General features: G+C 44.6%; 382 protein-coding genes, 14 tRNA genes, 3 rRNA genes and 4 pseudogenes (1 of these 403 running past the window's edge). 142 read left to right on the top strand and 261 right to left on the bottom strand.

Translation table 11 applies throughout. From position 1 onward, the window contains the following. Positions 1 to 909: 909 nt before the first annotated feature. From IPH92_05400 to IPH92_05290, 23 genes and pseudogenes are all read right to left on the bottom strand, one after another. Positions 910 to 1,662 (bottom strand): hypothetical protein, encoded by a 753-nt coding sequence (locus tag IPH92_05400; protein QQR64954.1) that lies wholly within the window; start codon positions 1,660 to 1,662, stop codon positions 910 to 912. A 417-nt stretch (positions 1,663 to 2,079) separates the two neighbouring features. Next, positions 2,080 to 2,994 (bottom strand): hypothetical protein, encoded by a 915-nt coding sequence (locus IPH92_05395; GenBank protein QQR64953.1) that lies wholly within the window; start codon positions 2,992 to 2,994, stop codon positions 2,080 to 2,082. Positions 2,995 to 3,069: 75 nt separating this feature from the next. Further along, positions 3,070 to 4,479 (bottom strand): Asp-tRNA(Asn)/Glu-tRNA(Gln) amidotransferase subunit GatB, encoded by a 1,410-nt coding sequence (gatB, locus tag IPH92_05390; GenBank protein QQR64952.1) that lies wholly within the window; start codon positions 4,477 to 4,479, stop codon positions 3,070 to 3,072. Between the two features lie 363 nt (positions 4,480 to 4,842). Next, positions 4,843 to 5,835, bottom strand: coding sequence for a GTPase ObgE (gene obgE / locus IPH92_05385; protein QQR64951.1), 993 nt, complete (start codon positions 5,833 to 5,835; stop codon positions 4,843 to 4,845). 59 nt (positions 5,836 to 5,894) lie between these two features. Beyond that, positions 5,895 to 6,224, bottom strand: coding sequence for a phage holin family protein (locus IPH92_05380; protein QQR64950.1), 330 nt, complete (start codon positions 6,222 to 6,224; stop codon positions 5,895 to 5,897). A gap of 103 nt (positions 6,225 to 6,327) precedes the next feature. After that, a pseudogene (gene secA / locus IPH92_05375) lies at positions 6,328 to 8,863 on the bottom strand (preprotein translocase subunit SecA). 520 nt (positions 8,864 to 9,383) lie between these two features. Then, on the bottom strand, positions 9,384 to 10,403 hold the full coding sequence (murB, locus tag IPH92_05370; protein ID QQR64949.1) for a UDP-N-acetylmuramate dehydrogenase: 1,020 nt from the start codon (positions 10,401 to 10,403) through the stop codon (positions 9,384 to 9,386). Between the two features lie 54 nt (positions 10,404 to 10,457). Then, positions 10,458 to 12,677 carry an O-antigen ligase family protein gene (locus tag IPH92_05365; GenBank protein QQR64948.1) on the bottom strand — a complete coding sequence of 740 codons (2,220 nt, stop codon included), beginning with the start codon at positions 12,675 to 12,677 and terminating at the stop codon, positions 10,458 to 10,460. Between the two features lie 110 nt (positions 12,678 to 12,787). Continuing rightward, complete coding sequence (locus IPH92_05360) at positions 12,788 to 14,443, bottom strand: bifunctional sulfate adenylyltransferase/adenylylsulfate kinase (protein ID QQR64947.1); 1,656 nt, start codon at positions 14,441 to 14,443, stop codon at positions 12,788 to 12,790. A 113-nt stretch (positions 14,444 to 14,556) separates the two neighbouring features. After that, positions 14,557 to 14,811: a type II toxin-antitoxin system mRNA interferase toxin, RelE/StbE family gene (locus IPH92_05355; GenBank protein QQR64946.1), complete on the bottom strand. Its 255-nt coding sequence runs from the start codon at positions 14,809 to 14,811 to the stop codon at positions 14,557 to 14,559. Positions 14,812 to 14,815: 4 nt separating this feature from the next. Then, on the bottom strand, positions 14,816 to 15,088 hold the full coding sequence (locus IPH92_05350) for a hypothetical protein (protein ID QQR64945.1): 273 nt from the start codon (positions 15,086 to 15,088) through the stop codon (positions 14,816 to 14,818). A gap of 481 nt (positions 15,089 to 15,569) precedes the next feature. Continuing rightward, on the bottom strand, positions 15,570 to 16,283 hold the full coding sequence (locus tag IPH92_05345; protein ID QQR64944.1) for a methyltransferase domain-containing protein: 714 nt from the start codon (positions 16,281 to 16,283) through the stop codon (positions 15,570 to 15,572). Between the two features lie 66 nt (positions 16,284 to 16,349). Beyond that, a complete protein-coding gene (locus IPH92_05340; protein QQR64943.1) occupies positions 16,350 to 18,119 on the bottom strand; it encodes a hypothetical protein in 1,770 nt (589 codons plus the stop codon). Between the two features lie 26 nt (positions 18,120 to 18,145). Further along, positions 18,146 to 18,571 (bottom strand): GtrA family protein, encoded by a 426-nt coding sequence (locus IPH92_05335; protein QQR64942.1) that lies wholly within the window; start codon positions 18,569 to 18,571, stop codon positions 18,146 to 18,148. 50 nt (positions 18,572 to 18,621) lie between these two features. Beyond that, a complete protein-coding gene (locus IPH92_05330) occupies positions 18,622 to 19,125 on the bottom strand; it encodes a methyltransferase domain-containing protein (GenBank protein QQR64941.1) in 504 nt (167 codons plus the stop codon). Next, positions 19,056 to 19,388, bottom strand: a complete 333-nt coding sequence (locus IPH92_05325) for a class I SAM-dependent methyltransferase (protein QQR64940.1) — start codon at positions 19,386 to 19,388, stop codon at positions 19,056 to 19,058. The genes IPH92_05330 and IPH92_05325 overlap by 70 nt, the downstream gene beginning before the upstream one ends. Before the next feature lie 565 nt (positions 19,389 to 19,953). After that, the gene (locus tag IPH92_05320; protein ID QQR64939.1) at positions 19,954 to 20,397 is read right to left on the bottom strand and encodes a hypothetical protein; all 444 of its coding nucleotides are present in this window, start codon (positions 20,395 to 20,397) and stop codon (positions 19,954 to 19,956) included. A 133-nt stretch (positions 20,398 to 20,530) separates the two neighbouring features. Then, positions 20,531 to 21,634 carry an asparagine synthase (glutamine-hydrolyzing) gene (gene asnB / locus IPH92_05315; protein ID QQR64938.1) on the bottom strand — a complete coding sequence of 368 codons (1,104 nt, stop codon included), beginning with the start codon at positions 21,632 to 21,634 and terminating at the stop codon, positions 20,531 to 20,533. A 178-nt stretch (positions 21,635 to 21,812) separates the two neighbouring features. Next, positions 21,813 to 22,758, bottom strand: a pseudogene (locus IPH92_05310) (glycosyltransferase family 2 protein). A gap of 51 nt (positions 22,759 to 22,809) precedes the next feature. Then, positions 22,810 to 23,223, bottom strand: a complete 414-nt coding sequence (locus IPH92_05305; protein ID QQR64937.1) for a UDP-N-acetylglucosamine 2-epimerase — start codon at positions 23,221 to 23,223, stop codon at positions 22,810 to 22,812. After that, positions 23,213 to 23,905, bottom strand: a complete 693-nt coding sequence (locus IPH92_05300; GenBank protein ID QQR64936.1) for a UDP-N-acetylglucosamine 2-epimerase — start codon at positions 23,903 to 23,905, stop codon at positions 23,213 to 23,215. Before IPH92_05300 ends, IPH92_05305 begins: the two co-directional genes overlap by 11 nt. A 61-nt stretch (positions 23,906 to 23,966) precedes the next feature. Then, the gene (locus IPH92_05295; GenBank protein QQR64935.1) at positions 23,967 to 24,587 is read right to left on the bottom strand and encodes a hypothetical protein; all 621 of its coding nucleotides are present in this window, start codon (positions 24,585 to 24,587) and stop codon (positions 23,967 to 23,969) included. Positions 24,588 to 24,596: 9 nt separating this feature from the next. Then, positions 24,597 to 25,685, bottom strand: coding sequence for a glycosyltransferase family 4 protein (locus IPH92_05290; protein ID QQR64934.1), 1,089 nt, complete (start codon positions 25,683 to 25,685; stop codon positions 24,597 to 24,599). 102 nt (positions 25,686 to 25,787) lie between these two features. On the opposite strand from IPH92_05290, the gene IPH92_05285 reads away from it, so the two are divergent. Beyond that, a complete protein-coding gene (locus IPH92_05285) occupies positions 25,788 to 27,056 on the top strand; it encodes an oligosaccharide flippase family protein (protein QQR64933.1) in 1,269 nt (422 codons plus the stop codon). A gap of 5 nt (positions 27,057 to 27,061) precedes the next feature. Here IPH92_05285 and IPH92_05280 read toward each other — a convergent pair whose 3' ends face one another. The 9 genes from IPH92_05280 to IPH92_05240 form a co-directional block, all read right to left on the bottom strand. Beyond that, a complete protein-coding gene (locus IPH92_05280) occupies positions 27,062 to 27,811 on the bottom strand; it encodes a methyltransferase domain-containing protein (GenBank protein ID QQR64932.1) in 750 nt (249 codons plus the stop codon). A gap of 39 nt (positions 27,812 to 27,850) precedes the next feature. Continuing rightward, positions 27,851 to 29,428 (bottom strand): hypothetical protein, encoded by a 1,578-nt coding sequence (locus IPH92_05275; GenBank protein QQR64931.1) that lies wholly within the window; start codon positions 29,426 to 29,428, stop codon positions 27,851 to 27,853. Then, positions 29,425 to 30,186 (bottom strand): FkbM family methyltransferase, encoded by a 762-nt coding sequence (locus IPH92_05270; GenBank protein ID QQR64930.1) that lies wholly within the window; start codon positions 30,184 to 30,186, stop codon positions 29,425 to 29,427. Before IPH92_05270 ends, IPH92_05275 begins: the two co-directional genes overlap by 4 nt. Next, positions 30,179 to 31,123, bottom strand: coding sequence for a phosphoglycerate dehydrogenase (locus tag IPH92_05265; GenBank protein ID QQR64929.1), 945 nt, complete (start codon positions 31,121 to 31,123; stop codon positions 30,179 to 30,181). Before IPH92_05265 ends, IPH92_05270 begins: the two co-directional genes overlap by 8 nt. 104 nt (positions 31,124 to 31,227) lie before the next feature. Continuing rightward, positions 31,228 to 31,617 (bottom strand): hypothetical protein, encoded by a 390-nt coding sequence (locus tag IPH92_05260; protein ID QQR64928.1) that lies wholly within the window; start codon positions 31,615 to 31,617, stop codon positions 31,228 to 31,230. A 138-nt stretch (positions 31,618 to 31,755) separates the two neighbouring features. Next, positions 31,756 to 32,646, bottom strand: coding sequence for an SMP-30/gluconolactonase/LRE family protein (locus IPH92_05255; protein ID QQR64927.1), 891 nt, complete (start codon positions 32,644 to 32,646; stop codon positions 31,756 to 31,758). Further along, entirely contained in the window at positions 32,643 to 34,490 is a 1,848-nt protein-coding gene (locus IPH92_05250) for a glycosyltransferase (protein ID QQR64926.1), read from the bottom strand. The genes IPH92_05255 and IPH92_05250 overlap by 4 nt, the downstream gene beginning before the upstream one ends. Then, on the bottom strand, positions 34,483 to 35,265 hold the full coding sequence (gene kdsB / locus IPH92_05245; protein ID QQR64925.1) for a 3-deoxy-manno-octulosonate cytidylyltransferase: 783 nt from the start codon (positions 35,263 to 35,265) through the stop codon (positions 34,483 to 34,485). Before kdsB ends, IPH92_05250 begins: the two co-directional genes overlap by 8 nt. A 10-nt stretch (positions 35,266 to 35,275) precedes the next feature. Next, on the bottom strand, positions 35,276 to 35,836 hold the full coding sequence (locus tag IPH92_05240) for a hypothetical protein (GenBank protein QQR64924.1): 561 nt from the start codon (positions 35,834 to 35,836) through the stop codon (positions 35,276 to 35,278). 180 nt (positions 35,837 to 36,016) lie between these two features. Between IPH92_05240 and IPH92_05235 the strand changes: the two genes are divergently transcribed. Beyond that, positions 36,017 to 37,285 carry a methyltransferase domain-containing protein gene (locus IPH92_05235; protein QQR64923.1) on the top strand — a complete coding sequence of 423 codons (1,269 nt, stop codon included), beginning with the start codon at positions 36,017 to 36,019 and terminating at the stop codon, positions 37,283 to 37,285. Positions 37,286 to 37,287: 2 nt separating this feature from the next. Here IPH92_05235 and IPH92_05230 read toward each other — a convergent pair whose 3' ends face one another. The 18 genes from IPH92_05230 to IPH92_05145 all read right to left on the bottom strand — a co-directional run bounded on the left by IPH92_05230 (position 37,288) and on the right by IPH92_05145 (position 56,436). Continuing rightward, the gene (locus tag IPH92_05230) at positions 37,288 to 38,313 is read right to left on the bottom strand and encodes a GDP-mannose 4,6-dehydratase (protein QQR64922.1); all 1,026 of its coding nucleotides are present in this window, start codon (positions 38,311 to 38,313) and stop codon (positions 37,288 to 37,290) included. Beyond that, positions 38,297 to 38,686, bottom strand: a complete 390-nt coding sequence (locus tag IPH92_05225) for a hypothetical protein (protein ID QQR64921.1) — start codon at positions 38,684 to 38,686, stop codon at positions 38,297 to 38,299. The genes IPH92_05230 and IPH92_05225 overlap by 17 nt, the downstream gene beginning before the upstream one ends. 56 nt (positions 38,687 to 38,742) lie before the next feature. Further along, a complete protein-coding gene (gmd, locus tag IPH92_05220; protein ID QQR64920.1) occupies positions 38,743 to 39,789 on the bottom strand; it encodes a GDP-mannose 4,6-dehydratase in 1,047 nt (348 codons plus the stop codon). 37 nt (positions 39,790 to 39,826) lie between these two features. After that, on the bottom strand, positions 39,827 to 40,933 hold the full coding sequence (locus IPH92_05215) for a glycosyltransferase family 9 protein (GenBank protein ID QQR64919.1): 1,107 nt from the start codon (positions 40,931 to 40,933) through the stop codon (positions 39,827 to 39,829). Positions 40,934 to 40,988: 55 nt separating this feature from the next. Continuing rightward, positions 40,989 to 42,023: a GDP-mannose 4,6-dehydratase gene (locus IPH92_05210; protein ID QQR64918.1), complete on the bottom strand. Its 1,035-nt coding sequence runs from the start codon at positions 42,021 to 42,023 to the stop codon at positions 40,989 to 40,991. Positions 42,024 to 42,039: 16 nt separating this feature from the next. After that, positions 42,040 to 43,134, bottom strand: a complete 1,095-nt coding sequence (locus IPH92_05205; protein QQR64917.1) for a glycosyltransferase family 4 protein — start codon at positions 43,132 to 43,134, stop codon at positions 42,040 to 42,042. A 3-nt stretch (positions 43,135 to 43,137) separates the two neighbouring features. After that, positions 43,138 to 43,746: a methyltransferase domain-containing protein gene (locus IPH92_05200; protein QQR64916.1), complete on the bottom strand. Its 609-nt coding sequence runs from the start codon at positions 43,744 to 43,746 to the stop codon at positions 43,138 to 43,140. Further along, positions 43,743 to 44,921 carry a glycosyltransferase gene (locus IPH92_05195; protein QQR64915.1) on the bottom strand — a complete coding sequence of 393 codons (1,179 nt, stop codon included), beginning with the start codon at positions 44,919 to 44,921 and terminating at the stop codon, positions 43,743 to 43,745. The genes IPH92_05200 and IPH92_05195 overlap by 4 nt, the downstream gene beginning before the upstream one ends. Before the next feature lie 23 nt (positions 44,922 to 44,944). After that, positions 44,945 to 45,952, bottom strand: coding sequence for an NAD-dependent epimerase/dehydratase family protein (locus tag IPH92_05190; protein ID QQR64914.1), 1,008 nt, complete (start codon positions 45,950 to 45,952; stop codon positions 44,945 to 44,947). After that, positions 45,942 to 47,228, bottom strand: a complete 1,287-nt coding sequence (locus tag IPH92_05185) for a DegT/DnrJ/EryC1/StrS family aminotransferase (protein QQR64913.1) — start codon at positions 47,226 to 47,228, stop codon at positions 45,942 to 45,944. The genes IPH92_05190 and IPH92_05185 overlap by 11 nt, the downstream gene beginning before the upstream one ends. A gap of 60 nt (positions 47,229 to 47,288) precedes the next feature. Then, positions 47,289 to 48,134: a hypothetical protein gene (locus tag IPH92_05180; GenBank protein ID QQR64912.1), complete on the bottom strand. Its 846-nt coding sequence runs from the start codon at positions 48,132 to 48,134 to the stop codon at positions 47,289 to 47,291. 8 nt (positions 48,135 to 48,142) lie between these two features. Further along, positions 48,143 to 50,011, bottom strand: coding sequence for an asparagine synthase (glutamine-hydrolyzing) (gene asnB, locus IPH92_05175; protein ID QQR64911.1), 1,869 nt, complete (start codon positions 50,009 to 50,011; stop codon positions 48,143 to 48,145). Continuing rightward, a complete protein-coding gene (locus IPH92_05170) occupies positions 49,999 to 50,808 on the bottom strand; it encodes a polysaccharide deacetylase family protein (GenBank protein ID QQR64910.1) in 810 nt (269 codons plus the stop codon). The genes asnB (IPH92_05175) and IPH92_05170 overlap by 13 nt, the downstream gene beginning before the upstream one ends. A 9-nt stretch (positions 50,809 to 50,817) precedes the next feature. Next, positions 50,818 to 51,657 (bottom strand): sulfotransferase, encoded by an 840-nt coding sequence (locus tag IPH92_05165; GenBank protein ID QQR64909.1) that lies wholly within the window; start codon positions 51,655 to 51,657, stop codon positions 50,818 to 50,820. Then, a complete protein-coding gene (locus IPH92_05160) occupies positions 51,654 to 52,670 on the bottom strand; it encodes a glycosyltransferase family 4 protein (protein QQR64908.1) in 1,017 nt (338 codons plus the stop codon). Before IPH92_05160 ends, IPH92_05165 begins: the two co-directional genes overlap by 4 nt. Before the next feature lie 81 nt (positions 52,671 to 52,751). Beyond that, on the bottom strand, positions 52,752 to 54,191 hold the full coding sequence (locus IPH92_05155) for a glycosyltransferase (GenBank protein QQR64907.1): 1,440 nt from the start codon (positions 54,189 to 54,191) through the stop codon (positions 52,752 to 52,754). A 16-nt stretch (positions 54,192 to 54,207) separates the two neighbouring features. Continuing rightward, positions 54,208 to 55,326 carry a glycosyltransferase family 4 protein gene (locus IPH92_05150; protein QQR64906.1) on the bottom strand — a complete coding sequence of 373 codons (1,119 nt, stop codon included), beginning with the start codon at positions 55,324 to 55,326 and terminating at the stop codon, positions 54,208 to 54,210. Between the two features lie 3 nt (positions 55,327 to 55,329). After that, a complete protein-coding gene (locus IPH92_05145) occupies positions 55,330 to 56,436 on the bottom strand; it encodes a glycosyltransferase family 4 protein (GenBank protein ID QQR64905.1) in 1,107 nt (368 codons plus the stop codon). 62 nt (positions 56,437 to 56,498) lie between these two features. Here IPH92_05145 and IPH92_05140 point away from each other — a divergent pair, with 62 nt between their 5' ends. Beyond that, entirely contained in the window at positions 56,499 to 57,503 is a 1,005-nt protein-coding gene (locus IPH92_05140; GenBank protein QQR64904.1) for a polysaccharide deacetylase family protein, read from the top strand. Here the strand turns inward: IPH92_05140 and IPH92_05135 are convergent. Both IPH92_05135 and IPH92_05130 read right to left on the bottom strand, forming a co-directional pair. Further along, on the bottom strand, positions 57,475 to 58,275 hold the full coding sequence (locus IPH92_05135) for a PHP domain-containing protein (GenBank protein ID QQR64903.1): 801 nt from the start codon (positions 58,273 to 58,275) through the stop codon (positions 57,475 to 57,477). The genes IPH92_05140 and IPH92_05135 overlap by 29 nt on opposite strands. Before the next feature lie 150 nt (positions 58,276 to 58,425). Further along, positions 58,426 to 59,634: an ATP-grasp domain-containing protein gene (locus tag IPH92_05130; GenBank protein QQR64902.1), complete on the bottom strand. Its 1,209-nt coding sequence runs from the start codon at positions 59,632 to 59,634 to the stop codon at positions 58,426 to 58,428. 316 nt (positions 59,635 to 59,950) lie between these two features. Here IPH92_05130 and IPH92_05125 point away from each other — a divergent pair, with 316 nt between their 5' ends. Both IPH92_05125 and IPH92_05120 read left to right on the top strand, forming a co-directional pair. Beyond that, entirely contained in the window at positions 59,951 to 60,568 is a 618-nt protein-coding gene (locus IPH92_05125; protein ID QQR64901.1) for a hypothetical protein, read from the top strand. Beyond that, positions 60,565 to 61,659: a hypothetical protein gene (locus IPH92_05120; GenBank protein ID QQR64900.1), complete on the top strand. Its 1,095-nt coding sequence runs from the start codon at positions 60,565 to 60,567 to the stop codon at positions 61,657 to 61,659. The genes IPH92_05125 and IPH92_05120 overlap by 4 nt, the downstream gene beginning before the upstream one ends. Before the next feature lies 1 nt (position 61,660). On the opposite strand, the gene IPH92_05115 is transcribed toward IPH92_05120, so the two are convergent. From IPH92_05115 to murD, 9 genes are all read right to left on the bottom strand, one after another. Then, positions 61,661 to 62,869 carry a glycosyltransferase gene (locus tag IPH92_05115; GenBank protein ID QQR64899.1) on the bottom strand — a complete coding sequence of 403 codons (1,209 nt, stop codon included), beginning with the start codon at positions 62,867 to 62,869 and terminating at the stop codon, positions 61,661 to 61,663. Further along, positions 62,866 to 63,732 (bottom strand): NAD-dependent epimerase/dehydratase family protein, encoded by an 867-nt coding sequence (locus tag IPH92_05110; protein QQR65458.1) that lies wholly within the window; start codon positions 63,730 to 63,732, stop codon positions 62,866 to 62,868. Before IPH92_05110 ends, IPH92_05115 begins: the two co-directional genes overlap by 4 nt. 228 nt (positions 63,733 to 63,960) lie before the next feature. Beyond that, positions 63,961 to 64,230, bottom strand: a complete 270-nt coding sequence (locus tag IPH92_05105) for a hypothetical protein (GenBank protein QQR64898.1) — start codon at positions 64,228 to 64,230, stop codon at positions 63,961 to 63,963. Between the two features lie 137 nt (positions 64,231 to 64,367). Further along, complete coding sequence (locus IPH92_05100; GenBank protein QQR64897.1) at positions 64,368 to 66,404, bottom strand: type IV secretion system DNA-binding domain-containing protein; 2,037 nt, start codon at positions 66,402 to 66,404, stop codon at positions 64,368 to 64,370. A 181-nt stretch (positions 66,405 to 66,585) separates the two neighbouring features. Next, positions 66,586 to 67,884: a hypothetical protein gene (locus IPH92_05095; protein ID QQR64896.1), complete on the bottom strand. Its 1,299-nt coding sequence runs from the start codon at positions 67,882 to 67,884 to the stop codon at positions 66,586 to 66,588. Positions 67,885 to 67,887: 3 nt separating this feature from the next. Beyond that, on the bottom strand, positions 67,888 to 68,142 hold the full coding sequence (locus tag IPH92_05090) for a hypothetical protein (protein QQR64895.1): 255 nt from the start codon (positions 68,140 to 68,142) through the stop codon (positions 67,888 to 67,890). Positions 68,143 to 68,232: 90 nt separating this feature from the next. Further along, a complete protein-coding gene (gene rsmI, locus IPH92_05085) occupies positions 68,233 to 68,907 on the bottom strand; it encodes a 16S rRNA (cytidine(1402)-2'-O)-methyltransferase (GenBank protein ID QQR64894.1) in 675 nt (224 codons plus the stop codon). Continuing rightward, complete coding sequence (locus tag IPH92_05080; GenBank protein QQR64893.1) at positions 68,904 to 70,190, bottom strand: UDP-N-acetylmuramate--L-alanine ligase; 1,287 nt, start codon at positions 70,188 to 70,190, stop codon at positions 68,904 to 68,906. Before IPH92_05080 ends, rsmI begins: the two co-directional genes overlap by 4 nt. Further along, positions 70,177 to 71,562 carry a UDP-N-acetylmuramoyl-L-alanine--D-glutamate ligase gene (gene murD, locus IPH92_05075; protein ID QQR64892.1) on the bottom strand — a complete coding sequence of 462 codons (1,386 nt, stop codon included), beginning with the start codon at positions 71,560 to 71,562 and terminating at the stop codon, positions 70,177 to 70,179. Before murD ends, IPH92_05080 begins: the two co-directional genes overlap by 14 nt. 58 nt (positions 71,563 to 71,620) lie before the next feature. On the opposite strand from murD, the gene IPH92_05070 reads away from it, so the two are divergent. Next, entirely contained in the window at positions 71,621 to 72,019 is a 399-nt protein-coding gene (locus tag IPH92_05070) for a GtrA family protein (protein QQR64891.1), read from the top strand. 53 nt (positions 72,020 to 72,072) lie between these two features. Beyond that, positions 72,073 to 72,288: a hypothetical protein gene (locus IPH92_05065; GenBank protein QQR64890.1), complete on the top strand. Its 216-nt coding sequence runs from the start codon at positions 72,073 to 72,075 to the stop codon at positions 72,286 to 72,288. A 60-nt stretch (positions 72,289 to 72,348) separates the two neighbouring features. On the opposite strand, the gene IPH92_05060 is transcribed toward IPH92_05065, so the two are convergent. The 3 genes from IPH92_05060 to IPH92_05050 all read right to left on the bottom strand — a co-directional run bounded on the left by IPH92_05060 (position 72,349) and on the right by IPH92_05050 (position 75,938). Beyond that, the gene (locus IPH92_05060) at positions 72,349 to 74,769 is read right to left on the bottom strand and encodes a hypothetical protein (protein QQR64889.1); all 2,421 of its coding nucleotides are present in this window, start codon (positions 74,767 to 74,769) and stop codon (positions 72,349 to 72,351) included. A 40-nt stretch (positions 74,770 to 74,809) separates the two neighbouring features. Beyond that, the gene (locus IPH92_05055; protein ID QQR64888.1) at positions 74,810 to 75,433 is read right to left on the bottom strand and encodes a hypothetical protein; all 624 of its coding nucleotides are present in this window, start codon (positions 75,431 to 75,433) and stop codon (positions 74,810 to 74,812) included. A gap of 431 nt (positions 75,434 to 75,864) precedes the next feature. Beyond that, positions 75,865 to 75,938: transfer RNA gene (locus IPH92_05050), tRNA-Ile, on the bottom strand. A gap of 202 nt (positions 75,939 to 76,140) precedes the next feature. On the opposite strand from IPH92_05050, the gene IPH92_05045 reads away from it, so the two are divergent. Beyond that, the gene (locus IPH92_05045) at positions 76,141 to 76,443 is read left to right on the top strand and encodes a hypothetical protein (protein QQR64887.1); all 303 of its coding nucleotides are present in this window, start codon (positions 76,141 to 76,143) and stop codon (positions 76,441 to 76,443) included. Between the two features lie 688 nt (positions 76,444 to 77,131). Here the strand turns inward: IPH92_05045 and IPH92_05040 are convergent. The 5 genes from IPH92_05040 to IPH92_05020 all read right to left on the bottom strand — a co-directional run bounded on the left by IPH92_05040 (position 77,132) and on the right by IPH92_05020 (position 82,584). Continuing rightward, positions 77,132 to 78,592, bottom strand: a 16S ribosomal RNA gene (locus IPH92_05040). Between the two features lie 464 nt (positions 78,593 to 79,056). Beyond that, positions 79,057 to 79,839, bottom strand: coding sequence for a hypothetical protein (locus IPH92_05035; protein QQR64886.1), 783 nt, complete (start codon positions 79,837 to 79,839; stop codon positions 79,057 to 79,059). Between the two features lie 164 nt (positions 79,840 to 80,003). Further along, positions 80,004 to 80,813, bottom strand: a complete 810-nt coding sequence (locus IPH92_05030; protein ID QQR64885.1) for a hypothetical protein — start codon at positions 80,811 to 80,813, stop codon at positions 80,004 to 80,006. A 147-nt stretch (positions 80,814 to 80,960) separates the two neighbouring features. Then, positions 80,961 to 81,491 carry a hypothetical protein gene (locus tag IPH92_05025; GenBank protein QQR64884.1) on the bottom strand — a complete coding sequence of 177 codons (531 nt, stop codon included), beginning with the start codon at positions 81,489 to 81,491 and terminating at the stop codon, positions 80,961 to 80,963. Positions 81,492 to 82,146: 655 nt separating this feature from the next. Continuing rightward, positions 82,147 to 82,584 carry a hypothetical protein gene (locus IPH92_05020; GenBank protein QQR64883.1) on the bottom strand — a complete coding sequence of 146 codons (438 nt, stop codon included), beginning with the start codon at positions 82,582 to 82,584 and terminating at the stop codon, positions 82,147 to 82,149. Positions 82,585 to 83,076: 492 nt separating this feature from the next. Here IPH92_05020 and IPH92_05015 point away from each other — a divergent pair, with 492 nt between their 5' ends. After that, positions 83,077 to 83,775: a UMP kinase gene (locus tag IPH92_05015; GenBank protein QQR64882.1), complete on the top strand. Its 699-nt coding sequence runs from the start codon at positions 83,077 to 83,079 to the stop codon at positions 83,773 to 83,775. Between the two features lie 64 nt (positions 83,776 to 83,839). On the opposite strand, the gene IPH92_05010 is transcribed toward IPH92_05015, so the two are convergent. The 18 genes and pseudogenes from IPH92_05010 to IPH92_04925 all read right to left on the bottom strand — a co-directional run bounded on the left by IPH92_05010 (position 83,840) and on the right by IPH92_04925 (position 93,563). Then, positions 83,840 to 84,694 carry a hypothetical protein gene (locus tag IPH92_05010; protein ID QQR64881.1) on the bottom strand — a complete coding sequence of 285 codons (855 nt, stop codon included), beginning with the start codon at positions 84,692 to 84,694 and terminating at the stop codon, positions 83,840 to 83,842. Between the two features lie 101 nt (positions 84,695 to 84,795). Then, positions 84,796 to 85,386 carry a hypothetical protein gene (locus IPH92_05005; GenBank protein QQR64880.1) on the bottom strand — a complete coding sequence of 197 codons (591 nt, stop codon included), beginning with the start codon at positions 85,384 to 85,386 and terminating at the stop codon, positions 84,796 to 84,798. 35 nt (positions 85,387 to 85,421) lie between these two features. After that, positions 85,422 to 85,664 carry a hypothetical protein gene (locus IPH92_05000; protein ID QQR64879.1) on the bottom strand — a complete coding sequence of 81 codons (243 nt, stop codon included), beginning with the start codon at positions 85,662 to 85,664 and terminating at the stop codon, positions 85,422 to 85,424. Between the two features lie 381 nt (positions 85,665 to 86,045). Then, positions 86,046 to 86,501: a hypothetical protein gene (locus IPH92_04995; GenBank protein QQR64878.1), complete on the bottom strand. Its 456-nt coding sequence runs from the start codon at positions 86,499 to 86,501 to the stop codon at positions 86,046 to 86,048. After that, a complete protein-coding gene (locus tag IPH92_04990) occupies positions 86,450 to 86,797 on the bottom strand; it encodes a hypothetical protein (GenBank protein QQR64877.1) in 348 nt (115 codons plus the stop codon). Before IPH92_04990 ends, IPH92_04995 begins: the two co-directional genes overlap by 52 nt. 10 nt (positions 86,798 to 86,807) lie before the next feature. Continuing rightward, positions 86,808 to 87,428 carry a hypothetical protein gene (locus IPH92_04985; protein ID QQR64876.1) on the bottom strand — a complete coding sequence of 207 codons (621 nt, stop codon included), beginning with the start codon at positions 87,426 to 87,428 and terminating at the stop codon, positions 86,808 to 86,810. A 103-nt stretch (positions 87,429 to 87,531) separates the two neighbouring features. Next, complete coding sequence (locus IPH92_04980; protein ID QQR64875.1) at positions 87,532 to 88,104, bottom strand: AAA family ATPase; 573 nt, start codon at positions 88,102 to 88,104, stop codon at positions 87,532 to 87,534. Next, positions 88,085 to 88,981 (bottom strand): protein translocase subunit SecF, encoded by an 897-nt coding sequence (locus tag IPH92_04975; GenBank protein ID QQR64874.1) that lies wholly within the window; start codon positions 88,979 to 88,981, stop codon positions 88,085 to 88,087. Before IPH92_04975 ends, IPH92_04980 begins: the two co-directional genes overlap by 20 nt. Positions 88,982 to 88,985: 4 nt before the next feature. Next, positions 88,986 to 89,594: a SecD/SecF family protein translocase subunit gene (locus IPH92_04970; GenBank protein ID QQR64873.1), complete on the bottom strand. Its 609-nt coding sequence runs from the start codon at positions 89,592 to 89,594 to the stop codon at positions 88,986 to 88,988. Then, complete coding sequence (locus IPH92_04965) at positions 89,582 to 89,887, bottom strand: hypothetical protein (protein ID QQR64872.1); 306 nt, start codon at positions 89,885 to 89,887, stop codon at positions 89,582 to 89,584. The genes IPH92_04970 and IPH92_04965 overlap by 13 nt, the downstream gene beginning before the upstream one ends. Then, positions 89,865 to 90,215, bottom strand: a complete 351-nt coding sequence (locus IPH92_04960; protein QQR64871.1) for a hypothetical protein — start codon at positions 90,213 to 90,215, stop codon at positions 89,865 to 89,867. The genes IPH92_04965 and IPH92_04960 overlap by 23 nt, the downstream gene beginning before the upstream one ends. A gap of 189 nt (positions 90,216 to 90,404) precedes the next feature. Beyond that, positions 90,405 to 91,208, bottom strand: a complete 804-nt coding sequence (locus IPH92_04955) for a bifunctional 5,10-methylenetetrahydrofolate dehydrogenase/5,10-methenyltetrahydrofolate cyclohydrolase (GenBank protein QQR64870.1) — start codon at positions 91,206 to 91,208, stop codon at positions 90,405 to 90,407. A gap of 56 nt (positions 91,209 to 91,264) precedes the next feature. Continuing rightward, positions 91,265 to 91,657 carry an NAD-dependent epimerase/dehydratase family protein gene (locus IPH92_04950; protein ID QQR64869.1) on the bottom strand — a complete coding sequence of 131 codons (393 nt, stop codon included), beginning with the start codon at positions 91,655 to 91,657 and terminating at the stop codon, positions 91,265 to 91,267. Next, positions 91,609 to 91,830, bottom strand: coding sequence for an NAD-dependent epimerase/dehydratase family protein (locus IPH92_04945; protein ID QQR64868.1), 222 nt, complete (start codon positions 91,828 to 91,830; stop codon positions 91,609 to 91,611). The genes IPH92_04950 and IPH92_04945 overlap by 49 nt, the downstream gene beginning before the upstream one ends. Before the next feature lie 8 nt (positions 91,831 to 91,838). After that, entirely contained in the window at positions 91,839 to 92,006 is a 168-nt protein-coding gene (locus IPH92_04940; GenBank protein ID QQR64867.1) for a GDP-mannose 4,6-dehydratase, read from the bottom strand. Then, positions 91,999 to 92,163: an NAD-dependent epimerase/dehydratase family protein gene (locus tag IPH92_04935; GenBank protein QQR64866.1), complete on the bottom strand. Its 165-nt coding sequence runs from the start codon at positions 92,161 to 92,163 to the stop codon at positions 91,999 to 92,001. The genes IPH92_04940 and IPH92_04935 overlap by 8 nt, the downstream gene beginning before the upstream one ends. A 130-nt stretch (positions 92,164 to 92,293) precedes the next feature. Next, positions 92,294 to 93,057, bottom strand: a pseudogene (locus tag IPH92_04930) (sugar transferase). 89 nt (positions 93,058 to 93,146) lie between these two features. Then, positions 93,147 to 93,563, bottom strand: coding sequence for a hypothetical protein (locus tag IPH92_04925; protein QQR64865.1), 417 nt, complete (start codon positions 93,561 to 93,563; stop codon positions 93,147 to 93,149). 193 nt (positions 93,564 to 93,756) lie between these two features. On the opposite strand from IPH92_04925, the gene IPH92_04920 reads away from it, so the two are divergent. Further along, on the top strand, positions 93,757 to 93,918 hold the full coding sequence (locus IPH92_04920) for a hypothetical protein (protein ID QQR64864.1): 162 nt from the start codon (positions 93,757 to 93,759) through the stop codon (positions 93,916 to 93,918). 19 nt (positions 93,919 to 93,937) lie between these two features. Next, positions 93,938 to 94,987 (top strand): glycosyltransferase, encoded by a 1,050-nt coding sequence (locus IPH92_04915; GenBank protein QQR64863.1) that lies wholly within the window; start codon positions 93,938 to 93,940, stop codon positions 94,985 to 94,987. 27 nt (positions 94,988 to 95,014) lie between these two features. On the opposite strand, the gene IPH92_04910 is transcribed toward IPH92_04915, so the two are convergent. The 9 genes from IPH92_04910 to IPH92_04870 form a co-directional block, all read right to left on the bottom strand. Then, positions 95,015 to 95,479 carry an FtsW/RodA/SpoVE family cell cycle protein gene (locus tag IPH92_04910; GenBank protein QQR64862.1) on the bottom strand — a complete coding sequence of 155 codons (465 nt, stop codon included), beginning with the start codon at positions 95,477 to 95,479 and terminating at the stop codon, positions 95,015 to 95,017. A 4-nt stretch (positions 95,480 to 95,483) separates the two neighbouring features. Next, a complete protein-coding gene (locus tag IPH92_04905) occupies positions 95,484 to 95,927 on the bottom strand; it encodes an FtsW/RodA/SpoVE family cell cycle protein (protein ID QQR64861.1) in 444 nt (147 codons plus the stop codon). Then, a complete protein-coding gene (locus tag IPH92_04900) occupies positions 95,816 to 96,061 on the bottom strand; it encodes a hypothetical protein (protein QQR65459.1) in 246 nt (81 codons plus the stop codon). The genes IPH92_04905 and IPH92_04900 overlap by 112 nt, the downstream gene beginning before the upstream one ends. A gap of 43 nt (positions 96,062 to 96,104) precedes the next feature. Next, entirely contained in the window at positions 96,105 to 96,614 is a 510-nt protein-coding gene (locus IPH92_04895) for a VWA domain-containing protein (protein ID QQR64860.1), read from the bottom strand. After that, positions 96,548 to 97,471 (bottom strand): hypothetical protein, encoded by a 924-nt coding sequence (locus IPH92_04890; protein ID QQR64859.1) that lies wholly within the window; start codon positions 97,469 to 97,471, stop codon positions 96,548 to 96,550. The genes IPH92_04895 and IPH92_04890 overlap by 67 nt, the downstream gene beginning before the upstream one ends. Positions 97,472 to 97,580: 109 nt before the next feature. Beyond that, a 5S ribosomal RNA gene (rrf, locus tag IPH92_04885) occupies positions 97,581 to 97,688 on the bottom strand. A gap of 46 nt (positions 97,689 to 97,734) precedes the next feature. Then, positions 97,735 to 97,812, bottom strand: a tRNA-Asn gene (locus IPH92_04880). 258 nt (positions 97,813 to 98,070) lie between these two features. Continuing rightward, positions 98,071 to 102,362: ribosomal RNA gene (locus IPH92_04875) — 23S ribosomal RNA — on the bottom strand. Positions 102,363 to 104,040: 1,678 nt separating this feature from the next. Beyond that, positions 104,041 to 104,664, bottom strand: coding sequence for a hypothetical protein (locus tag IPH92_04870; GenBank protein QQR64858.1), 624 nt, complete (start codon positions 104,662 to 104,664; stop codon positions 104,041 to 104,043). 469 nt (positions 104,665 to 105,133) lie between these two features. Here IPH92_04870 and IPH92_04865 point away from each other — a divergent pair, with 469 nt between their 5' ends. Further along, on the top strand, positions 105,134 to 105,439 hold the full coding sequence (locus tag IPH92_04865) for a hypothetical protein (GenBank protein QQR64857.1): 306 nt from the start codon (positions 105,134 to 105,136) through the stop codon (positions 105,437 to 105,439). A 210-nt stretch (positions 105,440 to 105,649) separates the two neighbouring features. After that, positions 105,650 to 105,820 (top strand): hypothetical protein, encoded by a 171-nt coding sequence (locus tag IPH92_04860; protein QQR64856.1) that lies wholly within the window; start codon positions 105,650 to 105,652, stop codon positions 105,818 to 105,820. 102 nt (positions 105,821 to 105,922) lie between these two features. Here IPH92_04860 and IPH92_04855 read toward each other — a convergent pair whose 3' ends face one another. From IPH92_04855 to IPH92_04790, 14 genes are all read right to left on the bottom strand, one after another. Next, on the bottom strand, positions 105,923 to 106,972 hold the full coding sequence (locus tag IPH92_04855) for a hypothetical protein (protein QQR64855.1): 1,050 nt from the start codon (positions 106,970 to 106,972) through the stop codon (positions 105,923 to 105,925). 386 nt (positions 106,973 to 107,358) lie between these two features. Then, positions 107,359 to 107,727, bottom strand: a complete 369-nt coding sequence (rplL, locus tag IPH92_04850) for a 50S ribosomal protein L7/L12 (GenBank protein QQR65457.1) — start codon at positions 107,725 to 107,727, stop codon at positions 107,359 to 107,361. A gap of 115 nt (positions 107,728 to 107,842) precedes the next feature. Next, positions 107,843 to 108,322 carry a 50S ribosomal protein L10 gene (locus IPH92_04845; protein QQR64854.1) on the bottom strand — a complete coding sequence of 160 codons (480 nt, stop codon included), beginning with the start codon at positions 108,320 to 108,322 and terminating at the stop codon, positions 107,843 to 107,845. A gap of 233 nt (positions 108,323 to 108,555) precedes the next feature. Continuing rightward, positions 108,556 to 109,035: a DUF1360 domain-containing protein gene (locus tag IPH92_04840; protein QQR64853.1), complete on the bottom strand. Its 480-nt coding sequence runs from the start codon at positions 109,033 to 109,035 to the stop codon at positions 108,556 to 108,558. A 133-nt stretch (positions 109,036 to 109,168) separates the two neighbouring features. After that, on the bottom strand, positions 109,169 to 110,056 hold the full coding sequence (locus tag IPH92_04835) for a hypothetical protein (protein QQR64852.1): 888 nt from the start codon (positions 110,054 to 110,056) through the stop codon (positions 109,169 to 109,171). Between the two features lie 201 nt (positions 110,057 to 110,257). Further along, the gene (locus tag IPH92_04830; GenBank protein ID QQR64851.1) at positions 110,258 to 110,686 is read right to left on the bottom strand and encodes a hypothetical protein; all 429 of its coding nucleotides are present in this window, start codon (positions 110,684 to 110,686) and stop codon (positions 110,258 to 110,260) included. Between the two features lie 5 nt (positions 110,687 to 110,691). Then, positions 110,692 to 113,433, bottom strand: coding sequence for a hypothetical protein (locus IPH92_04825; protein QQR64850.1), 2,742 nt, complete (start codon positions 113,431 to 113,433; stop codon positions 110,692 to 110,694). 201 nt (positions 113,434 to 113,634) lie between these two features. Then, a complete protein-coding gene (locus IPH92_04820) occupies positions 113,635 to 113,847 on the bottom strand; it encodes a hypothetical protein (protein ID QQR64849.1) in 213 nt (70 codons plus the stop codon). A 247-nt stretch (positions 113,848 to 114,094) separates the two neighbouring features. After that, the gene (locus IPH92_04815; protein ID QQR64848.1) at positions 114,095 to 114,505 is read right to left on the bottom strand and encodes a type II toxin-antitoxin system PemK/MazF family toxin; all 411 of its coding nucleotides are present in this window, start codon (positions 114,503 to 114,505) and stop codon (positions 114,095 to 114,097) included. 219 nt (positions 114,506 to 114,724) lie between these two features. Beyond that, positions 114,725 to 115,123 carry a hypothetical protein gene (locus IPH92_04810; protein QQR64847.1) on the bottom strand — a complete coding sequence of 133 codons (399 nt, stop codon included), beginning with the start codon at positions 115,121 to 115,123 and terminating at the stop codon, positions 114,725 to 114,727. Between the two features lie 105 nt (positions 115,124 to 115,228). After that, positions 115,229 to 115,501 (bottom strand): hypothetical protein, encoded by a 273-nt coding sequence (locus IPH92_04805; protein ID QQR64846.1) that lies wholly within the window; start codon positions 115,499 to 115,501, stop codon positions 115,229 to 115,231. 181 nt (positions 115,502 to 115,682) lie between these two features. Next, the gene (locus IPH92_04800) at positions 115,683 to 116,162 is read right to left on the bottom strand and encodes a hypothetical protein (GenBank protein ID QQR64845.1); all 480 of its coding nucleotides are present in this window, start codon (positions 116,160 to 116,162) and stop codon (positions 115,683 to 115,685) included. Positions 116,163 to 116,480: 318 nt separating this feature from the next. Beyond that, positions 116,481 to 118,463, bottom strand: coding sequence for a peptidoglycan-binding protein (locus IPH92_04795; protein ID QQR64844.1), 1,983 nt, complete (start codon positions 118,461 to 118,463; stop codon positions 116,481 to 116,483). 823 nt (positions 118,464 to 119,286) lie between these two features. Further along, on the bottom strand, positions 119,287 to 119,958 hold the full coding sequence (locus IPH92_04790; GenBank protein ID QQR64843.1) for a hypothetical protein: 672 nt from the start codon (positions 119,956 to 119,958) through the stop codon (positions 119,287 to 119,289). A 424-nt stretch (positions 119,959 to 120,382) separates the two neighbouring features. Between IPH92_04790 and IPH92_04785 the strand changes: the two genes are divergently transcribed. The 8 genes and pseudogenes from IPH92_04785 to IPH92_04750 all read left to right on the top strand — a co-directional run bounded on the left by IPH92_04785 (position 120,383) and on the right by IPH92_04750 (position 125,894). Beyond that, positions 120,383 to 120,688 carry a type II toxin-antitoxin system RelE/ParE family toxin gene (locus IPH92_04785; protein ID QQR64842.1) on the top strand — a complete coding sequence of 102 codons (306 nt, stop codon included), beginning with the start codon at positions 120,383 to 120,385 and terminating at the stop codon, positions 120,686 to 120,688. A 29-nt stretch (positions 120,689 to 120,717) separates the two neighbouring features. Further along, complete coding sequence (locus IPH92_04780) at positions 120,718 to 120,993, top strand: helix-turn-helix transcriptional regulator (GenBank protein ID QQR64841.1); 276 nt, start codon at positions 120,718 to 120,720, stop codon at positions 120,991 to 120,993. 367 nt (positions 120,994 to 121,360) lie between these two features. Continuing rightward, positions 121,361 to 122,575: a DNA translocase FtsK 4TM domain-containing protein gene (locus IPH92_04775; protein ID QQR64840.1), complete on the top strand. Its 1,215-nt coding sequence runs from the start codon at positions 121,361 to 121,363 to the stop codon at positions 122,573 to 122,575. Beyond that, on the top strand, positions 122,496 to 123,545 hold the full coding sequence (locus tag IPH92_04770) for a DNA translocase FtsK (protein ID QQR64839.1): 1,050 nt from the start codon (positions 122,496 to 122,498) through the stop codon (positions 123,543 to 123,545). The genes IPH92_04775 and IPH92_04770 overlap by 80 nt, the downstream gene beginning before the upstream one ends. Before the next feature lie 3 nt (positions 123,546 to 123,548). Then, positions 123,549 to 123,917 carry a hypothetical protein gene (locus IPH92_04765; protein ID QQR64838.1) on the top strand — a complete coding sequence of 123 codons (369 nt, stop codon included), beginning with the start codon at positions 123,549 to 123,551 and terminating at the stop codon, positions 123,915 to 123,917. A gap of 439 nt (positions 123,918 to 124,356) precedes the next feature. After that, positions 124,357 to 125,355: pseudogene (gene recA, locus IPH92_04760) on the top strand (recombinase RecA). A 59-nt stretch (positions 125,356 to 125,414) separates the two neighbouring features. Then, complete coding sequence (locus IPH92_04755) at positions 125,415 to 125,648, top strand: DUF4258 domain-containing protein (GenBank protein QQR64837.1); 234 nt, start codon at positions 125,415 to 125,417, stop codon at positions 125,646 to 125,648. A gap of 12 nt (positions 125,649 to 125,660) precedes the next feature. Further along, on the top strand, positions 125,661 to 125,894 hold the full coding sequence (locus IPH92_04750; GenBank protein QQR64836.1) for a DUF2283 domain-containing protein: 234 nt from the start codon (positions 125,661 to 125,663) through the stop codon (positions 125,892 to 125,894). 59 nt (positions 125,895 to 125,953) lie between these two features. On the opposite strand, the gene IPH92_04745 is transcribed toward IPH92_04750, so the two are convergent. Then, positions 125,954 to 126,274: a hypothetical protein gene (locus IPH92_04745; protein QQR64835.1), complete on the bottom strand. Its 321-nt coding sequence runs from the start codon at positions 126,272 to 126,274 to the stop codon at positions 125,954 to 125,956. A gap of 29 nt (positions 126,275 to 126,303) precedes the next feature. Further along, complete coding sequence (locus tag IPH92_04740) at positions 126,304 to 127,062, bottom strand: RNA polymerase sigma factor (protein QQR64834.1); 759 nt, start codon at positions 127,060 to 127,062, stop codon at positions 126,304 to 126,306. Positions 127,063 to 127,123: 61 nt separating this feature from the next. Between IPH92_04740 and IPH92_04735 the strand changes: the two genes are divergently transcribed. After that, positions 127,124 to 127,699, top strand: coding sequence for an elongation factor P (locus IPH92_04735; GenBank protein ID QQR64833.1), 576 nt, complete (start codon positions 127,124 to 127,126; stop codon positions 127,697 to 127,699). A 277-nt stretch (positions 127,700 to 127,976) separates the two neighbouring features. Here the strand turns inward: IPH92_04735 and IPH92_04730 are convergent, their stop codons facing one another. The 4 genes from IPH92_04730 to IPH92_04715 form a co-directional block, all read right to left on the bottom strand. Continuing rightward, positions 127,977 to 128,528, bottom strand: coding sequence for a hypothetical protein (locus tag IPH92_04730; protein ID QQR64832.1), 552 nt, complete (start codon positions 128,526 to 128,528; stop codon positions 127,977 to 127,979). Between the two features lie 166 nt (positions 128,529 to 128,694). Next, the gene (gene rpsR / locus IPH92_04725; protein ID QQR64831.1) at positions 128,695 to 128,889 is read right to left on the bottom strand and encodes a 30S ribosomal protein S18; all 195 of its coding nucleotides are present in this window, start codon (positions 128,887 to 128,889) and stop codon (positions 128,695 to 128,697) included. Positions 128,890 to 129,077: 188 nt separating this feature from the next. Further along, positions 129,078 to 129,527, bottom strand: coding sequence for a single-stranded DNA-binding protein (ssb, locus tag IPH92_04720; protein QQR64830.1), 450 nt, complete (start codon positions 129,525 to 129,527; stop codon positions 129,078 to 129,080). 147 nt (positions 129,528 to 129,674) lie between these two features. Next, on the bottom strand, positions 129,675 to 130,226 hold the full coding sequence (locus IPH92_04715; protein QQR64829.1) for a 30S ribosomal protein S6: 552 nt from the start codon (positions 130,224 to 130,226) through the stop codon (positions 129,675 to 129,677). A gap of 131 nt (positions 130,227 to 130,357) precedes the next feature. Here IPH92_04715 and IPH92_04710 point away from each other — a divergent pair, with 131 nt between their 5' ends. Together IPH92_04710 and IPH92_04705 are read left to right on the top strand one after the other, a co-directional pair. Continuing rightward, complete coding sequence (locus IPH92_04710; GenBank protein ID QQR64828.1) at positions 130,358 to 131,296, top strand: D-alanyl-D-alanine carboxypeptidase family protein; 939 nt, start codon at positions 130,358 to 130,360, stop codon at positions 131,294 to 131,296. A gap of 159 nt (positions 131,297 to 131,455) precedes the next feature. Next, positions 131,456 to 132,028 (top strand): GGDEF domain-containing protein, encoded by a 573-nt coding sequence (locus IPH92_04705; protein QQR64827.1) that lies wholly within the window; start codon positions 131,456 to 131,458, stop codon positions 132,026 to 132,028. Between the two features lie 61 nt (positions 132,029 to 132,089). On the opposite strand, the gene IPH92_04700 is transcribed toward IPH92_04705, so the two are convergent. From IPH92_04700 to IPH92_04635, 14 genes are all read right to left on the bottom strand, one after another. Further along, positions 132,090 to 132,881: a TatD family hydrolase gene (locus IPH92_04700; GenBank protein ID QQR64826.1), complete on the bottom strand. Its 792-nt coding sequence runs from the start codon at positions 132,879 to 132,881 to the stop codon at positions 132,090 to 132,092. 2 nt (positions 132,882 to 132,883) lie between these two features. Next, positions 132,884 to 134,290: a methionine--tRNA ligase gene (locus tag IPH92_04695; GenBank protein QQR64825.1), complete on the bottom strand. Its 1,407-nt coding sequence runs from the start codon at positions 134,288 to 134,290 to the stop codon at positions 132,884 to 132,886. A gap of 42 nt (positions 134,291 to 134,332) precedes the next feature. Beyond that, entirely contained in the window at positions 134,333 to 135,715 is a 1,383-nt protein-coding gene (locus IPH92_04690) for a glycine--tRNA ligase (GenBank protein ID QQR64824.1), read from the bottom strand. Between the two features lie 71 nt (positions 135,716 to 135,786). Next, the gene (locus IPH92_04685) at positions 135,787 to 137,811 is read right to left on the bottom strand and encodes a hypothetical protein (GenBank protein ID QQR64823.1); all 2,025 of its coding nucleotides are present in this window, start codon (positions 137,809 to 137,811) and stop codon (positions 135,787 to 135,789) included. A gap of 37 nt (positions 137,812 to 137,848) precedes the next feature. Further along, positions 137,849 to 138,424 carry a recombination protein O N-terminal domain-containing protein gene (locus IPH92_04680; GenBank protein QQR64822.1) on the bottom strand — a complete coding sequence of 192 codons (576 nt, stop codon included), beginning with the start codon at positions 138,422 to 138,424 and terminating at the stop codon, positions 137,849 to 137,851. Then, complete coding sequence (locus IPH92_04675; GenBank protein ID QQR64821.1) at positions 138,424 to 141,990, bottom strand: class I tRNA ligase family protein; 3,567 nt, start codon at positions 141,988 to 141,990, stop codon at positions 138,424 to 138,426. The genes IPH92_04680 and IPH92_04675 overlap by 1 nt, the downstream gene beginning before the upstream one ends. Positions 141,991 to 142,540: 550 nt before the next feature. Then, positions 142,541 to 143,341, bottom strand: a complete 801-nt coding sequence (locus IPH92_04670; GenBank protein QQR64820.1) for a hypothetical protein — start codon at positions 143,339 to 143,341, stop codon at positions 142,541 to 142,543. Between the two features lie 6 nt (positions 143,342 to 143,347). Then, entirely contained in the window at positions 143,348 to 144,112 is a 765-nt protein-coding gene (locus IPH92_04665) for a slipin family protein (protein QQR64819.1), read from the bottom strand. Between the two features lie 376 nt (positions 144,113 to 144,488). Then, positions 144,489 to 146,165 (bottom strand): arginine--tRNA ligase, encoded by a 1,677-nt coding sequence (gene argS, locus IPH92_04660; GenBank protein ID QQR64818.1) that lies wholly within the window; start codon positions 146,163 to 146,165, stop codon positions 144,489 to 144,491. 17 nt (positions 146,166 to 146,182) lie between these two features. After that, positions 146,183 to 147,262: a DUF2914 domain-containing protein gene (locus IPH92_04655; protein QQR64817.1), complete on the bottom strand. Its 1,080-nt coding sequence runs from the start codon at positions 147,260 to 147,262 to the stop codon at positions 146,183 to 146,185. A gap of 120 nt (positions 147,263 to 147,382) precedes the next feature. Further along, entirely contained in the window at positions 147,383 to 148,648 is a 1,266-nt protein-coding gene (locus IPH92_04650; GenBank protein ID QQR64816.1) for a serine hydroxymethyltransferase, read from the bottom strand. Between the two features lie 74 nt (positions 148,649 to 148,722). Then, positions 148,723 to 149,748: a thymidylate synthase gene (thyA, locus tag IPH92_04645; GenBank protein ID QQR64815.1), complete on the bottom strand. Its 1,026-nt coding sequence runs from the start codon at positions 149,746 to 149,748 to the stop codon at positions 148,723 to 148,725. Between the two features lie 17 nt (positions 149,749 to 149,765). Continuing rightward, complete coding sequence (gene dcd / locus IPH92_04640) at positions 149,766 to 150,320, bottom strand: dCTP deaminase (GenBank protein QQR64814.1); 555 nt, start codon at positions 150,318 to 150,320, stop codon at positions 149,766 to 149,768. A gap of 12 nt (positions 150,321 to 150,332) precedes the next feature. Then, entirely contained in the window at positions 150,333 to 151,007 is a 675-nt protein-coding gene (locus tag IPH92_04635; protein ID QQR64813.1) for a CYTH domain-containing protein, read from the bottom strand. A 70-nt stretch (positions 151,008 to 151,077) separates the two neighbouring features. On the opposite strand from IPH92_04635, the gene IPH92_04630 reads away from it, so the two are divergent. Further along, on the top strand, positions 151,078 to 151,563 hold the full coding sequence (locus IPH92_04630) for a dihydrofolate reductase (GenBank protein ID QQR64812.1): 486 nt from the start codon (positions 151,078 to 151,080) through the stop codon (positions 151,561 to 151,563). A gap of 101 nt (positions 151,564 to 151,664) precedes the next feature. Here the strand turns inward: IPH92_04630 and IPH92_04625 are convergent, their stop codons facing one another. The 6 genes from IPH92_04625 to IPH92_04600 all read right to left on the bottom strand — a co-directional run bounded on the left by IPH92_04625 (position 151,665) and on the right by IPH92_04600 (position 155,816). Beyond that, positions 151,665 to 152,180 (bottom strand): hypothetical protein, encoded by a 516-nt coding sequence (locus tag IPH92_04625; GenBank protein QQR64811.1) that lies wholly within the window; start codon positions 152,178 to 152,180, stop codon positions 151,665 to 151,667. A 147-nt stretch (positions 152,181 to 152,327) separates the two neighbouring features. Further along, positions 152,328 to 152,750, bottom strand: coding sequence for a 50S ribosomal protein L11 (gene rplK, locus IPH92_04620; protein ID QQR64810.1), 423 nt, complete (start codon positions 152,748 to 152,750; stop codon positions 152,328 to 152,330). 222 nt (positions 152,751 to 152,972) lie between these two features. Beyond that, complete coding sequence (gene nusG, locus IPH92_04615; protein QQR64809.1) at positions 152,973 to 153,518, bottom strand: transcription termination/antitermination factor NusG; 546 nt, start codon at positions 153,516 to 153,518, stop codon at positions 152,973 to 152,975. Positions 153,519 to 153,650: 132 nt separating this feature from the next. Then, entirely contained in the window at positions 153,651 to 153,833 is a 183-nt protein-coding gene (gene secE, locus IPH92_04610) for a preprotein translocase subunit SecE (protein QQR64808.1), read from the bottom strand. Positions 153,834 to 153,972: 139 nt separating this feature from the next. After that, on the bottom strand, positions 153,973 to 154,761 hold the full coding sequence (locus tag IPH92_04605) for an SIMPL domain-containing protein (GenBank protein ID QQR64807.1): 789 nt from the start codon (positions 154,759 to 154,761) through the stop codon (positions 153,973 to 153,975). A 122-nt stretch (positions 154,762 to 154,883) separates the two neighbouring features. After that, a complete protein-coding gene (locus IPH92_04600; GenBank protein ID QQR64806.1) occupies positions 154,884 to 155,816 on the bottom strand; it encodes a matrixin family metalloprotease in 933 nt (310 codons plus the stop codon). Between the two features lie 147 nt (positions 155,817 to 155,963). On the opposite strand from IPH92_04600, the gene IPH92_04595 reads away from it, so the two are divergent. After that, positions 155,964 to 156,272 carry a hypothetical protein gene (locus tag IPH92_04595; GenBank protein ID QQR64805.1) on the top strand — a complete coding sequence of 103 codons (309 nt, stop codon included), beginning with the start codon at positions 155,964 to 155,966 and terminating at the stop codon, positions 156,270 to 156,272. Between the two features lie 432 nt (positions 156,273 to 156,704). Here the strand turns inward: IPH92_04595 and IPH92_04590 are convergent, their stop codons facing one another. The 11 genes from IPH92_04590 to IPH92_04540 all read right to left on the bottom strand — a co-directional run bounded on the left by IPH92_04590 (position 156,705) and on the right by IPH92_04540 (position 167,628). Further along, positions 156,705 to 157,739 (bottom strand): ribonucleotide-diphosphate reductase subunit beta, encoded by a 1,035-nt coding sequence (locus tag IPH92_04590; GenBank protein QQR64804.1) that lies wholly within the window; start codon positions 157,737 to 157,739, stop codon positions 156,705 to 156,707. 158 nt (positions 157,740 to 157,897) lie between these two features. Further along, entirely contained in the window at positions 157,898 to 160,807 is a 2,910-nt protein-coding gene (locus IPH92_04585) for a ribonucleoside-diphosphate reductase subunit alpha (GenBank protein ID QQR64803.1), read from the bottom strand. A gap of 358 nt (positions 160,808 to 161,165) precedes the next feature. Further along, positions 161,166 to 161,558, bottom strand: coding sequence for a large conductance mechanosensitive channel protein MscL (gene mscL / locus IPH92_04580; GenBank protein QQR64802.1), 393 nt, complete (start codon positions 161,556 to 161,558; stop codon positions 161,166 to 161,168). Positions 161,559 to 162,282: 724 nt separating this feature from the next. Then, positions 162,283 to 163,281 carry a DUF475 domain-containing protein gene (locus IPH92_04575; protein ID QQR64801.1) on the bottom strand — a complete coding sequence of 333 codons (999 nt, stop codon included), beginning with the start codon at positions 163,279 to 163,281 and terminating at the stop codon, positions 162,283 to 162,285. Positions 163,282 to 163,343: 62 nt separating this feature from the next. Next, positions 163,344 to 163,649, bottom strand: a complete 306-nt coding sequence (locus tag IPH92_04570; GenBank protein ID QQR64800.1) for a hypothetical protein — start codon at positions 163,647 to 163,649, stop codon at positions 163,344 to 163,346. Between the two features lie 91 nt (positions 163,650 to 163,740). Continuing rightward, positions 163,741 to 164,517, bottom strand: coding sequence for a DUF1295 domain-containing protein (locus IPH92_04565; protein QQR64799.1), 777 nt, complete (start codon positions 164,515 to 164,517; stop codon positions 163,741 to 163,743). A 3-nt stretch (positions 164,518 to 164,520) separates the two neighbouring features. Next, positions 164,521 to 164,928, bottom strand: coding sequence for a DUF2177 family protein (locus IPH92_04560; GenBank protein ID QQR64798.1), 408 nt, complete (start codon positions 164,926 to 164,928; stop codon positions 164,521 to 164,523). 81 nt (positions 164,929 to 165,009) lie between these two features. Then, positions 165,010 to 165,381 carry a hypothetical protein gene (locus tag IPH92_04555; protein QQR64797.1) on the bottom strand — a complete coding sequence of 124 codons (372 nt, stop codon included), beginning with the start codon at positions 165,379 to 165,381 and terminating at the stop codon, positions 165,010 to 165,012. 6 nt (positions 165,382 to 165,387) lie between these two features. Next, positions 165,388 to 166,995, bottom strand: a complete 1,608-nt coding sequence (msrB, locus tag IPH92_04550) for a peptide-methionine (R)-S-oxide reductase MsrB (GenBank protein QQR64796.1) — start codon at positions 166,993 to 166,995, stop codon at positions 165,388 to 165,390. Positions 166,996 to 167,063: 68 nt separating this feature from the next. Then, entirely contained in the window at positions 167,064 to 167,426 is a 363-nt protein-coding gene (locus IPH92_04545; protein QQR64795.1) for a hypothetical protein, read from the bottom strand. Next, a complete protein-coding gene (locus IPH92_04540; protein QQR64794.1) occupies positions 167,416 to 167,628 on the bottom strand; it encodes a helix-turn-helix transcriptional regulator in 213 nt (70 codons plus the stop codon). Before IPH92_04540 ends, IPH92_04545 begins: the two co-directional genes overlap by 11 nt. 164 nt (positions 167,629 to 167,792) lie before the next feature. Here IPH92_04540 and msrA point away from each other — a divergent pair, with 164 nt between their 5' ends. Together msrA and IPH92_04530 are read left to right on the top strand one after the other, a co-directional pair. Next, a complete protein-coding gene (msrA, locus tag IPH92_04535) occupies positions 167,793 to 168,320 on the top strand; it encodes a peptide-methionine (S)-S-oxide reductase MsrA (GenBank protein ID QQR64793.1) in 528 nt (175 codons plus the stop codon). Between the two features lie 210 nt (positions 168,321 to 168,530). Beyond that, positions 168,531 to 169,391, top strand: a complete 861-nt coding sequence (locus IPH92_04530) for a hypothetical protein (GenBank protein QQR64792.1) — start codon at positions 168,531 to 168,533, stop codon at positions 169,389 to 169,391. A gap of 93 nt (positions 169,392 to 169,484) precedes the next feature. Here the strand turns inward: IPH92_04530 and IPH92_04525 are convergent, their stop codons facing one another. The 6 genes from IPH92_04525 to IPH92_04500 form a co-directional block, all read right to left on the bottom strand. After that, complete coding sequence (locus tag IPH92_04525; protein QQR64791.1) at positions 169,485 to 170,117, bottom strand: heme-binding protein; 633 nt, start codon at positions 170,115 to 170,117, stop codon at positions 169,485 to 169,487. Between the two features lie 126 nt (positions 170,118 to 170,243). Further along, a complete protein-coding gene (locus IPH92_04520; protein QQR64790.1) occupies positions 170,244 to 170,693 on the bottom strand; it encodes a pyridoxamine 5'-phosphate oxidase family protein in 450 nt (149 codons plus the stop codon). A gap of 163 nt (positions 170,694 to 170,856) precedes the next feature. Then, a complete protein-coding gene (locus IPH92_04515) occupies positions 170,857 to 172,635 on the bottom strand; it encodes a peptidase S8 (GenBank protein ID QQR64789.1) in 1,779 nt (592 codons plus the stop codon). Between the two features lie 12 nt (positions 172,636 to 172,647). Continuing rightward, positions 172,648 to 172,965, bottom strand: coding sequence for a hypothetical protein (locus IPH92_04510; GenBank protein QQR64788.1), 318 nt, complete (start codon positions 172,963 to 172,965; stop codon positions 172,648 to 172,650). An 87-nt stretch (positions 172,966 to 173,052) separates the two neighbouring features. Then, a complete protein-coding gene (locus IPH92_04505; protein ID QQR64787.1) occupies positions 173,053 to 173,796 on the bottom strand; it encodes a ZIP family metal transporter in 744 nt (247 codons plus the stop codon). Between the two features lie 6 nt (positions 173,797 to 173,802). Beyond that, positions 173,803 to 174,228 (bottom strand): transcriptional repressor, encoded by a 426-nt coding sequence (locus IPH92_04500; GenBank protein QQR64786.1) that lies wholly within the window; start codon positions 174,226 to 174,228, stop codon positions 173,803 to 173,805. A 70-nt stretch (positions 174,229 to 174,298) separates the two neighbouring features. Between IPH92_04500 and IPH92_04495 the strand changes: the two genes are divergently transcribed. Continuing rightward, positions 174,299 to 175,465 carry a YibE/F family protein gene (locus tag IPH92_04495; GenBank protein QQR64785.1) on the top strand — a complete coding sequence of 389 codons (1,167 nt, stop codon included), beginning with the start codon at positions 174,299 to 174,301 and terminating at the stop codon, positions 175,463 to 175,465. A gap of 164 nt (positions 175,466 to 175,629) precedes the next feature. Here the strand turns inward: IPH92_04495 and IPH92_04490 are convergent, their stop codons facing one another. Then, entirely contained in the window at positions 175,630 to 175,890 is a 261-nt protein-coding gene (locus IPH92_04490; protein QQR64784.1) for a type II toxin-antitoxin system mRNA interferase toxin, RelE/StbE family, read from the bottom strand. A 1-nt stretch (position 175,891) separates the two neighbouring features. Next, the gene (locus IPH92_04485; GenBank protein ID QQR64783.1) at positions 175,892 to 176,173 is read right to left on the bottom strand and encodes a type II toxin-antitoxin system RelB/DinJ family antitoxin; all 282 of its coding nucleotides are present in this window, start codon (positions 176,171 to 176,173) and stop codon (positions 175,892 to 175,894) included. 146 nt (positions 176,174 to 176,319) lie between these two features. On the opposite strand from IPH92_04485, the gene IPH92_04480 reads away from it, so the two are divergent. After that, positions 176,320 to 176,868, top strand: coding sequence for an HAD-IA family hydrolase (locus IPH92_04480; GenBank protein QQR64782.1), 549 nt, complete (start codon positions 176,320 to 176,322; stop codon positions 176,866 to 176,868). A 303-nt stretch (positions 176,869 to 177,171) separates the two neighbouring features. Here IPH92_04480 and IPH92_04475 read toward each other — a convergent pair whose 3' ends face one another. The 10 genes from IPH92_04475 to IPH92_04430 all read right to left on the bottom strand — a co-directional run bounded on the left by IPH92_04475 (position 177,172) and on the right by IPH92_04430 (position 182,816). Next, a complete protein-coding gene (locus tag IPH92_04475; protein ID QQR64781.1) occupies positions 177,172 to 177,429 on the bottom strand; it encodes a type II toxin-antitoxin system mRNA interferase toxin, RelE/StbE family in 258 nt (85 codons plus the stop codon). A gap of 5 nt (positions 177,430 to 177,434) precedes the next feature. Next, complete coding sequence (locus tag IPH92_04470; protein ID QQR64780.1) at positions 177,435 to 177,647, bottom strand: ribbon-helix-helix protein, CopG family; 213 nt, start codon at positions 177,645 to 177,647, stop codon at positions 177,435 to 177,437. A 273-nt stretch (positions 177,648 to 177,920) separates the two neighbouring features. Continuing rightward, positions 177,921 to 177,991: transfer RNA gene (locus IPH92_04465), tRNA-His, on the bottom strand. 99 nt (positions 177,992 to 178,090) lie between these two features. After that, on the bottom strand, positions 178,091 to 179,353 hold the full coding sequence (locus IPH92_04460; GenBank protein QQR64779.1) for a hypothetical protein: 1,263 nt from the start codon (positions 179,351 to 179,353) through the stop codon (positions 178,091 to 178,093). A gap of 101 nt (positions 179,354 to 179,454) precedes the next feature. Then, positions 179,455 to 179,536: transfer RNA gene (locus IPH92_04455), tRNA-Leu, on the bottom strand. A gap of 31 nt (positions 179,537 to 179,567) precedes the next feature. Then, positions 179,568 to 180,161, bottom strand: a complete 594-nt coding sequence (locus IPH92_04450) for a hypothetical protein (protein QQR64778.1) — start codon at positions 180,159 to 180,161, stop codon at positions 179,568 to 179,570. A 200-nt stretch (positions 180,162 to 180,361) separates the two neighbouring features. Next, a complete protein-coding gene (gene rplS, locus IPH92_04445) occupies positions 180,362 to 180,949 on the bottom strand; it encodes a 50S ribosomal protein L19 (GenBank protein QQR65456.1) in 588 nt (195 codons plus the stop codon). Positions 180,950 to 181,072: 123 nt separating this feature from the next. After that, positions 181,073 to 181,828, bottom strand: coding sequence for an RluA family pseudouridine synthase (locus IPH92_04440; protein QQR64777.1), 756 nt, complete (start codon positions 181,826 to 181,828; stop codon positions 181,073 to 181,075). Next, positions 181,797 to 182,486, bottom strand: a complete 690-nt coding sequence (uppS, locus tag IPH92_04435; GenBank protein QQR64776.1) for a di-trans,poly-cis-decaprenylcistransferase — start codon at positions 182,484 to 182,486, stop codon at positions 181,797 to 181,799. Before uppS ends, IPH92_04440 begins: the two co-directional genes overlap by 32 nt. A gap of 57 nt (positions 182,487 to 182,543) precedes the next feature. Beyond that, a complete protein-coding gene (locus tag IPH92_04430) occupies positions 182,544 to 182,816 on the bottom strand; it encodes an acylphosphatase (protein QQR64775.1) in 273 nt (90 codons plus the stop codon). An 82-nt stretch (positions 182,817 to 182,898) separates the two neighbouring features. On the opposite strand from IPH92_04430, the gene IPH92_04425 reads away from it, so the two are divergent. Beyond that, positions 182,899 to 182,974, top strand: a tRNA-Val gene (locus tag IPH92_04425). Here the strand turns inward: IPH92_04425 and IPH92_04420 are convergent. Further along, complete coding sequence (locus IPH92_04420; protein QQR64774.1) at positions 182,962 to 184,596, bottom strand: recombinase family protein; 1,635 nt, start codon at positions 184,594 to 184,596, stop codon at positions 182,962 to 182,964. The genes IPH92_04425 and IPH92_04420 overlap by 13 nt on opposite strands. A gap of 172 nt (positions 184,597 to 184,768) precedes the next feature. Next, on the bottom strand, positions 184,769 to 186,034 hold the full coding sequence (locus IPH92_04415) for a DUF4263 domain-containing protein (GenBank protein QQR64773.1): 1,266 nt from the start codon (positions 186,032 to 186,034) through the stop codon (positions 184,769 to 184,771). Between the two features lie 129 nt (positions 186,035 to 186,163). On the opposite strand from IPH92_04415, the gene IPH92_04410 reads away from it, so the two are divergent. Together IPH92_04410 and IPH92_04405 are read left to right on the top strand one after the other, a co-directional pair. Next, a complete protein-coding gene (locus IPH92_04410; GenBank protein QQR64772.1) occupies positions 186,164 to 186,718 on the top strand; it encodes a hypothetical protein in 555 nt (184 codons plus the stop codon). A gap of 10 nt (positions 186,719 to 186,728) precedes the next feature. Next, positions 186,729 to 187,307 carry a hypothetical protein gene (locus IPH92_04405; protein QQR64771.1) on the top strand — a complete coding sequence of 193 codons (579 nt, stop codon included), beginning with the start codon at positions 186,729 to 186,731 and terminating at the stop codon, positions 187,305 to 187,307. A 68-nt stretch (positions 187,308 to 187,375) separates the two neighbouring features. Here the strand turns inward: IPH92_04405 and IPH92_04400 are convergent, their stop codons facing one another. The 9 genes from IPH92_04400 to ruvX all read right to left on the bottom strand — a co-directional run bounded on the left by IPH92_04400 (position 187,376) and on the right by ruvX (position 192,678). Further along, on the bottom strand, positions 187,376 to 187,573 hold the full coding sequence (locus IPH92_04400; GenBank protein ID QQR64770.1) for a hypothetical protein: 198 nt from the start codon (positions 187,571 to 187,573) through the stop codon (positions 187,376 to 187,378). A 714-nt stretch (positions 187,574 to 188,287) separates the two neighbouring features. Continuing rightward, positions 188,288 to 188,905 carry an arylesterase gene (locus tag IPH92_04395; protein QQR64769.1) on the bottom strand — a complete coding sequence of 206 codons (618 nt, stop codon included), beginning with the start codon at positions 188,903 to 188,905 and terminating at the stop codon, positions 188,288 to 188,290. Between the two features lie 44 nt (positions 188,906 to 188,949). After that, positions 188,950 to 189,021, bottom strand: a tRNA-Arg gene (locus IPH92_04390). Positions 189,022 to 189,194: 173 nt separating this feature from the next. Next, positions 189,195 to 189,623 (bottom strand): hypothetical protein, encoded by a 429-nt coding sequence (locus IPH92_04385; GenBank protein QQR64768.1) that lies wholly within the window; start codon positions 189,621 to 189,623, stop codon positions 189,195 to 189,197. A 1-nt stretch (position 189,624) separates the two neighbouring features. Further along, entirely contained in the window at positions 189,625 to 190,158 is a 534-nt protein-coding gene (locus IPH92_04380; GenBank protein ID QQR64767.1) for a hypothetical protein, read from the bottom strand. A gap of 3 nt (positions 190,159 to 190,161) precedes the next feature. Then, positions 190,162 to 190,704 carry a PilN domain-containing protein gene (locus IPH92_04375; GenBank protein ID QQR64766.1) on the bottom strand — a complete coding sequence of 181 codons (543 nt, stop codon included), beginning with the start codon at positions 190,702 to 190,704 and terminating at the stop codon, positions 190,162 to 190,164. A 2-nt stretch (positions 190,705 to 190,706) separates the two neighbouring features. Next, entirely contained in the window at positions 190,707 to 191,753 is a 1,047-nt protein-coding gene (gene pilM, locus IPH92_04370) for a pilus assembly protein PilM (protein ID QQR64765.1), read from the bottom strand. 113 nt (positions 191,754 to 191,866) lie between these two features. Beyond that, entirely contained in the window at positions 191,867 to 192,211 is a 345-nt protein-coding gene (locus IPH92_04365; GenBank protein QQR64764.1) for a hypothetical protein, read from the bottom strand. A gap of 77 nt (positions 192,212 to 192,288) precedes the next feature. Further along, on the bottom strand, positions 192,289 to 192,678 hold the full coding sequence (ruvX, locus tag IPH92_04360) for a Holliday junction resolvase RuvX (protein ID QQR64763.1): 390 nt from the start codon (positions 192,676 to 192,678) through the stop codon (positions 192,289 to 192,291). 81 nt (positions 192,679 to 192,759) lie between these two features. Here ruvX and IPH92_04355 point away from each other — a divergent pair. From IPH92_04355 to IPH92_04345, 3 genes are all read left to right on the top strand, one after another. Next, positions 192,760 to 192,846: transfer RNA gene (locus IPH92_04355), tRNA-Ser, on the top strand. Between the two features lie 167 nt (positions 192,847 to 193,013). Beyond that, on the top strand, positions 193,014 to 193,358 hold the full coding sequence (locus IPH92_04350; GenBank protein QQR64762.1) for a TfoX/Sxy family protein: 345 nt from the start codon (positions 193,014 to 193,016) through the stop codon (positions 193,356 to 193,358). After that, positions 193,355 to 194,059 carry a DNA alkylation repair protein gene (locus IPH92_04345; protein ID QQR64761.1) on the top strand — a complete coding sequence of 235 codons (705 nt, stop codon included), beginning with the start codon at positions 193,355 to 193,357 and terminating at the stop codon, positions 194,057 to 194,059. The genes IPH92_04350 and IPH92_04345 overlap by 4 nt, the downstream gene beginning before the upstream one ends. A 137-nt stretch (positions 194,060 to 194,196) precedes the next feature. Here IPH92_04345 and dcm read toward each other — a convergent pair whose 3' ends face one another. Genes dcm through radC form a run of 3 tightly spaced genes read right to left on the bottom strand, consistent with a single transcriptional unit; the run spans position 194,197 to position 197,608 of the window. Continuing rightward, positions 194,197 to 195,462, bottom strand: coding sequence for a DNA (cytosine-5-)-methyltransferase (dcm, locus tag IPH92_04340; protein QQR64760.1), 1,266 nt, complete (start codon positions 195,460 to 195,462; stop codon positions 194,197 to 194,199). 31 nt (positions 195,463 to 195,493) lie between these two features. Further along, a complete protein-coding gene (locus IPH92_04335; GenBank protein ID QQR64759.1) occupies positions 195,494 to 196,939 on the bottom strand; it encodes a DNA mismatch repair protein in 1,446 nt (481 codons plus the stop codon). Positions 196,940 to 196,948: 9 nt separating this feature from the next. Continuing rightward, entirely contained in the window at positions 196,949 to 197,608 is a 660-nt protein-coding gene (gene radC / locus IPH92_04330; GenBank protein QQR64758.1) for a DNA repair protein RadC, read from the bottom strand. A gap of 308 nt (positions 197,609 to 197,916) precedes the next feature. On the opposite strand from radC, the gene gdhA reads away from it, so the two are divergent. Then, positions 197,917 to 199,239, top strand: coding sequence for an NADP-specific glutamate dehydrogenase (gene gdhA, locus IPH92_04325; protein QQR64757.1), 1,323 nt, complete (start codon positions 197,917 to 197,919; stop codon positions 199,237 to 199,239). A 76-nt stretch (positions 199,240 to 199,315) separates the two neighbouring features. Here gdhA and IPH92_04320 read toward each other — a convergent pair whose 3' ends face one another. Further along, positions 199,316 to 199,747, bottom strand: coding sequence for an NUDIX domain-containing protein (locus IPH92_04320; GenBank protein ID QQR64756.1), 432 nt, complete (start codon positions 199,745 to 199,747; stop codon positions 199,316 to 199,318). 207 nt (positions 199,748 to 199,954) lie between these two features. Between IPH92_04320 and IPH92_04315 the strand changes: the two genes are divergently transcribed. From IPH92_04315 to IPH92_04295, 5 genes are all read left to right on the top strand, one after another. After that, entirely contained in the window at positions 199,955 to 201,022 is a 1,068-nt protein-coding gene (locus IPH92_04315; GenBank protein ID QQR64755.1) for a hypothetical protein, read from the top strand. Between the two features lie 96 nt (positions 201,023 to 201,118). Then, positions 201,119 to 201,589, top strand: a complete 471-nt coding sequence (locus IPH92_04310) for a hypothetical protein (GenBank protein ID QQR64754.1) — start codon at positions 201,119 to 201,121, stop codon at positions 201,587 to 201,589. A 76-nt stretch (positions 201,590 to 201,665) separates the two neighbouring features. After that, a tRNA-Arg gene (locus IPH92_04305) sits at positions 201,666 to 201,737 on the top strand. A 145-nt stretch (positions 201,738 to 201,882) separates the two neighbouring features. Beyond that, entirely contained in the window at positions 201,883 to 202,410 is a 528-nt protein-coding gene (locus tag IPH92_04300) for a GNAT family N-acetyltransferase (GenBank protein ID QQR64753.1), read from the top strand. A gap of 11 nt (positions 202,411 to 202,421) precedes the next feature. Next, entirely contained in the window at positions 202,422 to 202,913 is a 492-nt protein-coding gene (locus IPH92_04295; GenBank protein ID QQR64752.1) for a C39 family peptidase, read from the top strand. Between the two features lie 53 nt (positions 202,914 to 202,966). Here IPH92_04295 and IPH92_04290 read toward each other — a convergent pair whose 3' ends face one another. The 6 genes from IPH92_04290 to rpsT all read right to left on the bottom strand — a co-directional run bounded on the left by IPH92_04290 (position 202,967) and on the right by rpsT (position 210,077). Further along, complete coding sequence (locus tag IPH92_04290; GenBank protein QQR64751.1) at positions 202,967 to 204,196, bottom strand: arginase family protein; 1,230 nt, start codon at positions 204,194 to 204,196, stop codon at positions 202,967 to 202,969. Next, complete coding sequence (locus IPH92_04285) at positions 204,196 to 205,278, bottom strand: TOMM precursor leader peptide-binding protein (protein ID QQR64750.1); 1,083 nt, start codon at positions 205,276 to 205,278, stop codon at positions 204,196 to 204,198. The genes IPH92_04290 and IPH92_04285 overlap by 1 nt, the downstream gene beginning before the upstream one ends. An 854-nt stretch (positions 205,279 to 206,132) precedes the next feature. Continuing rightward, positions 206,133 to 208,529 (bottom strand): HAD-IC family P-type ATPase, encoded by a 2,397-nt coding sequence (locus IPH92_04280; GenBank protein QQR64749.1) that lies wholly within the window; start codon positions 208,527 to 208,529, stop codon positions 206,133 to 206,135. 144 nt (positions 208,530 to 208,673) lie between these two features. Continuing rightward, positions 208,674 to 209,363: a hypothetical protein gene (locus IPH92_04275; GenBank protein ID QQR64748.1), complete on the bottom strand. Its 690-nt coding sequence runs from the start codon at positions 209,361 to 209,363 to the stop codon at positions 208,674 to 208,676. Between the two features lie 296 nt (positions 209,364 to 209,659). Further along, a tRNA-Gly gene (locus tag IPH92_04270) sits at positions 209,660 to 209,730 on the bottom strand. Between the two features lie 77 nt (positions 209,731 to 209,807). After that, entirely contained in the window at positions 209,808 to 210,077 is a 270-nt protein-coding gene (gene rpsT, locus IPH92_04265; protein QQR64747.1) for a 30S ribosomal protein S20, read from the bottom strand. A 70-nt stretch (positions 210,078 to 210,147) separates the two neighbouring features. On the opposite strand from rpsT, the gene ruvA reads away from it, so the two are divergent. Together ruvA and IPH92_04255 are read left to right on the top strand one after the other, a co-directional pair. Further along, entirely contained in the window at positions 210,148 to 210,714 is a 567-nt protein-coding gene (ruvA, locus tag IPH92_04260; protein ID QQR64746.1) for a Holliday junction branch migration protein RuvA, read from the top strand. Positions 210,715 to 210,767: 53 nt separating this feature from the next. After that, on the top strand, positions 210,768 to 212,051 hold the full coding sequence (locus tag IPH92_04255; GenBank protein ID QQR64745.1) for a UDP-N-acetylmuramoyl-L-alanyl-D-glutamate--2,6-diaminopimelate ligase: 1,284 nt from the start codon (positions 210,768 to 210,770) through the stop codon (positions 212,049 to 212,051). A gap of 66 nt (positions 212,052 to 212,117) precedes the next feature. Here IPH92_04255 and IPH92_04250 read toward each other — a convergent pair whose 3' ends face one another. Both IPH92_04250 and IPH92_04245 read right to left on the bottom strand, forming a co-directional pair. Next, the gene (locus IPH92_04250) at positions 212,118 to 213,143 is read right to left on the bottom strand and encodes a hypothetical protein (protein QQR64744.1); all 1,026 of its coding nucleotides are present in this window, start codon (positions 213,141 to 213,143) and stop codon (positions 212,118 to 212,120) included. A 66-nt stretch (positions 213,144 to 213,209) separates the two neighbouring features. Then, positions 213,210 to 213,683 (bottom strand): TrmH family RNA methyltransferase, encoded by a 474-nt coding sequence (locus IPH92_04245; GenBank protein ID QQR64743.1) that lies wholly within the window; start codon positions 213,681 to 213,683, stop codon positions 213,210 to 213,212. Between the two features lie 30 nt (positions 213,684 to 213,713). Here IPH92_04245 and IPH92_04240 point away from each other — a divergent pair, with 30 nt between their 5' ends. The 3 genes from IPH92_04240 to IPH92_04230 all read left to right on the top strand — a co-directional run bounded on the left by IPH92_04240 (position 213,714) and on the right by IPH92_04230 (position 216,311). Further along, on the top strand, positions 213,714 to 214,112 hold the full coding sequence (locus IPH92_04240) for a DoxX family membrane protein (GenBank protein QQR64742.1): 399 nt from the start codon (positions 213,714 to 213,716) through the stop codon (positions 214,110 to 214,112). A 186-nt stretch (positions 214,113 to 214,298) separates the two neighbouring features. Continuing rightward, a tRNA-Lys gene (locus IPH92_04235) sits at positions 214,299 to 214,371 on the top strand. 485 nt (positions 214,372 to 214,856) lie between these two features. After that, positions 214,857 to 216,311, top strand: coding sequence for a phospholipase (locus IPH92_04230; GenBank protein QQR64741.1), 1,455 nt, complete (start codon positions 214,857 to 214,859; stop codon positions 216,309 to 216,311). A 9-nt stretch (positions 216,312 to 216,320) separates the two neighbouring features. Here the strand turns inward: IPH92_04230 and IPH92_04225 are convergent, their stop codons facing one another. The 4 genes from IPH92_04225 to IPH92_04210 all read right to left on the bottom strand — a co-directional run bounded on the left by IPH92_04225 (position 216,321) and on the right by IPH92_04210 (position 220,252). Beyond that, the gene (locus IPH92_04225) at positions 216,321 to 217,022 is read right to left on the bottom strand and encodes a hypothetical protein (GenBank protein ID QQR64740.1); all 702 of its coding nucleotides are present in this window, start codon (positions 217,020 to 217,022) and stop codon (positions 216,321 to 216,323) included. Between the two features lie 2 nt (positions 217,023 to 217,024). Continuing rightward, complete coding sequence (locus IPH92_04220; protein ID QQR64739.1) at positions 217,025 to 219,412, bottom strand: hypothetical protein; 2,388 nt, start codon at positions 219,410 to 219,412, stop codon at positions 217,025 to 217,027. Continuing rightward, positions 219,402 to 219,839 carry a tRNA (adenosine(37)-N6)-threonylcarbamoyltransferase complex ATPase subunit type 1 TsaE gene (gene tsaE / locus IPH92_04215; GenBank protein ID QQR64738.1) on the bottom strand — a complete coding sequence of 146 codons (438 nt, stop codon included), beginning with the start codon at positions 219,837 to 219,839 and terminating at the stop codon, positions 219,402 to 219,404. Before tsaE ends, IPH92_04220 begins: the two co-directional genes overlap by 11 nt. Before the next feature lie 104 nt (positions 219,840 to 219,943). Then, on the bottom strand, positions 219,944 to 220,252 hold the full coding sequence (locus IPH92_04210) for a membrane lipoprotein lipid attachment site-containing protein (protein QQR64737.1): 309 nt from the start codon (positions 220,250 to 220,252) through the stop codon (positions 219,944 to 219,946). A 124-nt stretch (positions 220,253 to 220,376) separates the two neighbouring features. Between IPH92_04210 and IPH92_04205 the strand changes: the two genes are divergently transcribed. From IPH92_04205 to IPH92_04185, 5 genes are all read left to right on the top strand, one after another. Next, a complete protein-coding gene (locus tag IPH92_04205) occupies positions 220,377 to 222,026 on the top strand; it encodes a type II/IV secretion system protein (protein QQR64736.1) in 1,650 nt (549 codons plus the stop codon). A 403-nt stretch (positions 222,027 to 222,429) separates the two neighbouring features. Beyond that, positions 222,430 to 223,434: a Holliday junction branch migration DNA helicase RuvB gene (gene ruvB, locus IPH92_04200; protein QQR64735.1), complete on the top strand. Its 1,005-nt coding sequence runs from the start codon at positions 222,430 to 222,432 to the stop codon at positions 223,432 to 223,434. A 62-nt stretch (positions 223,435 to 223,496) separates the two neighbouring features. Continuing rightward, a complete protein-coding gene (locus tag IPH92_04195) occupies positions 223,497 to 224,045 on the top strand; it encodes a YebC/PmpR family DNA-binding transcriptional regulator (protein ID QQR64734.1) in 549 nt (182 codons plus the stop codon). 2 nt (positions 224,046 to 224,047) lie between these two features. Further along, complete coding sequence (locus IPH92_04190) at positions 224,048 to 224,521, top strand: crossover junction endodeoxyribonuclease RuvC (GenBank protein ID QQR64733.1); 474 nt, start codon at positions 224,048 to 224,050, stop codon at positions 224,519 to 224,521. A gap of 98 nt (positions 224,522 to 224,619) precedes the next feature. Continuing rightward, the gene (locus IPH92_04185; GenBank protein ID QQR64732.1) at positions 224,620 to 224,889 is read left to right on the top strand and encodes a hypothetical protein; all 270 of its coding nucleotides are present in this window, start codon (positions 224,620 to 224,622) and stop codon (positions 224,887 to 224,889) included. 39 nt (positions 224,890 to 224,928) lie between these two features. Here IPH92_04185 and IPH92_04180 read toward each other — a convergent pair whose 3' ends face one another. Beyond that, positions 224,929 to 226,110 carry a tyrosine--tRNA ligase gene (locus IPH92_04180; protein ID QQR64731.1) on the bottom strand — a complete coding sequence of 394 codons (1,182 nt, stop codon included), beginning with the start codon at positions 226,108 to 226,110 and terminating at the stop codon, positions 224,929 to 224,931. Positions 226,111 to 226,143: 33 nt separating this feature from the next. Between IPH92_04180 and IPH92_04175 the strand changes: the two genes are divergently transcribed. Then, complete coding sequence (locus IPH92_04175; GenBank protein ID QQR64730.1) at positions 226,144 to 228,438, top strand: penicillin-binding protein; 2,295 nt, start codon at positions 226,144 to 226,146, stop codon at positions 228,436 to 228,438. On the opposite strand, the gene IPH92_04170 is transcribed toward IPH92_04175, so the two are convergent. The 3 genes from IPH92_04170 to dnaA form a co-directional block, all read right to left on the bottom strand. Beyond that, a complete protein-coding gene (locus IPH92_04170; protein QQR64729.1) occupies positions 228,435 to 228,740 on the bottom strand; it encodes a hypothetical protein in 306 nt (101 codons plus the stop codon). The two genes, IPH92_04175 and IPH92_04170, sit on opposite strands and share 4 nt — an antisense overlap. A 353-nt stretch (positions 228,741 to 229,093) precedes the next feature. Continuing rightward, complete coding sequence (dnaN, locus tag IPH92_04165; GenBank protein QQR64728.1) at positions 229,094 to 230,185, bottom strand: DNA polymerase III subunit beta; 1,092 nt, start codon at positions 230,183 to 230,185, stop codon at positions 229,094 to 229,096. Between the two features lie 290 nt (positions 230,186 to 230,475). Further along, positions 230,476 to 231,855, bottom strand: a complete 1,380-nt coding sequence (gene dnaA / locus IPH92_04160; GenBank protein ID QQR64727.1) for a chromosomal replication initiator protein DnaA — start codon at positions 231,853 to 231,855, stop codon at positions 230,476 to 230,478. Positions 231,856 to 232,087: 232 nt separating this feature from the next. Between dnaA and rpmH the strand changes: the two genes are divergently transcribed. The 3 genes from rpmH to IPH92_04145 all read left to right on the top strand — a co-directional run bounded on the left by rpmH (position 232,088) and on the right by IPH92_04145 (position 233,397). After that, a complete protein-coding gene (gene rpmH / locus IPH92_04155; GenBank protein ID QQR64726.1) occupies positions 232,088 to 232,225 on the top strand; it encodes a 50S ribosomal protein L34 in 138 nt (45 codons plus the stop codon). Between the two features lie 72 nt (positions 232,226 to 232,297). After that, a complete protein-coding gene (rnpA, locus tag IPH92_04150; protein ID QQR64725.1) occupies positions 232,298 to 232,651 on the top strand; it encodes a ribonuclease P protein component in 354 nt (117 codons plus the stop codon). Continuing rightward, the gene (locus tag IPH92_04145; protein QQR64724.1) at positions 232,648 to 233,397 is read left to right on the top strand and encodes a membrane protein insertase YidC; all 750 of its coding nucleotides are present in this window, start codon (positions 232,648 to 232,650) and stop codon (positions 233,395 to 233,397) included. The genes rnpA and IPH92_04145 overlap by 4 nt, the downstream gene beginning before the upstream one ends. A gap of 60 nt (positions 233,398 to 233,457) precedes the next feature. On the opposite strand, the gene IPH92_04140 is transcribed toward IPH92_04145, so the two are convergent. From IPH92_04140 to IPH92_04075, 14 genes are all read right to left on the bottom strand, one after another. Then, positions 233,458 to 234,603, bottom strand: coding sequence for a hypothetical protein (locus IPH92_04140; GenBank protein QQR64723.1), 1,146 nt, complete (start codon positions 234,601 to 234,603; stop codon positions 233,458 to 233,460). 9 nt (positions 234,604 to 234,612) lie between these two features. Beyond that, a complete protein-coding gene (locus IPH92_04135) occupies positions 234,613 to 235,389 on the bottom strand; it encodes a hypothetical protein (GenBank protein ID QQR64722.1) in 777 nt (258 codons plus the stop codon). A 2-nt stretch (positions 235,390 to 235,391) separates the two neighbouring features. Further along, entirely contained in the window at positions 235,392 to 236,390 is a 999-nt protein-coding gene (locus IPH92_04130; GenBank protein ID QQR64721.1) for a hypothetical protein, read from the bottom strand. Between the two features lie 32 nt (positions 236,391 to 236,422). After that, on the bottom strand, positions 236,423 to 237,133 hold the full coding sequence (locus IPH92_04125; GenBank protein ID QQR64720.1) for a hypothetical protein: 711 nt from the start codon (positions 237,131 to 237,133) through the stop codon (positions 236,423 to 236,425). Between the two features lies 1 nt (position 237,134). Continuing rightward, positions 237,135 to 238,931: a DUF87 domain-containing protein gene (locus IPH92_04120; protein QQR64719.1), complete on the bottom strand. Its 1,797-nt coding sequence runs from the start codon at positions 238,929 to 238,931 to the stop codon at positions 237,135 to 237,137. A 2-nt stretch (positions 238,932 to 238,933) separates the two neighbouring features. Beyond that, the gene (locus IPH92_04115; GenBank protein ID QQR64718.1) at positions 238,934 to 239,551 is read right to left on the bottom strand and encodes a hypothetical protein; all 618 of its coding nucleotides are present in this window, start codon (positions 239,549 to 239,551) and stop codon (positions 238,934 to 238,936) included. A 3-nt stretch (positions 239,552 to 239,554) separates the two neighbouring features. Beyond that, complete coding sequence (locus IPH92_04110; protein ID QQR64717.1) at positions 239,555 to 239,959, bottom strand: PrgI family protein; 405 nt, start codon at positions 239,957 to 239,959, stop codon at positions 239,555 to 239,557. Between the two features lie 77 nt (positions 239,960 to 240,036). Next, a complete protein-coding gene (locus IPH92_04105) occupies positions 240,037 to 240,552 on the bottom strand; it encodes a hypothetical protein (GenBank protein QQR64716.1) in 516 nt (171 codons plus the stop codon). 2 nt (positions 240,553 to 240,554) lie between these two features. Further along, a complete protein-coding gene (locus IPH92_04100) occupies positions 240,555 to 242,831 on the bottom strand; it encodes a type IV secretion system protein (GenBank protein ID QQR64715.1) in 2,277 nt (758 codons plus the stop codon). Between the two features lie 26 nt (positions 242,832 to 242,857). Then, positions 242,858 to 244,345, bottom strand: coding sequence for a hypothetical protein (locus IPH92_04095; protein QQR64714.1), 1,488 nt, complete (start codon positions 244,343 to 244,345; stop codon positions 242,858 to 242,860). Beyond that, positions 244,342 to 245,238: a hypothetical protein gene (locus tag IPH92_04090; protein QQR64713.1), complete on the bottom strand. Its 897-nt coding sequence runs from the start codon at positions 245,236 to 245,238 to the stop codon at positions 244,342 to 244,344. Before IPH92_04090 ends, IPH92_04095 begins: the two co-directional genes overlap by 4 nt. An 87-nt stretch (positions 245,239 to 245,325) precedes the next feature. Then, positions 245,326 to 246,147 carry a ribosomal RNA small subunit methyltransferase A gene (rsmA, locus tag IPH92_04085; protein ID QQR64712.1) on the bottom strand — a complete coding sequence of 274 codons (822 nt, stop codon included), beginning with the start codon at positions 246,145 to 246,147 and terminating at the stop codon, positions 245,326 to 245,328. Next, positions 246,144 to 247,691 (bottom strand): fused MFS/spermidine synthase, encoded by a 1,548-nt coding sequence (locus IPH92_04080; protein ID QQR64711.1) that lies wholly within the window; start codon positions 247,689 to 247,691, stop codon positions 246,144 to 246,146. Before IPH92_04080 ends, rsmA begins: the two co-directional genes overlap by 4 nt. A 23-nt stretch (positions 247,692 to 247,714) precedes the next feature. Next, positions 247,715 to 250,750: a UvrD-helicase domain-containing protein gene (locus tag IPH92_04075; GenBank protein QQR64710.1), complete on the bottom strand. Its 3,036-nt coding sequence runs from the start codon at positions 250,748 to 250,750 to the stop codon at positions 247,715 to 247,717. A 379-nt stretch (positions 250,751 to 251,129) separates the two neighbouring features. On the opposite strand from IPH92_04075, the gene IPH92_04070 reads away from it, so the two are divergent. Then, on the top strand, positions 251,130 to 252,164 hold the full coding sequence (locus IPH92_04070) for a M23 family metallopeptidase (protein QQR64709.1): 1,035 nt from the start codon (positions 251,130 to 251,132) through the stop codon (positions 252,162 to 252,164). 383 nt (positions 252,165 to 252,547) lie between these two features. Here IPH92_04070 and IPH92_04065 read toward each other — a convergent pair whose 3' ends face one another. The 7 genes from IPH92_04065 to rpsO form a co-directional block, all read right to left on the bottom strand. Continuing rightward, a complete protein-coding gene (locus tag IPH92_04065) occupies positions 252,548 to 253,123 on the bottom strand; it encodes a hypothetical protein (protein ID QQR64708.1) in 576 nt (191 codons plus the stop codon). A gap of 14 nt (positions 253,124 to 253,137) precedes the next feature. After that, positions 253,138 to 254,664 carry a YifB family Mg chelatase-like AAA ATPase gene (locus tag IPH92_04060; protein QQR64707.1) on the bottom strand — a complete coding sequence of 509 codons (1,527 nt, stop codon included), beginning with the start codon at positions 254,662 to 254,664 and terminating at the stop codon, positions 253,138 to 253,140. A gap of 9 nt (positions 254,665 to 254,673) precedes the next feature. Then, a complete protein-coding gene (locus IPH92_04055; protein ID QQR64706.1) occupies positions 254,674 to 255,048 on the bottom strand; it encodes a TraR/DksA C4-type zinc finger protein in 375 nt (124 codons plus the stop codon). Between the two features lie 30 nt (positions 255,049 to 255,078). Beyond that, positions 255,079 to 256,911: a hypothetical protein gene (locus tag IPH92_04050; GenBank protein ID QQR64705.1), complete on the bottom strand. Its 1,833-nt coding sequence runs from the start codon at positions 256,909 to 256,911 to the stop codon at positions 255,079 to 255,081. Positions 256,912 to 256,999: 88 nt separating this feature from the next. Then, a complete protein-coding gene (locus IPH92_04045) occupies positions 257,000 to 259,135 on the bottom strand; it encodes a polyribonucleotide nucleotidyltransferase (protein QQR64704.1) in 2,136 nt (711 codons plus the stop codon). Positions 259,136 to 259,288: 153 nt separating this feature from the next. Continuing rightward, on the bottom strand, positions 259,289 to 259,876 hold the full coding sequence (locus tag IPH92_04040; GenBank protein ID QQR64703.1) for an NYN domain-containing protein: 588 nt from the start codon (positions 259,874 to 259,876) through the stop codon (positions 259,289 to 259,291). Between the two features lie 135 nt (positions 259,877 to 260,011). Further along, a complete protein-coding gene (rpsO, locus tag IPH92_04035; GenBank protein ID QQR64702.1) occupies positions 260,012 to 260,278 on the bottom strand; it encodes a 30S ribosomal protein S15 in 267 nt (88 codons plus the stop codon). A 175-nt stretch (positions 260,279 to 260,453) separates the two neighbouring features. Between rpsO and IPH92_04030 the strand changes: the two genes are divergently transcribed. The 3 genes from IPH92_04030 to IPH92_04020 all read left to right on the top strand — a co-directional run bounded on the left by IPH92_04030 (position 260,454) and on the right by IPH92_04020 (position 263,030). After that, complete coding sequence (locus IPH92_04030; protein QQR64701.1) at positions 260,454 to 261,380, top strand: tyrosine-type recombinase/integrase; 927 nt, start codon at positions 260,454 to 260,456, stop codon at positions 261,378 to 261,380. A 58-nt stretch (positions 261,381 to 261,438) separates the two neighbouring features. Further along, a complete protein-coding gene (locus IPH92_04025) occupies positions 261,439 to 261,648 on the top strand; it encodes a hypothetical protein (GenBank protein ID QQR64700.1) in 210 nt (69 codons plus the stop codon). A gap of 254 nt (positions 261,649 to 261,902) precedes the next feature. Continuing rightward, positions 261,903 to 263,030 (top strand): ATP-binding protein, encoded by a 1,128-nt coding sequence (locus IPH92_04020; protein QQR64699.1) that lies wholly within the window; start codon positions 261,903 to 261,905, stop codon positions 263,028 to 263,030. 106 nt (positions 263,031 to 263,136) lie between these two features. Here the strand turns inward: IPH92_04020 and IPH92_04015 are convergent, their stop codons facing one another. From IPH92_04015 to IPH92_03990, 6 genes are all read right to left on the bottom strand, one after another. Then, positions 263,137 to 263,553, bottom strand: coding sequence for an NUDIX hydrolase (locus IPH92_04015; GenBank protein ID QQR64698.1), 417 nt, complete (start codon positions 263,551 to 263,553; stop codon positions 263,137 to 263,139). A gap of 10 nt (positions 263,554 to 263,563) precedes the next feature. Then, on the bottom strand, positions 263,564 to 264,229 hold the full coding sequence (locus IPH92_04010; GenBank protein ID QQR64697.1) for a hypothetical protein: 666 nt from the start codon (positions 264,227 to 264,229) through the stop codon (positions 263,564 to 263,566). A 19-nt stretch (positions 264,230 to 264,248) separates the two neighbouring features. Beyond that, entirely contained in the window at positions 264,249 to 264,467 is a 219-nt protein-coding gene (locus IPH92_04005) for a hypothetical protein (GenBank protein QQR64696.1), read from the bottom strand. A 142-nt stretch (positions 264,468 to 264,609) separates the two neighbouring features. Next, entirely contained in the window at positions 264,610 to 265,470 is an 861-nt protein-coding gene (locus tag IPH92_04000; protein QQR64695.1) for a SurA N-terminal domain-containing protein, read from the bottom strand. A gap of 97 nt (positions 265,471 to 265,567) precedes the next feature. Then, on the bottom strand, positions 265,568 to 266,425 hold the full coding sequence (locus tag IPH92_03995) for a phosphoesterase (GenBank protein ID QQR64694.1): 858 nt from the start codon (positions 266,423 to 266,425) through the stop codon (positions 265,568 to 265,570). 520 nt (positions 266,426 to 266,945) lie between these two features. Next, a complete protein-coding gene (locus IPH92_03990; protein QQR64693.1) occupies positions 266,946 to 268,406 on the bottom strand; it encodes an ABC-F family ATP-binding cassette domain-containing protein in 1,461 nt (486 codons plus the stop codon). Positions 268,407 to 268,719: 313 nt separating this feature from the next. Between IPH92_03990 and IPH92_03985 the strand changes: the two genes are divergently transcribed. The 4 genes from IPH92_03985 (at position 268,720) to IPH92_03970 (ending at position 271,220) form a co-directional block, all read left to right on the top strand. Continuing rightward, positions 268,720 to 269,205, top strand: coding sequence for a hypothetical protein (locus IPH92_03985; GenBank protein ID QQR64692.1), 486 nt, complete (start codon positions 268,720 to 268,722; stop codon positions 269,203 to 269,205). An 86-nt stretch (positions 269,206 to 269,291) separates the two neighbouring features. Continuing rightward, positions 269,292 to 270,092 carry an exodeoxyribonuclease III gene (gene xth / locus IPH92_03980; protein QQR64691.1) on the top strand — a complete coding sequence of 267 codons (801 nt, stop codon included), beginning with the start codon at positions 269,292 to 269,294 and terminating at the stop codon, positions 270,090 to 270,092. Between the two features lie 580 nt (positions 270,093 to 270,672). Then, a complete protein-coding gene (locus tag IPH92_03975; protein QQR64690.1) occupies positions 270,673 to 270,960 on the top strand; it encodes a type II toxin-antitoxin system RelB/DinJ family antitoxin in 288 nt (95 codons plus the stop codon). Further along, the gene (locus IPH92_03970) at positions 270,957 to 271,220 is read left to right on the top strand and encodes a type II toxin-antitoxin system YafQ family toxin (GenBank protein QQR64689.1); all 264 of its coding nucleotides are present in this window, start codon (positions 270,957 to 270,959) and stop codon (positions 271,218 to 271,220) included. Before IPH92_03975 ends, IPH92_03970 begins: the two co-directional genes overlap by 4 nt. Before the next feature lie 17 nt (positions 271,221 to 271,237). Here IPH92_03970 and IPH92_03965 read toward each other — a convergent pair whose 3' ends face one another. Both IPH92_03965 and IPH92_03960 read right to left on the bottom strand, forming a co-directional pair. Beyond that, complete coding sequence (locus IPH92_03965; GenBank protein ID QQR64688.1) at positions 271,238 to 271,768, bottom strand: hypothetical protein; 531 nt, start codon at positions 271,766 to 271,768, stop codon at positions 271,238 to 271,240. An 85-nt stretch (positions 271,769 to 271,853) separates the two neighbouring features. Continuing rightward, entirely contained in the window at positions 271,854 to 273,326 is a 1,473-nt protein-coding gene (locus IPH92_03960; GenBank protein ID QQR64687.1) for an HD domain-containing protein, read from the bottom strand. A gap of 81 nt (positions 273,327 to 273,407) precedes the next feature. Here IPH92_03960 and IPH92_03955 point away from each other — a divergent pair, with 81 nt between their 5' ends. From IPH92_03955 to IPH92_03935, 5 genes are all read left to right on the top strand, one after another. Beyond that, positions 273,408 to 274,085: a hypothetical protein gene (locus IPH92_03955; GenBank protein QQR64686.1), complete on the top strand. Its 678-nt coding sequence runs from the start codon at positions 273,408 to 273,410 to the stop codon at positions 274,083 to 274,085. A gap of 16 nt (positions 274,086 to 274,101) precedes the next feature. Then, a tRNA-Arg gene (locus IPH92_03950) sits at positions 274,102 to 274,174 on the top strand. Positions 274,175 to 274,581: 407 nt separating this feature from the next. Continuing rightward, the gene (locus IPH92_03945) at positions 274,582 to 275,244 is read left to right on the top strand and encodes a helix-turn-helix domain-containing protein (protein QQR64685.1); all 663 of its coding nucleotides are present in this window, start codon (positions 274,582 to 274,584) and stop codon (positions 275,242 to 275,244) included. Between the two features lie 6 nt (positions 275,245 to 275,250). Then, positions 275,251 to 275,321 (top strand) — tRNA-Gly (locus IPH92_03940). A gap of 786 nt (positions 275,322 to 276,107) precedes the next feature. Further along, complete coding sequence (locus IPH92_03935) at positions 276,108 to 276,506, top strand: YraN family protein (protein QQR64684.1); 399 nt, start codon at positions 276,108 to 276,110, stop codon at positions 276,504 to 276,506. A gap of 454 nt (positions 276,507 to 276,960) precedes the next feature. Here the strand turns inward: IPH92_03935 and IPH92_03930 are convergent. Beyond that, positions 276,961 to 277,031 (bottom strand) — tRNA-Pro (locus IPH92_03930). 221 nt (positions 277,032 to 277,252) lie between these two features. Then, positions 277,253 to 277,537, bottom strand: a complete 285-nt coding sequence (locus IPH92_03925) for a hypothetical protein (GenBank protein ID QQR64683.1) — start codon at positions 277,535 to 277,537, stop codon at positions 277,253 to 277,255. Positions 277,538 to 277,712: 175 nt separating this feature from the next. Here IPH92_03925 and IPH92_03920 point away from each other — a divergent pair, with 175 nt between their 5' ends. From IPH92_03920 to IPH92_03910, 3 genes are read left to right on the top strand one after another with little or no spacing between them, the layout of a single operon-like run. Further along, a complete protein-coding gene (locus IPH92_03920; protein QQR64682.1) occupies positions 277,713 to 278,636 on the top strand; it encodes a magnesium transporter CorA family protein in 924 nt (307 codons plus the stop codon). Between the two features lie 29 nt (positions 278,637 to 278,665). Then, positions 278,666 to 279,316 carry an RNA polymerase sigma factor gene (locus IPH92_03915; GenBank protein QQR64681.1) on the top strand — a complete coding sequence of 217 codons (651 nt, stop codon included), beginning with the start codon at positions 278,666 to 278,668 and terminating at the stop codon, positions 279,314 to 279,316. Further along, positions 279,313 to 280,650 carry a hypothetical protein gene (locus tag IPH92_03910; protein QQR64680.1) on the top strand — a complete coding sequence of 446 codons (1,338 nt, stop codon included), beginning with the start codon at positions 279,313 to 279,315 and terminating at the stop codon, positions 280,648 to 280,650. Before IPH92_03915 ends, IPH92_03910 begins: the two co-directional genes overlap by 4 nt. Before the next feature lie 48 nt (positions 280,651 to 280,698). Here the strand turns inward: IPH92_03910 and IPH92_03905 are convergent, their stop codons facing one another. Further along, a complete protein-coding gene (locus IPH92_03905) occupies positions 280,699 to 281,844 on the bottom strand; it encodes a trypsin-like peptidase domain-containing protein (protein ID QQR64679.1) in 1,146 nt (381 codons plus the stop codon). A 79-nt stretch (positions 281,845 to 281,923) separates the two neighbouring features. On the opposite strand from IPH92_03905, the gene IPH92_03900 reads away from it, so the two are divergent. The 3 genes from IPH92_03900 to creD all read left to right on the top strand — a co-directional run bounded on the left by IPH92_03900 (position 281,924) and on the right by creD (position 284,843). Continuing rightward, a complete protein-coding gene (locus IPH92_03900) occupies positions 281,924 to 282,595 on the top strand; it encodes a helix-turn-helix transcriptional regulator (protein ID QQR64678.1) in 672 nt (223 codons plus the stop codon). Positions 282,596 to 282,664: 69 nt separating this feature from the next. Next, positions 282,665 to 282,735, top strand: a tRNA-Gly gene (locus IPH92_03895). A gap of 776 nt (positions 282,736 to 283,511) precedes the next feature. Beyond that, complete coding sequence (creD, locus tag IPH92_03890) at positions 283,512 to 284,843, top strand: cell envelope integrity protein CreD (GenBank protein QQR64677.1); 1,332 nt, start codon at positions 283,512 to 283,514, stop codon at positions 284,841 to 284,843. A gap of 261 nt (positions 284,844 to 285,104) precedes the next feature. Here the strand turns inward: creD and IPH92_03885 are convergent, their stop codons facing one another. The 3 genes from IPH92_03885 to IPH92_03875 form a co-directional block, all read right to left on the bottom strand. Continuing rightward, entirely contained in the window at positions 285,105 to 285,248 is a 144-nt protein-coding gene (locus tag IPH92_03885; protein QQR64676.1) for a hypothetical protein, read from the bottom strand. A 470-nt stretch (positions 285,249 to 285,718) separates the two neighbouring features. After that, positions 285,719 to 285,940: a hypothetical protein gene (locus tag IPH92_03880; GenBank protein ID QQR64675.1), complete on the bottom strand. Its 222-nt coding sequence runs from the start codon at positions 285,938 to 285,940 to the stop codon at positions 285,719 to 285,721. Between the two features lie 198 nt (positions 285,941 to 286,138). After that, positions 286,139 to 286,573, bottom strand: a complete 435-nt coding sequence (locus IPH92_03875) for a DoxX family protein (GenBank protein QQR64674.1) — start codon at positions 286,571 to 286,573, stop codon at positions 286,139 to 286,141. Between the two features lie 92 nt (positions 286,574 to 286,665). On the opposite strand from IPH92_03875, the gene IPH92_03870 reads away from it, so the two are divergent. Further along, a complete protein-coding gene (locus IPH92_03870) occupies positions 286,666 to 286,977 on the top strand; it encodes a helix-turn-helix transcriptional regulator (protein QQR64673.1) in 312 nt (103 codons plus the stop codon). A gap of 239 nt (positions 286,978 to 287,216) precedes the next feature. Here the strand turns inward: IPH92_03870 and IPH92_03865 are convergent, their stop codons facing one another. The 9 genes from IPH92_03865 to nusA all read right to left on the bottom strand — a co-directional run bounded on the left by IPH92_03865 (position 287,217) and on the right by nusA (position 294,664). Further along, positions 287,217 to 287,489, bottom strand: coding sequence for an HU family DNA-binding protein (locus IPH92_03865; GenBank protein QQR64672.1), 273 nt, complete (start codon positions 287,487 to 287,489; stop codon positions 287,217 to 287,219). A 191-nt stretch (positions 287,490 to 287,680) separates the two neighbouring features. Next, entirely contained in the window at positions 287,681 to 289,204 is a 1,524-nt protein-coding gene (gene rny / locus IPH92_03860) for a ribonuclease Y (GenBank protein QQR64671.1), read from the bottom strand. Between the two features lie 165 nt (positions 289,205 to 289,369). Then, positions 289,370 to 289,969, bottom strand: coding sequence for an ATP-dependent Clp endopeptidase proteolytic subunit ClpP (gene clpP, locus IPH92_03855; GenBank protein ID QQR64670.1), 600 nt, complete (start codon positions 289,967 to 289,969; stop codon positions 289,370 to 289,372). A gap of 107 nt (positions 289,970 to 290,076) precedes the next feature. Continuing rightward, positions 290,077 to 290,433, bottom strand: a complete 357-nt coding sequence (locus tag IPH92_03850; GenBank protein ID QQR64669.1) for a hypothetical protein — start codon at positions 290,431 to 290,433, stop codon at positions 290,077 to 290,079. Positions 290,434 to 290,599: 166 nt separating this feature from the next. Continuing rightward, positions 290,600 to 291,682, bottom strand: a complete 1,083-nt coding sequence (locus IPH92_03845) for a hypothetical protein (protein ID QQR64668.1) — start codon at positions 291,680 to 291,682, stop codon at positions 290,600 to 290,602. 98 nt (positions 291,683 to 291,780) lie between these two features. Continuing rightward, positions 291,781 to 292,146, bottom strand: a complete 366-nt coding sequence (locus tag IPH92_03840) for a hypothetical protein (protein ID QQR64667.1) — start codon at positions 292,144 to 292,146, stop codon at positions 291,781 to 291,783. A gap of 21 nt (positions 292,147 to 292,167) precedes the next feature. Continuing rightward, a complete protein-coding gene (locus tag IPH92_03835; GenBank protein ID QQR64666.1) occupies positions 292,168 to 292,782 on the bottom strand; it encodes a hypothetical protein in 615 nt (204 codons plus the stop codon). A gap of 118 nt (positions 292,783 to 292,900) precedes the next feature. Beyond that, positions 292,901 to 293,425: an inorganic diphosphatase gene (locus IPH92_03830; protein QQR64665.1), complete on the bottom strand. Its 525-nt coding sequence runs from the start codon at positions 293,423 to 293,425 to the stop codon at positions 292,901 to 292,903. Between the two features lie 42 nt (positions 293,426 to 293,467). Further along, positions 293,468 to 294,664: a transcription termination/antitermination protein NusA gene (gene nusA / locus IPH92_03825; protein ID QQR64664.1), complete on the bottom strand. Its 1,197-nt coding sequence runs from the start codon at positions 294,662 to 294,664 to the stop codon at positions 293,468 to 293,470. A 420-nt stretch (positions 294,665 to 295,084) separates the two neighbouring features. Here nusA and IPH92_03820 point away from each other — a divergent pair, with 420 nt between their 5' ends. From IPH92_03820 to IPH92_03775, 10 genes are all read left to right on the top strand, one after another. Beyond that, positions 295,085 to 296,833 (top strand): type II/IV secretion system protein, encoded by a 1,749-nt coding sequence (locus tag IPH92_03820; protein ID QQR64663.1) that lies wholly within the window; start codon positions 295,085 to 295,087, stop codon positions 296,831 to 296,833. Positions 296,834 to 296,842: 9 nt separating this feature from the next. Beyond that, positions 296,843 to 298,072, top strand: a complete 1,230-nt coding sequence (locus IPH92_03815; protein ID QQR64662.1) for a type II secretion system F family protein — start codon at positions 296,843 to 296,845, stop codon at positions 298,070 to 298,072. A gap of 1 nt (position 298,073) precedes the next feature. Then, a complete protein-coding gene (locus tag IPH92_03810) occupies positions 298,074 to 299,870 on the top strand; it encodes a prepilin-type N-terminal cleavage/methylation domain-containing protein (GenBank protein ID QQR64661.1) in 1,797 nt (598 codons plus the stop codon). Then, positions 299,867 to 300,490, top strand: a complete 624-nt coding sequence (locus IPH92_03805; protein QQR64660.1) for a hypothetical protein — start codon at positions 299,867 to 299,869, stop codon at positions 300,488 to 300,490. Before IPH92_03810 ends, IPH92_03805 begins: the two co-directional genes overlap by 4 nt. A gap of 2 nt (positions 300,491 to 300,492) precedes the next feature. Next, positions 300,493 to 301,902, top strand: a complete 1,410-nt coding sequence (locus tag IPH92_03800) for a hypothetical protein (GenBank protein QQR64659.1) — start codon at positions 300,493 to 300,495, stop codon at positions 301,900 to 301,902. Positions 301,903 to 301,984: 82 nt separating this feature from the next. Next, positions 301,985 to 302,755, top strand: coding sequence for a triose-phosphate isomerase (locus tag IPH92_03795; protein ID QQR64658.1), 771 nt, complete (start codon positions 301,985 to 301,987; stop codon positions 302,753 to 302,755). Positions 302,756 to 302,761: 6 nt separating this feature from the next. After that, positions 302,762 to 303,889, top strand: a complete 1,128-nt coding sequence (locus IPH92_03790; protein ID QQR64657.1) for a phosphoglycerate kinase — start codon at positions 302,762 to 302,764, stop codon at positions 303,887 to 303,889. Between the two features lie 178 nt (positions 303,890 to 304,067). Next, on the top strand, positions 304,068 to 305,069 hold the full coding sequence (locus tag IPH92_03785; protein ID QQR64656.1) for a hypothetical protein: 1,002 nt from the start codon (positions 304,068 to 304,070) through the stop codon (positions 305,067 to 305,069). Between the two features lie 36 nt (positions 305,070 to 305,105). Further along, on the top strand, positions 305,106 to 305,438 hold the full coding sequence (locus tag IPH92_03780) for a hypothetical protein (GenBank protein QQR64655.1): 333 nt from the start codon (positions 305,106 to 305,108) through the stop codon (positions 305,436 to 305,438). A 97-nt stretch (positions 305,439 to 305,535) separates the two neighbouring features. Beyond that, complete coding sequence (locus IPH92_03775; protein QQR64654.1) at positions 305,536 to 306,036, top strand: 8-oxo-dGTP diphosphatase; 501 nt, start codon at positions 305,536 to 305,538, stop codon at positions 306,034 to 306,036. Positions 306,037 to 306,062: 26 nt separating this feature from the next. Here IPH92_03775 and IPH92_03770 read toward each other — a convergent pair whose 3' ends face one another. Next, positions 306,063 to 306,473: an HIT domain-containing protein gene (locus IPH92_03770; GenBank protein ID QQR64653.1), complete on the bottom strand. Its 411-nt coding sequence runs from the start codon at positions 306,471 to 306,473 to the stop codon at positions 306,063 to 306,065. An 83-nt stretch (positions 306,474 to 306,556) separates the two neighbouring features. Between IPH92_03770 and recJ the strand changes: the two genes are divergently transcribed. The 3 genes from recJ to IPH92_03755 all read left to right on the top strand — a co-directional run bounded on the left by recJ (position 306,557) and on the right by IPH92_03755 (position 311,029). Then, a complete protein-coding gene (gene recJ / locus IPH92_03765; protein QQR64652.1) occupies positions 306,557 to 308,275 on the top strand; it encodes a single-stranded-DNA-specific exonuclease RecJ in 1,719 nt (572 codons plus the stop codon). Between the two features lie 408 nt (positions 308,276 to 308,683). Further along, on the top strand, positions 308,684 to 309,394 hold the full coding sequence (rnhA, locus tag IPH92_03760) for a ribonuclease HI (GenBank protein QQR64651.1): 711 nt from the start codon (positions 308,684 to 308,686) through the stop codon (positions 309,392 to 309,394). Between the two features lie 21 nt (positions 309,395 to 309,415). Beyond that, a complete protein-coding gene (locus IPH92_03755) occupies positions 309,416 to 311,029 on the top strand; it encodes a ComEC/Rec2 family competence protein (protein QQR64650.1) in 1,614 nt (537 codons plus the stop codon). A gap of 396 nt (positions 311,030 to 311,425) precedes the next feature. Here the strand turns inward: IPH92_03755 and IPH92_03750 are convergent, their stop codons facing one another. Further along, on the bottom strand, positions 311,426 to 312,028 hold the full coding sequence (locus IPH92_03750) for a superoxide dismutase (GenBank protein QQR64649.1): 603 nt from the start codon (positions 312,026 to 312,028) through the stop codon (positions 311,426 to 311,428). Between the two features lie 213 nt (positions 312,029 to 312,241). On the opposite strand from IPH92_03750, the gene IPH92_03745 reads away from it, so the two are divergent. Next, complete coding sequence (locus tag IPH92_03745) at positions 312,242 to 313,147, top strand: hypothetical protein (GenBank protein ID QQR64648.1); 906 nt, start codon at positions 312,242 to 312,244, stop codon at positions 313,145 to 313,147. Positions 313,148 to 313,228: 81 nt separating this feature from the next. After that, a complete protein-coding gene (locus IPH92_03740) occupies positions 313,229 to 314,098 on the top strand; it encodes an MBL fold metallo-hydrolase (GenBank protein QQR64647.1) in 870 nt (289 codons plus the stop codon). On the opposite strand, the gene rpmB is transcribed toward IPH92_03740, so the two are convergent. Next, on the bottom strand, positions 314,091 to 314,333 hold the full coding sequence (gene rpmB / locus IPH92_03735) for a 50S ribosomal protein L28 (GenBank protein ID QQR64646.1): 243 nt from the start codon (positions 314,331 to 314,333) through the stop codon (positions 314,091 to 314,093). The genes IPH92_03740 and rpmB overlap by 8 nt on opposite strands. A 138-nt stretch (positions 314,334 to 314,471) precedes the next feature. Between rpmB and IPH92_03730 the strand changes: the two genes are divergently transcribed. The 7 genes from IPH92_03730 (at position 314,472) to IPH92_03700 (ending at position 319,162) form a co-directional block, all read left to right on the top strand. Continuing rightward, positions 314,472 to 315,104, top strand: coding sequence for a site-2 protease family protein (locus tag IPH92_03730; protein ID QQR64645.1), 633 nt, complete (start codon positions 314,472 to 314,474; stop codon positions 315,102 to 315,104). 260 nt (positions 315,105 to 315,364) lie between these two features. Continuing rightward, entirely contained in the window at positions 315,365 to 315,781 is a 417-nt protein-coding gene (rpsL, locus tag IPH92_03725) for a 30S ribosomal protein S12 (GenBank protein QQR64644.1), read from the top strand. 175 nt (positions 315,782 to 315,956) lie between these two features. Beyond that, positions 315,957 to 316,430 (top strand): 30S ribosomal protein S7, encoded by a 474-nt coding sequence (rpsG, locus tag IPH92_03720; GenBank protein ID QQR64643.1) that lies wholly within the window; start codon positions 315,957 to 315,959, stop codon positions 316,428 to 316,430. A gap of 308 nt (positions 316,431 to 316,738) precedes the next feature. Next, the gene (locus IPH92_03715) at positions 316,739 to 317,014 is read left to right on the top strand and encodes a hypothetical protein (GenBank protein ID QQR64642.1); all 276 of its coding nucleotides are present in this window, start codon (positions 316,739 to 316,741) and stop codon (positions 317,012 to 317,014) included. 14 nt (positions 317,015 to 317,028) lie between these two features. Then, entirely contained in the window at positions 317,029 to 318,081 is a 1,053-nt protein-coding gene (locus IPH92_03710) for a glycoside hydrolase family 15 (protein QQR64641.1), read from the top strand. Positions 318,082 to 318,087: 6 nt separating this feature from the next. After that, positions 318,088 to 318,411 carry a hypothetical protein gene (locus IPH92_03705; GenBank protein QQR64640.1) on the top strand — a complete coding sequence of 108 codons (324 nt, stop codon included), beginning with the start codon at positions 318,088 to 318,090 and terminating at the stop codon, positions 318,409 to 318,411. A 130-nt stretch (positions 318,412 to 318,541) separates the two neighbouring features. Continuing rightward, a complete protein-coding gene (locus tag IPH92_03700; GenBank protein QQR64639.1) occupies positions 318,542 to 319,162 on the top strand; it encodes a hypothetical protein in 621 nt (206 codons plus the stop codon). Between the two features lie 40 nt (positions 319,163 to 319,202). Here the strand turns inward: IPH92_03700 and IPH92_03695 are convergent, their stop codons facing one another. Both IPH92_03695 and IPH92_03690 read right to left on the bottom strand, forming a co-directional pair. After that, a complete protein-coding gene (locus IPH92_03695) occupies positions 319,203 to 320,231 on the bottom strand; it encodes a hypothetical protein (GenBank protein QQR64638.1) in 1,029 nt (342 codons plus the stop codon). A 68-nt stretch (positions 320,232 to 320,299) separates the two neighbouring features. Further along, positions 320,300 to 320,668, bottom strand: a complete 369-nt coding sequence (locus IPH92_03690) for a hypothetical protein (protein ID QQR64637.1) — start codon at positions 320,666 to 320,668, stop codon at positions 320,300 to 320,302. A gap of 320 nt (positions 320,669 to 320,988) precedes the next feature. On the opposite strand from IPH92_03690, the gene fusA reads away from it, so the two are divergent. Together fusA and IPH92_03680 are read left to right on the top strand one after the other, a co-directional pair. After that, entirely contained in the window at positions 320,989 to 323,166 is a 2,178-nt protein-coding gene (gene fusA, locus IPH92_03685; GenBank protein QQR64636.1) for an elongation factor G, read from the top strand. A gap of 222 nt (positions 323,167 to 323,388) precedes the next feature. Next, entirely contained in the window at positions 323,389 to 323,637 is a 249-nt protein-coding gene (locus tag IPH92_03680; GenBank protein ID QQR64635.1) for a DUF1653 domain-containing protein, read from the top strand. Between the two features lie 68 nt (positions 323,638 to 323,705). On the opposite strand, the gene IPH92_03675 is transcribed toward IPH92_03680, so the two are convergent. The 4 genes from IPH92_03675 to IPH92_03660 all read right to left on the bottom strand — a co-directional run bounded on the left by IPH92_03675 (position 323,706) and on the right by IPH92_03660 (position 325,826). Then, positions 323,706 to 324,182, bottom strand: coding sequence for a hypothetical protein (locus IPH92_03675; protein QQR64634.1), 477 nt, complete (start codon positions 324,180 to 324,182; stop codon positions 323,706 to 323,708). 175 nt (positions 324,183 to 324,357) lie between these two features. Continuing rightward, positions 324,358 to 324,735: a hypothetical protein gene (locus IPH92_03670; GenBank protein QQR64633.1), complete on the bottom strand. Its 378-nt coding sequence runs from the start codon at positions 324,733 to 324,735 to the stop codon at positions 324,358 to 324,360. A gap of 307 nt (positions 324,736 to 325,042) precedes the next feature. Then, on the bottom strand, positions 325,043 to 325,492 hold the full coding sequence (locus tag IPH92_03665) for a hypothetical protein (GenBank protein QQR64632.1): 450 nt from the start codon (positions 325,490 to 325,492) through the stop codon (positions 325,043 to 325,045). An 82-nt stretch (positions 325,493 to 325,574) separates the two neighbouring features. Continuing rightward, complete coding sequence (locus IPH92_03660) at positions 325,575 to 325,826, bottom strand: hypothetical protein (GenBank protein ID QQR64631.1); 252 nt, start codon at positions 325,824 to 325,826, stop codon at positions 325,575 to 325,577. Positions 325,827 to 326,479: 653 nt separating this feature from the next. On the opposite strand from IPH92_03660, the gene tuf reads away from it, so the two are divergent. The 26 genes from tuf (at position 326,480) to IPH92_03530 (ending at position 341,831) form a co-directional block, all read left to right on the top strand. Then, positions 326,480 to 327,673: an elongation factor Tu gene (gene tuf / locus IPH92_03655; GenBank protein ID QQR64630.1), complete on the top strand. Its 1,194-nt coding sequence runs from the start codon at positions 326,480 to 326,482 to the stop codon at positions 327,671 to 327,673. A 25-nt stretch (positions 327,674 to 327,698) separates the two neighbouring features. Next, positions 327,699 to 328,064 (top strand): 30S ribosomal protein S10, encoded by a 366-nt coding sequence (gene rpsJ, locus IPH92_03650; protein ID QQR64629.1) that lies wholly within the window; start codon positions 327,699 to 327,701, stop codon positions 328,062 to 328,064. Between the two features lie 197 nt (positions 328,065 to 328,261). Continuing rightward, entirely contained in the window at positions 328,262 to 328,504 is a 243-nt protein-coding gene (locus IPH92_03645) for an AbrB/MazE/SpoVT family DNA-binding domain-containing protein (protein QQR64628.1), read from the top strand. After that, positions 328,498 to 328,839: an endoribonuclease MazF gene (gene mazF / locus IPH92_03640; GenBank protein QQR64627.1), complete on the top strand. Its 342-nt coding sequence runs from the start codon at positions 328,498 to 328,500 to the stop codon at positions 328,837 to 328,839. The genes IPH92_03645 and mazF overlap by 7 nt, the downstream gene beginning before the upstream one ends. A 291-nt stretch (positions 328,840 to 329,130) precedes the next feature. Beyond that, positions 329,131 to 329,751, top strand: coding sequence for a 50S ribosomal protein L3 (rplC, locus tag IPH92_03635; protein ID QQR64626.1), 621 nt, complete (start codon positions 329,131 to 329,133; stop codon positions 329,749 to 329,751). A 4-nt stretch (positions 329,752 to 329,755) separates the two neighbouring features. After that, the gene (gene rplD, locus IPH92_03630) at positions 329,756 to 330,469 is read left to right on the top strand and encodes a 50S ribosomal protein L4 (GenBank protein QQR64625.1); all 714 of its coding nucleotides are present in this window, start codon (positions 329,756 to 329,758) and stop codon (positions 330,467 to 330,469) included. A 1-nt stretch (position 330,470) separates the two neighbouring features. Then, entirely contained in the window at positions 330,471 to 330,842 is a 372-nt protein-coding gene (locus IPH92_03625) for a 50S ribosomal protein L23 (protein QQR64624.1), read from the top strand. Positions 330,843 to 330,851: 9 nt separating this feature from the next. Then, positions 330,852 to 331,715 (top strand): 50S ribosomal protein L2, encoded by an 864-nt coding sequence (gene rplB, locus IPH92_03620; GenBank protein ID QQR64623.1) that lies wholly within the window; start codon positions 330,852 to 330,854, stop codon positions 331,713 to 331,715. 358 nt (positions 331,716 to 332,073) lie between these two features. After that, positions 332,074 to 332,412, top strand: a complete 339-nt coding sequence (gene rpsS, locus IPH92_03615; GenBank protein QQR64622.1) for a 30S ribosomal protein S19 — start codon at positions 332,074 to 332,076, stop codon at positions 332,410 to 332,412. 8 nt (positions 332,413 to 332,420) lie between these two features. Continuing rightward, on the top strand, positions 332,421 to 332,744 hold the full coding sequence (gene rplV / locus IPH92_03610; protein QQR64621.1) for a 50S ribosomal protein L22: 324 nt from the start codon (positions 332,421 to 332,423) through the stop codon (positions 332,742 to 332,744). A 30-nt stretch (positions 332,745 to 332,774) separates the two neighbouring features. Further along, entirely contained in the window at positions 332,775 to 333,497 is a 723-nt protein-coding gene (gene rpsC, locus IPH92_03605; GenBank protein QQR64620.1) for a 30S ribosomal protein S3, read from the top strand. Positions 333,498 to 333,508: 11 nt separating this feature from the next. Continuing rightward, complete coding sequence (gene rplP / locus IPH92_03600; protein ID QQR64619.1) at positions 333,509 to 333,943, top strand: 50S ribosomal protein L16; 435 nt, start codon at positions 333,509 to 333,511, stop codon at positions 333,941 to 333,943. 10 nt (positions 333,944 to 333,953) lie between these two features. After that, positions 333,954 to 334,139 carry a 50S ribosomal protein L29 gene (gene rpmC, locus IPH92_03595; protein ID QQR64618.1) on the top strand — a complete coding sequence of 62 codons (186 nt, stop codon included), beginning with the start codon at positions 333,954 to 333,956 and terminating at the stop codon, positions 334,137 to 334,139. A 19-nt stretch (positions 334,140 to 334,158) separates the two neighbouring features. Then, entirely contained in the window at positions 334,159 to 334,422 is a 264-nt protein-coding gene (gene rpsQ / locus IPH92_03590; protein ID QQR64617.1) for a 30S ribosomal protein S17, read from the top strand. Between the two features lie 19 nt (positions 334,423 to 334,441). Further along, a complete protein-coding gene (rplN, locus tag IPH92_03585; protein ID QQR64616.1) occupies positions 334,442 to 334,813 on the top strand; it encodes a 50S ribosomal protein L14 in 372 nt (123 codons plus the stop codon). A 21-nt stretch (positions 334,814 to 334,834) separates the two neighbouring features. Continuing rightward, a complete protein-coding gene (rplX, locus tag IPH92_03580; protein QQR64615.1) occupies positions 334,835 to 335,152 on the top strand; it encodes a 50S ribosomal protein L24 in 318 nt (105 codons plus the stop codon). 28 nt (positions 335,153 to 335,180) lie between these two features. Continuing rightward, the gene (rplE, locus tag IPH92_03575) at positions 335,181 to 335,765 is read left to right on the top strand and encodes a 50S ribosomal protein L5 (protein ID QQR64614.1); all 585 of its coding nucleotides are present in this window, start codon (positions 335,181 to 335,183) and stop codon (positions 335,763 to 335,765) included. Between the two features lie 304 nt (positions 335,766 to 336,069). Next, the gene (locus IPH92_03570; GenBank protein QQR64613.1) at positions 336,070 to 336,255 is read left to right on the top strand and encodes a type Z 30S ribosomal protein S14; all 186 of its coding nucleotides are present in this window, start codon (positions 336,070 to 336,072) and stop codon (positions 336,253 to 336,255) included. After that, a complete protein-coding gene (gene rpsH / locus IPH92_03565; protein ID QQR65455.1) occupies positions 336,243 to 336,644 on the top strand; it encodes a 30S ribosomal protein S8 in 402 nt (133 codons plus the stop codon). Before IPH92_03570 ends, rpsH begins: the two co-directional genes overlap by 13 nt. Positions 336,645 to 336,656: 12 nt before the next feature. Beyond that, positions 336,657 to 337,193, top strand: coding sequence for a 50S ribosomal protein L6 (gene rplF, locus IPH92_03560; protein ID QQR64612.1), 537 nt, complete (start codon positions 336,657 to 336,659; stop codon positions 337,191 to 337,193). Between the two features lie 21 nt (positions 337,194 to 337,214). After that, on the top strand, positions 337,215 to 337,565 hold the full coding sequence (locus IPH92_03555) for a 50S ribosomal protein L18 (GenBank protein QQR64611.1): 351 nt from the start codon (positions 337,215 to 337,217) through the stop codon (positions 337,563 to 337,565). A 288-nt stretch (positions 337,566 to 337,853) separates the two neighbouring features. Next, positions 337,854 to 338,264, top strand: a complete 411-nt coding sequence (locus tag IPH92_03550) for a 30S ribosomal protein S5 (protein ID QQR65454.1) — start codon at positions 337,854 to 337,856, stop codon at positions 338,262 to 338,264. 25 nt (positions 338,265 to 338,289) lie between these two features. Further along, positions 338,290 to 338,739 carry an uL15 family ribosomal protein gene (locus tag IPH92_03545; protein ID QQR64610.1) on the top strand — a complete coding sequence of 150 codons (450 nt, stop codon included), beginning with the start codon at positions 338,290 to 338,292 and terminating at the stop codon, positions 338,737 to 338,739. A gap of 173 nt (positions 338,740 to 338,912) precedes the next feature. Further along, entirely contained in the window at positions 338,913 to 340,184 is a 1,272-nt protein-coding gene (gene secY / locus IPH92_03540; protein ID QQR64609.1) for a preprotein translocase subunit SecY, read from the top strand. 206 nt (positions 340,185 to 340,390) lie between these two features. Beyond that, the gene (locus IPH92_03535) at positions 340,391 to 341,515 is read left to right on the top strand and encodes a hypothetical protein (GenBank protein QQR64608.1); all 1,125 of its coding nucleotides are present in this window, start codon (positions 340,391 to 340,393) and stop codon (positions 341,513 to 341,515) included. Then, positions 341,427 to 341,831 (top strand): hypothetical protein, encoded by a 405-nt coding sequence (locus IPH92_03530; protein ID QQR64607.1) that lies wholly within the window; start codon positions 341,427 to 341,429, stop codon positions 341,829 to 341,831. Before IPH92_03535 ends, IPH92_03530 begins: the two co-directional genes overlap by 89 nt. A 231-nt stretch (positions 341,832 to 342,062) precedes the next feature. Here IPH92_03530 and IPH92_03525 read toward each other — a convergent pair whose 3' ends face one another. Continuing rightward, positions 342,063 to 342,689 (bottom strand): cytidylate kinase family protein, encoded by a 627-nt coding sequence (locus tag IPH92_03525; protein ID QQR64606.1) that lies wholly within the window; start codon positions 342,687 to 342,689, stop codon positions 342,063 to 342,065. A 163-nt stretch (positions 342,690 to 342,852) separates the two neighbouring features. Further along, the gene (locus tag IPH92_03520; GenBank protein QQR64605.1) at positions 342,853 to 343,422 is read right to left on the bottom strand and encodes an AAA family ATPase; all 570 of its coding nucleotides are present in this window, start codon (positions 343,420 to 343,422) and stop codon (positions 342,853 to 342,855) included. Between the two features lie 119 nt (positions 343,423 to 343,541). Between IPH92_03520 and IPH92_03515 the strand changes: the two genes are divergently transcribed. The 8 genes from IPH92_03515 to IPH92_03480 all read left to right on the top strand — a co-directional run bounded on the left by IPH92_03515 (position 343,542) and on the right by IPH92_03480 (position 349,746). Continuing rightward, a complete protein-coding gene (locus IPH92_03515) occupies positions 343,542 to 344,138 on the top strand; it encodes a nucleoside monophosphate kinase (GenBank protein ID QQR64604.1) in 597 nt (198 codons plus the stop codon). Positions 344,139 to 344,140: 2 nt separating this feature from the next. Further along, on the top strand, positions 344,141 to 344,914 hold the full coding sequence (gene map, locus IPH92_03510; GenBank protein ID QQR64603.1) for a type I methionyl aminopeptidase: 774 nt from the start codon (positions 344,141 to 344,143) through the stop codon (positions 344,912 to 344,914). Between the two features lie 127 nt (positions 344,915 to 345,041). Further along, positions 345,042 to 345,647 carry a nucleoside-diphosphate kinase gene (locus IPH92_03505; protein QQR64602.1) on the top strand — a complete coding sequence of 202 codons (606 nt, stop codon included), beginning with the start codon at positions 345,042 to 345,044 and terminating at the stop codon, positions 345,645 to 345,647. A 420-nt stretch (positions 345,648 to 346,067) separates the two neighbouring features. Continuing rightward, positions 346,068 to 346,451: a hypothetical protein gene (locus tag IPH92_03500; protein ID QQR64601.1), complete on the top strand. Its 384-nt coding sequence runs from the start codon at positions 346,068 to 346,070 to the stop codon at positions 346,449 to 346,451. After that, positions 346,448 to 347,806 (top strand): MBL fold metallo-hydrolase, encoded by a 1,359-nt coding sequence (locus IPH92_03495; GenBank protein ID QQR64600.1) that lies wholly within the window; start codon positions 346,448 to 346,450, stop codon positions 347,804 to 347,806. Before IPH92_03500 ends, IPH92_03495 begins: the two co-directional genes overlap by 4 nt. Before the next feature lie 106 nt (positions 347,807 to 347,912). Continuing rightward, entirely contained in the window at positions 347,913 to 348,263 is a 351-nt protein-coding gene (locus IPH92_03490; GenBank protein QQR64599.1) for a hypothetical protein, read from the top strand. 190 nt (positions 348,264 to 348,453) lie between these two features. Continuing rightward, complete coding sequence (locus IPH92_03485) at positions 348,454 to 349,071, top strand: hypothetical protein (GenBank protein QQR64598.1); 618 nt, start codon at positions 348,454 to 348,456, stop codon at positions 349,069 to 349,071. Positions 349,072 to 349,089: 18 nt separating this feature from the next. Next, positions 349,090 to 349,746, top strand: a complete 657-nt coding sequence (locus IPH92_03480) for a hypothetical protein (protein ID QQR64597.1) — start codon at positions 349,090 to 349,092, stop codon at positions 349,744 to 349,746. 280 nt (positions 349,747 to 350,026) lie between these two features. On the opposite strand, the gene rplT is transcribed toward IPH92_03480, so the two are convergent. The 3 genes from rplT to infC are packed head-to-tail and all read right to left on the bottom strand — an operon-like array spanning position 350,027 to position 351,150. After that, on the bottom strand, positions 350,027 to 350,371 hold the full coding sequence (rplT, locus tag IPH92_03475) for a 50S ribosomal protein L20 (protein QQR64596.1): 345 nt from the start codon (positions 350,369 to 350,371) through the stop codon (positions 350,027 to 350,029). A gap of 30 nt (positions 350,372 to 350,401) precedes the next feature. Continuing rightward, positions 350,402 to 350,590 carry a 50S ribosomal protein L35 gene (locus IPH92_03470; protein ID QQR64595.1) on the bottom strand — a complete coding sequence of 63 codons (189 nt, stop codon included), beginning with the start codon at positions 350,588 to 350,590 and terminating at the stop codon, positions 350,402 to 350,404. A gap of 29 nt (positions 350,591 to 350,619) precedes the next feature. After that, a complete protein-coding gene (gene infC / locus IPH92_03465) occupies positions 350,620 to 351,150 on the bottom strand; it encodes a translation initiation factor IF-3 (protein ID QQR64594.1) in 531 nt (176 codons plus the stop codon). Between the two features lie 252 nt (positions 351,151 to 351,402). Between infC and IPH92_03460 the strand changes: the two genes are divergently transcribed. The 3 genes from IPH92_03460 to IPH92_03450 are packed head-to-tail and all read left to right on the top strand — an operon-like array spanning position 351,403 to position 355,410. Continuing rightward, positions 351,403 to 351,843, top strand: coding sequence for a hypothetical protein (locus tag IPH92_03460; protein ID QQR64593.1), 441 nt, complete (start codon positions 351,403 to 351,405; stop codon positions 351,841 to 351,843). Between the two features lie 55 nt (positions 351,844 to 351,898). After that, positions 351,899 to 354,259: a phosphoketolase family protein gene (locus IPH92_03455; protein ID QQR64592.1), complete on the top strand. Its 2,361-nt coding sequence runs from the start codon at positions 351,899 to 351,901 to the stop codon at positions 354,257 to 354,259. Beyond that, positions 354,238 to 355,410, top strand: coding sequence for an acetate/propionate family kinase (locus IPH92_03450; GenBank protein ID QQR64591.1), 1,173 nt, complete (start codon positions 354,238 to 354,240; stop codon positions 355,408 to 355,410). Before IPH92_03455 ends, IPH92_03450 begins: the two co-directional genes overlap by 22 nt. A gap of 1 nt (position 355,411) precedes the next feature. Here IPH92_03450 and IPH92_03445 read toward each other — a convergent pair whose 3' ends face one another. Further along, entirely contained in the window at positions 355,412 to 355,810 is a 399-nt protein-coding gene (locus IPH92_03445; protein ID QQR64590.1) for an SET domain-containing protein-lysine N-methyltransferase, read from the bottom strand. 85 nt (positions 355,811 to 355,895) lie between these two features. Between IPH92_03445 and IPH92_03440 the strand changes: the two genes are divergently transcribed. Next, positions 355,896 to 357,182 (top strand): PAS domain-containing sensor histidine kinase, encoded by a 1,287-nt coding sequence (locus tag IPH92_03440; protein ID QQR64589.1) that lies wholly within the window; start codon positions 355,896 to 355,898, stop codon positions 357,180 to 357,182. A 40-nt stretch (positions 357,183 to 357,222) separates the two neighbouring features. Further along, positions 357,223 to 357,603 (top strand): response regulator, encoded by a 381-nt coding sequence (locus IPH92_03435; GenBank protein ID QQR64588.1) that lies wholly within the window; start codon positions 357,223 to 357,225, stop codon positions 357,601 to 357,603. Positions 357,604 to 357,667: 64 nt separating this feature from the next. Here the strand turns inward: IPH92_03435 and IPH92_03430 are convergent, their stop codons facing one another. From IPH92_03430 to IPH92_03420, 3 genes are all read right to left on the bottom strand, one after another. Beyond that, positions 357,668 to 358,174 (bottom strand): hypothetical protein, encoded by a 507-nt coding sequence (locus tag IPH92_03430; protein QQR64587.1) that lies wholly within the window; start codon positions 358,172 to 358,174, stop codon positions 357,668 to 357,670. Between the two features lie 98 nt (positions 358,175 to 358,272). Further along, positions 358,273 to 359,469 (bottom strand): hypothetical protein, encoded by a 1,197-nt coding sequence (locus IPH92_03425; protein ID QQR64586.1) that lies wholly within the window; start codon positions 359,467 to 359,469, stop codon positions 358,273 to 358,275. A gap of 3 nt (positions 359,470 to 359,472) precedes the next feature. Then, on the bottom strand, positions 359,473 to 359,838 hold the full coding sequence (locus IPH92_03420; GenBank protein QQR64585.1) for a hypothetical protein: 366 nt from the start codon (positions 359,836 to 359,838) through the stop codon (positions 359,473 to 359,475). 268 nt (positions 359,839 to 360,106) lie between these two features. Between IPH92_03420 and IPH92_03415 the strand changes: the two genes are divergently transcribed. Next, entirely contained in the window at positions 360,107 to 360,388 is a 282-nt protein-coding gene (locus tag IPH92_03415) for a DUF1801 domain-containing protein (protein QQR64584.1), read from the top strand. 86 nt (positions 360,389 to 360,474) lie between these two features. Here the strand turns inward: IPH92_03415 and IPH92_03410 are convergent, their stop codons facing one another. Both IPH92_03410 and IPH92_03405 read right to left on the bottom strand, forming a co-directional pair. Next, positions 360,475 to 360,957 (bottom strand): SRPBCC domain-containing protein, encoded by a 483-nt coding sequence (locus IPH92_03410; protein QQR64583.1) that lies wholly within the window; start codon positions 360,955 to 360,957, stop codon positions 360,475 to 360,477. A gap of 9 nt (positions 360,958 to 360,966) precedes the next feature. Further along, positions 360,967 to 361,287 (bottom strand): winged helix-turn-helix transcriptional regulator, encoded by a 321-nt coding sequence (locus IPH92_03405; GenBank protein ID QQR64582.1) that lies wholly within the window; start codon positions 361,285 to 361,287, stop codon positions 360,967 to 360,969. Positions 361,288 to 361,407: 120 nt separating this feature from the next. On the opposite strand from IPH92_03405, the gene IPH92_03400 reads away from it, so the two are divergent. Together IPH92_03400 and IPH92_03395 are read left to right on the top strand one after the other, a co-directional pair. Beyond that, the gene (locus IPH92_03400) at positions 361,408 to 361,857 is read left to right on the top strand and encodes a hypothetical protein (protein ID QQR64581.1); all 450 of its coding nucleotides are present in this window, start codon (positions 361,408 to 361,410) and stop codon (positions 361,855 to 361,857) included. A gap of 27 nt (positions 361,858 to 361,884) precedes the next feature. Then, positions 361,885 to 362,310, top strand: coding sequence for a VOC family protein (locus IPH92_03395; GenBank protein ID QQR64580.1), 426 nt, complete (start codon positions 361,885 to 361,887; stop codon positions 362,308 to 362,310). A 100-nt stretch (positions 362,311 to 362,410) separates the two neighbouring features. Here IPH92_03395 and IPH92_03390 read toward each other — a convergent pair whose 3' ends face one another. Then, positions 362,411 to 362,659, bottom strand: partial view of a hypothetical protein gene (locus IPH92_03390; protein ID QQR64579.1) — the end only. 531 nt of this gene lie beyond the right edge of the window; the window shows 249 of its 780 coding nt (coding positions 532-780); its start codon lies beyond the right edge, outside the window; its stop codon occupies positions 362,411 to 362,413.

Here is a 362,659-nt window from a genome sequence, read left to right as displayed (position 1 = left end):
CGGTAAGTGCGGTTGCGAGGTTTGCGGAGGTGAGACCATTCGTATCAAGTGAGGCAACGTTTGAGGTGTATGAGAAGAAACCATGGTCACTATTTGCCATCTCGGTTGCAATAATGTCCGTACCGAGGGTTGCGGTAAGGACGCCTGCGGTATTAGTGAGTCCTGTGCCAGTGAGAGAAGTAAAGGGTGAATTATTGATAACGAGTGTCGTGGTGGTTGCGATGAGTGAGGTGAGGTTGGTGATTGTTGAAGAAGAATTTGAAATAATACCTCCCGTGAATGTAAGGAGACCTGAGGCAGAGTCGTCTACATCGCTACGCAGGAATGATGTGGTGGCAATACCAGAAAACGTGGTTGCATTCTTTGCCTCAAACGCGGCAGGCACGGTGCCGAGCACCTTACGAGGGCTCATCTCGCCATCCCACGCCAGTGTTGAGGTACCCCCTACTTCTACTCCGAGGTACAAGGTCTGATTGAAATCAACTCCTGTGAGTGGACTGGTGCTTCCAAGCATCACACTGAAGAGACCATTGGTGACTTGCACTTTATTTGTGGTTGTAAGTGACTCACTCCATACCGCACTCGTCGTTGCAATACTTGGTGAAGTGAGAAGCCAGAAACGCATGTTGTATGTGCCATCTGCCACAGCGATATTGGCCGCGTTGGTGAGTTTCCCCTGATAATTCATCTGGTAATTAGGCGCAGCATTCGTTACTGGTGCGATAAGCACAAGGATGAATGCAAGTACGCCACACACAGAAGCAAACGACATAATCGCGTGCTTGTGTGTGTGGTGTATTTTGTTTTTGTTGTAAAGATTCATTGTGTCTTCATGCTTCCCTTCTTGTGCTTTTTGGTGCGGGTGGTGTACTTTCTTCATTATTGCCGTTAAGCACTCGAGGGTCACTTTTATGGTGACCCGTTTCTATTTCTCTCAACAGGGACCATAAGGAAGCGGTAATCCTCTCCTTGCTTACCATCCTTGAAAACAGGGGTGATGATGCCGGTGTTTGGATTCTCGGGGTCGACTGCTACGGTGACGGGGTCTGAAAATGAATCTTGAATTGACTCGATGGTCGTTGCAGTAAAAAGTTCATCGGGAGCAACAATAAGCGAGGAGTATGTCGTCGTACCCACACGTGCACTTATGGCGCTTTCTTCCATGGGTACGGAGGTTGTCGCAGGAAGTGCCACCTTCACCACCTCTGTGCGGGATGGCATCACCAGGTCATACACAGCGCGCGCAATGCTTTCAAAAAAGCCCGCGGCTTCGCTCACCGCCGCTTGTTGTTGTGGCATCCCAGAGATTCGTGCAACGCTCATTGAAAATGCAATCACCACAACGGCGAGAACTCCGAGTGCAAATGGTGCACGACGGGGAGAAACTTTTTGTGCTGGCTTTTGAGTTTTTGTGTACTCTCGCAACTCTGCCTTGCGCTCTTGACTCACCTGCTTCTTGCGAACTTCACGCTTCGCCTTGGTAACGCGGAAGTGACGCTCCGCCGAAGGAATGTTTACGTACCACTTGTTCCCTATTTTTTGACCCTCAATGTGACCCTGCTTGATGAGCATCAAGAGGTAATCTTTTGTGTACCCAAAATGCTTTCCTGCAGCAAGTGCAGGAACAAATTCTTTTCCGTCAATGATGAGTACACTCGACATGTATAAAAAACTAAATGTACATATATTCTATAGGTTTTTCACTTCATTTAGAATGATGTATGTGGGTATAACTCGGCATGAAAATATGATGGAGATGGAAAATTTTTACAACATTTCAAAAGTTTTTTTATGCGTACTATTCTGGACTGTACATGCAAAAAACTTCCCTAGAAATTCAGAAACTCTTGAACAAAAGATACGCAATGAAATCTGTCTTAAAAAATTAAAAAACAAATACAAAACCTAGAGCAGACAATGAAGAAATGCTCAGCAATACTGATTATGATTAAAAGACTGAGAGTGCATGCAATACAGAATATTTTTTTAACTCAGGACACAAAAAAATAATCCTGCAGAGTACACAGAATTACTACAAAACTATGTAAAAAATATAAAGACCTTGCGTATCCGAGATACCTATATTTTACTTGATATTATCGAAATTGCTGTACTGATAGAGAATGTATATGACACTTCCGTCCCTATGATGCCTCCGTCAAGAGGCGTGTATGTCATACGCTTCCCGAGTGGCAATGTGGCGAGTGATGTAAGGAGTACCACGAGCACAATAGCGACACAGGCGAGTACTGATATCTGTGGACGTTGCTCTTCTACTCGAGATACTTTGCTTTCTAGGGGTACATTCTGTGTAGCCTCTGCAGTAGCCGGAGCGACCTTTGCTGGATCAACAGATACATTCGATTCTAAAAGTTTCTCTGTAAATGTCTTACGCTCGATTATCGGTGCTATTACCACACGAGGGAGTACTTTCTGCTCTAACTTTTTATTTCTCATTTCTGACTCATCATTTTCTGAAACTGAAGGCCGGATACGTGATGGATGAAGTACTACGGTGTCTTCATCAGTAGGACCGTCGGTCACATCTATCACATTGAGTGTCCCGGACATACTCACCGTCTTGCCTTTGTTTTCAAAACTGAGATCATCAGACTTTTCTACCTCACGTAGGGAACGCTGTACGGGAGCACTTGCAACAGGGATTTTTTTGGTCTCGGGTAGTAGAGACTCATCATCATGCTCGTACCGAATCGCTATATTTGTATAGTGATTCGTAGTTTCGGCATTGTGTTTTCGATGCTCTTCAATGGTTCGCTTTGCGTACTCACGTGCCTTTGCTTTTGAAGTGCGTTTCTTCTCTACCTTGTGTGTACTGAGATGCTCTTGATTGACATACCAGGTGCGACCGATGAGGTGTGCATCCACTTGTCCACCGCGACACAACTGCCCTACGTAGTCGGTGGCATAGCCAAGTTCCTTAGCAGCCTTTGATGCCTTAACATAACTCTTGCCATCAAGAACGAGGACTTCCATATACAAATTAGTATACACGCATACACGGCTACTTGCATAGCAGGTAGCCGTGTATATCGCCCACGCGAGTTGTGACTATGAGAGATGTTTTTTAAAGAGTTCTAGAAGCACCTTTGGGTTTGCAGCCCCTTTAGATAATTTCATACCTTGTCCTACCAAGAACTGCACTGATGCTTCCTTTCCAGACTTATAATCAGCAACTACCGATGGGTTTGCTTCTATTACCGTGGTTATCACGTCTGTTAGCCCCTCCTCAGAGTTGTTTTGCAAAAGCCCACGAGTGGTAGCAAGTGCCACAGGTTCATTCCCTTCAATAACGACGCAAAGCAATATGTCCTTGGCTACACGTGATGTGATTTTACCGTCCATAAGCATTTGCATGAGAGACATAAAATAGTCCGCATGCGCAGATGCGAGTACGTCATCGGACTCAATGCGAGGGAGTAAATCAGTAATCAAATAGTTTGCGGCAAGACGGGATACCTCTGCATCATTCTGTGCACACTCGACTACACGCAAAAAGAAACAATCTGTCGAAGATTGAGCGATTATTATCTCAGTTTGTTCTATCGTTAGGCCAAGATTCTTATATTTTAAGCGCTTTTCTGATGGTAATACTGGCATATGCTCTTCTATGCGAGATAGTGAGAGACGCTCAGACTTTGTTAAATCAAGTTTTGGTAGGTCTGGGTCTGGGAAATAGCGGTAGTCATTTGCAGATTCTTTTACACGCTGTGAAAATGTCTTCCCCTTTGCCTCGTCCCAGCCACGTGTTTCTTGTATGAGCTTTTCTCCACGCTCGAGTGCATCTATCTGACGCTTTATTTCAAATGCAATTGCCCCTTCTACTGACTTAAAGGAATTGAGGTTCTTCACTTCAACTTTAGTACCAAATGTTTCTGAGTCGCTCACTGAGATATTGGCCTCAACGCGCATTTCCCCTTTTTCCATGTTTGCGTCTGATACGCCGAGTGTGCGCAAAAGGAGTTGCAGTTCGCGAGCAAAGTCGCCTGCAGTTTTTGCATCATGAATGACTGGCTCAGTCACCAATTCCATAAGTGGTACTCCCGCACGATTGTAGTCAATAATACTTCCCGACCCTTGGTCATGCAGTGAACGAGCAGTATCTTCCTCAAGATGCACACGGGTAATAGCAACTCCATTAAGCGTCCCACCTTTCACGAGTGGGTAGAGGTACTGACTAATCTGATACCCTTTAGGGATGTCGGGGTAAAAATAATTCTTTCTATCAAACTCAGTGTACGTGGCGAGTTCGGACTGGAGTGCTACACCCACTTTAAGTACATACTCGACCGCAGTCATATTGATAACAGGAAGTGTTCCCGGGTGCCCCATACAGATAGGACAAATGTGTGCATTCGGCTCTGCGTAATGCGGATCATTTTTGGAATCACAAAACATCTTTGTTTCGGTCTTGAGTTCGGCATGAACTTCAAGTCCAATGGTTGGTGTGTACGTTTTCATAACACCATATAGTACCTAAAGGAGCACATATCGACAAGTACTCAGTTTTAAGGTTTCCCCACTCACTCATATGATGACTGAGGCGGACAATTTATGAATATGTATGACCCTATTCGTGTGCTTTTGATTTAAATAAAGACACGAAACTCATTTTTGTAAAATCAATTGTATAATGTTTTTAAAAAAAATATCACTAGTTTTGTATGTGCTCAATAACCTATTAAATACAACATATTTTAACACTACATACACTTGACATATTTATGTTTCGTGTTTTTAAGATACATTATAAATATATAAAATTCCCCCTCTCAATCACGAGATAGGGGAATTTTAGTAGAAATAAATGTAATTAGTACGTTTCTACACAGTTTCCAAAGGCGTATTTTTCTGTCGAAGGTGTGCAATAAGTTCATCACTCAATGTCTTTACACCATCCATGAGGATTCCAGAAACGGGGTACACGTGCGTTATGCCTTCTTTTCGGAACTGCTCTACCACCTTTGCACAATGCTTTTCATCGAGTGCGTCTGTCTTGGTGAGGAGTACCCATTCTTCCTTCTTGAGTAACTCCGGGTCAAACTTTTCAAGTTCACTGCGAATTGCTTTGTACATCGCGAGAGGGTCTTCATTTTCAAGTGAAACGCAGTGAAGAATCATTTTGGTACGCTCAATATGTTTAAGGAATTTGTGTCCTAAACCCTTCCCTTCAGACGCTCCTTCGATGAGCCCGGGAATATCAGCAAGAATGAATCCGTATAGTTCTCCCAAGTGTGGCTCGACAGTGGTGAACGGGTATGAGCCGACCTTTGCCTTGGTGTTGGTGAGGGCGTTCAGCATCGTGGTCTTCCCTGCATTGGGGAAGCCTACAAAGCCAATGTCGACAATGAGTGAGAGTATGATGGTAAAAGTGCCCGACTCACCTCGTTTGCCAAGCGTAGATTCTTCGGGCGCACGATTGGTAGCAGACTTAAAGTATTCGTTCCCAAGGCCTCCACGGCCTCCTTTAAGAACCTTGTGCACTTCCCCTTCATGGGTAAAGGTATAGACGCGTTCACGCTCTATTTCGGTCACTGTGGCCCCCACAGGCACATCAATATATAAATCCTCCCCGTTGAAGCCATACTTACTGCGCTTTTCACCAGGGTTTCCTGGCTGTGCATCAAACTCCTTTGAACCCGTGTATTTAGAAAGGAGGCTCAAATCGCGGACAGCGCGCATGTATACATCGCCACCTTTTCCGCCGTTACCTCCTGCAGGCCCTCCCTCGGGAACTGATTTCTCACGGCGCCAGCGCACGACCCCGTCGCCACCACGCCCTGCTTTTGCTGTTATGGTAAGTTCATCTATAAACATAGTACCTGCCATAAGAACACAAAATCACCCCCATTGCAAGCAATGATTTTGATTTTCCGCTATTTCCTATTCGCGAAGGTGCTAATAATACTGATGAGGATGGAACCGAGCAGAGCGCTCCAAAAATTTTGAATCTGCACGCCTTCTACAAACGATGCAACGAAAAAGAGGATGCTCGCATTGATAACAAGAAGAAAGAGTCCGAGGGTGAGGATGGTAATCGGCAGTGTAAGCACAATGAGTATCGGACGAACGATGGTATTAAGAATGATAAGAAAGAGTGCCACAATGACCGCAGGAATCCATCCCGAGACCGTGATACCGGGTACCACATACGAGACAATAAGAAACGCTGACGTGGTGATAGCAAGACGAATTAAAAAATGCATATACGTGAAGTGTATCACGTAGTGAAAATAGGAAAACCCTCAAGGCGACGCCTTGCGGGTTTATGGCCGACATCGTAAGTCGACCATATTAGTGAAGGGCTTTCTACTTTTCTACCACTTTCCATTCCCCACTCGCTAGAAGCGGTTCTGCTTTCTTAAACTTCAGTGTCTCGGTATCGGTGCCATTGGTGATAGTCACAAATTCATTACGTCCAATTTTTGCTCCGCTCACAACAGGTGTATGCGCAATCTCCTCGGCCACGCGCGCCACCTCACTACTCCCTCCTCCGAGGGCAATGCGTGCCTGAGCCTTCTTAAGCGCCTCCTCTTCACGCTCTACCGCCTCGGTACGCACCGTAGGGACTAATTCTGCCACGCGATGGAATGAAGCCTCCTGCATCTCTCTAAAGAGCCGTAAGCCCTCTTTACGGTACTCAATGAGTGGATCTTGCTGTCCGTATGCACGAAGCCCCACACTCGAGCGTGTATGTTGCATGACCTCAAGGTGTTCTACCCATAGCACGTCATTGACCTGAAGCATCAATTTACGCATCACTTCATACCACGCTTCCTCTCCATACTCTTTGATACGAAGCGCAATCTGCTCTTCTACTTCGGGAATAAAGGCAATAAGTTCCTGCGCGAGTTCTTGCACATCGGTAGCAGAACCAAGGAGAAGTTTACGGCGCTTTTCGTAGATAATCACCCGTTGCTGGTTGAGCACATTGTCATACGCAAGCACGTGCTTACGGGAGTCAAAATGAAATCCTTCAATTTTCTTTTGTGCGGACTCGAGTGAGCGTGTGATAACGCCGTTTTCAATAGGCTGATCTTCAGGGATACCAAAGCGTCCCATCATATTCTTTACCGCCTCCCCCGCAAAGACGCGCATGAGAGAGTCATCCATAGACACATAAAACTGTGTTTCTCCCGGGGTCGCCCTGACGGCCGGCGCGGCCGCGCAACTGATTATCGATACGGCGGGCCTCATGACGCTCAGTACCAAGTACAAAGAGTCCGCCAAGGGTTTTAATGGTCTCAGCCTCCTCCTTTGTTGCTTTTGTACCACCGAGCTTAATGTCGACACCACGACCAGCCATGTTGGTCGCGAGCGTCACCTTTCCTTTTGTTCCCGCATCCGCAATAATCTCGCCTTCACGTTCATGATTTTTGGCATTAAGCATTTCATGTACGACACCTGCCTCCGTGAGTGCGGCACTGAGCATTTCATTTTTGTCGATTGAAGCAGTACCGATGAGTATTGGCTGTCCCTTTTCATGCACCTCTTTCACTTTCCGAATAATAGCAGCAATTTTCCCTTTCTCCGTTTGGAAGATAAGGTCGTTGTGATCGAGACGCTGAATAGGATGGTGTGTGGGGACTGGAATTACATCGAGTTTGTATACGGAGTAAAACTCTTCTTGTGACGTGAGCGCGGTTCCCGTCATGCCTGAAAGTTTTTCATACATGCGGAAATAGTTCTGGAAGGTAATGGACGCGTACGTGCGTGACTCTTGCTGAATAGTGACTCCTTCCTTTGCCTCGATTGCCTGATGAAGACCATCCGACCATCGTCGTCCTGGCTGCATACGGCCGGTGAACTCGTCCACAATGACGACTTCATTATCCTTTACCACGTACTCCTTATCGCGCATATAGAGCGCACGAGCACGTACCGCAGTCTCAAGGTGGTGTACATACTTAATACCTTTATCAGTGTAGATATTACCAATGCCGAGCATTTTTTCTGCGGCTTCGATACCACTATCCGTGAGTGTTGCGCTTTTAAGTTTTTCATCAATGACGTAATCAGTCTCGGGGTTGAGGCGTGACGCAATCTGCGAAAAGATACTGTACAGATTCTCTGAATCCTGCGCTGGTGCAGAAATAATAAGCGGTGTACGTGCCTCATCAATAAGAATAGAGTCCACTTCATCGATGATAGCGTATGCATGTTCACGCTGACGTAAATTTTGTATTTCAAATTCAATGTTGTCGCGAAGGTAATCAAATCCGTACTCATTGTTGGTACCATACGTGATGTCTGCAGCATACGCTTCTTTACGGGTACATGGTCGCAAAAAATCATACACAATTTTATATGCACCTTGACTATCACGTGTTGCATCACTCTCTACGTGCGTAGTGTCATAAAGATATGAACCTGTTTGATTGATTACACCTACCGAGAGTCCGAGATGTGCATACACTTGCCCCATCCATACTCCATCACGCCGTGCAAGATAATCATTCACGGTGATGACGTGCACACCTTTTCCTGAGAGTGCATTGAGGTATGCAGGGAGGGTACCCACAAGTGTCTTTCCTTCACCAGTACGCATCTCGGTTATTTTTCCACGATGCAGAATGACGCCACCGATGAGTTGCTCATCATAGTGTCGTTGACCGAGTGTCCGCTTTGCTGCTTCGCGTACAAGTGCGAATGCCTGTGGCAGTGCATCATCAAGCGATTTACCGTTCACCACCTCATTTCGGAGCGCATCGGATGCCGCAAGCAACTCACTATCTGAAAGTATGGTAAGTGATGGCTCAATCGCGTTGATTGCCTCGATTATAGGGCTTATTTGCTTGAGTTCCTTCTCGTATGTGGGTCCGAAGAATGTATCTAGAAATGACATAATATATGGTTAGAATCCGCATAGCATACCATGAAACTACTTGAGAGGCACCGCCTTCACACGTATGAGACAAACAAAACACATTCCAATGCAGGAATGTGTTTTGTGTGCTTTAGATGGCTTTGCGGAAATATTATTTTCGCTTTGCTACCTTCTTTGCAACCTTCTTAACTACTTTCTTAGTAGCCTTCTTTGCGGCCTTCTTTGCAACTTTCTTGACTACTTTCTTAGCAGCCTTCTTTGCAACTTTCTTTTTTGCTGGCATGATATAAATTTTTGAAATTTTACTCATTAACGTTTCGACCGCATTGTTCCCTTTTCAAAGAGCATTGTGCAAAGAGAATGTTTGCTTATGTATAATTATCAGTCATTACAAAAAATGCACAAGAAAAAAAATAAAAAATGTGGGGATAAAAAAATAAAATAAAAAATTTTATTTTATTTTTTTATAATTTTATTTTTGTATAAAATGTTTTGTGTATGAAAAATATTTTAAAATATTTTTCATACACATATTTTTTCACAGCATCCGCACCTCTGGTTCAATCACGATACTCGTTTTTTCATACACCAATGCAATGATGCGCGCTACAAAATCAGTCACCTCACGTGCCGTCGCACCATGCTCACACACAAGCACGAGTGCCTGTTTTTCATAGAGTCCCACCTTCCCTTCACGGTAACCTTTCAGTCCACACACCCTATCGAGTATCCATCCGAGTGACACCTTCACATCACCATCCTGTTGCGGAAAGCCTGGTAATTCTGGATATCTCTGGACAAGCGCCTCATACACAGCAAGAGGCACAATAGGGTTTTTAAAAAATGACCCTGCGGTTCCTATCTCATGCCAGTCAGGTAATTTCTTTCCTCGTATCGTAATAATTGCTTCACGTATTTCATGGAGCGAAGGTTGTGTCTGTGTACCAAAATATTCGGTAAGGTCTTTATAGGTGAGTCGTGGTGCCCGCATATGCACTACCGTAAAGGTGACTGAAAGAATAATATATTTGCTGCCCTCAGCTTTTTTAAAAAGTGAATCACGATATCCAAAAGCACATTCTGTGTTTGTGAGTGTTCGTGTCTGTCCACAAGAAGTGTCGTACACGAAAACTGATTCAATTATCTCTTTTGCTTCCACACCATATGCACCAACATTTTGAACGGGCACTGCGCCCACATGACCTGGTATCGCGGAAAGATTTTCAAGCCCCCACAAATCTTTCAACACAAGTTCATGAATAAGTGCATCGAGGATAACTCCGGCATCAGCGGTCACCCGTACCACATCAGCCCGTTCCTCATACGCAATCTCCGAAGCCACGTATCGAATCACCAATCCTCGTATCCCGTTTTCAGAGATAAGCACATTTGAACCACACCCTAAAAGAGTAATAGGGTGCCCTTCTCTCTTTGCCCATATAACGACCTCTTCGAGTACAGCAACACAATCCACCTCAGCAAAAAATTGCGCAGGGCCACCCACACCAAGAGTGGTGTGGGGAGCAAGGGGTATATCAGTTCGTATACATGAAGGCATGAAATCAAGCAGTGTGAAGGGCACTAAAAAATGTATGCGTCATTCTCTCTAAGACTATTCTGTGGGCACAGGAGCCACGGGAGCAGTCTCCTTTATGCCGAGATTCTTGCTCACGATACTTTGCATGTACTGATCAGCTTCTGCTTTGAATTCAGGAATATCTTCTCCTGCCTTCTTGAGCACCTCAATCGCGCCTGCGGTATCATTCATCAAATCATTGAGTACGTATGCAAGACTTGCACGTTCCTGTGAGACGGTAGGCTTCAACGCAATGCGTATTTCAAGCATTTCTTTGAGACGTCCATACTGCTGCACCTGGTGCATTGCCTGGAGCGCGTTGTCGTTGTTTGCGAATGCTTGTTTTTGCTCTTCGGTCGAAATGAGTTCATCGACGATAGCCATATTCCCCGCATAGGTTGCAGCCATTGCATACATCACTCGTGACTCCATAAATTGTGGACCGAGATCATATGCCTCTTTAAAGAGTTCCATAGCCTTTTGTGGCTCTTGTTTTTGGAGGTACGCAAAACCTTGCTCAAAAATAATGATTTGTTTTTTTGGAGAAAGTTTACGCGCAGTATTGAGGTGTTCGATTGCTTTTTCGAGATTGCCTGTAGCACGATAAAATGAACTTATAAAGACTTCAACACGCGCATCGCCTGGCTTTTCTGCTTCCTGCTTGAGAAGTTCTTCTTCTACCCGAGTCTTAAATTTTTGTCTTATTTCTTCAGGTATTTTCTCATCCGAAAGCACTGCCTGTGCTTTCTGTGTCATTTGCTCACGAATTTCTTGAGTACCAAAGGAATCTCGTGAAAGTGCGGTTTCAAACGACTGGAGCATTTTTTCTGGATCCTGTGTTTGGAATGCCTTGATAATATCCTTTGATGCCTGAATACCCGGAACATTGACGGAGTACACGACTACAAACGCAAGGATACATACCACGGGAACAACCACCTGTTCAACAATACGTATATCTACTTTACGCTTCACCAGTGCGGAACTTGGAAGTGCCACTCGCGCATGAATGTATGCGAGTATCACGGCATAGAAGATGTAACTGACGATGTTGTCGAATACGAATATGTTGTGTACGAAGTAGCCTGCAAGAAGCCCAATGAGCACTCCGCGCTCCACTACGGTAAAGGCATGATCATCTTTTCTAAAGAGAGGTCGGAAGAAGAGATAGTACAGAGCTGAGAAAAGAACAGACAAGTATGCAATAAGACCAAGTACCCCTCCAGCAATAAGCCAGTCCATGACGATGTTGTGAACACGGTCAAACCACGCTTCCCCACCATGGAGTTCTGGACGATAATACTCATTGAAAACGTAGTTGTAATTACCCTGACCCCAGCCGAGAATTGGTCGTTCCTTTACTCCTTCAAAGGCCATGCTCCAAATATTAAAACGATTGCCACCTTCAGCGAGGGAAATAGTTGCGATACGTTGAAGATAGGGGTTGCCCTGAATGAATGATGATTCTTTAAAGGTAATGAAGATTGCAACAATCGCAATAATAGCCACGATTCCCCCTGTCGCAATCTTGCGGAACATGGGATATTCTCGCGCAAAGAGCGCGATGTAGGTAGCCATAATGAATGAGCCGCCCACAAGGCCAAGGATAGTACCGCGCGTTGCTGTCTGTATGAGGAGATAGATGAAAAGAACTGCAAGCCCACCATAGACAATACGTGCTCCCTTGCTCTTTGCACGGAAAAGCATAAAGAACGTAATGAAGATATGGAAGAGCATGTAGATGGCCATGTATGCAGAGTTTCCTAACGTACCATCAAGACGCACGCCTCCCTGATTGATGGTGATGTTGCCCGAGAGCTGTGCAAATGCATAGAGTGAAAGTACGACAGCCACACCAATGGTTGTCATAAAAAATCTGTCCCACACTTTCTCTGTGGTCAAAACGGTACCGGCAATGAGCATGTACAAGAATGTGTGCACAAGTGTCACGTACCCTTCCATACGTTCATAGTTGCTCCAGAAACTTGATTGTGGCGATTCACCAAAGAGGTTGGCGAAAAACATCACCACGAGAAGCGCGCTGAAACTACCAAGTATCCACGAAAACTTAGGGCGGTAGAGTGGCTCATAGAGAGCAAGGATCACCCAGCCTGCAAAGATAATTTCAACAATAATTCTGAAGGTAAAATTCTTCCCCGTAATAAAAGGGAAAAACATAGTATTAGAAATAATGAGCACAATCGCTGGAATCGCAAAGATACCCGCATACACAAGTCCTTTTGTAATGTCTTTCATAATGATGAAAACTATACCATAGTGGAGGTGGTGCTGTACAAGTGAAAAAGGCGCGACCGTAGGGGCGGCGCCTTTTTCACATTTTATTCCTCACTTCGTCAAGATGTGTCCTACCTTCGCACCAAAACGCCGCGTGTATAGAGATGTTCAATAATATTTTCTACAATCTCTTCAGGCGTGCTTTCTACAGTTTTTGCAACCAATTCTGGTGCTTCCGGTACCTCATACGGGTCGTCAACTCCCGTAAAGTTTTTAATAAGTCCTTGACGTGCTTTTTCATACAGGCCCTTCGTATCACGTGTTGCACATACATCCACTGGTGTATCCACAAATATCTCAATGAATTCCCCATACTGCTCCACCATAGTACGTACGTGTCTCCGCGCGTCCCTGTACGGTGCAATAAGTGCTGAAATAACGATTCCTCCGTGCTTTATCACCTCACGGGCTACAAAGCCTACACGCTTTACGTTTTCATCTCTATCCTCCTTTGAGAAGCCTAAGCCCTTCGAAAGGTGCTCACGAATAATATCGCCATCGAGGAAGGTTACATCTCTATCCTGCAGTTCTTGAAGCCGTGCATACAGAAGTTGCGCAAGCGTCGACTTGCCCGAGCATGAAAGTCCCGTGAAAAAGAACGTCACGCCGGGGCGCGTATCCCGCTTCACACTCTCGCGCAAAATTGCGATACTCTCCTTAAAGGAAAACCATTCAGGTATCTCCTCATTCTCACGCAAGCGTCGACGAAACTCAGTACCCGAGATATTGGCAATATCTTCCCCCTCTTCTACCTCATGTGCCGACACATACTTTTCTCGTGTCTTTGAGTACGCGAGTTCGTCCGAGTCAACAATAATAATACCTACCTCATCAGCATGGGTGAGTGCGAGCGTACGCGCATCATACGGACCATAAAAATCCTTTCCATCACTTCCCTTGCCCGGGCCCGCGTGGTCACGCCCCACTATGAAGTGCGTACATCCGTAGTTTTTGCGGATGATCGAGTGCCACACCGCCTCACGCGGGCCCGCCATACGCATCGCAAGGGGCAAGAGTGAAAGATGCGTAAAATCCTTTCCGTAGGTGTTGCACACCACATTGTATGTGCGCACGCGGGTGACGTAGTCTATGTCTCCTGGCTTTGTCATCCCCACAACAGGATGCACGAGTACCGGTGCTCCTATTTTTTCACTTGCACGCTTTACAAGTTCAAAGTGGGCGCGATGCATGGGATTGCGTGTTTGAAAGCCCACGACCTTATCCCATCCTTTTTCTTTGAAAAGCGCTTTGAGTTCTGTGGGTGTTTTGCGGAATTGTTTAAAGTCGTTTCGTTCAGGGAGTGCAATCTTTGTCACCGTACCCCCGAGGTAGGTGTCCTCCATTTCATCAAAAAGGTACTGCACGCCGGGGTGCATTCTGTCCTCGGTGCCATACACGCGAAGCGCTTCCTTTGTCTTGTCGGGTGAAAAGCGTGAGGTAATCGCCATGACCGCAAGCGGGTTTCCAAACGCATCACAAAGGAGTATGCGCTCCCCTACCTGATACGAATTCTGTGCCGACACATCGAGCACGATAGGTATCGGGAAAAGGGTTCCATCAGCGAGACGCATCGACTCCACCACACCGTTATAGTCCGCCTCATCCATAAAGCCCACGACGGGCTCAAAGCCCCCAAGGAGCATCACCTCAAGGTCGTGGAGTACGCGCCCTTTGAGGTTGAGGCGTGGGAGGGTAAGAATATCGTGCTGCAAATCTGGTGAACTCATGGATGAACAAAATTAGTGACTGATATAGTACTGAACAAATACTATAACATCCCCAAAATCAAAAAAGTAGCGCGACGACACGCCTACCCAAGAAGACCTTGGTTCACGTGTCCTCAATACAACTCGCTGTGTGTGCCAATTTTATAAAACTCAATCGTATACTCTTCGTATGTAAAGTGCGCTCGATAATCACCAGTTACATTCATACTCAAAAACGTATCCATGTCCCCAGTGAGTCTGTGTACATTGAGAAGAGGATCATGTGGGGATGCAATGAGTACACTCAGACGCTCAAAAAACGTTTTCTGGATGTGAGGAGGAAGTTTCTTAAGTTGCTTTTTAAACTTTTTATGAAACGTTACCTGCATACCATTATTTCTTAAGCCATGCTATAGCATCATCAACGTTCGTGAATGCGGGCGACATATTTTTGCCTGCACGCGCATCTGCGTACATTTTCTTAAGTTCTTTCTTCACCTCAGGACGCAACTCTGGCTCGCGTGTCACGCGAAATTCTCCCGAATATATAAAATCCTTCAGATAAGCATTTACCACTATTGAGAGTGGTATACCGAGGTGTTTGGCGAGTGCCTGCGCTCTCTCCTTCACATCTTTGTCCGTCTTCACATTGAGTACTGTTTTCATCCTATACAAAGTTATCTAATAATTATGAGTGTATCCCTATTCTCTCCTGCCTAAAAATCGATACCTATGCATCCACTTTCACAACTGTGAACAGGACAGGTAATATAACCATTGTATATACAACAGTTATATTGTCAATACTCAATTCCCTCTTAATTGCTCCGGTCAAATCCTCAACGCAACTCGAGAAATCAGTAAAGAACCCCACCCCAGAGGGGATGGGGCATTTTCCACCCGTCAGTGCTGGGGTGGGACCTGGGGTTCTTTGCTAGCTGAGGATTCGGCTCCGCCGAAGCTATATATTTGTCCATTCATCCACGGGGTCGAACCCCGTGGCATTCTGGATGAATTAGGTCAAAACCCCCTGATATTGCTATTCGTTTCATAATATTATTATAGTATTACCAAATTAAATATGAAAAGTTACAAATACTCAAAAAATATATATGTTCTAAGGTCCCCTGAACCAATTAGGAAAACTTTATTTTTTCCGCACGACACAATATAACACTGCAGCTATTTCAACAGACCGAGGACAGTGATTAAAAACTAAATCAAGAAATTTTATTGGAAAGGTTACAAACATTATCAAATTAAGAAGTATTGAAGCGATTTTATGCGAGCCAAATGAAAAAATTATTGAAAACAGATGATTTAAATAAACGGTAAGTGCAGAAAATGGTCCTGCTCGGACCCCAATTTCTACCATTTCAAAGTCTTTAAACAATTCCCGTAATCCCTCATCTGTCCAGCGTTGATAGTCAGAAGGTGACGTATGGAAAGGGTATAAAAATGGTGTGGAGATATATGCTAGTCCGTCTTTACATAGTAAGCGTCTCATTTCCAATACTGCTTTAGATGGAAGTGACGTATGTTCAAGTACATTATCTGAAATAATACGCGCCACACTTGCGTCTGGTAACGGTACCGAATTTATATCAGCAACTATTTCTACTCCTGTGTATGGATAAAAATCAACATTTACTACACCCTTGGATAAAATCCTCGGTCCAGAACCCAAGTTTAATACCTTACCTTCAGATGGATAACGTTTTAAAAATGCAACTGCACTTAATCCACAAAACATCATAGGGCCAAATACATTTGCAATAAAAAAATAGAAAAATTGCCAGCGTTTAAAGAAATTTCTTATGTCAAAATTATCGATATTCTTTTCGTATTCTATCTTCGCCATTATATATTTCGACTATTGCTAAATATGATCTGGTTGCAAGTCCGAATGGGCTCATATTTTATCATGTTACTTTTGTAACGCATACAAGAGTTCACCATTAAAATCGGCAACAATAGATAATTCATCTATTTGCTCCAATCTTTTTTTAGTTTCGTCATAATATTGGTACTCCTTACTGAGCAAAATATAATCAATTTCATATTGTCTCAATACATCTATTGGTGGTTGGGATTTAACATCAATCCATCGACTGTACATTCTCTCACTAAGACTATCTGAAATACGTTCTCCAGGAACATACTCATTGAGCGTAACTAAAGCAATAATCTTCTTCCGGTTCTCAGCAGATGCGTAACTGTCAATGTAACGATTTCCCCAATACTCTCGATGCGCTTCTTGAATTGTGCTCGAGCTCATGTTGAGGTCGAACAAATGTTGTGCCAACCAGCGATTCTCAACCTCATGGTCTGAAGCTGGATAAAGCGCAATATAGAAATTATAATACACTTTATTTTCAGTATAAACAGGTAGAGTAAAATCATACATCCCACCAAGCGAATACACGACTGAATCTGACTGTGTGTTAGTTCGTAACCATGAAAAGACGTCCATCTTTTTCTGCATAGCGACGAGCTCCACTTCTGAGTATGGCATCCGAGCGATGTGCATAAATTCATTTCGCTGATGGTACACAATAATGCACATTAATAAAAGCAATGCCACTCCAATAATCTTACTACTGATTCTTCCGACTTCATTATTAGTGATCAAACGCTGATGGATAATCATAAGTACTGAAAAAATGATTGGAATGGTAGTAAATTGGTAGTGAGGAGCAAACTGAAGCGAAACTCCAGTTATAATATTTTGCCAGTTGAGAATAAATATAGTTATTACTCCACTCATGCAAAAGAATCGCTCCTGCAGACTGAGTTTTCTACTTGCTAGAACAATTACTCCACCAGCAAGTACTGCCAAAGCCACGTTGGTAAAACTCCCTGGCAAATGTGTATACATAATTCCATAGCGTAGTGCGGTCTCTGCGTATGAGATACCTTGGGATGCTTTGTATTGGAAATATAAAAAAACGAGTAAAAAGGGAAAAAAAGAAACTGAAAAATATAATAGGTCTTGAGTAAATAATCGAGATTTCTTGTTGATACATACTTTTGCTAGATAGAGTGATGAGTACAAAACAAAAAGTGTTGTAAAAAAATAAGGTGAAATAAAACATGTTATACCGGTAATAAGACCGGCAGAAACATGCCATCGTCTAGAATAAATACTTTCCCGGAAATAAATAAGAGCAATGGGTATCAACCCTGCAAATAGGAAAACATAATTTAACTGTGGACTGATAGGTCTTCCTAATGAAGCAAGTATACATACAACGAATATGACCGTATACAGTAGTGCAATTGTACGATAACCACCTGAAACTATGAGAAAAAAAGTATATATAAGTATGAAATCAATAAACACAATAACGAAATCTCCGAACGCTGCTATGAAAGGTACAGATGCACCCGTAAGCCAGACTCCACATGCCATAATTAATTCAGCAATCGGTGGCATTATAAAAGCATCATCCATATGCTCTTTTATATAAGGATTTCCTATTGAATATTTCCCTTCTGTCACTTCCTTTATTCGAGCTTGATACGTAATCTCATCATCAGTAAACACGGGGTACACTCCTCTGAAATTTTCAGATCCGATTGTATTCCAAGACCGTATATTTGGTGAAACAACAAAAAGGGTCATAGCAAATCCCAACGCAAGCATCAAAGAATGTCTTGCTACAACCATCCACAGTCTCTGAATTGGACCATTCATAATATCAAAATAGATTCTCTATACATCTAAACAAAAATATATTTTCGGTTAATGTAGAACGTGATCATGGCTAGAAGAATAACATTAAGTGTTTGTGCATACAAATATGGCCATTTTATGACAGTTACCCAAAGATACATAAGTAATGTATTTACGATAAGATAACCCACCGACAAGACGATAAACCATATAAATTGTTTTCTAGCAACATTTGTATCATAATTAGAAAAGACAAAATATTTTTGAACTAAAAAATTCACTATCAATGTACAAATATTTGCAAGGACAACAGAGAATAAATACCATATCCCAATAATCTCAGTGAAAAAAAACAGTGACGTAAGTAATACAAATATTGCAATCAAACCAGTAAGCGAAAACTTCATTATCTGTCTAATAAGTAAGGCATATTTTAATTGTAAATTTCTATAGGACTTAAGTAATTTCTTCATATCTTTCAACTGCCTTCTATCTCACAATTAATTTAAAACAAGAAATCAGCCTACATTTTAATTCCCACCAAAATCCACCCCGATTTATTTGGTGGTGGAGAAACAGTTATATCCGTAAGGGGGAGGTCTGCGACCAGTGCCCGCACTTCTTCTTTTTTCCAGTAATGTGCAACATCAGGAATGAGTTGGTCGAACACAATACTGTGCACATGCCAAAAATTGAATGTCGAGAGTTGCTTGAGATACGCGCTCGGACCTTTGCATATTTTTACAAACGCATACAACGGAACAGAACAAAAATATGAGAGGAGGTGCACAAGGGGGAGCGGCAGTTTTGACGTGATATGAATACGTACAGGATCGACATACCGCACTATCCACTCATTCCCCTCATACCCATATACCCATACCAAAAGTTTTCCCCCTGATTTAAGCGCGTCTATCATATTGGCGAGTGCTTTTTTTGGGTCTCGTAAATGGTGAATCACGCCAATTGAGAATGCAACATCAAACTCATTCTTCCACGTAATATCATAGATACTTTGAAAGTGCACGTCGCAGTCGGATATTCTTTGAGTGTCTCTTTTGCTCGTGCTACAGAGCGTTCATCAAAATCAAATGCAGTGACGGAGGCAGCACCAAACTTCATTGGCCACAAACTATTTCTACCCATACCACAGCCAGCATCAAGCACCTTCTTCCCTACCCAGTCGGAAGGTTGCATGGGGTTTGTCCAATTCAAAAACTGCTTCTCGTAATCCCGGGTTACCCAAGAATATTTTTCCCATTCGTATCCAAATCTATTTTGTGATGACATGTGTACGTGTTATTAGACTTTCTTAAAAACAACTCCCCCCCCCCCCCCCCCCCCCAACCCCCAACCCCCAATTCCACCTGCAGGGGGGGAAGGCCCCCCCACCCCCCAAAAAAAATTTTTTATTTTTTTTAAAAGGGATTTCCCTCCCCCCCCCCCAGGGGGAAAAAGGGGGAAAAAACAACCCCCCCCCCACCCACCCCGGAAAAAAAAAAAAAAACCCCCCCCAAAACTTCTTTTTGTGGTTTTTTTTATAAAAAAGGAAAAGAAAAAAAAAATCCCTCCCCTCCCCCCCCCTGCCCCCCCAGGAAACCCCCCCCCACTGGGGGGGGGACCCTCCCGGTTTTTTTTTTTTTTTTAACATCCAACCAAAATCCCACAACACCAACCAAGGTTTTTCCCACAAACACACCCACACCAAACCCAACAAAAAAATCAAAATATATTTCACACCCCGCCCCCCACCCCGGCCCCCCCCCCCCCCTGGGGGTTGGGGGACCGAAACCAACCCCATTTTCCATCCCTCTTTTTTTTTTTCCCCCCGGCCAGGTTGGTTTTTTGTTCATTTTTATTCATACCATTCCTCCATCCAAAGTGCTAACACAAATAATGTCCAAAGTTTCTTCCTGTTATCAGATACACCATCCTGGTGCGATTGAAGCAGTATAGCAAGCCCCTCGCGCTTGAACAGACCACTTTGTACCAATTTCCCCTCTAAAAGCGTTTTGGTGAATATATCCCGGAGTTCTCCCCGAATCCATGCACCAATAGGAATACCAAATCCTTTTTTCTTTCTTCCCACAATACGAGCCGGTAGATATGACTTCATCAGTTCCTTAAGGATGTACTTTTCTGTACGCCCCTTCAGCTTGTACGTGAGCGGAAGTGTGAGCGCAAAGTTCACGAGCGCAATATCCAAAAACGGCGCACGGACTTCGAGACCATGTCGCATCCCTGCTCTGTCTGTTTTTACCAAAATATCTTCTACTAAATATCCTTTCATGTACTCCATCTGCACGCTATCCCAAAAATTCGTGCCTTCTGTGTACAGCGCATCTGTGGGGGCAAGAATATGCGCGTCATCAACGTCAAAGTTACAAATTGACTTCAGTTCCTCGGGTGTAAACGCACTGAGCCAGTAGGTATTACGGCGAGCCCTTGTCGTACTGAAAACCTGAGATAAATTTCTTTGCCTTAAAATCAAAACTCATGTACGCATGTGAGACAGGAAGTCGTTCCACCACATAACGTATTACGCGCGTAATACACTTTGGTATTTTTTCATACCAAAGTCCCACACGGTGTGCAAAAAATGTGCCGTACCCAAAGAAAATTTCATCGGACCCATCTCCCCCAAGCACCACCTTCACCTCCTTACTCGTGTACCGAGACAATATGAGTGATGGAATGATTGAAGAGTCGGCGATTGGTTCATCGAGTACCTGGGGTATCTCGTGAATCACTTTGAGTAATTCTTCTGGACCCACGACGTACTCATGGTGGTCAGTCCCAAGAAATGTTGCCACTTCCCGAGCATACTCACGCTCATCAAAACTTGTATCCTTGAAGCCGATTGAAAATGTCTTAATCTGGTTTGTGGATGATTTTTGTGCAAAGTATGCAATCGTACTTGAATCAAGACCACCACTGAGAAAGACGCCTACAGGAACATCCGCGACCATGCGTTTTTGTACCGCAGTCTGAAGAAGCGCATGGAGTTCGTCTTTCGCACTTTCAAAATTCTTTGTGTATGCTCCCTGTGTCGAGATAATCCTGCCAAACGTCCCCTGCGTCACATTTTTCCCGTCATAGATAAGATATGTCCCCGGATCAAGTTTACTCACGTTTTCATAAATAGTCGCTGGTCCAGGAACATACTCATACACCAAGTACTGTGCGAGTGCGGTGGTGCTTATTTTCTTTGGACACGAAGGATGCTTCCTGAGTGCCTTGAGTTCGGAACCAAAAATAAATGTGCTGTCATGGTGAGTCCAGTACAATGGTTTTTTCCCGACATGGTCTCGCGCAAGAAGGAGTATGCCTTTCTTCGTATCATAAAGGGCTAACGCAAACATCCCCTGAATTTTTGTAAGAAAAGTTTCCCCCAATTCTTCATAGAGATGGAGCAGTACTTCCGTATCACTACTTCCCCTAAATTCGTATGATCCTAAAAATTCTTCCCTGAGTTCTTGGTAATTATATATTTCACCATTAAACACAAGTGATACATCTCCCTTCTTTGTACACATAGGTTGATGCCCCGCGGGCGATAAGGTCAACGATAGACAACCTCCGTTGTGCGAGACCCACAGGGCCAATCTCGAAGCACCCCTCCATCATCAGGACCTCGGTGCGTGAGCGTATTATTCATCTCCTCAAGGATAGCCCGCGAACCTGTCCCCCAATAACCGGCAATACCGCACATACCTAAAAGTTGATTGTTTCTTTAATGAGATATGCTTTCTTACCTTGCGATTCGTAGTAGGTACGCATAATCATTTCTGCAAGGATTCCCATAGTCACCAGTTGCACACCTACAATGATGCAAAGTGCAGAGAGCACCGGAAGTGGTGTCTGTATCATATATACATTATAAAATACCCGAAGTACGATTGCCCCTATTCCCGCGAGTACCCCCACGCCACTCATGAAAAAACCGATAAACCCAAAAAACTGAATTGGTCGGTCCATGTACTTATACAGAAATTGAAGTACGACAAGGTCGAGGAGTACGCGGAGTGTGCGTGAAAATCCATAATTACTCTTTCCATACTTTCGCGGTGCATAGGATACCTCAATCTCTGTGACGCGCGCCCCCATACGTGCTGCATACGCAGGAATAAATCGATGCATTTCTCCATAGAGGTTAACTCCCTTGAATCACCTCACGGCGATATGCCTTAAGTGTGCATCCATAGTCATGGAGATGTACGCCGGATACATACGAGATAAGTTTATTCGCAAGTATCGAGGGAAGTTTACGCACGAGTTTCTTATCAGCCCAGCGCTTCCTGCGCCATCCAGAAACCACATCAAAGCCCTCATCCATTTTCTTCAAAATATGAATAATATCCTGAGGGTCATTTTCTAAATCAGAATCGAGCGGGATAATGATATCACCCGTCGCATGTTCGATACCTGCATGAATCGCTGCCGTCTGACCCGCATTCACCCGAAAATGAATTACTTTTACCTGTGGGTCTTTGGAAGCAATTGCGGTCAATTCTTGTGCACTATTGTCTTTTGAACCATCATTGACTGCAATTACCTCATAGGGATAATTAATTTCTTTCATTACCTTCGTAATACGTACAAAAAGTTCCGGGATACTCTTCCCTTCGTTATATATAGGTAAAATGATTGATAATTTCATTATGCGAGAATCATACCACTCGTCGTTACTTTGTACATTGAGAAAAAATGCTTACATCTGCTCTAATACATCAAAAATTCTTTTACTCACACCATTATCCCACAAAGGAATGTGATTGGACTTAAAATCTGTACGCGCAAGATGCGTCTTGATACTTAGGACGTCCATCGACTCAATAGGAAAAAGTACGTTTGATCCAAGCATAAGGGTAACGGGCCGTTCCGTATTATCCCGTAGAGTACAACACGGGATACCGAGATGAGATGTTTCTTCTTGTATGCCACCTGAATCAGTCACGACACCCGAGGAATCAACAACCAACTTCATAAAATCAAGGTACCCGAGTGGCTCAATTATTTTGATATTTTTGAGCAAATCACCAAACCCATAATTTTTAATTTTCTGCTGCGTTCCGGGATGGAGAGGCATCACGAGTGTATGTGTTTCCGCTATGCTACCCAACATATCTAAAAATCTTTTTAAGGGTGATTGGGTCATCAGTATTTTCTTGTCGATGAATCGTCGTTACCACATATCTTCCCTTCTCCAAATCTAAATCAGACAGCACACGTGAATCATCAAAGTTTGATTTGAACATCTCGATGCTTTCAATCATTATATTCCCCACCACATGGATTTTTTCCCGCGCAATACCCTCACGTTCCAAATTTTCAAGACCACTCTCTTCAGTTACAAAGAGTACATCACTGATGTGATCAATGATGGCTCTGTTAATCTCCTCGGGCATACGTCTATCATGACTGCGTAATCCTGACTCCACATGTATGATTTTCTTACCAAGTGTTATCCCCGCAATCGCGCCCGCTAGTGCTGAATTGATATCACCAAACACAATAACGCCATCAAATGCACCATTTTCGATTGTAGACTTGAGTGCGGTAAACATTTTGCCAATCTTTTCAGTATGAAACTCGCCTTTGATATCAAGTTGTATATCGGGCTTTGGGATACCCATCTGCTCAAAAAAAATCTTCGACATGTTATCGTCAAAGTGTTGTCCTGTGTGGACGAGGGTAAAAGAAAACTGTGGATACTCTTTTGCCCGATTAAAAAATGGTGCCGCCTTCACAAAATTAGGCCGAGCTCCCAAGACAACAAGATATGATTTTTTTTGAATAGTTTCCATGTTTGATATTGTGCGTATTGTAATCTAAGTCTGTCTTAAAACACAGGGGTGCCAAACCTTCCTACCATTCATATATATCTCTACATTGATTTCGAAGCAACACTGTTGCAATTAAGTCAATAGTTTCACTATTAAAAAATGTTCTATTTTTTTGTGCGATTGCGATATCTTCAATGGTCATACGTACTCGTTCACACCCACCTAAGACAGGGTTCTCAGCGAGCGTAAATTGTTTTATAACAAACAAATCAATGGGAAATTGAAACTGGTCTCCAAAGCCATACGACTGACCAACAAAAATCAAATCTTCGGGCAACCCCTTCATCCCTAATTTTGTATCGAGAGACCGGAGCGCTCCCTCAGCACCACTCTCACCCACATTACAAAAAGAACCCACGGCCTTGAGTGCTACTGCATTATCTTTTGTTTCTTCTCGCCCTTTCTGAGACAAGAAATACGCGGCAATAATCTCCCCCTCTTCATTCATTTCAAGTGGTAACACATTACAAGCATTCGCAGAACGTGTCATTGGGTACAAACTTCCATTACTCATTTCTACAACGTTCAATTGAAAATACACCACACCATTTTCTCCTTGATGATGGAATTTTTGCCCTGCAATAAGTTGTGTTGAACCTACAATATCGTGATTACTTTTTTCTTTCTGATTGTTACTATCCATACTCTGTATTTATGCAAATAATTTCTTAAGCGCATCAAGGAATATTTTTCCTTGAATATCCCACGTGTAACCTCCTACTGCTGTCTTTACTGCATTCTCTCCCAGCTTTTTCCGAAGGACAGGATCCGTAAGTTTACCCATTGCTTCAATAAAACCCTCAGTATCCTCAGGATTAAAGGTAAGACCATTTTCTCCGTCCACAATGATTTTATGCATATCACTCGTACGACTCACCACCACAGCCTTCCCCATGGCCATATATTCCATAAATTTTGATGGGTACGTGAGCTCGTTTACCCGTGAAATAATACGCGGGAGTACAAGCACATCACAATCAATCGTAAAACTCGAAACTTTTTCATGAGGAAGTGCATCCGTCACCTGTATGTATGATTTATCAGGAGTTGTGCGTTTTTCACTCAGTAATAGTGCAAGCCTAAACTGAGGATATCGTTCAACAAGTTTTTCAAACGCAGTATAGAGAAACGGAAGTCCTTGCCACTTCTTACCGTCACCTGCATACCCGACGACTATGGTGCCTTCAGATTTCTGTATGTACCCTCCAGACTTCACTTCAGGGTTAAAGAGTCCTAGATTAACACCCCCATACACACTCACCACATTTTTGTTGTACTTCTTGAGGTACTCAGTCGCACTAATACTACAGGTAGTAATCAAGTCTGAGAGACGGTATATAACACTATAAAAAAACTTATCCCGCCAATATTTATATTTTGAGATACCTCCATACAGAAGTTCTTCCTCTTCACGAAAGCCATGCATCTCAAGCACCATTCGTGCTCGTGTACCAAACTTCACAAACGGCAGATAAAACGAAGCGGCCACACTATGAAAAATTACTACATCAATATCGTGTTGTTTCACAAACTGCCTAATTTTTTTAATATCGTCCACATGTGCATGGGTAATAGTGATATGGGGCAACCCAAGTGGACTCTCACTATCAAGCGTACACGTGTGCCATGCGAAAAGAGAATCCTTCATGCCTTCCCGTATCAGACTCTGTACCCGAAGCGGCGTCCCCCGATTTTCCAGAAGTGGTGAACGGTACACCGACAAAACGTTAATTTTTTTCATATGAGTAGTTACCATAATACACGACTTTTCTGTAACTTTCTGTATACAACTATTGCAGTCTGCCTATAGTTTTATATCGGAACACTATATACTATTACGACTATGCGTACACAAGGCTTCTTACATATTCAGAGACTCCTCACTCGTCTACAAACATTTTCTAAGACTGATATTCGCTACCTTCTCAAAGGAACCGCACTCCTCAGTATTGGCCAAATATTTGCGACACTATCAGCGTTTCTTCTTACAGTAGGATTGGCGCGTGTACTTGATCAGGCAGAATATGGTCAGTACGCCTATATCCTTTCTTTAGCGGGTGTTGTGGGTATGTTTACCCATTCAGGCATGGATACCGCTGTTGCCCAATCTATTGCGAAGGGGTTTGATCGTTCCCTATTACTTGGTTTTTGGTCAAAACTGAAATGGAGCACCCCCATTGCCATTATTACCATGTGTGCGGGAGGTTACTACCTTTTCAAAGATAACGAAGTCCTTGGCTATTCATTATTAGTCACTGGTCTCACCACTCCATTACTCGCGGGATCATCTCTCTATGGAGCATATTTTAATGGGAAAAAACAATTTAAAAAAATTGCGTATGATAACGCCCTAAAAAATATTGCAATTTCCGCATCTATTCTTCTTACGGCGTTCATGACGCATAGCGTCTTGTATGTTGTATGCGCATATTTTCTCTCAAGTACGCTCATTTCAGCAGCACGCTTTTATTTCCTTACAAAGAAAGTTCCCCCTGCACGTGAACATGATGCACTGGCTGCATCCAGTCTCGTAACGGGAAAGCATTTTAGTCTCATGGAACTTTTTGGAAATATTTCCATGTATGTTGACAAAATTATTGTATTTCAACTTCTCGGAGCAACGTCACTCGCATTTTATTCACTTGCACTTGCTCCCACCAAACAACTACAAAGCGTCTCAAGGATCATGCGTGCACTTGCACTTCCAAAATTTAGCACACGTTCAATCCGTGAATTAAAAAGTGCTATGCGTCATAAGATAGTGATGTTTTTTCTAGGTTCACTCTTTCTAACCATTTTGTATTGTATTCTTGCACAATTCTTTTTCATCGCTATTTTTCCACAATATACAGAAGCACTTTTGTATTCACAGGTCCTGTCATTAACCCTTTTATTTATGCCCTCAATTCTTCACGTACAAGCTCTTACTTCTTTGAATCAGAAAAAAGCGCTCTATGTGGTAAATATTGTAAAGTCGGTAACGAAGATTAGTTTTATGGTACTACTTATTCCACTCTTTGGAATTTGGGGAGCAATTGCTTCATTCTTACTGACACAAGTAGCAACTAGTTTTAGTGTGTATTATTACTTTCAAAAAATAAAAGAAGAATGAGTGTTTTATTTTTTTAAAAACACCACAAAACTTCCTGCAAACATTGCTGGCCATACTTTTTCTAAGAATGGAATACCACGATACCCATGAATGTGATATTTCGTATAGCCGAGCGCTCGTAACCACCACCTCAGGTCGGTAAGTGTCCAAAAACGAAGATGCTCATTTGGAAATTTAATCCACTGCATTGGCATTCTTCCAAAGAGAAGGCGGAGCCGATACAGAAAGTTTCCTGAATTTGGAAATGAGAAAAATACTCCCTTCCCCGCTTTCTCATATATGGTTTTGAGCACCTTTTCTGAGTTCGGAATATGTTCGAGTATCTCAAGGAGTAAAAAATAGTCTGCGGGTTTTATTGCTCGAATGTCTTCGTCAGAATTAATATCAAATTTCACCCCCGTCATGCCAAGAGACCGCGCAACATCAAGCGCATAGTCGGAACTCTCATAGCCGATGTACTCTTCTATCGAAATTTTATCTTTGAGGTAATCAAAAATAACCCCTGGCCCTGAAGCAATGTCCCCAATAGTTACCTTCTCCTTTTTCCCAATAGTTGAAGCAACGTAGTCCGCACGCTTCTTTTCATTACCCGTGATGTGTCGGGCTCTATTTCCTTCCTGAGTTCCACGCTTTTGTTTCCAATACTCATCGTAATCAAGTGAGGCCTCCACCGTAAGTGTTTTTTGCGGATACGTAAAAACAAGGGTGTACCACTGCTTTAAAAAAAATAGTTTTTCTTTGAGTAAGTGAAGCATAATAATATTACTATATCATTTTATTAAGGGATTTCGGTATTATTTAATTAATGTTTTTTCAATTTCTTCTATTGCCCATGCACTTCCATTTTGATATGGGTTACCAAAAAATCTGTTTTGCAAGTCTCTCAAAGTCTCCTCTGAAACGTCGGTGCTCTGCTTCACTCTTTGTATGAGCCCCTCGGGATTTTCTGCAATAAACGTATGCTCGGTATCATACTCTTTTAAATCAAAATAATCTCCCCACTTCGGACGGAAAACTATAGAGAGTGATATACCTTTATCTTCAATAAGTGCTTTGAGATACGGAAGCACTTCTTCAGGAACAGCAAGTTGTTCTGAGACCAACAAAACGTTAATTGGGCCCGATGGTAATTTTTTTGAATAAGCTACTGCTTCATTTTGCATGAGTGGTCGCATTGGCCCTGACACATACAACTGCTCTTTTTGGTACACTCGGCTATGGGCAGTATAGTACTCCTTCCACCACTCACTCCACACTCCATACTTGTCAACCGAGAGTACCTTGTCTCCGTCATACGTAGGCATAAAGTCATATACATTATAGTGTTGTGAGGCGACTCCGTGCAAAATTCCAATGATAGGGATTTTGTTTAATTTACACGCCAAGACTGTTTGAAAATTTCTCCCCATAGCAGCCACAATAAGTGCTGACTTAACCCCCGTAACACGGAGGTATACCTTCATAATCCGTATCGCCCATACATCATCGTACACACACAAAAGATATTGTGTCGCGAGGCTTAATTTAAATTGTTTTTCTGAATCATACCCACCTACGGTGCTATAGTTTTTGAAAAGACGTTTTGCTCGGAGACGACCCCCTGTTGCATAACTGATGAAACGAGCAATAAACAAAATTGCATCTGTATACACAACAGGTCTCTTTCGACGAAAGGCATGCGTAATAACTGTGGACCACGATTCAATACTTCGAATATATTCGACAAAGGAAAGATTTTTTGCACGAAGGGCTTCATAGATAAAGCCCATTCTAAAGTGATAATCTTTAGACCCATGAAATTCATCGCTAATGTACACCATGATTGGCCGTCTCTGTATGATAAGTACCGGTAAAAAAAGAAACGTGAGCATTATTTGGCAAAAAACTCCTACGGGTAAAAATGAGGGGCTTTTTATTTTTCGTTCTTTAATAATTTTAAAGTTTTTACGATACGCAGTCATAAAAGACTCAAAAAGTCTCGGGTATGGAGGGTTATACAAATGGATATCGTCATAGATGACGAGATGTTCAAGCAATCTTTTGTATTGAGAATATGGGAGACAGTACAAAAAATAGAGTGTATCGTAATTCATCCACCATAACTCATATCCTTTATATATGAATGATTTTGAAACACGAGTACCGTCATGAAACGTAAGAGTAGAAAGTTCTTGCACAAGTGTATTTGCAGTATAAATACTTCCCGCCTCAACGTACTCCTCGAGCGCGAGATAGGTATACCCAAGCAATGTGATTTCGTCTTTGAGTTCAGCAGGAGCAATAACAACCTCGTAGTGAGCAGTATTTTTAAAAAAATTTCTCTCTTTTTCTGAGAATGTTTTTTTAAAGATTACGAGGGCTGTTTTTTTCATGCAGCTACGTTATATGCACAGGTATCAACGCCATGGATAAAATACTTGTACCCGTGCGCTGTAAGTAATTCCCTACTCGCTGATAAATCTTCGGCACTGAGCAAGCAGTGTTCATAATTAATGATATCGGGTGCAAAGCGGTCAAATTCCAGTTGTGTGAGTATCGTGTAATCTGCACCTTGGCAATCAGTAAGTAGAAAATCAATATGGTCTATTTTAAACTCACGAAGGAGCGTCGGAAGTGTCTTCACCATTACCTGCGTTTCTTGTATATAGTCATCAGGATTATTGGAAATATGTTTAAGAATTCCCGTATTTTTGGGCGGAAGCCTATTCATAACATTTCCGACAATTTGCTCTCTGAAAAAAGAGGATCCGCTCGATGCCTTATACTCTTTCCCTGGCATAACCAACTCAGGCTTGATTCTATAAAAAGGCATCTGACCATCTTTTTCTCCTACCGCGACATTTGCGAACTGCAGGTTTTTATTTCCTTTGTAATTTTCCTTTAGTGCATTAAATATATCAGGCTGTGGCTCTACGAGAAGCCCCGGGAGCTGATACTTCAGTATGTATGTATAGAGTGAATCATGTGTCTTCCCATCATTGGCGCCGATTTGTACTACAAAAGGTCGCTTCGTTCTAAAATATGATTCAAAAAAATTATCTCGCGTAATCTCATTCGGAATAATTTTTTTTAAACCAAATCGTTCAAGAAATCGTTCTTGTGAAGTAAAGATGTAGGGAATTTTAAGCATTGTATGATTTATGTAACGCTTCATCCATCATCTTGAGAGAATTGATATGTATTTTATCCCAACACGATGGACTACTGTTTGTATTATGGCATGACCCTGTGACTGCATCCATTGATCGTAAAGGATTATCGAGAGAAAGTGGCTCGTGCTCAAAAACATCGATTCCCACTCCTGCTATCACACCATTCTGTAGTGCCAAAATAAGGTCGCTTTCTTTAATAAGAGGACCGCGAGCCGTATTTATAATGTATGGCTTCTTTTTCATTTTAAGAAATGTTTCGGTATTCAAAAGATACTGACTTGTGGAATTGAGATCACAGTGAAGGGTGATGATATCGCATGTTTCGTATATCTCATCTTTGGATGCATACGTCACATTGAGTGATTTGAGCAATTCCGTAGGAGGCTCGTGTATATCGTTTACCAAAACCTTTGGACCAAACGGAATAAGTTTTTTTGCTACTGCTTGCCCTATATCGCCAAAACCTATTATGCCAACAATTTTCTCACGCACCATATATCCCTGTGGCTTATCCCACCCACCACTTTTTACCACTCGGTCGTTTCGTACAATACCTCTCACCTCATTGAGAATGAGTCCAAGTGTCGTGTCGGAAACAGGTTCGGTAAATGCGTTCGGAGTTCGACATACCTGTATTCCTTTTGACTCAGCATATTCCTTATCTATCGAATCAATCCCCGTTCCCCACTTAACGATAACTTTTAAATGCAATGCGGCATCAATGACCTTTTTTGTAATTCTATCGTCACCACAGAGGATACCGTCATACGCTTCAATGATTGGGAGTAGGTCTGCTTCCTCAAGTCGCTCCTCTACAGAAGCCCATGTTACATCAAAATCATACTCCTTGAGCATCTCGGTGACTTTCTCTTTCTCTCGGTGCATGTACGGCGCGGATATGAGTATTTTTTTCATATGTATTCTAACCTTATTTTCCCATACATAGTTACACATCTCACCGCATTATCAAAATTAAAACCACCCGGTGTTTTGGGTGGTTCAAAGATGCGTCAAGCGTATTAGTCGAGAGCAGGAGGTTCCTTTGGAAGATACACGACCCAGTAAATGGTCAAGACAGCAAACCGAGAAAAGGTCTTCCCTGGCGACAGTTCTTCCTTAAGGTAACGTTCTATGAACTCCTTATTTCGTGGGACAGCAGATCCACCCAAATAGTTGAGGTCACTATTCTTTATATCAAGGAGTCGCGTAACCGTCCGACGGACAACTTTGACGGCAATTCCTTCATCCCGTTCAAACTGTGGAGCGATTCCGTTTACTTGATCGCCAGGAACGGCAATGCAGTACACAGGAATCGATTCAAACAACGGCAACCACTGCATTGGTGTCCTGACAGGGTCAGAACGGTCTCCTTCCCGAATAATGACCGTTAAATGACCTTCTTTTGCCATTTTCGCCTCTGTGCCCTTCACCCAAATTGCGCGTTCGCCGTACACATGCTTATTTGTTCTCACAGCATCCTCCTGTAAATATCAATGAAACGAAATGTGCTTCGTTTGGATTAAAACACACAATTTAGAAAATTTCAACTATTTTCCACCTTTGTATGTATGGGCAAAGCGCCCTGTTGTATCAGTTTCAACTGCAAAAATACTACCCGCATACGGTTCATTCTTTTCCTCTTCTGGGGTAAGTCCTTGTCGTGCGGTCGTAATAAAAAGTATGTTCATGTCTTTTCCACCAAATGTACACGAAGTAACATGTGTAACATCTGGAACTTGTACTTCAGCAAGTCTTTCTCCGTTGTCTGGATTAATGCGAACCACCTTTCCCCCACCCCAAAGTGCAACCCATACCATTCCTTCAGAATCGACACACATACCGTCTGGGGTACCTTCGGCTTCATCAATCGTCACTATGGTGCGCGGGTGCGTGATGGCACCACTATCTTTATCGTACTCATATGCGACAACCTGTTGACTCTGCGAATCAATATAATACATAGTATCCTCATTCGCATTCCATCCAATACCGTTTGATATTCCTACACCACTCTGTTTTTCTGTAACTGAAAAATCATGCTCAAGGCAAAATAATCTCCCCGCATCAGGAGTACCATCTTCAGCTAAAGTCCCCGCCCAAAGACGACCATACGGATCACACTTTCCATCATTAAACCGTATACTTTTATTTGTATGCTCAACGGTCGCAAGCATTTCAAGGGTATTTGTTTCTGTATCGTACCGAGCAAAGCCGTTTTTCACTGCAAGTATGAGGTGCCCCTCTTTGTCGAGGACTACTGCTCCGACAGGAGTACCTATAGAAAATATCTCATCTTGTTTCGTTCCCGGGTTGAATTTGTGTACCTGCCCTCCTACAATATCAACCCACCAAAGTACACCTCTTTTCTCATCCCATAGTGGACCTTCTCCGAGTACCGCAGAGCTCATATATACCAACTCAGCAATATATGTCTTCATGGCTGCAAAATGATTTTGAGGTGTGCGAAGGTCTTATGCGTAGTCCATGCTTTTTGAAAATCTTGGAGTGGCATAATTACTTCAGTAAAATGTTTCATATCGAGTTTTGGTAAAAGTTCGAGCGCTCTATCAAAATCAACATCATCAGCACCCACCGAGCCCACAATCACTTTTTCCTTTCCAACAAAGTCCTCAAAGTTGTATTGCATATCACCATACGGAAACCCGAGGAGGAGGAGTGTTGCATCAACATGACTCTCTTTGAGAACTTGCTCCAGCGCTTGTTTGGAACCACTCGCTTCAACAATGACGTCAAAATCTCCTATACCGGTAAGTGCCGTCGACGTGTGATGTACATTTTCACCCGCCATACGCAGTCGCTGTGCATCCCTATCAAAGAGGGTCACTCTGTGTCCGTGAAGTGAAAGTACTTGTGTACAGAGGTTACCAATCTGACCAGCGCCGACTACTGCAATTTTTGAATTGCCTGATATGCGTGATTCGATACGACGGAGTGCACGCAACACAACCGCGAGTGGCTCCGCGAGCACTGCAGTTTTTGAGTCCATTCCCTCGGGAATTTTATGGAGCGAGTCACCTGGCACCACGACATACTGACTATACGCACCATTTACATTAATAACACCTACTTCCTGCCTATGTGCGTCATCACGTGAAAGAATACATTCCCCCACAATTCTTTGACCGATTTTGAATCGTTCTTGAAATTTATTATTTGATCCAATACGCACTATTGTGCCTGCAAACTCATGCCCAGGAATAATAGGGTACGCAGCAACACCATCTCGGTAGTAGCCGAGTGTGCCCTCATGTACTTCTAAATCAGTACGACAAACCCCAACATAGTCTACCTTTACGAGTACGTCCCCTGGCTTCATGTCGGGCAATGCAGTCTCCTCAAGTTCTGCCTTATGCGGACCTTTAATAACAACGGACCAATTTTGTACAGGAAAAAAAGCGCTATTTCGCTCTCTTTCTAGATCAATACCTTTACCTTGACTCCATCCTAATCGACTTCCCTTCCACTGGTAATAACGAAACTTAATGATTTCTTTAAGTCGTGTGTCTGTATAATTTGGGAAAGAATAGACAAGGTCAAGGAAAAAATAAATAAATAACCAAACAACACCGAGTTTTGCTTGTGGTGGTCTTGCAAGACCAATACGCACAGCAGCAATGGCCTCTCTTCGATACCGATTGAGCACCTGGTACCACTGCTCATCATGAATATGATATACCGAGGCTTTTGGTTCATACCGGACGAGATACCCCTTCTCCGTCATCTTTCGTGCCCAATCTATATCCTCTAATCCAAAAAGATACTCATCAAAGGGCGTTTCTTCCCAGAGAGATTTTTTAATTGCAGCGTTTGCGTTATTAGCATAGGTAAGTAAGGCATTATCACTTGAGGGAGCCGTACCGAAGATACGCATAAAGTCCATCCGTTCAGAAAACTTTGATGCGTCGTTTCCCTGCTGTCGTCCATACACCATCCCGACCCTCTCATCTTTGAGCGATGTAGTGAGTTGTGAAAGCCACTCAGTATCAACAGGAAGTACGTGCGCCGAAGCGAAGACAAGATACTTTCCCACACTTGCTTTGCAACCAACATTGAGTGAATACCCAAAGGTAAAATCACGACTTTCAATTTTTATAATCTGCACACCACGCTCCTTTGCAATCTCAAGAGTTTTGTCCGTGGAGCCTGAGTCCACAACAATAATTTCCCAATCCGTATATGACTGTTTTTTTATTGCATCAAGAAGATTTCCGAGATGTTTCTCTTCATTGAAGGTTCTAATGATGATACTTGTTTCAACCATACTTCTCCATCAGCATATCATTCTGCATATACTCTTCAACTCGCTTCAAATCTTCCGGTGTATCCACACAGTATGTCTCAAACTCCTCATACACCATCTTCACTTTATGGCCATATTCCAAAACTCGATTCATATCAATCGACTCAACCTCTTCAAGTGGTGTAGGCGCCCATGAACTATATTCAATGAGAAATTCACGGGTAAAAGGAATCACACAGACTTGCTTATACATAGGTACTGGTCCCCCTTTCCATTTTTTTGTTGAAGGAATTGGCTCACGAGAAAAATATAATGCATTGCTATTTTTATCGACAACAACCTTTGGACAGTTTGGATCAACAAACTCTGCCTCGGTTTTAATGGATGCCATTAAATTTACCACTTTCGTTGTAACATCATCATGAAAAGGCTGTACTGAGAGATCAATCATCTCGGGAACAAGCATCGGCTCGTCCCCCTGAATCATCACTACGATGTCTACAATTTCTCCTGTAGATTTCTCAATCTTTTCTACCGCTTCTGCTGCTCTATCTGATGCACGCTCATGGGTATCTTTTGTCATAATGACTTTTGCCCCAATACTCTCACCATACGCTTTAATCTCCTCATCACACGTGGCAATGTATACCTCACTCAACACCCCACTCATCTTCGCCCTATAATACACATGCGCAATCATAGGAAGCCCAAGAATCTTCTCAAGTGGCTTCCCTGGGAAGCGAGACGACCCCATACGCGCAGGGATTATGCCAATGATGTTTTTTTTACGTTCCATATCAGAATAACTATCTCAAGACGAATAATCCATCTACCACTGTAGCGGTGTAGCCATGTTTTTTAGCGAGACTCTTTATAACCCCAATAGTATGGCGGTCGAAGTGTCGGACGTCATCGATGATGATGACGTGCCCTTGAATACTGTGAGAAAAAATAGCATGAAGTTCTTTTTCCACCGGACAGTGTAATGGGTTTTTAACCGTCATTTTACCCGCTCCATGTGCATCAAGCCAAAAGAGTGCTGGTTCTGTTAACAGAGCAACTACCTTGGTAAGTTCTACACCACTATCTCCATGAATAAAAACGATATCATTCCTTTGTGAGAATTTTTTGCACGCATCAGTATAGAGTTTCTTATCATATTCTATGGAGTAGATTTTTTTAAACCTATCCCCAACCATCTCAATCATAGCCCCATATTCAGTGCCCGTTTCGACAAAAATACTCATTTCTGGTTTTGCCTGTTTCAAAAGAATCGCCGCTTTTGCTTCTGGAGTTATTTTGACGCCAAGAGCGGGGTTACAAATCTGCGCTGCAGCAAGTCCCTTTTTAATTACTTGTTTAATCATATGTGTTATCTCGTATAAAACTTTATATAATTCTCTAAAGTTTTAATGTACGCTATTTCAATAAATTCAAATTTGTGTTCTAGTATATACCTTTTAACATAATTTTCTATGGTAAAATCATGTGTTCAATACGTACGGAACAATCTTGTCCCTTAATGTCTAGCACGTTATAATCCTACCATGTCTAATCAAATTCCTGAGCGAAGTACCTGTCGTATCTCGGGCGAACCGCTCGTAGAGCTTTTCACGTTGGGTGAACTACATATATCAGACTTTATCGACCAAGATGCAGAGCCACGACTCACTCCTGTCGAGCTTAAGCTCATGCTGGCACCAAAGTCTGGCCTTGTGCAACTTGCGCATACTGCGGACTTTGATGAAATGTACCGCGAGTATTGGTATCGCTCGGGCACCAATAACACCATGCGCAATGAACTCAAAGAAATCGCAGAGCGAGCAACAAAACTCATTCGCCCGACCGCAGGCGACGTATGGCTCGATATCGGCTGTAACGACGGCACACTTCTTTCAAACGTCGACCCTTCCGTAACTCGCATTGGATTTGATCCTGCACTCAACACATTCCTTGAGGCAGAGTCAAAGAAGCATGCAGATACTATCGTCGCTGACTACTTTACCGCCGAAAAATTTAAAGCCACAGGACATAAGCGGGCCAAGGTAATCACCTCAATCGCAATGTTTTACGACTTGGAAGATCCTCATGCATTTGTAAACGACATTAGCGCAGCGCTCGATGATGAAGGGCTCTGGATAATTCAAATGAGTTATCTCCCCCTTATGCTCAAACAACTTGCTTTCGATAACATCTGCCATGAACATCTTGAGTACTACAGTCTCGAATCCCTCACCTACCTCCTCGACCAACACGACTTTTCAGTCGTTGACTGTGAGTTAAATGATATCAATGGAGGAAGTTTCAGAATCTATATCCGAAAGAAAAATGCGACCGCATCTCTTTTTGCCACCTCACCCTATCGAGACGTTGCTGAAATGCGGGTAGAGGGTATTCGTGCACTCGAGGAGCAAATGAACCTCAAAGATCCACAGACGTATCTCTCCTTCTTTGATAAAATCCAAGAACTGAAAAAACAAACAATGGAGTTTATCCTAAAGGTGCGGGCAGAGGGAAAAACGGTGTGGGGGTATGGAGCCTCAACAAAAGGCAATACCCTGCTCCAATGGTACGGGCTCAATAATTCGCATATAGACGGTATCGCAGAACGCTCTGAAATAAAATATGGAAAGAAAACCGCAGGTTCAAATATTCCTATCTTTTCTGAAGATGAAGCACGCAGCAAGAAACCTGATTACATGCTTGTCCTTCCATGGCATTTCATTCATGAATTTAAAATTCGAGAAGCAGACTATCTAAAAAACGGCGGTGCATTTATCGTACCCTGTCCAAAATTTGAAATTGTAACGTTTTGAGGTTATTGCAATTTTTCAAGTTCTGCCTCAACCATCCGTGTAACCAATTCCTCAAAAGAAACTTTGGGTGACCATCCGGTAACCTCCCGAATTTTAGTGGTATCTGATACCACAGGATTATCATCACGCTGATAGAACCGCTCATCCACAGCGACACGAAGGTTTCCCTTCGTGTCGTAGGCTTTTGCATCGACACCAGTTCCCTCCCAAGTTAATTTTATATCGGTAACCCTAAACGCCACATCAATAAAATCCTGCACCGTATGGAGTTCTCCTGAACCGATAACAAAATCATCGGGTGATTCAAGGCAAAGGATGGCGTGCATCGCAACAGCAAAATCTCCTGCATAACTCCAATCCCTTTTTGCACCGACATTTCCCACATACAAAACCTCCTCTTTACCCGATGCAATACGCGCGACACTCTGTGCAATCTTTCCGGTAACAAAACGTTCACCTCTCCGTGGAGATTCGTGATTGCATAAAAACCCTGACGCAATAAAAAATCCTTTGTTTCGGTATGGAAGTACCACTTCCTCGTATGACGCACGTTTTGCCCTGTCATACGCATTTTGAGACTCCATAAGAGTTGATTCCTCTGTGATTACTCCTTCTGTATCGGGGGTAAGTATTCTTGAAGAAAGTGCTTGAAATATGCGCACGTCGGAGTTGGTACCTGTACTGTGTTCGACAAGGTTTCGGACCGCATGAAAATTAACGTCCATCGTGAGTTCTGGATGCTCTCGTGCAGTTTTTAAATCAGAAATAGCGGCGAGGTTATAAATCTCATCGGGAGCAAATGCATCAATCTTTGATGCAAATGAATTAAGGTCCGAAAGGCTGCCGACACAGAGAGTGAAATGGGGGTGCGCGGTAAGTAGTTGGAAGATAGCGCTCTGTGCATCCACATCATCTCTATGCACCAAGCCGAGCACCTCATAACCCTCTCTGAGCAGGTGTTCAGAAAGATATGATCCATCTTGACCAAACGCACCCGTGATACAGGCTCGTCTACATTTTTTGTTCATACTTCGGGTGTGACTTTTCCTCCATGATTCCTGACCCAAGCAGTTCATTGATTGCCCGCTTCACCCGCGCACGCTCATCATTATTAAAATGCGAGCCACGGGACGCTTTAAGAAAGAGTGCGTCTTCATTCCAAAACTGCCGAACATCATTCTCCGTATCCCAAATTTTCTTATTGGCAGTTCTTAATTCAGTATGGAGCACTTCAAGTGCTTCCGAACTAGGAATTTCCCGATTAAGCACCTCCGTGAGAAGCGAGAGTTCTTTTTTTATATTCTCAATTTTTGCTACATCAGTAATCTCACTCAGTTTAATTTCCAAAATAGTAATCTTATCGATGAGTTCCCCCGGTGAGCACGGAATGAGTATCTGCATATTCTTTACGTAGTTATGTGCATATTGCTAATAGATTTTTAGTTATGCAAAGAATATCAATTTTGCATGTTGACTTGTTTTTTAAGCTCTTCAAACTTTGCATCATTCAGGTCTGATGCAACCATCATATCTACAAGTTCCTGAAAAGATGTTTTTGGGGTCCAACCTAATTTCTCTTTTGCTTTCGAGGCGTCACCAAGGAGGTAGTCTACTTCTGCAGGTCGATAAAACTTCTCTGAGATACGCACAATGACATTTCCCTGTGCGTCTTTTCCTACCTCCTTAACTCCTTCGCCTTCCCATGCTATATCCATATGAAGAGCCTTTGCTGTTGCTTCAACAAAATCACGAACTGAACGAGATTCTCCCGTTGCAATGACATAGTCGTCAGGTATCTCTTGCTGAAGCATAAGCCACATCATCTCCACATAATCGCCTGCAAATCCCCAATCACGTTTTGATTCAAGATTCCCAAGGGTAACATGTGTCTGAAGCCCCAGTTTCACTTTTGCAAGCGAGTGGGTAATTTTTCGTGTCACAAAGTGCTTCCCTCTTCGTGGTGATTCGTGATTGAAAAGGATACCTGAAGATATGTGCATACCATGATTGTCTCTGTACCCAACAACGTACTCTTCATGTGCTTTGAGTTTTGCTTCGGCATACGGGCTCACGGGCTGAAACAGTGCTGATTCACTTTGCGGTGGATTCGTCTTACCAAACATTTCACTGGTGGATGCTTGGTATATACGAATGTTTTTATTATGTTCGAATGCCGCTTTTACAACATTTCCCACTCCTTCATAGTTTATCGCAAACGCTTCTTCAGGGCACATAAAAGAAATCCCTACATCTGATTGTGCTGCGAGATTGTATATTTCATCAGGAGAAACCTTTGTGATGATTCGCTTAATGGCTTCATAATCTCGTAAATCTCCCATATGGAGAGTGACCTTCCCTTCAAACACGATATCCTGGATTCGAATCAACGGTTCCGTACTGCATCTTCGCATAACACCGTGCACTTCATATCCTTTGTCCAACAAAAATTCAGCTAAATATGAGCCGTCTTGTCCTGTAATTCCTGTAATTAATGCCTTTTTCATAGCGTCAAATGTATCATAAGAAATAATAAATTTAAAATCAGTATCGTTTCTGTACGAGAGAAATAATCAATTCATCCACAACACGCTCTACGTCCTCATAGGTAACTTGTGCAATCTGTTCTAATGCATCATTTTGGATTTCAGGTTGGCGCTCTAGATTCCATGCAGCGAGTACCGGAGCCCCTCTTCCCGTACTCTTTGCCAAACGATGTTTTGGACCTGTGGGTGGGTGCTCACTTTCATCGGTAGGACCCACGATGGTGACCGTAGCCTTATCAAATGCTTCAGCAATATAGATTGGGGCGCTATCATTTGCAACAATCAAATCAATATGCGACATAAATGCTTTGAGTTCATCAATAGAGTGATGAAGACATGAGACAATCTGTGTCTTTCGACTGAGTGCAAGAGACATCTGCTTGAATTCTTCTGTGTCACCTGGCCCTCCCACTATAAATATAGGTTTCCCATATTTTGCATAGAGATAATCTGCAAGCCGGGCAAATCTATCTGCAGGCCACTGCTTCTCTTTGGTACCTGCTCCGGGGGCAAGTGCAATGATGAAATCTACTCTGGGGGTAACATGATTTTCTTTTAGAAACTCCAAGATAGCGGCGTCCGCCTCCTCCGAAAAGAAAAGGTGTTTTCGTACATCCGTCGAGACTATGCCGAGAGGACTGAGCAGTCTTAAGTTTTCGGTAGCAAAGTTCGCTCCTGCAGTAAATGGAATCTGGAGACAGAGGTGCTTGAGTATTTTATATGTTTTTGTTTCTGCAGATGCAACGGGTGCAGAAAAAGTTGCAATGGCAGGAACACCCGCAAGGTAAAAAATGGCGAGCTCGAGTACTGAGGGGTTGAGGAGGTATGCGTAGTCGAGCTTGAGTGAACGCACTTCTTTAAAGAGTGCGCGTACTGTCTGTGGGCATTCAATGTACGTGTGCACGTCGGGGTTATACCTGAGGGTATCAGCATTTCGCTTGCGCCCAATAACATACATTTCACTCTCTGGCTTTGCGTTTTTCAGTGCTCGAAATACAGGCGTACAGAAAACCATATCACCCACATTTCCGGTGAGGTAGATGATTCCTACCCTTTTAGTATCCTTTTTTACCCGCGTTGCTTTTCCACGAAATGGGAAAAACAATACTGACAGTATAAATAAGACGAGTATTCGTAAACGTGTACTGTGGACCATTATTTTATAGTTTATATTCTCGCGCTACTAAAAGTTGATCTGCGGTAACCATTTCTGTTACGAGACTCTCAAAGGTGTGACGTGGTTTCCACCCGAGTTGTGTGTATGCTTTCGCTGGGTCACCCTGAATAAAATTTACTTCCTGAGGACGATAAAACTCAGGATTTACTTTTACAACTACGTTCCCTGTCTTTTTGTTTCGCCCTACTTCAGACTCAGCCTCCCCTTCCCATGCAATCTCAATATTAAAATACAAAGCCGCAATAGTTACAAAATCTCGTACCGAGTGTGACACACCACTCGCAATGACATAATCATCGGGCACGTCTTGTTGCAACATGAGATACATCGCTTCAATATAATCCTCCGCATGCCCCCAATCACGTACCGCATTCAAATTCCCGAGTTCAAGACACTCCTCAAGCCCCGCAGCTATTTTTGCTAAGGTAAAGGTAATTTTTCGTGTGACAAAATGTCTCCCTCTTCGCGGTGATTCATGATTAAACAAAATTCCCGAGACGGCGTATATATTTTGGGATTTTCTTTTATGGACAATAAAGTCTTCATGCGCGAGCGCCTTTGACGCAGCGTACGGACTCTGGGGGTCAAACGGTGTGTGCTCATTCTGAGGAGCAGGTGAATTACCAAACATCTCACTCGTTGATGCTTGGTATATGCGCACTTTCGGATTTGCACTCACCGCTTCGTTTACCAGTCGTCCCACACCGTAATAGTTCACGTCCCAGGTATCCACAGGGTTTTTAAATGATTCAGATACAAATGACTGAGCAGCCAAATTATATACTTCGTCCGGCTTTACGTCGTGTAAAATGGTATGCAGGGATGCCAGATTCGTCAGAGAACCCTCATGCGGGATAATTTTCTTACTTCGTATCAAATCATCAACATAAATAGGTAAGTCGATGCCTGAGTGTCGAAAAAGTGCATGCACCTCATACCCCTTATCTAAAAGCAGTGGTGCAAGATAGGACCCATCTTGGCCAGTTATTCCCGTTATGAAGGCTTTCTTTGTAAGCATATGTCAGAGTACTGTACTACGTATTTTCAAGATTCGCACTCTTGCGGAGCACTCTATTCCACGCTTCTCCCGATTTTTCCCAGGTAAAAAAGGTCGACTGTTTTTTTGCGTTTTCAATAAAAAGTGCTCTATCGTACTCACCTCGCGCCACAAGAGCCATCGCAGCAGCAATCTCCCGCTCATTTTTTGGATCAACAAGCATACCCACATCTCCCAATGCTTCTTTGGTGCTCGTGGTAGAAGAGGTAATTACCATACAATTGCAACTGAGTGCCTCAAGTACGGGTAGTCCAAATCCTTCAAGAAGACTTGGAAAGACAAGTGCTGTTGCGTTTCGATACACCTCACCCAAATCTGCATCCGAAACATTCGTCTTAAAGACAATTGCGTCTTTGTATTCACTCTCCTCTATGCGTGCATCCACTTTCTCTTCATATGCACCTTTCGATTTTCTCCCCACAAGAAATAATGTATGCGGTAGTCCCGTATCAGTTTTGAAAAGAAGAAATGCATTCACGATGCCAAGAACATTCTTTCTTTCTTTTATGGGACCAATATACATAAAATATGGTTCACGATTCTGTTCAGTTTTTTCAATAATGTCACCATAAAGCGATTTGAATCCAGGATATATGACAGACACATGGTCTTTCGGTACCGAAAAAATTTCAACTAAATCTTTTTTTGACGCTTCTGAAATAGTTACCACATGCCTTGAAAGTCGCATCATCCACCCTCTCCATAATGCTAAAAAACTTCGTTGTATACGCGCAAAAAACGAGGTGTCTCCAAAGTAATAATATGCTGCATCAAAGAAAACAATAATACTCTTCCGCCATAAAAAGAGTGGGGCTGACTCGGTAAAGAACACAAACACATCACACGACGTGGAGTGCCGTATGAGATAGAGTTGGGAGTACCATACATGGGGAATATGTATTATGCGCACCCCTTCCGGTAATCCTGTTGTATCAGGATTACCTTTCACAAATACCGTAAAAGAAGATGGGGTTTTTGAAGACTCAATCAGAGAACGAGTGCTTTCAAATATATACTGCTCAAGTCCCTTTCTTGAATCACCGAATGGATGTAATACAATACCAACACGCATATACTATTTTATAACTTCAAGTTCCCATATAAGTATCTTCATAGGAAAAAGAAGTGAGAGGTGCGAATCGTAAAACTTTGGATACCTCCCTATACACCACTTAAATATTCTCACGAGTGGATTACCGGATACCTGTGGCCAACCATACCAAAAACCACGTAGATGAAACCGCGCATCGACATACTCATACTGTGCGAGTGCCTTCCCTTCAATATAGTAATCAAGTGAACGAGTAGTGAAGAAGTGTTTGTGAGTTGAGTCGGTAAAGGCATCAGGGCAACGGAAATACGGAACTGCAATAAGTAATCTCCCCTTTGGCTTCAAGATGCGTTTCATCTCTTTCATAATCGCCAACTGGTTATCCAAATGTTCAAATACACTATGTGCAAAAATAAGGTCGAAGGAATTGTCGGGAAAAGGCCACGGGAGCACATCCAAATCATGCACAATATCGATACCCGGCAGATCAAGTATATCTATCGTAACGGCGCCAGGCAATGCTTTTTTTCCCGGGCCGATATGAAGAACTTTCTCACCATGCGTAAAGACATTTTCTTTCGTAATACCCTTTCTGGTATAAATTTTTTCTGCGTATGTTTCTTGGTTTGTCATTTGTTTCGTTTATGAACTCGCTCTAGTATATGCGCTACAATTGCTTTTGTCCTCTGTTCCCATGTAAACGCTGAGACGACTCTATGCGCGCTCTCTGCGCGTATTTTTGAACCGTACGTATCTTTGAGTGTATCCTGAATTGCCTTTGCAAGTGATTCTGCATTTCCTGACTCAAAGAATGTTGCTGTGGTACTATCGAGGACTTCGCGGAGTGACGGTACGTTCGATGCCACAATCGGTATGCGACTTGCCATGTATTCAAAAAGTTTCATAGGTGACGTGTATAGATTGCTATAGGTAAACAGAGCAGAATCAGGCAGAACAAGGACATCTGCCGATACAACATAGTGCGGTACCTCAACATAGTCAACTCTTCCCAAAATAGAAATGTTACTTTTTTGCCCATATCGCTCTTTGAATGAGTGCACTTGGTTCTCAGTTCCCCCGAGAAAGACAATATGTATATCTTGAGGAAGAAAATCTGCTGCTTCTGCCAATGTCTCGACACCTTTTTCTGGAGCAAGCGTCCCTGCATACAATACAATTTTCTTCCCCGTTCTAATCCCGTGCATACTCCAAATATCTCTATTCGGTAGCACTGATTCAAACATTGGTAAGTCAACAGCATCTCGAGCGACAAGAATCCTATCAGCAGGTAATGCGTACGCTTCAACAAACTTTTTTTTAAGTCCCTCAGTAATGACGATAACACCACACATACATCGAAGCGCCCATATATACAACGTTTCAAAATTTCGAATCTGATGAGTCTCAAAAAATATAGGCATGAGGTAGGAGAGTGGTATCAACGAGAGCACCACTTCACCCCGTACATACACCACTAGTTTCTTTCGTGTAAAAAGTGACTGACACCATACAGAAAAAATATAGATGTTTGCACACAGAAAAAAAGAAAAATTGCGGAGTGCGTATCGAAATGGGATCCCTTCTATGTCTATCGCGCATATCTTCGTATGAGGAAATGTATCCTCAAGGTTAAAGAACTCAGGGACTGACACCGTATCTCGTGTATACCTCGTCACCAGAGTGAGGTCGATACCCTGCACCCCAATTCCCTCGCACGTATGTGCAATCTGCACTCCATTTGCACGCTCGTTTGGCATACGTGCATTCACGACATACAGCACTTTTATTTTTTTAATGCTGTCTCCCATACATTTATTGCAAACTCAGCCCCTTAGACCACATGGTTTTTATTGAATCCGTCCGATTCAAACCAGTCGAGTGTCTTCCTGAGTCCTTCATCGAGTGATACCTGTGCTTCAAAATTCAATTCCTTGCGAGCTTTTGATGCGTCGACAGGTCGATGTAATACCACATCCCAATCACGTCTTGGTACATACACAATCTCTGATTTATTACCACAGAGTGCATTCACCTTTTGTGCAAGATCTGACATCGTTGTCGCCACCTCGGTCCCGATGTTGTACACAAGATTGTCATCTGCCTCAAGCGGGTGTGTATAGTAGTTTTTAAGGACTTTATGTTGACTCTTTTCCATCGCCGCAATAGTTCCCTCCACAATATCGCCGACGTAGGTAAATGGTCGTGTCTCTTCGCCGGTACCGGTTATGGTAAGAGGCATACCATGCATTGCACTCCATAAGAAATTTGGAATAACACTTCTGAATTTTCCCGGGTAATCTCCCGGACCATAACTACTAAAGTAACGAACGACAACTGCAGGGAGTCCTTTGAACTTACTAAAGAACGTAACATAATGCTCTGAAAGTAACTTCGTAATCGCATACGGAGTCGAAAGCATGAGAGGGCTCGTCTCAGTAAATGGCTCTCCGGTTGGTCGGTATACACACGAAGATGATGAGTACAAAAATTTTTCTACCTTATGCGCAACTGACTTTTCAAGTAACTTCACAATACCAATACCATTGGTGGTGAGGTCTTTCACCGGAAAATCAACCGAGAGTTGGTTGGCGAAGTTTGCTGCCAAGTGATAGACATGCGTAATGTTGTGTTCAAATACCTTACTCAGCACTTCGTCATCACAAATATCTCCATACACATACACAATTTTAGGGTGTGAGTGCGCGTTATCAGCATGACCCGATGAGTTGTTATCAAGAATGACGAGGGTGTCAAAATCATCAATTTCAATGAGTCTTTTAATAAGATTCGAACCAATAGCGCCGGTGCCTCCGGTAACGAGTATATTTTTAGCTGACATGGGTAATGTAGTTTTTTATGGTCTCAATAATATAATCCAACTCTTTCCGCCCGAGGAGTGGGTGACATCCAATTGATATCGCGTTGTCCCTAATATACCGACTATTTTTCAAAGCGCCAAAACTTCGTCCCGGGGCTTTTACGAGACCAGGTTGATCGGGGAGTGTACCGCACATAATTGCTCGTGTCTCGATTTTGTGCTCTTCCAGATATCGTGCAAATTCTTTACGGACGACACGCTTAGTGTCCTTAATGACAATTGGGAACGTATAGTACGCATGCACAAATGTTCCATCTGATGTTGGTGGGAAATGGAATATATCGCTCTGTCCCGCGAGTTGCTTACTCAAATATTCTGCATTCTTGATACGAATCGCATTCATTGCAGGGAGTTTTTTTAACTGTTCTATACCAAATGCAGCGGGGGCGTCAGCCATTCTGAAATTCCAGCCAATTTTATGGAAGGTATACCGCTCATCAAAGTCTTTAAGTTTCCCCGATGAATAACTGTACCGTGGCCCCGTATGGATTCTTCGTCTTCCAAATTCACGTAAGTCTCTGAGAATTGTATTGTACGTATCTGAATTCGTCTGAATCATTCCTCCTTCTGCGGTCGTCATGTTGTGTGCGACATAAAAACTCCATGTCGCAATATCTCCGAAACTTCCAACAACCTTCCCTTTTATTTTTGCCCCATGTGCCTCGCAACAATCTTCAATTACTTTGAGCTTATATTTTTTTGCAATTGGGAGAAGCCGTTCCATATCAGCAGGACATCCAAGTGTGTGCACGATAATGACACATTTGATTTTATTCTTTTTTTGGAGTGCTTCTTCAAGCGCTCCTATGTCCATATTGAGTGTCTGTGGATCAATATCAATATACACAGGCTTTAATCCGAGCTGAATAATGGGCGTCACGACACTTATGAATGTCGTCGCGGGAACCGCAACTTCGTCTCCCTTTTTTAAATCACCATTTTCGAGGAGTGCATTAAACGCAAGAATGTTTGCCGATGTTCCTGAATTTACGGCGATGCCATGAGTATTTCCTGTGTACGCACAAAACTTATTTTCAAATTCTATGACGGGCTTTTGTGTAGAAAGAGAACCATGAATATAACACTTCATTACTGCTGTAATCTCTTTATCATCATAGTATCCACCTCCAATAGGAGCAATCCAATTTGGATTCTTAAAATGATTTTTAGGAAGGTCTTTAAAATACGACTTTATTTCTTGATGTATTGTAGCCTCTATTTTCTTTTGACTATTCATGATTTACATAATTACTTGTATTCAAACCCATGCAGTATACACCGTATACAGCATACTAAACTAATGAGGCGTCCTATCACCATATACCCCATTCACCAAATCCTGATCCTTCTGCGTTGAAGCCAGGAGTTCCAGATTTTTCTTCTCCATGAGTTTGAGGAGTTCGACACCACTCGTATCATTCACACAGAGTTCACGGTAGAGGAGGCTAAATGCGGCCATATCCTTGATAAAACAATGTCCTCCTGCGCCACGGCCGCTCTTGTGAAGAGGTGCATTGTAGTAGGGCGACATCATGGGATCGACATTCATAATCTGCTCCACATGTACCCAGTCAACCCCCAACTTTTCTCCAAGGTCATAGCAAAGATTTGAAAAAATCACCCGCATGAAGCCATGAATGTTGTGAATGTATTTAAAGAGTTCCGCTGATTCAATAGGAATAATAAATTCATGCTGGCTCTTCGGGAGTATGCGCATGACGGTCTCGCCTGCTGTGCGGTGTCCTGCAGAATCGGGGAATATTCCTACGACATTCACAATAGGATGTGCTGCATCGTGCGCTGCAGTTGCTTCACAGAGAAATTCTGGAGAAAAAAGTATGACCAAACTTGGAAAAGTATCTTGCAGTTTTCGCGTTGTGCCCGGAAGAAGAGTCGACTTTATTACAACAATACTTCCGTCTCGAAGAAGAGAAAGGCTTTTCTCGATGATACTGTAATCAAACCCCTCAGGTGTAGTAGGAGTAGGTACCGCAATAAACGTGATATCGCACTCCTTGAGTGCATCCTTATTCCCTACGTATTCTTTCTCAAGAGCATACCGCACCACGGTATGTCCCTTCGACTCAATGTCATTTGCAATATTTTTCCCCACATAACCCTGTCCAATAAATCCTATTTTCATACACACTGTTATAACTGTAGTCTACCCAGTAAAGTTTTTTGATACTCATCTATACGCACGCCGTGTGCCCTTGCCCACACCTGGAGCACCAGGATGTTCCAAAGAGGATACAGGTAATAGCCCCGCTTTTCAACATGGTCAGAAAGAAGCCTCTGTACTGCCTCCCAATCAAAAAGGCTATCGAGGCCATTGTAATACGGAGAGGAAAATGTGTCCCGCATAAATACATTGATGACAGGGTCGCGAAACCACTTAGCTGCAGGAGAAAGCCATCCCCGTTTTGGCTGATTGTAGAGATGTGGAGGAAGATACTTTTTATATGTGTGGCGAATGATGCGTTTTCCCTCGTGCGGAAGCGTCTTGTGCCAGACTGAAATTTGATCAGACATGTAGACTACATCCGTATCGACAAAGGGCACCCTCAGTTCAATGCCGTGCGCCATAGAAGCATAGTCAGAGCGTACAAAGCACTCATCAGGAAGCCAGGTGTGGCGGTCTACCTGCATAAAAGTATCAAGTGGGTGCTGTGTATTCCCCACCTTTGCATACTGCGCATTAAAAAATTCTGTAGTGCTCGCATTGATACCTAGATCACGAGAAAGAAACGGGCGAATTTTCTTTTCATCTTTTACCATGAGCGCTCTGTGGAGTGAAGTACCAAACGGCGTCGCAAGTTTCCCCACACGTGGGCTCATCCGCGCTCCGAGATGTTGTAGAGGAAGCGGAAGTGTTTGATAGAGGTACGCCCCCATTGCGATACGATGACGTGTATACCCCCCAAAGAGTTCATCACCACCATCGCCACCCAAGACCACAATTGTGCCGTCCTTACGCACAAAGTCGCTGAGGAGATACTGTGTCACTGCCGTAGAGTTGGCTACCGGTTCACTCATCGAGGAAAGTACTTGCTCAAGTGAGTTTCGTACTGCATCAAGGGTAATCGTGAGTGTCTTGTGTTCGGTACCAAAAAACTTTCCAGTCTCTTTTGCAAGTATCGCATCAGCATTAAACTTTGACGCTTCAGATTCCTCTCCCCGCACCGCTTCAAAGTCTACCGAGTATGTGCGAGTATGCGGAGAAAATTGTGCCATATGATGCACCACAATACTCGAGTCAAACCCTCCTGAAAGATATGCTCCTATAGGCCGGTCGGACACCATTTGCCGCTCCACCGCTTTTTGGATCGTCTCGTACACATCCTCATGTGATACTGTTTTTTTCTCTGGTACTGGCTGAAGAAATGAATATGTCGTGTATGCACCCGCTTTCCAGATAAGCGCCTGCCCTGCTTCGAGTTTGTACACACCTTCTACGAGTGTCTGAGGCGCAGGTACATATTCCATACTGAGATAAAATCCCACACTTTCCATATTGAGTGTAGGTGAAGGGACAGAAAGCAAGACTGCGGGGAGTTCGGAAGAGAACGTGAGTACTCCGTCTCGCTCCGTATAATAGAGTGGCTTCACACCCATGTGGTCACGTGCGAGGAAAAGTGTTTCTGTCTCCTTGTCCCAAAGCGCGAATGCAAAAATGCCCCGTAGGCGCGGGAACATCTCCCTTCCCCACGTAGCGTATGCTGCGAGAAGCACTTCAGTATCTCCCTCTGTCTTAAAATCATAGTGTGCACGCAACGCTTCACGGAGTTCACGGTAGTTATATATCTCACCATTAAAGACAATGGTATAGCGTTCGTCATTGCTCTGCATCGGCTGATCGGAAGCGTGGGAGGTATCGATAATCGCAAGGCGATTATGGCCAAGGGTAATGTTGCCACTTTGATACACCGAAGAGCCATCAGGGCCACGGTGCTTCGTGCGCTCATTCATTTTTGTTACAAGCGCCTCATCTTTTTTAGTAATGCCGTTTATCGCGCACATAGTTTCTTCAGTATACCGTATAGGTCGTATCCACCCTCTCCCCACCTGCGGAGTGTCGTGGGTGGAAGACTATCAGGAATACAAAGGCGAGAGATTGCGTATGGAGTACGCATATCAGCAAAGACACCCTCGGTTGTGAATGCGTGAGTGTAGCCGGCTTCGCTCATAAGGCGCGCCGTGTCTTCTGTATAATCGCCCTGATTGCCAAAGGGATACGCAATAGCTGTAGCGCTCGTGCCGAGCATAGTACTGAGACGTACCTTGTCGCCCTTTATTTCTTCCTCCTGCTCTGCCACAGGTAATTCACTGAGACGCATGTGTGTACGTGTATGGCCACCTATGGTGTGGCCCGCACGCAAAAGTGTGCGCGCACCTTCCCAGTCAAGGATACGGTGTGGCTTTGTGAGCAGAAGTCTCTCTCGCACAAAGGTCTCTTGCTCTTCTTTATTTTGTGCATCAAGGAGCCCTGAATTGACGAAAAAAAGCGCCTTCACGTTATATTCTAAAAGCGCGGGAAGGCATACATCCACCCACGAAGCGTAGCCATCATCAAAGGTGACGAGTATGTTTATTCGCTTCGTATCAAAATTCCCGGCAGTAAATTCTTCAGGTGTGAGCATGTGGCAGTGCGTACAAAGAGTCCTGATACTCTCCGCAAACCATTCTCTGTCCTCAATGTCATGGAAGACAATCACACGCACCAAAGGACCCTTTGTGCGCACATGTGCACGATACAGCCATGAAACTCCCGTTATGTGGGCAAGTGCAATATACGTATCACGAAGTAGTTGTTTCATTTCTCTATATTACTCATGAAGTCCCCATTCGGTCACGAGGTCGCGGCCAAGAATATTCGAAAGTTGCATAGCATCATCACGGAAATATGTCGCAAGGCCAGTTCTGTCAAATGTCGGTTCCTCTTCCTTTTTTGGAGGTTTTGTGTTGAAACGCCGTACCAAATCAGGAATTCCGAGGCGACGTATAATGTGCACCAGTCGGTCGAGCCCACTCTTACGTAGAAATTCGGAGAATAGGTGCATATTTTTCTCAAGGGCTATATTTTTGGGCACACGAGTCACATTGATAGACTCATGGAGCATACTCGGAACAAAATCAGTACTCACCCCAAGGAATGCATATATTTTTTTTATAAACGCTTCGGGGTCATTTTTGTTATCTTCGTAGATGAGCACGAGCATCTGCGATGGGTCGAAGTGCTCATAGTATGGAGCGAGTTGTTTTGCATAGAGTCCTTGTTCAAGGACACTTTTTTCAGTGGTGTAATATTCCGTAAAGGGCATAGACTCAGGAATTTCCCCACCCTTGATAGCATTACCATATTGCGAAAGCGCGCGATCGATGGGGTTGCGCAAAATCGCAATTATTTTTATATCAGGATAGTGCTCATGAATGCGCGTCGCGGTAATATCGGAATACAGATATGAGGTAGAGAACTCTCCACACTTTTTTCCTGCATCACATTTTGCAAAATTATTTTCGTACCACGCTATACCCTTTTCATATCGGGGACGGCTGAAGAAATGAATTTCTTTAATGGGAATACAAATCTCAGGATGCTCATAGAGGCACGCATACACCCATGATGTCCCCGACCGCTGTGCACCTATTCCTATGAAGTCAATCATGTTGTTTGTGTAAATTGTTCTTGTAATAATCCCACTAATTTTGAAAGCGAATGTTGCTCACGTACCATCTTCTGTAGTTGGGTGCGATACTCGTTTTTTTCTGACTCTGAAAGTGCACTGAGTCGCAATACACCGTCACGTACACCTTCAGCAGAATCATGAGAAAGTATACTCAGGTCTGGCAACATGCCTTTAAATGAGGTATTAGTCACAAGCACCAAAGCGCCACACGCTGCCGCCTCAAGAACTGTCTTATCCATACTTCCTTCTGGGGTTAGATTAACATAAATCTCATGAGTGCTATAAATCGCGGGAGCTTCATGGTTGGTAACGGCGTCATGGAACGTAATGTGTTTACCTGCGCTTTTGCGTAAGGCATTACCATACTCACCGTTTGCATTTTGTACATCACCGTATACATCCACCGTATATTCAGAAAGCATATTTGCAGCTGCAATAAAAAGTTCGGGGCGCTTTACGGGAGACAGACGTCCAAAGAAAAGGAGGGACTTTTCTTTAGGTACCTTTCCCACCATGGGCTGAAACACCTCGGTATTAATCCCGACAGGCATCTGAAGCGCGTGCGGAAACACGCGCGTACAGGCTAAGGGTGAGGTATAAAAGACGCGGCGCGCGAAGCGCGCCGCGACACGCGTCAGCATATTCATCCGCGCATGGTTACGCCAGAAAAACATCGGTTTCCCAAGGAGTCTCCATAGCCACCCACACAGCACAATGTAGTGCGGATTCATATGCGAAAAAACCACATCGTACTCAGAACGCAGAGTCCATGCAGAGTAAAAAAGTCTCGAGAGATACCGAATATAACTCACCCCCTTTTCTTTCCCCAATGAGTGTACGTGTACGTGCGCGGGTAATGTATGCACTCCTTCCCGCAAACAAATCACCTCAACACGTTCAAAATATTTTGCAAACTCTAATAACCATCCGTGAAAGAAACCCAGAATTGGGTCATTTTTATCTACCGCTTGTGTTGTGATGAGTATCTTCATTAAATTCTAGGGTGTCCCAGCATACCCTTTTTTGCATATTTTTTCTAACTCACTAAAATGTCAAAACGTTCTATGAAAATCTTATGCAGCTTTATTTGATTCAACCATACAGCGTTCTATGCTGAGCGCGTATGCCTCAAGGTATGCACCATAGTTTTGTTCGACACGGTCGAGTGTTGCCTCAAATGCATTTAATGCGAAATGTGTACGGGTTTGATTTTCATTCAAATAGCGATTAATACCATCAGCAATGCACTTTACATCCCCGGGCTCACAGAGACACGCAGACTCGCCTTCCACAAATATTTTTCCACCAAGCCCTTGTGCATTTGCAACGAGTGGTACCTTAGCCATTGCTGCTTTGAGAAGAAACTCATCATCTCCTGGATCTTCAGACATATGTACACACAAATTTGTTGACGTGATATAGGAAAGTATTTCTTCGGGCATGGGGAGAAACTCAACCTGCTTTTGGATACCAAGCGCAATCACATTTGCTTCCAACTGTGCGCGGAGCGGGCCATTCCCCGCGATTATCAAACCCAGTGCCGGGTATCGATGCATGATGCGGGCTGCACCCGCAATAACCGAAGCGGTGCGTGAATTCGTGTGCATCGTGGACACATGGAGCATGGTAAATTTAAACTGCGGGTAGAATTCGCGAAGTGTAGCAGTGGGTTGAAAGTCTTTCCATAAGTCGAGAGGGTAGTACTGAGGAAGCCCTTCTACGGTATTTTCTAATTCAGGTCGTTCGTGAATTACCGCAAGGCGTTGTTCTTCAGTGTCGGTACGCACATGTGTGGCATGTTCAAGAACATACGCCACACACCAATCATAGAAACCAGGGTACTTCATTGTACCGACAAATTCCTTATCAAAAAAGTCTTCTTGTACATGCAGGAGAAAGGGTCGTTTATATTTCCGACTCACATACCACCCCACCATACCCGCCACAGCCGGATCATCAGCAATCACAATATCTGCCCTGAAACCACCACTAAACTCAAGCTGCGATTTTATAATACTATACGCCTGAAACCACCATTTCCATGGTGCTGATGAATTAGTGGGATAGAGCCATACATTTTCAAAAAGGCGCTCTGTTGCAGTATCGGTATCGATGTCGGAATCAGGGTCCACACTATTAATAAGTACAATATGAATCTCCAAAAATCGATTTCGTAAATCGGTGATGCGTCTGTGTATTTCACTTCCCTCATCGCGGACATGGATATCCTTGGTGATAAGAAGCAATCGAGTAGACTGACGTATCTCCGTATGTACCAAGACCGACTCCTCCTTGCGTGCTTCGGTAAGTTTCACCGAAGGAAGTTCGGGTACAATTTCCTCTTCAGGTTCTGGTATTGCTGCCTCCTCGGCACGCACACGCACGCGCTCCGCAACACGCTCATCAACAATCACCACCTCGTCCGATACATCAGCTGATGCATCGAGTATCGTATTGAGGTGCGAAGCAGCACGTTTTGATGGATTGAGTGTATCGTCTTCCTGATTTGACATGTAGATAGTATACCCGCTACGAGACCGGCTTTAATGCGGTTACCCACGCTTTTGCGTATTCCTCTGCCGTGGATTCACTAAGCGCTCGCGCAGTTTCTTTTCCGTTTGTACCACACTGCGTGCGAAAAGCAGTATCCCGTATCATATGTATCATCGCCTCAGCATACGCCTCATCATCCATTTCATGCACGACGAGTCCGTGGATCCCGTCCTGTACCACCTCGCCAACACACCCCACGTCAGTGGTAATGAGGGGAAGTCCAACTGCCATTGCTTCGACAAGGGTAAGTGCATATGCTTCGTGGAGCGATGCAAGAAGAAATATGTCTGCTTCTGCCATTTCTTTTCCTACCGCATCAGTCCATGGAAGAAGTGTGATTGCGTCACGTACCCCAAGCGATGTCACGAGTCCAAGAATACGCGCTCGCTCGCTTCCCTCACCCACAATACGGAGGTGCGTCAGGGGATGCTCTCGGTGTACGAGTGCAAATGCACGCACGATTCGGAGAATATCTTTCTCCGGCGCGAGGCGCCCTATAAAAAGAAACGTGTACGGGGGTGTGGTGCGCACCACATGCGTATACGGAAGAAATGCCTCAAGTTCCGGGCGGATAGGCAACACCGTGATTTTCTTTGCAGGAATACCACGTTGTGTAAGCGAGTCTTTGATACGCTTTGAAACGACACGGATAAACGGCGCACGCCGAAGCAGTAACAAAGCAAGAAATAGTTGAATGCGCTTGACAGGCGAGCGTCCACTCCACCCGCTTCCAAAATAATCTCCATGCACCTGCACATGAAAATGTGCATCACACACTTGAGAAAGCACCCATGCAAACCACCCAATGAGGAGCGGGTCTTGCGCAGAAACTACACGCGCAGTATCAGTGTCTTTCACACGCAAAACTCGAAATCCAATACGAAAGGCATCCACGAGCATCATGAAGCGATTACGAGAATTGGTAGGGTACACATGAAGATTCCCTTCCTCTACCACATCGGTATATCCATGTTCCTTTCGCGTGAGCACAATAATAGAAAGTTGCGAGAGGTGCGCCGCATAGAGTTTCATTCGCTCTTGCTCGCGTCCTTCTCGAAGAATATTTCTTCCCAGACTAATGGTAAGTACATGCATATACTATGAAAATAATCGGACTACTTCTTCGGCAATCACCACTTCGCGAAACTGCCCAACCTTTGTACGCGCCGCGCGCGTTATGTGCTCGCAAAGAAGTGTGTCATTCGTGAGACGTGTAATAGCTTCTCCAATCGCCTGCACATCATTATGTGCCACGAGGAGTCCCTCTTTCCCATGAGTAATTAACTCCACGTTTCCACCTACTGGTGTCGTAATAATTGGTGTGCCAATATTCATCACTTCAAGGAGTTGGTGCGAGAGACCTTCATATGCGGTATTGAGCACGAACACATCTGATGCCTTCACCCGTTCCCATAGTTCCTGTTTTCCCACACTTCCGCGAAGCGTTATATACGTATATGCATTGTGTTTTTTGATAAATACTTCGAGTGCATCTCGTAGAACACCATCCCCGATGATTTCTAGAGAGACATTCATTCCTTGTCCTCTCTGAGCAAGGACAGCCTCACAAAGCCCCACAATCCCTTTCCACGGCACCAAACGTGCTGCGGTAGTCACCACCACTCCCGTGTAGTTATATTTTTGACGAAGTGACTCTCGTGTCTCAGAAAGTATAATGGGGCTAAGCGCACTATATACGCGAATGATTTTCTCTGAAGCTATTTCCCATCCCATCACGAGACTTCGCATATACTCACTCGGCACCACCACACGTGTTGCGTGATGCACTACCCACGCTTGGATGAATACAAGTGCGCGCACCTCTTTAGAGTGGCGCGTACACTCGTGCTGAAACTCGTCAAGCGTGCTCGTTACACCAAAACGCTGTTGCCCCTGCTCCCAGGCATAGTCCCCTGGCACACGCACATAGAGTGGTGTCCTGAGTATGATACTTGCAATAGTCGCAGGCAGACCCACACTCACCGTATCAAGTGCATAGATAACATCCACTTCCCACCCCGCACGCAAAAGTTTCCAAAGGTAGGCAAGATGTCGAATTATTTTTGGTAGATGTCTCACTTCGCCAAATGAAACGACCGTAAGAGAAAAACCGCGCGCGGGAAGCACCCGCTCCAGGAAACGCGTGTATGTTGCAGGGCCACCGATGTCAGGTGTATAGAGTCCTGTTGCAATAAGAATCTTCATAAAAATAGTATGCCTGAATAACCTCTTTTAAAACAGCCCTCCTACAGGTATAGTTACAGGATATGGAGGAAAAACACGGTTTTTTTGTAGTATCTATCGACTTGGAACTTTTCTGGGGGATGTTTGATAAGACGACGCTCGAAGAATACGGTGCGCGTATTAAAGGTGAGCGCACCGCTATTCCACGCACCCTCGCACTCTTTACAAAATACGGCATCCACGCGACCTGGGCAGGAGTAGGGATGCTCATGGCGCGCACAAAGAAAGAACTCCTCTCACTCATTCCTCCTAAGGAACTTCGCCCACAGTATACCGACATGCGCGCTTCCTCATATGAATACATTGAGACTGCGCATATTGGAGAAGATGAAGTCATTGACCAATATCACTTTGGCTCCACTTTTGTTCAGATGATTATAGAGACACCGCATCAAGAGTTTGGTAACCACACCTTCTCGCATTACTACTGCATCGATGGGTATGAGAACGATGCATCGCTTTTTCTACGCGACATGGAAGCGTTTGAAGCCATCGCCGCGACATATGGCATCACCGCTACCTCCATTGTATTCCCGCGCAACCAAGCGAGCCATGAAGCACTCTATACGTGCGCAGAGCGTGGTATCACCGCATATCGTGGTAACGAAGCACATGTGCTCTATGCACCGCGCAAAGAATCTGCGCAGTCACTGCTCATTCGCGGTACACGCCTTCTCGATCACTATTTCAACGTGAGTGGACACCACACCTATCCACTTCCCTATCCCGATGTATATGGACTATACAACATTCCTTCGAGTCGTTTCTTCCGTCCCTTTATGCCCTCCCTTCGCTTCTTTGAATGGTTACGCTTGCGTCGCATTAAAAAGAGTATGACCCATGCAGCAAAGCACGGAGAAATATTTCACCTCTGGTGGCATCCACACAACATGGGTATCAACCAAGATGAAAACTTCAAAAATCTTGAGGAAATTCTCCGCCATTTCTGCACACTACAAAAGCGATACGGCATGGAGAGCGCTCATATGCACGACATCACTACACACGCGAGCGAACGAACTGGGTGAGTTGCTTGGGAAAGCGAATACCCAACTGTGCGAGAAGTGCATTCACCCATTTTCCCACAGTAATAATCCACACCGAACGGAGACTTTTCCATCTATAGAGACTGATGAGTGCTGGAGCATTCGGGAGTACGCCATAGAGCGACGCTTCATCAGAATGGATGCGGAATGCACCAATCTTAAGTTTTTCTAAAATATCAAACTCACTGAAAACTGTGGCATTGAGTGTAATGAATGGAGCACCAAAATGTGGTGCACGATGAAAATCCACACCACCCGTCGCAACGAGCGCCGGTTTTTTAAGACGAAGGGTATCAAAGAGCCGAAGCGAGCGCGTGCGTGGTACACGTTTCCCTTCGTACTGCTGGTTCCATACTTCAAGAGCGTCTATCTCCTCAAGAAGCGCGTCGCGTACCTCAAAGTGATTCCGTACCGGGTGTGCAAGCACCACAAAGGGCGCCGTGCTCGTCCACTTTTTAAGAGCGTCTATGGTGCCTGCATACGTACCCGAAAATGTGCGTTCGCCTATCATAAGAATATGTGCCTTCATGAAAGGCACTTCAAACCCCGGAATAAAGAGAAACGTGTCATCAGAAAGCACCCCGCACTCACGCACAAAATCCGCCGCACGTTCGGGAGTAAGTTCATCGGTATGCTCCGTCATACACACAAACTGAATACCTTTTTTTTGACACAATGCTTTAATCTCCAACAGAGACATCTGTGCATCGTATGAATACGATGCATGACAATGCATAATACCCGTAAGTTCCATAGAACGAGTATACCGTCATTTCCAAGAAGACGAAAGATAATACAACTATTCCTAAACACCCAAAATACTCCCCAAACACACCCACACACACCACCTCCCCCCATTTACCGTATATTGTACACCTGTTACATATACGGTAAATGGGGAAAATTATTTTGAAGGGAAAAGTTTCTTGAAGATATCTATGATTTCCATGAGGGCGGGTTTGGGGTCGTGGAGGGACCATACGTCGGACACGGTGCCTTTGGGGAGTGCACAGAAACTCTGAAGTGCACTCGTACGCTTCGGATACAAGAGTGAACGCATCGCATCACGCTTAAAAAGTACGCGAAGAAGGTGCATTATGTCCCCCATACGGTGATTGGACACCACACCTTCGCGCGCATATGCTATTTGTGAAGGCACCTTCCCTGTTGTTGCATATATAAAGTATTGGTACGGCATGTCCGCACCCGCAGCCATCGAAAGTGGGAGTGAGCCCCAGAAGCGTCCATTGATTTCCATAAGGTAGGGTTTGCGTGTATCGCCATCAACTTTAAACTCCACCATAATTGGTCCGGACCATGCTAATTTTTTAACGAGCACTTCGGCATAACCTCGTAATTCATGATACAAATCTCCTTCTCCAATAGTCTCTTTGAGGACTGACGCGCCGCCCGTTGGTGAGAGTGAACGAAGTCTGTGGTGCATGGCAAGCACAAAAGGTTTCCCTTTATGCGCGAGCATCTCAACACCATATTCCTCACCAAAGATGCAGGTCTGAATGAGTGGCGACTCGCCGCTTTCTTGCGTAATTTTTTCAAACTGTGACACAAGTGCCATAGCATTTTGCGCAAATGATGCCGTACCAAAAATCCCTACCCCATCCTTCCACGTCACACTTCTCCGCGACTTCACCACAACGGGGTACTCAACGCTTTGACTCAGATGAAGAATTTCCTCATGAGTCACTGGGGCCTGTGTAGGAATGGTGTGGACTCCCGAAATATGTGCGAGCGAATACGTCGCTGCTTTATCGAACGCAATGTCGACAGAAGTCTCACTGGGGAAAATGAGGGTCATATGCGAAGCAAGTGCTTCACGGTATGCATACAAAGAAAGCCATGTTGCATCACTAAATGCATATACCACTGGCTGCCCACCAAGGCGGAGTGCTTCTCTCTTCACTGCTTCTATAAAACCCTCCTGATGAGTGTAGGGCGAAGGGTAGGTGAACACTGCGGTTGCAAAACGAGAATGAAGTGCCATACCGGTACTCCGTGTTGCGCCAACACTCACCGTGATTCCTCGCCCACCAAGCGACCGTACTGAGGCGAGCGCGCTTTTCAGATTTCCATCGAGAATGAGTGCTGATTCCATACACCCATACTAATACGGCCAAAATATTGTGTCCATGTATACCTTTTTCTTCCAAAACCTTGTACAACTAAAGCAGAGTATGATTAAAAAACCTCATAGACAAGGCGCACAAACGAGAAAATGTGAGGCGTGAGAAGTGATTTAATATCACTTCGCAAGACTCATTGAGGACTTTTGCGAATGAAATGAAGCAAAAGACCCAATGAGTGGACAGTTCCTGTTAAGGAATTCAATATACGATGAACGTTTTCGAGTGCAGTGCAACGCAGTATATGAGGTTTTTGAACATACTCAAAGACTGTTATAGTAGTACCATATGCGTATCTTACTCGTCACTCCACTCTATCCGCCTGACATCGCCGGGCCCGCACCCTACGTAAAGGAACTTGCGACGCGACTCGACGGCGCACACACCATCACCATACTTGCGTACAGTCACATTCCAGAAATTGTGTCAGGGGTAGCAATAGTAACCGTCGAAAAACGATTCCCCGCACCCATACGCATGAGTATCTTTGCCTGGAAACTCCGTACACTACTGAAAGAAACGGACGTGGTCTATCTGCAAAACGGTCCTTCTGTAGAAGTGCCATTTACATTCGTCTCATTATTTTCACACATACCGAGTGTACTACGTCTGGGAGATTCAGTTGCACTTACCCATGCGGTGCACAACAGACTCTTTCGCATGATACTTATTGTCGCGATGCGTCGCGTGCATCTTCTCATCACTCCCGAAAATATTCCACCCGAAATAGAGACACTCATTCAGGACCCAAAGCTTTCCCAAAAATGTATATGCATCCACAATCCAGACATACGTCCAGAAATCCATCCGTTTCATGAGTACCCACAGAGCGCCTTCCTTGCATACGAAGCGTCTTGGGAAAAACACATCACTTCATTAATCACGTCTATTACTTCCCACATATGACCAAAGAATCCTGGGAAGAGTATTGCAAAAATGAAATCAAGGTGATAACACCGATTCTCCTTCACCACAACATTACCCTCACTGATACGCAGCCACATATCAAAGGTGAACGCTTTCTTATGCAAGCCGTCACCACCACAAGTGGCAAGAAAGTGATCCTCCTCGGAACAACGGGAGAAGGTGTGCAGGTAGTCATTAAAGCCTCGCGTGACGCGCACGGAAGAGAAGAACTGCGTCATGAGCGTGAATGTCGTGAGATTCTTAAAGAAATAGACTTTGCCGCAGAGGTGTTTCTTTCACCGAAAGAGATACTCTTTCTTAATAATCTAGACATGACTATTGCAGTCCAGGAATTTATCACGCAGGAACAATCCTTCCTTGAGCGTACTACTGAAGCACAGTTTGACTTTGCACTGCGTGCATTCAAAGCACAGGAAGGTACCCATGCAACCACCTGGAAGCATCACCAACTGATACAGAATGTGTTTGATATTCGTACTGGAGAAACATACCTAGAAAACTTTGGCATCTTTGTGACCAATCTTCACATGATCATACCGGAAGCAGTCGATGTGCATACAAACTTGGCAGTTGCACGACATCAACTCGCAGAGGGGGTACAGACTATCGAGCAATATGCAGATTTTCTCACCCATACCGACTTTGTACCGCACAATATTCGCATCAATAAAAATGCAATATATCTTCTCGACCACTCCTCACTTACCTTCGGAAATAAATATGAAGGCTGGGCACGTTTCATCAACTTTATGGAGCTCTATAATCCCCCACTTGCGAGCGCACTCACCGAGTATGTACGCGTCAATCGTACGCTAGAGGAATCTATTTCACTTCGCATGATGCGTATCTATCGACTCACAGAACTCATATGGTTTTACGTCCGTACCTTAGCACACGCAGAAGGTAATTTGCGTACACTGAACGAAGCGCGTGTGACATTTTGGAATGACGTACTCACACACGTACTGAGTGAAACCCCTGTCCCTATGGAACGCATTGATGCATACAAAAATCTCCGTGATTCTCTTCGGAGTGATGATGAGAAAAAACGCCAGCAAGGACTCCACTAAATCACTCCGTAATCTTTTCAAACACTTCGCGTTGCATGCGCTTTGCGACAATATCCCAATCGTATTCTGCTACAACCATTTCTCTAGCGCGTTCCGTCACGTCGCGTACTTTTTCTGGGTGCGCGAGAATCTCATGCACTGCTTCTGCGATCTGCTCATGACTCTCTGGGTCTACTGCCCACCCTGTCGTTCCTTTCTCAGGATCGCGTTTTGCATCAAAAAGAAAATCGGCAATACCCCCCACCTGTGTTGCGACCACCGGAAGCCTGCACGCCATCGCAGAAAGAAATGCGTTTCCGAGCCCTTCCGAACGTGACGGACCCACAAAAATATCTCCTGCGAAACGGTACTTTGTCACTTCGCTTCGGTCTATCTGTCCGGTGAAAATCACCCGCTCACCGAGACCGAGTTCCTCCGCCAGGCTTTTAAGCATCCCCTCATCAGGACCACCTCCCACGACAAGGAGTTTAATATGCGCAGGCAAAAGGGTAAGCGCGTGGATAGTGGTATCAAAGCCTTTCTGGTGTACAAGCCGTGCGGTGTTCATGAGAAAAATATCCCCCTCTTTTTTACCAAGTTTTTGTTTTAGTGTCTCAACCTCAGAGAGGTCAAATGTCGGTTTAATCGACTCTGGGTTTGCACCATTCCGTATGATTTGAGTATCACCCCTGTAGCCCATACGTCTTGCCCATGCGCCGAGAAATGCTGATATTGGCTGCACTACCGTCGCATGTGTAAACGCGCGTTTAAAGAGTGACCACACCGGTTTCATAATTCGCTCGATGTACTCAGGTGGATCTCCTTCTTGAAGGGTGAGCGCGTATGGTACCTTGGTGAGCAGATTAAAAATCGATACCGGTACACCCGTTCCGTGTGCCATTACTGCCCATGCGCCATCATAGTGATATTTCCTGTGCAAAAAATACGCTTTGATGCCTGCTGCAAACTGGAAAAAGTGTTTGTTGTAATGGAGAGGAAATTGCCGTCGTTCCTCAAGTGACGCATGGGGCTTTCCAAAAAATCCTACGCGATGAATGAGTACATTCCCAATCTTCCCCACCCGCGGAACAGCGCTATCATAGTAGAGCGTCACCATATGGAACTCTATCTCCTCGGGACTAATGCGCTTCGTAATTTCCTCAATCGCCGCCTCCGCCCCCGAGATAGTTCCCGGTAAATAGTCGAGTGAAAAAATAAGAATCTTTTTCATAAATTACTTTTAGTCTCCTTGATATAGTCAGGGAGATGATGTGTAGGTACCCAACCAAGTTCTCGAACTTTCCCTGCATCAACATCGGGTGATGTGCGGGATGATTGTGTTTGTGGAAGCATTTCAATTACACCCCCAAACATCTCCGCGACTTCAAGTAAAGAAAAATGCTCATCACTACCAATACCAAAGTTATCTCCATCCCCTTTCTCACCGACGAGCACAATCCCTTCCACGGTGTCGAGCACATGGGTAAAGGCGCGCTCTTGAGTGCCCGGCTCGCGGACCATGAGTGGTTTTCCTTCGAGCATACGTTGTCTCCATGTCTCTATCACCGTGCCGTAGTCCAGAATAGTACGCTCTCGTGGGCCGTAGACATTATAAAAATACACAATAGCGTATGGAAGCGCGTACCAATGGCCGTAGTTTACTACCAACTCCGTATTAGCCGCCTTCATCCAGGTATAGGGAGCGAGGTCGCGACCAGTGACGCCGTCTTCGCGGGCCTCCACGTGCTTTGTCGATGATCCTGCGTATACCAGTTTGCACTGTGCCTTTCGCCAAAACTCAAGCACCCCAAAGGTGCCCGCAATATTCAAATCAAATACCACATCTGGTTCCTCAAGACTTTTCGCGACACGAGAATACTCACCAAGGTGATAAATAATATCGGGAGTTTCAGGGACGAGTAATGCAATGTCTTTTGTATGTCCCTCTCGATACTCAACACCCTCCACATGATTCTCTTTTCTGCCTGCAAAGTAATTATCGAGCGAAATCACCTTGTGCCCATCTGCCACGAGCCGCTCACAGAGGTGTGAACCAATGAATCCCGCCCCTCCCGTCACTAAAGCAAGTTTAATTGGTTCCATATACTATTGTGGTTAATTTCGTGTAGATGCTCGTGCACGTGGTCGGGGCGGGTAAACCCGCCCCTCCGATTACTACTATGAGTTTTTGATCTGAATCATTTGTTTGCATCATCGTATAGTACCAAAAATTGATACAGAATGTTACTTCTTTGTATGGGGTGTTTTGTATACAAGAGAGCCCCGATGCACGTAGTACATCGGGGCTTGTGGATGAAAGAATTAATCAACAATTTGGACAACCTTTCCCCAACCCTCAATATTGAGCCCGCCACCACTACTCGTAAGACTTTCCTTGAGTAGGTTTTTTGCGACCTCACGAGGAAGATTCCCGTTGCTACACACTTCTATTTCTATCCAGCCAACTTCGATAGAGGTGTGGTACACTTCAGTAAACTGACTGCATAATGAGTGCTGAAGATCAATCAAAAAGTCCCGAAACTCTCCATCGGTGAGACTGGCCTTTGCTAGTACCACTTTTTTGCTACACATGACGCTCTCCTTCCATATCAGGTATGAAAAACAGTGTACGATGAACTGTACTATCACTCACTGTACCGTACGCCCTCTAAATTGCAAACCAAAATCCCATTCACTGAATGTGCAACATTGTATTATGAGCGGGATTTCTAACCGAGAGGGGGCTTATCACTTGTGGTGACACGCATCATGCGCTCGAGTTCTTTGGGGGTTGGCATTTTGGATTCTGAGGGAGCAGGTGCAGGTGACGCAGGTTTAGGTGCGAAGATGAATGTGGGTGCGGGTGTAGATGCTGGTATAGGTGTCGTGAGGGGGGTAAATGGAACTTCTGGCACAGACATCGCGGCGGGTGTTTGCTCTCTCGGCGCCACTTCTGGTGTGGCAGGTGTTGCTTGGGGAAATGTGTGCGCAAGCACAGTGCTCAGTGCTGCTTTCAAATCGCTGCGATTTTGCTCACTGCCAGGTTTTGCGGATGTACCATTTCGTTTCTCTCCCGACACTTCAGGAGACTCTACAATCTTTTTGAGCACGGAACGCAAATCACCCACCTGTTGTGGCGCACGTTTTTGTTGTGGTGGTTTTGTACGCTCCAGGCGCTCATTGCGCTCGGGTACACCGCTGTTTCTTGATACTGATGCCTTCGGCTCCTCACGTGCTACTACAGGCGCCACAGGCGTTTCTGGAGGAGGAATTTCTACTACAACCGGCTTAGGGGCCTCTACTCCCGAGGCCACAGCTTCATGTACAGGGGGACGGGGAGTTTCTGGTTCTCGAGATACTCGAGAGGTCACTGGCCGAACTTCAGTACGAGGCTGTTCGTCGATGCGTGGGGGGCGTGGCGTAAGAGGTGCAGTCGCGGGACGTTCCCTTCTCTCTTCTTTCTTTGGCACCTCCACACGTTCATGAAATTTATGAATATCTTCTTCTACCTGTGCGCGGACTTTTGAAAATTGTGCGCGACTTGCGGCAATCGCCATATCACGGCACGAGACTACTGGCGGCGCTATTGGTGGGAGCGTCACTGCAGAAAAAGGCTGGGAACCAATACCGTCAATCATGAGACTCATGTACACCTGCGCAAATCCCAGATTTACAATATCGGTCGCAAGAAATTGTGGAGTGAAGATGGTCTCAAGAAACTCTGCATCGAGTGGTCCCACACGAAAAGAAACAATTGTTCCTACGTTGCCAAACACCGCATCCCGCACCTCCTCTTCCATTTGCGTAATGTATTGATGGGCAATCGTAAGATTCAAATGGTACTTACGTGCCTCAGAAAGAATGTTAGCAAACGTTGCATTCGCAAAGGACTGAAATTCATCCACAAAGAAATAAAAATTGGGCATCTCGCGCATTTTTTCAGGTGAGAGGTCGGCACGACTCATTGCGGCGAGGTAGATACGCGTCGTAAGCATTGAGCCGAGGAGGTTTGCATTGCTCTCTCCAATGAGTCCCTTTGAAAGATTCATGATAAGAATCTTTTTATTGTCCATCATCTCGCGAATATCAAAAGAGGATTTTGGTTGGCCAATGATATTACGAATGATAGGGTTTGCGGTAAATTGTCCAATCTTGTTTTTAATCGCATCGCCCGCTTCCTGCATGTACCGCTCATTATATTTTGCAAACTCATCCACCCAAAACGATTTCACACCAGGGTCTTTCACATTTGCCACTACCAAGTTTCGATAATCCTTGTCCGAAAGCATGCGATTGACCCCGAGGAGGGTGGAGCCAGGGTACTCAAGAAGCGCCATGAGGGTATTTTGGAGAATATACTCCATGCGTGCAGACCACGCGTCAATCCAAATCTTTTTAAAGACTGACATAAGCCCCGACACCACGAGATGTCGCTTATCAGGACCCACATCCTCCATAATATTAAACGACACAGGATGCTCGGTATCAAATGGTGCGAAGTAGAGCACATCATTGATGCGATGCTCAGGGATGTATTTAAGAAGTGTCTCCGCTGCAGAGCCATGTGGGTCAATGAAGGCAAGTCCTTCCCCATTCAAAATATCCTGCACTGCCATATTTTCGAGCAAGGTGGATTTTCCCATTCCTGTCTTTCCAATAACATAGACATGGCGCTGTCTATCCTTCGCCTTAATACCAAACTGCACGTTTTTCCCCCGTGCATCTGTCTTTGCAAAGAACGTTATTTTATTCGGATCAAATGCCATGCGTATAGTATAGCAAAACAAAACATTGAGAATGATGTTTGCTCACAAACTACGCATCACTCAATGCATCTCGGGTATAAATATTACTTGGCGCCCATATCCCCAGTACGAAAGGTTCATGCTTCACCTTTGTACGGGGCAGGCCCCAGTACTACACATGTGAGTACGGGGCAAGCATCCACTACTCATCATTGAGTGCACCTCGGGTATAGATATTACTTGGCGCCCATATCATCCATGAGTGTACGCCAGCGTCGTAACTTGCTTGAATCTGATTGCGTACGTCAATTGCATCATAGTCACCACCATAGTCGAAATCTTGAATCCAGGTGCGAAGTTTATCGGGAGAATAGGCGGGTTTTGTATATTGTGCAGGTGTCGAGGTACCAATCCGAGTATGCGCAAATCCAGCCACCGCCGTGGTAGTTGCAACCATTCTGTTTGCCCCACTCTGCATCGCATAGTGCACCACCTTGTATGGATGGTCGTTTGGGTTACCGAGTCCAAGGAATGAGTTGGGGTAATGAGACGGATACACCATTGGCGCAACAAAATCAAAATGCGCGGCAGCGCGTTCGAGCACTTGCCCGATAGAGAGGTCATCGGTGTTCGTGGTCGTCATACCAAAGAGGTCTGCAGAAGTATATGGTGTTGTGGATGCGCGCCCCGTATTTTCATGGCGCACATCAGCAAAGAGTGTTTCGTCATCCAGTTTTTCATTGAGATATTGAAAGAATGCTTCAAGATTTGCTTGCTTATCACCTTTGTACTGGCTCTGCATACTTTGTGGAAAGGCAATATCCTGCATATTACCGTCTGAAGGATAGCGCACGTAGTCATAGTTGATTTCGTCAAAACCTATGTTGTACGTGTCGCGCGAAAGGGTGATGATATGGTCCCAAAAGGGGCGAGAGCCCACATCAATAAAAGAAAGTCCTTTCCTGTCTTTCCACACCGAGCCGTCAGACGCTTTTGAAACAGCAAGTTCAGGGTGTGTCTTTGCATAAAAAGGGTCTTGAAACACCGTGAGGCGTGCAATAACAAACACTCCCTGTTCATGAAGCTCCGCCACCAATGCTTTCATGTCTGTTGCACCACATTGTGCTGCGTCCCACGCAGGGCGCCATTCAGGCGCAATCGGTGGAAATGAAATCGTCCCAGAAAAATCCTTTACGTCTATCACCACTGCATTTATTTCAGTCTCACGAATGAGCGCCAAGAGTTTCTCTCGAAAAGAAGGAGTCCCTGCCACACACGACGTCATGTAGATTGCTTTCACCGCGGGTGGGAGTGGTACATGCGATATGACCTCACGCGTATCAGGGGGTATTTCTTCGACTACTCTCTTTTCTTCTTTTGTTGCTCTCGCTACTTCGGTAGCGTGCGGTGCGTATTCCACCGCAGTGAGGCGAGGCAATGCAACATACGAAGCAAGAACAAATGCAATTCCTGATACTCCTACAATCGATGCAATTTTCATAGACTATACTTCATCAACTTTTTCGCTGACCGGTAGTGATACCACCGACTTACTTTCCACAAATACATCGGCTCGTCGCTCTCCGCTCTCATGTTCAAGTGATTGAAAAAACGCTTTGCGACGGAGTGCGTAGCCCACTATCATAAGCACCACACCCGCCCCCATAAGGAACCACTCCTTCCATTCAGTCGGCACCCCGACAAAGGGGACGAAAAAGACCAATATTCCGATTGCAAAAACCAATGTTTCTTTAGACATATAAATAGTATAGCGCACTCGACTTAAGTGCGCGAAAGTGTGGAAAACCCTAAAAACTTAGTTGGTGTGAACAACTGAGAGCAGAATTCTTTATTGTGTCAAAAGGACCACAAACTCCCCGCGGACATGGTCGGGGTGATCAGTAAAATACTGGAGTACTTCCTTTGGCGTTCCCGTCACTACCTCTTCAAACATCTTGGTGAGTTCACGTCCAATGATTACCTGCGCAGTTTCAGGAAGTTCCTCCGCGAGTGATGTAAGTGTTTTCATAATTCGATGTGGTGCCTCATAGAACATGACAGGGGTGGTGTACTCCGGCAAACTTTTGAAAAAAGTTTGCCGACCCTTTTTAAGTGGTACAAATCCAAGAAATACAAAACTATTTCCCGTCACTCCTGCAATAGAAAAGAGTGCCGTGATCGCTGATGCTCCTGGGATAGCGTCTATTCGCACACCCGCGGAGCGTACTCGCGCAACCAAAAGTACCCCAGGGTCGCTCACGCCAGGTGTCCCCGCATCACTCACGAGAGCAATGTGCTTCCCTTCTCCTAAATCACGCAAAATATCACCATGCACTTTCTCACTCGCATGTGCGTCATAGCGCTTCAACTTCGTTTCAATACCATGATGCTTACAAAGATTTCCCGTCACACGTGTATCTTCACACAGCACGTAGTCTGCCTCTTTGAGCACGCGAATAGCCCGCAAGGTAATATCCTCCATGTTCCCTATTGGTGTTGCGACGACTGAAAGTAATCCATTCATGATACAAGTTGTGTGGCGAGATGCGTAATGTCCCCTGCACCCATGACGAGGACGACATCATGTGTGCCTATGTGTGCCTTGAGTTCTTTTACAACTGTTTCAAAGGAATCGTGCGCATGGATAGACACCCCACCTTTAGCAACCGCCTCGGAAAGCAGTGTATGCGAGACCCCGCTTTCATTTTCTTCGCGGGCTGCATAAATAGGTAATATATACACCTCGTCTGCATTGCTCAGTGCACTTACAAAGTCATCAAAAAGTTCATTCGTGCGTGAGTACGTATGCGACTGGAACACAAGGGTGATTTTTTTGTCGGGATACAATTCCCGAGCGCCCTGAAGCGTCGCTGCAATTTCAGTGGGGTGGTGTCCATAATCGTCGTATACTTTTGCTCCCTGCACTTCACCTTTGTATTCAAATCGTCGCCACGTACCCACAAACTTGGTGAGTGCCGCTTTTGCGACATCTCGTGAGATGCCGACATACTCCGCCGCTGCTATCGCAGCGGCAGCATTCATCTGGTTGTGTATCCCTGGCACCATAAGCGAAAGGAGTGGGTCAAAATACTTTCCATAGTCCTGCACCGACACCGTGACACTCTCTAGAATTGGTGCGATATTTTCACCGCTAAAATTTACAATCACGACACCGCCTTCTCTCACCTGACATGCAAATTCTCGAAAAGCTTGTTGCACTTCGCCAAGGTTTTTGTAGTAATCAACGTGCTCATGCTCCAGATTTGTAATCACGAGGATATCGGGCGTGAGCGAAAGAAAATCACGTTTGTACTCACACGCCTCGACAATAAAATACTTACTCTTCCCCGCGCGATAGTTGCTTTTGGTCTTTGCGCGAAGTGAACCCACGACGCCACTCGGATCAAAGCCCGCTGCTTCAAAAATATCAATAAGCATCGCGGTGGTGGTGGTCTTCCCGTGACTCCCCGCAACCGCAATGAGGTAGTATTCGTTAGCCACCATGCCAAGTGCATCAAAATAATTGATAGTGATGATCCCAAGTGCGCGAGCGCGCTTAAGCTCCTCATGGTCATGGGACATTGCTTCGGTATATATAAGAAGGTCAATATCGGGAGTTACATTACTCTCTCGCTGCTCATCAAAAATCTGTACACCTTCTTCACTGAGTGCACGGATGATATCTGACACCGTGCGATCAGAGCCACTCACCTGCTTTTTCTCATGAAGAAAAAGTCGTGCTAACGCCGACATACCAATACCCCCAATACCCACAAAATGTACTTTTTGAATATCACTCAGTTTCATACGACTTTATTATCTCAACAAACTGGTCGTTGCGCTCGTACTCATTCACAAACAAGCCAAAAGAAGCGAAGCCCGGAGAAAAGAGAAATACATCACCGGCCTCGCCTACGGCGAGGCCGGCTTTCACCGCACTTTCAAGCATCTCAATCCCCGTCACACCCTCGACACTATTCCGGTTAACCGGAATAGTGTCGAGGGATTCTATGAGTTTGTCGGTTCCTGTTCCCGGAAGGAATATCACCTGCTTGCAATATTTTTCGATTGGCACCACAAGCACATTGGGGTCTACGTCTTTATATGCGCCGCCACAAATAAGAATCACGTTCTTTACGCCTGTTGTCGGATTGGCTACCGCCTCAATTCCTCGCACTACCGCAGTCGGTGTCGTCGCATTGTTGTCATTGTATATTTTTACTCCTTTTATTTCTCCCAAATACTCAAGTCTTCCTGGTACCCCAGGGAATGTGGTGAGTCCCTCAAAAATCTCATCGTCGGTAAGCCCTGTTGCTTTAAGTGCTTCAAGTGCAAGTGCTGCATTGAGGCGATTATGCTCGCCCGGCATCGTAAGGAGACAATCATCGGGAAGGATTGACGCATCAACAAGTCGTATGTCCTGTACCAACTCAAAACCTTTTTCTCGGGCAAACACTTCTGCACTATTTAGGACTTCTTGCGTCGTTACCAACGTATCCGGCTCATCTTGATACATAAAAATATTTGCCTTGTCAGCAAAATACGCTCCCATGTTTCCTTTATAATAATTCATGTGGTCCTCCATGAAATTGGTAAAGACCGATATCTGAGGACTGAAACTGAGTTCCCCAAAGCCCTGCAACTGCCATGAGTCAAGCTCCATTACTGCAATCGAGTCTTCAGTTACCTCCTTGAGCAACTGCAAATTAGAAACGCCTCGCACATTACCCCCAAGCAGTACTGGAGTACCCTCAGTCACGTGTGAAAGCACATGGTGAATCATATGGGTTACTGTCGATTTCCCTCGTGTACCCGTCACGCCAATAACTGGAATTCCTGAAAGTTTAGCAAAGAGCGCCCCACTCATCGCAATTTCTGCGTCATCTTTTCGCGCGAGTGCGACGAATGAAGAATCAAGTGGCACACCGGCTGCTTTCAGAATCATATCTCGTCCAAGAAAGTCTGCGTCTTTGTGCCCGCCGAGCGCATAGGTGATATTGGAGTATATAGCCAGTTTCTCAAGTGATTCCGCAAGTTGCTCACCCGACTTCATGTCAGTCACAATAATATCGGCCCCACACTCTGCCAAAAAAGCGGTGTCGCCCACTCCCCGACCAAGAAGGCCCAAGCCCATTACTGTTATCTTTTTATCTTTAAAATACTCTTTAGGGTCAATCATATTTGCATCATAACATGGAGCACGGGCATGGTCATCCTCCTGTGATACACTCGAAGTAATGTCTCCGTTTCTCCACAATCTCTTTCTTCGCGGATACCGCTACGGTGTAGTGGGTGTGGGTACCTATCTATTCGACCTTCTCATTGTGTATACACTTACCACGTACACTCCCCTGCCACTTTTTGGCACAATCTTTATCGGATTCCTTATTGCCATCAGCATCAACTACAGCATCTCTTATCACTGGGCATTTGCTGGTACCACTACTCGACCACTTCGTGGATACTTTTTCTTTATCCTTGTTGCACTCGCTGCAGGTACGGGTATCGCATACAGTACAACACTCCTTGTTGACACCTTTGCACTACCACTCGTAGTGAGCCGCACTCTCGTGGCAGGTGTTATCGGCACTTTGAGCTTCATACTCAATGCACGTTTCAATTTTCATGTACTATAATCCTCAACAGTATGTATACAAAGCTAGGTGGCGGTACTGTATACTGTACGTATATGAATAATTCAATTGAGTCATCGAAGTACTTTCCCTACATTGCGTGGATTACCGTCGTTGGTTTCGCTTTTTTTACGTACTCACTCACCACCCGCATGCAAGAACAACTTGCAGACATCGGTGATGGCGTAGAGCGCCTTGAACAAAAGATTAATGAGATGGGGGCACAACAGGAGGCAAGTACGTCACCGATTAGTACATCAAAGGGAGAATAGCAAATAATCATAAAACCCTCCGCAGCGACGCTACGGAGGGTTTTATGATAACAGTCATTCCTAACTATCCCACCCTCTTGGAGTAAGCTCGATTTTTAGTTTAACACTTTGCGCACCACAGGTGAGTGTATAAATACTGAGTCCATATATATTTACTGTGTAATTTCCTAACTCAGGGTCGCCAGTCGATGGAGAAAGCGGATTCCCCACAATTCCAGGCCCCACAAGGGTACATAGTGATTCATTGCCGTTATTGGTATCCCATGAAAGGGTAATTGGGTCTCCTTCATCCACCACTCGTGATGGTGCCGTAAGCACCGGTGCAAAGTCTGATTCGTCATCATCATTTATGTTTGCACACCCTGCATCGGCCATATCGATGAGTACATCTTCTGTATCTGAGTTATCAATCCCATCGTTACACTGCGTGAGCTGACATACGCCACCTCCATCTTTAATATACCCTGCCAAGCACTCATAGATGCACATCGAAGGACTCGCCCAATCAGAACATTTGTCCACGACCATGTATGGTGCAAAGCCACTTGGCGGTGTAGCCGAGCATGCCTGTGCAGAAGTAGGGGTTGTTCCTGTGCATTGATTGAGAACTATACATGTACCACCAGCATCCTTAACATATCCAGATACACACTCATACATGCACATTGAAGGATTGGTTAGATCAGAACATCTGTCCACGACCGCGTAAGGCACTGAGCCCACTGGTAACGTAGCCGAGCATGCCTGTGCAGAAGTAGGGGTTGTTCCTGTGCATTGATTGAGAACTATACATGTACCACCAGCATCCTTAACATATCCAGAGACACACTCATACATGCACATTGAAGGATTGGTTAGATCAGAACATCTGTCCACGACCGCGTAAGGCACTGAGCCCACTGGTAACGTAGCCGAGCATGCCTGTGCAGAAGTAGGGGTTGTTCCTGTGCATTGATTTAATGGAGTTTCCACAGTAAATGTTCTCCACGCTGAGTGATTATCATTTTCATCAGATTCAGTAAGTTCATTGGCAACATCTGCAGTAAAGCGATACCGGTGCGTTCCAACAGGCGGATTAAGCACATCATGCGTTATCACTTTTTGATCAAGGAGTGCAAACGCACCCAACTTCAAACCACCAAAGGCGCTATAGTTGTTGTCAAATGTGTCTCCTCCGGTACCCATACTGCCTCCATCGGAATCCCAATCAATTTCCAGGTCAGCCCAACCACCCTCTGCTACAAAAGTTGTACCTATGTTTTGGACAGTACCTGAGAAGAGAACGTTCGGTACCGCATCCGCTACTGAAAACGCATTTATCGGTGAAACTGAGGATACGACAATATTAGGAAGCGGTGTTCCAACAACTGTAAATGACTTTGTCACGCTTGTGGATACTACACCCGCTGCATCTGTACTTACAAGGTAATATTCGTGTGTAGTCCCTGCTGCAAAGGTACCTGCATCTGCAACACACTGGGCACTATTGACACCACCTATACCTGGTGTGCCCCATGAACACGTTTTCAGAACAGCACCGTCCAAATAGAGAATTATTTCAACGACGCCAGCCAAAAGGTCTTCTGTTATTCCAGTAATTTCAACCGTATCAGTATCAGACACCGATAGAGGTGTATGGTTAATCGACGTCACTCCTGGCGGAGTTTTATCGTATGCAAATGACTCAACATGACCAGAGTGTCCTGAAGTGGGTTGATGAAGAGAAGTAAAACCCGGGACAGCACTCGACTGACCATTAAGATATAGGTAGTAATAAAACTCGTAATAACCGTCACCCGGTAATGTTTGTCGGGGAATTGTTTTAATTCCTACACCTCCACTCAAAGGAAACTTTTGAGTGAAAACATCAGGCCACAGGCCCGTACCTTCATCATACTTTGCTATCGCAAAGAAAACACTGTGAAAAGCGTTGGCCCCAAGCAAATTCGGTATACGTGTTGTATCAATAGTATAAATTGGACTGGTTGATGTTGCACCGCCGATTGGACTAAAGTGCCTATACTCCTTTTGTGGTGAGCCTGCCGTTGGTGTGAGCCACACCGTTGATTGCATACGTCTTGTTGTTGGTACTGAAGCTGGAGTTTCCCAGTTATAATAATTATCAAAATCGTAGTATGAACTACCCCCGTTGACAATCACGTTAACATTATGATTAAAAGGATTGTAACATACGGGGCCAAGTATAGAACTTGTGCTTGTAGTCGAGTATATTTTCACCCCTGTTGCTTTATTGTACACATCAACAATTCCAGTAAGCCCCGATATGGGAACTCCTGTATTAAGGTTCACAACTTTATACTCCTCCTGCGTAGAACCAGGAGGACAAGTGGGACTCTTAGGTCCCATATCAGCTGTCGCGAGTCCCAGCCATCCGTAATTCCCCCAAGGTAATGCTGCAGTAGCAAAAAAAATTGGGGTAAGCACTCCAAGTAAGATGAAGCTAGAGAATATATGTCGCATACTTAACACAAAAATGATTTAATAAAACTTCATGTACATTTCATATACTCATTGGTGAGCGAGAACTTGCTCTCATAAATGTATCAGGTTGCACTTGATTTGCAGGATTCATGGATTGTGCCTCTTCCGATAATTGATCTGTGTTTGTCGCAGAAATAGTTCCTAAATCATTAGTATTAGTTGATGAAATACTCCCCCCTGTTATATTCTTTGCAAAAAAATCATACGGTTCAGTATCGGGAATTTCATATGCTGTTACACTTACTGTAGACATCAGACTAAGTGTATTTATATTTGCATCAGACCCATCTATTGTTGTTTTTGTTTCCGGACCAAGTCCAATAAGGTATACACCCTCATCTTTTACTAAGACTCGCACAAAAGATACATCTGGTGAGAGAGTAACAAGCATTCCGGTCAAGACACGTTCAGGGTATACCGAATAGTCTTGCTGAGTTGTTGTGGTATCCTCTGTTTGAGTAGTTTGCTGCGCCTCGGGTATTCCTTCTATACCCTGCTCATCACTCCTCTCTACTACATATATATTCCAAAATATGAAAGAAGAAATGAGTGCAAGTGCAAACGCTACTGTTAACAGTATGCAAAAACTTTTATTTTCGTGCAAAGGAACACAGACATCCAATGCGGAGTGATTATTATTCATATTATGCATAATAATACTACGAAAGTATGGCACTTATATTTTACACTGTGCATAGCACGTTATCAGGTAAACGTACGGGTACATAAAAACCCCTGTGGCCAGAAAATAAGAAGTGAAACGACTATATTTTCTGAGTGGCCTAGAAGTTACAGAGCGTAGCGACAATAACTTCTGGTCTGCCTACTTTTCCTCTCATAATGAAAAAGTAGGCCAAGTCCTAAAATCCTTTCACTATGGATTTTAGGACCAAGCGCTCATATAAGTCTACCTAGCTTCTGTAGGAAGATTTTATTGTTTGCGTAATTTGTCCGCGCTCTAGGATTTGTCCCACAAGAGTATTTCCGTTTTTATAGTCGCCTCGTCGGCTCCTTAAAAACTAGGTCAACCTAGGGCCCTTCATTATCAAATGCCTAGGCACATAAAAACCCCTGTCCGCGCTCTAGGATTTGAACCTAGGACCCTTCGAGTATCAGTCGAATGCTCTAGCCAACTGAGCTAAGCGCGGACGGGGGTTTCTACAGCCTTTTGAAAAGGTTATACGATACTATCAAAAACTAGCCATTTGAGCAATCAAAATCTAAAAAGATGCATCATGACGGTCTATATCTTGATTGCCGAATCGATGGAAGCACATGGGGCTTCGTTGTCGTTACCCTGTATAAAACATTCTCTTTATCACCACAGGAGGGTGTATAATAAGTAACATCATGGATTTGCAAACATTTTTAGTTAATATAATTACCTTTCTCAACGAGACGATAGTGCCTTTTATTATCGTTATTGCTTTTTTAGTTTTCCTCTGGAACATAGTGCGATACTTTATTATTGAAGGAGCAAATGAAAAAGAACACGAAAATGCAAAATCGCTTGCACTTTGGGGAATCATGGCATTTGTAATTATTCTGAGCCTTTGGGGAATTGTAAATATATTTGTGGACGGATTTGGCTTTGGTGGAGGACCAGTTATCACTCCTGATTATATAGATACTGGAGGAGCAGGTGGCCCTTGAGATATTGGAAGTGGAAATAGATTTGAGACGTAAATAAATAACGATTCGTCGGTGCGAGTAATTATACGATATGACAAGACCGAGTCGCCTCAGCCCAAGTGACCAATTTTCCTTATGACTGGAAGGAATTAGGAAAATGGAAATACTCTTGTGGGACAATTCTAGCCAAGTGGGTCTCGCTATTGCCATTAGGAATGAAAATAGCAATGCGCCTTTCCGCCCCGCACCTTCATAAGTGGTTGTCGGCCCCCGCCTTTGCATAGGCAAAGGATATTCCGGTCAGTGATTGTCGACAGAAAGTGCGAGGCCCTCAGAAACACCTCAGCGCCTTCAACCCGCTTTTGCTAATTCGCTGACGCTCATAAGCACGCGTGGTCGCGTCTCGCGGTTTTGTCTCCTTGAGGTCGACAAAACATCGCTCCGACGAGTGGAGTCTGCCACACGACACGCAGGTGTCGTGTTCTGATGAAAAAAGCGAAAAACCATACATTTTATGTATGGTTTTTCGCTTTTTTCATCAGCAGACTCCACTCTCTTTTGTCTTATCCTGGCTACGTCTTTCCGTAGAGTACAGATACTATCTTGAAGGTTAGGTATCATTCCTTATTTTGTGCTCAATTGAGGCACAAAATGTCGACCAATTAGCCGTTTTTCGAGATTCTGTTACCAGAACTCAACGACGTGTCCAATTGGAATTAATCCACGACCAGCTTCCGCTAGCCGTGCCTTGTTACGACTTACTCCCTGTCACCGAACTTACCGTAGGTCGTGACAAGCACGAACTTCGGGCACTTCCGGCTCCCTTGAGTTGACGGGCGGTGAGTACAAGGCTCGGGAACGTATTCACCGTGACGTTGCTGATCCACGATTACTAGCGATTCCGACTTCATGAAGTCGAGTTGCAGACTTCAATCCGAATTGAGGGTAGCTTTATTAAGATTTGCTCCGTGTCGCCACATTGCGTCTCGTTGTACTACCCATTGTATCACGGGTGCAGCCCAAGGCATCTAGGGACATGCTGACCTGGCGTCATCCTCACCTTCCTCTCCCGTGAGGGAGCTGTCTCGCCTGACACTTGTAACAGGCAACGAGGGTTGCGTTCGTTTCCCCACTTAAGGGAACAGCTCAAGCCACGAACTGACGACGGCCATGCATCACCTGTCTTACACCCTCGAAGGCTTCCCGGGTTTCCCCGGGCGTGCAGTAAGATTTCTAGCCTTGGTAAGGTTCCTCGCTTATCGACGAATTAAGCCCCATGATCCACCGCTTGTGCGAGCCCCCGTCTATTCCTTTGAGTTTTAAGCTTGCGCTCGTACTACCCAGGCGGTCCGCTTAATGCGTTAGCTACGCCACAGAGAGGGTCGATACTCCCTATAGCTAGCGGACAACGTTTAGGGCGTGGACTACTCGGGTATCTAATCCGATTCGCTACCCACGCTTTCATGTTTCAGTGTCAGGAAAGTGCCAGTGTGTTGCCTTCGCTTTTGGTGTTCCCCAAGATATCAACGGATTTCACCCCTACACCTTGAGTTCCACACACCTCTCACTTCCTCTAGTATGACCGTTTCGAACGCGAGCCAGAGGTTGAGCCTCTGGATTTAACGCCCGACTAATCACACCACCTACACATCCTTTACGCCCAGTAAATCCGGGTAACGCTTGAGGCTTCTGTATTACCGCTCCTGCTGGCACAGAATTGGGAGCCCCTTATTCATGAGGTACCGTCAATAAACTTCTTCCCTCATAAAAGGTATTTACGTCCCTAAGGACTTCATCTACCACGCGGCGTCGCTCCGTCAGACTTTCGTCCATTGCGGAAGATTCTCGACTGCAGCCTCCCGTAGGAGTATGGACCGTGTCGCAGTTCCATCGGTGGGGGTCAGGCTCTCACCTCCCCTATCCGTCGTAGCCTTGGTAAGCCGTTACCTTACCAACAAGCTGATAGAAAGCAGGCCGTTCCCAAAGCGATAAATCTTTACTCTCGCGAGACCATCAAGTATTATTCCGGATTTCTCCGGGTTATCCCTGACTTTGGGGTACGTACCTACTTGTTCCTACCTCGTCTGCCATGGGCCTAAACCCATTCGACTTGCATGCCTCATCCACGCCGCCAGCGTTCACCCTGAGCTAGGATCAAACTCTAAGTTAAAACAGGATCTCTATCACCGAAGTGATAGGCGATCTTGCGTTTGTGAGCATGTGGAAATATGTACTAACATTTCCGCTCAACAAACTATTTCCAAGGATAAGACAAAAGAGAATGCACGTTTCCAAAATAAATTCAGAAAACATGATAATGCTTTTGTCTTAACATTTTTGCTGATGCATACCGTTCTGTATATTTTTAAAAAACACACAAAACTAAATATGAATTACATACGATGTTGCTTCATCATATGTACGTATTTAATTATCAAATGACATATTGTTCTCGTTCGAAAGCAACAGGAATTTTTCCGCACGTAGAGTACAGAAAAAAGCCGATTTACAACTCCCGATGAACAATGACAAGCATTATACAGAAGCATTAATAATTTGCAAGGGTTTAGAGTGGAAATATAGAAAAAGGGCCCTGGCGGTGATGCCAAGGCCCTGATCTTTTGCTACTTTTGCCTATTCGGCAGAAATAATTGGTGGTTTTTTCTCCTTTTCTTGTGGTACTTTGCCACGATACGCGATGATTTCGATTCCCTCTTTAACCGCATTCGGCCCAAGCAAATCGATGAGTTCTTTCATCGCATTGTTTTCAAGTCGTGTGCAGCCAAAGGTCTCCTCCTCCCAAAAGTTGCCTGATGGATAACCGCTGGTACCATGAAGGCGTACCAATTCAAATCCTGGTACGCTCCATGATACTTCAAACTTTGCGACACCCATCGCATTCGTTGGATGTCCAAAATTGAGACAGCCAGGAGGAAGGTCGGTGTACTTTTCACGAATGCGTTTCGTGGGACACCACGTGGGTGCCGTATCAATACGTCGGACACTTCCCTGCACCACGTCTCGTGGCAGCGCCTGTGAGAGTGGAGTCACTACTGCGTAGCCAATGATCGGCTCATAGGTACCTGCGCCAGTGCGCCGATAGTACGAGAGTTCTTTGGTTACGTAATTGATGAAAAGTACATGTGCGCGCGTCGGTGCAAAGGACATTGTCGGGGATGGTGTAAACACCCCGCCCTCGACTTTTTGACTTCCGCTTTCATCCACGAGGACTGTGAAGCGACCGTACTGGTATGACTTCACTGAAGACTCAGGTGTCTTAGAGACATATCCTGAAGTCCTGAGTGGTGACGTACCTGTGGCCGCTTCTCCCCCTGATGAAGTGGTCGAGGTGAATCGCACGGTACTGCAACCTGCGAGGAAAAACATGGCACAAAGCCACACGGTGATTCTATGCACATTGACCATGATGGTCTCCTTGAAAAAAGTTTTAAACAGAACAACGACGTGTATTATAACACATTTTTTACAAAAAGAAAGACCCTGCCGAAGCGAGGGTCTTAAAAGGTCTTGGAACAATACTACGAAAGGTTGGTGGCCGACTACAGGTCTGCTTCTGCTGGTCACGCTGCTTTGCGTACCACTGATTCGTTTGAAGCAGGTATGTGTTGCGCCGACGCTGGTCGTTGTGACACAGAAGCGGCTTTTGCCTTACGATACACGACATAAGCCATCAAGCACAGCACAAATGCCATAATGAGGACGATGCCGAGTACCACGTTGCCAAAGGCGACAATCGGCATCTTTTCGATGCTCGTGACGCGCGTGTTGATACCGGCAACGTCTTTGTTGACATCGGCGACATCCTTTTTGAGCAATTTGACGTCTCCATCGGTTGCCCCGGCCCTATGGTCAAGACCTGCAGTTTGCTTCTCGAGCGCTTCGATACGCGCCGTGACCGCATTAACCTGTTTTTGTTGGATGAGAATTTCCTCAACCTTCTTTTTGGTTACTTTCTCACTCTCACTAAGCATATCAAATCGCTTGATGAGAGAGGTGAGACCGGCGAGAAGACTGTTCATCTTGCCGTCATCTTTTGACTCGGTAGCGACAGCCTTGGGGGCTGCTGCTGCGACTACCGGCCCTGCCCCTGCAGAAATGTCTGCAAGCCAGAAGCCGACGCCTTGGCCCTGTGTACGGAAGTCGTCGAGTGTCATGGTGCCACCCAAACCGTTACGGGCAATGAAGATGCCTTGGCACTTCTCTGTTGTTCCGTATTTCTGTTGATGCGCTTTTGGGTCTGGTTTTTCGGAAAAGTCACAGGCCGCACTGGCCAGCACCTTCGTGTCGAAAAACTGAATCCCCTTCGATTCCTGAAGCAGTCCCTGCGTTTCGAGGCTCTCCTTGAATCTCGGGAAAGATTCTCCCGACATCTTTTGGAATACCTGCGCGTCCGCGGCAAGAGCCGAGGACGAAACAAGCACCGCAATCAACGCAATCAAACTTTTTAGGGTTTTCATGATTTCCTTCCTTTCTTTTATGAAGTGGAGCGGCGGGCTTCGCCCGCCGCCACCTGCACATCAGTGTGCCAAACAAGGCCCTGTACAGGGTGCACCGTTCGTGCGAACTGACGAGTTCGCATTGCTTTCCGAATTGGAAAGCGACAAAGCACTGCCGTCGTTATAGATAACGGTGCCGTTGCCACTACATTTCCCATCCTTGCAAGCTTTTGAAGCTTCTTTCGCTATCGCGATACCGAAGGCGCCCTGCGTTGCAGCGGTTGAAACACCACCAACAACAGCCACCGTCGCTTGACCAGCAACCGTCGGACCAACTGAAAGGTTAGCAGTGCTGACTTCTTCAGTTACGGTACTTCCGTCCGACCTCTTCACTGTAACCTTCTTCACCACCTCCTTGAACTTTGGACTTCCATTCGGATTCAGGCCGTCTTCCACATATTCTGCGATTCGGCTTGCAGATCTGTCGATGTGCCATACGGTGGTCATGCCGAGATACTTCCCGTCAGGACCTCTTTCCATACTCACGCCACCGCACGCGGTGAGCATAAGCGTAAACGCAAAAAGTGAAGCACGAACAATCATGTTTTTCATGGTGAATCTCCTTGTTGAGTTAGTCGCAAATTACGACAGTTTGAGTGAGTGTGGTGGGCGTGCTTTGTGATGGCACACTCACCCCGGGAATGTAGATTCCATTTGAAGCACAGCAACATCCAGGCTGGATGAACTGCGCCCCAACTGATACGTCAGGGGAATAAACCACTGTTGTCTCAGTTGTACTGTAAACTCGACATGTCTTTTCGGGAAGTGGCTTTTCTTGAACCACGGGTTTTGGGACAAGGAATGTTTTCACACCCTTCCCTGGGCCTGCAAGAGCGCTTTCCGCGCCAAGCAAAACCAAAAGCACGCACATAAGCGCTAATACAGACTTCATCTTGGACTTCCTTTCTTTCGTAGTGTCAAGGAACGCGGGATGCGCCCCGATGCTTGAGGATTCTACCATACTTTAGTAAAAAAGCAAGCACTCCCCCCTCGCTATGTAATGTGGCATAGAGTACATAATAAAATCGCCCAATTCCAAAAAACATCTCACCAAGGACTTGCCTCGGTAAGATGTTTAAAAATTATATAGAAAAACCGCCATCTCGATAAATTGAGATGGCGGCTATGGTTGCGTGATGCGACCCTTGCTCAGCAATCGCCGAGACTTTTCCGGGGAATGAATCCCCCCGAGAACAGAGCCGACAGGCTACTTGTTGCTCAGAGTCTTTTGGACCCCGAAGGTGACGTTGCCAAAGGCAGATCCTTTGTTCTCCGCAATCGCGGGAACTCCGGAATGTGTGGAAAGCGCACCTGCGCTCGCCTTGACATGTTCGCCGGCGTAGCCGTTGAACTTGAACTTGCCGGACTGGCAATCAATCCCGCAGAGGTTTCCCGCTGCGTCAACAGTGACGTCAACGCCACCGTAGCCATTTTTTTCGACCCTTGCATATCCGTCATTGCCCTGAAATACTGCACCGCCCATGCCGCCAAAGTTGGAAGCACCACCAACCATGAAGGTTGTCGTTTGGGTGGGTGCCGGAGGCGGAGGCGTAACGCAGCCACTGACGCAGGTTGCGAAGGCGGAGGTGACAAAACAAAGGCCGATGGCAATCGTAATAACTGCCGATTTGATGAACGATTTCATGGTAACTCTCCTTGAAATAACAACAAGTTGGATTATATCGGTGCAAATCTGCGCCGAAAAGAGTGCCCCGCCGAAACGGGGACCGGGAAATAATACTTTCCCCGCTCCAACAGAACTGGCAGTAGTATACACGCATTTAAATATTTGTCAAGCACTTAGAAACGGCTCTGCATCAAGACTTAATTCAACACCCTCCGTATCAAGGCGACGCCTTGATACTTACTTAATTTGTTATCGCGCTAACTTCTCGATTCTTAAAACATAAAAAAACTTGCCATGGGCAAGTTTTTAGGAATTGGGTGGTCAAAGTGACCAAAGGGGGTGGTCTTGGGAGACCGAAGGAACAGGTGTCGGCGCGTTGCTGACTTACATATAATACCAGAAGCAATTTTTAATGCAAGTACCACACGTGTGCGCTGTGGATAACTTTTCACCATTCCCTTTGGAGTTAGGGGTGGTGTCTTACCCAAAAGCGCGATACACTCTAGCGTAATGCACATACACGAAACAGTAGTGATGTCAGTCGGTGGGTCACTCATTGTACCCGATGCAATTGACACCCATTTTTTAATCGAACTCCGGAATCTCATAGAACGACAAATCACCGTCCACAAGCGACGGTTTATTATTATCGCAGGAGGAGGAAGAACAGCGCGCCGCTACCAAGATGCAGCAGCAAAAGTCTCTGAGCTCGACCCCGAAGACCTCGACTGGATGGGTATACACGCAACGCGCTTGAATGGCCATCTCCTCCGCACTATCTTTCGCGATGTAGCACATCCCGTCATGATTACCAATCCTGATGAAATTATGGACGTCCCCAAGGGTACACCGCTTATCATTGCCGCAGGGTATCGCCCCGGAGCGTCCACAGACCTTCGTGCGGTACAAATTGCTTCAAATATCCATGCTCATAAAGTAATGAATCTTTCCAACATTGATTATGTGTACACCGAAGACCCGAGGAAAAATCCCGCTGCAGAAAAAATAGAGTCTATTCGATGGGCCGACTTTATGCGTCTCATCCCCACCGAATGGAACCCGGGGCTCTCTTCCCCTTTTGACCCTGTAGCGGCACGTGCTGCTGAAGCACATGACATCGAGGTTGCTATCATCAATGGAAAAAGGATCAACGAAATTGAAAACTACCTTGAGAAAAGAGCATTCGTAGGAACACTCATCCACGCATAGCTATATAAAATCCCTTCACAAAAATGCAATTTTTGTGAAGGGATTTTCTTATAATAATTCGCCTCTAGCGCTTTGTTGCCTGGTAGTATGTCTCAATCTTTCGAATAAGATTATTACCGGGTATTTCATTTCCTCTCTCTGCATACGCCATGCTTGCACGCTCGAGATACTCCTTCATATTTTCAGCGGGCATTGGCGCTACATTCATTGGTGGTTTTTCCACTGTCTCTACGAGTTTTTTAAGTTCATACATCAATCGATCAGGGTTTTCGTTCTGAAACTGTGGCCCACGAGTAAGTAAATCCGTCACACGCACTTCACCTGTAGTCGCCCATTTTTCGCCAAAAAGATTCTTGAAATGGCCTTCCACGATACCTGCTTTTACTGCATCTTGTGCGTTTGCCCGAGGATATAGTTTCATCCACCTCTCCGTATTTTCAGTAGCGTCCTTATAAATCAGTGTGCGAAGATTTAATTGTTCACTTGCGTTTGTAGGGTCAGGGAAATAATCATCTTTTGAAGAAGGATTAAATACAATTGAATCTTCAGGTACTTTTACTGTTACTCTTCCTGTTTCCTCTACTACCTTCGCCGCCTCTTCCACTCGTGTAGCTGCGTCATCGATAACAGACTGATGACTCTCTATTATTTTATGCAGTGCTTCGATATTTATAGTCTCGTCCGCGTAGATAAGGTTTGGGTTTTCGCTTCGCACACCAATACTTCTAAGTTCTTCAGGAGAAAGTTCACGTAAGATATTGGCGATAGCGGTATTTTGTTCCTTACCTGCACCAAGTTCCTGTATCTCAGACAGTTGTTCTTTCATAATCTTTGTAAGGGTATCTCCTGGACGAATGGTATATGATTCCAACTTTGGCACCTCTGGTACTTCAGCAACTTTTGGAATTGCAGTTTCCATAGGTAATGGTGCGTTCCCTGGAGCAGTGGTTGTTGAATCAGCACTTGCACGCGCGGCTTCATCGGGGGTGAGGAGTGGTCCGTCGTGAGCGGTGATTCCTTTTACACCCTGAGCACCTCCGAGGTTCGCACTTTTTCTTCCAATCCCAACTCTTGTATCTCACGCGCGAGGAGACCACCGGCCGCAGCAAACCCTCCTGCACGAAGTGCATTCCATGATGCATCTTTTACTTGCCGTGCACGGCGCTTGTTTTGCAGTGTATTTTCTTTCTGAAATAAGATTTTTCCGAGCCGATCTTCAAGCACACTCATCTTTGGTACATGACGGTCGGCAACTACCATTTGCGCCAACGCAAGAGTTTCATAGAGTTTTGCCATTTGGACGGCTCGCTCTTCTTTGTTTCCAAAACTAATGCGATTGAGCCGTTGCTTGTCTTCCACATAGGATGCACGCACTTTGATACGGTCGACCAGAGTACTCATTTTCTTTTTATACTCCGGTGTCTCTTGCTGTGTTTCTTCTACTTGCACAAGTATCTGGTATTCATCAATCAGCTTTTGCAATTTTTGTGTAGCGCCCACTTCACGCTTTTCACCGCCAATATCAATAGACATTTCTGCACTCACGATATTAAGTGCTTCATCTGAAGTATCCCGTGTACCCATGCGTGCTGCTCTATCGCGCTCGCGCATTTCTGCTGCACTTCTATTCCATGCACGACTACCCGCTATAGCCGCGCTCGTGACCGGCGCTGCAAAACCCCCATGACCCCCGCTAGCGCAGTACGCGACACCGCACCGAGCGCCATATAACCAAGGTTTGATGGTTTGCAGAGTGACTTGCCGATCATCTTCCACATGCTTGCGTCAGGAATATTTTTGACCGCCTCTACTGCATCGGGTGAGGTTTGCTGAAACTGAAGTGCGTAGACATTCTTGTCGATACTCACAAATCTTTCAGCAATTACCATTGGATCGATATGCAGCTTCAAGTACCCGACTCAGTTCTTTTTTCGCAGCAACGTATGTCTCTTCTATTTCTTTATATTCATTGAAGCGCTTGCGTGCCGGAGAAAAACTTTCTTTAATAAACGACATCATTTTTGATTCCTTTTCACTATGCGTCCCAATACCATCCTCTTGCCATGCCGAAGGAGTTTTGCTCAGGCGATGCGCAGCTTCATTAAGAGAGTCAAAGGCTTGTTTCCACTCCTTTCCTATTCTCGCGAGGCATGTCTAATCCCACAAAATCAATCAAAAGTTCACCATCTTCTTCATGAACCTTTGGTCCGTAGAGCGCTGCACTTTCTACGAGTCGTGAAAGTGCATCGAGTGTTGGTCCGACATCCTTTTTACTTCCGAGTTTTCCTTAATACCCTCCCATATTCGCGCAAGATGTGGTGTCTTATCACGCTCGCTGAATTCGCGGAGATTTTCAAATACCAATTTTGTTGCGCAAAAGAAAGTTTTTCACTTCCTGGAATTCGATCCCACATTTCTTTTGTGACACCAAATTCAGATGCAAGACGTTCATCAAACATCTGTGGCCGCTCGGGTGCCGGTGATGTTTCTGTGTGTTCGGGCCCTCCTTCTTCACGTATCGTTCGCGCAAGCACTTCTTCAATTTCGTCCGTAGAAATATTTCCGCTTCCAGGAATTAGTTCCCAGTTTTCATCTGTGACACCAAACGCAGACAAAACACTTTCATTAAGTTTCTTTGGTCGCTCGAGTGCCGGAGATATTTCTGCACGGAGTTCTAAGGTTTCCTCTTCTCCACCTTCTTCGCTCGCAAGAATTTCTGCACGCACAGTTGCAATCCTGCTGGCACGCTCGCGCAACATTTCATCGGTAGCATGTGCGACGTCGTCATCTTCACTTTTTCATCCTTTAGGATTTCTGAGGTGAGCGCTGCTGGTTTTTGCACTTGTTCCTTACCGATATTTGACCTCGGTGTCTCGCTGAGTATCACCGCATCTTCAATATCCGAGTCGCCTTCAACAAAGTCTTGAGTATCTGGTGCCTGGTTTTGTACTACTTCCCCGTCTAGAGTTACAGGCAGCGTATTTGCTGCCACAGCCTCTTCTGAATCTTCATTGACTGGCAAAGGTGCATCTTCACCTTACCACAGAGGCTTGTGATAATTCCTTTTTTTCTCGTTTACGATGTTTTTCACGTATGCGCTGTTCGCCTATTATTTTCCTCAACAATTCTGCTGCTTCGTCGGTAGAGTAGATATGTACCTCAGTATCGTTGGGTCGTGAAAGTTGTAACGTGTCACCTCGTTTTTCTGCAGTTCCTCTTTTCGTAATACGCACTGTAAAACCAGAGGTTTTTAATGCCTCAATAATAGGAGGCGGAGTACGTTGCCACCCTCCTTTTGATTTAAAAACTTCTAGCACACCCTTAAGTTGCTCACGAGGAATGTCATGGAATGCGGATTCTTGAACATCTGGAGTAACCTCTGCTGACTCAGCATTCTCTACAACACTCTGAGACGCAACTTCTACAGGAGTTTCTCCAGCGCTCGGGCATACTTCTTCTATAGACGATTCTACAACATTCGGAGTCGCTTCTTCTATAGAAGGCTCCGCAATCCTCAGGGACATCTCTTCCTCCGTAGGAAAACTCGTAACCGCGTCGTCTATCAGTGTATCTCCACTCTTTGAACGGCGAGTTTGTTTCTTCTTAGGATATTTTCGTTTATCAGATCCATCAAATTCACCTTGAAACTTCATAATACGCACATTGTAACACGGGAGTGTATACGAAGAGTCTAATTAGTGTGCAAAAAAAGCTCAAACAACATGATGGTCGACATCGTAAGTCGACCACATCACTTTATTGAAATACTTTCTCGATTGACGCATGTAGTTCTCCGAGGGTGCCATTGTTTTCTATGGTCACATCGGCCATCCGCATCACGGCACTAATGTTTTGTTTATTGGGGTCGTCAGAATACATTTCGCGTGCTTCTTGTGTTTGAAACTCTTCAAACGTCACTTTGTCATGTGTACTACCACGTCCACAGATGCGTGTATAGCGCATATGTTCATCTGCATCAATTGCAAGGAGTACACCGCCACGCTCCTTGAGTGCTTCTGCCTCTCCTACAGTGCGAATAGATTCTATTACTGAAGGATTACCACTTGCTTCCGCTTCCTTATAGAGTGTATCAAAGATATGTCGTGGGCCATTTTGTTCACGAAGTGAATTAGCAAACTCCACCATAGTGTCTCGGTTGATAGGGGTGATTCCCTGTTTTTCCATCTGTACAGCAAAATAACTCCGAGCGGAATAATGGGTAAAACCCTTGGTACGGACAAGATAGGAGACGACCGCGCCCTTCCCAGCTCCCAACGTTCCCGTGATGCCGATTATCATGACTATTTTTTTAGCTCTTTCTTTTTCCACTTTTCAGCATAGACGAGGAGTGGGCTTGCGAGGAACACTGAAGAATAGGTACCCGCCACCATACCAATAATAAGGGTGAGTGAGAAGTCCTTAGTAGACTCTGGCCCCACACAAAGAGTGCAACGAGCATGATGACCACGGTGACTGAGGTGTTGATAGAACGTGCCATCGTTTGCATAATACTGCGCCAGACAACATCTCCAAAAATTTCTTTTTTGCGATTTTGTACGTTGAGGTGTAAATTCTCTCTAATACGGTCAAACACCACAATAGTGTCATTAATGGAAATACCGAGTGTCGTGAGAATCGCCACAATAAAGAACACACCTACCTCTGCCCCCGCGCGTATCCAAGGATAGGCAAAGAGCCCTGTGGGAATAAGGATGTCGTGAAGAAGTGTCACAATCGCAATGACGCCATATTTCCACGAGGATACCGGCTCTGATACATGTCGAAATGCAAACGCAATAAAGGTGATGATAGAGAGAGACACGAGTACAATTGCCCACCATGACTTCTCGACAATCTCAGCACCGATGGAAGGGCCGACGGAGTTGAATTGTACTTCAGTCGCGGTACCAAAGGTATTGAGCGCACCCATGAGTGCTTCTTTTTCCTCATTCTTGAGTTCGCGCTGGCGAAGCATAAAGTCGTTATCCCCTGATGCTTGTACGCGAATTTCACCATAGTTGAGTTCTGCGAGTTTGGTATTCACCTCCTCAAGAGCAGGACGATTTTCATAGGACACTTGAAGCATTGAGCCGCCCGCCAAGTCGATACCTGGTTTTAGTCCCCACATGAGAATTGCCACTATCGAGACGAGAGAAAAGAATGCAGGAAGTATGAAGAGGAGTGATTGATTTTGTTTGATATTCATATAATTATCGTGAGGCACCTGAACTCATAAGGAATTTGCTGATTTTTCCCTCTCCACGAATCGGAAGTGCGATAAGGAGTGTACGCGATACGGTAATTGCAGAGAACATGGAGACAAGGACACCCACCGAGAACACGAGTGCGAAGCCTTTAATGAGTGCGGTACCAAACCAAAAGAGAATGACACCCACAATAATGTGTGCGATATTGGAATCCCGAATAGCGAGCCATGCACGATTAAAGCCTTCTTTGATGGCATCATCGATGTGCTTGCCTGCACGGAGTTCTTCCTTCATACGCTCAGCGATAAGCACGTTTGCATCCACGGCAAGTCCCACCGAGAGAATAAATCCGGCGATACCTGCCGCGGTGAGTACTACTGGAATGAGTTTAAAGAGCGCAAGCATAATGACCACGTACACCACGAGTGCAACCACCGCCACAACACCCGGAAGACGGTACCAGAGGATAAGGAAAATCGAAAGAATAATAAATCCAATCACGCCCGCATATACACCTGCATGGAGTGCTTCGTCACCCATGGATGAACCAATGGTCTGTGTACTCACGAGAGTAATAGGCACAGGAAGCGCACCAAAGTTTAAATTACGCACGAGTTCGCGGGCTTCATCGGGGTAAAATTTCCCGAAATGATTGCTTTGCCACCTCCAATCGCTTCATTGATAACCGGTGACGACATCACATTGCCATCAAGGAAAATAGCGAGTTGCTTGCCCACATTATCGCGCGTAATGTTTTCAAAAAGTGTTGCCCCCTCTTCATTGAAAGTAATGGAAACAATTGGCTCATTTGAAAGTCCACCCCCACTTCCTTGCCCAAACACCAACTCAGCACGCGTGAGGTAGCGTCCTGAAAGACCTGTTTCAATGTACGGGCGCAGGGACATTTTCTTCACCCGCTTCCACGGCCTTTTGTGCTTCAGTCATCGCTGCTTCGTCTATCAATTTAAATTCCAGAAGTGGTGTCTTACCAATTTCTTTAACCGCTTGATTGACGTCGGCCACACCCGGAAGTTCGACAATGAGTCGCTCGCTTTGTTTCTCTGCTACGACACTGCTTCGCTCCACCTGCACATTGGGTTCAGAGACACCAAAGACATTGATACGACGCTCAATCACCTCTCGAAGCACGTTCATGAGATCGGGCACTTCAGCAGGCTTGAGTGATGATACGTCCGCCTCGTAAACGAGATGGCTCCCCTCCTGCAAGGTCAAGGCCGAGTTTAAAGGGATATTTGGACTCCGTGTTGGTGGTTGAGGTGTACACAAAATATCCAAGCACAAGTGCACACGCGATAACCGCGATAGCACGGAAGATGCGAATGACTCCATCGGTGCCTTGAACTTTTCTTTCTCTCCGTGACTCATACAATGCGTAAGGAATAAGTGCTAATATGGAAAATACTATACCACAGACTGTCGTTTCGTGGCAGCAATCCAACACATTTCTAAGGAGTATGGCAATAGTGATAGGCCCAATGCCCCCAGGGACCGGTGTAAAGAGTGCTGCTTTATCTGCACAAGCGGGGTCAGCATCCCCACACAAGACTCCCCCTCTTCGGAGGTACCCGCATCAAGAATAATAACCCCTTCTTTCACCATATCAGGAGTAAGAAGCCCTGGCACACCTGCCCCACACACAATAATGTCTGCAACGCGAGTATAGAAGCCGATGTCTACTGTGTCTTTCGTTACTATACTCATCTGTGCTTCCTGTGCAGAAAACCAGGCATGTGCAGGAAGTCCCACAAGTTTTCCGCTCCCAATAATGGTGACGTTCTTTTTAGTTGCCGTAATGCCATGGGTCACGAGTATTTCATGGATTGCACCCACCACGGGTGAGAGGAATGTCGTGGTCTCTGGGTTGAGAGCATCGACATCGAAAGCGGGTGAAATGGCGGCGAGCACTCGAGGAGTGTCAATAGTCGCCGGAAGTGGGAGTTGCATAATGATGCCGTCGGCATGCTTCTCTGCCTCTCTGCTCGCCGCCACTATTTCCTCGGTAGTTGCAGTTGCATCAAAACGAAGCACTTCGGTAATAATCCCTACCTCAGCTGCCTTTTTTTGTTTCAATGCAAGGTAACGCTCGGTTTCGGGAGTAGGCGCGCACGAAATAACCACCAGTCGTGGAGCACGAGAAAGAAGTGATACATCAGTCCGTATTTTTGCAAACACCGCTTCAGCAATTTTTCTTCCATCAACAATCATGCGCGTAACTATAGAACGTGATGTCCGAAAAGTCACGTGCTCCTTTTAGGTCTAAGTTAGTCCAAACTTCGTTTTGAGTTCTGCAATTCCCTCTTCGAGTGAAACGGTAGGTACCCAGCCGAGAGCCTCACGGATTTTAGTAGAGTCGGAAAGTGTGTGTTTTGGCTCGAGACGTGCAGGGACATATTCAATAAGACCGCCAATAATTTTTGCAATTTCATTAATAGAGGCATTGCGACCCGCACCGACATTAAATACTTCACCTTGCCCACATCTGGATTTTGGCTTGCACGAATGACTGCATCTATCATGTCCCGCACATGCGTAAAGTCTCGCGATTGCTCTCCGTCTCCCGTGATGGTCATCGATAATCCTTCGCTTCGCAGTTTGAGGAACTTTCCTATGACGAGGGCATACGCGCCATCAGGGTCAAAGTGTGGTCCATACACATTAAAAATCGGAGTGAGACGGTCTCTATGCCATGAATCTCATTCCATAATTTCATCATGAGTTCACCCACATACTTGTGAAGACCGTACGGGCTTTTTGGCTGTGCGGGGAGTGTTTCCACAAGTGGCATGACGGTCTGATCACCGTACACAGAACTTGATGCAGCATACACAATACGCTTCACCCCGCAGCACGTGCTGCTTCAAGCACGGAGAGTGTGCCGTCGACGTTCGCGTGTTGTGTCTCAAAGGGATGTTCAATAGAAAACTGCACCCGTGGTAATGCCGCAAGATGCACCACATAGTCAACCCCTTTCATTACCTTGGTGAGTTCCGCAGTATTACACATCAAGTTTATGAAAAACCACTTCCTTCGGAAGTCTCTCTGGATTTGCTCCACTACTTAAATCATCAACAACCACTACCGCATATCCCTCCTTCACGAGGCGTTCTGAAAGATTAGTACCAATGAACCCCGCTCCGCCTGTGATGAGATATGTAGACATAAAATATTAACTATTTGAAGTTTGATTATATACTTCTTTAACACGATGACAATCAAAATAGTTTGCTCAAAATATTGAATATGGAATATGAAATATAAAAGAAATATTCTCTATTCTCTATTCTCTATTTTTACGTTCCTGTACGCATCACCAGTGTATTGATGGTCTTGAGTGCGATTTCGATATCAAGAAGAAGCGACCGATGTTTTAAGTAGTAGAGGTCGAAAGAGAGTTTATCAATGGTGCGCTCTACGTCCACCCCGCCACGCGGTACGTCAAAGTTATTGATTTGCGCCCATCCTGAAAGCCCCGGCTTCGTAAGGTGACGCATGTTGTAATACGGAATTTCTTGTGCGTACACTTCTGCAAGCGTGGGTATCTCGGGGCGTGGTCCGATAAAAGAGAGGTCCCCCGCAATATATTCCATAACTGCGGCAGTTCATCAAGTCGCGTCTTCCGGAGGATTGCGCCCACGCGAGTCGCGCGCAACGTACTCTTAAGTGCATCATCTGGATTGTCGCGTCCCGTCATGGTGCGAAATTTCAAAATACGCATGATTTTATTGTACTGTCCCACACGTTCTGCAGCGTAAAAGAATGACCCTTTGTCCTCGAGAGTAATCGCGAGCATAATGAATGGAAAGAGGAGAAGTGTAGGGACACCGAGCAGAAGTGCGCCCACCACATCTATCGTTCGTTTCAATACATCATACGCATAATGTGGTGTTCCTGCAGTTACATGCTCCAACAGCCAACTCTCTTCAATAAGTGACGGTGGTACACGATGATACAACTGCTCATACACCGCAGGTAGATTGAGAAACGTAGTGCCGGTGTTTTTGAACGTGAGTGTATAAAAGTCCGGTATAAGTTTGCTTGCATACTCGTCGCGCATATCAGCAATCACAATGTCCGCTGACCCATTTTTAACAAAACGCAACAGTGAGGAACGAAATTCCTCAAAATCAGGAATGTCATTTTTACTCAAGAGGAAGGGTTTAATATTTTTAAAAACGGACTTCGCGCAAACATGTGTGCAATCGCAAGCGCTTCCTCGCTATTTCCCACCACGAGTGCGCGCATAGGTTTTGCGGTGGTGATACGGGGATATACATAAAGCCGCCATCCAATGACAAATGCTGTGGAGATAACAAGATAAATTGCAAGATTGGTCTTTGGTTCAATCCCAAACGGAAATGCGAAGAACATCAAGGCCGCACAGAGGATATTAAAAAATTGCACTTTGAGAACGAGCGCGGGAATACTTTTGCGCACGAGCGAAATGTGCCTATCGTAGAGCCCCGGTAATAAGAAAAACAAGAATCCAGAGCACGAAAAGAACCAAAAAGGATTCAAGTGTTCACTAATAATCGCCTGCGTAGGCACTTCTTGATATCGCACAAAAGCGTGAGGATAAGCGCACTCAAAAAAGCGACCACGTCGCCTAAGACTAAAAGTAGTGTGCCCCCACGGACAAAAATATGCATGTAGGTATCATACGAGAAGACAGAGTTTTCGCAAGGTATGCTCCACGCGTACCTAAATCACCTGAACTACAGTTATCACACGAAACGTCGTACAATAGTTACATACTATGCAGAAAGAAAATCTTAAAAAAATCCTCTTTATTATCACGAAGAGTAATTTCGGAGGTGCCCAGCGCTATGTGTATGAACTCGCCACAGGCCTCTCCAAAGATGAGTTTGACGTAGTGGTCGCATTCGGTGGGAGTGGAATTTTAAAAAGAAAAACTTGAAGCAGCGCACATACGTACAGTGTCTCTCAAAACCCTCGAAAGAGATGTTCGGGTCACACAGGAACTTCATGCGTTTCGTGAGTTGTATCATCTTATAGAAAAGGAGCAGCCTGACGTCGTCCATCTCAATAGTTCAAAGGTGGGTGGAAGCGGTGCATTTATTGCCCGGCTTTGTGGTGTTAAAAACATCATCTTCACTGCACACGGCTGGCCTTTCTATGAAGACCGGAGTTTTGTGTGGCGTACACTTGTATGGTTTTTCTCATACCTCACCACCTTCCTCTCACACCACGTGATAGTGGTGTCACAACATGATTATCGTGGCGCGCGTATGCCCTTCCTTACCAAACGTATTTCGCTCATACATACCGCCCTGCCAAACATCATCTTTGAAGAACGTGTTAATGCGCGCGCCACACTCTTCCCTGCTGAGGTAATCGATGCACACCAAAATGACATCTGGCTCGTTTCTACCGGAGAGCACACGCACAACAAAAATCTCGGTGCACTCGTTTATGCGCTTTGGCAAATGAAACAACTCAGCCACACCAATCTCTTTCTTACCCTCATGAGCGATGGTGAAGAACGAACACGCCTCGAACATCTCGTGCGCATATATGGGCTAAATGAGCAGGTATTCTTTACCGGCTTTGTACCTGAGGCCCGCACATTTCTCAAAGCATTCGATGCGTTTTTACTCCCCTCATGGAAAGAAGGGTTCCCCTATGGACTTCTCGAAGCAGGCGCAGCAGAACTCCCCGTGATAGCAAGCAGTGTCGGCGGGATTCCCGAAGTAATCGAACATGAGGTGACCGGCTATCTCATTAACCCTCGCAAACCCGAGACGCTCGTTGGTGGACTAGAATTTCTTATAGAAAACCCCCACCAAAGCTCCGCGCTTGGGCCCACACCCTCCACACCCGCGTCACTACCGCCTTTCGTATCGAAACCATGCGCACGCATACGTATACCCTTTATCAAAAATAAAATAACAATCTGCATCAAGGCGACGCCTCGATGCAGAGAGATTACTCCACAAGCAACTCGCGGGCTACATATTGTTGCTTAGTGTAGCGGGCCATTGCTATTACCATTCCTACTCCGAGGAACTCGGTGAGCAAGTGTGACCCGCCATAGGAAAGGAAGGGTACCGTTGTTCCGGTGACGGGAGAAGACCAATATTCATGCCAATATGGATGAGGAAATGACTCACAAAAAGTATCGCCACACCCGTGGCAAAGAGGCGTTCAAAATTGGTTGCTCCGCGAAGCGCGTGAAAGAGCACACGCCAAATGACTATTGAAAACAAGGAGAAAAGAAGGAGTACTCCGACAAGCCCCCATTCTTCGGCATAAGCTGCAAAAATAAAGTCAGTCTCGTACTCGGGAAGGAATTGGAGTTTTGACTGGGTGCCATACCCTACCCCCCTTCCCCAAGAGTTGTCCCGAACCCACGGCAATAGTGGACTGATATGCGTTATACCCCGTACCGCGAATATCGGCGAGGGATGGAGAAACGTCATAATGCGGTCTTTTGATACTCCTGAAATCCAAAATTCCATAGTCCTAAAATGCAACGACTCCCACCATCCCCACCACGGCGAGATGCCGAAAGGAAATTCCCGCTACAAGAACCATCCCAAACCAAACAAGAAAAAGAATTGCTGCTGACCCAAAGTCGGGTTGCACGAACACACAGCCGATTATCCCCAAGGCGTATACGCCCGAGATTAATATATGTCTAAAGTCACCGATGAGTTCGTGACGTTTGGAAAAATATTTTGCCAAGACGGCGATGAGTACAAGCTTCGCGGGGTCGGATGGCTGAAGCGAAAAGAACACAAGATCAAAACGGCTCTGGGCACCCTTTACGGTCTCTCCCACAAAGAGCACGAGTATTAAAAGTGCAATAATGCCGAGATATATAAAAAAGTAGTGTTCCCCACACGTAGAAAGCGGTAGTCGGGAATAAGTGCAACAAAAAAACCAGCGAGGGCTACCCCGATCCATGCTATCTGCTTATCAAAATAAGAGTTATCTCCATCAAAGGTGTACATCGTGATAAGCCCGAGGAGCGTCAAGAAAATAACGGCGGAAATAAGCCACCAATCCATGCTTGCCACGAGTGCCCTGAAAAAACGCATACCCCATTATGAATGAGTCTTGGCCTCCTGTCCAAGACAGAATTTATTCAAAACTGGTTGATGGTTTTGCGACAATCTCAATCACGGTAGGCCCATCCTCGCAAATTGCGGTGGTAATAGTGCGGTAGATACCATCCACATCACCCGCCGTCGGTGCGATGAATGCGTGCTGTGCATCAGAAGCAATCTCTTCAAGGAATTTTTTATTGACACTTGCACCAAGGCCAACCGTAAATATATCCACTCCCTTTTTCTTTAATTCATATGCAGTGCTTGTTGCATAGCCTTCGGCATTTTTCTCTGGAGCATTGGCGAGTCCGTCAGTAAAAAGAATGGCAATTTTGCGTGAGTCGGGATTATGACGGTTTGAAAGCAATTCTTCAGAAACGCGCTTAAGTCCCTCTCCTGGATTAGTGCTACCTCGCTGCTCCTTAGGGTCAATAGTGAGTCTCTCCATAAGTGCTGCCACCGTAGGAATATCAGCACTCAACTTTGATACGAGTGATGCCCCTGTCGCAAAGGTAGCAACACCAATCTGATCGTCCTCATGCATACGGGTGACAAAGTTTTTGCTGCAGTGAGTACGGAAGTCAGTGGTTCAGGCGGATTGCCACCATCAGAGTCCATACTTCCGGAAAGATCGATTGCGAGCACCACGTCGGTAGACACATCGCAACTACGAAGCGTCTTCGCAATAGGCTGCGGCCAGGTAAAGATTACTTTTTCTGTTGTGCGACCTTGGAAATATTCCACCACCGTGCGCGCTGCGGTAAGAGGCTTACCCGAGGAGTTAAATACCGTTGCAACTATTTCTACCTCGCGCGTTTCCTCAAGGAGTGTGTTCCGTATCTGGGCCGTGAGGCGTGGTGAGTCATCAACACCGGTTAGGTCTCGCTCTTCAAGGAAAAATTCATTACGACCTATCGATGCTTTCATCCACACCACGTCATCTTCGTCTTCAAAGGTAATTGCTGCTGCGGTAGGCACCCGTGTGCCCGTCATCACACGCCCTTCAAATATGGGATATGTGCCATCGGGCGGCAGCACCGTAGTACCGCTTCGCTCCACAATAACCCCTTCCGTATCGGAAAGAGTAATGGTGTAGGGCATATTGCCGGTGCCTGTTTCCCTATTGCTGTTTTCTATGTAGGCAACCACATTGTACTGCCCATCCATAATCTTAAATGGTGCCACCCAGAGTACTTTCGGTGCAGAAATATCCATCCGACACATACGTGAACAGTCACCACCGCGATCCATGCGGCGCTCATCACCGTTTTTCGTACGGTCGCAACACGTGGTTCCTACATAGCAATACGAGCAATAGAACATTGAACCAATGAGGGCAAGAAAGATAAAGGAGCCCCCCATATACTGGATACGTCGCATCATTGCCCACCATCGAATCATAGTGTATATTGTATCAGAAAATCCCCGCGCGACCGTAGGTCGCGCGATTTTGACCATATACAAAAAAATCTCACACATTTGTGTGAGATTTTTTGTATTAAATACTCTAAGTTGGCGGTGACCTACTCTCCCTCATAAGAAGTACCATCGGTGCAGGCAGGCTTAACTTCCGTGTTCGGAATGGGAACGGGTGTACCCCCACCGCTAGACCACCAACTTACAATATTCAATATTTTCAAAACCTTTTAAGAAACTTAAAAGGTTGGTCGGGGCGGTTGGATTCGAACCAACGACCTCTGGTACAACGTACCAGCGCGCTTCCAGACTGCGCTACGCCCACGCCGTGCTCTTTCAATTGCATATTCTATAGGTATTTTCACATCACTCAAAAATTGTATTGTGTACAACATTACTCCGTATGGAGCCATGCATGGACTAGCCATGTACAGCATTCCCTGGCAACCGAGCGCGTGAACAAAATGAAAGCGAGCTTTGCTCATTTTCATTTTTGAACAAGCGAAGGTTGGTTTACAACCCGAACTATTGTTCGAACCAGAGGTACGCATGTATCACCGAATTAATATCGATGTACAGCATTCCCTACAGGAATTACGTCTGATTAGTACACCTTGGCTCAATACATTGCTGTACTTCCACCTAGTGCCTATCAACCTGATCATCTCTCAGGGGACTTAATGATTCCTCATCTTAGAGTTGGCTTCCTGCTTAGATGCTTTCAGCAGTTATCCATTCCCAACATAGCTACCCTGCGGTGCCACTGGCGTGACAGCAGGTAGACCAGAGGTCAGTTCATCCCGGTCCTCTCGTCGTGAATTTAACTGGTTAAATTTCCAATTAAACGCTTCCCCTATTTCTAGGAGCACAGACTATATCTTCACCCGTTTTAGACAGAATGTCTAAATGAGGGCGATGGCATCTTACACATACGAGCAGTCATTCTCAATGGAATGATTCCTCTACGTATGCGTCCGCGCGTCTTTCAGCGCAAGTCGTTACGGGGTCAACCTGGCACATTAAAACTAATGTGATACGGCGACTTCCCACGGTATTACCTTAAAGAGGTTTCTGGTCCTCAAGCGAATTATATCATGACTGGACCGTGCATGAATATAATTCTCGAACCAAAAACATATGAAGGCTTCACCGTTATAAGCCATATTTTCAATGTGAATCTCTTCACAAAGTAGCAAATACTTACTAGGGACAAATCTCTTCAAGAATCGACGCCTGCAGTAGATAGAGACCAACCTGTCTCACGCATCTTGTTGCTCCGATTACTCGGAGGATCGGACTATATCTTCTTCCTTGCTTCATTTCAAGGAGATTGACGTTTAGTCTCTACGGGGTCTTTGTACGCACTTTGCGATTCTTCGAGTAATTTAATTCCCGAAAAGAATCAATGAGTGCAAGCAAAACATTGAAATCATCTATAGTCTGTATAGTATCTTTAACATCAAGAATTCTAATCATAAGTTTTGCTTGTTCCTGTTTTAACACAAGATAGGGCAACACTTGGAAAAGAAAATCTCTAATTTCTTTTTGTTTTGAAATAGTATATTCATATATACCATCCTTCCTAACTCTCAACGTCCCGTACGGGATTCGTTTGCACAGTTTTGGAAACTCACCACTTTTCTTAGACTGAAAGAAAGCAACAGTTGGAGCAATTTGATAGCCATATTTATATGAACTATTTGGTTTTGCTCGTACATATATACTTCCATCTCCATCCAAAAAACCGGCAAGATAGATACTGAACGATGAATTAATTTTTTGTGTCATACAAGACTTCCCTCGGTATTATCCTAACATATGTTGGTTTAGGACTCCACCGATATAGTCAATTTTATGTGTAGAAATTACTTTCTACCACCGCCGTGAATGATGTCTTTTTGAATACTGGTCAAGTATTCTCCTCGGGTTTAGATTGGTTCAGATTCCAAAATATTTAGAATCTGAACGGTCTAAACCCAGCTCACGTAACTTTTTAAATGGCGAACAGCCATACCCTTGGGACCTGCTCCAGCCCCAGGATAAGTTGAGCCGACATCGAGGTGCCGAACCGTGCCGTCGCTATGGACGCTTGGGCACGACTAGCCTGTTATCCCCAGGGTAACTTTTGTCAGATAATCTCCGGCCGCATCTAAAGCGGACCGTCGGTTCACTATGCTCTGCTTTCGCATCTGTTTGGCACTGACGCCTCACAGTCAAGCTGGCTTATGCCATTACACTATCGGTACGGTTTCCATTCGCACCTAGCCAACCTTGAGACCCCTCCGTTACTCTTTGGGAGGGTAGCGCCCCACTAAAACTGCCTGCCACGCACTGTCTCAACACGGTTTTTCCGTGCTGGTTAGAAACTGCCAAAATAAAGGGTGCTATTTCACTGGCGACTCCATGGTACCCGAAAGCCCACTTCAAAGTCTCACACCTATACTACGCATTAATTCAACAGCCCCAATACGAAGCTACAGTAAAGCTCCTGGGGTCTTTTCGTCTAACTGCAGGTAGGGGGCATCTTCACCCCCATTGTATTTTCACCGAGCAGGTCCTTGAGACAGTTTCCCAGTCATTACGCCTTTCGTGCACGTCGGAACTTACCCGACAAGGAATTGCGCTCTTCTATTCCAATTCTTTTGCAGAAGGACTCTATCTTCACCCTCTCTTACGAGGTCGGGTGTGCAACATTTGGTCTCTTGTTGGTTGCATTGTGGACTATACGTACATTACTGCACGTAAGGTAGCTGTGGCTTGTTCTGTTTACACCTATAATCGTTCCAGTCCTATCGGCGCATTTTCCCGGAGGAAAATGCGCCGAACCTTAGAACGATTATAGTTATCGCTGACATTGACCGGGGCTTATATAGTCCAGCCTTACAGATTACTCCATAAGACCCCCCATATTTAACCTTCCGGCATTGGTCAGGCGTCACCCTCTATACATGGACTTACGTCTTCGCAGAGAGCTGTGTTTTTGTTAAACAGTTGCCAGGAAATCTTTCGCTGCGGCCCCAACGTATTGCTACGCAGGGCAGGCCTTATCCCGAAGTTACGGCCGCTTTTTTGCCGAGTTCCTTAAGGACCCCTCACTCGTTCGCCTTGGTCTTCTCGACCCTACCACCTGTGTCGGTTTGCGGTACGGAACCGTTACGTTTATGCTTAGAAGTTTTTCTAGAAAGCGTGCTCCCCTCATTCGCTCGGCCGTAGCCTCACGTTCAGACCCTACTCGGATTATATCTGGCGGATTTGCCTACCAGACGTCCTCGTAGTTCCAGCACCAATCCAATAAGATGCTTTGGGTACAACGCTCCGTCCCTCCATCGCAACGTAACAGTGTGCAGGAATATTAACCTGCTATCCATCGCCTCCCCCTGTCGGGATCGGCTTAGGACCGACTAACCCTTCGCTGATCATCATAGCGAAGGAAACCTCGGTATTTCGGCGGACGGGGTTCTCACCCGTCTTGCGGTTACTTGTGCCGGCATTCTCACTTCTGTACGCTCCACCGTGGTTCACACCTTGGCTTCATCGCAGAACAGAACGCTCTCCTACCACGCCACATATCCGAAGAAATGTGACATCCGCAGTTTCGGTAATATACTTGAGCCCCGATCATCTTCGGCGCAAGGACTCTCGATCAGTGAGCTGTTACGCTTTCTTTAAATGATGGCTGCTTCTAAGCCAACATCCTGACTGTTGATGAATCCTCACCTCCTCAAGACGCACTGAGTATATATTTAGGGACCTTAACTGGCGGTCTGGGCTGTTTCCCTTTCGACCAACGGAGCTTCTCCCCCGTAGTCTAACTGCCGCGCTCTAACTGCCTGGTATTCGTAGTTTGATAGGTTTAACGAGATTTCTCCCTATTTAAACCTTCCAGTGCTCTACCCCCAGGAGGAACACGCGACGCCAACCCTAAAGCTGTTTCGGAGAGAACCAGCTATTACGGAATTCGATTAGCTTTTCACTCCCTACCACATGTCATCCGATGGTTTTGAACGGCCAACCGGTTCGGGCCTCCACGAAGTTTTACCTTCGCTTCACCCTGCACATGGCAAGCTCATCCCGCTTCGGGTCGTATCCGTACTCTATATTCGCGCTATTCACGCTCGCTTTCACTAGGCCTCCACGGGGTTACCGCTTAGACAAAGAATACAGATACACTCGCCGGCTCATTCTTCAATAGGCACGCCGTCGCCCCGCAGGGCTTCGACTCCTTGTAGATGTATGGTTTCAGTTCTATTTCACTCCCCTCTCCGGGGTTCTTTTCACCTTTCCCTCACGGTACTTGTTCACTATCGGTCTTCAAAGATATTTAGCCTTACCAGTTAGTTCTGGCAGATTCATTCGGGCTATTCGTGTCCCGAACTACTCAGGAACAGAAACAAAAGAGTTGATGCAATTTCACATACAGGACTATTACCTACTGGGGTCGCGCTTCCCAACGCGTTTTGTTATCACACCAATTTGTAACTCTTCTCAACTAAATGACGTCTCTGCCCTACAACCCCATTCATGTAAACACGAATGGTTTGGGCTCATCCCGTTTCGCTCGCCGCTACTCAGGGGATCGCGAGGACCTTCTTCCTGGTCGTAATGGTAAATCGCGTGAATAAATCCACTCGATTTTCCAACCAGAAAGAAAGTCCCGTTTTTTGCTTTCTTTTCCTCCAGCTACTGTGATGTTTCACTTCACTGGGTACGCTCCCTCATACAAGGGTACCTGCCGTAAGCAGGTGAGTTTCCTCATTCGGACATCTCCGGTTATAACGATTGTTTGGCATCTTACCGGAGCTTAACGCAGCCATACCACGTCCTTCATCGCTCTTTGAAGCCTAGGCATCCACCATACACCCTTAACATTCCTGTAAGGAATGCTGTACACCGCTTAATGGGTATCTAACATTATCTCCTTGGAATGTTCGCTCGCTCGATCATACGAAAGTAAACTTTCGTGCGATTCTCGCTCGCTCCATTCGAAGGAATGCTATACACCGCTTTCGCAGTCTTGCATTCACTTAGTTGAACGCTGTACACCGCTGTACAATTTTTGAGTGTGCGTATCAGAGATACATACTCTGACACGACTTAATGTGTTGTGTATGTTGCGGACGAAAAGACCCGTGCAATGCACAATTGTCTTTACGCAACATACGCTTACCTGTTGTTCTCAATATCCGAAGATATTGAGAACACGCCTATGTGTGTCGAGCACATAGGTCTTTCGAAACGAGGCCTTATCAACCTCGTCTCTAGAATATGCAATTTTCAAAAATCTTGCGTTTCACTTGAATACTTTTCCAAAACTCTTCCGAAGTTTTTTGACTAAAAAAACCGCGCATGCGGTCAAACTCGCTAGGCGATGTCTGTCCGCTACTGGGTCTTTCTGGTAATACTCATAAACACGTAGGCGCCATTATATATGAATCCGTTACAGAGTCAAGCATTTAGAGGTGGATGCGGGTTGGGTGCCCTCTCTGCGCAAAAAAGCACCGCATTGCCCCCCCCCCCCCCTCCCCCCCTTCCTCCCCCTCTCCTCCCCCCCCCCCCCCCCCCCCCCCCCCCCCCCCCCCCCTCGCCCCCCCCCCCCCCCCGCCGCCCCCCGCCCCCCCCCCCGCTCCCGCTCGTCCCCTCCGGCGCCCCCCCGCCCCCCCCCCCCCCCCCCCCCCCCCCCCCCCCCCCCCTTCCCTCCCCCCCGCTCCCCCTCGTCCGGGGGCTCCGGGGGTGGCGCGGGCGCGCTCCCCCCCTCCCGCCTTTCCCGCCCTCCTCCTCCTCTTTCTTTCTTCCCTCTTCCTTCCTTCCTTCCTCCTCCTCCCTCCTTCTCCCCCCGTCTTCCTTTCTCCTCTTTCTTCCTTTCCCCCCCTTCTCCCCCCTCCTTCCCCGCCCCCCCCCCGCCCCCCCCCCCCCCTCTCGCCCCCCTCCCCCCCTCCCCCCGTCCCCCCCCCCCCCCCCCCCCCCCCCTGCGCCCCCCCCCCCCCCCCCCCCCCCCCCCCCCCCCCCCCCCCCCCCCCCCCCCCCCCCCCCCCCCCCCCCCCCCCCCCCCCCCCCCCCCCCCCCCCCCCCCCCCCCCCCCCCCCCCCCCCCCCCCCCCCCCCCCCCCCCCGCTCCCCTCCCCCTCCCCCGCCCCCCCCCCCTCCCCCCCCCCCCGCCCCCGGGCCCCCTCCCCCCGCTCCCCCCCCCTCCCCCTCCCCCCGCCCCCCCCCCCCCCCCCCCCCCCCCTCTTCCCCCCCCCCCCCCCCCCTCCCCCCCCCCCCCCCCCCCCCCCCCCCCCCTCCGTCCCCCCGCCCCGCCCCGTCCCCCCCCCCCCCCCCCCCCCCCCCCCCCCCCCCCCCCCCCCCCCCCCCCCCCCCCCCCGCCCTGCGCGGTGTGCCCTCGCTGCCCCCCCCCCCCCCCCCCCCCCCCCTCCCCCCCCCCCCCCCCCCCCCCCCCCCCCCCCCTCCTTCCCTCCCTTTCCTCCCCCCTCCCCTCTTTCTGTGGGGGGGGGCCCCCCCCGGCCCCCCCTTTTGGGGCCGTTCCGGTGCTTTTTTGTGTAGAGGGAGCACCCCTTTTTACGGCGCTGAGAGTTCGTTTCGAATGCCTATTTTATCGACAAGTACAATGTACGGATAATCAAATACATCACGCGTCAGTTTATCATTCATACCCACACGGTAGAGCAAATCAGCAGAGGCAAATGTGGCATAACGAATCTCAATACCAATTTCCGCTTCGAGTGCGCGTATTGCTACCTCTACTTTTGATTCATTCATCTTCTTCATCGCAATGAGGAGGTCGAGCCGTCTATCAAACTCACGTGTGAAGATACCCGTACATGCCACAAAATCGAGTGGCCCCACCTTGCGCAAATGCTTCATCACCGTCTCACCATTTATCGGTGCAGTTTCAAAAAGAAATGTTTGCAGAGACTGCAACTGTGGTGACTTGGTATTGAGCATGTACCCCTGCATACGCACCTTGATATCGCGTGTCGCGTGCTTCGCAAAAATAATCTTCTTCTTAATTATCTCAGCACGTTCAAGCGCATTGATCTCCGTACGCGCGGTGCGACGCACCAGTTTTGCACGACGACTAATATCATCAAGGCTAAATTCCTGCGATGGGTTAAAAAGAAAAAAACGAAGTAATTTGACACGTGCTTGATTCCCAAAAAGGATTGCGAGTGGGTCTGACATAATGGCCAAAATTATAGCATACCTCCCTCCCCCGCAACCCTAGACAGAGAAAGAGGCGGGTGTCGTGGGTGAACCAATCCCGCTATAATACCGTACAAGTCGAAGATGCGAACATCATGAACACAGCATAAGTCCAGAATACAGCAACTGCTATGCATATTAATAGAATTACTCGAGCGCGGAGCGGGTGGGAAAGCTTATACTTTCGTAGAAATAATCGGTACACCATGAAGAGAAATAGAGCGGGTGGTAGTAGTCCGATTAGCACAAATTCAGGAGTGGTACCACCACACGCAAATGTTACCGATGGTAATGCAAGAGCAAGAGCAAGAAGAAGGATATTTTTCATAAGAGAAGTATATCACGGCGTTTTTTCACTCTAGAACTCCCTAGGGGAACCCTAGGGAGTTTTTTTGATTCCATTGATTTTTGTGATATAAGTACAACAGTTATTTCTGGAGGTTTCTGTATGGTACCGTATTTTAAAGTATGTGTTTTACCAGACCACTATGGTTCTTTGGTTGTCTCAACCAACATTTTTGAAGGAGAGGCTCATCATCTTGAAATTTTGAATCAAGAAATTGATTCGCCGACACTGACACTGTTACACGGTGGTGATAACGAGGGCAATCCTCTCGCCGGCGCTTGTTGCGGTGGACGCATGAAGCATATCAGTGTCTCTACACATAAGAAGTTGCTCGTGTGTGAAAGATGTTACCATCCGTTCACAATTCCTGAATCCGCTCTCAAACTCATAGACCTGGTCTTTGAGTGAGAAAGCCGAAGCTTAGTCAAAGCCCTGCATCCGCGGGGCTTTTGTTTTGCTTAAAAATTGATCTCTCTAGAGATATAGAGGAAGTGGCGGTTGTCGTGACACCGTTTGCTTTTTTTATTTTATGTTGTATAGTATAAGTACAGTTTGCACTAATGGCCTCATAAAGGCTTTGTTCTATCACACCGCTCCCTCGTGAGCAGAAAGGTCATCATGAGTTACAACAAACGTATTTTGGTGGGGATAATCGTAGGCTCCTTAATTGGCTGGATCATCCTGCTCTTTCGCGGGCAATTGACGGTTACCAATATAGCTGTGATGGGAGGTATCACAACCACCATATCTCTTGCATTTTGGCTCCTCGGAAAATGGCAGAAAATGTAACTTCATCCCCATCAAAAAGCCCTGCATCCGCGGGGTTTTGTTTTTGGTCTTCAATAAAAAAGACGGGGTCACGAGGACCCCGTCATAAAGCCGTACAAAGGACTACCGATTGTCGAGCACGAGTGTTGATTTCATATCTCGCGCAATACCACCTGGTGTGGTTTCAAATACTTTTGACGGGTTGTATACCGCCATGTACCCAGCCGAGATACTCCTACTTACCGAGGACTTATGAATCCCCTGCCAACAGGCGAATTCATCTTCGGGAATAAGCATTACCTTATGCCTGGGGACGCCATTCCAAGTTTTCTTGTAGACCTCAAACTGCCAGGTCGCCACGCTTCCTTGTAAAGCCCTTGGAATCCTCTCCAAGACATCCTTCTGATGCACATTGCGCAATAGGTATGCAAACGCCACACCATTGTATGCATCATGAGCATAAAGATGAGTGCTACCCATTCCAGCAGAGCAAGTGTCACCCGTATACAGTGCAGCAACTGGTGACCCGTACTCACGTACATCAAACCATTCCTGCATACCACCAAATGGACCGAGTATGTCCTCCCCGATGGCTTCAAAAATATCACCATGGGAAGGACCACGAGACCTCCGCCTTTTTTCCCAATACTTCTTGAGACTCGGGAGCATTTGTGCAACGGCCCGTGACTCATCGGTCAGAACTGTATCCGTATCCTCGCCAAAAAGTCGGTCGAGTTGATACCAACTGCTTGGGTACCACTTCATGATTTGAAATGACTTTACTGGTTCAAACATGAGTAGCACCATCGGCTCCAACTCATCAAGTTCCTCATTTTCAAAAGGTAGTTGATACGGTCGCTCATAGCGGTCTGAGTAAAGCAGGGCATCCCACAATGCTTCAGCAGCAGTGGAACATCCATCTCGGTGCAGTACCGCGAGCGCGTTCCGGAGAACGCGCACGTCACCAACCAACTGGTCATAGCACTTCAGGTCTGCCGTAGGGGACACCGCCCTGTCTGGCTGAAGAAACTCGTACTGGCCAAAGCCATTGAGTTTCCCACCTCGATATTTGTTGAACAGCTTAAAATGGCCACGCACCCATGTCTCGAGCCGTTCCATCTGCTCAGCAATGGGGAGTTGCTTGATTTCAGGCACTTGTTTTGAATCCGTCATTGTGAATCCTCCACTCTCTGAAAGAACATCTCCTCGGAGATGAACAAAATAACCCTTTCGGGCTGTTCTCCTAGGAGAACAAACTATGCGAACAATACCTATCCATCACCAGTCTGTCAATGAAATTCACTCATTAATTTTTAACCACAAAAAAAAGCGGTCATGTGACCGCTTTTTTTTGTGGTTATTATTTGAGTGTTACCTTGCCACGAGTTTCTAACTACTTTTATTCACTTCGTTCTAAAAGATAGTAAGAACTCTCGGCCCCACCTCGCGCCTTCCTCGTCCCCCGGACGCGGCGCTGCGGTTCAAAAGTTACCTTGAAAGGTTTTACATAAAATAAAAGGCTCGGACGAAAGTCCGAGCCTTTTATTTTATAAGAAACCTTATTTCAAGGTAACTTTTGCTCCAGCCTCCTCAAGCTTTACCTTGAGTGCCTCAGCATCTTCCTTCTTGAGACCTTCCTTAACCACTGATGGTGCTGCGTCTACGAGATCCTTAGCCTCCTTGAGACCGAGACCAAGTACTTCCTTTACCACCTTGATAACAGCAATCTTCTGTGCGCCTGATTCAGTGAGCTCTACGGTGAAAGCGCTCTGCTCCTCTGCTGCCTCACCTCCTGCTGCTGGACCTGCTACTGCTACTGCAGCTGCTGATACGCCCCACTTCTCTTCAATAGTCTTTACGAGTTCGTTGAGTTCGAGAACAGTCATTTTTTCTACTGCCTCAATAATTTCTGCTTGTGTCATGCCAATTTTCTTATGAACGTAGTGAATGTAGAAAATCTTGGCCGTGGAAAAATTCTATTCCTAATGAATTTTTACCACGCACCAGTTCCAAACCCTACTTCTTATTAATTAATACTATCCCCTACTTCGTCTCCGCCACCTTACTCAATACCACCGCAAAACGCTGACGTGGTGAATTGATAAGTTGTGCAAACATACCACGGAGTACCTGGAGTGATGGAATCGATGCGATTTCAGTCATCTCTGCCTTGTTTTTGAATACGCCCTGGAAAACTCCTCCAACGATAGCAACTGCGTCCTTGTACTTCTTTGCGAAGTCCTTCACGTTTTGTGCAGGAGCGATTGCATCACTGCTGTATGCAACAGCGATTTCACCTTCGAGTTCAGGCATTTCGCCTTCGTAGCCCGTGAACACGCGCTTCATGAGTGTCTTCTTTGCTACAAAGTAGCCGACGCCTGCCTCCTTAAGTGCGCGACGCATTGCGGTAGTTTCCTTTACGGTAACTCCCTTGAAGCTCACGAATACGAGAGTTTCGGCTTCCTTTTTGATACCCTCAAGCTTTGCGAGGATATCCTGCTTCTTTGCTTTTGTGATTGCCACAATAATATGTGTGAAACCAATAATATGTACGAGACAAACAGGCAGTGCCTGTATAGACTGTGGTTTCGACCCCCGCTAAAAATAGAGTGGGACCTCGGCTGGCTGGATGTATATCCAATTACCTGCATGCGCAGACCGGCTGTCTTGAGCCTGTACGGGAGCAACTATACCAGAGTTTTACAAAATGAAAAGCGCCCCCGACCAAAGGTCGCGAGCGCTTTTCTCCCCCTTCTCTACCTCCCTTCTACATCGTACTTCGTCTGCTCTGCTTTCCATCCAATGAGATTTGCCAATATTTGGAGCACCGATGCCACACCCGAGAGCGCGAGGATGAGTACGGGGTAAAAGGCATACGGAGAAAGCATATAGAAAAACGAAACCATAAATACCGCCCACATACCCACACACCATGGGCAGGTAAGGAGATCGGCAAGGGTGCGACGTGGCCCGCTCTCGGGCTTTACCAGTACCACCTTCCCTTTGTATTCAGAGACGTCGTAAAACTGTTCACGGAGGAAGGCGAAAGCCTTGTCATACACGGTAGCGCGTACGATGCGAAATGCTGCGAGTGTCATGAGGACGTAGTCTCCGAGCACAAGTGATTCATACGTTTTAATCGCCTCATCTTGGAGGATAATGGTCGCCATTACAGCGAGACAAATAAAGAAGAGGAAAAAAACAAAATTCCAAAAATATTGATCAGTGATACGCATATTATTCTTGTGTAGAGCCCACGAGCAAAATCACCACGAGTGTCGAAGCAATAATGGCAAGGAACCCAAAAAGGAACCGATAAAATGTTTTGTTGAACATTGATACTAGTATACACTGCTATTTTGAGTCTTTCTATCTATCATTAATTAAACTTATGTATGAGTCTTTCCATGCCAAAACCATTGAGCGTTCATCCTGAGAAAGTAATGGGTCATTACTGATTGTATCAAAAGCAACTTCAAGATCAGAAATTGACAAGTAATCCTTGTTGCCGATTGATACATCAGTTGTGCCGTTACCATCAAAGTCAAAATTCCATTTATGAAGTGTAATGCTATCATCTGTACGTTCAATACGCACCGATCCAACAGTTCGAGATGAGACAGGAAAAGAAATTTGAGTAATTTCTTCATCAGAAACAGAGACGAATATGTTTGCTATTTGTATCTTCTTTCCAAAGAGAAACACTGTCGCCGATGTAGAGGCAGCATCAAAACGGAAGTATATATTCCCAGCAAATCTATCATATTCGAGTCTTGGTACTTGCTCATATACAAATCCGTACTCCTTGGGTAATGGTATTGTTCCTGTATATCTCCCACTATCGTCTGTTACATACATTTCAAGTATTTCTTCATCACCATTCCCTACTGTCAGTGAAGTGTTATGTGATGTCTGAATACCAGAGACCTGCTCTTCGTGTCCATTCACAAAAGTCAGTGGCACTATCCGAGGATTTTTAACAATTAAAAAATCATCCGAACTAATCAATAACTTCTGTTTAAGTGCTTCCTCAAAAGTGATTTCTCCATCAAGAATTCGGCGAGCATTACGCACACTCTCTGACACCTGAGTCTCGGTCGTTGAAATGGTTACGGCTTGATCAAAAGCAGTGACGACAGGTGTTTCCTGTACGAGTGTATTTTGTGTGTCAGGGTCAGGGTCAGGGTCAGTGTCAGTGTCAGTGTCAGTAATTATGATATTTTCTTGCGTATCATGCTGATAGTAACCATTATTCATTTCGTATGCAATTACAAACAAAAAAACACACCCAAAAAAAGTTATTATTAGGACTGCTTTACTTACTCGTGACATGAATTACTTATGATTTAATCTTATACGGTCACTCCTTACGCGATACCCACACACAATCTGAATAAAGGATTCAACACCAAAAAATAATAATCGTGATGGGAAGTAATAGGGACACTATTTACCTAACTACCTCGCTCTACTTACTCGATACCCACGGACAATTTGAATAACTGAACCAATGACAAAAATGCCGTACATAAGCATCTGTGCAGGGATATCAAACATATTATCTAAATTCATGAATCCACCTGGGTTATGGTGAAAACCAAGATTTATGATAGTTGAAATAATTAAAATGAGTGGAATGACAACGCGAGCAAATTTCCACCATTTAATTACTACCGAGTCTTTACAAAAGCAAACTAGTATTGATACAGGTAGAAAAATTATTGTGAAAATCCCTATCGTATCTTTAATAACGAGATATAAATAGAAACAATGGTCAGCATGTTCAAACGGTATACAAAATCTCGGACCATAATATCCTTTAAAATAACTAAAAAATAAAAAGCTAGTGAATAAGAAAATATTTGTAATAATTAGTGTGTTTTTCATATATTTTATTTTTTAACTAGACCTCCAATAATCGCAATAATGTTTTGTCCTTCTGTCTGAGTGAGGAGACGTAGTCGTGTGTAGAGAATGATCTGCTGCTTCAACAATTGTAGTGCCGTTATTTCTAGCTTTGAGTATGCATCTTTCGTGAGTGATTTCTCATGATATTGCTCTGCAATAATTGCAGTTGTGAGAAGTACTTTTTTGAGTGTTACTTTTAGTGGAAGTGCTTGGATTGCGCTTCTTAGTATGTCGTAAGTAACCGGCACAACTACCTCACCACTTGTATTATATATGATGTCCTTAGTTCCATTACCATCATAGTCAACCTCAAGCACTGCATCTGCTATAGAAGTAGTATTTTGTATTTCCATCTGTACTTTTGTATGTGCGCTTGAAGGAATGCCTGCATAGGTGTGTCGATCCTTCATTTCACCACTTCCCCACTCTTCTATTTCGAGAGTAAATGAACCTTCAGATTGGCCATTGAGGACAATGGTGTGATTCTCGTCACCCTCTCGTGGAAGTGAGATATATTGCACTTCGCCATATCGCCGGTACGTCGCTCCACGAATAGTATTGGTGGAACTACTGATAACCCCCTCTTGCGTAGCAACAGACATATCAAGTGGCGAGTGGAGATAAAAGATAAGACGGTCTCCTGCAGGAAGCGCTAAAGCAGTCTCACTGAGATATTCATATGTGTATGTGGCAGTAGTACTAGCTTCTATCGTAGCTTTAATAAAACGGATAACGTCGTCAACTTCAAATATATCTTTATGTACTCTATCAAAACCAAAATGGTCAGCGTTATACGCAAACAAATTAACCCACTGGCGCTCAATATTTTCTTTTTCACTCATTGCAAGCGCACTCGACACCACTACAGTAGCATCGCCATCGATTGTCATATTTACTCTATACCCAAGTTTCGGCGCATACTGTGTACACGCAAATAGTTTAAGAGGATTTCGTGAGACACACTCCTTGTCGGTGAAATAAGTAATTCCTGATGGTGTATCTATGCCTGTACCAGCAATTTGGTACACGTTCATAGTATCAGGTGGGGTCCATTCATTTAGCAATTGACCGATTGTACGTGCATATTGAAAATGAAAACCATCTACAACGGCTGGTGTAAGAAGGTCATCTTCACTGGGAACAACACGACCACTCTCTTTGCGAAGAAAATCATATAGTGAGTTTGCATCAGTACCTGCGGTGCCAAATGCATTCTTCCACCCCGTTGTTTTATCTCCATCTTCAAATGTGAGTACTGGTGTAGAAACGCCACTCACCTGTCCATTGAAATAATTTTGATTGGGTAAAAGGTGGTATGCAAACGGCATCATGCTCATCAATCGTCGTGTCGTCTCTTGAGAAAGAATAATTCCCCCTGGACCAATTTCTGTGCCATGGAGCATACCAATAAGTGCATCGGGGGTTCCAACTTGGGGAACTCCAACCAATATCAGATTATCAACTTTACCAGCCAATGGATCATTCTTATTTTGAAGTGCACTTAAGAATATTTTAGCGAGAAGACCTCCATTTGAATGAGCAACGATAGTTACTTTTCCTGTGGTTGAACTCGCAACAAGAGCAGTAAGAGTCTGATACAAATATCCGTCCTCGAGAGTCCCTGAGACATCATAATTGATTCTTCCCGTATCTGGGTCTAGGCGAGCTTTCAACAAATCATCAAGACGCAATCTCCAATCATATGGCACCGTTGCGTAATCGGTGATAATACCCTCCTCCTTCCATTCGTTAAGTTTTGTAAAGAAAGTTTTATATAAGTTAAGTGAATATGTTTCATCAACAATCGAATTATCTCCTGGTTTTGTATAAATATCATACTTACTTATACCAGCAATATTTGTCTCCATGCGCAATTGGTCACACTCATCGCCTGATACCCACCGCTCTCGTTCCTTAATAGACGAACCACATACATCACTCTCTTCATAGAGTCGTGACCCCATAATCCCCGGGAGGAAGAGAATGTTTGAAATTCCTGTGGGGGTGGGTAGAACTTCTACAAGAGTAAAGGTAATTGTAAATATGTAGGGTTCTTCCTGTGCGTATGCGGTGGGAATAAGATGTGAAAATATTCGCTGGATGAAGTTTTGTTGAACTATAAAAATGTCATAGTCTCGAATCACATAGGTATATGTTCCCGCACGTAGGACGGGTGTTTGTGGGACATACTGTTGATTAACATAATCCCAATACTTCCAAAATGCAGTTTGCTCATCTTCATTCATTGCATACACAAGATCTAGATCCAATGCTGCGGCAACATATACTTCTATATCAGTATCTTGCGAAAAAAATTCTTGTGCAAACTTTCGAAAATCTGATTCTACTGGTTTTGAAGGTTTTGTATTGATATATCGGTAATCCGCACCATCATGAAGAAAAAGAAATGAACTATGTGTAGTGAGTAATGAATCTCCTTCAATTTCATACTTTACCGCTCCACCTTCAGGTACTTCGACAGTACCATTATCAGAAACGAGGACATCATTGATTTTAAGTACGTAGGGAGAAATTGTATTGGTAGTAGCATCAAAAGGGTTATTACAATTTTCCATTGGTATTGGTGTGGAGACGATTGTATCAGTGTCAAACCAATTTCTTGGGCCAATAATACTCCCACACCCTTCTGCGTGTGAAAGCGTTGGCGTTAAAAAAAGCACACAGAAAGAAAGGAAAAATCCAATCTTTTGCATGCTCTGTGTCATACACGTATATGATACGACAAGAATATAATCTGTCAGTTACCTGTTGTGATTAACTCATAGTTACGTAGCAAAAGGACGACGTCGGATCTCGTCCAAATAAACAGGTCCTTCCTGTTTAAACAGGAAGGACCTGTTTATTAATTTGCTAGAGAAGAAAATTACCCGCCGTGGCGGGTAATTATCAAGAGCTTTTTAGATCAGTTACTCCATAGCCCTACCAAAGGCTTCTAAAGCCTTGATTTGTGCATTAAGGACCTTTCTTTCATCCTCACGCCCTGGCAAGTACGCATCTCCAGAATGTATATGGCCTTCCAGTTTGCGCAATATTTCAGAACGAATTCCACGATCGGCTGGAATCAAGAAATTTCCTGCGAACAAACCCCTTCCAAACACTTTTGACTTCTCTTTTGACATGGTCTACACCTCTCTCATTGACAAAACCTCCCTGAATCTACCCCATCTTTTATCAGGATGCAAATACCGAAGTAAAAGACAATGAATGCGTATGGCCGACTTACGATGTCGGCCATTCCGGAGGTGCCTGCCACCTATCTCTTCATGCAAAACCGCCGAGGGGTTGTGGTTTTTATTATCCCTGATACAATATATTCATTAAGGCCTTCGGGCTCCGAGAACCCCAGCGCAAGCTGGGGTTCGATTTTTATATCCTACCTGTTGCAATTAGTTTTGAGAGTTGTTTGGTTACTATTTCAAAATCTTTAGTAGATACTTTTCCGATCTTTCGAAGTAATCGTTGCGTGCTGAATACACGTATTTGCGAAATACATGCTGTACCATTTCCTTCTCCGTATTGGACGGGTGTGTAAAAAATACCCATCTTATTTTTTGAAGTGAGTGGGACTCCTAAAAATTGTTCTTTACCGAGTTTTCGTAGCACGAGTACTGGACGTTCGTATTGCTGATTCTTACCATCTATTTCAGTCCCAATATTTACACCAATGGCAGCCCACCATACTTCGCGTTCGTGAATATAAAAATTAATATGTGGTTTCAATGTATCGATTCGTTTCTTTTCAATATTCCACGCATCAAAATTTTTATCATGCATCATTGCAAATATTTTAACACGCACAAAACCACCAAGGCGGAGCCTTGGTGGTTTGGGTGAGAAATATTATGATACGTTTTTTTAGAGATTAAATATTCCGAAGGTGGCTGGCACCTATTCTTGATGACGGACATCCGATGTCCGTCATCAAGAATATAGTAAAAGGCCACCCTTCGCAGGTTCATCGTGCGTAAGCACGGTGTTTTCCCTTCCAAAAAAACATTATTTAGAAACCTTTGATGTTTTTGCCTGTTTGCTAAACACAAAAGATTCGAGCGAAACGAGTCGTGATTCAAGTTTATTGAATTCACTCCGACTCACTTTTTCATTCATACCCACCTTTATTTCTTCCACATCAATCATGAGACGGCCTATCATTTCTGTATGGGAATTAAGAATTCTTCCGTGATCATCGAGTTTGTCATTAATGCGAGTTATTTCTGTGGTGTGGGTATCGAGTTTATCATGCAAACTAGAAAATTGTTCACCAATTGCTGATAAGCGGTGCTGAAAATCTTCAGCAACTGCCCCAATATAACGCTTAATATCAGCATTATGCTGCTCCAACGTAATCACTTTTTCAGAAACTGCCTTTTTTGTTTTTGGAGGAGTACTTTTCATTCTCAAATTATATCACTCGAGAAATAATACACAAACTCTGCACGAGCACCGCACATCTAGTGGTTCCTATCGCCATTCCAAACCACCTGATGGTCGGTTTAAGCGTTACTTTTTTGCTTTATAACCACACCAGTGGTGACTGGCACCTATTCTTGATGACGGACATCCGATGTCCGTCACATACTCACCACTTTCAAGAGAATCTTCAATCTCTTGTTCTTCTGGTGTGAGATTGTCAAAGTCTGGGATAAACTTCGTATCTGTTTTTCCTGCAAACATTTTCAAAACTTCTTCTTCCGTATACACCCTTCCCTCAGCAATATCCTTCTCACCCTCTTCTATTGCATCAATCATCTTTTGTGAATATTTTGGTTCCATATATCTGTATATGACGATACTTTGGTACGTGACTTACAACACTTGAATGTGAATGATAATCTTGTTTTTTCAAAAAAAAGAGGTATTATAGAAATGTGCTTGTGGGGCGTCAGCCCTATTCGGCTAATACATAAGCCGAAGGCGAGCACTATAAAAAATACCACCCTCGGGTGGTATTTTTTTAATCTTCTTCTGGATCTCCTTTCATTGTCGACACAAACCGCGTATCTCTATACTTGTTTGTTACCCATGCTGGTACAATACTCCAAAAATGTATTTGTCCATTGTCTCCAATTTTTCTCACAATTACCTTAATCTTTCTATTATCAATAATTGCAATGATTCCCCAATATTGTATTCTCTTGGTTTTTGTGACTTTCGTCTTTTTAACTTTTACAACACACTCTTTCATTCTCTCTTCGTACTCTTGGTATGTTGTTGAAATTGCGATAAGTTTTGTTGCTCTTGTTAAAAGTTTGAATCGCATCTGTTGCGATTCCCTGTCTCGCTCCTTCCTGGAACCCTTATATAAAATATGATTGAAGCCTTCAGCGGTAAAATGAATATACTCATTCAATACTGGAGAGTGTATCGGTTTATGCGAAAGAAAATATGCATGTGCATCACTTCTGCTTTTTTCATACTGAGAGAGGTCGTTCATTACAAATATTCTAGCATACGCAAAACCGCCAAGGTGTTGCCTTGGCGGTTTGAAGGAGGAATATTACAACACACTTTTTGTGCCTGCGGAGGTGCCTGGCACCTATTCTATTCTTATCATGTTGGGTTTCGTAAACCCAACATGATAAGTTGTGGATTAGGTTTGTTGGGGGTACAGAAAAACCGGCGCTTGCGCGCCGGTTTTTCTGTAGGTACTTGCCTTTCGGTTTTCGCTAAGCCATTTCCCCTTTGGCTTTGTGCTTTTCTAGCTTTGACTTACGTCATCACACTGAACTTAATCAATTCTTTTTGAACAATATTATTGTGCAATAGTGATTGGGTCAGTTTCAATGTCTTGTGTTGATACATCCTGTGTTGTCACAGCTGTTGCAGCATCAGATGATGCATACTTAAGTGTGTCAAGACGAAGCTTGTATGAACCAGAAGCAACAGGATCATAATTTACCGTAAGGGTAAATTCTACTGATGACCCAGATCCAACCTTGAATGAGTTTGTCTTTGTGACTGTTGTTCCTCCAGCGGCTGAAACTCCTGCAATATGTGTACCAGTTGCTACGATAGCATTGGTATTTGTATTAACAATCGAGTATCCAACGCCGTCTACAAGGTCAGTTGTACTTGCGCTTGCACCAAATGGCAGGTACACAGAGTCACCGAATGACGTTACATCAAACTTGAGGGTGAAATCGGCAGCATTATCAGTGGTGATAGCGTCACTGTTTTCGTCAGCAGTTACGGTATCACTTGTTTGTTCAACTGCTAGACCTGAAGTTCGAAGTGTGTGTGTTGCACCAGTGACAGTAGAACCATCAACAACAACGTTTTCTCCACTATCATCTCCTTCAGCATCAATGTCTGCCGGAGCTACTGATGCGAAGATTGTAGAACCTTGATCAGCGTTTTCCATGTCATTGAAGTCTGCATAGAGGACAGCGGTGACTGTATCATCTGCGTCAATAGTGAAGTCACCATTGATATCGAAGTCAATTGTAGATGTTGACCCAGCACCAGAATAAGATTCTGCGCTGAATGATTCACCGCCAATTTCGAGACGGAAATCATTTACGAGTGTGTCCAGATTTGAACCAGGACCAGCTGCCGCAACCGTTACTACGACTGAGACAAGATTGTCAAGCTTAATAGCATTGTCACTATCATCAGCTGCGAGATCGAACGCGAAGATAGCCTCTTCGGTGTTGTCATTCTCACTGAGTTCAATAGTTGTTGCGTCTGGATTCTCATCTGAGTCTTCGAGATTGAGATCATCACCAGAACCTAATGTGTCGATTGAGAAATCGGCTGTAGGGCCTGTCCAATCATCTTCAAGATCACCAGTTCCTCCCTCAGTTGTTGTAACATCTTCTGCATCTACGAATCGGAGTGAACCTGCCTTGACTGTCCAGTCAGCATCAGATCCAGCACCATCAAGATTGTCTGTTACGTCTACTACAACAGTAATGGTGGTTTCCTCATCTTCCAACCCAACAATGTCGAGACCTGAGAAGCGGAGTGAACCATCATCTTCATCGAGGTAGTTATCCTTATCTGAAGCGTCGATAGTCTTAATAGTCTTTCCGTCTATAACAAGAGAGACATCACCGAATACCTTCCATGGATCTGCCTCTGTTGGTGTATTGTCACCTACGAGAGCAATATCAAGGCGAGTGATCATTGCATCACCATCACTAAATTCAACATTGATGTCTGCAACTTCTACCTCGGTTGAACCTTCCTCAACATTGTTTCGATCATCTCCATTGTTGATCTCAACAGTCTTGAGTGAAGCCTCGCCTGAGAGGTCGCTTGAAGTGTTGTCTCCATCTGTGTCATCAGTATCATCTGAATCATCAGTGTCAGGAGCTGCTGCCATAAGAGCTGCGTACTTAGCCTGTGATACAGGACCGAAGTAGCCAGCTGCTGGCATAACACCGTTTGCTGTTTGCCATGCGGCTACTGCTGCTGCGGTAACAGAACCGAAGTAACCTGTTGAACCACCTGCGTTAGTAAAGTACTTAGGTGTAAGGTAATCCTGAAGACACTTTACATCTGCTCCTTGTGATCCAACAGTGAGTGCACGTGTGAACGTACATCCTGCTGCTGGAGTTGCTGCTGGTGCAGTACTACCCTGGAGGGCAGAAATCTGCGCCATAAGCGCGTCGATTTGTGCTTGGAGCTCTTCTGCTGTTGCCGCCTTTGCAGGTGAAGCAAGCATAACGAGCATTGAAGCTGCAACAAAAGCTACGAAGAGCTTTGATACAACTGTATTTGCTGTAATGTTCATAAATAAAACTATTTATAAGTTTGTTTACTCTAATAATAAGAATTAATTCTTATTTGCGAACAACCCGTCGAAGGATTGCTCACGAATATCACTATTCCATGAATATGTTTTACAAAACGTGCTATGCGCACGCACCGTTGGGTCGACACCCACATAGACAATGGATTAGCTACAATATAAGACTGAGATACTTTCTTTTACTAAGCGTAAAGGGAGAAGGAAAATCGGGAGACTCATCGCACCCTTCCCCGTCATTCTTTTTTTTTTTTGGGGGGGAGGAGGGGCACCCCCGAAATTTTTTTCCCCCCGCCCCCCATTTTCTGCCCCCCCCCTTCTTGAAAAAGAAGGATAAGCGTATGCATCTGCATACTATTATGTAGTGAACATGTAGTTCAGATTTTCAAAGAACAATACCTGCCATCATAGTGTGAGCCCATTAATAAAATAGGCGCTCTATGCGCAATAGATATAGTATACAGAAAAAATCTGATACTACACCCCATTCTGCCTGTGGATACTGTGCATATCTATGCAATATATCTCCAAAAGAATGATTGGAAAAGTGTACGTTTCACTACTTATAAAGTCAATGAAACTGATGCTCCCCCACTGCGTATTATGACGATTGTATGCATCACATCTTACGGGACATGGTGCATACAGGGACAGTTTTCTGTACCCTGTCCTTTCTTCTTTGATACAAAAAATAAAGGACAGGGTACAGAAGAATTGTCGTATAAATATTTTGATTATCTCTCAAGAGTAAGAATGAATAAATGTCGTATAGACACTTTTCAAAGACACATACACACTTCAATTCACATTAAACTAATTTGTATTTGCTCCACCTTCTCTCTCCGTCACGAAGTATGAGATTGTCTTTTATCATTGTGATGAGTTCACGCTGAATTGTCTTTTCGCTGCAGTCCGTTATGTTCTCTGAGATGTCTTTAATAGTTGCTTCACCTTTGTCTTTTATAATGTCTAGGATACGCTCGCTTCGTGTACGTCCTATAGGCTGACTTGCCGGTGCGCCCTCGGGGCGGGCCTCTATACGCTTTGGCTCCCGCACCTTTCTCGCTTTCTCCAACCCATCTATACGAACCTCCTCAACCGCGAGGGGATTCCTGTCGGGGGATTCGATATACTTCCGGAGCGTACGCTTTACACTATCCAGTTCATTCAGAAAGACCTCTAAGTACCCTTCACGGAGGATGCGGGAAGCATGGGATATACGAAGTTTGCTCTCGAGGATAAGGAGCGCATGCTGTATCTCTCTCGCATGGACATCGGCATAGGATCGCGGCGAGCGGAGCGCGAGCAAAACGACATCAAGGAGTGTTTTTGCCGCTTCTTCGGTGTCGCTCACTATGGTGTCTTTTTGTCCTTCTTCGGTGTCTGCTCGTAGTATGAAAAAGACAGCACAGACAATCTTTTCTGTCTTTTTGTAAATATATTTATAAAACTCAGCATCCTCGATTATTCTATCCTGCATATCTGTCCGTGAGAGTGTCTCTTTACGCGCTATACTGTCGTATAGGTGTCTTTGATAATGGGGAACAAACTTAAAGACAGTATACGCCCTTTTGACCTTTATTGGAATGTGACTTTTATGGGGTTTTGTGTTGGAGTTTGTAGCAAAGAATGAACGCTCTTTGGCTGTCTGACTCTTTTTCGGCACGAACTTTCGATACGCACGCATAAGACCAGAAACTACTAATCCTTTGGATTAGTAGTTTCTGGTCTTTGCTCCGCTCGCCCAACGAGGGCTGCGCGAGGCGTCTCGAAAGTTGTACCTCAACGAGTCTTTGGGTGCCTCTTAGTGCAAGCGAAAGCCCCGCTTTCGCGGGGCAATCTCGGAGGCCGAAGCCAACAATACGTATATATTACAGGAGTACGGTGTGGGGTACAATAGTGGTATGCAAATCAATCTCCTCAATTCTGTTGAATTATTTATTGAGTCACTCTATGCAGAGGAAATAACTAAAGTAATGAAGGTTATCGATCTCCTTGAGGAGTTTGAAAACAACCTAGGGATGCCGCATAGTAAATATCTAGAAAATGGGCTTTTAGAGCTTCGCATTCGAGGTAAACGAGAAATTAGAATATTGTATTGTTTCCATAAAAATAGTGCTTTTTTGCTACATGCTTTTATCAAGAAAACTCAAAAGACGCCTGAAAAGGAACTTACCGCTGCAAGAGTCATTATGGATAACTTGCATTGATATAACTTATAAGTTATATTTAATTCACTATGACAACTACATATAAACAATTTAAAGCGCGAATGCTCAAAGACCCTGTTATTGCGGCTGAGTACAAAGCGCTTGAACCTGAATATGAGATAGTGAGAACTATCATTCGAGAACGCATTAGGCGTGGGTGGTCACAGACGCAACTTGCTGATGCTATTGGCAGTCGCCAACCTGTTATTTCGCGGCTTGAGCGGGGTGATGGAAACCCTTCCCTCCAGACACTTGGACGTATCGCAAAAGCACTCAATCTTTCTTTGAAGGTGTCGATGCGGTAAGTTTTATTTGGATATTTAAAGGCACCGCCTTAGTAATTTTGTAACTCTTTTCTCCTCAAGAAAAGACCTCCGTTTCAACTCTGAGGAGTTTCACCGAGATCTCTCCTTTTCCGAAAATTTATCGGGGTGCAGACTTCGGTATTTAAAACGGAGGGGCTTGGGTGGCCTAGAAATTAATGAGCGCAAGCGACTATAATTTCTGGTCTGCCGAATTTCTTTTCCAAAAAAGAAATTCGACCGTAGGGTTTTAAATAGCGAAGTCTGCGCCCCCTCCACGAGCTTTAATTACCCTGTTTTGGGGAAAAGTGGATTGGGTCAGTGTGATACTATATATGTATTATTTAAACGATCACAAAAATACCTAGGCATGGCAGCACCATCACGAAAACGAAAGACACGGGTAGTCACTCCCCCACCGCAGACGAGTTCATTTTTTGGTGACCTTTCACCACATACCAAGCAGGCTATTGGTGCGCTCTTTTGCTTTGTGCTTGCTATTATCTTTGCTATTGCGCCCTTTGGCATCGCGGGAGTGGCGGGGGACTACATATATAAAGGTCTCGACTCCACCTTTGGGTATGGCTTTGTCTTTGCGCCTATTATCTGTCTTCTCTTTATGTATGTTTTTCTCGTACCCCGAGACGACAATCATATTAGTCTCTCAAAAATCACCGGTATCATCATCACCTTCCTTGGGCTTCTCGGCCTCCTGCAACTTAGCCTGACCCACGGTGGGCTCATCGGGAAGGCAGTGCACTACCCACTCTACTCACTCTTTGGTGGGATTGTGACGGGAGTGGTACTTTTTGCGCTTTTCCTTGTGGGCGTTTTCCTCACCTTTGATACCAATATCATTCACATCTTTAAGCGTGAAGAAGAGGAAGATGAAGACCTCATGGATGTGAATCCTACCGTGGTGGGTGGCCCGACGCCACTCGCGCCGGGAGAAGTACCTCCATCTGAAGAAGAACATGCCGAGGGCGCAGAAGAGAAAAAACTCTCAATTACTGATCGTGTCTTTAAAAAACAAACCGCCGATTTTGCTGTCTCGAGTTTTAAGGGCACCTATGCTGCTCCCCCACTCTCGCTCCTCAATAAAGACAAGGGCCGTCCCGATGTGGGAGATGTGCGTGCTAATTCTATTACCATCAAACGCACACTCAAGAAATTTAATATTGATGTGGAGATGGACGCAGTGACCATCGGCTCCACGGTGACCCAATATGCTATTAAGCCTGCTGAGGGAGTGAAGCTCGAAAAGATTGTGAGCCTCCAAAACAACCTTGCCTACGCACTTGCGGCAGACTCTATCCGTGTAGAAGCACCTATTCCGGGGAAATCACTCGTGGGTATTGAAGTGCCTAATAAAATACGTCAAACCATTGGCCTCGCTACTCTCTTTAACTCACCTGAATACACCGACTCACCAAAACCTCTTCTCACTGTACTCGGAAAGAATATTGCAAACGTAGCACAGTTTGCTGATGTGGCACGCATGCCACATGGACTCATCGCCGGTACCACGGGTGCCGGGAAAGTCGGTGGCTATTCACAACATCATCATTTCCCTCCTCTTCCGTAATTCACCTGACCAGCTCCGCTTTATCATGGTGGACCCAAAACTGGTGGAACTCACTCTCTATAATGGTATTCCACATCTCCTCACTCCCGTGATTACCGACGCAAAGAAAGTGATTATTGCACTCAAATGGTGTATTAAGGAAATGGATAGACGCCTCGAGATACTCCGCGACAACAAAGTACAAAACATCAGTTCCTACCACGAAAAAGTCTATCGACCTGCAAAACAGAAGTTTGAAGAAAACGGCTCCCCTGAAGCAGACGAGGCCACACTCCCTGAGCCACTGCCATACATTGTGATTGTTATCGACGAACTCGCCGACCTCATGAGTGCGTATCCTAAGGAACTCGAAGCGTGTATCGTACGCCTCGCGCAAAAGAGTCGTGCTATTGGTATTCATCTTATCCTCGCGACCCAGCGTCCTGAGGTGAAGGTTATTACCGGTCTCATTAAGGCCAATATGCCAACGCGTATTGCGCTCAAGGTAAACTCAATGATTGACTCACGTACTATTCTCGACCAGCCCGGTGCGGAAAAGCTCCTCGGCAAAGGAGATATGCTCTTCCTTTCTACGGAAAGTCCTAAGCCTATTCGACTCCAATCTGCCTTTGTGACTGAAGAAGAAGTGAAAAAGGTGGTGAATTACCTCCGTGACCAGAATTCTGCACAGACACTCGAGACAATCAATCTTGATCCCCATGGGGACAAGAGTGACCCGAATGCAATTTTTGCCTCAAATGTGAATGATGATGAAGAAGAAGATGATGAACTCTATGAGGAGGCACGTATGATAGCGCTCGATGCAGGAAAGATTTCAACCTCGTTCCTCCAGCGCAAACTACGCATCGGCTATGGGCGAGCAGCGCGACTTGTAGACATCCTCGAGGAGCGCGGTATTGTGGGTCCCGCAGACGGCTCAAAGCCACGTCAAGTTATTGCTGAGCGCCCCTCCTCTGACAATCAAATTTAATTCATGCACGGAATCAACACTCATACCCTTACCTTAGGGAAAATACTCCGCGTACTCGGTGTGATACTGCTCGCTGCCATTCTCCTTTGGTACGTACACTTTCAGGCACGTAATTTCCTTGCAGGTCCCTCCATCTCCCTCGATGATACCCATGGGGTACTTCATCATGAGCGGAGTATCACACTCACGGGCACCACACACAATATAGTGAAACTCACCCTCAATGGACGAGAGATACACACCAATGAAGCAGGTGCTTTTAAGGAAATACTGGTACTCGAAAGTGGCTACACCATAATGACGCTCGAAGCAAAGGACCGTTTTGGCCGCACCACCACACATACGGAGGAGTATGTGTATGTCGCGGGGTGAGTCAACTCAGTATTGGAGCGTACACACTCTATTTCGACATGCACTTCTGCCTCCAAAACTCTTTTTCGTCACACACCCCTGCTCCGCACGCATAAGTCCTAGAAATATAATCCTTTGGATTATATTTCTAGGACTTTGCTCCGCTCCTCCCTTGGGGGAGTCCGCGAGGCGCATCAGTGGTGTGTGACTCAACGAGTTTTTATGAAAATGGGGACTTTGTGCTCATGGGGGCAATGTGATTTAGGGGATTTTGTGGGGTATACTATATGCATATTTATAAGTCTGGATAATTATTTTTATTGTGGTAGGAAAGAAAAAAGCGACGCCGGCAAAGGCGAAAGTAACGAAGGCTCCCCTCGAGGCAGGAGAGCGACGCGGACTTAGTGATATTGCAGAGACCCTCAGAAGTATCAAAACAAAATTTGGTGATGATTCCATCATGACCTTGAGCAGTACGCACAAAGTAGATGTGGATGCTATTTCTTCTGGCTCTATTGGGCTCGACGAGGCACTCGGCATCGGCGGATATCCTCGTGGACGTATTATTGAAATCTTTGGTCCTGAATCATCGGGTAAGACCACCCTTTCCCTGCACGCAGTAGCAGAGGCACAAAAGCTCGGTGGCATTTGCGCATTCATTGATGCTGAGCACGCGATGGATCCACAGTATGCAAAAAATCTTGGAGTCAAACTTGATGAACTCCTCATTTCTCAGCCAGACAATGGCGAGCAGGCGCTTGAAATCGTAGAATCACTCGTCCGCTCTGGGAAAATTGATGTGATTGTCATCGACTCAGTGGCGGCACTCACGCCAAAGGATGAGATTGAAGGTGAGATGGGTGCACACCATGTGGGTAAGCAAGCGCGTCTCATGAGCCAGGCACTCCGTAAACTCACGAGCAATGTTGCAAAGAGTAGCACAGGTGATTATCTTCATCAACCAAATCCGTATGCAGATTGGAGTGATGTTTGGTAACCCAGAAACTACCCCAGGTGGAAAGGCACTTAAATTCTACACTTCCGTTCGTCTCGACATTCGCCGTATTGCACAGATTAAGAAGGGTGAGGAGGTGGTAGGGCGGTCGTCACCGCGTGAAAGGTGGTAAAGAATAAAGTGGCAGCACCTTTTAAAGCGACTGAGTTTGACCTTATATACAATGAGGGTATCAGTCGTGAGGGTGAACTTCTTGCTCTTGGTGAGAAATATGGATTCATTAAGAAGTCCGGTGCATCGTACTCATACCTCCCTCCCGGAGGTGATGCGAGTGCAGAGGTAAAGCTCGGACGCGGATATGATGCGACACGCACTGCACTCCGTGCCGACAAAAAACTCATGGGTGAACTTATGAAGCATGTTCAAAAGTCATTGAAGAACAATGATGCTGGAGTAAAACAAAAGCATCGGCGTCTGATGAGGAAGTGGGGGGGGAGTAATTGACCAAAACCCAAAAGCCCCGCGGCGTAGGCCGCGGGCTTTTGTGTTATACTATGACTTATATGAAAATAGTGTTTAGTAAGCACTCGCTTCTTCAAATTAAGCAAAGGGATTTGGATAAGGCGAAGGTACTTGCCACTATAGAGCAGCCAGACTTTATAGAACCGACATACAATTTCAGAGAAGAACGATATAGATTGTATGCAAAAAATCACCTTAAGGTGGTTGTGAAAATTGAAGAACTACGTATTGTAGTCGTGACTGCACATTGGGTTGCGAAGCATAAAACCAAGTGATACCATCAACATATGAAAATTACCTACGATAAAGAAGTCGACGCTCTCAGTATGACATTGCGCAAAGGCAAAGTGGCAAAAACTGTGGAGGTATCCCCAGAGATACTTGTTGATTTTGATGAAGCGGGTAACCCACTCTATTTAGAAATTCTCGATGCATCACGCAAAATAGGTAAGAAAGAGATGAATCAAGTTACTGTGGGCACAGCACACATTCCACTTCTTGAACTTGTGGTGGCAAAGTGAATGGACATTAATAGTGCAACACAAAAGCCCCGACAGTGGGGCTTTTGTGTTTCTACTTCCTACACGCGGGCGAAGGCGTAGGTGTTTTTGTGGCGGGGAGAGAACTTAAAGCGAAGAGAGAGCGAGAGGAAAACGAAGATTCCAATAAGGAGAAGGGTCCACAGTTCTGTGGTGCGTACTGCATTGTATGCAAACGTACCGACGTGACTCATCTCAATCTGCGAGAAGTTGTTGATGACATTTCCGAGAGACACAAAACGGGTAAGGACAATCATAATTCCGAGCATCACAAAGCCCTGCCAGAGCCCAGGGAGAGTGGCGAGACGGATTGCATATGCGTAGTAGATACCGCGCATGATCTTTTTTTGTAGTGTTTTCATAATAATAATTGATTATCTTTAGTATTTTTTTATAACTCGCGTTTGTATAAAAAGGTTTCTCTTTCGCCCCCCCCCCCCCCTTTCCCCCCCCCCCCCCCCCTTCCTTTTTCTACAAACCCCCCCGTTTTTTTTTCCCCCCCTCTCCCCCCCCCCCCCGGGGCGCCCCCCGGCGCCCCCCCCCCCTTTCCCCCCCGGTTTCTGCTCAATTGATTACAAAAGCGGCTCCTTCGGCTTCCTTCAAACTCGGCTTTGGCGCGGTGGATGCGGGCTTTCACGGCACCGACGGTCTCTCCTGTTTCTTCGGCGATGTCTTTGTGCGACCAGTGCTCGAGGTAATGGAGGCGGAGTACGCGTGCGAAGTGCCCCGGCATTTTAGCTAATACGCGTTCAATAGCATCCTTGTCTTGATTAAAGGCACTATGCTCTTTCATCTCACCCATCATCTCCATGTACTCGGGATCAAGGAGGAGTGTACGCTTCCCCTCTTTCACGCACTTCTGGTAGCGTGTGAGTGCGGTATTTACCAGAATAGTATATGCCCATGAAGAAAACTTTGCACCTTCGCGAACTTCAAACTTATGTGCGTTTATGTATATTTTTGTAAATGCGTCTTGGACTACCTCTTCTGCATCTTGTTCATTGAAGATAATTGTCTTTGTTTTGCGCAAAAATGCGGCTTGATACCGCTCAAGAATTGCGGTGAAAAGCCATGGTTCTACTTGTACGCGGGCAAGAATAACCTCATCGGGGAGCAACTTCACTGTCTCTGTAGTTGAAAGGCCAAACATATACTGGTACTATGCACCCACTACGGTTAATAATTATTACATATAATACACTAAAAAAGTTATGGCGGTACTTGCGTACAACGAAATTACACTGAAGAAAATCATTATCTGGGACGATGAGCCGTTTCTTGTGCTCGCATCGCATGTTTTTAGAAAACAAAAGCGCAAGCCCGTCAATGTGACCAAGCTCAAAAGCCTTGTCTCTGGTCGTGTAGTAGAACAGACATTCCACTCAAACGAAACCGCTGATGAGGCAGACATGGGTTGTAAGCCAATTGAGTATATCTATGAGAGTAAGGGGGAATACTGGTTTAATACTCCGGGGAAAGCAAGCGAGCGTTTTGCGATTGCTGCTGACGTCGTGGGTGACGGTATTAAGTACATCAAGCCAAAGACGGTGCTCGATGCCCTTCTCTACAATGACAACGTTATTGGTGTCAAAATCCCCGTAAAGGTAGAACTCATGATAAAGGAGACTGCACCTGCGGTGAAAGGAAATACCTCAGGCAATGCGCTCAAGGATGCAACTCTTGAGACAGGTGCAAAGGTGATGGTACCTCTCTTCATCAATGAAGGAGATGTGATTCGAGTGAATACTGAGTCGGGCGAATATACCGAACGCGCTGAGAAGGCCTGATTCGACCAGGAATAGCGACAACTCTTTCTCGGCACGAACTTTCGATACGCACGCATAAGCCCCTAAAACTATTCGGCACCACTTCTGCGATAGGGGTTTTTAAGCTTTGTATTCAATTTCGGCCTGTGTGGCCTTGCGCGAGGCGTCTCGAAAGTTATGCCTCAACGAGTTTAGTACTCGGGCTCGGGATATCTCACACCTCTTTTAAGACCTAGTGTGCATACTAAAAAATCGCGATGCTGGGGGCATCGCGATTTTTGATGGTGGGGTTTGGTAACTACTCGATAAGACCTGGGGGAACATTTTCGAAACTAGGCAAAAGAGCAATTGCGGTTCCACTCGGGAAATCCAACCATGTCCCTCTTATGCGCCCAGAGACTTTCACAAGTACCCTTCCATTTCCGCCATCGCGCGGTGGGCAAAGTACCCGCTCGCCCGTCAAAAGGATGTCTCCCTCTTTAAGTGCCCGCGGTTGCGCGGCATATGCTGTGCGGAGAAAGTTATCACCTCTACCACGTTTAGCAACCCATCCCGTGAGTCCGTATGGTGCGTGATGGTCATAAAATTCTAACCCCAATAGATTCAGAATGTCTGTGCCATCTTCGCTGATCTGTTCAAGGATGATTTCCGGAAAATTGATACTTCTAAAGTTCCGGGACGATTCTCCTTGAGGGATTGAGACGCCCTGTTTGCGTAAAACATTTATCCATTTTACTGATGAAGGAATCCTGCTCTGCTTGCACAAACCTATAAATCGGACAAATTTTTCGGGATGGTACTCTTTCAAACGACACAACAGATTAATGATTTCTTGTTGCAACCTAAACATACGGTGTCATGGCACTTCTCCTTAGGAACGTACACGATCGGGTGATTGCGTATCTGGGAAGGATAATGCCACATCTCTTTAGAAAAGTCACTTGGTTCTTATTTCGCAGTTATATGAGGTATAAAAAACCGCACGCCCTTGGGGCGTGCGGTTTTTTCGTTTTGTCCTACTCCGCAACATATGGCAAGAGAGCCATGAAGCGGGCGCGCTTTACTGCTTGGGCGAATACTCGCTGTTCGCGAGCGGTGTGGCCTGTGCGCTTTCGACTGAACATACGAGCATGTGGGTTCATGTGTGCGCGTAGGCGGAGCACATCTTTGTAGTCGTAATGTTCAACATTTGTTGTTGTTTTCTTTTCCATGTGGGTATTTTAGTTGTTAATGTTTCAAGTTTTCTAAGATTAGTTTTTCTCTAGGACTGATTGCATATTTTAAAGATCAAAATTGCTTTAGATGCGCGGAAGACAAAGAATTTGAGACGAGGCGTACAACAGTACGACGAGTTTCAAATTACTGCAGTCTGACAAAGCAGATGAAGTGATTTTGTTCTTTAAAATGGGATGTCCTCGGGGTTGATGTCCTCTTCTGGGTATTCTGGGGCATTCCCCTTTTGTGGTGTTGCGCTCGGTGCGCTTCCTGCGCCTGCCTCTCGTGGAGCACTACTGCCACCACCGTCGGTACGAGGACCAAACTGTACTCTATCAGCAACAATTTCCGTTCGATAATGCTTTACACCATCCTTCTCCCAAGACTGTGTCTGGAGACGTCCTTCGACGTAGGCGCTCGCACCCTTTTTGAGATACTTTGCACTGTTTTCAGCCTGAACGCCAAAGACCACAACGTTGTGAAAATCTGACTTTTCTACACGCTTTCCCTCTCGGTCTTTGTACGTGTAATTGGTTGCAATACTAAAACTGCAAACCTGCTGTCCACTTGGAAGTGCGCGCATCTCAGGGTCTCGTGTGAGATTCCCGAAAATCATTGCTTTGTTAAGGTACATGCTTAGTTTTTCTTACGAGTGAAACGAGTTAGAAAAAGTTAGCCGTCTCAAAATCCTATTCCTAATGGATTTTGTGACGAAGGAACTCCAATACTCATCTCATCTATTTCTTGTAATACTATATTTCAATCCTCTCTCAGTCTATACTTATACTTTTTCTGGTATTACTCCGTCTTGAGTAATTTTTTCGAGTGACTCTTCGAGTGCTGCTTCTGATACTTCTACATTTTCCTCAACTTCAGTTTGTACTTCTTCGAGGATTTCTTCCTCGTTGATTACCTCTACCATTTTGACTGATTTACGGTTTTCGTGGAAGCGGAATGGGTGCGCTTCTTCTTCTCGGGTGAGTTTGATAAGAAGATGGCGGAACACAGCGCTTTCGGTGCTCAATTCCTCCATGAGTGCAGCCAATTTGTCTGCTTCAAGTTTGAACCTGACCCATCCAAAGTATGCGCTCGTGAACTTGCGGTTCTTGCCCTCCATGGACTTTACGATTGCGTAGACGAGGTCTACCCGCTCAGGAGCTTCTACGTTTACGATTTCTCCGACCTTGGTAATGTGGGCCTTGAGTGACTCAAAGACACCTGCTACTTCCCCTTCAGCAACCGTTGGAAGAACGTGGAAGGCAAACTCATACGTATTTCGCTCATCGAAATTGTCTTGAGTCACCTCGGCTACTGGCATTGTTGATTCTGTCATAATAACTTACATGACTGGAATCGGCTGGATTTCCAACCTATTCCACTAATAATGTGGCGTAACCGTACCATAGATACCACACATTTTCAACCCTATAGCCCTCCTCCCGCCCGTGCTAGAATGAGAGCGCTATGCGCACATTCTTTGCTCGTTTCGGACTCGCTATCACAATACTCCTTATCACTGTGATTGGTGTACTTTCGTACACCCTATATCGTCAAGATGTAGCTATCAATATCTTAAGCGAGACGTATATGCGCACAACAAATGAACTCAGTGCGACACAGGGCACTTTGAGTGAAAAAGAAGCAGGACTTACCGCAAAAGAAATGACGCTCGAGGAAACAAAGGGTGCTCTCGCACTTGCAGAGGAAAACGCAATTGAATTGAGTCGCCTCCTTAAAGAAGAAACGGAACGTAATGATGCCTTTGAGGGCCAAATCAAAAAAGTATCAGGAACTGTGGTAAAGCTCGATAAGCTTTCCAAAATGGATTCTGAACTCCTCATGAAGTACTCAAAAATATATTTCCTTAACGAACACTACGTACCCCCCAAAGTCGTTCCGATTGCTTCAACGTCTTTGCTCCGTACTGATACTCCTGAATACATCGACACCCGTGTTGCACCTTTTCTCACGGATATGTTTGAAGATGCTTTGGAAGATGGTATTGAACTCAAGGTAGTCTCTGGGTATCGCTCCTTTGACGAGCAAAAAAGTCTCAAGAATGCATACACCGTAACCTACGGCTCTGGTGCTAATACCTTCTCTGCTGACCAAGGCTACTCAGAGCATCAACTCGGTACAACGATAGACCTCACCACACCTGCTATTGGTGGCACCTACACCTCCTTTGCGGATACCGAGGCGTACGCATGGCTTCTTGAACATGCACACCGTTATGGTTTTGTTCTCTCCTACCCAAAAGACAATGCGTACTATGTCTTTGAGCCATGGCATTGGCGCTTCGTTGGTGAAGATCTTGCTGACGACCTCCATGACGACGGAAAATCTTTCTACGATACAGACCAGCGAAAAATCGATACCTATCTCATCTCAATTTTTGATTAACGAAGTGAAAGGTGTTTTGGAAAGACCCGTTCTCTATCTAGGGAGAGAGAACGGGCTCTTTTTAGCCACCACAATGGTGGTATAGACAACATGCAAATCCTATAGTATAATCAAAAAGTATTGCTCTTATTTTTTCTTCTCTTGTGAAAGGAATTACTCGTGGAAAAAAGCAAAAAGTCAGTGCCCTGTGCACACTGCAAAGCACTTTTCGACAAACTCAAGGCAAAGTCCGGTATAGATCATCTTACTGGGCTACCGAATCGGCAAGTCTTTGACAAAGTAGTCCGCCGTGAGGTCAATCGCACGACTCGGGGTGTAGGGACCTTGTCTCTTGCCATCCTTGACCTCGACGACTTCAAGCAGGTCAACGACACATACGGTCATCCTGTAGGTGATCGCGTCCTCAAAAAACTTGCCTCAATCCTTAAAAAGGAAACCAGGTCGACGGACATTGTGTGCCGGATTGGCGGTGAGGAGTTTGTGATCATCATGCCAGAGACCCCACTCCAAGGTGCGTGGTCTCATCTCGAGAAGATTCGCATTATCATTGAAAAGAAAATGCGATTCAAAGAGGGTAAGACGAGGTTTTCTGTCACCACAAGTGTGGGTGTTACGACAATCGGTCAGGGGTCTGATATCTCGAGCCAATCTTCACTGTACGTGTGTGCGGACAAGGCACTGTACCTCGCCAAGAAAAACGGGAAGAACAGGGTGTGTACAGTATCATTTTGAAATTGGACAATCGCCCATCAGTCGTCGACAGCAGTGTCGGCGACTTTTTTATTTTTCACGTTTATAGAGTAGCCCCAAACACCCTTCTGGCGTTTTCAAGGAGTGCACATCGCACCTTCTCTTCATCTTCCCCTCGTATTGTAGCAATTCGCTTATACACCTCTTTTACATATCTTGGTTCATTCCTCTTCCCTCGGTATGGTACGGGTGCAACGTAGGGTGCATCGGTTTCCGCATGGAGCATAGCGAGCGGTGCATTTTTGATAACCTCATCATATTGTGAGGCAAACGTAATGACACCAGTGAATGATGTGGTGAATCCTATATCCCAAAACTGCTTTGCTACTGCATAGGTACCTGCAAAAAAGTGTACGTTCCCGAGCACCTTCGCATGTGCTTTGAGGTGACGGAGTGCATCATGATATGCATCCATACTCCCTTCACTGGGGCGAATGTGAAGCATGAGCGGCTTCCCTACTTCATTCGCAAGTTGTATGTGTTTAAGGAACACAGCTTCTTCCTCCCCTTTCATTTCCTTGTCCACGCGAAAATAATCGAGTCCACACTCACCTATAGCCACCACTTTTTCATTCCGAGCAAGTGAGCGAAAATCTTCATATTCAAAAGTCTCTGCGTGTTCACCGCTTGTGTGTGTCGGGTGCATACCGACAGTCGCAAAAACTCCCTCCGCTTCATGGGCGAGCGCCACTGCTTTTTCGCTCGTCGCCTTTCCCGTACCAATATTGATATACGCAACACCCTCAGCGCGGGTGCGCTCGCCCACCTCCTCACCGTCAACGTCAAACGCATCAAGATTTAAATGTGTGTGAATGTCTATGTAGCGAAAAGTCATACCTATACAAGGCGTGGGAAAAGGTTTTCGGGTTTTTTGTTTTCGTGAATTGCAGTTACGATTGCTTTTGATGTTTGTGGCATTACAATACTGAGTGCATGCGCAACCATATTAAGGCGAGAGAGTAGGTACGACACATCATTTTTTGCCGCTTTCTCATCAACTTTTATTTTCTTGAATGGCTCTTCATGTTGGATAAATGCGTCAAGTTCGCCAATCTGTAACCAAATATTATCCAAAGATTTTTGAATAGTTTCATCAGTAACTACTGTGGGGGCATCGTCTGAACTGATATACGAAACACCATAGCTCTCAGCCATTTTCATAACACGCGCTACCAGATTGCCGAGGCCATTTACTAGATTCGCGGTATACCACTCATCGAGACGTTCCCACGTAATGTCGGTATCCTCAAAGGGATGTACGTGACGGAGGAGGAGGTAGCGAGTCGCATCGGTACCATAGCGTTCTACGAGTTCATAAGGACTTATGACATTCCCTATAGACTTACTCATCTTATGACCGTCTGAGGTAATGAAGCCGTGATAAACCACACAGTCGGTAGCGGGAAGTCCTGCAGATCTAAGCATTGCCTGCCACATGATGGATTGGAAGCGAACTTGGTCTTTCCCTGCGAGTTGGAGCGTCTCTCCGTCTACCCAGAATTTCTTATAATTCCCCTCAACATCATCGGGCCATCCAAGTGTGGAGATGTAGTTGGTGAGTGCGTCAAACCACACATACATCACCTGCCCATCATCTCCCGGGACAGGAATACCCCAGTCGAGGCGCGCTTTTTCACGCGAAATACTAAAGTCTTCAAGACCCTTTCGCACAAAGGTAAGCGCTTCTTCACGACGCCACTCAGGTGCGATAACCCCTTCGCGTGAAAGATATTCCTCAAGGTAACTTTGGTATTTTGAAAGTGCAAAGAAGTAATTTTCCTCTTCCACCTGTTCAGGCACCGTGTGATGTTCTGGGCACGTGCCGTCTACCAAATCACTTTCAGTCTTGAAAGACTCGCATCCCACACAGTAGAGGCCACTGTATTTCTTTTTATATATATCCCCCTGTGCGCTGCATCGACGCCATAATTCCTGTGCCGCATAGATATGCTTTTCATTTGTCGTACGTACAAACGCATCAAAAGAAAGGCCAAGTGCTTCTTTGAGTTTCAGAAACTCATTCGCGTAGTGATCTACGTACGCCTGCCTGGACTCTCCTTTTTCATCTGCCTTCTCCGCTATCTTTTGCCCATGTTCGTCAGTGCCGGTACTAAAAAATACCGTATCGCCACTAAGGCGCCACGCGCGCGCAAGTACATCTGCCTGTATGACCTCAAATGCAAAGCCGATGTGTGGATCGGCGTTCACATACGGAAGTGTGGTAGTGATGTATTTACTTTTCATTTTTATGTGTTGCCCTAGGGTAACCCTGTGACACCATTTGTTTTATTTTTGTAAATAGGGTATGAGTTCAGAAATAGCGATACGCTCCTGTGTGCCGGTGTCGCGGTTTCTCACGGTGACGGTGTCTTTCAATTCTGGTTTTTCTTCCCCTAAAGTGTCGAAGTCAATCACGATACATGATGGGGTACCAATCTCGTCCTGGCGGCGGTATCGCTTACCAATATTACCATTATCGTCCCACGCGATATTGCCAAACTCCTTTTTGAGCATAAGGAAAACCTCACGTGCCTTTGCGACGAGCTCCGGCTTATTCTTCAAAAGCGGTGAGACCGCAGCGCGGTATGGCGCAAGATGTGCGGGAAAGCGGAGCACGGTACGTACTTCCCCATTCATCTCGTCTTCGCTGTATGCCTTTGCAATCACGGCGAGTACGGTACGTCCCAAGCCAAAGGTTGGCTCGATAACATGCGGAATACTTTTCTCGCCCGTTTCAGGCTCGGTGTAGCGAAGATCTACCTTGCTGTGTTCCATGTGATTTCTGAGATCAAAGTCAGTACGGTATGCAATACCGCCAATCTCCTTGAAGCCAAATGGATACTTGAAGTAGAAGTCCATCGTGCGCTTGCTGTAGTGCGCGCGGTCGTGTCCGTCGACTTCAACTTCTTTATAATCCTCAAGTGCAAAGCCGAGTGATGCAAACCATTCGTGATACTCAGCGCGCCACGCTTCAAACTGTGCTTCCCATTCTGTTTCTTTAATGAAATACTCAAACTCCATAATCTCAAGTTCACGCACACGAAAGATGTAGTCGCGCGGAGCAATCTCATTCCTAAACGAGCGACCTATTTGTGCAATACCAAACGGAAGTTTTGGGGAGAAGGAATCAAGGATATTTTTGAAATTCGTAAACATTCCCTGCGCAGTCTCACCACGAAGGTATGCAAGTGATTCGTCACTCTCTACTGCGCCCATATAGACTGGGAAAAGAAGATTGAAGACTTTTGGCTCTGAAACAGGATTCCCTTCGGGACTTTTTATATTGTGCTCTTTCAGTTTTGCCGTGAGTTCACCGATGGTAAGACCTTCCGCAGTGTGCCCTGCATCCTCAAGGAGGTGGTCTGCGCGGTAGCGCTTCTTTGAGACAAGGTCTTCAACCAGTGGGTCGTTGAATGTGCTGGTATGCCCCGACGCTTTCCAGATAGATGCACTCGAAATAAGTGACGCGTCGATACCAAACATATCCGTACGATCATCCACAAACTGCTTCCACCACAGGTGTTCAATACGCTTTTTGACCGCGAGTCCCAGAGGACCATAGTCAAAAGTACCTGCAAGCCCGCCATAAATTTCTGAGCCTTGGTATATGAATCCGCGTCGTTTACACAGCGAGATTATCTTATCCATGGTAATTTGGGTTTCGTTCATACGATATGATGGATTACGGAAATAATCCTCTACTATATATACTTTATATGAAGTTTCAAGGTGAGACCTTTTTATTCGATAACCCTCCCTCCTGATGGGGCTCCCGACGGTTCATTCATGAGCACTGTAGAAATCGGAGCGTTTGAATCTTTTATAGCTGTCTCAGTGTATGTGTCAATTCCGGTAAAATACTGACGGCCAATAATCTGCGGGAACGTGTCGACTTGAGACATACTTGGAGTGAATGACACCTGTACAGAAGCGTTTTCTTCGGTATTAGCTGCCAAATCTCCGATAGCCCACTTCATCATACGTGTGTTTGGGTTGTATGATATCTTATCGCCTTCGGTTACTGTATCAAGCCACTTCACGTACTGTGGCAGTTCTGCAGTCATTTCTCCTTGTTTAAGATTATTGTTTCCTGACTTAATGGTGAAATCAAGAGTATACTCAGTGGTCTTTTCTACCTCAGGCGGAATGGGGCCTTCATTTTTAAATGGACCACTCTTATGCAACGCTTTTGCGAGGAATGTGGCGGCACTTTGAATTTTAATAAGTTGTTTTGTGTTACCTACCAATTCTTGTGGAACTCTATCCTCAAAAATACGCTGACCACGTGTAGTCACACTAAGTGTGATGGTGGGGGTACTTTCAACGTCTTCTGATGGATCAATTGAAAATGTCACCTTTCCGTCCTTTCCGGGAAGAATCTCTTTCAACACAGAAGTGTCTGTGCCATCCCATGAAATAGTGTTTTTTGTTGAATCATAATATCCCTCAGAAGAGCGCACATTGAACTCATTGAGTGCATTTCCTTCCAATGCAACAGATATTTTTGCGTCATACAAAATAGTATCGAGCGTGTTTTCGAACTTTAGGTCAACACGCACCGCGTCCCCTTTATCAACAACAATCGTATCCCCGTTTTTACCATTCACCGTAATATGTGTGTCTAAAAATGGCCTTTCAACGAGAGCTTCAATTTCAGTTTGGGCCAAGATTGAGGAAATCTGCATCTTATTACTTGAATCCGCAACTCCAACCTTTGCAGAAAACTTACGCACCTCATCATCAAACCCCGTAATTACCCCCTTCACCGTAATCACCTTTTTTTCGCCGGGCTTCAATGTTGCGATTTTCCACACATCTTCTCCTGAGACTGTGTCGGGGTCAGACTCTGTAAAATCAAATCCGCCAGGATATGACATTTTTACAAGAACGTCGGTAAGAGGGATATTGGCGTTTGATTGCACGGTGAGCGGAAGTACGTATTCTTGTCCCGTAGAAACAGTCTTAAGTGCATTAAAAGTAATCACCACGGGTGAGGTACCAATATTTATATTGAGTGGCTCGGCATCTTTATTAAAGGTCGCATTTGAGCCAGCAATCCGGTACTCAATAGACACCTTGATATCCTTTTTTTCATTCTCTTCACCAAAGACACGCGCACTTAATTCCACATTAATGAGTTCCCCACTTCCGATTTGATTGAGTTGTTTACGCTCAACATCCAATTCTGCATCGCCTGTGGCACTTTGCGTCCCTGCTGGGTATTCAATAATAAGTGTTGCGGATTGAATAGGAACACCATTTTGGTTGGATACCGCAACTTGGAAAGGAAGTAATTCACCCGCGCCAACAGTATTTTGCCCTGTGACCGTAAGCGTGATGTTGTCACCTGAAATCGTGTTGTTACCTGAAAACATAAGAAAGCTCGCTGTTGCAACAGCACCTATAAAAAAGAGTATCCCAGTGAATGCAACAATTTTTCGAAATGAACGGCGACGTTTCATAGTAGTAGTATACGACACCGTCTCATCAACTGACTTACTCTGAATGTCTGCATCTGTCTGAGAAGCAACTTTAGCTTCTTCGGTCTCAGGAGGAAGCGTGCTGTGCGGTACCATTGCTCGCGGTGGTACCGCGTGATGCGCCACTCCATCCAAAGTATTCCCCCGCGCATAGAGTCGTTCACGCAAACTTCGAATACGTTCGGCCTCAGCTATTGCTGCCTTCGCCACTTCTTGTGGTGTTGGTTGTTTTTTCTCTCCGTCAGCAGTCTCGGGTGGTGTATTTTTTGTTTCCTCAGTGTCCATATCGCATGAGTATACCACAATACTCCTATCCCCTTGTCTACAAGTGGCTCTCCAAAAGTGCCTGAGTAATAAGTGTATTACAGTGTTTTTCTGTATCCACAAGAAGGCTATTACTGTCCAGAGAGGCAAAAGGACTATCGAGATATGCACCAATTGAGGCTTCACTCGCAATATACCCGAGAGCATGCAATATGCGAAGCGAAAGAATACATTCGAGTTTCGAAGGGATGTGTTGCTCTAAATGCATACACGCATACACGACTTCGTCAAAAACTTTCTCGTGAGCTGTTTCACCTTGCATGATGCGTCGAATGAGAAGCACGATATTACGCACAAAAGCACGTGCTTCGCGTGTGTGTGCAAGACTGTAGAAATTATGTAGTGGTTCTGCTCCCGTCACGCGCCACCCCGCCTTTCCGCGTACAAGAGTGACGCGTGCATGCGCGCATTCTTGGAGTGAGTAGCGATGCTTCGAGCGTTCCTCGCGGACACTCTGCGCATGTGCATACACCATACCCGCCTCACGGGTAAAAAGGAGAAATGAGCGATCAGAGGTTTGACTGTCGATACTTTCGCAGACAAGTGCCTCGGTGATGTAGGTCTTATACGCCATTACGCAACAGTGATGCCAAAGCGATATCCAACGCCTTCAAGAATGAGGGTTTGTGTTGCTCCTGATTCATCAATGCGTGCTTCGCGCGCACCGACAGTACGAAGCATTTCGATTTCAAACGGTGCAATGAGTTCTTTCGTTGGAGCACTCACCCATAGTACGATTCTGTCATTCGGCTCAAGCCCTGCAGTTTTGCGTGCTTCCTGAATAGCGCGCATAAGCTCACGCACATTTCCCTCTTGCTTGAGTGCGGGTGTGATAGTAGTATCGAGGATGCCTGAAAGAGAGCCTGAACCAGAAAGAGTTGCCTCCATAAAGACACCGATAGTCTTAACATTTATTTCCTCTAAAATTAGAGAGATGAACTCTTCTTTCGGAAGTTCTGACACATCGATCCTCGGAAGAGGTTGTCTTACCTTAATATTTGCTTTTGCTCGTGCTTCCAAACCGATAGTCACAATTTGTCTCGTTAAGGACATTTGTGAAAGAAGATTGATATCTACCTCTCCTCCCTTCGGCCACGACATAAGGTGGACACTTTCTGCTTCCCCTTCCTCGCGGACACGCAGGAAAAGATACTCGGCATAGAATGGCATGACTGGTGCCATGAGAAGTGCAAGATTTTTAAGCACATAGCGAAGCGTCGCGAGTGCACGTGCTTTATCATGCATATCTTCACCCTTCAGTCTTTCACGCGAACGTCGCAAATACCACACCGAGAGATCGTCAATAAGTCCTTCGATTGGACGCGTTGCTTTATCGAGTTCGTAGGATGCGTAGCCTGCAGTGATATCACGCACAGTTTCGTTCAGTCGTGCAATTATCCACATATCGAGAATATTTGTTGAAATCTCCTGAGCAGGGGCGTCATTTTGATATGTCTCGTACATTGCAAGCACGTTATGCAGACGTCCAATATTCTTGCGCTGAAGTTCGAGTATTTCCTTTTCCGACACACTCAAATCTTCTCCATGCACCACGGGTGACGAGAGAAGATAATAGCGAAGTGCATCCACACCCACACGATTGGCAAGTTCCATTGGGTCAGGGTAATTCTGAAGTGACTTACTCATTTTCTTTCCATCTTCCGCGAGCGTAAGCCCATTCACAATCACACTTTCAAAAGGTGACTTCCCGAAGAGTGCAACACCGAGTACGAGAAGTGAGTAGAACCATCCGCGCGTCTGATCAAGCCCTTCCGCAATAAACTGCGCGGGGAAACCAATACTCTTTTCTGCATTAAAGGATTCGAGATTTTCAAAAGGATAGTGATTTTGCGCATAGGGCATGGAACCCGATTCAAACCAGCAGTCAAAGACGTCTGGTACACGCACCATTCTCTCACCATCAGTATCGACGAGTTCGATTTCATCTATGTATGGACGGTGAAAATCAAGAACGTATGTATCATTGTGTGGAAGCGGTGTAAAATCGAGTGCACGCACTTCTGCGTTATGCATGTCGTACTCATCGGTCTCTATTATTTCACCGAGATGCTTGTGTTCATCACCATGCGCAGCCGCTTGGAGCATTTGGAGTGCGCCATTATGTGACACGATAAGGATTTTTTTGCCGCTGTGCTTTTTTTCTATTTCATAGAGAAATTCTCCTACGCGCTTTTTTACATCAGTCCAAGACTCCCCGCCCTCTGGACACATGACGAGGCGATTGTACCCTGCACCAAAAAACGCATGGTACTCATACACCTGCTTTCCTTCGAATTCACCAAATTGCATTTCCTTGATGCGGTCGTCTTCGAAACACGCCTCCATAGGCACCCCAAGCTCCTCGCGAATACGCATTGCAGTCGCAATGGTGCGCTCGAGTGGCGAATAGTATATGAGGTCAATCTGCGTACCACGGAGTGCTTCTACCGTGGCGTCCACCTGTGCCTTCCCTTTTTCTGTAAGACCGTTTTTTATTCCGGGTAGTCCGTTTAAAATGAATTGTGGATTGAACTCCGACTCGCCGTGACGCGTAAGGAAATAGGTATTTCCTGACTTTGGAATGTACGTCTTCAATTCTGCGAGAGAGCCGAAGACCTTGTACACACCCGTCTTTACATTTTTCCAAATTGGGATTGGCGCACCCCAATACCGTTGGCGAGATACCGCCCAATCACGCGCACCTTCGAGCCACTTGCCAAAACGATTCGTACCCACATGCTCGGGAACCCAGTGTACTTTTGCATTTTCGCTTACGAGCGCGTCTTTAATGTCGGTCACACGCACAAACCACGAGGTTGTCGCATAGTTGAGAAGCGGTGTGTCACAGCGCCAACAGTGTGGATATGAGTGCGTGATATTTTCTTTTCGCACGAGAAGATGCGCATCCTTCAAATACTTCACCACTTCAATATCCGCATCGAGATGAGAGACATCTGCCTTATCATCATCTTTTGGTTTTACGAGTTGTCCTGCAAAATGGGTGACGCACTCCTTGAAGTGTCCATCTACATCCACATGATGCATCACCGGCACTCCCTCACGCTTAGCGAGCTCCATATCATCGTCGCCATACGCTGGTGCAATATGCACTGCGCCTGTCCCCTCCTCCCCCACCTCCACATAATCGGCATGGTAGATAGTCCACGCTTTTTCTTTTCCTACAAATTCCTGTTTTAAAAAAGAATCAAACGGTGGAAGATATTTCCTTCCGAGAAGTGCTTCGCCTTTCATCTCTTCGAGAATTTCATATTCATCGGTGCTAAGTTGCGCGAGGCGTGCTTTTGCAAGAATTACTTTTTCCTCAGTACCGTCGAGCGTCACCTGCACCTTCACGTATTCAATATCGCGATTCACGGCAACCGCAAGGTTCCCCGGAAGTGTCCACGGCGTTGTCGTCCAGATGAGTATTGAGGTGTCGGTTACATTCCCTTGCTCATCCAATAACGGCATTTTTACCGTGACCGCGATATCCTTGATATCCTTATATCCCTGATTCACCTCAAAGTTAGAAAGAGTCGTCCCACAACGAGGACAAAGATGCATAGTTTTAAATCCCTCATAGACAAGACCTTTTTTGTTGAGTTCAGAAAATACCCACCATACCGACTCGGTGTACGTGGCGTCCATCGTGCGATAGTCGTCCTCCATATCCACAAAACGTCCCATGCGTGGCACAACCTCCTTCCAATCGTCAGCGTACTCGAGGACCGCATCTCGTGCCGCTTCATTAAATTGTTTCACCCCCATCTCTTCAATGTCTCGCTTGGTGGAGAGCCCAAGACGCTTTTCTATAATATTTTCCAAAGGAAGGCCGTGACAATCCCATCCCCACTTACGGATGACGCGCTTGCCGTTCATTGTCTGGAACCGTGGGATAGCATCCTTTATCGTTCCTGCAAGAATGTGTCCATAGTGTGGCGTGCCTGTAGCAAACGGTGGCCCATCATAAAAAACATAGTGCTCCAGGGCACCTTCTCTGCCCGCAGGTGTCTCTACCGACTTATTAAAAATTTCGTTCTCTCGCCAAAACGCGAGTATCTCTTCCTCACGAAGTGCAACGTCACTTTTTTCAGTTTGCACTGTGGGCGTATTTTTTCTATTCTCTATTTTCTTTTCCATATTCTATTTATGTATATCAGACATAATAATACGTACATGTATCAGATGTACCTAGGCATCATAGCATAGAAAAAGCCCGCTGTGACACGGGCTTTGCCTCATAAAATGCGAGAGGCTACACGCTGACTTGTGTACGTGAACTGAAAAGTTCCGAGTTGCAATGCGTTCGGATGAAGTCGGTAATCGACAACCCCAAGGATGCGCTCCACGTATGTCCCTTCCTAGCAAACTGCTCGGAAGCAATATGCTCATCAGATTCACGCCCTACGAGGACCGTCCCTTTCTGTTGGTATTGCGGGGGCAAGATCGCCATTCCTTCCTTGCATTTAGCCGTAAGTTCGTCAGGACTTTCGAAATGTCCCCGTGCAATAAGCACGGGGCGCGGACTCTTCACTGCTGCTTCGTCGTGAATTGGTTTGAACATTACCACGACTCGTGTACGTTTTTTACATCTGCTCTCTTTGTTGGCCATTTCAGTCTCCTACTATCACCGCCCATGCAGTGCGACTCACATTCTGCCACACCCAATATTTTTCTGCAACATATTTTTTCACTTAATCTCTCGCAAGAAACCTTCGATGAGATCAGTCGTTTCCTTCGAACTTTCGTAGACTGACTTCCATATCACCACAATATCAGCATCATTAAAGATAGCACGTTGTACTTCCCGCACCGTATCCCCACCGGCAATCGATACCATCACGTTGTACATTCCTTTAATGCGACGTATTTCATGAAGTGGTATTTGTTTTTCCTTATTCACCGCCTCTTCATCGACACCACGATGGAGAATAACGACAGGTGGAATCTTTTTGAGTTTTTGAAGAACCGCGAGTGGATATTCGACGTTCATCATATCGATCATGGCATCAATACCGTGTGTCTCGCATGCTTCAATAAATCTATCAAGCGTTTCAATGGGTGCCATCCCAAGTGCAATTGCTGCACTCGCCCCTGCACTCGCCACCATCTCTACCTCCGTTTCTGCTCTATCCATCGTTTTTAAGTCTGCAACGACATACGGACGGATATGTGCCCCCGGTACGTTCGTCATTGACTGACTCTGTGCAAGCGCCTCACCAAAACTTTTTGCAAGTTGACTGAATGAACTCGTCTCAACATTGAATGCTTGAGGAACAAGACTATTGAGATGGTTACTATACCAACTATAAATTTGGGCAATACCATGAGTACCATACCGTTTGATGAATGGTGTCCCTGCTTCCACAATAATGCGCTCACTCCGCGGAAGAAGCTGTATTACACGGTACGCCTCATCGAGTGTGTTGTTGAGTGCAACTTGAAGGTACGCGGTGCGCGGATTCAAATGCGGCTTCACAATGGTAGCCATACGTGTTTATTTACTCTTATCCTTGAGTATGGTTGAGAGCGATTGGAGTCCTTCCATAATCTCAACGGGAAGTGCGAAGATGACGGTCTTTGATGGGTCGGGGTTTATCTTTTCGATGGTCGCAAGGGTGCGCAGTGACATGCCTCCGGGAACAGCGCCGAGACGCTCTGCCGCCTGCGCAAGACGCTCTGCTGCAGTGAACTCGCCCTCTGCACGAATGATAACCGCGCGTCGTTCGCGCTCTGACTCTGCTTGTTTAGCCATGATGCGCTTCATATCTGCAGGAAGCTCGATGTCTTGTACCTTAATATCGGTGACATTCACACCCCACTCGCCGGTGGCGCCATCCACAATCTTTTTAATCTCAAGCGAAATTTGCTCACGTTCTGAGAGGAGTGTATCAAGCTCAATACCACCAATAACATCACGGAGTGCCGCTTGCGCGTACTGTGAGACGGCTAGCGTGAAGTCTTTAATATTGAGAGTCGCCTTATCTGCTGACTCTACTTGGAAATAGACAACTGCATTGATACCGACCGGCACATTATCCTTCGTGATAACTTCCTGCTGAGGAATATCAATCGTGGTGATGCGAAGGTCGACTTTCTGCATTGTTTGAATGCCAATAAAAATCCATGTAAGCCCTGGAGCACGCATACCGGTGTACTTCCCCAAAGTGAGCACGACACCCCGCTCATACTGATCAACAACACGAAGACCCGCTATAAGAAGGAAAAAAGCAGCGCCGAATAAAAATGTAGTGAACTCCATAGTGATAGCAAATTAAAAAAATAATAGTGTTCTCTTAAACCTTTATTACAGTATATCACGCGAAAATCCTGCCCAAGGCAAGGCCTCGGGCAGGATTTATAGACTAACGGTCTTAATCCTAATTCAGCCCGGGCTCTTTTTTACATCGAATTATATGGTCATTAAATGTGAATCGATGATACCCCAATCATCGGTGACTGCGCCTCCCGGTCAGCTGCTTTGGTCCCCCTCATTTTTTTTTTTGCAAGGGGGGAGGCGAAATTTTTTTTTCCTCCCCCCCCCGAGAAGGGACGCGCCCACCCCCGGCCCCCCATTCCTTCTTTAATAAATTTTCCTCTTTGGTTGGCTGTTTATGCATATTAAGATTATATACTGCCTACATACACTCTGGGGCTTTTATGCCAAGAAGCCAAAGACCATTTTTGAGTGTGCTTCGAATTGAAGCTGCAAGTGCGATTTTATAGGGAGCGTGAGGGTCGTTTAAGTCTACAATCTGCTCGTGGGCGTAGAATGAATTGAACTCACTTGCGAGGGTGGTGAGATAGGTGACGAGAAAATGCGGTGCTTTTTCTTGCCCTGCTTTTCTCACTACTTCCTCAAATTGGTAAATCAATTTCTCAACTCTATAGGGAACCTCTGGTGCATGCGTGGTGCACGCGGTAAGTCCCGCATGTTTTGCTTTTTCGAGAATAGAGGTGAGGCGGGCATGGGTGTACATAAGGTAGGGACCTGAGTCTCCCTCAAGTGAAAGTGCGCGTGCTTTGTCAAAGACAATATCACCTCCCACTGCTTGCCTCAGTATCTGGTACTTAATCGCCCCCACAGCCACCTGCTCAGTGAGTTCCTCGATATGCTCTGCCCTGCTCTCTTTTGCACGCGCATACGCTTCTTCACGTACCTCCGCGAGGAGGTCTTCTCCCGTCAGCACATTGCCTTTGCGGGATGACATCTTCCCTGTCGTGAGTGTGAGAAAACCTGTGGCGATATTTTCAATCACCTTTTCTTTTGATTCTGGGAAAACTTCTTTCAGTGCTTTAATGAGTACCTTGAAATATTCACGCTGTTCTCCTCCCGTCACTATGTATGAGCGTGTCCACCCCGGGTACAGTGACTGCTTCCGTGCAAAGTTGCCCATATCTTTTGCTTCGTACGTGGGCAAACCATGAGAATTAAGAAACACACGGGTGTGAAGCCCGTAGCGTTCACCGCGGAAAATAACTGCCCCCTCACTTTCTTCAAAGACCGTGCCGATTTTTTCTCGTACTATTCGTGTTCCCTCCTCACTCACCTCACTCTCAAAAAATTCTGCATCAAAATGCGTGCCGAGCATCTCACACAACTCAGCGAGTCGTGCACGCGACGTAGCAATACCCTGTGCACGGAGTGCATTAAGTGCTTCATCGGTACCCGCATAGAGCGCACGATTAATTGCATCTATTTCCTCCTTTCCGGTACCATCATCATACGCTGTACTGCCGACGCGATAGGCTTCTCCAATAGCATTGATGTCGTGCACATCCCCCTTTGTCTGTATCAGTCCCCATACACCCTTTGCCACTGTAGGCCCAATGTCTGAAGGATAATTTACACGATGGAGTGTAGCGCCACCATATTCCATGAGTCGTGAGATGGATTCGCCCACAATATTCCCGACGAGGTTCCCAATATGAAGCGGTTTAAAAAGATTTGGACTCGTGTATTCAAAAATAATCTCCTCTCCTTTGAGAATGTCGTTCTGACCATATGTAGTCGGGCTCGCGTTTACCGCTTCTATCTTCTCCACGAAAAAATCGCGTGAAAGAGTGAAGTTTAAAAATCCCGGACCCGCAATTTCAATGGATGTCACATCCGGAATTTTTCCTTCGAGTGCCGCGCGAAATCGCTCCGCGATATCGCGCGGGCTTACCCCCATTTTTTTTGCCGTTACCATGGCCACATTTGTGGCATAGTCCCCATGTGCCACATCACCAGGATGCTCCACTCCAAAATTGACCTCCTCAATACCGAGGTCCTTGAGTGCTACTTCAATCGCTTCACGAATTACTAATTCCATATGCACACAATACAAAACTATTTACGTTGTGTCACGAAACTACCTTGCACCCCTGAAGCAACGGTGAATTGCTCTCGCCCTATCACCTGCCCTCGTTCTGTCTCCACGGTGCAGCGCCACTCCCCCTCACGAAAATTACTTATTTTCGTGTACCCACGATACCCATCATCTCTTCCCCCAGAAATAGCGTACGAGAGTCTATCGTGCTCTTTCCACTCTCCTTCCTTTTCATCATAATATTCCCATCTATGATACACCTCGGTGATAAGACGGGACGGCGCAAAGACTGATGCAAAACAAAAGATATTTGATCCAGCGCTATAGTGAAATACACTATCTGATGCACGATACCACTCCCACCATTTTGGGTTTTCATAGGTGAGTTCGTAGGAACCATCCTCATATTTCAGCACATTGTGATAGATACCCACCTCTTTAAGTGAAAGCGGAATGGGCGGGATGAGATTGGTGAAATAAAGCAGATTAAACGTAAGGTAGATAAGCCCGATAATAAAAACAATAGTACGTTTTTGAAGCAGTACATAATTGGGTACAATGCGTGTCACTAACCCAAAAAATACGTACATAATAAAGAGTGCAAGAAGTCCACTCCCCACAAAAACCCACGGCCCCATCTTTCCTAAATACACGGGAACAATGAGTGTCACGTACGCAAAGAGTCCCACAAAGAATATAACGAGGTTGTACACGAGACGCTGTCCACGATTTTTAATGGTCTCATTACCATAAATCACAATGAGAATCATAAGAAGGAATGGCCAACTATTCGCAAGTGAACCGCTCCGCCCATAGAAAATGAGCATACCTGAAAGGAGGCCACCGAAAGCATACTGCATCACAAAGGGTGATTTGTCGCGCAAAAAGCGACTCACTCGCTCACCAAAGCGTTCTGCGATACCTGCATAGAGCGTAATGATAGAAAGCATCGCAAGTACTACGTACCCGAGCAACACTGCGTTATCGAAAAACTGATCGACGCGTGTGAGCGTGAGATTGTCGAGAATGAAGCCAAGGAGAAACGCAACGGTAAGCCAATGATGACTTAGAAAGGTACGTGTTTTTTTATATAACTCCACAAACATTCCATGTATTGTACCGTATCCGAGAAGAAAAGATGTACTTAAAACACATTTCACCAAGCTTACCGTATACGTAACAGGTGTTACGTATACGGTAAGTAGAGCATTTGAGTTATTTTAAACAAAGCTCTCAGGAACTGGGAATTTCATGCAGAGTGTTTCTACCGCTACTTTGAGTTCTTTTGCTTTTGCTTCATCGGTAATACTCTTGAGACGCTCTACCATGAGTTCTGCAACCTTGGTCGCTTCAGCTTCTTTCATGCCACGGGTGGTCATTGCGGGGGTACCGAAGCGAATGCCTGATGGGTCCATTGCTGAGCGTGTTTCATCGGCAATCATATTCTTGTTGAGCGTAATACCAATTGAGTCGAGTGCTACTTCTGCCTCCTTCCCTGATATACCGAGCGAGCCAAACACGTCGGCAAGAATGAGGTGATTGCTCGTTCCTCCTCCCTGCATACGAATGCCTGCGGTGTGGAAGACTGCTTCCATTGCTTTTGCGTTCTTCAAAATCTGCTCGGCATACTCCTTAAACTTGGGCGACATCGCTTCACCAAAGGCAACGGCCTTCCCTGCAATAACATTCATGTGTGGGCCACCCTGTGTCCCCGGAAATACTGTCTTATTGATTTTCTTTGATATCTCCTCGCTTTCTCTCGTGAGTATCATGCCACCACGAGGACCACGGAGTGTCTTGTGTGTGGTGGTGGTAATGACATCAAACCCATCATCAAACGGATTTTGCACTGCCTTACCCGCAATGAGCCCCGCGATATGCGCCATGTCGGCCACGGTATACGCACCCACTTCTTTCGCTATTTCTACAAACTTTGCATATTCGAGCTCCCGACTGTATGCAGAAAATCCTGCAAGGATAATCTTTGGCTTGTGCTCGAGTGCCACTTGGCGAAGGTGGTCGTAGTCTATCTCTCCGGTATTCACGTCCTTCATCTTGTACCGTACAAAGTTAAACACTTTATTGATAGAAGTGGTTGGGTGCCCGTGGGTGAGATGTCCCCCATGGGAGAGGTCCATGCCGAGCACGGTGTCGCCGGGCTCAAGGAGCGCAAAGTACATTGCAGCATTTGCCGGTGCGCCTGAGAGCGACTGGACGTTTGCGTATGCACAATTAAAAAGTTTCTTCGCACGTTCAATGGCGATTGTTTCTATCATGTCGGTAAACTCCTGCCCGCCATAGTAGCGCTTCCCGGGGTATCCTTCAGAATACTTATTGGTGAACACAGAACCGTTCGCTTCGCGTACCGCGCGCGACACGTAGTTTTCACTCGGTATGAGTTCGAGCCCCTTCGCCTCGCGCTCCTCCTCTCCACGGAGTGCCTCAAATACCTCCTTATCCTGCTTCTCTATATATGCGTAATCCATATCAAAAAATATCTTAGTAGTAATCTTCGGTTGTGCGGGTGTCAGATCATGTGCTTAATACAGGTTCCATTACATTAATTTTTCTTCGTCTCTGTGAATCCACCAATATTCGCTATCTCTGCTTTTATTGAGTCGTGTGACTGATAGCCCTCAAGCGTTATGTCACTTGCCGTAAAGGCATCAATGTCAGTGATATTCTCGTTGAGTTTTACCGTCGGGAATGGATATGGTTCACGTGTAAGTTGCTCCTTCACTTGATCAAAGTGGTTTGAATAGATATGCACATCACCAAACGTGTGCACTAATTCTCCTGGTGGGATCTTGGTAACATGAGAGACCATAAGGAGTAGGAGTGCGTAACTTGCAATGTTGAATGGTACCCCAAGAAAGAGGTCCCCAGACCGTTGGTAGAGACCAAGGTTCAGTTTCCCATTCGCAACCTGGAATTGGAACATAGTATGACAAAACGGAGGGACGTGTGATTTTTGTCCTTCCGATGCCATTTCATAAATAAAGTCGGGGTTCCACGCACTCACGACATATGATTTTCGATCCGGCTTTGTCATGAGACCTTTGATAACCCACCCAAGCTGATCAATCTCACGACCATCCTTTGCTGGCCACCTACGCCACATGCGTCCGTAAATAGTAATGAGGTCTGCCCACTTCACTACAAACGGATCGTTAGAAGGGAGCGCAGTTAGTTTTGCTATGAACTCATCTTGTGTAATATCTTTATGCTCACTTTTCTCAGCATCTGTTGCCCACATCTGAAAATGCTTCCATGCCCATTCGTCCCATATGTGATTATTTACATCAAGAAGTGGTTTGATGTTTGAACTCCCTGAGAGAAACCAAAGTAATTCGGTAACGATACCTCGCCAAAAGGTCTTCTTGGTCGTCAGCAAGGGGAAAGAACCATCACTTAAATCAAATCGCATCTGTCTCCCAAACACGGAGCGTATAAACGGTGGTGTTTCTCCTTTTTTCTTATACTCCTCAAGGACAACGTCATTAAAAAAGAGTTGTTTATCTGCGCCATTTTCTAAAATATCTTTACACAGATCGAGATATTGATACTCTGGATGTCTATCATTCATAAAAAATATGTTAGAAATTAATTTTTTGGTTCTGCAAAATGATTAGAATTTTTTGCATCGAAGCGACCCACGCCATTTTCACCCATATATTCCTTGCTTGTCGGTGATGTAAGTCGAGCAAAAAGAAGTTGCGCAATCGGCATGCCGGGACGGAGAATGATAGGGACATTACTGCTATTCACTAACTCAAATGTGGGGTAGAAATGATGTCCTGGATTAAAAAGCATAGCGGTGTTGTGAACAACAAGACCGACACGTGCCAAACTACTCTTCCCCGAGAGTAAAATGAGGTGCTCGTTATCGACACCAATAAACTCACGTTGTTTTCCGAGCACGTTTTCTCCTGGATGAAGTACGAATTCTTCGTCGTCAGCAACTTCGAACTTACGTGTGACGGGATATATTTTTCGAGCTGGGTCTGATGCTTGCACGAGATGTCTATCCACTACTTCAAACTCATTCCCGAGAGTCACATCATAACTCGCGAGTTGTAACCGAGACTCATCAAATGGTTGTATGATTATTGCACCACTTTCTATTCCCTTTTTTATATCCACATCGGAAAGAAACATACTTTTTTAGAATTATTCAATAATAAAAGTACGTTCCGTCCCATAATAGTCCTGCCAATTTGAATTATAGTGCTCAAACATTCTTTCAAGTCTCTCCTGCATAAGTTCCTCTACTCCAAGTTCTTGCATGACAAAATCAATCTCTTCTCGGACTTCATTGAGTACAGCATCGTCATAAACCACCTTTTCAAACTCAGCAAGATACCCGTATCCCGCATTCCTATCGAGACACACGTTCATGCCTTTATACGCATACTCCTCGCGTTCTCGAGACCATTTAGCCTGATATGAAAATCCAGCATCGAGAACAAGTTGGTCTAGTTCATCAAGTGACGCGGGGACAGCTTCTTCGAACTCAAGTCGTGAGATACCATTTGAACTTGTCCCTTCACCGACCGATGCTTTTACTACAAGCAACACTTCATCGTCTCTCTGTCGTGTCCTCACAGAAAAATCAGTCCCCTTCTCTGCAATGTGTCTGAATTTTTCCTTAATTTCTTCGGAAAATAACATCCCTGTCTTTTCAAAAAGATCTTCTAAATTTCCTCCAATAAAATAATGATTGAGCTGAATATTTGTACTCACACATGTACATGTGGGATCAAGTTCTTGCATCTTCGCCTTAAGCGCATCTGCATTTTGTTTTTCTCCAAGGAGACTCTTTACCTCAATTTCAAACTGTGACATTGGAATATTATACATTCGTGCTCCCTAAGTTCAAAAAGACAACCTGGGCTTAATATGTCATAATCTCTTAATGAGCACACCTCGAATGAGTATCATTGCAGCGGTGGGGCAAAACCGTGAACTTGGGAAGAAAAACGAGCTTATTTGGCGTATCAGCGCTGACTTAAAACGGGTGAAAGAACTCACGATGGGGCATCCCATTATCATGGGGTGGAATACATACCTTTCGATTGGACGTCCACTTCCTGGCCGTACAAATATCATTCTCTCGTGGGAGCCAAAAGAGGTACCTGGATGTGTCGTTGTTACTTCACTGGGTGAAGCATTAAAGAGTGCAAAGCAAGTAGAAAAAGAGGAAATCTTTATCTTCGGAGGAGCGAGTGTATACAAAGAAGCAATTGGCATCACCGACCGTCTCTATCTCACGCGCATTGAGGCACACGATGCGGACGCAGATGCCTTCTTTCCTGACTACAGTGCATTCTCAACTGTACTGAGTGAGGAGCAACACCTCGAGTACACCCCCCCCTACACATGGCTCACACTTGAAAAATAAAAATGTGCAAGGGTGAACAAATCAATCACGAAAAAAGGGGCGCCGATATTGAGCGCCCCTATTGTTTTCTTTTGCGACTTCAGTGAGTCGCTCTTGCGTGACTAATGAACCTTCGTCCCCCATGAAATTAGACCTGCTTGATTTGCAGCATCAACTGCCATGCGAATGAAAATGGCTTCTGGCGATTTCCAGTTCATAAACCCGAAAAGCTCCATGAGTTCCGTGGGTGATTTCACCCACTGGTACACGGTGCGAGATGAACGTAATACAGCCTTCTTAGGGACCACAATCCCGGCAAAAACTGTCCTGTGGCCATCTTCACTATCCGTCGCACATAGGAAATCACGAGGAGAGGTTTCCCCCATCTCGCTCACGTTGATAATGTCATGTGGAATCGCTCTCAGTGCGATTGCCATTAGAGATGGGTTACCAGCCTTTTGCATCGCAGCCGGCAACACCCATGAACTGCTCTCCCCATTGTTTTGAAGAAGTAGCAATCCCGCGTCACAGATGGTGAGAAGTCGGAGTTTAAAATTCTCCCCCAACCCCGTTGAAGAAACTGCTTCGAACATCCCAATTTTGCGACCTTTTAGTACAACATTTTCTTGCAGGTTCATGATGAACTCCCCTATTTCGTGAAAAAACAAAAATGAGCACTTTGCTCGGAAAAGATTATACCACAGATATGTAATATTAAAAGCCCCGCGCCTTTGGCGCGGGGCTTTTAATATTTTCGGTTATGAGGCAAGGTCTGTTAAGGTGGTCTATACCACTTTGACGCCCATGCTCCTACAGGTACCTTCGATGATTTTCATAGCTTGTTCGATGTCGTTTGCTGAAAGGTCTACCATCTTTATTTCGGCGATTTCTCGAACTTGTGCTTTGGTGATTTCTCCTGCTTTTGAAACAAGATTTTTTCCTGAGCCCTTATCCTTGCCAATCGCTTTTAGAATAAGGCGAGAGGCCGGAGAAGTCTTTGTAATGAAGTCGAAACTGCGATCATCATAGACGTTAATCTCAATTGGTACGATTTCGCCCATACGTTCGCGCGTCTTCTCATTGAATTGATTGACGAACTCTCCGATATTGATACCAGCTTGTCCGAGTACTGGCCCAAGTGGTGGCGCTGGTGTTGCCTTACCACCGGTGGCCTGTACTTTGATTTTCTTTACTAATTTTTTAGCCATGCCTAGATTTTGTACGAGCGTAGCGAGTTTAGAAAATCTTGGCCGTCTAAAAATTCTATTCCTAATGAATTTTTAGACGCACTGTTCTATACTGCTACACTTGTATAATTAAATTTGATTATTATTTTGCGAGGTGCCTGTTCCATACCAGGCCTCTCTAGAAGCCTGCGTATCCTACAAGAAATATGGGCAATTCGCAAGATACGCCATTCTGCGTCCCCTCTACAGTTTCTTTAACTGAAGGAAATCGAGTTCAACAGGAGTCTCGCGACCAAACATGGCCACAAGAACCTTTACCTTCCCACGCGCCTCATCAACCTCTCCCACCTTACCCTCAAGATCCTTGAAGGGGCCATCAACAATCATGACCAAATCGTCGATTGAAAGGTCGACATGGTGTTTTGGTGTTTCGTCCTTCATGCGGCCAAGGAGCGCACTTAGCTCCTCATCGCGGAGGGGTACTGGTTGTGTACCGCTACCCACAAAGCCTGTTACGCGAGGAGTGTTGCGCACCACATACCATGAGTCATCAGTGACGATCATGTTGACGAGTACGTATCCTGGATAGATGCGTTCTTCCTCGGTAACGCGCTTCCCTCCTTTCACACGAATCTTTTTTTCAGTGGGGACAATCACGTCAAAAATCCTGTCTTGCATGCCGAGTGACTCAATACGCTGTTTTAAGTTTCGTGCCACTGCATTTTCATATCCTGAATAGGTGTGGATTGCATACCACTGTCGTTCCCCGCTTGTATATTGTTTAGCCATGCCAGATTTCTTACGAGTGTAACGAGTCTAGAAATCCTTGGCCGCCGAAAAATTTTATTCCTAATAAATTTTTACGGCGCACCAGCTCTATCTATTCATTACTCTCCATTTTAATAAATAACTATTAAATATTTACTTCACAAACCAATTGAGTCCCTGCTGGAAAAGGAAGTCGAATACGCCGAGATATACTGCAGCAACTGCTGATATGACTACGACGAGTACCGTGTACGTCGATGCCTGCATATTGGTTGGCCATGATACATGCTTCATCTCAGCAACAGTATCTTTGATGTAGTTGATAAATGAGTTCATACGATATGATTTATGTTAGCAAAATTAAAACGCCCCCAGGGCGATTCATGTACAATAGTACCAGATATATATCGGGTGTCAAACAACAGAAACCGCAGGCCAGAGGCCTGCGGTTTCTGTTGTTCCCTCTCCGCTCTTCCTACTTAATCTCGTAGGTAAGGTTTACGCGTACCGTAATAGTATTCTCGCCCTTTGGAAGTTCGGGTGCAACACTCTCTGCTCGCGCGCTCATTGCATCAAACTTCATATCACCTCCCATACCATACGCAATCGGATAACCACCATCTGATTCCTCCCAATAGCCATTCATCCGTACAATACGTACACCAAGATTCTTTGCAAGTACTTCTGACTGTTCTTTAGCATCAGCAATAGCCTTTTCACGAGCCTCTGTCTTTGCCTTATTTACATCATCAATAGTAAACGATAGTCCGCTTATATTTGTTGCTCCTTTTTCACCCACACCTGAGAGGAGACCCCCTGCCTTTTCAGTGTCACGAACCTTCACGGTTACCGTCTGACTTACTTGGTACCCAATAAGTTTTGGCTCACCCTGTGGAGGACAACTCCATTCGGTACACCGTACCTGTGGATACTCATATCGTGGAGAAAGACTATACCCCTCTGTTTTTACATCTTTTTCTTCAACCCCTTGTTCCTTGAGGTATGCAAGTATTGCGTTGACCTTCTCTGCAGACTTTGATTGTGTTGTGCTTTCATCTGCCTCCTTTGCTTCAACAGTAAAATTGAATGTTGCGATATCTGGCTTTGCAAATACTTCTCCGACACCCGTGACTGAAATAGTAGTTGGACCCGCATACATATACTGAGCCTGCTTTAGGGTATAGTACGTGTACGCACCGAGCGCAATAATAGCCATCACTCCAGCGAGTGCAACAATCTTGCGCATGTATGATTCTTGAAACATATGATTAAAGATTATTTTAATTATAAAAATCCACCCAGACTACTCCTTTAAAACACTAAGTATTCTGGACAAATATGTAATACAACAATGGTACAGCACCCTCGAGTAAAGTGCAAAAAGCGTTATCCCTTTCGGAAAAGAGCTACAATACTTTCAAATATGCTCTTTTCACGACAGACATTCGTATATTCTGTGATATCGGGTGCCTGCACGCCCGCTGCTGATGTTTGCTTGCCCATGAGGTAGTACATAATCGAGTTCTCACCCTCCACATGCCCAAGGGAAAGCGCATGCCCAAACTCGTGTGCGAGTACTATCGTGAGTTCTTCTTCCGAATCATACTGATAGATATTGATGACCTTGTCTGCATAATCTCCCTGAGCAAATTCACGCGAATCATTAAACTCCTTATTATATTTTTCGACAATGCTGTTGTAATCGGTAACGAGTGCATTGCCGCGTGCTCCTATATTGTTTAAATTTTCTGCAATAGTATTGAGTTCTCTGGCAAGCTTCTGAAGTGAGTTTTGCTCCTTAGAAAGGGTGGCACTTTTTTGCTGAAGTTCTTGTAGAATGTTTTCTGGAGCACCACCCTTAGCATTCCATTTCGATACTTCAGTATTGTACTTCTCGAGTGTTGCTTCATATGCCACCACACGTGATTCATATTCTTTTTTAAGGGTACGAAATTTTACTATAAGGGCTTCATATTGTGTGCTCACACTTTCGCTCATCCCCTCTTTTGCTTCAAGATCTGCCCGCAACTCCTCCTCCCTGTCTGCCTCCTCTTGGCGCTCATCAAAAATGAGGTTAATGGGCACTCCTTTTTCATTATCACTGTATACAAACAAGTCAGTATGGAGTGCATCCTCCCAGAGTAACTCCGCGTTCATTGCAATGCCCTTTATTTCATCTTTTGATGCACCGAAACGTTCGTCTACACTACCTACATGGTAATACACTGGAGTGCGGCAGGTCGTATCGATATATTGATACCAAAAACCGCTCCCAAAGAGCGTGGCAATAAGTATCAGTAGCAATATCGGAAGTCGCATGGGGTTAAGTATATCAAAATGATTGTGTATTACTTCTATATACACCCACCCCACCAAAAAATTTCAGTGTTTGATAGTGTGTTGCTATTTATAATAAATTGTGTCATAGTACCAAAGTCAGTTTTGACTACACAACAGGAGAAAAACATGTCTGATGTTCTTACTAACGCACGCAACTCCGTAGTTGCCATTGCATTAAATTTCGCCAAATCTGGTGCGGATGGAGTCTTCGAGAAACTTGAAGACGACCTCTCTGCGCTCGGCGTGCGAACAGTCGAGGGGCTCAAAAAACTCGAAGAAGAGCTCGTCACGTCTTGCGTCTGCACTATCGATGAAGCAGCGAAAGTAATCCATAAGTTGTGTGCAATTCGCTTTGCACGCCAGTATCCTCCAGAAATACTGGAAAGTATTCAGAAGGCATGCGCAAGCGAAGCCAAAAGCACTCTTTCGCACTAACGTGACAAGACCTCCTCCTCACCCCCCGCGACTATGTCCGGGGGATTTTTTATTGAAGGAAATTTTATAAATGTGCGACATCGTAAACCAAACGCGCTAAAAGCCCTCAGGTGCGAGGCGTGCGAATAAAATAAGTCGAGGCGTATTTAATATACGATGAGATATAGGGGGTCTGCTTATGGATTCGCTACAGGGTCTTGCGGCCTCGTTTTTTCTTCCGGGGGGAAGAAAAAACTCCTTGGTCTACTTTTTCATTGTGAGAGAAAAACCTTGGTCATAATTTTGATTATGAATACAAAATTATGACAGACCAGAAGTCATTGCCGCTGCGCTCTGTGACTTCTAGGCCACAGGCTCAGAAATTATAGTCGCTTGCGCTTCTTAATTTTTGGCCACTCGAAAAATATACGGGCTCTGCCCGTTATTTTTCGGTCACCAGTTCAACGCACCGCCAGTCTTATACTCAGTAACTCGGGTTTCGAAGAAGTTTTTTTCCTTTGGAAGATCAATGGCCTCACTCATCCAGGGGAATGGGTTTGCGACACCAAATTGTACAGGAAGACCTACGCGTTCAAGACGACGATCGGCAATATGCTCGATGTACTGACGGAAACCTGCGGCATTCATGCCAAAGATTCCAGATGGAAATACCTCCTGTGCGTAGGTGTACTCGAGGCGTGCTGCTTCCCTCACGTAGCCCACAATTTTATCTTGAAATTCCTGTGTCCATAGTTCGGGCTGTTCTTCGCGGATGGTATTGATGAGTTGGCAACCAAAGTTAAGATGCATCGATTCATCACGCATGATGTACTGAATCTGCTCTGCACTTCCCGTGAGTTTATGCTGGCGCTGGAAACCAAACATCACCGCAAACGATGAGTAGAAGAAGATACCCTCTAGAATAAGTGAGAAGACGCAGAGGTTTTCGAGATACTTTTGGTCGTTCTCGAAGGTGCCGGTCTTAAACGTCGGATCAAAAATACCTTCGTTGAATGAGAGAATGAAACTTGCTTTGTTGTAGATAGCATCGCGCTCGCGATACATGTTAAAAATCTTTGCCTCATCCATAGCGAGTGATTCCACAATGTACTGATACGCATGTGTATGGATAGCCTCTTCGTATGCCTGACGGAGGAGATACATACGAATCTCTGGCGACGTGATGTGGCGGTAGTTTGCAATCGTAATGTTGTTGGCTGCAATGGAGTCTGCAGTCGTGAAAAAACCAAGCACGGTCTCGAATGCATGTCGCTCATCTTGTGTGAGCGCAGTCTTTGACTTCCATTGCTCGATATCGAGTTGCATCGAAATCTCTGTCGGAAGCCAGTGATTGGCATTTGCGGCGTTGTAGTACTCCCATGCCCACTTATGTTGCATAGGATAGAGTTGAATCACATCAGCATCCTCGCCATTTATCGCGCGGCGCTTGTTGATATCGACTGGTGGTGCATTCTTGGTTATAGCCATGCTGAAAAAATAAACTATTAAAATATATAATATTGAATGGGAAAACTATTCTACCACTTAATCCACACCTAACTGTAGATTACAAGCCCATTACACGTGGTGTAATAATGATATTTTCTATTCTATTTTCTATTTTCTATTTTCTATTATTTATTGTCCTATTGACATGACTCGCAGAGTGCTTCCTCGGCAATATGGAGTCTGATAGGTGTCTTTGGTGTTGCTACTACTATCGTAGTCTCTTCTACTACTGCGACAAATGGAGATGGGGTGGCAACCGCAACTGGTGCCACTTTCTCTACCACCACTGCTGCCATTCTGCTCCCTACCGGTGTTGCCACTTCCCCCGCTGTGGGTGCTGCGCCAAAGGTGACGTCTTGTTGTACTCCTGAATCTGCATCCTTACGAAGGTGTGTCCCTGCAGTACCAACAGTAGACTTTTCTACCTGTGTTGCAGCGAGTGACCTGAGGTAATAGGTAGTCTTGAGCCCAATCTCCCATGCGTACATATAGAGATCTGAAATTTCTTTTCCTGAGGTACCATTAAAGAAGATGTTGAGTGACTGTGATTGGTCAATCCATTTACCGCGATATGCAGCCGCCTTTACCAGCCAACGCATATCGATTTCAAAAGTCTCCTTGTACTTTATCTTGAGTTCCATAGGGACACTCGGGATATTGGCAAGACTGCCGTCGTTGTACTTTATCGCTCCGAGCATTTCTGCATCCCAGAGTCCAATTTTCTTAAGATCATCGACAAGGTACGGATTCACCACCACAAAGTCCCCTGAGATATTGGCCTTTACATAGATGTTTTTGTAGATTGGTTCGTTGCCCGGAATAGAACCAGCAATATTGGCAATCGTTGCGGTTGGCGCGACTGCCATGGTGTTACTGTTTCTCATACCGTACTGCTTTACCGCTTCGCGGACAACACTCCAGTCGAGACGCTCGGTGCGGTCGATACCAGTCGACATACCGCGATCTGCCTCAAGGAGTGCGATAGTGTCAATCGGGAAAATGCCACGATCCCACTTTGAGCCCTTGAAACTCTGGTACGCACCACGTTCGCGCGCGAGGTCGGTCGATGCAAGAATCGCGTTATACGCAATTATCTCCATAGAGGTATCCGAAAAAGTCACACACTCGTCTGAACCAAAAGGAATATTGAGGAGGTACAGAGCATCCTGAAAGCCCATGATACCCAGACCGACGGGGCGATGGCGTATATTTGAAGTACGCGCTTCCACGGTAGGATAGAAGTTGAGATCAATCACATTGTCGAGCATGCGCATCGCGGTAGTGATGGTTTCCTTTACCATACTTTTGTCAAAGACACCGTTAATGATGTGCTTTGGATAATTGATTGAGCCTAGATTACACACTGCAGTCTCCTCTGCTGATGTGTTGAGGGTAATTTCGGTACAGAGATTTGAACTATGTACCACGCCTGCATGGTCTTGTGGTGAGCGGAGGTTTGATGGGTCCTTAAAGGTAATCCATGGGTGACCAGTCTCAAAGAGCATGCCAAGCATTTTCTTCCACATATCTTTTGCGCGCACGTGCTTGAAGGTCTTAATTTCACCACGGTCAGCCATTTCTTCGTACTTCACATACAATTCTTCAAATTTCTTACCATAAGTCTCGGTAAGGTCGATGGCCTCATCAGGAGAAAAGAGTGTCCACTGCCCATCCTCCTTAACACGCTTCATGAAGAGGTCGGATACCCACGCGGCAGTATTCATGTCGTGGGTGCGGCGACGCTCATCACCAGTATTCTTGCGCAACTCGAGAAAGTCCTCAAAGTCGACATGCCAGTTTTCCATATACACGCAAGAGGCCCCACGACGACGCCCTGAGCGATTGATAGCAACCGTCACGTCGTTCGCAATCTTAAGGAATGGAATCACTCCTTGTGAGGTGATACCAGCAGCCTTGATCTCTGCTCCCATGCCACGCAGTTTGCTCCACGCAGTACCAATACCTCCTGCCCACTTGGCGAGCATGGCATTGTCGCCATACACCTTAAATATGTGTTTCAAGTCGTCTTCCACCACATTGAGGTAACAAGAAGAAAGTTGTGGATGTGGTGTGCCTGCATGGAAGAGCGTTGGCGTTGAAGGCACAAAACGCATGAGCGACATAATGTTATAAAATTCAATCGCTCGTGCTTCTTTATCCTTTTCATTAAGCGCAAGGCCCATCGCGATACGCATCCACATAATCTGTGCGGTTTCGAGAAGTTTGCCTTCCACACGCACGAAGTAGCGGTCGTTGAGTGTCTCAATACCGAGATACTTGAAAAGGTCGTCTCGCTCTGGCTTCAATGCAAGAGCAAGTGCCTCAAGGTTGTACCCAAGAAGTGTCGTATCATATTTTTTTGCTTCAACACCGCGCTTGATATTTCGAACAAAGGCATTCTTGTATGCACTCACACGCTCCGCTTTCGGAACTGTATTAAAATTACCCACCGCTTCATCAGCAATACGGCGTGCCAATTGACGCGCAGCAACAACTGAGTACGCAGGGTCTTCCTCAATACGTGAGCGAAGTACCAGTGTGACCAACTTTGCCATTTCGGAAGTTTTGATACCGTCATACACTTCGCGCTCTACCTGAGACACAATCTCTTCGAGATTGACCTCATTGGTGTACCCTTCCATAAATTCACTCAAGTACGCATGCATCTTTTCGCGAGAAAACTGCTCGACACTGCCGTCCGTACGCTCGATAGTAAGGCGTTGCTCTTCGATTTCTTTGACCACCTCCTGCTTGCGCTCTTCACTTTGTTTGAAACGATAGAGAATATACGACTTTGCCACACCAAAGTATCCGCGCTCCATGAGGGTGTTCTCTACCAAGTCCTGCACCTGTTCTACCGTGGGGCAGTGTTCTTTCCCTTCACAGAGTGTCCCGAGACTAGCCAGGACTCGCTGAGTCATTTGCTCGAGCGCTGCGTCATCTACGGAAACTTGCTCTGCAGCAAATGCTTTCTTCATAACGATAACAATCTTCGTCGGGTCAAATGGAACAACCATGCCGTTTCGCTTGGTAATTGTGGTGATCATAGCGCAGTAATGCAGTTAGTTATGTGTAAGGTTGGTGAAGTAAATTTCTCTCGGTACGCGAATGTATAGAGGGCTCCTAAACAGGCCACAGTACATTGTGGTTACGATGAAGGTGTCTGCCATCACACGAAGAGCAAGTGCGTGTGTTATATGAATGATACCACGCGTCAAAAAAATACAAACTGTGGCTTATAATCGTACTCTGTATGCAAAGTCTAGGGTTTTTGAGTAAGGACCTTTCCCTACCCTGTGGATAGCAACAGGATGTTGTGCCGCGCAAGACTTGCGTGATGAGTGAGTGTGTTCTGGAGTATCGAAAAAGCCCCGGATACCTTTGGTATCCGGGGCTTTTTTCCTCTTATTCCCTCTCTTTTAACAGGTCACGTATCTCCTGAAGCAAGATTACTGTTTCATCAGGCTTTGGCTCAGGCTCTACTTTAATCTCTAGTTCCTTTTTCTTTTCAAACGAGTGTAGAAAATGCATTACGACAAAAATCACGAACGCGATAATTACGAAGTCCGCTGTCGCTTGTACAAATTTTCCATATGCAATGATTGAGTCCCCAACTTTGAAGCCCCATCCGGTAAAGTCGACGCCACCAAGCAAAAGCCCCACGGTCGGCATAATAATGGTGTCCACGAGTGAGGACACAATCTTCCCGAACGCCCCTCCTATAACCACCGCAACAGCGAGATCCATCACATTTCCCTTCATGGCAAACGCTTTAAAATCCTCTAGAAATCTTTTCATAGTATTTATATGTAGTAACTAAAACCTCGAAATCTACCTTCAATAAGTATACACGTGGCTCCACTCGTTCGTCCAGAATGCAGTATTGTGCCAATGTCTAGTATACTTACACACCCAAAATGAGACGCATGACGTAGTAACCCATACCAGTTGCAATCACAAACGTGATAATGACTACTCCTGCTAATTCAGCTCCTTCCATATAGCACTAGTGTATCAGATATTTCTACTGTCGTAGGCAAAGTGGAGGAGTGCCTGTCGTTGGCGCGGGCGACACGTGAGATCCCCTGGCATGCAGTTGTGTGCTACCTGATGGGCATGGCGCGCAAAATTACGCCATCGTTTTATTTGCCTTTCGTCGTCTTCATGCCGTCTACCGCTATAGTACCTACAACACCACTGAAACCAGCCTCGTGGGTCGTCCTCATGTATCCATCCTTTTTCTTTCCAAACAGTCAACGACTGACTTGCATTTACTTTAAAATAATTAAGTTCCTTGTGTCGCTTCCCATCAAGCGAGAGCTTGGCATGCGTAAACCAAGATTTGGGAAATTCTTTTCTGCAATCTGTCATGTAGAGACCACCGAAAACACCGAGTTCGAGCATTTCTTTTGGGGGTGAGGTGTGGTTTAAAACCAGGATGAAAGTGTTCCCCCATGGGCTCAGTGCACATGTAGGTATATCCGTCTTGCATTTTGTCATTCACGACGACTTTTTTCATATTCTATGCTTTCATTTTGCTCTCTCGTATTGATGATCGGTATGCAAGCGTTACAAAAACAAGTCCGATAAGCCCCGTCACCACCTCGGGAGCATGAATAATAAGATTAGCGAGCATTGCAATAGCGAGCCCCAATATTGCCCAATGAGCGCCGTGTTCGAGATATACAAGTTGGGTGAGCGTCTTCTGTTCCACCATATAGAGTGTGAGCGCACGGACGAAGTACGCACCAATACCCAAACCCACCACAATAATGAGTAGGTTCGTTGTGAGTGCAAATGCTCCTACCACACCATCGAGTGAAAAGGCTGAGTCGAGTATGTTGAGATACACAAAGAGTGTCGCGCCACTCTGTGCCACCTCTCCTGCCTCAAGTGAGAGTGAGCCGGCCACTCCTTCCATAATGATAAAAAGGACAATACCCACAATGCCTGCAATAAGTACCGATACGGGGCTAAAGTGCGTGACCGATGCTAGGATTGCAAGGAGTGTGAGCGCAAGTGCTATTTCGATAGCCTCGATTCGTCCCCACTTCACTAGGTGCGCCTCTACTCTGTGTATCCAATGCACATCCTTCGTCTTATTGAAAAAATATTTGAGTGAGACCATAAGAAGAAACATGCCGCCAAATGCGGTAATGGTCCCATGAACACTTTCAAGCAGATGTCCGTATGCCGCAGGGTCTTGTATCGCGAGTGTCGTGATGTACCATGGCGACATCCAAAGCGCAGTACTCACAATGAGTATAGGAAGTACAAAACGTGTCCCCACGACCGCAATGAGAATACCCCACGTGAGAAAACGACGCTGCCAGAGTGGGCTCATTCGCTCAAGTACTTTCGCGTTCACCACAGCATTATCAAAAGAAAGTGTTGTTTCCAGTATCGCAAGCACGGTGACGAGCAAAAATGCAGATGCTCCCGCCTTGTACCACACGAGCAAGAGTGCTATCACCGAAACAATAATTGGCCGAAAGAAAAAGTGTTGCGTGATTGATTTCATACAGAAAACTATATCGTAAGAAAATCACCGCCCGCTTCGCGGGCGGTGATTTTCACATTCCTTTATAAATCAAGTTTTCGCTGTGCAGCATCAGTCATTGTCTCGAGAGCTACTTTGTCGTCAAACATAATAAGGTCTGCATTAAGACCTTCAAGTTCTTCTTCGAGTTCCCGAGCCTGCGCCAGGTGACCAAAATCAATATACTCTTCCGAACCAAGTTCAACATCAATATTCTCTCCCACTTCTGCACTCAGTGCCTTAAGTTCTTCGATACGTGCTACCGTTGTTTTGATTGCATCTACTATCTCCTCACGAGTCATTGGTACTTCTTCATCGCTCTGTGGAGCGTTCATTGATTCAATATTCATATCTTTCCATTGTCTCAAATATTCATGAAAGGGCAAGATAGGCCAGAAAAATGCAGTGCCAATCTTGATATATAACTCTTAAACACCAAATCTATACTCTTGATTTCCCTGGGAAAAAAGCATTCGTCTTTCGCTTATACTCTTCAAAATTGGCATTTCCTTCAAATCGCTTTTCAAGCATTGGTATACCCGAAACCTTTAAAATGAGAAAGGTAATCATGAGTGGACTGACGAGTGCTACATATCCCATAGGCAACGTGGCTACGAGTAGCCACACACCCCACCACATAATGACTTCACCAAAGTAATTAGGATGGCGGGTGTACTTCCATAATCCCGTCTTAAGGATTGCTCCTTGCGCCGGCTTACTTTTAATAAACTGGTCGAGTTGCCAATCACCAACGACTTCAAAGAAATAACCAACACTCCACATCAGAATCCCCAATACCGATACTACCCCTATGGGTGCAGTACTTCCATACACACTTGCATGAACGAAGGAATATCCCACCACAATCATTAAAAATCCCTGGAGTAGATATACCTGAAAATAACTCCGCACATAAAACCAAGCGCCCCATTCGTCACGCCACTTTTTATATCGATAGTCTTCCTCTTTATGTATATTACGGAGGAAAATGCGTACGGACAGACGCACACCCCACAATGTTGCGAGCAAGAGAAGCACCTGCATGAGTACTCCTTTCTCAGCACTCAAAAAGTAACTCATCATTGCCACGATCAGAATACCAACGCCCCATGCAGAATCCGCAATATCATTTCGTTTAATGATGAGCGAAATCACGTACAACGTTGTCACGAAAGAAAAAATAACTGCTGCTATGACTGCTAATTCGTAAAGTAACATACTCTAAAAGAAAAGGTTTTTACCAATTAGGTAACTCGCTGTTGCGACGGACCCCGAAAGCACTGCTCCCCAAAGAATATCCACGAAGACAATAAGGATTGGCCAATCTTTGAGTGTTGCTAAGTTAGTGAGGTCGTATGTAGCGTATGTAAAAAATCCAAACAGTGCTCCAAGCACCACCGCTTTCATGAGTGACTGCTCTTGGAGCGCAGGTATAACCGCAAATATGAGAATCCCCACAATAAATATGAGGTAGAATACAATCGCCGCAGTCCAATTCACAGGGCCAAGGAAATTCACCAACTTTTCTTGGTAAAAACCTTTTGCAACAACACCAAGCCACAGCATATCTATAGCAAAAAATACCGGGACGGTGAGCAGGTACAAATATACATATTGAAGAATTGACATATTTATAGATTTAAATAAGTAATACTTAATTGTACCATTATGGATACAACGGTGACTGCATACAACACAGAATTCAAGAACCTAATCCCAGAGGGAGAGCCCTACCCCAATATAATGCACGACGACGTAGAGGAAAAAGAGATACCCGAGAATACCCGCAACAAGCGTGAGCGCAATATAATTTATAATTTCATTGCGTCTCCGCTTCATATCATCTATGGTGCACACTCCTTTCTTTCTCCGCAGGTAGTATGCGAGTGAGCCAAGGAGGGCGAGTAATCCAACACCACGAAATACCCACTTGTACTCTCCGTACAGCGTATCAGAAAGTGACGAAGCAAAACTCACCGTCGACACACCAAGCAACACGAGAACAACAGGTGAAAGACAACACAGTGATGCAAGGACAATGGGGATACTACTAATTGAAATTATTTCTTTAATTTTTATCATAATTATTTATTTCATGTACGTAACGAGATATGCATATCCTTCTTTCTCCATATCAACTCGTGGAATAAAACGAAGTGATGCGGAATTCATACAGTACCGTTTACCGCCACGGTCCTTCGGTCCATCGTCAAACACATGTCCCAAATGTGAGTCGGCGTAGCGAGAACGTACTTCTGTTCGCTTCGAGAAAAAAGTATTATCTTCATGGAGTACTACCATTTCAGGTGAAATTGGCTTTACAAACGAAGGCCACCCAGTTCCGGAGTCAAACTTATCATTTGAGAGAAACAGTGGCTCACCCGACACCACATCGACATACACGCCTTCCTCGTAATTTTTGTCATACTCATTGGTGAACGGACGCTCAGTACCTTCCTCTTGGGTTACTTCAAACTGGATTGAAGTGAGAAGTCTTTTTAGTTCCTCCTTCGTGGGCTTTACAAAGGAATCCCACGAACCCTCTTTTGAAACTGAATTTTCTTTTTTCATATTATTTTTTTCGTTATTAGAGACTATAAAAAGGTGTGCATCATTGCCCCAATACTTTTTAATGAATGTATCCCTTCCCGATGCCGACCTGTAATAGGTATAGCGAATTGGATTTTTCTCTGAATAATTTTGATGATATTCCTCAGCCGGCCAAAACGTGACGCGAGGAGTTACCAAAAGTGGGAGTGGCTCGGGAAAAACACGGAGTGCATCGATTGCTTTAATTACTCGGTACGCCTCTTCCTTTTCTCCCTCACTTTCATAGTAAATTGCCGGAGCGTATTGTTGTCCACGATCTCCAAAGGACCCTTTGTCATCTGTGGGGTCACCGTGCTTTATAATATGCTCCACGAGATTGCCATACGACACCGTATTCGAGTTGTAGGTCACCTGCACCACTTCACGATGTCCACTTTCAGCGTAATTTTTATAAGTTGGACTCTCCGCTTCCCCACCTGCATACCCTGAGACTACATCAATGACACCATTAACTTTTTCGAGATCATGCTCAACGCACCAAAAACATCCGTTTGCTAATAGCGCAGTTTTTTCTACGACTGCACTCTCTTGCAGAATAGTACGCTCTGCCTGAACTTCTGCTGATTGACTTATAGTATCTGTTTTCTCTATTACAACTTCCGGTACTTGTACTTCATCGGTCATTATCTGTGTACCGAAATCTGCGTAGTTAAAGAGAACTCCAAACTGTTTACACCACGTCAGCACGTATCGATACTCTAAAATATCTACTTCGCTGGGAATAGTGTAATTTATATTTCCTTCTGTCCCGCGTATTTCTCCAAGATTTACAAACTCTTTTCCTTCAAGATCTTTACTCAGATACACAAACAAATCCGGACCATTGATGGTCTTGAAATTCTCGTACCGAACAATCATTCCTTCTGGGGAATCAATAAGCTTCACAACACCTTCTGCGGGATGCCCCTCGGTGCCAACTATCGGATACTCCTGAATCTCCGATGACATGAGGGTACTTGATGCACTACTGTTGGTCATCGGTGCATCTTCAGTCAGATGGACAGTTTTGAATATTGGAGAAAATGCGTAAAACAAAAAACCGAGTACCACTAACCCCAGAGCGACAATAATAATCTTTTTTATCATATTTACTATTGTATACAATAAAACTCAAATGTAAAGGCTACTTTACATTATGCATAGGGGATAACTGACTACTGATTCTTATCACTCCATATGCGCGTAGCAATCTTTGCCACACTCATGAAAACAAGGGTGCTCACGAGCCACGGATCAACCGTGTGGGTATACCCCTCCACGACAATCCCGAGTATCAAGACTGCTGAACCAACCAAAAACGCATTCCGTCCCGCAAGTGTTTCGTGCACGGCATCGCGCTCATCCACCGTTTTTTCTCGGAGGAGAAACGTTGCAAAAACTCCGAATAAAATGAGTGCAAGTCCCAGCATTCCCATTACCATCATGTCGGGCATCCAAAAGTCAAACGGATTGAGCAAAAGAATTGCAATGATTATGAGACACAACATCGTGCCGACTTCTATAAGATTATTTTTCATACGATATAGTAAATAATTTTTCAACAGGCACGTTAAAAAAACCTGCTATCTTGAGGGCCAATAAAACGGAGGGTGTATAATTACCTTTCTCAAGGGCAATAATTGTTTGACGGCTCACCCCCACAGCACACGCAAGTTCCTCCTGAGTAACTTCACGATGCATGCGGTATTCGGATACACTGTTTTGTATGCATGTATGCATACTGGTTATTCTATACAGCATCTACTCGTGTGTAAAGTTATCTTTACACACTGACACATCTTCCCTGATGAACAAAAATAACTTATGGTGAAGAAAGTGATTTAGGTCGTCACGACCGATACTGTATCAACGGCATTTCGCTTGAAATGCATAATAAATAATATATGTCACAAAATTACAAAAAAGCAGTGTTGGCGGGGGGTTGTTTTTGGGGGTTAGAAGACTTGCTCCGAGCACAGCCTGGTATTGTTGATACCGAGACAGGTTATACGGGCGGAAAAAATGATAATCCGACCTACGAATCTCACCCTGGTCATGCCGAAGCAGTTGAAATTACTTACGACCCCACAGTTACTACCTACAAAAATATCCTTGACTTCTTTTTTCAAATCCATAATCCAACGACACTCAATCAGCAAGGAAATGATAGAGGAACTTCATATCGTTCAGCAATTTTTTTTGCGACCGAAGAAGAAAAGAATACGGCAGAGGAAATGATTGCAGTAGTGAATGAATCGGGTCGATGGGATGATCCTGTCGTAACTACACTTGAGCCACTCACACGTTTTTGGCCAGCCGAAGACTTTCATCAGGATTATCTACAAAAAAATCCAAGTGGCTACACGTGCCACGCCATCTATTTTGACAGTTACCTAACTGTTCCGAGTGCTATCGAAAAAGAAAATCGTTAAAGAATAAATCAATCGACATTGTCCATTTTTTGGGAGTCGGTTCAGAGGGGATGGGGTATTGTCCATCCGTCAATTCTGGGTGGGACTAGGGATGCTTTGGTCACAAGAGAATCAGGCTAAAACTTGAATAAAAATTTGACAAACTAATAAAACAGACGTAAAATTTTTTATAGAAGTTGCATATACTCAACCATTTCCAAGGAGGTTGCCATGGCTGAATCAAGACAAGACAAGTTATATCGTTTACAACTCGAACGTGAGCGTGAGATAGAACGTGTACGAGATATGAGGTTCATCCGAACCTTACTCAAAGAAGTTGTTGAGACTCACGAGTGTGGAGGATTTTGCTACCCAATTTCACCACTGACTATTCCCTTCTGCCCTCCGCTTCGCATAACACCAACGGTTAAATTCGGTCTTCCAGACGGACTCGATACATACTCTCTCGAGGGTATGTATACGAAGGTCGTGTTTTGGGAAAAAGAATCTGCTATCTATTTCAATATGGATGCACTGTACAAAACACCGAGGTGCATCGAGGATTTTCGAGAAAGAATCGAAGATGATAAGGATTTCAGCAAAAAACTTGGTCTCGTGGGAGAATTGCTCTTAACATTCACAGATGCTCCGACGACGCGAGAGGAGTTGGCTTCCCTTATTTCAAGAGAGTTGGGGAAATATCTCCTCTTTGTACGTCTTGCCAAAGAAAAGCAGAGTTGGCTTCATGCGGCAGATACTATCAGCGCACCCGACCTTGCGGCTCAAATAATCAAAAACGGTATCATCCGATACTTTGAACGGTTATACGTTCCGCCAAGTTCGACAGTTGCAGACTATGTATGGGAACGAGACAGTGGAGATATGATGCTTTCAAAACAACATAGTAGTCTCCGCTCCTGGTATATTGATACATGTGGTGTTGATATTGTTTCACCGGCACTTACGCTCAAAGGAGATGTGGCACTTCAATATATTATCGAGCATAGACTAGATATAATGCCGGACTACCAACTACTCCGAATTCCTCAGTACGGAAAAGATGTACTCCACGCACTCATGAACGCACATTAGCAACAGACAGCGATCAATTTACTTCCCGAAATTCTTTAATAAGAATTTCGGGATGTTTTTTAAAGAGTTGAACATCATACACCCCAAACACTTCTATTCTATCGGGATAATAATTTCGTTACGGAGCATAAGCGGCATGGAGAGTGGTGGATTGTATTGCGCGACTTGTATGTCGCCAATCGGGGACACTTTGTCTCTTTCGAGTAAAGAAATGAGTTCTTCTTTTTTCTTTTCTATGCGCGTTGGAGTTGGGTACCAGGTAAATGTGAGGGCTGCCACGGTGTGTGCGGGGACTTCGCGGAGCGTGACTGCGGTGTTGTTTGGGATTGGCAACGTCTCAAGTGTATATGTGGATGGTAATACAAAAGCGATTACTCTCTCACCTGTTGCACCTTCTGTACTCAGCACAGGGGACGTCATTGAAATTTTTTCAGACACCTGACTTTCTAAAACCGGCGCTGTCATTGCGATTCCCTTTTTGCTCACATTATTCCCAAAAATATAATCAGCAATAATTTGGAAACCACTAGTGACTGCTTCTTGCCTGTTTCCCGACACCTTGGTCTCAGCCACTATATAAGGCTTGTATTCACGCACCTCATATCCATCCCTATTTTCAATTATTGTATAAGCAGGTTTTTCAATAGTACGGACAACAAGATAACTTCCAAGTGTCCACAATACAATGAGTACAATGATTCCTATAAAAACATAGTAGATATTCATGAGTGCAGTATACCAAACAAAACCAACAATCACTCATAAAGTGATATTATGCGCGATACACTCTCCGCTCACTATCACCCAATATAAAAACGCCGGCCCACGAGTGGGCCGGCGTTTTTAATATCACTACCAAGAACGAATCTGTGTAAGGTCCACAATACAAAGTTCGCCACTTTCGGCATTAAGCCAGCGCACGAAATTAGGAGTGAGTTTAAACATGACAAAATCTTCTGCTCCTTCCACGTAATATTTGGAACGATTCTTTTCTTTGAACCACCGATGCACATTTTCTTGATCATGCGGAGCGAGTTCTTCTACCGTGCCACGAATATCCACTACTCTAAGTGGGTCGACTGCTTCTTCAATAACTGAAAGAGAGACGACAGGCTGATCAATAATGTGTTGATATTTTGAAAATGCCTTGCGGGTACCAAAGAACACATTCAACTCATCATCAATGATGTAGAGCATGAGTGAGGTGGTAGGCAAACCATCTTCATCAGAAATAGCAAAGACTGCTTTACGATGATTGTTTAAAAAATCAATGATGGTATGGCGAAGAGTTGCTTGTTCCATATATTCTTTTGCTAGGTACTAATTATACTGAAAGTATAACAGACCAATACAGATATTGTCAGCATGGGTACTGCACTTCTCTATGGTATGCCGACCAATTTTGTATGTGAGTATATAATAATAAACAAGGACAACCTCCGATGTCTATTATCAAATGAGGACTCTAATAGGCAATCACTGTTACGTTATCGACATTCCCATCTTCACTGCTCCCAGACACTGTGGCGCGAAAACGAAGTTTAAGGGTGGCAGAAGTATTCAGATCGTTTAAGTTCAGAGTATAGTTGTGCCAAACGTTTTCAGCGTCAACATTACCACGAAGTCTCACATATTCATTCCATGAAGTACCACCATTCGTCGACACATCAAATGCTATGTATTCACCACTGTCAAAGTCGTTTTCTATTAACCAAGAAAAAGAAACTCTGGCGTTAGTTTTGCCACTCAAATTTATACCAGGAGATGATAATAAGGCATTGGTGGCACGACCATCAACTTCAGCTGAACGTTGTCCTGTGATCTTTCTCTGAGTCGAAGAAAGCCAATCATTTTGACTATCCTGGCTCCAGCTTCCAAGACCACTTTCAAAGCTTTCACCATGGACGTTAATTTCAGTTGATGGTTCTGGTTCTGGAGGGGGTGTGTTTTTAACACCAAGAGCGGTCGCTACATTGAGAAGTCCGTGACCATACACATCATCACGACCTGAGACACCAAGGTCATCAGCTGTTCCTTCTAAAATACTCCGAACTAACGAAGGTGAATGAGTGCCCTGAGCGATAACCATGGCGGCGGCGGCCGCTACGTGAGGTGTTGCCATGGAGGTACCTTGATAAAAGTAGTAGCCAAAACTGTTTAGAGCACTGCCAAAAGTTTGCTGGAGAATGCCGTCGCCATAGCCATCACCATTCTGATCAACGCTGGTATCTCCACCGGGCGCAACAATATCAAGTGAACTACCATAATTAGCATAACTCGCTTTAGACTTGTCAAAACGAGTAGCACCTACCGCGATTACGTAATTGTCATAGGCAGCTGGATACGACACCGAGCCGGCGCTATTGTTGCCAGAAGCAGCCACAATAGTTACACCCTTTTCGTATGCGTATCGCAACGCGTCTTCAAGATATGTGGCTCCGGAAGAACCCCCGAGAGACAGGTTGATTACTTTTGCTCCGTTGTCAGCGGCAAATCTGATGCCTTCTGTAATGTCAAAGTACGTGCCACTCCCATTTGCGTCCAGAACTTTAATGGGCATGATTTTTGCTCCATACGCGAGACCACTCACACCTTCGCTGTTGTTGGTTGTGCCGGCAATAGTGCCCGCCACGTGCGTACCATGCCCCTCATCATCATTAGGATGAGTATCGTCATTTACGAAATCGTAACCAGGGACAAAAGTGGTTCCCGCCAAGTCAGGAGCTCGATAATAATTAATTCGGTCGAAGAACCAACTTCCTTGCTGATAATTCTCGTATGCCACGCCAGTGTCAATTATTGCCACGACCACTCCCGAACCGGTACTCACATTCCATGCCTCTTCGGCACCAATGCCATTGTTTATCGGATTATCAAAATTCCACTGGTTTTGATATTGTGGGTCGTTGGGAACCAAAAATGCAGAAGCAATGTAATTTGGTTCGACATACTCAACATCATTCCTTTGTGAGTAGTCAGAAAGTAACGTTTCGACAGATATTCCCTTTGACCTGATTAACCGAGGCACATCATCATTTGCAAACTTAACCACCACTTCATCGTCTCGAAAACTACTAAAACGCTTTTCTAGTCCTCGTAGACGCTCGTCTACTCGCGCTTCCATTCCTTCCAATCGCTCGGTCGAAACTGCGCCTCGGTCGTCTCGTTCACTTCCCCTAACTGAAAAAGGAATCACTACGGCTACTGATAATAATAAAACAAGAGTATTTTTAAAAAACTTCATATACCACTAATATTACTCCAGAACGCCCTCATGAACAATTTTTGTTTCTTTTCTATATATGATATATGCAAAAATGAAGACGGAAAAAATAATCGTAGTATTAACCCAAAAAGCCTCACTCATGAAGTGTGATCCGTAATCGTACCCACCAGGAAAATAAAATTTTATCGGAAACCCTGATGCGAAGACTTCTCTCACAAACTCAGTTGTGTTTGTTTGTCTATCAGAAAAAATTCCAATGGTGATACCGTTACTTGGTGGTAGAAAAACCGTTGCATAACTTGCTGTAGCAGCAGCAATAAAAATTGTTAGTGTATTTTTTATTTTCATTTACCTATACTATCATTTCACCATCAACTTCCCTGTCACAAACCCCAAGGAAATAGCGTGTCAGTCCCAACTTCTCTGTTTGTCCTCCTACTCCAACGCAAGCAACGCTATCATAGATACAACACCAATAATTATTGCAATCACCTGTGCAATACCGTGGCCGATACGACTATCTTTATGGAGTTCTGGTATCAAGTCAGAAAGTGCAATATATATGAAACCTCCTGCGGTGAGTGGGAGGAGCCAGAGTGCAAATTGGTCAGTCACGCTTCCGAGCATAAGCGCCACGAGCGCACCTACCACTGCTGTGAACGCCGACACAAAGTTGTACCAAAGTGCTTTCGCTTTCCCATATCCCGCATGAATGAGTACGCCGAAATTACCCATCTCTTGAGGAATCTCGTGAAGGATAACGGCTATCGTCGTAGCAATACCAACTTCAATTGATACCATGTAACTCGCGGCAACCAAGAGTCCATCAATGAAATTGTGTACTCCATCCCCGAGGAGCACCATCTTCCCGACTGCATGAGTATGTTCTTCTGCATGTTCCTGCGTATGATGATGCCAGTGCAAAACCTTTTCAAGAATAAAGAAAATAAGAATACCTCCAATAATTAAAACAGAAATTATTGTCGGATCAGGTAACTCTTCATACGCTTCAGGAATTATATGAACAAACACATCCCCGAGAAGCGCTCCTACCGCTAAACTCACCAGAAGAAACACACTCTTATTGAGCAAATCTCTTTTAAGCACCAACGTGAGTGCACCCACAAATGATATGAGGCTGATAATCAGGACACTTATAAGTATATAGACTGGAATCATATTACATTATGTAGTTGCCACACATTTCTTGCATTCACCAAAGAACTCAAGGATGTGGGCATTAATTTTTATAAACTGTGTTGATTCGCGCATCAATTTCTTCTGAAGTGTCCCTACTGAACACTCCTCTATTTCTTCAATGACCCCACACTCGCTGCAGACGATATGATGATGATGAGGTCGATCGGGAGCGTATTCAAAATACGCCGTTCCTGAATGAAAATTAATCCGATGGACAATTCCTGCATCACTCAAATCAGCGAGTGATCGATAGAGTGTTGCTTGATCGGGGGCTTTTCCTTTCCACTCTGTCAAAATATCATGTACAGAGAGAGGCTGACTCGCAGTCTCAAGAAGTTTCAAGAGTGCCACCCGTCCTTTGGTGACTCGAAACCCTTTTTCTTGCAAGAGTTGTGGAAGTGAATGTGTCATTTTTTGATTATACACTAATGCAAGTCATTCGCAATAGTATCCCCACCGCCCTGCGTGTATACTAGTGCGTATGCGACAATTTTTTATATTCGTATCTGTGGCAATGGTAACCCTTCTCTTCCCTGTGCATGCTTCATTTGCACAAGCTGAATTGATGTCCGATACCGTGACACTCATGAAGGCTCGCGTTATGGCGATTGAAAAAGAAGAAGCAAGACCCGTTGAAGGGACTGGTGCCACACATTCGTTCCAAACAATTAGGGTGAAAATTTTGGACGGCGAAGAAAAAGGGAAAGTTATTACTGTAGAAAATGATTATTTTAATCTCGATGAAGGTGAGACTTTTTACTTGATGCATACCGTAGATCAATACAGTGGTCTCGATTTCTACATGGTAAACGACCCCTATCGTCTGCCCCAGTTATTTTTTCTTGTGGGGCTTTTTGTATTTATCGTATTTATTTTTGGAGGAAAACAGGGTATGCGAGGACTCGCAAGTCTTGTGGGGAGTTTCCTTTTTATCTTCTATGTACTCCTTCCCGGCATCATGCATGGGTATTCTCCTCTTTTGATCACGGTTGCAGTATCTTCGCTCATAATCATTCTTGGCTCCTATATTACCCACGGATTTACTCGCACTACATCTGCAGCGGTACTCGGAATGATTTTTACCGTTACACTCACAGGGCTTTTTGCATATTGGGCGGTTCGTATGACACGACTGAGCGGTTTTGGATCAGAAGAGATTGTGTACTTAAACCTTAATGCTGGTGGTTCGATTGATGTTATCGGACTTCTCTTAGGAGGAATCATTATTGGACTCCTCGGTGTACTGTATGACGCAGCAATTGGTCAATCCGTCTCAGTGGAAGAACTCACTCGCATAGCTCCCCATGTGCCGAGAAAGACTATCTACCAGCGTGCACTTCGTATCGGACGAGAGCATATTGGAGCACTCGTGAATACACTTGCTATTGCCTATGTGGGGGCTTCACTTCCCCTCCTTCTTTTGTTTTATCAGACCTCAAGTGGAACATTAGGTCGTATCATCAATACTGAAATCTTCGCTACAGAGATAGTACGAATTATGATTGGGAGTATTGGACTTGTACTTGCGGTACCTATCACGACGTTTGTTTCCGTTCTCATGCTCGTTAAGAAACCAGAAAAGGAAGTGAGCGCACACACTCTCTCTGAGGAAACAGAAGCACTTAAACACACCAACCACAAGCACTAAAGATTTGAGTATTTCGCTCGTGTCTATGTTAAGGGGCAAGGTTCACAGTCACAATTTTCGTTTTATTATATTGTACAGAGACAAAATAAGTTGTAGGTGGTGCAGTTTTTCATCTCAAAAGTATATTAAATCTACCCAGCCTTCTCGTCTCCTATCTCATGCAGTTACTCATACAACTCACTATGTGAACCAATCGCTACAAATCTCACAACATCTTTTTCAATCACAAAATATATGGCTCTTGTATCGCCGGTCACGTTGATACTAAAGTGGTCTTTCCATTTCCCTAATAGTCCATGGTTGCGAAGGGTTGGATTCTGAGGGTTCACTGTAAATTTTTCCAGAGTAACAACAGTTTTCTTTTTAGTGGCATTCGGAAGTTTTGAGAAATCTTTCTCAAACTGTTTCGAAAGAATGTATTGCATACTAGAGAGACTTTAGATGGGCTATAAATTCTTCTCCTGTTTTAAATGGCCCAATAAAATCACCTGCTTCATATTCTTTTTGTGCTTGTTCGAGAATACTTTCGAGGTACGGTGTTGGACGATATTGATTAGCTGAAAGAGTGATTTCCTTATCACGAACAAACTGCTTCAAAAAAGCATTCATGACTGTACTGAGGGGAACACCCAGTTCGCTTGCCACTTTTTGTGCGTCCGCTTTAAGCTTTTTATCTGTTTTTATATTTAAAATAGTATGCGTATTCATATACCAAAGTATATATTTTAGTATTATTTATGTCAATATGTTTGAACTGTGCCTGCCCCGTATCAGCTCTGTTGTACGACCGAGGCTTGAGGGTTTGGGTGATGCGAGTATTAATATTCCGAACTTTGAAATGATATAATTTACAGATGACGTATATTTTTGATTTTTTTGGAGTAATTTCAAGTAATGTTGCTAATCCGTGGTTCACTAAACATTTGCCAAATTATGATATTACAGAATTACGAAATAACTACATACATGATGTTGATCTTGGCAAGATTCCATTCAGTGTTTTAATCGATGAACTCGCAAAAATAACAAATCAAAGTAGTGAAGTAACCACAAAGCAATGGAGAGAAATGGCGATCATTGACCAAGAAGTCATTACAGTGATTAAAAGATTGAAAAGTTTGAACCCTGTTGCACTTTGTTCTAATGCCCCCTCAGATTTAATTCGTCCCATCTTGAAAGAGAACCAATTAGAATCTCTCTTTGATGTAATCGTAATTTCTGGAGAGGTTGGAATGGTTAAACCTAATAATGATATTTTTAGACATACACTCAGTCTACTGGGGGTAGAGGCAAATCAAGTAACTTTTATCGATGATAGTGATATTAATATAGACGCTGCCAGTCAACTGGGAATGAAGTGTATCTTATATAAAAAAATATCTGACATTAGCAGTCTGTCGTAGTTAAAGCCCAACGTCTTATAAGGCATTTAGTATGCTGAGACGTCGTAGAGTGAAAAATAGGATGGGACCCGTTCTGCAAGAGGTTGCCAACTCGTTGGAGGTGAGAAATGCTGGGGGCATTTCGAACGCCTGAACAGTCTCTGTATAGAGATGTTGACCTAGAAATTAAGGAGAGTCTTACTCGACTATAATTTCGGAAATACTCTTGTGGTAAGAACTGTGTTTGAGAGATTGGGCGATACGAGTATCTATATTCCAGAGTTTCAGGTGGAGCTTGCGTGAATTACCCCACCCTACTGTTCACTATTTATATACATCGTGATCACCGATTGCAAGAAGCGCGACCTCGTTTTTTGAAATAGGCGTATAAATAATTCGAATCTGGTAGTTCACTGAGAAGCTGTATCGGTTCTTTAATTTTCCTTTGAGCTTATGTGCCTTGAGTTGCGAATGTGTAGGATCTTCTGTAAACAGTTCAATTTTTTCAATAGCCTCTTCTTTGAGGGCATGCTCAAGTCTTCGAAACATTCTTACAAACTGCGGTGTATATGCAATATTCATATACACTATGAAAGCAAAATTTTTCGTGGAGCACCACGAAGCAACTTCCCTTCAGACACTTCCTGTTCGGCTCTGAGTACCGCATTGATTGCCTCCTCCTCACGATAATGTTTGATTGCCTTCCTGATTACCGCAACACGGTTTACACCAGTAATTTCGGTAAGCTCTTTAAGCGCTTTTTCAGCTTCAGCATTAAGTGGCACAGAGATTGTAGTCATAAAATTAGTATTACTTTTTAATACTTTATTATAATACATTGGTTTTTTCCACTCTGCAAGACCCAACGTAGATGATTTGATTCTTTTCTCTTTAGGGCGGCTACCGGGGTAATCTTTCATTACATGAACGGTACAGTCTTCATATCTCATTTCGCCCAGAGGGCTCATTGCGATATATTCAGACTCTTCGATTCCCGGACGGAAGCAAAGCCTTTTGCTTCCTTAGCCGCCCAGACATCTAAAAAACTCCCGAAGGAGTTTTTTAGATGTCTGGGCGGCTACCGGGAATCGAACCCGGACGGCCGGCTCCACAAACCGGAGTTCTACCACTAAACTATAGCCGCCATGTGGTACGCATAGTTATAGCGGTTTTTAGACAAAATGTCGAGACATAAAAATAAAAACCTATGCTGCATTATGTACACCTCAATTTTCTTTATGTATTACTTTGCACTCGTACCAATGTAGATAATGGTGGGATCGTAAGGGTCATATGCCACAAATGATGCATTACGACTGTTATCGAGCGGGGTAATTGCCCACGTCGCTCCCCCGTTTATGGAACGGTAGAATGTCTTGCCTGCCACGAATGAAATCTCATTTGAATCATTTGGATTGATTGCTATAGAAGGTATCGAGAACTTCAATGCACTTTCAATAATATTTACTGGCTTCCAAAACTTTCCATAATCAGTACTGCGATATATACCAGCAGATGCACTGAGGTACACCGTTCCAGAAGTATTTGGATCTGCAATAATGAAAATTGGTCCTGATGGTGCCTTCTCTGTTTTATTGCGTTCAAGGAGTGCTGTGGCCGATGCTTTTACTTTTTTTCCACCCTCTTTATTTCCTGCTCGTGTAAGTGCAGAAGCTTCCTCATTTATTCGCTTTACCTCTTTTGTTTTTTCCTCTTCCCAATTGAGCCAGGTAAGCCCCCCGTCAGTAGAGTGGTATATTTTCCCTTTGCTCACAAGCATATATACAAATGAGGCACGCGAACTATCAAAGGTGAAATCACTGATGTATCCTTTAATATTCTGACCAATATTTTTCCAGGTATCTCCTCCATCTACACTGCGCACCACCGTACCCACACTTGAACCAGCAAGCACCACATCTGCATTTTGTGGATTCTGCACAAGTGCAGAAATGTAGGTGTCTACACCAGGCTCCGCGTATACTGCGCGCCACGCTTGACCTTGGGTATCAGTTCTAAATATACGTCCATTTCCCGAAACAACTCCTGAAGCGAATGCTCGATTATCGGGGTCTTTTTTATCGAGAATAAAACTATAGATTTGTTTCGGAGGGAAACTAATCTGCTTCCAACTATTCACTGGTTCATTATTTAAAAACAGGCCATCATCATAGGTAGAAACCACAATGCGGTTTTCGGTGTCAGGATGAAAGGCAATACTAAGCACGTCTGCAATACCAATCTTTGCATTTGTCGTTGTTGCAATTTTGAAATAGTTTTCAAAATTTAAACCACTATCAGTGCTACGCAGAATACTGTCTTTGTATACACCTGCAACAATATCATTGGTATTTTGTGTTGGCTCTTTTGTTTCAGTGCTTTGTTCTGTGGGTGGTGTTTTAACTTTTTTATTACTGGACATAAACGTCATCGCAATAGCGATAACAACCCCTATTATTGCCACTGCAATAATAGTCTGAAGAATCACATTTTTTTTCTCATGCATATGTATATAAATAGTAGCATATTGTGCTGAGGAGATAATCGAGCGATGGGTTACAAAAGCGAAACGACCAGAAACTAATCTGGTCGTTTTTATCGCTTTTGTGCCCAGGACAGGACTTGAACCTGCATGCCTTGCGGCGCTACCACCTCAAGGTAGTGAGTCTGCCAATTTCTCCACCTGGGCGACACTTTGTCAAGAGAACGTAAATACGCTACTAAAGACGTTCGGCAATTGTACTCAACATTTCTTCTATTTTCAAGCGTTTTCGCATAAGACAAGGGGTATCAATACTTGTATACATTGCTCTCAACAACAATAACGAATCTGCTTTCGCATATTTAAGTTGGAAACACTGTTTTTTAGTGCCACCTGTAATATGACCTTTAATACCTAAGCGACTGAAAACTTCTCTTTGAATCCAAAGTATGTGTTCTTTGCTTGCAGAAACAAACACGGTGTAGAACATAAAACTAGACTTCCATCGAGGGTCAAAATATGAGTACGTGCAACCATCGCCATCAAATGAGCCGAGCAAGAAGTTAAAAAAATATTTTTCTGGGATGGCTATTTCACCTATAACTTTTGATTTATTGGACATTAGTCCAATACTCACTAGAAACGTATAGAAGAGCACGTCGCTAAACTGCACCACAAAATACTTTTTCTCCTTCATCGTTCCACTTGATTTCCTTCCGATATTCCCCTCAATGTCGAGTGCTTTTTGGAAAAGAATAATGAGTTCAATATCCTTAGATGTAAAAATAATATGGCGTCCATCTGGTGATAAATTTCCATCAGATACCAGCAAGCCTATTGCATACGCAAAATCGGATGATCACTCGATGTGTACTTTTCCTTTTGGTTTTGGGCCTCGTAATCCCATATCAGTATAATTTTATCTCAAGTATATAGCGTCTACCAATTAATGTATGCACTTTTGATCAATCAATGAAAATAGAAAACGCGCGCCCCGTAGGGGCGCGCGTTTTTCATTCCAATTCCAAATACTTATTTAGTCTCCTCCTGGGTTACAGTTTCTGCTGTTACTTCGGGAGTTGCAACTACTTCTGCTACCACTTCAGGAGCGGGTGTTGCTTCGGCTTCTGCAGCGGCCTTTGCTTCTGCTGCTGCCTTGAGTGCGGCCTCGGCTTCAGCCTGTACCTTTGCCTCCTCTGCGAGGCGAGCCTCCTCAGCTGCCTTTGCTGCTGCTTCCTCTGCAGCCTTTCGGTCGCGATCTGCCTTCACTTCAATTTCAGACTCTGAAGACACATTCATGAGGCGCATGCGACGCATCTGGCGCTTAACCTCACGCGCAACCTTCTCGCGGATGTAGTAGAGTTTTGCACGACGGACTGTACTGCGACGTACAATCTCAATCTTATCAATACGTGGAGAGTAGAGTGGGAAGATTTTTTCTACACCAATTCCATCAACAACCTTTCGTACGGTAAAGGTGGCACCTGCCTCAGCACCATGCTTGCGCGCAAGTACGAGTCCCTCAAAAATCTGGATACGTGTCTTGCCCTTATCTTCAATCTTCTGGTGAACACGCACGATGTCCCCCGCCTTGATATCAAGGTTCTTGCGATCTTCCATGTTGACGGAAGAAATTGTGATTCCTGCTATTGCTGTATTCATAATACGATTAATACTGGTTACTACTCTAAATCCGCGTTTCTAATACTAGATTTTAAAACGTGCTGTACTTTAACACAGGAATCATGCGGTCGCAATACCGTCGGCCGCCTCGATAAAATCGGGGGGTAATGGCGCTATAAAAGTGCGTTCGCCGGCGGTGGGAAGTGTAAGGGTAATACGGTGAGCGTGGAGAGCGAGTCTTTTGAAGCCAAGGTTACTTTTCCCCCGCGTATCTTCTGTTGCATAGAGCGTATCGGCCACAATCGGTCTCCCAATCGAGCGTAAGTGGACACGAATCTGGTGTGTACGGCCGGTCTTTGGGGTAATTTTAAGATACGCATGGGTGCTATTTTGGCCAATGAGTTCCCAGTCTGTCCTTGCTTCTCTGAGCGTACCACGCGCACCACGCTCTGCTGAGCGTAAACGAAAATCCTTGTTGCTCCTCCCGATAAAGCGATCAACAGTACCCCACTTTTCTTTCATCGTTCCGTATACAAATGCACGATACTCCTTCTGTGCGTGTCTGTCATGAAACTGCTCTTTAAGAAAAAGAAATGCTTCTTGTGTTTTTGCAAGAATAAGTACTCCAGAAGTATCTCTGTCCAAGCGATGTACTACGCCCGAGCGCTTGAGAGGAGTGCCGTCTTGTGCAAGACCAGGTTCCCCCACTCCGCGCGCCTGTGGCGTGCGGGCAAGAAGCCAATCCACCACCGTCGGCTCTCCACTCCTCCCATCCTCGTGCACTACAAGGCCTGATGGCTTATGTATCACCACGCAATCGTCATCCTCATAGAGGACTTCAATATCAGGCACCGTGACGGCGTTTTCGTTTAGCATATTGTTCTAGAATACTCTGAAACTCAGATTCTCCAAAGTCCGGCCATAGTGTGTCGACAAAAAAGAATTCACTGTATGTTGATTGCCATGCGAGAAAATTGGACAAACGTTTTTCCCCACCTGTGCGGATAATGAGATCGGGGTCGGGCATGCCCTTAGTCCACAAAAGGTCTCCAAAGGATTCTTCGGTCACCGGGGTACCTATAAGAAGCGCACGATTCACCGCGTCCACTATCTCGGCACGTGCTCCGTATGAAAGTGCAATCCAAACAGTAAGCTGTGGAGACTTCACATTCCTCGCTTCCATTTTAAAAATAGCGTTTTGGAGGCCCTGTGAAAGGTGTGAACGCTCACCTATGACACGGATATTTGCCTGCTTCCCTTCTTGCTTAAGCAAATCGGGAAATTCGTGTATCGCCTTTTCAAGAAGGCGCATCAAGTAACCCACCTCTTCTTCGGTGCGTTTCCAGTTCTCCGTTGAGAACGCGTAACACACCATGTGTGGTATATGGGCACTGTATACAGAGTCAGTGATACGTTTCATCTGTTCGTACCCGCGGGCATGTCCTTCAAGAGTCGAAAGACCCTGCGCTTTTGCCCAGCGACGGTTCCCGTCCATAATAAACCCGACACACTGTGGTATTTTTTCTTCGTTCATATATACATACAACTACATCAATCTCACTTTTGTTCTTAATAATTACTAGTTGAATTGCTAGAGCACTTTAAACTCATCAAAAGTCATTTCTGGAGAACGCCAATCAATTGCCATATTCTCCACACGTGAAAGTGACGACCCTTGGTTGAGTATCTCGATGCACGCTTTCAGTTCATCAGGTGTTCCTTGGAGCACAATCTCCACTGCACCGTTCTCATGATTTTTAATCCAACCATAGAGTCCGTGTTCTTTTGCATATCCTTCAATACAATCACGATATCCCACGCGCTGCACTTTTCCACTCACCATACAATGAATTTCTGAAAACATAGTCATGAGTATACCGCATAATGCGAAGCATGTTGCATAATGCCACATTTTCGATATACTTTGGCTTACTGAATAAACACATGCGCGATTAGCTCAGTTGGTAGAGCAGCTCGTTTACACCGAGAAGGTCAGGAGTTCAAGTCTCTTATCGCGCACCAAGAGAAACATTTGATGTTTCAATAGATTCAAGTGAAGCAAAAGGTTCGTTGAGGGTATATTCCTCAACGGATTTTTTGTTTATAGTAAAGTTCAAGAAGAACTTTTGCAGTAAGGTGTCCAAATCACTCATTTTAGTAGTTTTCTTCAGTATTGAAGCCATATTATCAAAAAGTTCAAGGAATTCCTGATAAGTCATCGGGGTGCCCTTCACTGCTTCGATTTGCTTCTCTAACTTTTCAAATTCAGCATTTACAACCACTACCCTGTCAGTCGTCTTCTGAAAATCTTCTTTTTGGTAACCTTTTACCTCTTCATCCTTTTCTAAAACCATCGCGGACTTCAGGTCGACTATACGACTTTGTAGTTTTGCCAATTCTGATTTCTTCACACGAAGAAGGTCCTGCTTCTCTTTGAGGCGTTGATTCATCACGCGAACCATTTCCACTTTATAGTGCTGGTACGCATCTACGTTTGAGAACGGCCTCTTCTTGAAGTAATCCATAACAAAATCAAGTATCACTTTGGCACGGGTAGATTTATTCTCAAACGGACACCCTTCAGTATCACAACGGTAATAAAAATAGTTCTTCGCTTCACTCTTCAATTCTTTGGTAGTAATACCAGCCATGCGCTGTTCGCCACATCCTGCACACAAAACCTTTCCTCGAAGCAGGTCTGCTTTCACCCCACCAGTTCGCTTGAATGATTTTGCTAACTTTATTATGTCTGAATTCTTTTCCAGACGATTTATTTTCATGAAATCTTCAACACTGACAGCTGGCACAAAATCATATACTTCTGTCAGGTCCACCACTGTCTCTCCATACACCATCACACCTGTATAAACAGGGTCCCTCATAAACTTCCCTGCCATAGCTTTTTGCATGTGGGCCGTGTAACTCTTCCCTGATATAGAGTTTTGGCGTGAGTATCCATTTTTATTGAGGAAAGTCGCAATCTCATCAATTGTTTTACCCTGCAACCGCAACTGGAACGCTTCGGTAACTAAAGTAAAATTTTTGCCATCTGGCCGTAAATAGCCATTACGGTCTTTTTTATATCCATGCTTGGCTTTGTTGATGTACTTTCCCTCTTCAATACTTCTTCGGTTACCCCGCGTAACGCTGTCGCTCAAATTGTCCGAAAATTGCTTCGACATTACAAAAGTAATACCAAGCAACATTTTACCGCTGGCATCGTTTGTGTGCGTGTAAGAAACAAATTTGAGGTCCTTGATGATGTTCTTATCGAGCAGGTCGATAATTTCACCCGCTTCACGCATATTTCGTGACAGTCGGTTTGGGTGCCACGCAATGATGCCATCATACTTACCCGCCTGAAGGTCGTTCATCATCTCACGATACTTTGGTCGAATATCTGGCTCCTTGGCTGACATCGACTCCTGTATCACTTTTACGACACGAAGTGAGTGGCGAAGGACCAACTCTTCACAATCAGCTAATTGGTCACCAAGGGACCGCTCTTGCTTATCTTCAGTATCAGTCGATTTGCGGACGTAAATTGCGTAACGGTAAAACTCTTCCTGATTTTCTGACTTATCGTTATTGAACTTACTACTGAAGACATTCTTCAGGTCTGCCGTTGTCTTGATTTCTTGCATTACCCCATTGTAGTACTAATAGTGAGGAATTTCAGCTAAAAGGGTTTTGTTGCTATTTGTTGTTAGCAACAAAAGAAACGAGCACCTGTTATTGCCTGTTTTCAGGCAAACTCTTGGCTGTTCTCGGCTGATACCAGCGAGGAACCCTTGTTATCACTTGTTAGCAAGTAAGCTAATTCAATTCAATCTGTGTTTTTAGAAGCAGTATCTTTTCTTTTATTTCATCGAAAGTCACAATCTCAACACCACTCAACGAACTTCGAAAAAGCTCAAAGCTTGCTATCTTACGTTTTGCTCCCTTACCTTTGAATTCAGTCGTTGAACCTGCAATAACTATACATTTGGGGTTGAAGGGTTCTGAAACTCCAAGGTGGCTGTAATTTTTCAATATCTTATCCTTTTGGTCCGAAACCTGTACAATTGCTCCTGACAAACCACTTTGAATTGAATAGATGTCAGCACCTTTCCTGTAAGGAGATGCGCTCATAAGTATGGATGCATGTGTTTTTATTTCTACAACGGCAGTGTTTTTTGTAAGCTTGTTCTTATATACAAAATCTGCATAAGTAGCACCTTTGCCACTCATTTTCATACCACCCACATACATCTCCTTTTGGAGAAATACGACTGGATGCGCAAAAACAAAACTGAATATCCAGCTATGTTTCTTGAAAAAGTCCTGCCATTTTTTCTCTAATGTTTTTGTTTCGCCTGTCTGCCCAGACAATTTATCAAATTCTTCCAAAACTGTTTCAATATAAATCTTATCGATGCCTTTTTTAGTATCTATCAGCACCCGTTGACTGACGTCAAACAGCCCTTCTTCAATAGCCGAAGATAATGACTTCAGGTCAGAATCAGACAATTTTCCATTGTGAGTTTTTATTTTTTGGAGAAGTGAATGGAGTTCCCCTTTTACATATTCATATTTACTTTTATCAAACAATTTTGGAAGCGTGCTGGCCAAGAAATCTTTTGCGAGATTGTTTCGCTCTTTGGAATGTCGGTCATTTTCTGGTTTTATAGAAAGATACAAATTGTAAAAATCATCTTTATTGAGTATCAGAATCCCTTTCTGTTTTTGATATTCGGATTCTCCATCTTTAGTAATCCAGATTTGATTGATGGTTGGATAATCCTGTTCAAGAAAATAAATGAGTGCGCTTGTATCTTTGGTAAATCCATATCCTCTATTTTTTGCTTTTTTTACACCATTTATATCGTCTGGAGAGAATCCGATGTAATGTATCCCACGCACAAACTTATAAGCAGGACTGCCATTTGTTTTATTGTACGGGTAGTGAACGATGAGATGTTTCTTTTTGTATACCTCTTTTACAATTTCAACTGAAACCTCATTGTGTTCGTCTTTATAGCCGTAAACCTCTTTAGCTGAAAGATTTTTTGAAACATATTCGCCTGTAATGTTTTTTGCCATATTAGCTGTATTATACAGGAGTCCCACACTTTACAAACTGCCATTTTCATTATATTGTGCGACCAGCTTCAGGACCTTGAAAGTCCTATAAGTTCCCCCATTCACAGCTCATTGATAGGAGAAGAACCGATGACCATTTACGTACCGAAACAAATCGTGCCACTTTCACCAACGAATGAATCACCCCTGCTTTTCTTGGCAGGACCGATTCGCGGTGGTGACGATTGGCAGTCAAGTATGGTCGAACACATCATCAGTCGTGAACCTTCCGCTCTCATTGCTTGCCCATCGCGGTGGAATGACGAGCATCGGTTGGCAAAACACTTCCACCAGCCGTTCTCGAAGGCAGATAATCGACAACTGGTGTGGGAACGCCACTACCTCAAACAAGCTGGTCTTGAGGCGAACGTGCCTGGCTGTGTCATCTTCTGGCTCGGCCTTGAAAGCTCCACACACCCACATCCAGGGCCTGAACCGTATGCCATGGATACTCGGCGTGAGATTGGCAAATTCACTGCTTACGCCGAAATGATGGACGCACGCATTGTGGTCGGCGGTGACCGTCGTTTCCATGGACTCGATGTCATTCTGTTCGAGTTGAGTGAAGCCACAGGAAAGCAATTTCCTTTCTACGAAACCATGGCAGAAGTAGCAGACAATGCTCTTCTGACAGCACGCCAATAGGAGGTGTCCCGTGCCAAATATCAATCCAATCGCTACTGGACTCGTAAGCTCGTTGGCAATCAACGGTGAACGAGTTCTGAATATCAAGTTTGAACTTGACGGCCCAATCGGCGACAACCACGCTGGTTTCGACCGCCGTTTGAGCGGACATGACGGCGACTACATCAGAACTTCGGGATTGATGAAAGGGTCCCAGGTGTTCAATTGGCGAAGCTGGACTGGCTTGTCCTTGGAGGAAATGACTGAGGTTGAGCAAGCTCTTGGCCACGACATTCCTCTCGGTTGCCTACTCGAAAACATCACGATTTCGGGCATCCCCAACTTTTCCAAGCTGGAACCTGGCACACGACTTGTCTTCCCTGCACATATGGCAGACGGCAACGTCACGCAAGCCATTCTGGCAGTCTGGGAAGAAAATGGTCCATGTCGAACTGTGGGTGAACGGCTCGAAGCCCATCACGGCATTGAAGGGCTCAAGACCAGATTCATTCGTGAAGCACAGAACAAACGTGGCGTGATGGGATTCGTTCTTTCAGCTGGGTCTGTCTCATTGCAAGACCGAGTCCTGGTCTATCCACCCGTACGCTGACGCCACCCACGACGAAACTGAAAGTACACCCTTTCGTTTCGGCGGAAGGGTGGCTTTTTTATATAAAATTACTTCTTCTTTCTTGCTTTACTTACTAAATCACGGGCCAACTTATCAATCTGATTTTCAAAACCTAAAGTAATAACCTCGCCTGACGAAGCAACTGTTTGCCCTTCGCTCAAATTCGAGTCCGAATTATTGCTTGCAGGTGAAGTTGCAATATCTACAACGTCAGTCAGTGCGTCTTTTTTCTTGTCGGGTTTCATTATGATAATAGTACCAAAGTTCAATAGAATTACCCTAATGTATCAAAAGACCATTTTATTCATATCAGACAAGCTCAATACGTTACCGATGTCTCTTCCTCGATTCTTTCAATGGCGAAGAAATTACGCATTTCAACGTTCCAGGCAACAAATAAATCATACTCATCAACAATACAATCAAAAAGTTCAATTGGGGTGATACTTGGTGCACAAAACTAAATACCCCCAGATTTTTTCTGGGGGTATTTAGTTTTTAAGCCAGAGACTTAAAAAGGTTGTCGACAATTTCGACCAACGGAAGAAAGTGTCATATGACCAATTTTTCTTATGAGTTTACGAATTAGAAAAATGAAATACTCTTGTGGTGCAACCTGAACAGAATCTGTAAGATTCAAGTCTCTTATCGCGCACAAAGGTAAATCAAATACCCACCCATTTTAAAATGGGTGGGTATTTGATTTAGAAAGCAAACTGCTTTGCTTTCGTGCCTTTGTGCGAGTCGCAGGCATATTTTTATTTCCTTCGTAGAAATAAAAATGGCCGAGGCGGGGTGACCAGAAAATAACGAGCGGTAGCGACTATATTTTCTGAGTCTGTCTCCTTTTTCTTTCATAATGAAAAAGGAGACCAAGAAATTCTATTTGTGTGTAAGTTCCGAAGCGAAAAAAATCAATTAGCAACTTGTGACCACGAAACCATATTTACAATCCAACCCTACCGTAACACAGTTCCAATCACCTCATACACCTTCTCAGAGATAAGCGCATACCCATCCTTATTTGGGTGCACAGAATCAAACATTAACTGTTGATTGCCGAAGATACCATCAAGCACGTTGGACACAAATACCGCCCCCATTTCGTGAGCAAGTTTCTCAAGTTCTTCATCAAATCGTCCAGTCAAAAGATTCCCTCGTACACCGAGGAGCACAACGACTGCACCACTCTCTTGTATCTTGGAGATAATCATTCGTAAGTTTGCGAGCGTTTGTTCGGTGGGTATCTGTCGCAGACGATCATTCCCTCCGAGGAGTACTAATACAATGCGTGGGTTACTTTCAAGAACAGTATCAATGCGTGCTAAACCATCAGTAGTAGTATCTCCGGGAACTCCTTTGTTAATAATTGGCTCACCAATTTTTGATGCGAGTGTGAGCACAAAGCCTTCTGTCTCCGGAGAGCCAACCCCACGAACCAGGCTATCGCCAAATGCAACAATGGGACCCCCCTTCGGGGGATAATTAATAATACGTGTATCATCTCGCAAGAGAAAATATGCAAGAATGCACAGAAGTAAGACCCCGAGTATTGTCCAAAATATCGACATGTTCATAGTTATATTATTGTATCAAATGCAAAGACGTCGCTCTGTTTTTGTGCCTCGGCGAGGAATCGAACCTCGAATAACGGCTTAGAAGTCCGCAGTTATATCCATTTAACTACCGAGGCAATATTGTATCGTACTATGTTCTATTCCTTTACGGAATCTTTCATTACATGAACTGTTCAGGTTGTATGACAGTTTCTTCCTTTGGTCGAAACTGTCGACAACCTCCTAAACAGTCTCCCAGACTGTTTAGCCTCGAATAACGGCTTAGAAGTCCGCAGTTCTATCCATTGAACTATGGGGACAGGGTCGGAGCGGTTTCAGTGTACAGAGGAGTACCCTCCTCTGCAAGTGGTGGGGCCTCTTCAATCTTTATTTCGGCAGTAGTGGTGGCAGGCACCTCAATGGGCACGGAGACGGGTGGCTTATCGGCTCTGAGTGTTGTAAACAGTTGTTCTCTATCATCGTATAATTTCGCAACTTCAAGAATCGCGGTATCACGATACCGAACCACTTTATCTTCAACAAGTGACGGCTCAGGAGGCATCACAAACTGCGTATAAAAATCAAAAGCGCTGTACGTTACACCTCCTAAAAATACAAACACAGCGCTTCCTAAAATTAACATCCAATCCCTCTGTGGATGCATATATTCGTGAGAATCTTTCTCCTCTTCAAACGAGCGAATTCGCTGTTTCAGTTGTGTTTTAAAATTAAACTTCATATTAATTAAATTGAGTGACTTCTATATCATACGTGCTCGACCACATATCAGTTTCGTCCTCTTCGTTTGTAAACTGCACATTACGAATTGAAACTTGGTAGGGCAAGTGCTCAAAAATTTTCAATGTATTTGTCAGGGATGCGTATGAGCCTTCTGCAGAGATGTTTACCACCATTGTTTCAAAGGTAGTATTTAAAGGACGAACGATGATAGTATTTGTTTTTAAGACTACCTGTTGTTCCCTTCCAATATTCTCAATGAGCGTGAGAAAGTCAATAACACCATCCTGGGGCAAAATATGTTTTTGCAGGGACTCGCGCGCACTGCGTGTCTCATCGAGACGTATCACGAGTGATGCAAATATATCTCGATTTTGCTCTATACGCGCATACGTTTCGCTCAATTCACGTAAATGTATTTTATGCTGTTCTACCTGAGTAAAGAACACCCAAAGCAAAAGCGCACTTCCCACAAAAAATGAGTGGCCAATTATAGCAATGATGTGCGTGCTCTTGTAAGTAAAAGAAGTTCTCATATGTTATGGTGCTTTTTGGAGGGAAATAGTAATCGCAAATGGCAAATTTGCATCACGTGCAAGGTCGGCAATCGGTACTTCGGCTTTATCGAAAAGTGTTGTGTTCTCAAGGGCATTCTTAAATTGAACCAGCGCTTCCCGTGTGGGGGCAACTCCCTGTACCTGTACTGTCTGCGTTGCATTTTGTCCAGATGCAGAAATGGAAAAGGTTTTAAAAGAAATACCCTCTGGCGCGACATTTTCAATCTCATGCAAAATATCTGAGGTGACGACCGTATTCCCTGTAGTCTGCAACTGAGCAAGTACTATATGCGCTTCTGTTACCTGCCGCTCAGCCTCCTTAAAAACTGCAGCTTCATCTTCCACACTACTGATGCGGGTTTCATAATCAGCAATCTGTGCACTCGTGAGAATATACGTGGGCGCAAGTGAGACGGTAAGGATAAAAAGTACTACCGCCATCAAAAATGAAAACGATGCGCCAATACGCAGTAAGTACTCGCGCTTGAGCACTTTGTATCCTGCTGGTGGAATAAGATTAATCATAGTTATAAGAAATTACGGAGCGCAAGACCGATTGCTGTGGCATATCCATATGAGTACCTGCGGGTAATCGGTGGAATAAGGGTGTCGAGTGGAAAAGCGTTACTCCATACTTGGGCACGTTCTGAAGGTACTTCAAGTTTTTCAGCAAGATATTCTGGAAGACCAAGAAGATTGGCACTGCCACCGCAGATAATGAGTTTTTTTATTTCGCGTGCTTCCCGATCAATATCGCGCGTATTCCAGTAGTGCATACGAATACTGAGTTCATCCACGATTATATCTGCATACTTTTCAAGAATACTTGCCACAACACCATTTTCTTTTGTACGGACCAGTCCACGTGTATTTTTAATTGTGGTGAGTTCTGATTCAGCAAGGTTGCCCAGAGCCTCACGCATATCGGCACTCATTTGGCTTCCGGCGACATCGATGGTGGAGGCATACATTAATGCACCACGGTGTACGATACCAATACCCATGCGCGTTTTCCCAAAGTCCACAATCATATACGTACCGTGGTTGCTTTTGGGCACTGCGGCACGTGCAATCGCCTGTGCCTCAATCTCAAACGCGAGCGGAATAAGTCCTGCTTGAATACATGCTTCGTAATAACTATTGATAGTCGATTGAGCGTACACCGCCACCGCAACACGCATGGTGCGATTTTCGGTATCATGCCCGACAACGGCGTAATCAAAATAGGCATCACGTGGTGAGAGTGGTACGTTTTCCTCAAGGCGAAATTCTAAGAGCCCACGAATATCATTGCGTCCCGTATTTTCAGGGAGTGTGGTTTCAAAAAGGTATGCCCGTTCTTCGGGGAGCGACACATTCACATAGCGCGCGTTGGTATGCGCCTTCATTTCACTGAGCACTGCAGCTAGTTTGGCGCCATCATGCACATTTCCACGCTCAACAATCCCAGAGGGAATCTCGATATCACCCCAATGGCGCAAATTGAGAAATTCATCATGTGAGTGCACTCGTTCAAACTGAATATACTTCAGTGATGTATCAGAAACATCCACCCCGACGCACGGGAAAGACATAATATGAGGTGGCGGGAACACCCGCTGTAGTGAAGAAAGAACGGTCATACAAAATATGTACCTTCATTATACACGTGCGGTGTGCGTATCACGCACACATTCCACACACACGACTATTTTATTTTTGTACCTGCCGGAATATCTGCAGTGGGTTCTAGAAGCGCAAGCACACCTTCATTGCTCGCAGCGAGTATCATGCCATGACTTTCACACCCACGAATCGTGCGTGGCTCGAGGTTGACCACATACGGAAACTTCTTCCCCACAAGGATCTGCGGGTCTTCAAAGTACTCTCGGATACCCGAAAGGATTTGGCGTAGCACTTTATTTCCTTCTGCGTCTACGTCCCCTACGTCCACCATACACTTGAGAAGTTTGTCTGCACCCTCTATAAGTTCCACAGAAACCACTTCACCAATCCGTATTTCTACCTTTGCAAAATCATCGTAATTAATCATAGTGCATTATTTATAACTAGTAACAGATCGTGTGTATCGTATATATTCCATATTTTCTATTTTCTATTTTCTATTTTCTATTTTCTATTTTCTATTTTTAACAGGTAACTATTAAGAATAACGCTCGCAGCACTCGCATCAGTCATTTCATTCCTTCCCTGAAAGCGTATCGCTTCTTGCGTCGTATAGTGCTCTGGCTCAAGTTCTACGGGTAGCCCAATATGCAAAGTGAGGTCCTGAATAAAATCCTCCACTGCCGCGTGTACTTTATTCGGAGCACCGTCGCGACCAAGGGAATGCCCGACCACGATGACCCCCACCTTTTCCTCGGCAACAATACGCTCAATTCCCTTCATTAAGGATGCGTCATTCGGGAGCACCTCACGCGGAAACGCCATCATGCCCTTGTCATCGGTGAGCGCAATACCCACCCGCTTCGTCCCATAATCTATTCCCATCAATTTCATGGGAATAGCATACCATGCAAAAGGATTTTGATTTACTAGAATTTTCTGGTACTATCGTGAGGCAGAAAATTGAATATATACGGAGGGATGGCGGAGTGGTCGATCGCACTTGTCTTGAAAACAAGAGTCCGGGAAACCGGACCGAGAGTTCGAATCTCTCTCCCTCCGCCGGTAAACGAACGCCTAATTAGGCGTTCGTTTTTGATGTATGGAAGTACACTTCGAAATTGATACAATTAACTAGTGAGTGAAAACAAAGTTTTTATGTATACATCCCATATATAATAAAGATAGGGTTGGACCTCTTGCACATAACTGGAGTAAACGAAATACGTATGGCAACAAAACAAGCAACGATAGATTATATTTTAGATCAACTGGCTTCGGCTGGGGATGTTTCTGCTCGAAAGATGTTCGGGGAATACGCGTTGTATTGTGATGGTAAAGTTGTTGGCTTAGTCTGTGATGATACGCTGTATGTAAAAATTACCGATGAGGGGAAAGAATTTGTTGGGAAATATTATAAGGAGGGGTATGCGTACAACGGTGCGAAAGTCTCTATGAAAATTGATGAAGACCATATAGATGACAGAGAGTGGCTTTCTGAACTCATAGAGATTACTGCATCACACCTACCTATGCCAAAGAAAAAGAAGAAAAAGGAAAAGAAAACTATATGAGCGCCATTTTGAAAGAACTGAAAAAATATGCGAGTGCTTCGCGCAAGAAAACGAATGAATGGTTTTTCAAAACGGGAAAGGGACAGTATGGTGAGGGCGACAAATTCATCGGGGTCAGCAATCCCGACGCACGTACCGTGGTCAAAAAATTTGCACATGTACCCTTGTCTGAGGTACAAGACGCATTGAACTCACCGATTCATGAGGAGAGGCTAGTGGGAGCCCTCATCTTGGTCGCACAATATGAACGAGCAAAAAGTAATACGGATCGTCTCAGGATAGTCAAATTTTATCTCCGGAATCTAACGCAGATAAACAACTGGGACTTAGTGGATCTCTCTACGTACAAAATCTTAGGACATGCAATTCTAAACGGGATAATAGATGAAAGTATCTTAGACAAACTCTCTGACTCAGAGAATATGTGGTATCGCCGAGTGGCTATTATTTCTACTATGGCATTCATACGAGAGGGAAAATTCGACTCTTCTTTGAAAATTGCCCAGAGACTTTTGAGTGACACAGAAGATCTGACTCAGAAGGCTGTCGGCTGGACACTCCGAGAAGTGTGGAAAAAAGATACTCAGTTGTGCGAAGAGTTTTTACGTTCATATTACGACTCCCTACCTCGCACTACTTTACGCTACGCAATAGAACGGATGGAAGAAAGCAAGAGACAAAAATTTTTGAAAAATATTTAAACAACGAGTGAATAAATACAAAAATCTCCTACATTTGTAGGAGATTTTTGCGTTCTGTCTGCGTGTAGTATACATCTAAGAGATATTCCCTAAGGAATCTTATTTCAAGAAAATCATCAGGTAAATGAAATTTTGTTCTACTTTTTAGTATGTAACCTGATTAACGTTTCGCCTAATCTATCGATTACACCAACTACGAGCGCATTACCCATGAAGAAAGCCCGTCGAGTATCAGTATTTCCTTCGGTATGATTTTCTGGAAACATACAAAGTCTCTCTAGTTCAATAGGGGTTAGGCGCCGCAAACCTCTTTTCGTTTTCACAACATGCTTAAAACGGGATGGGGTTGAGCCTCCTTCACTTGTAATAATTGTACGAGATGGTTTATTAAGAGCATCAGGGAAACCAACCGGACCTTCAGAATACGTAAACTCAAAACCATTTTTAGCTTTTCTCTTTTCGTTTTTTCCACCTTTCAAATACACCCATTTCTCCAAATCTTTTTTGTCTATATAGTATTCTTCAGGCACTTTCTTTTCATCAATAAGAATATCAGATAAAACTATTTGCCTACCCGTAAAAATCGGAGACATTCGTATTGTTGTAACAATAAAATTATCTGCTACACCAGAATTCATAAACGGTGAATTTTTAGAGTCTTCTAGATTAAATGACTTTGATACTTCAGCCGGGTCACGATTAATCTCAAAGGTTTTGAATCCAGTCAATGATGTACCTGGAAAAGCTTTTTGTGTAAGACCTGATGCACATAGCCATTTTTCCACATTACCAACTTTGGCAAACTTTTTTTGCACAGCAGAACCGTTCTTATACCCCAATATAAATATACGGCGGCGGCGTTGCGGAAAACCATATTCCCCAGCATTTACAATTCGCCACTCCACAGTGTACCCGAGCCCATTTAAACATGAGAGGATTACTGCAAAATCACGTCCACGTTGCTTCGCTGGCGAGCTAATCAATCTATCAACATTCTCTAACATTAAATACTGCGGGGCATTGTCGTCCTGCTTTACCAAAATATCGTAAATTGACCACCACAGCACTCCTTTTTTACCTTCAAGACCATTCGATGCTGATAGATTCTTTGCAACCGAGTAGTCCTGACACGGAAAACCTCCCACAAGCAAATCGTGCTCTGGGACTTTATCAGTAACCTGCGCTACATCGATATTAGTGAATTCGTGTTTGTGTTTGGCTTCACCAAAACGAGAAACGTAGGTTTCATGAGCATACTGACGTTTAGTAGCTGGTTCCCACTGATTAAACCAGACAGTTTCAAAAAAATCATGATGCGGTTTCGAATTGCCTTCACAGCCCTCTAAGCCGAGACGAAAACCACCAACACCAGCGAATAACTCAACAACACGAATTTTCTTCATAGGGGTATTTTAACAAACAACACAAGAATGATCAATCTTGATCTTTCTCAATTGCATGTTGTATATAACTTGCATTCAACCAAAAACATTGTTTTGTGTATTCTTTCATACCCGTCAACTCGTCTGCAACAGGCAATTCAATCATATCTTCTCGTGTACTTCCGTGTGGTCTTACATGCGCAACACCGTTAAATGAAGAGCCTGGGAAATGGGTATATCTTATTTCTTCACCCCTCTTATTTTTCTTTATTTCTCTTACAATTTTACCTTCATTTATCAATGTGATGGTCATCTCCCAGACTTCTTTAGCCTTATCTATATCCTGCATTGGAAAATTCCAAAACATTGTTTTTCTTAAAACTATATCATCAGTATTTTCCTGCTTTTGGAAGACAACAAATAAAAACTTCTTTGTTTCAAGCTGAAGATGAAAGTCAGACATTACCTCTTCTTTATCGTCATACCATGTCTGAGTTACCAAATCTTTAAAATCAAAAGCCGGAAACGAAATTGATTCCTTTAATGTTCCATTGCTTTCAAGCGTAATGACGCGAAGAGTTATATTAGCCTTTTCAAGTTCCAGAATATTATCTGAATCAACTCCAAGAATTTTATTTACAACCAGACGTTTGTAACTCTTAGCGGTTTTCCCGATATTTGTTTCCAGTTTCTTTAAAATCTCCGTATCAGTTTGACCAAAATATGGAGCAAACTTTGCGTTTACTGCTTCTTCAACTGTTTTGGCTTTTTTACTCTTTTTGAAAATTGAATCACCGTCAACAGTTCGGTGTAATAACTTTGTTTGAATCAGGTAGTTTATGTACTGTTGTTTTAGAGAAAATGCTCGTGGTTTTGCTGGTACATGACCCGGCGACTGCTCCCGTACTACCCTGCTGTTCGCCGCCTTTGTACAAGCACCGAGATAATACGTATCACCCTCAGATAAAAGATGCGCTTCATTCCTTCCAATTTTTGCGACGATAAATTCCCAGTCTTTCTGAATTTGTAAAACATCCTCATCTGATAAATCGCCAAGTAAATCGAGAAGATGCACAAATTTGAATTTGTAATCAAGAACTGTTTGGCTTTGCATCCATAAATAGAACATCAGTAAAATTACCTTGTTCTTTTTTAGAAATGAACTTGTCTCCCAAGTTTCGTATCGGATTGCTTGATAGTCAATCATCGAAAAGACGAGCCGTTCTTTTGCAACGTACGTATGCTTCGTACTATGCTTAATCGGCGTAGTTTTTAGCTCAATATCTGCAATATGGAAATCAGCTTGACTGAGTGAATCTGCTTTCTTACCAAACACAAACCACTCTACTAGGTTACCTAGATAGCCTTTGTTTTTTAATTCTGCTACCTTTGCTTCGATTATCGGCAATTCTTCGACAGGAATAAAATCTCGTATGCTTTTATCAATAGCGAGACCTGCTCGTTCAAGAATACTTTCTTTTGTTTCATAGGTCCCCATACACTAAAGTTAGTTATTTATCTCCACAATACCATGCATTTGATTTGTCACAATCACATGACTCAAAACCCTGATATCGAGTATTTTACCCGCATGAACCAGGCGTTTTGTGATTTCAATATCATCTTGTGACGGTTCAATACTGCCCGATGGGTGGTTATGCGCCACAATTATCGCGGCGGCATTGTATTTAATAGCGCTCTCAAATACTTCTCGAGGATGTACCAGGCTTTCGTTTAATGTACCTACAGAAATAATTTCTCGTTTGATTTCTTGATTTCTGGTATCGAGATAGAACACCACAAAATGTTCTTTTTTACTCGAACGAATATCAGCCATTTGTTCCCAAACATCTTGTGAGGTTAAAAGCAAAGTAGACTTTTTATCTTTCAACATTCTCTTCCCTAGTTCAAAACAAGCAATTATTTCACAGGCTTTTACCGTACCGATTCCGTGAATTGATTTTAAATCTGCAATAGTTAGATCAACAATTTGTGTATCCTCGAACTTGCGCAAAATTGCCTGAGCTAACTTCAATACGTTTAATTCTTTCGTACCAGTTCGAAGCAATATCGCCAAGAGTTCAGTGTTAGTTAATTTTCCAACACCATATTTTGCCAATTTTTCACGAGGCCTTTCAAATTTCGAAACACTATGTAGATTTGTCATAGATTATAAAATTATAACAGACTGCCGATATTGAATCGAACAAAATGCTAGAGAGTGAAGTTGAGAAAAAAGAGCAAATGGCAGTAAAAGGTTACTTTAATACCCAAATACAAAAATCTCCTACATTCGTAGGAGATTTTTGCGTTCTGTCTGCGTGTAGTATACACCTCGAACTCTGATATCAATATGATTATTTAGAAAATGTTGTGGATGAGTTTCAAATATACATACTTGAAATTGTTTTCATTTTCAAACCCAATACTATTTCGTGATACCATATATATCTTAAACGGTAACTCTTGAATACCATGGAACACTCAATACACGCCATCACCGACAAGTACACGCACCAACCACTTTTTCGTGCGGCACTCACCGAGTTTCTTGACAGTGTCATTCCCTACCTCGCCGCACAGAACACGAGTGAAGAAATATACGCTCGTCTCGAACGTCTCACTATCCCCGAACGTATGATTGTCTTTAAAGTTGTCTGGGAAGGAGATGACGGAGCAATACGTACCAACATTGGGTATCGTGTACAGTTCAATTCTGCTCTGGGTCCATACAAGGGAGGGCTCCGCTTTGACTCCTCAGTCAATGAGGACGTACTCAAATTCTTGGGTTTTGAACAAATATTCAAAAACGCACTCACCGGCCTCCCGCTTGGTGGTGGTAAGGGTGGTAGCGACTTTGACCCCAAGGGGAAAAGTGACTCGGAGGTGCGTCGTTTCTGTGTTGCCTTTATGACTGAACTTTCTCGGTACATTGGTGCGAACACCGATGTGCCTGCGGGCGACATTGGTGTGGGAGGTCGTGAAATCGGCTATCTCTATGGCGCGTATAAAAGACTCCAAAACCGCGTCGACGGTACCCTTACCGGAAAAGGTACGGGGTATGGCGGATCATTCATTCGTACTGAAGCAACGGGGTACGGCGCTGTATATTTTGTAAAGAACATGCTCGCTTATGCGGGCAAGAACCTCAAAGATATGCGTGTTGTTGTTTCGGGTTCTGGCAATGTCGCCACGCATATTGCTGAGAAACTTCTTACTGAAGGAGCATTTCCTCTCACACTCTCAGACCGAGAAGGATACCTCTATAGTGATAAAGGACTCACACGCGAATGTATTGATATGGTTAAAGAGCATAAGGAAAACAAAGGGGCACTGAAAGACATCATGCTTCCGGAAGGGGTAAAGTATCACGAGGGCACGCCATGGCAGACTGTTGCTGCAGAGGTATACATGCCCGCAGCAACACAAAATGAAATTGATGAGGCTGATGCGAAAGCAATGCTCGCCAATGGTGCACTCCTTGTTGCTGAAGGTGCCAACATGCCTTCCACACTTGAGGCAATCCACACATTCCAGCATGCTGGCATTCTTTTTGGTCCTTCAAAAGCAGTGAATGCGGGTGGGGTGGCGGTCTCTGGTCTAGAGATGAGCCAAAATGCAGGACACACGCAGTGGACTACTGATGAAGTAGATGCAGAACTCCGTCTCATTATGGAACGCATTCATGCAACCTGTGTCCAATATGGGAAAGAGGGTGATCGTGTTGATTATGTGAAGGGTGCAAATGTTGGTGGGTTTGTGCGCGTCATGGATGCGATGAAGCATTTGGGATGGTAGGTATTACAAATATTAAAAGGGTCGCGAGCTTCGCTCGCGACCCTTTTGTGTTTCATTACTCTTCCTCTGTACCTCACTACCCCTTCATAAACCGCACTTCGTCACCAAGAACTCCACGTGTCCTAAAATCTTCTCCCAATGCTTCTGGCAAAATATGTACATCGTCAGTCGGTGCTACCCACACAATGTCCACGAGTTCGTGTGCGTGGGTCCGGGTGAGAAGGTGGCAGTTAAGATACGCATCACCATTCATAATCTCAAAGAAAAACTCAACTGGCTGCCTATCTTCCTTATCCATAAATGTATTTACGTAGAGAAGTCTCCCAATCACCGGCACCACACCGAGTTCTTCCACTAATTCTCTATGTATACATTCCTTAGGGTCTTCACCAAATTCCAAATGTCCGCCCGGAAGGACGACATCAGTAGGATGGTGTGGATGCCGCACCATAAGCATCTTCCCCTCATGAAGAATAATCCCCCTGCACCGCACATTGAAGTGTTTCATATGCGATGAGTATAGCAAAAAGATGCAAGATTGACTCTACGTATCACTTCTTGAATACAATGAATCTTGTTGTACTTCACAATTTTTATATTTTGTAGTACAACTACACGTATTATCTCCGTTGAATGTTCCGTTTTACTGCACATTCAACGGAGATTCAGTTCTTTTTACATAGTTCATTATCTAATAACACGAGAGGAAAAAATCATGGGTCTCAAAGCGGAAATTCTTAGTCTCAACGAAGAGCGCAATAGAGCATTCGACACCACTGGTGCGTACTACGACCGTATTCGTCATGCGGGTAAGCATCCCACACAAATACTTGTCTTTAAATGCATGGATGGGCGAATTAATCTCCCGCTTATCACGGGTGTACCGATGGGTATCTTAAAGCCTTTTCGTAACATTGGTGGAATATTCACCATGGGTGACCCATACCTTGGTCGTTTGGTACTTGATGCGGTGGAGCGTGTCGCACGCGAAGGACATTCCTCACTCGCACTCTGCACGTTCCACTTCTCAAAGGAACACAACGACCATCGGGGATGTGCGGGACACAAGTACAATATTGCGGCATCACGCGAAGGAGCATTTACACTCAAGCATGAGTTTGATGAGATTTTTGGCATGCATAATTCTGCCATCTCAGCGATTGTAGTGGGTGTGGAGACCGACGAAGATGCACTCATTTTGTGCGGAAACAACGGTGAAGAACTCTCCATTGCAGACTGTATCAATTTCTCAGATGCAGAGTTGACTCATCGGCTCCGTACACTCTACCCAGAGGTACCCGAGGAAATTCTTAGAGACCTACTCCCTCTTGTACTCAACAATCGTGAACATGTTGCACGCATAAAAAAAGAGGGGCGCCCTGTTCTTGAACTCGTCCACAACGAAAACATTATCGGTGTGGGGCGTGGTTTTGACTGGCTCCATCTCCCTAATCGTGCGCTCATTATTGGTCCCTACGGACATACGGGCGGTACGTGGCGTGAGGCAGTTGAAGTTGCGGGTAGGATTGTGCTCAACAATTTTAAAAGCAACCCTGCTCTAAAGGCTGGTGGTGCGCTACTCCTTATATCCGCTCCGTACGTCGACACTGCAGAACGAGGAGTTGCAATTGCAAAAGCAAAATACTTTGCCATAGTAGCAAAACAAGCACTTGAACCCTTTGCAGACGAGCTGTCTCTCGACACGTTGGTAGGTATAACTGATATCACAAAAATGAAATACCATCCACTTACCCAGGTTTCACATTACGAAACAGCTTCGTAGATGCAAAAAAATAATCCACAGGCATGCATCACATGCCTGTGTTTTTTATACGTGTATAAGATGCAAACACAAAAAATGCTATGCTACAATTATCTCATGAATGACAATACATCAACCCTCTATTGGGAAGCGCCTGAGCACACCCACATTGAAAAATCTCATGATTGGTTTTGGGCACTTGGCATTATTGCCGTTGCTGGTTCAGTTACCAGTATTATTTTTGGAAACGCGCTTTTTGGCATAGTGATTCTTCTTGCCGCGATGGTAATTTTTCTTAATGGCAACAAGCCACCACGCATTATTCCTTTTGAGATCCTCACCCGTGGTATTCGTGTTGGTGATGAACTCTATCCATACACCACCCTCGAATCATATTGCGTTGATGAAAATAATTCACAAGGCCCACAAGTCATTTTTAAATCCAAAAAACTTTTCATGTCACTCATTATCATTCCCCTTCCCGAAGAATATGTCGATGATATAGAACGTCTTGTGGGTCCTAGGCTACCGATAGAACATCTTGAAGAACCCTTCTCGCACAAACTCATGGAGTATTTAGGATTCTAAATCTGCCACATAAGCCCCGCATTTCATGCGAGGCTTATCAAATGCAATTCTCTGTGGTAGAATCGTCACCGTCCCCGCTCTCATAGTTTAATGGATAGAATTTAGGTTTGCGGTACCTAAGATCCAGGTTCGATCCCTGGTGAGAGCACAGTCTAGCGAGGCCTACCGAAAGGCCTAAAATAAGGATATTTTCATACCAAAGAATTTCGACCCCGAAAGGAATCAAACCTGGTGTATTTTCTGATTTTTAAATTGAGATTTAAACGCAGGACAAATTTGCTATACTCATACTTATGAAAGTACCCACAATAAAATCTGAATCTTATTTACTGCGACCGTTTAAGACGAGTGATGCTGAGCTGTGGCAAACATGGGATATTGACCCTGAGGTACAAGCGTTTATGCCAGAACCACGAAGTGCAGTGCAGGACATCGCTGCACAGTATGAATACATTACTGAGTGCGAAAATGACGAAGAGGGTTTCTATTGGTCAATTGAAGCAATCGCAGGGATAACCATTGGAACTGTCGCACTCACCGATTTTAATGAGTATCACGGAGTAGCAAATCTCGGTATTGTCATCGGCGATAAAAATTATTGGGGTAAGGGAATAGCAACTGAAGTTATTACCGCCTTGGTTGACTATTCTTTTGCACACCTGAACATCTATACTATTAGTGCCGAGGTAGAAGAAGGAAACACTCCAATGATGAAGGCTTTAGAAAAAGTCGGCTTTAAACAAGATGGTCTTTTTGAGTCAGCGCGTGTAAAAAGTGGAAAGAGGATTAACATCCATCATTTCAGTATTGTTAAGCAGTAACGAGTGGTTGTATGAAAAGTACAAAGATAACCCCTATAAAACAACGAGATGCTAGTGCCTGCGGACCTACAAGTATTGAAATGACTCTGAAATACTTTGATATACCCCATACAGTCGCAGATATCACTAAGGTCACTAACTACAAAAAGGAAGGAGGTATATACAACAAACAACTGGTGAATGTGCTACAGCACTACGGACTCAAAACAAAAGTCTTTAAAAACACTTCCTGGGAAAAATTGATGGAACTTAACACTAAAGATTCGGCTATTATCCTCTCTTGGATGCTAGAAGGATACATTGGGCACCTTAGTGTTTTAGACAAAGTAGATAAAGACCATATTTATCTTGCTGAACCAACGACGGGTGAAATACTCAAAATGGGAAAAATAAAATTCCTCAGGTTTTGGCTAGACTATGAAGCGAGACAGGAAGTACCGATATACCCCGAGTCAAAATCAGACATTCAACTGCGCTGGATGTGTGTTGCTTCTAAAATATAAAAGAAAACCCGAGGGCCAAAGAAGGCCTCGGGTCTTTCAAATAGAACGTAGGGTCACTTTTTTAAGGTGATCCAGTACAACACTTTCATGAGAACATGGAAGACCAAGCTGGTTGTCATGTCATCTCTATCAAGCGATGGACTCAATTCAACAACATCCATGCCGACAATTTGGTTATTTTCTGCCACCGCTCGGAGCAATTTCAGAAGAGTTCTTGGGTTCATCCCAAGCGGAACTGGCGTGCCTGTCCCAGGCGCAAAGGAAGGATCAATCACATCAACATCGAGGCTAATGTAACATTTCTTCCCCTTTGGTACTTGAGTTTGCAGCACGTGTTCCATATCTTCTTCAATGCTTGCTTGGGTTGTCGTCTCACAACGAACTTCACCAAGCGGAGCTCCGGCAAAGCCACGTACCCCGAACTGCAACAGACACACGGTCGGGTTTTCATACAACATTCGCCGCATGACGTTTCCATGATGATGTTCAGAACCAACTTCCCACTCACCCATATCTGTATGTGCGTCCAAGTGGATAATGACAACTTCCCTATGGACTTCTGCGCACGCACGGATAAGCGGAGCGGAAATTGAGTGGTCTCCCCCAATAAACACAGGGAGCGCACCACTCTGTTGTGACAACAGAGCACCTCGGTAGCAACGTTCGTACACTGCAGTTAAAGGCTCACCGGTTCGATACGCGACATTGCCTAGGTCTCCAAACGGAACACCTTCAAGGATTACTGTACCGAGATCTGCGTTGTGCCAACCCCGACTTTTCCTTGTGAAGATATCTCGCTCGTATGCAAGAAACTTTGTCGAGACTTCGCGAAGCCGGTCAGGACCAAGACGAGTGCCAGGATTACCGGTCGTCGCCTGATCGAGACTTACGCCAGCAACGACAATTGTCCCTTCTTCAAGGTTCTCCACGTCGACTGAAGGACAGTACACGAAGGGTGTTTGCGCACTGACAAACAAGGTGTCCTTATCGACAGACAGTGGTTCTTCAGCCTTCCCCTCTGTCACAGAGACAAGAAAGAAAGCTTCGGAAAACGCAACAATGATTGACAGGAATTCCTCGTACAGTTCACCTTCAGCTACACCGAGCTCTCTTGCGGCTTCTTGCGTGCTTTTGGCACTACGGAAAACCTCAAGAACCTTCACAGATTCCTCAGTCAAAGAAAGACGATGGCCAGTCCGAGTATTGTGTATCACAACCCCATTCTCACCATCTTCACTTTCAAGCATGAGGTGCTTTGATACGACATACGAATCAATACTCATTACTCACCTCTTTTCTGCCCGCAATATGGGCATGTGTGACGTTTTCTGAATTTACGGAAGTTGATATCGTAGGTACGAAAATCCAACTCCGCAGCCTTATTGGTCATCGTCGGCTTCAAGAAACCGGTAATGACCTTCAGTGCATCCAGCACATGATAGTTTGCTGTTATCGCACTGATTGCAGCGATATTTCCTCCTTTGCTATGCGCATTAGTAACGGCAAGTTGCTGATACTCGGCCCGATGAAGTTGTCTATCAAGCGCGTACTCATAACAGAACCAGCAAGCTGATTTTCCCGGAATGACCGTCGGCCCGATGAAGCTTAGATGACCATCATATCCTCCGCAGAGAATATGAGGCACGTTCAGCTCAAAGCCAACTTCGGTAACAATCCGATTCACTGCATCGGTGCTCGGATCATCTGCACATGAGATGATTATGCTACTATCTCTCATTTCCTCCAGGCAGTCCCGTACTGACACAACTCGTCGTACGACCCCTCGAACTGAAATTTCAGGGTCAGTAGTACGAAGTTTCTGCTCCGCCACCTGAACCTTCAAAGATCCGATGTCGCCAACATTAAACACGCACTGCCTGTTTAAGTTTGATAATTCGACGACATCAGGGTCAACGAGGACGAAGTTGCGAACACCTGCAAGAGCGAGACCTTGAGCAACCCAAGTGCCAATGCCACCCAAGCCGATTATGGCAACCCGTGCCTGATGCAACCGATCTTGCATAACTTCGCGAGATTGAGTTCTTGTCTCAAATTCCGCAAAGAAGTTACGCTGCGTTGCGAACCTATCTTGCTTAATAACAGCCAGTTGCTTTCTTGTAGTTAGCACACGACTTTTTTGCAAAGCCAATACCAATCTTTTTACTTCAGCAACTGGAAGATTTGACTTCGCTTCAATTTCTTCAATGGAATGCAAGCCATCGAGATACTGCAAGCAGTCAAAGGCTGCCTTGTTAAGGTGAAATGGGAGGACTACGCTACTTGCATTGAAGAGAAAATTCACTTCGTAGGTATCTCGAACCTTTCGATATAAGACAGAGATACTGTCTTTGATTTGTGGGAACATGATGGGTACTCCTATCTAAATTTTCAAAAAACATAAAAAGTAAACAAAACTGAATTAAAAAGTACCACACATTACAATTATGTCAATTGACAGAGCGAGAAAATAAGTCTATCCTACAAAAACTAGAGAGCAGATGGTCTGCTTTGTCTAGCAACTCAATGGAGGTTCTTATGCAACAGACTGTCCCGTCGACTGCGTCGACACCCCAGAAGCCCCCCGAATCGGCTGCCATCGATCTGCGGAAGGTGAGCATCACTCCGCTTAAGCGTCGCCACAACGATGTCTACATGCGGGGACTGCGCCGGCCGCGCGCCTAACAAGCCGCCGCCTACGGTCAGGGACGGAAATCACTCGTGGTTTCCGTCCTTTTTCATTTCTATATTCTAAGTCACCCCTCTAGGGCTACCGAGATGGTTCGATTCCTACTGGGGGCACATATATAAAAGACTGCCTTCGGGCAGTTTTTTGTATATGTGCGAACAAAAAACAATACGGGGTATTGTTTTTAAGGGATCGAAGACCTTGCCTGCACTTTTGTGACCGAAGGGAAACAAAAGAGCGACAAGGTGTACTGAACATGTAATGTTCGATCCCTGGTGAGAGCACATATGAAAGAGCACCTTCGGGTGCTTTTTCAGTTGGGCCCTCACCAGCCGCAACTGTTTGCGGTGAGCAAACAGGAGGACGGATCGAAGCCGATGCGAGATAATTTTGGAGCCCTAAGGCGAACAAAATTATCCACATCGGGTACTGAACTCGTAGAGTTCGATCCCTGGTGAGAGCACACATACAAGAGACTGCCTTCGGGCAGTTTTTTGTATGTGTGCGAACAAAAAACAATATGGAGTATCGTTTTAACTCATTTTCAAAAACCGTGCTACGGGGCGTTTTACCATTTCGGTCACTACGAGGTACACACCGGTGAGCGTGATAATGAGACCAAGGTCCCCCCAAGTCGGAGTAGCAAACTCAAAATAATGTGCAGTGATAGGGATTATAGGCAGCGTAATTGTTGCCACAAAGGCAAGTGCAGAAAGCCACATAATGATGGGTGCGGGTAAGCCTGCTTTTTCGATAGGGAGCATGGAGCGAATAGAGAACAACAGTGCTATTTCAGTTATCACACTCGCGATGAACCAGTTAGTCTGAAGCACTGCGGGCCCTTCTTTGAAAAAGATTCCGAACCACATAAAGTCAAAAACAGTACTGACCAATCCAAGCGTAATGAAGATAATATAGAGTGAGCGAAAATCATACTTTTGCGGTCGTGATATCTCTCGCCTACTCACCCTATCAAAAGCAACGGCCATCATGGGGAAGTCAGATAAAAGATTCAGAAGAAGGAGTTGCTTCGGGAGCATGGGAAGAAATGTAATAAACAATGAGCCAATCGCGACCGCGTAGAAATTACCAAAGTTTGAAACAAGGGTGGCACGAATATATTTAAGCGTATTGGCGTGCGTCTCACGTCCAAGGCGGATACCATCAATAATAACGTGCAGGTCGGATTTCAGAAGAATAATGTCGGCAGTCTCTCTCGCAACATCTGATGCCGACTGTACCACCATCGACACGCTTGCCGCTTTAAGTGCGGCAGCATCATTGATACCCTCTCCCAAAAAACCGACAGTGTATTTTTCCTTGAGAAGAGAAATGAGCGAAAGTTTTTGTTCCGGAGTGGTCCGTGCAAACACGCGAATGTCGCCAACGCGAGCATGTTGTTCTTCTGTAGGGAGGTCAAAAAAAGTACTCGTCTCACATACGTGTTCAGGATGGGTGACGAGCCCCACCTCCCTCCCTATCGCTTCTGCTACCATGTATGAATCACCCGTAATAATGGTAACGGTGACATTCAATTCCTTTGCCTGTTTTAAAGTCTCGGTCGTTGATTCTTTAAGTGTATCTGCAAATGATACAAAGCCACCAAATTGTTGTTTATTCCCATAGTCGTAACTCACTCCAAGTACACGGTGCCCCATACGTTCTTCATCAAAAAGCCACTGCCCTACTCGTTCTCTATTCACTAACCCTTGACTAATAAAGTACTCGGGGCTACCCCGCCTGATACTGAGAGTGTTGCCACCTTGATGACGGACCTTCGCTCCGTTACTCCGTAACACGGGATCAAAAGGATATTCTTCGAGGAGTGTATATTCGGCAATAGTACGTTTATGATCTTCAGAAAGCGCCTCCTTCGTTGCGTGATCAAAGGGTTCTGGGTGACGCTCGTGAAGATCATGGGAAGCGAGTTGAGAGAGCACGAGAGGATGGAAGGGGCATTCCGGAATAATATACTCGTTTTTATACACCAGTTTATTTTCAGTAATGGTACCTGTTTTATCGGTGCAGAGAAGTTCAATCGAACCAAGGTCTTGTACCGCAGAAAGGCGCTTTACGATCACATGATTCTTCGCGAGTTTGAGTGCTCCATGTGAGAGCGAAAACATCATCACAAGCGGTAATGCTTCGGGTATCACCGAAACGGCGAGCGCAATTGCGAAGATAAGGAGATGAGGTATATCTGCTCCTGCACCCTCGATGAGTACATTTGCAAGCACCACAAAGAGCAGTGTTATCAGTGTCGTCCGTAAAATAAACGTACTAATTTTATCTACCCCTTTGGTAAGTTCGCTCACACTTTCGATACTTGAGGCGGTGTGTGCTATGTGCGCAAGACGTGTGTGTGACCCTGTGGCAGTAACTTCAGCGTAGGCTAGCCCACGGACGATAACAGTACCCTGAAGCAGTTTATTATTTTCCAATGTTTCACTTGATTCTGCCGCAGCCTTTGATACGGGGACGCTTTCTCCTGTGAAAGCAGTTTCGTCTACTTGGAGTCCCTGTGCATGGCGGATGACGGCATCTGCTGGCACAATATCGCCTGATTCAAGTTTCAAAATATCACCAGGAACCAGTTCAGACACTGGCACCTCCTCGTCTTCCCCATTACGTCTCACCGTTATAGTCTTCACTAGATACGACTGGAGTTTATCTGCGGCTGCATTTGATTTATATTCTTGAAAAAGACTAAGTCCAATACCGAGAAATACAAAAATAAGAATGAAACTCGCGTCAAATGGTTCACCGAGCGCAAAAGTGACTGCGGACGCCAGTATGAGGAGGATAATAAAAACGCTCTTGAATTGTCGAACGAGTAGTTTTAAAAACCGAGACTGCGCTTGCGGCAAAGCATTCTTCCCAAATTGTTTTTGAAGAACCTCGACTTCATCTGTGCTTAACCCATGATACATATACATAAGTATAGCGTATCGCTACACTCCTTTCTTTATTTGAAGCATTAGTACTCCTTCAAGGTACCTGATAAGACACGGGGAAATTCTGTAATCGTCCATTGAGTCATTTTTATGTCTCCAATTGACACTCCTCCATCAGAATTAATTTCTTAGAGAACAGCGTTTTTCACCCAAATCTTTTTGGGTCATATCTGGAAGAATTAATGTCACACGATTTTCTATATATGCTCCCTGCTCAGCGTATTCGTCTAGTTTTGAACAGTTACTCTTAGTAGCGACTTCATCTGTAGCATGCCAATATGTTAGTGCTCCATTCTTAATCTCAATGGGTTTTGAATAACTACCATTGAGAACTTCTTTTTTAGAATTCAGGTCATAAATTTGGAGACCGCGAATGCCGGGAGCGGTTCCCGAATCAGTGATTAGAAAATTACTTTCTATAGCCAGAAAATTCTCATACATAATCTCAAAATCTTCTTTTTCAACGGTATACACACAGTCTATTTTTTGATTTTCATTTATCTTCTGTTTTATAAGAATTGCTTCCCCAGGATCTTCGAGTGGATGAGTAATTACAAAATAATGAGGAGTATCATGACAAGTCAATTTTTGTATGTATGTTGGCGCAGAAGAAGCAGTATGAGTGATTATGGGATTTATTGTTTTTACATCACTTGGATTTACATCTGTAACATTGTTCTGCAAATGATCTATATTTGTCGCAAGTTGATATTGAGTTCCAATGTAAAAAGCAAGGGCAGGAAGCACTCCGATGAAGAAAATAATTGCCGCAAATTTTGAATACCAAGTTACTTCATTAAATTTGATCATATGCACAATATTGACATAGATTGAGGAATTTTAAAACTAGATACTAATTTACACCACTTGGGTTTGTCTCACTAAAGAGTGCGGGATGCGAGAATCGAATCTCTTACAGAGACTGTACACTTTTCACCACAAGAGTACTTCGATTTTCTAAACGAAAATCTGGTCGCGCAGCAACTGCTCAAAGTCTTGCACGACCAAATTTTTAGGGAGTATAACGACCATAAAAATTGAAGTACTCTTGTGGTGAAAGTGCACTGCACTTTCTCACGCGTCTGATGCTTGCTTTGAAGAATAAGTGCGGGTAGGGAGAATCGAACTCCCGTTTATTGCTTGGGAAGCAATCATCCTGCCACTGAACGATACCCGCATAGGCAATACTATAGTAGCGCAGGTAAAAGAATACGCAAAACCCCCGCGGCTTTGCCGCGGGGGTTTGAATTATATCTACTTCACTACTACCTTCCTGAGTGACGCAACAAGACGTGACTTCTTCCTGCTTGCAGTGTTGTCTTTGATGACGCCACGCTTTGCTGCTTTGTCTATTGCTTTGAATACGCTTGGGAGTAATGCTTCTGCTTCTGTTACTGCTCCTTTGGTTACATTGGTACGGAAGTCTTTGACGACGTCGTGGACGATAGTCTTTGTACGGATGTTAAACACGCGCTTATTTTGCGCTGCGCGGTGTGCTTTCTTTGCGTTACGTGTGATAGCCATATTGGGCGCTACTATACTGTATGGAGGGGGTTTTGGCAATGGGAGGGAGGTATGCAATACTATACATATTATGATTGCACGACTTGTGGGGGAGATAATAGAAGTACAACCATTACATATTGTGATTATGGTAGGCGGGGTTGGGTATCGTGTGTCAGTAACAAGTAGCAGTGGCTTTGCACTCGGGACACAGGCAACGCTTCATACACATCTTGCAGTGCGTGAAAATGCTCAAGACCTCTATGGCTTTACCGCTCCTGACGCTCTTTCGATGTTTGAGCACCTTATTAAGCTTCCTAAAATAGGCCCCAAGACCGCTATACAAATTCTCTCGCAAGCAGATATCACGACGATTAAAAAAGCCGTGCAGACCAACGACCCTGTCTATCTTTCAAAGATGTCGGGCATTGGAAAGAAAAGTGCGGAGAAAATTGTGATGGGGCTCACCGACGTTTTTGGTGATGAAATCTTTGGTGGCGAGACACGGGGCAATCAGCAAGATTCTGACATTCTCGACGCACTCATGACACTTGGCTACTCGCAGCGTGACGCACTCACTGCAGTCCAAAAAATCCCTACCGACATCACCGACACCAACATGCGTATAAAGTACGCTCTCAAAACCATTAGTGCATAGCCTTTTTGATACCCAGAGCAAAATGGGTATACTGAGCATATAAATTATTACCTATGGATACATTTCTCTATTACATAAAGCGCCTTATTCCCACACACCTTTTCAGACTCTTGCAGCCACTCTATCACTACGCCCTTGCACTTATTGGCGCTGCATATTACCGCTTCCCTTCAAAAGAAATTACCGTAGTGGGGGTGACGGGCACTAAGGGAAAGTCCACGGTAGTGGAGCTCCTCAATGCTATTTTTGAAGCCGATGGAAGACGTACTGCGATAGCAGGCACGATTCGGTTTAAGATAGGAGAAAAGAGCGAGCGCAATATGTATAAGATGACCATGCCGGGACGCTTCTTTATTCACCGATTTCTTCGTGACGCGGTGAATGCGGGGTGTGATATTGCGATTGTGGAGATGACCTCACAAGGAGTCCTCCAGTATCGACACAAGTTCATTCACCTCGATGCACTCGTCTTTACCAATATTTCTCCCGAACACATTGAGTCACATGGCTCATACGAAAAGTATATTGCTGCAAAACTTGAAATAGCACATGCACTTGAAGAATCACAAAAACGTCCGCGATACATAATTGCAAACAGGGATGACGATCAAGGGGCGCGGTTCCTTGAAGCAAAAGTGGAACACTCTCTTCCCTACGGACTTTCTGATACCGAACTCCACACCCTCAACAAGGATGATATTAGCCTTATAATGCAAGGCACCACACTGCGGGTGCCACTCATTGGACTTTTTAATGTGTATAACACCCTCGCGGCTATCACCTGTACCCGCGCGCTCGGGGTACCCATAAAAACAATACATGCGGCGCTTGCAAAACTTGCACCCATTAAAGGCCGCGTAGAAAGATTTAAATCACCCAAGGGTGCGTCGCGTAAAATAACTGCTGTTGTGGACTATGCACACACTCCCGACTCACTTGAGAAACTCTATCAAGCGTTCGAAAAAGAAACGAAGATTTGTATTCTCGGCAACACTGGTGGCGGACGTGATACTTGGAAACGTCCCGAAATGGGTCGTATTGCGGGGAAATATTGTGACCGTGTGATTCTTACGAATGAGGACCCTTATGATGAGGACCCAAATAAAATTATTGATGAAATGGTACGGGGTATTGAAGATGAATCAAAACTCAAAATTATCATGGATAGACGGACCGCGATTCATACCGCACTTGAGGAAGCGCCGGATGGGAGTGTGGTGATTATCTCAGGGAAAGGCACTGACCCCTATATCATGGGCCCCCACAACACCAAGACACCTTGGAGTGACGCGAAAGTAGTACAACAGGAGATGGATACACTTTTTGGAAAAGAATAGGAGTCCATAAGAAAAGTCCCGCACGCCAAAGGCGTGCGGGACTTTTCTTTATTCAGGGTTTCCGTACTACGCCCCCTCTCCACTTTTCCAGATGCGCTTAGCGAACATCCATGCAAAGCGGACTGCGAAGAGTCCTATGACAAAGTAGAGTCCTATCTTCACAATCATGAGCATGAAGTACACGAGTCCAATACTGATGTCCTGCACCGCATTGTTTGTATCGCGTACAAATTGTTGTACGGCAACCTTCCATGAGTTTGTTATTTCTTCCCCGTCGACAAACTTGTTTTCATATACTGAAACCGTGAAATACGTGTACAAGAGTCTATCGAGTGCTTCTGCCTTCGAGCGATTCATGCGCTCGAGAGAGTTACTCGTTTCAATACGTGCTGAGGTAAGACGTTCAATGATGGTGAGTTTGCTTTCAATAATCTTTGCCAAACTATCGACGTTTCCCGCATTCGTCGCAAGCGCAGTGATGTTTTCATATGAAAGAATTGCATCGGCAAGCGTCTTATCGAGTGATGCGAGTTTGTTTTGAAGTATTTGAATTTCACTCGTGTAGTCTTCAACTTCCTTCTGTATCGTATAACTTGCTTCAGTGAGTTCCTTTGGATTAAGTTCTTTCACGATACCGAGAATTTCCTCAACACTTTCTTTTTTCACCTTGAAGACGTAGGAACATCCCCTATCGTACTCATTTGCATTCTGGAAAATGACATCAGTACGTGCTTTGAGTGCATGTACTGCCGCGCACTCTATTTCATGATTTCTCGTTTCTATGGTGGCGCCATATTCCTTTACCTCATATGCTTCACCATCATCTCCAGATGTGTAACTGTCCTCCACTTGAGGCTCCATTCCTCCCGTAACATTGCGTATGGAAAGATTGGACTGTTTTGCCTCTCCATAATACATATCAGGTGAAGCATACGGTGTACCCTGCGGCATACTTATTGTATTTCCGCTCATACCAAGCCCGTTTGAAAACACATTTATAAAAATAGTGAGACCAATAAACCCAAGTAGAGCAAGTCCAGCAAATTTTAAAATTTGAGCATTCGTGAGATTAAACTTATTGAGAAAATCCATACAACATAGTGCTAGTGAATAAATACTTTCTCTTATCGTACACCTAGCGTTGCGGTACGCAATCACTCATGCACGTATATCTCGTACATGAAAAAGAATTACCCCAGCACACACCGAGACATTAAGCGATTCCTTCAAACCACTCATAGGAATCTGAATATGTACGGGTGCATATGCAAGTACTTCGGGTTCCACGCCAGTTATTTCATTCCCAAAAATATATGCGATATCTCCTTGTGGAGCATAGGAGGTATAGGGAATCGCATGCGAAGTTTGCTCTACCGCTACAAGTGTCACCCCTTCTTCCCCAAGCTGAGTAATGAGTGTTTGGATATCAGAAACAACTTCGTACGGCACGGTGTGGGTAGCACCAAGAGAAGTTTTCAAAATCTCTTCGCGCTCCCTGCCAAAGCGATCGACGGGAGCAGGTGTGTACCCCGTGAGAAATATTTTAGACACCCCTGCTCCATCTGCACTTCGAAAGACCGATCCCACATTATGGGCGCTTCGTATATTGTGAAGAATAACAAACGTAGACATAGATAGAAGAATGATACACTAAATGTACACATGCTCAATCTCTTTCCTATTCAATTTCTCGCACCGTTTGCCTACCTTCTTTTGCGTGTCAGTGTAGGTTTTATACTCATACGTCTCGGGATTATTCATATTCGGAACCGCCATGCACTCAAAGACACCTTATCCTCTGGCATTTTCCCGTATGGACTTTTCTTTGCGTGGTATCTCGGTATAGTGGAAATAATTATAGGAACACTATTTTTGGTGGGCTTTCTCACTCAATTAGCAGCCATACTCAGTATGGTACTTTCACTGAAGTTTATTATGATGCACAAACGTTTTACCCATCCACTCATCCCTTCTCGACTTACCTATGTTTTACTCTTTTTTATTTCGCTCTCCCTCCTCATTACCGGCGCCGGTCTCTTTGCTTTTGATCTGCCTATCTAATAGACAAGGTTCCTGATTGTGGTATAGTTTTTGTGCGCAGAAATGCGCGTTTTCATTTCAGTAGCCGTAAGAACCATCCGCCTTATCGTTCGCAAGAACGCCACACAGGCGCTGTACACCTTTAGGGTATTTTCTCCCTTTGGTCGAAAATTCCACTAAAGGTCCGGAAAAGTGTCCCACACTTTTCCGCCCATAGCTCAGCCGGTAGAGCAGCTCCCTTTTAAGGAGAAGGTCCCAGGTTCGATCCCTGGTGGGCGGACAACGTAAAGAAAAACAGTGCCTGCGCACTGTTTTTTAGTTGTCCGAGCCGCAGCGATGTTTTTCTTTTTCAAAAAAGAAAAACCGCGAGGCGGGTTCGCAGATACTTACTAGAATTAGAACGAAGTGAATAATTATAGTTAGTAATCTGTGAAGACACAGAATCCCTTTAACAGAAGTCACGTGTGGTTTTTTAAATTAGTCCGCCCAAGCGAGCAATTTGTTTTGCTCGCGGCCAGGGATCGAAGACCTTGCGAGGGATTTTGCGAGTGATAACGAAGCAAAATACCCACAAGGCAAAAACGATTCGTTTTTGAAGGTTGTCGAAATTTGTCAAAATTTCCTACAACCTAAACGGAATCTGTAAGATTTACTGGTCATGTAATGACCGATTCCCTGGTGATGCGCAATGAAAAAAAATACTTAGAGACTTATGACGACCAATTACAAACCAAAACACCCCAACCAATACTGGTACAATAGTGTATGCGAAAGAAAATCATACTCGGTCTTTGTGTCCTCGTGTGCGTTATAGGATTCTATAACGTCTACAAACCCCTTCCCCACAACGTCAACATGCGCGGTACCGAATATCCTGTTACGAGAGAAGACGTACACTTCTTCACCGACACCACCTATGTGGACGCTGCGGGCACACGTCATTCTGAACAAGAAATATTTGATGAAATATTTCGTATGGTGCGGGATGCAGACTCGTACGTGCTCATTGATATGTTTCTTTTTAATGATTTTCTTGGCACCGCCACCTCTTCCTATCGCGGACTTTCAGGAGAACTCATTGACACGCTTGTTGCTAAAAAAAGCGAAGACCCCAACACCGTCATCCAAGTCATAACCGACCCACTCAATTCACTCTACGGGGAGTATGATTCGAAACAATTACAAACTCTCAAAGATGCAGGTATCATCGTCACTGAAACAAAACTCACTACACTCCGCGACAGCAACCCCCTCTACAGTGCACTCTGGAGAAGTATTTTGTGGTGGATACCCTTCGGCGTTGTGGGCGACGTTCTCCCCAACCTCCTTGATGCACGTAAAGAGGATGTTGGCATTCATGCATATCTCACCATGCTCAATTTCAAAGCAAATCATCGCAAAGTAATTGCGACAGATTACCTCCGCCCAGATGGCTCTCGGGGCATGAATGTACTCCTCACCTCCGCAAATCCTCACGACGGCTCGAGTGCCCATACCAACACCGCACTCCGCGTTGATAGAGGAATGTGGCGTGATGTAATAGAAAGTGAAAAAGCTGTTGTTATTTTTTCTGGACATACTTTTACCCCGCCAACATCTATTACCGATTCTGAAGTATCAAACGCAAATCTTGGGGCGCAACTTTTAACTGAAAAAAGTATTAAAGTGGCGATTCTCTATGAGTTGAAAGAACTAAACGCAGGAGACTCATTTGATATGGCTATGTTCTACTTTTCTGACCGCGACATTATAGACGCACTCAAAGAGGCTGATGCGCGGGGAGTGCATATTCGCCTCATCCTCGACCCCAACAAAGATGCCTTTGGACGTCAAAAGGGTGGTGTGCCTAACAGGCAAGTGGCCCATGAACTTCTCTTGCACTCAAAGGGAAATACGAGTATTCGCTGGTGCGACACTCATGGTGAGCAATGTCACACAAAACTACTCATATTCAAAAAAGGCGATGCGCGTGTCGTAGTACAGGGCTCAGCCAATCTCACTCGCCGCAACATAGACAACTTTAATCTTGAAGCTGATGTACTCGTGCGTGGCACGACTCCTGAGCCACTTTTTTCAGAGATAGAATCATTTTTTGAGATGGAGTGGAGCAATGAAAATGGGCGCACATACACCACAGACTATGAGACGTACCGTGATACAGAAATGAAAAAGAAGATTCTCTATCGTTTTGGAGAGTTTACTGGAATAAGCAGCTATTAAGATTTCTTTTTAAATACCCAATATCCACGCTTCAAGAGCGAGTGTGGTGTCGCGCTTTCCGGCATGACCTTCGTGGTAGATGATAAGGAGCGCGCGCGAAAATGTGTCCACTTCTCCTTTTTTAAAAGCGCTGAGCGCGCGTTTTGCTTTTTGATATGGATATGATTTTTGCCCTGCTTCCTCCGAGCTTCCTGTGCGTTCCGCGAGGCGAAGTAACTTAAGTTGCCACAGAAGGATGCCAATGATTTCTTCCACACGTACCCCTTCGCGTGTGAGTGAAATAAAGAGGAGCCACAGGCGTTTTTTATCGCGTGCTATAAGCGCGTCACAAAGTGCAAACACATCGAGTTTCTCGGCCTCTTTTTTTATCTCTTCAAAAACGTTTGCATGTGCTTTGCACTCTTTTTGTATCGCTACAGGAAGTACGCCCTCAATAAGTACAAACGTATGTAGGGAAGCAGCAAGTATGGGGAAAAGTGCGCACACGTCTGTGAGCGCATCCTGATTTTCAGAAAACATGTCGAGCACCACAACTTGTGGATCTCCAAAGAGCGAGACACTTCCGGCAATATCAGCAAGCATACCAGGCACGTAGGTATCGGGGGAAATACGGAGTGTGCGATCTCCCACAGTGTCACCAAGCGAAGCCACTGTCTCCCGCGCTCGTGTACGTACTGCCTCAGTATCGGTTCCAAAAAAAACGTAGAGCATGTTTATAGTTTTACCATACCGTCCCAACTCTTCCCCACTTTCACTTCGGCCTGAATAGGAACCTCTTTTGTCTCACTAAGTGGAAGCACTCCTTCCATAATACTTTTCAGTTTCGGCACCACCATCTGTACTATGGCTTCCTTAATTTCAAATACAAGTTCATCATGTACCTGAAGCATCATATGTACTGAGCCAGTGAGTTTTTCCTTTGTGAGATAGTCATGAATCTGCACCATCGCAATACGAATAATATCAGCCGAGGTTCCCTGCACCGGGGCATTAATAGCCATACGCTCTGCCTGCGCACGTATAAATGGCGCACTCGAGTTCATTCCGGGGAAATGTCTGCGGCGGCCAAAATACGTAAGTGTGTAGCCGTTTGCACGGGCGAAGGCTTTTGTTTCTTCGAGATATTCTGCAAGACGGGTGAAGGTATTGAAGTAGGCATTGAAAAATTCTTGTGCTGCTGCGCGTGTCGTGTCATTTCCTAAATTTGCTCGAAGAGCATTCACTCCCATACCATAGAGAATACCGAAGTTAATCACCTTTGCTTGGCGTCGCATGTCGGGTGTTACCTCTCTAAGTTCCACATTAAAAACACGCGCTGCTACCCCTTGGTGCACGTCCTCACCGTTTTTAAAAATCTCAATGAGTTTAGCATCACCCGAAAGAAATGCTGCGATGCGCAATTCCACTTGCGAATAGTCGATAGAAACGAGGGTGTACCCTGTGTCGGCCATAAACGCTTTCCTAATTTGTCGTCCCTCTTCTGTACGTACGGGAATGTTTTGAATATTGGGATTCTGTGAAGACATGCGCCCTGTGGTGGTACCCGCCTGCAGAAATGTGGTGTGGAGGCGTCCGTCCTCCCCTACCATAGAGGGAATAGTATCAATGTATGTCGAGACTAATTTCTGAATTTCGCGATAGCGCAAAATCTCTTCGATAATAGGGTGCATTCCCTGCATCTTTTCGAGTTCAGACTCGCGCGTCGAGCGCTGTCCGGTGGCAGTGTGCCTTTGATTCTTTGGCTTAAGCCCGAGGTGGTCGTAGAGAATCTCACCGAGTTGCTTCGGTGAATTTATGTTAAATTCCATCCCCACATGCGCGTACATCTTTTTTTCTAAAATTTCAATCTCAGCATGAATTTTTTTTGAGAGTGTCGCGAGATGTGCTCCGTCAATACGAATACCGATACGTTCCATGTCGCGCAACACCGGCATAAGCGGGAGTTCAATTTCACGGTAGACCTTTTCAAGGTTTTCTGTTTTAAGCGATGCAAAAATATGCGCTTCGATTTCGGTAAATGTAGTGAGGTCATGCACTCGTCCATACTGCATAATGTCATCATAGGTGGGATTAGTGGTATCGGAAGAAAGTAACCAGAGCGCAAGCGAGACTTCGTGAATACGTAGAGAAGGGACATCCTCTGGAACTGATACTTCCATGGTGATGGGCATATTGAAAAGCGCCTGCACACGTGTCGCGAGTGTTCGGAAACCAAGCTCTGCAAAGAGCGTAAGCACTGGCTCCGCTTCAAGACGGTCACGCCACGTGTGCTCGGGGAGTGTGAAGTGTATCGGTGCATCACGGCGAATTGTTGCAAGCATTTTTGAAAAGAGAGCCTCCTCCTCATTTTCGCGAAGCAACGTAATCATACGCTCTTTAATTCCCACGTTTTTAAGAAGTCCTTCGTCTTTTTTAAGTGCCTTATATATTCCTTCAACCGTCTTAAAATGAATGAGGAGTTCAGTAGCAGTTTTTTCACCAATGCCTTTGATACCCGGAATATTGTCGGAAGGGTCGCCACGAAGACCTTTGTAGTCGGGCACTTGGAGTGGGCCAAATTGGAAACGTCCTTTCACACCATCTTCGTCGTAAAGTACGGTATCGTTGATTCCCTTCTTGAGGGTATACACGAGTACTTTCTTTTTATCGACGAGTTGCAGGGTATCCATATCTCCCGAGGCGATAATGACACGGAGGTTCGCATTATTTTTTGTCTGCTCAACGATGGTGCCAAGCATATCGTCAGCCTCAAAGCCTGCGAGTTCATACATGGGTATGTGAAAAGCGGTAAAAATATCGCGTGAGCGAATAATTTGCTCCACGAGTGCGTCTTCTGTTTTAGCACGTCCGGCTTTATATTCTTTGTATACCTCATGGCGATAGGTGGGCTCAGGGAGGTCAAAGCACGCGACTATGTAGTCGGGTTTCAGCTCCTCCACTATCTTGAGGAGCATACTCACCACTCCATAGAGCGCCCCAGTGGGTTCGCCCTTTGGAGAAGTAAAATCTGGAAGCGCATGGTATGCACGATGAAGAATCGCGTGCGCGTCGAGAAGCACGAGTGTCTCTACATCTTCTGTATTTTTCTTTTTAGTTGCCATACGTAATGGTGCGGGTAGTACCCACGAGACTAATGTTGATAGTGTGTGCGTCTTTAGGAATGAGTGCTTGTATTTTCTCGGGCCACTCGATACACACGAGGTTAGTCGGCTCGCTCAAAATCTCCGCGAGCCCGAGAACGCGCATTTCATCATCGGATTCAATGCGATATGCATCAATGTGCACGAGTGTTTTAAAAAAAGAATGTGCAGGAATCGGATATGACTTCATAATCACAAACGTCGGACTTGTGATGTCGTACGAGATGCCGAGGAGAGATGCAAGTTCTTTTGTAAATGCGGTCTTCCCGGCACCCAGGTCGCCAGAAAGCGCGAGTACCTGCGCGGTACTCTTCGGAGAACATGACGCCAAAATCTCTTCCGCTAATGCATGGAGTTCTTCGATTGTATTGATAACTTTCTCCTTCATACAAAGCATTCTACCATGTAATAAAAGGAGTGCGCGGGCAAAAGAAAAGGCCGGTTTCTTAAAAGATATTCTTTTAAGCAACCGGCCTTGAGCATTCGTTCGCCTTAGTGGCAATACTTCTTGTGATGCTTATGCCAGTAAGGGGTGTTCATGCATCGACCCTCATTGTGTTGGCGGTTATAGTGTCGACCGTACTGTCGGTCACGATATCCATTATCGCGATGGTAGCGTTGGTCAGGTGCTGGCACAATCACCACACGCCGTTCAATGTGATACACCGTAGGTGGTGGTGTAACCACGACACGTTCACGATAATACGAATCGTGCGACTGGTATTGAGGAGCATGGCGCGCAGTAACCACACAACCGCTCACCATTAAAGCTGAGACTAAAACTAAAAGAACTCGTTTCATATTCCCTCCTTTGGGAAAGGTTAATCGACTTAAATTATAAAACAGTATAGTATAATAGTCAACAATCCCCAAAAAGTGCCTTATTCTCTGCATATTTAAAGGGCTCGCGTGCTACCATATACCTATGGCAACATTTGATGACTCTCGTATCAACACTCAAATCGACAAACTTCACCATACTGAGGAAGAACGACTTTTGCGGCAATTGGCCCCAAAATATGGCTACCCGTATGTGAATCTAAGTGAGACGAAAGTGGAAGTTGATGTACTTCGCCTTTTCCCTGAAGCGGTGTCAACCCGTTTTCAATGTGCACTTTTTGCCAAAAAAGGAAACGTGGTTTCGGTCGCTATCTCCAATCCAAAACACCCTGATATTCCCGCTATTAGCGACACATTAAAAACGATGGGTCTTTCCGCTACACTGTACCTTGCATCTCACCACAGCATTACACAGGCATGGGCGCACTATCATGACACTGAAAAGGCGCTGGCCGAGACTCGTGGCGTGTTGGATGTAAATGAAAAAAAGATTGAAGAGTTTATGCGCGACGTACACTCACACTTTGATGTCGGTGGTATGCTTGCCAAAATTCAAGGAGAAAATAATGTAGATCGAACGAGTAGAATTATTGAAATTCTTTTTGGTGGAGCACTCGCTCTCTGGGCTTCAGACGTGCATATTGAACCCGAGGTCGCTTCCACTCGGGTACGCTATCGTCTTGACGGAGTACTCATGGATGTGGGAGATATTGATCGCGATGCCACATCCCATATTATTTCACGAATCAAATTGCTTGCAGGAGTGAAGCTCAATGTCCGGAATATTGCTCAAGACGGACGCTTTACCATTGACATCGGTAGTCGTGAGATTGAAATTCGTACATCGGTGATTCCAGGAGCGCAAGGAGAATCAATTGTGATGCGTCTTCTCGACCAAAAATCGGCAAACTTTAGTATCGATAAACTCGGTCTGAGCCCTCGTTTACGAGAAATTATTGACAAGGAGTTAAAGCAACCAAATGGTGCTATTGTGACAACCGGCCCTACAGGCTCGGGTAAAACCACCGCACTCTACTCATTCCTCAAAGCAGTAAGTACTCCTGAAATTAAAATTATTACCCTTGAAGACCCTGTTGAATATAAACTCGAGGGTGTCGTGCATACCCCTATTAGCTCGGCATATAGTTTTGCCAGTGGCCTTCGTGCAATTCTTCGCCAAGACCCCGATGTGATTCTTGTAGGTGAGATTCGCGATCGTGAAGTGATGGAAGCAGTGGTACACGCGGCGCTCACGGGACACTTGGTGTTTTCTACACTCCACACCAATAGCGCTGCAGCGGCTTTTGCACGCCTTATCGACATGGGAATGGACTCGCGCATGTTTGGAAGCGCATTTAATATTATCTTAGGCCAGCGCCTGGTGCGCGTACTTTGCGACAAATGCAAAGTAGAGCGCAACATGACCACTGAGGAATTAAAAATGATTCAACGAATACTTGAGGCTCCAGTTGCCATCCAAACAGTCTTTGACGCAAAGGGTTGTGAGGCGTGTGGCATGAATGGGTACAAAGGACGCGTTGGAGTATTTGAAGCAATCCAAGTTGATGAAGCAGTAGAAAATGTTGTGCTTTCGGACTCACGTGAAGTGGCTATTCTCGCTGCAGCAAAGCCTCAAGGAATCCCTACCATGCAACAAGATGGCCTCTATAAAGCACTCGCAGGAATGACCACTCTTGATGAACTTGAGCGTGTACTCGGACTCTATGTGGAATAAAATGAAAACCGCAAACTTCTAAAGAAGTTGGCGGTTTTCATATGCTATGCAATCCCCCTGCTATGCGGTCAAGGCGACGCCTGCGGGAGTCTGTGTTATATTCGGCAGTAGTATGAATTGGTTCGTTCACATCGAACATATAACCCTTTACGCAATAGCTTCCGTAAGAAGTGACACTCCAAAACTGAGGTTTACCTCAGTGATCACGCTCAAGGCGGGTACCAAAATACCCTCGTCTTGAGTGCCAAGTATTGCGTAAAGGGTTATCAGTTCGATGACCCTTGAATAAAAAAGAAACATCCGGCAGTCCCGAATGTAATGAACGATACAGGAAAATTCTATCATACCTTGTATTTTTGTCAATCCCCTCCCGTTCTCTCCCCTCTTCATATACAATATACCCATGAATACACCCATTGATTCAAAGCCTTCTATTGAGCGCGATTTCACGGGCAACCTCGACCAAACCCTTCGACCTCAATCGTGGGATGAGTACGTCGGACAGGCAAAAATCAAGGAAAATCTACGTATTTTGCTTACCGCAGCGCGTGAGCGTGGCCATGCTGCTGAACATATTCTTCTCTATGGACCTCCGGGGCTTGGCAAAACAACCCTTGCCCACCTCATCTCGAAGACCCTTGGCACCAACATGAAAACCACCTCGGGGCCAGCGATTGAGCGTGTGGGTGACTTGGCAGCTATCCTTACCAATCTCACTCCCGGAGACGTACTATTTATCGATGAAATACATCGTCTTTCAAAATCTATTGAAGAAGTCCTGTACCCTGCAATGGAGTCAGGTGTCCTCGATATCATTATTGGTAAAGGCCCTTCAGCAAGAACAGTACAGCTCGACCTTCCTCCATTTACACTCGTTGCTGCTACCACACGTATATCACTTCTCTCTGCTCCCCTTCGTTCTCGCTTCTCAGGGGGAACTTTCCGACTCGAGTTTTATGCTGATAGTGAAATAGCACATATTCTGGGGAGGTCTGCAGAACTTCTGAGTGTGCGCGTCGCTCCTTCACTTCTTGAACACATTGCACATCGTTGTCGTGCCACACCCCGAACTGCAAATTATCTTTTGAAACGTTGTCGCGACCTTGCACAACTCGAAAGCACTGATCTCGATGAACATATTATTGAAAAGACTTTTGATCTTCTCGAAATAGATGCACGTGGTCTCACCGGTCCCGACCGCGCGGTACTCAGTGTGGTTATTGATAAGTTTAACGGCGGTCCTGTAGGGCTCAACACCATCGCCGCAGCCACTGGCGAAGAGATGTCGACAATTGAAGATGTCCTTGAGCCATATCTCATTCGACAAGGATTTCTCGAACGCACTCCTCGTGGTCGCGTAGCAACCACGAGTGCCTACGAACACATGCGTTCACTCGAGAACACATGAGTTGATGAAATACGGTGAGGATGGTTATATATTCGTATCATTATTCATTAAGATTACATACCGTGTCAGGACATAATAAATGGTCACAGATTAAACATCAGAAAGCAAAGACTGATGGGCAAAAAAGTAAGGTATTTTCAAAACACACAAGCCTTATTGCAATGGAATCAAGGAAGGCCCAAGGGAACCTCAGTTCCCCTGGGCTTGCAGCGGCTATTGAGCGTGCAAAAAAAGATTCGATGCCAAAAGAAAACATCGACAGGGCGGTCGCGAAAGGAAGTGGTGCTGACGGTGCTACTCTTTCTGAAGTACTTTACGAAACGTATGGCCCCGGAGGTACTGCAATTCTGATAACCGCGGTAACCGACAACCCCAATCGCACTACTCCTGAGATGAAACACCTCCTCTCAAAGCATGGATATCAACTCGGTGCAGTAGGGTCTTCAGCATGGGCATTTACAAAAACACATGAAGGATACGTCCCCAACATGCCCATGAATCTTTCTGAAGAAGATGGTGAGAAGCTCGCCACGCTTGTGGAACTCCTTGAAGCAAATGATGATGTCCACGATGTGTACACCACTGCAGACGAACCTAATTCTAAAGAATAGGTATGCGTGTTCTTGCACTTGACCCTGGATACGACAGGCTCGGTGTTGCGGTGATTGAAAAAGAAAATGGAAAAGAGAAACTCCTGTATTCTGCTTGTATCCTGACCTCTCGTGATGAAACACTTCACACGCGCCTTTTTCAAGTTGGAGAAGCAGTTGAAAGACTTATTCTTGAACATACACCACAAGCAGTTGGTATAGAGACACTCTTTTTTAACAAAAATGTAAAAACGGCGATTGGGGTTGCGCAGGCACGAGGGATTATTCTCTTTCTCGCACAGAAAGCTGGGTGTGTGGTGTATGAATTTGGCCCTCAAGAAATAAAAGTAGCGGTAACTGGTTACGGGAAAAGTGACAAAAAAGCCGTCATTGATATGGTGAAACGCCTCATTGTAAATGCCCCAATGAATGCGCTTGATGATGAATATGATGCAATTGCAGTCGGAATTACCACGCTTGCCCACCACCCTCATTAATCTCAACCTATAATTATAGGGATTGCCCAGTTGCATAATACGTAAACTTTTGATACAAAGAACTCTACTAGATTATTGTAACCAAATACACGAACCATATGATCTTTTTTGTAACACAAAACAATTCAAATATTTTTGAAGAGGAGGAAGAGGTGGGTATTGACGACGCCCTCCTCGGTGAACTTACTGAGGAAGTAGATGACGAGCTTGATGAAGAATTTGACCCACTACTCAAGGAAACTGCATTTGATGCACTCACTGAAGAAACGGAACCCGGCCTTGCAGAAGATGGAAGTAAGGTATTCGACGAGGAAGAAGACGAGGAAGAAATGGATTATGATTCATTCGATGATAAAGATGAACTTTAAAATATAAAAACAGCCCGTGCTTCGCACGGGCTGTTTTTATTATGGAAGTAATTTCACAAACCTTCTCTTTCCAAGTTTCAACACTGTTGGTTTCGAAACGGTTTCAGGGATCTCTGTGATTTTCTCGCCCGTCTCTGCATTTCGTACACCACCCGCTTCAAGCAAACGTCGTAACTCAGCCTTTGAAGATACCACTGCTTGTGCAATAAGTTCCTCCACGAAATCCTTTTTAATTTCAAGCACATCCTCGGGGACCTGCTTTTGCTGAAAGGTCTCACTAAAATATGTCTGTCCTTCTTTTGCTCCTTCATCGCCGTGATACATGCGGGTAATTTCATATGCAAGACGAAGTTTCATATCGCGTGGGTTTGCCCCTGCGGCAAGTTCTACTTCAATCGTCTGTATCTCATGCATAGGGAGTCGTGTGCACATCTCAAAATAAGCCACAACATCCTCATCCCGCATACTCATCACTTTTCCAAACATATCATTCGAGGGAGTAAGGAGATTGATAGTATTTCCCCAGCTCGAGCTCATCTTTCTCCCATCAGTACCATGTATCAAAGGAGACATGAGAATATTTTGTGCATCCTGTCCAAAGTGGGGTTGCATGGTGCGTCCCGCTAGAAGATTAAATCGTTGATCAGTACCACCGAGCTCTACATCAGCCTGAATCGCTACGCTGTCATACCCCTGCATAAGTGGGTACAGCGTCTCACGAAGTGATACACGCTTCCCTGTATCGAGGCGACGTTTGATGTTATCGCGTGCAATAAAATCTGCCACTGAGAAGAGGTCTGCATGTTCTCCAAGTTCGCGATATGTTAATTTTTCGAGCCATTCTGAGTTGTAGCGAAATTCTACTTTGTTAATATCAAGAATTTTTTCCACTTGCTTTAGATATGTTTTTTTATTTTCATCTACTGCTTCACGTGTGAGCATGGGACGTTCACTCTCCTTATCTGAAGTATCACCAATAATTCCCGTGAAGTCACCAATAATGAGTATTATTTGGTGCCCAAGTTCCTGAAAGTCACGGAGTTTTAAAAGGGGTACTGATCGACCAATATGCACATGAGCACTTGTGGGGTCGATGCCGAGTTTCACTCGCAATTGTTTGCCTGAAAGAAGTTTTGATTTGAGTTCATCATAGTGAATTACCTCTTCAACGCCACGGGTGAGTAATGTTTCAATTTTTTCTGGATTTGTATCTATTTGCATAGTAAGTACTCATTATAGTATCACACCCTCCAGATGTTTATATCTGCACAATACAGTGATACTATTGGCAATATGAAACATGTGCGCACGTGGATTAAACGGCATTTCAAGGAGATTATTATTGATGGTTTTATTGGTCTTTTTGTGCTGGGACTCATTGCTACCGGTATCCTTCTTGTATGGATTGCCACCCTCGATATTCCCGACCTTTCTTCTTTTGAAGAGCGCAAAGTACAACAATCAACTAAAATCTACGACCGTACTGGGGAAATTCTCCTCTACGACCTCCACCAAGACGTACGCCGCACCATTGTGCCGTATGAGGACATTTCTCGTCACATCAAAAATGCCACCGTTGCTATTGAGGATGATACCTTCTTTGAGCATGCAGGTGTGCGCCCCCTTGCAATTCTACGCTCCATGATAAGCAATGTACAAAAGGGTGGTGGCCCCTTTAGTGGTGCAGGAGGCTCCACTATCACACAGCAAGTAATCAAAAATTCCATTCTCCAACACGAAAAAACACTCACCAGAAAAGTGAAGGAGGCTATTCTTGCATTTCGTCTAGAACAAATACTCACCAAAGAAGAAATCCTTGGTCACTATCTCAATGAATCACCATACGGAGGAACGATATACGGTGTCGAGGAAGCAAGTCTCTCATTCTTTGGAAAACGTGCCTCTGAAGTGACGCTCGGAGAGGCAGCATATCTTGCAGCACTTCCTCAACTTCCTACATATTATTCTCCTTACGGTAATCACATTGATGAACTCGAGATACGTAAAAACTACGTTCTCGAGAAAATGGTCACGCTCGGCTTTATTTCTAAAGAGGAGCACGATGCTGCCATGAATGAGCGAGTAGAGTTTAAACCACAAGTAGCTACTGGTATTCGCGCACCACACTTTGTCTTCTATGTACGAGACTACCTTGTTGAAAAATACGGTGAAGAATCAATTGCTGAGCGTGGACTTAAGGTAATCACTACTCTTGATTGGAAACTACAAGAACAAGCAGAGGAAATTGTAAAAAAGAACGCATTACACAATGCCAAAACCTTTAATGCAGAAAATGCGGCGCTTGTTGCTACAGACCCTACTGATGGCCACATACTCGTTATGGTGGGCTCGCGTGATTACTTCGACACTGAGATCGATGGTAATTTCAATATTGCCCTCGCCGAACGCCAGCCTGGATCTTCCTTTAAACCATTTGTGTACGCAGCCGCATTTAAAAAGGGATACACTCCTGAGACGGTAGTCTTTGATCTTAAAACACAGTTTTCCACCACGTGCACGCCTGACAATTTTACCTCTGAGGATGGTTGTTACTCCCCCGACAACTACGACCATAAATTCCGTGGCCCGGTTACTTTTAAAAATGCGCTTGCTCAATCACTCAACGTCCCCGCAGTAAAAGCGCTGTACCTCGCTGGTATTCCTGCATCGATTAAAATGGCGCGAGATATGGGTATCACCACTCTCGGAAGTGGAAATAAGTATGGACTCACGCTTGTACTTGGGGGTGGTGAGGTAAAACTTCTAGAAATGGTAGGTGCGTATGGTACTTTTGCAAATGAAGGAATTCGCCATGAGCTCCAAAGTATTATTCGTGTTGAAGATGCTGATGGAAATATACTTGAGGAGTCAGAACCTGTAGCAAAACCAGTGCTTGACCCTAATGTTGCACGACAAATATCTGATATCCTTTCCGACAACGTTGCTCGTACACCGCTCTATGGGGCCAACTCTACGCTCTATTTCGGCGGACGCGATGTAGCTGCAAAGACAGGGACAACAAATGACAAACGTGATGCATGGGTACTTGGATACACTCCTAATCTTGTTGTTGGTGCATGGGCAGGAAACAACGACAATCGCTCTATGAGTGAAATATCTGGACTTATTATTACCCCACTTTGGCGAGAATTTATGGATGTTGCACTTCCCACACTAGAAGAAGAATCATTTACAAAGCCCATCCCTACTCCCGATACCCTAAAACCTGTCCTCCGAGGGGTCTGGTTTGACGCAGGAGCACTTGTAACCCCTCCTCCGAGTGATTCTGAGGGAGACACTGGGCCAGCTCCTGTTACGGTAGAAAACGCAGTTATGGGTGCACATTCGATTCTGTACTTCCTTGATAAAGACAATCCACGCGGTCCGCAACCCTCATACCCTACTGACGGTCAATTCCCTCTGTGGGAATACCCCATCACACTCTGGAAAAATTCTCTTATGGGACTTAATGAAATTAAAGAAGCAGAGGAAACTGATACTTCTACTTCAGATGAAGTAGAAGAGCCCGAAGAATCAAATAATCCTTAAAGAATGTTTTTGGGGAGACTCTTTTCACTAATAGTGTCGCGCATTACACGTAATATTTCCTTTTTATGAAGAGTTATTTCTGTTTTTATCATTCCTGATGCATGTACTGAGAGAGTGTGTGTATCAGGATTATACGTACAATTATTTTTTGTGAGTGTTGCACCACACACCTCTTCTACTGCCACAATAAATGCGGTTACCACTATCCCCTGTGGTGCCCTAAGGGTTTGGGTATATTTTTTAAAAAGGTCGGAGACATGTACGATTCCTTGTCCGCGTTTGTTGTGGGGTTTGAAGAGCATGTAAAAATAGATTTGGTGGGGGGTGGTTATATGGACTTGGTACAGGGTCAGTTATATAAACTCGCTACATTGATGGCTACTTGGCTTTTTCCTCCGGGGGGGAGGAAAAAGCCAAGGACTCGGAAAATTATAGGCGCTTCGCTTCTTAATTTCTAGACCACTCAGAAATTATAGGAGTTGATAAATTGATTCGCTACAGGGTCTTGCTGCTTCGATTTTTCCTCCGGGGGGAGGAAAACAGGGATTTGGTAAAGGGATTCGCTACAGGGTCTTGCTGCTTCGATTTTTCCTCCGGGGGGAGGAAAAATCGAAGGACTCGAGAAAATATATATGCTTCGCATATTATTTTTCGGTCATTTATTCATAGGCATTACGAGGTAGCGTAAAGAACTATCATTAATGTTCTCTATCACCATAGGACGGCCTACACCGGCACATTTTAAAAGGATACTATCACTTTGAATATGGGGAATTACTTCATGAATGTAGCGTTGATTAAAATTAAGTGTAAGATCCTCTCCTTCAATATGTGCTTTTATTGACTCAGTAGTAGCTCCTGCCTCACCACTTTGTGAAGAAAGACTGCACGTACCCTCAGAGATAGTGAGCGTAAGTTGCATGAATTTATTAAGGAATATATTGGTTTTTTTAAGCGCTTGTGCAAAATCACTGGTGAGGGTAGTAATAGTTGTTTTATATTCTTTTGGAATAATCTGAGCGTAATCGGGAAATGTACCCGTAATTAAACGTGAGGTAATATAAATATTTCCAACGGTGAGAGCGCATTGATTTTCAGTAACAAAGAGTTGCACATCTCCTGATACATCATCTATTACTCGTGAGAGTTCAAGGGCGTTTTTATACGGTATAAGAATTGCTTCTTCAAGTACAACTCCTTTTTGTGGAATTGTTTTTTCCATTAAACGAAATGAGTCAGTCGCTACAAACGTGAGTGCATGCTCTTTTTTTTGATGAATATAGATACTCCCCAACTCTGGCTTAATTGAAGATTGTGACGCAGTAAATGCAGTTGTTTTAATTCCGAGCGCAAAAAGATGCCCTTGTATAGTGATAGGGTTACTTGAGATATGAGGAATACTTGGGAAATCACCAGCAGGAATACTTTTAATTTCTGTACGTGAGTCTCGTGCCTCTACTACCAATACTTCACCTTCGGTAGTTAAGGTAATAGATGGTTGTGAAATAAGATTCACTGTCTGTACTAAAATATATGCAGGCACTGCAATAACACCCTCCTCTTCTACTTTTACCGTAAGCGTTCCCTCAATGCCAATCTCAAGGTTTGTTGCTTTTATAACAAGTGTAGTTCCTGACACATTAAGGAGCACACATTGTAGTACAGGGAGAGTGATGTGTTTTGTACTCACTTTAGAAACAATATCGAGTACTTGTTTCAATTGTTTTGTTTCAATAGTGATGTGCATACGTGTCTATTATTTTTTCTTTTAAAAACAGTATTCCTTATTATTAGTGGTGTGGATGTGTGGATATTGCTTTAATGTGGCTTATTATAAATCTTTTTGTATATCTGGCTTTGTATAGAATTGGGTATAGTGTGTATGAAACTGTATAAAAGGGTGTGGATGTATTTTATACATAACATCCATACTCCTCTTAATCGTCTCCTACACCACTATTAATTCTTTCTATACACAGGTGTTTGTAATAGTAGTCCATACTTTTATAAAGAACTTTTCCACACATATCCCCCACCTTATTTCAAAAGGAGACGGATTTGTGAAATCTCCTCTTCGAGTTCAGCACTTTCCTTCACCTCATGCTTAATTTTTTCACAGGAGTGAATCACAGTCGTGTGATCCCTACCACCCAGTTTTTGTCCAATTGCAGGATATGATACTTGAAAATCCTCCCTTAGGATATACATAATAAGTTGCCGCGGCTTCACCACTTCTTTACGACGTGTTTTTTCGTAGATACTTGCGGGGTCAATATCAAAATACCGTGCAACTTTATCCACTACATCAGAGACCGCAAGTGATTTGCGCGGACGTGTGCTGTTTTTAATAAGCACCTTTACTTCGTCAAGATTTAACGTGCGCCCTAAGAGTTGTGATTGACACAAAATAGTATTGAGTGCACCTTCAATTTCACGCACATTGCCATCAATAGTATGTGAGAGGTGTTCCACCACATCATCACTCAAGGTAAGGCTATTTTGTGCTGCTTTAGAGCGTAAAATAGCACCACGAGATTCAAAATCAGGTTCAGGTATATCAACAATCATTCCCTGTGCAAAACGCGACCTGAGACGATCTTCCATATTCGACATGATTGCGGGGTGTACATCACTCGAAAACACAATTTGTTTGTTGTTGTCGTGCATAGAGTTAAAAAGATGGAAGAGTTCCTCCTGTGTCTTTTCTTTATTCATCAAAAATTGTACATCATCCATCACAAGCACATCGTATTGGCGGTATTTATCCTTAAATCCGTTTGCAGTACCATTTTGGAGAGCATTCATATAATCGACAGTAAAACGCTCACTGGTTACATAAAACACTTTCTTCCCCACACGTTTTAATTGGTTCCCCACAGCCTGTATGAGGTGCGTCTTTCCATGCCCTGTCTTTCCGTATATAAAAAGTGGATTGTATGCGATGCCAGGCTTATTAACCACAGTACGTGCTGCTGCATGCGCAAGTTCATTAAAGGGACCTACGACAAAGTTATCAAAAACATACTTTGGATTGAGGTTGTCGCTTTTGTTTATGTAATACTCTTCAAGTGGAAGGGCAGCGTTTACCGTCTGTTTACGCGACGACTCTTGTTTACGGTCGGTGCGTTGGACTACAGCGTATTCGATACTTCGCGCGTGGGGGGTAAGGTCGCGAAGCGTCTTTAAAATAAGTGTTTGAAATTTGTCTGCAACCCAATCGCGCACAAAGACACTCGGCACCCCCAGTGTCACGGTGCCATCCTCTACCGATACAATCTGTGTATCGCGAAACCACGTTTTAAAATTTGCTGAAGTAATGGAGAGTTCTATACTTACGAGCGCATCATCCCAGAGCTTTTTTATATCTATCTGCTCAGTGTGTATTATATTTGTTGAGATGTTTGAAATGGAACTCATAGATTGCATAGAGGAAATGCTAAACGACAAGAAGTATTATACGTGTCTGTAGAAAAGTGTAAACAATATTCAATAAATGGGATATATAGTACTCATTGTGTATAGGGGCTGTGTATAGGATGGGGAGAGTCGTGTATAACCTATTTGTCAAAGATGAGTCCCTTTGTCATATTACATGCGTATTGATTAAAAATGGTTTGTGGTGTAGAGTGTGAGCCACAACATTTTATATATGCCAAAACGAACCTATCAACCAAAAAAGCGAAAACGAGCAACAACCCACGGGTTTCTCGTGCGTTCAGCAAGTGCGTCAGGGAGCGCGGTACTCGCCGCACGACGCCGTAAAGGACGAGCAAAGCTAAGCGTTTAAGAAAAGGCCCCTGCGTGCCTTTTTACGTGACGTTTTATACTATGCCTCGATATAGTGCGCTATACTAAGCATATGCTTCCTAAAAAAGAACGATTGAGCAGATTAGAATTCAATCGTTTTTTTTCTGTGGGGAAGCGTTATCACTCCCCCCTCTTTACCTTGGTATATGCTCCTTCCCCGGCACTGCATGTATCAGTAGTGGTATCTAAAAAAATATCCAATCATGCAGTTGTACGCAACAAGATTCGGCGACGAATATATGATATTGTGAGACACTACCGCACTGAGACGGAGGTGCGTGGGGTATTTATTTTTTTGACCAAAAAAGGTGTAGAGAATACACCATATACTTCTCTTAAATCCGAAGTATACGCACGACTGAGTACATCCATACAAAATACTAGTAATATGAGTACACTTCTATGAGTTCAATCTGGCATACATTTTTCTTTGACCCTGTCTATAATAGCCTCGTTTTTTTTATTGATGTCGTGCGTGATGGTGATGTGGGGCTTGCGATTATCTGTACGGTGATATTGGTAAAATTGATACTCCTCCCCATTTCACTCAAAGCAGCTCGTACACAACTCGCAATGCGCGAGCTTGAGCCAAAACTCGCTAAAATAAAAGAGGATTTTAAAGACCAGCGTGAGATGCAGGCGACAAAGACTATGGAACTTTTCCGCGAAGCAAAGGTAAATCCATTTGCCAGTATTTTCATTCTCTTCCTTCAGATCCCTATCGTTATTGCCTTATACCTTTCTGTATCTTCTGGAGGTGGTGTTAAGCTTCCTGATATCAATACCGTTCTTCTCTATTCATTTATTCCTACCCCCGAGACAGTGAATATGATTTTCCTTGGGTTTATGGACATTACCGCACGGAGTCTTCCGCTCGCTCTCCTTGCCGGAGTCACGCAATACATTCTTACCCATCTTACCCTTCCTCCACAAAAACCGAAGGACCCCAAAGCAGAGCCAAACTTCAAAGATGATTTCGCACGCAGTATGCACATTCAAATGAAGTACGTCATGCCGGTAATTATCATTATAGCTGCATACACCATTTCCGCAGCGATTGCACTTTACTTCACTATCAGCAATATTGTATCGATTGGGCAGGAATATGTGGTGCGCCACAAGGGATTAAAGCTTCCTCATACAACAAAATAAACACGTGTGGAGACAAACAAAAACAGCCGTAGGCTGTTTTTATCTGTCTGTGTGCGGAATTTAGAGAGTGGTATCAAAGAGCCAGAGCGTGTTGTCATTTTTATTGATGAGGTATACACGCTTCCCTTCCTTGTCTGCACCAATTTTAAGTACATCTATCGCGCGGCCACTTGCACCAGTAAAGTCTACAAGCACCTCCGCTTTTTGATTTTTGGTGTCGACTATCCAAAGCGAATCATCAAATGAAACGTCACCCATGTACCAGTCATCAGGAAACGCTTGGGTGTTGAGGGTCTCTTTTGGGATTGCACAGTAGAGGAAGGTTTCACCTGACACGCATTTTTCAGGAATGTATGGAAGTGGCTGTGTTACTCGCTCGCCATCTAAAGTTATAAGAAAAGACTTTACGAGTGTATCAGTAGAACGCGTTACCATGACACCATCATGAGTAGCAAAACTTGCGAGGCCACGACCTCCCTTTGTTACATAGTGGAGATCGTTTTTAATTACTTGATAGAGGTAGCCCATTTGTTTGGTGGAAGGTGTTGTAAATACATAGGTAGGGTTTCCCCACAATACTCCCACATCTTTGAGTGGCAAGTTAAACACCATTGTATCCGCCTCTTTCATCATATTGTACGAGTACCCGAGAGTACTATACCCTTCGTTTATCGTGTATTCCAGTGTCCCCGATGCATTAACAAAAGCAATATTTTTTGCGCCAAGTGGGAGTGTCACTCCAGAAAATTGTGTGCCTGATGTCAGTTTACCTACCAACGTCCTCTCATCTCCTTCGTCAAGCATGGTAATTGCCGCGTATAAGCCATCATCAGAAAATACAGCATCGCGCGCACCAGGGATTGTCGTGCCACTCTGAAGTGTTTCAGCTCCAGTCTGAAGATTGATGTCGTATACATGCCCTGTTCCCTGCTCTACATACCGTATACCATCACTGGTAAATCCTGCTCCTGCTACGGGACGTGTGGTAAGTTGCTTGAGTGCTTGAGGCGCACCAAGAGTGTCCACATCACTCACATCAATGCTCGTGTTTTCAGGAGGTATGAATGTTTCTGCATCACTCCCCCCACTAAATCGCGTGAATATTTCAGCGCCACTTTGGGGGGTACCAAATGTAAATAGATATGCCCATATTCCTAACACTAAAACAAAAACGAGTACGCCGATTATAATAAATATATTTTTCATAAGATAATGTTAGGGGTCAAGACACAATTGGGGGGTTGCAGCACAGTTGACGCTATTCCCTGCACCCGCATTACCTGATACGGTAGGAATATTAGTACATGCAGTGCCATTCCAAGTACCGAGAGCATCCCAACAATCTTGTTGTGAGGTTGGAGCCTTAGCCCCTGCACTCCCGGAGCTATTCGCAAAACCTGGCCCACTTGCACCACCCGCTCCACCGGGATTCTTTATTGAACCAGCAGATGTATCCAACTTTGGAAGACCATTAAGAAAATCAAGACGAAGTAAATTGGGGTTAATGGTATTGAGAACAAGTGCTGGCAAAAGGAGAATAGCAAGCCCTATAAGAACACCCTTGATATCACTCTTGGCACTCGCTTTATCGGTCACGACACCCGACATACTGTATTTCACACCCGCGTATGCAATACGGAGAATTGCAATAAACACACCGACTGCAATAGTAAGCAAATATATCTTATTAATATAATCAGGGAGTGACGGTGTGCCACTTATACCGGGGATACCCACAAGTGGAGTGTATTTAACTCCACCCCCACCCCCCCCACCTACTGCTCCACCAGTCCCTCCACCTGTTGTGGCAGGAATATTAGTACATGTTGTACCGTTCCAAGTACCGAGGGCATTCCAACAGTCTTGTTGTGTAGTTGGTGCTTGAGCACTCACACCTGTTACAAACAGAGGTGTTGCAAAGAAGATACAGAACATACTAAGGATAAGGAAGAAAATACCTACTGGTGAGACACGATAGAGAGTTGTATTCATAATTAAAATATAAGTTGAAGCTTTTGCATCACATATTGTGGAATTCGATTTTTGGTAACCACACGCAAGGAGACTTCAGAGGTGCCTGTGATACCAGTACGTCTCAGTGTTATTGCGTTGGGAGCATCTTGGTTAGGAACTACTGCATTGTTGTCGAGGGTCCATGTGAAGTCCGCTTCTGCTGTATTTATGCGGGTATTCATGAAATAGGGCTCACCATAGAGGGTGGTCTCCTCACTAATGAGAGAAAAGGGATTCGCAACGGTGCGTTCAGAAAGTCCACGGAGTGAACTATATTCATAGAAATGCAATTGAGTTTCTTCGGGGTTCAAAAGGATAGTCTTTTTTCCAAGGGTAGTGCCTTCCGTATTTAATACTTCCACCGTAAGTTCATTATCACTATATCGAGGCATGGCGTATTCAAGTATAAACTTACCCTTTACTGGCCCACCGAGAAGAACAGTGCTCCCCGCAGACCATTTATATACATAATTACCTTTTATGCCACCCTTTGCATCATGGACGAGAGCAATAGCACGAACTCTGGATTCCTGACTTGGAAGTGCACGTCCTTTATAAAATGAAGGAACGTAGGTATCTGCCTCTAGGATGATATCGATGACTATGGGCGTAAGCGTGAGTGTTGCTGTCTGTGAGGGTGCGTTTGTATATGAAAGAACTGCTTTCACAACTTCTTGTGACCCAATCTCACGAGTAGGAACGGTAATGGAACGATTGTTTTTTGCTCCTACCTGCTCCACTCCGTTTACAAACCAGTTGATAGTTGCTCCAAATGTATTCACACTATAGTCATTTAACGATACGGTTGCGGTACTCTGTGGCTCAGGATACTGGGGCTTTGATTCAAGGTAAATACTGCTCCCTATAAAAGAAGGCACCTGAGCAAAAGCGCTCGACGGCAATGCTGTGCTGAAAATACAACCCAGAATAAACAAACAAGCAGTGATTGTGACTGAACGATATGAGTCTATGTGGTGCATACTCTTATAGTGTATCATGTGCATAATTAATTTCATTCACGTGAACTGAACAAAGACATGTAGATAACCCACAACAAGAGCCAGGGAAGAATATTGATGAATGGGATAATATTGAAGGCGAAGCACACCACCATGATGAGAAACATTGTGGAACTCCGTAATACGGAAATACCGATAAAAAAGAAAAATAAATTATAACCAATAAGTAATGCAAGTGAAAGCACAATACCGAGTCCCCAGAATACATACCCAAGACCTTCAAAGGGAAGTATATTTTGAAAATCAATTAAAACACCAAAAACCCGTCCAACAATAGTTTCGTGTCTGAGATACAGCACCACAGCGTGACCTCCAAAACCCAGCATTGCACCAACAGCAAAAAATATTTGTAGGACGTACGCAATGAGTGCATACCAGAGCGTTGAACGAATGGATGTGCGTGCCAAAAGTGTTTTTTCGCTCGCAAGCTTTTTTAAAAGCATTTTTTTCCCTTTTTCTTTGATGGCTTGCTGTATTCGTGATTGGTTTGCGGATTCCTGTGCTTCAGCAATCATCATGGCATTTTCTGCAGCATATGCGTCGTCATTAGCAGCCTGAATGGCCCCAGCATCATTCGCTGCTTCAGGACTCCATTTCCCACCCCGTAGATGGCGTTCGCCCACCGTCTCACGGCTCGGAATGCGGGACACTCGTCCTTGTACGTTTTGAATACCTCGTCTTGTATCGCGTGATTCTTCTGGCATATTATTTAGGTGCTCCTCCAAGTTCTTCACGAGCGCGTCTTATTTGTAACAATTGCGAGGGGTCTGAGGTGATGATTTGGTCTTCGGTGTATGAGGGGAGGACTTTAATCGCAACATGTTTAAGCCCAAGAAAGAAAATCCCTTCCCCGACACTTGACTCAAGAAGCATCAGTTTTTCCTCGTTCGTGAGATTGAACACACTTTGCAAGGTGTCCACAGCAGTAGGGGACTGCTTCATGAGCAGTTGAATGGAGGAGTTCGTAATCATCGGTACGCCATACGGTGAGCGGAGGAAGTCATCCACATCCTGAGTAATTGTCGCAAGTCCTAGATAGTATTTACGTCCACGCTTAGCCATGTTGTGGAGGAATGCGGCAGTGTCTTCTGACTTCAGCATCCACCACGCTTCATCAATCACGAGAAGGCGCTTCTTGAGTTCGCGCCGCACGGCACTCCAGATATGGTTGGTGACGATGTACATCGCAATGGTCTTAAGTTCCTCTTCCATGTCGCGTAAGGAAAAGACAATGAATTTTTGATTGATATCCACGTTGGTGGATTCATTCATAAAGCCCGCCCAGGTACCCGATGTGTATTTGGTAAGGCGCTGCACAAGCGATTCACTTCCTTCCATACCCGCGAGCACCATTTCAAAGTCAGTGAGGAGTGGTGGAGTGAGGTCACGGTAGTCGCCTGCACCGGTAATGTCTTTAAGTGCATATACCTCATGGAGAGCATTATCAATCACCGCGTCTTCTTCTGGGGTAAGTCCCCCGAGCATGAGCCGAAATAGTCCTACCAACTCAATAATATGTGAACGGAGCAGGTCTTTTGGATCCTCGTCAGACTGCGGGACTGGTAAATCGAATGGGTTGATGTGGTGTTTTGAAGAAAGCGAAATATTGAGGAACTTTCCGCCCGTGGCCTCAGCAAGATATTCATATTCACGTTCAGGGTCTATGACAATGACCTCGGTGCCAAACATGAGTGAACGGAGAATCTCGAGTTTGGTGGTGTATGACTTCCCTGCTCCCGAGGTAGCAAAAGTGACTGAGTTGTAGTTGGTAAGTTTAAATCGGTCAAAAAGAATAAGGGAGCCATTTTGACGGTTGATACCATACAAAATACCCGTATCTGAAGTGAGATCAGACGATATAAAGGGAAAGAAACTCGACAGCGGCGAAGAATTAAATTTGCTATGCACAAGGAGTTTATCAGAGAGAATAGGGAGTACGCTCAAAAACCCGTCTTCTTGTTGGAAGAGAGCAGGCTTCATGTAAATGAGGCGTGTATCAAGTGAGCCTTTCACCTCAGCCTCAATCTTATCGAGCGTTGCTTCCGTATCTCCATAGAGTGCAATGTAGAGCCCAACATTAAAAAGCTTTTCCTCTGCTTGCTGGAGTTTGTCTCGAAGTTCCTCAAGATTGCGGTATGCTGCATCGAGGAGAGGGTCACGCACCATTCCTTTATCTGCTCGTTCATTGATTTGGCTCTGCACCTCAGCAACCTTTTTTTGAAATTTCTTAAGGGTTTCTGCAGTGTCGATGGGGTGAATGACAATGGATACGTCTATTTCTCGCTCGAGATTAAGAATTGGCTCAAGCCAACCATCATTGAGATACCGTGGGTAGGAAACCGCAAAAAAAATACGAGAAACACGGCCACTGATATTGATCGTGCGAGGGGTAACATTAATAGCTGAAGGCGCCACAATATCCGGTGTGGTGAGGGGTGCATTGGTAGGCACCATCTCCACCGCCTCTTGCTTTTTTTGTTGAATGAAGTCAGTGAGTCGCATAGTTACGGTTTTGGTGCTTTTGATAAGTCATCTGGGTTGAAAATGTGATAATACAATTCAGTGAGTTCGTCGGTACCGAGAGGTGCTGTGCGAATGCCGATGCGTGCAAGTCCCTGTTCTACCACCGATACACGTTGCTCAAGCTGCGTGCGGTCCTCAAAAAATTTGTCAGCACGCGATTCCTTTGTTTCTTTTTGTTTGAGTAAATTTGATATTCCTTTCACTTCTACACCGAGTGGGGCATAGGGTACCACTACAAAGAAGTTTTTTGTCATGATTTCTACCTGTGAGGTAAATGTGCTGATGAATTCAATATACTCACGGAGTTGCGTGCGCATGAGATCATTATCCTGAAGCGGTTCTCGCTCTCTGAGTGTTTCAAGGTAGGGTCGAATATCGAGACGACGGGATTGCATGTATATTTGAAGGGAAAAGTCCATCGAATTTAGAAATGCTTGGAACTGAGAGAGAATTGCCTGCTGTTCTTCGAGAGACTTGAGTGCAAAGTTGACGGAGGACGCAAGAAGTACCATACAAAGCTGGCCGTCTTTGAGAACAACCACGTCATCATGAATATCCGCAATAGGAACAAATTTTTGTGTTGAGGATTGCGTCGCCATATATTATTCGGGTAGTGAATGCTCTAATTTGCGTGAGAGCGTGTGAATTGATTGCGTGCGTACTGAGTGTAATTCAGAATCAGAAGTCGTCTGCTCAGATTTTTCTTTTTTTACGACAATGGTTTGTGCAGTTTCACGACGCCACAGATACAACCGACTGCGGGTAAAAAACATTACGGCAGATTCAAGAAAAACCGAAAATGGTCGATTGTTGACACGATGAAACGCAAGTGCAAACGAGAGCGCACCCAGCGGAAGTGCAAAAAGTATGAAAATCAAAAAAGGTACACTGAGGAACAGTACCACTATGATACCTACACCCCCCGCAAGGTACACAAATTGCTTCCACGTAAGGGGGCCGATAATTTTATCTTCTACCTCAATGAATTGTGGAACTTCAAAGCGCATATATGTGTATTGTACCGCAGTCCGCGCGCGCGCCGAAGGCGCGCGCGCGGATAGCCTTCCTGCAAGAGTCGTGATACCTACGGTTTTGCTGTAGGTGGTACTCGTGGAGTATCTGATGGCTTCCCGAGTGATGCGATATCCCCTGCCATAGTGCGTGCCGGCGCGAGTGCACGCAAGACTTCGTCACGGGTGAGTGGGCGCACACTTCCTTTCCCATCGCTTTCTGATACCTGTGCGTCCTCGGGTCGCAACTCAAGCTTCTCCTTGAAATCCTTTGGTGCTTCGGGGACCTCAGGAGCATTTTCCTTTCCCGTAAGGAAATTTGTAATCACCGATAGGACACTTTTTGTCTCGTTGCTCGCAATGCCAATCTGAGATACCAATTTTTCTTCAACGACATCCTTCGAATATATACCAAGAATATAGTCACCAATCAGATTTACAAAGTCACCATGTTTTTCCTTTGAAAGCGAATTGTTCTGTGAGATGGATTTTAAAATACCACCCAAAACCATATTCCCATACTGATCCTTTATTAGTTGACTTGCTGCCCGATACGCGCCGATGCGCTTTTGTTGTAATTCATTTTCCATACCTATACATATTGTTTACCTGCGGGGGTGTCATCAAAGAAGTCTGCAAATTGTCGTGCCTTTGTAGGATTGGTAAGCCATGCTGTTTCAACGTTTGTTTTAATAGCAGCCCGGTCTGAAGCAAGAACACTTTCATTATCAAGCATCTTGGTGAGAACCTGTTGTGTAAGATACGGAGCTGCTCCGCTGTCCTTAAGGATCTCTCCGGGTAGTTTGGCTCGTTCTGTCTCACTGGTGATTCTCTTAAATAGATCTCCCGCGCCAGCTCCAGCACCACCTGTATTGAACTCAGCAATAAGTGCTGCTTTCCGTGCATCCTTGAGACGGGTTTTGGCTGTTGGTGTAAGTGACATGTCATCGACTTGCTTAGTTGAGAGTTGTCCTGCGTGACTGAGCACAGTATCAAAGCCCATTGCATCAAGATCCTTTCCATCTGCTTTTCCAATAACATCCTGAATAGTTGCCGCTACTGCGGGAGCACTCGGCGTTGCAGATGCTTTACGCTTTCTATCCTCTGCAGCAATCAGTCGATTTTGCACTGCGGTAGAACGTTGACCGCGAAGTTCTTCTTTCTTTCCATCATCAAGATCTTCTGGCTTGGCTTTCATGAGACCGTCAAACTGGCTTGCAGAAAGGTTGGCAACGATGGCATCTCGTTCAGGCCCGCTTTTATGCTTCCTAAGAAGTTCAAGCGTTTGTTCTGAGGACGCACCGGCAAGTGCACTCTCCATGCGCATATTAGCGGTATCGCTCGCTGTACGTGCAGCATCTTTTTGTGCTTGGGTGGATGAAGTGTCCTTCTCAATTCTCTCTCGCTCTGCATTGAGGTGTGTGCTTTCAGAGACTGCCGTAGAGATGGTTGATACTTGCTGTGCTCTGGCATGTTTTCGACCCCTTTCCTGACTCTCGCTAGCAGTTTCTTTACTTGATTTCGAACCTCCCCATTTCGCATTCGCAGCAGCATTCGCAGCAGCATCAACACCCGTCCATCGTGCAGCTCTAGCAGCAGCCTTACTCCCTGCTCCCCCATTGTAGCGTGCGTTCTCTTGCCATTTTGCGATTTTATTTCCACCCCAGCCCAGTGCCGTCCTTCCTACAAGGCTTTGTGCATTTCCTTTCAGTGTTTTCCCAAGCCCAATCGCTCTATCCGCACCTGCAACACCAAGCTGTTTAGCAATGAGTAACGACTGAATGAGGAAATATATCACTACCACGAAGCTCACGACGACACCGAAGGCATCCATTTTGGCATTAGGGTCAGTGAAGGTAGATGCAAATTGTTGTCCGCCACTCATTACTCCCACAAAACTTTTCAGCATCATCATTGATATGAGTGTGAGAAGGAGGTAGAGCGGTGCAAAAAACGATAATGAGAGAAGTTTCCCCCAGAGCAATTTGGCGTACCCCTCTGTCTTTGGAAACACCGTTGCAGCAAAAAGTATGGGCGAACCAATCATAAGGAATACCAGGAGCACGAATCGAGAAACAAGGAGTAGCGTAGAAGCAAGAAAAATAAATGAAGCCACGAGGAGAAGAATCATTCCCATGATGTAAAACGCAATCATTCCATCCCCGGTCGCTTGAGCAAACTGGGCTGTATTTATTCCTTTCGTTGAATAAAATGTGGTGATTCCCAGCTGGTCAAACATAATCATGGAGATGGAACTTCCGCCTGTTACCATTGCGTTGTAAATGGAGTACGCAGTAAAGTTTGAAAAATCAATGATGAACTTCGCCATATAGAGGCTGAAGTTGATGAGGAATGCACCAATGATAATTTGAGAAAGTGTACGCTTCACTGAAGAATTATCGGGGTCAATGATAGTACGAATACCGAGGAAAATAAATCCAAATATAAATGCAAGGTTACACAAATCACGGACAATACCCCATGCGGTATCAATAGCAATTCCTATTCCACCTTTATTTATTAAATCACCCATTCCAAAGACGAGTTCTTTGAGTGACTTATCAAGGAAGTTGCCGGTGACCCATGCAAAGAAAGCACCAATACTAAGGAGTAAATTACCAAGAACCATCACCACTTTCTGGACCCATTCCGAACCTGAAGCATCGTTTTTACCCTTATCTGCTGCGTATGCTATGGTGGGGCTGATAGCAATTTTAATTGAAGAAAATTCCGAGACTCCAATTGTTTCGGAGGCCGATTTCACCGAGTCCTTTTCAAATGAAATAGCAACAGGGGTACAAAGAATCACAAAGAAAATAAAGGCAAGCACGCCCTGCAAGAATTTATTTTTTTGTTGGATGGTATTCATATAATAAGAATTTTTATCAGTGAGTGTTATGGGTTTACTAGAAGACTTGCGCAGTAGGTATCGACATTACCCTTGAATGTCTGGATTTCTTTCTGGACATTAGGAATAGTATTCATTTTCACATCAACATTGCCTCCTGTTGTGGGAAGTGCTCCAGACGCAACATATGCTCGGTACTGTGTAATGAGATTTTGTTGTGCAGTAGCGGAGTCAGTAGCATTGTATTTTGCCAGAAGTGCTTGGGTTGAGCTTGCACCGAGCGCAGTGTAGTCAGACTCATATTGTTTTATAACATTGAGTTTTGTGGTAGCAGACGTAACCGCATTTGATGCAGCAGTCAGTTGGGATGCTAGGGATGCATCAAGAGTCCCGAGTGTAATTACCGTGTTGCCAGATTTCGTCGTATAACAAGAATTTTCAACATACGTCTTTGCTCCGTTAATAGAGCTGACAATTGTGTTTTGATATCCGATGTACTCAGTAAGAACAGAAAGGCTACTGCTAAAAAGAGTTACCGCCCCACCTGTGCTTCCTTGCGCTGCTGCCTCTGCTTGAACGCTCGGGAAATATGAAGAATTCTTCCCTGTACTACTTAAGCCAGAAAGACCACCAGTCGCAGCAGAAAGTACCGTCTTAGCCAGTTGTGCAAAAAGTGTACCAATAAGTTCATCAATTTCATCAGCAATAGTTAGGCGTTCTCCTGGAATACTGAGTGACTCGTTTAAGGTTGCCTCAATAGCCGTCCCTGGAGTAATGATGTTTCCATCATCATCCTTGAGCGACAAAAGTCCTTTACCAAAATCGAGCAATTTGACCTCCTCGCCTTTGGCATTTTGTAGTGTGGCGCTCAGACCAACCGATGCTTCCATATAGGCGCCATATTGGTTGTTCCCCGGAGTTTGGGTCATTTTGAACCACTCATTCCATCCGCCCGAGAGGAAATCACCTTCCATGAAATTACTGACGTTATTTACCACACCGCTCAGGGTACACTTTGCCTTATAGGAACGAGTCTTGCTGTATTGCAGGTCAAGCGCAAGTTGAATATTGAGCTTAAAGGGAGAGCACAAAAAACTGAGGTTTGAACCATAAATAAAATCACCAACAACCTTGTCTGCTAAGTCCATGAGAAAACCTTGCAAATCAGAGACGAATGCAGGGCTACCTTGGAAACCACTTGCAACCCACTGTGTGACGCTTCGTATCATCTCTTGAAGGATGAGGTTGATAAGAAACCACACAATACCATCGAGGACATATTCCTTAAGGGCAATACTTTCTACTGATGCAGCCATAGCTACGTCGGCCGCGGCTGAAATCGTGGATTGAACAAATGTGCCATATTCTGCAATGTATTCAGTTAGTTGTAGTTTAAATGCAGCAGCATCAAAGACAGGGATTGCTTCCGCCTTTTTAACTTCAAGTGTTTGAGAGACGGGAGCGCTCACAAAGGAAAGAACAAGCAAACCAGCTATGAGGGACGAGTATATTTTTCTCAAAAAGGTATTTTTCATAGAGCGTTATGGTCTACATCAAATAAATAAAAGAATGCTGCCGGCTCAGTATTGGCATAAGTAACCCCCTCAGCAGTAAATGCTTTTGCAAAATTTCCAAAACTTTTTGCGAGATTCTTAGCATCATTTTGATATTCTTTTACTCGTGCTAGGGCATAGAGAGGGTCACTAAACGCAACTTGCATTGCTTCTATGTCGGTAGCGAGCGCTTCGCATGCATTGAGAAAGGCGATATGCTCATCTACAAGTGTTTCGGGGACAGGCAGACTAAGTGCGTCAACTATCATGCCTGTGTACACCGCCTGGATAGGTACAAGTTCAGCAAGAACGGAAGGATTATTTGTCTCGAGGGCACGCTTTAAAATGACCGCCTCGTTTTCGTTTTTGATAGAGTGTTTCTTCAAAAGCAAGGAAAGCTCATTTCCATAGGTATACACAGATTCAAATGAAGAAGGAATGATGGTGAGTTCGAGTCGTGAGTGACGTTTACTCTGCGAGTTTTTTTCGATAGCAGTTACTGCATTTCCAATAAATGCTTCAGGATTACTAAAATCTTCCCCTTTTATTTTCCCATCGAGATAGTCCTGAAAAAAAGCTTCAGAAAACTTCCCAGTTAGTGTAGTGGGAGGAGTGTAGGGAGCTTGAGTCCCTGATACAGTTGAGGAGGACTTACTTTTTGCAATTTCTATAAAGCGGTTGCCAAGACTCTCTTCCCAGTCTTTAATGCCATCTCCATCAGAGTCTACTGATTCGATATAGTTGCGCTCAGGGGCAGTAGCAACAACAACCGAGCCGGACATTTCAGCATTTGTTTGATCGGGCACATTTAAAGCCGTGAGAATGATTACAATCCCCACAGCGAGTGCTCCTCCTATGCGTATGATGCCTTTCACAAGAAAGAATATTACTCATATAGTATAGCAAGGTGTTCCTCTGAATGTGCACATGTATAGGTAAAACCTGTGGTTAACTCTGTGGACTCACTTGGGGTGCATGTGGGTATCGAGCATTTCAACAAGAGTAAGCCACTGTATAAGAGGAAGGTCCTCAGCGCGAACCTTTTCATCGATACCAAGTGTGGAGAAGATGTGCACAAGTTGTTCACGACTGACAAGTGTAGAAAGATTGCCAAAAAGTTGCTTGCGCTTTGATTTGAAACCTTCATGAAGTACAACAAAAAAGAATTCTTGCGGAATGTGAGCAAAGTTATCTTTTGAAATGGTATTGATGGCAATAACCGCAGAGTCAATTTTTGGTGGAGGGATGAAGCTCCCCTTCCGTACTGTCTTGATGTACGTCGGTGTACCAAATACCTTTACGGAAAGAGAAAGAAGAGATTCTTTTTTATCGCGCACAATACGTTCTGCTACCTCTCGTTGCACCAAGAACACAATATCTGAAGGGTGGATTTTGTGTTCGAGAAACATTCGAAAGAGAAACCCAGTGATATAATAGGGGATATTGGCGATGAGTTTGTATTCGCGAGGACGTAGGCCGAGCGCAAAAAGGTCTAATTCCCGCACATCTCCATGGATAATAGTGAGCATTTGAGCCTTTATTTCTGCACTAAATGATTCTTTGAGTGATTCTACTGCTCGTATATCTGCCTCTATTGCAATCAACTTTGCACCATTTTTGAGCAATTCTCGGGTTAAAACCCCTGTTCCCGGCCCTATTTCGAGTACAATATCACCCCTTTTCACCCCGCCAGCCTCCATCATAAGAATGGGGACCTTGGTATTCGTCAAAAAATGTTGTCCAAGTGACTTTTTTGCCTCAATTTTCGGTATTTTTTCACTCATATATTTCTCTCTGTCATGATCTGACGAATTTGACGGACGTTATTGGGAAAATAATCCTTCAAAAGAGGTGACATGAGTCGCTCGATAGGACTAAAGTCATCAGTAAGAATAACAGAAGAATTACCTATCGATTCACGGGAAGCGACTGTCCGAGCTAGTTGTGTATGTCCATCTTGCCCAAGCCTCTTCATAAGCTCTTTTTCAGAGAGGATATTATCTCCATTTATACCTACTAAAACAATATTTTGAACTGCAGTAGACCCCTTTCCAAACAAAAACACATAATAGTTAGGGAACGTCTGTTTAAAGGTATTTGTGATACTTTTAGCAAGTTCCGCACCATCTCCATCTAGAGAACTTATAAAATTAATAGCATATATGCCATCCTTGTTGAGTCTCTCACGTACTTGAGCGTTCCACTCAGTGGTAAGTAGATACCATGGGACAGAAATATATGAGTTAAAGGTATCTCCATAAATAACATCATATGTACCCTGATTTTTTTGCATGTAGAGTCTCGCATCGGTTATTACGGTGGTAATAGGATACTGTTGTAAATTAAAAAACTCATTAGCAATAGGTATCATTTCAGGATCGGTTTCAATTACGGTGACATGTGCATCTTGATAATATTCACTAAAATGTCTTGGCAAAAGATAGGCGCCTCCCCCGAGCACAAGAATATCTTTAATTTCATCCTTTATATATGAAAAGACAGGTTGCATATCGAAGTAGGTCAATAGATTTGAGTGAGTTGGTTCAACGCCATGTATATCTAAATCTAAGAAAAGAATTCTAGATTCTCCGAGGGTTGGAAGCACGGTATCTATTACTTTAGTGCTGTAATAGTTAGTTTCTTTTTCGAAAAGTACATTTTTTTGTGATGGGGTAGTAGTAACAGAGTAAAGTACAACTGTGCTTAATAATGTGGCAATAAAAATAAGAAGCAATGAGGTATCAGAAAAAACATACGTAATGCCCAGTAAAAATAACATGCTAGAAATAAGCCATATTGTTTCTGTACTTCCAATCACCGATATTAAAAAGAACCCTGTGAGAAAAACACCCAGCATACTCCCAATCGACCATGCAGCAGACAGAGTCCCGTATTTTGTTCCGATGCTTGAGAATGTATCGGCATATTTTTTGAGGAGTAATGGCTGTATGGTGCCTATAGCACACGCGGGGATAAAGAATAGATAGAAAGACAGAAGAAGATTAAGAACAAGTATGGAATTCGAGGCATCTGTTATAAAACTTGTGTACTCAGCAAACTTAGGAATAAGTGCAACAGATAGTGCCGAAGCAAGTAGCGCAATAGGAAGTGGCCGATTGCTTTTGACTGAATCAGCAACCTTCCCACCAACCCATCCACCGATTGCAAGACCGAGCAAAGTCAATCCGATAACTGATGTCCACGTAAAGACCGTCGCACCTAATATAGGTGCGACGATGCGGGAAGAAATCAATTCAACCACCATGATTGAAAAACCAGCCAAAAATGAATTCACTACATAAAATACTTTCTTGTTGGGAAGAGTCATAAGATTTACGTGAAGTATACCAACTAATCCAGATAAATAGTACGTTCGAAGCCAGATTCTGCGGGGTTTTTGCTTTCAAGGAGTTCACTTCTGATGTCGCGAAGGAAAGAAGATGGCGCATTTACCCGTTGTGTTCCAAATATAGTACGAATATGGGCGTAGGAAAGAAATACTTTCTTTTTTGCGCGGGTGAGGGCTACGTAAAAGAGACGTCGCTCTTCTTCCTCGTCAATTCCCTCGTCACTGAGGCGCTCATGGGGAAAGAGTCCTTCCTCGAGGCCGGTAATAAAGATATAGGGGAATTCAAGTCCCTTTGAAGAGTGGATAGTCATGAGGCGCACGGCATCAAATTCCTCTTTTTCTTTCATCTCATCCTGATCACTTCCGAGAGCGGAGTCTTCAAGGAGATGCTCGATAGCCTCTTCGGGCCCGTACTCCTGATACTTGGTGCCGAGGGTTACCAACTCACGGACGTTTTCGAGACGCTCAAGCCCTTCTTCCCCGCCTGTTTTGTATTCGGCTTCCATGCCGGTATGCTTCATGATGAATGCAAGCGTCTCGTGGACGGGGTGCTCCTTTGCATAGGTAGCAATGTCGTCTATCATGCGATAAAACGCATCAACTTTTTCACTCGTTTTCCCCGGGAGTTCAGCACGCTTCCCCTCTACTATTTTTAGGAGTGTTACTTTTCCAATACCTCGCGGAGGTGTGTTGATGATGCGTACCAAGTCGGCGTTGCTGTCGGGGTTACACGCGAAACGAAGAAAGGAAAGTACATCCTTTACCTCCCTGCGCTCAAAAAATTTGGTACCGAGCATTTGATACGGTACATCGTAGTTGATAAACGCCTCCTCGAGTGCACGCGATTGGAAGTTGGTACGGAAGAGGATGGCAATTTCAGAAGGAAATACGCCGTTTTTTATCAAATCTTTTGCAGTGAGTGCTACGTACTCCGCTTCTTCTTGCCCACCCATAGCTGCGTAGAGTGAGATAAGTTCACCTTCATGATTTTTGGTAAATACTTTTTTGAGAGGACGGTTTACATTTTTTTCAATAACATCATTTGATGCGGTGATGATGGTCTGTGTGGAGCGATAGTTTTCCTCGAGCATGATAATTTTTGCATTGGGAAAATGACGTTCAAATTGCAAAATATTTTTGATATCTGCACCACGCCATGAGTAAATTGAATTGTGTGTCACAATACCATTTGCAATATAGTTGTGTGTGTGTTCAATATCGATATCGAACACGCGAGAAGAGGATTTTAAAAGAGACACTTCTTTCACAATTTCGTACTTTCCATTACTTCCAAAAAGAGCCATTCCGGCTTTAACGGAACTTGCGGGAGTAAAAAGAAGTGAGTTTTTTTGTATTAGATTCTCATCTTGTATTCCGAAACGCGCATGCATGGTGACATATGCCTGAGGAATGATTGATTGGAGTTGTGTGACCAGTGCCTCAATGTGTGCAAATGAAGCATGTGCAGTTTCGAAGCGCCAACCCGTGGAGTTCTTCTTTGCGGGACGAACAGAAAAACCATGAGACATAAGGAGTTTTTTTGTCTCACTATCTGAGCCGACCATACTGATTCGGTGCATTGGCGTCTTTCCTCGTCTGTCGCCACAGAGGGTAACGTTGATATTCTTTCGAACACTTTTCGATGACTGTGGGCGATGGTGCGGAAAAGAGAGGGAGAGATGGTAGTCAGAAAGAAGCTTGCGTGCAGATTTCTCTGTATCAACTGAAGAAAAAATTTGTTTTAGCGCGTCTCCGTCATGTACATAACCGTGAGTACTCAGTCCACGACGTGGAATAAAGGGAACTGTGGGTATTTGATAGGTAAGAGAAAGAATGTACTCATGAACACGAGCCTCCTGAATGGAGTGATGCGTACTCACCACCCACGTCGCGTCTGCATGCTCATGATTGCTCCGCTGTATGAGCCCAACAACTGACTTTTTTTGGCCTTTTGTGTATATCTGTGTTGTACCGAGTCGCCATCCAACGCCTCCTTTCCACATGAGGTAGGTGATGTACGTCTGTGGGGTAATTCCAAGAACATAACTAGCAAAATGAATATGGTCTTTTGTACTTATGAGTACTTTTCCACTTACTGTTTCAATTCGCACTAACTCGTCTTTGGGCACAAGTGCTCGTGCCCTCACGACGAGTGCTGGACGAAAATCACCACTTCCATAACATGAAAGTACAGAGTCACCTTTTTTTATTTTTTCTACTGGGCATTTCGTTTTGTCAGCCATGGTGACCTCTGTTCCTTCCATAAGACACTGGTCGACATCACCCACCACACAAAGATTAGCCCTATCTCCTACTATAAGCCGTGCGATTTCGAACTGCACCCGGTTGGTGTCCTGGTATTCATCGATGTGTACATAGGTAAAACGCTTGCGGTACTCATCAAGAATTGGCGGATGGCTTTTGAGCATAGAGAGTGTCTTTGCGAGGAGATCATCAAAATCAAGCGCATGATCCTCCTTCAAAATTGCCTCATAGTGAATCCACACATCTGCAGCAACTCGCTCGGGGTACGTACGCGCACTCCCACTAAAGTCAGTTTGGGTTACCGCATCGCCCTTTGCGCGCGATATTATTGAGAGTATTTTCCGTGGCTCAAACTGCTTTGGGTCCTGACCTGCCCGCTCCATAGCCTTCTTTATAGCGCTCGTTGAGTCGCTTCTGTCATAAATCACAAACTGCTTCCGAAGACCAAACACCTCATGGTGCTCCCGAAGCATCCGTACCCCAAGCGCGTGGAAAGTGGTCACTAAAGGTACTCCGCTCTCAGTCGCACGCGCTCCTCCTTGATGTGTATGAATAAGATTCATTACGCGCTCGCGCATTTCTTTTGCGGCTTTATTGGTAAATGTCACTGCCAAAATCCGCTCTGGAGGTACTCCTTGTAAAATGAGATTGATAATCCGATGAGTAATTACGCGGGTTTTTCCTGAGCCCGCACCCGCGAGTACCAAGAGCGGTCCCTCTGTTGTTACTACCGCATTTCGTTGTGCGTCGTTGAGTCCGTGAAGATGATCCATATATAAAAAAGTAAATGTGGCATCAACTATAACATGCTGTGTCCCCGTACCCATTTTGGGGATACTGAAAACATCTAGAATATTAGAACACAAAGAAAAGATACCGCAATACCTTAAATACCCCTATATAGAGCGTCAGAAAAGCACTTTGAGTCAAACTGTGGAAAAGACCTTTTTGCAAGGTTGACCCTCCTCCCTACTCCGCTATCATGTAACCGTACCTCTTGTGGGTACTACATGGAGCGCCTTTCCAAGTTCGCTCTTTTTGTTTCAGATAATTACCGTAGTGGTTGCGTAGGTGGAGAGTCCATAAAAATCGCTTATAACATATTTCTTTCACGATTCTCGTTCTGGGTACAAAGTACTCCGTAAAGAACAGATGACATATACACACACCTATCAACTCGTGCTTGAGCTCGGTCTTTTAGTGCTTGCGGTCGTGATCCCATTTTCGGTACACGCAGGAGTGTTCTCTGCTTTTTTTGATACTGTCTCAGCAGAAACAAAAGAACCGGTGGTATATAGTCAAAATCAAAATGCACAAGTGATGCCTTTACTTCGCGCAGCACTCAATATTGACCCAAATCCTGAAAAGGATACTGAAGATATTCTGGTAGAGGATGGTGCTTTGGTGCCAAGTGGAGATATTGACGGCAAGGATAATACGGTGAACCTCCAAACTATGAATGGAGAGATTAATCTGTATGTGGTACGCGAAGGCGACACCCTTTCACAAATTGCTGAGATGTTTGATGTAAGTGCAAAGACTATTCTGTGGGCAAACGATATTTCTAGTCCAAGCAAAATTCGTCCAGGAGATTCCCTTATTATTTTGCCGATTACGGGCGTTCGTCATATTGTGAAAAAGGGAGATACACTTGCCTCGATTGCGAAAAAATATGCAGGTGACATTGACGACATCCTTGCATATAACCAACTTGCTTCAGCTGAGGATGTGAATGTAGGCGACACAGTAGTGGTGCCTGGTGGAGTCATGGCACAACCAACTCCGACGAAGAAAGCGAACCCAAGTCGCACAAAGGGCACAACTGTTGCAACAGGAAGTGGAAGTGCAGGATATGCACATCCACTCCCTGGTGCAGTACGTACACAGGGGCTCCATGGATACAACGGGATTGATTTTGGTGCATCTGCAGGAGCACCTATTTACGCAGCTGCTGCGGGTGAAGTGATTGTTTCAAAGAGTTCAGGATACAACGGTGGGTACGGACTCTATGTGGTTATTAAGCATGCAAATGGTACTCAGACACTCTATGCACACAATTCGCGAAACGCTGTCGGGGTTGGAGATACAGTTGCTGCGGGTGATGTGGTCGGGTATGTAGGTTCGACGGGACGGTCGACGGGGAATCATCTTCACTTTGAGGTGCGCGGCGCCAGAAATCCATTCTAGCCGGACGCCCATTTTTACTCATTTACTTTGTTGTGTTCATAAAAAACTCGCTCACCGTACACCTGTACGGCTCGCGAGTTTTTTAATCCACGCCTCGTAACTGATGTAAAAATGAGTGTCCTTACTTCCCACCTCTTACTCTCAAAAACAAAGGTTGTGCTGTAGGTATATAGTTACCAACTACACAAAAAAGCCACTGCACTGTACGTCTATGTACACCTTGTGGCTTTTTTGTTTGTCTCCTCGCGCTGCATCCTAAAATGAATTTCTGGAACCAGAAATTCATTCTAATCGGACGCACATTTTTACTCATTTACTTTGTTGCGTTCATAAAAAACATAAAATGACGGACATCGGATGTCCGTCATTTTATGAGATTGGTATCAAAGACTGTGCTTGTATGTGCGGAGCATTTCAAGAGTGTATGCCCCACTGTTGAGGACGGCGTCATACACATCGACAGATTGAAATTCCTTTCCGACGCCATATAGATCATTCTCTCGAAGTTCATTTTTCAGAGTTAAAATCACTATACGTTGTTCATCGCTAATTTTCAGGAGGGCGTCTTTGTACATGAGTGTGTTACCAGTGTTCCATTCCGGCTTTTGAAACCAGATGTCTATATTCCATAGATTATTACCATATTGAATTTTTGGAGAAAGCCAGTACCCTTTTGGCCTCGTACCAATTACTGGTCTTTCTGTGCGGTCGAGCGTTTTAAATTCGGAAACAGAATCGAGTGAAGTAACTTTGTCACATAATTTTTTGTACGTAACGTCTGACACGTCGTCGCTCACTATGTCTATATCAATATCAGGGTAGGTGAGAAGGCGATACACGTAACTCCCTCCGATAATAACATTACCAAATTCACTAAAAGTGGGAATTATAATTTGCTGAAGAAGCTGAGTTGCTTCAGTGAAAAGTTCGTCTTGCTTTTGTAGTAGCGGGTGTATCATATCGTTTTATATTTTTACATCTTCGTCCTAAAACTGAGGGCTTCAAGGATGTGCGCTTCGGTGATGTCGTCGTTATCTTCAAGGTCAGCGATAGTGCGTGAGACTTTAATGAGGCGGTGATAACTGCGGGGAGAGAGACCGAGTTTTTCGGCGGAGCGCTTGAGGAGGGTTCGGCATTCTATGGAAAGTTCAATGCAGGTATCGAGGTCGCGGGTGCTCATTTCTCCGTTGGTCTGAATACCGAGTCCTTTGAACCGTGCATACTGGCGCTCACGCGCACGGGTGATTTTTTCTCGAGCACGGTCAGTCTCATCCTGGACTCCTTTCGGTCGTGCGGTTCTTTTTTCGGTGAGTGTCTCGTAGTCGACATGCGGCACCTGAAGCCATAAATCGATGCGGTCGAGAATCGGGCCAGAGATTTTTTGTTTGTATGTCTCTACCATCTGATGCGCATAGTCACCGTGCTCGTCTCCGCCACGCGTCGGGTTCATTGCGGCAACTAAAATAAAATCTGCAGGAAAGAGTGCACTTGAGTGAATGCGTGAAATAGACACAACGCGGTCTTCAAGTGGCTGCCTAAGCGCATCAATAGCACGCCTCTCAAACTCTGGAAACTCATCGAGGAAAAGTACGCCCTTGTGTGCGAGTGTTACTTCGCCAGGTCGCGGGTAGGTACCTCCACCTACGAGTGCAGTATATGATGCGGTGTGATGAGGCGCACGAAATGGTGGGCGAAGGGAGATGCCCTCACCGGTGCCTGCGACGGAGTGTATCGAAGTCACCTCAAGGGCCTCGTCAAGTGTGAGTGCAGGAAGTATTCCCTGGAAGGCACGCGCGAGCATAGTCTTGCCGGTCCCCGGCGGTCCCACCATGATGACATTGTGTCTCCCCGCCGCAGCAATCATGAGACCGCGCTTTGCAGACTCTTGTCCGCGAATATCATCGAGTGACACTGAGCTTTCACTCCAGAGTGTTTCCACTTGCGTGAGTGGTGCTTCCGTAATGCGCGTATGGTCGTCGCGTGTCGTGTCGATATGCATAAGCACTTCGTGGAGTGTGTGTGCCGGGATAATGCGAATGTCGGGAATGAGCGCGGCCTCCGACGCATTTTCAAAAGGCACAATCACTTCGGTAAAATGCATTTCTTTTGCTTTCCGCACAATGGGGAGTACGCCACGCGCAGGACGCAAGGTACCATCGAGTGAAAGTTCGCCAATGCAAATACACGTGGTCATATCGGCAGTCACTTCCTCCGAAGCGATGAGGTATGAGAGTGCCATCGGAAGATCGAAGAGTGGACCTTCCTTTTTTAAATCTGCAGGTGCGAGTGAAATAACCACTTTGTGATTCTCACTCTTCGGTGCCGCGAGTCCCGAATTTTTAATGGCACTGTTGACGCGGTCACGTGCTTCTTCGACCGCCTTCCCTGCAAGACCAACAATCGAAAACGCAAACAGACCTCGTGAGAGGTCTGTTTCAATAGTGACGATGTCAGCACTCGTGAGGGAAGGTTGCGCGGAAAAAACACGAGCGACTGCCATGGTAGAAAATTATGATGCGATTTGCGATTCGTCTTCGAGGTGTGTCATGCAGGTTCGTGCAGTAGGACTTACCATGAGACGCTTCTCTTCGATAGGTGCTTGGCAAATTTCACAGGTGCCAAATGTCCCTGCGTCGATACGTACGAGCGCATCCTTGATGCTGTTGTACTTACTTTCAAGAACAGTAACGAGTCCATTTCGTTCATCCCACGCTTCGACGGCATCTGCTGCGAGATTTTGATCTGGTTCTTCGGCATCGAATTCTTCGGGCACTGCAATCCAATCACTTGGATTTTCGGGATTATGAATACCTACGGTTTTGAGTTCGCTTGTAATATCGACGAGCATCGTTTCAAGGCGTGCTCGGTACTCTTGTGTTTGCATAGGTATTAGTATACTCCTTTTACAAGGGTTCTAAAACTTGCTAAGAAGTATGGCCAAGGCATCTCCATTTGTGGTGATGATGACGGTGTTTTTATTGATGAAGGAATATACGAGCACCTCCTCCCCTGTGTCACTTTTAAGAATGCGCGTTGATTTGTTGTTTGCAACGGCATCGATGAAGACGCCCATTTCACCCGAGGATGTCCCAAAAAGTGGTGCAAGATCTTTTTGCATGCTGCCCTCCCACGCGAGGAGTCCTGCAAACAGTTCATCAAAATTGTATGAGCGGATGATGAGGAATGGTTCGGGCTTTTTGGCAGTGACTACTCCCATCATGAATGCGTCGTCGAGGCTACTGAGGAACGCACGTGACACGTCCATTCTGAGTGCTGTAAAGAATTCCTGACTTGAGGCGGGTCGCGTCACCTCGCCCTTTTGTACAACTGGATATATCTGAACACTCTCATTTGTGGAATCTTGTGCACGTAAGGCAAACGCAGTAGCGAACCCCGAACCATCTCCTGCAAGTGGAACACCGATTACTTCTGATGTGGTAAAGAATGAAGATACCGCATAGATAGAATCAGATTCTCCTTTAAACACATTGACGTAGATACTTACGACGAGTGCAAGTATGACACCAAGTGCTACTATTCCACCAAAGATAAGCCATGTGGTCATGGTGACTGCAGTGCGTGGAACAGAACTCGTTTTCTGAACTTGTGATGCTGAACGTTTGGTATTGATATTTTGTATCCTATCTTCAGGAAATGTGTGTGGGTCAGTAGAGAGTCCAATCGCACTCACGGTAGACCTTTGGGGGGTAAGCGGAGGTTTGAGTGCTGTGCGGATTTGTTCCACAGGTTGGGGAATAGACATATGCCCAACCACAATATCGGACTCAGAAGTTTCCTCTTTCACTTCTCGAGCAGAAAGCCAGGTAGGAGACAGAGCAACAGGTGGAACGGCTTTTGGTACTACTGGTGCCGCTTTGGAAAGTGGAGAAAAATCACTTTTTTTGAAAGCGGATGTCTTCTCAAAATTAGGAATGGGTTTTGCATACGAGGTGACATCATGAGAAACAACTACAGGATTCTTTGGTAGTATGTTTGGAGTTGGCATCGAGACTTTTTTCTCGGGAGTGGCCTGCAGTGGAACCTTCTCGATTTGTTTTGGAGGGATGTGTGTTCCAGGAGTAAAGTGTTTGATATCATTTTGAATTTTCTGCGCGACCACGGGAGCGATAGCGTGTCGCATATCAAGTGCCTCTTTCTCTTTTACGGGAACCGGTTTCGCAACAGGGACATCCTTGGGACTGTCGACAATGTGTGTCCAGGCACTCAGTATTCCCTTCTTTTTAGGAGGCTCTTTGAGTACCACGGTAGGGGTACCGGTAATACGTGCAACATCACTTTTGAATGTATGGAATTTTTCAAGTACTACTTTATGATCATCTTGTGGAGCAATAGTGGAATACTTCGCAGCTTCTTGCACTATCTCAGCTCGTGTTTCTGCTTTGGCAAGTGTGGGTTCTTCCTTGGTAAGTTTCGGCATTGCTTCCACTGACTTTTCAATTTTCTTGCTCGCGCTTCCCCACCACTCGCTAAACACCGCTTGCATATTTTCTCCGAACGAAGCACGGCGATGTTTCCGATCGTTAATGATGATACCCGCTTCACCTCCCTGCTCGCCTTCAAACACCTTTGAGACATCAAACACTCCCCCACGACTACTGAGGTGCGAGTCTTTTGGAGTACTTGCCGTAGACAGTGCATGCATGTCTTTTTGAGCTGGTTCTTTCGTATTGGGGGTGTTAAAAACAATGCCCATGTCCGAATTATTTTTTGGTGTATTAGTATCCATAGTGATGAAAAGGTAATACCATAAGTATCTCATGAATTTAGGAAAACGCGTCCACACCTGTGGACGCGTTTTCCTGTGTTCGTGAATATTATTTTTTCTCTGGTGCTTTAAGGCCTTTCTTCGTCGCCCACTCAGGGTCTGCTTTTTTAATCGAGAGACCAATTTTCCCATCTTCTACCTTAGAAACGACGACGGGTACTTTGTCGCCCACCTTCAAAATACCATCGAGATTTTCGAGACGCCATGACACGATTTCTGATATGTGGATGAGCCCCTCATTTTGAGCATCCATCTTTGCGAATGCACCGAAGGTTGCGATGCGGGTTACCTCTGCTTCCATGCGCTCTCCTATTACATACACTTTGGTAAGTGCCGCGATGCGCGCTTGTGCAAGGAGAGGCGCCTGGTCCTTACCGGTGATGTACACGGTACCGTCGTCTTCAATCGTAATTTCATCGACACCCGTATCATCCTTGATACCGTTGATAGTCTTTCCTCCACCCCCAATCACAAGACCAATTTGATCTGGGTTGATTTGCATCACAATAATCTTTGGTGCACGTGGAGAGATGTCAGCGCGTGGAGCACCAATCTCACTCGTGAGTGTTTCAAGAATATGGAGGCGAGCAATACGCGCTTTCTCAAGAGCTTCTGCAAGTATTGTAACGGGAATACCCCCCACCTTTACATCCATTTGAATAGCAGTGATGCCCTCTGTCGTACCCGCTACTTTAAAGTCCATGTCACCATGTTCATCCTCGGGACCTTGGATGTCGGTAATGAGTTGATAGGTGGTGTGCGTCTCCATCATGAGGCCTGATGCAATACCTGCGACGGGGCGCGTAATTGGAACCCCTCCATCCATAAGCGCAAGTGTCGATGCACAGACGGAACCCATTGATGAGGAACCATTAGATGCCATGGTTTCCGACACAAGACGAATGGTGTAGGGGAACTCTGTCTTCAGGGGGATAACGGCGAAGAGTGCTTTCTCTGCGAGTGCACCGTGGCCAATCATACGACGGTTGGTCCCACCCACGCGCCCTGTCTCTCCCACAGAAAATGGGGGGAAGTTATAGTGATGCATGAAGTGTTTTTTTGTTCCGTTTTCTTCTATTGAGTCGAGTATTTGTGAGTCATCGGGGCCACCGAGGGTAAGTGCAGAAAGTACATGCGTTTCACCGCGATAGAAAATCCCACTGCCATGGAGTGCGGGACTGATGCCTCCTGCTTGTGCGAAGAGAGGACGCACTTCATCCATAGAGCGACCATCGGGACGTACCTTGTCGTGAATGACACCGCGATGAAGTTCGTCATCCACTGCGTGTTCAAAATATTCACTCGCAAGATTTTTGTTTGACTCTGGAAGTTCTGTGGCAAGAAGTGCGAGCCACTCTTCCTTAAGTTCGTAGAGGTGTGCCTTGCCCGTGGTGTTGGAGAAAAGGGTTGTGGTGAGTTTTGGAGCAATGTGTTCTGCAAAGAGCGCCACTGCCGCATCATCGAGTGCTGCAAGAGGAATGTCACGTTTTGCTTTTCCGATTTCAGCAATAATCTTTTTTTGGAACGCGAGTATCTCCATATTGATGCCTACGGCATGTTCGAGAGCGTGCACTATTTCTGCCTCACTCACCTCAAAGCCTGCAGTCTCAATCATGTTAATTGTCTCGTCTTGACCGCATGCAAGAACCTCGTACAAAAGAGTCCCCGCTTCGCGTTCGGTATAGGTGGGGTTAATAACAATCACTCCTGTATCACGACGCTTTGCAACACGCACCGCGCTTATGGGACCTCCCCAAGGAATGTTAGAAACCGAAAGAGCGAGCGATGCACCAATGACGCCGAGTACATCGGGGTCATCTTCTCCTGCGCTCAACACAGTCACGATGACCTGCACTTCATGGCGGATGGCATGGTCAAAGAGCGGACGAATCGTACGGTCGACGACACGTGCCGAAAGCACGGCACCTTCACTTGGTCGACCCTCGCGTCTTTGGAAACGGCTGCCCAGAATTTGTCCGGTGGCATAAAACTTTTCCTCAAACTCTACCGAAAGGGGGAAGTATGGAATCGCTTCGGCACTCTTTTTGCTCATGACTGCCGTTACGAGTACAACGGTCTCGCCCATGGTGAGCATGACTGAGCCGTGGGCTTGGTTGGTGAGGTTGGTGAAGCTGGCGGTAAGTGGCTTCCCTTCAATAGAAGTGGTATATGATTTTTTCTCCATGATGTGTGTGCTAATGAGCGAGAGAGATTTTGAATTTCAAACACGCGCTTGAAACTCACCTATCTCTCTCGCTCGTGAGTAATGGGCAAAGTGTATCAAAGTTGGGTCAAAAAAACACCCCGTGCGGCCTGTGGCCGCACGGGGTGTTTTTATTTATATCTCCCCTGCGTCATCCGTGTCGGTACCTACTACCCGCTTCATCGACTTTTTAGCTTTAGGACGTGCACCCTTCCCACGAAGCCCAATAAGGAATGTGTTCGGGTCTTCATCCATATCGATAAAGTCATCGACAATTTCACGGAGTCGTGAAGAGCTTGATTTGCCAAAGGCAATACATTCCACCTGACATCCTTGTGAGCGAACGTATTCCATGAGCGGTACAAAGTCGCCATCGCCCGAAGCGATGACAATTGCATCAACCTTTTGAGAATGCTTAATTGCATCCACCGCGAGTCCCACATCCCAGTCTGCCTTTTTGGCACCACCAAAGAATATCTGGAGGTCTTTTGTTTTAACTTCAATACCAATTTTTTCAAGAGCTTCAAAGAATGAACGCTCTTCCCCACTTTCGGTGGTGACGACGTAGGAAATTGCGCGGACGAGTTTGCGCTCACCTAGGGCAGCTTTTACCACTGCGTCAAAATTAACTTTTGCATGATAAATATTTTTTGCACTGTGATAGAGATTTTGCGTGTCGATAAAAATCGCGACACGCTGTTCCTTATGTTTAATGACAGCCATAAAAATGAACAGTTATAGAATTTTTAAAAAATGAACATGGACTTCCTTAATAAGTATATCAGACGTGTGAGAGAGAAATGAAACACGCGCATTCTTCTTCAAAAAAGAATGCGCGTGTTTCTTCCCTTTTCCCTATTACTTCTTGAGTGAGAGTTTCTTGATGAGGGCCTTGTATGCCTTTTCATCTTTCTTCTCGAGGTACTTAAGATGTGTGCGGCGATCGGCAACCATCTGGAGGAGTCCACGACGTGAGTGGAAATCCTTCAAATTCTTCTTAAGATGCTTCGAGAGTTCTTCAATTGACTTCGTGAGAATTGCCACCTGTGCTTGTGGTGAACCAGTGTCGAGATCATGTCGGCGAACTTCCTTAATCGCGTTTTCTTTCTTTCGTTTTGTAAGCATAGTGTTTAAAAATGCGTCATGGAACGTAGATGTTGTTCCGTGGCGCGTTGTTAGTAACCTGCGAAGGTTGTCACCACTCTACCACAGTTTGACAAAGTGCGCAACCCCTGCCCTAACGCGGGCTTATCCACTATATTGTGCGACACTTCCCTCCCTATACCTATATATTGTATGTATGACCTTAACCGAACTCAAACGCGAATTCCTTGAATACCTCGAAATTGAAAAAGGACGCAGTATTTTGACCGTGAGGAACTACGACCACTATCTCACCCGCTTTTTGGAATACTCAAAAATTGAAAATCCAAGCGCACTCACTGAAGCGCATGTACGCGAGTACCGCCTATGGCTCAATCGTCAGCCCGGAACGAAGGTTGGGAGAAATATGGAGACTCTGAAACCGAAAACACGAAACTACTACCTCATTGCACTTCGTGCGTTTCTAAAATATATGCGGAAACGCGGCATCGAGTCGCTCAACCCTGAGCGCATTGAACTCGCGAAAGTGCCTGAACGTTCTCTCGACCTCATCTCTTCTTCCGAGCTCACGCGCCTCATTGAGGCACCCGACCTCGCTTCCCTTTCCGGCCTCCGGGATAAAGCAATACTCGAACTTCTTTTTTCAACCGGCCTTCGTGTGTCTGAACTGTGTGCACTGTCTCAAGAAGATGTGGATTTAAGTCGAGATGAATTTTCCGTACGCGGCAAGGGAGACAAGGTGCGTGTGGTATTTCTTTCGGACACGGCGCGAGACGCAATCAAAGCGTATCTCAAAGAACGTAAGGACTTTGATGATGCCATGTTTATTCAGTATGGAAAAAACGCCAAGCATGATGAGTTGAAAAATAAAGACCTTCGGCTCACACCAAGGAGTGTGCAACGCATAATAAAGCGCTACGCAACCATTGCCGGTATTACCCGCAAAGTCACCCCCCATAAACTCCGCCACTGTTTCGCCACCGACCTACTCCATAATGGTGCCGACCTCCGCTCCGTACAGGCACTCCTCGGCCACGCCAATATCGCCACCACCCAGATATACACCCACGTCACCGACAAACACCTCCGCGACATCCACAAAAAGTTTCACTCACGGGGGTGATTCTGAATCATCTTGAAGTGCCACTTGTATTTAATATAAATTTTTTCATCTAAGTATCATGTCAACAATATCGGTTATTCTCACTCCTGAACTCGAGATGCACCTCGCCGAGGCGGCTGAAGAAACTGGCGCAAGTAGAGCTGTTGTCGTGCGCAATGCACTCAAACACTATATTGAAGACAGGGCGGTTCAGAAAGTTCTTCATGCTATGAAGGAGCCGACACTTTCAGGAGACCTTAATAATCTTTTAAAATCACGGAAGTATTAAAGGAATTCGTTTACTTCTCTTTTACCGGTTCGCATCGGTTAATTTTTGTATGGGATGATAAGAATACAGCCACCCTTCTCTTATCGGTACACAAAATTTCTATAATTAAGAGTTAATTAACCATAATTAATTTTGGAAATACTACACACTTGGATTTTTTACCAAGATTCTGGTCAAAACACAAAATTCGACCATTTTGGAGGCAAATCCATAAAAGGGTTGCTTTTTATGGATTATGCTATACAATAAGCGCTATGAACATACCAAGGAAGCAAACACAGACCATTATCCAGGATCTTAAGAAAAAGATTGTGTTTGTTGTTGGTCCTCGTCAAGTTGGAAAAACGTGGATAGCGAAGGAGGTTATGAAGTCATTTGAACATCCACTCTACCTCAACTTTGATGACAGCGACCATAGAAAAATAATTAAAGATAAGAAATTCCTTTTTGGAGTCGACCTCGTTGTCTTTGATGAGATACATAAGATGCGCAACTGGAAAAATTATCTCAAAGGCATTTATGATACAAAACCTGAAGGCCTAAGCATCCTGGTAACAGGGAGTGCGCGACTCAATGCGTATCGACGGGTGGGCGATTCACTGGCGGGTCGATACCTTCTCCACCGCATTCTCCCCTTCTCACTTCAAGAACTCAAGGGAACTATGTATGAAGGTGCAGTCGAGCGCCTGCTCACTCGCGGAGGATTCCCTGAGCGATTCCTTACAGAGGACACGATGGATGAACGCCTCCGTAGTCTGTATATCGAAAGTATGATAAACGTCGATGTTCTCGATTTTGCTGCGGTAGAAGATATCCGTTCACTGCATACAATTCTTCGCCTCCTTCGCGAACGCGTAGGAAGTTCCCTTTCATATGCAAGCATTGCCGAAGATGTAGGGATTTCTCCAAAGACTGCGAAACGATACATCGATATTCTTGAGGACCTATATATTATTTTCCGCGTTACTCCGTACACGACAAAAATTGCTCGTGCAATACGAAAAGAGCCAAAAGTATATTTTTTTGATACAGGGATGGTGCAAGGGGGAGAGGACGTCCGACTCGAAAATCTTGTTGCGCTCTCGCTTCTTAAGGATGATTTTTATAGAGAAGATGTCTTCGGAGAGCAGCGTCGATTGGCGTATGTCCGCGTTAAGGATGGGCCGGAAGTTGATTTTGTGCGCGTTCATAATGAAAAAGCTCAAGAACTTATTGAGGTAAAATTGTCACAGGGTAGTGGTACGAGACAACTGAGTTACTATAGTCAGAAGTACCATATTACTGCGACGCAAGTGGTTGGGCATACGACGCACACAGAAGTGCAACATAATAATATTCACATTGTCCGCGCTAAGGATTTTCTTGAGGGGCTATCTGCGTAGAAGAAAATGGAGAGAAGAAATCTGACTGGATTACGTTACATGAGACAGAGACTTTTACAAAAAATTTCACACACGGCGGTGACGTACATATTAAGAGTGTTTTTTCCTATTGATGCTTTTTAGGGTCAAACATGTCTCCTAAAATTATGACGTTTGCATGTACATCAAGCCCGTCGATTTCATCTTTGTTTACAAAACGCACTTCAGTGCACTCGTCTGATGGTGTGAAGTCGAGACTCTCGAGAGTCGTTTCATAGAGCACATTCGCAATCCAAATTTCGCGATTACTGTTTTCACACGTTAAAAAATATGAAGGGTGTGGGGCTATCCATGTCACCTTCACTCCCATTTCTTCACTAATTTCTCGCGGAAGATCCTGGTGTGGTGTTGCTCCCCAGTCAAGACCTCCTCCCGGAAGTTCCCACCGACCATCCTCCTCTTTCACAATCAAAAACTTATCACGACTTTCATTCAGTATGAGCGCCTTGATGCTAATTCGATAAAAATGATTTCGTATTTCCATTGGGGCTTAATTACTGACTAATTTCGTTAAAAGTCACGGGTATCTCTAGTGCGGCATCGTGTTCGGGGAGGCCGGAGGGGTTGTCTTTCTTCAGGATTACTGCACCGCGGTTGTATGGAGTTTGTGGGTCGATGGTGTATGAAATATTTGCGGTGAAAGGGACAAAATCCTCAGTCATCCATTCTCCTTCTGCGGTCGCAATTCCCTCTCCAATAATAAGTCCATCCCAATTTACTATTGAAATAGGGAAACTGCCTTCAAAGAACCAAGTGCCACGCGCTGTTCCCGTGATTGTTGTGGGGGAAGTAATACTGCTCTGTGGAGCGGGGGAAGTTACACGAATGAGATTATCGAGGGTTGATTCTTGAGGACACGGTGCAAATGCACACGATGGTGCTACACGCCCCACAAAACTACCATCCGAGCAGGACTGCACGTCCATAGTGCAGGCGACAGTGTCGGGTGTATCGGGGACTTCGGTAGGAGTTTCACTCTCTGTGCACTCCGCAAATTCGCAATTGGGGCCCGTTCTCCCTACCGCACTACCGTCGGGGCAGATGCGTGCTTCCATTGTGCATGCGATTGGCTGTGGTGGTGTCTCTCCCCCAACGACAAAGAGCCACACGAGGGTGGCTACCAATGCTCCAACGATAAGTATGAATAATCGTGTTTTCATACTATTAGTATAACGCATTCTAAGAATGTATGGTGTGGGGAGGGGTGTCGATGGTAATTGTATCGAGCACAGGGAGTTCCTTTTTTTTCATCAGAAAGCGCTTTAATTTTTCGGCACCAATAAAGCGTAGCCCAAGAAGTTCAAGGCCGACAAAGAAAAGGAGTCCCCCGGGAGTGAGTGGCGTAATAAGTGCAAGAAAGCCAAATATTACAAAAGTCCAACCCGCAATTTTGCGCATACGGGGCTTTGATTTGGTGTAGGTATGAAATCGCTCGTACATTATTCACGTTGACGCATAGTAGAGCCATTTCTTACCAAATGTGAAAAAGGCATGAAAATCCCCTCCGCGCCATAGGCGCGGAGGGGATTTCTCCATCTATTTATTTAATCACAACATCGGCATCTGCTCGTAGTTTTTCCACGAGTTCAGTGATGATTTTCTGTTGTTTTTCCCCGGCGAGTTGGGCTTCAATTTGTGGGCGAATTTCATCAAGAGGTGGCAATTCTGTGCCATTTGCGGTAATCGTTTTTATAAACTCAGCAACTTCTTCCTCAGTCACCGCAACTGTTTCAATGTCGGTTACTGCCTCTATGTAACGTTCTGCAAGAATGCGATCACTAATGTTTTTGCGAAGCTTCTCCTCCGTGAGCCCTACCTCAGCCATTTTTGCTGTAAGTTCTTCTTGTGTGCCAAATTGTGCCAAGAGATCGTCAAACTGCTTTTGTACATCTGCATCAGATACAGTGACACCCTCTTTTTTTGCAGCAGCTGTCATGAGAGTATTGCTGATAAGTACCTCAAGTGCTTGTGTGCGGATTTCTTCAAGCGTTTTTGGGTCACTTATGTTTGCTCCTTGTGCAGCAGCACTTTGTGAAAGGAGATTGATGCTCTCATCAAGTTCTGGTTGATATATTTTGGTGCCGTTCACTGTTGCAACCACTGCACCGCGAGCACCGAATCCTGAATACATATAAAAGCCTGCACCAAGTATAATCGCCGTTGCAACAATAAGCGCTATATATGTAGCGTATTTCTTATAAAATGGCTCGCAGGGGGTATCGAATCCTGTCCCACATACGCTCGCGGGGGTTTCAGAGGTAACGGGGGTATGCTCTGCGGCACATACTGTACAGATTCCATTTTGAATAGGACTTGCATTACATACTGTACACGTCCCACTCTTAACGGGTTCGGAAGTTGTAGGTCTTTCAGCGTTCGTTGTTTCTGGTGTGTTGTCCATACGAAAAGTTATATCGTCATTACAATAATAGTGTATACAGACTACCATGTTTTCCGTGATGTGAAAAAGCAATCCCCCATACGTCGAGGGGATTGTTTTATATTCGTACAATGCGTTCAATAAAGTTGTCGAGCGATATAGTGGCTCCAGAACTATTTCGATGTCCTCCTCCGCCGAGCGACATGGCGAGTTTGAGTGCTGAGGGTTCATGTGAATCCTCAGAACGGAAACTAAACTTTACTTGGTTACCCAAAATGGTATAGAGCGCAACCGCCATGCCGTTTTGGTGAGCAAGCGCATTGCCACACGCTGATTGGTAATTAGTGATGTTGTATGCAAGTACCTCATGATTTTCAATACGAAGCGTTACCGGCTCAAGAAGGATTAGTCGGCTTACCATAGAATGCGCTGAGAGCGTTAGTATTGTTCCTTGAGCGGTAAGTGATTCGAGAGGTTCATCAAAAAGCGCTACGGTGTGATGAGGGTCGTTTCTCCATAGGGAAAGATAATTCACAATGTGCTCAGTTTCTTCCCCAAACATTTTTTTCCAGAGGTCATTGTCTTCTACATGGGGAATAAGTGCAGGCGCAGGTACTTCGGGAAAGAGGTATGCCCACGAGAGTGACGCACCTGACTTTTCATTATCAAATACATAGGTGAGCCCCGTGTAGTCCTTTGTGATTTCTAATACTCGCGTATGTTCGCTAATGTGGTGATCGATTACCGTCACCGTGTGTCCTCGTTCCAAAAACTCAGTCAATCCAAGTGTTGAGTCGACTATATATATGTGGGCAGAAGGTTCAGTACAATTAAGAATGGTTTCTATTTCCTCGGGAGAGTAATTATGGGCGAGGGGAAAGGTTTGGGCATTTGGATATTTTCTGAGAACCACGGCAGCGGCAGTAGTGCCATCGATGCAATCCTTGTGGTAGATACAGGTGATTTCTTTTTCCATTACTTGATAATACGAGGGATTAGCGGTGTATGCAAATCAGAACACGCATCAAATTTTAAAAACCTAACAAAATCAAAACCCCCGCTTGCGCAGAGGTTTCCCTTGGTTGTATTGAGTTGGTTATGTTGTAACTACAGCAAGATTTGGCGGCCGTTTAGAGCGAGCGTTCCTCACTTCCTCACTCTTTCTGTCATTGCAAGCCTTGGAACAGACGGATTCTTTCCCGTGATTCCATCTGCCGTATACGCGAAAATGAGGATCCTTGCATATACAGCAAATATATTTGGCAGTCTGCTCAAATATGACTTCTTTGGAATCTGCTATTGCAAGGTTACCATTTCCCACAGTTTTTGCTTTGCCCATTTTTCAACTCCGAATTGTTTAAGAACAATGTTTCTGACTTCATTGTGTGTGAAGGAATATGACCAGCACCACGAGGAGTCTGTGCCAGAATATATTTTTTTTGCACATTTTGCAACACTTTATATGATACCGTCAAAATGAGTACAAAATATAAAGATTACGTATGTTTCTTCCCTAAATCCAACACCTCATCAATACGAATTTTTTCTACAAAATCGGGGACGTGAGAAACAAGAATCATGGCGCCTTCATACTTGTTGAGTGCCTCTGCGATTACAGGAAGATGTCGGAAATTGATGTGGTTGGTGGGTTCATCGAGGATGAGAAGGCCTGGTTTCATGAGCACAAGTTGTGCAAATGCCACGAGACCCTTTTGTCCTTCTGAGAGACTCCCAATCTTGGTACGCATGACGTCACTACCAAGAAGAAAACCTGCAGCCACCGAGCGCATGTCTTCCTCTATCTTTTTCTCCATCACGGAGAGGAGTGCATTAAACACCGTATCCTCGAAGTTGAGGGTTGAGAAATCCTGTCGGTAGTAGCCAATCTTTACCTGTGGCGCTACAGTCTCACCCTGTGCGTGCCCTGAGGCAAGTGCTTCGAGAAGCGTGCTCTTCCCTATGCCGTTTGGACCCACGAGTTGAAGGTGAAAATTCTTTCCGAGCGTTATATCACATTTCTTTTCGGTTGGAACGTGATTTTTGATAACCTTATATGAAGAAATGGTGAGAATCTTTGTGGGGAGTTCTTCGGGGACATTAATTGTGAAAGGGCGAATGGTTCTATCTTCTTTGCGCACATCCACTTTGTTTTCTTCATACTCTTCTGCCTCTTCACGCAGTTTCTTTGCTACAAGGCGCATCTTGCCTCCTTTTTGTGCAAAGAAGTTCGCCTTTTCTTTGTTTGCTTGAATTTCTTTTGCATATTGGGAGTTCTTTCGGTTTTCCCTTTCAATACGCGCCGCGATTTCCCGCACCACTGTATGATAGTTGCCATCATACTGCTCTATGACATGTGTACGGACATCGAGGTACAACACACCTTCCGTAAACGCATTGAGAAAATCAGCATCATGGGAAATTACCACAACGGTCTTTTTATACTCACGGAGAAACTCAGTGAGATGGCGAATACCCTCGACATCGAGGTTGTTGGTCGGCTCGTCAAGGAGGAGAAGGTCGGGATTTTGGATAAGTGCCGAGGCGAGGAGTATGCGCGCTTGCTGTCCACCAGAAAAAGAACGCACGATACGGTCGTGAGGTGCTACAAGATTCACTACCTCAAGTACCGCATCAATCTTTGGGTCGATATCATATACCTTTTCAGGAAAGCACTTCTGAAAAAAATCACGAACGGTTAAATCGAGTTCATCACGAGGTATTACCTGCCTTGAAAGCGCGATGGTAGTGCGAGGCATAATATTGATATCACCATCGTTTTCTTTAAATTCGCCAGTGATAAGACCAAAAATAGTACTCTTCCCTGCACCGTTTTGACCCATGAGGGTCAATTTTGATCCGCGGCGAATCACAAAATTAGCCCCAATTAAGATTGGTTTATTGTGTGTGTATTCAAACGTTACGTCGTTAAACGAGATAAGACCTGCTTCACGTGCCATAAGTACTGTACACTAGCGCATTTTAGGCGATTTTGAAAGGGTTTTGGATACATAGAAAAGTCGCCCGCAACAGAGTTGCGGGCGATTTTCTATTTCTTGTCTCCTTTCTTTGGTTTCTTTTTTTCCTTTTTGTGGGTAACACGTTCTGCCATATGTAGAATTTTAGATTACTAAGATCTCCTATATGTAGCGTATCACAGTGCTTTGTGACGAAAAGAAAATGTCCACAGTTGACATTACATTAAGACAAGCATACCGTATCCTCTGAAGTTGATAGTTCTAATGCGTTCATTTTAATGTAAGGGAGAATAGCGTGAGTAAAGAAAAACTTGGTATTGTGTTCTGTACTTCACAGAGTGGTGCTACACGGGAAACATTCGATTGTAGTATCCTTCTAAGGAAAGTGCTTGACCCAGTATATGATTTACTTTCAACAATGTCTGGAGTCTGGAAAGTGCTCTGTGTTACGCCAGCCGCAACTTCGTTTCCTCTGAGTGAGGTGCCGTGGAATGAGGAGATATCAGTGAGTGAAGCATCATCGCGAATATGTACCCCAACATCACAGGCAATTTCTCAGTATTCAAGTACGTGGCCGAGCGAAGTACGCGAACGGCTGAGTGCATGTAACACGTCACAAGAAACACCCGAAGCCTGTATTAATGATGGCGTCGTCTCGTTACACAAAGCAGGGGCTACACGAGTTATTGTTGTCCCCTACGAGGAACAGTTCCCGTCTCGAGATGACATAGTACGGCTTTTGATTACGCATAGTTCACCTGAGCAGATGACATTTGCGTAATGCAACAAAACATCCACACATACTACGTATGCAGTGGATGTTTTATATTCGCGCACAATTGTGGTGTTTGATACACTGGGTATCATATGAAAATTTTCTCATGGAACGTAAACGGCATACGCGCAGTGTTAAAAAAGGGCGACTTTGAAAGGTTTTTGAGTAAGTACGACCCGGATATCCTCTGCATTCAGGAGACAAAAGCACAGAAAGACCAAGTGGAAATCGATTTGCCGAATTACGAAGAGTATTGGTGTTCAGCAGAGAAAAAGGGGTACTCGGGCACTGCTATTTTCACAAAGTATGAACCACTTAATACTGTCTACGGTATTCCAGACGAAATAGCACAAAAATATGCACTCAGTGACTCATATGGAGACACTACCAAAGAAGGTCGCGTAATAACATTAGAATTTGAGCCATTTTACGTCAGTACCGTGTATACACCGAATGCAAAAGATGATCTCACCCGTATTCCGATGCGTGAAAAGAATTGGGACCCAGCATATCTTGAGTACATGAATAGCCTCGCAAAAATTAAACCAGTCATTTTTTGTGGAGATTTCAATGTTGCACATACTGCAGATGACCTCGCGCGACCAAAAGAAAACGAAGGTAACAAAGGTTTCACTCTCGAAGAGCGAGCAGGCTTTGATGCAATGATGAGTTCGGGCTTCCAAGATTCGTTCCGACTGTTTACACAAGGAAATGGATTTTACACATGGTGGTCACACTGGGGCGCAGCACGAGAGCGAAATGTGGGTTGGAGAATTGACTACGTCATGGCGTCAAAAGAACTCGTGCCGATGATACAAAAGGCACACATACATCCGGAAGTTTTAGGGAGCGATCACTGCCCTGTTTCGCTAGAAATAGCAGTGGATTTATAGAAATACAATCACACGAAATATAAATGTGTCAATTCACTGTAAAGGCATGTGAATTATACGGCTCAAAATATAATTGGAATTACAATTATAAATTTTGTCTTTTATAAAGGACATGATTATTTTGTTATCCACACTTATACACAGGTATGTCCTTTACACTCAATTATAAAGGACATACTATAGTGATAGGCCCAGAAAGGGCGAGCAGGTAACTCTCATCGGAGAGATACCCCTTAAAGAGCACATTATAAAATTGAGTTAATACCTCCAAAAAAACTCTTAGTACATCACACTCGGTGATGAAAGCACTGAATTTACATGATTCAGACAAGATTCACCAAAACTAATTTAAGGAGTCACACTTAGGATACAGTACCATCTGGTACATCCACTGGAACCTTATGTTCCACTTTGACTCAGACGAGAACAGACCACCCTACCAAACAAAGCCCGTCGGATTGGGCGCAGAGATTCATCTCGGCTATCAATCCCACGGGCTTTTTTTATTGTATTTTGCGAGAAGGTCTGGCAAGGCCACACCTCAAGTTGACACTATACATCCAAAGTATATACTTTGGATATGAAAACAACCATGATAAATATCAAAACAGATAAAAAAGTCAAAGAGGAGGCTCAAAAACTCGCCGAAGAGCTTGGTTTTACCCTTTCCTCCTTCATCACTGCCTCACTCAAGCAGTTTATTCGTACTCGCTCTGTACAGTTCTCTGCAGGGTATAAAATGACCCCCTATCTAGAAGGAATCATTAAAGAAGTAGAAGAAGATCTTAAGACTGGTAAGAATCTTTCTCCTGTGTTTACAAATGCAAAAGATATGGATGCATATCTGTTCGATAAAAAGAATACATGATACAAGTGATTATCCACAAGAAGTTCCTGAAACAATTTCGCAAGTTACCACGAAGTATTCAGGAGGCATTTCGGTTACGAAGAGACGTATTTCTTGAGAACAGAGCCGATTCTTTGCTTCATGTGCATGAACTTCATGGAAGTCTAGAGGGATATAAGAGTTTTAACGTGAATGCGGATATTCGTGTAGTTTTTAAGGATCTCGATGGAGACATTGTAATATTCACGGCTATTGGAAGCCATAGTGAGTTATACGAGTAGTGTCTTCCTTCTGTCTCTTAACCAAGCATTTCCATTATTCTTTCAATATCTTGATTTGATTTCGAAACTTCTATTATTGGAAAATTGTATTTTTCTGCCTCACTTTTTATAAAATTATTGAACTCGATGATATACGCAACCCTTTTTCGCTGCTGTTCCTCTGTCTTTGTCTGTATCCAGAGAAGTAAACTTCTTTGGTAAATTGTCTCAGCAATCCTTTTCTCATCCGTATCAATAATAAATATCGGACTAACTTTAATATCAAGCGAAGCAACAAGATGCGGAAGAATGGCCACCCCTTCAACAATCACAGCCTCCCACGGGAATGGGCTTTTAATGAAACGCTCCACCCCTTTCCAAACATCTTCATTGTTTTCTATTTCTTCCATCAACGAATCCTTCCCTTTAGGGGTAATGCCACAAATTGCTCGTATTTGGTCTGTCGAAATCCAAGGTATATCCAATCGAGACGAAAGGCCTTTGGCTAAAGTAGTTTTCCCCGTTGCTTGGGGACCCCCAACCAGAATTATTTTTGGTACAACACTCATACCAAAACTTTAGCAGGTTGGGGCTGAAAAGTCATTGTTTTACGACAGGCTTAGTGGTAATAGAGTTCCTTTCGAACCATATTACCTAGTCCACCTTATGCTTTTTGTGTAATTCTGCAACAGCTTCGGCTTCTTCTCGTTCCCGCTTTTCCTTTCCACTCTTTCCGAGGGCATCGAGCTCTGCTTCCGTCATGTGCATGAGTTCAAGGGCACGTTTTTCCATGTATTCAGTCGTATTCTTTGCTGGTTCGTCGAGGACTTCTTCAAGAAGTGCATTTAGTGTGTCACCAAGTTTCTTGCTCGGCTTCTCCCCCGTAAGTTCCATAATGCGGGAACCATCAATCTTGAGCATCTTCACTGAAATAGGGTCACGAAGTGCTTCTTCCACCATGGCAGTGTACTTCCGGAGCCTGAAAGGCTGTTCTTTTGGCCTTCCCGTGCCAATTCGGTCACATCTGCGGAGTTTGAGGAGGTCCCATATATTCTCCTGCCCTACATTCGCAATAGTGCGGCGTACTGCAGAAAGAGTGATTTGTGCTGGATCTGAGAAAAACATATGCCACCTGATGAGTGTGACGATCCTTTCGATACGTTCACGAGGAAACTTAAGGTCTTGCAAAGCCTTTTTCGCTACTCTAGCACCCACTACCTCATGTCCATGGAAGGTCCAATCCTTTTTCTCATCCGACCAGCGTCGTGTCTCTGGCTTGGAGATGTCGTGAAAGAGCCCTGCAAGGCGAATATCAAACTCCCAATCCTTGTCGGCAGCGTGTTGCATGGTGCGCAAAAGGTGCTCGTATACATCAAAAGCATGTGCTTGATTTTGTTCTACCCCAATCCCCCTGAGAAGATCGGGGGCTACAAACTGAAGCAATTGCAATTTCTCGAGGAAAATAATCCCTTGCATTGGCTGTTTTGACTCAAGAATACGTGAAAATTCATCGCGAATACGTTCCTTTGAAATACGACTTAAATTGGTACTATTTTCAGTAATAGCAGACATGGTTTCACTTTCAATCACAAAACCAAGTTCCACCGCAAGGCGCACCGCACGCATCATACGCAGTGCATCCTCTTTGAAGCGCTCGGTAGGGTTCCCTACTGCACGGAGTCGCTTGTGCTTGATATCCTCTTCCCCACCAAAAAGGTCAACGATTGATTCATCTTTGAGGCGATATGCGATAGCATTTACGGTAAAATCGCGTCGTTTAAGGTCCTCGGTCAGAGAAACCCCAAATTCTACTGAGTCTGGCCTGCGTGCGTCAGAATATTCAGACTCGGTACGATATGGCGTTACCTCCACTATTTTAAGCGTCGGATCCTCAGTCTCCTCGTTTACCACTCCTACGGTACCAAAATCATTGTTGATGTATGTGTTTGGGAAAAAACTCTCTATTTCATTAGGATGTGCATCAGTGGTGATATCCCAATCCTTTGGTTGCTTTCCGATAAGTAAATCGCGAACGCATCCCCCCACCAAATACGCCTCAAAACCATGGCTTTCGAGAATATCGGCCACATGCTGTACTCCCTTTGGTATTTCACTGCGGACTATCATGGTGTCTATTGTATTGGTTTTACATAGAAATGTACACAACTGCGCCGTGTGTTATTCAAACCATGATATAATGTTATAAACATGAAAACATTAGTTCAAGAGAAAGATCGAGCTATACAACTTCGCAGAAAAGGTTGCTCATATAATGAAATTTTAAAAGAAGTTAATGTTGCAAAGAGTTCATTGTCGCTTTGGCTCAAAGACTTACCACTTACTGAGGATGAAAGGAAGGTGCTTAAACATCGCAAAGATTCAAACATAACGCGGGGACGAATTAACGCAGCAAGCGAATTAAGAAAAAGACGTCTTGCTCGTGAACAAGTTTTTCTTGAAGAAGCACAAAAAGTGTTTCAACAATACAAACACGATACATTTTTTCATTGTGGCATTTCTCTATATTGGGCTGAGGGAGCAAAACGTGTCAATCAATGGAGTTTTATAAACTCAGACGATGACATGATTCAAGTAATGATTTTGTGGTTAGAAAGATTTATTGAAATTAAACACTCTGATTTGCATTTTCGTCTTTTCATACATAAATTGTACGCACACGAAAATTGTGAAGAGTGGTGGAAAAATAAACTTAATATACATAAAGACCAGTTCAAAAAAACTATCTATAAGCCAGGTGGTCGCGGAATTAAAAAGCGCCCGCTATATAAGGGGTGTATTCGCATCGAGGTCAGGAGGAGTAAAGAACTACTACTCAAAATGAAGTTTTGGCAGAAAATGTTGGTTGATTCTTATCTCAAAGAATAGTATGCTCATAAAATCTGCACCCGTAGCTCAACGGATAGAGTATTTGTCTTCGGAACAAAGGGTTGGGGGTTCGAGTCCCTCCGGGTGCACAAAAGTAAACTAAAAGCCCATTTTCTTAAGAAAATGGGCTTTTAGTTTAGAACGCAAAAGGCTTTGCGTTCGGCTTTTGTGCAAGGCGGAGTGATGTTTTTCTTCCACAAAGAAGAAAAACCACGAGCTGGGGTCGAGAGTGCTTAGTGTAATCAACACGAAGTGTTTGATTACACTTAGCAACTCGTGACCACAAAATGTAGTGAGTTAGCACCACAAGAGTATTTCTACCCCAGGGTATCTTCTCTTGCTTCGCAATTCACCTTACATTTTTCTAAATCCGTTCAGTCTCAAGAAAAATTGGTCAAAAAGCGGGACGAGTCCAACTAAGTACCTGTATACCTAAAACCCAGCTTCTACACACCTCAAATCGAACAATTGACGAAGTATATATTATACTCATACTGTGATACGTAAATCTGCTCAGTACGAAGAATCATGCAGATTGCGTAAGCGTGGTTTTACCTATACCGAGATAGCGCATGTTGTGGGTGTCTCAAAAAGTACCGTAAGTATCTGGCTTTCACATGAAACATGGTCAATTTCTGTTACCAATGACAATAAGAAACGTACCTCAAAGGAAAATGGCAAACGTATTGGATTACTGAATAAAGCGCGCAGCAACCAACTCAAGAAACAATATGCAGAAGCAGAACGGAGTGCAACAATATCTTTCAAGCATTACAAGCACTTCCCTGCCTTTATTGCAGGGATAATGCTCTATGCAGCCCTTGGTGACTGCTCATTAAGTAATCAGATACGAATCTCCACATCACGAAAGTCGGCTCACCGTATTTTTATTACGTTTATGCAAGAATATCTCGGCGTTCCACGGGAAAATATACGATTTTGGCTCCTTCTCTACCCTACCCACTCCCCAGAAAAAGTTTCACGCATCTGGTCACGTTCAATTCGTGTTCCAATTACTCAGTTTCATCGCTATCAAGTATTAGAAAAACAAAATACAATTCAGACGTTGCATGATGGAGTAGGAAATACTATAATCGGGAATACAATTTTAAAGCGAACACTACTCAAATGGGTAACACTCGCTGAAAAAGAGTATTGATTACATGCGGCCATGGTTAAGTGGTATAACGAGTGCTTGCCAAGCACTAGTCGGGGTTTCGATTACCCCTGGCCGCACAAATTAAAAAAGATCAGGGTTTCCCCTGGTCTTTTTAATTTTGCATGGGTAATCGAAAGAGCTTTTGAGCCAAATTGCGAGGACACGAGCGAATTAGGCCAAAAGGTGTACTGAAACAGTATGTTTTCGATTACCCCTGGTCGCACACACAAGAAACGAAAAAACACCATTGAATAAATGGTGTTTTTTCGTTAGAAAGCAAACTGCTTTGCTTTTGATCTTGTGTGTGAAACGGAGTCATGTGGCCAGAAAATAAGAAGCGGGAGCGACTATATTTTCTGAGTCTGTCTCAAAATCTTACTCACAATAGATTTTGAGACGAAACTATTCATAATGCAAAAACAGACGAGTTCGGGGAGGAAGTTCTTAATGAACGAAGTGAATTTAGAAACTTGACCCCAAATTATAGAACCAAAGATACAATTAGAAAATCATAAGTAAACCAGAGTCAACGAATTAGAATTGGACACCGATTCTCCCCGGCCACAAACTTCCAAATCGTAGAAGATAGTGCACAGTGTGCAAGACTTAAGTTTAGTTATGATGATAAACTAGGCTAATACATTATAAAAGACACTATCTTCAATATAAAGGACATATCGACAAAAATAATCAAAAAATCCAAAAACTGGGGAAAAGCAGGTGGATATGTGTATAAAGGACAAATACATAAAAGAGCAATGTCTTTAAAAAACGGCTTTAAATATAGTTTCTGCTCAAATTCTAAGCAATTTACTTAAAATGGTTCCACGTGGAACAAATTTACATGTAGTTTCATATGAAACATGGCTAAACACAACGAAATTGGGGAAATGGGAGAGGAAATTGCTGCAAATTGGCTTAGGCGGAAAGGCCTTACTCTTGTTGAGAGAAACTATAATAAAAAATGCGGTGAAATCGACATTGTTGCACGTGAAACTAGTGGCAAGGTCCATTTTATTGAAGTAAAGACTGTTTCATATGAAACAATGAGTGATCTAGAAAGAGCAGTTTCACATAAAACATGGCGCCCTGAGGAGAATGTGCATGCATATAAGCAAAAGAAGTTAAAAAACACAATTAGCATCTGGCTTGATGAAAGAAAGTATTTTGGTGATTTCGTAATTGATATTGTAGCAATACGTCTAGTTCCACGTGAAAAGTACGGGAAGATTAATTTCATAGAGAATGTAATTTTCGAATAACTATAATGCTTGTTTCATATGAAACAAGCATTATAGTTCCACGTGGAACGATTAATATGTGATTGAATATACGAAAGGCCGCTAGTTGTGACTAGCGGCCTTTCGTATATTTTGTCGGGGAGCCGGGAATCGTCCTGACGGTCACTAAGCTCGTAAACTCGCTAAGTGCCGCGGGACACGCCTCACTCGTTCGTAAACTCACATCGTTCCGGCGTTCGATTCCGGACGGAAGCAAAATTGTTTGCTTCCTCTCCCCGACAAAAAACGCAAAAGCCCTGAGAAATCAGGGCTTTTGCGTTTTTTGTCGGGGAGCCGGGAATATCGAAACTTACAGTTTCAGTACCCGATGCGGATATTTTTCTTCGCTTCACTCGAAAAATTTCTCGCATCAGCTTCGATTCCCTAGCGACAGAATACTAAAATACCAGTCAAAAGACTGGTATTTTAGTATTTGTCGGGGAGCCGGGAATCGAACCCGGACCACTCGGTCCCAAACCGAGTACACTACCACTATGCTACACCCCGATGTAGCGAGAGGAATCAAAAAGTGTCGGTCATCCTCTCAGGAATGTTTTAAAATAAAGCTCGCTTGATTTTAAAACATTCCTGAGAGGATGTGTGCGAAGCACAGACTTTTTGATTTCCGAGCGAAGAGGGAATGTATCGAGCCGTTAGGCGAAGATACACCCCGATGTAAAACTTTTAGATTTTACTTTAAAAGCGGGGAAGACAAGCTTCCCCTGAGACTAAGAACCCTCTAAGTCTCTGTTGTGTGCAATATTGCGTCTTCTCACGATGTCTCTGAGATACACAGCTAACTCGTCTTTGGTCATTTCTATCATCGCGGATGTATCTAAACTGAGCGATGAATGAAACTCGTCTTTGCGAATCCAGAGACGAGACCACCACAAAAGTATGCGTTTATTCCAGAGTTGACGCTTGATCTTTCCTGGAAGTTGGCGAACATTGTAGAGTAAATCGTCAATCACTGACTTAACAAGAGTACGAATAATTCCTTGGCGGAATTTCATTGCAGACCTCCTTTGTGAACAAGAACTGGAAAAGTAATTTTTTCAACACGAAACCAGCACCATACCGATTTCATGACCCCGATAATAGCATTCCTTTCAAAAAAATGCGAGGTTGTACACAATATGAAAGCAAAACATTGCAGGTTTATTTCGTTTCTGATATACACTGTAGATTATGATAACGCATTATTTTCGCCAAAGTGACTCCACAGAAGTCGAAACCGTTTTGGAGGCGAAAGCTGGTGTGTGGACACATGTAGTGAAGCCTACTGATGAAGAACTTAAGGAACTCATTGAAAAGTATGGTTTTGATGAGGCTATTATTGATGATAGTCGGGACGTCTTTGAGGTGCCACGTTTTGAAAAAGATGGCTCAATATCATATTTTTTCACCCGTTACCCCTTTGATGTGCAGGATATTGATATTGAAACTGCGCCAATTCTCATAATTCTTGGCGAGACGTTTCTTATTACGATTGCAAACCAGGAAACGCCGTTCCTTGACCCACTCATAGCAGGCAAGAGGGATTATTCAACTGTTCAAAAAACAGCACTTTTTCTTCAATTTCTCTCAGAAATTGAGGCTACCTATGAAAAAAAGTTGACCCGCATGCGCAAAATGGTGTATCGCGACATGGGACGCATTCGTGATATTCGCAGTCGCGACATTCAACGTTTGGTATTTTTGGAACAGGAACTGAATGAAATAATGTCTGCGCTCGTACCCACTCAAGAATGGCTCCAACAACTCACGAAAGGGAACTATATCCAAATGTTTAGTGAGGATAGGGAGTTACTCGAAGACCTTATTATTGAAACTGCGCAGCTTATTGACTCTGCAAAGTCTATTTTAAAGACTATTCAAAATATTCGAAGTGCAAGTGAGTCTATTTTGACCCAAAATCTTAACGCTACAATCCGCCGTCTCACTGCATTTACGATTGTACTCACAATTCCAACCCTTATATCTTCGATTTTTGGTATGAATATCCCACTTCCATTTCAAGATAATCCACATGCTTTTCTGTACGTTGCAGCGTTCGTGGTTACTGCTGTTTCTGGAACGGTATACTTTTTCAAGTCAAATCGTTGGATTTAATAAAGAAATAGGCTATTTATTGCAATTCTATGAAAGAAGTGGGTTTTTCACTCGTCTTCGCTTATAATGGTTTCCACATGGCGCCAAAACAACCGGCAAAAAGGAAAACAGTCAGGGATTCCAGCGTAGTGTCCTACGAGGATCGTTTTTTGAAAGCATTTGATGAATATGCAGATGCACTATTCCGACATGCAGTATATCGACTCTCAGACCGAGAACGAGCAATCGAAATCGTGCATGATACATTCACAAAAGTGTGGGGATATATTCGTGGGGGTCACGAGATAGACTCATACAAGCCTTTTCTGTACAAAGTAATGAATAACCTCATTATTGATGAGTATCGTAAACGAAAGGAACTTTCACTTGATGCAATCCTCGCAGAGGAAGGGGTTGATGAGGGCTCATTTCCAGAATTGCAGGGAGGAAGTATTGCGGAGGTTACTTTTACGCTCGATGCACAGAAAGCAAGCTTACTTCTCCAGGAACTTCCCCTTGTGTACCGAGAGGTTCTCACGCTTCGTTTTGTGGATGGACTTGGACCAAAAGAAATCAGCGAACTTATTGAAGAGTCTGAAAACGTTGTTTCGGTACGTATACATCGCGGATTGAAGACACTCAAGGATATGATTACTGAACGCGAAGCAGCAGCACACGAAAACCGCACAAAGAAAACATGAAATCATTTGAAACAGAACTAAAAAAATATACAGACAAAACGCACATGAAAGCGTCGGAACGTACCGAACTTCGTGAGCGTATTTTTGCATACATGGAGTACCATCCACTTCCAAAGCAGATGACCGACATGCGAGCACTTGCACAGAGTGTTCCTTCGGAATCATTTATGGTGGTGCATTTTAATAAAATCTATATGCGTGTAGCAGGCGGGATATTTGCTCTCTTTATTATCGCGGCACCATTTTTTGCAGAGCAATCAATGCCTGGTGATGTGTTGTATTTGGTAAAGACGGGAGTGAATGAAACAGTGCAGGGACAACTTGCCAATTCACCGTACGAAAAAATTGAATTCGAGACCAAACTCATGGAGCGTCGTATTACCGAAGCGCGAGTGCTTGCGAGTGAAGGTAAGTTGACCGAAGAAGTGAAGCAACAGATTACCGATACCGTGAAGGAACACACCACTGCAGTACAAGCGGGACTTGTGGAACTTCGTACGCAGGATGCTGAAGGTGCTGCTATTGCAGAGATTTCTTTTAATGCGTCACTCGAGGTCCAGTCTGCAATGCTTGGTGCAGATACAGAAATCGAAGATGATTCTCTCGTGGAATCTATTATGGTGGTGATGAATGATGCGCGTGAAGGTGTAATAGAAAGTCAGGTAGAAAACACTGCTTCATACGAAGGACTAATGGCACAGGTAGAGCGTGAAACCACACGTGCTTTTGAACTCTTTATCACAATCAAAAGATCAGCAACCGAAGAAGAAATTAGCGATATCGATCGTCGTTTGAGTGATATCAATCGCTTGACCGAAGAGGCGAAACAGGTGCACGACGATCATTCAGAGGCTGCTACAGGCGATTTGGCTGCTACCTTGGGGCTCCTGCAGAAACTCGTGGCTTTTATGTCTGATATTGATGTGCGTGAAACGGTGTCGCTTGCTGATCTCGTACCAGTGATGCTTAGCGATATCGAACGAACTGAGATGGTGAAGAGCGAAATCGAAGTATTGAATGGTTTAAAAATTCAAGTCACTGAACGCCTCATCACACTTGCTGAGCCTGGAATTGTAGAGAAAGTGAACGAGGCACTCACACAGATAGATACACTCATGCTTCAGACAACAGTGGCTCTTGAGACAGGGGAGATTTCTGCTGCTGAGGTGGCAATTAAGGAAGCAAGCGCACTTATGATTGATATTGATTCTCTCACTAAGCCAAGTGAAGTAACAGGAGAAGTACCGGTACTCCCACCAGTAGAAGGGGAGGTTGTAGATCCAGTCGAGGAAACAAGCACTTCAACAGAAGTAATACTCCCTGAAGTAGAATAATAAACTTGATATATACAAGCCCCGACACCAGTGGTGTCGGGGCTTGTTTTATTCTCCTTGCAATTCATCCATTAAAATATCTGACAGAAAAGGTGCCATTGCTTTGTTAAAAATGAGTCCACGATAGGCAATATCTCCTTGCATGTTTTGTGAGAGAGAAAAGCCCGTTTCTTCTATGATGGTACGATCGACGTAGGAAAGGGTAAGTGCCCGAAGACTTTTTTCTCCCTCAGCAATATCACCTTTGGTGACGATAAGCCCAATCGCACGTTGACTCCATACATTCACAATGGGTCCACCTGAGGCCCCATGCTCCCCTACAGGAGATGCTGAGATTGAAAAGAGGTCTGCATAGTTACTTCCGAAGGTGTAGAGTGCATTAATTTGCGTAGGAGCAAGGACGGGATACAGTTCTGCATCTGCGCCCCGACGCATGAGTTCTTCTGCAGGATATCCTGCAGTGAATACCTCGAGACCTTCGGTCTCTCGTGAGAGAAGCGTAGTGTCTATAGGAAGGGTAGGGAAGCGGATGGGAAGGGGAGTGCCGTTAGTGCTTTTTGCTATATATAAAAGTGCATAATCACGCTCGCCCGTACCACGCGGAGATTCATCCACGACCACTTCAGAATTTTTAAATACCCAGGTGGGTGAAATATATAAAAGTTCTGCCACGTATTTTGGCGAGGCGGGATTCCCTGAACGAATGACACACTCAATATCGTCAGTAACCCCCTTAATTTCTTTGAGAAGTAGAAACTGTGCTACATGGGCATTGGTCAGAATAACTCCTTTTTGATTGATGAAAAAGCCAGTACCCGTGGTAGTGCGAATGTATTCATCAGTTTTATACTGACAATAAATATTCACAAGTGCATTTTCTATTGCTTCCTCAAGAGGTACATCGCCAATAGATGTGGGCATATTTTCGTCTTGTTTACTCGCGAGGACGGCAGCACGCTGGTACTCGGCATGTTCGAGAAGGATTTTTGGAATTGCTCCCCTAAATGAGTCCCCGGTAGGGGCAATTTCGGTGAGGACGTCCTTTGTGAGAGTCGTTTCTGCCTCCGCCAAAACTTCCTCTCTTTGAGGAGACTCAAAAAATGATTCAATATGCCCAGCGAGGGTATTTGTAATACTGAGGTAGCCTACAAGCACTGATACGACAATGTTTTGAAGAAATGTAAGCACGACCATATTTGACTGATTGTATAACACTCGTATATCAACTCGAATGGTAATGACCAGATGGGTAACAGGTGATACAATTATTGTAATGAGTGCTAAGGATACAGCAATCAAACTTCGAGAACGTGGTTATTCATATACCCATATTGCCAAGAAAACAGGACTTTCTGTAAGTACGCTTTCATACCATCTTTCACGTATCCCTTACACACCGAATAAAAAAACAATCGCAGCGATTGGTAAAGCACGATCTGCTTCTTTGCTTACAAAATCGCTGGCAAAGAAAAAAACATATGAAGAGGCAAGGGAGAGAGCGAAAAAGGATATAGGAATTATCTCATTTCGTGACTTGTTTTTCCTTGGACTCGGCACCTATATCGGAGAGGGAAGTAAGACACATGATATCACTCGATTAGTAAATAGTGATTATCGAGTAATTAATTTATATATACGCTGGCTTGAATCTTTCGGATTGGATCATACAAACTTCACCATTAGGATACATCTATACCCCGACTCAAATATTCATGAATCTGAGGAGTTTTGGTTGAAAAAGACGGGTTTTTCCAGAACACAATTACAATCAGTATGTATTGACAAGAGGGTCGGAAAAGATAGGAAAAGAAGTGGTATTCATCCGTATGGAACAGCACACGTTACTGTCCATTCGAGAGGGAATAAAGCATTTGGAGTAATGCTCGCACGCCAGATTGGCGCATATATGCAAGAAGTGCTAGAATCATCCGAAATAAGTAATTAGAGCGTTGCCCAATGTGCAACATTTAGTATACTTATTTGTCTTTGTGTGAAAGATTCATACAAAATGATTGCGGGATTAGTTTAGTGGTAAAATAAGAGTTTTCCAAACTCTGGTCGGGAGTTCGATTCCCCCATCCCGCACATATGAAATAAGCCCTCACGGGTTTTTTCGTATGTGCGGGGTGGACAGGTTCTATGGAAGACCCGGATGCATTTTTTGACAAAATCAAATTATGAGGTATCTTTTCTCTATTCCCAACTTGGATTGGGTGTTCTTTGCAAAAGGGGTGATCCATGCAAATTTATGTCGAAAAGAAGTTAGTAACGTATGTGGGTGTTGTGCTTTTTTTCTTGAGCATTAGCACCATCTATTTCTATCCGATACGACCACCCTTCGTCGGTGACGCACTTCTTTTATGTGCAAGTATATGGTTCTTCTGTATTGGTCTATGGAAACGAACCGAGTACTCGTATTTGGGAGTTGATCACAGGTGTGCTGGAATTGTTGTGGTAGTTATAGGTACCACAATTTCGTTTATTTTCAGCAGGATTTTTGTAATCGAAAGGAATATAACTGATCAAGCAAATTTTCTTCACATCGCGTTTATTTTGGCCGGCATCCTCATCGTAATATTGGGCTATTACGTCACATTCCACTACCCATCAGATGAATGGGATTAACTCACCAGCTTCCTGGGCGAAGACATAAGTTTTCCATAGGAGGCTGTTTTCGTTTTAAGTAAGCCATTCGGAACACAATTTGTAGAGTTATTGAAAAATCCAAGGAGTTCTATCAAATCAGTGGTGATAATTACAAAAAACATACTGAACCAACGTAACTAATAAACCTGTTTGGGGGTTAAAAATGAGAGAACGAGCATTAATTTCGGAATAGGCTGTAATAAAATATATCAAACATGAATGAAATATCTCTCAATTCACACCCAAGTAACAATCTGACTGGTAAACTTATAGCGCTTGCAGTACTCGTGGTTATTTCGTGGGCAGCAACCATGTTTGTATGGGGAGTCATACAAGATAGAGAAAATAGACAAGAAACTGCTTCCAATGAGATTTCTGAACAATGGAGTCGGCCGCAAGTAATTGCGGGGCCAGTAATCACTGTTCCGGTAGAGAAAACAACCATCACCACCACTGGTGAACGAGTAGTGAATACAACTACCCTTACCCTTTTACCGGAGACATTGACCTATGAAAGCAACATTGAAACCCAGTTACTCACAAGAGGTGTGTACGAAACCCCAGTCTACACAACTATCGTGAGTGGAACCGGTAATTTTGATCTTTCTGATATAGCACTGCAAGAATCATCCGATACACGCATACTATGGAATAAGGCAGTAGTCTCAATAAATGTATCTGATACGCGTGGTATTACGTCGATGTTTGATTTCATCCTTTCGAATAACACCTATCAGATGTTGCCTTCTTCAGATTTTTCTACACTGGATGGCGGTGGAGTGCATACAAATATCAACCTAGACCCTAGCCGACCCAACCACCCTTTTTCGTTTACCTTACCGCTCAAAGGAAGTCGTGAAATATCTTTTTTACCACTCGGAGAAAATACAAGTGTTGTCGTAAAATCAGATTGGAATGCACCTAGCTTTACGGGCGAGTTTTTGCCCGAGGAAAGAACTATTACGGAAAATGGTTTCGGAGCGACGTGGAAAATCACCGCGTATGGCAAGAACATACCTCAGTACTGGCTCAGTAATTCATCAATAGTTACCAACGAATTACTTCTTTCTAAATCATTTGGGGTAGGTCTCTATCAGGAGGTTGATTTGTACACCATGATTGATCGATCTATTAAGTATTCCATTCTATTTATCAGTCTCACTTTCCTCACGTTCTTCATGTATGAGGTGTTGGCTGGTTTAAGAATTCATCCCCTACAGTACTTACTCGTGGGATTAGCTATCGCATTGTTTTATCTGCTCCTCCTTTCCTTCGCTGAAATAATTGGGTTTCTTCCTGCATATTTTGTCGCTGCAATTGCAACGACACTATTGATTACAGGTTACTGTCTCAGTGTCCTCAAAGCGAAGAAGCGTGCCTTCTCAATAGGGATACTCCTCACTGCCTTGTATGGGTATTTGTATATCCTTCTTCAGATGGACCAATATTCATTACTCTTTGGTTCAGTACTTTTGTTTGGTGTGCTCGCTATAGTGATGTACATTACGAGGGACTTAGATTGGTATTCACTCAATAGCAAAAAATGAACCGATAGTACACATGTGTTTTATTGCTTTGAGGTATTGGTTAGGCAGAGGTACATATGCTGTGCTCTATAGACATTAGACCTTCACCCAAGTGAGATAGTTATATCAGTATCAATTCTCAAAAAGTCATCTGGAGGACTAATCCCCTTAGTTTTTTGTTTGTGTAAGCATTATATAAATTACTTTCATGTACATAAAAAGATATAAAGAAGCCGCCTGTGAGTGAACACGGCGGCTTACGTTGGTGGACCAGTTGGGCTATTAGGCTGCTATTCGGCCAGCAAGGACTAACCAAGCAATGTCTCGAATAAGCCACAGTGCCTCATTGCCTTTGTACATGAGTGCTTTCTTTGACTGTGGGTCGTATTCTTCCCCAAAATGGTCCCCGATAATCGGAAATACCACAGATTGAACTTGCTTGTCCCTTGAGCGGTTATCCAACCCATCGGACCAGTTGCAATGGACCAATAATGTGGAATGCAATCCGTGACGATACCTGCTCGTCTTGGTGCACTGGTGTATTGACCGGACTTTGATTCTGTCCAGATCGATTGCCAACTTTTCGCTAATTGCTTGCGCAGCAAGTACGTGAATCTTGTTTAGCGTCTCTGCTGTACTTTCTGAAATCTCACATGGAGGATTGTAGATTGTAACGCAAAGTCTTTTTTCTTCATCATTTCCCATTTCTCACCTCACAGATTTTTGTTGCATTGAAAAAGAAGCACGAATGCTTCGAACTAAAATAACTGACTGAGAAAATAATACCCCATATATTATGGTTTGTAAATACCTGAGCGCAGGGGGAAAATAAAACCGTCTCATATATGAGAAAGCCCCCGAAAAAACAGGGGGCCAATAGGGGGGAGCGAAGGAGATTACTCTGGTGTCGGGGCAGGCTCCTTATATGCTCCGATTACCGTGAGTCCGATGTACGCGAGGAACATCAGATCGATAAAAGCAACCACCCAGATGTTGATCTTATGTCCTCGGAGGTGAGTAAGACTGTCGATCCCCCAGTACAGAATATTCAACAATTGTAATACACCAATGATGACTGCCAGTATGGTAATTCCAAAGTACACTTTTGACGCGTTCATGACATCCTCATACTCTATATGTCCCACACCATATAGAAAAAATAAAGAACACCAGTTCAAGAACTGGAGGTGGATTCAACTTTCTGTATCGTATGGCAACTTTCTTTTTGTGTCAAACTTTTTCTGAATAAGAGTGAAAAGATATTTATCAAAAACCCCTCGCGGGGCTTTTGAATTAGAGTATGATTCTGTCGTTGATTATTTTGCTTCGCAACATTCACAGGGCTTATCTGGTTTAAGCGCATATTTGCCCGAGCCAAGACCTATAAGAGTAAGTGCACTAAAGAAGTAGAGTGCTTGAAGTTCAAGCGCGTACCCACCACCCATCTTGGCGAGTGAAAAGACTTGGTCGAGATGTGCGAGAACTACTGCCATGAATAGTGTGAAGGCGATGAGTCCTGCTGCACAGCGAGTGCGGAAACCTATGATAAGCATAAGTGGCGCTACCACCTCACCTACGTAAATACCATATGCAATAAACCCAGGAAGGTGTTTTGCTGCAAGTAGTCCTTGGATAAAATCAATTGATTCAGGGTTTTGCAACTTAGCGATACCATGAAAGAGTATGAGGATACCAAGAGAGAGTCGGAGAATGAGTTTCGCTGCATCTTCAGAAATATAAATATGTTTCATATAAATTATTATGAGTGTGTACTAAACACGTATTAATAGTGTACCAAATCACTTTAATTTGTAAAGTGATATGTCTGTGCTACTATACGCTCATGAAAGAAGAAAACGTAAATGTTTGTCCTGCAACACAGTTGTTTGAACTTCTCAGTAAGCGTCATATGCTCCTTATCCTCTATACGCTTACAGGAGGTGAGAAGCGTTTTGTGGAACTTCAAGAATTGCTCCGTATTAATACTGCATCACTCTCGATGCGTCTCCGCGAATTGGAAGGGGCGCATTTTATATCGCGTAGACAGTGTACTTTGGACTCGCGCCAGCATTATTACTTTCTCACGAAGACAGGAGTAGATATAAGTCGTCTTATTGAAAAAATATCTACCGTTGCCAAAAAAGAAATGGTGTAGGCCAGAAACACAAAAGCCCCTCGCGTGGGGCTTTTGTTGTGGTGAGACATAGAACTAAACATTCTATTTCTCTTTGTATAGCGTTGCTTGGTGTACATGAAACCAAGTTAATACCTCCGCTACATATATAGTATATCACCTCTATGCATGTTGCCTAGTGTGCATAAGGGGTGAGTAGGGGAGAGGTAATTAAAATCCCTGAGACGCGAAGCGTCTCAGGGATTTTAAAAGGAGTTAGACTACTTAACTGCATCCTTAAGTGCCTTTGCAGCGCGGAACTTTGGTACGCGCATTGCAGGAATATCAATACTTTCGCCGGTGCGTGGGTTACGTCCTGTGCGAGCGTTTCGAGTCTTCGTTGCGAAGATTCCGAGACCTGCGATTGATACTTCCTTACCCTTCTTCAAGGATTCTGAAACAGAGTCGATGAGTGTCTCCACTGCTCGCTCTGCGTCTGCACGAGTGCCACCAACGACCTCGTGTACCTTGTCAATGATATCTGCCTTATTCATAGTGTATGAAATAGTGTACTAATAGGCGTGAATAATAATGTGCATTGGACGTGATGCCAAAATATGGCTACAAACAATTATATAGCACCGTGTTATATGTGCAATCACTTCCGTGTGACAATTTTGTGTGTTGTGGTTAATTAAAAGTCCCCGCAATGACTTTTGTCAGTGCGGGGACTTTTATAAGCGTACTACCTTGCGTACTCGACAGAGCGAGATTCACGTATGACGTGCACTTTAATCTCTCCAGGGTAGCGCAACTTTTCTTCAATGTCGGTTGCGATACTGCGAGCGAGATTGTGTGCTTCAATGTCCGTAATTTTTTCTGGATTCACAATAACACGCACTTCACGACCTGCCTGAATTGCAAATGCTTTTTCAACACCAGGCATTTTCATTGCAATTTCTTCAAGTTCCGCAAGCCGCTTGATGTAATTCTCTATAGAGTCGCGGCGAGCGCCTGGCCTGCCACCTGAGATTGCATCAGCCACTTGGACAATGATTGATTCAGGTGTGTCGTATGGATACTCCTCATGGTGTGCGCGCATAGCGATGATAACTTTTTCATCAACACCGTATTTCTGCAGAATACGAATACCAATTTCGACGTGGGTACCCTGTACTTCTTGGCTTACCGTTTTTCCGATATCGTGAAGCAGTGCACCGGCACGTGCGACGTACACATCAGCACCTACTTCCTCTGCGATAATGGCAGCGATGTGCGCCATTTCTACTGAGTGCCAAAGGACGTTCTGGCCATAACTCGTGCGGAAGTGGAGACGTCCCAAAATCTTGACGAGATCAGGATGGAGATTGGTGACTCCTGCTTCATACGCAGCTTTTTCTCCCATTTTGCGAACGATGGTACCTACCTCGCTCCGTGCTTTTTCCACTACTTCTTCAATTTTTGCAGGCTGGATACGGCCATCCGTGAGGAGAGTTTCGAGAGCAACGCGCGCAATCTCACGACGTACAGGGTCAAATGAGGAAAGGGTGATGTGACCAGGGGTTTCATCGATGAGTACATCCACTCCCGTCGCTCGTTCGAATGCACGTACATTACGACCTTCCTTTCCTATAATCTTTCCCTTGATGTCATCGTTTGGCAGTTCAATCGTGGAACTCATAATATCAACACGGAGCGAATTACCAATACGGTGAATCGCTGAGGTGATAATATTTCGTGCCTGCTCATCAAACTGCTCTTCTCCACGCATGTGGAGTTTATTAATACGAGAGACCAAATCGTCCTCGTATTCTTTTTCTAAGGTACCGGTAAGTTGCTCGTAGGCAGCAGCCTTGGTAAGACCTGCAACTTCTTCGAGTTTGGTACTGATTGTTTTTTCGCGTTCATCAAGACGGGTCTTGATGTCTTTGATTTGTTCAATTTTTTGACGTACATCCTCAATTTGCGAGTCTGCATCAATTTGTCTTTTGTCGAGCAACTCTTCTTTACGAATAAGGCGCTCTTCGGTCTTGTTCAGTTTTTCTTCTTGTTCTTTGAACTCTTGTTTTTTCTCCTTCTCTAAAGTCTCGGCTTTCGCTTCAGCTTTTTCAATTATCTTTATTGCTTTTTCTTCTGCGTCTACAACACGTCCTTTAAGGGAAATTTCAATAGATTCCTTCTGTGTGAGAGCATGTACGTATCTGAGATAATATCCAATAGCGATGCCGAGTACTCCTGCGCCAAGCGCGAATACAAATGATTCTGGCATACGTTTGTGCGGTCGATTGCGAAACTGAATATATGGGAACGCTATCGATCGCGGATTACTCCTTTCAATAAATCGACTTCATCACAGTACCAGAAGAATTGGTGGGTGTCGAATTATAATAAAAATCCCTCGACGCCATTGGCGCCGAGGGATTTTTGATTTAAGTTACTTAAGCACTGTATCTACAAGGCCGTAACGTTTCGCTTCGTCGGCGGTCATGAAGAAGTCGCGGTCGGTGTCTTTTTCTACTTGTGCGAGTGTCTTGCCGGATGCTTTTGCAAGCATTTTGTTGAGTTGCTCGCGGGTGCGGAGGATGTGACGTGCGGTGATTTCGATGTCGGTTGCCTGCCCCTGTGTACCGCCCCATGGTTGGTGAATCATCACCTCGGCATTTGGAAGAATACTTCGCTTTCCCTTAGCGCCCTGTGAAAGAATAATAGAACCCATTGAAGCGGCGAGTCCAACGCAGACAGTCGCGACATCGGGCTTAATATGATTCATGGTGTCCACAATACCAAGGCCAGCACTCACCGAACCGCCAGGACTATTAACATACATAAATATGTCTTTCTTTGGGTCTTCTGCCTCAAGAAAGAGGAGTTGAGCAACGACAAGATTTGCCATGTGGTCTTCGATAGGACCAGTGATAAAAATGATGCGTTCTTTGAGGAGTCGAGAAAATATGTCGAAAGCGCGCTCACCGCCTTGTGTTTTCTCGATAACCATGGGAACGAGGTAACTATTGATTGTTGATTCTTTTTCCATATACGTTTGATACTAGCAAATTGTGTGAGTAGTTTCTAGGGGTGTATTAAAAATGCCCCGCATTTCCTTAAGACATAGTCTTAAGGAACTGCGGGGACTAGAGCAATCTAGGTTGCAAAATTGAGGTTGTGAGTGGGCATTACTGAACGAATGATCTCAAATGCGGGGGCTCCGAGCCCGGGGATTTTTTGGACTTCCAGTTCAGTCATTTTTCCCATGTCTTCGAGGAATTCGATACCTGCATCCTTGAGATGTTTGCGTGAAAGATCATCAAGACCGGCAACACTTGAAATTGGAATTGCGGCAGGCTTCACTTTCCCCGATTCCAAGATTTCCCCAATGTATGTCGAGGCACTTCGAAGCATGTGAAGTATGTTCGCTTTTTTCTCAGCGAGACCTCGCATTTGCTGTTCAATTTCTTCGAGTTCCATTGAACTTGCGTTAATGGTTTCTATCAGACTCATGGCTTCCTCCTTCGGAATGTACTGCGTTGACGTACAGAAAATTGCTACAAAGAATAGTACATTACTTTTGTAGAAAGTCAATGAAGTGTGACGAATCGGAAAGTGAAACGGCCCTGAAACGCTACGTGCTTCAGGGCCGTTTCACGATACTTTGTGAGATGATCTGTTACGCCATTTCTTCGAGTTTCTTCATAACTGCTTCATTGGTAAGTACCGATGCTATGTATACACGTACGCGCTTCTCGTCTGCGTCTTTGTATCGCTCCATGAGATGCGATACCTCGTGATCGAGTGTGCCAGCATCGGGAGAAATATCTTCTTTCTTTGCAATTTCATTGAGAACAAGTTGGAGTTTGGCACGCTTTTCTGCATTCGGGGTCCATTCTTTTACCATATCTTCCTTGGTTTTTTTCACATGTGCAAGGTAATCATCCATTTTGAGTTGTGCGCGCGTGAGGTCGTCTTCCATCTGTGCAAACATTTGGCCAATCTCCGCATCTACCATTACTTGCGGTAAATCAAGAATAGTTTTTTCGATGATACTGTCGGTAATCTGTGCGCGATGGCGAGAATCGACATCCTGCGCTTTCTGTACCGTGAGATGTTCCTTAATCTTTGTACGGAAGTCCTCAACTGAGGTAAATTGCCCTTCTTTTCCAAGGGTCTTCACATACTCATCGGTGAGCTCGGGAATAGTAATCTCTTTTTCCTCAGTTACCAGAGCCCCATCTTCCTGCGGTTGCGCCTTGGCCTGAAGTTTTTCGTATGCAATTTTTTGACGAAGAATATCGCTGATTTGCTTAGTTACTTCTTCCTCAGTTACTTCTTTTGACTCTTTTTTTGCATTCAATTCACGCGCAATACCAAAGTAGTCAGGAAGCGTAATCTGAGGTACGACGGCGACAGTGATAGAGAATCCGAGCGGATTATCTTTTGCGAGTTTGGTAATACCGATTTGTGGGTAACCAATGACATCTAGTGTGTGTTCAACAACCATGAGCGGGTACTGTTCGCGGAGTGCGCGTTCTGCCATTTCAGTGAGGATTGCCATCTCACCCACATGGCGTAAAAGTACCTGCTCAGGCACATGCCCTTTTCTAAAACCATCAAGAGAAATCTCTTTCCCCACTGCTTCCACAGAATTTTTTCTGTGTTTCTCGAGTGCCTCAAAGGGGATTTCGCCGGTTAGTACGACGAGCGACCCAGGCTTCTTTTCGATAGTGACGTCTACATGTATTGCATCTTTCATAACGGAATAGTGTACACGAAAATAGTGAGAATACCACCCCAACGAACAGAAAAAATCCCCAGATGTGCGAAGCACACCTAGGGATTTTTTTGTTCCTTTTAAAACCGCTCAACTACAGGTATTTCTAACGACGCATTTAGTTCTGCATCGATAGTGGTAAGGTCGGTATCGAGTGCTTCGAGATTGCTACTTCCTAAATCTGCCTCAATAGCACTGAGTTCATCTGAAGTACTTACGGTCTCCAAAATTGCTTGGTCGGCGGCAGCACGCGGGGTTTCAGGTTCATTATTAACAGGGATATCGATCTCGATTACGGCCTCTTGATTGAGTTTGCTTCCCCAGAGAGATAATCCTCCTAAAATAAGAATAAGAGTAAGAATAAGTGCTCCAAGTATGGGGCCAAGATGTTTGTGGTGAGATACATTAATATTTTCAGTCGCTCGCATTTCGTTTGTATCGGTCATAAAATAAAAATTAGTCTATAACTATTCCGCGGTTTCTTGAGAAGTGCTTGCGGTTACTGCATCACGCACTTCATTTCCTGACTCATGAGTGCGTATTGCCTCTTTAAGTATTGTCACTGTATCAATAAGAAGTATATGGCTCTCACGCACCAAGTCTCGCACCGCAACAAGCTCAACGCGAATAGCTCTAAAAGATTCTCGCGGAGAATCACCCCGAATTGCACTACTTACTGAGGGGGTATTTTTTAGTTTTGTATTACCGGCTTCGATAGCACGTCGCGCCTCTTGAAGTCGGGATTGCGCTGTTCCTGTGTCGACACCAAGAGTTGTTAATTTATTAATACGAGTCTCAAGGCGAGTTGCGATATTACTCATTCTGTCGAGTGCTGCGGTAAGTCGTGTCGTGACATTGCTCGCAAGGTTAATGATGCGGTCTTGTGCACGACTCTCAAGCACTCCATGACGCTCTTCACGTATCTCTGCGCGTTCTTCTGCTCGGTCGCTTACACGTTCGACTGCAGGCATCGCTTCTGGGACTTCTTCATCTGCTATCGCGTGTGTAATGCCCACACAGGTCACACAACCAAAACCGAGTACAGCGAGAAGGGTGAGATCGAGTGCATTAATTTTTTTCATAGCACTATTCTAACAGGATTATGATGGTAACAAACAATGTGAGTCTGTTCACGTTGATGTACATAGTATAAAACAACCGCGAACAAAGGTCGCGGTTTTTTTATACAGAGAGTGGGTATTACGCTGTTTTATCTGCCTTGTACATTTCTACACTTTTGGTAAATGCTTCACGGGCAACGTCCTTTCCATGCCATTCTCCTACCGATACTTCTTTGTTTTGAATTTTTTTGTATGTTTCAAAGAAATGAGTCATTTCTTTGATGAAGTGTTTGTTGAGGTCAGTTATGTCTTGTACCTCAGCAAAACGTGGATCATCAACGGGTACTGCGACAATTTTGTCGTCGCGATCGCCACCATCAATCATTTCCATAATTGCGACGGGACGTGCCTTTACGAGAATACCAGGCATAAGTGGGTGGGTGGTAAGGAGCACTACATCGAGTGCGTCACCATCATCAAAGAGAGTTTGTGGTACGAAACCATAATCGAACGGATAATCCTGTGCGGTGTGCATGACACGATCGAGCGCGATAATGCCCGTTTCCTTATCAATTTCGTATTTATTCTTTGAGAACTTTGGGATTTCGATAATGACGTTCATTACATCCGCGGTTCCTGGGGCAATATCATGAAGTAGATTCATAGTATTTATTCTTTATTATGATTAGACTTTTAGTAACAGTAACTACACTTCTTCGGTTGCGACCACTGCTTCTGCTGTAGGTTGGCTCGAAACAATATCAATCTTCCATCCAGTGAGTTTTGCGGCGAGGCGTACGTTTTGTCCTCCACGACCAATCGCGAGCGATTGTTGGTCGGGAGCTACGGTGACGATTGCATGTCCGCGATTGTCTTCGTTACTCGTACCTGCTTCACTTTTGATTTCGACACTGAGTACCTGTGCAGGAGAGAGCGAATCTTCAATAAATTCAGAAGCTTTTTCTGACCATTCAATGATGTCGATTTTTTCTCCACCGAGTTCACTCATGACTGTAGATACACGTACACCACGCTGACCTACCATAGAACCCACAGGGTCTATGTGATCATCATGTGCACAGACTGCCACCTTTGAGCGTGAACCCGCTTCACGTGCGATTGCCTTTATTTCCACTGAACCACTTTGAAGTTCAGGTGCTTCAATCTCAAAAAGTTTCGCAAGAAAATCAGGATGTGAACGAGAGAGTTTGAGGAAAATACCGCGTGGAGTCTCATCGACCGCAACAAGAAGTGCACGAATGCGCTCTCCCGGACGGAAACGTTCCCCAGGGATTTGCTCGTCGTATGGCATAACGCCCGTTACACGTCCGAGGTCGATATAGAGATTGCCACGTTCGAAACGCTGCATATGGCCGATGATAATATCCCCCTCCTTCTGACCAAACTCTTTGAGTGCGGATTCTTTCTCCGCTTCACGAATTTTTTGAATAATAACCTGCTTTGCAGTCTGTGCAGCGATACGGCCAAAATCATCCTTAGGCTCGAGCGGGAAAATGAGTTCATCACCTACGGTGACGTCTTTCTTAATCATACGCGCATTCTCAATAAGAATGTGCTTTTCAGGATCAAAACGTACACGAAGGTCACCATCGACAACAGGCTCTTCTTCAACGGCTCGTCGTTCGTCTCCCTCTGCTTCATGGTCAACTTGTTCATCAATACGAACTGTCGTGTCGTCGGCAACAATTTTAATCTGATTGAATACGGTGGCTCCTGACGCTATATCAAAATGAGCGCGGATAATCTGGCCACGCTTCCCAAACTCTTTTTTGTATGCAGTTGCAAGCGATTGTTCAATCGCGTCAATCATCTTCTCACGCGCAATACCGCGTTCGTCCTCCATTTGGTCTAAGACTGAGTTAATTACCTTTAAGTCAAACATAAGTATTATGATAAGAGTATTCTCTTTTAATGGCTACCTAAATATTATTGAATAGGGGTCCTTCTTATCGTTCGACAGAACGCCTAACAGAAGCTGTTCAGGTTGTATGATACTTTCTCCCTTTCGGTCGAAATTATCGACAACCTCTTGCGCGACCAAATTTTCAGGGAGTGTAACGACCATGAAAATTGAAGTACTCTTGTGGTGAAAGTGCCCAGCACTTTCTCACCCCTTATTTTATAATTTTGCAACAAAAATGCCGGCCGCATGGCCGACTCCTATCGCATATCGAGTATAGCGAAAACACTCCATATGTCAATCATGGATGCTATGCACACATGACGTAAATAAAAAACACGATACGGGGGAGGGGTGATGGTATACTACGTTTGTAACTGCTCTTTGTGAGCATTGGAGGCAATGCGTATACAAGATACACAACTCAAGCGTTTTGTGATGGATTCGGGTTTGGTAACCCGAAAGGATATTGATGCTGCCGAAAAAGTAGCAATAGAAGAAAAGCGTACTCTTGCTGAGGCACTCATTTCAAGTGGAACAATGTCCGAGGATGATTTGCGACGCGTGGAATCATATGTACTCGGCGTACCCTTTTTGGCACTCAACGGCATAAAAATCCCTTTTGAAGTCCTTTCGCTCATCCCTGAACCTGTGGCCCGAAATCATAATATTATTGCCTATCGCAAGGCTGATGATGTTCTTGAGGTTGCTATGCTCGATACTGCCGACCTTCCGGCAATCGACTTTGTAAAGAAAAAGGTGGGACTCAAAATTCTTCCACGTCTCACCGACACCGAATCAATGAAGTATGCACTTCAGCAATATCAAAAAACCCTCAAGGATGAATTTGGTGACTTGATTGCAAAGGAGTCCTCCGCGCTTCGTATTCTTGCTGAAGATGGCGGGGAAGAAGCATCGGAAGAAGACTTGAAAAAGATGGCAGAAGATTTGCCCGTTGTGCGTATCGTGGATACACTCCTTCATCACGCTATTATTCAATCAGCATCTGATATCCATATTGAACCAATGGAGAATGAACTCCTCGTTCGCTATCGTATTGACGGTATCCTCCATGATGCAATGTCTCTCCCCAAGCATGCGGCACCTACCATTTCTGCGCGTATTAAGGTCCTTTCAAATTTGAAACTCGACGAAAAGCGTTTACCGCAAGACGGACGCTTTAAAATGGAGATGGATGGACAAAAAGTGTCGTTTCGTGTTTCTATCCTCCCTATTTTCTTTGGAGAAAAGCTCGTTATGCGCCTTCTCCGCGAAGGGCGTTCAGGCTATACCCTTGAAGGACTCGGATTTCACGGTCAGGCGCTTGAGCGTATTTACGCTGCCACAAAGCAAACAACGGGAATCATTTTGGTTACGGGCCCTACAGGTTCTGGTAAGACCACGACGCTCTATACTGTGCTCGATATTTTAAACACACCCGAGGTAAACATTTGTACCATCGAAGATCCTGTCGAATACCAGATGGCACGAGTGAATCAGACGCAAGTAAAGCCTGAAATTGGATTCTCATTTGCAAATGGACTGCGCTCACTTATGCGCCAAGATCCCGACGTCATTATGGTGGGAGAAATTCGTGACCAAGAAACGGCATCACTCGCCATTAATGCGGCCCTCACAGGACACTCCGTACTTGCCACGGTGCACACCAATTCCGCTTCAGCGACAGTAGCGCGTCTTGTCGATATGGGGGTAGAGACATTCCTTCTCGTATCCACACTGCATGTGGTGGTGGGGCAACGCCTCGTACGCCGTCTTACCGACTCTAAAGAATCCTACACACTGAGCGCCACTGAGCGTGCACAGATTGAAAAACACGTCGACATGGACCGAATTCTTGATGCACTCAAGAAAGAAGGAGTAGTGAAAAGTAACGCAACATGGAACAGTATTCCATTTTATCGGGCAAAGGAAGGTCCAGAGGATGATGGCTACAAGGGGCGTATTGGCATTCATGAAGTGCTCCACGTGTCACCGAGCATCAAAGAGATCGTCCTTGCCTCAGGTACCGCAGACGCTATTGAAGCACAGGCGCGTAAAGAGGACATGCTCACCATGCTCGAGGACGGTATCTACAAAGCGGCACTGGGACAAACAAGTATTGAAGAAGTACTTCGTGTTATTTCTGAGTAATGTGTTCCTATGGAAAAATTCACGTATACAGGCACCACAAAAGACGGAGAAAAAATAACCGAGACTGTTGAGGCGGTTGATAAATATGCGGTGTATGAAATCGCGCGTACGAGTGGTCATGTGGTCACGAATATACAGGAACAGGGGAAATTTTCGCTCGCGCGCTTCCTTAACATAGAGCGTATCAACTATTACCTCAGTCGCGTCAAAGCAGACGAGCTGGTGATGACAACACGCAACCTATCCTCGATGCTTAAAGCCGGACTCCCGCTTTCACGCGCTCTTTCAGTGATTGAACGTCAATCGAAAAATCCTCGCTTGAAAGGGGTAATGGTACATGTTCGCGAAAGTATCAACAAAGGTGACCCGTTTCATGAAGCGCTCAAAGCATTTCCCGGAACCTTTTCACGTTTGTATGTAGCGATGGTGCGTGCTGGTGAGGAGAGTGGAGGAATGGTGCCGGCACTGCAAACTATCGCGATGCAACTCGAACGGTCATCAAATCTCAAGAAAAAAATCAAAGGAGCAATGATGTATCCCACCATTGTTCTTTCGGTCATGTGTATTATTGGTGTTCTCATGATGATTTTTGTAGTGCCCACCCTTACGGAGACCTTCACAAAGTCTGGCACTGAACTCCCGAGTAGCACACAATTTGTTATCAGCGTGAGTGATTTTGTCACGAATCACAGCGCAATGGCAATCCTCGGCTTTGTTACTTTTGTGGGGAGTATCATTGGTATCAGTAAGACTACTTTTGGAAGGAAAGGTCTCCATTTTATTTTTATCCACTTACCGGTAATTGGAAACATAGTGAAGCAAACCAATTCCGCCTATACCGCACGCACACTCTCATCCCTTCTTTCATCGGGTGTTGATGTAATTAGCGCCATTAATATAACCGAAGATGTACTCCAAAATGTGTACTACAAGCGTGTTTTGAAAGAGGCAGCGCTCCATGTAGAGAAAGGGAGTCCACTTTCTGAGACATTTATTGCCCACGAGGAGATTTATCCTATTCTGGTAGGTGAGATGATCTCTGTTGGAGAGGAAACGGGTCAAATCTCACAAATGCTTACAGAAATTGCTGTTTTCTATGAAACTGAAGTTGAACAAAAGACCAAAGACCTCTCAACCATCATCGAACCAATACTCATGGTGGTCATTGGTGCTGGTGTTGGATTCTTCGCCCTTGCGATGATTGCACCTATCTACTCGCTCTCAGATAGTATTGGTTAGTATGAACAATAAACGCACATGTGCAGGAATTACACTCATTGAAGTGATTGTTGCGACAACGATTTTTCTCATGATTGCCCTCGCTTTGTACGAAACTTTTTCGACTGTTGTTCGAGTAGCCCTCGTGTCACAAAATAAAGTTACTGCAACTGCTCTCGCAAATGAACAAATGGAAATCATACGAAACCTTTCCTATGAGGATGTTGGTATTCAAGGAGGTCTTCCGAATGGTAGTATTCCACACATCCAGACACTTACACGTGATGGTGTTGAATTTACGGTTACCACAGTAATACGTAATATTGACGATCCTTTTGATGGACAGATTGGAAGTAGTACGAAAAATGATCTTTCACCATCTGACTATCGACTTGCTGAACTTACTATCGATTGTGCGTTTTGTAAGGACTTTGCGCCAATGTCCTTTACATCGCATATTGGCCCACGCGGTCTCGAAACATCTTCAACAAACGGTGCTCTCTTTATACACGTGTTTGATGCAGCGGGGCAGGCGATTCAGGGGGCTGATGTGCATATCGAAAACAATGTCGCCACGACCTCTATTGTTATTGACGATACCACAAATAATGATGGGTATGTGCAAATTATTGATGCACCACCAGGCATCAATGCATACGAGATTTCCGTATCGAAGCCAGGGTATTCGAGCGAGCGCACGTACATGATTGGTGACGTTGCAAATCCAAATCCCTCAAAACCTCACGCAACGGTAGTGTCCCAGCAACTGTCGCAGGTGAGTTTTTCTATTGATACGGTGAGTGAATTTGAGGTGACGAGTATGACCGATACCTGTACGCCTGTCGGCAATATAGATTTTAGTCTTACCGGAGAAAAAATTATCGGCACAACACCACCGGATGTTATAAAATTTTCACAAGCGTATTCAACGAATGGTGGAGGATTAGAAACAGTTCCAGATCTTGAATGGGACACGTATCATCTTGATGTGGCTGACGTAACCTATGACTTAGGAGGAACCATTCCATCATTGCCATTTACACTTAATCCCGATACACACCAAAACATATCGCTTATCGTCGTCCCCAAAAATCCACGCACACTCTTAGTAACCGTAAAGGATGTGGGTACAGGCCTCCCTATTTCGGGTGCGACCGTACGTCTTCAAAAGAGCGGGTATGATGTTACCAATATAACAGGACGAGGGTATATGTCACAAACTGACTGGTCGGGGGGAGATGGGCAGAGTATGTATACCAATGCAACCGAATATTTTGAAGATGACACCGATATTGAAAATATAAATCCCGTAGGGCAAGTACAATTAAAAGAGACCTTCGGTGCCTTTGCAGGGAATGGTACACTAACATCATCTACATTTGATACTGGAACGAGTAGCGCATTTAAGCAGATTCTCTTGCAACCACAATCACAGCCACCAGAGACGGGAGCAGATAGCGTCCGCATACAAGTTGCTACCAACAATGATATGACCACATGGGATTTTAAAGGACCCGATGGGACTCTGGGAACATATTATGATGTCACGAACACGGATATTCATGCAGTACATACAGGAGACCGCTATATCCGATATAAACTATTCCTTGCTACTGCAAGTAGTACCTGGACACCAACGGTATCTGATGTGGCATTTACGTTTACATCAAATTGTACTCCACCAGGACAGGTGTTGTTTACGGGGATTGGTGCCGGCACGTATACATTGACGGTTACTTCATCAGGGTACCAGGTGTATACCAAGTCGATTACGGTGAGTAATAACTGGACACACGAGGAAGTACTTCTTTTACCATGAGCACTATACAATCATCTCGCAAAAATCTAGGCTTTTCCCTTGTTGAAATACTTGTGGTACTTGGTATCGCGGTACTCATTGGTCTTATAGCCACAAAGCTTCTCATAGACATGTTTAGTGTGAATCGAAGCGTATCTGCATCGCTTTCACAGACAGGAGAAGGGCGTCGCGCGATAAAGACGATGACTGCTGAACTACGTACAGCATCCCCATCGAGTGTCGGTGCGTATGCACTCGAGCAGACAGGGACATCGTCACTCATATTCTATAGCGACATAGACAGTGATAGTGAAAAGGAGCGTATACGATATTTTCTCCAGAGCGGTGTGCTCATGCGTGGGGTGATCAATGCAACAGGAAGCCCTTTGGTATATAACGTCGCCAACGAAATGCGTACGGAGCTCGTGCACGCAGTCAAAAATAGTACTACCACTCCACTTTTCTCATACTACAATGAGACATATGCGGGTACGAGTACACCACTCGTTGAACCCTTTAACATCTCGGTAGTACGACTTGTCAAAATCTATATAGTGGCCGATACGAGTTCTTCAGCCTCTTCGACACCAGACATCTATACAACACAGGTTAATCTTCGTAATCTAAAAGACAATCTATGAGCATGCATACCTACAAAACAAAGGGATATGTTCTCATACTGGTACTCGTGTGTGCTTCAATCGGTGTGGTACTTTTAGGTGGTTTGGTACGATGGGGCATTACCGATGTTATTGCAACACAACGAATGTCCGATCGCGAGCAAGCAATTCAAATAGCAGAGGCGGGTATTGATTATTATCGTTGGCACCTTGCACACGCACCTCTTGATTTTATGGATGGGACTGCAACTTCGGGCCCGTATGTTCATTCGTTTCGTGATAAAGACGGCAACATTATTGGAGATTTCTCACTCCAAATCGTACCACCACCACTTGGATCAACAGTGGTGATTGTTACTTCAACAGGGAGGACCTTGGAGGGAGTGCAACGTTCACTCAGAGTCCAGTTTGCAAAACCATCAATTGCAAAATATGCGGTTGTTGCAAATAGCATGATGCGATTTGGAGCGGGAACGGAAGTGTTTGGGCCTATTCATTCAAATCAAGGATTGCGATTTGATGGTGTTGCACATAACTTGGTTACGAGTGGGGTAGCTACCTATGATGACCCCGATCACTCCGGAGTAAATGAGTATGGAGTTCATACTCACGATTTTCCCACTGACCCACTACCACCGACCGCCGTCCCCTCAAGAGCTGATGTATTTGAAATTGGACGTACATTCCCCGTACCCTCAATTGATTTTGGGGGGATTACCTCAAATTTGTCACAATTAAAATCAAATGCGCAGGCAAGTGGGTTTTATAGACCGGGCTCGGGCTCGCTCGGATATCATGTTGTGTTGAAAACAAATGATACATTCGATTTGTATCGCGTGACCAGTATGACGAATGCACCAGGGGGATGTAATAACAGTGCCGGACAATCAGGATGGGGAACATGGAGTGTTCAAAACCAAGTATTGCTTGGTAATTACGCCTTTCCGAGTAATGGCATTCTCTTTTTTGAGGATCATGTATTTGTGAATGGACAAATTAATAGTGCTCGTCTCAATATAGTATCTGCGGTCTTGCCAGACAATGCAGCAACACGAAAAAACATCATCATTAATAATGATGTACTGTATACGAAATATGATGGTACAGACACCATTGGTCTTATTGCACAAGGAAACGTACTTGCGGGGATGGTGAGTGAAAATGATTTGCGAATTGATGCTGCGCTCATAGCGCAGAATGGCTTGGTAGGAAGACTTTATTATGAGTCAGACTGTTCCCCCTATGACGATCGTTCGACCCTAACACTTTGGGGGATGATTGCCACTAATTTGCGCTACGGATTTGCATATACCGATAATACAGGCTACGCAACGCGTAATATCAATTATGATGGGAACTTGCTGTATTCACCACCACCGGGTTTTCCTCTTACCGGAGATCAATATGTGACGGTATTCTGGGAAGAGATATAGCATACATTTTGAGGAAAGCGCTCTCTGCCTATAGGCAGAGAGCGCTTTCCCTCTAATCCCCCCTGCATGGTAGAATAAAAGTATGAAAAAAGGCATTCTCCCGCTCGTCGTTGGGAACTGGAAGATGAATCCGCAGTCTATTTCGCTTGGGGCGAAACTAGCAACCGAACTCAAGAAAAAGTTACAATCTGTAAAAGATGTGGAGATAGTTATCGCACCATCTTACGTACATCTTTCTGGCGTACAAAAGGTGCGAAGTGGAAGTGATATTTTTGCTCTCGGTGCGCAGAATGTGCACCCAGCAAAACTAGGCCCCCATACGGGCGAAATTTCATTACCCTTACTTCAGGACTTAGGAGTATCGCATGTGATTCTCGGGCATTCAGAAAGGCGAGCACTCGGAGAAAAAGATCCGCTCATCAATGAAAAACTCGTGGCGGTGATAAAGGCTGGCCTTACGGGCATTTTGTGTGTTGGCGAAGGTCATCGAGACCACAGTGGCCATTATCTCAACACTATTGAGACACAAGTCAGGAAAGGTCTTGCTCTTCTTTCGAAAGCAAAATTAGGGCAGGTCGTCATTGCATACGAACCTCTCTGGGCTATTGGGAGTGGAAAAAATGCTACTGCAGAAGATATTCACGAAATGAAACTTTTTATTGAAAAAATACTTTCTGACCTTTATGGGCGTAATATAGCGCAAAAAGTGCGTATTATTTACGGTGGCTCGGTCACTGCACAGAATGCACAAGCACTTCATGCAGACGGTATGATGGACGGCTTCTTGGTAGGGGGGGCAAGTTTGCATCCTGATGAGTTTACGCACATTGCTAAGGCGGTGCGTACTATGTAAATATCTATGAAAAAAATACATTCGGTCATGGAGATATCTGACGTTCGCGGGAAACATGTATTGGTGAGGGTTCCTTTCGATGTTCCTATGATTGATGGAGTGATACAAAGTGACTTTAGAATTGTTCGTGCATTGCCTACTATCACACATCTTATGCTCGGAGGGGCGAAAGTGGTACTTCTCACCCATCTTGGCAGAAATCCTAAAACGACACTTGAGGTGCTCGCACAAGCGCTTCAGGAATATGTCCCTATTACGTATGTACCTGCGTTGTTGGGGTCGGTGGTCACAGATGCACTAGCAAAAATGGAGGAAGGGGAAGTGGTACTTCTCGAGAATTTACGTTCACACGAAGGAGAAGAAAAAAATGATGCCGCTTTTGGAGCAATGCTTGCTTCATACGGTGAGTATTATGTGAACGATGCGTTTGCGGTGTCTCATCGACCACACGCATCAATCGTTGGTATCCCAAAATACATTCCAAGTTTTGCAGGCGTCTCATTTTTAGATGAATACACCGAACTTTCGAAAGTGCTCAAGCCCCACAGTCCGTCACTTTTTATTCTTGGGGGTGCTAAATTTGAGACAAAGGAACCACTTGTTGAGGAATATTCTAGAGACTACACACACACATTCATTGGGGGTGCTCTCGCGAATGATTTTTTGAAAGGGAAAGGTTTCCCTGTGGGGGAGTCACTTCTTTCTTCTGTTGATATGAAGGGGAATTTGCTTCTCGAACGAGAAAGTATTATTTTGCCCGTCGATGTCGTGGTTGGTGGAGAGCATGGTAAGCGTGAGGTGCTTGTCGAGCACGTTCAATCTGACGAGAAAATTCTCGACGTCGGTCCCCGCTCGGTGGATGCACTCGCACCTTTTATCAGAGAAGCAGAAACGATTGTGTGGAATGGGCCTCTTGGTAACTACGAAGGAGGATTTGACGATGCCACGAAGCGTTGTGCCGAAATGATTGCTACAAGCGACGCATACTCGGTGGTGGGTGGAGGTGACACCGTGACTGCTATTGAGTCACTCGGTATAACGGAATCATTTGGATTTGTTTCAACCGCAGGTGGTGCGATGCTCGACTTTTTGGAACACAAGACTCTTCCAGGAATTGAAGCATTGAAACAATAGAAAATAGAAAAAAGAAAATTAAAATGAGGGTGTAGCAATTATTAACTGCGTAATATAGAGAATGGTTAGTACCGTTACACGCGCTATCCCACTTCTTCATATTGCCTCCATGTGCGGGGGGGGGGTTACACTTATCAGTAATATTGGGTTAATTAACATTAGACACACTCCACCATATATGAATAAAGCACTCCTTCGCTATACACTAACCACCGTTGTCTCCTTAGCACTTGTCGTTACTGTCGTATCAGCATGGACTGGTCCTTGGACGCCACCACCACCAGACCCAACATCACAAAATGTTTCTGCGCCTATTAATGTGGGGCCAGATAGTCAAACAAAAGTAGGTAAAATAAATACCGCATCAACAGTTGCTTTAGATGTAGGCACGACACTGGTGACGAAGGATTATGTTGATAATAGAGCAATCAATAAAAGACGAATCGTCTTTACGTCTACTCAAGATTGGGTAGTGCCTTCAAATGTGACTAGTGCAGAGGTGACAATGGCAGGTGGAGGAGGGAGTGGTGTTGGGTGGAGAGTAGTGAACGCGGTTTTTGCCGGTCATTCAGGGGGGTATGTATTTTCACATCCAATTTCGCTCACACCAGGAGAGACAATTCATATTCAGGTCGGAAGAGGTGGTAGGGGTAGTGCGGTGGTTAATACTGGAGTCCTCGCAGACCGTGGAGCACCTTATTATATATACACATACCCAAGCGATGATGATGGTCTTGGTGGTTATCCCGGATCTTCATCGAAGATTACCTCAAGTGTGAGCGGTACATTACTTGAGTGTTCAGGGGGGAGTGGTGCATACGTCGGGGGCGTGGATACGTACCTGGGCGGTATTTATACTGTTGCTGGTCATGTGGACGGCGCAATAGTAGGAGGTGGTACGCCAGCATATTCATCACCAAACAGGGTTGCTACAGGTTCATTTGTGGCAGGAAATGGTCCTGGTGCTTGTGGTCCAAGTTTGTATGGAATTGGAAATAGAGGTCCAATTCAGTGGGCTGTATCCTCAGGCATTTATCCAGGCGGCACAACCCCATTCGGATATGGTTCTGGAGGTAGTGTGTTCCGTAGCGGATGTCATACAACCGCTAGCTATGTGGGTACATGTACAAATTCAGACGTAGGACGTGACGGTGTTGTTATATTAGATGTCATAGAGTAACCTAAATTTTATTTTGTGAACCAATCAACGCGTACTATGTGTAAAGTATCGATAGGGATTATCGTCCTTGTCGTTATTTTGTATGCTATTCTCTTTTTTGTTAATACATATTACCGTGGCATGTATAATAACAAAGATATTCAAATTTCAGACATACCACAAAATGAAACAGAAGAGCAAATAGATGGAGACTATCAAAATTTTGAAATTTTGGGCTCAACAACTGATGAGCAGGTACAAGCAACATCAGGAATGCCTATGATAGTACCGTCTCTCGAAAATAATGCAGCAACGACAAGTTTATATAACGATGATTTGACACCAAAAACGCAAAAAACAGAAATTATAATTGATCTGTTACCGAAATAACACTATTCACTAATTTAGTATAACCTAAATGATCGCTCGACTTTTTGGAACATAAAACTCTTCCGGGGATAGAGGCATTGAAACAATAAAAGAAAGTATGAAAAAATACACACTCGCGTTTTTGCAAAGGAATGGAGAGATTTGTCTTGCAATGAAAAAACGGGGGTTCGGAGAGGGGAATTGGAATGGGTACGGTGGCAAGGTCGAAGATGAGGAGTCAATCGAAACTGCAACGGTGCGAGAAATACAGGAAGAATCAGGGGTGGTAGTTAAAGAGAGTGATCTTGAAAAAGTCGCAATCACTGAATTTCTTTTTGCAGACGGGAAACATCTTGAGGTGTATACGTTCTTTGTCGATAGGTGGGAAGGAGAACCAGTTGAAACCGAAGAGATGCGACCGCAGTGGTTCACGCACACTGAAATCCCGTTTGAAAAGATGTGGGCCGATGATGAGTACTGGCTTCCACGAGCTCTCAAAGGTGAGAAGCTTCGTGGAAAGGTATGGTTTCAAGAGGACGGAAAAAGTATTGAAAAAATGGAGTGGAAGGAAGTAATGGATTTTGATGAGAAGGAGTTGGAATTGAAATCAGAATTCTGATTTTCCAATACTTAAAAAAGCGATTGCTATGCAATCGCTTTTTTAAGTATCTCTGCCAAGTGAGCGCCTTCGCCATCAGTATATGCTTCATGGGAGGCCCTCACGAAAGCTTCAAAACGGGCAAATCGGGGAATTACATGTATGTGCGCATGGGGAATATCTTGGTCTGCCTCATGACCATTATTCATCTGGAGGTTTACTCCTTTTGCACCGAGGGTTGCTACTTGTGCCCGCGCAATTTTTTGTGCAACTTCGACCATGTGGCTAAGTGTCATTGTGTCGCAATCAAAAATATTTTCATAAGCTACTTTTGGCACCACAAGCGCGTGACCTTTCTTGATGGGGTTAATGTCGAGAAACGCAAGCACGTGTTCGTCCTCATATATAATGTCTGCAGGAATTTCTTTGCTGATGATTTTAGTGAAAATAGTACTCATGCACGTAATGGTATCAAAAAGCATTCACTCCGCAAAATACTCTTTTAGGACACATGTGGTTTGCGTGCTAAAATCACTTCACTATGACGAATCCTAAAATTCGTGCACCGCGCCCTATTCCCCCAGAGGTGAGCGATACACTTCGAATATATGACACGTTTGTACAGCAACTTTTATTTCATCGAGGCATTATCGATGCAGAGAGTGCAGAAAAATTTCTTAATCCCGATTATGAGACTCATCTGCATAGCCCCTTTCTTCTCACTGACATGGAAAAGGCAGTGGAACGAGTACTTCGTGCTATTAAAAACAATGAGCATATTGTTATTTATACCGACTATGATTGTGATGGAATTCCAGGGGGTGTGTTACTCCATGACTTTTTCACCGCGATTCTGTATACCAATTTTGAAAATTATATTCCCCACCGGCACGAGGAGGGATATGGTTTCAATGTGGACTCTGTGGCGAAGTTTGTAGAACGAAAGGCCGAACTTATCATTACCGTGGATTGTGGTATCACCGACCATAAGGCGGTGGACGCAGCAAATGTTGCAGGTATCGATGTAATTGTGACCGACCACCATGAGCCGAGTGCCACACTTCCGAATGCCTATGCAGTGATTAATCCAAAGCGCAACAACGCGTACCCTTTTCAGGGGATTTGCGGGACGACGGTGGCTTTTAAACTCGTGCAAGCAATTCTTATTCGCGGTAAAGAAAATGGTAGCATTACGCTAAAAGATGGATGGGAAAAATGGTGGCTCGACCTTGTGGGTATTGCGACTGTGGCAGATATGATGCCACTTATGGATGAAAGCCGTGTACTCGCACGCTATGGACTTTCGGTATTGCGTAAATCAAAACGCCCTGGCATACAGCAGTTGCTCTACAAAGCAGGAGGAAGCCAAGCACATCTGACCGAAGATGATATTGGATTTACTATTGCACCGCGCATCAATGCCGCATCGCGCATGGACGACCCTGAGGATGCTTTTCATATGCTTCGAACAAAAGATGAAGGGGAGGCGGGGATGTATGTCGCACATCTTGAAAAACTCAATAACGAGCGTAAGGGAGTAGTAGCGAGTATGACCAAAGAAGCTAAAAAGCGCATGGGTCAACTTTCTCTGATTCCTTCGGTGATTGTGATGGGAAATCCTGAATGGCGTCCGTCACTCGTGGGGCTGGTAGCGAATGCACTTGCAGAAGAGTATGGGAAACCCACATTCCTTTGGGGACGTGATGGAAAGGGAATCATTAAAGGCTCATGCCGGAGTGAGGGGACATCGAGCATTGTGCATATTATGGAGCAGGCGAAGGATTCATTCCTTACCTTCGGGGGGCACCATGCGTCGGGTGGATTTTCGGTCAGTCATGATGCAATTCATACCCTTCCTGAAGCACTCGTCCGTGCGCACGATGAACAAAGCAGCACCCCGCACGAATCAGACATACTTCAAGTGGATGCTCGTATTACACTTAGTGATATTACCGACACACTCATGCGCACACTCGACACCTTTGCCCCCTTTGGTGTGGGGAATCCAAAACCAATTTTTGAAATTGTGGAAGCAGTGCCCGAGAGTGTTTCGATTTTTGGAAAAGCACAAAATCACACAAAACTTCGTTTCAAAACAGAAAATGGATTTCAGGATGCCATTGCTTTTTTTCGTCTCCCATCCAGTTTTTCAGTGGTGCCAGAAAAGGGGAATATCTATACTCTCATTGGACATATTGAGAAATCGTATTTTATGGGCAGGCAGGAGATACGTATTCGTATTATTGATATTGTGAAGTGAGGATATGGAGCAGGTATCTTACGCAATACAGAAGGATTCATGATGGCATGATAAAGGCCCGCGGTGATTTGCGGGCCTTTTGCAAGATTCTTACTTTTGAACCTTGATGTACTGCAGATGTACTCCAGTAGGATAGTCTTTTGATGCGGGAATGTGAATGGCCCTTCCAATAGGGACAGCATTTGGCCTAGAAGAAGGATTGATCACTTCGCTCGCTTTACCCTCACCAAGAGAAAAGCGATCAAATATACTTTCATTCTCGTTTGTACTCATTTTTACTCCTCGTTGATGTTCCAAAAGGAATCATACAGAAATATTTTTATGCGTCAATGTTATACTGTGGTACACATATTCGGTAGAAGGTGAATTGATAGAGCATAACGATAATTGTGGACATATATATAGACCATGAAACTTTCTGATAAAGATACACAGACGACAATCTATTGTGACGGGAGTGCTATTGGGAATCCAGGCCCTGGGGGGTGGGGCTTCACGGTACTTCATGGAGACCATGCGTATGAAGGGGGTGGGGATGCTCCGCACACCACTAATAATCGCATGGAACTTACTGCGTCACTCATGGCACTCAGAAGTTGCAAGCCAGAGACAACACTCACCCTCAAAACCGACTCGCAGTACGTAATTAACGGCATCACCAAGTGGGTTTTTGGGTGGGAAAAAAATGGATGGCAAACAAAAGAAAAAAAAGATGTACTCAATAAAGATATTTGGCAAGAACTCTTCACAGAGGTGAAGAAGCATACGGTGACGTGGGAACATGTGCGGGGACATGAAGGGGTCGCACTCAATGAGCGTGTCGACATGATTGCAAATGGGTATGCACGCAAGGAGGTGGTGCAATTATTCAAGGGTACCAAACATGCATATGATGCATTCCTCAGTACAATGCCAAAGGCGCGCGTGGTTTCAAAGTCATCCTCAAAAACAAAAAAGACTGGTCCCGCGTATGCATACGTTTCACTCGTCGAAGGAAAAGTGCTCTCACAGAAAACATGGGCAGAGTGTGAAGCGCGTGTGAAAGGTAAAAAGGCAAAATTCAAAAAAGTTTTTTCAAAAGAAGAGGAGATGACTTTGAAGGCAGAGTGGGCAGGGTAGTGCAGAGGGAGAAAGTGCGATATGCAAAATACAATTTTTTATACAATTGGTATAGCATTCACGAGCGGAATTTTTATCCGCTCGTTTTTTGATATTGGCTATGAGGGCGCTGCACTCGTTCTTCTTATCGGGGTCGCGTGCTTGGTTGCGTGGCGTATTAAGACTTCTCAATTTGATGCGCCACTTTTTTTCTGTGCGCTCATATTTATTTCTACTTCGCTTGGTCTGTTTCGTCTAGGATATGCAGAAACGTACGAATCTCCCCTTCGTGCACAGGAGGAAACGAATGTGGTAATTCATGGAGTTATCGCACGTGAACCAGAGTATCGGGCGAAGACTATTCATCTCTACGTAAAGCCAGATACTGAAGAAAGTAATGAACTCGTCTTGGTAACTGCAGACAGATTTCTGTTTGCAAAAGAGGGAGTTTCGTATGGAGATGTCGTACACGCTGAGGGTGTTCTTAAAAAACCAGAAGCATTTGAGGCAGATGGTGGGCGTACTTTTGACTACCCTGGGTACCTTCGTGCAAAAAATGTCTTCTACACACTCCCCTATGCGAAGGTACATATTGAGAAAAGTGAAACAAACTCATTTCTCAGGGGTCTCTACCATGGAAAGAGTGCATTCATGGATGCTCTCGAGCGTGCGGTGCCCGAGCCAGCTGCTGGATTGGGAGAGGGAGTGCTTCTCGGCGTGAAGCGTGCGCTCGGAGAAGATCTTGAGCGAACGTTTCGTGAGACCGGCATCATTCATATTGTTGTACTCTCGGGGTACAACATCATGATTGTGGTCGAGATTATCACGTACGTCCTCGCATTTCTTTTCTTTCCACGAACGCGCATGTTTCTTGGTATAGGGCTTGTCATTACTTTCGCACTCCTTGTCGGATTTTCATCCACTGTTCTGCGCGCATCTTTTATGGCGATTCTTCTCATTGTGGCACGGGGGACTGGGCGACTGTATGCAGTCATTCGCGCACTCATGCTCGCACTTGTCGGTATGCTTGTGTGGAATCCGTACCTCCTCGTGCACGATCCTGGGTTCCAACTCTCGTTTCTCGCAACGTTGGGGCTTATCCTTTTTTCGCCACACATAGAAAAACGACTCACGTATGTACCAGAAAAGTATGGCATCCGCATGTTTGTGACCGCGACCATCGCGACACAAATTGCTGTTCTCCCACTCATTTTGTACCACATGGGACTTTTTTCCGTAGTGGCACTCGTCGTAAATGTGCTTGTGCTCCCCATGGTGCCTCCCGCCATGGGACTCACATTTCTCACGGGTGTCCTCGGGCTTGTCTCTGTTCCACTCGGTACCCTTTTTGGCTTCTTTGCATACCTTTCGCTTATGTACATTGTGCGCATTGCAGAATTTTTCGGAAATCTCCCGTTTGCCTCATTCTCAGTGAATGCGTTTCCATTTTGGATTGTACTCGTTTCATACGTGCTCGTGGGAGTGGGGTATGTGTATTTCACTCGTGAGAAACAGAACGAAGAAGAGAACCCCTACGCAGGATGGATAATTGAAGAAGAGGTTGAAGGAAAAGAGAAATTAAAAACTAAAAAAGAAAAATCCCGAGAAGCGCAAAGCGCTTCAGGGGATTCCAAGTCTTCTTTTCCGTTTCGGTGATAGACATGCATAAAAAGAAATCGCATCTTCTATTGTGTTTGCATCTCGTTAAAGCTTTCCTTTTCCTGAGGTGCCGGAAAGGGAAGTGAATGGAATTGGTGGATGAGTATTCGTGTCTGCAATTTCATGATGCCAACGCCTCCAGAATACCCACAATAAATCCCCAAACCCGTATGTATGAGCAACGCTTTCCTCATCCATCCCATCTCGGATTCCGATGATAAATCGATGAGTAATATCTGGTCGATTTTTGGATTGTTTTCCAAGTTCCTTTCCAAGATAGTAAAGAATCGCGGAAGATATACTATTGATGAGCTTCACTGTACTTTCCTTTCGTAGTTACAAACAGTCCATAAAGTAGCATAGACACCGGAGCCAATCAATAACACTGAGCAATTATTGTGCGAGTGTTGCGGCAAAGCGGCGTTCAGGGAGTGCCCAGTGTACATTCTTGAGGAATGCTTCGATATATTGCTTTTTCTCTGCGGGGAGATAGTCCACCATGAATGCGTGTTCCCACATGTCCATCGCGAGAATGATAGGGAGCCCACCAAGTTGTCCGAGTTCGTGGTCGGCGACCCATGCGGTGTGGAGTGTATTGTGGAGTGGGTCTGCATAGAGTACTGACCATCCAATACCGCGCATCATACCCACCTGTGTGAAATGGGTGATAAATGCATCTACCGAACCATACTTTTCCGTGACTGCCTGTGCAAGCGGGGATTCGGTATTGAGTGGCAGAGCACCTCCCTCAAATTGCAAGAAATAGTATTCATGCATACGCATACCATTAAATTCAAAGCCGAAGCGACGACGTGTCTCCATAATCGCGTATGCATACTTTTCCTTGTCGAGCAGGGTTAGTTCTGCAATTTGTTCACGAAGAACGTTTACATGTTTTACATATCCCTCGTAGAGTCCGAGATGTGCTTTGATTTGTTTCTCAGAGATTCCTGGTAATTCTGGAAGCGTGAATGTGTGTGGGGTGTATGTGTGCATAAAGTAAGTAGTAGATAATAAATAAGTAAATAAATGACGAAGCGTACTTTTTCTAGTATATCATTTTTAGGGAAGGGAGAGAGATATTAGAGAATGCGTATAGGATTTGACTGTATTGTTGACAGTCACCTGGTGATTCAGTATCTTAGAACGTGGTGGTTCTGCATATGCAGAACCTTTATGTTATAGGACCTTGAAAACAGGAGAGCATCAATGAAGCGCACACCATACCTCAACAATCTTTCTCTTGTCCATCAAGGGGAGATGAAGGAATTATACGCAATTCCGGATCATCCAAACCTTCTTCTCATGGTCGCAACCGATGCTATCAGCACGCATAATATTGTGCACACAACCCCCGTTCCACTGGTGGGGCAGATGCTCACAGCACTGTTGGTGTTTTGGGCACACGGTCCTCTTCAGGGTATACCAACGCATATTTTCAGGTTTGGGAATGAAATTTATAATTACCTTCCTCCGGGAGAATATCCGAGCGACCTCCATCTTTGTGCACTCGTCGTGAAGAAATTGCTCATGGCACCGTACAGGCTCATCTATGTACGACGAATGGTCGGGAGTCTGTGGCATGATTACTACAAAAAAAGGTTGCAAAATCCCTATGGAATCAACTTTTCCAGAGGACTCACATTGATGTCTTCTTTGCCACTTGTTGTATTTGCTCCGAGGGAAAATTGGGGAACTCATAATCCGGCAAACGGAGATAATGTTCGAACTATGCTTTCCCGACATGTTCTTGATCTTGCGTATAAAGTTTATGAAAGAGGAAATAACTTCACTCTGAAAAAGGGAGTTGAAATTGTTAACTTCAGGGCGTTAGTGGGAGTCTGCTCTCACAATGAGATTTCTCTTGGTGGAGAATGGCTTACGAGTAGTTGCTGTCGTTTTGTCGAAAGAAGCAAAATCATTGTCGGAGAAGATCCCCCCTGGGCAGACAGGGAAATCTTCAGAAAGGATGCTGTTCGCCAGTGGGGAGGAAACAAGAGTGGTCCGCCGCTCACCTTTTCTGACGAGGTTGTACGTGCAGGCGTCACAGCGAGCCTCACCTTCTTTGAGCGGATTACTGGTGATTCGCTCAGCACCTTTCAGAACAATTTTTGACCTCAGAGGTCACTTCAGAGCCGGCACTGTGCACATGCACACACCGGCTTTTTTCTTTGACTCATACGATACAATAACGATATGCGAGAACTTCGCCTCCCAACTATTGGTGCACTCATCTCTATTTTTATATTGTCACTTTTTTCTTTAGGGATACGCCCATCTGGAAATAGTGAAAATGAGACACTCAAGGTTTCTTTTCTTGATGTTGGGCAAGGGGACGCAACACTTATTGAGTCTCCTTCAGGGACACAGGTGCTCATTGATGGGGGTGCAGACAGTAGAGTCTTGAGTGTGCTCTCGCGTGAATTGGGATTTTTTGATCGCAGTATCGACATGCTTGTTGCGACACATCCCGACCAAGATCACATTGGCGGTCTTGTCGACGTACTCATTCGCTATGATGTGGACACGGTACTCATGACTGAAAATGAGAACGATACACCCGTCTCTGATGCGTTTCAAAAAATGGTAGAGGAAGAAGGGGCGAGGGTTATCTATGTACGAAATAGACAAGTGTATGACTTGGGAATCGGAAAGGCAGGAAGTACAACGCTCACTATTCTTTTCCCCGATCACGATCCGACGAATATGGAGAGTAACGATTCATCGATAATTTCAAGACTTGAGTACGGTGCAACTTCGTACCTCTTTACCGGGGACTCCCCACAAAAGATAGAGGAGTATCTTGTAGAGCGCGATGGCTCACTTTTGCATAGTGACGTTCTTAAAGTGGGGCATCATGGTTCTCGTACCTCAACATCAGAAATATTTCTTACAACGGTCGCACCCACGTACGCTTTGATTTCTGCTGGAAAAGATAATAAGTATGGACATCCGCACAAAGAAGTGACTGATCTTCTCATCCAGCACGGCATCACCTATAAAAATACTGCCGATCTTGGCAGTATTAATTCAGAGACTGATGGAGTAACCTTTTGGTTTAAATAAGCTTTGCTTTCTTTAGGGTTTCGAATGCGCCATTTTTTGCGATGGTGCGCATTGCCTTTGTGGAGATGGTCATAACGATAGTCTTGCCAAGTTCCGGAACGAAGATTCTCTTCTTCTGGAGGTTTGCCTGGCGACGAACCTTTCCACATGGATTAAACTGCGTCGCACGAGTGCGGTTGCTGTATCGTCCACCAACTTGTGATGTCTTTCCGGTTATTTCACATTGCCTTGCCATATATCGTTTGTTTAGTGTCGCCTATACTACCATGGTTCATTTAAATAGCAAGAAGACATACACGCACCCACTTTGGTAGGAAAAGCGGAATACGGTACAATAGTCACATACTCATAGCACACCTTCAGTACATCTTTTATGCTCGAAATAATTACTTTGGCCATTTTGATACTTTCTATCGTCTTTCACGAGGTTGCTCATGGCTACGCAGCTAACTGGCTCGGAGACCCCACTGCACGCCTCGCAGGACGCTTGAGCGCTAATCCTCTCGTGCATATCGACCCGATTGGCTCTGTGTTGATTCCGGGAGTGCTTTTTTTCATGGGAGCACCATTTCTTTTTGGATACGCAAAGCCAGTGCCGTACAATCCCTATAATTTAAGGAATCAAAAATGGGGTGAATCATTTGTGGCGGCGGCAGGACCCCTTGCAAACTTATTTTTAGCCTTTATTTTCGCCATTTTAATTCGTATGGCGGATACACTGGGGCTCCCTTCTTCTTTTGTCGATATGGCGACGTACGTTGTATTCATCAATATTCTTCTCGCACTCTTCAATGCAATCCCGTTTCCTCCACTCGATGGGTCAAAGATTATTGTGCCATTTCTTCCTCTTCGACTCTCGCTCAAGTACCGTGCCTTGACGCAGTACATTGAGAGACTCGGTTTTGTGGCTCTACTCCTCTGCGTTTTCATATTTATGCAAATTCTCTGGACGCCATTCCAAGCAGCAGTACTCTTTATTTATAATCTCTTTTTGAATTTCCCCTAACTTAATTGAGCATCTCTGCAATTTGGTGGATCGCATGAGATATTGCTTTTTTTCTAAAATGTGTTAAAAATAAGTTTCCCCTCAGTACTGGGAGTCCCCTTCGCTTGTAGGCACAGGCGACATGCGTGTGATTTTCAGTACTTTTGCCCCCCGCAGCAATGCGTGGGGCTTTTTTTGTAAAAAAATGCAGATATCTTGCTCCGTTTATTAAGCGATGCTTGCACATTTCCGTAAATATAGTAGAGTAGCGACACATTTATATGGCAACAATCAATCAATTAACAAAGAAGGGACGAAAGGACCAACCAACCCGAACAAAGAAAGGAGCGCTTCGTTCTGGTTTTAATACCATTATGAATCGTCCAAATGAGTATAGTTCACCCTTTAAGCGTGGTGTCTGTACTCGTGTTACTACCAAGACTCCTCGAAAGCCAAACTCGGCTATTCGTAAAATTGCTCGTGTACGTCTTACCAATCACCAGGAAATTACTGCCTACATTCCTGGTGAAGGACACACACTCCAGGAGCACTCGGTGGTACTCGTACGTGGGGGTCGCGTAAAGGATATTGGTGTGAACTACACCATTGTACGCGGAAAGTATGATGCAACCGGCGTTGATAAGCGACGAGTGTCGCGATCACGGTACGGAGCAAAGCGCCCAAAAGCAGGTAAATAGTTAAAATCATCCCGTCTGCTTTGTCGCGACGTCAGTTTTCTCGGTCACGGTACTGTTGTACCGCTTCCTCCAAAACTTAGTCGCTTCGCGCATCCAGAATAATTTTAACAATTTACAAAACTGCACAAATTAATTAATAGACTATACTCGCTATAGATAATAGATAGGAAAAAATATGCGACGACCAATTAAACGACGAGCACCGCTCGGCAAGGACGAACGATATGATTCAGTAAACGTCTCACGACTCGTGAACTACATCATGGTGAACGGACAGAAGGAGACTGCACGCAAAATCGTATACGCAGCATTTGAAGTAATTAAGAACGCAAAGGAAGGAGGCGGAGACCCTGTAGAAATATTTGAAACTGCTATTCGTAATGCAGGACCACAAATGGAGGTGCGCTCACGCCGTGTCGGTGGAGCAAACTATCAGGTACCTCGTGAGGTTCGCCCCGAGCGACGTCTCGCACTTGCACTTCGTTGGATTATTACTGCCGCGCGCGGACAGAAAGGTAAGCCAATGTTCAAGTCACTTTCATCAGAAATAATGCTCGCTGCAAAGGGAGAAGGAGCAGCCGTAAAGAAGAAGGACGATACCCACCGCATGGCAGAGGCTAACCGAGCCTTCGCCCACTTCGCTTGGTGACCGAAAAATAACGGGCAGAGCCCGTATATTTTTCGAGTCCGTCTGTTTTTTCTCCCCCCGGAGAAAAAACAGACGTCTCCAGACTCTGTAGCGACTCCATTTCCTTACTGCGTTAAAAGCCCGAAATTTTTGTTCACCGTACGTTGAGTACGGCTCACAAAAATTTCGGGCTTTTGCCTTGTACTGCACTAGAAAATAACATCTACCAGATTCAATCTTTTTGAATCACCATTAGATGGTTATAAGCATTTTGTGTACTCATTCACGGGCATGATACAATTATCGGTATATTAGGATAATGTGTTTCTATGGAGGGAATATCACGTGTTGAAAGTGCAGAAAATACTCAGATGTGGCGAGAATTGAAGGAGCAGGCACCTGAAAAAGCCAAGGAAATTATTGCGGGTATTTCTGATTTTGAAACCATGGACGCCGACGAGCAGTGTGCAGTACTAGAAGCACATATAGACAAACTTGTGGATGATAACAAAAATCGGTATCTCGCAAAAGAACTCACACGGAATGTACTAATGATTCGCGGACAAAATGAATTTGATAATCGCATGCGTTCACTTGCTGCATAGTTCTTCTTTTCCGTATGACTATTGATTTCGAAGCAGAGATTCAGGCGCACGTGAATGAGATACGTGCGCTCCGGAAACCAACAGGCGTCTATACGGCGTCTGCATCGAATGTTCACACTGGCTATGATAAAGCGTGGCTGCGTGACAACTACTTCACGGTACTTTGTTTTTTGGAATTGGGTGATATTGAAACAGTAAAAGATACGGCGCGTGCACTCCTTGCGCTTTTTATGAAGCACGCAGAAAAAATTGACTGGGCTATTGAGCACAAGCCATATGAGACATGGCAATACATTCATGCACGTTTTCATCCAGAGTCTTTTGAAGAATATTGGGAGGAGTGGGGTAATCGCCAAAATGATGCAGTGGGCGAAGTCCTTGATTTAATTATGCATCTCGAGATGCGCGGAGAAAGTATTGTAGCAACTGACGCAGAGCGAGCCCTCGTGCAAAAGATTGTGGACTACCTTGTGCGCATAGAATATTGGCACGACTTGGATAACGGTATTTGGGAGGAGGGTATGGAGATACATGCGTCTTCGATTGCAGCGGTAAATGCAGCACTTAAAAAAGCAGCACAGGTGCCATGGCTCACGGTGCCCGAAGGTGTCATTCAAAAGGGAGAGACAGCACTTCGTGCACTCTTACCACGAGAATCAGCAGAAAAGTTTGCTGATCTCGCGCTTCTTTCGATAGTGTACCCATTCCGCGAGGCAACTGAAGACGAGACTGTGGCTATTTTACGCAATGTGGAATATCACCTCACCAAAGATAAGGGGGTAATACGCTACAAAAACGACCGCTACTACAACGCCAATGTTGATGGACATAGTGAGGAGGCGGAATGGTGTATGGGACTTTCATGGCTTGCGATTATTTATGCAGAGCGTGGAGACAAAGCAAAGGCGGAATGGTATCTCATGCATGCAAAGAGTACGATAACCGAAAACGGCAAGATTCCCGAACTCTACTACTCCCATACACATAACCCCAATGAGAACACTCCTCTCGGCTGGGCAGAAAGTATGTATGTCATTGCACTCAAGAAGGTAGAGGAGATGCAGTAGTTTTATATGGCAAAACCAAAAGGCGCTCGCGCCGGAGGAAAGGTAACAGGTTCACACACGACGGTCGTTCCTGCTGCGGGGCTGGTTGTGGATATTGCGGAAAGGAATCCTTTCGTGAAAAAAATAGTGCTCGGATATATCAAGTCAGGACTTCCTACCACAAAGGGACTGCGTCGGGTAAAAATCTCTCTCGAGAGTGCATGTTTGATGCTTGTCGTGCGTGACAACATATCGCAACAGGAAATTATTGTGTATGCAGATAATCTTGAGTTAGTGAAAAGAGAAATAGCAGCGGCGGTTGCAGAACTTGGATTTAAAGTAGTGGGGTAAAATAAAGCGTTTGTCTGTTTAAGAAAGTCATGCACTTTGCGCGGGGTTTTCTGTGTCTGTTAGGTATACTCTTGCTATTTCAAGTTTGTAATGTATATTCTCGTGTAGATAATCCTATGAGGAGGACATCATGACTAAAGTACTTTTGGACATTGGCGCAGGTAATACATCATTCGTGAAGAACTTGAAGTCGTATAACCCAAAACTGAGATTTCTCTACTTGTGTGGGGATAGACGGCTTAAGGGGTTGTGGAATGGTGACGCTACACATGCAGGAATTCGTAAGATATTTGCACTGTACAGCGCATTCAATGTTCCCGATCAGAGTCTTGATGCGGTGACATTAAATGGCTTAAATCTCTTTGATGGCGGTACACATGGTATCGAAGCAGAACTCATACGTACATTGAAGCCGAAGGGATTGTTTTTTGCAGCACATCCTATTGGACTGTTCCCACGACTCGATGAAGATATCTTTAAGCCAGTACTTTTTACTGAGTGTACGGGTATGCTGTCAACGATATTTGCGTCGGCAGGCTTTAGCAGGCGAGGGCTTATTTTTTCACGATGGTCGAGCCTTATTGTCTTACCTGATTGCACAAAAGTGGAGTATCCTGCATCACCTACAATTCGAGATAGAATTATGTATATATCCTTTAAGGAAAGGGGTATCACACCACCATCACAAGGGTATATTTATCGGGGTACCGATAAACAGCCGTCAGTACGTGTATGGGTGAAGCAGGAATGAAGAATTACCGCGGCGCACTGTGCCGCGGTTTTTTGATGCACTAATACCGATTACGACGACCTAATCGCCGCGCAACACGATAGAAAAATACAAGAATTCCCAGAAGTAGGAGGACCTCGAGTATTGCGGGATAATTTAGAATTTTTGAAGTTGAAAAAAGTACCAGTGTCCAAAGGCTTGAAAGAAGTGCTGCAACACCGGCAACAAAGGATTTAAGAAAACCCTTTTCGGTGTCTATCTGTGTGCGTGTAATGGTGGCGTTTTCAGTGAGTGTTCCCAATTTCATTTCGGTTGGATGTTCTAACTCAGTTGGTGAGGTGTTTTCCGCGAGTGTTGTGTCCCGTCTCTCACGGTATGTATCGAGCGCTGTTTTCGCATTTTCAATTTTTTCGGTGACACTTCCAAAGAGTGTATCTACTTTTTCGTTTTCAATATACTGTTCGAGTCCTCCACGCGAAGGAGTAGATTTTTTTGTCTCTGTACGAGTATCTGCAGTGAGTACTTCAGTATTCGGACTTTCAGAGTCTTTAGAACTTTCAGTTTCTTCAGAAACAGATTTTGGGTTACTGACAAGCGGATTACTCCCTCGTTCGGTTTCTTCAGTATCAGACACAGAATCGTTGTCGTCATCGGTGTCTTCGGTGTTACCTATGCCATCACGATCAGTGTCATAATCCACGATGAGGGTATCACTTGCCGTGATACCGGTAATATCAGCAGACTCCGTGTTTCCCCCAATTACATGAAGTACTGCATCGCTTACGGTTGCGGTGATGACATGCTCTCCTTTTGTCGGAATCCAGTCTACCCATGCCTCTACAAGACGTCCCTCGAGCGCACTCACCTCAAAAGAACCAATACGCTTTTCGTTGTCGGTAAAACGCACGGTGCCCGTGAGGTCATGCCCCGTATTGTTGCGTAGTGCAATGTAAATGCGTGTGGGGACCTCAGCAAAAACTGGTTGTGATGAATACCAAAGTCCTTGCACGAACCCCGCGTTCTCAGTATTCGCATGTGAAAAGAAAGGGAGGAAGAGTAGGTATACAAGAATGAGTGAACGATACTTCATGTATACAGTATAACGTACGAAAAAAATAAAACCGTCGCAAGCTGTGCTTGCGACGGACCACACATCATTCAGTGTGTATTTGGAACAGCGGCGAGCACGCGACGTTTTGGTGTGGGAGTTGGTATGGTTTTGGGAGTTTGATGAGGAAGTGGATGAATCCATCCTTCCCAGTACGTCGCAGCACGACTTACGCGTTTCCCCGTGCAGTCTACGCCTTTTGCATGGGTGTGCCCTTGGCTCCAGGAATATACTTCGGAATAAACACCGTCTGAACATACTGCAGTCGCAGTGAAGTGTGTCCCTTGTGGGTTTCGTATCAGAACGATACTTTCATTCCTTCCGATACCCTCGATATTGAGCACCCAAGCATCTTGCCCATATTGTTCCCACGGTGAATCGTGTGGGTTGTCTTGTGCATACGCAGATGTTGTGCTCATTACGAGAGCGAGAAAAACAAAAAAGCGCCTCATGGCAATCTCCTTCATTAAAAGTTGATGATGTGCTACCGAACATTATTATGACATACTTTTAGTGAAAAGCAAAATGCTGATGAAATTGATATTCACGTGTTTGAATATAAAATCATTTTTTTGAAATCATCCTATTGCTCTCGTGTGTCATATATCGTATAGTAGGCGCCAATAGGCCCCCGTGGGCTTTTCTTTTCTCAGGCGATTTATTCGCCCTCAGGAAGGGGAAACCAATCAAAATTTATTTTTCATTTTGGTTTTATTATTTAGTATTTTAGATTATTTATATGGCACGAGCATTCCCATTACATAAACTTCGTAACTTCGGTATTGTTGCGCACGTTGATGCCGGAAAGACCACGACTTCAGAGCGTGTGCTTTTCTACACTGGTATGAGCCACAAAATCGGTGAGGTGCACGATGGTGCAACAGTGACCGACTGGATGGAACAAGAGCGTGAACGCGGTATTACCATTACTGCAGCGGCGATTTCTTGTAACTGGACACCGTCACTTATCGCAGACCGTATCGATCCTGAACTCAAGTACACCTTTAACATCATCGATACTCCTGGACACATCGACTTTACCGCAGAGGTAAAGCGCTCAATGCGTGTACTCGACGGTGCGATTGTGGTGTTTGATGGTGTTGCGGGAGTAGAGCCACAGTCAGAGACGAACTGGCGGTATGCCGATGAGGCCGGAGTTCCCCGAATTTGTTTCATCAACAAGATGGATCGCACAGGAGCAGATTTCGAGCGGTCGTACGCATCTATTCTTAACCGCCTTTCACCAAAGGCAGTTCGCTATCAAATCCCTTGGGGCTCAGAAGAAAACCTCGCAGGTACTATCGACCTTCTGAAGATGAAGGCGTATACCTTTGAAGGAGAGATGGGAATGAAGGTGGTTGAACATGAGATACCTGCGGAACTCAAAGAGACCGCAGAGAAATATCATGCAGAACTTGTTGAGCGCATCGTCGAACACGATGATGAGCAAATGAGTGCATACCTCGAAGGGATGATTCCTTCATACGAGGAACTCCAGAAGACACTGAGAAAGGCAGTGATTGCAAACGCAATCTTCCCTGTGATGACGGGTTCTGCACTCAAGAACATTGGTGTGCAACGAGTTCTCGACGCTGTAGTGGACTACCTCCCGTCACCAGTAGATCTGCCACCAGTAAAGGGGACGAATCCAGATACTGATGCCGAGGAGTTTCGTAGTGCATCAGATGAAGAACCTTTTTGCGCACTTGCATTTAAACTCCAAACTGACCCATTTGTGGGACAGCTTACCTTCTTCCGTGTGTACTCAGGTACAATCAAGGCAGGAAGTTACCTTTACAACGCATCAACAGGTGAAAAGGAACGACTCGGACGCATCGTGCGCCTGCAGGCAGACAAGCGAACAGAAATTGAGGAAGTGTTTGCGGGTGAAATTGCTGCTGGTGTGGGAATTAAGGATGTGAAGACTTCACATACACTCTGTGCAGAAGATAAGCCTATCATTCTCGAAACTATTACGTTCCCCGAGCCAGTGGTAGCAATGCGTATCGAACCAAAAACCAAGAACGACCAAGAGAAGATGGGTATGGCAATGAAGAAGCTTTCAGACGAAGACCCAACTTTCAAAGTGTCTACTGATGAAGAAACTTTCGAAACTATTATTGCGGGTATGGGAGAACTCCATCTCGAAATTATCGTTGACCGCATGAAGCGTGAATTCGGTGTAGAGGCAAACGTAGGCAAGCCACAGGTGGCGTACCGCGAAACCATTCAGCGACCAGCTGAGGCAGAGTATAAATACATTAAGCAGTCAGGAGGTAAGGGGCAATATGGCCATGTGAAGATTCGCATTAAGCCAATGGAACCACTTCAACTCGCTGAAGGAAAGTCACTCGCAAAGAATGTTACGCGTGAAGACCACTTCGAATTTGTAAACAGCATTAAGGGAGGTGTGATTCCTGGAGAGTACATTCCTGCAGTAATGAAGGGATGTAAGGAGGCTATGGGTCGTGGATTCGTGGCAGGATACAAGATGGAAGATATTTCTGTCGAACTCTACGATGGTAGTTACCACGAAGTGGACTCTTCAGAAATTGCCTTTAAACTCGCTGCAATTCACGCCTTCAAAGAGGCTGCAAAGAGCGCAGGTGCCGTACTTCTCGAACCTATCATGAAGGTTGAGGTAACCACTCCTGAAAAATTCATGGGAGATGTGAACGGAAACATTAGTTCAAAGCGTGGACTGGTGGAAGGAATGGATGACCGTGGTATGGCAAAGGTGGTACACGCAAAGGTACCGCTCTCCGAAATGTTTGGATACACCACGACCCTTCGTTCTATGACCGAAGGCCGCGCATCTATGACCATGGAATTTGACCACTACGACGTAGTCCCACCAAACGTCGCCATGGAGATTAAGAAAATGCGTGGCGTAAAGGATATAGACGAAGAGGCATAGGCCTCTTCGGAATCCTTTACGAGCCGTAGCGATGTTTTGCCGACTACAAAGGAGGCAAAACCGCGAGGCTGGGGAGGAAGTGCTTAGTATAAATATTTATGAAATAAATATTTTACTTAGCAACTTGACCCTCAAAGATGTAGAGGAAGCGTAAGATAAAAGGAAATATAAAACCGCGCGCCCAAAAGGCGCGCGGTTTTATATGCTACTATGTACGACACTATGAAAGGAAATATTCCCGAAAATGCACCAAAAATCGGAGAGGTATATCGACACTACAAAGGTGATTCATACGAGGTCGTAGAGAGAGCTCTCCACTCAAATGATGATGAGTGGATGGTGGTTTATAAGCCGTTGTATGAAAATCCTGATGCCGATCTTTTTACTCGGCCGGTGCGTGAGTGGAACGATACTATGGAGTGGCCGGTAGGCTCGGGAGAGAGGCATACACGATTCACGTTGGTGCAGTGATGTGTGTGTTTGAAAAGATATAAAAAAGGTGCGCGGGTGCGCACCTTTTTGGGTATTACGGAAAATAATTATTTTTCCCGCGGTTTTCGTTCTGCTAAAGGTACTGGGTCAATCGGGTCAACGAAGCGAGGAATTGCTCCGCTATCCCAGACCTCTTTGCGCGCTAAGACAATGTGGGCATGAATGTCGTCGCGTGTTCCAGAAATTGCATCGTTCGAGCAGGGTTGGAGGCCAAATTCTGAAAGTGGGATGTTGTCATATTCAGGGAAGATTTTCCAGAATGCTCCATTCATGAATCCAGGATTCGCGCGCTTCATATTCATGAATTGAAGGAGAAGATCAACCCCGCACACATCTGGGTGGTCTGCCCATTTGACGCCACCTTCCGTGGCTAGTGCTATATGGTCTCCGTTTCCAAACTCCTCTTTGATGAGTGCAAAACGATTTGAACGAGATCTCGTCATGGTAACCACAATCCCTCGCCCCCGCATCCCACCGATAGGAATGACAGGGGATGATACAACCTTAACTTTGTCTGCTGACATGGTCTACTCCTCAAAAAACACCCGTTTCAAATAACGGGAACAGTGAGACAATACTATAAGAAGTGGTATGTGTAAATATTTAAACTGGTAGATTTTTAAACATTTCAACTTGATATTTTTAAATAGAAAATCGCCTCACGTATGCAAGGAGATTTTCCTTGCATCTATGAGGCGATTATGGTGTCAGTTCCTTGAAGATACCCCCGAAAAGACTTCCAACAAGACCTAAACCGAGGCCTGCAAGGGAACTCCCGAGCAGACCCCCAACAAGACCATAGACAAGTTCTTCGACAGCACCCCCAAGGACGCCAAATACAAGACCACAGATAAGGCATGCACCGAGACCCATTGCAAAGCCCATGGTGAGGTGCCAGACGAGACCCATGTCGTCCCACACCTTGAGTGGCTTGACGACATTGATTGCTAAACAGATATTCCCCGTTATCAAAAGATATCCGATGATAGGTGCAAATATCAATCCGAGGTGGGATAGGGTGACTGTTTTAGGGTCGATGGTTATGATTTCATTCAGCCCTGGGCCAATGTATTTCAAAAACAGATGATACGTTACACTGCCAAAAAACAATAATCCACACAGAGACCATAGTGACCGATTGAGAGCGGGCACGTTTTGTTGTGTACTCATGTCAAACTCCTTGTCCGTAGCACTAGGAATCTAGGGCTTTCTCTGTAGGTACAATAGCATATTTTTAGGAGTATGCATGTTTTTGTTGCATACTATGCTGTCATTTTCACTGCACTGAGCACCTCGTCATAACAATTTTTTTGCGCAAAGAGTACGCCATGAGGAATTCGGTGTTCTGGATTACCGTATGCAATGTCGTTTCCAAGACAGTCGCTCACGACACCTCCTGCTTCACGAAAGATAATTTCAGGTGCGCAGACATCCCATTCACCAAGCCCTCCTTGGGTGAAATAAAAGTCACCGAGAAAACAGTATTGAGTGCGGGTGCATCCACAACGCCGAGTAGTGGTTTGCCATTCTGAAGAAGCGCAATCATAACGCAGAAGTCAGTGCTTCCTTTCATATAATCCTTGGTGCCATCGATAGGGTCGATGACCCAGAGATATTCAGGATAGGGCATAGGAACACCGTTAGATTCCTCAGAAAGAATCATAATATCCGTGGGAGTAAGATGTTCCATGATGATGTCGTGCGCGCGCGTATCAGCCGCGGTCACGGGAGAGCCATCCCCTTTTATTTCATGAGTGACCCCCTCGCGCATGGCGATTACTGCCTCACTTGCCTCGTGGGCCGCATTTCGGGCTATTTCTAGAAGTTGTTGCATGCGCGCAGTATAGCAGATAGATTTCTGTTTTAGACCAATATAAAATATCCGGCAACATTGTTGCCGGATAGAGCCACGAAGGCTAATCCTCCCCATCATAATATTTAGACCTCAAAGATCTTCGAACTGCTGCATCTGAGTAAATCTCCAAGACGCGGGGGGAAATGAGTGAGTCATTCCCTGTACGAAGGTATTTTTCCATAATCTCTTTGTGACCGATGACTAAATCAATCAGTCCGGGACACGTACCACTGTCATTATCCTGCGTCGTAATTATCCACCCCAAATCTTTGATTTCTAATGCCGGGAGAAAGTGTGCACTAATTCGCGCCATGTTAACCTCTGCGAACAATATCAAATCAGCAAGGAAATAACCGTTTAGAAACAAGTCTTGCCGCGACTCGTATTGCGGTGTCCTTAGGGTGAGATGAACAAATTGGCTATCCTGCATACGTTTCTTGAGGAACGCAACCGTCGAACTGGGATCACAAAGATTTACCTCTACGGATAGGGGATAATCCAATTTCCCATTGTAGGTACCATAAAATGGACCCGAAAGGCATGTGGACTTTAGGCTCTTCATTTCAATTCTCCTCGTTGTTGAAAGAACACCCCTATCTATCTGGGGAACGGGCACACGATACAATGCAGGGTATTCTATGTCAATATACTACGCAGGAGTGTTCAGTTGAGATTATTATTCCTCTTTCTCGCGAACAAAAGAGTCTTGACGTGTCGAACATGGTGAGGTCAGACTTCCGCTTGCAAAAATAGATTCATTCTTGTACTATTGCGACACCGCGCCTATACCCTTTGGGGTTATGGGTTGAGGGAGTTTTTGCTCTTTTTGACATGCAACTTGTGTGCACCTAGAGGTAAGGTGGCGTTCTCGCGCCCTTTCCTCTGAGTACTTGCAAGTCTTCATTCGTTTTATACGAAGGGAGTCGCACGTGCGGAATTATTATCTAATAGTTAGTTACTAATACTATGGCAGCAGAATTTGATCGTTCAAAGCCGCACGTAAACGTAGGTACTATTGGTCACGTTGACCATGGAAAGACCACGCTTACCGCTGCGATTCTTACTGTACTCAACCTGAAAGGTGAGGGATACAGTGCATCAGTTAAGGGTGTCGATGATATCGACAAGGCTCCTGAAGAAAAAGCTCGAGGAATTACTATTTCTCTTTCTCACTCAGAGTACCAAACTCCAAGTCGTCACTACGCACACATCGATGCGCCAGGACACGCCGACTACATTAAGAACATGATTACCGGTGCCGCACAGATGGACGGTGCTGTTCTCGTGGTTGCTGCAACAGACGGAGCGATGCCACAAACACGTGAGCACGTTCTTCTTGCAAAGCAGGTGGGTGTACCAAACATCATCGTATTCTTGAACAAGTGCGATATGGTGGATGATGAGGAAATGATTATGCTCGTTGAGGAAGAACTTCGTGAACTTCTCACAAAGAACGGATACGACGGCGCAAACGCTCCTGTTATCAAGGGATCAGGACTTAAGGCACTTGAGGATCCAAAGGGACCTTGGGGAGAAAAAGTACTCGAACTTGTGAACGCAATGGACTCATACTTCCCACTCCCTATTCGTGATCTCGACAAGCCATTCCTTATGCCTATTGAGGACATCTTCTCTATTGAAGGACGTGGTACGGTAGTTACCGGTCGTGTAGAGCGAGGAAAGGTAAAGGTAGGTGAGGAAGTTCAGATTGTCGGTATCAAGGATACTGCAGCGACAACCGTTACCGGAGTTGAAATGTTTAACAAGCAACTCGATCAAGCACAGGCAGGAGACAACGCAGGTATTCTTATCCGTGGTGTGAAGAAGGAGGATGTACACCGCGGACAGGTACTTGCTGCGAAGAATTCAGTAACGCCACACACAGACTTTGAAGCAGAAGTATTCGTACTTTCAAAGGATGAGGGAGGTCGTCACACACCATTCTTCACAGGTTACAAGCCACAGTTCTATGTTCGTACTACAGACGTTACCGGAGAGGTAACACTTGCCGAAGGCGTTGAGATGGTTATGCCAGGAGATACTGCGAAGTTCAAGGTAAAACTTGTAGCGCCAGTAGCACTTGAGGAACAACAGAACTTTGCTATTCGTGAAGGAGGTCGCACCGTCGGTGCCGGCATCGTTACGAAGATTGTTGCGTAATAACGCTCTTAATTACAACTGAACCATGACAACAAAAACAACTGCTGAACCCAAAAAGGTGAAAAAAGCAACTGCTGGCGGAGAAATCCAAAAGCTACGGATTCGTGTTCGTGCGTACGAGCATAAGATTCTCGATACATCGGTAAAGCAAATTATTGACACCGCATTGCGTTTCGACGCAAAGGTAATCGGTCCAATTCCATTGCCTACTGAAATCAAGAAGTATACGGTAAACCGCTCGACATTCGTTCATAAGGATGCGCGAGAACAGTTTGAGATGCGAATGCACAAGCGTGTCATCGATATTATGAATCCGGGCGCTAAGGTAATCGAAGCGCTCACCAACCTCTCTCTTCCATCAGGCGTGAGCATTGATGTGAAGATGATGTAGGAGTGTTATTGTTGTCACCAGTTTGTTACAAAACCCCGCGGCCCTTGGCCGCGGGGTTTTGTATTTGTTAGGCAAAGAAAGTCACGTGTCTGGGGTACGTAATAGATTCACCTTCACGATCTTGTTGCAGTGCGCCTCGTGGCGTTGGGGAACAACGAGTATTGCAAAAGTATATACATAGTATATACTTTCAACATATGGAAACTAATATTCAAAAATGGGGGAATAGTCTCGGAGTTCGTCTGCCAAAGAGTATTGCTATGAGCAAATCTTTAAAAGCAGGGAGTCGTGTTTTGGTAACAGAAACAAAAACAGGGATTTCCATTGAAGTTGTGAAGAGGGAGCGTCGTACTCTTGACGATATGCTTAAAGGTATAACAAAAGAAAATCTTCACGAAGAGGTGGATTGGGGTAAGCCAGTGGGTAACGAAATATGGTAAAAGAGAAATATGTCCCCGACAAAGGTGATGTTGTGTGGATTGACTTGAGTCCCACGAGAGGACACGAACAGGCGAATCTTAGACCAGTGCTCGTTCTTTCTCCAATAAAATATAATGAAAGGACAAATCTTATGGTTGCTTGTGCCATAACTTCACGCATAAAGGGGTATTCGTATGAAGTTCCGCTCAGCGAAGAGAAAGTTGACGGTGTAGTGCTTTCCGACCAAATGCGCAATTTGGATTGGAAAAGTCGAAAAGTTCGTTTCATACAAAAAGTTTCTACGGAAGTTATTGAGGAAGTAAGTGAAAATATTAAAATTCTTCTTTTCCGATAATTAGGACATCTGATGTCCTAATCAGGTGTTGCAATTAATTATTGAACTTGGGGGACTGCATCATTGCATCTTTCGAGTATTCCTGTATACTCCTCCTAGCTTTTTAAGACCTACGTACCCCAGTGAAATACACGGCAAAGCCGTGTGACGAGCAAAGCTCGTATTTCACCGGGAGACCAATGGGCGCAAAACCGCGATTTTTTAGTCTGCGAGCTTGTGCTTGCGACTAGGAAATCGCGGTTTTTCAATTACCTCGGTCAAAAAGCATTTATCAGTTAGTTTTTAAAATAAATGAAATTTATTTTGGGAACCAAGGAGCAGATGACCCAGGTGTTTGATGCACAGGGAATCGCGCATCCGGTAACCATTCTCCGTGTGACACCTGCAAAGGTGACTCAGGTGAAAGGCAAGGAGAAGGATGGATATGAAGCCATACAGATTGCTTCGGGTGCTCAGAAGGCGCATCGCGTCAACAAAGCACAAACCGGGCATATGGGTGGCGCATACCAGCACGTGGTGGAGTTCCGTCCACGTATCGGCTATGCAGAATCTGTAGAAGGTTTTGCAAAGGATGCGATGCTTGATGCATCAATCTTCAAAGAAGGTGATGTTGTTGTCGTGTCAGCCATTTCAAAAGGAAAAGGGTTCCAAGGAGTGGTAAAGCGCCACGGTTTCCGTGGAGGAGCAGCAAGTCACGGTACGAAGGATATCCTTCGTGCACCGGGCTCAATCGGTTCAACAGGTCCACAGCGCGTCTTCAAGGGCGTTCGTATGGCGGGCCGTATGGGAAGTGACCGTATTACGGTAAAGAATTTAAAAGTTATGGCAGTCAATAAGGAAGAGAATATCATCCTTATCAAGGGTGCTATTCCAGGTCGACGAGGCACGTTAGTAGAAGTACGTAGTGTATAAGCATATGAGTACTACAAAACTAGAAGCGAATGTATATTCGCAAGAAGGAAAAGAGGTCTCACATATTGCACTCCCTGAAAAGGTGTTTGGTGTCGCATGGAATGCTGACCTCGTACACGAAGTCGTGGTCTCGATGCAAGGTAATGCCCGTTCAAATACTGCGCATACCAAAAACCGCGCTGAAGTGCGTGGAGGAGGTAGAAAGCCGTGGAAGCAAAAGGGTACTGGCCGCGCACGACATGGATCTTCACGTTCTCCAATCTGGACTGGTGGAGGTGTAGCACACGGACCACGCAACGAGCGTGACTTCACACGCAAAATCAACAAGAATGCACGCGCAAAGGCACTCGCCTGCGTACTTTCACAAAAGCATGCACAAGGGGGACTTGTCTTCGTTGATGCACTTACTTTTGCAGAGCCAAAGACTGGAGAGGCACGCAAGTTCCTCACGGCGCTTGGCACTGTTGCACACATGAAGGATATTGGAACAAAGAAGGCGAACGCAGCACTTGTGGTACTTACCGCACGTGATACGCAGGCTGAACTCAGTTTCCGTAACTTCGGGAACGTCGAGGTGATGAACATCAAAGACGTCAACCCAGTAGAATTACTCACCTATAAGTATGTTGTAGTCGCAAAACCTGAGGAAGCACTTAAGGCTCTTGAAGCCCGCGTTGCAACCAAGACGGCACGTAAGGCTACAGCCACAAACTCGTAATATGGGATTGTTTGGAAAGAAAGATGCAGACGCAACCACACAGCCAGAAACGACTGTAACACCAAAGGTGTCTACAGGACCTGTGGTACAGCGTCATATCGCATCAGTCATCATTAAGCCACGTATTACCGAAAAGGCTGCGATTCTCGGAGAATCAAATGTATATACATTTGAAATCCAGAACGGCGCCAATAAATTCGAAGTACGTGATGCGATCAAGGCTCTCTACAATGTCACTCCTGTTCGGATTAACATTGTGCATCAGAGGCCACGCCACTTCATGTCGCGCGCACGCGGTCGAGACATGATGCAACACGGATTACAAAAAGCGTACGTCTACCTCAAAAAAGGTGACCGTATCGAGCTCGTCTAATGCTGACCTATGAAAAAATATAAACCAACATCGGCAGGTCGCCGCGGAATGACGGTAGTTTCGTACGGTGACGTACTCACCACTTCAAAGAGCGAGCCACTCAAGCGACTCACCATGGGCGCACGCTCTACAGGAGGTCGTAACAGTAGTGGACGCACCACCAACCACTATCGTGGAGGGGGAAACAAGCGCACCTATCGTGATGTAGACTTTGTCTACAACAAGAAGGATATTCCTGCAATTGTCGAGACTATTGAGTACGATCCATTCCGTTCAGGATTTATCGCACTCGTACTCTTCAAGGATGGAGAACGACGCTATGTGCTCGCACCAAAGGGCTGGAAGAAGGGCGACGAATTCGTTGTCTCTGAAACCGCAAAGCCAAAGATGGGTAACCGTCTTCCTCTCGGGAGCATTCCTGTCGGTACCTTTGTCTTTAACGTCGAGTTGAAGCCAGGAGCAGGATCACGTATTGCGCGTGGAGCAGGAACCTACGCAGAAGTAGTTGCACAGGATGCAGGCTACACACTCGTCAAACTTCCTTCATCGGAGGTACGACGCATCATCTCTACTGCATGGGCAACTATCGGAGCGGTATCGAACGAAGAATATCGTTTGATTACTCTCGGAAAGGCTGGTCGCGCACGAAAACTTGGACTTCGTCCAAAGACTCGTGGATCAGCTCGAAACGCTGTTGACCATCCATACGGAGGAGGTGAAGGACGTGCTCCTCGTGGACACAAGCACGCCCGCACCAAGCAAGGACGTCCAACAGGCAAGGGCCAAAAGACCCGCAAGCCACGAAAGTACTCAAACACTTTCATTGTTACCCGCCGAAAGCCAGGTAAACTCATGGCAAACTCTGGAAAGTAATATTTTCAGAGAAATCAACAAAACCCCGCACCTCCGGCGCGGGGTTTTGTGTTCATAAATCTATACTAAACAACTATTATAAACAGCGCATTAGTTTTGAGAGATTATGAGCGACTTACGATGTCGTTCATAATACGTACATACATTTGACATTCAACAGGCTTTCGCGTACTATAGCCCTCGTTCAGAACTCCCATGTGTATGCACCCTGGTGGGTGATGCAACATACACATTTGTGGGTACTTCGTTTAGCACTGGCCGTTACCTGTTGTTACACGAGGTTCTCACCAAAGTGGCTATATTAGGCCATTTTATTGGTAAGAGCAACCTTATTATGCGTTCACGCGCTTTTTGAGTTATGTCACGATCACTATATAAAGGACCATATGTAAATGAAAAAATCCTGAAGAAAGTTCAGGGTAAGAAGGCAGTTGATACTGGTGTTATTAAAGTGTGGGACCGTGCGTCTGTAATCACTCCAGAAATGTTGGGATTCACGTTTGGTGTCCATAACGGCAAGACCCATGTTGAGGTACTTATTGTTGAAGAGATGGTAGGGCATCGTCTTGGCGAATTTTCACCAACAAAGAAATTCATCCGTCACGGAGGAAAGATGCAAAAGGAACTCGAGACGAAGCGAAAGGACGCAGAGGTAGCAGCAGCAAAGGCCGCAAAAGTAGCCCCCGCTAAGAAATAGTCTCTCATATGAAAGCAATACTCAAAAACTATCGTCAATCACCACGTAAAGTACGTCTCATTGCAGACCTCGTACGTGGCAAAGATGTCAAGAAGGCACTCGATATGCTTACCTTCGTCAATAAGCGTGCTGCACTTCCTTTTACCAAACTCATCAAGTCTGCTGAGGCAAACGCAAAGTCTCAAGGAGCGGATGTATCACGCTTGATTGTGAAGTCAATCGCGGTTGATAAGGGTACGGTGTTGAAGCGTTTTATGCCACGTGCTCGTGGTACTGCCGCACGCATCAACAAGCGCAACAGCCATATTAAGGTTGAACTGAGCACCAAGTAATCGTTCTTAATTTTAATTGTAATCACTACCATGACACACGTCGCACACCCATACGTACAGCGCCTCGGAGTCATCCGTGACTGGAAGTCACGATGGTTTGCTGCTGATCCAAAGAAGTACCGTGAGTACATTCGTACCGACGGTGCAGTGCGTAAGTATCTCGCAAAGAAGTTGCGCGGTATGCACATCGCTAATGTTGAGATTGAGCGCAACGAAAAGGTCTTTCGCGTTATCATCAGTACTTCACGCCCTGGCCTTATCATTGGCCGTAGTGGAGAAGGAGCAACAAAACTTCGTAAAGAAGTAGACATGCTTCTCCGCACACTCAAACTCACTGAGAAACCAGACATAAAGATTGATATCGAGGAAATTCGCTCTCCTGAGACAAGTGCGTCAATCGTGGGTCAAATGGTAGTAGAAGGTCTCGAAAAGCGTATGCCATTCCGCCGTGTTATGAAGATGACTGCAGAAAAGGTGATGGCGAACCGCGATGTAAAAGGTGTGCGTATTATCACCTCAGGACGTCTTGGCGGTGCTGAAATGGCACGTAAAGAAGAAATCAAGCGCGGCCGTATTCCACTCCAGACCTTGCGCGCTGACATCGACTTTTCACGCGAGACCGCAACCCTTCCATACGGCGCTATCGGTGTAAAGGTATGGATTTACCGCGGAGATATTTTTGCAGACCGAACCGCAAATACTGACGAGAGAAGCACTGCTCAGAGAGAGCGTCGAACACGTAATCAAGCATAATCAATTCGCGTATGTTATTTCCTAAAAAAGTAAAACACCGAAAGTGGCAGACAGGGCGCAAGCATCCTGATCGCCTCAACGCTCCAGAGACACGTGGTATCACGGTAGCCTTTGGTGCATTCGGACTCAAGGCTCAGACACAGTCTCGTGTAAAGAGCAACCAAATTGAAGCTGCGCGACGCGTGATTTCACGTACACTCGGAAAGACGGGAAAGATTTGGATTCGTATTTTCCCTGACAAGCCAGTTACCAAAAAGGCAGCAGAAGTACCAATGGGTAAGGGAAAGGGAGATTTGGATCATTACATGTTTGATGTACGCCCAGGTCGTATTCTCTTTGAGATTGACGGTGTAAGCGAGGTCGTAGCGCGTGAGGCACTCAGAAAGGCAGCCGCAAAACTTCCGCTCAAGGCAAAGGTCGTTACCCGTGAAGAAACTACTGTGTAATCGTATGACTATGACTGAATTACAAAAGAAGACTGACGGAGACCTTGTACAATTTATCAACGAAAAGCGAGAGGAACTCCGTAAACTCCGATTTGGAGTGACTGGAAGTGGCATGCGCAATACTCGTTCAATTCGGGCAATCCGACACGAAATTGCACAAGCACTCACTGAACTTCGCACTCGGGCAAAAGCATAACTAGTCCTCTATAAATAATATGGCAACAGAAACAACAACAGAAACAACACTCGCCGGAGGACGCGTTCTCCGTGGGACTGTGGTTTCCATAAAAATGACGGACACCATCACGGTCGCTGTTGAGCGTTACGTTATGCACCCAAAATACAAGAAGTTCATGCGTCGTACCAAAAAGTACCTCGTTGATGATAAGGGTAATACTGCAAAGGAAGGGGATTTAGTCGAAATCCGCGAGACACGTCCACTCTCAAAGCGAAAGCACTTTGAGCTCGTAAAGGGTTAATCGCGCTAAATATTTACGTATGATTCAACCACAATCAATTGTCAAAATTACTGACAACTCAGGAGGAAAGATTGGTCGTGTATTTAAGGTACTCGGCGGCTCAAAGAAGCGCACCGCAGAACTCGGCGAACTCGTGGTGCTTTCCGTACAAACAGCAGAACCACGAAAGCCTGTGAAGAAGAAGGATATTGTGTACGGAGTAGTGGTTCGCCAGGTAAAGCCATTCAGGCGCAAAGATGGTTCGTATGTCAGTTTTGACGACAATGCAGTTGTCTTGGTCGACAAGGAAAAGAAGGAACCAAAGGCAAACCGTGTGTTTGGCCCTATTCCACGCGAATTAGGTGAAGCAGGTTACCAGAAGATTGTCTCACTCGCACCTGAGGTGGTATAAACGATATCTAATGTTATCTATATGAAAATAAAAAAAGGAGATACCGTTTTGGTAACCGCAGGAAAGGATAAGGGAAAGGAAGGGAAAGTGATGATTAGTTTTCCGCGTCAAATGAAGGTGCTTATAGAGGGAGTAAATATCTCGAAACGCCACCAAAAGGCAAAGCGCCGCGGCACACTGGGACAAATCATTGAGAAACCAATGCCGATTCCTGTATCGAATGTTGCATTTAAAGATGCCAAGACAGGCAAGCCAGTACGCGTTGGATACATCACCGAGGGCGAGGGTGATGCAGCAAAAAAAGTACGTGTCGCACGTCCGACTGGTACAAAGATTTAGTACGAGGTAACGAATAATATTTGGTCGTATGAAAACAATGAAAGAAACATTACAAGGAACCTATGCAGCCCTCAAAGAGGAGTGTGGGTATACGAATGTAATGCAAGCACCACGTGTTTCAAAGGTGGTGATTTCAACCGGTACCGGAAAGATTCAAGACAAACAAAAATTGGTACTTATTCAGGATCGTCTTGCACGTATCACAGGGCAAAAATTAATGCCCCGTCCTGCTAAACAGTCCATTGCATCATTTAAGCTTCGTGAGGGTGAGATTATTGGCTACCAGGCTACACTTCGTGGTCCGCGTATGCATGATTTTCTCCATAAGTTGATTCACCTTTCTATTCCTCAGACACGCGACTTCCGCGGACTCAAGGTGGGAGCAATTGATGAAATGGGTAATTACACTATCGGCATCAAGGAACACACCATTTTCCCAGAAACTGCTGACGAGGAAATCAAGGATGTATTTGGATTTGCAATCACTATCGTTACCACTGCAAAGACAAAGAAAGAAGCAGAGGCACTCCTCCGCTACATCGGACTCCCCCTCAAAGCAAAGGGAACTGCTGAAGAAAAGAAAGTAAAGAAAGATTCAAAACGCAGAAAATAGACACACAAAATCAAAACTCCTCCAGTATGCTTTGCATACTGGAGGGAGTTTTATTTTATGTTGACTCCTAGGGCTATTTTTGGTATAGTCTCCCACGTAGCGATATTCGCACACTCTCGTGTTAAGCCCATAGGGAAACACAGACGCGCCGATTGTACACTCGACTGAGTGCAACGGAAAGCGAGTCTTTTTGAGTACTGCGTAAGGAGAGAACGGTCACCACTTCTCGGTGAGACCACTTTTCGCCAATCAAAATAACGCTTCTTTTGGTTTACCAAAAGTTATTAACCAACCCATAATCGTAATGGCAAGAAAATCAGTCAAATTGCGTGCACTCCGCACGCCAAAGTACAAGAGCCAAGTAGTACGCCGATGCTTCAAATGCGGTCGAAAGCGTGGGTACATGCGAGATTTCGATATGTGTCGAATCTGTTTCCGCGAAGCTGCGCATGAAGGACATATACCAGGTATTAAGAAATCATCATGGTAAACGACCCTGTAGGAGATTTCATCATTCAGCTCAAGAACGCTGGAATGGTTCGAAAAGTATCCATTAGTATTCCGTACTCAAAGTTGAAGCATGCAATTGCGGACAAACTCGTTGAATCGGGTTTTATCACAAAAGCAGAAAAATATGGCAAAAAGGTTAAGAAGACGCTTGATATTACCCTCAAGTATGACGAGGCGGGTACCCACGAAATTCGTGGCGTAAAGCGTGTTTCAAAGCCAGGTCGACGTCTTTATCTCGGTGTTGCAGAGATTTTCCCCGTCAAGTTTGGCAAGGGAAAGCGTATTCTCTCAACTCCCGCAGGCATTCTTACCGGTGAAGAAGCAAAGGAGAAGAATGTAGGTGGCGAGGAACTATTCATCATTTGGTAATCTACACACATTATGAGCAGATTAGGAAAACAACCAATTCAGATTCCCGCAAACGTAGAAATTACGGTTGCTGAGGGTTTGATTAAGGTCAAAGGACCGAAAGGTGAACTTTCACGCATTGTTGCGGGTGATATTGCTGTTACCGTAGAGGGAAGTGTTGCAACGGTAACCAAAACCAAAGAAAACAAGAAGACTCAGGCACTTTGGGGTACCTACGCAGCACACATTCACAACATGATTAAAGGCGTTACCGAAGGTTTCACGAAGATTCTAGAAATTGAAGGAGTGGGCTACAAGGGTGAAGCACAAGGCAACAAGATTAAGTTGAATGTCGGTTTCTCACACCCCGTAGAACTCATTGCACCAGAAGGAGTCCACATCACTACTGAGAAAGGTGTTATTACTGTTACCGGTATTGATAAAGAAGTAGTCGGACAGTTTGCTGCCGATATTCATAAGGTAAAGAAGCCAGAGCCATACAAGGGTAAGGGTATTCGTTACCGAGGTGAATTCATTATCAGAAAGCAGGGTAAGAAGGGTGTTGCATAATCGCACGCTTAGAATCGTACTATGAGTATCACATCACAAAAAGTAGCAAAGCGCATTCGCCGACATGCACGTATTCGTGCAAAGGTCAGCGGTACTGCAACATGCCCACGTCTTGCCGTCTTTCGCAGTAATCGTTTTATCTATGCACAACTCATCGATGATGAAAGTGGAGTAACACTTGTCGGACTTGATACACGAAAGGCTACGGGGGCCACAGCCCTTCTTCGCGCGCGCTCTCTCGGTACTCTCGTGGCTGAGGCTGGAAAGAAGAAGGGAGTAGAGCGCGTAGTCTTTGATCGCGGTGGATTCCAGTATCAGGGCGCAGTGGTAGAACTTGCAGAAGGAGCACGCGAAGGAGGACTACAGTTCTAATTGTAAAATTAATTATATACATTCATGAATGAAGTTACACAGCAGGAAGCTACAACTGGAACTGTTGTTCCAGCACCGGTAGCCGGAGATGCACCAAGTGCACCCGCTACCACCGATGCACCCGCTGGCGCTACATCATCTTATCGCGGTCAGCGCGGAGGGGGTGCACGTCGTGGTGGTGCAGGAAGCACAGGAGGATCAGGAGGTGGAGATGATCGCCGTAATCCACGCCGCGCACGTCGCACGACACGTAGGGACGACCGTGTTCGTTCTGAGTTTGACCAGAAAATCATCAGTATTCGCCGTGTAACTCGTGTGATGGCCGGAGGTCGTCGCTTCAGTTTCTCGGTGGCAATCGTCATTGGAAACAAGAAAGGAAAGGTTGGTGTGGGTATTGGCAAGGCAGGGGACACACAACTTGCTATTGAAAAGGCGGTCCGCAGTGCTCGTAAAAATATTATTGAAATTCCACTCAACAAGTATCAGCACATCCCTCACGATGTGCAGGCAAAGTTGTCTTCAAGTGAGGTTATGATTATGCCTGCGCCAGGCAGGGGACTCGTTGCAGGAAGTTCTGTACGTACGGTCCTTGAACTCGGTGGCGTAAAAGATGTTACCGCAAAAATCTTTTCACGAAGCAAGAACAAACTTAATAATGCCCGTTCAGCAATTGCAGCGCTTAAGAAACTTAAAGCGTAGCAACCTCTAATAATAAAAACTAAGCATGCAACTACATCAACTTCAACCAAAGACAGTTCGTAAAACGGCAAAGCGTATTGGTCGCGGTGGTAAGCGTGGAAAGACTTCCGGAAAGGGAGGAAAGGGACAGACTGCCCGAGCAGGTAGCCGTCCACGACCAGAAATGCGCGATGTCGTAAAGCGACTTCCAAAACTGCGCGGGTTCGGTAAGAATCGAGCACGCACGGTGAACAATGAGCGTGTACTTCCTGTTGTCATCAATCTCGCGGCACTCAACACCGCATTCGAAGCTGGCGATACCGTATCACCACAGACACTTATTGCGAAGGGACTCATTAGTCTTCGACGCGGAAAGGCACCTCAGGTAAAGATCCTTGGAAATGGGGATATCAGCAAGAAAGTTACTCTTTCAGGCTGTGTATATTCAGCATCTGCAAAGACTAAAATCGAAGCAGTAGGTGGATCGATACTATAATCCAGCACCACTCAGGAGTGGTCTAGAAATTAAGAAATGCACTGATTATATTTCTGACCCGTCATTTTTTCTTCCAAACAAAGAAAAAATGACGCATAACCTGATTATGATAAAATACCACTATGTTCTATAGTTGATTGACCAATCTTGTTTACTAGCTTCATACCACTAGGATGGATATCTTTCTTCAAAAATTAAAAATCATTGTCGGAGAAAAAGCGATTCGCGATCGTGTTCTCTTCGTACTCTTTGCACTCGTGGTCTTTCGCATTCTCACTGCAGTACCAATTCCGGGTGTTGACCCCACAGTCCTACAACAGTTCTTCCAGAATAACCAATTCCTTGGACTCATGAATGTCTTTTCAGGAGGGGGGCTTTCCAATCTCTCGATTGTGATGCTTGGTGTCGGGCCGTTTATTACGGCATCCATTATCATGCAACTCCTCACCGTGATGTCACCATCTCTTAAAGCAATGTATTCAGAGGAAGGGGAGACCGGTCGCGCAAAGTTCACACAGTATTCTCGCCAACTCACACTCCCTCTTGCTATTTTACAGGCGTTTGGATTCCTCTCGCTTTTGAAATCACAGGGCGTTATCTCAGGACTTACCACGTTTGAGTTTATGATCAACATTCTCATTGTCGTCGCTGGTTCTTTGCTTCTTTTATGGCTTGGAGAATTGGTGACCGAGTATGGTATTGGGAACGGTGTGTCTATCATTATCTTTGCGGGTATTGTCGCTTCGCTTCCTGCGACAATCGGTCAACTCATGTACAATTTTGACGCATCACAAATTCCGCTTTTTGTTGGATTTGTAATCGCTGCACTCGGTATTATCTATGGGGTGGTGGTAATGACGCAGGCCGAGAGGCAGGTACCGATTACATATGCCAAGCAAGTGCGTGGCGGCAAGACCTATGGGGGTACTACCAGTTATCTTCCACTCCGCCTTAATCAGGCTGGGGTGATTCCCATCATCTTTGCACTCTCTATCATTCTCTTTCCCCAGATGGTCTTGAATATTCTTTCATCATTCAATGTCCCGCATGTGGCTTTGTTGCTTGAGAAAGTGACTGCATTCTTTAACAATCAGGAACTCTACGCCGTGGTGTACTTTGTCTTTGTGATTCTCTTCACCTTCTTCTACACTGCGGTCACCTTTGACCCTGATGCGATGTCAAAGAATTTGCAGCGCAATGGTGCGTTTATTCCGGGTATTCGCCCCGGAGTACATACCGCAGAATATCTCGGAAAATTGATTACGAGGCTCACTCTTGCAGGAGCACTCTTTCTTGGGTTTGTGGCCGTACTTCCTATGGCGATGCAGATTCTCACGGGAGTTACAACACTCGCAATCGGTGGTACGGCACTCCTTATTGCAGTGTCGGTGGTTATCGACCTTGTACGTCGTATTGATTCACAGGTTTCGATGAGACAGTATTAGAAGCAAACAAATACAGAAAAACCGCACGCCTACGGCGTGCGGTTTTTTATACCCACCGTTTTCTTGTTTTCTATTCAAACAAAGATGTACAATATATATATTGGCATTACTATAATTATTTTATAGAACTCTTTTAATTTTTGCCACTTGTTCCCGTGCTCACACACTAATGTACATTACTAAGTAAAACTACAACAATTATTTACATGAATAGCAATTTAGTACAGTCAAAGCATCTACTCGCGTATGCACTCGTGCTGATAGGTATTGTGGTGGGAACTTTATTCAGCATGCGTGTACCGAATGCTGAATCAAGTGCATCTGATTATCTTTCAGGATATGCATGGAGTGAAACCATGGGATGGATTTCATTTAATTGTACTGATACAGGATCATGCGGAACGTCACCATATGGGGTTACTGCTGCAAGCAATGGTGCGCTTTCAGGATATGCATGGAGTGAATATATAGGATGGATAAGTTTCAATGAAACGTCGGGGTGTCCTTCAGGTGCAGGTACCTGTGCACCATTTTTTAATAGTACAACTGGCGTGGTAACAGGTTGGGCTAAAGCGCTTGCGGGAGGAACTGCTAATTCAGGAGGTTGGGATGGGTGGATTAGTTTATCAGGCACAGGTCCTGATTACGGTGTTACTGCAACAGGGTGTGCATGGAGTGGCTATGCGTGGGGGTCTACCGTCGTTGGGTGGATAAGTTTTGCAGGAGTAGCAACAAATGGTACTCCTTACGGTGTAACAGGAAGTGGTTACGCTTGTATCCAAAATGATGCTGACCTCAAACCCATCGGCTTTACCGCCACCGTCCCCTCAGTAGGAAACGTATTCTTTGATGGACAAATCGTTGTCTTAGACGGGACTATGACAAATATAGGAGTCATCCCTACTCCCAATGCCTTTAAAAACAACTTCTCATACCGCTGGAATGTCACTGGTACATGGATCGATATCACTCCATATACCGATCACCCTGCAGGTTTTGACGTAAACGAAATTGGTCAAGACATCGCTACGCTAGACCTGAGTGGGTCTGGTACCTTGTATATTCAGTATTGTGTCGATTCAAACAGAGATATTGTTGAACCTGATGATCCTCCGGGAATACCCAACAACTGCATGGAGAAAAGCTTCACCGTACATCCAAAGCCAACCGGTAACCTCACGGTCACTTCTCCAATTGCATACGACACAAAATCAACTATCGATTGGTCTATTACACCCACAGGTGGATGTACACCAACAAAAAGTCACTGGTGGTGTAGATACATGGGGTGGGACATCAGGCTCAGAACTATCCTCATCCCTCACAAGTGACACCACGTACTCACTCACCTGCGCACCGTATCCAGGACTCCTCGATAGTAAAGTAGTTGATGTGAATACAGAACCCTTCATCAAGGCAGACCCACGCAGGGTGCCAAGTAGTGGGAAAGACGTACTCGTTGAATGGGGTACCGGCATGGAAATTAATTGTGCCATCACTAGAAATAGCATGCCCTGGGTACCGTCAACCACAGGCCTTGGGTCACAATCATATTTCGTCAGCGTGAACACCACATTCACCATAGATTGTCCGATTGTTGATCAATCAGTCAAGGTGGAAGTGCAGGGGTATGGGCAGGAGACGTAGTTAGTCTTATTACTCAGAAGATACATAAAAAAATAGCAAGGCGTCGCCTCGCTATTTTTTTGATACCAAAATGCAAATGGTATACGGGAGTACCTATTTTTGCGTGCTACGGTAGAGTATTGATTCTATCTATATTGAGATTGTTACTGGAGATTTTATCCTGTAGTAGCGTGTCTATACCAATATACTGTTATGCATAATCGAAGTAATTTTTGATTTTGTGATTATGCATCAGTGTTTAAACGAGAATCCTAGAGGTACTCTGCTGATTACTTGTTTCCAACTTGAGGATTTCAACCATCTTTTATAGGTATCGAAAATAGTAAGTGCTACGGTTTGTGGGCTGTGTTGCGCGGTGTCAATCACGAGATCAAAATGTTCGATACTATAGGGATTAACGCCATAGAGTTTTTTGAAACGAATGCGCTCACTCCGCATACGTTTTTCTACCTGGTCAGCCACATCGTTCATTACGTCACCTCCTTCACCAGCGCCACTGCGGCCAGTATTAAAATTGGCATCTTTGAAGATACGTGCAATTGCTACATCGCTATTGAGGTCAAGGAATACTTTGAAGGATTCGGGAATCCAGTAGAAACCAAGACGTGCATCAATGACGATATCACTCTGATCGCGAAGTTTACGTAGCGCAATATCAATTTGTTGATCCATTTCAGGATGTGATTCAGCACGGGTATTAAAGTCACTCAAGGTTATTTTATGTTTCTGCGTAATAGCACGTACATACTCACCAGAAGAATACCGTGTATACCCAAGCATTTCTGCGACACGGTCGGCCGTTGATGATTTTCCACTCCCAGGCTTTCCGGTAAGTGTAATAATGTGCTGACGTTCCATACAGCAAGTGTACACTATACGTTTTGCACTTCAAAAATATTTATCCAGTGAAATACACGTGCAGTGCACGTGTCAGTGAGTGAAACTCACATTTCACCGGATTTATCCAGTGAAATACACGTGCAGTGCACGTGTTGGTGAGCAGAGCTCACATTTCATGAATTTATCCAGTGAGCCATGACTGATATTCAGTGTGCACAATATCTGCGACAACCTCTGGTGTGCGTGCCTCAGTATCAATGATTAAACAATACTGCGACTCGTTGTACGGATTGATGCCATAGTGTTTCGCATAACGCTCAATGTGATTCTGAATACGCATTTGTGTGCGCGTGTATGCTTCCGCATGTGATGCCATAGTGTCACCACTTTTTATGCGAAGTGGAGAGGAGGCGTCATTAAAAATACGCTGTGCTGACAATTCGGGAGATATTGAAAGAAATACGGAGAATGCACTCGGTACAAAGTGAAACGCGAGATGTGAGTCGATGACATAAAAATCTTCTTCTGCCTCAATACGCTTTAAACGCTCATCGATCAGTAGATCGAGCGTTTTGTCGCGCTTCACGAGTTCATTAAATTCTTCAAGAGTGAGATTGCGCTCATGCGCCATTTCACGAACAAAATCTCCTGTCGAAAAGGTGGCATATCCAAGTTTCTCAGCTAAAAGGCGTTTTACCGTGGATTTTCCACTACCGGGAAGTCCTCCGAGAGTAATGATGTGTTTCTTCATGTCTGGTACGATACCACACTTTGATGGGTTACAGAATTCTCATATAACGGGTTGTGTTTTTCGTAGTCTTGGGTAGACTCTATAGGTACAGGGCGTTATACCAATAATTGGGACTTTGAATGCAAACATATACTATTATATTCGTTGGACCACAGGGAAGCGGAAAAGGAACCCAGATTGAAATGCTTTCGAAGTTTTTGAAGATGCATGATCCCACACGTCGCGTCATTGATGTGCAAACAGGGCGTAGGTTTCGTGCACTAGCGATGAAAGGGGAGGGGTTTACGGAAAAAAAGGTGCACGAAACCCTTGATACAGGGATGCTACAGCCACTGTTTCTTTCGGTAATGCTTTGGAGTGATGCTTTTCATCAGCATCTCGACCCCGAAGCTCATCTCCTCATTGATGGATTTCCACGTACCATTCATGAAGCTGAAGTACTCGAAAGTGCACTCGCTTTTTACCGTCGCAACCACGTAATTGTGATTGATTTAGTAACCGAAGAAGCGGTGGTGCGTGAACGTATGATAAAGCGTGCACGGAAGGATGATACGAGTGCCTCCATAGAAGCGCGTCTTACCTGGTATCGGGAAGAAACACTCCCCGTGCTCGACTACTACCGTACACGGTCAAATACTTCGGTCATCGACTGCGATGGGTCAGATACAATTCTTGGTGTCCATACACAAATATTACAAGCGCTTTCACTCGCATAGATATGGCACTTATTAAAACCCCTGAAGAGATTGAGCGACTTCGCGCGGGAGGAAAAGTGCTCGCTCAGATACTCAAGGAATTGGCTACATACGTGAAGCCTGGCATTTCAACCGAAGATATCAATGACTACGCCCTAAAACTTGCCGAGGACTATGGTGCTGAACCGGTACTGCTCGGCTACCAACCCACTTTTGCAATGGATCCATACCCTGCAGCGTTGTGTACCTCGGTCAATAATACCGTGCAACATGGTGTACCTCGTGCAGATGAGATTCTCGAAGAGGGAGATATTATCAACCTCGATATGACGATTGGGTACCAAGGAATGATAGTGGATTCGGGTATTACTATTCCTGTAGGGAAGACGGATGCAGAGTCTATGAAACTCATCACAACAACGCAGGAAGCGCTTATGCTCGGTATCAAGCAAGCAAAGCCTGGGAATCATATTGGTGACATTAGTCACGCGATTGAGACCTTCGTACACTCACGCGGATTCAGTATTGTGGAAGCCTTGTGCGGGCACGGAGTGGGACATGCAGTACACGAAGACCCACAGATTCCTAATTTTGGAAAAGCTGGAAGGGGGCCACTTATTAAAGTCGGTAATGTCTTTGCAATTGAGCCTATTGTAAATATCGGAAGTAAAGAAGTGATTTTTGATGACGAAGGTGACGGATACAGTGTCTTTACGGTAGATGGTTCACGAAGTGCGCATTTTGAGCACACTGTTGCAATCACGGAAAATGGCCCTGAGATTGTGACCAAGTTGTAGTAGAAGAATATAAAACACCGGACTTTGGGCAGAGCCCAAAGTCCGGTGTTTTATATTCTCCGAACCTTGAATTACGGCTATAGTACGGTATACTCACCATATATTTTGAATAACTAATTAGCATTTTATGAACAAAAAACCACACCAAGAGCGGACATTTGTCATTTTGAAGCCCGATACGGTACAACGGTCGCTTATTGGTGAGGTTATTGGCCGTTTTGAGCGCACGGGACTCAAGTTTATTGCAATGAAGATGTTTGTGCCAGAAAGCGAGAAACTGATGATTCATTACAACAAAGACGAGGCATGGTTTTTGAAAAAAGGGAATCGCATTATCGAAGATTTGAAGGCACAAGGACTTCCGGTAGAGAAAGATGCTATGACATACGGTCGCGCTATTATTGATACCATTGTCACCTACATGACTGCAGCGCCCGTAGTGGGAATGATTCTCGAGGGTAATCAAGCAGTAGCCGTAGTCACAAAGCTCGTGGGTACCACAGAGCCATCCACTTCAGATGTGGGTACTATTCGTGGAGACTACACGGTAGATTCATATGCCCATTCATCATTTGAGAATCGTGCAGTACGAAATCTCATCCATTGTTCTGAGTCTCCAGAAGAGGCGGAGCGAGAGATTAAGGTCTGGTTTACCGAGGAAGAAATCATGAATTATGTGACTGCACAGGAACGTATTATGTATGATGTTAACTTCGACGGGACGAAGGAATAGTATAGAAGAAAGCGGATCGTGATTACCCTTAATCACCTCTCCGCTCCCTGCCAAGCGACTACGCTATGAGGTGATTAAGGATAATCATTTGAAACCATAGAATTTGAGTGATGTATCGCAGAGAAAAATCTAAATGAAAAAGTTGTACACATATTGAACGAAACCTCCACCCCGAAGGGGTGGAGGTTTCTGCTATACTATTTGTGGAGCTACGGATACGCATGTTTCTGCTTAAGCCTATAGAAAGGGCTGCCTGTAGTCACAAGTACAGATGAGACTTCGACGCGACGAAATTTCAAAAGTGCTTGGAAAGGGTGCCCACCTGAAGTCAATTCAGGGACATGCCCCGTAGTTCCACTAAAGAGACGCACTGAGGTGCGTTTTTTTAGTACCTATCCCAGGTATGGTACGATATATCATATGGGATTACTTCTCACACTTTTCTTTTTAGCAGCAACGACACTTGCACTCACGCATACTCTGGCAACTTCGTTTTTCTTGTATTGGAAGTATCTGTGGCTTGATATACCGATGCATTTTCTTGGTGGACTTGTGTGTGCGTTTGGTATTGCGATTTTACCATTTTTTCGTTTGCAGTATATTGAAAAGAGAAGTTCATTTTCGCTTTATATGTTCCTCGTGCTCGGTATGGGTATATGTTGGGAATTATTTGAATACAGCACTGGAATGTATCAATTTGAAACAAATATTATTCCAGACACGATACTTGATATGTGTATGGATTTACTCGGAGGGGCAGTGGGGTATGGTATGGTGAAGAACATTAAACAATTAGATACATGACAAAACTAAGTTTTCACGGGGGCACAGGCAGTGTAACGGGAGCAAATTTTCTTTTTGATACAGGGAATGCCCGCTTTTTAGTAGATTGTGGATTGGTGCAGGGTGATAGATTTGCTTCTGCGAAAAATGCAGACCCCTTTGCGTATGATCCCAATACCGTGAATGTTCTCCTCGTTACTCACGCACATGCCGACCACATTGGTCGTATCCCGAAGCTTGTTAAGGATGGTTTCAGTGGTGTTATTTATTCCACACCACCCACACGTGATTTAGCAGCGGTAATGCTTCAGGATGCATACAAAGTGATGCTTTTTGAAGAAGAAAAATTTGGCACTCCACGTGTGTTTGAAAGGCAGGATATTGAGCATGCACTTTCACTTTGGAAAACCCACACGTACCACGATACATTTTCTATACCGGACGAGGTGAGTGTTACCTTTACTGACGCAGGACATATTCTCGGTTCTGCCATGATTACTTTAGAACGCAATGGAAAGAAATTCCTCTGCACGGGTGATATTGGTAATATTCCACAGCCACTTTTAAACCCACCTGAAATTGTTCCTGACTACGATTACCTTCTTATGGAAAGTGTCTATGGTGATCGTTCACATGAGGAGGTGAAGGAACGTACCGACCTCCTCCGTATGTATATTGAGGACACGATTCATAAAGGGGGCACGCTTATTATCCCCGCCTTTTCTCTCGAGCGTACCCAAGGAATGCTCTTTGAGATCAATAATCTCTTTGAAAACGAGGGACTTCAGCCAATCCCCGTATTCCTGGATTCGCCACTCGCTATCTCGGTGACCGAGATTTACCGTGGGTACACCAGCTATCTCAAGGAAGATGTGCAGACACAGATTAGGGAAGGGGACGATATCTTTAATTTTCCAAAACTTTCCTTTACGCACTCAATGAAAGATTCTGCAAAGATTGGACAGGAACATGGAGCGAAGATTATTATCGCAGGTTCGGGAATGAGTCATGGAGGACGTATACAGGAGCACGAGCGCAATTATCTCGAAGACCCAAAGACCACATTACTCCTTGTGGGGTATCAGGCGGTGGGTAGTATTGGACGATTACTAAATGATGGCGCAAAAAAGGTACGTATACTCGATACAGACGTTAAAGTACGTGCTAAGATTGCGCGCATTCGTGGATATTCAGGACATGCAGACCGAGACCAACTCGTTCATTTTGTGGAACAAGGAGGAGAAAAGGTTAAGCAGGTCTTTGTAACTATGGGAGAAGAACGTGCCTCTCTTTTCTTGGTGCAACGTCTCCGCGACTATTTAGATGTAAATGCGGTTGCTCCGGCAGAGCACGAGACTATCGAAATAGATTTTTAAGAATAAACAGAAAAGGTACTTTGATATCATCTGGGTATAGTAATCTAGGATTGTTGTACCCATCTGCAACTTATGTGTGTTAGAAGAAGGAGTATTATATACACATATGGATATACAAAAAAATAATATGATGCGAGTGCTCCTCTATGTGTGTGTAGGACTCCTCTCTGTACTTACGCTTCTTGGAGCTTATTCCCTTTATACACTTAATTATGTCATTCCAAAAGTGTCTGTAGAAAAACCAAGCGATAGCGATACAAATAAAGATAGTCATCTTCTCACTGAAGAGGAAGTAAAAGCCCAACTCGAAGCACTTACCCCAGATGAGATTCCAACAGCGCTCACTGAAGAGGAAGTAAAAGCCCAACTTGAAGCACTTGCTCCAGAGGAGAGTGTCCCCGTCCTCACTGAAGAGGAAGTAAAAGCCCAACTAGAGTCATTGAAGAAATCCCAATAATTATATAAAAGATGAAGATAAAAACCTGCACCAGAGTGCAAGTTTTTGAATGTGTGTACAAATTACACATCGTCTCGCAAATATTTTGTCTCAATCAAACCACTTATCCCACCCATTCCCATTGCTTACTTACACCGTGGAGGGTAGCATAGACTTATAAATTTAATTATACAGATAATATATCACTCTCATGTCATACAAAAACTTCTCTTTTGTTTTCCTCGGTATCGCACTCGGTGCCTTTACTATGGGTGCATTGCAGGTTACCTTTGCGTGGACAGCTCCTACAGGTGCTCCGCCAACTTCAAATGTTGCCGCGCCAATTAATGTGAGTGCAACTGCACAGTCGAAAGCAGGTTCGATTGGGGCTACAACATTTTCCGATTATAATAACTCAGGTTACTATATAGACCCAAATTCTACGAGTATAGTTAATGCACTGAATACGTACGGTGCAATTACTAGTTCGGTTCGAAATTACTCAGTGACCGATGATTGGGCACTTACTACCTATGGTGCTGGATGGGATCCTAATGCCCAAAAGCAAAACTCAAGAGCATCTATTTACACCAATGACGTGTATATTCGAAGTTCTGGGAAGTGGGTGAGTCAGATTGATGATGCAGTAAGTACTAGTGCTGTTCTTCCTGGAACACAGTGTGGAGCTTGGAGTACTTATGGTTCACTTTATCCAAATTTCCCCTGCAATGGTCATACACCTAATGTTAGTTGCCCAGCGGGGTACTACCAGGCCTATACTGCGGGTAGTAATGAGGATAATTGGGTAATGAGTTGCATAAAAGCATAGTTAGTCGTTGTAATTTTTATGTCATTTAAAAATACTACCCTAGTTGTAGGAGTACTTGCACTTGGTGCATTAATTATTTTAGTTTTATTGTTTGTATACACTACTAAAATAAAATCGAGTGAATTAGTAAATCAAAATACTCCAATAAGTGCTCCAATAAGTTCAAGTACACCTCCGGCAGTTGCAGAAGAGGAGAAGCATGAAGAGGTGATTGAAGTACTTCAAAATCAAAAAGAGTTTTTTGTTATTGGTGAGGTTACTTCAGTAGAAAATACAACATTACATGTAAAATTATCTCCTGAGTCCGGCTATCCAACTGAGAGAAGTATTCTCGTAAGTACAGATGCTAAAACATTACTGTTGTTAATATCTAACAAAGAACCTGTAACATACGAAAAAGAAATTAAGGAATTTGTCAACAATGGTAATCAAGGAAAGCAACCGAAGACATATATTGAAAAGGAAATAGCTATTAATGAAATACAAGTGGGCGATAGAATCACCGCTGTTTCATTTGATGAGGTATCAACGAGCACGAATTCTTTTTTAGCTAAAACCATTTCCATTCAAAAAAATCTCCCTGCAATACCTAAAGATCTTCCAGTAAATTTAACTGAGATACCAGAAAATACTACCAAAATGCCTGAAATTTTGCCTTCTCCCGTAGAAGAATAGTTAGAACATTTAACTCTCAAAATTTGTGGTAATTAGTTCTAAAAAGGTGGACAATTTCGTGTCCACTTTTTTCGTACTCAAACTAATAAGTGTATTCGAAACTTGATGCGCAAAGCAATTTTTATTATAAATAGCAAACTGAGATGAAAATTCATAATAGTCGCTTACTCTTTATAGGAATCATAATTTTTTACAGCAAGAGTAAATCAATTTTTTAAAGAAAGATTTGGTCGCTCAAAACTACTCAAGTAGTCAAAAGCGCCCTGACGGGCGCTTTTGACTACTTTACTTTTGCGAGAAATCGTTCGAATGATTCTGGACGTTCATCGGCGAGGAGAGCAAGCATCTTGCGATTGAGAAGGATGTTTTTATCCTTCAAGGTCTTCATAAAGATGCTGTACTTAAGTCCTGATGCTCGGAGACCTGCACTGAGGCGTGTCGTCCACATGCGACGGAAGTCATTCTTCTTGTCTTTGCGGTGTGCGAATGAGTGAAGGTGTGCGTGGTGGATTGCTTCGATAGCTTGCGCTGTTTTTGTAGAGCGGCCAAAGATGTATCCTTTTGTTTGTGCGAGGATTTTTTTACGGCGTTTGTTCGCCATTACTCCTCCTTTTACTCGTGACATATAATGAAATTAGTAGTTCGTTAAGTGATGTTATGCGTTAGCGAGAAAACGATTCTTAGCGCGTGGCGTCATAGTGAGTTCTTGTGTACGACGACGCTCCTGACGTGTGCGACCAGATTGCTTCGCATTGAAGTGGTTGCGTCCCGGCTTACGCGCGATGAGTTTACCATTTTTGGTAACTTTGATACGCTTCGTGTACGATTTGTTTGTTTTTATCATAAATATTTCTCTAATTCGGTGGTATCGCGCTAGGCACTTTTCTGCTTTGCTACACGTTCAAGTGTGGTCGTAAAGCCTTTGGGACTTCGTTTCATTTCGTCGGCTATTTTATACTCAGTGGGGATTATTTTCAAGAAGCGTTCAAGACGTTCCTTGAGGAACCCTTCTTCCATGTATTTGTAGCGTCCCCAGAGGAAAAGGTCAACTTTGACTCGATGTCCCTCCGTAAGCCACTCCGCTGTGCGTTTTGCCTTCAAATTGAGGTCATTGTCTCCAGTCCCAATCTTTACCTGTACACATTTGGTTTCGGTAACGTGTGATTTAGCCTTTACTTCCTTGGCTTTTTTGTTGATTTCGTATTGGTATTTTCCATAATCCATTATTTTCGCAACAGGGGGTTGCGCATTTGGGGATATTTCAATAAGGTCGAGATTTGCTTCAACTGCTGCAGCAAGCGCCTCTGGTGTAGGGAGTACACCAAGATTTTCGCCATTCGCACCAATTACACGAAGCTCTTTCGCTCTAATTGATTGATTAATACGTACGGAATCTACTTTCAAGGTTATAAAAACAAAGAGAGCATCTGCTCTCTCGGATGCCTAAAAATGTACCATATACCACTACAATACGCAACATTGCATTCTACCCCTGCGAACTGAGGAGAGCATTGAGGAAGTACAGTCCAACAAAGAGTGCAATTGCAATAAAAATGGCTTTCATAGGTGAAATTGTACCATACACCCATGTGTGTATTTGGCATATTATACTTTGCAGTGTTTGATATAGTGTTATACTACTATACATATATTGCTATGCCACGTGTCTCTAAAAAATCTGTAGTAGAAGCACCTACACGTTCTTCTCACACACTCACGCCTGGATTCATTGCGGGACTTGTGGGTGTGGGAGTTTTAGTGATTGGGAGTGCAGTGATGATAGGACGTTCAGATAGTGGCGCCATCAACGTGTCTGCAACTATTACTGAATCAAATCAAGTTAATGCCGAAAACGGTACTGGTGAGCAAGTGAATGTCGGTAACCCCGCATTACAAAATTTGCCAAATGGCGGTCTCGTTCCTCAGGGTACTCCCCCTGAGCAGGTGCCTGTTGTAGAAGAAATTCCCGCAACTACTACGGATGCATCCGCAAGTACTACTTCTGAGACAACAGTATCAGGAGAAGAATCAGCAACCGAGACTCCACCAGAAACATCTCAATCAGAAGAAGTCCCTGCAGAAGAGACACCCGTATAGCAATACGTGGATTACCCACGTATCTGCACACATGCATGGGGTATAATGCACGTATATGCATACCCACATAGAGAATTTTTTGCGTGCGGCAAACTATATTTCCGCAGCACAAATTTATTTAAAAGATAATTTTTTACTTGAAGAGCCGCTCCGTCCCGAGCATGTTAAAGAACGACTCCTTGGTCACTGGGGTACCTGCCCGGGAATTAACTTTGTATACGCACACATGAATCGTGCGATTAAAGCACACGACCTCAACATGATGTTTGTGCTTGGTCCAGGTCACGGCTTTCCTGCAGTGCAGGCAAATCTTTTTTTGGAAGGGACACTTTCAAAGTATTATCCAGAGTTGCCACGAAATCGTGATGGTATTAACGCTATGGCAAAGCAATTTAGTTGGCCGTATGGTTTTCCCAGTCACAGTAACCCTGGTGCACCGGGAGTGATTCTCGAAGGTGGGGAACTTGGGTATGCGCTTTCAACTTCGTATGGCGCTGTGCTCGACAATCCCGACCTTATTGCCACCTGTCTTGTGGGAGATGGTGAAGCGGAAACAGGTCCTACTGCCACTGCATGGCATCTGAGCAAATTCCTTAATCCAGCAACCAATGGGGCTGTATTACCCATTCTCCATCTCAACGGCTATAAGATTTCAGGCCCTACCATTCTCGGTCGTATGAGTGATGAGGATTTAGTCCTTTTGTTCCGTGGATATGGCTACGAGCCACATATCGTTGACGCATACCAGGAAGGAGACGTACACGATCGTATGATTTCGGTTGTGGATACCGCTGTTGAGCGTATTCGAGGTATTCAAAGAGCAGCGCGTGATGGGGCAGTTGAGGAGCCACCACGATTTCCGATGATTATTCTCCGTTCGCCAAAGGGATGGGGAAGTGTTCACGAAATGCATGGCAAGCGTCTCGAAGACAATTGTCTTTCACACCAGGTTATTCTCGAAAATGCACGTATTGAGCCTGAGGAACTTGCAGCACTCGAAGGATGGCTTCGCTCGTATCGTTTTCATGAACTCTTTGATGGAAAGCAATTCCATGCGGATATCGCTGGACTCATTCCTTCAGAACATCGTCGTATGGGTGATAATCCACACACCATGGGAGGAGCACCGGGATACAAGCCACTTGTACTTCCCGATGTTGTTCATTACGCAAATGAGCACACCGCGCGCCCCGATGGAGGGTCATGCGGCGAGGAGAGTAGCATGCAGGCCATTGGAAAGTATGTGCGTGATGTGATTGCACAAAACGAAGGTTCAAAAAACATGCGCATCTTTTCTCCCGACGAAACCTACTCTAACAAACTCGACGCTGTCTTTGAGGTAACGAAGCGCTCGTTCATGCTCCCTATCCGTGAGTGGGACCGCGACATGGCACGCGACGGACGAGTCATTGAGATGCTCTCTGAGCATAGTCTTCAGGGGCTTATGCAGGGATACATTCTCACGGGCCGCCATGCCATATTCGCTTCATACGAAGCTTTTATGCAGATTGTGGCGAGTATGGCAGACCAATATGCAAAATTCCTCAGCATTGCACGCAACATTCCATGGCGGGGTGATGTGCCGTCTCTCAATTACATTCTCACATCGGGTGCATGGCGACAGGAACATAATGGATTTTCACATCAAAATCCTGGCTTTATCGATGATATGCTTCAGCGTCAAGGGCACTTTGTGAATGTCTATTTCCCTTCAGATATGAATACTGCACTTAAGGTGATGGAACGCTCACTCGGTTCGAAGAACGAAATGAATATCTTGGTTCTTGAAAAGCGCCCCGTGCCATGCTGGCGTACACTCGATGAGGCTACTCATGACGTTGAGGAGGGAATTTCTATCTGGCATTTTGCAAGCGATAAAGAACCACACATCGTCTTTGCGGCTGCAGGAGACTATCTCACCAAAGAGACGCTCGCCGCTATTACTATTGTGCGCGGTGAAATTCCTGAAATGCGCATGCGCTTTGTAAATATTGTGTCACTTTCCGCAAATGGGCTTGGTAATACCACTTCTCGTGTGGTGCCTCATGATATGGACTACTACTTCACGAACGATAAACATGTTGTCATCAACTTCCATGGCTACCCACAGACCATTAAGCAAATTCTTTTTGATTATGGTGCAGAACCAAAACGGTTCACCATACATGGGTATGAGGAACACGGTTCAACGACGACGCCATTCGATATGTTCGTTCGCAACAAGACAGACCGTTACCATCTTGCAATGAAAGCATTTGAAGTTGCAGAGGAAGAGGGGCTTATTACGGTGCATCAGCGTGAAGAATTGATTGCAAAGTATGAAGAAAAACTCACTGCGCATCGGGCATTTGTTGTTGAATTTGGTAATGATCCTCTTGATATAACTAATTGGACATGGACACCACGTTCGTCGTAAATCCAGGAAGTTCTTCTAAAAAGTATGCGCTGTACCGTGATGGGCGCGAGGTTTTCTCGGTGTTTTTTGAACGCATAGGAGATGAGTTTGGGCATTGTGTGGAGGTAAATGGTGAGCGTCAAATTTGTGGAGATGCTACGAGAAGTCAGTTTGATGAGGGTCTCGACGAAGCGCTTAAACGTGCTATTGCCGCAGGAGTCATCTCACACATAAAAGATATTACTCGGGTAGGTGTGCGTATTGTTGCACCAGGGACATTTTTCACCACACACAGACTCATTGATGGAGCATATGTGCGTCGACTCAGTGCAGTTGTCGAAGCGGCACCACTGCATATTCCTCATGAACTTTCAGAAATTGCTCGCGTGCGCGAGGCGCTACCCCATGCGCGGATAGTGGGTGTCTCTGATAGTGCATTTCACGCCACTATGCCTCAGCATGCACGTCTGTACAGTATCCCAAAAAAGGATTCAGTTGCATTTGATTTGTATCGTTTCGGGTACCACGGACTCTCGGTTGCATCAGTTGTACGCAAAATTGCAGAGGAAAACGAGGGGCGTGTACCTGCACGTATGGTGGTCTGCCATATTGGAAGCGGTATGAGTGTCACTGCGCTTAAGGAAGGAAAGAGCGTGGAAACCACCATGGGCTTTGCTCCGACGAGCGGACTTATGATGGGCACACGTGCTGGCGAAGTAGATCCTGCCGCACTTATTTATCTTTTTAAACAATACGGAAACAATATCGAAAAAACAGAACTTGCGGTAAGTCAGATGGGCGGTTTGCGAGGAATGCTCGGAAGTAACGACCTCCGTGTCGCAATCGATAGATATATGAAAAAAGATCCCGATGCACTCATTGCGGTAGCAATGTACATAGAGGGAATTCGAAAAGCAATAGGTGCAGCAGCAGCAGTTCTTGGGGGTGTTGATATTCTGGCTCTCACCGGTACTGCACCTGAGCGCAATGCTCTTGTCCGCGAACTCATTACCGAACGTTTCGCATACCTCGGCTTAGTCCTTGATGAGAAATTGAATGACACACTGAGTAACCGACCAGGTGTCATAAGTACACCAAAAAGTCCCGCTACTATGTACGTGGTACATACTGAAGAGGTTGCAGAAATAGCCCGTATTGCAGGGGTGTTTTAAACTATATGCTTTTGCAAGCACGGCAGTGGCAGCCACGTGGCTTTATATACTCAGACACATAATCTTTTCCATAATCATAGGTGATTTCATCGCCCGGAAGAATAGTCTTTTTTGCTGAGATGCGAATTTTGCCCGCATCTTCGTCTGTTTCTGCTTCTGCATTTGGCTTGCATGAGTGATTGATATAGCGAGCAGTATTTTCACGACCTTTCCCATCAAGTACTACTGAGTCTGAGAGGATAAAAAGATATTTCCCACCACGACGGTCCGCTTCCTCATGTGAGATTGCCTCACCCGTGTATTCAATAATAAAATCCCCACGTTTAAACGTGGTATGTGCAAAAAGTCCAAGCCCTGCAGTCGAGCGTTTGACAACAACTGGTGTATTCGTGTGTTTCATACTGAGAGAGTATAACAGAGTATATGAAACCCACATGCCTTGATATGTGACTAAATGCACACGCGCGACCTGCTATGATATATGTATGCATCCAGAGTACTCAGTTTCTTCCTCACTCACTGTGTCTGGGATAGTGTGTGTTGGTCTCATGGGAATAGGTTTTTTGGTGTGGAAGTATATCAATATACCACCTGCTTTTTTACCTATTCTTTTCGTAGGGGCAGTACTTTTTTCTTTTGCACTCATTACCGTTGTAGTATATCAATCACTTCGTATGTACGCGAGCGCACATTCCATTGCGCGGGATATTACAAGCGAAATACTAACCTATTCACGAGAACTTTTTTCAGAGTTGTATCGCAATAGCCCTGTTCCCTATATTCTTATTGATAAAACAGGAATCATTGAATCAGTTAATTTTTCTGCAGCACGATTATTTAGTATTGAGATACAAAAATTTGAGGGCGTTGATGTGTTTACGTTGATTGAAGGAGAAGATGAGCAAAAAATAGCTCTTATTCCAGAGTATTTTAAACAGGGACGCTTTGTCAATGATGTTGAAGCAATTGTGCACGAAATGGATGGGAAAGTGCACTGGGTAATGCTCTCTCTTTTTTCGTTTAGAGATACAAACAATGATTTAAAAGGTCTTATGACTTTGGTAGATATTACAAAACAGAAACAAATTGATAAAGCAAAAACAGAATTCGTCTCACTCGCATCCCATCAATTGCGTACCCCAGTCTCTGCAATGCGCTGGAACTTGGAACTTCTCGCTACGGCAACAGGTACACAACTCTCTGAACTGCAACAATCATATGTGCAAAAAATTTCCCGTGGACTTGAGCGCATGCAGACGCTTGTTGATGATTTCCTCAATGTGTCTAAACTTGAGTTGGGAACACTTTCAATTCAGCGAAGCACGTTTGATCTCACGCAGTTTTTTGGTTTGGTGGTAGAAGAGTATCGAGCATATGCTGCAACACGAGGTGTGGAAGTTGAGACAAATTGGAACGAACCGTTTGGCACCTTTTCGTCTGATTCACACCTCCTCAACATGGCGGTGAGTAACATTTTAGGTAATGCAATCAAGTACACGCCTGTCGGAGGGAAAGTGCGCGCATACGCCTTTCTTGATGAAAAGACACTCACGATTGCTATTGCCGATAATGGGATTGGTATTCCTGAAGAGGATCAAGAGATGATTTTTTCCAAGCTTTTTCGCGCCTCAAATGCTCATTCCCACGAATCGGATGGTACAGGCCTTGGGCTGTATATTGTGAAGGAAGCAATACGTATTTTAGGGGGAACTATCACTTTTGAGTCAAAACAGGGTGTGGGAACGACATTTACCGTGATATTGCCCACGTAGATAGCACACATACAGTTATTTGTAGTATACTAATAGGACTATGGAAACAACATCAAAAAGTATTTTGGTCGTTGAAGATGAAGCAGATCTTCGCGAGGCCTTAAAGACGGTGTTTATCTATGAGGACTTTACAGTATATACTGCGCCCGACGGAGAAGAGGGAATTAAAACTGCGTTTGAGAAAAAGCCAGACATCATTCTTCTTGATGTGCTTATGCCAAAAAAAGACGGCGTGACCGTCCTCAAAGAACTTCGTGCGGATGAATGGGGAAAGAGTGTGAAGGTAATCGTACTCACTGCACTTGATGACCTTGAAAAAGTGGCAGAGATTATTGCGGCAGGTGGTGACGATTATATTGTGAAGACTAATATCACGCTCAGCGCCATTGCACAAAAGGTAAAGGAGAAGCTCGCGAAATAATTTTTAAATTCTATAAAATAAAACGGCACCAGGGACGGTGCCGTTTTTGAAATATAGTTTTGGACTATGGTGTTGATTGTGGACTACTCAGATTTTTCTTCGATGTATCAAAAAGTTCATCAGTCTCAATGCGTATACCTGTTTCGCGTACTTTTGACATAAGTGTGTCGAAGTCCTCAAGAGAAGGGAACGCGTGAGCTACACTGTTATATGCTTTTATGAAACCCGCTTCACCATGAAATTGTTCCGCAAGTTCTTTGATGTACTCTGTATCAAATACACATCGCGTTTCTGGATGAAACAATGCCCAGCACGCAGTGAGAGTGGTATCACCTATAGTATCGACCATCTCAAGTATTTTCATCGCGCGCCATATGGGCACAAGTTTATGGTGTCCTTTCGGTCCCCAAAACAAGGCTCTTCTCAAATCGACTGTAAATGATCCAAGTCCAATGTGTCCACTTTCACCTGTGCCAGTGATGCCAATAAAGGGGTAGGTGAGCTTGTATCCTCCATGATGAGGGACTAAGCGTATTTTTTGTGTTCCTTTTAAACATACAGTGATGGTCACAGCGTATTCCTCCTAAGGGTGAGACAAAATATAATCTGAGAAGAACTCAGTCCAGTAGGCATTAGACCATACTTTATGCTAAAAAGCAAACTATGCACCTATACGTTCTTTAGTCCTTGTTTCCAGTCGGGATACGCGAGATGTGTTTTCTTCTCTGCTTCAAGGTGTTTGGTGATATAGGTGTATATCAACATTTCTTTTTCATCATGAACATTAAGTGAGTCTTCCATTCGATGAATAGTGTCTGCAATCCAGAGATACGAAATATAACTATCGACTGCACCCTGCTTTGCGTGAAGTACGAGTACTTTGAGTGCTTGTAAAGACGTATGTTTTTCTTTGTAGTGTCTGGTGCTCAATATTGCATTTTCCACATCAGCAAGATGAATAATATCAGCCAAAGCGACACTCACACGTAGCGTGCCTATAGTAATCGTGTATGAACTTTCATTATTGAAATGGTGTGAACCCGCAAGAGTTGCTTCAATTTCGCGTCCCGTGCCATGAAGAATCTCTTTTGAATATTTGTCGTGTGTACGCATGATGTGCAGAAGTGTGTCATCGAGTGAACATCCTACATGGGAGAGTTGTTTTTCAATCTCATCAACCGATTCCGCATCCAGATTCCCCAGAAGCAGTTTTACAGGAGCAATAGCTTGCGGACGGATATGCAACTCTTCATGGAGATAGGTGAGTAACCTATTTTCAGAAGTAATACTTGGTGGAAGTTCAAAATTTGGATTCTTAAGATGGGCTCGGAGTGCGGGGAGAAGTATATCCTCAGTATGCTCAAAGAGAAGATATGCACATTCCTCATCGCTTACGCGATTGATGACTACCGAATGAGGTACCTCGACTTTTCCAATATCATGAAGGAGACAAGAAACATAAAAGGTGTGGAGATCGACACCTTCACGTTCGAAACAGTCAGCAAGTACAATACCGTTCCAGAGTTCAGTTTCCACTTTGCTCTTTGCAATATGGTACGTGTCCACACAATGACGCGCAGTTTCGGGATCAAAGAGTTCAAGCACGGTGAGCATTTCCCATACATCTGACTCAAGATCTTCACCAAATTCTCCAAGATCTTCCCTAAAAAGTTCTTTAACACGTTGTATTTCCGCATCAAAAATCCCTTCTTGACGAAGTGTGTGGATTATATGACTAAAGCGCAAATCATCAGGATTGACTGATTTGTCGATGAGTTCTAAGTCACACGCAATAATCCGTGCACGCTCAGTCGCTGATTCAGGTGTATGTATGCTTTCAAGCGTGGAGGGACTTTCGTTGTGCATGTGCTAGATATTGAAGTGTTTTGCGTACTGACCGACAAGTGGTAACTCGACTTGCTTTTTATTGAGTACATTCACGATACCAATAATTGAGAGAACAAGCGTCGCGAGGTTTGCGAGCATGAGTACTGGAGCGAGCATATAGAGCATTGAGCCAGCAACCCACAGAGCAACTTCAATAACAACAAGCACGAGTCCCTGCTTGATATGAAACTTCACTACTGGATTTTCCTTTGCGGTGAAGTAGGGAATAAGTACGAGAATACCAATATACGCCAGTACGCTCATCAGTACAGTATTGTCCTGTGGCACTTCAGCTGGTTTTGGTGCTTCAGTTGCTGCGGGAACGGGGGTTGTTTCAATGTCGTTCATAAAAAGGATTATTATAATGGTAAACCAAACAACGTAACTCTATATATTGTATGCTCTTTTTGCTCTGTCGCAAAGGGCATTTGTTATTTGTGTGGTGAGGCAGTTGCAGTGATTAGAGATACCAGAGTGGTATAGGTGGTGGGGGCTAATACAGTGGATTGTTGCAACCGCTTGAGTTGGGGTAAAATAGTACGAATGGAAAACTTTTAAAACAGTACAATCATATATTTCAGCCCAGCCGAAAGAACTAAGGTCTGTGTTGAACGAAATGTATGGCATTGTAAAAGGAGAGGCGCCTCTAGCCCATGAGGCTATCAAATATGGGATGCCAACGCTTGTGGGGAATAAAAATATCGTCCACTTTGCGGCGATGAAGAATCATCTCGGTTTTTATCCGACACCGTCCGCCATCACTCATTTTGCGAAAGAACTCGCTTCGTACAGTACGTCAAAGGGGTGCGTAAGATTTGTGTATAGCAAACCGCTCCCAAAGTCGTTAATTGCAAAGATGGTACGCTTTCGTGTACAAGAAGACCGCAAAGGTAAGTAACGAGAGATACATCGTTTGACTTAAATGGAGAGTTCAAATTTTTTGAAGGGAGTGGATTTTTGGTAAGAAGTCTATATACACCAGATTTAATGTGTGAGTAGCGCCTCGAGTTGATTGAGTCCCATATCGAAACCTTCTTTCATCCCCATGTTAACAACAGTTTCTAGTCCATCTGCAGAATTATAGGTGGTGGTGACACAGATGTGTGTTACTCCATCAGCGTGAGAGAACTCAACTTTCCAATGGCTCGTTGGCATTTCAGTATTTATTTCCCAATGCTCGTTCGTAAATGAATCCTCAGCAGTAAATTCCTGTTCTTGCGTGATGGTAAGGTATTTATTTATACAGTAGTGAGCATCACCTTCTGGTCCTTTCATGATGTATCGCCACTCACCACCTTCAGTAAAAGAAAACGAGTGAGTGATTGCGTTATATGGCTTTGGTCCCCACCACATGTCTAACATTTCACTGTCAGTCCACGCGTGCCAAACTTTTTCGAGTGTTGCATTAAATGATCTCTTTGCAATCAGTGTCTTTTTATCTTCTCCTATTGTGTAGTTTGTTTTCATAAAATAATATTAGTGAGTAATTAAATCTTCTAATGCGGTGAACCGAGTCTCCCAAAGCTGTTCATAGCGTTCTAAGTGCACTGTCGCAATTTCGATTGTGCGCGGAACAGCGGTTATAATTTGTTGTTTACCTTTGCGCTTTTTCTCGATGAGTTGTGCACGTTCGAGTACACCAATATGCTTAGCGATGGCTGCAAAAGATATTTGATATGACTGAGCGAGATCAGAAATCGAGAGGGAAGCTTCAGCAACACGACGCAAGATATCCCGTCTTGTTTTATCTGCTAGGGCGCTGAAGATAGTATCTAGATTTAGACTTTGTTCAACCATATAGTTGAATGATAGTATAAAAGAAAAGGGAGGTCAATTAAATTCCTGTGTCTTACTCTGACGGTTGAGCAATTTTCTCTCTGTCCGGAAGTACCAGATGCTCTGCTATAATTTATATATATGAAAGAAATCATACTTCATGATCAGTGGGTGATTAACGCATCTATTGAAGATGTTGCGAGGATAATGACCGATTTTGAAAAACTTCCTGAATATTTTCCGAAGGTTGCTGAGTCGGTGGTAGTTAATAAACAAGAAGGTAATAACCTGGAGATGGAAGCGACTGTAAAATCATTTGGTAGATCATTTAAGGTAAAAATGAAAACCCAAATTCTCCCAGGGAAAGGATTTATTTCAGATAATGATAGTTATCAATTTGGCACTTCTGGACATGAGGAACTATTGCTCTCTGAACATAAAGAGGGAACATTGATTGACTATACGTATCAAGTTTCCATTCATAAGCCATGGCTTCGCATCGTCGCAACACCCTTAATCAAGTGGTACTCAATGAAATTCTGGGAGAAGGCGGTTATCGGTGAGTTGCGGAAGATGCTCGAGACACAGTAGATATTAAAACAATATAAAACTATCACTATGAAAACAATGAGTCCGTGGATAAATTTTAACGGAAATGCTGAAGAAGCATTCAATTTTTATAAATCTGTCTTTGGTGGAGAGTTCACCAAAGTAATTCGTTTTAAAGACATTGCCAGTGATGAATTTCAAGTAAGCGAAGAAGATGCAGAAAAAATCATGAATATTACGTTATCTATGGGAAGTACACATTCACTCATAGGAAACGATGTTCCTGCATTTATGGGAAAAGTAAATGAAAATGAAAACAGAAGTAAAATTCATATAGACGCAGAGAGCAAAGAAGAAGCAAAGAAAATATTTACAGGGCTTTCGAGTGGAGGGCAAGTAGAAGTACCAGTCGATGATAGTGCAGAGGAAATATTTGCTATGTTTAGAGACAAATACGGTATTGAATGGATTATTGAGTTTAGTCCTACTGTATAAAGTAACTTAAAACTTTTCCTTAAAATAGTGGATCTGTGGTGAAAAGAAGAGCCACCCAATACCGTATCGGTAGGGTGGCTAAGTGGCAGGGGTGGCGTGGTTACTTCAGAAACTCGAGCAAACGCTCAGCCTTCCAGAGTTCCCAGTCTTTGAAGGTTTTTTCGGCATCGGGGTGACCGGTGCGAAGTTTCAGACCGAATTGCTCGACTGTCGCTTCACAGTAGGCAAAACCAGCTTGCTCGATGGCCTGTACCGCATTGCCCATACCCCATTCGATGTTCGCGATCATCGCCCGGATTACATGTTGAGGCGACGTTTTGTTCACGAAAAGAATGAAGTGCCCGACCAG

The sequence above is a fragment of the Candidatus Kaiserbacteria bacterium genome, from assembly GCA_016699245.1.
Taxonomy (GTDB): domain Bacteria; phylum Patescibacteriota; class Minisyncoccia; order Phycocordibacterales; family UBA918; genus Damh-18.
This window is presented reverse-complemented; position numbering and strand designations above follow the sequence as displayed.

Coding starts and splice junctions, on each gene's coding strand:
- IPH92_03545 (QQR64610.1), top strand. CDS start 338,290: ATGCAACTACATCAACTTCAACCAAAGACAGTTCGTAAAACGGCAAAG.
- IPH92_04805 (QQR64846.1), bottom strand. CDS start 115,501: ATGGAACCAAAATATTCACAAAAGATGATTGATGCAATAGAAGAGGGT.
- IPH92_04080 (QQR64711.1), bottom strand. CDS start 247,691: ATGACTCTTCCCAACAAGAAAGTATTTTATGTAGTGAATTCATTTTTG.
- IPH92_03435 (QQR64588.1), top strand. CDS start 357,223: ATGGAAACAACATCAAAAAGTATTTTGGTCGTTGAAGATGAAGCAGAT.
- nusG (QQR64809.1), bottom strand. CDS start 153,518: ATGGCTAAACAATATACAAGCGGGGAACGACAGTGGTATGCAATCCAC.
- IPH92_03835 (QQR64666.1), bottom strand. CDS start 292,782: ATGAAAAAAATTAATGCACTCGATCTCACCCTTCTCGCTGTACTCGGT.
- radC (QQR64758.1), bottom strand. CDS start 197,608: ATGACAAATCTACATAGTGTTTCGAAATTTGAAAGGCCTCGTGAAAAA.
- IPH92_03440 (QQR64589.1), top strand. CDS start 355,896: ATGCATCCAGAGTACTCAGTTTCTTCCTCACTCACTGTGTCTGGGATA.
- IPH92_03730 (QQR64645.1), top strand. CDS start 314,472: ATGCTCGAAATAATTACTTTGGCCATTTTGATACTTTCTATCGTCTTT.
- IPH92_04220 (QQR64739.1), bottom strand. CDS start 219,412: ATGGCAACTAAAAAGAAAAATACAGAAGATGTAGAGACACTCGTGCTT.
- IPH92_03645 (QQR64628.1), top strand. CDS start 328,262: ATGGAAACTAATATTCAAAAATGGGGGAATAGTCTCGGAGTTCGTCTG.
- IPH92_04420 (QQR64774.1), bottom strand. CDS start 184,596: ATGCAAGAAATCAAGACAACGGCAGACCTGAAGAATGTCTTCAGTAGT.
- IPH92_05150 (QQR64906.1), bottom strand. CDS start 55,326: ATGCATGTACTTACCATTAGTCTGGGAAGAAATATTCTTCGAGAAGGA.
- IPH92_04540 (QQR64794.1), bottom strand. CDS start 167,628: ATGCATACATGCATACAAAACAGTGTATCCGAATACCGCATGCATCGT.
- IPH92_04600 (QQR64806.1), bottom strand. CDS start 155,816: ATGCGACTTCCGATATTGCTACTGATACTTATTGCCACGCTCTTTGGG.
- IPH92_04570 (QQR64800.1), bottom strand. CDS start 163,649: ATGAATATTGAATCAATGAACGCTCCACAGAGCGATGAAGAAGTACCA.
- IPH92_04010 (QQR64697.1), bottom strand. CDS start 264,229: ATGAAAACACGATTATTCATACTTATCGTTGGAGCATTGGTAGCCACC.
- IPH92_04865 (QQR64857.1), top strand. CDS start 105,134: ATGGTACCGTATTTTAAAGTATGTGTTTTACCAGACCACTATGGTTCT.
- IPH92_04190 (QQR64733.1), top strand. CDS start 224,048: ATGCGTGTTCTTGCACTTGACCCTGGATACGACAGGCTCGGTGTTGCG.
- IPH92_05015 (QQR64882.1), top strand. CDS start 83,077: ATGCACATACACGAAACAGTAGTGATGTCAGTCGGTGGGTCACTCATT.
- IPH92_05255 (QQR64927.1), bottom strand. CDS start 32,646: ATGAAGACATATATTGCTGAGTTGGTATATATGAGCTCTGCGGTACTC.
- IPH92_04095 (QQR64714.1), bottom strand. CDS start 244,345: ATGAAAAATACCTTTTTGAGAAAAATATACTCGTCCCTCATAGCTGGT.
- IPH92_04050 (QQR64705.1), bottom strand. CDS start 256,911: ATGGATACTAATACACCAAAAAATAATTCGGACATGGGCATTGTTTTT.
- IPH92_04920 (QQR64864.1), top strand. CDS start 93,757: ATGCAGAAAGAAAATCTTAAAAAAATCCTCTTTATTATCACGAAGAGT.
- IPH92_04320 (QQR64756.1), bottom strand. CDS start 199,747: ATGAAACACTTCAATGTGCGGTGCAGGGGGATTATTCTTCATGAGGGG.
- IPH92_04415 (QQR64773.1), bottom strand. CDS start 186,034: ATGGCAAAAAACATTACAGGCGAATATGTTTCAAAAAATCTTTCAGCT.
- IPH92_04040 (QQR64703.1), bottom strand. CDS start 259,876: ATGGCTGTCATTAAACATAAGGAACAGCGTGTCGCGATTTTTATCGAC.
- IPH92_04240 (QQR64742.1), top strand. CDS start 213,714: ATGCTCAATCTCTTTCCTATTCAATTTCTCGCACCGTTTGCCTACCTT.
- IPH92_04395 (QQR64769.1), bottom strand. CDS start 188,905: ATGAACATGTCGATATTTTGGACAATACTCGGGGTCTTACTTCTGTGC.
- xth (QQR64691.1), top strand. CDS start 269,292: ATGAAAATTTTCTCATGGAACGTAAACGGCATACGCGCAGTGTTAAAA.
- creD (QQR64677.1), top strand. CDS start 283,512: ATGAATGAAATATCTCTCAATTCACACCCAAGTAACAATCTGACTGGT.
- IPH92_03745 (QQR64648.1), top strand. CDS start 312,242: ATGAAGCGCACACCATACCTCAACAATCTTTCTCTTGTCCATCAAGGG.
- IPH92_04230 (QQR64741.1), top strand. CDS start 214,857: ATGCGAAAGAAAATCATACTCGGTCTTTGTGTCCTCGTGTGCGTTATA.
- IPH92_04005 (QQR64696.1), bottom strand. CDS start 264,467: ATGCGCAAAATTGCGGGTTGGACTTTTGTAATATTTGGCTTTCTTGCA.
- rpsJ (QQR64629.1), top strand. CDS start 327,699: ATGACAACAAAAACAACTGCTGAACCCAAAAAGGTGAAAAAAGCAACT.
- IPH92_05320 (QQR64939.1), bottom strand. CDS start 20,397: ATGGAGTACATGAAAGGATATTTAGTAGAAGATATTTTGGTAAAAACA.
- IPH92_05300 (QQR64936.1), bottom strand. CDS start 23,905: ATGGAAACTATTCAAAAAAAATCATATCTTGTTGTCTTGGGAGCTCGG.
- IPH92_04295 (QQR64752.1), top strand. CDS start 202,422: ATGAAAAGTACAAAGATAACCCCTATAAAACAACGAGATGCTAGTGCC.
- IPH92_04030 (QQR64701.1), top strand. CDS start 260,454: ATGACCTTAACCGAACTCAAACGCGAATTCCTTGAATACCTCGAAATT.
- IPH92_04505 (QQR64787.1), bottom strand. CDS start 173,796: ATGATTCCAGTCTATATACTTATAAGTGTCCTGATTATCAGCCTCATA.
- IPH92_05380 (QQR64950.1), bottom strand. CDS start 6,224: ATGCATTTTTTAATTCGTCTTGCTATCACCACGTCAGCGTTTCTTATT.
- IPH92_04910 (QQR64862.1), bottom strand. CDS start 95,479: ATGGAATTTTGGATTTCAGGAGTATCAAAAGACCGCATTATGACGTTT.
- IPH92_04205 (QQR64736.1), top strand. CDS start 220,377: ATGGCAACATTTGATGACTCTCGTATCAACACTCAAATCGACAAACTT.
- IPH92_04245 (QQR64743.1), bottom strand. CDS start 213,683: ATGTCTACGTTTGTTATTCTTCACAATATACGAAGCGCCCATAATGTG.
- IPH92_04475 (QQR64781.1), bottom strand. CDS start 177,429: ATGAATATTGCATATACACCGCAGTTTGTAAGAATGTTTCGAAGACTT.
- rplP (QQR64619.1), top strand. CDS start 333,509: ATGTTATTTCCTAAAAAAGTAAAACACCGAAAGTGGCAGACAGGGCGC.
- IPH92_05205 (QQR64917.1), bottom strand. CDS start 43,134: ATGCGTGTTGGTATTGTATTACATCCATTCGGTGATTCAAGAAAGGGA.
- IPH92_05400 (QQR64954.1), bottom strand. CDS start 1,662: ATGTCGAGTGTACTCATCATTGACGGAAAAGAATTTGTTCCTGCACTT.
- IPH92_05185 (QQR64913.1), bottom strand. CDS start 47,228: ATGAATAGTCAAAAGAAAATAGAGGCTACAATACATCAAGAAATAAAG.
- rplX (QQR64615.1), top strand. CDS start 334,835: ATGAAAATAAAAAAAGGAGATACCGTTTTGGTAACCGCAGGAAAGGAT.
- IPH92_03665 (QQR64632.1), bottom strand. CDS start 325,492: ATGCAACAACTTCTAGAAATAGCCCGAAATGCGGCCCACGAGGCAAGT.
- IPH92_03680 (QQR64635.1), top strand. CDS start 323,389: ATGAAAGGAAATATTCCCGAAAATGCACCAAAAATCGGAGAGGTATAT.
- asnB (QQR64911.1), bottom strand. CDS start 50,011: ATGTGCGCGATAAACGGCATTACTAAAAAAGATGAGGCGCTTGTAACA.
- IPH92_04985 (QQR64876.1), bottom strand. CDS start 87,428: ATGAAGTTTCAAGGTGAATTTGATGGATCTGATAAACGAAAATATCCT.
- IPH92_04485 (QQR64783.1), bottom strand. CDS start 176,173: ATGAATACGCATACTATTTTAAATATAAAAACAGATAAAAAGCTTAAA.
- IPH92_04225 (QQR64740.1), bottom strand. CDS start 217,022: ATGCTCTACGTTTTTTTTGGAACCGATACTGAGGCAGTACGTACACGA.
- recJ (QQR64652.1), top strand. CDS start 306,557: ATGACGAATCCTAAAATTCGTGCACCGCGCCCTATTCCCCCAGAGGTG.
- secE (QQR64808.1), bottom strand. CDS start 153,833: ATGAACTCATTTATCAACTACATCAAAGATACTGTTGCTGAGATGAAG.
- IPH92_04170 (QQR64729.1), bottom strand. CDS start 228,740: ATGCTCTTCAAACCCCACAACAAACGCGGACAAGGAATCGTACATGTC.
- IPH92_03660 (QQR64631.1), bottom strand. CDS start 325,826: ATGGCGCGAATTAGTGCACACTTTCTCCCGGCATTAGAAATCAAAGAT.
- IPH92_04890 (QQR64859.1), bottom strand. CDS start 97,471: ATGATTCGATGGTGGGCAATGATGCGACGTATCCAGTATATGGGGGGC.
- IPH92_03710 (QQR64641.1), top strand. CDS start 317,029: ATGACTATTGATTTCGAAGCAGAGATTCAGGCGCACGTGAATGAGATA.
- IPH92_03805 (QQR64660.1), top strand. CDS start 299,867: ATGAGCACTATACAATCATCTCGCAAAAATCTAGGCTTTTCCCTTGTT.
- IPH92_03740 (QQR64647.1), top strand. CDS start 313,229: ATGCGAGAACTTCGCCTCCCAACTATTGGTGCACTCATCTCTATTTTT.
- IPH92_04130 (QQR64721.1), bottom strand. CDS start 236,390: ATGCACCACATAGACTCATATCGTTCAGTCACAATCACTGCTTGTTTG.
- IPH92_04690 (QQR64824.1), bottom strand. CDS start 135,715: ATGAACGAAACCCAAATTACCATGGATAAGATAATCTCGCTGTGTAAA.
- IPH92_04860 (QQR64856.1), top strand. CDS start 105,650: ATGAGTTACAACAAACGTATTTTGGTGGGGATAATCGTAGGCTCCTTA.
- IPH92_03480 (QQR64597.1), top strand. CDS start 349,090: ATGTCATTTAAAAATACTACCCTAGTTGTAGGAGTACTTGCACTTGGT.
- IPH92_05350 (QQR64945.1), bottom strand. CDS start 15,088: ATGAAAACAGTACTCAATGTGAAGACGGACAAAGATGTGAAGGAGAGA.
- msrA (QQR64793.1), top strand. CDS start 167,793: ATGTCACAAAATTACAAAAAAGCAGTGTTGGCGGGGGGTTGTTTTTGG.
- IPH92_04595 (QQR64805.1), top strand. CDS start 155,964: ATGTCTGATGTTCTTACTAACGCACGCAACTCCGTAGTTGCCATTGCA.
- IPH92_04665 (QQR64819.1), bottom strand. CDS start 144,112: ATGGAGTTCACTACATTTTTATTCGGCGCTGCTTTTTTCCTTCTTATA.
- IPH92_04795 (QQR64844.1), bottom strand. CDS start 118,463: ATGAACATTACAGCAAATACAGTTGTATCAAAGCTCTTCGTAGCTTTT.
- IPH92_04375 (QQR64766.1), bottom strand. CDS start 190,704: ATGATTAATCTTATTCCACCAGCAGGATACAAAGTGCTCAAGCGCGAG.
- IPH92_04740 (QQR64834.1), bottom strand. CDS start 127,062: ATGTTTGGCCTTTCAACTACAGAGACAGTGAAGTTGCTCCCCGATGAG.
- rplB (QQR64623.1), top strand. CDS start 330,852: ATGAAAAAATATAAACCAACATCGGCAGGTCGCCGCGGAATGACGGTA.
- IPH92_04780 (QQR64841.1), top strand. CDS start 120,718: ATGACAACTACATATAAACAATTTAAAGCGCGAATGCTCAAAGACCCT.
- IPH92_04575 (QQR64801.1), bottom strand. CDS start 163,281: ATGAAATCAATCACGCAACACTTTTTCTTTCGGCCAATTATTGTTTCG.
- IPH92_04020 (QQR64699.1), top strand. CDS start 261,903: ATGAACATACCAAGGAAGCAAACACAGACCATTATCCAGGATCTTAAG.
- IPH92_04585 (QQR64803.1), bottom strand. CDS start 160,807: ATGATCACCACAATTACCAAGCGAAACGGCATGGTTGTTCCATTTGAC.
- rpsL (QQR64644.1), top strand. CDS start 315,365: ATGGCAACAATCAATCAATTAACAAAGAAGGGACGAAAGGACCAACCA.
- IPH92_04755 (QQR64837.1), top strand. CDS start 125,415: ATGAAAATAGTGTTTAGTAAGCACTCGCTTCTTCAAATTAAGCAAAGG.
- IPH92_05260 (QQR64928.1), bottom strand. CDS start 31,617: ATGGCAAAAGAAGGTCATTTAACGGTCATTATTCGGGAAGGAGACCGT.
- IPH92_04175 (QQR64730.1), top strand. CDS start 226,144: ATGTTTATATCTGCACAATACAGTGATACTATTGGCAATATGAAACAT.
- IPH92_04700 (QQR64826.1), bottom strand. CDS start 132,881: ATGACTTTTCGCTACATAGACATTCACACACATTTAAATCTTGATGCG.
- kdsB (QQR64925.1), bottom strand. CDS start 35,265: ATGGAACGTAAAAAAAACATCATTGGCATAATCCCTGCGCGTATGGGG.
- rplD (QQR64625.1), top strand. CDS start 329,756: ATGAGTACTACAAAACTAGAAGCGAATGTATATTCGCAAGAAGGAAAA.
- IPH92_05165 (QQR64909.1), bottom strand. CDS start 51,657: ATGATTGACTTCATAGGAATAGGTGCACAGCGGTCGGGGACATCATGG.
- IPH92_03420 (QQR64585.1), bottom strand. CDS start 359,838: ATGAACGACATTGAAACAACCCCCGTTCCCGCAGCAACTGAAGCACCA.
- IPH92_04075 (QQR64710.1), bottom strand. CDS start 250,750: ATGGATCATCTTCACGGACTCAACGACGCACAACGAAATGCGGTAGTA.
- IPH92_05155 (QQR64907.1), bottom strand. CDS start 54,191: ATGTCAAATCAGGAAGACGATACACTCAATCCATCAAAACGTGCTGCT.
- IPH92_04730 (QQR64832.1), bottom strand. CDS start 128,528: ATGTTTAGGTTGCAACAAGAAATCATTAATCTGTTGTGTCGTTTGAAA.
- IPH92_04900 (QQR65459.1), bottom strand. CDS start 96,061: ATGCGTTTTTTCAGGGCACTCGTGGCAAGCATGGATTGGTGGCTTATT.
- gdhA (QQR64757.1), top strand. CDS start 197,917: ATGGAACACTCAATACACGCCATCACCGACAAGTACACGCACCAACCA.
- IPH92_03875 (QQR64674.1), bottom strand. CDS start 286,573: ATGAAACATATTTATATTTCTGAAGATGCAGCGAAACTCATTCTCCGA.
- IPH92_05060 (QQR64889.1), bottom strand. CDS start 74,769: ATGCGACATATATTCTCTAGCTTCATCTTACTTGGAGTGCTTACCCCA.
- IPH92_03495 (QQR64600.1), top strand. CDS start 346,448: ATGACAAAACTAAGTTTTCACGGGGGCACAGGCAGTGTAACGGGAGCA.
- IPH92_05265 (QQR64929.1), bottom strand. CDS start 31,123: ATGAAAAAAATACTCATATCCGCGCCGTACATGCACCGAGAGAAAGAG.
- IPH92_04555 (QQR64797.1), bottom strand. CDS start 165,381: ATGATAAAAATTAAAGAAATAATTTCAATTAGTAGTATCCCCATTGTC.
- rpmB (QQR64646.1), bottom strand. CDS start 314,333: ATGGCAAGGCAATGTGAAATAACCGGAAAGACATCACAAGTTGGTGGA.
- IPH92_03485 (QQR64598.1), top strand. CDS start 348,454: ATGTCATACAAAAACTTCTCTTTTGTTTTCCTCGGTATCGCACTCGGT.
- IPH92_03490 (QQR64599.1), top strand. CDS start 347,913: ATGGATATACAAAAAAATAATATGATGCGAGTGCTCCTCTATGTGTGT.
- IPH92_04255 (QQR64745.1), top strand. CDS start 210,768: ATGGATACATTTCTCTATTACATAAAGCGCCTTATTCCCACACACCTT.
- IPH92_04680 (QQR64822.1), bottom strand. CDS start 138,424: ATGGCGTATAAGACCTACATCACCGAGGCACTTGTCTGCGAAAGTATC.
- IPH92_04015 (QQR64698.1), bottom strand. CDS start 263,553: ATGGAAATACGAAATCATTTTTATCGAATTAGCATCAAGGCGCTCATA.
- IPH92_03795 (QQR64658.1), top strand. CDS start 301,985: ATGAAAAAAGGCATTCTCCCGCTCGTCGTTGGGAACTGGAAGATGAAT.
- IPH92_03445 (QQR64590.1), bottom strand. CDS start 355,810: ATGAAACACACGAATACACCAGTTGTTGTCAAACGCTCGACTGCAGGG.
- IPH92_04470 (QQR64780.1), bottom strand. CDS start 177,647: ATGACTACAATCTCTGTGCCACTTAATGCTGAAGCTGAAAAAGCGCTT.
- tsaE (QQR64738.1), bottom strand. CDS start 219,839: ATGAAGGAGAAAGTTATCAATACAATCGAAGAACTCCATGCATTAGCG.
- IPH92_03455 (QQR64592.1), top strand. CDS start 351,899: ATGCATACCCACATAGAGAATTTTTTGCGTGCGGCAAACTATATTTCC.
- IPH92_04000 (QQR64695.1), bottom strand. CDS start 265,470: ATGGACAACACACCAGAAACAACGAACGCTGAAAGACCTACAACTTCC.
- IPH92_05200 (QQR64916.1), bottom strand. CDS start 43,746: ATGACAAACCAAGAAACATACGCAGAAAAAATTTATACCAGAAAGGGT.
- IPH92_04630 (QQR64812.1), top strand. CDS start 151,078: ATGAGCACACCTCGAATGAGTATCATTGCAGCGGTGGGGCAAAACCGT.
- IPH92_04590 (QQR64804.1), bottom strand. CDS start 157,739: ATGGCTATAACCAAGAATGCACCACCAGTCGATATCAACAAGCGCCGC.
- IPH92_03775 (QQR64654.1), top strand. CDS start 305,536: ATGAAAAAATACACACTCGCGTTTTTGCAAAGGAATGGAGAGATTTGT.
- IPH92_05045 (QQR64887.1), top strand. CDS start 76,141: ATGGATTTGCAAACATTTTTAGTTAATATAATTACCTTTCTCAACGAG.
- IPH92_04695 (QQR64825.1), bottom strand. CDS start 134,290: ATGAAAAGTAAATACATCACTACCACACTTCCGTATGTGAACGCCGAT.
- IPH92_03770 (QQR64653.1), bottom strand. CDS start 306,473: ATGAGTACTATTTTCACTAAAATCATCAGCAAAGAAATTCCTGCAGAC.
- IPH92_04140 (QQR64723.1), bottom strand. CDS start 234,603: ATGAAAAATATATTTATTATAATCGGCGTACTCGTTTTTGTTTTAGTG.
- IPH92_03990 (QQR64693.1), bottom strand. CDS start 268,406: ATGGCACGTGAAGCAGGTCTTATCTCGTTTAACGACGTAACGTTTGAA.
- IPH92_05105 (QQR64898.1), bottom strand. CDS start 64,230: ATGTGTAGCAAAAAAGTGGTACTAGCAAAGGCCAGTCTCACCGATGGA.
- IPH92_05285 (QQR64933.1), top strand. CDS start 25,788: ATGCGTACACAAGGCTTCTTACATATTCAGAGACTCCTCACTCGTCTA.
- IPH92_04800 (QQR64845.1), bottom strand. CDS start 116,162: ATGAACGACCTCTCTCAGTATGAAAAAAGCAGAAGTGATGCACATGCA.
- IPH92_03970 (QQR64689.1), top strand. CDS start 270,957: ATGATACAAGTGATTATCCACAAGAAGTTCCTGAAACAATTTCGCAAG.
- IPH92_04060 (QQR64707.1), bottom strand. CDS start 254,664: ATGGCAGTCGCTCGTGTTTTTTCCGCGCAACCTTCCCTCACGAGTGCT.
- IPH92_04115 (QQR64718.1), bottom strand. CDS start 239,551: ATGGCGACGCAATCCTCAACACAAAAATTTGTTCCTATTGCGGATATT.
- IPH92_03520 (QQR64605.1), bottom strand. CDS start 343,422: ATGAAGAAACACATCATTACTCTCGGAGGACTTCCCGGTAGTGGAAAA.
- IPH92_04250 (QQR64744.1), bottom strand. CDS start 213,143: ATGGATTTTCTCAATAAGTTTAATCTCACGAATGCTCAAATTTTAAAA.
- IPH92_03700 (QQR64639.1), top strand. CDS start 318,542: ATGACTAAAGTACTTTTGGACATTGGCGCAGGTAATACATCATTCGTG.
- IPH92_04285 (QQR64750.1), bottom strand. CDS start 205,278: ATGTTCCCACAAATCAAAGACAGTATCTCTGTCTTATATCGAAAGGTT.
- IPH92_03880 (QQR64675.1), bottom strand. CDS start 285,940: ATGAACGCGTCAAAAGTGTACTTTGGAATTACCATACTGGCAGTCATC.
- IPH92_04350 (QQR64762.1), top strand. CDS start 193,014: ATGGCAACAAAACAAGCAACGATAGATTATATTTTAGATCAACTGGCT.
- IPH92_04940 (QQR64867.1), bottom strand. CDS start 92,006: ATGTGTAATACTGCGGAACTCACCAAGGTAATGAAAGGGGTTGACTAT.
- rplK (QQR64810.1), bottom strand. CDS start 152,750: ATGGCTAAAAAATTAGTAAAGAAAATCAAAGTACAGGCCACCGGTGGT.
- IPH92_05055 (QQR64888.1), bottom strand. CDS start 75,433: ATGAATAATAATCACTCCGCATTGGATGTCTGTGTTCCTTTGCACGAA.
- IPH92_03500 (QQR64601.1), top strand. CDS start 346,068: ATGGGATTACTTCTCACACTTTTCTTTTTAGCAGCAACGACACTTGCA.
- IPH92_05135 (QQR64903.1), bottom strand. CDS start 58,275: ATGGAACTTACGGGTATTATGCATTGTCATGCATCGTATTCATACGAT.
- IPH92_05235 (QQR64923.1), top strand. CDS start 36,017: ATGTCTAATCAAATTCCTGAGCGAAGTACCTGTCGTATCTCGGGCGAA.
- IPH92_05090 (QQR64895.1), bottom strand. CDS start 68,142: ATGTCTAAAGAAACATTGGTTTTTGCAATCGGAATATTGGTCTTTTTC.
- IPH92_03535 (QQR64608.1), top strand. CDS start 340,391: ATGAATAGCAATTTAGTACAGTCAAAGCATCTACTCGCGTATGCACTC.
- IPH92_03570 (QQR64613.1), top strand. CDS start 336,070: ATGGCAAGAAAATCAGTCAAATTGCGTGCACTCCGCACGCCAAAGTAC.
- IPH92_05160 (QQR64908.1), bottom strand. CDS start 52,670: ATGAAGATACTCATCACAACACAAGCGGTAGATAAAAATGACCCAATT.
- fusA (QQR64636.1), top strand. CDS start 320,989: ATGGCACGAGCATTCCCATTACATAAACTTCGTAACTTCGGTATTGTT.
- IPH92_04500 (QQR64786.1), bottom strand. CDS start 174,228: ATGACACATTCACTTCCACAACTCTTGCAAGAAAAAGGGTTTCGAGTC.
- rplF (QQR64612.1), top strand. CDS start 336,657: ATGAGCAGATTAGGAAAACAACCAATTCAGATTCCCGCAAACGTAGAA.
- IPH92_04315 (QQR64755.1), top strand. CDS start 199,955: ATGGGTCTCAAAGCGGAAATTCTTAGTCTCAACGAAGAGCGCAATAGA.
- IPH92_04855 (QQR64855.1), bottom strand. CDS start 106,972: ATGACGGATTCAAAACAAGTGCCTGAAATCAAGCAACTCCCCATTGCT.
- IPH92_03450 (QQR64591.1), top strand. CDS start 354,238: ATGGACACCACGTTCGTCGTAAATCCAGGAAGTTCTTCTAAAAAGTAT.
- IPH92_04825 (QQR64850.1), bottom strand. CDS start 113,433: ATGACACAGAGCATGCAAAAGATTGGATTTTTCCTTTCTTTCTGTGTG.
- IPH92_04440 (QQR64777.1), bottom strand. CDS start 181,828: ATGCTAAACGAAAACGCCGTCACGGTGCCTGATATTGAAGTCCTCTAT.
- IPH92_04105 (QQR64716.1), bottom strand. CDS start 240,552: ATGGAAAATGAATTACAACAAAAGCGCATCGGCGCGTATCGGGCAGCA.
- IPH92_04670 (QQR64820.1), bottom strand. CDS start 143,341: ATGGCTACCATTGTGAAGCCGCATTTGAATCCGCGCACCGCGTACCTT.
- IPH92_03425 (QQR64586.1), bottom strand. CDS start 359,469: ATGCACAACGAAAGTCCCTCCACGCTTGAAAGCATACATACACCTGAA.
- IPH92_04385 (QQR64768.1), bottom strand. CDS start 189,623: ATGAAGTTTAATTTTAAAACACAACTGAAACAGCGAATTCGCTCGTTT.
- IPH92_05000 (QQR64879.1), bottom strand. CDS start 85,664: ATGGTAATTGCTGAAAGATTTGTGAGTATCGACAAGAATGTCTACGCA.
- rnpA (QQR64725.1), top strand. CDS start 232,298: ATGCTTCCTAAAAAAGAACGATTGAGCAGATTAGAATTCAATCGTTTT.
- rpsO (QQR64702.1), bottom strand. CDS start 260,278: ATGCTTACAAAACGAAAGAAAGAAAACGCGATTAAGGAAGTTCGCCGA.
- rpmH (QQR64726.1), top strand. CDS start 232,088: ATGCCAAAACGAACCTATCAACCAAAAAAGCGAAAACGAGCAACAACC.
- IPH92_04525 (QQR64791.1), bottom strand. CDS start 170,117: ATGAATATCTACTATGTTTTTATAGGAATCATTGTACTCATTGTATTG.
- IPH92_04100 (QQR64715.1), bottom strand. CDS start 242,831: ATGAATACCATCCAACAAAAAAATAAATTCTTGCAGGGCGTGCTTGCC.
- ruvX (QQR64763.1), bottom strand. CDS start 192,678: ATGAAATTGATGGGAATAGATTATGGGACGAAGCGGGTGGGTATTGCG.
- IPH92_03905 (QQR64679.1), bottom strand. CDS start 281,844: ATGGTCGTGCTTACATTTCTTCAAAACATTGTCGTATCAGTGCTTGTA.
- IPH92_03460 (QQR64593.1), top strand. CDS start 351,403: ATGCCACGTGTCTCTAAAAAATCTGTAGTAGAAGCACCTACACGTTCT.
- clpP (QQR64670.1), bottom strand. CDS start 289,969: ATGGAAAAAGAATCAACAATCAATAGTTACCTCGTTCCCATGGTTATC.
- IPH92_03405 (QQR64582.1), bottom strand. CDS start 361,287: ATGGTTGAACAAAGTCTAAATCTAGATACTATCTTCAGCGCCCTAGCA.
- IPH92_04335 (QQR64759.1), bottom strand. CDS start 196,939: ATGGGGACCTATGAAACAAAAGAAAGTATTCTTGAACGAGCAGGTCTC.
- IPH92_04520 (QQR64790.1), bottom strand. CDS start 170,693: ATGGAACAAGCAACTCTTCGCCATACCATCATTGATTTTTTAAACAAT.
- murD (QQR64892.1), bottom strand. CDS start 71,562: ATGATTGACCCTAAAGAGTATTTTAAAGATAAAAAGATAACAGTAATG.
- IPH92_03415 (QQR64584.1), top strand. CDS start 360,107: ATGTATGGCATTGTAAAAGGAGAGGCGCCTCTAGCCCATGAGGCTATC.
- IPH92_03910 (QQR64680.1), top strand. CDS start 279,313: ATGAAATCATTTGAAACAGAACTAAAAAAATATACAGACAAAACGCAC.
- IPH92_05030 (QQR64885.1), bottom strand. CDS start 80,813: ATGTCGGGAGAATCTTTCCCGAGATTCAAGGAGAGCCTCGAAACGCAG.
- IPH92_05130 (QQR64902.1), bottom strand. CDS start 59,634: ATGGAATCAGCACTCATTCTCGATGGAAATCTGAAAAGCGCGCTCGCC.
- IPH92_04380 (QQR64767.1), bottom strand. CDS start 190,158: ATGAGAACTTCTTTTACTTACAAGAGCACGCACATCATTGCTATAATT.
- IPH92_03810 (QQR64661.1), top strand. CDS start 298,074: ATGAACAATAAACGCACATGTGCAGGAATTACACTCATTGAAGTGATT.
- IPH92_05335 (QQR64942.1), bottom strand. CDS start 18,571: ATGAAGAAATTACTTAAGTCCTATAGAAATTTACAATTAAAATATGCC.
- IPH92_04135 (QQR64722.1), bottom strand. CDS start 235,389: ATGAATACAACTCTCTATCGTGTCTCACCAGTAGGTATTTTCTTCCTT.
- IPH92_03790 (QQR64657.1), top strand. CDS start 302,762: ATGAAAAAAATACATTCGGTCATGGAGATATCTGACGTTCGCGGGAAA.
- dnaN (QQR64728.1), bottom strand. CDS start 230,185: ATGCACATCACTATTGAAACAAAACAATTGAAACAAGTACTCGATATT.
- IPH92_05395 (QQR64953.1), bottom strand. CDS start 2,994: ATGGAAGTCCTCGTTCTTGATGGCAAGAGTTATGTTAAGGCATCAAAG.
- IPH92_05365 (QQR64948.1), bottom strand. CDS start 12,677: ATGAAAGACATTACAAAAGGACTTGTGTATGCGGGTATCTTTGCGATT.
- IPH92_03625 (QQR64624.1), top strand. CDS start 330,471: ATGGGATTGTTTGGAAAGAAAGATGCAGACGCAACCACACAGCCAGAA.
- IPH92_04055 (QQR64706.1), bottom strand. CDS start 255,048: ATGCAAACACAAGAGTACCGAGCACGCCTTGAAACGATGCTCGTCGAT.
- IPH92_04025 (QQR64700.1), top strand. CDS start 261,439: ATGTCAACAATATCGGTTATTCTCACTCCTGAACTCGAGATGCACCTC.
- dnaA (QQR64727.1), bottom strand. CDS start 231,855: ATGAGTTCCATTTCAAACATCTCAACAAATATAATACACACTGAGCAG.
- rsmA (QQR64712.1), bottom strand. CDS start 246,147: ATGAGTGAAAAAATACCGAAAATTGAGGCAAAAAAGTCACTTGGACAA.
- IPH92_05325 (QQR64940.1), bottom strand. CDS start 19,388: ATGTCATCACAAAATAGATTTGGATACGAATGGGAAAAATATTCTTGG.
- IPH92_05065 (QQR64890.1), top strand. CDS start 72,073: ATGAATAATTCAATTGAGTCATCGAAGTACTTTCCCTACATTGCGTGG.
- IPH92_03850 (QQR64669.1), bottom strand. CDS start 290,433: ATGAGTCTGATAGAAACCATTAACGCAAGTTCAATGGAACTCGAAGAA.
- IPH92_04820 (QQR64849.1), bottom strand. CDS start 113,847: ATGTCAAAAGAGAAGTCAAAAGTGTTTGGAAGGGGTTTGTTCGCAGGA.
- IPH92_04710 (QQR64828.1), top strand. CDS start 130,358: ATGCGCACATTCTTTGCTCGTTTCGGACTCGCTATCACAATACTCCTT.
- IPH92_03695 (QQR64638.1), bottom strand. CDS start 320,231: ATGAAGTATCGTTCACTCATTCTTGTATACCTACTCTTCCTCCCTTTC.
- IPH92_04835 (QQR64852.1), bottom strand. CDS start 110,056: ATGAATAATGGTTACTATCAGCATGATACGCAAGAAAATATCATAATT.
- IPH92_05270 (QQR64930.1), bottom strand. CDS start 30,186: ATGCTTAAAATTCCCTACATCTTTACTTCACAAGAACGATTTCTTGAA.
- IPH92_03800 (QQR64659.1), top strand. CDS start 300,493: ATGCATACCTACAAAACAAAGGGATATGTTCTCATACTGGTACTCGTG.
- IPH92_05020 (QQR64883.1), bottom strand. CDS start 82,584: ATGAAATCGTTCATCAAATCGGCAGTTATTACGATTGCCATCGGCCTT.
- tuf (QQR64630.1), top strand. CDS start 326,480: ATGGCAGCAGAATTTGATCGTTCAAAGCCGCACGTAAACGTAGGTACT.
- IPH92_05100 (QQR64897.1), bottom strand. CDS start 66,404: ATGGCATTTGATCCGAATAAAATAACGTTCTTTGCAAAGACAGATGCA.
- rplS (QQR65456.1), bottom strand. CDS start 180,949: ATGGAAGATCGCAAGAACCTTGATATCAAGGCGGGGGACATCGTGCGT.
- IPH92_04955 (QQR64870.1), bottom strand. CDS start 91,208: ATGATTGTTGATGGAAGAAAAATTGCTGAAGCGGTGTTTGCAAAAATA.
- IPH92_03750 (QQR64649.1), bottom strand. CDS start 312,028: ATGCACACATACACCCCACACACATTCACGCTTCCAGAATTACCAGGA.
- asnB (QQR64938.1), bottom strand. CDS start 21,634: ATGTGTACAAAGAAGGGAGATGTATCACTTGTGTTTAATGGTGAAATA.
- IPH92_04400 (QQR64770.1), bottom strand. CDS start 187,573: ATGAAACCCGACAAGAAAAAAGACGCACTGACTGACGTTGTAGATATT.
- rpmC (QQR64618.1), top strand. CDS start 333,954: ATGACTGAATTACAAAAGAAGACTGACGGAGACCTTGTACAATTTATC.
- IPH92_05210 (QQR64918.1), bottom strand. CDS start 42,023: ATGCTTACAAAGAAAGCCTTCATAACGGGAATAACTGGCCAAGATGGG.
- rpsT (QQR64747.1), bottom strand. CDS start 210,077: ATGGCTATCACACGTAACGCAAAGAAAGCACACCGCGCAGCGCAAAAT.
- IPH92_03780 (QQR64655.1), top strand. CDS start 305,106: ATGTGTAAAGTATCGATAGGGATTATCGTCCTTGTCGTTATTTTGTAT.
- IPH92_05250 (QQR64926.1), bottom strand. CDS start 34,490: ATGGTTGAAACAAGTATCATCATTAGAACCTTCAATGAAGAGAAACAT.
- IPH92_05290 (QQR64934.1), bottom strand. CDS start 25,685: ATGAAAAAAATTAACGTTTTGTCGGTGTACCGTTCACCACTTCTGGAA.
- IPH92_04180 (QQR64731.1), bottom strand. CDS start 226,110: ATGCAAATAGATACAAATCCAGAAAAAATTGAAACATTACTCACCCGT.
- IPH92_04770 (QQR64839.1), top strand. CDS start 122,496: ATGGACTCATCGCCGGTACCACGGGTGCCGGGAAAGTCGGTGGCTATT.
- IPH92_03995 (QQR64694.1), bottom strand. CDS start 266,425: ATGGAAAAAGAAATCACCTGTATCTACCACAAGGATTGCATCGATGGC.
- IPH92_05230 (QQR64922.1), bottom strand. CDS start 38,313: ATGAACAAAAAATGTAGACGAGCCTGTATCACGGGTGCGTTTGGTCAA.
- IPH92_04515 (QQR64789.1), bottom strand. CDS start 172,635: ATGAAGTTTTTTAAAAATACTCTTGTTTTATTATTATCAGTAGCCGTA.
- IPH92_04430 (QQR64775.1), bottom strand. CDS start 182,816: ATGTTTTCAGAAATTCATTGTATGGTGAGTGGAAAAGTGCAGCGCGTG.
- IPH92_05240 (QQR64924.1), bottom strand. CDS start 35,836: ATGATTAAACAAGTAATTAAAAAGGGACTTGCTGCAGCGCAGATTTGT.
- IPH92_05005 (QQR64880.1), bottom strand. CDS start 85,386: ATGCGCGAGCGCGATAGAGCAGCACGCATGGGTACACGGGATACTTCA.
- IPH92_04530 (QQR64792.1), top strand. CDS start 168,531: ATGGCTGAATCAAGACAAGACAAGTTATATCGTTTACAACTCGAACGT.
- argS (QQR64818.1), bottom strand. CDS start 146,165: ATGGAATTAGTAATTCGTGAAGCGATTGAAGTAGCACTCAAGGACCTC.
- IPH92_04810 (QQR64847.1), bottom strand. CDS start 115,123: ATGAAAAGTACTCCTCCAAAAACAAAAAAGGCAGTTTCTGAAAAAGTG.
- dcm (QQR64760.1), bottom strand. CDS start 195,462: ATGAAGAAAATTCGTGTTGTTGAGTTATTCGCTGGTGTTGGTGGTTTT.
- rny (QQR64671.1), bottom strand. CDS start 289,204: ATGCCAGAATCATTTGTATTCGCGCTTGGCGCAGGAGTACTCGGCATC.
- mazF (QQR64627.1), top strand. CDS start 328,498: ATGGTAAAAGAGAAATATGTCCCCGACAAAGGTGATGTTGTGTGGATT.
- IPH92_03820 (QQR64663.1), top strand. CDS start 295,085: ATGCGTATACAAGATACACAACTCAAGCGTTTTGTGATGGATTCGGGT.
- IPH92_04290 (QQR64751.1), bottom strand. CDS start 204,196: ATGAGTATTGATTCGTATGTCGTATCAAAGCACCTCATGCTTGAAAGT.
- IPH92_04125 (QQR64720.1), bottom strand. CDS start 237,133: ATGCCAGAAGAATCACGCGATACAAGACGAGGTATTCAAAACGTACAA.
- rpsG (QQR64643.1), top strand. CDS start 315,957: ATGCGACGACCAATTAAACGACGAGCACCGCTCGGCAAGGACGAACGA.
- IPH92_05080 (QQR64893.1), bottom strand. CDS start 70,190: ATGAAACTGAGTGATATTCAAAAAGTACATTTTGTGGGTATTGGGGGT.
- IPH92_03470 (QQR64595.1), bottom strand. CDS start 350,590: ATGATAAAAACAAACAAATCGTACACGAAGCGTATCAAAGTTACCAAA.
- IPH92_05280 (QQR64932.1), bottom strand. CDS start 27,811: ATGCTTCACTTACTCAAAGAAAAACTATTTTTTTTAAAGCAGTGGTAC.
- IPH92_03920 (QQR64682.1), top strand. CDS start 277,713: ATGATAACGCATTATTTTCGCCAAAGTGACTCCACAGAAGTCGAAACC.
- IPH92_04490 (QQR64784.1), bottom strand. CDS start 175,890: ATGCAATACATTCTTTCGAAACAGTTTGAGAAAGATTTCTCAAAACTT.
- IPH92_04480 (QQR64782.1), top strand. CDS start 176,320: ATGACGTATATTTTTGATTTTTTTGGAGTAATTTCAAGTAATGTTGCT.
- IPH92_04745 (QQR64835.1), bottom strand. CDS start 126,274: ATGAAAACACTACAAAAAAAGATCATGCGCGGTATCTACTACGCATAT.
- IPH92_05125 (QQR64901.1), top strand. CDS start 59,951: ATGCGTATCTTACTCGTCACTCCACTCTATCCGCCTGACATCGCCGGG.
- rpsS (QQR64622.1), top strand. CDS start 332,074: ATGTCACGATCACTATATAAAGGACCATATGTAAATGAAAAAATCCTG.
- ruvA (QQR64746.1), top strand. CDS start 210,148: ATGATTGCACGACTTGTGGGGGAGATAATAGAAGTACAACCATTACAT.
- IPH92_04905 (QQR64861.1), bottom strand. CDS start 95,927: ATGGATCGGGGTAGCCCTCGCTGGTTTTTTTGTTGCACTTATTCCCGA.
- IPH92_04145 (QQR64724.1), top strand. CDS start 232,648: ATGAGTTCAATCTGGCATACATTTTTCTTTGACCCTGTCTATAATAGC.
- IPH92_03400 (QQR64581.1), top strand. CDS start 361,408: ATGAAAGAAATCATACTTCATGATCAGTGGGTGATTAACGCATCTATT.
- IPH92_05070 (QQR64891.1), top strand. CDS start 71,621: ATGTCTCCGTTTCTCCACAATCTCTTTCTTCGCGGATACCGCTACGGT.
- IPH92_05360 (QQR64947.1), bottom strand. CDS start 14,443: ATGAGTTCACCAGATTTGCAGCACGATATTCTTACCCTCCCACGCCTC.
- map (QQR64603.1), top strand. CDS start 344,141: ATGGCACTTATTAAAACCCCTGAAGAGATTGAGCGACTTCGCGCGGGA.
- obgE (QQR64951.1), bottom strand. CDS start 5,835: ATGTTTATAGATGAACTTACCATAACAGCAAAAGCAGGGCGTGGTGGC.
- IPH92_04365 (QQR64764.1), bottom strand. CDS start 192,211: ATGATTAATTACGATGATTTTGCAAAGGTAGAAATACGGATTGGTGAA.
- IPH92_05170 (QQR64910.1), bottom strand. CDS start 50,808: ATGAAACAACTACTTCGTGATACGTATATTGCACTTGCCCACATAACG.
- rplN (QQR64616.1), top strand. CDS start 334,442: ATGATTCAACCACAATCAATTGTCAAAATTACTGACAACTCAGGAGGA.
- IPH92_03515 (QQR64604.1), top strand. CDS start 343,542: ATGCAAACATATACTATTATATTCGTTGGACCACAGGGAAGCGGAAAA.
- IPH92_04120 (QQR64719.1), bottom strand. CDS start 238,931: ATGCGACTCACTGACTTCATTCAACAAAAAAAGCAAGAGGCGGTGGAG.
- murB (QQR64949.1), bottom strand. CDS start 10,403: ATGCCTTCATGTATACGAACTGATATACCCCTTGCTCCCCACACCACT.
- gmd (QQR64920.1), bottom strand. CDS start 39,789: ATGAAAAAGGCATTAATTACAGGAATTACAGGACAAGACGGCTCATAT.
- IPH92_04675 (QQR64821.1), bottom strand. CDS start 141,990: ATGGAAAAGAAAATAGAGAATAGAAAAAATACGCCCACAGTGCAAACT.
- IPH92_04510 (QQR64788.1), bottom strand. CDS start 172,965: ATGAAAATAAAAAATACACTAACAATTTTTATTGCTGCTGCTACAGCA.
- IPH92_04560 (QQR64798.1), bottom strand. CDS start 164,928: ATGTCAATTCTTCAATATGTATATTTGTACCTGCTCACCGTCCCGGTA.
- IPH92_03935 (QQR64684.1), top strand. CDS start 276,108: ATGGCTAAACACAACGAAATTGGGGAAATGGGAGAGGAAATTGCTGCA.
- IPH92_03690 (QQR64637.1), bottom strand. CDS start 320,668: ATGAGCACAACATCTGCGTATGCACAAGACAACCCACACGATTCACCG.
- IPH92_04110 (QQR64717.1), bottom strand. CDS start 239,959: ATGCGCTTTGAAGTTCCACAATTCATTGAGGTAGAAGATAAAATTATC.
- IPH92_04775 (QQR64840.1), top strand. CDS start 121,361: ATGGCAGCACCATCACGAAAACGAAAGACACGGGTAGTCACTCCCCCA.
- IPH92_04715 (QQR64829.1), bottom strand. CDS start 130,226: ATGACAGAATCAACAATGCCAGTAGCCGAGGTGACTCAAGACAATTTC.
- rpsC (QQR64620.1), top strand. CDS start 332,775: ATGACACACGTCGCACACCCATACGTACAGCGCCTCGGAGTCATCCGT.
- IPH92_05120 (QQR64900.1), top strand. CDS start 60,565: ATGACCAAAGAATCCTGGGAAGAGTATTGCAAAAATGAAATCAAGGTG.
- IPH92_05225 (QQR64921.1), bottom strand. CDS start 38,686: ATGCAGATACTCATTCCGTGCTCACCGGGGGAACTCATCGATAAGATT.
- rpsR (QQR64831.1), bottom strand. CDS start 128,889: ATGGAAAAGAAAACAACAACAAATGTTGAACATTACGACTACAAAGAT.
- IPH92_05095 (QQR64896.1), bottom strand. CDS start 67,884: ATGAAAATTGCATCGATTGTAGGAGTATCAGGAATTGCATTTGTTCTT.
- IPH92_04280 (QQR64749.1), bottom strand. CDS start 208,529: ATGTATCATGGGTTAAGCACAGATGAAGTCGAGGTTCTTCAAAAACAA.
- IPH92_03870 (QQR64673.1), top strand. CDS start 286,666: ATGAAAGAAGAAAACGTAAATGTTTGTCCTGCAACACAGTTGTTTGAA.
- IPH92_04605 (QQR64807.1), bottom strand. CDS start 154,761: ATGTTTCAAGAATCATACATGCGCAAGATTGTTGCACTCGCTGGAGTG.
- IPH92_04975 (QQR64874.1), bottom strand. CDS start 88,981: ATGAATATCAAACAAAATCAATCACTCCTCTTCATACTTCCTGCATTC.
- IPH92_04750 (QQR64836.1), top strand. CDS start 125,661: ATGAAAATTACCTACGATAAAGAAGTCGACGCTCTCAGTATGACATTG.
- rplC (QQR64626.1), top strand. CDS start 329,131: ATGAAATTTATTTTGGGAACCAAGGAGCAGATGACCCAGGTGTTTGAT.
- rplV (QQR64621.1), top strand. CDS start 332,421: ATGAAAGCAATACTCAAAAACTATCGTCAATCACCACGTAAAGTACGT.
- IPH92_03865 (QQR64672.1), bottom strand. CDS start 287,489: ATGAATAAGGCAGATATCATTGACAAGGTACACGAGGTCGTTGGTGGC.
- IPH92_03715 (QQR64642.1), top strand. CDS start 316,739: ATGGAGGGAATATCACGTGTTGAAAGTGCAGAAAATACTCAGATGTGG.
- IPH92_03955 (QQR64686.1), top strand. CDS start 273,408: ATGAAAACATTAGTTCAAGAGAAAGATCGAGCTATACAACTTCGCAGA.
- IPH92_03755 (QQR64650.1), top strand. CDS start 309,416: ATGCAAAATACAATTTTTTATACAATTGGTATAGCATTCACGAGCGGA.
- rplT (QQR64596.1), bottom strand. CDS start 350,371: ATGTCACGAGTAAAAGGAGGAGTAATGGCGAACAAACGCCGTAAAAAA.
- IPH92_03815 (QQR64662.1), top strand. CDS start 296,843: ATGGAAAAATTCACGTATACAGGCACCACAAAAGACGGAGAAAAAATA.
- IPH92_05190 (QQR64914.1), bottom strand. CDS start 45,952: ATGTCAGCTAAAAATATACTCGTTACCGGAGGCACCGGCGCTATTGGT.
- IPH92_05195 (QQR64915.1), bottom strand. CDS start 44,921: ATGGGAGACAGCATTAAAAAAATAAAAGTGCTGTATGTCGTGAATGCA.
- IPH92_05345 (QQR64944.1), bottom strand. CDS start 16,283: ATGGCGAAGATAGAATACGAAAAGAATATCGATAATTTTGACATAAGA.
- IPH92_03840 (QQR64667.1), bottom strand. CDS start 292,146: ATGACCGATACAAACGAAATGCGAGCGACTGAAAATATTAATGTATCT.
- IPH92_04635 (QQR64813.1), bottom strand. CDS start 151,007: ATGTCACAGTTTGAAATTGAGGTAAAGAGTCTCCTTGGAGAAAAACAA.
- IPH92_04065 (QQR64708.1), bottom strand. CDS start 253,123: ATGATACACCCGCTACTACAAAAGCAAGACGAACTTTTCACTGAAGCA.
- IPH92_04045 (QQR64704.1), bottom strand. CDS start 259,135: ATGGAGAAAAAATCATATACCACTTCTATTGAAGGGAAGCCACTTACC.
- IPH92_04785 (QQR64842.1), top strand. CDS start 120,383: ATGCAAATCAATCTCCTCAATTCTGTTGAATTATTTATTGAGTCACTC.
- pilM (QQR64765.1), bottom strand. CDS start 191,753: ATGTCTTTCCCGTGCGTCGGGGTGGATGTTTCTGATACATCACTGAAG.
- IPH92_04310 (QQR64754.1), top strand. CDS start 201,119: ATGAATGACAATACATCAACCCTCTATTGGGAAGCGCCTGAGCACACC.
- IPH92_05355 (QQR64946.1), bottom strand. CDS start 14,811: ATGCAGGTAACGTTTCATAAAAAGTTTAAAAAGCAACTTAAGAAACTT.
- IPH92_05025 (QQR64884.1), bottom strand. CDS start 81,491: ATGAAAAACATGATTGTTCGTGCTTCACTTTTTGCGTTTACGCTTATG.
- IPH92_05305 (QQR64937.1), bottom strand. CDS start 23,223: ATGTTGGGTAGCATAGCGGAAACACATACACTCGTGATGCCTCTCCAT.
- nusA (QQR64664.1), bottom strand. CDS start 294,664: ATGTTTGACTTAAAGGTAATTAACTCAGTCTTAGACCAAATGGAGGAC.
- IPH92_04070 (QQR64709.1), top strand. CDS start 251,130: ATGACATATACACACACCTATCAACTCGTGCTTGAGCTCGGTCTTTTA.
- IPH92_04965 (QQR64872.1), bottom strand. CDS start 89,887: ATGTCCCTGCGCCCGTACATTGAAACAGGTCTTTCAGGACGCTACCTC.
- IPH92_05010 (QQR64881.1), bottom strand. CDS start 84,694: ATGGAAACTGCAATTCCAAAAGTTGCTGAAGTACCAGAGGTGCCAAAG.
- IPH92_04625 (QQR64811.1), bottom strand. CDS start 152,180: ATGAACCTGCAAGAAAATGTTGTACTAAAAGGTCGCAAAATTGGGATG.
- mscL (QQR64802.1), bottom strand. CDS start 161,558: ATGAAAAGATTTCTAGAGGATTTTAAAGCGTTTGCCATGAAGGGAAAT.
- IPH92_04545 (QQR64795.1), bottom strand. CDS start 167,426: ATGAAAAATAATCTTATAGAAGTCGGCACGATGTTGTGTCTCATAATC.
- IPH92_05140 (QQR64904.1), top strand. CDS start 56,499: ATGGAGGAAAAACACGGTTTTTTTGTAGTATCTATCGACTTGGAACTT.
- IPH92_04895 (QQR64860.1), bottom strand. CDS start 96,614: ATGCATGAGGACGATCAGATTGGTGTTGCTACCTTTGCGACAGGGGCA.
- IPH92_04345 (QQR64761.1), top strand. CDS start 193,355: ATGAGCGCCATTTTGAAAGAACTGAAAAAATATGCGAGTGCTTCGCGC.
- IPH92_04840 (QQR64853.1), bottom strand. CDS start 109,035: ATGCGTATCACTGATCAATATTTTTGGAATTTTGTTTTTTTCCTCTTC.
- IPH92_05180 (QQR64912.1), bottom strand. CDS start 48,134: ATGAAAATAGGATTTATTGGACAGGGTTATGTGGGGAAAAATATTGCA.
- IPH92_05340 (QQR64943.1), bottom strand. CDS start 18,119: ATGAATGGTCCAATTCAGAGACTGTGGATGGTTGTAGCAAGACATTCT.
- IPH92_03555 (QQR64611.1), top strand. CDS start 337,215: ATGAGTATCACATCACAAAAAGTAGCAAAGCGCATTCGCCGACATGCA.
- IPH92_04460 (QQR64779.1), bottom strand. CDS start 179,353: ATGCATGAGAAAAAAAATGTGATTCTTCAGACTATTATTGCAGTGGCA.
- uppS (QQR64776.1), bottom strand. CDS start 182,486: ATGAACGAAGAAAAAATACCACAGTGTGTCGGGTTTATTATGGACGGG.
- IPH92_04565 (QQR64799.1), bottom strand. CDS start 164,517: ATGTTACTTTACGAATTAGCAGTCATAGCAGCAGTTATTTTTTCTTTC.
- IPH92_03845 (QQR64668.1), bottom strand. CDS start 291,682: ATGAAAGATGCAATACATGTAGACGTCACTATCGAAAAGAAGCCTGGG.
- IPH92_03525 (QQR64606.1), bottom strand. CDS start 342,689: ATGGAACGTCAGCACATTATTACACTTACCGGAAAGCCTGGGAGTGGA.
- IPH92_04495 (QQR64785.1), top strand. CDS start 174,299: ATGCGACAATTTTTTATATTCGTATCTGTGGCAATGGTAACCCTTCTC.
- IPH92_04765 (QQR64838.1), top strand. CDS start 123,549: ATGCACGGAATCAACACTCATACCCTTACCTTAGGGAAAATACTCCGC.
- rplE (QQR64614.1), top strand. CDS start 335,181: ATGAAAACAATGAAAGAAACATTACAAGGAACCTATGCAGCCCTCAAA.
- thyA (QQR64815.1), bottom strand. CDS start 149,748: ATGAATGATAGACATCCAGAGTATCAATATCTCGATCTGTGTAAAGAT.
- rpsQ (QQR64617.1), top strand. CDS start 334,159: ATGGCAACAGAAACAACAACAGAAACAACACTCGCCGGAGGACGCGTT.
- IPH92_03830 (QQR64665.1), bottom strand. CDS start 293,425: ATGAATCTACTTCATGATATTGCCCCAGGAACCGCGGATGTAATGAAC.
- IPH92_04685 (QQR64823.1), bottom strand. CDS start 137,811: ATGGACACTGAGGAAACAAAAAATACACCACCCGAGACTGCTGACGGA.
- IPH92_03960 (QQR64687.1), bottom strand. CDS start 273,326: ATGATAGTCCGCAGTGAAATACCAAAGGGAGTACAGCATGTGGCCGAT.
- IPH92_05145 (QQR64905.1), bottom strand. CDS start 56,436: ATGAAGATTCTTATTGCAACAGGACTCTATACACCTGACATCGGTGGC.
- IPH92_03965 (QQR64688.1), bottom strand. CDS start 271,768: ATGAGTGTTGTACCAAAAATAATTCTGGTTGGGGGTCCCCAAGCAACG.
- IPH92_03975 (QQR64690.1), top strand. CDS start 270,673: ATGAAAACAACCATGATAAATATCAAAACAGATAAAAAAGTCAAAGAG.
- IPH92_04815 (QQR64848.1), bottom strand. CDS start 114,505: ATGATGCATGATAAAAATTTTGATGCGTGGAATATTGAAAAGAAACGA.
- IPH92_05295 (QQR64935.1), bottom strand. CDS start 24,587: ATGGATAGTAACAATCAGAAAGAAAAAAGTAATCACGATATTGTAGGT.
- IPH92_03395 (QQR64580.1), top strand. CDS start 361,885: ATGAAAACAATGAGTCCGTGGATAAATTTTAACGGAAATGCTGAAGAA.
- IPH92_03785 (QQR64656.1), top strand. CDS start 304,068: ATGAATAAAGCACTCCTTCGCTATACACTAACCACCGTTGTCTCCTTA.
- IPH92_04790 (QQR64843.1), bottom strand. CDS start 119,958: ATGCAGGATAGAATAATCGAGGATGCTGAGTTTTATAAATATATTTAC.
- IPH92_04275 (QQR64748.1), bottom strand. CDS start 209,363: ATGATCAAATTTAATGAAGTAACTTGGTATTCAAAATTTGCGGCAATT.
- IPH92_04935 (QQR64866.1), bottom strand. CDS start 92,163: ATGTCTACATATCTCATCACAGGCGGAGCGGGGTTCATTGGTACTAAT.
- IPH92_04300 (QQR64753.1), top strand. CDS start 201,883: ATGAAAGTACCCACAATAAAATCTGAATCTTATTTACTGCGACCGTTT.
- IPH92_05115 (QQR64899.1), bottom strand. CDS start 62,869: ATGAAAAAGATTCTTATTTTTTCACTCGACTATTTACCGGGAACTATC.
- IPH92_04735 (QQR64833.1), top strand. CDS start 127,124: ATGGCGGTACTTGCGTACAACGAAATTACACTGAAGAAAATCATTATC.
- IPH92_04185 (QQR64732.1), top strand. CDS start 224,620: ATGATCTTTTTTGTAACACAAAACAATTCAAATATTTTTGAAGAGGAG.
- secY (QQR64609.1), top strand. CDS start 338,913: ATGGATATCTTTCTTCAAAAATTAAAAATCATTGTCGGAGAAAAAGCG.
- IPH92_03925 (QQR64683.1), bottom strand. CDS start 277,537: ATGAAATTCCGCCAAGGAATTATTCGTACTCTTGTTAAGTCAGTGATT.
- msrB (QQR64796.1), bottom strand. CDS start 166,995: ATGATAAAAAAGATTATTATTGTCGCTCTGGGGTTAGTGGTACTCGGT.
- rsmI (QQR64894.1), bottom strand. CDS start 68,907: ATGAATGGATTACTTTCAGTCGTCGCAACACCAATAGGGAACATGGAG.
- IPH92_03675 (QQR64634.1), bottom strand. CDS start 324,182: ATGTCAGCAGACAAAGTTAAGGTTGTATCATCCCCTGTCATTCCTATC.
- dcd (QQR64814.1), bottom strand. CDS start 150,320: ATGTTTCTTTCCGATGTGGATATAAAAAAGGGAATAGAAAGTGGTGCA.
- rnhA (QQR64651.1), top strand. CDS start 308,684: ATGAAACTTTCTGATAAAGATACACAGACGACAATCTATTGTGACGGG.
- IPH92_03900 (QQR64678.1), top strand. CDS start 281,924: ATGAGTGCTAAGGATACAGCAATCAAACTTCGAGAACGTGGTTATTCA.
- ssb (QQR64830.1), bottom strand. CDS start 129,527: ATGTACCTTAACAAAGCAATGATTTTCGGGAATCTCACACGAGACCCT.
- IPH92_03505 (QQR64602.1), top strand. CDS start 345,042: ATGAACAAAAAACCACACCAAGAGCGGACATTTGTCATTTTGAAGCCC.
- IPH92_03705 (QQR64640.1), top strand. CDS start 318,088: ATGGCAAAACCAAAAGGCGCTCGCGCCGGAGGAAAGGTAACAGGTTCA.
- IPH92_05275 (QQR64931.1), bottom strand. CDS start 29,428: ATGAAAAAAACAGCCCTCGTAATCTTTAAAAAAACATTCTCAGAAAAA.
- IPH92_03410 (QQR64583.1), bottom strand. CDS start 360,957: ATGAAAACAAACTACACAATAGGAGAAGATAAAAAGACACTGATTGCA.
- IPH92_03915 (QQR64681.1), top strand. CDS start 278,666: ATGAAAGAAGTGGGTTTTTCACTCGTCTTCGCTTATAATGGTTTCCAC.
- IPH92_04410 (QQR64772.1), top strand. CDS start 186,164: ATGACCATTTACGTACCGAAACAAATCGTGCCACTTTCACCAACGAAT.
- ruvB (QQR64735.1), top strand. CDS start 222,430: ATGAATACACCCATTGATTCAAAGCCTTCTATTGAGCGCGATTTCACG.
- IPH92_04650 (QQR64816.1), bottom strand. CDS start 148,648: ATGGATTACGCATATATAGAGAAGCAGGATAAGGAGGTATTTGAGGCA.
- IPH92_04210 (QQR64737.1), bottom strand. CDS start 220,252: ATGAAACGAGTTCTTTTAGTTTTAGTCTCAGCTTTAATGGTGAGCGGT.
- gatB (QQR64952.1), bottom strand. CDS start 4,479: ATGAAAACGTACACACCAACCATTGGACTTGAAGTTCATGCCGAACTC.
- IPH92_04870 (QQR64858.1), bottom strand. CDS start 104,664: ATGTCAGACCCACTCGCAATCCTTTTTGGGAATCAAGCACGTGTCAAA.
- IPH92_04830 (QQR64851.1), bottom strand. CDS start 110,686: ATGAAAAACACACTAATTATTACAAATATTTTCTTATTCACTAGCTTT.